This window comes from Devosia crocina (assembly GCF_900116545.1).
GTDB lineage: Bacteria > Pseudomonadota > Alphaproteobacteria > Rhizobiales > Devosiaceae > Devosia > Devosia crocina.
In genome coordinates this window covers 1-440006 of sequence record NZ_FPCK01000004.1, presented here as the reverse complement: position 1 = coordinate 440006, position 440006 = coordinate 1, and the positions used below count along the sequence as shown (strand labels likewise).

Sequence of the window (440006 nt, the reverse complement as noted above, 5' to 3'; positions counted from 1 at the left end):
AAGGGGCCGTGGCGCTGGGCCTGCTGATCCTCATGCAGTATCTGGTGACGTTCGCCTCAGTTCGTTGGCCTGGTTTCGCCCAGGCTGTTCGGTCTGAGCCGACGCTCTTGGCGCATGACGGGGCATTTTGCTACGAAGCCATGAAGCGCGAGCGCGTTACGCGTGATGAAGCCTTAAGCGCCGTGCGATCTGCAGGCGGTCAGGATATCGAGAGCGTCAAATATCTGGTTCTCGAGAGCGATGGGACGATCAGCGCGGCATTGTGCGCCGATCGAGCCGCGCCATGACGCCACACGCATCACCAACGAGATCGACATGTGCTTGGCTAGATCCGCGCAGAGCTTAGTAGTTGCGACGCCTTGAGAGTCGACACTGAAACTAAGGCACCATGCCCGAAACAACGAAACACTACATCGTTTAGGGAGTTGGGACTGCCAGGAGCCGGTCTACCACCCTGCTAACGCTGTTCGTCTCGCTCTAAGCCCTCCAGCTCTACCCCGCCTGACATGCGGTTGTGCTCTGAAGCGGATTCGCCAAGAGCGCGAGCTAACCACGCTGGGGTTGTAAAAGGAGATCATATGAAAATCGCTGGTATCGAGATCTTCAAGTTAGAGCTGCCAGTGAAGGGGGGACCATTCCGGATCGCGAGTTCTGACGTATCCACGCTCGACACGACTCTTGTGAAGATCATCGCAACCAACGGACAAGTCGGCTGGGGAGAGACATGCCCCGTCGGAGCGACCTACGCCGAAGAACATGCTGCGGGCGCACGTGCAGCCTTGCTTCAGATGGCCCCCGGTCTTATCGGCGAGGAGGTCTTGCCGCTCCCGATCCACCGCCGGATGAATGAGCTGCTCGCTGGCCATAATTACGCGAAGGCCGCAGTGGACATCGCCGTCTATGACCTGCTCGGTAAGCATCTAGAGGTCAGCGTTTCGGATCTTTTAGGCGGAGCCCTTACAGACCGCGTGCCCTCGTACTATGCAGTCGGGCTCGCAGAACCGGATGAAGCTGCTCGCATCGCACAAGAGAAGAGTAAAGAAGGCTATCCGCGGCTTCAGTTGAAGGTTGGCAACCGACCGGTCGAGATCGACATTGAGGCGATCCGTAAAACGTGGGAGGTCATCCGCAGCACCGGCACCCGGTTCGCTGTCGATGCCAACTGCAACTGGACGACGCGCGACGCTCTGCGCGCAAGTCGGGAATGTCTGGACGTGCCCTTCACCATGGAACAGCCGTGCAAGACCATTGAGGATTTGCGCAAGATCAGGCCGCAGATGCATCATGCCATCTACATGGACGAGAGCGGGCTGGACCTCGCAACCGCTATCTCTGCTGCCGGTCAAGGTCTCGTGGACGGCTTCGCCATGAAAATCACCCGGATCGGCGGACTGCAGCCAATGGCAGCATTCCGCGATGTCTGCGCAGCGATGAACCTGCCGCACACCTCTGATGATAGTTGGGGAGGCGACATCATTGCTGCGGCCTGCACGCACGTTGGTGCGACGGTTCGCCCCTCACTCAACGAGGGCGCATGGATCGCTGCGCCTTTTATCGAAGGCCACTATGATGGCGGGAACGGGCTCACCATCAAGGACGGGCATGTGGAGCGTCCAACGGGGCCGGGTCTCGGTATCAACCCCGACGAGGCGCTATTCGGTGGTCCGGTCGCTTCGTTCTAAATGAGCGGGTTAAGCCTGAACGGCAGTTGTTCGACCAACATCGGATAAAGCTGCCAGTCCGCATCCCACCCCACTGATGACATAGGGCCTCAACTCGACTGGTAATAACCCAAGCGAGCGCCCGGTTTTGTGAGCGAGCAGTGACACGCCCCAGAGCACCCCCTCCTAGCCTCCCCCTCCAGAAGGGGGAGGGACAGATGGGTGTGTGGGGCGGTTGGGGCCGCTGAGGTGCTCCTCCCCCTTTCGGAGGGGGAGGTCGGGTGGGGTGGGCCAGGAAGTGCGGATGGACTCCGGCCTCCCGTGGGGGGCAACGGACATGGTTTTCTGGTGCGGGTTCGCCACAAGAAGAAATCCCCGCTTGCGCGGGGATGAAAGGTAGTGGGGCGGCGCTTTATCTGCTTGGCTATGCCGAACAAGGCTTCTCACCCGGCGCTGCGCGCCGGTCTCTCCCAAAAGGGGCGAGGTGAGGCAGGGTCAGTCGTCGCCCATCTTAAGCGCCTTGATGAAGGCTTCTTGGGGGATTTCCACGCTGCCGAACTGGCGCATGCGCTTTTTGCCCGCCTTCTGCTTTTCGAGCAGCTTGCGTTTACGCGTCGCGTCGCCGCCATAGCATTTTGCCGTCACGTCCTTGCGCATGGCGCGCACGGTTTCGCGGGCGATGATCTTACCGCCGATAGCGGCCTGGATCGGGATGACGAAGAGATGCGGCGGGATCAGCTCCTTGAGCTTTTCGCACATGACGCGGCCGCGCGATTCGGCGACGGAGCGGTGCACCAGCATGGAAAGCGCGTCGACGGGTTCGGCATTGACCAGGATCGAAAGCTTGACGAGATCGCCCTCGCGGTGCTCGGCGAGCTGGTAGTCAAAGCTCGCATAACCCTTGGAGATCGATTTGAGGCGATCGTAGAAATCGAAGACCACTTCGTTGAGCGGTAGGTCGTATTCCACCATGGCGCGCTGGCCGACATAGGAGAGATTACGCTGGATGCCGCGGCGGTCCTGACAGAGTTTCAGGATCGCGCCAAGATATTCGTCGGGCGTCAGAATGGTCGCCTTGATCCAGGGCTCGCGGATTTCGCGGATCTTCATGACGTCCGGCAGGTCGGCCGGATTGTGCAGATGCAGCGTTTCGTCATTGGTCATCTCGATCTCGTAGACGACCGACGGCGCGGTGGCGATCAGATCGAGATCGAACTCGCGGCTGAGCCGCTCCTGGATGATTTCGAGATGGAGAAGGCCCAGAAAGCCGCAGCGGAAGCCGAAGCCGAGAGCGGCGCTGGTTTCCATTTCGAAGGAGAAACTGGCGTCGTTGAGCCGGAGCTTGCCCATAGCGGCGCGCAGCTCGTCGAAATCGGAAGCATCGACCGGGAACAGGCCGCAGAATACCACCGGCTGGGCCGGGCGGAAGTCGGGCAGGGGCGTAGCGGTGGGCTTCCGATCATCAGTGATGGTATCGCCGACATTGGTATCGGCGACTTCCTTGATCGAGGCGGTAAAGACGCCGAGTTCACCGGGGGTCAGCTGGCCGACCTCGACCAGTTTCGGCGTCTGCACGGCGACACGATCGAGCTCATAGACGGCGCCCGAGGCCATCATGCGGATCTTCTGGCCCTTTTTCATCACGCCATCGATGATGCGGACAAGGACGACGACGCCGAGATAAGTGTCGTACCAGGAATCGACGAGAAGCGCCTTGAGCGGCGCAGTGATGTCGCCCTGGGGAGCAGGGAGGCGCTGAACGATGGCTTCAAGCACGGTGTCGATGCCCATGCCGGTCTTGGCCGAGATTTCGAGCGCGTCCGAGGCATCGATGCCGATCACATCCTCGATCTGTGCCTTTACGCGCGGGATGTCGGCCGCGGGCAAATCGACCTTGTTGAGAACCGGGACGATCTCGTGGTTCGCATCGAGCGCGTGATAAACGTTGGCGAGGGTCTGCGCCTCGACGCCCTGCGAGGCGTCAACGACCAGGAGCGAGCCTTCGACGGCGGCCATGGAGCGCGACACTTCATAGGCGAAGTCGACGTGGCCGGGCGTGTCGATGAGGTTGAGGACATAGTCCTCGCCATCCTGGGCGCGATATTTGAGGCGCACGGTCTGCGCCTTGATGGTGATGCCGCGCTCGCGCTCGATTTCCATGGAATCGAGCACCTGTTCCTTCATCTCGCGCAGGTCCAGCCCGCCGGTCAGCTGGATGAGGCGGTCGGCAAGGGTGGATTTGCCATGGTCGATATGGGCGACGATGGAAAAATTGCGGATGTTTTTGAGCGGCGTGGTCATACGCGCGCTGATAGCAGAAGGCGAAGAGCGGAGAAAGATGGTTTGCGAGGGGTAAACGGCAACGCGCAACGCTTTGGCGCGTTTGTTCGGCCATGCGTCACCTCATCGTCTCCATTCTGGCGGTTGCCGCCCTCGCCCATCCGGCCCCGGCGCAGGATTTGCTGGCGCCTTTGCAGGATCTGGTCGAGGACCTGACACCGCGCCGCGCGCCGACGCAGCGCCCCGCTCAGGCAGCTCCGGCAGCGGAAAACGCCGAGGGTGGCGAAGAAGGTGAAACCCCGCCCATTCCCCGTCCGCGACCCGATGATCTCGGGGCGGACGCCGAGGTGCCCGAGACTGCCGAAACGCCGGACGAGCCTGTCGCGGAAGGGGAGGAGACCGCGGTGGCGGCGGAGCCGGTCGAGGCTGGCCGGATCTATCAGGTGGCCTGCCCGGCACTGCTCTCGGGTGCGGTCAGTGGAGAAATGCTGCCCCCGATCGATGATGGTGTGTGCAAGGCGCAGTCGCCGCTTTCGATCACCGCGCTCAATCTCGAGGGGCGCAGCATTGCCCTTTCCGAGCCGATCACCACCAATTGCCTCGTGGCCGGCGAACTAGTCGCCTGGGCCGGGGAGGTGGATAGCTATGCCCGGGCCGCGCTCGACAGTGCGCTCGTGTCGCTGTCCAACGGTCCGGGTTTTGTGTGCCGCAACCGCTATGGCGCCGAAGATGGCTTCGTGTCCGAGCACGGCTTTGCCAATGCGGTCGATATCGCCGGGATGACCCTGGCCGACGGGCGCACGGTTTCGGTGGAGGCCGATTGGCCGGAGGCAACGAGTCCAGAGGGCAAATTGCTGCGCCAGTCACATGGGGCTGCCTGCGGCAGGTTCACGACGGTGCTGGGCCCCGAAGCCAATGCGGAGCATCGGGATCACCTCCATTTCGACCTCGGCTGTCATGGGCAGACGTGCACGGCGCAGATTTGCGAGTGAGGATAGGCCCCTCACCCTGACCCTCTCCCCGGAGGAGCGAGGGGACGCAAGAGCCGATCATCCAGCGTTGACGGGTACACCGCCAGCAAGTCCATCGTCCCCTCGCCCCTCCGGGGAGAGGGTTTAGGGTGAGGGGCTCTCCCGCCTCGTTGAACGATCAGTTCCCCGAATAGATTGCGATCACCGCATTGGCCTGGGTCCGGTCGGTGCTGCCTTCGGCGCAATCGACGCCGGCTTTTTCGACATCGGCCTTGATGGCGGCATAGGCGCTCTCGCCGGTCGCTTCATCCATGCGCAACTCGCCTTGCAGCTGGCGGCGGTGGGCGGCCATGGCGGTGACGCCTGGCTCGATCACATCGATACCGCACAATTCGATCGTTGCCTGGGTGGCATAGAGCCCGGTGAGCAGTTCGCTCTGGCGGTTGCTGGAATTGACCTTGGCAAGCGGGTCAATCGTGACACTTTGCCCAGGCGCGGGTTCTTGCGGCGCCTGGTCCTGAGCCACGGCAGCGTTGAGGCTCAGGGCGAGAAAGGCGAGGGCGGAAAGGAGACGGGGCAAGAGGGCACTCCAAACTGAATTCTTGTGTCGCCCCGCATTGTCCCGTTGATTATGGCTTCAGCACGGCGCCTCCGGGCAACGCGGATGGTGCGGGGGAAGATCCGCCCAAAGGCGCGTGGCAGGCCCTGGAGGTGGGGGAGGAGCCGCGCTGGGTTCGCTCAGCCAGGCAGCAAATCGGCGCAAAAGGTCGCGCAAGCCGGACATGGTCCGTCTCCTTGTGTCGTGGTGCAGGTCTTGATGGCTTTGATCCTGCGCCGCGGTGCGGGGCGAGGCAATGGACAAGGTTTTCGGCTCGGTATAGAAAATCTATATGAGCAGTGCTTTCCCCATTCCGCTCAATGCCCTGCGCGCCATAGAGATCGTGGCGCGGGCAGGGGCGCTTGCCCCGGCCGCCGAGGAGCTTGGGGTGACGGTGGGCGCAGTCAGCCAGCATCTGCGCCGGGCCGAGGAACGGCTCGGGATGGCGCTTTTCACCCGCACGCCGCAGGGGCTGCGTCCCGTGCCTGAACTGGTCGAGATCCTGCCCCAGCTCAGCGCCGGTTTCACGGCCTTGCGCGATGGGCTGGCGAGCCTTACCGGCGCGCAGGAGGGCGTGCTCAACGTCACCGTGGGCAGCGTCTTTGCCTCGCGCTGGCTGATCTGGCGGGTCAAGAAATTCGAGCAGCAACACCCCGGGCTCGATCTGCGGCTGACCGTAACCGGCACCATGCTCGACCTGACGCGCCCCGATCTCGATTGCGCCATCCGCTTCGGCGATGGAGCCTGGCCCGGAGTTTCGGCAAGCCTAATCGGCGGACAGGCCTTTCAGCCGGTTTGCGCACCCGAATTTGCGGCGCGGCACGCCGATCTCACCGATCTTGGCAAAGTGCCGGTGATCATCGATCAGACCAGCATGCTCGATTGGCCTTTATGGCTCGCAGCGCATGGGCGGGACCCCGGCCAGAAACTGGCCGGCCCCGTGCTGTCCGACGCGTCGCTGGCGTTCGATGCGGCCATGTCGGGGCAGGGACTGCTGCTGGCGGCCGACATGATGAGCGCCGATGCGGTTTGCGATGGCCGGCTGGTGCGGCCCTTCGACAGTCCTGTCCTGGGCTCCCGCGGCTATTATCTGGCGACGGCCAGGGGGCGGCGCGAAACGCGCAAGCTGAAACTGTTTCGCGACTGGCTGGCCGGGGAAGTGCCCGACAGCGCGCAAGGTTACCTCAATCAAGAGGCGCGGCCATAGGCTCACCCCTGGCGGCACAAGGAGGCCGAAATGCAAGATGTGTTGATCCTGGGCGCCGGTATCGTCGGCATTGCGACGGGCATTCATCTGCTCAAGCGCGGCCGCAGCGTCACCCTGATCGACAAGAACCAGCCAGGGCGCGAAACCTCCTATGGCAATGCCGGGATCATCCAGCGCGAAGGGGTCCGGCCCCATGCCTTTCCGCGTGATCTGGCAACCCTGATGCAGGTAGGGCTGCATCTGTCGACTGCAGCGCGCTACGAACCGCTCGCCCTGCCGCGCATCGCCCCGCCGCTCCTGCGATACTGGTGGGCCTCCTCGCCCGACCATTATCGGCAGATCGTGCACAACTATGCGCCCCTGATCGGCCGCTCCATCACTACCCATGCCGCCCTGATTGCCGAAGCGGGGCCCGAAGCTGAAAAGCTCATCACCCGCCATGGCTGGTATCTGGTGTTCCGCACCGCCGAAAAGCTCGCCGAGGCGGCTGCCAGGGCAGCCGACGACAAGGCGCGCTATGGGGTCAATCATGAAGTGGTGGATTGGGCCGGGCTCAAGGCGGTCGAGCCGAGCCTGCGCGGTGGCCTCGTGGGGGCGGTGCACTGGACCGATCCCTGGACCGTGCGCGATCCCGGCGCGCTGGTCGCCCAATATTTTGCGCTCTTCGAGCGGCTTGGCGGAACCTTTGTGGTCGGGGCGGCCGATGGGCTCGTCCAGCACGGAAACGCGTGGTCGACCAACGTGTCCGGCACGCGGCACACGGCGCGCGAAGCGGTGATCGCCCTTGGTCCCTGGGCGCCAGAAGTGCTCGACAGGCTCGGCTATCGCCTGCCTCTCTTCGTCAAGCGTGGCTATCACATGCATTACCATGCCGAAGACGGGGCTGAGCTGAACAATACCCTGCTCGATCCCGAAGTGGGCTTTGCCATGGCGCCCATGGCGCGCGGCATCCGCATCACCACAGGCGCCGAATTCGCCTTACGCGATGCGGCGCCCACCCCCATCCAGCTCGGCAAGGCGGAAGCGGCGGCGCGCGACTTCTTTCCGCTCGGGACGAGGGCCGAGAAGGAGCCCTGGAAAGGGGCCCGCCCCTGCACCCCCGACATGATGCCCATTATCTCCAAAGCCCCCCGCCACCATGGCCTCTATGCCGGCATAGGACATGCCCATCACGGCTTTACCCTGGGGCCGGCGACCGGTGAATTGCTGGCCCAGATGATGACGGGTGAACCCACCGCAATAGATGTGAAGCCGTTCAGGATGGAGCGGTTTCTGGGCGGCTGATTGGTCTCGATGAGCAACGACTGGTGGTGCTGGAAGGCCCCCTCACCCGGATCGCTGCGCGATCCGACCTCTCCCCCACAAGGGAGAGGTGTCGCTGTGCGACTTTGGCAGTCTCCCACCTCTCCCTCTCGGCGAGAGGTCGACGGCGCAGCCGGCGGGTGAGGGGGCCTTGCCTCGATAATCGCGCTGCCGTTCCCCTCATCTCGGCTCTTGCTCAAACCTTAGAACAATTCTAAACTAGAACAGTTCTAAGCTTTGGCCCTTCATGTTCACGCTCTGGCCTGACACCCGCCGCTCCTTCCGAACGCTTTCCGAGCGGGAAATTCTGTCTCTTGCCATTGCCGCCGAAGAGGAAGATGGCCGGATTTATTCCGAACTCGCGACCCGGCTCGGCACTCATTATCCCGGCACGGCGGCGCTGCTCGAAGCCATGGCTGCCGAGGAGGACGAGCACCGGCGGCTTCTGCTCGATATGTATGTCGAGCGCTTCGGCAAGCGCCTCGTGCCCATCCGGCGCGAACATGTGCGCGGCTTTCTCGTGCGCAAGCCGGTGTGGCTGCTCAAGACCCTGACGCTCGAACAGGCGCGCCAGCAGGTCTGGGAGATGGAAGAAAGCGCCTACCATTTCTATTTAGAGGCAGCCCGGCTCGTGAATGACGTCGCCATTCGCCGGTTGCTCGGCGATCTGGCCCAGGTCGAGCGCAGCCACGCGGCAAGCGCCACGCGGTTGGACAAGGAACTTTTGGGCGAGGACGGGCACAACACCGAAAAGGATGCCGCCCATCGCCAGTTTCTCCTCACCTATGTGCAGCCGGGACTGGCCGGGCTCATGGATGGCTCGGTTTCAACGCTCGCCCCGGTTTTTGCCGCCGCCTTTGCCACGGGCGATACGCACCAGACCTTTCTGGTGGGGCTCGCGGCCGCGGTGGGCGCAGGCATTTCCATGGGCTTTACGGAAGCGGCCTCAGACGATGGCCGCCTGACCGGCCGCGGCTCGCCGATCAAGCGCGGCCTTGCTGCGGGGATCATGACGGCGGTGGGCGGGCTCGGTCACGCGCTGCCCTATCTTATCCACGACTTCTGGACAGCGACCGCGATTGCCGGCCTTATGGTCGTTATCGAGCTCTGGGCCATCGCCTTTATCCAGAAGCACTATATGCAAACGCCCTTCTGGCGCGCGGTGCTGCAGGTGGTGATCGGCGGCGCATTGGTGTTTGGCGCAGGCGTGCTGATCGGCATGGCGTAGCGTGCCTTAGTCGACTGGAGCGGATTGGCGCAAGCTTACGCTCCCGCCACCAGGCTCGCCGCCTTCGAGCCGATGGCCATGGCCGGCGCATTGGTATTGCCCGAGACGATCTGCGGCATGATCGAGCAGTCGATCACCCGCAATCCAGCGATTCCCCGCACCCGCAATTGGCTGTCGACCACGGCGGTGGGATCGTCGTCCCGGCCCATGCGCAGCGTGCCGACAGGGTGGTAGTTGGTCTTGACCGTTTGTCCGCAATATTTTTCGAGCGCCTCGGGATCATCCATCACCGCTTGGTCCGGCAGCAGTTCGGCGTCGATCTTTTCCGCAAGCGGGGAGGATTTCAGCAGTTTTCGCGCCTCGTGCAGCGCCGCGATGGTGAGCCTGAGATCGTCAGGATGCCCGAAGAAATTGCAGTCGACCACCGGCTGATCCGCCGGATTGGCTGAGCGCAGGGTGACGCTGCCGCGCGCCTTGGGGCGGAGGAGGCAGGAGGTGAAGGTGACGCCATAGGTGGGCTTGGCGGCAGAAACGTCGCGGTCGAGATAAACGATCGGTGCGCAATAAAGCTGGATCGTCGGGCGCGAGCCGCCATCGGGATCGAAGAACATGCAGGCTTCGATGCCCGTCGTCGTCACCGGGCCGGTATTGGTGAGCAGATATCGGAGCCCGTTGCGGATCATGTTCCAGCCGCGATCCTGCCCGAAATAGCCGGACTTGCCCTTGGTCGTCGCGATCACCGGGACCTCGTGATGGTCCTGCAGGTTCTGCCCGACGCCGGCGATATCGGCGACCGCCGAAATGCCATGCTGGCGCAGGTGATCGGCCGGGCCAATGCCCGAAAGCATCATCAGCTTGGCGCTGTTATAGCTGCCGGCGCCAACAAGCACTTCGCGCTCGGCGCGCACGGTGTGGGTCTCGCCATCCCTGGTATAGCTGAGGCCCGTGGCGCGGCCGTTTTCGACGAGGATCTTGTCGACCCGCGCCTCGGAGATGATCGTCAGCCGCTCGTCCCCTTTGAGCGGATCGAGAAAGGCCTTGACCGCGTCCGAACGCTCCTTGTAGCGGCCCCATTGGGCATAGGTGTGCTGCATGATGCCGACGCCGAACTGGGTGGCACCGTTGAAATCAGGGTTCGGCTGGTGGCCCAGCGCCTCGGCCGCGGCGATGAAATCATGCGTCGTTTGCGTAGTATAACCCGGATCGGAAACCCGCAGTGGCCCGCCCCGCCCATGGAAGAGATCATGGAGGCGGGCATTGTCCTCTATCCCGGTAAAGTGAGGAAGTATGCCGTCATAGGACCAGGTGGGATCATTGCCGAGGCTCTGGGCCCAGCCGTCATAGTCCTCTTTCTGGCCCCGCATATAAACCATGGCATTGACCGAGGAGCCGCCGCCGAGAACTTTTGCCACCGGCACGATCGGCGCGCGGCCGCCAAGCTGGGGCTGCGGCACGGTCTTGTGCATCTCAAGAAACGTGTCCTGCCCCAGATATTTCATGTAGCCGGCGGGCATTGCCATGATGCGATTGGTCCGCGCCCGCCCGCGTTCGAGCATCAAGACGCGAAAGCCGAATTCCCGGACCAGCCGCCAGGCGGCAACCGAGGCAGCCGAGCCACCGCCGGCAATGATGAAGTCGTATGTGGGCATAGTATCTCCTCTTGATGGGGAGACTAAGCCGCAGGCAGCAAGTCTTCTAGTCGGCTATCGAGAATTGTGCCCACCCGCGCGCATCCGACTGCGATTTCGCGGATGAAGTCGACGAGCATGGGCCGATAGAGCGTGCTATCCACGTATCCCCGAGGCGGATCAACGAGATCGTTTTGCGGCAGCGTAGCGTAACCGCCGATACCGATCTGCGGCTTGCCCGCTATTTTGGATTGTCGGAAGGCTTTTTCCTGTCCTTGCAGGCCGAATTCGATCTGATGCAGCGCCGGCGCGAAATCGGAAAGGACCTTGAGGCAATCGAGCCCCGAGCAGCTTAGCTCTCGCCATTCCGCGCCCGGGACTCCTCGGCCCGCGCGATTTTCTCCTTCTTTGCGCGTGCCGCGATCTCCTTGACCGCGTCCCCCAGATGCGCCGTGCCGCGCTTTTTGGCGAGGTCCATCTGGTGCTGACGCTCGGCAGCGGCTTTGTGCTTGGCCGTGTCATCGGCGCAATAGGGGCACGAAAGGCCCTCGGTGAAATCCTTATGGGCGCGATCCGCCTCGGTCAGTGGATGGCGGCAGGCGCGGCACAGCGTGGCATTGCCTAGTTCCAGCCCATGGCCGACCGAAACGCGCTCGTCGAAGACGAAGCACTCGCCGGCAAAGCGGCTCTCCTCCTTCGGCGTGACTTCAAGATATCTCAGGATGCCGCCCTTGAGGTGGAACACTTCCTCGAATCCCTGGCTCAGGAGATAGGACGACGCCTTTTCGCAGCGGATGCCGCCGGTGCAGAACATGGCGACCTTCTTGTCGCGCGCGGGGTCGAGATGTTTGGCCACATAGTCCTTGAACTCGACAAAGCTCGCCGTCTTGGGGTCGAGCGCGCGCTGAAAAGTGCCAAGACCCACCTCATAATCGTTGCGCGTATCGACCAGCACCACATCGTTGCGCTCGATCAAGGCGTTCCAGTTTTCCGGCTCGACATAGGTGCCGACCTGTTTTGAAGGGTCAGCTTCCGGCGCACGCAAGGTCACGATCTCGGGCTTGAGCCTGACCTTCATGCGCAGGAACGGAGCTTCCTCGGCAAAGGAATATTTGGTTTCCGCACCATCGAGCCTTGTGCCGAACGGGCCCGAGACAAACAAAAACTCGGCCAGCGCATCGATCGCCTCAGCGCTGCCCGCCACCGTGCCATTGATCCCCTCGGGAGCAAGGATAAGCGTGCCCTTGATGCCCTGATTGCAGCAGAACTGGGCAAGCGGGGTCTTGAGCGCTTCGCAATCGGGCAGGGCGGCGAATTTGTAGATCGCCATCACCTTGTATGGATAATGGGCCTGAGGCAGATTGGAGGCAGAGTCGGTGTGATGCGCGGTCATGATGCGCTCATACCATTGGCCGCACCCGGCGTCACGGGCGGCTGCAAGCACGACATCGGGAGAATTTCCAAGTGACCTATCGGGCCGACAACGCACGCTACGACCCCATGCAATATCGCCGCTCCGGCCGCTCCGGGCTGAAGCTGCCCGTGGTCAGCCTCGGGCTGTGGCAGAATTTCGGCGGTACGCGCGATTATCCGAGCGCCATGGAAATCCTTGGCTATGCTTTCGATCAGGGCATCACCCATTTCGACCTTGCCAACAATTACGGCCCGCCGGCCGGCTCCTCCGAGGAACTGTTCGGCCATGTCCTGGCGCGCGATTTCCGCCCCTATCGCGACGAGATGATCATCTCGACCAAGGCCGGCTACAATATGTGGCCCGGTCCCTATGGCGAGTGGGGAAGCCGCAAATATGTGCTGGCGAGCCTTGATCAGAGCCTCAAGCGCATGGGGCTCGACTATGTCGACATCTTCTATTCGCACCGTTTCGACCCCGACACTCCGCTCGAGGAAACCATGGGTGCGCTGGCTCATGCGGTGCGCACCGGCAAGGCGCTTTATGTCGGCATCTCCTCCTATCCCGAAAAGGAAACGCGCGAGGCGCATCGGATCCTGAAAGAGATGGGCGTTGCGACGACCATTCACCAGCCGAGCTATTCGGTGCTCAATCGCTGGATCGAGAACGACCGCACCATCGAGGCCTGTGGCGAACTCGGCATCGGAGTCATCGCCTTTTCCCCGCTCGCCCAGGGCGTGCTGTCCGGCAAATATTCCTCCGGCAACACCAATGGCACGCGCGGCGACAATCCAAGCGGCACGCTGCGCGCCAGCCATATCGAGCCGCGCGTCCTGGCTGCGGTAGACAAGCTGGGCGAAATCGCGCGTGACCGCGGCCAGTCGCTGGTGCAACTGGCGCTCGCCTGGGTCTTGCGGCGCCCGGAAATGACTTCGGCGCTGATCGGCGTGCGCACGCTCGAACAGCTCAAGGATAATCTGGGTGTGCTCGACAATCTCGAACTGAGCGCCGAGGAGGTCGCCGCAATCGATGAGGCGACCAAGGATGGTCAGATGGAGCTGCATCCCCGCCCACAAGGCTGGTTGCGGTAATTCAGTGGGGCTTACCCTATGAGCGAGTAGGGCTCCCCCTCACCCGTCTCGGGCTGCGCCCGATCCACCCTCTCCCCGAGAGGGAGAGGACAAGAGGGGCGGTTTGATCTGTTCTTCTCCCTCTCGGGGAGAAGGTGGCGCGTAGCGCCGGATGAGGGGGATGCGTCAGTGGGCTCCTCGCTCGCCGTTAAACCATCATCGAATTGAGCGCGCCCATGGCGGCGAGCGAGCCGGAATTGGCGGAAAAGGTGATGGAATGCATGCCCATGGTCAGGTCTCCCGCCGCATAAATGCCGGGGCGAGGGGTGGCGCCCATATCGCCCATGGCCAGCATGATTCCGGTCGGTGTGGGCTTGGTATCAAGGCCGAGTTGTTCATGCAGATTGGCCGAGGGCCGGTTCTGGGGATGGGCATAAAGCGCGCCGAGCGGCACCTTGGTGCCGTCCGCCAGCGTCACGCCGCTGATCGTGCCCCTGTCGTGCTCGATGGAAGCCAGCTTGCCGTCGAATATCTTGACGCCACGCTTTTCTAGCTTGTGGCGCTCCTCGTCGATGATCGCGTGGCCATCGAGAATAAGCGAAATGTCCTCTGTCCAATTGGCATAAAGCACCGGCCCGTGGAGCGACATGGGTGAGGAATAAAGCAGGCCCCAGGGTTTCTCCGAGACTTCATAGCCATGGCAGAAGGGGCAGTGGATCACCGTCTTGCCCCAGCTTTCACTAAAGCCGGGAACGTCGGGAAAAATATCAGTAATGCCATAGCTCAGGATAAGCCGCCGGCTTTCGATCGTCTCGCCATCCGCGGTCTTGACCGTAAAGGCATCGGGCTCGCCTGAAACGGTTTCGGCCCGCGCGTCCACCCAAGTGACGCTGGGATAGGCGCGAACCTGCTCGCGGGCCCGGGCCAGAAACTCGCCCGGCGGCGTACCGTCCTGGCCGATCACGTTATGGGCGTGGCTGGCATAGCGGTTGCGGTTCAAACCCGTGTCGAGCACGGTCACCCGGCGGCGGGCGCGGGCCAGTTGCATGGCGGCGGCAATGCCGGCAAAGCTGCCCCCGATAATGGTCACATCCTGCATGGTGCTTTCCCCTTGGGACTGTCTGCCTCCTATATGTAACACGGAGAGTTACATATCAAGGTGCTGGTTGCATGTGGGAGGCAACAGCTTTTTCCAGCGTTTCGATGCGCCCGTTCAGCGTCTGGATCGCGGCGATCAGCGGCGCGATGAAGCTGGAATAGCGCAGCGCCTGCTGACTTTGCTCGTCCTCGGGCTCAGCAAGAACATGGCCGCCGAAGCGCCCGACACCGTGTTTGCGGGCGGTCGCCAGCACCTCCTGGGCAAGGAGCCCATAATGGTCGGACTTGTCCGCGCCCGCTCGCCAGCGATAGCGCACCGGGTTGAGCGCCAGAATGAAATCGAGCCCGAGATCGCTTGGGGCGATATCGATCTTGTCGCGGCTGTCCGAGGTCTGGATCGTACCGGTAGCAGACCAGATGGCGCCCCAGCGCGCGCCGCTCGCGCCAAGGCTGTGGCTGTTGTCGGCCGCTGGCCGAAGCGATCCGGCAAGCCGCACCGCGCCATCCGGCCCGATGGCCATGGCCTCGATCCAGTTCACGCCATCGGGGCTGAGCTTGATACGCCAGCTATCGTCACCCATCAGGCCCATTTCTGCCCGGCCCGACCAGTTGCTTTGAAACAGGAGGCTCGCCGTGTCTGCCGCCGAGGCCTTGTTGATCTTGAGCTGGTGACCCGCGCCCTCATGGGTGAGAAGCGTGGCTGGAGCCGCAACGGCAAGGCGATTGGTCGGATCGGCGCTGGTATTGATCCCCTGACTCCTCAGCTCCGGCCCGGCGATCGCCACCCAGGCGCTGCCCGAAAAGACCAAGAGGCTTTCGCTTGCGCGGTCAAAGACCTGCCAACCGGGCGCGGGATCGAGAAACACCCAGCGATTGATCTGCCAGGCCGCGATCTCGTGTGTATGACCTGCCCAGCCCCCGCCAGCGCCTGCGGGCACGAGATAGGTCTCGCCCTCGAGCGGGTCCGACGGGGGAAGCGTGTCGCTCGCGCTGTCGACGCTGGCCTGCACAAGGATGTCGAGCCGCTGCAGCGCCTCGTTATGGGTGATGTGCTTAAGCGCCTGTCCGGCATGGATATGGGGCAGGCCGAGGCGGGGTGTGTCGTCCATTCTGGCTCTCCGGAAAAGGTGGAGCCACAGTCTGCCCGCGCCCGAAAGGCCGGGGATTAGCGGCATAGGCGTGGCCGGGGCGGCACCGCGCCTCTTTTCTTTGCCGTTCCAGTCTATAAGAGGGGACGAGCCTCCGTGCGGGGGGCGACGTGCACTCCGGATCGCCATGGCCTCTTCGCTTGATATCGTTCTCGCCTTCGACGACAATTTCTGGGCGCCGGCCTATGCCGTGATGCGCTCGATCTGCCTTTCGACCCATCGGCGCCAGGACCTCGTCTTCCATCTCCTGCACCTGCCGCTTTTGGCCGAGCACAAGCGCGATCTCGAAGCCATCACCGGTGAATTCGGCGCCAAGATCGCCTGGCATCCGCTCGATGGCATGGAGCTCTTCGATGTCTTCGTCGCCGACATGCCCGCCAGCGCGCAATGGCCCAAGGTGGTCTATGCGCGGCTGCTTCTGGCCGACATCTTGCCGGAGGCAGTGTCGCGGGTGCTCTATCTTGATTGCGACATGCTGGTGCGCGCGCCCATCGAGCGGCTGCTCGAAGCCGATCTGGGCGGCATGCCGCTCGGGGCGGTGCAGGATTCGCTCCATCCCTTCATCATGGGCCGCCGGGACATGCGCCAGAACAGCGGCATTTTCGATCTCGCCGATCCCTATTTCAATTCGGGCATGCTGGTGGTCGATCTCGCGCAATGGCGCGCCATCGACGTCAAGTCAGAGGTCGCGCTGATCGCCGGCAAGGGCTGGCTGGACCGGCTCTACTACGATCAGGACGTTCTCAACCTCGTGTTCCGCAATCGCTGGCACAAGCTCGACTGGCGCTGGAACACCATGGACGCCCACCCCGCCCATGAAGCGCTGGATCCACATATCCTCCATTTCACCGGCAAGAACCGGCCCTGGGCCCTCTGGGCGGGCATTTTACGCACCACCGCCTATGCCCGCTGGTATCGCCACGTGATGACCAATGATCTGTTCTACCGGTTCGCGCGGCACCGGTGGGGACGGTGGTGGCGGAAAAGGCTGCCGTTCTTGCGGTAGGGACCTTCGCTCAGTTCGGGACGATTCCCTCGCGCCGGCAGAGGTCCGCCATGGCACTTCCCACAGGCGGCACAGGCATGCCGGCCCGCCCGCGCGCGGTGAACTGGCTGCGCCAGAGGTGGATGCCGGTGGTGTCCGCGCGAACGAAGGGGTCGACCGATGAGCCGGGCTGCATCAAGGGCGGAATGCGCTCATAGGGGATCGGATAAAAGCTTGAACTGGGCAGGACCCGATCGGCCAGCCCGCGCGCCCGCACATAATGGGTCAGGGCCATGGGGCCGGTGGCGCCATATTGCAGGTTTTCCGGCGGGATCCTTTCGCCCAGGAGCCGGCGCGCCGCCACTTCCCAGCGCCGCATGGGCGTAAGGAATGGCTCAAGAAGCGGACGGTTCTGGTCCGAAAAGATTGAAAGCAGATCCCCCAGCAGCGGCGCATCGGCGGGAATATGGAGAACCGCGCTATTGACCGAGCCGGGCTTTTCCCAGGCCATCAGATAGTCCTGGGGCCCCACGATGGGCGCCACAAGATAAAGATCGAGATCGACATAGACGCCTTGGGCCTGCCGCATCAGCTCGAGTCGGAATCGGTCGGAAAACACCGCCGGCGTGCCCTTGCCTTTGTAAAAAACCAGGTCCGCACGCGGCAGGATTTCGGACGCGTCGCGCCAGACCGCGCCATGGGGGAAATTGTCCGGACGGTCGAAGGCAAAAATCTCGACGCGGTGGCCCTGCCGGACAAAGGACGCAATGCACAGCGCTTCGAGCCAGCTCATTGGGCCATGCCAGAAACTGACAAGAGTGGGCAGGGTCATGCAAATCATCCCGGTAAAGCCAGGCCAACTAAGCCCTTGGCCATCAAAACTCAATGCGCTTGGGCGCCTTCAGCTCAAACCTGCCAAGGCCTTCTTGATCCGCCCTTCGAACCGCGCCAATTGCCCGGCATCCACCTCTTCCGCTCCATAAAGGCTCAGCATCCCGAACCTGGCCTTGGGCGCACAGGCTCCGATCAGCGCCGTCCTGAGCACCTTGCGCACCGGCTGGCGCATCAGGAGGCGGTCGATCCACCAGGGCGAGCCGAGCGTCGTCACGACCAGCACGGATTTGAGTCCGGTCAGCAGCGGTTTGATCGGGGTGCCGTGATGGTAGGCAAAGCCAGGCGCCCAGACGCGATCGAACCAGCCCTTGAGCAGCGCCGGCATGGAAAACCACCAGGTGGGAAAAACCAGGATCAGGCAATCGGCCTGGCCCAGCCGCTCCTGCAGCGGCGCGATATCGGGTGGCGTGAACGGCGCTGCATAATAGCCGCGCCGCTCCTCCGGGGTCAGGCTGGGGCTGAAGCCATGCACGGCAAGATCGAGCCGGTCCACCTCGTGGCCGCGTTCGAGCAGCCATTGGGCGATGGTGCCGGCCAGATGCGCATTGAGGCTTTCCGCCAGGGGGTGGCACTGCACCAGATGAACGCGCATGAAATCCTCTGAATTGGCCGCCGCGCATCCCGATCGGCACGCGGCGGCAGAGTGGTCAAGTCGAGCCTGCCGGTCAATTGGCGGCAGCGCGGCGCCGATATTCGCTGGCAAGGAACAGCACACAAAGCGCAAACACAACGCCGATTCCCACCTGCAGCCAATCGAGGCGGCCGATGAGATCGAGCGCATAGGGCACACCCGAATGAACATCGACCCCAAGCGGTCCATCGGCGATCCACTGATCGACAAGCCCGGCCTCGGGCATGGTGCTGCGATAGCTCACATAGTCCCAGGTCCGGGTCTGGAACGGGTGGAGCCCGCCCAGAGTCACCCATTCGAGCGTTGCCACGAGCGAGGGAAGAAGCAGCGAGAGCGGAATGGCCCAGCGGCCCACCATCACGGCCATGGCCCCGACCAGCGCCATGAACGGCATGTACCACAAGAGCGAGACGACAAGCTGCACCAGCGCAATCAGTCCCACGTTCCAGAAGATCGCCCCGAGATCGAGGAAATTGGTCACGGCCGAGGTGCCATTGACGATCATGGCGATCTGCGCCGTTCCCAGCATCAGCGCCATGCTCAAAAGAGCGATGGCATAGACTGCGCCGGGCAGCACCGTGACGGCCGCAATCAGCTTGGCCAGCAGCATGGTGAAGTCCGAAACCGGCATCGATTTCCAGAACAGCATGGAATTGTTGCGCTTGTCGGCGGCAAAGCCATCGGCGCAATAAAAGAACAGCACGGCCAAGAGATAGAGTCCCCAGGCGACGCAGAGGACGAGGGCCGGCCAGAACAGCATGGTGGACAACCCGGTCACGATCGAGCCGGTCATGCGCACATCGACCCGCCCCACGGTAAAGGCGAGAACGGTCATCCCGACAACGATCGCGACCAGCAGCAGCGGGCCGAGCAGAAAGGCCCCGCGATGTTCGATGAATTCGCGGTGGATCAGGGCGGAAAAGGCCTTCATCGGGCGGTCTCCGGATTGGCGGTCGGGCGCTGCATCAGCGCCACGAAAAGATCGCTCAGCGTGGGGGTCGACACCTTGCCCAGCGGCTCGAGCCTATCGCGGGCCACCCCGTCGAAGACAAAGACGGTCTGGCCGAAGCGGGTTTCTTCGTAAACCGGGCCGAGCGCCCGCGCCGCTTCTTGCGTTTCGGGCTCGTTGCTGACGAGCTGGGCGAATTTCTCGTTCACCGTTTCCATCTGCATGTGGAGGATCAGGTCGCCATCCCTGATGAACATGATGTCGGACAGCATGAACTCGATCTCGTCCACCTGATGGGTGGTGATGATCAGCGTCCGCTCCTCGGTCATGTAGTCTTCCAGAAGCCGGCGATAGAACCGCTTGCGATAGGTGATGTCGAGCCCGAGCGTCGGCTCGTCGAGGACGAGCAGCTTGGCATCGATCGCCATCACGACGGCCAGATGGAGCTGAGCCATCATGCCTTTCGAGAGCGTCTTGATCTTCATTTCCGGCCTTATATCGGTGCCGGAAAGGAAATCGCGCGCCTTGTCGACGGAAAAGTTGGGGTGGATGTTGGACAAGAGTGCAAACAGCTCCCGCACCCGTAAAAACCGGGGCAGGCTGGCGACATCGGAAATGAAGGCGACGTTTTCCATCAGCTTGGCGCGGCGCGCAAAGGGGTCTTCGCCCAGAACGCGGATCGTGCCCTCATAGCTCGTCAGGCCCAGCATGGCGTTGAGCGTCGTGGTCTTGCCGGCTCCATTGTGCCCCACAAGTCCATAGATGCGCCCCGCGGGGATGTCGAAATCGAGCCCGTGCAGGATTTCCTTGCCGCCAAAACGCTTTTTCAGCCCGCGTGCGGTGACGACGGGTTCGCTGTGCAACGTGGTGTCAGTCATGGCTTGGGCTCCTCTTGGGCCTGGGCAAGCAACGTCCGGGGATCGAGTTCGAGAGCCTTGATCTGGCTCAGAATGCGCGGCCAATCCTGCGCGAGAAACTTGTCGCGTTCATGCAACAGCAATTTGTCGCGTGCGCCCTGGGTCACGAACATCCCTAGCCCCCTTCTTTTTTCCACCACACCGATTTCGACCAGGGCTTCGAAGGCCCGCGTGACCGTCAGCGGATTGACCGAGAGCTCGCCCGCGATCTGGCGCACGGAAGGCAGGGCATCGCCCTCCTTGACCGCACCGCGCAGCACCATTTCGATCAGCCGCTGCCGGATCTGCACGAAGATCGGCTGGCTCGCGTGAAAATCATCCATGTGTCGTGCCTATCTAGTGTGCTAGATATGTAGCACAGTGTATGGGCAAAGCAAGGGTGAAAATACTAAAGCGTGGCGGAAGTTGCCGCCAACAGGCCATCTGCCTGCCTCCTAAGAAAGCAAAACGGGCAGGGATCGCTCCCCGCCCGCCCAAACAGAGCGCTCCAAACCTAGTTCAGGGCGTCGGTGACGACCGTCGTATAAGCCCCTTCCGGCTCGGCCCCGATGATCTCCTGGTCGATCAGCGCCTTGACCGTGCGGTCATAGGTCGCCATGTCGAGCGCCGGATCGTCCGCGTCGACAAGTTTTGAGACTTCGCCCACCATATAGAGCTGATGATCGAGCTCGGCCGCACCCGTTTCGTCGCTCTCGACGACGATTTCAGCAGCCTCCTCGGGGTTTTCGAGGGCATAAGCCCAGCCCTTCATCGAGGCGCGCACGAAGCGGGTATAGGCATCGACCTTGGCTGGATCGTCGAGCGAATCTTCCAGGACATAGAGCCCGTCTTCGAGGAGGTCATTGCCCATTTCGGTATAGTTGAAGATGGTCAGGTTTTCGGGGCCATAGCCCGCATCGAGCGCCTGGCCATATTCGTTATAGGTCATGACCGAGATGCAGTCGGCCTGGCCCTGGATCATGGGCTGGATATCAAAGCTCTGCTGCAAGACCGTCACGCCGCCGTCCGAGCCGTCGGTCGCGATACCTTCCTTGTTCATCCAGGCGAAGAACGGATATTCGTTGCCGAAGAACCAGACGCCCAGCGTCTTGCCGGGGAAGTCGGCTACTTCGGTGACCTCGGATTCGGTCGGACAGATCATCATCAGGCCCGAACGCTTGAAGGGCTGGGCGATGTTGACGAGCGGCACGCCGGTATCGCGCGCGGCAAGGCCTGCCGCCATCCAGGTGACGATGATGTCGGCGCCACCGCCGGCGATCACCTGTTCGGGCGCGATGTTGGGCCCGCCGGGCAGGATGGTGATGTCGAGATCTTCCTCGTCATAAAATCCCTTGGCTTCGGCCACGAGATAGCCGGCGAACTGGGCCTGCGTCACCCACTTCAATTGCAGCGTCAGCGCGTCCGCCGCAAAGGCGCCGGGCAGTGTGGCCAGCGCCATGGTCCCCGCCAGAAGGCCCGTGATCATTGTTTTCATTTCTCGTTCCCTTTTCCCTGTTTTGGCTACGCCCGGCCACCACGGACGGACGGATGCCAGAAGGTGACGCCCCTCTCCAAAAGAGCGATCACCCCGTAAAAGGCGGACCCCGCGATCGCGGCAACCGCGATCTCCGCCCAGACCAGGTCGATGGCAAGACGCCCCACCCCGGTCGAAATCCGGAAGCCCATCCCCACAACAGGCGTTCCGAAGAATTCCGCTACGATTGCGCCGATCAAGGCCAAAGTCGAGTTGATCTTGAGGGCATTGAATATGAAGGGGCCCGCAGCGGGGAGCCTGAGCATCATAAGGGTCTGCCAATAGCTGGCAGCATAGGTCCGCATCAGGTCGCGTTCGATCGCTGAGGCGGCATTAAGCCCGGCCACCGTGTTGACCAGCATCGGAAAGAAGGTCATCGCGACGACGACGGCGGCCTTCGATTGCCAATCGAACCCGAACCACATGACCATGATCGGGGCGATGCCGATGATCGGCAGGGCCGACATGAAATTGCCGATCGGCATGACCCCGGCCTTGAGGAACGGCGAGCGGTCGACGGCGATGGCGACAAGGAGGCCCGCCCCGCAGCCGATCAGATAGCCGGGGATCACCGACTTGACGAAGGTCTGGACGAAATCGGCCCAGAGGATCCCGGTCGATTGGGCAAAGCGCGCGGCAATTGCCGAGGGTGGCGGCAGGAGCACGGGCGACACATTGGCGCCCCGCGTCACCACCTCCCAGATCACCAGCAGCGACAGCCCGAAGATCAGCGGAATGACCTGCCCCGTGCCGGTATGAGGCAGTCGCCCCTGCCGGATCGCCGTGGTCAGGCGCTCGACAAAGAGCCAGCTAAAGGCCCAGGCCGCAAAGAGCGCCAGCCAGTGGTGCACCGGCAGCACGCCTTCGGCCGGTAGCGCAGCGATGAGCGCCACGGCGCCGAACACGGCCAGCAGCCCGTCGAGCCACAGGCTCCAGGGCATGACGAGGCGCGCGAGCGAGACGGCGCCAAGGGCAAAAAAGACCGTGATCAGCGGTGCTGACCCCAAGGTAGGGACGCTCGCAAGAAAGCCAAGGGCCGCAAGCCCGCCGCCGACAAGACCGAGATAGAGCTGCAGGCTCGTCAATTCGCGCGCAAAACTCATGCCCGCACTCCCATGCGCCGGTTGACAGCGCGCTCTGCACTGCCGACGAGCGCCACGAGCACTGCCGCCAGCCCCGCCGCGATAAAAAGCGCCGCCCAGATCTGGATCGTCTGCCCATTGACCGAGCCCGTCAGAAGCCGCACGCCCAGGCCCCCCCCGGCGGTGTTGGAGAGTTCGGCCACGATAGCCCCGATCAGTGAAATGGCGATGCCGACCTTCATCGAGGCGAACAGAAACGGCATGGCCGCCGGCCAGCGCAGCTTCCAGAATACCTGCCAGGAATTAGCGTCATAGGTGCGCAAGAGATCCAGCTGAATGCCCTCGGGCGAGCGCAGGCCCTTGACCATGCCCACGACCACCGGGAAAAACGAGAGATACATCGAGATCAGCGCCTTGGGCACGAGCCCGGTCAGCCCCACCGCATTGAGCCCGACGACCAGCATCGGCGCCACCGCAACGATTGGCACTGTCTGGCTCGCGATGATCCAGGGCATGAGCGAGCGGTCCGACGCATCATTGTGGATGATGGCGACGGCCAGCAAGACGCCAAGGCCGGTCCCGAAGGCAAAGCCCAGCAGCGTCGCGGAAAGCGTGATCCATCCATGATAGGCGAGCGAACGCCGCGAGGTGATCTCCAGCGCCACCGTCCCATTCCAGATTTCGGACACCACCTGATGCGGCGCCGGCAGAATGGGCTTGTCCTGCGCCCAGGTCTGCTGGGCAAAGGTGTGGAAGGGCACATCAGTCAGGTTAGCGCGCCCATTGAGCGTATTCTGCCAGGGCGCATTCATCAAAATCGCAGCCGCGTACCAGACGGCGATGATAAGAACGAGAATGGTGAGAACGGGAAGGACGCGGTTCATGGAGAGAACACCTCCACCCAACCTCCCCCTAAAGAAGGGGGAGGAGCTGGCAGGTAGCTAACTGACGATCTTGCCCCAGGCGAGATGCTGCCACTCCTCCCCCGGCTTTCGGGGGAGGCCGGGTGGGGGCCGTTACGGCCAAGCACCCACCTATTCATTTAATGAACTTCCAAATGCGGCCGGTCTTTAGCAACCTACCTTCTTTCTGAAGGTTCTGGGCCGCCCAACGAGACTCGTATTGCCAAGTGTAAAAAAGATCACCAGCGGATCGAAGCTCGGTTTCATGATGATCCCAAATGTGCTTCGCAACAGAAGCGGGACTACCCTCACCGAGTGCTTTGACAGCATCGAATACCCACTCCTTGATATGCGCTCGTGTAATCATCACACCATCTCCTCATAAGAATGCCCAGCCCGCAGCCCATCCCGCACCCGCGCTGCGATTTGGAGGAACTCCGGCGTTTCGCGGATATCGAGCGGCCGCTCCCGCGGCAGATTGCTCTCGATCACATCCGTCACCCGACCCGGGCGCGGTGACATCACCACGATCTTGGTCGAAAGATAAACCGCCTCGGGAATCGAGTGGGTCACAAAGCAGATGGTCTTTTTCGTCCGCTCCCAGAGTTTTAGAAGCTCGGAATTGAGGTGGTCACGCACGATCTCGTCGAGCGCCCCGAACGGCTCGTCCATCAACAAAAGGTCCGCATCGAAGGCCAGCGCCCGCGCAATGGAAGCGCGCTGCTGCATGCCCCCCGAGAGCTGCCACGGATACTTGTTCTCGAACCCTGAGAGATTGACTAGGTCCAGCGTACGCTTGATCCGTTCGGCCTGCTGCGCTGCCGAATAGCCCATGATTTCAAGCGGCAGCGCCACATTCTTTTCAATCGTGCGCCAGGGATAAAGCGCCGGCGCCTGAAAGACATAGCCATAGGCTCGATCTTTCCGCGCATTTTCCGGCATCTGCCCATTGATCTCCAGCGTCCCGGAGGTCGGTTGCTCGAGATCGGCAATGGTGCGCAGAAAAGTCGTCTTGCCACAGCCCGACGGGCCGATAAACGAAACGAAATCCCCCTTTTCGATGGTGAGGTTGACGTCGGAAAGCGCGACGACATCGCCATCGGCGGTGGGAAAGGTGAGGCCGAGATTGTGGGCCTGGACAACGGGGGTCAAACCAAGCACTCCCTCATCCGGCGGTGCGCGCTACCTTCTCCCCGAGAGGGAGAAGAACAGGTCAGTGCCTGCTCAGGCCTTTCTATTCCTCTCCCACTTGGGGAGAGGGTGGATCGGCCATAGGCCGAGACGGGTGAGGGGGATTTGCTTGCTGAACAGTCCAAAGCCATCAAACCCCCGTCGCCGGAATGCCCGTCCGCTCCACCTTGCGCGGCGCGACGATCTCCTTCCATTGGCTGAGCGCCCGATTGACCGGGTTCCTGGCCTCCCGCGCCACGAACTTGCCGTGGCCCGGTTCGGTCTTCACTTCGTTCTCGACAATGGAAACCTTGCCCCGCGTTAGGACAAAGCGCGGCAGCCCCGTCACCTCAAATCCCTCAAAAACATTGTAGTCGATGACCGACTGCTGGCGCCCAGCCGAGATGGTTTTGGTGCGCTTCGGATCCCACACCACAAGGTCCGCATCCGCCCCCACCATCACCGCACCCTTTTTGGGATACATGTTAAGTATCTTGGCGATGTTCGTGGACGTCACCGCCACAAATTCATTGGGCGTCAGCCGCCCGGTATTGACCCCTGCCGTCCAAAGCACCGGCAAGCGGTCCTCGAGCCCGCCCGTGCCATTCGGAATCTTGGCAAAATTACCCACGCCATTGCGCTTCTGTTCGGTGGTAAAGGCGCAGTGATCGGTCGCAACGCAGGACAGCGACCCCGCCTGCAGCCCGGCCCAGAGCGAATCCTGATGCATCTTGTTGCGGAAGGGCGGCGACATGACGCGCCGCGCCGCATGGTCCCAATCGGGATTGAAATATTCGGTCTCGTCGAGCACCAGATGCTGAATCAGCGGCTCGCCATAAACGCGCATGCCCTTCTGCCGAGCCCGCCGGATAGCCTCGTGTGATTGTTCGCAGCTTGTATGCACCACATAGAGCGGCACGCCGGCCATATCGGCAATCATGATGGCGCGATTGGTGGCTTCCCCCTCGACCTCCGGGGGGCGCGAATAGGCGTGGCCCTCGGGTCCGTTATTGCCTTCGGCAAGGAGCTTTGCCGTCATCGCGGCGACCACGTCGCCGTTTTCGGCATGCACCAGCGGCAGGGCGCCAAGCGCGGCGCAGCGCTGGAACGAGGCGAACATCTCGTCGTCGTTCACCATCAGGGCGCCTTTATAGGCCATGAAGTGCTTGAACGAGGTAATGCCGCGGTCGACGACCTCGGCCATCTCCTCGAACACCTGCTCGCCCCACCAGGTAATGGCCATGTGGAACGAATAATCGGTCGATGCGAGCGATGTTTTATTGTCCCACATCTGCAGCGCTTCAAGAAGGCTCTGGTCGGGATTTGGAAGGCAGAAGTCGACCACCATGGTAGTGCCCCCGCTCAGCGCTGCCCGCGTGCCGCTCTCGAAATCATCGGCGGAATAAGTGCCCATGAACGGCATTTCGAGATGGGTATGGGGATCGATCCCCCCCGGCATGACGTAGCAGCCGGTCGCATCGAGCACTTCATTGCCCTGGAGGTTCTGCCCGATCTCGACGATCATATCGCCCTCGATGGCGACATCGGCGGCATAGGAGAGATCGGCCGTCACCACCGTCCCGCCCTTGATCACTTTACGCATATCTTCGTTCCCTTGCATTTTCTCAGCCCCACCCCGCACCCCTCAGCGCCTTGGCGGGACTGTTTGATTCTATTGTGTTCTAGCCCCCTCATCCGTCTCGCCCGCTGGGCGAGCCACCTTCTCCCCGAGAGGGAGAAGAACGGATCGTGCCTCATGAAGGTATTTTGCGCCGCCGGCTGCACGCGCACCCCTTATTCCTCTCCCTCTCGGGGAGAGGGTGGCCGGAGCGAAGCGGAGGTCGGGTGAGGGGGAGCTCTCAATCACGCTCATGATTGCGCAAAGGACACCGTCGCGATTATCCATCACCTCATTGTTCCAGAACCGGACTACGCCATAGCCTTCCGCATTCAGATACGTCGTTCGACTGATGTCGCGAAAGTTTTCAGCATGCTGTCCGCCATCCAGTTCAACGATCAAAGCAGCCTCGCGGCATGCGAAATCGGCATGTAGGGCCCGACCGCAAACTGGCGCACGAACTTCCACCCACCCAGCGCGCGGTTCCGCAGCCGATACCAAAGCTGGTTCTCGGCATCTGTGGCGTTGCGGCGCAACAGGCGGGGGCGGTTGGTCACCGAAGAACCCCCTCATCCGGCGCTACGCGCCACCTTCTCCCCGAGAGGGAGAAGAATAGCATCGCGCCTACACGAGCGCTGGCGCCTATTCCTCTCCCTCTCGGGGAGAGGGTGGATCGCGCGTAGCGCGAGACGGGTGAGGGGGAGACTTTCCTCACTCCACCACCCCCGCCGTTTCCACCACAGCATGAAAAAGCACATCCGCTCCCGCCGTCGCCCAGTCCTTGGAGATCTCCTCCGCTTCGTTATGCGACAGCCCACCCACGCACGGACACATGATCATCGTTGCGGGCGCCACTTTCGCTGCCCAGCACGCATCGTGCCCCGCGCCCGAGATGATGTTCATGTGTGAGTAACCCAGCTTTTCCGCCGCGGTCCGGACGCGTGAGACGAGCGTCGGGTCGAAGGTGACGGGGTCGAAGTGCCCCACGGCCTCGACCGAACACCCAACGCCCAGTCCCGCGCAAATCTCTGCCGCCCGCGCTTCGATTGCCGCGCGCATCCGGTCGAGCTTTGCCTGGTCGGGCGTGCGAATATCGACGGTGAACACCACTGTGCCGGGCAAGACATTTCGCGAATTGGGTGAAAATTTCATCTGCCCCACCCCGCCCACGGCGCCCGGTTGCTCGCCCATCGCGACCTCCTGCACCATTTCGAGGATGCGGGCCATGGCGAGCCCGGCATTGACGCGCATGGTCATGGGCGTCGAGCCGGTATGGGCTTCCTTGCCCGTCAGGGTAAATTCGAGCCACCAGAGGCCCTGGCAATGAGTGACGACGCCGATCTGCTTGTTTTCAGCCTCAAGGATCGGTCCCTGTTCGATATGGTATTCGAAATAGGCGTGCATCTTTCGAGCGCCCACCTCTTCATCCCCGACCCAGCCGATGCGTTCGAGCTCCTCGCCGAAGAGCTTCCCGTCCATATCCTTGCGGCTATAGGCATATTCGAGTTCATGGACGCCCGCGAACACGCCCGAAGCCAGCATGGCGGGGGCAAAGCGGGCGCCTTCTTCATTGGTCCAGTTGGTGACGACGATCGGGTGCTTGGTCTTGATCCCCAGATCGTTCATCGAGCGCACGACCTCGAGCCCGGCGAGGACCCCCAGCACGCCATCATACTTCCCGCCGGTAGGCTGGGTATCAAGATGCGAGCCGACATAAACCGGCAGGGCGTCGGGATCGGTGCCCGCCCGCGTCATGAACATGGTGCCCATCTTGTCGACGCCCATGGTGAGCCCGGCCTCATCGCACCAGCGCTGAAACAGCGCGCGGCCTTGCTTGTCGCTATCGGTCAGCGTCTGCCGATTATTGCCCCCGGCGATGCCAGGACCAATTTGCGCCATCTCCATCAGACTCTCCCAGAGCCGATCACCATTGATCCGAAGATTTTCGCCGGGAGAGGTCATGGGTCACTCGCTGATTGTTTCGGCATAGAGCCGATAGCTGCGTTTCTTGGTTGTCGCCGCAACCGCGCCCAGCGTCCCTCGCCCCTGAGGGGAGAGGGTGGCCGGAGCGAAGCGGAGGTCGGGTGAGGGGTTCAGAGCTAATGTCGAGACGATGGCGTAACGAACGCCCTCCAGATTGCCCAAGACCTCATCATTCCAGAATCGGAGAACGGAATAGCCCTCAGCATTGAGAAAGGCGGTTCGGACTCGATCCGCTTCATTGTCCGCGTGCTGGCCGCCATCGAGTTCGACGATGAGCGCTATTTCGCGACAGGCAAAGTCTGCGAAATATGGGCCAACAGGCAATTGCCGGACGAACTTGTGGCCCTCGACCTGTCGCGCCCGCAGGATCGACCAGAGCTTCTGCTCCGCGTCTGTGCTGTTGGCACGCAATGTGCGAGAGCGCGACACTGAACCCCTCACCCGACGCTTCGCGTCGACCTCTCCCCTCAGGGGAGAGGTGGGGGCCGGTGCCTGCGAAAGAAGTTCGGAGCCTTCGCCCCCTCGCCCCTGAGGGGAGAGGGTAGCGGCGCCAGGAGCGGAGCGACTTGGCAAAGCTTGGGTGAGGGGTTCAGTCCCTCCGATCAAGCCAATCTGTCCGTTCCGCCCCACCATCTCAGCCCTACTTCAAGCTCGGAAACGTAAATTCCGCCCCGCCCTTGATCCCTGCGGGCCAGCGGGTCGTGACCGTTTTCAGCCGCGTATAAAAGTGGATTCCCTCGGGCCCATAGATCGAATGATCGCCAAAGAGCGAGCGCTTCCAGCCGCCGAAACTGTGATAGGCGACCGGCACCGGGATCGGCACGTTGATACCCACCATGCCCACTTCGATCTTGTCGGCGAATTCGCGCGCCGCATCGCCATCCCTGGTGAAGATCGCCGTGCCATTGGCGTATTCATGGCCGTGGATCAGGTCGACCGCGTCCTTGAAGGTTTCGCGGCGAACCACCGAAAGGACCGGCCCAAAGATCTCCTCGCGATAGATCTTCATGTCCGGCTCGACATGATCAAAGAGCGTGCCGCCCACATAATAGCCGTTTTCATAGCCCTGAAGCGTGAAGCCGCGGCCATCGACAACCAGCGACGCGCCCTCTTCGACGCCGGAGTCGATATAACCGAGAATCTTGTCCCGGTGCATTTTCGTGACCACCGGACCCATTTCCGCGTCCTTGTCGGTCGCGGGGCCGATTTTCAGCGATTCGACGCGCGGTTTCAGCTTTTCGATCAACGCGTCGGCAGTCTTCTCCCCCACTGGCACCGCCACCGAAATCGCCATGCAGCGTTCGCCTGCGGAGCCATAGCCCGCGCCCATTAAGGCATCGGCTGCCTGGTCGAGATCGGCGTCGGGCATGATGATCATGTGGTTCTTGGCGCCGCCCAGCGCCTGCACCCGCTTTCCAGCCTTTGTGCCGCGCTGATAGACATATTCGGCGATCGGGGTGGAGCCGACAAAGGACACAGCCTTGATATCAGGATGGTCGAGGATCCCGTCGACTGTCTCCTTATCACCGTGGACAACGTTGAGAATGCCCTCGGGAAGGCCGGCTTCCATGAAGAGGTTCCAGGCCAGCATCGGCGCCGATGGATCGCGCTCCGAAGGCTTGAGGATAAAGGCGTTCCCGCAAGCGATGGCCGCCGGATACATCCACATCGGCACCATGGCCGGGAAGTTGAACGGCGTGATGCCCGCAACGACGCCGAGCGGCTGGCGATCCGAATAGGAATCGATCGAGGGGCCCACATTGCGGGAGAATTCGCCCTTGAGGAGATGCGGAATGCCGCAGGCGAAGTCGACGCAGTCGATACCGCGCGCCACTTCGCCCAAGGCATCGTCATGCACCTTGCCGTGCTCTTTCGAGATTTCGCGGGCCAGATCATCGGCATATTGATCGAGCAGCGCCTTGAACTTGAACATGACGCGCGCCCGCTTCATCGGCGGGGTCGCGCCCCAGGCAATCTGCGCCTTGACCGCATTGGCGACGGCTTGGTTCAGCTCGTCGGGGGTCGAAAGGGGAAGTTCGGCACTCTGCTCGCCCGTTGCCGGATTATAGACCGGCACCCGACGGGTCGAAGACGAGACATAGCGCCGCCCACCCACGGCATTCTCGATGGTTTCCATCAGTCGATACTCCTCAGCGCGGTGCGGACCGCATCGATCAATTCGGCGATCTGGGATTCCGAGATGATCAGCGGCGGGCTCATGGCGATGATGTCGCCAGTGGTACGGATCAAATAGCCGTCTTCAAAGCATTTGAGGAAAGCGGAGAAGGCGCGCTTGGTCGGCTGCCCGGCAATCGGCTCGAGCTCGATGGCGCCGACGAGCCCGATATTGCGGATATCGATCACATGCGGCTCACCCTTGAGCGAATGAAGCGCGTCTTCCCAGGCCTTGGCAAGCTCGGCGCCGCGCGTAAGGAGGCCCTCTTCCTTGTAGGTCTCAAGCGTTGCCAGGCCCGCCGCCGAGGCTATCGGATTGCCCGAATAGGTATAGCCATGAAAAAATTCAATGACGTGTTCGGGCCCGGTCATGAAGGCATCGTGGATCTCGGCCGACACCATCACCGCGCCCATGGGAATGACGCCATTGGTCAGGCCCTTGGCGGTCACCATGATATCGGGCACGACATCGAAATAATCCGCCGCAAACGGGGTGCCGAGCCGCCCGTAGCCGGTGATCACCTCGTCGAATATAAGAAGGATGCCGTGCTTCTTGGTGATCTCGCGCAGGCGCTTCAGATAGCCCGGCGGCGGGATAAGAACGCCGGTCGAGCCCGCCACCGGCTCGACGATCACGGCCGCAATGGTCGAAGCGTCATGCAGCGTGACGATCCGTTCGAGCTCGTCGGCAAGGTCGAGCCCATGCTCGGGCAGGCCCTTCGAGAACGCGTTTTTCGCCAGATTATGCGTATGCGGCAGGTGGTCGACGCCGGTAAGCAGCGTGCCGAACATCTTGCGGTTGGTGACGATGCCGCCCACAGAAATGCCGCCGAAATTGACGCCATGATAGCCCCGTTCGCGCCCGATCAGCCTGCTGCGCGCGCCCTGGCCGATCACCTTCTGATAGGCCAGCGCCACTTTCAGCGCCGTTTCTACTGATTCAGAACCCGAATTGGTGAACAGCACATGGTCGAGCCCCTTGGGCGCGATGTCGATGATGCGATTGGCGAGTTCAAAGGCCTTGGGGTGCCCCATCTGGAAGGCCGGCGCATAGTCGAGTTCGGCCGCTTGGCGGCTGATCGCCTCGACGATTTTGGGCCGGGCGTGACCGGCGTTGACGCACCAGAGCCCCGCCGTGCCGTCGAGCACCTGCCTCCCGTCCGATGTCGTATAGTGCATATCCCTAGCCGCGACGAACATGCGCGGGTTCTGCTTGAACTGCCGGTTCGCCGTGAACGGCATCCAGAACGCGCTTAAGTCATTTGGCACGACGGCATTGGAATTGGACACGGCGGCGGCGCTCCCCTTTTTGCATCCGGTCTCTGCGGTGTGCTTTGCCGCTTGACAGCGCAAGGCGGAACCCAGATTTTTGACCAGTTGGAAAAATGTTAGCACTCCTGTTCATTCCCGCAAGACCCAAATGGCGCCCAGAAAGCTGAAATCGGTCGAGCCTCAGCCAAGCCCTAAACGGCGCCAGCACAAGGCCGACGCCAAGGCCGCAACGGCTGCGCCAGCCAAGCCGCGACCGCTGACGCGCATTCAGCGGGAAAAGCAGGACATCATCCTCGAAGCGGCGCTCGAAGTCTTTTCGGCCGAGGGTTTTCGCGGCTCGACGATCGACCAGATCGCCGAGGTCGCGGGCATGAGCAAACCAAACCTTCTTTATTACTTTCCCCGCAAGGAAGAGATCCATCGCCGCCTGATGTCCGAGCTTCTCGTCACCTGGCTCGCCCCGCTCGAAGAAATGCGGGCCGATGGCGATCCCTTTGTCGAGATCCGGTCATACATCCGGCGAAAGCTCGAAATGGCACGCGATTTTCCGCGCCAGAGCCGGCTTTTTGCCAATGAGATGCTGCGCGGCGCCCCCCACATCGTCGACATGCTCGAGGTCGATCTCAAGAACCTCGTCGACGAGAAGGCTCAGGTCCTGCTCACCTGGATGGACCAAGGCAAGATCACGCGCACCGACCCCTATCACCTGATTTTTTCGATCTGGGCCACCACCCAGCATTATGCCGATTTCGACGTGCAGGTGCGCGCCATTCTCGGCAGGGGCCGAGGCGGGGAGGGGCGTTACGAGGATGCGGCGCGCTACCTCGAACAGTTGTTTCTCCACGGCCTGACGCCGAAGCCAAGGCCGGGGTCAAAGGCGCCGCCCGCCGGCGGCGCCCTCGATTAGCCTGCGATGAAAAGATCGAGATCGAGCCGTGGCTGGGTGCCGGTGCGCACGCGTGTTGCCTCTGCCCCGAGTGGCGCGACCCCGCTCGCCAGAAGTGGTGCCACGATCCTGCCCGCCGTCCCCGGCAGGTAGCCGAGGCGCCGGTTCGCGGCAAACACGGCCACCGCCGACCCAGGCTCGAACCGGCGCGCGGGGTCGGCGCGCAACTCGAGCTGGGTGCCGCGCGTAAGCCCATGGAGTGCTTCGGCGTCGATCGCGGTCAGATAGGTGCTGCTCAGCCGATGCCGGGCCGGATGCGGCGGGGGACTTGCCCCCGCGGCCAGTGCCGGCGCAAGGGCGAGAGCCCCTGCGGCAGCGGCAAGAAAGCTGCGACGAAACATCGAAGCCTCCTAGAGCTGTTCGGCCTGGGCGCCGGTGCCGGGGCGGGCGCGGCCCAGGTTCGGCTCTTCGCCCTGTGGCTCCATGTTGCGCGTTTCGAACGTGCCATTGCCGTCGATCGACTGGCCTTCCGACCAGCGGCCGGGCGCTGGCTCGCTGCCATCGTTCTTGAACCCTAGATAGCTATAGCTGAATTCCTGCTTTTCTTCCGATTGTGGGTGGCTGTTGGGAATGGGGAAGACCTCGGTGGCGCCGCCCAGTTCTTCGAGCGCTGCCAGCCACTGGTTCTGGTGCATGGTGTCGCGCGCGATCAGGAATTGCAGCATGTCCTTCATGCCGGGATCGTTGGTCATGTTGTAAAGCCGCACGGCCAGCACGCGGCCGGTCGATTCCGCCGTGACATTGGCGGTCATGTCGGCGGCGATATTGCCGCTGGCATAGATGTGGCTCATGTCGAACGGCACGCCGTCCGAATCCACCGGCATGGCCGAAAGCCCCGACGAGAGGACATGTTTCATGGTCATCCCGTTCAGGATCGATCCGCCGACCGGATCGGCCGCAACGCGCTCCTGTTCGCCCACCGGAGCACCTTCGAGATTGAGAGCCACCGCGGTCGCCAGCATTTCGATGTGACCCAGTTCCTCGGTCGCGGTGTTGAGCAGCAGGTCGCGGAATTTGGGATTGCCGCGCGCGCCCATGGCCTGGAAGAAATACTGCATCGCCACGCGGATTTCCCCCTCGACGCCCCCGATGGCCTGCTGCAGGGCACGGGCGAATACGGGATCGGGCGTTTCCACGCGCACCGGGTATTGCAGCTTTCCGTCGGTATAGAACATGTCGGTCTCCTTTGGATTGATGCTGGGCGAACGGCTGCCGGCCCCAGAGTTTCCAAAGGCGCCCATCCGATAACCGGAGTTATCGATTGACGGGCAAGCCGCGCATGGGCCTGATGGAGAGTGACAGCCAGGGGGAGGCCGCCATGGTCCAATCTGTTCATGCCCATATGATGCTGACGCTCGATGGATTCGGCACCGGGCTCGGCCAGTCGCGCGAGCGCCCGTTCGGCAGCATCGATCCGCGCCAGCTCGCCCGCTGGATGTTCGAAGATGCTGAGAATAACAGCGCCGAAATCAGGGCCATCAGCGACTACGGCGCCTTCGTCATGGGGCGAAACATGTATGCCGCGCCCGGCCCGGGCCCCTGGGAAGCCGATTGGACTGGCTGGTGGGGTCCCAACCCGCCCTACCATGCGCCGGTTTTCGTTTTGACGCACCATCCGCGCCCGCCGCTGGAACTTGAAGGCGGCACCACGTTTCATTTCGTTGACGCGGGGCCGGAAACAGCCCTTGCCCATGTCAGGCAGGCCGCCGGCGCCGGCGATGTCGCCATTGCCGGTGGCGTATCGACCCTGCGCCACTATCTCAATGCCGGGGCGGTGGACACGCTCCACATCAAGCTCGTGCCGCTTCTTGCCGGCGATGGCAACCGGCTCTGGGACGGACTGACGGCGAAACTCGAACCCACCGCCGCCCGGCACACCCGCTTCGCCACCCATCTCGATTTCAAGGTTCTCGGCTAGCTCATCACCGCGGCTCGCACACATCCCCGTGCTCACAACCGGGCAAACCTTGCGCCGCCGTCTGCCCGGCATATCTATAAACCAAAGCACCAAGAGGGGATGACCATGTCCACCACTGCGCGCCATTCCATCGTTGCCGTCCGCGCCCAGGTTCCGGAAACCGCCTATACGGCCTCGACCCTGGGCACCCTGCGCGAAGGCAGCGGCGCCGTCATCAACGACGAGGGCCTCGTCGTCACCATCGGCTATCTGATCACCGAGGCCGAAGAGGTCTGGCTCACAACCCATGACGAGCGCGTCCTGCCCGCCCATGTCGTGGGCTATGATCAGGAAACCGGCTTCGGCCTGGTTCAGGCTCTGGGCGATCTCGACCTGCCCGCGCTGCGGCTCGGCAGTTCCGGCGGAGCGCGCGTGCGCGATGTCACCCGCATGGTCGATGGCGAGGGCGAGGAGGTGGTCAACGAGATCGTCGCCAAGCAGGAATTTGCCGGTTACTGGGAATATATGCTCGATGAGGCCATGTTTACCGCGCCCTATCACCCTTGCTGGGGCGGCGCGGCCTTGCTCGACAGCAATGACAGCCTGATCGGCATCGGTTCGCTGCGCCTGCAGATGCTGCATGCCGGAGACACCACCGACATCAACATGATCGTGCCGATCGATCTCCTGAAACCCATTCTCGACGACATGGTCACCAAGGGGCGCCCGCAGCGCGAGGCCCGCCCCTGGCTCGGCGTTTTCTCAGCCGAGCGCAACAATGGCGTGGTGGTGATGAACGTGTCCGACGGCGGCCCCGCCGACACTGCCGGCCTCAAGCAGGGCGACATCATCTCCGAACTCGATGGCGAAGAGATCGAAAGCCTCGGCGACTTCTACCGAAAGCTCTGGGCCAAGGCTCCCGCGGGCTCGGAATTTTCCATGCGCATCCTCCGTTCGGGCCGCGAATCCTGGGTCCGCGTCAAAACTGCCGACCGCAACGATTTCCTGGTCAAACCGCAATTGCAGTAGAGCGGGGGCTCTTTTGCCAAAGCGTTTCGTCCGAGCGCGTCCGGCAATCCAAACCTTGGCAACCCAGTGCCGGCCCTCGCCCCATAGGGGCGGGGGCTGGCGCGCCCAGATTCAGGTGGCTCTCACCCCAGATCTCCGAGCCCCAGCGCAATCCGCACTTTCTGGCTCAGCCGCGCCGCGACGAGCCGATGCGCCTCGGTGACATAGGCTTTGATCTCGTCGCCCGAGAGGGGACTGGAGGCGGAGATCGCCACCCACTTGGCCCGGGCAAAATAGGGTGCGGGGCGAATGCCGGGCAACTCGGTCAGAAGCGCAAAGGACAGGTCCGATGTCTTGCACCAGACCTCGCCGGGATCGCGATCGAGCAGGGCAAAAATCTTGCCGCCAACCTTGGCCACCGAATCGTCGCGCCATTGGCGCACCAGCGTTGCCGCCGGGAGCCCCGCAACAAAGACCTCGAAACCGCCTCTGTGCATGATGTCGGGGTAAAGCGGCGTCATGTGTTCACCAGATGCTAACAAAGATGGCACCGATCCGCAGCGCCTGGGCAATAATCTGCTGCGCTTCCGCGCCTTGGGCGGAGCACTTGTCCCCGCCCTTTTTGTGCCCGTTTATGCCCGGTGCGCACAGCCCCTATTCGGCTGCAACCCCGAGCCCGATCGGGCAGCTGACGCCGGTGCCGTTGAGCCCGCAATAGCCATTGGGGTTCTTGGCCAGATATTGCTGGTGGTAGGTTTCGGCATAAAAGAATGGGCCCGCTGACCCGATCTCGGTGGTGATCGGCCCTAGGCCCTTTTCGCGCAAGGCGTTTTCATAGGCAGCCTTGCTCCGGCTCACGATCTCGGCCTGCTCGGGCGTCGTCGTATAGATGGCCGAACGGTACTGCGTGCCCACGTCATTGCCCTGGCGCATGCCCTGGGTCGGGTCGTGCTCTTCCCAGAACGTCCTGAGCAGGGTTTCAAGCGATATCACCTTGGGGTCATAGACCACCTTGACCGCCTCGGTATGCCCGGTGCGGCCCGAACAAACCTCTTCATAGCTCGGATTGGGCGTATGCCCGCCCTGATAGCCTACGGCGGTGACAACGACGCCGGGCAGGGTCCAGAACAGCCGCTCGGCGCCCCAGAAGCAGCCAAGACCGAAATAAATCGTTTCGCTTTCAGTGGGATAGGGGCCCTTGAGGCTGGCGCCATTGACGAAATGGTCCGGCGCAACGGGCATTTCCGCCGTACGGCCGGGCAGGGATGCCTCAGGTGTGGGAATGGTTGTGGGTTTGGTGCGGAAGAACATGAGCGTTTCCTTTCCGCCCCTATATGGGGACTGGCAAGCCCCCTTTTTAGGTCAGATTTCTTCGGTGCGCAAAAACCGCTGGCTGCGCGGCCTGCGGCCCAGAAGCGCCAGGACGATGCCGGGAACCCCGATCACCGCAAAGGCGGGATAGGTTAGAAGCGAGGCAAAAAGGCTCGCCAGCAGGTCGGCAAACAACCGGCTCGAAAAAAACGCGCTGACAGCCTCGATGCTCCCGGGGTGGATCGCCGTCCAGCCATCCCCCAGGCTCGTCATCACGATGGCATTGGCTGCCAGCGATTTGGTGCCGTCGATCACCAGCAGAACCAGCGCCAGGCCGATCAGCCAGGTGCCGATTATCCTCAAAACAGTCCGCATTCACCCGTCCCGCACATCGGTCTTCTTGTGCCATGCCGCAGGGGCTATCCACAAGGGATGTCCCCGTGTGACAAAAACATATAACTCCCGCTTGCGCCCAAACGGTTCATCGCTATATTGCGCCACGCTCGCACCCGGCAATCAAAGCCGTCCGCAGACTTAAAAATCTGCCACGCGATGCGGAGAGATGGCCGAGTGGTCGAAGGCGCACGCCTGGAAAGTGTGTAGGCGGGTAACCGTCTCGAGGGTTCGAATCCCTCTCTCTCCGCCACTTCTAAGCCATTGAAATTGCTAGGCTTGAATCCGAATCAAAATACGGATTCTGTCACAGCATCCCGTCACATCGACGGAGTGTTTGTTCCTTGCTTAAGTCCATTGCATCGTTCGTGCACCGGCGAGGTCCGGTCTTCTGGTTTCGCAAGACGATACCAGTCGACCTGATCGATCGCCTTGGCAGTTCGGATATCCGCAGATCATTGCGCACATGCAATATGCGGGTGGCCCGGCAAAGAGCGTGGATACTGGTCTTGCTGGTCGAAGAGGCATTCGCGATATTGCGCGACGCTGGGCTCAAGCCCGGCGCACGCGATGCGTTGAATGTCGTCCTCGGCCGCGTCATGGATGATTTTGATCGTGACGGTCGGGCTTGGGCGGAACGCGCCAAATATCGCATGCTTCTCGATAGCTTGAGCACCGGGAACGAAGACAGCGCACTCAGCTGCGATTCAGCGGCAGCTTCTGGTGATCAAGACCTGAAAACGGCTCTTGCTCAGCAGCTTGTTGTCGGCTGCCAGAAACCTGTAGGAGTGATCCCCCCCAAGCCTGCCGTCTCCAGTGATGTCACGCGTACGACGCCGGCCGCACCTGCCCTCATCGTCCCGACGCCGCAGAATTTGGCACAGGCGGTTGTGGATGCCATGCGACTAGGAACGCTGCATCCAGAGGCCAAGAAGCCGTTGACGGCACATATTGAGGGGCATGTTGCCGACCTGCGCAAAAAACGCAGGTCAGCAAAGTATCTGGCTGAAGTCGGCACCAAGCTGCGTGTCTTCGTGTCCACGATTGGCGACAAGCCGGTACATGAATACAAAAAGGAGGACATGCTGCGGTATCGGGATTTGATCGATCAAATGCCCCTTGATGCAATCAAGCATCTGAAGACCGATGATCCGGTGAAGGCGATCGCGCTCAATGCCAAACGTGCAACCCCACTGCCGCCGATCAGCGACACAACCGTCAATGCCAAATATCTCAGTACGATCCGCGGCATTTTCGACTATCTCGTCAGGAAGGGGTACCTCGAGAGCAATCCCGTCGCCAATGTCCAATCCGAGCAGGAGGTAGACGAAGAGGATCTTCTGGATGTAGAGGTGCGCCTGCCTTTTACACCGGAAATCGAGCATGCAATTTTGCTCGAGACCAGCAGGAAGCCCAAAACGTCAGCAGACTATTGGTGGCCGCGCTTCAACTGCCGCCAGGGCCTGCGACTGCACGAGTTCACCCAGCTCTGCGTATCGGATTTCCGTGAGTTATATGGTCGGCTTTGTGTGGACCTGCTGCATTTCGACTTCGATGGCGACGAGAACCACGCGCTCCGGCGCTCGCAGTTGCAGCTCAAATCCAATGCTGCGCGCCGGATATTTCCGCTGGCGCAGGAGCTCCTCGATGACGGCCTGTTAGAACTCATAGCCAGGCGCCGCCGAGAAGATGGGCCGAATGCGCGGCTCTTTCCAAACGAGACTCCCGACCAATATGGCAACTCGTCCTCGGCGCTTTCCAAGCGCGCGAACCGCCTGGTTCGCGGCATAACCTCGGATCGCCGTATCGTCGCCTACAGCGCTCGCCACACCTTCGCGAAGCGCTGCGATGATGCCGGGATCCCACTTGCCGTGAGGAATATGTTCATGGGCCACGAGCCTTCGCAGGGAAGCGAAGACAAAGCTCAGGGTAAGGCCCGCGGCAGGCACGTCTCGGCCCGCTATGGCTCTCCACTGCCGACCGTCGAAGAGCTCGCCTGGTTCGACAAGATCGAGTTCAAGTAGGCGTCGCCTCGGCACGGCCCCGCGCTGCTGGTAACACCAAATCTGCATCAGGTAACACTTTTCCCACAAGCTCTGCGGTTGTGAGAAAAGTGTTACCTCGACACCGATACCGCGTTACCGCGCACCTTTTCATCTGCTCGATTTGTACCTTGCCAGACCTTGCTCCAGCGTTCGCACGACGGAAAATTCCGTCGAGTAACGGGGAAACTGGCATGGAAAAGGTTGATGGCTTAGGAAGAGCGGTAACGCGCCAGAGTACGACCGAGGAAGAGTATCGTAAGCGCCTGGACATGCTCACGCGGCGGGCGGAGACATCCAAAGGGCGCGAGGCGACATTGCTCGAAGTCATTCTCTGCCTTGGCACCCAGGATGACGAATATAGGCCAGCCAGTATCCGAAAATATTACGCTGCATTGGCATGGGCGGTGGACAAAGCCGTCGAGCGTGGCGACCTGGACGATGTGAGCGAGCATGCCCATCGCCAGGCGCTGGCGTCCCGGCCGCGTCCGCGCCCCAAGACCGCTGAGCCACGCACCTCGGCCAGGAAGCGCAAACAAGTCGACAAGTGGGAGTTGCACCGCGTCGGCAAATTCCTGCTCACTCGCGGCACGATCGAGGATAAGCTGCTTGTGCTCCTTCTCGTGCACGGCGTCTTTCTGGGCCTCAGACCTTCTGAGTATTCTGACGCTGATCTGCAAGGATCTCTTTTGGTTGTTCGCACGCGCAAGGCCACCAATGGTCGCGGCCTCGGTGAATTTAGGGAGCTTGACCTTTCTGGTATCTCGCATCAGGAGCAAGCCTCGATCCATCGCCTGATCGAGAGTTTCGCGACCGCCAGTCAGGGCGAGCTGGCGCGTTTGCTGGACAGGCTCGGCGGAAGGCTGCGTCGCGCGTGCCGCCGTGTCGGGGTCGAGCCCTTTGCACTCTACACTACCCGCCACCAGGCCATCGCCAATATGAAGGCGGCCGGCAAGAGCGCGGCCGAAATCGCAGCCGCTGTTGGCCACGGTTCGCTCCGCACTGCCGGCAAGGCTTATGCGCGCCGCAGTTCTGGCTGGAAACTTGAGGCCACGGTCCGTGCAAGCCAGGACATGGTCGACAGGGCGGACGAGAAGGCATCGCCTCCCCTCAAGCTTTCCGAAGCCCTTAGGCCGAAACTTCCCTAAAGATGTTTGTGCCTTGCCAAGGGCGGCGCGAGACTTGGCGCATGATGCTCACGCCGCTCGATTTGATGGATGATGAAAATGAGGGCCCGGACGCCGTGATGCGCGTCTGGGCCGCTTGTGTACCTGCGCCCTCCACCCATCCCTATCTGGCTCGGCATGGCCTGCCGCCAGGCGAGCTCCGTCTCTGGAAGGGCGGTCTTATCGGACCAGTGCGCGATGGCTTGGGCCGCATTTGTGGTCTGCTGATTGTCGACGCCGCCGGGCGTGCGCGGACTTGGATGCCCGAGGGGGGCTCGGCGCATTTCTCCATCGGCGCGTCGGACACCGTAATCATTGCCGTAAGTGATCTCGCCGATGTCTTGGCACTTCATCACATATCCGGGCACCAGGTTTTTCTTGCGACTTCCGTAAGCGATGCCCTCAGTCTTAAGTCGCGATTGGCGGGTAAGCGGGTTTTAATTGCTGGTTTGAGCATGACCGATGCATCCACCCTCGTCACTCCTGAAACGTGGTCGGAAGATTTCATTGTCGCGCCCGAGGGTCAGTCATGGGCCATTTTGCGTCTGCAACTCGGTGGGCTCGCCCGCACCTGGATCGACGATCCCCTATTGGTCTTTCCTGGTGTGACACCGGCCGGGTCCACCTGGCTACGCCGCTCCGGACTGTGGGCTTACGACGAGGATGGCAACCCGTTTAGGGTGTGTGGCCCTGTCATGGCGACAACCGTCATCCGCACTGAAGATGGTACGGATTGGTCTCGGCTGGTCTGGATGATCGATCGTGATGGTGTCGAGCAAAGACTCAAAATCACCGAGCGGGACCTTATTTTTTTCTGGCGACGCGTCGTGTCCCACCTCGTCGACGGGGGGCTTGATATTCACGTCACTTCCGGGATGGCCGTGATCGTTGCGCATCTGCGGCTGGCCCGGATCACCACTCGCTTGCGGCTGGTTGAGCGCGGGGGTTGGCATGGTGATCACTATCTCGGGCCAACCGGAACGGTCGGTCTTACATGTGATGACATGCCTGTGCGGTCCGGATGTTTTGACATGGCTCCCGTCAGTGCAGCGGACGACCTAGCTTTGTGGAAGGATGAAGTAGCCGCACTTGCCATGGGGAATTCGCGTCTGGTCCTCGCCCTCTGTGCCGCTTTCGCTGGCCTTGCCATAGGACTTCTGCCGGGCCAGGGCACCTTTGGAGTACATTTGCGAGGTTTGTCGTCGACTGGTAAATCCACTGCCCTGGCTGTCGCAGCATCCATTTTCGGACCAGCCAGCCGTGAAATTCGGAATTGGCGCGCCACGGATAACGGTGTCGAGGCCATGGCTGAATCCCACCACCATCGGCTTCTGATCCTTGACGAAATCGCGCAGATTGACCCGCGTGCTGCCGCGCAGGTCGGCTACACTCTGGGAAATGGAATAGGTAAGCAGCGAGCCAGTGGCGCGGGACGCTCCCGGCAGCCGGCCTTCTGGCAGTTGGTCTTTTTGTCTAGCGGCGAAATCAGCCTTGAAGAAAAAATCGCGGAATGGGCGGGTGCCCCGGCGATGCGGGAAGGCCAAGTTGTACGCGTCATGGACCTTCCGGCAGATGCAAGTCAAGGGTTCGGGCTCTTTGATACCCTACACGGTTTTTCCGACGGTGCGGCCCTGTCAGACTGTTTCAAAGCCGTCACGAGTCGGAGCACAGGTGATGTTGCCTTGGCCTTCGTCGAACGATTGACCCACAACATTGCTGCGGCAAGGCTTTCCCTGAGCGACCTGCAAGCCCGCTTTCTAGCCGCTCACCTGGGACAGGATGCAGATGGTCTGACCCGCCGCGCCTTCGGCAACTTCGCACTCTTGGCGGCAGCGGGGGAAGTAGCGATCGAATTGGGCATCCTGCCCTGGTCTGCTGGACATGCATTCGAACAAGTCGCGCGCTGCGCTCACGACTGGGCAGCAGCCCGCGGCCCTGACAAGAAGCCGGATGCCTTAGCCCAAGTTCGAGCCTGGCTCGATCGCAATGCTGCCAACTTTGCCGATTGGGGAGCGGCCAGAGGCGATGCCGCCTCAGAATTTGGCTACATTCGGAAGGAGCCGCTAACCTTCCTTTTGCGGCCAAAAGGCTGGCAATCGCTTAGCGAGAGCGGCGAGGCTATTGAGACGGCACTTACCGAGGCCAGATTGGTGCGAAACAGTCCGGCCCGACTGCCGGGCGGAAAGCTGATGCGGTTTCGTATGATAGACGGACGGATCATGCCTTAGCCGTGCAGGTCACATGTAACGGATGTAACTGGCGTAACTCGTGAAGCACCGGGTAAGCGCGGACGTTACCGATGTTACGCCCGTTACACCGTGTTCATAAGTTCAACAAGGCTGGCGCTCGGAACTGCCGCTGCCATCTGGCATGGCGACCGCAATTTGCTTCTCCCGGTTAGTATCAGCCGCGAGTCGCACCTTCGATCCAAGAGGGCAGCGATTTCTGGCGCGGTCGTGCCGATGTCTCATTTGGGGCCGGAAGCGGACTGGCAGCTTTGAATCGCAAAGGGCCAAATGTTGCCGTTAGAAGAGGATCGGCCACGGCGGATGTTCGCTAAGTCGCACTCGTTCCAATCCAATCGCTAGCTCCTAACAGCCAGAAGAGGGGACGGTCTTCGCTGCATCCCCAAGGGGTGCGAACAAGTGTGCTCGTCGCTCAATACCCCGCAAAATGAGAAAATGGTTTGCGTCTTGGATGCTGCTCTGTGATGACAGAAGTGTTGCAGGGACGGAATATGGCTGAACTTCAGTACTTTGACATCGTGGTGGTTGTGCCTCTGGAAGAGGAACTGCTTGAAATTATCGAGCAATTTCCAAGCATCGAAGACCGGAGTTCGCCGACGACCTGGTGCCATGTCGTCGAATCCGGCAGGCCCAATATCTCCATGCTCATCGTCCAGCAACAGAAGATGGGCAAGACGGCAGCCATTAACGCTGCCAACTTCGTACTGCAAAATTATGAAGTTGGCCTCATCGTCTGTCTTGGCATTGCCGGCAGTCTGAGCGGAGACGCGCGGCTTGCCAGCGTGTGCTATTCAGGCAGCATCATCGATGTCTTGGACAACGCAAAATTTGTCGATGTCGAAGATGGCACAGCTGACACAGAGCTCTCCCCCACCAACTACGAAACGCCGCACGAGTTCACGCAGGCATTCAACTACATCCGGACACAACCGACTCTGGCCGCGTTTCATCGGGAGTGGCAGGAGCGAAGGGCCGAGGTCGCTGGTGAATGGGTGCCAGAAGAAGTCCCTGCTCCTGGCGGTGGGACCGAGCTAATCGGCAAGCCAGCGTCGAAGGGGGGCGTCATTGTTTGCGGCTCGGTCAGCAAGAGCCATGTTTACAATGCCAAGCTGCGAAAAATCGATCGGGCCCTGCTTGCGGTCGAGACGGAGTCGGGTGGCGTATTCTCGCAAGCAGACTTCAACGGCAACGTCCCTGCAATCACCGTACGCGGCATCTCCGATTATGCAGACAAGGACAAAGGCCGGCTGGAGGATGCGAGCAAGGGTGGCGTTCGGCGCTTGGCAGCAGCAAATGCTGCGTCCTTTTTGAAGCTGCAGGTCGTCAGCAACCCTTATTTTCATGCGGCTCTTGAACGGCGCCGCGCAGGCAGGCAACAAACCATGGTGCTAGACAATCTGCCTTCCGTGGTACAGCCGTTGAGCGAACTTATGCTGGGGCTTGGCCTGGCAGTCGACGCAGCCCTGCGCAAGCTGTCGCCCGAATACAAGCTCCAGCCCAAAGGCTATCACTTGCCGCTTCCTCGGATTCGGCGCCCTGACCAGACAGATGGTATCTCCACCAAAGTCAACAACACGCCCACCGACGTGGTGGAGGCCTTGCAACTCCAGGATAAGATCCTGGTCAGCCTTCCACGCACTTATCCAGACCACAGTCTTGCTTGGGTACTGGCCGATGACCTGCTGACCAAGGAGTTGGATGGTTGCCAGCCCGTGCCAGTGGTCATCAATGGCGAAGATATCCGTGGCAAGAAGCATGGCTTCAATGATGTGGTGGACGTCGATCTTGACGCCGTCGAAGCGATGGAGGGGACGCGACTGGTACTGATAGTCGACAATATCCCCTTCGCCTCCAAGCACCGCATGGAGCAAATCGTATCCGAAATCGACCGGTACAGCAGCGCGAAGTTCGTCTTCATCACCCGCGCAGGTGATGCTGGACTACTGAAAGAAGCCGACTTCCTAGCCCAGTCCGGAGCCGAACAGTACGAGATTTGCGCCGTTTCGTTTTTTGAAATCGCGCACTTCATTCAAAAGAATTTTGGAATGACGGGAGCCGAAGCTGAGGTTGTTGCCCTTAGGCTGCGAGACACTTTCGATCGTTTCGATCTTGATGCACACCCCACATACTTCGCTGGCATTCCACGCGAAACTCTGACGGCCCTGCTTCAGGCAAACCGGCGATCTGAGCTCATCCAGCTCGCAGTCGACGGTTTTCTCACCTTCATCGTCGCCGGAGATCGCGCGGATGTGGCACTGAGCCGCTCAACCCGCGCACGCTTTCTGCGCAAGCTTGTTATTGAGATCAATGTCGAAAAGCGGAGCTTTCAGCAGGCCGACTTGATTGCATTCACTCGCGAATTTGCGGATTTACATGATTTCGACATTGACCCGCTGGCATTCATCAATGGCTTCGTCGATCAGGGAATTCTGCATTTTGAAGCTGGACAAGTGCGGTTGTCCCTGCCGTTTGTCGAGTCCTATCTGCTGGCTTCGGAACTGCACGGATCTCCGGATCTGGCCTTGCGCTACTTTGATCCGTCGGACGACGGGTTCGACACCGCAACGTTTGACCTTTATGCAGAGATAGGCGCGGGCAAGGAGCTGGTGACCAGAATCGAAGCAGGCCTCAAGCAGTCAATGCTCGCTTTGCGCGATAAAAATCCTGGCAAGCATATCCTCCTGACCGACAGCATCTCACCCAAGAACCTGCGCAAGCCAGAGCGTGCTGATGCTCTGCGCAAGCGGCTTCAAAAGGCTGCGGATGCGGTCCGCGACGGGAAGGATGAGAGCCACGAAAAACAAAAGATGCTGGACCTCAGCGACAAGGTCCGGGAGGCATCGGCCCGGCATCAAAAGGCGATCACAGGCGAGATGCATGAAGAGTCTACCGTGCCCGCCCCATTCATTCCGCTTAATAACGCTGTTCGCTTTTGGGCGATCTCCACTGTGCTACTGGGCTCAGGCGCGGAACATCTCGACGCACAGACTAAGCGATCCTTAAGCTCGGCTATCGTCAGCTCAGCAGCGTTGGTGATCGACGAGTGGTCTCGTCATCAGCAGCAGATCGATTTCGAGGCAATCAAACAAGAGCTCACCACGGACGAAGCTTTGGCCGAGTTGCCTGGGGAAGAGGGCGTTGATGAAAAGCGCAGGTTCATTGATGGTGTGGTCGACATTCTAGAATACTCGGCTATGGCTGAACCACTACGCCGCGTCTTGGGATTTCTGTGCGAGCAGGCCCGTCACCGTGTGCTGGCGCCAAGCGTTGAGGCGTCGACGGTTGTAGGTGCGATCGAGAAGATCATCCACGGAACCTGGCTGGCCGATATCGACACGACCCGTGGCAAGGACAAGCTCCGACAAGCGATCATTGATCTCCCGCCGGCCAACTTCTTCCGAGTGATCCTAGCATCTCATTACCTTGCGCGAGTGTATTGGAACCACTGGCACAAGGAAGATCGCCTTCATCTGCTCAACGCAGCCGAAGAGGTCATTCGACCTCTCGACATGAAGATCAATAAATCTGAGCTCAAGAGGATGATCGAGGCGGAGTCAGAAAAAACGACGCAGGAGAAGAAGCAAGAAGCCGATTTGGCAAAACACTAGTCGAGATATGCGGAAGGTCATCATCAAGCCCCGGGGGCGTTGAGCGATGCTTTGAGGCGTGGATCTGGAGTAATATAGCAAGATGGCGCGAGCGTTAGATTGCCGCTCGGTAATTTTGGTTTTATTGGACCGAGGGGTGCAGGCCGCTAGCGCGTTGTTCGCCAACTCCTGCAACAGGATTCTGGATCGGCGATAGCACGCCTGATGCAAACGGTCCGAGAGCCACCTGATGTTTCGCTGGGCCGAAGGCCGAACACCCATGTCCCGGGTCAGCTTTAGGAGACTTTCGCAAGGGCTTTGAATGGCCGGAATGGGGCGCTAGTAAGCCGCTCGAAGAGCAGCGAAAAATGTTCTCAATCTGGAGCGTCAAGCACTGGGCCGTCAGGAGCGTAATTGAACACTTCGAGACGCATGTCCGCTTCGTTCGGCTTGTGGGCGAGGATGGTAAGGCTCCCCGGCCCGACCGGGATGATCCGTCGCGGCTTCAGCCCCAGCAGGGTCTGGAGCAGGGCGCGGATGACACCACCGTGGCAGACCACCAGCAGCCGATCGGCTTCTGCAGCGGCGGCGCGTGTGGCGGCTGCGGTGCGCGCGGCGAAATCGGACCAGATCTCGCCGCCGGGTGGCGCGAAGGTGCCGGCGCGCCAGCCGCGATAGGCTTCGGGCTCATCGGCGATGATGCGGGCGATATCGAGGCCGGTCCACTCGCCGACATCGACCTCGCGCAGCCCTGGTTCGCGGACGGCGTCTGGGAAACCCAGCAGTTCGGCAGTCTGGTATGCGCGGCGCAGGTCGGAGGTGATGACGTGGTCGGGCGCGAGCTGCTCGACCGTCCCCGCCAGCGCGCGGGCCTGCGCCTCGCCTTTTGCCGAGAGACCGATATCGGCCTGGCCTTGAAGGCGGCGAACCGCGTTCCATTCGGATTCGCCGTGACGGACAAGGAGAAGACGCTTCATGACAGGCGCTCTCCGTTCTCAGCAAAGAGCGCGGCGGGCGCGGCCGGGAGGACTAAATGGACTTTATCGCCAACGGCGAAGCGCGGCGCGGCGTCGACGACGGCGGTGATCCGGAGCGCGCCTTGCGTACCGGTCAACATGGTGCGACCCGCGACCGGGCTGGCTTCGGCGAAATCGAAGGCAAGGCTGCCTTCGACGGGCGTCGCACTGACTGAAAGATCCTCCGGGCGATACATCGCCGATGCGCCGGGTGGAAACTCGGCAGCCCGTGCCGGCGGCAGCGCCGATATCGGCACAAGATTGGCCGGTGGGGTACCGACGAAGGTGGCGACGAAGGCGGTCGCCGGGTTCTGCACCAGCTCTTCCGGCGTGCCGAACTGCTCGACTTTGCCGTGATTGAGCACGGCGACATGGCTGGCCATGGTCATGGCTTCCACCTGATCATGGGTGACATAAACCGAGGTTGCCCCCGTCGCGCGATGGACGCGCAGCAGTTCGGTGCGCATCTCGACGCGCAGCTTGGCGTCGAGATTGGAGAGCGGCTCGTCGAACAGGAGGATCGAGGGGCGCGGCGCGATCATGCGGGCAATGGCGACGCGCTGCTGCTGCCCGCCCGAGATCTCGTTGGGATAGCGGGCGCTGAGCGCTTCGATGCCAAGCATCTTCAGCACTTCGGTGACGCGGGCCTGCCGTTCGGGCTTGCCGAGCCCGGCGACCTTGAGCGGCCAATCGACATTTCCGGCGACCGTCATGTGCGGCCAGAGGGCATAGGACTGGAAAACGAGGCCGGTGTCGCGCTGGGCGGGGTCAATGGTCCAGCCCTTCTGGCCGTCGGAAACAACCTTATCGCCGAACTGTACCTGGCCGCCGCTCGGCTGTTCGAGCCCGGCCAGCATGCGCAGCATGGTGGACTTGCCACAGCCCGAAGGACCGACCAATACGAGGAAGGCACCCTCCGGAACGGAGAAGGAGATGTCGTCGACGGCGTTGGCGCTACCGAAGGTTTTGACGAGATTGTCGATGCGGATCATGGCGGGCACTTACGATTTGAGCCAGGGCTGCGACTTGGCCTGCAACTGATTGGCAAGCAGGGTCGCAGCGATCGAGATCACGAGGATCACGACGGTGATGGCATTGGCGAACTGGGTGAAGCCTTCGGAGGCATAGCGATAGGCGAGGACCGAGAGCACGGGCATGGTCGGGGTAAAGAGCAGCACCACCAGCGACAGGTCGCGCATGATCTTGACGAAGACGATGAGCCCACCGGCCGCGAGGCCCCGGCTGGCCAGCGGCACGGTGATTGCGGTAAGGCGACGGAGGAACCCGGCGCCGGTCATGCGGGCGCTTTCATCGAGGTCGCCCGATACCTGCTGGATCACGGCACGGCCGGTCTGCACCGAGAAGGGCAGGAGGTAGGCGGTGCCGGCGATCAGCAGCAGCACGAAAGTGCCGTAGAGCGCCGGAAACGGGCCGATTGGGGCGCCAAAGAGCGCGATATAGGCGGCGCCGAAGGCGATGCCCGGAACCAGCAGCGGCAGGAAGCTGATCTGGTTGATGGTCCCGGCGAGTAGTCCCTTGCCGTCGCGAGCCAGCACGAAGGCAACGATAAGACCGATGATTGTGGTGGTTACCGCCACCGCAACGCCGAGCGCCATGGTGAGGCCGGTGGCCGAGACAATGAAAGGATTGGAGAAAATGCCGACCTGGCCTTGGGCGATCGATGGATCGGAGGCGCCGGTCCAGTAATGCAGCGTCCAGCTGGAAAACAGCGCCGAGGACGAAGGCGCGAGCGAGGAGGCGATGAGGATCGCGACCGGCACGACGGTGGTCAGCAGGCAGATGATGGCGGCGGCGCCAAAGAGCGGCAGGCGGGCAGGGCCGAGGTCGAAGCGTTTGGCGCGGCCGCCCTTGCCGGTGATGGTAGCATAGGAGCGGCGACCGGAGATCACCTTGTTGCCCAGCCACAGGAACAGCGCCGAAACGACGATGAGCAGGATGGCGATGACATAACCACGGGCGGTCTGGCCGACTTCGATAAGGCCATAAAGGCGCGTAGCCATGGTCTGCATGCGCACCGGCAGGCCGAGGAGGGCCGGTGCGGCGAAGTTGGAAACAGCGCCGGCAAAGGTCAGCGAGGCGCCGGCGATGACGGCCGGCAGCGCCACGGGCAGAACGATGCCCATGAGGATGCGTCCGCGCTTGGCGCCAGCTATCTGCGCGGCCTCGACGAGGTCGGAATTGACCGTGGCCAGGGCGGCGGCAATGACGGTGAACGCAAGCGAATAGTAGTGTGCAATGAGCACGATCAGCGTCGGCACCATGCCCCAGGCCAGCCAGTCAGGCACGGCGAAGCCGAGGCCTTCAAGAAAGCCGGTCTGGCCGCCGACGCGGGAATTGCGGAATAGCGAACCCCAGGCGAGTGCGGTGGCAAAGCTCGGGATCATGAAGGGCAGCGTCGCCATCAATCCGATGGTGCGGCGGAACGGCACGTCGGTCATCACCACGAGCCATGCAAGGAAGCCGCCGATCAGCACGCAACCGCAGGCGACACCGACGCCGAGGATCAGCGTATTGCCCAGCGGCAGCCACAACAGGTTGCGCGACAGGCGACCGGACGTGACGTCGCTCCAGGCCACGATGGCATCCGGATCGAGCGTCTCGAACAGGATGCGCAGCAGCGGGGCTGCAACGAGAACGCCGAGGATGGTCAGCACGAAGAGTTTCAGCGCCAGCCGGCCGTCTAGCCGGAAGGGCCGCGCCAGGGGGCGGGCTGAAGCGAGGGGCATGAGGAAATTCCTGGAAGCTCCCGGCGCATGGCCGGGAGCCGTGGGACAAGATTACTGCAGCGAGAGCACGAGGTCGCCGACATCCTGGCGGATTTCGGCGGTGGCGGCTGGGTCGATCGCCCAGGCCACGAACTCGTCCAGCGGCACCGCATCGGGATGGCTGACGATGTCGCTGCGGGTCGCATAATCGCCGGCGACATAGAAAGGCGCAAAGCCGGCGCCGCCGGTTTCGCTGTCGTCGCCCATCAGGAAATCGATGACGAGTCGCGCGGCCGCCGGATGGGTGGCGGAGGAGGAAACGGCGAGAACGGCGGGGAAGATGATGCCATTGGACGGCGTCACGTCATTGGCCACCTGCAAAGCCCAGCCCTCGTCTTCGTTGTCGCGGCGGTCGGAGTATGAGGTGAAGCCGACTGGCGGATTGTCCTGGCCGAGCGTGCCGACGGCGGCGTTTACGTCATCGGTGGAGGACACGAGGATCAAGTCGTTTTCGAAGAGATCGACGATGAACTGCTGGCCGGCATTCTCGATGCCGTCGTCAAGGTCAATCGCTTCCCCGAACTGGGCTTCATAGGCACTGGCCATTTCGTCGGAGCGCAGCACGATTTCGGTCATGAGATCGAGATAGTCGCCCCGCTGCAGCGGATCGACCATGATGACGCGGCCGGTCCAGTCGGGTGTGGTCAGTTCCCAAAGATTGCTGACCGGGGCACCATCGGGATTGGCGTCCTCGTTATACATCAGCACCTTGGTCGAGAGGCGCTGCGCCAGCAGCGGCTCCTTCTCGTTCTCGTCCAGCAGATCGGCTACGCGCAGCGGCACATAGGAGGTGACGAGGCCGGGCCCCAGAAGTTCGTTGAAAACCACCGGCGCGTCGGAAATATAAACCACATCGGCGCTGGCGATATTCGCGCTGGCCTCTGCCTTGAGCCGAGTGATCTGCTCGGTCGACGACATGTCATGGCCGATCAGGTCGATGCCTGGATAGGCTGCTTCGAACGCCGCTTCCACGGCTGCAATGCGGCTTGTGAACGAGTAAACGGTCACTGTGCCTTCGGCCTGGGCCAGCGGCAGCAGTTCCTCGGCCGTTAGTGAATCGAGATCCTGGTCCTGCGCAATGGCTGGGAAGGCAAGGGCCACGAGGGCCGTCGAAAGCAGCAAAGTCTTCTTGTCCATCAATTCCTCCTTGGGGATGGCGCCTCCATGCGCCTTGTGGATGCACACGCATTTGCACGATGGCTGTGACATGCATGTGAACTTGCAGAAATTGGACGTGCGTGTTTCCTCCCTTGCACGCCCTTCAGTCGAAAGCGTCGATGAGCTGGCCCAGGGTCTCGAGATATTCGAAAGAGGCCCTGGGATCCTCCTTGGCCATGGCCAGCACCAGCGCATTGCAAATGGCCATGGGAACCGTAAGCGTCTGGAACGCATCCTGCGACCCCGTACGAGGCGCAAACAGCAGGTGGTCGGCGGCCGGTACCAAAGAAGGACCGACGCTGCCCGAGACCACCACGGATGTCGCCGACTTGGCGCGCGCATGATTAAGCAGCGCTCCATAATGGGTCGGCTGGCGGCGGAAGGCAAAGGCGATTATGGCGTCATCGCTGTCCATTCCCAGCACCTGCTCAGCCAGATCGCGGCCCTCGCCAGCCAACAACACGGTATCGCGGCCCATGCGACGCAAGCGCCGATCGATCAGCACCGCCAGCGCCTCCGCATTGCCGCGGGCGAAGACGTAGATGCGCCGCGCCTTGAGCAGGGCGTGGGCGGCAGCGAGAAGTGTGGCGTCGTCGACATAGCGCTGCAGGCCGGCCAGCGCCTCGATCTCGCGGCTGACGAGGTCGGTGACTAGGCCCGCTTCACTTGTCTGTTGCAGCGTGTTGCGAACGCGGGTCGCTGGATCGGTGCGGACGATGAATTCTTCCTGGATCGCTGCACGGAATCCAGCATAGTTGGGGTAGCCGAGCTTCTTGGCGAGGCGCGAGGCGGTGGCTTCATGCACTCCGATGCGTTGAGCAAGCCCGCTCGCGGTACCCAGGGCGATGTCGCGCGGGTTGGTGATCACCTGCTTGATCAGCAGCTGCTCGGCCGGCGTCAGCGTTTCCGCCGCTTCCTTAACGCGCTCTAAAACGGACATCGGCTCCTCCAATGTCCCCAACTTACATCATGCACGTGATCTTGCAAACCCCTTTTCTAATGCAAGCAGGCTTGCATTACTTTCGCGCACTGCGAGCGTCGGCTTTTAGGACTATGTTGACAATGGTCGAACGTCTGCAATGGGGCGCCATGCAGACTATAGCATCGCCATAGATCTCGCACCCCCTTGCGCTGTTTCGATAATCCTCTATGGTTTGCGCCATCCACAGGGGTGCTCCGTATTGCCGGGGCTGAGATGGGGGCTGCAAGCCTTCGGACCCTAAAGCTGATCTGGGTAATACCAGCGGAGCGAGGCGGTTCATGTTTTCTGGCGCGCAGATTTCCCTTTATCCCATGACCGGCGATTTCGTCGGCGTCATCATGAGTGCCCTTGGCGCGCTTGATCCCTATCGCGATAGGTTGCGCATAGAGACCGACGACATTTCCACGCTGCTGGTCGGGCCACCCGAAGTGCTGTTTCCGGCCTTGCGCGATCTATTCACGTCCGCGGCCCGAACCGGCGTTCATTGCGTTCTTTCCGCCGCAATCTCGCGCGGCTGTCCGGGCGAACCGGACGATGCGATCTGCCAGTCCACGCACTTCGCCGGAACGATGCCGCCTTTGGCTGAACGGCAGGCTCTTGCCTTGGCCGCAGTCGAAGACGCGCCGAAACTGGATGTGTTCTCGGTGGCGCAGCTTTCGCTTTACGTCATGGGCGAGGACCGGCACATGGACGAGATCTACGGCTGCATCGATTTTCTCAAATCCTCAGGCATCTTTGAGAAGTCCAAGCACTTCGCCACCAAGCTCCGCGGCGACACCGGCGCACTGTTTGCCACGCTGGAACAGGCATTCTGCCGTTTCGGACCGCCCGGGGGGCATGTCACCATCGACCTGACTGTATCGGCCAATAGCCCCAGCCCAGGCTGAAGGCGGAACGTGGTCATGTCGATGCGATCGATTTCCTCGGGCACGTCCCGTGTTTTCAGTGATGCCTGGCCGGCGGTGACGTCGATCTCGGCACTCATTCTCGCCTGGGAAGCCTACGTCCAGTTCTCAGGCATCTCGCCCACGGCTCTGTCGGCGCCATCTCGTGTGCTCATCCAGGGGTTCGAACAGCGCGAGGCTCTGGCCAGCCACACGCTGGCGACGCTCCAGGCAACGCTGTTCGGCTTTTCCTGTTCGCTTTGCGCGGCGTTCTTGTTTTCGCTGCTGCTAGACTTCTTTCGTCCGCTGCGCCGGGCGCTGTTTCCCGTCTTCATCATCACTCAGACGCTGCCACTTGTGGCGATCGCGCCGCTGGTCGTGCTCTGGTTCGGTTTTGGCCTTACGCCCAAGATCGTGCTGGTCGCGTTGGTAACGTTCTTCCCGATGCTGGTCGCCTTGGTGCAAGGTTTTGAGTCGACTGACCGCGACATCGAGGCGCTGCTTGCCTCCATGGGCGCGTCTCGCCGGCGCATCTTCGTGGCGGCACGGCTGCCCTCGGCTCTGCCTTATTTTTTCGCCGGGCTCAGGATTTCCATCACCTATGCCGTGGTCGGAGCGATCTTCGCAGAATATGCCGGCGCCGTGCGGGGCCTGGGCATCTACATTCTCAATGCCAAGAACAATTTTCGGCCCGACCTGGTTCTGGCTGCCGTGTTCGTCAGCGCAACGCTCACCCTCTGCCTTTTCGGCGCAACAGTCCTGCTGCAACGCCTTGCCATGCCTTGGGCGCGCATCGCGGAGTTCAAGCCGTGAGCAAGGCGCGGCTTGAACTCCGATCGGTTTCCAAGCGCTTCGACGATCTTGAGGTGCTGGCCGATGTTAGCCTTTCCGTTCAGCCGGGTGAATTTGTCTCCATCCTGGGCCCGTCCGGCGCCGGGAAGTCCACCATACTGCAACTGCTGACCGGCGCGCTCAGGTATGATGGCGGCAGTATCCTGTGCGACGGTGCGCCGCTTGAAAGTGACAGCCACCGCTTCGCTTTCATGCCGCAGCGCGATGCGCTGATGCCCTGGCGCCGCATCATCGACAACGCCACCCTCGGCCTCGAAGTACAGGGCATGAGCCGCGCGGCCGCGCGTGAAAAGGTGCAGCCTTTGTTTGCCGAGTTCGGGCTGGCGGGCTTTGAACGACACTACCCGTCCCAGCTTTCGGGCGGCATGCGGCAGCGTGTCGCCTTGTTGCGTACCGTGGTCCAGCAAAGGTCCATGCTGCTGCTCGATGAGCCTTTCGGCGCCCTCGACGCCCTGACGCGGGCAAAGATGCAGCGCTGGCTTTCCGGCATGTGGACGCGCCACGATTGGACGGTGCTGCTGATCACCCACGACGTGCGCGAGGCAGTGCTGCTGTCCGACCGCATCTATGTGCTTTCGCCGCGCCCTGCCAGCATTCTGCGGCACTACGATATTCCGCTCCCACATCCGCGGCCTCCCGCCGGGGACGCGACGCTCCCTGCTATTGAAGCGGATATCCTGCAAACCCTTCTCACTCTCGAGGAATGACCATGCCGCACCTTCGTGCCGTTCTGACCCTATGCGCCGCCCTGATCGCCACCCCGGCGGCGGCGCAATCCATGCCGGTGAGTGTGGCGCTCGACTGGACGCCGAACACCAATCATATCGGCCTCTTTGTCGCCGAGGCTAAGGGGTTCTACGAAGAGGCCGGCCTCGACGTAGAAATCCTGCCCTACAGCGACACATCGGCCGCCGTCTTGGTCGCCAACAACATTGCCGACTTCGGCGTGCTCGGCTCCATCGGCCTCTTCACTCAGCGGACTGCCGGCGCTGATCTTGTCGCGACCTATGCACTAGTTCAGACCGAAACCGGGCGGCTGGTGTTTAGAGCCGATCGTGACGACATCCAGACCCCTCGCGACCTTGACGGAAAGATTTATGCCGGGTTCGGCAGCGGCTGGGAAACGGCGATGATCGGCACCATTATCAGGCATGATGGCGGGGAGGGCGCGTTCGAAACCGTGACCTTGGGCACCTCCGCCTATGAAGCGCTGGCCAATGGCGCCGTCGATTTTACGCTCGAAGTCTACACCTGGGAAGGCGTCAAGGCCGAGCGCGACGGCCCGGCGCAACGCGCCTTCCGCTATGCCAATTATGGCGTGCCCGACCAGCATACCAACTTTCTCGGAACCACCGGCGCTTACCTTGCCGAACATCCCGACACCGCTCGAGCCTTCATCTCCACCAGCCGGCGTGGCTATGCCTATGCCGTGGAATACCCGGAGGAAGCCGCCGACATTCTGGTTGCGGCCAATGCGGACACTCTGCTCGACCGCGAGTTCGTCCGTGCCTCGCTCCAGGCGATGATTGATGGGCACTATCTTCGGGCCGAAGACGGCACAATCGGCACTATTGATCCCGGCAAGATGGAGGCGATGGGCGGCTTTTTGTTCGAGGCTGGTCTACTCAAGGATGGCAGTGGTGCCACAGTAGGCGAAAAGCCGGACTTTTCCACCTACTACACCAATGATCTCCTCGGCATGGAGCCATGACCACCCGCCGCATGGGGCTGAACGCCGTCATCTTTGGGCTGGGCAGCCATGAGGCTGGCTGGCGCATGCCCGAGAGCGATCCGCTGTCGTCAACCAACCTCGAATACTGGATCGACATTGCCCGGCGGGCAGAAGCCGGCGGATTTGATGCCCTATTCCTGGGTGACGTGCTGGCGTTACAGCAAAGCGCCGATCTGCACTTGTCCGACGCATTGGATCCAATCGTCATCCTGTCTGCATTGGCTGCCGTGACGAAGCGAATTGGTCTTATCGGCACCGCCTCCACCAGCTTCGATCACCCCTATCATCTGGCACGGCGCTTCGCCTCGCTCGACCATATCAGCAGGGGTAGGGCGGGCTGGAACATCGTCACCTCCTCCAATGCACTTGAGGCGCAGAACTTCGGGCTCGATGTGATGCCCGAACATGACCAGCGTTATGCCCGGGCGGTCGACGTGGTCGAGGCGACCCTGGCGCTCTGGAATTCCTGGGATGAAGACGCCCGGATTGTAGACAAGCAAGCCGGGCGCTATTTAGATCCAGCGAAGGTCAGGACGGTCAACCATGACGGCCCCTTTATACGCACGCGCGGGCCGCTCAACGTCCCGCGCTCTCCCCAAGGTAGACCGTTGCTGGCGCAGGCCGGATCATCGGAAGCCGGTAGGGATTTTGCGGCCCGCTATGCCGATCTGGTATTCATCGTGCAGTCGAGCCTGCCTGAAGCGCAGGAGTTCTATGCGGACATGAAGGCCCGTGCCGTGCGCCTGGGCCGGTCTCCGGAGAGCCTCCGTGTCTTCCCTGGCATCGTGCCCATCGCCGCCGCAACGCACGAGGCGGCGGAAGCGCGTCTAGCGCAGATGAACAGATTCATGATCATCGAACATGTGCTGGCCAAGCTCTCCGAGTTCCTCGGAACCGACCTTTCCAGCGCTGATTTGGACGCGCCTTTACCCGCACATGTGGGATCGGGCGCTCCCAACCAGTCCAGCCAAAGTCGCGTTGCCGTGCTTGTCGGCATTGCCCGGCGTGAGCAGTTGACCTTGCGCCAGCTCCTTTCACGCCTCGCCAGCGGCCGCGGCCATCTTCTTGCCGTTGGTACAGGACCTGCGATCGCGGCCAGGATGCAGGAATGGTGTGAGGTCGGCGCCGCCGACGGATTTAACGTCATGGCACCTGTGATGCCGCAGGACCTGCAGAGCTTCATCAATCTCGTGATGCCGCACCTGAACATCTCGGTCGGCAACAAACCGTAGAGCAAGGCTTTTGAATGACCGCTATTGAGAAGACGATCAATTGACATGAGCGTCCGAAAAGGGCGCCTTGCGGATCGGCAGCTCCCGACCCCCATTACGGGACACAGTCCCGGTGAAAGCTGCCCTCGAAACAGACGTAAAACCAGCGAAATCCTGCTTTCTAGAGAGCTTTAGCGTTGGCGTGTCTGAACCGCACCGGGACTGTCGGAGGCTTTAACTCCCAAGTAGGATAGAGCCTGATGAGCAAGACAACGAACAAGTTTTCCCCTGAGGTGCGGACCCGAGCGGTGCGGATGGTGCTGGAGCATGGCGGGGATTATCCGTCGCGCTGGGCTGCCGTGGTTTCGGTTTCCCAGAAGATCGGCTGTTCGGCCCACACCCTAAACGACTGGGTGAAGAAGGCCGAAGTCGATGGCGGGCGGCGTGCTGGCGTGCCCAGCGATGTGGCTGAGAAGCTCAAGGCTTTGGAGCGAGAGAACCGGGAGCTGCGGCAGGCCAACGAGATCCTGCGCAAAGCCTCCGCATATTTCCCCCAGGCGGAGCTCGACCGCCCACTGAAGCGATGATCGCCTTTATCGACGAACATCGTGGGCATTACGGGGTCGAGCCGATCTGCAGAGTCCTGCCAGTCGCCCCATCCACATATCATGAGCATGTTGCCCAGCAAGAGGATCCCTCGCGGCTGTCGGCCCGTGCCCAACGCGATGGAGCGCTAAAGCCTGAGGTGATGCGGGTCTTTGCCGAGAACTTCTCGGTCTATGGCGTCAGGAAAGTTTGGCGGCAGATGCAGCGGGAAGGGTTCGATGTTGCTCGATGCACGGTGCAAAGGCTGATGCGGGAGCTCGGCCTGCAGGGTGTCATTCGAGGAAAGCCGGTTCGCACAACGATCAGCGACAAGGCTGCTCCTTGCCCGCTCGACCAGGTAACCGCCAGTTCCATGCCCCGGCACCCGATCGGCTCTGGCTTTCGGATTTCACCTATGTCGCCACATGGGCCGGCTTCGTCTACGTGGCCTTCGTCATCGATGCCTATGCTCGCCGCATCGTCGGATGGCGTGCGTCGAGGACCGCCCATGCCGGGTTCGTTCTGGATGCCCTGGAGCAGGCCCTGCATCATCGGCGGCCACTGCATGGAGGCGGCTTGGTCCACCACAGCGATAGGGGCAGCCAATACGTCTCCATCAAGTACACCGAGCGACTGGCCGAGGCCGGTATCGAGCCCTCAGTGGGCAGCGTTGGCGACTCCTATGACAATGCCTTGGCTGAAACCATCAACGGCCTTTACAAGGCGGAGGTCATTCATCGACGCGGCCCCTGGCGCAGCTATGAAGCGGTAGAGTTCGCCACACTCGAGTGGGTCGAGTGGTTCAACAACCGGCGACTGCTCGAGCCAATCGGCAATATCCCTCCGGCCGAAGCCGAGGCAAATTACTACGCCGCGCTGGATCAACCGGCCATAGCCGCATAACTTAAACCAAATAACCTCCGGTAAACCCGGCGCGGTTCAGGTCGACATCCATCTAGGTCACGTCGGATCGCGCGTGACCTTTGAACCGGCTGCTCGACATCAACCGTTCATAGTCGACCCCATATCAGCCCTTCAGCCTCCCGACGTAACGATCCAATAACTGTCGCTGGCTAACAAGTTGGCGGCAGACAGTTTCGTTTAGTTTCGATTGTCTTGCGCAACGCTGTAACACCGCCGCTGATGGCCTCGAGGCCGGCACAATGGCCGGCCCTTTTTGCCTTACCGCACCACGTAGACGATCTGGCGCGATGACGGGTCCACCAGCACGGGCTGACCATTGATGTAGACGTACCGATAGTTGTAGTCCGGAATGGTCTGGAGCGTCACGGTCTCCGGCACGCCTGCACCAATGACCACTTCGCCATCAAGATAGACCTGATCCACCGGATTTGAAGTCACATAGGTCCGTGCAACCTCTGGCGGGTCAATGACCGCACCGGCCGTTGCACCAGTGCCGGCACCGATTGCCCCGCCTACCGCAGCTCCGACAGGACCCGCAATCAGCGCACCGGCGACCGCACCGGTGACAGTGCCAGCTACAGCGCCGCCAGCTGTGGCGCCGGTGTCCTGGTAAGTGACGGTAGCCAGACCAACATCGGCATAGCGCTCGGTCAGAACGACGGTCTGGCCGGAGAGGTCAGCGGTCAGATAATCAGAGTAGGACCAACCGGAAACGCCGTCATAGTTCACCTGGCACCACTTGCTGGCCTGAAGGCACCCATCGACCAGCGTGGTATCACCCGCTGCAATGAAGCCGACGGAAGGATAATGCGGCCCCGGGCCGGAGCGAATGTTAAGTTCGGCTGTCGCGGTGGCGGTGGTCGTCTGCGCCAAGGCGGTGCCGGGAACTGCTACCGACGTCAGGGCCAAGGCAATAAGGGCAAAGTGCTTCTTCATAGAAAGTCTCCAAAATTCGGATTGCTCCGGGTCTACTCACTGTTAGAAATTGATTTAGTCGGTCACTGTAACGCTGGGCAGGTCGACATTAACCGAGCCGCCGTTGCTCGAAATGCCGCCGTTGACGAGCCAGAGGACCGCGATAACCGCGAGAACGGCTACGATGACGCCGACAATGACGCCGGTCGAACCGCGATCACTGGTGACCACGGTTTCGGTGGTAGATGGACGTTCGATGATGGTTTCGCGCTCAATAGGCATGGATGCTTCCTTGGTTGTTGTTTACAGGCCGTAGACGAAGCCACGGACCGGCTGATTTGGTTCAAGAGGCGGGTGTTTCGGGCTTGACCATCTCCTCACCCAAGGGGGCGGAGAGATCCTGCGTCGACAGGATCAGGCCCGCGGACGCGATGCAGGCAAGGACAAGAATGCCCAGGAAGATAAGAACAACGGTCATCGGTCCCTCCTCTTGAAATCGCCCTTCTGACAAGGGCGGCTAGCCCGGCCAGCGCCGGGCCGTTTTCGTGTTAGGCGTTGACGATCAGAACGATCTGAAGACTACTCGGATCGACGATGACGATGCGGCCATCATCGAGCATGAAGAAGAGAAAGCCTTTGTATTGGGGGACGATCTCGACAATGCGTACAGGCACCGGTTGCAGGACGATTGTCTGCGGCACAGCCGTGCCGATGGAGATGTCGAAGTCGATATCGGCGGTTACCACCGGCTCCACTTCCACCTCGGTGATGACGGTACGGATCTCCGTCTGCTGTTCGGTCGAAACTTCGACACTGCTGGCGGCAGCAGCGCCGACGTCAGCGCCGGTGGCAGCATTGGTATCTGTCGCAGTGCTCGCACCGGTCGTTGTGCCGGTAGTGGTGCGAGGGTTCGTGTTGGTGGTCGTGCCAGTACCTGCATCAGTGCCTTTGCCACCGGTTCCACTGCCATCGGTCGTCTGCGTGGTTGTGGTCGCACCTGCGCCAGCATTAGCGTCAGTGGCCGTAGTGGTTCCTTGCGCCATTGCAGCAGAGGTGCCAAGTGCAAGTATCAGAGCCAGTGCGGTCGAAAGTCTGCGTGTCATGGTCCTACAACCTCTCTGAAGGCTGCCTCCTTGATTTGGGTGACCAATCAACGAGAGAATGGAAGCTCCGTTCCTCCTAAACCATTGTTTTTATTGCTACTTTATGCCAACGGCTTGTGTCAGGCAATTGTCAGCTTAAGGCCGGCTGCGGTAGCAACGAGCCTACAAATCTGATGCGCGCTCCACGAGCATGGCCGCTCGTACTCTCTGTGATCGCTTGGCCCCGACAGGAATGGTGACCTGCTGACTGTTGTCAGTTGCTAACGGGGGAAGACTACCCAATGAGGAAAGGTGACCAGGGTAATCAGTGCCCCGACTGCGACAACAAGAGGAACGGTGAAGCTTGCCGTATTCCATGGTGGAGGCAGAAACCGCGTTGCAAGCTTTACGACTGCTAGCCCTAGGAGCCCATAGAGGATCAGGTCGACCACGATAGCGATCCAGAGAATGTCCACGCAAGCGCTCCTGGTCTGAACAGAGCAAACGACAAAGCCTTTCAACTCTATCGCGTGTTGATGACCAGAGACAGCCTCTCCCTCAGGATGCCCTTAACAGGGGCGAAATGCGGGTTATGAACCGTGGGACCAGACGACAAGCTTTAGTTCACCACGTTCCTACGCTGTGTGGGCGCTTTAACATATGTGTATAGCCCCTTTCGGCCTTTGGTAGGACATATCTTCTGCCAAGGGGGAACCATGTTTCGCATCATTACGACAGCTCTGCTCTTCTCGATTTCGTCTGCTGCAATGGCCTCTGGATGGATGGTCGAGCGTTTACGGGGCGAAGTCACGATCCAAACTGCTCAGGGTTGGCAACGGGCAAAGGTCGGGCTCGAGATAGGCGATGGGACGCGCCTGCAGACTGGCAGCGGCAGCCGCATCGACCTTGCCCGTGGGCAGGACCGTTTCTCTCTTGGTGCGAACACTGTGGTGCAGATAAGGGATGCAGGCCCGGAACTCATGACCTCGATAGTCCAGTCGACGGGGGTCGTGTCCGTCGACGTCGAGCGTCGCAACGTTCAGCACTTCTCGGTGCAGACGCCATTCCTGGCAGCAGTGGTCAAGGGAACCAGATTCACAGTGGTATCCGATCGCTCCGGAGCACATGTCGAGGTTGAACGCGGCGTCGTACAAGTTCAGGACAGTTCCAACGACCTGGTCGCCAATATCCATCCCGGACAGGAAGCGGCAGTAACTGCAGAAGTTGGCCTGCAAGTGGCAGGCGCGGGCCCGGCACATGTCTATACCTCAGAAGGCGTTCTGATCAGTAGGGACGGTAACGTCCCAACCGGCAACACCTCGCCAACTGGCAATGAGGCAGAGGGACAGGCTGAGCGTTTGAGTGTCACGACCTCTCCTCGGGAAGTTAGCCCCGACGCGGCTGGTGGGAGCTTAGGCGACGCTGGTGGTGGAAACAACGGCAACGATAGCAGTGCCAAGGTTGTCGGGAACGGCGGCGGGAACGTTGGCGGGAACGGTGGCGGGAACGGCGGCGGGAGCGGCGGCGGGAACGGCGGCGGCAACGGTGGCGGCAACGGCGGCGGCAATGGCGGCGGGAACGGCGGCGGGAACGGCGGCGGGAACGGCGGCGGGAACGGTGGCGGGAACGGTGGCGGGAACGGTGGCGGGAACGGCGGCGGGAACGGCGGCGGGAACGGTGGCGGAAACGGTGGCGGCAACGGTGGCGGAAACGGTGGCGGGAACGGCGGCGGGAACGGTGGCGGAAACGGTGGCGGGAACGGCGGCGGGAACGGTGGCGGAAACGGTGGCGGGAACGGCGGCGGCAACGGGGGAGGAAACGGTGGCGGCAACGGTGGCGGCAACGGCGGCGGCAACGGCGGCGGAAACGGTGGCGGGAACGGTGGCGAGAACGGTGGCGGCAATGGCGGCGGCAACGGCGGCGGCAATGGCGGCGGGAACGGCGGCGGCAACGGCGGCGGCAACGGTGGCGGGAACGGTGGCGGAAACGGCGGCGGAAACGGTGGCGGAAACGGTGGCGGAAACGGCGGCGGGAACGGCGGCGGCAACGGTGGCGGCAGCGGTGGCGCTAGGGACAAGTAGGATGTGCTAAGGTTACTAACCAGTTGGAAGGAAAAGCATGTCGGCTTTCACCTCACGCTTGACTATTCTGACAGCTTTGTTCGCTCTGCTGACGACAGCGGCTTTTCTAGGAGCCTGGGTTCCTGCAGATGCGAAACTTTGGGAGCTTCGCTTTCGAGCTGCTGACAGGGCTCCAAGCGGTGATGTGATTTTCGTCGATATCGATGCGTCAAGCTTGGCAGAAGTGGGCATATGGCCATGGCCCCGATCTCTTCATGGCCGGCTGCTCGACCAACTCATGCACATGGGGGCGTACGAGGTCGCCTTTGACATTGACTTCAGCAATTTGAGCAGCCCGGCGGAGGACCATGCCTTCGCTTCAAGCTTAAACCGAGCTGGCGGCTATGCCTACCTCGCGACGTTCCGACAGCTTGATGCCTCCGGAACTGAGGTGTGGAACCACCCCATACCAATCTTAGGGGATTTCGCCCAAGCAGCACTGGTCAATGTCGATAGCTTGGAAGCTGGGATGGTTTGGTCTCTACCTGGGAGAGATGACTCTGAGCGTGTTCAGTCCATCGCTGGTCATTTCAACCCAGGCAAGACTTTACCCGACAGCGTACATATCGACTATTCTATCGATATGTCGCAGATCGTCCGCGTTCCCGCGAGTGCCGTTCTCGATGGCACTGCCGACCCTAACCTCATCGACAATCGACAGGTCGTGATTGGATCGAGCGCCCTGGAACTGCACGATCTACTTCTAGTGCCACGCTTCGGAGTTGTTCCCGGTCCCGTCGTTCAAATCGGCGCGGTTGAGACCGTTAGACAAAATCGAGCGCTGACCGACTTCGGTCTATGGCCAGCGGCAGGGTTAAGTGCTCTGTTCATGATCGGTAGCCTCGCTGTACCCAGACTTAAGCTCGGCGCAGCGCTGGTCGCGTCCATAGCTGCCGCAATTGTGCTCGAATTAGCGACCAACCTGCTGTTTGCTCTCTATGCCATACAGATCGACACAACCCTCTTTTATTCCGTAGTCGCAGGCCTTGTCGTCATCCGGCTGTTAGAAGAACGTGCGGTGCGAAGGCGTGAATTGCGCCTGCACCACGAACGTTTGGAGTACCTTGCTCATCATGACGAGCAGACGGGAGCACTTTCTCAGTTCGCTTGGTGCGCGAGAGTAGGGCTGCTGGAGAACGGCGGCGCCAAGTTCAACACACTGCTGCTGCGCCTCGATGCATTGGAGACCACCGGTGCCAGTTTGGGATTTGCAGTCGCAGATCAGGTGGTGGTTCAATTCTATCGGCGGCTCATGGAAGAGCGAAACTGGCCTGTCGGACGGATTGAAAGCCGGACCTTTGCAGTCGCGGTAGACGGACCGGTGGGAGAACTCGCACTGCACCAGCTTTGGCATCGGCTTGAAGGGCCGTACGATGTAGAAGGACACCTGATCCTCATCTCTCTGCGTTACGGCATCTCTGACTATCGACTAAAGCGTTCCGCTGCTGATGCATTGCAGGAGGCGCGGACAGCTCTGGCGATGGCTTCGCGCCAGGACAAAAAAGGATGCACCTATAACTCCGGCTTCGAAACCGAATTAGAGAACCGTCGCGCATTGGATATAGCCTTGAGAGGTGCCATCGAGAGGAACGAGCTTGATATCGAGTTCCAACTCCAGGTGGATACGAGTTCGCGGGCGGCAACGGGTGTTGAGGCTTTGCTCCGCTGGACCAGTCCGGAATTTGGGCGCGTGTCACCGGCTCGTTTCATCCCGATAGCGGAGGAAAATGGTGCTATTGTTCAACTTGGGAGCTGGGTTGCCCACGAAGCTTGCAGGAGAGCAGTTGCCAACGGTTGGCAAGGTCGCTTGTCGGTCAATGTATCTCCTGTTCAGTTTGCGTCCTCGAACGTAGTCGAGATGATCCGCTCGGCGCTTCAACAGAGCGGGTTCTCTCCTCTTCGGCTTGATGTCGAGGTAACCGAGAGTCTCATCGCGGACGGGGAAGCCTCAATCTTGGAAGCCTTGACGGATCTTCGTGCACTCGGAGTCTCTATCGCCGTGGACGATTTTGGCACCGGCCATTCTTCCTTGAGCCACATTGCGGCGCTGCCGGTGGACAAGTTGAAAATCGACATGTCGTTCGTCCGGCAGATCACCTCGCAACGCGGAGTTGCCGTGGCTGAGACCATCGTTCAGCTTGGGTCGCGCCTCGATTTGTCCATTGTCGTCGAAGGAGTAGAAACACAAACAGAGTGTGACTTTTTCGCAGGTCTTGGGTGCCACACTGTTCAAGGTTACCTTTTTGGGCGCCCCGGCCCACTTCCGGCATCAGCCGAGGTGAAAACTGCTGCCTAAGCTGCAAGCGTTTACCTTTGCCGTCGTGCAGCTTGCGGGCCTCTTTAGCAGTGGAGCCAACGGCTAAGAGATCATCGAAGCTGACTGTCGGCTGAAACGTTATGGTGGAAAAAAACCGGACAGTCCGCTCCCCACCCCGAAGCCGCTGGGCAGCAGTCGACCCCATTTCGGTCATTCGCGGTGCATGCCGACAATGGTAGCCTATTGCCCAAAGCGGTCATTTGCCTCGCCGCCGCCTCGGATGAGCTTTATTCATTGGTTTTGGGTGTGCTCGGTGGACCATCGCTGAAGCAAGGCTTCGCAGTCGGGGGCGGCTCCTTCAGCCATACAGACTATGAATGCGCGCCGAGCTAGGTTGGCACTGTCAGCGAGCGCTACTCCCGTTGCCTCCTGAGAGTTATGCACGCTGCTGCCGCGAAGCTCATAGAGGGTCGCAATCTTCTGCTGGAGTGCCTCGCGCTTCCCACCAGGCTTCTCTAAGTGAGTAGCTATTGCCTTGGATAAGCGCTTCGTCAGGTTGTTCGGACCCGGTCGGAACAGTGTTTCCAGGGCGGCCCATATCATCACCATCGCCGCGCCGGTTGAGTGGGCAAACGGAGCTTGATCCCAAGTCTGGTAAGCCCGGTTAAAATGTTCGATGTCCATAAGCGCAGCGCCAGGCGCGAAGAGTGTCGCCACGGCCGCTAGCTGCTCGCCGCCAATCGTATCATCGGACGCCCTTGGCCCCAGCCTTGGCCTGGATGCCTCGATGGGCCAAAGTCGCGGTTCATGCACAGTATGCGCAGCCTCGGCAAACCGAGTGTCGGACATCACCGGCAGGAGCAACGGAAGGCCGGTGATCAGGCGCAATAGGGACAGGGTCCACCAGATAGTATTTACCCTATCGAAGCCCACAGGCGATGCGCCTTCGGCCAGCGCCACCTCGATACAGACGTCGAAGCCAGCACCACCTGATACGGGACGCCACGGACCTGGGTGCGGCTTCGATGGAGAATCGGGCTGGGCAAAGGCCATAATGAAGGGGGCCATTACGTGCGCGAACGTCTCACGAATAACCAGCCCGCTTGCCACCTCAAACTGCTCCACCCCTAATCGCGCTCCGGATACGCCACCGTAGATGGCGCTCTGCTTTGGGTCGAACTGGAGGTTACGTCGTGGACGCGGGCGGCCCTCCGCAGCGTCCCGTAACTCCTCCAGCTTGTCGTCAGAAACGTGCTCCATCCCCCATGGGTATCTGCCGCCTTAGTGGGCCGCAACTGTCAGGTGCGTCGGCTTCTGGTTCGGAGCGGTCTAAAGAGTGACAAAACCTGCCAGTCCGCTTCCCACCCCTTTCTGGCATGCGACGCTTCTTCAAGGGATGGCAGCTTTTGGGAAAGCTCAGAAGGGTCCTGAACGGCCGGAATGGGGCGCAAAGCTGCGGTGACCGGTGGGCTGGCCGGTCACATAATATGAGTGAGCTCTGCGGTGGTTTTTTGCGCTCGGCAGCAGCTTCGCATCAGGGGTGAGAGAGTGCTCACGTTTAACTCCACCCATCGGAAGCGTTTACCCTCGCATCTTGGTCAGATCACGCCTAAGGCGCGCATCGACTCGGCGACTGTCACGAACCCCGCGATGTTCGCCCCAAGCACATAATTGCCAGGCGCCCCGTATTCCTCTGCCGTTCTCGCACAGTTGTCATGGATGGTGCGCATGATCTGAGCCAGCCGCGCTTCGGTCTGCTCAAAAGTCCAACTGTCTCGCGATGCGTTCTGCTGCATTTCCAGCGCCGAGGTGGCAACGCCGCCCGCATTGGCCGCCTTGCCGGGTGCAAACATTACGCCCGCTTCTTGGAAGAGGCGGACCGCCTCGGGGGTAGAGGGCATATTGGCGCCTTCACCCACCGCCATGACCTTGTTGGCGATCAGGGCTTTGGCGTCTTGTCCCGTAAGCTCATTCTGTGTGGCGGAGGGCATGGCCACATCACATGGCACATCCCAGATCGAGCCATCCCGCGCCTTGATGAAGTATGTGCCGTGGCTGGCGCCCTTGAGGTCGACGTATTCCGATATGCGGCCACGGCGCACCTCCTTAACCTGCTTCAATAGCCCAAGGTCTATGCCGCCTTTGTCAACGATGTATCCGGAACTGTCGGAAACAGCGATTACGGTTCCGCCGAACGACTGAACCTTTTCGACGCTGTAGATTGCCACATTGCCGGAGCCGGAAACGACGACCTTCTTGCCTTCGAAGCTGTCGTTCCGCGTCTCTAACATCGACTGCACGAAGTAGGTGTTGCCATATCCGGTTGCTTCGGTTCGGGCGCGGGAACCGCCATAGAACAGGGCCTTTCCGGTTAGTACGCCAGCCTCGTAGCGGTTGGTGAGACGCTTGTACTGACCGAACATGAAGCCGATCTCGCGGCCTCCCACACCGATGTCCCCAGCCGGCACGTCGGTGTATTCACCGATGTGCCGATGAAGTTCGGTCATGAATGACTGGCAGAACCGCATCACCTCGCCATCCGAGCGCCCGCGTGGATCGAAATCGGATCCACCTTTGCCGCCGCCGATGGGCATGCCGGTCAGGGCATTCTTGAATGTCTGTTCGAAGCCGAGGAACTTAATGATCCCGATATTGACGGAAGGATGAAAACGGATGCCGCCCTTGTAGGGTCCGAGGGCTGAGTTGAATTGCACGCGGAAGCCGCGATTGATCTGGACCTGCCCCTTGTCGTCGACCCAGGGCACCCGGAAAATTATCTGGCGTTCAGGTTCGCAAATCCGCTCGATTAAGGCTTGGTCGAGATATTCCGGCCGCTTTGCAACAACACGTCCAAGGCTCTCCAGAACTTCTCTTACGGCTTGGTGGAATTCGGGTTCACCCTGATTGCGGTGAAGAACCTGGTCGAAAATCGTTTGAAGCTTGTCGTCGATCATATCGCCACCCTCGGCCCAATTGCTGTGCAGGTGCATACGACGAGGCGGGGCCGATTTGAACAAGAAAAAGGCAGTCTGCCCAAATGGTCGGCGGATAGAAATAAAGGCTCGACCCTGCCGGAGCAGGATCGAGGCAGCTTCATTGCACCTGGGCGTCGGGCACCGTCATGCCGTGCGGGTGCTCGGCATTGGGAACATGGGTCAGCAGTTCGCCACTGGGCGCAACGGGCACGGCTCGGTCGGTCTCGTAGTCATAGAAGGCGCCGTGCAAGGTCCAGTAGCTACCGGCGATGATGACCAGTGCGGCCACCAATCCGGCTGGGACGCTGCCGAGAGCGGGCGCCGTGCCCTTCAGCTTCAGCCCCGAGGTCGTCGGATCGGCAGCGATCAGGAACAGCGTTCCCATGATCAAGGCGTGGCCGACCAGGTCGATGCGACCGAACGGATAAACCGCAGCCGTAAAGATGACGATCAACGCCACAGCCGACAGGCGACGGATCAGGGCAGTCCAGAGAAGACCGAAGCCCATCGTGAACTCGGCGACGCCTGCCATCGGGATGAAAACGTCCCGGGGCATGCCGAAGGTGAGGAAAGGACGTTCCTCGACCAGCGGATAGAACCACTCGGCATAGGCGAATTTTTCAAGGCTCGACCACATCAGGGCGATGGCGACACCCCAGCGAAGCAACGCGAAACGATGCTGGTAGAACTTGCTCTCCGGATTCGAGGCGAGGGCCAGGTAGCCAGCGACACCGACGCCCAGCGCCAGGTAGTCGAGAAGGTGGAAGAAGTCGTAGTCGCGTAGCGCGATGACCCACAGGCCAATGATACCGGCAGCGGCCAGCGGCATCGTCCGGCGCGAGAACACCAGCAAGGCGATCAGCAATTGCAGCCACGAAACCCATTCGTTGGGCGTTTGCAGGTCTGGCGTGAGGTACACGCCGCCAACGGCAAAGATTGCCACGAAGAAGGCGCCGATGATCGCCCGCATGAAGTCATCATTGCGCGCCCAGATTGCACCGGTCAGCCGATCAAGCGACGCGCCGATTGCGGGACCGGCGGTGCTGCGCTCGACCAGGACTGTTGCCGCAAAAAATGCGAGCACCAGAACGATACCGGTCCAGAACCATCCGTTCGACAGAGTGTCGGCGATGGGGGCTGGAGCCGCGCCCACGACGTAAGGCGCGAACCACTTGACGTGGGCATGGGCAGGTGTCGCCGCCAGCAGTGCCGCGACCACGGACACGACAGGAGCACCGACCGCGATGCGGCCAAGGCGCCGCCTCAATCCGTTTTCTGCCACGCCAATTCTATCGGTAATCACTTTAAGCTCCATCACTGCTGCATCCCTGCAGATGACGGCACATAAACATCCATCACCGTTGCAGGTTTGACCTGGATCAAGCGCCGCACGATTTCTTTGGCGCATGGTTGGGCCATCAAGAAAGAGGATCAAGATGAATTATGTGCAGTGGGGCGCGGCTGCCGTGCTCGGTGCCGCTTTTGTCGGAGCGCTTGTGGTCCAGGATCAGCCCGCCAGCCTCGCCGCTACCCTGCCGTTGCCCGACATCTGCGGCGACGCGCAGGCGAACCATGGAGGCATGTCGATGCAGGAGCACATCGACATGATGGCAGGCAATGCCGACGCGGGGCACGCCGCGCTGCTGCAGACAATGGAGCCCATGCATTCCGAGATGATGCGCGGTATGACGGCGGCAGACTTCCAGACCGCGTTCGTCTGCTCTATGATCCCACATCACCAGGGCGCCGTAGCGATGGCGCAAGTTGCCCAGCAGTACTCCAATGACCCTTGGATACTCATGTTTGCGCAGGAAATTATTGCGACGCAGCAGGTCGAGATCGCGGAAATGCAGGCCTGGCTAGCTCGAGCCAGCAACTAGCTGGAGCAGGAGTGTGGGATTTTGCTCTAACGCCTCGGAAGCGGCCTGGACCGCAAGCTGCTGGAGAACGCTGGCTGCTCTGCTTCCACAGCACAGTACGCTTTCGGGCCGACGTTCCAGGTTGTCGAATGTCCGCTTGCCATTGGCACTGCCGATTTAGAACTTCGCGTTTGCAGCGGTGTAAAACGCTCTTGGGTTCTATCGTGAAGGTCCGCTGTCGTCTGTTCTATGGATGAACCAGAGGTGACTGGCTCGGCGGTAACCATCTCATATCTTGGTGCGGGCGAGACACCAAGCAGCACGACCGCTTTCGGCAAACCGAAATGCCCACTCAAACGGCCGGAATGGGGCGCGATGCGGAACACGCGCGACTGTTGCCTTGTCGCTGGTCCGCGAGATGGGTTTAATTGACGGCGGGATGGGGCCGCCTACTCAAGCGCTAGAGTATTCCTTCACCACACATTGTAGGATTTCGGCTCTGCTGTCGCCGGTGTACACGCCGTTCAATCGCTCAATCAGCATTGCTACGGCGCGATGTGCGAGCGCGGAGGGGGCAACCCCAACCCGCGTCAAGGTGGGCCGGACATAGCGCATTTCCGGTTGGTCGCCGAAGGCGGCGACGGCGATGTCATCGGGCACGCGGATCTTGTGGTCGTGGAGGCGCGCCAATCCCGCCATCGCCATCAGATAATTGGCGAAGAAAATGGCGCTGGGCATGTCGCCCTTGTGATTTTTCACCAACCAATCGACTGCCTCTTCGCCTGAGGGAGCAAGATAGGTGCCCTCGTATCGCAGATCGGCAAAAGGGGGGGCGCCACTGTCGGCAAGGCCCTTTTCGAGACCATCCGCGCGGGCCATGGCTTCGGCGAAATGGGCAGGGCCGGTAACGTGGGCGACGCGGCGATGGCCCTTCGCGGCAAGCAGTTTCCCCATCGCATAGCCGCCGCCGAAATCGTCGATCTTGACGCTGTCGACCGCCTGGTTGGGCAGGTCGCCAATGAAGACCGTCGGTATGTCGAGCTTGAGCAGTTCGTCGTGCATGCGGTGAAGCGCGAAGTCGCCGACAATGAGCCCGTCGACCCGCTTGTTTCTGATCTGACGCAGATATTCGCGATTATGGTTCTGTGGGTGCCCGCCAGGCACGTCCGAGTTGAAGATCATCGTGTCGAGCCCTATGGCCTCGAGGTCCGACTGTGCCGTCTTCACCAGTTCGGGGTAGAAGGGGTTGCGAATATCGGGGATGAGCAAGGCCACGATATTGGTGCGGCCAGTGCGTAGGCTCTGCGCCTGGGGATTGGGGACATAACCCATCTCGTCGATCGCCGCGAGGACGCGGGCGCGCAGGTGCTCGGAAACGCGGTCGGCGTGATTGAGCACATGCGAAACGGTGGTGCGGGAGACGCCGGCGCGTTCAGCAACCTTGGAAATCGTTGTCATGAGGGGATCGCTATCATTGGCAAAATCGATTTGCAAATTGATTTGTGAATGCATTTGCAAAAGGGAAATTGCTTGTTATGGTGACCGTGTCGGATAGCGGCCAGACGCTGTCGACGGGATGGGAATGGGTTAGCACGGACAAGAAGCCGGCAGTCCATTCGGCCATCGGGAGGACATCGATGCTGCACTTCGACTCTGTCACTTAAGGCTTCGGGCGCCGTCTTCTATTTCATCGCAATTGTTTCTCGCAGTCGCCGTGCGGCGCTGCGTAGTCACGCCTTTGCTTCATCCAGCCATCGCAACGAGCGCCCATTGGCGCGCGACCGGATGGTTGCTGCCTCAACGCTGCGGAATACCACATGAACGCTACCTTTTCCGGCCTCGACGTCAATCTGGGCAACCTTTATCGCCTGTCACAAGCTAAGACCCGCTCCATTTCACCGGAGAATTTCACCGGTGAAAAGGGCAGGGGCGGCATGGCCACCGAGGGAACTGGCGCCGATTGCGCCCGCGGTCTCGGCCAGGGCTGGAAGGTGTCGCCGTCCATCCGTATCGAAGCCAATGAAACCCGCGTTCTGGCTGATATCGAGGGTCCGGGTGCCATCCAGCAGATCTGGCTGACCACGGCCAATCTGCGCTGGCGCGACCTGATCCTGCGCATCTATTGGGACGATCAGGAGCATCCTTCGGTGGAGGCGCCGGTGGGCGACTTCTTCTGCTCCGGCTGGAACCGCTTCGCGCAAGTGACCTCGCTTGCCGTCTGCGTCAATCCGGGCCGCGCCTTCAATTGCTATTGGCAGATGCCGTTCAGGAGGCGCGCCCGCATCACCATCGAAAACCGCGATCCCGACGATTTCGGCATCATCTACTACCAGATCAATTACGCGCTGGCACATGTGCCCGAGGATGCGGCCTATTTTCACGCCCAGTTCCGTCGCACTAATCCGCTGCCGTTCAAGGAGGACTACACCATCCTCGATGGCGTGAGCGGGCAGGGTCAATATGTGGGCACCTACATGGCTTGGGGCGTCAACAATGCCGGCTGGTGGGGCGAGGGCGAGATCAAATTTTTCATGGATGGGGACAAGCAATTCCCAACCATCTGCGGCACCGGCACAGAGGACTATTTTTGCGGCGCCTATAACTTTGACGGCGGCGTCGTCGATGCCACCATGGACAGCCGCTATCGCGAATTTACCACGCCCTATGCCGGGCTGCCGCAGGTGCTTAGGCCCGACGGTACCTATCAGAGCCAGACGCGCTTCGGCATGTATCGCTGGCATGTCCACGACCCGATCCGCTTCGATAGCGACCTGCGCGTGACCATCCAGGCCCTCGGCTGGCGTACGGAAAAGAAGGATCGGCGCTACCTGCCGTTGCAGGATGACATCGCCTCGGTCGCCTTCTGGTACCAGACCCTGCCCACGGCGCCGTTCTCGCACCTGCCCGACCGCGACTATCTCGAGGTCATCTGAGCATGCCTTTGCTCCGCTACATTGCCGGGCGATTGGTGGTCTACGGGCTCGTGATCATCTTCGCGCTTACTGTGCTGTTTTTCGTTCCACGTCTCGGTCCCACGGATCCGGTGGAAGCCATGCTGGCCAAGGTTGCCTCGCAGGGAGCCTATATGGACCCCGCTCAGGTCGACACGCTGCGTCAGTCGCTCATCGATACCTTCGGCCTCGGCGGATCGCTCTGGGAACAATACGGCGCCTTCGTCAACCGCATCATATTCAGCGCCGACTTCGGGCCATCGCTCTCCATGTACCCAACTCCGGTCATGGAGCTCATCTGGAATGCGCTGCCTTGGACCTTCGGACTGTTGCTCAGCTCGACGTTGATTGCCTGGGTCCTCGGCAATTTCGTTGGCCTGCTCTCAGGCTGGCGGCCCAATGCCAATAGCTCGAGGGTAATGGAAGGCATCGCCATCTGCCTTTATCCAATCCCCTATTACATCCTCGCGCTCGTGCTCTCGATCCTCTTTTCCTACGTCTGGAAGATTTTTCCGCTCACCACCACCATCCGCGGCGCGCCCTGGAGCTGGGAGCTTGTCACCAGCATCGTCTGGAACTCGTTTCTGCCGGCCATGTCCATCGTAATCGTGGTGTTTGGCTGGTGGGTGATCAGCGTCAAGGCCCAGACCACGGCCCTTAAAGAAGAGGAGTTCTCCCGCTATGCGCGCCTCAAGGGGCTGAGCGATGGGCGAATCCTCACCCGCTATATCCTGCCCAATGCCATCCTGCCGCAGATCACCTTTCTCGCCCTCCAGATCGGGCTGATGTTCAACGGCTCGCTGATCACCGAAATCCTCTTCGATTATCCCGGTCTTGGTCTGCTTATCTATACAGCAGTGCTCCAGGGCGACTTCAATCTCCTGATGGGAACGATCAGCCTTTCGGTCATCGCTGTCGCCACTGCGACCATGATCATCGATCTCATCTACCCCCTTCTCGATCCTCGTATCCGGCACAGGTAGACCGATGCGCAGCTTTTTCACTCATGCGCCGTTCCGGCTCTATCTCGGCCTCTTGCTGCTGGCAGTCTGCGTCGTGCTCGGCGGCATCCTGCCCTGGCTAGCTCCCGGAGATCCGCTCGTCTGGTATTCTGCCCCCCGCAATCAGAATCCCAGCGCCGCCCACTGGCTCGGTACGACAAGTCTGGGTCAGGATGTCTTCTGGCTCCTCGCCTATGCCCTGCGCAATTCCATCATCCTCGGGCTGATCGTCGCCGGTCTTTCTACTATCATCGGTGTATTTCTCGGCCTTGCTGCCGGCTATGCCGGGGGGTGGCTTGATCGGGTTCTGAGCTTCTTCATGGATGCCTTGCTGTGCATCCCGACCTTGCCGATCCTGATCCTGATGGCAGCTTTGTTTGGCGGCCAACTGGCCTTGCCGATCGTGGGCCTGCTTCTCGTTGTCTTCAACTGGCCCTATCCCGCACGGCAGGTGCGTGCGGTGGCGCTCACCATGCGTGAGCGCGAATTCATCAATGTCGCCTGGTTCTCGGGGGAGTCGAGCACGCGTATTCTCGTGCGCCACATCTTCCCCTATATCGCCGGTTGGTCGGCAGCCAATTTTATCAACACCGTCCTGGTTGGCATTTCGACCGAGAGCGCTTTGGCGGTGATCGGCCTTTCGAGCGCGCAGCAGGCAACGCTTGGCACCATGATCTATTGGGCCATCAACTATCAGGCACTTCTGGGCGGCAAGTATGTGTGGATCGGTTCACCGGTCATCGCCATAGTCGTCCTGTTCATCGGCCTTTTCCTCGTCTCCTCAGGTCTTTCCATGAAGTCCGCTGCCCGGAGGATGAGCGTATGATTAGCATCGACAACGTCACTGTCGGCTATGGCACAGTCGGCTTCATAACCGCGGTCGATCAGGTCAGCCTCACCATCGGGGACAACGAGATCGTCGGCATTGCAGGGGAATCGGGCTCAGGCAAGTCCACTTTGATGCGGGCTATCTACGGCGACTTTTCCACCGGCCTCGGCATCAAGTCCGGCACCATCGCCGGCCGCTTCACGGACGCCGCCAGCGACCAGACGATTGAAAAGCCATCAAGCCAGTTCCGCGACCTTTGGTGGGACCAGATCAGCTATATCCCGCAGGGCTCGATGAGCGTGCTGAACCCGCTGATGAAAATCGAGCAGCAGGTCGTCGATGGGCTGCCCAAGCGCGAACGCGGTGGCAGCCGGAAGGACCTGCGGGCGCGCATCGCCAAGTTCCTTGCCGGGTTCGGGCTCGAGGAAAACGTGCTCGATGCCTATCCGCACCAGCTTTCGGGCGGAATGCGGCAGCGCGTGCTGGTGGCCATCGCCGCCTTCGTCAATCCACGTCTCATCCTCGCTGACGAGCCGACCACGGCGCTCGACGTGGTGGTGCAAAAGAAGATCCTGCTCATGATGGTCGAAATCCAGCGGCGACTGCAGAATACGCTGGTGCTGGTCAGCCACGATCTCGGCGTCCACTACCAGATCACCGATAGGCTGGTGATCATGTACAAGGGTAAGATCGTCGAAGCCGGTCGGACGGCCGATATCTTCGCCAATCCCCAGCACGACTATACGCGCAATCTCATCGCCTCGCTGCCGCGCCTCCACGGCCAGCGGGCGGTCGATCGAGTGGGAGCGGGCGCATGAGCGACGCTCCCATTCTCGAAGTCCGCAATGTCAGCCGGTCCTATCGCAAGGGCGGGTTCTTCGGCGGCACGCACTTCAAGGCGGTTGACGAGGTGTCGTTCACCCTGCCGGCGAAGCCCCAGGTCTTTTCCATTGTCGGGGAATCCGGCTCAGGCAAGACGACGCTGGCGCGCATGGTGCTGCGGCTGGTGGAGCCGAGCGAAGGCGATATCCGCCTTCTCGGTCGGCCCCTGACCGGCAAGGAGGGACGGATCAATGATCTCGAATTCCGCCGGCTGGTGCAGCCGATCTTCCAGAACCCCTTCGAAGCCTTTAGCGCTTATCTGCCGATCGAGGATTATCTCCGGCGCACCGCGCTCAATCTTAGGGTAGCGAAGACGGTCGAGGAGGCCAATCAGCTCGCCGACCGGGCGCTGCGTTCGGTCAATCTCAGCCTCGAGCGCATTCGCGGCAAATATATCCGCCAGTTTTCCGGCGGTGAATTGCAGCGCATCAGCGTCGCCCGCGCGCTCATCCCGCAACCGAAACTGATCGTCGCCGACGAACCGGTTTCGATGGTGGATGCGAGCCTGAGGATGTCCATCGTCAATCTCTTCCGCACCATAGTCGAAGAGCAGGGCGTGTCGTTCATCTATATCACGCACGACCTGTCCACTGCCTATTACCTCTCGGACCAGGTGGCGATCATGAACCGTGGGCGTGTGGTCGAGAGCGGCGTGCCCACTGACATCCTCGACAATCCGACCGAGGCCTATACGCGCGAATTGATGGCCGCGATCCCGACGGTCGGGGAGCGCTGGAGCGAGCTCGAGGACATCGGCCGAACCTATCCAACCCATTCATCCCGGCAACAGACTGGCTCAAACCAGCCGCCGGCCAATGCCTGAAGCAAACGGAGGAACATTTATGTCACCAATCCAAGTTCACCGTCCACAAAGGGCCCTGATGGCGCTCGGACTCGCCGCCCTCATGGGCGGCACCATCCTGTCCGGCGCCACGACGTCCGCATGGGCACAGGAGATGACCGATGTCGGCACGCCGCGTGCCGAAACGCTTGTCGTCGACATGCTCAATGCCCGGGTCGGTAATCCGACCAATATGAACATGTATCAGCAGGGTGTGACCATCAATCACGGCTATCACCAGATGGCTGGGGCCCTGCTTTATGACATCGACACGGCCGCAGGATCGCAGATCCCTGACCTTGCGGCCGAAATGCCCATGGCCAACGAGGACTTCACCGTCTTCACCGTGCCGCTGCGGCAGGGGCTGACCTGGAGCGATGGCGAGGCTTTTACAGCCGACGATGTCATCTTCACCGACCAGATGCTGCGCAACACGCCGACGCTCGGCTATAGCGCTGCCTATACGGCCCAGATTGCCTCGATGACCAAGGTGGACGACCACACCGTCGAGATTACCACCACCAAGCCGACGCCACGCCTCGCAATCGTCCTCGGCTCCGTGATCTACGGCAATCCCTTCCACATCGTGCCCCAGCATGTCTGGGAGGGAGAGGACCCCGCAACCTTTCCCAATTTCCCGCCGGTCAGCATAAGCGCCTATAAGTATAAGGACCACGATCCGAACGGCACCTGGTTTCTTTGGGAGAAGCGCGAGGATTGGCAAAATTCCGATGTTGGTCAGATTGTAGGCGAGCCCAAGCCGCAATATGTGCTGTTCCGCAGCTATGGCACCGAGGAACGCCGCGTCTTGGCCATGGCCTCAAACGAGATCGACATCCTCACCGATATCTCGCCGGAAAGTCTCGAGATCCTGCGCAATCAGAACGACAGGATCCGTGGCTGGTTCACCGATTTCCCCTATGCAAATCTCGATGATCCGTGTCAGCGCGGCATGCATTTCAACACCTCCAGGGCGCCCTATGACGACGCGCGGACGCGCTGGGCGCTGGCGCTCGCCATCAACGCCGAGCAGGCCAGCATCGCCACTTTCTCGGGCATGATGAGGGCTTCGCCCCTCGCCATTCCACCCACCACGGTGCTCATGGATGCCTATCATCAGCCCATGGCCGAGTGGCTGAGCGAATTTGCACTCGAGGATGGCTACCAGCCATTCGATCCGGACTATGCTCTACGTCTTGGTGAACGGCTCCGCTCGGAAGGCGTGGAAAACATACCCGAAGACCCCGAAGCCCTGCGCGAACTTTTGGGTGTCGGTTGGTGGAAGCATGACCCGGAGCAGGCGACAAAGCTGCTGCTCGATGTCGGCTTCTCCAACGATGGCGGCCAGTGGAGAAAACCAGACGGCACGCCGTTCACGATCAATATCCTTGCTCCCGCCGATTTCGAGGTGCAGTCCCAGCGCCTGGCATTTGCCGTGGCCAATGAGTGGAGCCAGTTCGGCATCCCTACCCAGGTCCAACAGATGCAGGCAGGTGCCTTCTTCACCGCCGAGAACACCGGCGATTATGAAGTGGGTTCCTATTGGGGGTCTTCCTGCGCCATCACCCCGGACCTCTTCGTGCGGATGGAGGGTTGGCACAAGGACTATGTGCGGGAGAATGGAACGCCGGCCTCATCGAACCAGGGGCGCTATGTGGACGACGAGCTTAGTGCGCTGATCGAGGAACTCCGCGCTATCCCCGCCGATGATCCGCAGATCGTGCCGCTTGGCACGGAGATCCTCAAGGAACTTGCGGAGGGTCTGCCCGTAATCGAGATGTTCGGCACCTCCAAATTCGTGCCGGTAAACGAGACCTATTGGACCAACTACCCATCGGCCGACAATTACTACGAGGGCCCGTGGTGGTGGTGGAGCAATTTCAAATTCATCGCCGCCCAGCTCGAACCCGTCGCTGTGCAGTAGGACATAAAAGCGGCCGGTTCCGCCGGCCGCTTTTCGACTCCCTAGAATTTTTGGAAAGGCCGCTTAAGAAGTTCACAGAACAGCTCTGAGGGAGCGGTCTTGTGACGGCAGCTATTGGGAGTTTCCCAACAGCTTGGAATGGCAGGAATGGGGCGCTTCGCCGATAGTGCGCGTTAGTATCCGCCGGCGAAGTGGGCTGGCTCAGATCTCCGTCGCCTACGACAAGGAGAGTGCGTCGTCAACATCAACGCCAAGGTATCTGACCGTGTTCTCGATCTTGCTGTGACCAAGCGGGATTTGGATGGCCCGCAGGTTACCCGTGGCTTTGTAAATGATCGTTGCCTTGGTTCGACGGAGCGAGTGGGTTCCGTACTCCGCTGCCAGCAACCCGATCGCTGTGACCCACTCGTCGACCAGTCTGGCATATTGTCTCGTGCTTAAGTGACCACCCACTGAAACGCGGCTGGGGAAAGCGTAGTCATCAATCGTTCCGCCACGGCGCTCGAGCCAAGCGAGGAGAGAAGCCCTGGTATCGGCGGTGATCTCGAATTGGACGCCTGTCCGTCTTTTGCTGGATCACCTTCGATCGCGAGCGAATAGCAGCTCCGGACACGAGTGTGCCGATCTTGATCTTTACTAGATCACAGCCTCGAAGCTTGCTGTCGATTGCGAGATCGAAAAGCGCGCGGTCTCTCATTCGACCTTCTCGATCAAGAGCGAAGCGGATCGACCAGATTTGCTTGATCTTCAAGGCGCGCTTGGCGCCGACCTGCTTGCCGGCATTCCAGGCGGATTTTCCAATCGAACCGGGGTCATATTGCGAGATATCCATTACATTTCTCCTTCGGCCAAAACGGCCAAAGGAATAACAATCACGGCAGGGCTTAGACGAGGAGCTTCAAGCGCAAGGGCAGGGTAGGGGCGAAATACCAGACCAGCGGCATTCGATCCCAATTCCGCTGCCAGAGGCCCCCCGTCTGTAAATCATCGCTAGTCGTCCGTGACCCATTGGCCGACCAGCTTGCGATGAGAAATGCGACACCGCTTCTCTAACGGTATTGCGCTAAGCAAACTTTTGGTCGACCATAAGGATACCATTGGGATGGCGATGCGCGTGAAACATAGATCGACTCTGCGGTTTTATTTAAACGACGAGTTCATCGAACTCGATCGAGTAGAGCCCTATCGCAATGTTCTGGACTGGCTGCGGCTCGAGCAGCATCTGCGCGGAACCAAGGAAGGCTGCGCCGAAGGCGATTGTGGAGCCTGTACGGTGCTGGTCGGTCGGATTGATCGAGGCGGCGCCCTGGTCTACGAAGCGGTCAACGCCTGTATCCGCTTGCTCTCGACGCTCGATGGCACGCATCTTGTGACCATCGAAGATCTGGCGCGCGACGGTGTACTCAATCCGGTGCAGCAGAGCCTGGTCGATTGCCATGCCAGCCAATGCGGGTTCTGCACACCGGGCATGGTGATGTCGCTTTATGCAGACTGGTTGGACAACCGGCGGCCGACCGTGGCGGAAGTCGAAAAGACGCTGCAGGGCAATCTCTGCCGTTGCACTGGCTACGACACCATCGTGCGGGCGGCGCAGTACGCCAGCGACCATAACGAGCCGCGGTCGGATCGACTCAATACTGGACGCGCGAAGATGAAGGAGCGGCTGCTCGCGCTGCGCGATGGCGCGCGCCTGGTGCTGCGCTCGGGCGACGATCGCGCTATCCTGCCGGCCAGCAGCGACGACCTGGCGGCGGTGCTGATGGAGCAACCCGGCGCCACCATCGTTGCCGGGGCGACCGATGTCGGGCTCTGGATCAACAAGTTTCTCCAGCAGCTACCGGTCATGGTGCACCTGCAGCGAATCGAGGATTTGACCGGCATTAGCGCCGCAGAGGGGACGCTGACGATCGGTGCTGTCACCACCTTTGCCGAGGCCGAAGAGGCGATCGCGCAGCATCTGCCGCAACTGGCGGGATTGTGGTCGAGGATCGGTGGCCGCCAGGTGCGCAATGCGGGCACCATCGGCGGCAATATCGCCAATGGCTCGCCGATCGGCGACACGCCGCCGCCGCTGATCGTCCTGGGCAGCCAAGTCAATTTGCGGCGCGGCAACGAGCGGCGCAGCGTGCCGCTGGAGGACTTCTTCATCGCCTATGGACGGCAGGACCGCCAGCCGGGCGAATTCATCGAAACCATCACCGTGCCATTGCCCGGCCCGGAGGATCGCATCGCGGCGTACAAGGTCAGCAAGCGGTTTGACGAGGATATTTCATCCGTTCTCGGCGCCTTTCGCCTGCGGCTCGATAGCGATCTGATCTCGGAGATCACTATCGCCTATGGCGGCATGGCGGCGACGCCCAAGCGCGCCCGCGCAGTCGAAGGCGCCTTGCTGGGCCGCGAATGGACGCGCGAGACGATCGAGAGCGTTCTGCCCCTTTATGCCCATGATTTCACCCCTCTCAGCGACTGGCGCGCCAGTGCGGATTATCGGCTGCTGGTGGCGCAAAATCTTTTGCTACGGTTCTGGCGCGAGACCACCGGCATCGCGCCTGTGCAGGTGCGGGAGCTGCTGCATGGATGATCTGCTGCGCACCGGGCTTGCCGCCCTCGACCAGGTTGTGCCCCATGAATCGGCGCACAAGCATGTGGCGGGAACGGCCGAATATATCGACGACATCATCGAGCCGCAGAACACGTTGCACGCCTATCTGGGGCTGTCGAGCGAAGCCAATGCCCTGATCCGCTCGGTCAACCTTGATCGTGTGAAAACCGCGCCGGGCGTGGTGGGGGTGCTGACCGCCGCCGACATTGTCGGCATCAACGACATCAGCCCGGCCGGCACCAATGACGATACGCTGTTCTGCGACGGTCGCGCCAATTACCACGGCCAGCCCATCTTTGCAGTGGTGGCGACGAGCCGCGAGGCGGCGCGGCGGGCTGCACGGCTCGCCGTGGTCGATTACGCGCCGGAAGCGCCGCACCTCACGGTGGCCGAGGCGATCGCTGGCGGTGGCGCGACCGTGGGCGCGGGCCTGACGGTCAGGCGAGGCGATATCGATGCGGCGCTGGCGGCTGCCGGACAGGTGATCGAAGGGCGCATCAGCATCGGTGGGCAGGAGCACTTCTACCTCGAAGGCCAGGTCTCGCTGGCTTTGCCCGGGGAAGACGGCGAGGTGCTGGTCTATTCGGCAACGCAGCATCCCGGCGATGTGCAGGAAGTGGTCGCCCGTATCCTGGGCCTCGAATCCAATGGCGTGCGCGTTCATGTGCGGCGCATGGGTGGGGCCTTTGGTGGCAAGGAAACCCAGGGAACGCTGTTCGGCGCTGTGGCGGCTCTGGCGGCGCGCAAGTTCAGGCGGGCGGTCAAATGTCGGCCGGATCGCGATGACGACATGGTCATCACCGGCAAGCGGCACGAGTTCGAGATCGACTATGCGGTCGGTTTCGACGATGCCGGGGTGATCGAGGGCGTGCGCATGGGGCTCCATGCGCGCTGCGGACATTCGCTCGACCTGTCCCGCGGGGTGGCGGATCGCGCAGTGATGCATGCCGACAATGCCTATTTTTACCCTTCGGCGCATGTTCAATCGACGCTGCACCGCACCCATACGGTGAGCAATACCGCCTTCCGCGGCTATGGCGGGCCGCAGGCGATCATCGCCGCCGAGCGCGTGATCGAGGAAATCGCTTATGCTTTGGGCGAGGATCCGCTCGAAATCGCCAAGCGCAATTTCTATGACGATGAAAAGCGCAACACGACCCATTTCGGCCAGCCCGTCACCGATAACATCATGGCGCGCATCGTTGCCGAACTCGAGGCGAGCAGCGCCTATCAGGAACGGCGCGCCGAGATCATCGAGGCGAACCAGAAGTCCGAATTCATCAAGCGCGGTATTGCGCTCAGCCCGATCAAATATGGGATCGGCTATTCCAAGAAGTCGATGAACCAGGGGGCTGCGCTCCTCGTGATCTATCGCGACGGCTCCATGCACATCAATCACGGTGGCACGGAAATGGGGCAGGGGCTCAACACCAAGGTGGCCCAACTGGTCGCCGCTGAGTTTGGCCTGCCGCTGAAGCGCGTGCGGGCCACGGCTGCCGCGACCGACAAGGTGCCCAATGCCTCGCCCACCTCCGGCTCGACCGGCACCGATCTCAACGGCGCGGCGGCGGTGGATGCGGCCCGGCGCATCAAGCGCGATCTCGTGACCTTCGCCGCCGACGCCTGGAAAGTGCACGAGGACGAGGTCGGCTTCGAGAACGAAACGGTGCGCATCGGCAGCCATATCGTCAGCTGGCACAGTTTTACCGAGGCTGCCTATGCCGCTCGCGTGCCGCTTTCCGCAACCGGCTTCCACAAGGTCCCCCATATCCATTGGGACCGCAATGCCGGGCAGGGCAGCCCCTATGGCTACTTCACCTATGGCGCTTCCTGCTCGGAAGTGGCGGTGGATACGCTGACCGGCGAATACGTGGTCCTGCGCACCGATATCCTTCAGGACGTCGGGCGCTCGGTGAACCGGGACATCGACCTCGGCCAGATCGAGGGTGGCTTCATCCAGGGCATGGGATGGCTGACCACTGAGGAATTGTGGTGGGACAAGGCGGGGCGCCTGCGCACCCATGCGCCATCGACCTACAAGATCCCGCTCGCCTCGGATCGGCCGCGCATCTTCAATGTCGATATCGCCGAATGGTCGATCAACAAGGCGCCGACCGTCAACCGCTCGAAGGCGGTTGGCGAGCCGCCGATCATGCTCGCCAATTCGGTGTTCGGCGCCATCGGAATGGCGGTCGCGAGCGTTGCCGATTATCGCTTCGCGCCGCGCCTCGATACGCCGGCGACGCCGGAGCGTGTGCTGATGGCGATGCAGCGGCTCAAGGAAAAGGCCGGCGCCGGGTAGGTCCGATCACCCTTATACCAAGGTCCGTCATTGCCCGGCTTGTCCGGGCAATCCATCTTGCGGAGGCATGGACCACCCGGACGAGCCGGGTGGTGACGGTTGGGGGATGATCGCATCCAAACGAGAAGCGGCGATGCCTACTTAAGGTCAGAGAAGCCAGTCGCCACGAACAGTTCGGATTGGAGGGCGGTGAGCTTGCCCGAGCCGCCCGGGGGTGGCCAGATGCCTTCCTTGCTGGCTTGCCCGCGCGCCTTCACCCGGTCTTCGATGCTGTTATAGGGCCAGATATGGACCATGCGCTGCGGCCCTTCTTCGATGGACGCCATGACCATCAGCAGGGGCGACATGGCGTTGCGGCGCTCGACGATCTTGCTCCAGGCATCGGCGGTCTCATCGAGGCCGTTCGGCGCCAGAGTATAGGTGCGGAACTCGTAGAATGGGCCATACTCGCCGGGGGTGACCGGCTTGTCTTCCATGAAAAAGAGCGGCTTGAAGGCGGTGCTGACGACGCCGCCAAGATAGGGCGCGATGCCATAGGCATCGTCGGTGCGCATCAGCCGGGCGCGCTCTTCGGTAAGGGCCTCGACGCTGTCATAGGCGGTCAGGAAGGCAAAGCGGTTGAGCTGGCCGAATTCGCAAGCGAAGGCACCCAGCGGGCGGCCGGTCGAGGAAAAGTTTTCGTAGGTCTTGGGAAGGATCGGCATCACGGCGCCCAAGGTATTGGGCAGCAGCGACAGGATGGTAAGGTCGTAGAGCATTGTCGGTCCTGAGATGAGGCGTTGCAGCAGAGGCTTTCCAAAAGTGCGCCTATTTGGTACACCAATTGGATTCCAATTGCACGCCAAACGTTCGCAGGGGTTTGCCCGAGATGTTCGAATGCCTGATCAAGGGTCGTGTCGTGACGCCTGCGGGCATTCTGCACCGGGGCTGGATTGCCGTGGACGGCGGCCGCATTGCCGAGCTTGGCAGTGGCACATCGCCCCAGGCCACGACGGTCGTGGATTACGGTGAGGATTATATCCTGCCCGGCGTCGTGGATGGCCAAACCCATGCTGGCAGCCAGATCGGCTTCCCTGGCATCGGGCCAACCACCAAGGCGGCGTTGATCGGCGGGGTGACCAGCATCGTCGACATGCCCTATGACGAGCCCGACCCTATCACCACAGGCCAGCTGCTTGCCGACAAAGCGGCGGCGATCGGCCAATATGCGGTGTGCGATGTCGCTCTTTACGGCACCGTGCCGGCCGATCCGAACCGGGACGATGTCGAGGCGCTGATTGCGGGCGGCGTCTGCGCCTTCAAGATCTCCTCCTTCGAGGCCCACCCGCATCGGTTCCCGCGCATCGGCAGCGGGGCAACCCGCGCGCTGATCGAGATGCTGGATGGCAGCGGCTTGCCGCTCGGCCTGCACAATGAAGACCAGGAGATCGTGCGGAGGCTCGCTGCAGAGTTCAAGGCGGACGGGAGAACTGGTCCTGAGCACCACAGCCCCAGCCGGCCGGAAGTGGCGGAGCTTTCGGCAACCGCGACATTCCTCGCGCTTGGCGATGGCCTGTCGACGCCGCTGCACATCGTTCATATTTCGACGCCCAAGGGCTTCGACATCACCCGCTGGTTCCGCGATGGCGGCCAGAAGGCGACGGCGGAAATGTGCGTGCACTATCTGCACTTCGATGCCGACGTGGACATGCCAAGGCTGGGCGGCCTGCTCAAGGTCAATCCGCCGATCCGCGGCAGCGCCAAGGAAGCGCTGTGGCAGGTGCTGGAGCGTGGCGATTGCACCTTCGTCTCCTCCGATCACAGCGCCTGGCCGATCGAGCGCAAGACCAATGCGTCGATCTTCGATGTCGCAGCGGGCATGCCGGGGCTCGAAGCGCTCCTGCCGGTATTCTTTTCGGATGCGGCGAGCCGCTATGGCCAGGATCGTGCGGCAGAGTTGAGCGCCGAATGGCTCGCCGATCGCCCGGCAAAATTCTTCGGATTGGGGCGCAAAGGGCGACTGGCACCGGGAATGGATGCCGACTTCGTGGTGCTGAAGCCCGAACCCTATACGTATCAGTCGACCGATAATCCGGATGGCCCCGGCTGGAGCGCCTATGACGGGGAAACCTTCGCTGCACGGACGGTGGCCACCTGGGTGCGCGGCACGCAGGCGTCGGATGGGGCGATAATTGTGGCAGAGGCTGGATCGGGCCGATACGTCAGGCGCGGCTGAAGGTTCTACGTCCGAGCTTCAATTCCAGTAGACCTCATCCTGAGCTTGTCGAAGGGCGAGGTCGTGGCAGGATCTGCGTGCCCAACCTCGTGGTTCGACAAGCTCACCATGAGGTCTAGGAGAGACCTCTTCACATCGATCACGTTGGCCCTAGCGCTGCGGTCCCGACAGCCGCTCGATGATCGCGAGCTTCACCATCTCGATATGTTCGCGCATCGCCGCTTTCGCAGCCTCGCGATCGCTGCCGGCGACGGCTTCGAGCAGTTTGGTGTTCTCGTCGACGCTGAAGCGCGGCGTGATCGGGTTGCGATAAGCGTTGAACACATGAGTGCGCCGCCGCAGGTCGCGGATCAGCGCCGCCATCAGCGGATTGCCGGCTGCGTCAGCGATCTCGCCATGCAGCATGTCGTCGACGCCCCAGATATCGGCCAGGCTGGGTTGCGGATTCTTGGCCAGGGTTTCGAGCGCATCGCGAATCAGGGCGATGCGATCCGAGCGCATCCTGCCGGCCGCGAGAAAGGCAGCCTCTGCTTCCAGCAACTGGCGGATATTGAGGATGTCGACAAAGGCTTCGGTCGAAAACGGGCTGACGGTGACGCCACGGCTCGGCTGCTTGTAGACCAGGCCCTCTGCCTCGAGGCGCCCCAGGGCCTCTCGGATCGGGGTGCGCGACGCGTTGAGCCGATCAGCCATCCGGCGCTCGGTGATGACGTCGCCGGGTCGCAGTTCGCCAGCGATCAGGAGGTCGATCAACTGCCCATAGACCTGCTCGGTCAGGTTCGGCTTCTGTGCGGCGTCGCCGGCAAGGCCAAGCTCGTCGTCTCTGTCCACCAGTGCAGCAATTTCGTTCATCGTCGTCTCCGATGCCAACCCCTCTGCTATAGAACAAGACGGCGTGAAGCACACGCGGGATATCAGCGGTATCCCCCCGTAAACTGGTGATTTTAAGCGGCGTATTCTTGTGCACATGCCCGATTTGCACAGGACATCGGCAATCCTCTTGCAATGGGCTGGAATTGCTCTAAAATCAGTGGTATACCACTGGCGTGCAATTGACGAGATGAAGCTCATGACCATCAAACCCTGGCGGGCCACCAGCATCCAGATGAAGAGCGAGCGCGCCTCGCAAGCGCCCGATGACGCCGCAGCAAAAGCGCTGATCCAGCGCAATGTCGATCGGCTAGTCGGCATGATCGAAGCAGCGTGCGACAGCGAGCAGAAGCCCGACCTCGTGGTCTTTCCCGAATTTGCCATGCAGGGCCCGCCGCTTCATATGGGCGTCGGCGAATGGATCGAGCGCGCCTGCTCCTCCATCCCCGGTCCGCTGACGGCGCCCTTGCAGGAATTGGCCAAGCGCCGCGGCATCTTCATCTGCGGCAACATGTTCGAAGCGCCGCCGGAATGGCCGGGTCGTTACTTCAATTCCTCCTTCATCATCGACCGGTCGGGCGAGGTGATCCTCAACTACCGCCGGCTCAACACGGCCGCCTTCCCGTCCGTCCATGACTTCATGAGCGCCTATCTGGCGGTCACGCCAAAGGACAAGGTGTTCCCGGTCGTCGATACCGAACTAGGCCGGCTCTGCGTCATCCCCTGCGGCGAGATTACCATTCCCGAAGTAGCGCGTGTGATGATGATGCAGGGCGCCGAGGTGATCCTTCACCCTACCAATTCAAAATATTCGGCTCGGCAGGAAGCCGCTAAGCTTACCCGCGTCACCGAGAACATGGTCTATCTCGTTTCCGGCAACGTCGCCCAGTATATCGGTTTTTCGCCCGACAACACCATTCTGGGCGGTCGCTCGCATATCCTCGATCACCATGGCGAAACGCTCGCCTTCCAGGAAAACGCCGAGGAAAGCATCGGCGTCAGCGCCATGATCGATATCGAGCAACTGCGGCGCGACCGGCGCACCGATAGCGGCCTGGACAATGCGCTGCTGCGCGCCCGCTACGAAATGTACGTGCCCTTTTACGAGGCAGCACGCTTTTACCCGCCCAATTACTTCCTCGACGCGCCCATGGCCGATGTCGCGGAAACCCGGGACGCCATCGCCATCTCGCGCCAGAACATGGAGCGCGCTGGCATTCTCAAACCGCTTCCGACCGGCGCTTCTGAGCCGGTCGCCGTATCCGCTCACTAGGAGACAGCCCCAATGATTACCGCGCAAGAAAATATCGACCTGACCCGCGTCGGCAAAGGCACGCTGATGGGCGATTTTTTTCGCCAGTTCTGGCTGCCAGTGTGCCTGAGCTCCGAGCTCAAGGCAGATGGCGATCCGGTTCGGCTAATGATCCTGGGCGAAAAGCTCGTGGCGTTCCGCGATACCGAAGGCCGCGTCGGCGTCTTCGACCACCGCTGTCCGCACCGCTGCGCGTCGCTGTTCTTTGGCCGCAACGAACTGGGCGGCATCCGCTGCGCCTACCATGGCTGGAAGTTCGACGTCACCGGCAAGTGCCTCGATCAGCCAAACCTTGAAGACAAGTCCAAGTATCCCGCTGGCACGCCCGCCATCGCCTATCGCGTCAAGGAATCGGGCGGCATGGTCTTCGCCTATATGGGCGAGCGCCAGGACAATCCGCCCGAGCTGCCCGAGATCGAAGCGATCATGGGCGAGCCGGATGATCGCAACATCGCCCTGACCCATCGCGACTGCAACTACATGCAGGCGCTCGAAGGCGATATCGATACCTCCCACCTCGGGTTCCTGCATGTCGGCGGGGTCGACGGGGAACGGCTCGATCTTTCCAATCCGGAAGTGTTCACGGTCATCGAGAAGGCGCCCAAGATCAACGTCTCGGTCATGCCTTTCGGCACCATGTATTCGGCCCAGCGCAATGCCTATGAGGGCACCGAGCACCATCGCTTCGCCAGCTACATCTTCCCCTTCTGGGTCACCTATCCGTCCGGGGAAATGGACGACAATGTCACGGTCAACGCCTGGGTGCCGATCGACGATACCTCGACCATGATCTTCAACATCGACCTGCGCCGCGCGTCGGGCGGCGGCAAGAAGAAGCTCATGTACAATGATGGCACCGAAGTGCAGGGCCTAGCCCGTCCGCTCGAATACCTGCCCACCACCACCGACTGGAAGGGCCGCTGGCGCCCGGTCAAGGACGCGAGCAACGATTTCGGCATCGACCGCGATTGGCAGCGCAGCGGGGAAAGCTATACCGGCATTGTCGGCATCCCGCTGCAGGACCAGGCGATCCAGGAATCCATGGGTCCGGTGGTGGATCGCGAAATGGAGCACCTTGCTGCCTCCGACCGCATGGTGATCCTCACCCGCCGGGTCATGCTCGACGCCGCCATCGCCTGGCGCGAAAGTCGCACCCTGCCCGAGATCGTCGATCAGCCCCAGCTTGCCCGCGATGCCCGCGGCGGCGACATCGTCGTGCCCTATGGCACCGACTGGCTCGAGGGCTACGAAGACAAGATGGCCGAGATCAAGGGCTACCGTCCCAAGCTCTCCGCCGCGGAATGAGCGAGGAGCGGATTGTGGAGCGCGACGGAGGCATGGTGTCCGGTGCCGATTTTGACTGGGTGGGGGACGGCGTGGGTGCCACCCCCACCGAGCGGAACCAGCTGCGGCTGCGGGTGGACGTCATTGTTCCGCTTGCGGCGACGATCCGGCAGATCGAACTGGTCTCGCTCGATGGTTCGCCCCTGCCGCCGTTTACGGCGGGGGCCCATATCAATTTGAAGCTCCCCGGCGATCTCAGCCGCTCCTACTCGCTGACCAACGGGCCGGGCGTCACCGATCGCTATATCATCGGCGTCAACCGCGATGCGGCAAGCCGGGGCGGTTCGGCCTATCTCAACGAAGAGCTCAAGGTCGGCGACGTGCTGCCCGTCGATCCGCCGCACAATACGTTTCATCTAATCGATGATGCCGAGCAAAGCGCGTTCTTTGCCGGCGGCATCGGCATCACGCCGATCCTTGCCATGATCCGCAAGCTCGAGGCTCTGGGCAAGCCGTGGGTGCTGCATTACGCTGCCCGCGATCGCCAAAGCGCTGCGTTTCTGCCCGAGCTTGAAGCGCTCGAGGCCAAGGGGCCGGGGCGGGTGAACCTGCATTTCGATGCAGAGGCAGGCCGGGTCATGCCGCTCCTCAAGATCGCCTCGACCATCCCGAAGGCAGCGCATCTTTATTGCTGCGGCCCTGGCAAGATGATCGAAACCTTTCGCGCTTCTGCCGGCTGGCGGCCCGAGGATAATGTCCATATCGAGCACTTTGCCGGCAGCAAGTCCAAGCCCACCATGGCATTCGATATCGAGCTCAAGCGCCGCGGCATGACCTTTCATGTCCCGCTGGGCGAGACCATGCTAGACGTGCTCTTGCGCAACGATGTCTACGTCTCCCATTCCTGCAAGGAGGGCGTCTGCGGCTCCTGCGAAACGCGAGTGCTCGAAGGCGTGCCCGAGCACATGGACAATGTGCTCTCGCCGCGCGAGCGCGCCTCCAACGAGGTCGTCATGGTTTGTTGTTCCGGCTGCTCCAGCGGCAAGCTGGTGCTCGATCTCTGATCCGGCCGGCCCTCAGGGCCGGATCAGGCAGACGCAATCGATCGCGACGGGCGATCCATTGGGCAGGGAGCTCACGCCATAGGCCATGCGGGCATGCGCCCCACGCTCCCCCAGCACCTCGGCCAACAGCAGCGAACAGCCATCGATAATCTTGGGGTGCTGCGTGAAGTCCGGCCCGCAGGCGACCATGCCGGTGATGCGGATCACCTGAGCGACGCGATCGAGATCGCCCAGCGTATCCTGCAAGACCGAAAGAATTGTGAGCCCGATATTGCGTGCCACAGCCTGCGCGGCAGCAAGATCGAGGTCGCGGCCGACCTGCCCGACCAGCGGGCTGCCATCGTCCCTGCGGGGGCCGAAGCCCGAAAGGTAAACCTTTTCTCCCGCAATGATTGCCGGCCGGTAAAGACCGGCCGGTTTGGGAGGAGGCGGAAGATCGATGAGCGCCATCAGCTGGCAGCGGCCAGGGCCGGTTCACCCAGGAGGCGGCGCTCCTGCCGCTCGATGAGCCGATCGAGTTCGTGCAGGTCCTCGGCACTGAGTTTGGGGCCCGGATGCCGGACATGGGCCGAGGCGATAGCGCCGCGCCGGCGCAGAGTTTCCTTGCGGAGGGCAATGCCGATGCCCGGCTGTGCCTCGTGCCGGAGGAGGGGCAGGTAGGTATCGAAGATGTCTTCGGCCTGCTCCGCATCGCCCTTCTGGAACGCGGCGCAGACATCGACCAGCATTTCCGGGAAGGCAAAGCCGGTCATCGCGCCATTGGCGCCGCGCGCCAGTTCCTGGGGCAGGTAAAGACCGCCATTGCCCACGAGGATGCTGACCTGCCGACCTGGTGCCGCGCGCAGCCGCGAGAGCTTGGTATGGCCCGGCCAATCTTCGTGCTTGAGCATCTTGATGCTCGAATAGCGCTCGAAGAGGCGCACCAGCGTCTCCACCGCGATATTGACCCCGGTGACCAGCGGATAATCCTGCAGGACGACGGGCGTATCTCCCAGCCGATCGAGGACGCCCGAGAAGTAGGCAAAGATCTGCTCGTCGATCTTGAGCGTGCTCACAGGCGCGACCATGACGCCGGCGGCGCCGGCCGCCATGGCTTCGCCGGCAAAGCTGACCAGCGGGTCGGTCCCGGGATTGGAAACGCCGACCACCACTGGCACCCGGCCGTCGACGCGGCGCAGATAGCGGGTCATGACGGCGCGGCTCTCTTCCATGCTGAGCTTATGGGATTCCCCCATCATGCCCAGGATGGTCATGCCCGAGACGCCCTTTTCGAGGTAGAACTCGACCGCGCGATCGATGCTGGCCTCGTCGATTTGGCCGCTATCGGTGAAGGGCGTGACGGCGATGACGTAGACGCCGGCGGCGCTCTCGTCCAAACGGTGGATCAAGGTAGTCTCCTCGGAAAATATCTGGGGGCGGGCCGCAGTCCGACCGTTATTTACTCGCTGGCGACGATCGGGTTCGCCTTCCAGGGCACCACAAAGCGTTCGAGCGCTTCTATGGCGGCAAAGAACAGCATGCCGATCGCCGAAATCACGATGATGGCCGCGAACTGGCGCGTGATGTTGAAGCTCGAGCCTGACACGGTAATGACATAGCCCAGGCCCTGGTCGGCGCCGATGAACTCGGCCACCACCGCGCCGATCACCGACAGCACGGTTGCCAGCTTGAGACCGGCGAAGATGTAGGGCAGGGCCTGCGGCAGGCGAAACTTCCAAAAGGTCTGCCAGCCGGAAGCACCCATCGACTGCGCCAGGTAGAGCATTTCGGCAGAGGATGCCTTGAGCCCCACAACCGAATTGATGACGATCGGGAAAAAGCTCAACAGCACCACGATGACGATCTTGGGGGTGAGCCCATAGCCGAACCAGGCCATCAAAAGGGGCGCGATGGCGACCTTGGGAATGGTCTGGCTAGCGACGATGATCGGATAGATCGCGCGTTCGGCGACACGTGAATAGGTGATCAGGATGGCAAGCGGCACGCCGACCAGAATGGAGAATAGGAAACCGATCAGCACTTCCGACAGCGTGATGCCGCCATTGTACATCAGTCGCGGCCAGTAGGCGATCATCTCTTTGACGATCGCGGTGGGCGGGGGCAGGATGTAGATGGGGACCTGGGTGATGTGCACCGACAGTTCCCAGAGGATTAGGAGGATGATGAGGGTCCAGAAAGCAGGGGAAACCCGCCCAAGGAACCGCAGGGGCGATGGCCGGCGCACGCGCGGCTCGGTTTCGACATCGGTGATGGCTGCCATTTCAGACCTCTTCACGGAAGACGCCGAGGGTCTTGAAGATCTCGGTCAGTTCGCGGGTATAAGCGGTAAATTGGGGTTCCTCGCGCATGGCGAGGCGCCGCGGGCGGGGCAGGTCGATATCGATGATCCGCTCGACCCGGCCGGGTCGTGGAGACATGACGACCACGCGGTCGGAGAGGAACACCGCTTCGGCAATCGAGTGGGTGATGAACATCACCGTCATCTCGTTATCGCGGCAGAGGCGCAGCAGGTCGAGCTGCAGCTGGTCGCGGGTCATGGCGTCAAGCGCGCCGAACGGCTCATCCATCAGCAGCAAAGGCGGCCGATGCAGCAGCGCGCGGCAGATGGAAACGCGCTGCCGCATGCCGCCCGAGAGTTCCTTGGGATAGGCATTCTCGAAATCTCCAAGCGACACCATCTCCAGCAGTTCTCGCGCACGGGCCTTTGCGGCCTCGATCGGCAGCTTGCGGATTTCGGCCTGCATCATGATGTTCTGCAGCGCCGTGCGCCATTCCAGCAGGACGTCCTGCTGGAAGACGATGCCGCCTTCCGGATTGGGACCCTGGATCAGCTTTTCGCCGACTTCAATCCGGCCCTTCGAATAGGGCGTGAGGCCGGCGAGCAGCATCATCAGCGTACTCTTGCCGCAGCCTGACGGCCCCAGGATGGAGACGAATTCGCCGCGCTTGATATTGAGATCGATATCGTCGAGGGCATGCACATCGCCCTTGCGCGTCTTGAAGGTCTTGGACACGCGGGAAATGCGGATATGCGGCTTTACGGAGCTGGCCGCCTCCAGGTTCAAACTCATGTCATTCATACCTTTTCCCCTCGAAGTCCTGGGCCTGGGCTAGATGGAGCGGATCGCGCCGCCATCGACGCGGATGATGGAGCCGGTGACGTAGCTGGCCGGCGCGCCGGCCAGGAACGTCGCCACGGCGCCGAATTCTTCGGGCGTGCCATAGCGCCCGGCTGGAATGGTCGCTGCCGATTTTCGGGCGATGTCGTCTTCGGACTTGCCGGCGCGGGCCGCGGCAGCGGCATCGATGCTGCGGGTGCGGTCCGTGGCGATGCGACCGGGAGCCAATATGTTGACGGTGACGCCGTCGTGGGCGACTTCGCCCGCCAGCGTCTTCATGAAGCCGACCAGCGCGGAACGCAGGCTGTTGGAAATGGGCAGATGCGGTATCGGCTGGATCACCCCGCTCGAGGCGATGGTGAGCACGCGCCCCCATCCGCGCTCGCGCATGGCCGGAACCAGCGCCAGCGTTAGGCCCATCAGGGGCGTCACCATCTTGGTGAACTGGGCTTCGACATCAACCATGGAAATGGCGCTGGGTAGCCCGGTGGGCGGACCGCCCGAATTGTTGACGAGAATATCGACCTGGCCGAGTTCCTGGCGGGCTGTGTCGGCGAGCAACCGGGCCGCATCTTCTGCGCCCAAGTCAGCCGGAATGATAAAACAGCGATCACGCTGCTCGTCGGAAAGACTGCTGCGCACGGCTTCTAGGCTGTCACGGGAACGGGAGGAGATGGCGACGCGGGCGCCTTCATCGAGCAAGGCGCGCGCAACGCCCAGACCAAGCCCTTGGCTGGCTCCCAAAACCAAGGCATTTCTGCCGCGCAAACCCAGATTCATAAACTAATTCCGTAGTGTGAGTGCGGCGCCGCAACCGGGTCGCGGCGCCCGAAGATTTATTCGGCTTCCGGCAGGTAGGCGTCGGTGTAGACCATTTCCGGGGTAGACCAGCCGGTCGGGATTTCGGCATAGGTCTCGAGCAGCGAGATGGTCTCGACCAGGTCTTCCGGATCGACATAGCCAAGCGGCATGCGTTCGGTACGGGCGGTATGGCGATACTGTTCCATCACCTCGATTTCGAGGCCGATGGCTTCACGGTCCGCATCGGGGCGGTTTTCCATGAAGAGGTCCAGCGCTTCATCCGGATCGGCGATGACGTCGGCATGGGCGCGGGTGATGGCGCGGAGGTAACCGCGCACGGCTTCCTCGTTTTCCGACAACCAATCCTTGCGCACGATGACGCTCGAGCCCAGGACGTTGACGCCGTAATCGGCAAACAGCATCGGTGGCTCTATGGCGTTGAACACGGCGATCTTGTCGCCATCGGGGTTCGCCCAGACGTTGACGAAGTCGGCATCGCCGCGCAGCAGCGCCTGGTTGTAATTGTCGGTGACGATCAGTTCGATGGTGTCGAGATCGATGTCGTTGACGGCGGCAAAGGCGCCGATCATACCGTCGGAGAAGTTGCCGGCTTCGGTAGCGAAGCGCTTGCCTTCGATGTCCTTGGGTTCATCGATGCCCGAGCCTTCGAGCGACACGATGGAAGAGGGGTCTTTCTGCACGAGGCCGAAGACGGCAGTGATGTTGTCGAACCGGGCCTGTGCCGCAGCCTGGACCAGGGCACCCAGACCCGCATTGCCCAATTGCACCGAGCCATTGCCGACGGCCTGGATGGTGTCGGTCGAGCCCGTGCCGTCGATGATCGTGACGTCGAGGCCCTCTTCTTCGAAATAGCCCTTGCTCTTGGCAACAAAGAACGGCGCATCGATGCCGCCGGCAATGAAGGCGAGGCGGACGGTGAGCGGCTGCAGGTCCTGCGCATAGGTTGCGGACCCCATCAGCGCCGTCATCAAAGCAACACTCGCCAGCGAGAGTGCGTCCCTTGTCAGATGTTTCATTTGTTTCCCCATATCTGCCAATCCGTTTCGGCATTCAAACGGTATGCCAAGGGAATATCGGCTGTCAACGGCCGTCTGTCTCATCTCTGGGCAAAAATCTGTTCTGCTGATTATTTGTGCAGATCGCTCCGGCCTTGTCGACCGTTTTGCACGCAGGGCGTGCGTGCTTGCGTCAAAAAGCGCTATCGGCCGTTGAGGCGATACCAGGGCTCGCCGTCTGGCAGCGGCCAGTCTCGGTAAAAGTCTTTGAGGTGTGGCAGCAAGCTGCGCGAGAGTTGGCCGAGTGCCTCTTCTCCAGCCGTCAAAGGACGATCCAGGTCTTTATGCAGTGCCGAAAGCGCTGCATCGCGGTCGATGAAGCTGAACCGTCCGTCGCGATAGACCACGCGTCCGTCGATCATCGTTGCCTGCACATGCTCCGTCTTGCCCCTGTGGATCAGGGCGGCGACCGGATCGGTATCGTCCGAAAGGTAAACTCCAGCCATTGCCCGATAATCGAGCACCACGAGGTCTGCACGTTTGCCGACCGCCAGTCGGCCGATATCGTCGCCGAAGCCTGAAGCCTGTGCCCCGGCTTCCGTGGCCATACGGAAAATCTGTGCCGGTGAAAGCACCGGGGTATAGAGCCCCGGTTCGGCATGCAGGTGCTTGACCAGCCGCATCTCCTGCAGCATGTCGCGGTCATCGTTGAGGCCAGCTTCGTCGATGCCGAGCGCTACCGGAATGCCGCGCTCGACCAAGGCGTTGACCGGCGCGATGCCGCTGCGCAGCCTGAGGTTGGAACTGGCATTGTGGCAGATGCAGACCCCGTGATCGGCGATCAAGTCGAGGTCGTGCTCGTCCATCCAGGTGCCGTGTCCCAGCGTGAGGTGCGGCCCAAGAAAGCCGATGTCGGCGAGGTGGGCCACCGACGACTTGCCGAAACGGCGGCGTGAAAATTCCTTCTGGTAGACGGTTTCGGACAGATGGAGATGGATGCCCATCCCGTATTTTTCGGCCCAGTCGCGGGTCAGCGTCAGCAACCGATCGGAAGCGCGTTCGAGATTGATCGGCGCCAGCCACAGCCGCACCAGCGGGTCGTTGCGCACGCCATAATGCTCGATCATGGGTTCTAGATACTGGCTCTCGAAGTCTTCGAGGCGGAAATGCGAGCGCTTGAGGAAAGCGGTGGTCTTTTCCTGCAGCTCGGCCGGCAGGCTGGCGACGAACACGGTGTCGTCCTCGTAGACCAGCCGGTGCTGGTCGCGATTGCACATGGCAAAGCTGACGCGCATGCCGATATCGCGATAGGCCTCGATGACTGCGGTCGCCGCATCGCGCCAGCCGGAAACCGGCGCCGGCATCATCCGTCCCAGATGCTGGACCGCGGTGACGCCCGAAGCGATCAGTTCGAAAGCCGAATAAAGCGTATCGAGGTAAGCGTCGGGCTTGCGATGCCGCAATTGGTGGGTGAGCCACAGTTCTAGCGGCAGGTCGGGGCTGCCCAATTGTATGGGCGTCACCCCGACATGGTGGTGGGTATTGACGAAGCCGGGGCTGACCAGCGCGTCCGGTCCGCCCAGAACCTCGACATCGGGATGCCGCGCGCGCAATGCGTCCCACGCCCCGATCTCGGCGATCCGCCCGTCCTGCTGGAGAATGGCGCCATCCCGGACGATCTCGACTGTGCCATCGTCCTTGGTGCCCAGCAGCAGGTATCGGCCTCGGATGAGGCTGGTGCCAGCCGCGCTGCCGCTTGCGCCTTCGCCGATCCGGATCATTTGAGCACCCCGGCCTGGGTCATGTTGGCCAGGGCCTGCTCCTGAAGCGGGGTCAGTTCGGGATAGGTCTCGAACGCCTTTTCCGCCAGCCCGTTGGCCGGGTAGAAATCGGCCTTGGCGTAGTAATCGCGATACATGGCGAACCGCGACCGCATCAGCATATTGCCCATGCCCTTGTCACGCCGGGCCTGACGCAGCGCCTCGACGTCGATCATGGCGGACACCGAGATGGTTTCGGCCGCCCCCACTTCGGTTGCGGCATCCATGCCCAAGTAGTCGATGATCCGCGAATGGCCGCCCTGTTCGCTGCCATCGGCTGAAAAGCCGATGCCACCCGCCACATTTGCGCTGATCAGGTAACACATGTTCTCGGCGGCGCGGCAGGTCTTGGCCGCTTCGCTCGGGGGCGACACCGGGCCGTTGTGCGGATGCAGCAGGACTTCGGCGCCGCGCAGCATGAAGACGCGGCTGAGTTCGGGGATATTGATCTCGCCGCAGGGGAAAATGGCAAGCCGCCCCAGTTCGGTATCCGCGACCGGAAAGATGCCCTCTTCGCCATAGGCGTCGCGATATTGGTCAAGGATGTCGTGCGGGCTGGTCCAGGATGCGGTGTTGATGCGACGGTAGCGCAGGATCACCTCGCCTCTGGGGTCGAGCAGGAAGGACGAGTTGAAATACCGATCCGGCCAGCGCGGATCGACCTCGAAATGGTTGCCGGCGATATAGATGTCGAGCCGCTTCGCGACCTCGGCGAGGCGATCGGTGATCGGCCCCGGAATGGCGGCACACGCCTTTTCGATCCAGGTGCTGACGGGAGTGGCGCGTGGCGGGCCTTGGAACACGAATTCGGGCAAGACCACAAGACGCGGTGGGTTCTCCCCCGCGCAGGCCTCTTCGATCAGGCTGATCGCGTTGGCGAGATTGGCTTCGATCACGGCCCATGCCGACGCCTTGTTGGGGGCATCGCTGGCCACTTGGCTGGTCATCTGAATGCAGGTGGCGCGCCAGGGTGCGTTAGGCATAATCGATCTCCGTTGTGTTCCAATGGAATACCAATGGCACATCGGTTTGCGAGTGTGAAGCAAATCCTTCCGAAGCTCCGTTGCCTTTGGTATGGGGCTGGTGTACCGAAAAGCATGACTTACTTTGAGATGAATTCGCCGGTTGGTTCGGCGCCTGCGCGCGACGAGGTGGTGAGCTTGGCTGACCAGGCCTATAACCGGCTGCTGGAAATGATCCTGGGTGGCAAGATCGCGCCCGGCACGCCCTTGCAGGAACGCAATCTTGCTGACTGGCTCGCCATGTCGCGTACGCCCCTGCGCGAAGCCCTCAGCCGCCTCGAGGCCGAGCAATTCATCATTCGCGCCCATGGTCGGGCTCCCGTCGTGCGCGCCGTCGGCATCGAAAATTTCGTTGCAATTCTCGACATGCGCCGCATTCTGGAGGTAGAAGCGGCGTGGCGCGCTGCGGGCAACCTGCCGGCCTCTGTTGCTACGCAGCTGTTTGATGCCATCGACAAGCTGGTGGCTATCGAAACGCCGACGCCTGCCCAGCACTGGGCCGTGGACAATCTGGTGCACGAAACCATTGCCGACACTGCCGGCAATCCCCTCGTTGCCGCGTCTGTCCGCGATCTGCGCCGACGCACACGGCTGTTTAACACCGCGCGCCTGCCGCAGCGGCTGGTGACTGGCGCCTCCGAGCATCGTATTCTGATCGAGGCCATCATGGCCGGTAATGCGGACAAGGCTCGGCTGCTGATGGGGCGACACCTCGACAACGTCAAATACGCGATCATCACCTACCTGCTTAGGACTAACTGCGACTGAATTTCGCGGTTGTGGTGGAGCCGAGCATCGCTTGCCACAAAAGTCGACTGTGCGATATCTTGCGCTCGCTACGACCGTATTGCCGAAAGGACCGAGAAGCTATTGCACTGTAACGGCGGCTGCCGAGCCGAGGCCGTGTGAAAACTGGTTCCAGCACCGTCCGAAGGTTGTCCGCGTCTTTTGGGTCCTGTCTTTACAGCCCCGTTATCTCAGCGCTGATGAATTGACCAACATGCTCGGTCCGATATCACAGGCCGAGTATGACGCTATCTGTTCGCTCGCAAATCCGATGACCTTGGTATTCTCGTCATCAGCCACGACGGTGCACTCCTCTCGAGAGTTTCCGACCGCCGTATCACGTTGGCTGACGCTGGCTGTAGATCCGTTACTCGATCGTACGTGCCCAAAGAGGACAGCCTGAAAGCCATCCTATTTAGCCTTTGACGGCGGCCGAAGCGGACTGGCAGCTTTCAGAAAATCAAGAACGCAGTCTGAACGACGGGAATGGGGCGCGTATCGGCTGGGCAGGGAAGGGCGGTTGCGACGCCCAATCCGGTCGCCCAAGACATCCTTGCCGCTGCCCAAAGGCTGTCGGTTCGGTAGGCGGGTAGGAAGTTGCAGAGGCTGTGTGTGAACCGGTCGAAATAGCCCCGGAGACTGGCTCCGGGGCACCCTCCCGCGAAGGGAGAGGATAGGTAGGCCCATCAGGCTGAGGTAAGTCAACGCTTGGGTTGCCCTCCCGCATCAGGGGAGGATGGGATTCATTTAAAGAACTCAGCATGCGTAAGCGTTTCCTAGATGCTTATCATTTGCGATAACTGTTAACTACCGTCGACCCACCAATTTGTAGCCTGATGCTTGGGGGGGCGCTGCTCGTAGGTGCCACGTCAGCTGTCGACCCCTAAATCGCCGTTCTGGCGTGCTTTCTCGTTGACCCAAAGCGGTCATTTCCGCGAGCGTTGTTGACGGAATTAGGAGGAGACCTATGCTGCATGACGATGAAGTGCGCGTTGACACCGCCACCGTACGCCGCTTGATCCAGGAACACTTTCCAACCTTGGTCTGCGAAGAGATCACACCATTTCAGGCGGGGACTGACGACGCGGTCTTCCGGATCGGAAGACTTGCACCGGCGCGATTCCCACTACGGGGCGCCGACGCGAAAGTCTGCGCGGATGCACTGCGACGCGAGGCACAGGCCTTGCAGGAGTTGTCCGGCTACTATCCCGTCTCGACGTCTCGCCCCATCGGTCTTGAGCAACTTGGGCGCGGTTATCCTAGGCCACGGTCGATGCAGAGCTGGGTTGAGGGCATACCGGCAACGCCGCAAGGACTAAGCAGGTCAGGGACATTTGCTCTCGACATCGCCAATTTGATCTCCGCGTTGTGACGAGCGCATACTAGGGGACGCCCATTCACCGGAGGAAGTAGAGGCGGCACTTGCGCGATCACGATGCGTGGATGGCCACCGGTTTTAATAAGAGCTAGACTCTTCTCGACGAGCCAAAGCTGAAACGCCTCTGGCAACAGTTCAGGAAGCTACCAACACCGACCACGCAGGCCATGTGTCACAAGGACCACATCTCCGCGAACCTGCTGACTCAGGATCAGCGACTGGCGGGCGTCCTAGACAATGGGAGTTTAGGCCCAGCCGATCCCGCCCCCGACCTCGTCGCAGCATGGTATCTGTTTGAGACAAACGAACGTGGCGGCTACGAGCTCAACTTGCGTGCCATAACGCGGAGTGGCGGCGCGGTGCGGCGTGGGCCTTTCAGCAGGCCATGGGCCTGGTCTGGTACTACCCGAACACCCAGTCCGGGATGACCGAGCTTGGTCACAGCACACTGTATCGCATTATCGCAGCGTATGAACTCGGCTTGGAATAGGGCCGGAGATAAATCATCGTGTCAACTATTCCAACGATCAGTCCAAACTTACCATTTCCTTCCCACCCCGTTGCTGCCTAGGCAATTTCGACTCCGTTAATGTCGCGACCTTCGGAGAGACGCCAATCGTGGTTTCCTCGTGAGGGAAACGCCTTAGTGGTAAGAAAAGCCCCGGACGGGTCCAGGGCTTTGAAACGTTTGCACGGCTAGGAAGGGAACTGGCTCGCCGATCGCAGGTTGTTGTCTTTTCGGAGTATGCCGCGGATGGTCTGGAAAATGGCTACACCCCAGATCAGCAGCGTCACCACGCCAAAGACTGCTGCAACAGGCCGGCCGAAGAAGCCGAGCAGGTTGCCATCCGAGATCATCATCGAGGTGGTGAAGTTGGTCTCCACCAGCGGGCCAAGAACGATGCCGAGGATGATCGGAGCGATTGCGATCATCCGCGCCTCGAGTACATAGGCAACCATACCTGCGCCCAGCATTAGCCAGACGCCAAACATGGAGTTGTTGATCGAGTAGGAGCCCACAATGCAGAAGAGCAGGATTGCGGCGTTGAGCAGTGCGCGCGGAACCTCGAAGATCCAGCGGGCTGATTTTGCGGCCACCCAGCCGAGCGGAAGCATGAGGATATTGGCAATCGCGAAGACGATCATCACTGCATAAAAATTCTCCGGATGGAGGGTCATCAGTGTCGGGCCTGGATCAAGGCCCTTCATAACGAGAACACCCACGGCGATGGCCGTGACGGCGTCTCCGGGAATGCCGAACACCATCGCCGGAATCCAGGAGGAGCTGAGGGCGGCATTGTTGGTGGCGCCCGCTTCGACGAGACCTTCAGGATGGCCCTTACCGAACTTTTCCGGTTCCTTGGAGGTGCGCTTGGCCAGCGAGTAAGTGATCCAGGCCGCGAGGTCCCCGCCCACGCCGGGCAGGGCACCCAGCAGCGAGCCGATGATTGAGCCGCGCACCTGGTTCTTTCGATATTTCCACAAAGCGCCGAGCGTGCCCTCGAAGGGGTTCTTGAGGTTCATCTGCGGAACTTCGGCCATGGCGCGGCGGCCTGAGCGCATGATTTCTGAGACGGCGAACATGCCGATCATAACCGGGATGAAGCTGATGCCGCCCATCAGTTCGAGATTGCCGAAGGTGAAGCGTGGTGTGGCGGTGAGCGGGTCCATGCCGATCTGGGCGATAAACAGGCCGAGCAGCAGCGCCAGCGCGCCTTTGATCATGCCACCCGAGGAGATGAGCGCGGCGCAGGAAAGGCCCAGCGCGGCGAGCCAGAAATATTCAAAGCTCGAAAAACCCAGCGCCGCCTTGGCCAGCATCGGCGCGGTGAACAGGAGGAAAAGGAAGCCGAAGAGGCCGCCGAGTACCGAGCCGACGACGCCGATGCCGATGGCGAGGCCTGCTTTGCCCTTTTGGGCGAGGCGATAGGAGTCCTCCACATAGGCGGCCGACGCTGGCGTTCCGGGAATGCGCAGCAGCGTGCCGGGCAGGTCGCCGGCGGTGATGGCCATGGCGGTGCAGGAGATGATAGCGGCAATTGCGGGAATGGGCGCCATGTAGAAGGTGATCGGCACGAGAAGCGCCGTCGCCATGGTGGCGGTGAGGCCGGGAATGGCACCGACGAAGAGGCCAAACACCGCAGCCATGAAAATGGTTAGCAAGGTTTCGAAATTGAAGACGAGGCCAGCGGCCAGAGCAAAAGCTTCCATCGATAGTTACCCCAGAAGCCCGCGCGGCAGCGGAACCCGCAACACCAGCGTGAACAGAAAATAAACCGACGCAGTGGCGATCGGGCTGAATATCAGCGCGGGTACGAGGCCGCCACGGCTAAGCATAACGATGGCGAACGAGAAGATAGTGCCCGCGATCAGAAAGCCGAGCATGGGCATAGCGAAGATAGCGGCTGCGATCGCCATGACGATCCACACGGCAAACCAGGTTGCCAACGGTGGCGCCTCTTCCTCGGGATCGTCCGGCACCAACCAGCCCTGCACGGCCAGAGCAATGCCCAGGAGAGCCATGCCGCCACCGACAATGGAAGGGAAAAAGCCGGGGCCGACATTCATTCCGGGCAGCGACTGCATGGTGAGCGCCTGCTGCAGAATGGCTGCGCCGCCGAGGGCGAACAGCACGCCTAGGACGCTATCTATAGGGATGGACCGCCTCATGCGCTTCTCCTCGTGAAGGGAATAGCCGGAGACGGAGCTCCGGCTATCTGTGCGGTGGATCGAAGCCTTGGGGCTTACTTGGCGAGGCCGACAGCCGTCAGCGCCTGGCCAATAGACGCGTCGGCATCCTGCATGAAGGCGGTAAAGTCGGCAGCGTCGCGATAATCGACGCCAAAGTTCCGCTGCGCCATGAACTCGGTGAATTCGGCGCTGGTCAGCACCTTGTCGAGAGCTTCGACGAGGCGAGCCTTCACGTCTTCGGGCAGGCCCTTGGGAGCGGCAATGCCGCGCCAGGCATAGGCGGCCCACTTGTTGCCCAGGGCTTCCTCGGCAGTCGGGACGTCGGGTGCATTGGCGACGCGCTCATTGGCGGCGACGATCAGCGGCTTCACTTCGCCCGCATCGACCATCGGGCGGGCGTCGGGCATGGTGGTGGTAACGACAGTGATGGCACCGGAAGCGAGGAGTTGGAGGCTGGCCGAGGCGCCTTCCGAAGGAACCCACGGCGCAGCTGCCGGGTCGATGCCATTGGTGGTCAACACCCCGGCCCAGCCGAGGTGGGCCATGCCACCCAGGTTTGCGCCGGAGGCCTTTACCTGGCCGGGATTGGCGCGGATCTGGTCGAGCAGGGCGTCGATGTCGGGGCCATCGGTGCGGACATAGACCGCTTCCGGATCGGCATTGAACAGCGCCAGGGCGTCATAGTTCTCGTAGTTGAGCGGCGACACGCCGGTCCAGTGATACATGGACAGCTCGGTGGTGATGATGCCCAGCGTATATCCATCGGGCGGCGAGTAGGAAATTTCGGTGTGACCAACAATGCCGCCACCGCCGGTGCGGTTGATGACATTGATCGGCTGGCCCAGTTCCTTTTCGAGCAGCGTGGCCACGATGCGGCCGGTGGCATCCGTACCGCCGCCTGCGGCCCATGGCACGATCAGGTTGATGGCGTGATCAGGATACTGCGCCGCCGCGGGGGCGATCGCCAAGACGGACAGCGCCAGAGCGCCGGCGAGTTTCTTCGAAAGAGTCATTTCAATCCTCCCTATGAGTCGAGTGTTCCGACATACGAGCATTGCTTGCCGTATTGCAAACTTCTGTACCACATTCCGGAACTAGCCTGTCAACTCCCGCGGCGCAGATTCTGCAATATTGCGCAAAACTGCCCAAATATGTTGACACGATAACGCGATCATCCCTATCAAATGCAGGAATGATATTCCGGATTGTGGAATTTCATGAATGTTGTGCCCGGTGGCGGGCCCGCATCGCGCTAATTTTTCGGACGCGGACCGCCATGGTGGCGCCCGTCCCGGCCTTGGAGGAATTCGATGAGCAACCCAATCGCGCTCAAGCTGCGCAACACCCTGACGGGCATTCTGCCGCCACTCTCCATGCCGTTCGACGAGAATGGCAATCTGGTTGGCGGCGCACTCAAGGCCCAGGTCGATTTCATGATCGATTCCGGCGTGCGTGGTCTGGTGGTCGGTGGTTCGACCGGCGAGGGCCACACGCTCTCCTCGACCGAATTCACCAATGCCATGGTCGAAGCGCATGACGCCAATGCCGGTCGCGTGCCCTTCGTCGTCGGCCTCATCGTGCAGTCGACTCGCGAAGCCATCGATCGCGTCAAGGCGCTGGGCGACATCAAGATCGACGCGTTGCAGGTGACCCCGGTCCACTACCTGTTCAAGCCGGGTCGCGAAGCCACCATCGAGCACTTCCGCGCCATCTGGGAAGAAACCCAGGTGCCGATCCTGATCTACAATGTCATTCCCTGGAACTACCTCTCCATCGACGACATGCTCGCCATCATGGAAGCCGTGCCGGGCGTTGTCGGCATGAAGCAGTCCTCGGGCGACGTGAAGTCGGTGTCCGACCTGATGCTGCGCGCCAAGCCGGAAAACCTGGTGCTCACCGGCATCGACGCGCTGCTCTATCCCAGCTTTGCCCTCGGCGCCCATGGTGCCATCAGCGCGCTGACCTGCGCCGTGCCGGGCGTGACCGTAAAGCTGTTCGACGCCGTGCAGGCGGGCGACCACAAGACCGCCAAGGATATCCACTTCCGCCTCAATGCGCTGTGGAATGCCCTGCGCCACGACAACCTGCCGGCCTGCGTAAAGTACATTCAGCACCGCCAGGGCCTGCCGCTGTTCCACCCGCGTGCGCCGATGGAACGCGTCACCGACGCCCAGAAGGCCGCTATCGACGCCGTGCTCGGCCCGGTGCTCGAGCTGACCAATGTGCGCGCCCGCTCGGCTGCCTGATTGACCTGAGGCGGGCCGCGAAAGCTGCGGCCCGCCTCCCACCACGACGCCTGGGAGGACGACATGAAAAAGCTGATCAACGACCCCGCCAACTATGTCGACGAGATGCTCGACGGTCTCTGCCTCGCCCATCCGGGCCTCAAGCGCGTCGGCGATGATCGCCGCGCCATCGCCCGCAGCACCGGCATGCGCCAGGGCAAGGTCGGCGTCGTTTCCGGCGGCGGCTCGGGCCATCTGCCTCTCTTTACCGGTTATGTCGGCCAGGGCCTGCTCGACGCCTGCGCCATCGGCAATGTCTTCGAGGGCCCGACCATCAATTCCTGCCAGGACGCGATCGCGGCCGCCAATGGTGGCGCGGGCGTCCTTTGCCTCTTCGGCAACTATGGCGGGGACAAGATGAACTTCGAGATGGCGAGCGAATTCGCCGCCATGGACGGGGTCGAAATCCGCACCGTGCTCGGCACCGACGACATCGCCAGCGCCAAGCCCGAAGAATCCCACAAGCGCCGTGGCGTCGCCGGGCTGATTTTCGCCTACAAGGCCGCCGGCGCGCTGGCCGAGCAGGGTGCCAGCCTCGACGACGTCGCCGCCATCGCACAGAAGACCGGCGATCGCACCCGCACCATTGGCGTCGCGCTCTCGTCCTGCCAGATCCCCGGCGCGGCCGGTCCCAATTTCACCATTGCCGATGACGAGATCGAGTTTGGCATGGGCATCCATGGCGAGCCCGGCATCTGGCGCCACAAGATCCGCCCGGCCGACGAACTCGTCGACGAAATGATATCCTTGATCCTTGCCGAAAAGCCCGAGGGCGCGAGCCGCGTTGCGGTGCTCGTCAATTCGCTGGGCTCCACGCCCTTCGAGGAACTGTTCATTCTCTATCGCCGCGCCGCCCAGCAGCTGGATGCCGCCGGCCTGACGATCGTCAATCCGCTGATCGGGCCCTATGTGACCTCGATGGAAATGGGCGGCGCCTCGATCAGCCTCTGCTTCCTCGATGACGAGATCGAACCGCTCTTGGCAGCTCCCGCCGACTGCCCCTTTTGGAAGGTGGGCTGAACCATGGCCATCACGCTCGACACTCTGGCTGACGCCATTGCCCGCGCCAATGCGTCCATGGCCAGCCTGGCCGACGTGCTCAATGCCGCCGACGCCAAGCTGGGCGATGGCGATACCGGCACCATGCTGGTGCGCCTGATCGGCACCTTTGCTGCGGTGGATGTGCGCGGGGCCGACAATCTCGGTGCCGGCTTCATGGCGCTCGCCAAGGCTGGCGCCGCCTCGACCGGATCGAGCCTCGGCACCCTGATCATCACGGCGATGATGACGGCGGGCAAGGCGAATGCCGGCAAGAGTGACATGGATTGGGCCGACCTCTCTGGCCTTCTCACCACCATTCGCGACGCCGCCATGGCCCGCGGCAAGGCCGAGCTGGGTGCAAAGACTATTATCGATGGCCTCGACGCACTGGCCAGCGGCATCGCCGGCAAGACGGACGCTAGTGAAGTCGCTGCTGCGGCAGCGGAAGCCATGAACGCTGTGCTGGCTGAATTCCGCAACCGTCCGTCTGCCATGGGCCGCGCCCGCATGTTCGCCGAAAAGAGCGTCGGCCTCGACGATCCCGGCATGCTGGCCCTGGCGGAAATTGTTCGTAGTCTTGCCAAAGGTGCTCAGCATAGCGCCGCCCCCGTTGCTTGAGAGCGGGCAACAAGTGCAATAAGAGAACCAGGTTTGACGGTCGTTCGTGACTGTTCAGCCAAAGTGTTGAGACCAAGCCGATGACCGATAGCGATCAAGCCCTGGCCCCAGCCAAACCGGCCCGCAGCGACGAGAGCCTCAAATCGCTGACCAAGGTGTCGCGCGTGCTCGACTGTTTCGACACCGCGCATCGCTCGCTGACCCTGGCCGAAATCTGCGCCAAGACCGGCTATCCGCGCTCCACCACGCACCGTCTCCTCACCGCCATGCGCGAGGTCGGTTTCATCGAGCAGGAGCGGGAGCGCGACGCCTATCGCCTGGGGCTGCGGCTGTTCGAGCTGGGCAATACGGTGCTCGCCAATCTCGAGCTCAATCGCGAGGGCCGCGTCATCGTCGATGCGCTGCATCGCCTCACGAGCCGCGCCGTGCACCTGGCCGTGTTCGACGGCCATCGCGCCGTCGTCATCCAGCGCACCGAAGCCGAGCCCATGCTCAGTAATACCATGGTCGAAAACTCGCCGGTCCACTGCACCAGCGTCGGCAAGGCGATCCTGGCGCACCAGCCGGAAGAGATCATCGTCCGCGTCATCGAGGCCGGGCTTGAGCGCTTTACGGAAACCACTTTTACCGAGCCCGACGCCTTCCGCGCCGAACTCGACCTCACCCGCCAGCGCGGCTACGCCATCGATAATGGCGAACACCAGCCGGGCCTCAGGTGCATCGGCGCGCCGATCCGCAACCAGTCGGGCGCGGTCTTTGCCGGCATCAGCATCAGCTCCCCCGCCTGGCAATTGCCCATGGCCGAGGTCGACGAACTCAACAAGGTCGTCATCTACCACGCCAATCTGATTTCCCAGCGTCTGGGATACGTGCGCTAACCGCGTCATCGCCTCCCCTCCCTGGTTGGCGTGTTTTGGGCTTTTTGCGCCGGTGGCATTTGGTGCCACCGGCGCTTTTTCGTTCAGTGCGTGGGATCAGACCGGGCCGCCGGTCTTGCCGACCGGCCAGATCTTCTGCAGGTCTTCACCGGCCAGAATGCGCTGGCGGCAGGCGACTTCGTTCTTGCCCAGCTCATCGGCCGCATCGGCAATCACGCCAACCAGCTCGGACGGGATGACGACGACGCCAGTCACGTCGGCAAAGATCACGTCGCCGGGGCGGATGCGCACGCCGTCGATATTGAGCTCGGTCTGGAAATAGGTCGCTTCCATGCGGCCCGAGACGCCCACCGGGCTCATCCCCTTGGCAAAGAGCGGATAGTCGAGCTTGCGCACTTCGGCGAGGTCGCGGACGGTGCCGTTGACGACGGTCGCGGCTGCGCCCTTGGTCTTGGCGCCGCTCGACATCAATTCGCCCGTGCCCGAGCCTTCGGCGCAGGAGCTGTCGACCATCAGGATGCCGCCCTTGGTCACGGCATCGATGGCGCCGTGATAGACGTCCTGCGGCTGGCCGACGCGCGCGCTCTTTTCATAGAGCACGGTCGATACCGGCCCGCAGACCACCTGGCCGGGGGCCAGCACGCCAAACTGGGAAATGCCCTTGAGATAGCCATAGGGCCCGCGGCCATCGAGCACGTCGTGGATATCGCCCGAGTACCAGTTGGAAAGCCGCTTGATCGCTGCCCAGTCGGTATTGTTGTAATCGTAAGCCGCCATTGTCTCAGTGTCCCTTGTTTGCGGCGTCAATCGCCTGGTGGAGATAGGCCGTGGAATTGTCGATATGCTCGCGCATCAGCGCGCGGCTTTGCTCGACATCGCCACTGCGAATGGATTTGAAGATGGCCTGGTGCTCGGCCACGCCTTCCGCCTGCGTCTTGCTCGGCACGCGGCTGGTCAGGCGGATCACGTCGGTAATCAGCCCATAAAGATTGGCATAGACGCTGGAGAGGATTTCATTGCCCAGGGACTGCACCAGCGCCCGATGAAACTTGGCGTCGGCCTCGGCATAGTGGCCAAAATCCTTGGCTGCGGCGAGATCGGACAGGGCCGCCTCGACATCAGCAGAGATTTCGCCTTCGCCCGCGGCGAGCCGCCCGACCACCTCCAGCTCGAACATGCGGCGCACGTCCATCAGCTGCACGAGATAGGCCGGGTCCTCGGCGAACAGCGTCTTTACCGTGGTCGCGAGCGAACCCAGAAACTGGTCCACATCATCGCGGACCACTTCGGCGCGCTCACCGTGGCGGCGACGGACCAGGCCCTTGGTTTCAAGGATCTGCAGCCCCTCGCGCACCGAGCGCGTCGAAATGGAAAAGCGGCGCGCCAGTTCGGCTTCGGAAGGCAGGCGTGCGCCCACCTTCAACTCACCCGAGAGGATTTCCGCCTCGATGGTGGCAACCACCGAAGCGTGGAGCTTTTCCCGATCTGGCGCGCCTTGGATCACCATGCGGTGAAACCGCCGTCGACCACGACATTGGAGCCGGTCATATAGGTGGAGGCGTCGGACGCCAGGAACTGGATGACGCCGTTATATTCGCCCTTCTCGGCCTGGCGGCGCATCGGCACGCGCTCGAGGAAGTTGTCGACGAATTCCTTGTCGAAGCTGCCAGTCTTGACGCCGCCGAAGGAGATCAGGTTGCAGCGGACATTCTTCTCCGCCCAATAGGTCGCCACATAGCGCGTCAGGTTGACGAGGCCGGATTTCGATGCCGCATAGGAGACGGCCTTGATGAAGGGCACGCCATCGCGCTTTTCGCGATAGGCATAGAGCGCCTGGTTGGGCGAGACGAGGCCATAGATCGAGCCGACATTGATGATGCTGCCGCGACGCTTCTCGGCCATCTTGGCGCCGATCACCTGGCTGCACAGCATCACGCCGGTCAGGTTGGTGTCGATGATCTCGTCCCAGAATTTCTGCGGATAGACTTCGAACGGCGCATTCTGCTCGGCGCCACCATCGGGCTTGGAATCGATGCCGGCATTGTTGACCAGCACATCCGGCACGCCCCAATCGGCGATCACCTTGTCGGTCGCAGCCTCGAGCGCTGCCTTGTCGGTGACACTGGCTTCATAGATGCGAACGTTTTCGCCAAGGCCGGGAAACAGCTCGTCGAACTGCGCCTGGGTGATCGACCGGCGGCTATACACCGCCACCTTGGCACCGGCATTGGCCAGCGAAGTGGTAAATTCGCGACCAAGCTGCCCCAGACCACCGGTCAGGACCACCACTTTGCCAGCGACGCTGAAAAGGTCAGACATCTATCGCTCCAACTTATGTCATAAGTCATAAGTCATAAGTTGAGTTCGAGGTTTTGACAAGGGAGGGGTAAGGCTGGATGGGGCTCTCTGAAAAATAACGGGTGGCCAACGTGGAGCGCCAACAAGTCGACGTCAGCTTTCAGGATGCGTGACGACATCGGCTGGGCCGCAACTTTCCGCTGCCGCTTCTTGCTTTAGCATTTATGGAATGGCAGCTTTCAGAAAGTCGCAGGACCACAAACGATGACCGGAATGGGGCGCATTGCCGACAAGCGGCGATGCACCCCAAAGATCGCTACCAACACCCATCGAAGACTGCTGCGCACTCAGCGGAATAAAACCCAAGCAGTAGACTGTTAGAACACAGTCATATTTCGCGGGGGGCTGACCGTCGACAGACGGTCGGAACTCCGATCAGCCAACGCTCAAATTCAGGCCAGACTCCGAGAAGAAGCAAGGGTCAACGAACTTGAGGCCGGGGTTCTCCTTGCCAACGTCGGAAGCGTATTCTCTGCCTTCAGTCGCCACGCAGACCGCGCGACCCTCGACATGGCCGTGCAAGAGCGTAGAGCCCCCCAGACGTTCGACATAGTCCAGCTCAAAGGGCACACCATCACCGGATGGGACCAGCCGAGTATGCTCGGGCCGTGAGCCAAGCTCGGCAATCGCATCAGCCATATCCGTGGTGACAACGCCAGGCACGATCATGCGGTAACCGCTGGGAAAGACCACATGTGTCTGGTGCTCGCGACGCTCGACCCTATCCACGGGAAGAAAGTTCATGCCCGGCTGGCCAATGAAGCCCGCCACAAATCGTGTAGCGGGCCGCTCATAGAGCTCCATCGGGCTCCCGACCTGTTCTATGCGTCCCTTGTTGAGTACAACGATCTGGTCGGCCATGGTCATCGCCTCGACCTGATCGTGGGTCACGTAGATCATGGTAGTATCGAGCTTGCGCCGCAGTCGCATCAGTTCGCCCCTCATTTCGCTGCGCAGGGCAGCGTCAAGATTGGACAAGGGCTCGTCGAATAGAAAGACCGATGGATCCCGCACGATCGAGCGCCCGATGGCCACGCGCTGCCTTTGTCCGCCCGAAAGCTGGCTGGGCCGTCGCTCCAGGTGATCGGCCAGTTGCAGTGAGTTCGCGGCCTCGCGCACTTTCCGGTCGATATCGCCAGGGCTGAGGCCGGCCGTACGCAACGGATAGGCGATGTTCTCATAGACGCTCATATGGGGATAAAGCGCGTAGGACTGGAACACCATGGCGATGCCGCGGTCGACTGGTTCCTCAAGAGTGACGTCCTTCTCGCCAATCAACAACTTTCCATCCGAGGGGGCGTCCAGCCCTGCGATGATGCGCAGCAGAGTGGATTTTCCGCAGCCCGATGGCCCTACAAAGACCACGAAGGACTTGTCGTCGATCGAAAGGCTGATGTTGTCGAGCACAGCGGTCTCGCCGAACCGCTTGGAGATATTGGCGAGGGTGACGGTAGCCATCGATAATCTCCTAAACGTCCAGCCAGACTGGGTTTGACCAGGCCTTGCGACCGCGGTCGTCCACTACGGTTATGCGGAAAAAACCGCCATCAAACTTGGCGCGAGGGAAGCGGGCGCCGGTCAGGCCTATGCCCATCTCCGCCGCGCGCCGCGCAGCCGTCCCTCCTGCCGTGATGACCGCTGCGGGGGAACACTCTACGACGATCTCGTCTCCTTCGATACGGATGTCGTGCAGCAGCGGCCCCATGCTCGAATAAAAGTTGCCCGCCTTCAAGGAGGCAAGAAGGTTCTCGGGCTCGAGGCTTTCGGCCTTTACATGTACCCAGCCGCCGGCAAAATCGACTGACATCCTGTGCATGTCGTCAGCGGCAAAAGCGGTCACGCGCCGTCCCTCCGTCAGCAGCATGTCGGCTAGGGGCCATCCATCGCCCCGTGCGAGGCTCACTTCTGAACCGTGATTGTAGATTTCCACCGCATGGACCATCGGCAATTTCCGCGTATCGTCAGGGGTGAGGCAGTACCAACCGGGATGGGCAAAACCCAGAAACGCGCCGGCCGCAGCCGCCCGCGCACAGATGCTCTTTGCGTCCTCGTCCGGAGACGGCGCGGCGAAATCGTGCGGCAGGCCGACGGCCAGAATGTGCCAGAGTTCGCCGTTGCCCAGCCGTCCTTGGTGCAGTTCCGCGCCCAGCAGTGTCGTGAAATTTGCCGTCCTGAAGGGACGGGTGTCCGCTACCGGGTAGCCATACTGCTCCTGGAAATGATCGCTGATGGCGAGAAAGTCATAGCCCTCGAGGCGATATTTTCGCACCACTTCCGCCATGTCAAAACGGCCGTCCGAGACCGTGGAATGGCAGTGCAGGTTTCCCTTGTAGAACCGGCCTGGCAGGGCAAAGGGCGAGATCGTCATAGAACTGTCTTCCTAAAGCGGGATGGTTGGCCATCCGAAAAATAGTGCGCACTACCCTCTGGACATTCCGGGGAAGTTAGAGAAGTATCAATTAAATCGCATGGTAAGATTAAAATGTCCAGACGCTCTGTCCGCGATTTCAAGGGAAGGGAAACGAAGATGAAAATTTTGCGATTGGCGACTCTAGCGGCGCTCGCCGGCACTTGTGGAGTGGCAGCACAGGAGCAGGTAACGCTCCGCTACATGCAGCTTTCGGTGCCGGCACTGGAAGCGGAGCGCCCGGTCATCGCTGCATTCGAAGCCGCCAATCCGGGGGTTCGCATTGAAGCCCAGGCCATGCCGTCGTCAGAATACTGGCGAAGCCTTTCGGCCCGCGCCGCTGCTGGCGACCTACCCGATGTGATGGCCATGTCCTCTGCCTTCGTGCAGCAATGGGCGCGTGCCGGAAACCTGTCCGCACTGGATGAGTACCTTGCTGAGGTGGATACCGGCGCCTTCTATGAGAGCGCGCTGGGTTTCGGACAGGTCGACGGATCGACCTTCGCTTTTCCGCAGAACTGGGTCGCGCCTGTTCTCTATTTCAACAAGGATGCCTTCGACGCGGCCGGGGTTGAGTATCCAACCACCGCCTGGTCCTGGGAAGACTTCCGCGCCGCTGCAAAGGCTCTGACCATCGACGAAAATGGCGATGGGCGGCCCGAACAGTGGGGTTTCTGGTTTGACGGCCGCTACACCAATGTCGAGCCGTGGATTTTCCGCAATGCCGGCCTGCTGCTGACCGAGGACAGAGCGGCTATCGACCCAACTCCGGAAGCCATCAAGGCCATGGAATTCCTTGTCTCTCTGGTGATGGAGGAGAAGTCCGCTCCCATGCCCAAGGACCTGGAGGGCATTCGCCCGCAAGACGTATTCGGACTGGGCATGGCGGCCATGTGGGTCGACGGATCCTGGCAGATCGACAACAATCGTCAGGTCATCGCCGATCAGTTCGAATGGGGCATGTCCGAAGTGCCTCTGGGGCCGGACGCCACCGAGGAAACCGCCCGAGTCTATGCTTGGGCCGACATGCTCTCGGTTACCAAGGATAGCGCGCATCAGGACTTGGCCTGGCAGTTCGTTTTGCACATGTCAGGGCCAGGCCGTCAGGCGTCTGACTTTCCGGGCGGCAAAGTGCCCGCCTACATTCCCGTCGCGCAAGACCGTGCCTGGCTCGAAGAAGGCATGTTGCCCGCCGAAAAATCACTGCTGCTCGAAATGGGCGGTAAGGCCGCCTATTCGGGCTTTTCTGATGACTGGAGCGCATGGCGCGGATACGGCGCCTCGGGTTCGGGCGGCATGAATGGAGAGCTCGACGAAGTTCTCAACGGCCGCAAGGCGCTGGACGATGCCTTGGCCGCAGCAGTGGCCTACGGCAACGACATCCTTTCGCGCTGATCTCTCAAGCCGGCCGGGACCTGTTCCGGCCGGCCACCAGCAAGGTTGATCTCATGGTTTCCGCTCGTGACCTGCGCCGATACGCGCCCGCGATGCTCTTTTTGTTGCCCGCGGTGGCGGGATTACTGCTCTTTCGCATAATCCCTATTATCTGGGCATTCGCTCTCTCGTTTGCCGAATGGCGCATATTCGATCAGGTCAAGTGGGTCGGGTTGTCCAACTATGCTCATATCCTGTCTTCGCCCGTCTCCCTGCAGGTGTTGGGCAATACTGCCTATTACACGGCGATCTATGTGCCCGGCGTCATTGCACTGTCGCTGGCGCTTGCCGTTCTCCTCAACAACGGCCTCAGGAGCTCGGCGTTTTTCCGAGGGGCGTTCTTTCTGCCCTACATCACCTCCACGGTGGCCATAACGCTGACCTGGCGGTGGATCTTCTCGACGCGCTTCGGCCTGCTCAACCACCTGCTTGAGACTATCGGCTGGACCGACCCGCCTGCATGGTTGGCCGATCCGGCGTGGGCGCTGCCGGCTGTCGCCATTGTGGCGATCTGGAAGGACGCAGGCTTTTTTATGCTGCTGCTGCTCGCGGGCCTGCAAACCATAGATCCTACGGTCTACGAAGCGGCGCGGATCGACGGGGCAAGGCCCTGGCGACGCTTCCACACCATAACGCTGCCGCTCTTGTCACGAAGCCTGTTCTTCGTACTCATCTTGGCGCTGGTGCGCTCCACGCAGACATTCGAGATCACCTATGCGCTGACCAATGGTGGGCCCAACCGTGCGTCAACGACCCTGTCCTTCTATATCTACCAGAACGCCTTCGTGCAGTTCGACATGGGCTACGCCTCGGCGCTGGCTTACCTGCTGTGCTTCGTCACGGGACTTGTGACCCTGATCAACTTCTACTTCCGCCGGAGATGGGTCTATGAGTAAGCCGCACAAAGCCTCGAACCTATCGACGCTGACCATGCTGTATCTGGCGCTTGGCGCCTATGGCGTTGTCACGCTGATGCCATTCTTCTGGATGCTGATCACCAGCTTCAAGATCCCCGCCGATATCTTCCGACTGCCGCCGACATTCTATCCCTCGAAGCTGTTTTCCGACGACCCGTTCGGCAACTATTCCGAGGTCTTAGGCAATCGCAACTTCTTCGGGTATTTTCTCAATTCGCTCTTTGTATCGACCCTGGCAGCCACGGGACAGGTGATCACCTGCGCCCTGGCAGGATATGCCTTCGCGCGCATGGAACTGCCGGGCAAGAACGTGATCTTCGCGGCCATCCTCGCGACTGCCTTCGTGCCCACGGAGGTGACGATCATTCCAGAATTCCTGATCATGCGCGGCCTAGGTTGGATCGATACCTACCTGCCGCTGATCGTGCCGTCATTCCTGGTCGGATCGTTCGGCACGTTCATGCTGCGCGAATATTTCGCCAGTCTGCCAGCCGACTATGGCGAGGCGGCCCGTGTCGACGGCGCGCGACCCTTCAGAATTTTCCTGACTATCTATCTGCCGCTCGCCCGGCCGGCATTGGTGTCCATCTTCGTGATTGCATTCATCAACAATTGGGACGAGCTTTTGCGGCCGCTACTCTATCTCAACACGCCCTCCATGCACACGGTGCCCATCGGTCTCATGAGTTTCGTCAGCGAGTTCGAAGCAGATTGGACGCTGTTGATGGCCGGCTCGGTAATCTCGACCTTGCCGCTCGTGCTGATCTATGTCCTCTGCCAACGCTATGTGCTTCAGGGCTTTGCCGGCGGAGGCGTCAAAGGATGACCATCGTCGACACGCCAGTCATTCCATCGTCCAGGGCGGCGCAGAACGCTCAGGCGCAGCATCTGAATTGGGGTCAGAGGCAGATCGTGGCCGCGGTGGCCCGAAGCGGTTCGACAAACCGGCTGTCGCTCGCAGACGAATTGGGATTGTCTCCCCAAACCATGTCGCGCGCCACCCGGTCACTGGTTGCCGACGAGTTGCTGGACGAAGAGCCGGTTCATAGCGGCACAAGGGGTCAGCCTGCCCGCAATCTCTCGTACAGGAAAGCAAGTCTGGCCAGCCTGGGCCTGTCGCTGTCCGACACCCGGATTGCCCTCACCCTGGAAGACCTCGACGGAACAGTGCTTTTTGAGGAAGAGGCCACAGGCGGCTTCGGCCACCCGGACGACGCTTTGGCGCGGGCCACGACGATGATCGATTCTAATTTCGAACGTATCGCGGCGCATACCAGGCTCGTCGGCATGGGCGTTGCGGCAAAGGGTTTCTTCGTGCAGCCCGGCCGATCCGTAGTGTCCCGCGAGATGCCTGCCGCCTGGGCCGGAATTAATTTGCGCACGGTGTTTGAGCAGCGGTATGAACTCGACGTAACTGTGTGTAACAACGCCCGCGCCGTGGCCATGGGCAGTATCAGGGCCCTCGGACCAAATGCAGTCCGCAACGCTCTGTTTGTCTATATCGGAAATGGTATCGGCGGCGCCCTCGTGGTTGATGGCCGCCTGGCAGAAGGGGCCTATGGCAACGCGGGCGAAATCGGCGCACTCATTCCGGATGGGGATTATCGGCCATCGCGCGGGCGCATCACCGCGCTTCTGGGCAAGCCGGATTTTGCGGACTGGCAAGGGTTGGGGGCGCTTTCCCAAGAGGACCGAACCCAGCTCTTGGACTGGTGCAGACGGGCCGGGGCCGAGTTGCAGCCTGCCATGCAAGCCGCGACCTATCTGATTGACGTCGATACAGTTTTCGTGTGCGCCCGTTTTCCAAGAGACATCGCCAGGCAGATGGTTGCGGGGATCGATCTGCTGCCGCACGGAACTATGCTGTTGTCTGGTCGCGCAGCGGACAAACTGTTGCGGCCGCCGAGGATCGAAGTCCTCGAGTCCGTCGCCATGGAATCAGGCGCCTGTGCGTTGGCGATGAGTCGGTACCTGGCCGGTGGTGCAGGGCTCGACCAGCTCAGTTCGAAATACGTCTGACCAAGGCCATGCAAGCCAATCTTGTCCTCATCAGCCTCGGAGGAGCCGTGAGCTTGCTGCTGTTTGGGCTCTCCCTGCTCAAGGGCGGCCTCGAAGCGGCGCTGGGTGCGCGCCTTCGCCTTTTGTTGGCCAATGGTGCGGACAATCGGGGGCAGGCTTTCGTCTTAGGTCTGCTTGTCACTATGGTCTTGCAGAGCAGCACGGCAACCGCGGCGCTCATGGCCGGTTTCGTTTCCGCCGGGCTGGTCAGCTTGGTCATGGCCCAGGCCGCCATGCTGGGGGCCAATGTCGGGACCAGCCTTGTCAGTCAGATTCTGGCCTTCGAACTCGATTGGCTATCGCCTGTGGCACTGGTGCTGGGGCTCGGATTGCGGCGCTTCGGCAGAAACGCGGCCGCCGAGGGAACCGGAAATGCTGCCATAGGATTGGCGCTGATGCTGCTATCGCTTGCGCTGCTAAAGGAAGCGTCAGCACCGCTGCAACAGGCTCCCGCCTTTCAAGTCATGCTGGTGCTGGTCGAGGACGCGCCCGTGGTCGCAATCCTGATCTCTGCCGCGCTCGCCGCCCTAGCGGCCTCAAGCCTTGCCATCGTCCTCTTCGTCGCAAGCTTGGCCGCAGGAGGCCTGGTCGGTCCTGAGCTTTGCCTGCTGCTAATTGCGGGAGCCAATCTCGGGGGGGCTCTCCCGCCGTTTCTAATGACGCTTGGCGGTGCCGGTCGGCAAATGGCGTTGGCGAACCTCTTGGTGCGTGGCGTAGGAGCAATCGCGGTGGCGTCCTGTGCATGGCTCATCGGTGCCCGGTTGGCATGGCTCGACCCGGCAAGCCTGGCGGTGCAAGCCCATATTGCATTCAACCTCTCGCTCGCCGCGGCGGCCTTGCCGCTGCTGGGGCCGATCAGCAGATTGGTCTCCTGGCTCGCACCCCTGCGAGCCAGTCCGGCCGATGGCCCCCATCATCTAAATGAAAAGGCGCTGGCTGAACCCAAAGCCGCCATTGCCGCCGCCATGCGCGAGAGCCTGCGCATTACCGACATGGTGCGGCAGATGCTCACCGCCACCCTGGGCGGATTGCGCTCCGCCGACGAGGCTGCCTGTCGTTCGGCGTCCGCCATCGACCATCGGGTCGATGTACTTCAGGAGGCCGTGAAGCTCTATCTTTCCCGGCTGAGCCTCGACGACCTCGAACGTCAGGAACGTCGGCGCGTCGAGGACATCACGGCCTATACCATCAACCTCGAGCATATAGGCGATGTCATCCAGCGCAGCCTTGTGCCGCTGCTGCTTAAGAATATCCGCATGGGCACGCGTTTCTCAAAGGAGGGGTTTGCAGAGATCGAGCACCTGTTCGAGCAGATTCTCGGCAATTTGAACGTCGCCGAAACCCTGTTTCTCGACGGCGACATCGAACTGGCCCGCAAGCTCTTTTCGACCAAACTCGACGTTCGCCGCATCGAGCAGGAGTCGCGCCGCAAGCATCTTGAACGTTTGAGGTCCGGGGACGCGGGAAGCCTGGCGACCAGTTCCATTCACCTCGATCTCCTGCGGGACCTAAAACGTATCAATGGCCATATCGCCTCCACTGCGCTTCCCTCGCTGGAACGCGCGGGTCTTTTGAATGAAAGTCGACTGAAATGAACCGGACAAGCCATCACCCAATTTAGACGAGCAATTGACGCTTAGACCGCCGCGTCTTTGCGCGACGCCAAAGCGTTGCCGACCAAAACCCGCTGGTCCGCAAACCACCCCGTTTCAGCCGTGTGGCGCTTCGTCGAGGGATGGCAGCTTTTGGGAAAGTGCAGAAGGGTCCTAGACGACCGGGATGGGGCGCATTGCTGATCGGCTTCGATACGACCCAATTGCGCTCAGACGGTTGTAATTTTCTGAGCGCCTCCATCGCCCGTTAAATCCCTCACGGTTTCGTTTGGAGAGAGCGAGGCTCTGTCGTTTTGAGGAGCTACACTTTGCTCTATGCTACGATGCTCGGCCTACAGCTTCCACTCAAGCGTCCATAAACACTTCGCCAGCGACGTCTCAAAAGCTTGGCCCGGACCAGTCGTGAGCTTCAGCGACGCCGTTGGTCCAAGTCATCTACGGATTGCCGCATGGGACGGGCATCCCTCAACTTGAGATGGTTAGAGCAGATAAGGTTGGGATTTGGACTATCCCAACACGTCTGCTTTACGGTCATTTCGCCGAGATGTTGGCCGGGCCGGCGGTTAAGGGGAGGGCGCCGGCCAGGCCGGGAGTTCAGGCGCGGGCGAGAGCCGCTTCCATGCCTGACATGAGGTCCGAAGCGCCCTGCTCGACCGATTTCACCTCAAAGGCGATCTCTTCGGCAATACCCTGAAGAATTGTCCAGGCCTCGCCCGCACCCTTTGGCGGCGCCGGTGGAAGCGGCCCGACCAGTGGGCCGAGGCTGTCGAGATAGGCGATAGCGATATTGGAGGCATCGTCCAAATCGGGGGCGAGGAAGGCGCGTGTGGCTGGCGATTCCGGCACCCCGCGCTCGACCCCCAGAATGGTCTTGGCCTCCTCGTTATTGAGGAAGAAATCGAGGAAGCGGCCAGCGGTTTCTGCTTCGCTGGTTTTGGCGCCGAGGCTGAAATACATCGAGGGCTTCAGATACTGCCCGGGCTGGCCGTCGGCCAATACCGGTACACCGGTCATGCCCAGCCGATCCGTCGTGGCGTTCTGGTAGGCAACGAGCTGATTGGAAACGACGATGGTCGATGCAGCCCGTCCGGTCGTCAGCCCGCTCGTGTCGATGCCGCCGGTCCAGAGCGCCTGCACATCGGCCGGAACGCAAGCGCCAGACTGGCGCATGCCTTGCCACAGGGCGAACCAGGCACGGGCATCTTCCTCTTCAAAGGCGAGGTCGCCGCTTGGGGAATAAAGCTCCTTGCCACGCTGGCGGAGAAAGATTTCGAAGGAAAGATCGGCGCCGCTCATGTCCTGGGCACCATAGAGGCCCTGGCGAGAGGTGCCCGCCGTCAATTGCGCGCACAGTTCGGCAAATTGCTCCCATGTCGTGCCGATTGTCGGCAGCGCCACTCCGGCGTCCTCGAAGGCGGTCTCGTTGATCACCAGCGCGCTGCTGTTGGCGCCCAAGCTGATGCCATAGATCTTGCCATCGACCTTGCCGACATCGAGACGCTCCTGTGGCCAGTCCGACAGGTCGATGACCGAACCGATCAGGTCATCGAGCGGCAGCAGCACGTCGCGGGCCGCATATTCGAAGATGTAGCGATAATCCATCTGCATGATGTCAGGCGCCGCGCCACCGGCCGATTGGGTCGCGAGCCATGTCCAGTAGTCGCCACCTCCAGGCAGCGATTGCCCTTCGACCACCAGCCCCGGATTGTCTGCGATGAACAGGTCGATGACCTGATTGGTGCGCTCGGCGCGATTGGCATTGCCCCACCAGCTCATCCGCAGCGTCTGCCCCTGGGCAAAGGCCGGGGTCAGCCCCGATGCCCCCAGAAGTGCAGCGGCCGAACCGGCAGCCAGAAACTGCCGACGCGATAGTCCGATCATTGATTTCCTCCTCACATTGACCTGGCGCGGGACCGGTTCACCGTGCCGCCATCTGCGGTCGGCTGTTTCCGATCATCGCCTCTCCCGGCATCAATGTAAGCGCATACATTTCAACAAGTCAATCTTGTATGGAAGAATTCAATGTTCGGGGGCTAGGGGTGAACTGCGCCAGTCGAGCCACGTGGAATCAGGGTTGCTGTCATCGGCGGAGGCAGGGCGGGGGTGCCCCCCTGCAGCTGCGCCAGCAGGTATTGGGCGGAAAGCTGCCCCATCAGCGTGCGGTCGATATTCACCGTGCTCAGCGGCGGCGTCGTGTGGGCGGAGATCGGATCGTCATCGAAACCGATGATCGAAAGCTCCTCTGGCACCGCGATGCCTTGCATGTGCGCTTCGGTCAGCACCCCAAACGCGATCTGATCATTGCCGCAAATGATTGCGGTCGGCCGAGGGCCATCAGCAGCGAGAATGGCGCGGAGGCTCTCGCGCCCGAACTGGATACTCCAGGGGCCCTCGCAAAAATGTTGCGGGCGGATGGCGAGCCCCATTTCGGCAAGCGCCGTGCGAACCCCCGCGACACGCGCGGTGACGCGAGAATTGTTCTTCTGCGTCGGCGCGATCATGCCGATGGTGCGATGGCCGAGCCTAAGCAGATACTGGGTTATTTCCTGAAAAGTCTGAAAATTGTCGATGCCGATGGTGGGGTGGCGGCTTTCCGCACTGAAGCCATGGGTGACGACATAGGGTACTTTTCGGGCAGTCATCAGGTCAAAGATGGCGTCGCCGAAATCCTCGCCGACGACCGCGATGGCCTCGACCCCGCGCGTCAGCATGGCCTGCACGTCGCGCATGGCCTGGGCCGGGTCGTGGTTCGACACCGAGACGATGAGGCTGATGCCTTCCCTGGCAAATGTTTCCTGCAGCGCGGCCACGTGAGCCGCAAAGATGCCGTTTGCGAGCGTGGGAATGAGCGCGCCGGCGATCAGGCTGCGGCGTCGCGCCAATGCACTGCCGGCGCCGTGAGGTAGCCATCCGAGCGCCTCGGCCGCCGCTATCACGCGCTGTCGCACATGCGGCTGGACCTTGTCCGGTTCATTGAAAGCCCGTGACACCGTTGCGGCAGACACGCCGGCGGCGCGCGCCACGTCAATCGCGCGGGGCGACCTGGTCAGAAGCTCGGACGTCGTATCTCTCATAATGCTGGCGTCCCGGTGGTCCTGGCGTCATTGATGGCTCGCCCTTGTTTCACTGGCAAGGCGCTCCCCGTCGATCTCGCGCCAGATTCGCACCAATTAAACTTCCATACAAGAATTGACATGAGCGGAAATGTAAGCGCATACATTTGCCATCACGACCTGCTTGAGCAGGCAAAGGGCGAGAGATGAGGAGAACGACATGGCACGCTGGGAAATGTCCCGCCGTACTTTTCTGGGAGCTGCAGGGGCAGGCTTGGTTCTGTCAAAAGTGCCGGGGGCTTTCGCCCAGGGCGCTTATCCGGAAAAGAACATAACCTTCATCGTGGGATATAATCCCGGTGGCACCAGCGACCTGATCGCGCGCAGTTTTGGCGACGAGATGACCAAGGAAACCGGGCAGACGGTGGTGGTGGACTATCGTCCCGGCGGCGGGGGCGGCATTGCCGGCGACATGGTCGCCCGGGCCCGGGCCGATGGCTATACGCTTCTGGCGGTCAGCAACACTTTCTATGCCGTGACGCCGTTTCTGGGCAGCGTGCGCTATGACCCTCTGGCCGATCTGACGCCCGTGGGTTTTGCCGGCGACCAGTTCAACACCATGTCGGTCCATACCTCCGTGCCGGCCAATACGCTTGAGGAGCTCATCGCCTATGGAAAGGCCAATCCGGGGGCGCTCAACTACGCTTCCAATGGCCAGGGTTCGCTGACCCACCTTTGCGGGGAATATTTCAAGCAGCGCACCGGCATCGACATGACGCATATTCCCTATCGTGGGGCGGCCGATGCCATCCAGTCGACGCTGAAGGGAGAAACGCAGGTCAATTTCTCAATGGGCGATGCGGGATATCACCTGCGGGGCGAGTTGCGGGGCCTCGCGACCCTTGGTGAAATGCGCTGGCCGTCGCTTCCCGATGTGCCTTCGACAACCGAGGCGGGCCTTGCCGATTGGGCCATCAGGTCGTGGCACGGGGTTGCCGTCCCGGCCGGCACACCGCCCGAGATCTGCCGCCAACTCAACGAGATGATGAACCGCTATGTCGAAGTGCCCGAGGTGATCGAGCGCTTCGCGACGCTGGGGCTGCAGCCTGCCCAGCAGAGCCTCGAACAGCTCGAAGAGCGCCGGCGGCAGGACCATGCCGTGTTCGGCGCGCTCATCACCGAAGCGGGCATTTCGCCCGCCTGACCCAGTGGAGGCGGCCCGCCTCCCTCTCTTACACACGACAAGGCATGACATGACTTACAGGGATAACGCCACCAAGGCGCGGCTTCTGGCCGGTGAGAAGGTTCTGGGTTGCTGGACATCGTCCGGTAGCCCCGTCGTCACCGAGCTGCTCAGCCTTGCCGGCTTCGACTATCTGCTGCTCGATCAGGAGCATGGCGTGGGCGACAATGTCTCCCTCATCCATCAGTTGCAGGCCATGGCGAACAATCCGGCGACGGCAATCGTCCGCGTGCCTTGGAATGATCATGCCCTGATCAAGCGGGCGCTCGATGCCGGTGCCGAAGGCATCATGATCCCATCGGTCGACACGGCCGAAGAAGCGCGGGCTGCCGTCGCTGCCTGCCAATATGCCCCCAATGGCATTCGCGGTGCCGGTTGGGCCGGTGGTCGCGCTTCCCACTATGGCATGCTCCCGGACTACCATCTCAAGGCGCGCGAACGCCTGCTGGTCGTCATCCAGATCGAAACGGTCAAGGGCGTCGAAAATCTTGACGAGATCCTGGCGGTCGAGGGCATCGATCTGGTCTTTATCGGCGCCATGGACCTGACGGGGTCGGCCGGTCAACTGGCCCAGAGGCATCATCCCGATGTCGTGCCCTATTTCGAACTGGCCGAGCGCAAGATCCTGGCCTCGGGCATTCCCATGGGCACGGTGCCGCTGCAGCGCTCCTGGCAGGATCTCTTCGCGGCCGGCTATGCCATGGTCAATGCCGCGTCCGACACCGCCATGCTGCGGGACCGCTCGCTTGCCGATGTCGCCGCCTTCCGCCAGCTCGTCGGCCGCTCCGCCTAGGCTCTTATTTTTCATCGGCGGCACAACAAGAAGCCGGAGCGTCTCTGCCTCGCCAAGAAAGGAGGACGCTCCGGTATCGGGGAGAAGATCATGCAAATCGCCATCCGCAATCCAAAAGACCTGCTCATGGGATTGCTCTATTTCCTTGTCGGCGGCGCTGGCCTGCTTTTTGGTCGCGACTATGCCATCGGCACTGCCGCCAATATGGGGCCGGGCTTTTTCCCGTTCTACCTCTCCTGCCTGCTGCTGATCTTTGCCGTGGTGTCCTGGGCCCGTGGTTTCCTGTTGGCCGGAGAGCCGGTGGGGCCGATCGCCTGGAAGGCTATTGCCCTCATTGCCGGCACGGTCATTGCCTTCGGCTTTCTTCTCGAGCGCGCGGGCCTTGCCATTGCCATGCCGCTGCTGCTCGTTACTGCCGCCATGGCGAGCGACAGGTTCCGCCTCGACTGGCGCACCGGGCTCGGCGTGGTCGCGTTTACCGCGCTTTGCGCGGCCCTTTTTACCTATGGCCTCGGACTGCCCATTCCGGTCCTTGGTTCCTGGTTCGGTTGAGTTCGCACTATGGATATGCTCGTCAATCTCGGCCTGGGCTTTGCTACTGCGCTCACGCCGATGAACCTTCTCTATTGCTTCGTCGGCGTCTTCCTGGGCACGGCCATCGGCGTGCTGCCAGGGCTGGGTCCAGTGGCGACGATCGCCATGCTGCTGCCTCTCACCTTCGGCCTGCCGCCCGAAACCTCGCTGATCATGCTCGCCGGCATCTTTTACGGCGCTCAGTATGGTGGCTCGACAACGGCCATTCTCGTCAACCTGCCGGGGGAAACGAGTTCCGTTGTCACTACGCTCGATGGCTATCAGATGGCCCGCAAGGGTCAGGCCGGAAAGGCCCTCGCCACCGCTGCCATTGGCTCCTTCATCGCGGGGACCATCGCAACGCTCGTCATCGCGCTTTTCGCGCCGACCCTGGCTGGCATCGCCTTCCAGTTCCGGCCTCCCGACTTTTTCTCGCTCATGGTCCTTGGCCTGATCGCCTCGGTCGTTCTCGCCAATGGCTCGCTGTTCCATGCCATCGGCATGATCCTGATCGGCCTCTTGCTCGGCTTTGTCGGCACCGACATCAATTCGGGCGTGCCGCGCTTCACCTTCGACATTCCCGAGCTCTACGATGGTCTGGAATTCGTCGCCATCGCCATGGGCCTGTTCGGTATTGGCGAAATCATTGCCAATCTGGAACAGCGCGCCGAACGCACTGTCTCGCTCAAGTCCGTCTCGGGCACGCTGCCCACCAGGGAGGACTGGAAACGCATTTTTTGGCCCATCCTGCGCGGCACCGGTCTTGGATCGGTCCTCGGCGTCCTGCCCGGTGGCGGGGCAAACCTGGCGTCCTTTGCCTCCTACGCGATGGAAAAGAAGCTTTCGCGCCATCCTGAGGAATTTGGCAAGGGAGCGATCGAGGGCGTGGCGGCGCCGGAATCGGCCAATAATGCCGGCGCGCAATCCGCATTCATTCCCATGCTGACCCTGGGCATTCCGTCCAATCCGGTCATGGCCCTGATGATTGGCGCCATGCTGATCCAGGGCATCCAGCCCGGTCCGACGGTGATGACCGAGCAGCCGGCGCTGTTCTGGGGGCTGATCGCCTCGATGTGGATCGGCAATCTGTTCCTCGTGATCCTCAATCTGCCGCTGATCGGCTTCTGGGTGAAACTGGTGTCGGTGCCCTATCACCTGCTGTACCCGATCATCCTCGGCTTCTGTGCCATCGGGGTCTTCAGCGTCAGCAATTCGAGCTTTGATGTCTACCTGATGGCCGGCTTCGGCATTGCCGGATACCTGCTGCGCAAGGTCGGAGCCGAACCCGCCCCGATGATGCTGGCGCTTATCCTCGGTGCGATGATGGAGGAGTATCTGCGCCGCGCCCTTCTGTTGTCGCGCGGGGATGGCAGCGTGCTGCTCACCAGCCCGATCAGTGCGGGCATCCTGATCGTCTGTGTGCTCCTGGTGGTCACAGTCGTTCTTCCGGCCGTGCGGAAGCGCCGGGAAGAAACCTTCGCCGAAGAATGAGCAGTCCGCCATGAGCCTCCCGCCAGAACTTGCCGCCATGCTTGTCAAAGCCCATGGCGATGATGCCATGCTGGTGCCGGCCGAGCGTTTCGCCGGTCTCACCCAGGCAGAGGCCCTGGATATCCAGAAGCGCGTCGCCGCCGATATCGGCAGCCGCAGTCCGGCCGCCAAGGTCGGGCTCGCGGCGGATGGCAGCGGTTTTTCGGCACCGATCTTTGCTCCGCTCGTCGTCGAAAATGCTGGAACGCTCCATCTGCCGGCCCGCGGCATAGTGGGTATCGAGGTGGAGGCAGCGGTTCGGCTTGGCCGCGATCTGTCGGTCGACATGCTCGATCAGTCCGACGCGGCATGGCGGCATGCAATTGACGATGTTGTCGTGACCATCGAACTGATCGGCAGTCGTTTTGATGACCGGCGTGCTGCCGGGCCCTGGGGAAACCTTGCCGACAACCTCTCGACCGCGGGCCTCGTTATTGGCAGCTCCCTTGGGCAGTTTGAAGTGGATGGACTTCCAATTTCGGTCAAGATCGACGATCAACTTGTCCGTGAGGATCGCGCGCGACTGCCTTTCGGCTCCATTCTGGCGCCCATCCGCGCAGCACTGGCGTCAGGAAGCGGCGACCTATTCCGGGCTGGGACGGTTGTGACCACCGGCTCACTCTGCCAACCGCTGATCGTTCTTCAACACGACGGTTCAATTCGTGCGCGCTTGGGAAATGCCTTGGTGAGCGCCGAACTTTTGGGTGAAAGGGAGCCGAACGATCAAATGTCCGCTTTTCGGAAACCGCCAGTGCTAACCTAGTGACCGGAATGGGGCGCGTTGCAGATGAAACATGCCAAGTCGCATTGGCCGTGTCCTACTGGCTCAGGCGCTGGTAGTCCTTAGGTGTCATCCCGATAGTCCGGCGGAACTCGCGGCTCATGTGGCTCTGGTCGCTGAAGCCGGCCATCGCCGAGGCTGAAGCCAGGTCGAGGCCGTCCCGGATGCCCCGCTGGGCGCGGGCAACCATCAGTTGGATGCGCAGCCGGCGCGGCTGCATGCCGGAGGTTCGCTGGCACAGGCGGGCGAACTGAAAGCGCGTCAATCCTGCATCCTCGGCAAGCGCCGACACGGTTGCGCTGCCCATGTCGGCATCCTCGGCTTCGCTGAGGCGCAGCAGGTCGTTGATCGTGGCCTCATCGGCGTCGGTCGTGTCGATGGGCCTCGCAACGACATGGCCCCGCAACCTGCACAGGTCGATCAGCGACCTGATGTCGCCGGCAGAGACGGAATCGGCATCCGCGTGCAACTGGGCTCGTAGCCCCAGGAGATAGTGAAAGACCAGCTGATCCTGATTAACGGGGACAGCGAAACCCCAGGCCGGTCCCTCGGCGGCGACCCCTTCATCCCAGAAGCGGTGGCCGACATGGAGCACGAAATAGGTGTTGGATGGGGCGGACCAGCCACTGGCATGCGGCTGATAGGCATTGAGCATGACGACCGACCCGGGCAACTGGTCGTAGGAGGCGCCGTCGACCGAAACATGGGCGTGGCCGTCGATCATGGCGCCGATGTTGAAGGTGGCGTGACAGTGCAGGAAGCCGGCTTCCGGTCCCGAAACCAGCTCAAAGGCGTCGATCCAGTCGCCGATCCGCCAGTGCCGCACACCATGCCGCATGAGGCAAAAACTCACTCGCAAAAATTCTAAACAGCCTAGCGGCTGCAGGTCGTACGCATTGGAAACACCCGGAATGCCGGGGTGTCAAGCCCAGTGACCCACTGTCACGCCTCGTTCACAAACATTCAATCCAGCGCCTGCCGGCTCGGCTAGCGTTAGGGTCATGGTGGGTGCCGCTGGGAACCGCTCCCGCCGTTCAAGAGAGGAAGACATGACCAACAAGACCCTAATTTCTGCGGCTGCGGTGGCGCTTTGCGTCGCCATGCCGGCTGCCGTTCTTGCGCAGGACAATACCTGCGGCACCGACTTGGGCAGCGAAGCCTATTTCCGCATTTCGCACCAGAATTCGCCGACCAGCCCGATCCATCCGCGGCTCGAGGAAATCGTCGCCTCGGTGACCGAAGCAACCGACGGCAAGCTGCGGCTCGAACTCTTCCCCTCGGGACAGTTGGGCGGGCCCGTCCAGGCGCTCGAGCAGGCCTCGCTGGGCGAAAACATCATCTTCTACACCCAGACCGGCAATCTCGCGACGGCGGGCGTCCCCGACTTTTCGATCTTCAATGGTCCCTTCCTGACGCCTTCGCTGGAAGCGGCAGAAAAGCTCGCCGGCTCCGAACTGATGGACGAGCTGGCCGAAACGCTGGCCGAGAAATCGGATCTGCGGCTGCTCGCCATCAACTGGTTCGACTCGCCGCGCGTCTTCCTTGGCCAGCGCGGCTATCCCGAGCCGAGCGACCTGGTGGGCGTGAAGCTGCGCTCGCCCGAGGCACCGGCCTATATGCGAACCTTCGAGCTGCTCGGTTCGCTGCCCATCGCCCTGCCGTTCTCCGAACTCTACCTCGCCCTGCAGCAGGGTGTGGTCGAAGCCGTTGAAGGCGGACTGGACGGCATGGCCGATGCCAACCTGATGGAAGTGGCCACCACGGTGACCAACACCGAGCACTTCCGCCTGTTCTACGGCTTTGCCATGAACGAGGGACAGTTTCGCGGCCTGCCTGAATCCTGCCAGCAGCTGCTGGTGAGCGAATTCCAGCAGAAGGGCGCCGAATATTCGCTCGGCATGAACGACATCACCGCAAATCGCGAGACCGCATTGCGCGAGGCCGGGGTGACCTTCGTCGACGCCAACCAGGACGCCTATCGCGAGGCGACCGCCGAATTCTACACCATGTTCCCCGAATGGTCCGAAGGTCTCTACGACCGCGCCATCGCGGCGATGAAGGACTAGTGGCGGCCATGCTGCGCGTGTTGGATCGCCTTGGGGCGATCATCGATGACACCTTGCCCGGTCTGCTGATCGGGCTGGTGACAGCGATGATTACCATCGACATCGTGCTGCGGAATTTCTTCCGCAGCACGATCCCGGACGGGGTGGAAATAGCCACCTATGCCTTCGTCTGGATGATCTTCCTGGGCGCGGCAGGGGCCTCGCGCACCGGCTCGCATTTCCAGGTCGATTTCATCGACCGGATCGGGGCACGCGGACCCCGCATAGCAGCGCGCCTCATCGTCGAGGCTTTCTGCTGCGCCGTTGCGGCGATTATGGCGGTCTGTTCCTGGCAATACACGATGCGCAGCTGGACCCGCGTCTCGGAGGGGCTCGAGATGCCGCTGGGCTATTTCTACATGATCTTCCCCATCAGCTTCGGCCTCATGGCGCTCGCCCATGTGCGGCGGAGCGTGGGTTTCGTCACAGGAAGGCGCCAACCATGAGCCTGTTCCTCATTCTCGATCTCATCGGCATGATGCTGCTGATGGTCCTGGGCGTGCCGGTGATCTACGCCGTACTGGGCGCCGCACTCATTTACTTCCTGGGTCATGCCGAGCTCTCGACGCTGGTAATGATGCAGCAGGTGCAGACCGCGCTGCGGTCATTCCCGCTGCTGGCGATCCCGTTTTTCATCCTGGCCGGCACGGTCATGGCGCGCGGCGGCATTGCCGACAAGATCATGTCCTTTGCCTATGTGTTGGTGGGACATTGGCGGGGTGGGCTTGCCCAGGTGGGCGTACTCAACAGTCTCGTCATGGGCAGCATGTCGGGTTCGGCGGTTGCCGACGCGGCGGTGGATTCACGCATTCTCGTGCCGCAGATGCGCAAGCGCGGCTATTCGCTCGGATTTTCCGCAGCCATTGCGGCGGCATCCTCGGTCATTGCGCCCATCCTGCCGCCGTCGACTTCGCTGATCCTCTATGGCCTGCTCGGCCAGGTGTCGGTGGCGGCGCTGTTCCTGGGCGGCGTGGTGCCGGCGCTCGTCATCGCCGTATCGCTCATGGCGCTTGTTGCGGTGATCTCGCGGATACGTGCCTATGGCTCGATCCAGGAACGCAAGAGCACCTGGGGCGAAAAAGGCCGCGCCTTCATAGACTGCTTCTGGGCGTTGATGATGCCGGTCATCCTGGTCGGCGGCATTCGCACCGGCCTCTTCACCATCACTGAGCTGGCTGCGATGGCGGCGATCTACACGCTGCTGGTCAGCGTGTTCATCTATCGCACCATGTCGCTGGCGGACCTCTGGGACGTGCTCAAGGACACTGCAAAGACCAGCGCGACCGTGTTGATCATCATCGGTGCGTCTGGCGCTTTTTCCTACATCTTCGCCATCGAGCAGGTGCCGCTCAAGATCATCACCTGGCTCAGCACCGTCAGCGACAGCCCCACGGTGATCCTGATGATCGTGTGCCTGGGCCTGACCCTGCTCGGCATGGTCATCGAGGGCGCCGCGGTCATGATCATCGGTGCGCCGATCCTGGTCGGCATCGCCACCCACTTCGGTATCGACCCGGTGCATATGGGCGTGCTGGTCGTGGTGACGCTGACCTTTTCGACCCTGACGCCGCCCGTCGGCATCGTGATGTTCACGGTGTGCTCGATGACGGGGTGTCGGATCGAGACATTCCTCAAGGAAATGCTGCCGTTCTACGCGGTGCTCTTCACCATTCTCGCGCTGCTGGTGATCTTCCCGCAGCTGGTTACCACCCTTCCAACCTGGCTAGGCAGATGAACGAAAAGACCAGTCCCTATATCTATCCCTTCCGTCCCTTCCTGCATCTCAATATTGCTGAGGAAAACGCACGATTTTCCGAGCCGCAGACACTGCCTGTCGAGGGCTATTCCAGTTGGCTCGAACGCTTTGCCCCGGAAATCAACGTCACGCCGGCCGCGACGATCGAGGAAACCATCTTTTCGATCTTCGCCGACGATGCGGTGCGCTTCGGCGAACTGGCCTTCGTGACCGATCTTCGGGAACAGTGGATCGAGCGTATCGCGCGCTTCACAAGCCAGGGCCGGATGCTCGAGATGACCATACTGGGCTTCCCCTACAAGATGCCGGTACCGCTCAAGACCAACCGGAAACTGGCCGATTTCGGTGAAGTGGTGTCGCTGGCCCGGCTCAACCAGATCGGTCGCGCCATTACTCGCGTTTATGCGCCGGGTGCCAGATCGCACGTTTTCACCGAAGGCCCGTTCGGTGCCTTCAACGGCGTCAGTCGCGCCGACTCCGATGTCTATTTCGCCTCGCTCGAGAACCTCCTGGTGCGGTTTGGTCTCAACCAGCATGTGGCGCTGCATGACCTCAACGCGGTGGTGGATGCCAATCCCGATTTCGCCGGTGTCTGGGCGGATACGGCCAAGGATATCGAAAGGCGCCGCGATGCCGGCGACCAGAAGGTGCTCGACGCCATCCGGGATGCGCTGCCGGTGCGCTTCCATAACTTGGCCAATCCCGGCGTCGCCGATCTCGATCTGGCCCGGGCCTATCGCCGCGACCCGGCGGCGCAGGAGCTGATCGACAGCATCCAGCGACGCGCCGAAAGCGGTGTCGTCACCTATCGCGCCTTTCTTGAAGCCCGAGACCGGGTGCAATTGCTCGAGCGCGTCGCGCCGGAGGCACTGGCGATGACAGTGTCGCCGCGGCCCGGCCGGCTCGGCGTGCGGTCCTTGCCGCCTCCAGCACAGATCCTGCCCTATCATGGTGTCACCGTCATCGCCCGCGACGGGCAGGGCATGGATATCAGCTATCTTTGGGACCTGCGTCGTAGCGGCAAGGGCTATACGCCACTGCGTCTCGATGGCGACACCGATCCGGCGCCCTTCGCCTATATCGAGAGCTGAAATGGCTGAAACGACCATTGCCTTCGATCTGGGTGGCACCAAGATCGACATTTGTCGCATGCGCCCGGACGGCAGCTTCGTCTTCCGTGACCGGGTGGCGACAGCAAGCCTCGGGCCGGGCCGACCGGAATTCCTCGACGCTGCATTCGACCTCTTCCAGCGCTATGTCGAGGCGGCAGACAGTAAGATCGGACTGAGCTGGAATGCGCCGGTGCACGAGTCGCGCCTGACGCAAAGCTCGCTGCTCGGCGGCCGTATCGAGGTCGATCTGGGCGACATGTTGCAGCGGCGTTTCGACCGGTCCTACCAGGTCGAAAGCGATGTGCAGGCCATGGCCTTGGGCGAATATCGCTTCGGACAGGGCCATAATGCAGCGCCCCTGGTGGTCGTCAATCTGGGATCAGGATCGGGCTTTGCCTATCACGACGGCAGCGTAATGCGCGGCTATCGCGGCGGGGCAGGGCTCATCAGTCAGGAACGCTTCTTCGTCGAGGAAATCAGCGACTGGCTGATCATGGACCACCTGCTCTCGGGCCGGGGAGTTGCCCTGATCTACGAGCGGCTGTCGGGCCAGCCGCGCACGGCTGTGGACATCAGCGGCTTGGTCGGCAGCGACGCCGCTGCCGCCGAGACCTTCGCCATCATCGGGAAGTATCTGGGCCGCCTCCTCGTCATGCTGGCGCGCCACTTCAATCCCAGGACCTTCGTGCTTTGCGGGTCGGTCGCGCAGGCGGCTACCCATTTCATCGACCTGACCCGTGCTTATGTGCGCGAACATGCCGAGCCCGCCTGCCAGCCCGATGCCATCGTGGTGTCGCAGCTTGAGGCCGCGGCCTGCCGGGGCCTGGTCTAGGTCCTACAATCAATCCACATAAAGAGAGCCATCCCGATGTCTGAAAAGACCAGCGCCTATGTTTTTCCCTTCAAGCCCTTCGCATCGCTGAGCGAAACCAAGGAGACCAGTACCTTCCTGCCGGGCCGCACCGTCGAGGCAGACTATTTCGCACCCATGATCGAGGCCGTCGCGCCCAAGCTCCAGCTCCCCGCGACAGGGTCGCTTCCCGAGCGGCTGCTGCAGTTCTTCGCCGATCCGGCGGTCTGCTTCGGCGATCCGGACTGGATCCTGCAGCTGGGAACCCACTGGAAGGAGCAGTTTGCCTATTTCATCGAGCGCAACGAGCCGATCGGCTTCACCATTCTAGGCTTCCCCTTCAAGGCACCCGTGCCGCTCAAGACCAATCGCAAGCTGCCCGATTTCGGCGAGGTGTCGATGCTTGCGCGCCTGCACCAGATCGGCGCGGCCATTGCCGAAGCCTATGAGCCTGGCGCCATGATCCATGTGTTTGCCGAGGGCTCTTTCCACGAGATGAACGGCATGCCGCGCGCCGACGCCGACGCCTATTTCGTCGCTCTTGAAGAAACGGCTGCGCGGTTTGGATACGATCGCTATGTCAAGCTCCACGATACTAGCCGGATTGCCGACGAGGTGGATGGCTTCCATGCGCTCTGGGACGAGGTGACCAAGGATATCAAGGCCCGTCGCGACAGCGGCGACGCCACGACCGTCGATGCGCTCACCGCTGCCTATCCGGTGACCTTCCATCTCAACGACGTGACTGCCGAAAGCCCCGAGGCTATTCGCCTGGCTTATCTCAACGATCCCGCCGGCGCCGCCTTGCGCCAGAAGCTCGACGCGCGGTCGGCAGAAGGCGTGGTGCGCTATCGCGCATTCCTCGAAGCCCGCGACCGGATCCAGTTGCTCGAGCGCTATGCACCCAAGGCGGTGGCTCTGACCGTTTCGCCCCGCCCGGGACGGATCGGCGTGCGTCCGCTGCCATTGCCGGCCGATGTCCTGCCTTATCACGGCGTACCTGTCTGGAACCGCAAAGAGGGGACGTTGTCGATCATCTATATCTGGGACCTTCGCAGGCAGGGCCTGGAGGTGTCTCCTATTCACCTCAATGAGGATTCAGACGGCACTCCATATCTCTATGAGGTATGATCTCGGAGTTTCCGTCCTTTAGTTCTACATAGTGGATCACGGTGTCAGTCCGCGCAGCTATGCGTTGACCGACACCAATGCGCCAACCAGCCTCCCGCCAAGCGTGGAGGCGCCCATCTCACAGGAACGCACTCATCCGACCAAAATCTTGGAACTCGGTTATGTGTTGGATAAAAGCGCCAGAAGGCGGGTCTCCGAGGTTGCCAACATGGCCAGATACCATGCTGGAAGTGTGTGCTTCCCCCTAACTTACTCAGAACCAGTTGGTCTGCTAGCCGCGCCACAACCGCTATCGCCTGCCATCGAGCGGGACGGCTGCTTTTGGGACGTAGCGGAGGCCTTCCGAACGGCGGGAATGGGGCGCTTCGCCGACCGATTTGAAACAGCAGCCGGCGAAGAGGTTTGAGATCAAATTTCCGTTGCCTCAGAAAGCGATAGCGCGTCGTCGACGTCAACGCCGAGGTAGCGAACCGTGTTCTCAATCTTGCTGTGACCAAGCAGGATCTGAATGGCTCGCAAATTGCCTGTGGCCTTGTAGATGAGCGACGCCTTGGTTCGACGGAGCGAATGGGTGCCATATTCCTCGGGTGCAAGACCTATGGCAGTCACCCACTCGTCCACGAGTCTTGCGTATTGCCGCGTACTGAGGTGGTCGTCGGGATGGACGCGGCTCGGGAATGCGAAGTCATCAACGCTGCCGCCCCGCCGCTCGAGCCAAGCGAGCAAGCTGGCCCTCGTGTCGGCGGTGATCTCAAACTGAACTGGTCTTCCCGTCTTTTGCTGGACCACCATCGACCGAGATCGAATGGTCGGACCAGTCACAAGCGTGCCGATCTTGATCTTCACCAAGTCACAGCCTCGAAGCTTACTGTCGAGCGCAAGGTCGAACAGCGCTCGATCTCGCATTCGACCTTCCCGATCGAGAAAGAAGCGGATCGACCAGATCTGTCTGATTTTCAGAGCGCGTTTGGCGCCGACTTGCCTGCCGGCGTTCCAGGCAGGTCTCCCTGCTGCGGCAGGGTCATATTGTGAGATACCCATTACATTTCTCCTTTGGCCGAAGCGGCCGTGGAAGAAACGATTGTGGCAGGGCCCAAGATGGGGACGACCCCAAAATGGCTGCGGGGCAGGGGGCAGATACCGACCCCACTTCGGCCGTTAGACCGGGCAGGCCAAATCAACGAAAGCCGCCATTGCTGCCGAGGCTTTTGCCAGCTCGCATTGCTCAGATGCCTGCGTCTCAATCCGGCTTGTCGTCGATGGCACTCGGAGCAAACCGAAACTTGGCTCCCGGGTGGCATTGACCGAGGCTTCATCCTCTTCTGGCCAGGGGCTACCGTCACAAGCAGCAGATCATCAACTGAGGTTACTGAACCACGCGGTAAAACGATTGGACGATGCCAGACGGAAAACTGTTGGTCTCAACATGCTCCAGCGCGATGTCACCCGGCAGAGCCCCGAACAGCGGAAGTCCATCCCCTATCAAAACCGGTACCCGACTAATGATCATGTCGTTGATAAGCCCGGCCCGCAAGAACGACTGGATCACTGCGCCACCATCAACGTAGACCCCCCGCCACCCCCGTTCGGCAGCGATGAGCATAGCGTCCCGGGGCGTGGCATCGACAATCTCGACCTTGCCCTGAAGCGCTTGAGGAACGTCGCCGTCGGTGAGCGTGTGGCTCAGCACCAGGACTGGTTTGGGATAGAGCCATGGCTCGGTACTCTTTACGGCGTCGAACGAACCACGACCCATAATGATGCCGTCGACTCGTGCCATATGAGCATCATAACCAAGGTCTCCATCCAGTCCCGAAAAACTTGTGAGCCATTCGATATCGCCGTCGGAACGCGCTATGAACCCATCCAGGCTCGTTCCGATAAACACATGACCCGAAACCACTATCGATCTCCATTCCCTCGTCTCGTTGAACGTACGTCGGGTATCCTGTCAGATATTGGCAGCAGTCAGCACACCTCTTCTTGCAGTAGTTATCAAGCAGGCCTTCCTGATGTTGCAGGGGCACATGATTGCAACTGCATTTCTTTCGGCCGACGCGGCCGTCAGAGAACGATCACGGCAAACCAAGCAGCGTCGGAATCCTACCCCATTTCGGTCATTACTCGCTCAAAGCTTTGCTCCTGAAAGCGGTCAGTCCGCTTCGCTGGCGATGAGTGAAATCGATCTTGCGTTGGTGTGCGTTATGTAGGGACGTGGACCGACTGCATTGCCGGTGCTACCACCTTGCCGAGTAACTCGATCGAACGGGCCATGGCGTTAGTTTCGAGCGCCGCCGATGTCATCTGGAAGGCGACGCGCGACAAGCCGCCGAGAACGTCGTCGGCATGGCGCAGTTTGGCTATGACCGTGCCGGGGCTCCCCACGATAAAGGCGCCGTCCGGACCGGTCATCGCGTCGAACTGGGCGCGGTCGGGCGGTGGCCAGCCGCGTTCCTTGGCATATTTGCCGATCATCTGCGCCCAACCGGGATAGAAGCGGTCACGCGCCTCTGCGTCGGTATCGGCAACAAAGCCCATGGCATGAACCGCCACCTGCAACCGGGAGGGATCGTGCCCGGCCTGTTCCCCGGCCTTGCGATAGAGCTCGACCAGCGGGGCGAAACGTTCGAAGCTGCCGCCGATAATCGCGATCATCAGCGGCAGGCCGAGCGCTCCGGCCCGCGCGAAAGATTGCGGCGTGCCACCGACGCCAGCCCAGATCGGCATCCTTTCCTGATGGGGGCGCGGAAAAACGCCCTGTCCACTGAGCGCGGGACGAAAGCGGCCCTTCCAGGTTGGATAGGTGGTCCCGCGCAAAAGCAGCAGCAGTTCGAGTTTCTCGGCGAACAATTCGTCATAGTCGGTCATGGCGTGACCAAACAGCGGAAAGGCCTCGACCGACGAGCCGCGCCCGGCGACGATTTCGGCCCGTCCGCGGGAAAGCAGATCAAGCGTCGCGAAATTCTGGAACACCCGGACCGGATCGTCGGCGCTCAAGACGGTCACAGCGCTGGTCAGCCGGATCCGGCTGGTGCGCGCCGCCGCAGCCGCCAGGATCATTGCCGGCGCGGAATCAAGGAATTCTGCGCGATGGTGCTCGCCAATGCCAAAGAAATCGAGTCCGACTTCTTCTGCCAGCTCGATCTCGTCGAGCAGGCTGGCCATCCGGTCAGTCGCTGATGGAATGGCGCCGGTGGTGGCGTCGGGGAATAGCGCGGCGAAGCTGTGAATGCCGATCTTCATGCGGGCTCCTTGTCGTCAATTTCCTGGCGGAGCAGGTGTTCGAGCTCGGTTGCGGCGACATTGGCGCCAAAGGCGGACATGCCAGGCTGCAGCCTGATGCCATCGCGCAGCGCGCCAGCGTGAACGGCGTCAAAACCGAGTGCATCGACGAGACCGGCGACCGCCGCGACATCGGACGGGTCATTGCCAGCGATGGCGATCGCCTTTCGGTTGGGCGTTCCGTGGGGGCGGGCCTGCTCGTCGAGATCGTGATAGCCCATGTGATTGAACCCCTTCACCACGCGGGAGCTCGGCAGGAAATCCTGCACGATCTGGGTGGTGGAGCGTTGCGGATCGTTGAGGTCCGCCCTCTCGCCATCGGTCTCCCACCAGTAATTCATGGCGTCGATGACGAGCTTGTCCGCCAGCGCGGCGACGGGAAGGTCCTGATACTTGCCGAGTGGCAGGGCCAGGATGACGAGGTCGGCCCTTTGCGCAGCCTCTGCAGACCAGGCAGGGACGGCACCGGGCACGAGGACCTCGATGGTCAGCGCAATTCTGTCGGGATCGCCCGATCCCGCAATGAGCACCCGATAGCCGGCCGCGACGGCGAGCCTGGCCAGAACCACACCAACCTTGCCCGCACCCAGAATGCCGATGGTCTTCACTGTGCTGTGGGTCATCTATTGTTGTGCTGCCGTTGTCCGGTCGGCGAGGATTTCCCTCACGCGCGGTATGACCCTCGTGCCGTAAAGCTCGACGGCCTTGAGGCGGGCGCTGGCGGAAACGGCGCCGGCGGCCGAATAGATGAGATCGAAGCGGCCGACATCGAGCGCTTCGATCGCCAGGGCCATTTTTCGGGCCACGGTTTCGGGCGAGCCGACATAGAGCGAGCCGGTGGCCACATCGGCATCGAATTCTTCCTTGCGCAAAGGTGGCCAACCGCGCAGCGCGCCGATGCGATCGCGGATTTCCCGGTATCCGGGATAGAAAAGTTCGCGCGCTTCCTCGTCCGTCTCGGCGACGAATCCGGGCGAATGCATGCCAACGGGCACAGCCGTGGTGCCGAACTGTTCGCAGGCGCGGCGGTAGAGGTCGACATAGGGTGCAAAACGCGCCGGCTGGCCGCCGATAATGGCCAGCATGAGCCCGAAGCCATATTTGGCCGTGCGGATCACCGATTGCGGCGAGCCACCGACACCCACCCATGTGGTCAGCCGCCCGGACTCGGTCTTGGGGAACACATCGGCCTCATTCAGGGCCGCTCGTGTCGTGCCGGTCCAGGAGACCGGCTTTTCATCGAGCAGCTGGTTGAACAGATCGATCTTTTCCTCGAACAGGATGTCGTAGTCCTTGAGGTCGAAGCCGAACAGCGGGAAGGATTCGGTGAAGGAGCCCCGGCCGAGAATGACTTCGGCCCGACCATTGGACAGGGCATCGACAGTGGCGAAGCGTTGGAACACCCGCACGGGATCATCCGAACTCAAAACCGTCACGCCCGAAGCAAGCCGAATGCGCGATGTCCGCGTGGCAATGCCGGCCAGCACGGTCTCTGGGCTCGAGATCGCATATTCGGGCCGGTGATGCTCGCCCAGCGACACCACGTCTATCCCGATCTGGTCGGCCAGGATTGCTTCTTCGACCGTGGCGCGTATGGCCTCTGCATGGGATACGATCGCGCCATGGTCGTCCCGCGGCAGGTCGCCGAAGGAATCTATTCCAAACTCAATGCTCATCGACAAATCCTATGGTGCCGCGTCAGGCTGCTGGCGCGTGTCGAGTTCGAGGCGCAGCGCCTCGAACCAATAGTCGGTCTTGCGCCCTTGCTGCCTGCCGTCCTTCTCCCAAAGGTCATAGGCCCGCTGGCGTACGCGCTGCTGGAAATCGAGATCGACGAATTTCTCGGTGTCTTCATACATGGCTGGCCCTCACGCCCGTGATCGCTGCAGCACGTCCTGCCATTCCGGATGCCGGTTGATCTGCGCCTTGGCAAAGGGGCAGAGCGGCAGGATGGACACCCCGTCCCGGCGCGCATCCTCGACCGCCTGTCGCACCAGACGTTCACCCACCTTGCGGCCACGCAGGACTTCGGGCACGCCGGTATGGTCGATGATGATGAGTTCGGGACTGATCCGGCTATAGGTCATCTCCGCCTCGACGCCGTCGATGACGAGCCGATAGCGGCCCTTGGTGGGGGCATCCTGCCGTTCGACGACGCCCTCTTCGGGGGCCGTCGCCACGTGGTGCTGACCAGCATCGTGGCTGCGCACCTGCCGGGGGCGCCCGGGTCCGCATTCGAGCAGGTCGCGATCCCAGTGCCCGAGATCGGCCGCAGCTTCATAGGTCGAACTGAGAAAGGCCGTGAGAGCCGCGTCCGGATCGGCGGCGGACTGTACGGCGGTATAGGGGAGGATGAATTCGCCCAGCGCCTCGTGCCAGAAGGCGCCGCCGGGCTGCACCGGAGCTGCCTTGAAGCCCTGTGGCGCTGGATAGGCATAGGCGTAGAAAGCAGGGTAGTCGAGGCCCCCGCCACCGGGCCAGAAGCCGACCGAGGCCACCTCGCGGTCATAGGCTTCCTGGGCCACTTCAAGCGGCAGCGCCGGCACGCCGCCGGGATGCAGTGGCGCGCGGCGGCCGGAAAAGCGGGTGACCGCCAGATCGAAACTGCCCCAGAACAGGTGAACCGGGCTGGATTTGCCGAGAAAGGCCGTGCGGAACCGGCCGAACACCCGGTCTATGGCCACCAGGGCCGCGTGGAAGCGCTCGACAGCTGCCCGGTCATAGGGGCGGTCACGATGATCCTCCAAAAAAGGGACCGGATTGGGCACCTCGTTGGGCTCACTGTTGAAGGTTGGCGTGCCGCCCAGTTCAGTCACAAGCGCAATGAAGCGGGCATGAAAAGCGGCGACCGTCATGGCCTTGAGTGCGAACGATGCACGATGGCCATTGCCGCAGGTGCCGACGACCTGATGGTTCTTGAAGTCGAACAGGATTTCGATGCCCGGCCCGTCGGGAATGGGCGAGGAAGCGAGACCCATGGGCGTGACATAGAAAGTCGCGTGCCAGGAGTGGTTGAGCCAGGGTGTGTGAGCGAGCCGGTATTTTCCGGCGATCTGGAGATAGAGATGCAGCGCCGAGCAGGTGTCGCGCCAGCCGAGATAGTCGAGTTGAGGCCAGTTGGTCATGATCGTCCTGTGCTTGATTTCTTTTGGCTTCCTGCCGCGATCAATCGGGCAGAGGGATGAATTCGTTGCGGTCATCGACCGGCAGGTCGAAAAGGCCTTGCCCCCATTTCTGGGCGCGCCACTCGGCCTTGGCCTGCTCGATCCGTTCCTGCGATGAGGCGACGAAGTTCCACCAGATGTAGCGGGGACCATTGAACGTCGCGCCACCGAGGATCATGACCCTGGCGCCGTGCTCGCCGGCAACCACGGTGATCCTGTCACCGGGCCGAAACACCATCATCTGCGGCGCCTGAAATTCCTGGCCCGCAACGGAGATCGAACCCTCGACGATATAGATGCCGCGATCTTCGTGATTGTCGGGCATTGGCAGGCGGCTGAGGCCGGCCAGTTGCACGTCGGCATAGAATGCCTCTGAGAAGAGGGTCGCTGGCGCGGCCTGGCCATAGGCCTCGCCCAGGATCAGTCGCACAGAAACGCCCTTGTCCTGCAGTACGGGCAGCGCTGCCTTGCCATGGTGTTCGAAGGTCGGCGCCATTTCTTCGTGCGTGTCGGGGAGAGCCAGCCAGGTCTGGATGCCAAAGAGACTATTGGGTCCGCGGCGCGCCGCTGCCGTTGTTCGTTCGGAATGGGAAACGCCGCGTCCGGCGACCATCCAGTTGAGTTCGCCCGGTCGGATGACCTGGTCGGCGCCGGTGCTGTCGCGGTGGTGGAAGTCGCCCTGGAAGAGATAGGTTACGGTGCCGAGCCCGGTATGCGGGTGCGGCCGCACATCAATCCCCTGGCCGGTCAGCAATTCTGCCGGCCCTGCCTGGTCGAAAAAAATGAATGGTCCCACCATCTGGCGCTGTGGGGAGGGCAGGGCCCGGCGGACCTCGAAACCGCCAATGTCCCGGCTGCGTGGGATGATCAGCGTCTCGATCGCATCGGCGCCGACATCGTCCGGATCGCCCGGTTGCAGGGATGGATTCCAACTCACGCGCCACGCTCCCCGTCCTGTTCACTGAAGGGATAGTTAGGCATGTGGGTCCTGGCACGGCTAGGCGCATGGGCCGACTTACTGTGTCGCGGAAAGTGGAACGCTGCGGCTAGGGTCCGCCGAAATGCTCGACCAGGATTTCGATCAGCGCCTTGATCTTGCGGGTGGGGAACTGGCTGGGCGGGCGCACGACATAGACACCGGCCACGGGCGGAGGGTAGGGCGCGAGGATGGGCACGAGTTCGCCGGTGGCGATATGCTCATCCACCAGGCAGTCCGGCAGCCAGGCAATGCCGATCCCGGCAATGGCGGCCGAGACCAGCGCTGTGCCGTTATCGGCCTTGAACCGCCCCTGCGGCTGGATGGTGATGACCTTGTCGCCATCGCTCAGCTGCCAGGGTTCGACGCCCTGCATCAGGGCTTCGTGCCCAAGCAAGTCATCGGGGGTTTGCGGCGCGCCATGAGCCGCAACATAGTCCGGGCTCGCCACCAGTTTGCCGAAGAAGGGGCCAACCCGCCTGACAATCAGATTTGAATCAGGGAGATATCCAACGCGAATGGCGCAATCGAAGCCTTCCGCGATCAGGTCGACGAAGCGATCGCTGTAGGACGTATGGATGTGAAGGAGTGGATGGCGTTTCGCAAGTTCGGCCAGCACGGGCGCAAACTGTGACGGACCGACCGAGAGTGGCGCGGCGATGCGCAGCCGCCCTTTAAGCTCGCCGGAGGGGGAAATGATATCTCTGGCTGTCTCGATTTCGGCGACGACCCTGGCGGCGTGATCGCGAAAAGCGGCGCCCGCTTCCGTCAGTGCCGCGCCTCGCGTGGTTCGGGCCAGCAGCTGTTCGCCCAGCTCGGCCTCGAGCCGGGCCAGGCGCCGGCTGACGATGGACTTCGAGATCCCCAGGCGCCGCGCGGCTGGAGTGATCCCGCCGGCATCGGCGACCTCCACGAAGGTCTGCAATTCTTCGATATCCATGCAGTGTTCCCACAAACGCGACACAGCTGCGCCCCAGGCGGCACTATCGCAACATGTCATGGAACTGCAAGAGATCAGCGGTCTTTGCCTCCGGAGTACAAGGGACGCGCAATGACCAGACAGATTTCCCAGACACCCGGCTGGCCGGAAGTCGCGGCCGGCCTCGCCGGCATCGCCATTTTCGGCATAGGCCTCGCCTTGCTCGTGGTGAGGTTGCCGCTCGATCCCGTCGTCCTCGGGCTGATCATGACCGCCCTGTCGGGCATTGGTGGTCTGGCCGGATTTTTACTGGCCTTTGGCCTCCGTATCCGGGCTTGGGCTCCGTTCGGCATCAGGCGAACTACGCTGAAATGGCTGCTGATCGGTGTTTGGGCCGGCCTCTTCACCTTCATCGCCAAGAGCCTGTCGATCCTAGCCTACACCACGCTGACCGGGGATAATTCCAACATCCAAGAAGTCTATGCCCAGGGCGGCAGTGGCGGGATGTGGACACTTATTCTGGCGACGCTGCTGCTGTCGGTGCTGACGCCGCTGGGCGAAGAATTCCTGTTTCGCGGCGTGGTGACCAGTGCCCTGCTGAAATATGGGCCATGGATCGGCGTCAGCGGCGGCGCCCTTGTGTTTGCCCTGTTCCACGGCATCAATCCGGTTTTTCCGGCCGCCATCGTCACGGGTCTGGTCGCTGGCGAAATCTTCCGCCGCAGCGGCTCAATCTGGCCTGCCGTTGTGGTGCATTCCGTGGTGAACCTGCCGACCGTACCGGTCATGGTCTTCGCAGGCGTGGCGCAATGACGAAGAACCCTAGGTCAAGAGAAAGACGAGCTTTTGTCGCCGACACCCTGGCGCTGCTACTATTTTTCACGGCGACCGGCATAATCAACGAGCGCTTCATAGCAAGCATGAGTTGGGAACAGGTGTTTCAGGCACGCTTGATCGGAGCCCTGCTCATGGTGCCCGTTGCAAGGCCGTATGGCCTGTGGCGCGACTGGATGATGGGGCATGCCAGATCGACGCGGCGGTCGAAGCTGCTTTGGGACAGCCTGGCGCTTCTGACATTTCAGGTGCCGATCTATGCCGCCATAATCGCGGCAAGCGGCGCAAGCGGCAGCGATCTGGTCCGCGGCATAATCGGGGCGGCCGTGATGATGCTGGTACTGGGGCGGCCCTATGGCGCCTTTCTCAACGTCGTGCGATCGGCATTTGGGCTTGAGCCTGGCGGGAACAGGCCAATGTCTTTGAACTCGTGAGGGCACCCGGATGCGGAGCGCTGCCGCCTCAAGACATCAACGTTCCAAGCCTTTATTTTCGTCGCTCAACAAGCCATCCGAACGTGTGAATCGCAGGTCTCCTCGCGACCCCATTGCGGCCTTCCACAGACCATTCCGGCGATCTGGAAAGCTGCCATTAGTTACGCAGTGCGGCAAAGCAACATCATCTGGTCGAAGAGGAGAAGTCGATCTTTTCCATCCTCGTGGCCAACAAGCAACGCGGGCCCGCTGATTAAACTGAATAGGTCTTATCACCGTTCGCCAGACCATGAATCGAAAGCTTCGCGCACGATCACCTCAACCTCCATGCTCTTGAATGCATCACTTGGCCCGACGAAACTGCCGGAGGCGGGTACTGCCTGGAATATGCCACGGGCAACGGTGGTGGGTATAAGACCGGCACCGCCCATGGTGCCATTTGTGGGATCAAACGCAATCCAGCCTGGTCCAGGAACGAAGATCTCCGCCCATGCGTGTGTCGCACCGGTCCCCACCGTTCTGGGCTCGAGTGGTAGAAGGTATCCCGAAACGATGCGAGCGCCAAAACCCAAAACACGCGCCGACTCCACCAGCAGTATGCTCAGATCGCGGCACGATCCCCATCCGCGCAACAACGTGTGTACCGGCGACTGCGTGCCTGCATCCTCGCGACTCTGGTACGCTATCTGACGGTTCACCCCGAGATTGAGGTCTTTGAGGAGGGACAATGTATCTGTTGACGAGGATGCGATGAAACTGCGCGCCCATTGGGGTAATTTGCCCTTTTCATCTTCATATTGAGGCACTGTAAGGGCGCCAAGATCAATCCAATCTCCCTCTGCATAGTTGAAGGGATAAGCGATCGCCGAGACGTCGATGTCGAATACTGGCCATGAGCTTGCATAAAGCTCAACCGTCGCAGTACTTTCGATTGTGAGGCGATCGGTCGTCACCGCAAAGCTCGCCACTGCGATTTCATTGCCGAACACGTCCTTCGACCAGCTTATGGCGGCATGGGGAACACAAGCGATTTCATGCCGCAGCAGCTTAAGCTCCTGTCCCTCGCGTGGTCTCAACTGCAAGCGGTGCGGCAAAAGTTGAACCGGCTTTGAGTAACGGTATACGGTTCTATGGAGGAGACTAAGCGTGAGCATAATCTAGAACCTCCGCAGATCTTGGCAGCCTGCCAATGACCTCCATCAAGATGAAGGTGGGGTCGCAGCCCGCGTCAACGCGCTGATCCTGGAGGGAATACACAGTTGACCGGGGGAACATATCATCGCTTGATTGCCACTGAGAAAGCGCTTTCAGCTTCTGCAAAATCAGTCTTCGAGGCGCTGCTGGGCGACAGGTCGAATTCATCAACGACGCGATCGATAATCTCCCTCTGCGACCGCACTCTGTAAAGAAGCGGTCCTCCTTCATGGGGCAAGCAAGAGATCACTTCACAAGGACCTGAAGGTCTAATGCTTTGCCGGGGAGACGCTCGAAGTTCAAGCATCTGGCCAGTCTTGAAACGGTGCAGCATGAAACCATCCTTGTTATTGCAGGCCGCGGCGGCGCCATAAGCAAATTGCTGGCAGTGGTATCCAACCGTATGGCATGGGGATACGAACGGCACGTTGAAGGAGGTGGCGACACCGTTTATTGTCCGGTGTGCTCGCTCAGACATGTAGCCGGCAGACGAGATGGCTCTTCAGCCTAGGACTGCTAACGGGCCATTTGTAAATCGGAAGAAGCATGAGCCGAAAGCTCAATGAATTCGTCGCCTAGGGGTAGAGACGATCCTCGCAGTGTCTCCGCCAATTAAGTTCAATTGAAGGCATAGGAGGACTGTGGCGGGGCCTGGATAAAACCTGCGGTCTCAGGTCACTCTATGGTCAAAAAATCGGAGTCGTTGGCATAGCGGCCTTATATAGGCCTGCATTGGTGCCTAAATAGAATGATGCGTTTCATACGCCTTCGGCCTCAGGCTTTGCCCAGTTCCATCGGATCATGAACGTTGTGTCCCGCGGCACTCGATCGCGCGTGCTTCAGCCAGGCAATGGTCATGACAAATTACAACGCTCCTGCCGAACTTTATCCAGGTCGGAACCATAAGGCGGGCCGTGCATCTCGATACCAACGTTTTCCGTCTTTGGCGGAGGCCGTTCAATACACGATGGAAGAGCTACCGCAGAGCTTACAACCGAGTTCGCTGCTTGAAGCTGACGAAATGCGCTACGACGGAGCAGCTATACGCAGCCTTTATTTCTCCGAAGACTATCCATTGCGGCGTGCCATTGTAGGTCCCACCACGCAAGGAAAGTGCTCATGAAGCCCGAGCGCTTGCGGACTTGCCTTGAGACCATTCGATGGGCTCCAACAACCTTAGCCCAATGCTTGGAAATAAACACCCGCTTGGTGGAGGAGTGGGCCGATGGAACGACCGCGATACCGATCAGCGTGGCCTCCTGGGTGGAAGCACTCTGTTTCACACACGAAGCTTCTGATCTCATGCGACCTGCTGTGTTGGAAGGCATTCGCCACAGTTCAAGAAAAACAAATCGTCCCGAGCATATCCCAGCCTATTCGTATGGCCTCCTACGCCGAATCCATGCAGGACCTGTAGCGCTTCGCTCGTTGTTCGGAACTGATGACGAAGCTGCAGTGTTCTTTCTGGTTTCGCGAGGCTTGGCGGAGCGGGACGCTGACCAACTCGTCATAACACCAGTTGGTTCTGCTCTTGGCGAAATATCGGAACCTCCTGCCAATTCTTAGGGATGGATGCTCAACGGCAGTTGACCCGTTTGCATTGCCCCAATTCTGGAAGAATATCTGAAGCAGCGTTGCGCTAATTTGCGAGAACATGATGTTGATGGCGGTCTAGGCATCGCAGAGGCGCGAAGCCAACCCGTCAAATCTTGCTATAGAATGTCGTGGTCGTCGAAAAGCCGATCGCGTCCACGGTTATGACGTGTGCTCGTAGGCGCCGCACCTCTCCAATCGTGTGGAGTTACTCACTCAGCGCCTTCAGTGCAGCCGCCTTTGGGGTAGCGGCCGTAATCTTAAAGACTTCGGATTGCTGCGGCCGCCCCATTGGATCGGTATTATAGGATTCAACAATATATTCGCAATGTTCTGCCATAGGGTTCTCCAGATCGATAAACTAGCACTACTGTCGAAGGACAGTCAGCAATTAGTGCAGTGGAGGATATAAATGGGAACATACCCTTCACGTTGTCGCCTTGATAAGAACACTGTTCTTTGCGATAAGATCACCATACGTTTTCAGCCCAAGTCGGCTGCCTCTCCCGGTGAGAACCGGGCTTTGGCCCTCTGATCCACTTTGCGAACGTTTTCGATCCCATCTGCATGTCGCGGCTGGGAAACCGCTCGCTTTGCTTTGGCTCCGAGCTTCAAGGAACTACCCATATGTCCAGAGAAAATGGCACTGTAAAATTCTATAACGCCACTAAAGGCTTCGGCTTCATTACGCCAGAAAATGGTGGCAAGGACCACTTCGTGCATGTCTCCGCCATCCAGAATTCTGGTGTCGATGGTCTCTATGAGAATGACAAGCTGAGCTATGATGTTGAGACAGGCCGAGATGGCCGAGAATCCGCGATCAACCTGATCTTGGCAAAGTAACTGCATCCCCAAGGCCGCCTCAGGGCGGCCTTAAGCTTTTCGGGCGATTCCAAACATGAAGCCTCACACCACCGCCCTGGAGCGGGCGTTCGAACTCGCTCGAAGCGGCAAGTTCGCCAATGTGACTGACGTCAAAGCCGCCGTTTCCAGGGAAGGATACGTTGTCAGCCAATTGCAAGGACCGCTTCTTCTTCGCCAGCTGCGTGCCGCCATGCGGAAGTAAATCGAAGTGCGTTAGGTTCGGCTGAATACATTCGCTTCTGACAACAACCGGCTATCGTCATTTTGCGGAACGTAGAGCCAACCTCCACTTTCTTCGGTAGGTGTCATGGGCGAACTTAGCGCCTCCCACTCTCTCTTTTTTACCTATCGTGGAGCGCTGAATCGGGGCCCTGACCCTCTCAGGCTGTCATCTCTCGGATTGCAGATGCAATTTCCCTAGCCAAATAGGGTTTGCTAAAAAAGCGGCTCTCTGCCGGGATGTCGTCGAGCTGCACGCGTCGATGACCCGATGCCACAATGATTTTGATTGGCGGCCAGCGCTTCCTCACCGCAGCCGCTAACTTCAAACCGTCCATCGATCCGGGCATATCAACATCGGTAAAGACGACGTGAATATCGAGGTTGGCCATCAGCATGTTTATCGCCTCGTCGGCATGCGCGGCTTCCAGCACTTTGAAACCAAGATCTTGTAGTTGGTCCGATATGTCCATGCGGACTAGGGGCTCGTCCTCAACGACGAGCACAGTGATGAGAGTAAGCATAAGAACTTCCGTTGGCTGGTGGTGCCAGCGGACGCATGACTGACATCAAGCGCCAACGGACGACAATGATTATGGCTCCAATCCGTGTTGATCACGATAGGGTTCGCGACAATCCAGGGGATAAGAGCTATAAGTCGTTGACTGAAGTTAGTGGGATGCCATGGCGCACGAGTTTCAAGCCGACATCGACGCAGTGCAAAAGATCGCGTCTGTACCGACAATCCTGGACGTCGTCTGCCGGTCGACCGGAATGGGGTTTGCGGCGGTGGCGCGGGTGACGGAAGGCCGGTGGGTTGCTTGCCAGGTGCTCGACAACATTCACTTCGGTCTGCCTCCAGGCGGCGAGCTCAAGGTCGAGACTACTCTTTGCCACGAAATTCGGCAGCATCGCCAAGTCGTGGCAATCGACAACGTGGCCGAGGATGCGATCTACTCCGCCCATCACACCCCTCAGCTGTATGGACTGCAAAGCTACATCTCGGCGCCAATCGTGCTGCCGGACGGCAGTTTTTTGGCACTTTGTGCGCCATCGATCCTAAACCGCGCTCGGTCAACAACCCGCAAATCATCGGCACCTTTACGCTCTTTGCGGAGCTGATCGCTTATCATTTGGATGCCGAAGACCGCCTCGATGCGGCCGAGTTGAAAGCGACGGGTCAGCAAGCGACATCGGACCTAGGCGAGCAGTTCATCGCGGTGCTCGGACACGATCTCCGCAATCCGCTCGCCTCGATCGACGCCGGCGCCAGCAAACTTCTCCGCGATGGTGAATGGACCGAGCGCACTCTATCCATCCTTCGGCTCATGAAGAGCAGCGTTCACCGCATGAGCGGTCTGATCGACAACGTGCTCGACCTGACCCGAAGCCGGCTAGGCGGCGGCATCGTGCTTGACCTGGATCCCGACAAACCGCTCTTGCCCACGATCGAACAGGTCGTCGATGAAATCCGGACAGCTAACCCCGACCGACAGATCGAAACGGACCTTGCAATCCCGCAGTCGATCAAGGTCGACCATCATCGCATCGCACAAATGCTCTCCAATCTCTTAGGTAATGCCGTTACGCATGGTGCGGACGATGGCCCAATAAAGGTTATCGGAACGCTGGCTGCTGACGGATCCTTGGAACTGAGTGTCTCCAATCCCGGAAATCCCATCCCACCGGAAATGGTTGACCACCTGTTCAAAGCTTTCCATCGCGGCCAAGTGCGTAACAACGGCGAAGGGCTGGGTCTAGGTCTCTATATCGCGAGTCAGATTGCCGAAGCGCATGGCGGCAAAATCGATGTCGAATCCAATAGCCGCGAGACGCGATTTACGTTCCGTATGTCTCCGAGCTAAACGAGGCTCGTGATACAGGGTCATGGTTGGGCATCTGTAATGGATGCCAGGATCCTAAAGCTGCCAGCCCCAAAATTGCCCCGTGGTTGCTTGGAGTGCTGAGCGCCGCGTCGCTGACGAGAGCCTGCCATGCTGGGGTGCTTCGGCAGCATGGACATGCCGACGAAGCCCCATTCTCAGATCTCTGTAGCCTCAGAGAGTGAAAGTGCGTCGTCTATGTCGACACCGAGATATCTAACGGTGTTCTCAATCTTGCTGTGCCCGAGCAATATTTGGATGGCGCGCAGATTGCCCGTCGCCTTGTAGATGATCGACGCCTTCGTTCGGCGCAGAGAGTGCGTGCCGAATTCTTCAGGCGGAAGACCGATGGCGATGACCCATTCGTCAACGAGCCTGGCATATTGCCTTGTGCTGAGATGACCAGCTGGATTGACGCGGCTCGGAAAGGCGAAATCGTCGATGGTGCCTCCGCGACGCTCCAGCCAAGCCAGAAGGCTCGCTCTGGCGTCAGCGGTGATTTCGAACTGGACAGGTCGACCTGTCTTTTGCTGAACCACCATTGATCGTGAGCGGATCGATGATCCTGCCACCAACGTGCCGATCTTGATCTTCACCAGGTCACAGCCTCGAAGTTTGCTGTCCAGGGCGAGATCGAAAAGAGCGCGATCTCTCAGTCTTCGTTCACGGTCGAGGAAGAAGCGGATCGACCAAACTTGTTTGATTTTGAGGGCGCGTTTTGCGCCCACCTGCTTGCCGGCATTCCATGCCGGTCTTCCTGCCGCGGCAGGATCATATTGCGAGATACCCATTACATTTCTCCTGTGGCCGAAGCGGCCTCAGGAGAAATGCTGGAAGCGCCACCAAGGCGACAAAACGCAATGCGTTGCGACAGGGCAGGAGGCTAACGACCCCATTTCAGTCATTGGGGCGTTAGCGAGAATATCCTGAAACCGGACCCTTCCTCAGGCGTGCCAGGTTATGACGGTCAGCAGCAACCTCCTGCGTCCCCGGACGATGCGCAGCATGAGGTTGCGACCGCCTTATCAGCGCGATGACGTGGTTTGCAGATCGCAGCGCGAACCCCAAGCGTCAACACAGCTCGATCGGAGGTGATCGCTAGGTTCGCCACGTCGAAAACACGCATCGCTTCGCCCGGCTTCCCGATCTCGATTGTCAATCTGGCGTCGTGGTCGAGACGCACCTTCTTGTCGACCTGGGCCAGGATCGCCGCGAACTTTCCGGCGGTCATCTGTGGCCTTCCTTTAGACGGAATGTCCTCCACCTGCAGCACCGTCTCCTGCCAGGCGTCGGGATTGCCGCCGCAATCAAGGGTAACGAAAGAACCGGCCTTCACCTCGGTGACATGGTAGCCCGACTGCACCTCCCGGTCGCCGTAAATGATCGCCAGGGTCTTCTCGCTGTGGTCTGCGAGCCCCGCGAGGATGGCGCCAAGCGTGGATTCCGCTTCGATATAAGGGGCAGTTGCGTGCGCGTTCATGTTGGACTATCCATTGTTTCAACATTCATTGAGATATTGAGATGAAACTCGAAGAACCGCAAGCCCTGAACGCATTCGGCGCCCTCAGCCAGGAAACCCGGTTGAGAATGGTGCGCGTCCTGGTGCAGGCAGGACCCGAGGGCATGGCGGCAGGCGCCGTCGGCGAGGCCGTTGATGCTTCCTCGTCCAGCGCCTCGTTCCATCTTTCCCACCTGGAACGCGCTGGCCTGATCCAGTCCCGGCGCGAGAGTCGGTCAATCATCTACAGCGCCAATTTCGAGGGCCTCGCGGGTCTGGTCGAGTTCCTCATGCGCGACTGCTGCTCGGGCCATCCGGAAGTTTGCCTGCCCGCCGCAAGCGTCGCCGCTGAATGCTGCACGCCCGCCAACGCCAAGGAGACCGCCTGTGCCTGCTGATCACGTCTACAACGTCCTGTTCCTATGCACCGGGAACTCTGCCCGCTCGATCCTGGGTGAGGCCCTGATCAATCATGTCGGCAATGGTCGTTTCCGCGGCTTTTCTGCCGGATCGACGCCCAGAGGCCAAGTGCATCCGATGACCTTGCAGACCCTTCGGACTACAGGCATTTCCATAGACGGACTGCGGTCCAAGCCTTGGGACGAATTCGCTACCCCCGACGCCCCAAAGATGGACTTCGTCTTCACGGTCTGTGACAACGTGGCCGGCGAAGCCTGCCCTGTCTGGCCCGGCCAGCCCATGACTGCACACTGGGGTATCGAAGATCCCGCCGCGGTCGCAGGCCCCGAATTCAAGCAGCAGGCAGCTTTCGAAGACGCGCTGACTTATCTCCGCAATCGCGTGGCCGCCTTCATGAGCCTGCCGCTCGAAAGCATCGACCGCATGGCACTGACCTCGAAGCTCCGCGGTATCGGCGCCATGGAAGGCAGCACCTCGAAGTCCGCCGGGGCCGCATGATCGACTTATCCCGCCGCCTGGTGGCCGAAACTCTCGGCACCGGGCTGCTGGTCGCGACAGTTGTGGGTTCCGGCATCATGGCCGAGACCCTCACCACCGATGTCGCGCTGGCATTACTCGCCAACACCATCGCTACCGGCGCCATTCTCGTCGTGTTGATCAGCACGCTGGGGCCAATCTCTGGTGCGCATTTCAACCCGGCTGTCACCGCGGTGTTCGCCTTGCGGCGCGAGCTGTCCTGGCGCGACGCCGGCGCTTATGTCATCGCCCAGGTCGTTGGTGGAGCCCTCGGGTCATTCGTAGCCCACGCCATGTTCGCGCAGCCCATCCTCCAGCTCTCGAGCAAGGTTCGCACCGGCGAAGCGCAATGGCTCTCTGAAGGGGTAGCAACCTTCGGTCTCGTGGCAGTGATCCTCGCGGGCATTCGGTTCGAGCGCAAATCGGTGCCGGTGCTCGTTGGCCTCTACATCACCGCGGCCTATTGGTTCACGGCGTCCACGTCCTTCGCAAACCCTGCGGTCGCGATCGCTCGTGCCTTCAGCGACACCTTCGCCGGCATTCGTCCAATCGATCTGATCGGTTTTATCCCAGCCCAACTCGTCGGTGCGTTGTTGGCAGCGGCCTTGATGTCCTGGCTGCTCGCCGGCCCCGGCGGCAGCAATCTCCCCATAAATCCAGAGGATCGCTCGTGAGCGTCACAATCTACCACAACCCCAGCTGCGGCACGTCTCGCAACACCCTGGAAATGATCCGGCAGTCCGGCGTCGAGCCGACTGTCATCGAATATCTCGTGACGCCACCAGATCGCGCCACAGTCATCAAGCTCATTGTCGATGCGGGGCTGACGGTGCGTCAGGCGCTGCGCCAGAAGGACACTCCATTTGACGCTCTGGCGCTAGGAGATCCGGACAAGTCCGACGACGAGCTGCTCGACGCGATCGTTCAGCACCCGATCTTGCTCAATCGTCCCTTCGTCGTGACGCCCCTGGGCACCAAACTCTGCCGACCATCTGAAGTGGTCCTCGATATCCTCGAAAACCCCAATATCGGCCCCTTCACCAAGGAGGATGGCGAGGTCGTTATCGACGCCGAAGGAAAGCGTATTGTCTGATCTACCCAATATCGTGCCGGCCGCATTCGAGGTTCCGGACTTTACCCGCCTTGTTCCCTCAGCACCCACGCACAAGCCGCGCATCCTGATGTTGTACGGTTCTCTGCGGGAGCGGTCCTATTCGAGACTTCTGACCTTTGAGGCTCAGCGTCTCCTTGAGAGCTTCGGCGCTGAGGTGCGCGTTTTTCACGCCAACGGCCTACCGCTACCGAATGACGCTCCCGATGATCACCCTAAGGTCCAGGAGCTCCGGGAGGCCATGCTGTGGTCAGAGGGTCAGGTTTGGACCAGTCCCGAGCGCCATGGCGCCATGTCGGCGGTTCTGAAATCTCAGATCGACTGGATTCCGCTGCCTGGCGGCGCCATCCGGCCGACGCAGGGGCGCACACTGGCGCTGATGCAGGTCTCTGGCGGGTCGCAGAGCTTTAATGCTCTCAACCAGATGCGCATCCTCGGCCGCTGGATGCGGATGGTCACCATCCCCAATCAGTCCAGCGTCGCCAAGGCGTGGCAAGAATTTGACGAAGCAGGCAGGATGAAGCCATCGAGCTTCTATGATCGCGTCGTCGACGTGATGGAGGAGCTGGTCAAGTTCACGCTGATCAATCGCAGCGTCGCGGGCTACCTCACGTCCCGGTACAGCGAGCGCAAGGAAGACGTCGCCAAGCTCGATGAGCGGGTCAGCCTCAAGGCGATCTGATGAAGGAAACCTCAGTGATGCCAGGTCGAGCAATCAAGTCTCTGTAATCAGATCGTCATTTCACGCTGGCTAATAGCCCGAAAACCCAGGAGAGAGTCGGCCTCCGCCGCTCTTAGCATCATGACAGACTTAGCTGCTCCGGCGCCGGTCTCGGGAAAATCCTGGTTCATAACCGGGCTCGGCGTAGCTCAGATCGCCTCCTGGGGCTCGCTCTACTATTCGTTTCCCCTCATTGCGACAGCGATGGAAACCGATCTCGGTTGGGACAAGACCTTGATCTACGGCTCCGCCACTCTGGGTGCGCTTCTGTCCGCCATGCTCGCGATCCCGATCGGCCAGGCAATCGACCGGGGTCAGGGGAGGCTGGTCATGGCCGGCGCGTCGGTGCTCGCCGGCCTGCTGCTGGTGCTTTGGGCGCTCACCGACAACATCGTCCTTTTCTACATCGGATCGGCCGGCGTGGGCGCACTCCAGGCAGCGACCCTATATGAGCCAGCCTTCGCCGTCGTCGCGCGCAGGGCCGGACCTCTCCATGCTCGCAATGGCATCACCGCGCTGACATTGTGGGGTGGGTTCGCCAGCACTGTCTTTGTGCCGGTGGTTCAGATCCTGCTCGACCAATTCGGCTGGCGTGGCGCGCTCGAGGTTCTGGCCGCCGTCAACATTCTCCTCTGTGCGACGGTCTACTTCTCTGTCATCGATCCATCCCAAGACGCGCCGCGACCGGCGCCGACTGCCGAAAAGGCGTCGAGATCGCATCTCAGCGACGCGATGAAGAACCCCGTGTTCTGGTGGCTCGCCATATCGTTCACAGCCTACACGGCCAGCTTCTCGGCTTTGCTGCTGCACTTTTACCCGATGATGCTCGAGCGCGGCTTCAGCGAATACGCGGTCGTCGCGGCCATGACGATTATCGGCCCAGCGCAGGTGGCAGGGCGCATCTTCATTATGGCGTTTGGCAAGCAGGCGTCCGGACGACGGATTGGCTCCATCGTCGTGATCGGGTTTCCGGTGGCAATGGCGATGTTCGCTTGGGCGCCGGCGGAAATCCTCATCGTTGGTGCCGCAGCTATGGTGTACGGCGCTTCCAATGGCATCATGACGATCGTTCGTGGCATCGCCATTCCCGAAATGGTCAGCCGAGAGAGCTACGGCGCGATCAATGGTGCGCTGGTCGTTCCGATGACGGTGTCCAGAGCTCTCGCTCCGTTGGGCGCAGCGGCTCTCTGGAGCGCTACCGGCAACTATGCCGGCACCATGACATGTGTGGTGGCGCTGTCCGTGTTGATGGTGATCGCATTCTGGCTCGCTGCAGCCACCTCATCGAAGCTCAGGCCAAATTGACAGAACTCATGGGCGCTTGAACGTGGTCTGCCGAGGGACCTCGCTCAATGTGATGTAGCTAGCTTGGCGTGCTCGGCCGCGATTGCATCGTGAAGTCTACGTCCGACCCCATCTCGGTCATTCCATCGCTGACGCAGACGACCTACAATCAGACATTATCGCCGCCCGATTGCGATCCGGCTGAAGCTCCTTCTATCCTGCTGTCTTGCCGAACGTCCGGGCGGAGTCGACCTAGTGCCGAGGAGCAAGGATGACGTCTGGCTCCGTCAAGATAAACGCCATCTCCTGCATAATGGCGTTGAGAGCGTCCGCGATCTCGATAGCTTCCTCCGATGGAATTGCCGGATCTGAAACAAGGCGGTCCAATTCCCCGTTCAGCTCGACAAGGGCGAGTTTTAGGACCTGAAGGGCTTCGGAGTAGGCCGCGAGCTCTGGGCGCATCAGAACTCGCTCCAGTTATCTCCTACAGCCTTTCCGGCACGAGCAGCGACACGCTTAGGGCGCTCGCGAATTGCCGGTGAGCGCGGTTCTGCCTTTGAATTGGTGAGCCTGAATTTATCGACGATCTGATCGAGCTGCCGGGCCTGAGACTCGGTCTGTTCGATCGCGGCATTGGTTTGTTCGACGAGGGCCGCGTTGTGCTGGGTCATTTCGTCCATCTGCATAACGGCCGCAGAAATCTCGGCGATCGAGGCAGATTGTTCGCGGCTGGCACTGGCGATTGCGGACATCGATCCAGTCGTTTCTCGCACCACTGACAGCAGCTCAAAGAGGCGATCGGCGGCGGTGCGCACGAGGTTCTCGCCCGCCTTCACTTCCACCACGCTTCTTTCGACCAGCTCCTTGACCTCGGCAGAGGCGGAGGCGGCTGATTGGGCCAGGCGGCGAACCTCAACTGCGACCACAGCGAAGCCCTTGCCGGCGTCACCTGCTCTGGCCGCTTCGACAGAAGCGTTGAGGGCGAGAAGATTGGTTTGGAACGCGATATCGTCGATGATCCCGATGATGTTCGAGATGCGGCTCGAAGAGTTGGAAATCTTCTCCATCGCCTCGGTGACCTTGCCCATCACTTGGCCGCCCGCCTCAGCAGACTCTGCCGCTTTTTGAGCTTGGTCCGATGCGGCTTCTGCCAGCACCGCATTCTGACTGACTGTGCGCGACAAATCTTCCATGCTGGCCGCGGTCTGTTCGATTGCTGCTGCCTGTCGAGTGGTACGCTCGCTCAGGTCATTGGCACCCGCGAGAATTTCACCAGTGGCGGTGCGGAGAAGACCAGAAGTGTCCCGAAGCTGCAGCATGATCTCCCGTAGCCGGTCGACCAATTGATTGGTGTCCGATTTGATTTTTGCGAACCCGCCTTCGAAGTCGGCAGTGATGTTTTCAGTGAGGTCGCCTTCTGCCAGCTTCTGCAGGACTTCGCCGGTAAGCTCTGCGGCCCAGGCTACCCGGTCGGCATTCTCGCGGTCGCGCTTTTGCGCTTCCGCCATCACCTGATCGAAGTAGACGCTGACTGCCATATCGATGTCGATCATGACGGATTTGACCATGGCCGACATCGCGACGCCGAGATCGGACACAGCGGCCGACAGAACGTCCTCGTCATGCTTGCGATTGAAGAGTCCACCCTTCAGCGACTTGATGTGCTCCCCCATAAAGTCGCGTGCGAGCTCGGTGACAAGCGTTTCAACGATGACGCCGTAGCCACCGATATACCAACGGGGCTCAAGCCCGATCTGCGCATGGCGCAGGCCAATGCGTCTGCTGGACTCTACGTACTTAGAGTCGAACCTACCGGTGGCGATCGCGAGCCAGTGACCAAGCTGACTCGACTGAGCGCGGTTCATCTGATCCGAACCAGAGAAGAACCGAGAAACCGCGGGGACCGTCGCCAGCTTTTTGTAGAAGCGTTCAAGCGCTTCAGGCAGGTGCTTTGCGATCAGGGGTTCTACTGAACGGAGGGCGTCTCGGCCTTTGTTGTCGAGACCAATAAAGTCGAGGCGGGCTGTGATATCGCCGTCGTCTCTGGAATGCTCCACCTTCTCGCTCCTGCTCGATACGGCCGGCATGTGCCGGCGATTTAATGTGAAGCGAAGTTTAGATGACAGCTCCGACAAGGCAGACTGCGTGCGCAAACAGTTGTTAAGTTCCGTCGCGTAATTTAATGTCGCGAGAGGAGGATTCGCATGAGCGTGCACAGGAGCGGTTTCAATCCGACATCTGCGTTCAGCGCCCTCGCGCCAAACCTAAGAGAGATCTCAAAGTCAGCCTGCAGCATCCAGCTTCAACGGGCGGTCTCTGATGCGGTTCAATCCATCGGTTTCGCGTATTTCGTCTTTGCCGCCTCGGTCTCGGTGGAAGAGGACACGGAATTCTATCCAACCATGCATACTCTGCCCGCAAAGGTGGTGGATGCCATGGTGAGTAGAGGGCTTTACCGATCCAATCCGGTGCTGGCCCGCCTGCGCCAGAGTGCTGATGCCGTAGTCGTGTCGATGAATGTCGCTGACCCCAACCCGGTGATCGCCGAGGTGAGTGCGCTGGTGGCTCCCTTAGGGATTGTCGGCGCTGCTCTCGTGCCCGTTCTGTCGGCCACCGAGAGTCTGTCGATTATTGGCGGGTACTCCTGCAGTGGAGCGCCGTCGCCTGAGGCGGTTTCATCCTTGCGGGTAATTGGTACGGCTACATCGCTGCGGATGCTGGAATTGTGCGATCTTCCCGAGCCGCCAACACTCACTGCTACACAGGCGAGCATTTTGCAGTGGGCCGCAGCGGGAAAGTCCAACGGTGACATCGCCGAAATCGTAGGGCTTACGCGACGAAATTGCGAATACCATATGGGCGAGATTTTCCGGAAACTGGGTGTGGCTACCCGTGGACAAGCGATTGCTGCCCTGATGGAAGGTAGGGTTCAGAGCCCCATGTCTGCCGCGTCGCGAGAAAAATAGCGTCTATACATGGGCATCAAAGCGGCGCCCATGGCCGGAGCTCGACCACCCAACTTTCCCTGAAGTACCGGCGGGTGTTCTGACGTCAGCGTTGGCTTGTTCGCGAGGCGCTCGCGAACTTTGATGACAAGCCGCTCGCGAATGGTGTCGGGAAGAGCGCTGTCGACGATAGCGAGATCTGACTCGAGCATGGCGTGCGTGTTGATGATTGCAATTGCGATCGCTCTTGCTGCTGCATCCAGCCACTGCTCAGCTTGCGGGACAAACGCGTCCCAGTTCCAACTTTCGGGCATGCCAGGAGGAATTGTCACACCCGCTTTGGCTAGGCACTCTTCGAAAGCATGGATGGAGGCTACGAGATGTACGAACGTGGGCTTTCCATCGTCACCGGCAATAAGCATGCCCCCCATATTTGCTGCGTTTCCTCGGGCTCCTTCCCAGAGCTTTCCATCGGCGATCACCCCGGCGCCGACGAAGGTGCTGATTAGGAAGTAGGCAATATTCTTCGGCCTCGGCGCTCCCATGGCTACGAGCTCGCCCCAGCAGGCGGCATTGCCGTCATTGAAAGGGAAGACCTCGAGCCCCGTGGCCCGATTGAGGGCGGCTGCGACGTCCAGGTCTTTCCATTTTGCAACCTCGGCCTTGGGGGTTCCGAGCAGATCGAGATTTCGGAAGATGTTCGTTGGCACAGCGAGGCCAATACCTATCAGGCGGTCACGAAACTCTTCCGGCACAAGGGTGGTCAGGATTCTGACCAGTGACCCGATCTCGGTGAAGATGGCGTCTGCGGACGGGAACTCGTAATGGCGGCTATGCTCGCCCAAAACTTCCCCCGCCAGGTTTCGTAGAACGACGCGATAGTGCTGCCACCCAAGTTCGCAGCCAATCGCGAAGACGCCGTTTGGGTTGAGGTAAATGGGAACCGCCGGCTGGCCACGCAGTCCCTTCCTGGCCTCACCTCTGGCAATGAGGCCAACGCGCTCCAGATCGCCTAGCATCCGGGCGACGGATTGGGGAGCCAGATGGGTCCGTCGGGCAATCTCTGCCGCTGATGATCCGGCTTGAGTTGCAATGGCGGTCAGGACCGCACGCTCGTTGTTTTGACGCAGCTCCGCTGCCGACATGCGCCTTGCACTGGGATCAAAGACATCCTGATCGGTCATACGGTCTATCACTTAATCTCGCGCCGAGCCTTGATCGACCCAATACGCTTGCACGGGTTTAAAGCGCCGCTAATCAAGGAACCAGCGATCTCTTTTGTTCCGCAATAAGATTTAATATGAGTGAGCCAATAGGAGGCGCAGATGCGTGTCGTGATCGTCGAGGACAACCGCACCAATCTAGAGGTGCTCACCCAACTGGTTCGTCGGATGCCGTCAATCGCCGTGGAAGGTTTTACGGAGGGCGCCTCTGCGCTTGCCGATGCCCAATGTCATGCGTGCGATCTCATGATCATCGACAATGTCATGCCAGGAATGTCCGGCCTGGAACTCGTTGAGGCGGTTCGCTCACTCCCCAGTCACCGTCATGTGCCCATAGTCATGATTACCGCTGACGCTGACAGACTGACACGGCTCGCTGCCATCAACGCAGGGGCCACCGACTTTCTTGCAAAGCCGGTAGACCCGATCGAATTGCGGTCTCGGCTCACCAATCTTCTCGCGCTGCGCAGTGCTCAGAACCAGCTTGAAGATCGGGCCGTTCACCTTGAGGCCGAGGTCAACCGGGCGACAGCTCATCTTCAGCAACGGGAAGAGGACATGATCTATCGCCTTGCCCGTGCGATCGAAGTTCGTGATCACGAGACCGGGGACCATGTCGAACGGGTCGCTCGTGTGGCAGGGATATTGGCCACTGCGATGGGCTTTGATGCGGATTTCGTTCGCACACTATGGCTGGCTGCTCCACTGCATGATGTCGGCAAAATCGGCGTATCTGATGCAATCCTCAACAAGCCGGGCCGGTTAGAGGGGCCCGAACTGGAGCGCATGAGAATGCACCCCATCATCGGCGCGGAAATTCTCGCCGATGGCGACTCCGACATGCTCAGAATGGCCGAGCAGATCGCTCGCTGCCACCACGAGAAATGGGATGGCAGTGGCTATCCCCATGGGCTTGCTGGTGAGCAGATCCCAATCGCGGCCCGCATTACCTCAGTCGCCGACGTCCTCGACGCTCTTTGCAGCCCGCGCAGCTACAAGCCCGCCTGGTCGGCATCAGAGGCTTTCGAGGAGATCCTCCGCAGCTCCGGAACGCATTTCGACCCCGAATGTGTCTCTGCCCTCGAACATGCCTGGGCACAAATTGTACCCATTTACACCCCGCGTTTCGACGCCGTCGACGCTGCCTGAAAGGCCCCTAAAAATGAACCCAATGTTGTCGGCTACCGCACTTCTCCTGATGACCTTGATGCCCGCCGCCGCGGTCGAGATGGCATTGCCCACGGGGGCCGAGATCCTCGAAGTGAACGGCTCCATCACCAACTCGAACGCTGATGGAAAGGCCATCTTCGATCTCAACATGCTTGACGCCCTTCCTCAGCGGGTCACCAAGGCGACGACACCTTGGTACACCGGAGAGCACGAATTTAGCGGTGTCATCATCAGCGATCTTCTCGATTACCTTGGCGCCAGCGGCGAGAACGTGACCTTCACCGCTCTCAACGACTACGCCTCGGAAATCCCCATGGCAGAGTTGGAAGACATGCCGGTCATTCTGGCAACGCGTGTTGACGGCGAGGAGCTCTCGGTACGCGACAAGGGGCCGCTCTTCGTGATCTACCCATTCGACCTAGATTCAACCCTCTATAACGAGGTCATCTTCGGTCGATCCGTTTGGCAAGTTGCCTCGGTGACGGTCCACTGAAATGCCTCAGGCTATCATCAGGGCAAGGCGAGCCGTGTCGCGGCGGATTGGGTTGGGGATCGTACTCCTCACCATTCTCAGCGTAGCCCTGCTGACCGCCGTTATTTGGCTGTTTGTTGGCCTCAATGAACGACAGAGCGCTGTCCGGGCCAGTGTCAGGGAGGATATGGTCTGGGCAGCGTATCAGGCAGACCGCGAGGCTGCCCGTCTTATCGACGCGACGCATAATGCGATCGCGAGCGGCGACATCGCTCAGGTCAGCCAACGGTTTGACCTCCTGTTCAGCCGCACACAGCTTCTCGGTCAGGGATCCTACGCCGACATGTTCGGCGCATCATCAACTGTTCAAAGGCTTGCAGCAGCGGCGAGCGATCGCATCCGAGACCTCATTCCCATAATGGATGTCCTGGTCGTAGACCCGTCGGTCTTCATTGCTCGGCATGGTGAAATCCTCCAGCGGGCAGAAGACGCCAGAAAGGCCACGGGCGAACTTTTGGTCGCCACGAATGCTGCCATAAACCTGCTGCGCCTCAACGAACGCCAAGAGCAATTAGCAACGTATTGGCGCATCGGCGCGAGCGTGGCGGCTCTGACGTTTGCTCTGGTTTTGATCGTCACTCTACTCGGGGTTCAGCTATTCCATATCTCACGAAGCGGGAGGGAGGTGGAGCTCCTGAGCAAACGTAACGCCCGCGTGGCCAAGCAGGCCAAGAGCGCCAGTGCTGCGAAATCGGCATTCCTTGCGACCATGAGCCATGAAATTCGCACGCCTCTCAATGGCATTATCGGAATGACGGAGCTATTGCGAACGTCGCGGCTCGACTCCGACCAGATCCATCAGGTTGAGACCATTCGTCACTCAGGCGACATGCTGCTCGATGTCATAAACGACATCCTGGACTACTCGAAGTTGGAGGCTGGCGCCGTTCGTTTTGAACCCAAGCCAGTTGACTTGCGCGAGGTTTTCGAGCCCATCGAGCATATGATGTTGCCCCGGGCTGAGAGCGCAGGGCTCAAGCTTACCTTTCAGTATCCCGGTGTCAGTTTATTCGCAGACGCCAACCGCCTACGCCAGGTGCTCGTCAATCTGATCGGCAACGCAATAAAATTCACTCCTGCCGGCACGGTTGAAGTTCAGGCCAGTGTGATCGGCGAGCGGCTCAGGCTGGAGGTCAGAGACACCGGGCCAGGCATCTCTGGTGAAGACAGCCGCCGCCTGTTCCGTGAGTTCAGTCAGATCGACAGTTCCAGTACCCGGTCCTTTGGTGGCACTGGGCTTGGACTGGCGATCTGCCGCCGTTTGGTCGAGGTGATGGCGGGCGACATCGGCGTCGAGAGCGTGGTGGGGAAAGGGAGCACCTTTTGGCTCGAGATTCCGGCCGGCCCTATCGCGGACGTCGCTATTGCCACCCCGCATGATCAGGTCGCACTTCCGAATGGCTTTCGGGCGCGCGTTCTCGTCGTCGATGACAACGCGATAAATCGTGATGTCGCCTTGGGCCTACTGCGAAAGTTGGGGGTTGCAGCGGAGGGAGCAGCCAATGGGCGCGAGGCAATCGCTTCGACCGAGGTTTCCAACTTCGATCTTATCCTGATGGATATGCAAATGCCCCAGATGGATGGGCTCGAAGCGACGCGGATACTGCGAGCGTCCGGCTTACTAATCCCGATTGTGGGGCTAACGGCGAACGCGTTTGAGTCAGACCGGGTGGCCTGCGTCGAGGCGGGGATGAATGACCATGTCGCCAAGCCGGTGACCAAAGACAAACTCGTTTCACAACTGTTGAAGCATGTTTCTACACCGGACGGTGCCTCCACTTCTGAGACACCATTGTTTCAAGTAGACGAGGACTATCAGCAAGGGCTGAAAGAGGCCTTGGGCGAGGACGAATTCAGGCGGCTGGTCAAGGAATTCGTTTCTTCCTCCGAGTCTATGCTGTTACAGGCCGAAATGGCAATTTCCGAAGGACTTGCAGATGAGCTCGATCGTACTCTGCACACGCTAAAGGGTGCCGCTCTGACGCTGGGCTTTCGCTCCATCGCTGATGCGGCACAGGCCGAACGCTCCAAGGAACTTGGGCTCGTAGCGGTTTCGAATATTCGGGCGTTCTGTGTGCCGGCCTCAACACTGCCGACACCCAAAGCGCCGGTCGCAGGCGCGCCGGCGTATTGATTGCCCGCGACAGTCCGAGGTCGGAAAATTCTCTACATCGCGCGGTATCTGGCGGTGTCGCCATGTCCAGCATAATGATCGGTGTCGTCTAGCGCGTGAGCTCTAATATGCCCGACCTTGTTGGCTTTGCCCTTGCCTCGTTGCTCATCGAGCTGACGCCGGGGCCTAACATGACCTACCTGGCCGTTCTATCGGCTCGGCAGGGGCGGGCGTCGGGGTATGTTGCCGTTCTTGGTGTGGCGCTGGGGCTTGCCACCATGGGCGCGGCGGCCGCCCTGGGCCTTGCTACCATTATCGGGGCCTCACCGGCACTGTTTGCAATCCTTCGTTGGGGCGGGGTGGCGTATATCCTCTATCTCGCCTGGGAGGCCTGGCGCGAGGCGGACGAGCCGCCCGAGCCGTTCCCCCAAAGCCGTTATTTCGTCCAGGGTCTCGTGACCAATCTGCTTAATCCCAAGGCGGCTCTGTTCTATGTGACTGTCATGCCCAACTTTCTGGCCGCGGGCGAAGAGAACTCGGGCTCTTGGGGGCTGCTGGCGGGTGTTTACGTGGGTATTGCCACCCTTGTCCACCTAGCGATTGTCACGGCATCAGGAATGCTTGAACCTGTGCTAACCAAAGGCGTCGGCAGGGTTGTGTTGTCGCGCACCTTTGCGCTCATTCTGATCGGTGTCGCTGCGTGGATGTTGTGGGCCACGCGGATTACCCCAACCTAAAGTCTCTAAAATAGTAACGACGCCTTGGTCGATCGGGATTTGGATGTTCAGCATAAGGGGGAGAAGCTTGGCGGGTATTAATCGGTGGTCCACCCGGTTTTTAGACAACTGTCTGCATTTGCCTTCCGACAATGAAAAGCGGACTGTCCGTAACCCTGAAGAGTTTCGGCTGCCGATAGGCGCCCGAAAGTCCGGGAAGACCGAACCCGCGAGCCAGGGTCTGGTCACTATGGGTTTTTCTGGATTTGGCCGGTTGATGGACGAGGGTGAACCTGCGGTGACGAGGCCAGGTCTGACGCGTGTGGTGCGATAAAGAGACCTTTGGAGCTGCACTTTCCGTGGCAGATGTGGCCGAGCGAGTGGGTAATGCTGATCCCAGCATCGACCAGCGCGAGATTATCTGCGGGCCGAGATGAAGGTGGCTCGGTCTGGTATGGTATCAGCTCATGCCGGGTCATGAACGGTCTCCCGGGTTGATGGTCGCGCGGTCGGCGGGGCTCGAGGTTGGTGCCATGGCGCGAAGGTGTCGATGATCACCATAGCGCCGCCGCAGCAGGGGCAAGGCTGGCGCTGGTCAGAGGCCTTTTCGACCAACGGTTCTTCCGGTGCCGGTGCCGCCCCCAGCATATCGCGGACATGGGCGAGGCAATTCTTGCGAGCGGAGCTGGCGAGCAGCCCATAGTGCCGGATACGGTGAAAGCCGCGTGGCAGAACGTGGATCAGGAATCGACGAATGAAGTCGTCGGCGGTCAGCGTCATGATCTGCTGGCGGTCAGCGCCGGCGCGACGGTAATCCTTGTAGCGGAACGTGATCTCATTGCCGTCGAACCGGATGAGGCGGCTGTTGGAGATGGCAACCCGGTGGGTGTAGCGCGAGAGATAGGCCAGCACGGCTTCAGGCCCGGCAAATGGCGCCTTGGCATAGACCACCCAGCGCTTTCTACGAGCCGGCGCAAGGTAATGGACGAAGGCACGCCGGTCTCTGAGCCCTGCCATCTTGCCGAAGAAGGCAAGCTTTCCGGCGGAGTGCAGTTCGATCAGGCGGGTCATAAACAACCGGCGGAACAGCGCGCCCAGAACCCTGACCGGCAGCAGGAAGGCCGGGCGCGACGAGATCCACCGGCCATCCGGAGAGATGCCGCCGCCGGGCACAATCATGTGGATGTGGGGATGGTGGGTCATGGCCGAACCCCAGGTGTGGAGCACGGCGGTGATGCCGATGCGGGCGCCCAGGTGTTTTGGGTCGGCCGCAATCGTCAGCATGGTCTCGGACGCTGCCTTGAACAGCAGATTGTAGACAACGGCCTTGTTGTGGAGGGCGATGTCGGCGATCTCTGCGGGCAGGGTGAAGACGACGTGGAAGTAGCCGACCGGCAGGAGGTTGGCCTCTTGTGCTTCGAGCCAGGCGCGTGCAGCGGCGCCCTGGCACCGCGGACAGTGCCGGTTGCGACAGGAGTTATAGGCGATCCGCTGATGCCCGCAGTCGGAACAGGCTTCGAGGTGACCGCCGAGAGCCGCGGTACGACAACTTTCGATCGCCGACATGACCTTGAGTTGGGCAAGGCTTAGATGCCCGGCATGGGCGGTGCGATAGGCAGGACCGGCAGCCCGGAAGATATCGGCAACCTCGATGGCGGCGCGCACCGCTCAGGGGTCGGGTGGCGCCTCCGTCGGAACGAAGATGCCGAGCTTGTCGAGCGGACTGACGACGGCGCGCACCGTGCGCGTTGCCACCTTGGTATAGAGTGCCGTCGTCTCGAGCTTGGCGTGGCCGAGCAGTACCTGGATGATGCGGACATCGACGCCGTCTTCCAGCAGATGGGTGGCGAAGCTGTGCCGCAATGTGTGTGGACCGACGCGTCGGGCAATCTCGGCTGTGTGGGCAGCCTCGACCACGACGCGATAGAGCTGCCTGGTACTGATCGGCTTGAGGGCGTACTGGCCCGGAAACAGCCAGCCATCACGATGCAATATCCCTTGGCGATGCCCGTGCTGCCACCACTGGCGCAACAGGGTGAGCAGGTCGGGTGAAAGCATGGCATTGCGGTACCGGCCTCCCTTGCCGCGCTCGACCCGGATCAGCATGCGTTCGCTGTCGATATCACGCACCTTGAGCATGGCGACTTCGCCGACGCGCAGTCCTGCACCATAGGCTACCGACAACGCGGCCTGATGCTTGAGACTGGTCGTGGCGTTGAGCAGGCGCGCCACCTCGTCGCGGCTCAACACCACCGGCAGGTTGCGTGGATGGCTCACCCGCACCAGCTTGCGGGCCAAGTCAGGCCGATCGAGCGTATTGGCGAAGAAGAACCGCAACGCCGAGACCACGGTGTTCATGGTGGGCACTGGAACGCCGGCCTCGCTCTGGGCCAGCTGGAACTGGCGCACATCCTCGGTGGTCGCGGTATCCGGCGATCGCCGGAGGAACGATGCGAAGCGCCCGACATCGCGGATGTAATTGCGCTGGGTGGCCGCCGAGAAGTGGCGCATGGTCATGTCGTCTATCAACTTCTGGCGCAGCGGGCTGACAGGGACGTTAGGAAGGATTGTGGTCATCGTCTGGCTCCTGGGTTGAAGGAGCCGAATGGAACGCCCGAACCACGCGATCCTCAATCAGGCGATGACTTCAGGGCAGGGCCGCCATCTCACCACGCTCACCCTCCCGCGACAGCGGGTTCGTTCATCCACCCCTTCGGCGCCGTTAGTGGCTGGGGTACAGATCGACACGCGCATGTTTTAGGCCGCAACGCCTCGCAAAAATCTGTAGCGACAGAATGATCTGACGGGATCATTGCTCGGAATATCTAAAGGTTGGATAATCTGAACTTCGGATTAGGCGGTAGTTGTCCGCAACAGCTTCTGGCGTCGCATGCCATCGACAATCCGCAGCCCGAGACAGCTCCTGCTGGTCCAACGGATCATCGAGGCGCGCAAGGCAGCCGGGATGACGCAAGCCGAGCTTGCTGGCCGACTGGGGCGACACCAACCGTTCATCGCCAACATCGAATCCGGTCAACGTCGTGTGGACTTGGTCGAACTGATTGAGCTGGCGGGGCTAGTCGGCCTGGACCTTCACCATGTCATTGATAAGTTGGAAAGCCTGCCGATTGGGACGCCCGCGACAGACGCTTCGCCCGATAATTAGGGCGAGTTGTTGGCGGAGCAATCTAGTGGTGTTGTGGGTTTGGCGGTCCATCCGGCGTTAATACTGGATTCGTCCGGTGTTAACCATGCGATCGAGGCAAGGCTTGTAACCTGGACCAGGATGCTCATCTTGCACATGTCGGCGCCAAACGGTCCGATATGGTCTGAAACGCTCTGTGCTAGGAGCGGCCGACAGGGGTGTGCAAACCACCTGCCGACCTGACCATCCAACCCCTGCTACAACAGGTGTCACATGGCTAAAGCCTTTTCTACCGGCGCAATCGCGTCGGGCAAGTCCTATTCCTCTTTCATGAACTATTCCCCGCCGGTTCTGTCCGCCGGACTGGTTCAGCACGCACTGCTGTCCGGGTCGACGCAGCTGACCATCCTGCGCATTGTCGACGAGACCGGCAGCGCCAGTCTCGGCGATATCGCGGACGGCTTAGGCGATCACCCCGATGCCGCCGGTGCTGTGCTGGTCATGGTGGATCTGGGCATTCTGGTCATCGACTATGTCGGCGTGATTGACGAGCACGCTCTGGTGCGTCGCGCGCCTTCGGATTTTGATCCGACGTCGTCGGTCAGCGAGCTTGGTGCTCGCTGCAGCGGCAGCGGTGTTGGCCAAAGCGTCCAGAGCGTGCAGGCCTCTCCGGACGAATTGCCCCTGCCTTCGGGTATCGACCGAATGGTGACGTCGCCCTTTGCTCCAGCCGTGTATGTGGCCACACCTGAGGCGCGCCGGAGCCTTGGCAAGATTGGCGCTCTCGCGCGTCCGGGTATTTACGCGCTGATCGGCGAACGCCAGGTCTACATCGGCGCAAGCTCTTCGGTCGGCGCCCGTGTCGCCGGCGGTCAGCAGCCGATCGCCGATATCAAGACCATTGTCGTTATCACTGACGCAAACAACAGTCTGTCTGACGCGGATGTCCTTGCGGCAGAACGGATGTTCTTCTCGCGCGTCCAGGCCACTCGTGCCTTCTCGGTGATGAACGAGTTGCCTATGGGCGCTGCTGTCGACGCGCAGCGCTATAGCGAAATCGATGCCTTCCTCGCTCAAGCGTGCCTGACGCTGCGCCACAATGGCCTCCTGTTCGCCGGGGGCACGGCACGGGCCGTTCTTGCAGGTCCCCGCAATGAAGCTGGGCGCGTGGGACCGCTGCGCCTGTTCAATGAGCTTCCGAATGGTGATCGTCTCGAACTTTGCTTTGACGATGGTCTTGTTGCTCTGGCGGCCCGCCAGCATGACAATCGCTGGGTCTTGCTCCAAGGCTCCGATGTGCGCATCGAGACCGCCGCGAGCGCCAACAGCAGTACTCGCTTCCAGCGTTCCGCGTGGCTGCATGCCGGCTTGCTGGAACTTGCTGCCGATGGCAGCAGCTTTGTGACTACGCGCGATCTGATTTTTCGGAGTGGCAGCGGTGTTGCTCAGTTCTGCGTCGGCTCCAAGGGGCGCACGCGCGACAGTTGGCAGCCCATTGATCCTGATGGCGGCCTCGATCCGAACACGGCAGCACTGATCGCCGCCTAAGGCCTCAAGCCCACGACACCCCATTCCTATTGATCCGACGGAGTGCGCGCACCGGCGCGTTCTCTGGCGCATGGAGTCTGCCTGTTATGGCTGAACACGATATCGACGACGACGACTTTAACCCTGGGGGACTCGATGCTTTGACCAAAATATCGCCCAGCTCTGCCGACTGCCTGATTGAGATGGCCTTGGACAAGGCGCTCACGGCAAAAGCGCGCAAGCTGATGTCGCGCGGATCGAGCGCCATCATCATCTCTGTGCCCAGCCTCGAATGGTCTCAACTGGTGGCTCGGCGTGTCGCCAAGCTTTCCGACAAAATCTCGGTCAGCGCAGTTCTTGAACGGAGCGGCCGCAAAAAAGAGCAAGAGTTGGTCGGGGCTGATGCCTTGCCTATGCTTCAGCGTGGCCGGTGCATCGTTTTTGTCTCGCATGATCCCGTCGGCACCTTCGACCCTGCAGTGCTGGCCGCGGCGGATATGACCATCTCGATCGGAGCGATCACTGTGCCTGCGCTCCGCAAGGTCATCCGCCAGGTGACTGGTGGTATAGCCCGCGGCATCGCGCCCGAGATGGCCGCATTGCCTTTGACCTCGATCGTCAGCGCCATCCGCCCGGGCATTTCGGCCCGGGAATGCGTTGCCAACCTTGGCCGCGCCATTGTCCCGCCGACCCAAGTCGCTGAACCCGACGTGCCGCTCCTTTCTCAGCTGCCCCTTTTGAGTGACTTGCGTCATTGGGCAGACAGGACCCTAGATGACTTGGCTGCTGTCGCGGACGGAAGACTGCCTGCCGGCGCTTTGACCTATGGTGTGCTGGAAGGCGAGCCAGGAACCGGCAAGACGCTTCTGGCGCGCAGCCTTGCGCGCACGGCGGGTTGGAGTTTCGTCGATAGTTCGGTCGGTTCCTGGTTCACGACTGGGGATGGTGCGCTTGGTGGTGTCGCCCGTAACCTCAAGAGTTTCATCGATGCGGCGATTACCGCCCAGCCTGCGATTGCCTTTCTGGATGAACTCGACGCACTGCCGGATCGCGCCAACATGGATGCTCGAGGACTTGACTGGTGGACACCTGTCGTGACGCTGATGCTGACCGAAATTGATCGCCTTCGCGTGTCCGGGGCGCGCGTGCTGCTCCTTGGGGCCACGAACTACTACCACCGTTTGGATGCCGCGCTGGTTCGCCGCCTCCAACAGAAGATCACGGTTCGTGCACCGCAAAGCCGCGAAGAGATCTTCGATCTCCTCAAGTTTTACCTCAAAGAGGATCTGGCGGATGCCGACCTGATGGTCTTGGCGCACCTGAGCATTGGTGCAACACCGGCGCGCGTCGAGGGCTGGGTTCGCGAGGCGCGCGCCTTGGCACGCGGCGCAGAACGCGCGCTCACGCTCGAAGACGTTGTTGCTCAGGTTGCGCCTGAGGACAGCCGCCGGCCTGCCGATATCCGCGCAATTGCAATCCATGAAGTGGGACACGCTCTGGTCGCCCATAGGCTCGGCCACACGGTCGAAATGGTCTCAATTGTCCCCCACGCTTCAGTCGGTGGTCAGGTCAGCAGCGCGCTGCCGACGATCGTGCCGAATTTGAGCGACATACACGACATGGCCACGGTGATGCTGGCCGGTCGTGCGGCTGACCTTACCCTTGGAGGCGGCGCCAATAGCGGGTCCGAAAGCGACCTCGAGAACGCGACGCGATTGCTGATCGATGCATACGAGCGCCAGGGATTGGGGCAGGGGCTCCTCTATGGTCCTGCCGTGTCTAAAATGCCCTCCACCGTTACCATCAAGGCAGTGGCGTCGGACTTAACGGCCTTGCTCGATCGCGCCGTGGCAATGCTGCAGGCGGAGCGCGATCTTGCGATCAAGCTCGCAGGGCACCTCATAACGGCGAAGATTCTGTCGGGCGATCAGGTGGGAGCGTTTCTTGATGCCGGCTTGTCGGGTGGCAAGCAGCGAGCGCCCATACAAGAAGCCCGTGACGTGACCCGCGTTTCCCCTTCGATCTGAAGAAACACTATGGTGCATCTATCGCGTGAGACCGTACGCGAGGGCCTGCAAGCCGCCCTCGCCATTCGCACAGGCAAACTACCGACACAAGCCGAGCTCGAAGCTGCCCCGCAGATATCTCAATGGGCCTGGACCGACGCTGAAGCCGGGGTCCCACGCCTGTTCGGGTGGGTCGAGGGTCATCCTGAGCTTGGTACCGGTTGGTGCACGACCAGCGTGGTTCTGGCCATGGACATGGAGCGCCGCTGGGCCCGGACGGTGAGTAGGCTCTACCGTCTGGCTGAGCCGCTATCGCCGGGGAAGTGACGATCCGACCAGAGGCGAAGCTATCAAGCTATCAAGCTATAAAGCGGGCATGCTTGCTTGATAGCAAGACAGCCTGTCGCACCGCGGATGTTTTGTTCCTTGCCAGACCTTCTCCGACACTGTCGAAGAAAGGAAAACATATGACCAAACTTACAAACTCAATCTCACTTTCGCTGTGGGGGAAGGGTGGCTCTGGGAAGAGCACAACCGCTCTTGCACTCGCCAGCCTGGCGGCCGCCGAGGGGCGCCGCACTGTCGTCCTTGATGCGGATCCGCAGCGCTCCGCGAGCGCTTGGTATCATTCGAGCAAAACGCCGTCATTCGCAGTTCATAGTACGGAGGTGGCCGCCGTGCCGGGCCTGCTTGGGCGCGCGAAGGCGCGTTACGACCTGGTCATCATCGATCATCCTCCTGCGCGCTATAGCGGTTCATCCCAGATTGCGCAGAGCACCGATCTTTCGTTGATCGTCGCACGCCCATACGCCTTCGACCTCACCCTGGCTCTTGAATGGGTGGGCATTGTACAGCGCGCTGGGGCCGAACCGCTCGTCGCGCTCACTGCTGCTCCACCCTTGCGGCTAGGCGCAATGGCGCCCGCCGTTGGCGGTGCCAGAGCGCGTTTGCGACAGGCACATGCGACTACGTGGGCGCACCAGATAACCAATCGCCTTATCTACCCAGATCTGATTGGTCGCGGCATGACGATCGCGGATTTGCCTGAGACGACTGCTGCGCGTGCCGACTATGCGCGGTTGTTGACGGCCCTTTGTGACAAGGGCGCGAGCAATGGCTGATCCAGACAGCGTCGACTTTCGCGCCACTGCAGTCGCGGCAGACTTGGCGGAGCCACACGAAGGTAGAGCACAGATTTGTTATCGGCTCTCTCGCGAACGCCGTGATTTTTTGCATCGTGTGGCGCTGGATCGTCGCACAAACCTTCAAGGGCTTCTCGACGAGGCGGTCGGAGATCTGCTGGCTAAACTTCAGGCGGACATTTAGTCCAGCCAGACCGCATGCTGTCTTGCTATCAAGACAGCATGCAATAGAATCGAAGGAAAATTTGACCGGAACCGCCCCACTCCGGCAGTTCAGAACCCTTCCGCGCGTTCCGGAAACTACCATCCCTCAAAGGCGCGCGACACGGCTGAAAAGGGGTGGTAAGCGGACTGGCAGGTTTCGGGTAGCTGCCAGCCATTAGCAGCCTTTTGAGTGTGGCGAATAAGCAGGTTGGCGCGGTGCGCGATCATCAAAAGGGCCAGCCTGATCAAGGCTGGCCCAAATGCTTAAAGCGCTAGGACTGGTGGCTCGAGACCAGTAAGTCTCTCGAAATCCTGAGACGCTGGTCCACCTGCGCCTCTCGCTATACCGTCGTCTATCCAAGCGAGCATTGCGGCACTCTCTGGCGGGACCAATGCCGCTACCATGCGCTCCACAAGTGCCTCTTTCGTGACGTCGACGGGGGAGTATGAGCGGCCCCGACTAGTGCGGGCCAATTCCGCCAACTCCGGCATCGTAATGGCTTTGGGTCCAGTGATGTCCAGAGTACGCCGACCCGAAAATCCATCGGAAACGGCGAATGCTGCTGCGTCTGCACATTGTTGACGCGTCACATAGGCTACACCGCCTGCGCCCGCCGCATGGGCGAAGCGACCATCATCGTCAGCACGTTCAATAAACTGCCGTGCCAGATCGTCATAAAAGGCATTCCGCAATATCGAGTAGCCGATGCTGCTCTCTTTGATAATTGCCTCGGTCATTGCGTGATCAGCAGTCATTAGCGAAAGCGGGCTGCTATCTGCCTTCAAAAACGACGTATAGACGATGTGACTGACCCCTGCGCCAATTGCTGCATCTATTGCAGCGCGATGTTGACGGATACGTGTGCCATCGGGACTTAAAGCATTGGTGCTGATGAGGATAAGCCGATCCACCCCAGCCATGGCTTGTTGAAGGCTCTCGGCTTGGTCGAAATCTGCGAACCGTGGCTCCAGGCTGCTGGAAATTCCTGCAAGTGCGTTGGGCGTCCGACTAAGCAAGACGAGCGGCTGCTTGGTGATTAAGCGCAGTGACTGGAGCACCATGCGGCCCAGCTTTCCGCTAGCGCCGGAAATAGCAATTGATGTCATTTGAAAACTCTTCTGACGATATGGATACGACAGTGCATACCCCGCAACGCGGTGGCCTCACTGTCAGCGATCAGTCAGAAGAAAACTCTTGTCACAGTGGTCTTATCGAACAGCCTTCGCCGCAGGTCAAGATCACCTGACCAGTTGACCGGGTTGCGCCTCCTCGTGTCTGCTGTTGGGACTATCGATCTCCACCGGCCATGTCCGAAATGGGGTCGGGTGCTGACTGTCCGGTGCAGTACCCTACCCTGCCCTTCGGCTTTGGGATGGTTAGCGGACTGACTGCTATTGGCCACGAGGTGGCAAAAACTGTCGCTTCGTCGCATCGAAGATTGGCACCACCTCTTAGCAGCTTGGGATTGGGTGTTCCGACCAAGACGCAGCCAGCTGAGCGACATTCGCCATGTAGGAGCGTCCGTTCGGGTCGACCATCCCGTGGTCAAGGCCAGAAAACTCCAGGTATGTAAGATTGCAGCGTCCTTGCTCCGCAAACCGATCTATCAAGGTTCGAACCGGCTGACCCGCCGCCGTGTCGCGGCCACCATAAATCAAAAGGAAAGGCGTATCGGTCGCGCTAAGATAGTCGGAGGAGCGATGGTCGAGAATATCAGCCCAGAAATGGTGAGTATGACCCGACAACATGGTGTTGTCAGGATTGGCTCGGGCTGCCTCGAAGCCTGCACGCACGCTGGCCTGCCCCTCTCGCGGGACGGATGAAAGAACCATTTCACCGAACGTGCCACCGACCGACCCCGAAAGCAGGATGGCAGCGGCAGGATGGATACGCGCAGCGAGCGCCTCCATGGCAAGCCCGCCTTCGGAGCCACCGAAAAGAATAACCTCGTGCTGAGGCGTCGTGAGGTGAATATGAGTCAGGACAATCTCATAGTCCTCGACGCGCTGGGACAGCGTGTAGCTGCTCAGAAATTCCTGCGGGCAATCCGAGTACCCTTCGTCGATGGCACCGCCTGACGAGACACCAATCTTTTCCACGATGAGCGCAGTATGGTTGGGAAAGGCGGCGCGGACGGTGGCGAGGTTACCGCTCTTCGCCCCTGGTTCACAGCCCGACCCTTGCGCGAGAACCAGCAAGCCAGCACTTTCACCCGCTGGTGCATCCAGCGTGTAGTGGATGAGAGTGCCGTCAGGACGAGGCAATTGGTGTACAATCTGGGCAGCAGAGGCCGCACCCGCTGACAATGCCAGCAGGAACAGAGAAAGCAGCGGTTTCATGGCGGTCATTCCGGGCGAGGTTGCAGGGAAATTGGCAGGATAGAAAGCAGTAGCAAGAAAATAAGAAGGATCAGGGGTGGTGTCCCGAGCGTGAGGCCGATCTGTCCCGCAGTGTCGGGGCCGGGTGGCGTGACCCCGATTCGGAGTGCTGCGCTCACCAAGGCTCCGGCAAGGACTCCCAACATTGGCCAGCGGAGTGATGCTCGCCGGCGCTGGGCCGCCAGGAGTGTCAACCAAGCGATGACGATGGGTGAGACGAGCAGGAGTAAGGCCAAGCCTGTGCCGAGATCGACAATGGCAGGCCGTAGACCCGTACCAGCGGCAAAAAGGAGCGCGAGAACGCCGCCGACTATGAGCGCAAACTGCGCAAGCAGCGGCAGGGCCAGGTAGAAAAGGGCTGGCCAACGGGCGGCGCGGCTGCGAAAGCGTCTATCGGCCAGCATGGGGAGAAGGAGGACGTCGCTGTCGCCGAGGCGATGATTGGCACGCGAGTAAGCCTCGGTGGACGAGAGGCCGCTTTCACGCAGATGCTCGGCAATGTCGTCGCGGTGCTCAGAGAGCTCACGAATATAGCGGTCGACATGCCGGGGCGAAATGCCACCAACGAGAAGCTGTTCCCGAAGACTCAGCAAGCAGTCACGCATGACGCGGCTCAGCCAGTATGTCGGAAATGGTGTGGTGGAGGCTATGCCATTGGGCAGCCAGCGCGGCAAGGCGGTCAGCGCCCCTAGAAGTGACACTGTAGTAGACTCGACTACGCCCATTCACAGTCTGGCGACGGGTGATCAGCGCTCCATCTCGTTCGAGGCCATGAAGCAGAGGGTAAATGACGCCTTCAGCAAAACCGATGACGTCGCCACTCGCGTCACGGATAGCCTGAACAATCTCGTAGCCATACATGTCGCGGTCACGCAGCAGTCGCAGCACCAGCAGTTCTGGCACACCGTTCAGGAAGGGTGATTGAGCAATCGCCATTGATAGATACCTATGCTGTCTAGGTATGATGCCTAGACAGCATAGGTATGTCAACTATTGCGGGTGTCCAGAATAAGGATCTGCGCCACGGCAGCTTTTGGTGATCACCTGTCTAGCGTGAAATGGCTGAAACGGGGTCGATGTCTGTCCGGCCTTTGCGGGGTGGTTTCCTGCCCGACCGCTTCCGGCCCGCGCAAATGAAAAGCGGTCATTCAGCCGACCGCCAGACTTTGATCCCCCATTTCAGCCGCTCAGGTCAAGCCCAACCCATTCAAAGTCCAGGAGCGGACACCCTTAGGCGGCTACGCGGAAGATGCGGTGGTTATTCTCCAGACTGCAGCTCATCTAGGCCGCCTGCCAACTTGGAAAGGGGTCAGGCAGGCGCGTCCAGGCGTCTGGGGTGAACTGGCGAGCTGGCACGAGGCAGGCGTCGAGTTCGCGCCTGATAGCATTCTCGTCCATTGGGTCCATGCCGATAAAGACCAATTCCTGGCGGCGGTCACCCCAGACCGGATCGATATAGGGCGCCATGGCGGTCCGCCAGCCGTCATTGTCAGGCCAGTGTTGCTTTGGAACCGATGCCCACCAGCGTCCCTGGCGCATGGTGCGCACCAAGGCGCCGGCCTGGCTGAGTTCGCCCACCTGGTCGGGTCGCGTCGCGAGCCAGAAAAAGCCCTTTGAGCGGACCACGCCCGGCCAGGGCTTGTTAATGAACTGAGACAGCAGCAAGGGGTTGAACGGCCGTTTGGCGCGATAAACGAAGGAGCGGATGCCATATTCCTCGGTTTCAGGGATATGGTCCTTGAAACCGTTGAGCTCCTTGAACCAAAGCGGGTTCTCCTGCGCCCGGTCGAGATCGAAGAGACCGGTGTCGAGCACTTCGTCGAGCGGCACATTGCTCCAGTCGGTTTCGATGATCTTGGCGACCGGGTTGAGTGCCTTGATGACCTTGCGTGCTGCCTCACTTTCCCAGTCCTGCGCCATCGAAATCTTGTTGAGGACGATCACGTCGGCAAACTCGATCTGTTCGACCAGAAGGTCCACGAGTGAGCGCTCATCCTCGGGGCCGAGCGTCTCGCCGCGGTCGCGCAGGAAATCGTGCGAGGCATAATCCTTGAGCAGGTTCGCGCAGTCGACAACGGTCACCATCGTGTCGAGCCGAGTGATGTCGGAGAGCGAGACACCGTTTTCGTCGCGGAATTCGAACGTGGTAGCGACCGGCAGCGGCTCGGCAATACCGGTACCCTCGATCAGCAGGTAATCATAGCGGCCGCTCTCGGCCAGCGCGCGGACTTCGCTCAAGAGGTCGTCACGCAGCGTGCAGCAGATGCAGCCATTGGAAAGCTCGACCAGTTTCTCGTCGGTGCGGCTGAGATTGGCGCCGCCATCGCGCACGAGTTCGGCGTCGATATTGACTTCGCTCATGTCGTTGACGATCACCGCGACGCGGCGTCCATCACGATTGTTAAGAATGTGGTTGAGCAGGGTCGTCTTTCCGGCGCCGAGAAAGCCGGACAGGACGGTGACGGGAAGACGCTGGGCCATGGAATTCTCACGGGATCGAGTTCGGATTGGGCCGCCCGGCCTCACCTGGCCGGGCGGTATGGGGAGTGGGAACGCGCTCTAGTGGGCGAGCATTTCCTCAACCACTTCGGCGGCACTCAGCTCGGACGGATAATAGGTCGGCCAGTTGGTCAGCTCTTCGAGCAGGGCTGCACGGTCATCACCCCAGTAGAGGTGGAAGTGGTGCGCATCCTGGGGCGCGATGGCGTGATCGCTGAACTGCACGAACTGTGGTGCAGCCTCGTCGCCTTCGACTTTTTCGAAAATAAAGCGCACACCGCGATTGCCCTTCTCGTAGGTCAGGACTTCGTAGCCGTCCGCTTCATAGCGGGCTTCCATCGGCTCACCACTGGCGTAGAAGATGAATGTATCGCCCGCGATGGTGATGCGATCGACGTCTGTCCTGTAACCGACATCGTAATACGCCCGATATTCATCGGCAGTCATCGTGCCGGCTTCAGCCTTATGCTCCATTACCGGGTCAAGCGTTCCGTCCTGCAGCAGCGGATAGACCGACTGCCAATCCCCTTCCCAGTCGGCCAGGGTGCGGTCCGCAATCTGGCTGTCCTCGAAATAGCCCTGATAGACCTGGTCATTGTGATCATGCCCGTGGGCGTGATCATGACCATGATCGTGGGCTTCATCGCCATGGGCATGGGCATGGTCGTGGTCGTGTGCTTCATCACCATGGTCATGACCGTGGTCATGGCTATGGCCATCGTGGTCATGGTCTCCGCCTTCAGCGCCATGGTCGACGCCGCTGCCACCAGCAACCGCAATGTTGTAGGGCTGTCCGTCGACGTCGATGGTTCCGACTTCTTCAAGAGTTTCCGTGGAAATACGACGCACGAGCCCAGCATTGGGATCGCTCATGACCAGTTCGTCACCAGCCATGGCAATGCGCGGACGCGCGTCATTCCAGTGACCGTCCATGGAATAAGGTTCGGTGACCCTGACGCTTTGGGTAATCTGGGCCTGAAGCATGTCGAGCTGGTGCAGCGAGCCATCTTCGGTCAAGACATAGCCATAGCGGGCATTGGCTGGATCGAGGGCGAAGTCCACGCGGCGGAAGGGCAATTCGATATAGCGGAAGTGTGGCTCGTCGACCGGATCGACAACGACCAGCCCATTGGCGCCATAATTGCCCAGAAACACCTGCATGGCTTTGGAGCCGAGCAGAGTTCCCGTGCTTTGGCCGGCCGGCAGGTCGGATGGATATTCCAGCATTTCCATGACCGGGCCATCGGCGCCATCCGTGACGGTCAGAACGCCCTCGGCGCAGCCTGTGGCAAGGTAGGCGCCGGAAAAGGCTTCGCCATGGATTGCCGTGCAGGTGGCAACATCACCAGCCGGGGTTCCGTCGGCATTGACGGCCTGTAGCCCGATGCGGGATGGAGCGGCGTCGCCTTCTACCGGTGCGTCGGAGGCAACGCTGGTCACCCATAGGTCACCGATCGGAGCGGCATAGCCATGGTGGGCGCGTGCCTGCTGAAGCTGGGTGGACTCCAGCTCACCGTGCGAAAGCTCATGGGCATCGATGATCGCAGCATAGCCACCGCGATCGAAATTGATGACAACTTTGCCGGCGTGGTCAATCAGGTGGAACGGCCGCGGACCGGTCAGCGTATCTTCGATTGCCGCCGGATCGCTGACCGAGATGTCGGAGTGATCGCCGTGGGCGTGAAGCGAGATGCCGCTCTGGAAGAAGGTTACCGCATCATCATCGGACTGAACGGCAACGACAGCGCCACCATTGTCTACCGTATAGAGCTTGCTCTGCCCGGTCGTGTCAAAGGTCCAGCGGTTGGCGGGCTGGTCGAGGTCAAAGGCCGTAACCTTGGCATCGGCATGATCGCCGACGAAAACGCGATACAGGGTGACGTCGGTGGCGTCGTGATGGTGATCGTGCTCCTGCGCCAGGGCACCGCCTGACAAGACGAGCCCGAGGGCGGTTGAGTATGCGAGATAACGTAGCAATGGTTTCTCCAGGGATTGCAGGTGCGCTCAGGCACCAGGTGAAGGGGTGGGGTTAGTCGGCAGCAAGCCCGGCGGTAATGACTTGCGCGTTGTGTTGCATCATGGCGATGTAGCTGGGGGCAGCCCCATCGGGGCCGGACAAAGCGTCCGAATAGAGCACACCGCTGATGGGCAAGCCGGCTTCCGCCGCGATCTGGTCGATCAGGCGCGTGTCGGCGATGTTTTCGGAGAAGATGGCGCCGGCATTCTGATCGCGGATATCGCGGATGAGGCCTGCAACATCGGCGGCCGATGCTTCCGATTCGGTTGAGACGCCCTGCGGGGAAATGAAGTGGATGCCATATTCGCCTTCGAAATAGCCAAAGGCATTGTGCGCGACCACCACTGTACGGCGGTGCTCTGGTAGCGCAGCGACGCTCTCAAGAATTTGCGCGTGCAGATCATCCAGTTCGCCAAGGTAGGTGTTGCCAGCAGCGGTATAGGCTTCGCAGGACGCAGCATCCGCAGCGCAGAACGCCTCGACGATGTTTTCGACATAAATCTTGGCATTGGCCACTGATTGCCAGGCGTGCGGATCATATGCCCCAGCGTGGAACACCGCCTGACCATCAATAAAGTGATAGTGCCCGCCACCAGGCTCCTCGCGTGTTTCGATACCATCGCTCAAGGTCACGATTTCGGCCTTGGTCGCGCTGGCGGTAATCAGCCGGTCGAGGAAGCCTTCGAATTCCAGTCCATTGTTCAACACGACATCGGCGCCTGCGAGCGCAATGGCATCGGCAGGACGCGGCTCATAGACGTGGGCGTCCCCATTGGGGCCCACTAGGGTCCTGAGCTCGATAAGGTCGCCACCCACCTTTTGCGCGAAATCGCCGATGATCGAGAAACTCGCGACGACCTGAAGCTTCTCCTGAGCAAACACCGCTTGGCTAGGCAATGATATAACAGAACACAGCAGAGCAGTGGACAGTTGACGGATCATGGGGAGGACCTTTCAGGCAGTTCGGTGAGATGGGCGTGGGCGCAAGGTGATCAATAGGCCGCGTCGGCCCGCAACCACGGATACGGCATAGGCAACGCCCGCGGACAGGATCATGGCCGGGCCCGATGGCAGGCTCAGGTGGTAGGACAAGAGAAGTCCGGAAATGGACGAAGCCATGCCGATCGCCACCGCGAGCAGGGCCATGGTTTCGACGCGACGCGCCCAGAAACGGGCTGAAACGGCCGGCAGAACCATGAGACCGACCGACAGCAAAGTGCCCAGCGCCTGAAATCCGGCCACCAGATTGAGGACGACGAGGCCGAGGAAAATGAAGTGGACGGGCGAACCGAGCCGCGACACCGAGCGCAGGAACAGGGGATCAAGGCATTCAGCGACCAATGCACGCCAGAACACCGCAAGGGTGAGCATGGTCGTCGCGGCGACCAGTCCGATCAGCACCAATGCATCGGTATTGAGCGCCAGCACCGTGCCGAACAGGACATGCATGAGGTCGATGCTGGAGCCGCGCATCGACACCATCACCACGCCAACCGAGAGCGCGATCAGATAAAAGGCCGCCATTGAGGCATCCTCCTTCTGGATGGTGAAGCGAGACACCGCCCCTGCGGCCAACGCCACCACGACGCCCGCCGCCAGTCCGCCAATGGTCATCGGCACGATTTCAAGGCCGAACATGAGAAAGCCGGCGGCCGCGCCGGGCAAGATGGCGTGCGCCATGGCATCGCCGGTCAGGCTCATGCGCCTCAGCATTAGGAAAACGCCCACCGGCCCGGCGCTGAGGGACAGCATCGATGCACCCAGAAGCGCTTTCTGCATGAACGCGAATTCAAGAAACGGGGCGATGAAGACGTCGAACAGCCAGTTCATGAGGCGCGCTCCTGATGAGCATGGCCATGAGCCGGTTCGCACCACGGGGCAGTCTCGTCCCAGGCTTCGTGGAATTGACGCGCCTTGAGCAGATTGCCGGCATCGAGCACATCGCGCGCATCGCCCCAGGCCACCGGCCGGCGTGCCAGCAACAGGGCCTCGGGAAAATGTTCACGCACCAGGTCAAGGTCATGCACCACGACCAGGACAGTCCGCCCTTCTTCGGACTGCCAGCGCTTGAGCAGAGCAACAAGGTCGGCCACTGTCCGGGCATCGACGGCATTGAACGGTTCGTCCAGCAGGATGAGGTCCGCGTTCTGGACCAGCACCCGGGCGAACAGGGTCCGCTGCATCTGCCCGCCGGACAAGCTGTCGATCGGCCGGCTCTCGAAGCCGTCGAGACCCACGCCCGACAGAGCTTGCCGAACCGCGTCGCGATCATCCTGCCGGTGGCGGCCAAGCAGTCCCCGCTTCGGCCAGAGGCCCAGCGACACGAGATCGATAACCCGCGCGGGGAAGCTGCGGTCAACTTCGGACTGCTGCGGCAGATAGGCCATGCGCAAGCCGCGCTGCACGGTGCAGCGACCGGTCATCGGCGGCAATATGCCGACAATGCCCTTCATTAGCGTGGACTTCCCCGAGCCGTTCGCACCGACAACGGCCGTCAACGATCCCCGGCGCACGGCACCGGTCAGGTGGTGCACCGCCGGGTGCCCGCCATAGCTAAGCGTAAGATCGGAAAATGTGACGACGGCTGGCTGCACGAAAAGAGCTCGAAAAGCGGTTGCTGAAATTTCGTGACGTTATTACATTACAGACAATGCGAAGCAAGGCCGGAATTGAGATGAATCAACATGCAGCGCTCACTCCCAATCAGAAGCAGGTGTGGGACGCGCTCCTGGCGGCCAGAGTGCCACTGGGCGCCTATGCATTGCTCGACCGGCTCAAGGGCAGCAATTTCAAGGCACCGCTTCAAGTCTATCGTGCGCTCGACAAGCTCGTCGAATATGGAATGGTGCACCGCCTCGAGAGCCTCAATGCTTTCATCGCTTGTGCCCATCGGCACGGGGAAGGACCCACCGCTTTTGCGATTTGCAATACCTGTGGGCAGGTGGAGGAGTTCACGGATGCCGATATCGGTCGCGGGCTGACACGCTGGTCCAGCAACCAGCCATTCGCCATTTCCAAGGTGACCGTAGAGCTGCGCGGACTTTGCCGGGATTGCATTGGAGCGGCCCGATGAAACAAGCTCTCGGACATTTCGACAATCCCGTGCCCGTCTATCTGCTGACCGGTTTCCTCGGCTCGGGAAAAACCACCCTGCTGAACCGCATGTTGCGGACCGACGCCCCCCGGACAGCGGTGATGGTCAACGAGTTCGGCGATGTGCCGATCGACAATGACCTGTTCAAGGTGGACGGCACAGCCTCGGACCTGATCGAGACCTCCACCGGCTGCATTTGCTGCGAACCGGGCAATGACATAGTAAGCACCCTGGCGCGGCTGTCCGAAGCCATGGACAATGGAGAGGTTAGCGCCGTTGACCGGGTGGTCATCGAAACCACCGGCCTTGCCGACCCTGCGCCGATCATCAACCAGATGCTGATGTCGTCCCATCACTCCATCGCGGGGCGTTTCTTTGCATTGGCAGCCGTCATCACCACGCTCGATGCCCTCAAGGGTGAGGAAACGGTCGAAGAGCGTTTGCTCGCCCACAAGCAACTGGCCTTTGCCGACCGTGTCGCCCTGACCAAGGCAGACATGTTGCACGATGATCCAGCGGGACGGCGCGAGGCGCTTGCGGCGCTCGTGGCGCGCATCAATCCGTCGGCTCGGATCCTCGATATTCAGGACCCGCTGGCGCAGCCCGAGACACTACTTGACCACGGAATTTATGCGCCGGATGGACGAAGCATGGACGTACTCGCCTGGCTCAAGGACGAAAGCCCCCTAGCGAAGGCTTTTGGCGTCCAAGCGCCCTCGCAATGGCTGCCTGGGAACCGGCACTCGGATGTCTATACCAAGAGCCTTGTTATTGAAGGGTCGGTGACATCGCGCCAGGTCACGACGTTTCTCGACATATTGATGCGCGCCGCGGGTGACCGGCTTCTGCGTCTCAAGGGGCTGATCTCGCTCGCAGATGATCCTGGCCGCCCCTATCTCATCCATATCGTGCAGGGCATATTCCATCCGCCGCAGAGGTTGCAATCCTGGCCGAGCCAGGATCATCGCACCCGCCTTGTTGTCATTGCCGACGGGATCGACGAAAAGGCATTGGAAAGTTTTCTGCTCACGCTCAAGCCGAAAAAGGTACGCAGGAGCAAATCCTGAAGTTGAGAAGAGGAACCCCGTGTCTGAGGCCATGATCATTGATCCCGAGCGGCTTGTTCTGGTGCGTAAGACTCGCAAGATCGGCCGGCCGAAACTGGCCAAGCTGACAGGTTTGAGCGAGCGCGCCATTGCCCGCCTCGAAGGAGCGCTGAACGCTAAGGGTGACGTGCCGCTCGCTACGGTCCACAGAATCGCAATCGCCCTTCAGGTGCGGCCCGAGCTCCTTACCGGCCAATTGCCCTTCACCATGGCGGCCCTGTTGCCGACAGAAGTTCCAGACTGCTGCAGCTGTGGAACCTGCACCGCCCACTAGGGAATGATGATCTCGCCGGTTACGCGCACCAGTTCGAACCGGCTAAGACGGACCTAGACCTCGACCTCGACCTGCCAGGTGCTGGCGACATGGCTTGAGGACATGTGGCGGATCGACGGCATGACCATCCCTGAGCGAGATCGGCGCGCGCAAGAGCATACTATCTGGCACTATACCACGCCCTCTCGCGATGACTGGCTGAACGGCAGCTCTCGGGCTCAACAAAAAGAGCTTCGAACGGCTGATTTGGGGTCGATGCTGATCGGCAGCGGCGGGGTGGGAAGGGGACAGTCCGCTTCCGGGCGGCATTGTTGGGAAAGCCGCCGAGGCGCCGCATTTGGATTGCAACGCGCCCCTGATCGGCTCGCGTTAGTTGAGGAAGCTCGCGGCGGTCGCCTCTATGCTTCTCCGTACGGCCTCGGAGCCCGACGTTGCCTTGAACTCATCCGAGAGCGAGGCGAGCGACTTTTCCACCTTCAGCAACCAGAACTGCACGGCGGTACGCTCGCCCGCTGTGAGATCGCCGCTTCGCGCCGCCATGAATGGCCGTACAAGATCCAGTACCTTCACGGCATAAGACCTATGACTCTCGTCGGCGAGCATTGCATCGATCCGCTCGATCCCGATAATTATAGCGTCGATATTGAAGATCGCCTGGCCTCGCTTCTGCTCTGTCGCACGCAACAGCGCGATGCGAAAAGCTTGGGTGTCGATCTGGTAGGTTTGGAAGCCTGGAAGATCTTCGGCCTTCCGGTAAGCGGTGCCAATATACTCATCGGCCGTATCGAGCCGGGGTGTCTCGGTCATCGCAAGAGCATACTGAAGCCAGAATAGCGGCTCTGCGTTTACGCGTTCGTCATAACGGAGGCGTTCGTAAATGCTGCTGATGATCGCATCCGGATCCCCCTTCCCCAGCAGGGTTCTGCGCAGGCTCGAATAGGCAATCATGTTCGACATGAGGATGCGGTACGGTCGCTCGCTCCGCCGACGGGCCGCAGCCAGCGTCACCTCCACCACAACATCAGCGATCTCGTCAGGCTCAATGAACTCGGCAATTACGAACGACGAAAAGACCGCGGACCGGGCCTTGAAGTTGTCGGCTGAAGTCTCGAAAATCTCATGCGACAAATCCTCAAGTGGCTTGAGCGCAACGAACGGATCTTCGCCGACTACGGATCGTACGAAGGCGGCACCGACTTCCGTCTGATGCGTGGCGATCAGCATCGTCATGACCAGGATACGCCGTGTGGCTCGCTTCTCGAACAGCGGCCCCAGTGTCGCCCGAACGCGGTCCCGGATCGCTGTGTTCTTGAACAGACCTAACAGCAAGTCACGAAGGTCGCTCCGATGATCCTCGGCGGGTGCGCGAAGCCCGACACGCTCGCACAATCGACCAAAGGCTATGACCTCCGCGCGTGTGAGAGCATTAAGGCTGACCCTGTCGAACGGTCTGGGTAGAAGCTTGGTGAGCTCGTGAAACCGAACCTCGAACGTCCCTGTGCGAATCTCAATCACGAGCTTGGCATTTGGAAGCGCCTCGCGGAGACCGCGCAAGCTGTCTTGGGCAACGGAATATTGGTCGACAAAGACGACGACCCTGTCGATGGCGGCAAGCGCTGCGAGCTCGCGTTGAAGATCTGGATGGCCGGGCCGGAGCATAAGACAGGTCCAACCTCTGGAAGAAAGCTCGAAAGCCAGAAGGTGCAGGAAGATTGACTTGCCGTTTCCAAGTCGACCATCGACCACTAGTGATTGCTTGGACTCAACAGCCTCTGCCGCAACGCGCACGGCGTCCGCACGCGCTATCGCGTAATCTTCACCAGGTTGCGAACGGGCAAGACGACCGGCATCGAAGTCGCCATAAACTAGCAGGTCGAACACCTCGGGAGCGGTCGGACGAGCGCCAGCCTTCCGGTCGCGCGTTGGTGCCAGGGAGCGGAATGACCGCAGGTTGTCAATCCCCGGGGCGGCTGAGCGCGGAGCGCAAGCGAGCGCTTGGGCAAAACCGTCAGTACCTATGAACATCGTGCGCCCGTAAAGGGCGGTTCGGCGTAAGAAGGTCTCATCTGGGCCAGCCCCTTGGATAAAGACGGTTCGCTCGGCAAGTTTCGGATTGGCCATTAAAAGGCCGGCGATATGGTAATCGGCGAGGCTGTAGCCAACGATGTATAGGGCGCTTGCGAACGCCAGATCGCGCTGGAACTGATCGTACCATGGCGATCGAACGACATATTGGTTCACATAAGAACCCTCGCCGAGCACAAGGCTGTTCTTTACGTTCTCGGGCGTGATCAGGCGAATGCTGCCATGGAGATGCACTACGGCTCCGTGAGGGAATTTATTCGGAACCGGCTCCGAGACGTCGAAGGCGTTCGGTGGCTCTTTATTGTTTAACCGGTGCAATTCTACCGCATCGTCGTAGTTGGTTGAGTAGATGCGTCGCCATGGCTCGTCGAGCACGGCCTTTTGTCCATCAGTCAGTGCGGTCAGCCGAAAGATTCTGTAAAGCTCGTCGCGCAGTTTATGGGAGTCGTCCTCGGCGAACTCGTCGCTGAGGACTTGCAGATCGTAGTCCGTATCTAGTGGAAGGCCGAGCTGTTGAATGAAGTGGCGGCGCAGCCCCTTTCCATTCGGCGGGCTGTCATTCGCGATGTTTGTCGCGCCAAGACTGAAACCGGAGCCGAGGAATAGAATCGAGGATTCGGGGTCGCACTCTTCAATTCTATCCATATCGTGCGCCATCTTTATCCCCAATTGATTGATACTGCGGCAAATCGTATGCGACGGCAGCCTTCAAGGATATCTTCGCATTTCTAAGAGCTTTAGGCTATCAGTCGGCAAACCGCCCCACAGATTCATCTCCGGCAGTATCTGAACGACGGCAGCTTTTAGACAATCGCTGAAGCATCATGAATGGCAATAATGGGGTCGAAAGCCGCCAATGGCCGCAAATGTGGCAGCAGGTCGGCGGCATCACCTGCAGCCAGACTGAACAACGGATCTCAAGCGTGGCAAGCAACAAAACGTGCGTGATCGCGAGTACGGCGATCCGACAGTGAACCCAGCTTGCCAGCGAGTTGGCTGACCTATACTGTCACAGTTGACCGTCACGGTGCCGGTTCTTGATTGTCCTTTTTGTGTGACGGGACAATGGCTTACGCGGAAAGCGGGTTCGAATCCCTCTCTCTCCGCCATTTCTGAGCGATCGACGTCGCCAAGCCTCCCAGCGCGTTTAGGTTATACCGCCGCAAAGGTAAGCTGAGGTACTCCGCATTTGCTTTTTCCATATACCAGCCACGAGACTCCTGGACGTAGTCGGCAAGCTCGTGGCCGAGGAAAGAGCCCGGCTTTCCCAGGGGAGCGCAGTCATGTCCTGCGTAACGATATCTCCGGTGCATGGGCCCCAGGGAAATCCTGAAGTCATAATGCTTGCGTTCGCGGCCAAATTCTCGGAACTTCTACCATAGGTTTTGTTGAGGTGCCCGAATGAGATGGATTGCTGCCTTCACGGCTACGCTGCTTGTTACGAGCCTTGCAGCAGCGCAGGACTTCGATCCGTATTCAGGTCGATACGAGTCAGATGATGGTCAACTGATCGCGGATGTTGCACCCGTATCCGAAGGCGCATATGCAGTCTCGATCACCACCACGGTGAAGATGACCGAGGAGTTCAACGGATGCGGCGGCGGCGTCGACGGCCAGGTCGAGATTGTCGACGGCAGCGGCCTCATGCAGGTGCAAGACCAGTTTTCTGATTCCGATCCGATCAATTCCGAGGGCTCGGCTCCGTATTGCCAGGTCGATCTTCAGTTCGGCGAAGATGGGACTTTGCTGATCGAGGAGATAGGCGGGTGCCTTAGCTTCCATGGAGCATCGTGCTCGTTTAGCGGCACGCTTACTCACGAAGGCGCGGGAATCTAGAGCCGCAACGCTGGGCTGTCATGGTCGTATCAGCGGACCGGCACTACCAAGGCCCCTCTCGGCAGCGGTGGTAACGCTGTTTCAAGGATCTTTGCTGTCCAACAGGAGAGATAGACGAGGCGCGCCCGGGCTGGAGTGAGGACTATCGCCCTGCTTGTTGAAAGAATGTGCTATCCATCTGCATCCCGCGTCAGCTCCCCTGAGATGGTGGGGACCAGTTCAGCGATTGTGGGATGGATGTGCATGGTGGCGGCCAGATCGTCTGCCGTTGCCCCTCGCTGTATCATGTCCAAGATGGAGTGAATCGCTTCATCGCCACCGGGCCCCATTATCGCGCCGCCGAGAATCGCGCGGGTGTCAGCGTCGACGACGATCTTCATCAGCCCCCTGGTCTCACCCTTTTCGATGGCGCGACCCACTCGGGTCATCGGGCGTTTGCCGATCAGGACTTGGTGCCCTTTTGCAAGAGCTTCAGTTTCGGACATCCCGGTCCGGCCCAGCGGCGGATCGATATAGAGGCCGTAGCTCATGACGCGGTTGGAGACCCTGCGAGTGCCGCCATCGAGCAGGTTCGACGCGACAATCTCGAAGTCATTATAAGAGGTGTGGGTAAAGGCGCCCCGGCCGTTGCAGTCTCCCAATGCCCAGATGCCGGGAGCACTGGTTTCGAGGCGCTCATTGACCTGAACAAAGCCACGCTTGTCCAATTCCACACCAGCTTTGCCCAAGTCCAGATCATCGGTATTTGGCTTGCGGCCCAAAGCAAGCAGAACATGCGAGCAGACGATTTCAGGTTTGCCCGATGCGCAGTCCACCTCGACCACAGGACCTGTCTCCGAGCGCGAGAAGCGGATGCACTCGGCATTTGTGCGCACTGCAATCTCTTCGGCTTCCAGCACCTCGCGGATCGCCTCCGAGATCTCAGGGTCTTCCTTGCTGGCCAGCCGCGGTCCGCGCTCGACAATGGTGACACGAGCCCCGAAGCGCCGGAACATCTGCGCGAATTCAAGCCCGATATAGCTTCCACCGACAATCACCAGATGATCAGGAAGCCCGGTCAGTCTGAAGATATCCGAGTTGGTCAGGATGCCGACCTGCTCCAGCCCTGGCAGGTCGGGAATGGCGGCGCGGGCACCGACATTGAGAAAGATCTGGCTTGCGGCATAGATGTCGTCGCCCACCCTCACGCGGCTGGGCGACTCGAACCTTGCGTGCCCCCGCACCAGGGTCAGCCCAGGCATGCTCTTCAGCCAGGATTCGACGCTGTTGCGGGAATTGCTGCTGATAGTCAACGCCCGGCGCAGAACCGCGCCAAAATCCACCTCTGGAGCTGCGCTGATGCGGATGCCGTATTCTTGAGAATGCGCCACGGAGTGCGCGATCTTGGCGCTGGCCACCAAAGCCTTGGTTGGTGTGCACCCCGTGTTGACGCAAGTGCCGCCGACCTGTCCGCGCTCAATAAGAGCGACCCTTTGTCCAGCTGCCGTCAGCCGCGCTGCCAAAGGCGGGCCAGCTTGACCTGCACCGATGATGATCGCATCGAACGTCTTCATTGAGGCGCCTTGGGTTGAGTGCGTAGAAGCCACTTCGAAGTTTCACGACTTGAAGGCCGAGGTAAAGCACTATCGTCTCTGCTTCACACTTGAGCCGCCTGACATGAAACCTGGCATGCGGTGCTGCAGGACCTCTTCCGCATCAGGCAAGGCTCGCTCCAGGCGAGACCATGCCCATCCCGCTCATGAAGATGGCTGATCGAGTTCGGAAGGCTTTTCGTCGCTGCCATAGGCAAGATGCTCTGATATGGCTGCGAGCAGCAGAAAGCGGGCATCGTCATCGAGATCGCGCAGGATGGCATAGGCTCGATCGAAATCGCGCGTCCCGATCAGCGCATTGGCGACAAAGAGCCCGTGACTGCCCGTTTGGTTTCCGCCAAGAGCCAGCGCCTCATCTGCCGCCCCGAGACGGACATATTGCACCAGCGCTGGTTGGGCGAACAATGCCAGGTTTCCAGCGTCGGCGCGCACATCCCGCACTAGACGATCGAGGATCTGTCGCGCCTCCTCGTGTGCGCCGATGTCGATCAGCGCCGCCGCAACCGGAACCACAATACCTGCATAGGTTTGCGCGTCTGTGCTGATGGCGGTCTCGGCTGCCGCAAGAAGCCTGGTACGCGCCTCGGCGACACGGCCGGTGGCGGCCAGCGCCGGGGCCAGATCGGCTTCGATCCGCGCGGCAGCCTCGCGTTCGGGCGCTGCGTCGAGAGCCTCGATCGCCGAAATGACCACGGGCGCGGGGTCCACCCCGCGGGCATGAAGGCCCAGGGCAACCCCGGTCCAGATCGCTCCGTCATAAACGCTCGCCCCATCTTCGGCGAAGAAGGCGATGGTCTCGGCGGCATCCTTGCGTGGCTGGTCGGAAGGGTCAAACTGTGCCAGCGTTCTGAACAGCAACACTGCCTCGGCGGGACCAAGCGACAGTGCGCCGACATCGAACCAAGCATAAGCATTGCGGGAGAGATTTTTCGCCTGATCCGCGTCACCAATCTCATCGGCTGCTTCGGCAAGCTGTTCCATCAGAGCCAAAGTCATCGGGTTAGGAGGAACCTGATTGAGTTCTTTGGCAAGTTTGTCGAGCAGAGCGCTGGCTGCGGTCTGATCGCCGGCTGCGGCAAACGCCTGGGCATATTGCGGGATCAGGCCGGCATGATCCAGAAGATCGAACCCCTCTGCTTGAGCTGCTGCGCTGGCACCAAGCACCGCGAGCGCTTGGGCCTGTCGCCCGGCCTCCTGCAGAAAGCGTGCATGGGGCAGCGCGAAATCCTGGCGCCAACCTTCCTGATCTACTGCTTCATGGGCAGCAAGTGCCGCCTCTTCGTTGCCATCCGCCAATTCGGCACGGGCCAGGTTCGCGTTGATGCGAGCGGCTGCAAAAGGATCACTCGCGGTCGCATCCAGTCCGTCCCGTATTTCATCTGCAATGCAAGCTGTTGTAAGCGGGCCCCCGCAGGCCGCGTGTACAGGCAGAACCGGTACGGTCAGACAAGCTGCAATCAGCAGCAAACAGTAGGATCGCATCGACGTCCCCAGTCACATCTTACCCAAGATCTAACAAAAGGGGCGGGAATGTCTCGAAGTTCCTCGACGAGTGTGCGCGCAAGTCATAGCGCCTTGGGCATCGAAGTGAGACGGTCGCGTTCTGCTGCCTGGCCAAGTCGTGCCAGCAAATCTTTGCTCACCACTCTTGAGCTGAATTTCATAGGGAGAGAGCCGTCAACAGCTGCTTGGAATCGAGGCCAGTCGAGGAGCGCGGATTCCACGATCTCTCCGTCTCGATGATCGGGCTGGAACGTGGCTGGCACGGACAAATCGTAGATTGCGAGGACTTCGCGGTGAAGTCCCAGCTCACTCTCGTATCGGACCACGATGTCTTTCACCTTCCGGGCGGTTGCCGACAAGCGGCGAGGCAGGCCGACTTCCTCCTCGCTTTCCTTTGCCAGTGTTTCGACAAGACTAGCGCCGGCGGGCTGTCCACCGGCGATCATGGTATCGTAGGCGAGCGGCGCTGCGTTGGACGATGCCGAACGCCTTGAGAGCCACACACGCGGCCGCAGCGTGCCCTCCGCCTCCACTAGTCCATTGACGTGGATCTTCGTCGCCCAGAGACCCAGAGCACGCAAGGCGCTGCGGTCGATGGTTGCGAGTTGGGCGCCATAGGGTTCGAGCCTGACCGGCATCAGTTCATGGCGCTCAGGTCCGATCAGGCCTGCAGCAAACAAGGACGCTCTTATGGCGGCGAAGGCTTCATCAAGTCGAGTGCCGGGGTCGAGCGAAAGACGCTGATCGATCAGCCTGAACAGGCGCGCCCGGCTGAGGTGGTCGGCAATGACGGGAGTAACATGGCCCAAAGCATCGCAGTTCCCCCTTAGATACCACGGCATGAAGGAGGAGGGATCAGAAGTGGCAAACATCATTTCGCAAAGATTAGAGCGGAGTCTGGTGAAAAGCTCAGATTGACATGGGATCCGACCGACGCGCGGTGAGTGGTGACAGCGGAGATGGCATTTCCGGCCACATCGACAACGAGGCGCCAATTCCGGCCTTCGAAAAGACAATGGGTCACCCGGCCCTGGAGGCTGTTCCTGGCAGGATCGCCTCCACCCTGGGTGACGTCCACCCGGTCCGAGGCCAGCATGAGGGTAAGTTCCGTGCCCGAAGGTGCCGTTGCAAGCTTGCTGTTGCCGGTATGCGCAATGTGGAGTGGTTGAGCGCCGACCTGCATGGTGATGGCCCGCTCGTCCGAGTGCGCGATCAACGTGCCTTCGATGCTGGTATCGTAACCGGCAAGAGTTGCGATCCAGGCGGAACGGGGAGAGGCGAACAGGGCCTCCGGCGTACCCACCTGCTCAATTTCGCCCTTGTTCATCACCACCAGCACATCGGCAAAGGATGCTGCTTCAAGCGGGTCATGCGTCACGTAAAGAACAGTTTTGCCAACCGAACGGAACAGTGTGCTGAATTCCTTGCGCATCTCGAGGCGCAATTGCACGTCGAGATTGGACAGCGGCTCGTCGAGCAAAAGGAGAGCGGGATCGGTCGCCAATGCACGCGCGATCGCCACGCGCTGTTGTTGCCCGCCCGAGATTTGCGAGGGCAGGCGGTCGGCCAAGGCGGAAATGCGCAATTGATCAAGCAGAGCCAATACCCTGGTCTTGCGCGATTCCGTATCAAGCCGATCAAGCCCATAGCCAACGATTTTCTCGACGCTCATATGGGGCCACAGGGCATAGTCCTGAAACACCATGTTGAGTTGGCGCTTATGGGGCTCCAGCGCCCAGCCAGGCGAGGAAAGCGTCGTGCCGTTTACCGCTATGGTGCCAAGGTCGGGGCGATCGAGACCGGCAACGAGGCGCAGGAGGGTGGATTTGCCGCATCCCGATGGCCCCACGATACAGGCAACCTGACCTGGAGCAATGGTGAGGCTGACATCGTTCAGCACGGTCTGAGGACCGAAGCGCCGCGTAAGGCCGCTTATTTCAAGCATGGGTGTTGTCCCTGATGGGCTGGGTACGAAGAAGGCGGCGAATAGCGCGGTCCGTCGCAAAGCGGATACTAACGAGGATGGCGATCGTGATGCCGCCGGCCACCAGAGTTGCCGCGGTTGCGGCGCCGAACTGTCCCTGTTCGAAAGCGCGGTTGACATAGACCGGCAGAACATCGAGGCGGGGTGGCCGCAGAATGGAATTGATCGCGAGGTCGAATATGGCGGAGCCGAAGGCGGTAAGCGTAGCAGACACCAGCGCAGCGGCAACGAGCGGAATAACGATGGTGCCGATCCGCCGCCACAAGCCTGCTCCCTGCAGCGCTGCCGCCGAAAGCATGTTGGCCGGCACCTGCGCCATAGCGCCAAGAACCAGGCGGATGGCGATCGGTATCGCACCGGCAACGCCTGCCAGAACCAGGATGGAGGGGCTGCCATAGAGCCGAAGGCCCAGACTGTCGAGAACCGGTGAGTTCCACACAAAGATATAGCCGATACCGAGCACCACGCCGGGTACGGCCAGGCTAAGGGTGCAGGTGAGATCGATCAGCCTGTTGAGGCGGAAATCGGAAAAGGTCACCACATAGGCGGCGGCCGCTGCAAGGATGCCGCTACCAAGGGCGGACAGGGCCGCGATGCCGAGGGATGCCTGAAGCGCGCTCAGGAAGGCTCCACCCGTCTCGAGCACGGCGAAGTAGTTGGCAAGGGTCAGATTACCGGGACCGAAACCATCACTGATGCGGCCAGTAAACGACACAAGGACGCTCGACCCCACAGGGATGACAAGGGCGACCAGCAGTGTCACGAGAGCAAAGATGTCAGCGCTGCGCGAGTGGCTGCCGCGGCCGTCTGATAGTCGCGCCTTACCGCCTAGGAAATCGAAACGGCGATTCCGCAGGATCCAGAAATAGACGATGACCGCGGCCAGCATGATCGCGGTGACGTAGAAGGCGAGCACGCCTGCCAGATCGAAGCGGATCGGCGACTGATTGATGGCGACATAGATCGCATAGGTCAGCGTCGGAAAACGATAGGTCGTGGCGAGAGCTGCGGGCAGACCGAAATCGCCAAGGACATCAATGAAGATCAGCACAGCACCCGACAGTGCTGCCGGCAGCAGCATCGGAATGCGGATAGTCATGAGCACACGGATGGGAGACGCGCCACACAGGCGCGCGGCGTGCACATAATCATCCATGCGCCATTGCAAGGCTGCCGACACGGCAAGATAGGCAAATGGGAAGGCCTTGAGGCTCATGATGACGGCCAGTCCCCAGGGATTGAACACGAGGTCCGGCACAAAGCTCAGACCCAGCCATTGATTTGCCAGACCGCCGCGGGTGGCAAAAAGCATCCAGCCCTGCGCCAGAATAAAGGAGGGCAGGATGATGATGGCCCAGGCAGCGATATCAAGCGCTGCCGCTACGGCCCGATTGGCTGACTGCCGCGAGAGCGCCAAGGCACAGCCCAGAACCGTGCCGACAACGGCTGCAACGGTGGCAAGGAACAGCGAATTCGTCAGTGAACGCTGCCACAAGGGGCGGCTGAACACTTCCAGCAGTCCGGAAAACCCGGCCTGACTGTTCTGGCTGGTGAAAAGACCGGGAACAAAGGCTTGGATCAGCACGGTTGCGAGTGGACCAAGAACCAGAACGATCAGGCACGTGACAACCGCCAAGCCAAGCCAGTCCTCTGCCTTGAGAAGGTGCTTGCGCGAAGGGGCGTGTCTTGTCGCCGGAGCAGCCGATGCTGCAGGAAAATAGGCCATGATAATGAAGCGTCCAGTTTGCCCGCTCGCCCAAGACAGTGCCTTGAGCGAGCCAACGTGTGCGACTACTGGACCGCGCGGTCGGCGAACCAGGTCTTGATTGCAGCTTCGTTCTCGACGGCGAAGTCGTTAGGCGCCACACGGTAGATCATGCCTTCGGGCGGACCATCGGCACGTCGCGCCGCGCCGGTGACGGTTGGCTCGAAAAGACCGTCGGCGGCCACGGCATTGGCAAGATAGGTCTGAGTTTCAGGCACGAGCAGCCACTGCACGAAGGCCTTGGCCGCTTCAGGCCGCGCCGTTCGGGCCTGGATGCCGACGCCGCGGACCACGCCTGGCGCGCCATCTTCGGGCCAGACGATTTCGACCGGCGTTTCACCGGCGGCCTTGAGCGAGTAAGCGACCTGGGAGGTGATCATGGCAACGGAGAGATCGCCAGCTGCGATGGCCTGTCCGACCGGGCCGTTGGTCCGGAACACGCGCATGCCGTTGTCGAAGAAGCTGGTAAACAGCGCCTCGGCGCCCTCCTGCCCAAGCTCATGGAAGAACTCTGCGACGCACGGGTAAGCGGGAGCGGCGACTGCCGGGTCGGCCATGCCGAACTGGCCGTTGAAGCGGGCGTCGGCAAGATCGGCATAACGGGCTGGCGGAGTGTCGACGAGGTCGGTGCGGTAGAGCATGACGCAAGATGCGGCCTGACCGATGGGGAACCACGACCTGTTCTCGGGCAGTTGCGCAAGCCCAATCTTGTTGAGATTGCCGATATTGTCGGGTTCAACGTTCTGCATCAACTGCCCCTGCTGATCGAGGCTCTGGAAGACGTAGGAGCCATTGTAGATCAGCACGTCCCATTGTGGGTTCGACGCTTCGGCGGCGATGCGTGCCAGGATCTCGCCTCCGCTCATCTGCACGACGTCGATCTGACGGCCGGTGTCGGCCTCGAAGCGGTCGGTGATGACGCCCTCGAAATCGTTGGTATAGAGCACGAGAGGCCCGGTCTCATCCTGGGCGATGGCGGGAAGGGGCAGGGTGGCGACCGCTGTCAGGGCAGCTATGCCGAAGGCTTTGGAAAAAGGGGTCATGGCAAGTTCGCTCTCAGCCAGAGTGGTGTCGAGCGCATCGGCAAGCCCGGCTTGAGTGATGCGCGAGCCTTGGCTAGGCACGCTGTGTGACAGTGGGATGAAATGGCCCGGCGCCTTCGTCGGAACCCTGTGTTCCGAATCTGGAACCTGCCGGTCTCCCAAAAGGACAGCATGTTTCACCTGGTCTGCAAGCCGGTCCGCCTCGCGCCGCAAAGTTCGGTTCATGAGGCGGCGCGAGGGGCTGAGGAGGCTGATTGTGACGGCAGGACCAATCCAGCCGGGCACGGTCAGCACCAGCGAGCCCGCGTATAGGGACTGTCTTGCCGCATATTCGGGGACGAGCGCAATGCCCGCTCCAGCCTCTGCCATTTGCACGAGCAATCGGGCGTCGGTCGAAATCAGGCGAGGAATGGCTCCCAGGTCGTGGGATGAACCATCGAAATGCTCTAGACGCCAAAGGCGGGCATTTGGATCGTTATCAAAGATCAAGAGCCGGTCATTCGGCAAAGCCTGCGGGGATGAGGGTGCCTTAAACCCTGGTGCAGCCACGAGAACTTGCGGGTTTCGGCAAATGCGGCGCTGGATCAGGGAGGTATCGCGAAGTTGCCAATGATGGGCGAGGAGGTAGAGATCGATCCGATCCAATAACATCTCCGGTTCTCGCGCCGAAAGCTCGAGAGCGAATGACAGTGAAGCAAACTCGGCCAGTTCCGCTGCAACCAGTTCGCCGATGACATCGGAAAAGAGCGTTGCCGATTGGATCGAGACGCGGCCGCCAATATCCTCCCTGCCTCCCAGAAGAAGATCTTCCGCCCGCTGGGCTGCGCCAACGACGTCCCGTGCTGCCCGATAAACCTCTTCACCGGCAGAAGTCAGGCTAAACTCGTCGCCGCTCCGAACGATGAGGCGCGCCTTGAGATGTTCTTCAAGCCCAGCCAGGCGACGGCTGATGGTTGATTTGGGAAGCTGCAGGGCCTTGGATGCACGAACGATCCCCTTGTTCTCAACGATGCGAACGAATAACCTGAGATCGTTGAGATCAAGCATGCGACTGGTGAACTCCTGATGCAGTGGTCCGCGTAATGCGTGCCGGTGACAGTGAGAAGACTATGTGACCGCCATAGATCAAGGTTCGATGTGCTGCCGCAAGATCAGCATCAACTGAAGAGCGCCCCCGCAATCACCGCCGAATCCCAGCAATCGAGCGGCTCTTTGTGGCTGCGCATATGCGAGCGGGCCGGATCGTGCGCCAGAGGACAGAGAAAGAGTTCAACCATTGAAGGCGGTCAGAATAGAGGCCGAAGGCCAAACCGAGTTTGCGGAGGTGGAACTGCGTTCACCGGGCGCGAAAGAAGTGGTGCTGGCCATTCGCCATGTCGGTCTGTGTGGCAGCGATCTCAACACCTTCAAGGGCCTCAATCCCCTCGTAGAACTCCCGCGCATTCCCGGACATGAGATCGGCGGAGAAGTGATCGCGGTGGGAGCAGATGTCGATGCAGGTCTGCTTGGCCAGCGCGCCATCGTCGTTCCCTATACCAATTGCGGCTCCTGCTCTTCTTGCCGCAAGGGCCGGCTCAACGCCTGCCGCTACAACAAGACACTGGGCGTGCAGCAGGATGGCGGGCTTGCCGAATTCCTCGTGCTGCCAGCCGAAAAGCTCATTCCCAATGCCAGCCTTGCACCTGCCCATCTGGCTCTGGTCGAGCCGCTCTCGGTGGGCTTCCATGCCGTTGCGCGCGGCTCGGTCGCAGCGGGAGAAACCGTGGTAGTCCTGGGCTGCGGCATGATCGGCATGGGTGCGATCATCGGAGCCGCGGCACGTGGAGCCCGCGTCATCGCCGTTGATGTCAACGCCCAGAAAGCCGAGTTCGCGTGCCAGTTCGGCGCCAGCGATGTCATCGTTGCCGGAGCCGAAGACGTAGCCCAGCGGATCGAGGCGTTGACGGTTGGCGATGGAGCCGATGTGGTCATAGAAGCCGTAGGCCTGCCGCTGACTTTTACCCAGGCCATCGACTTTGCCGGTTTCGCCGGTCGCGTGGTCTATGTGGGCTATTCCAAGGCGCCCGTGAGCTATGAAACGCGCTTCTTCAACCTCAAGGAGCTCGATATCCTGGGCTCCCGCAATGCAACCCGCGCCGATTTCGAGGCGGTGGTGGCCTATCTCGAAACACTGGGGGCCCAGGCGGATGCACTGATCTCGAAGCGTTTCGCCTTTGACAAGGCCGACCAGGCGCTTCCCTTCTGGGCTGCCAACCCCGACACGCTCAAGGTAGTCATCGAGCTGGCGCCGTGACTGGGTCAAGGCCGCCTCCGGCTGGCCCGCTCCGGTTTTAAATACCCTAGCATGGTTGAATGGGGCTCGAGTTTTTAGTCGGCAGGTCACGTCGGTCCTCAGGTTATTCAAGTCACGCTTCACTCCCCCGGACCGCCGGGTGATCATGGGCGCAGGCCGATCATTGGGAATTCTACCAAGTTACTTCCCACCCGCGACCGGTGCACAATGTGCATGTGGCCCGGGAGGAATGGCATAGGGAGGGTCTGATGGCACGCCTTGCCGCTTTCTGGCACAGGCAGGAGGGTGGCGCGGCGGTCGAGTTTGCCATCCTCACACCGGTCTATCTGCTGATGCTCGCCGGCATGTTGGCCTACGGGCTCTATTTCGGCGCAGCCCATTCGCTGCAGCAATTGGCGGCGGACGCGGCGCGGGTCTCCATTGCCGGGCTCGACAAGGCAGAGCGCAGCCGGCTCGTGCGCGCCTATCTCGAAAACAATGCCGGAGCGTATATGCTGCTCGACCAGCAGCACCTGAGCTTTTCGATCGGCGAAAGTGCAAGCGATGCCAGCCAATATCGCGTCATCTTGCGCTATGACGCTGAAACTCTGCCGATCTGGAATCTCTATCCGCCGCTGCCCCTGCCCAGCCGGGTCATGACCACTGGTGCAACTATAAGGAATGGTGGGTTGTGAGCCGGTTCGCGCAGGATGAGCGCGGCAATATGGCGATACTCTTCGCGCTCGCCTTTTCCCTGATCGGGGCGGTTGCGGCCATCGGCGTCGATTCCGCAGCGCTTTATCATGAGCGGCGCATGATGCAGGGTGCGGTCGATCTTGCTGCGCTGACCGCCGCAAACCAGCCTCTCAATGCGCAGGCCATTGCAGAAACCGTCCTTGCCGATGCCGGCTTTGTTGACGCTAGCCGTCTTGTTGTGACAACAGGCCACTATGCCCCCGATCCTGCGCGCAGCCCAGCCGAACGCTTCGTGCCGAACGGCGTGCCCGTCAATGCGGTCAAGGTTGGGGTGGAGCGGCCGGGGCGGCTTTATTTCGGCACGAGCTTCATGCAGGCGCCGCTGATCGGTGCGGAAGGCCTCGCCATGGTCGAGCCGCTGGTTTCCTATTCCCTGGGTTCGGGACTGGCCAGCCTTGATAAAGGCATTGCCAATCGCCTGCTTGGCAGTCTTCTCGGAACCGGCATTTCGCTTTCGCTGGTCCAGTATGAGGGGTTGGCGCGGGTGCGGGTCGGGGCCCTCGATTTTCTCGATGCGCTGGCCTTCGAGATGCAATTCGCCGCCCTCACCTATGACGATCTGCTTCATGCGAGGCCCAATGCAGGGCAAATCGCCCGTGCGCTGGCAACGCTGGTCGGGGGTGCGGAAAAGACAGCGCTGACAACCATCGGCCTGGCAGGTTCGGGCAGCCGGGTGAGCCTCAACAAACTCTTTGATCTCGGCCCTTTGGGCGGATTGGCTGTCCAGAGCGGCAGTCCTGGGTTTGGAGCAGACCTTTCGGTACTCGATATCCTTTCTGCCGCAGCCATGCTGGCCGACGGCAACCGCCAGGCAGCGGATATTGATGCCGGTCTCCCCGGCATCGCGGGGGTCACCGCGACCCTTGCTGTGGGCGAACCGGCTCAGGGAGGAGGCTGGTTCGCTGTCGGCTCCACAGGAACTGTTCTGCGCACCGCACAGGTGCGGCTTCGCCTGAAAGTTTCCGTAGCCAGTGCGATCCGTAACTCAGGCCTCATTCAGCTGCCGATCTGGATGGATATTGCCCATTCCGAAGCACAGGTGACAGCCATCACTTGCCCGAGCCAAAGCAATCCCTTGGGCTCGGCGGAAATTGCGGTGCTGCCTGGCGTGGTGCGGGCTGCTATCGGCGAGGTGAGTGATGCGCAACTGCGCAGTTTCGGTGTTCCTCTTACCGTCGTCCGCACGACGATCCTAGATGCCCTGCTGGTTAAGGTCGTTGCCTCCGCTCAAATCCAAATGGCGCAGTCGCGCATGATATCACTCGGATTCACCTCCAATGATATCGAGGCCGCAAAAACAAAAACCGCGAAGACGACAGGTCTTGTCACCGCACTGCTTCTATCGCTCTTCAACACCCTTGATGTGCGGGTAACTACCTTGCTCGGACTTGGCCTCACCGTAAGCGAGGTGATCTCTTTGCTTGATGCCGACCTCACCCCACTTGCCGCTCCTCTCGACACCGCCCTTGATGCGCTTCTGGCGGCGCTGGGTCTGGGGGTCGGCGAGGCGGATGTGCGGGTTTATGGAGTGCGGTGCTCCAATCCGGTGCTGGTCGGCTAACACCGTGCCAGATAAACGAGGGCAACGGCTTGAAATTGCCGCTCTTGGGCCGCAAGACACCCTTATGGTTGAGGAGGTTTCGCGATTCCTAGCGATGCAATGACACTCATGGGACTGGGCATCGGCGCGGTGGTCGTCGTGTGGCTGGTCTTTTCCGTGGTCAAGAAACTTGTCGGCATCGCCATCGTCCTGGCGCTTGCGGGGGCAGCCTGGTTCTTGTGGTCCAATCCGCAGCACCTGGCGCCCATCATGGCCTGGCTCAGGCAATTTACCGGGTGATGCCTGGGCCGGGTGCGATTGGCCAGCCAGCAGGTGCGATGGGCGAGGCCTGTGAAGTGTTGCAGCTTTCCCGCAGCCGCCTGCCAATGAAGGGCGGGTCATCTCTTGATCTTGCAAGGGGCAAACGAAGTTTCTAATCGTCGGGCTGATCGGCCTTGGGGGCTCGGCCGGGATCGAAGCGGTTTGGGCTAAGGAGTGCCCCGTGACGCAGTTGAGAAGCGCAATTCTTGTTCTGTCGGCGCTTGGGCTTGGAGCGCTGCCCGCCTGGGCGCAGATCCGCACGACGCCTCCGCTTGTCGAGGCGAACGGCATGTTTGAGCTCGATGCGCTGGGCCACCGGCTTTCCATGCCTCTGCCGGACTGGCTATCTGCCGGCACCGGACCCGCGATGGAGCGGGTTGAAGCAAATTTTCTTGCAGATGAGGGGCAGGCGCTTCTCGAGATCTACCCTGAGGGTGAGAGCGAAGCCCTCTGGACGACGCTTTATGGCGCACGCATCAGCCATGACGAACGCGAGCGCACCCTGGCGGACTATCGCGCCGCACTGATGATGCTGCATGCCAATAGCTGCAAGCCCGAATTGACCGGCTTTTTCCAGCTCGGGCCGGACGACGGCGACAAGCTGGCGCCGCTCGGCTTTGTGTGCGGCGCTTATCAGGACCAGTACACGAGCTATCGCGGGCTCGGCGAGGTGATGGTTGCCAGTTTCCGCCGGTCCGATACCGGCGTGGCGATCATCTATCAGGAGTGGCGCGGCAAGGCCTTCAATCCCGCCGATCCCAACTCCTGGCCCGTCTCGACAAGCATTGTGGAAGCGCGCGCGGCCCAGCTCCAGTCCCAAGTGAGCCTGAGCAAGGCGGATTGACGGCGCGGCCTGGAGGGCCTAATCCGCTTGCCCATGAAAAAAGACAACAAGCCCCTGGGCCCTAGCCAGCGCATGCTGCGCGTGGGCGAACTGGTGCGCCATGCGCTGGCGGACATTTTCGCACGTGGGGAAATCGAGGACGAGGCGCTGGCCGGCTCCGTCGTCACCGTGCCCGAAGTGCGCATGACGCCGGACCTCAAGCTCGCCAACGCCTATGTGATGCCGCTTGGCGGAGCACATGCCGACGAGATCGTCACCGTTCTCAACCGCCATGCCAAATATATCCGCGGCCGCATCGCCCCGCGCATAAACATGAAATATGCGCCCGAAATCCGCTTCTTTGTCGACGACACGTTCGACGAAGCCAGCCGGATCGATGCGCTCCTGCGCTCGGATCGCGTCAAGCGCGATCTTGACCATGATGGCGATGACAGCGACGAAGACTGAGCGCGTGACCGAGCAAAAAAAATCAAGGAAGCGCCCCATTTCGGGATGGGTGGTGCTCAACAAGCCCTATGACTTCACCTCGACCCAAGCTGTTGGCAAGGTGCGGTGGTTGTTTTCCGCACTGAAGGCGGGCCATGCCGGAACGCTCGATCCGCTTGCGACCGGCATCTTGCCCATCGCGCTCGGGGAAGCGACCAAAGCCGTGCCGCAGGTGCAGGATGGCACCAAGGTTTATCGTTTCTCTGTTGTCTGGGGTGCGGCAACCACCACCGACGATCGAGAGGGCGAAGTGATCGCCACATCCGATATGCGTCCCGAGCGGGCGGCGCTCGAAGCGGTACTACCCCAGTTCACGGGCCTGATCATGCAGCGCCCGCCGATCTATTCGGCGCTCAAGATCGATGGCGAGCGCGCCTATGATCTGGCGCGGGCCGGCGAGGCAGTCGAGCTCGCGCCCCGTCCCATCGAGATCGACGCTCTGGAGTTGATCGAGCATTCGGCCGAGGCAAGCACGCTCGAGGTCACCTGCGGCAAGGGCACCTATGTGCGGTCGCTCGCGCGTGACATTGCCGAAGTGCTCGGCACGCGCGGCCATGTGGGCAGCCTTCATCGGGCCGCCGTTGGGCCATTTTCGGATCAAGATGCGGTGACGATCGAAGCGCTTGAGGCAGCAGAAGAGGGCGCTGCCCGCGATGCCCTGCTGGCTCCGGTGGCTGCTGGGCTCGCCGAACTGCCGGAAATCCGCCTCGACGCGGGGCAGGCGGGTGCCGTTGGCAATGGCAATCCCGTGCTGCTTACCGGCGCCGCAGCGCCTGCTCAGCTCGACGAATGCTGGGTGAGTTTCAAGGGCAAGGTACTGGCGACCGGCTCCGTCGAATTCGGCCAATTCAAGCCAAAGCGGGTTTTCAACTAGAGCCGATCATTCCGTCCCGATCGGCCAGTAGCCCTCATCCTCAAGTGCCCGCCGCAGGCAGCCTTGAATGGCAGGGCTCCGTGGACGCCTCAGATCAGCGCGTCCACATCCCTGGCCAGGGGGATTGCCGGTTGCGCGCCGGGGTTGAGGCAGGCGAGGCTTCCCGCGACAGCGGCGCGGCGCATGGATCTTTCGAGATCCAGACCGGCATCGAGGCTGGCGGCGAGATAACCGCAAAAGGTGTCCCCGGCGCCTACGGTATCGACCGGGGTCACCTTGTGTGCCGGCACCGAAACCTTCCCCTCCGGCGAAACGGCGCGGGCACCATCGGGACCGAGGGTGACTACGATCGTGCGGCCGGTCTTGCGCACCCACTCGTCCATTGCCGCATCGAGTTCGTCGATAGGGCGGCCGGACAGCAGGGCAAATTCGGTTTCATTGGCCACCACGATATCGGCAAGCGGTGCAAGATCAGGAGTGTCCGGCAAAAATGGCGCGGTGTTGAGGACGCTCCGTGCGCCTTTTTCCCGGGCAATTTCGAGAGCGCGGCGCGTTGCGGCCTGCGGCACTTCCTGCTGAACCAGAATAGTGTCGGCTCCGGTCAGAGTGCCAAGCGTGCGCTCAGCGTCTTCCGGACTCACCGTGCCATTGGCGCCAGGCAGGATGGCGATGACGTTCTCGCCGTCCGCATCGACAAAGATCATGGCAATGCCGGTCGCCGCATGCGCCTTGCGCACCTCTGTGAGATCGACTCCACCCGCAACAAGCAGTTCGAGCGCCATGTCGGCGAAGGCATCGTCGCCGACAGCTGACACGTGGCGCACATTCGCACCCGCCCGGCATGCGGCCAGAGCCTGGTTCGCGCCTTTGCCGCCCGGCGCCATCGAAAAGGTCCCGCCAGCCACTGTTTCACCCGGCTCGGGCAAGCGAGACACGGTGCCGACCTGGTCGAGATTGCTGGAGCCGAAAACAACGATCACGGGATTACCTTTTGAACAGTGTTCCAATTGCGCATAGTGCCAAGCACGTCCCTGCCCAGCCGGGCATAAAGCGGCTTCAAGACAGCGTCCACGCCTTCCGTATAGCGCCCATTGGGCTGGCGATAGCCGGCAATGTAGATTTCCCGTGGATCGACGCGCAGGATCTCGGTGTGGCCAGCGATGCCCTCGAGTGTGAGTCCAGTCGGCAACGGCGCTTGGAACAACAGCACGTGGCAGGTGAGGTCGGCGGCCGGATCGAGAGCCCCGAAAGGGTGCTCCGCCAGCATGAGGCGGATTTGGGCTTCCGAACGCATGATGACGCCGACCTTGAAGCCGAACTGGGTCTCGATCAGGCTTTCAAGTTCGATCCGGGTCGCTTCACTATCGCCTCTGTGGCGAAAGCGTATATTGCCGCTGGCGAGGATCGTCCTGACCTCGGCATATCCGGATGCTTCGAGACATGCCGCAAGTGCGGCCATCTTGATTTGCCGCTTGCCCAGATTGATCCCGCGCAAAAAAGCGATGTCCCAGCTCATTCCGTTCTCCCCGACTGACAGGTAGCACTGCCCGAGCCCGCTTCAAAGTCGAGAGGGAGCAGGGCCCAGATCTTCGGGGCTGTCGTCGCGCCGGAGGAATATAGCCTCCAGCAAAGACAAGAGCGCGATCCCCGCGAGCATGATGCCGACCGTGATGGTGACACGCTGGACGACAACCTCCATGGCGGAATTGGCGCCATAGATGGAGGAGAGCACGATCACCAGCGCCACCGAGCAGACATATTGATAATATTGCGGACGGGCAGGGCCGGTGGTCATGCGCTCGATCAGCCAGAATGTGATGATCATGAGCAATGTCAGCAGCACGATGAACTCGGGCACGAGATTATAGACCGCGAGTGCTGCGACACCCACCACAGCACCCACAATGGTACCGCCGCCGCGATCAACGACCTGCTCCATGCGCCCGCCATGGTCCGGCTCTGCGCACACAAAGACCATCATGATCGGAGCAATCAGCAGGCTGATATTGTTGGTCGCATAAGTGGCGATCAGAGTTGCCAAGTAGACAACGACACGGATCCCCAGCTCGAGTGCGGGATTACGCGAGACATGCGGCTTGGGACTATCGACATGGATGCGCCGGGTCTGCGGGGGAAAGAGGATATTGGTGACCACTGCCGCCGCCCCAACCAGCAGCCCGCCGCTGACCATGGAGTCGCGAATGGCTGCCAGCGCATATTCATTGTAAAGTGCCGAGATCGACATCATCGCCGGAAACACGGTGAGCATCATGCCGGCGCGCGATCCGCGAAACAGCATGAGCGCGATGCCGCCGGCCGCAAGAACGACATTCATGAACAAAAAGACCAGGGGCTCGTTGACCGTCACGGCCGCAAGCCATGAAAAGACGATGGCCACCACCGGCAGCATGAGCGGACCGGCAAAACTGCGCGCCGTCAATGCTCCGCGCTGACCAGAGAGAAGGCTCATGCCGATGGCGATGGGCAGCATGGGCTGGGTCATACCGAGCGGCTCGGCTAGGGCGAGGCAGAGCCCCACGCCCAACGTGGTGCGCAGCGCGAGGTAAGGGTCTTCCCGTGCATCGACCCGGGTGAGCGTTTCCATTTCAGTTGAACCCTGAAATGACGCTCGACACGCTCAGCAGGCCCCGCGCGATGGTGGGCACTATCCCGTCTGCTTCGGTCAGAATCAGGGCGCCGGCTTCAGAGCCCAGGCGCACATTGCCGGGCAGGGCCGAAGGGTCGTCGATGGAAATACGCACGGGGATCTTGCGGGCAGGGGGGAACCAGCGCGTATCGGTCGATGACTGAGCGAGCCCGCCATTGGAGGCACGGCCGCTGGCAATGCCCCAGGCAATGGATTCCACCGTCGCTTCGAACTGGCGTCCGGGTGCTGCCTCGAAAATCACCAGCGCCTTGTCGCCCGGCTGGACATTGACGAGCTGGTTTTCGCGGTAATCCACCACAACGGTGCCGCGATCGCCTGAAATGAAGGTCATCACTGGAGAGCCAGCTGCAACGAACTGGCCGGGGGTCAGGGAAAGGTTGGAGACGTGACCATCGGCGGGAGCCAGGACGGTGCTGCTTTCGAGGGCGAAGCGCGCCTTTTCAAGGCCTGCATTGGCAGCGCGGAAATTGGGATTGGTATCATCAATCGCGCCGGCCTGGGTGCGGACGCGCTCAAGCTCGGCCTGTGCGGCTGCGACATTGAGCCGGGCGGTCTCGAAATTGCCTTCCGCTTGGGTCATCTGCGCTTCGGTTACGAGCCCACGCTCGTGCATCTGTCGCGTGCGTTCAACCGCATCGCGCGCCGTGCCAAGTGCAACTTCGGCTTGGCTGACCTTGGCCTCGGTTGCGGGTATGGCTGCGCTCGCGGAGGAGATGTTGGTCGCGGTCAGGTCGAGCTGCGCTTCGGCCTGAGCGACATCCATGCGGAAAGTCGTATCGTCGATGCGGAAAAGTGGATCGCCGGCGCGCACGGTCGAATTATCGGAGACCAGCACCTCAGCGACGGGACCGGCGACGCGAGCCGCCACCTGGGTCACATCGCCCATGACCGAACCACCCGCAGCAAAGGGAGCCTGATGGTCCGAGAGTGGGTACCAGGCGATGGCGCCGCCGAGAACCGCAAGGAGCCCCAGGCCAAAAACCCGCGCCTTTCTGCGGCTGCGCGAGGGTTTTGCCGCTTCGTTTCCCGCGATCGGCTCGACAGGGGCCGGCGCCTGAACGAGGCTCGGGCGGGTTTCCGGGCGCCTTGCGGCTGCGGCTTGAATGTCGCCCTCGGTCATAGGAGAAAGCTGGGCCATCTTGGTTCTCGATTGTGTTTATGCCGCCAATCTAGTAGCCCAGATATGACTTTGCAAGAAAGTATCTTTGAAAAATAGTAAAAGCAGGTTGAAGGAAGACGCATGGATGCGATCGACGCGCTGATCCGCGAACTGACCGATGAGATGACCCGTGGGTATCGCGCCTTTTCGGCTGCTGCCGGCATCAACCTGTCCGATGTCATGGCCATCAGGTTCATCCGCGATCACGGCGGGAATGCTACGCCAACCATGTTGGGGCGTTATCTCGGCATGACCTCGGGCGCCACCGCGATCCTGATCAACCGGCTCGAAAAGGAAGGTTTCGTGTTACGCGAGCAGCATCCGAGCGACCGGCGGGCAACCCTTCTCAGAGGCGGCCCGGCCGCCGAGGGTCTGCCTATCGCGCAAAGCGCGCAGCGGCTGCACGAAGCGGTGCTTTCAAGCTACTCGAAAGAAGACGTTGCAGTGATCGAGCGGTTCCTGTCCGACATCGTCTTGGCGCTAAAGGCGCGCAACGACGGATTGGAGCGAGAGCTGCGAGACAAAGGATCGCAATAGCCTTTTTCTTCTCTGCAGAAGGTCTCCCGCAGGGCCGGATGAAGGCTATGGGCTTCTGGGATCGCCTTCAGGCTTTTCACGGAGGCGTGTCATGGCGGCCGCAGCCCTATCCCTGCGGATAGATCGTTTCGCCGCGTGCAAGCATCTCCACAAACGTCGTGATCTTTTTTCTCTTGCCCGCTTCGGTCTTGAGATTGTGGATCCGAAAGGTCAGAGCGAAGCGGTTCTGGGCGGTGAGGCGGTCATAGGTCTTTTGTGCCGCGGGATCGGCGGCAATGGCAGCCAGAAGTTCGGGCGGCGGCTCCATCGTCGTCTTGTAGGCTCTGTCCCAGCGCCCATCGGCTTTGGCGCTCTCGACATGTTTCATGCCGTACGCTGTCATTAGTCCCGTGGCCTCGAGCCGCGCGACATTGTCGCGATTGACCTGGCTCCAGACCGATTTCGGACGGCGCGGGCAATAACGCTGGACAAAGCTGTCCGCGTCCCAGCTTTTCTTGATCGCATCGATCCAGCCCCAGCAGAGCACTGCATCGATCGCCTCGATGGGTGTGATGGTCGGCCGGTCCGCAGCCTTCTTGAAGATGCGGATCCAGACCTCGTCGGCGCTCTCATGGTGCGCGGCAAGCCAATCGTAGAAGGCGCGAAAATCGGCGAACTCATGCACCTTATCAGCGGGCACGGTCACCGGCGCCATGATCTTAACCGACCGTTTCTGCTGGTGCAGGCAAGAGGCTAGAGAGCCGCGCGTCGAGCTTTTCAGAAGCGGGCAAGCTAATGCCAAGCTCGTCGGTCAGCACCGCTTTCAGCTCTTCAAGGCTGGTCAGCGCGCGCTTTTCCGCAGCACCACCCGTAGGCTGGATCGTGTAGTGAGCGTCTTGGAGCTTGAGGCGGCGGCCGGATGGGGCGAGGGCTGCGCGCAATTGCAGAGTAAAGGGCGAGGCCGGATTAGTGGAGAGATCCCGGCTGATATCCCAGAATTCTTCTTCGGGTACCTCGGCGGTGGTGAAAACATAAACGGCACGCCACTCGTTGCCGATCTTGACCTCAAGCGTCCAGTCGGGATCGCCGCCGGTGAGGCGGAAGGTTTCGTGCGGTGTTGCTTGTTCGGTATCGGCGCGCAGGCGCAGCGGCGCCGTCAGCGTCAGTCCGCCAAAGCCCACATCGGCGATATACTTTGTGCCCTTCATGTCGACCAGCAGCAGCATGTGGCTGGGCGGTGCGGCTATAGCGTCCGGATTGGTCCAGACGACCCGTGCCATCAGCGGACGGACCTCGAAGTCGAGATCGGCGAGCATGCGCATGAAAAGGAAATTGTGCTCGAAACAGTATCCGCCCCTTTTTTCCGCCAGCAACTTGCGTTCAAGGCTGACCTGGTCGAGCTGGACCGGTTCACCAATCAGCGGACTGAGATTTTCAAAGGGAATGGCTGCCGGATGCAGTGCGTGGAGCAGTTCCAGCGTCTGCAGGGTCGGGGCGATGGAGCCGGCAAATCCGATTCGCTCGAAATAGGCATTGATGTTGACCTTTTCGGGCATCGGCCACCTTGGGTGCTGATTAAGACGGGGGTGAATATGGGGGCGCGGAAGGGTTTTGTCGACGGGGCGTTTGGGGCGTCTCCTGTCAGGAGCAGCAGCCCTCATAGTGAGCTACGAAGCAAAGCGCAGCCTCGAGCCGGTGGGCGTGGCACCAAGGCATTGGGGCACTCCCTTGTCCTTCGAGGCTTCGCTGCGCTGCGGCCTCAGGATGACTGCTACTGTGGGAGGCGAATAGCGCCCGGACAGAAGATGAGGAGCAACTATTGGCGCTCCGGCCGCAAGCACCTCAGAATGAGGCTTCCTGAAGCAAAACCCTCAGACCGGTGCCTTGCGCACGCGGATGACGACGTCGACATGGGCGACTTCCATCCCCTTTGGAGGATTTGGCAGAGCCTTGAACTCGACCGAAGAAGCCGGAATGTCGATCATGCGCTGCTCGTCCTCCACAAAGAAGTGGTGGTGATCCGAGGTGTCCGTGTCGAAATAGGAACGCGAGGCATCGATCGCGACTTCGCGCAGGAGGCCGGCTTCATGGAACTGGTGCAGCGTATTGTAGATGGTGGCGAGGGAAACGTTGACGTCGGCCGCATTGGCTTCCCCGTGCAGCTGCTCGGCACTGACGTGACGGTGTGGGCCGCCGAACAACAGTTCGGCCAGCGCCACGCGCTGCCGGGTCGGCCTGAGGCCGGCCATGCGCAAAACCGCAGTCAGGCAAGGCGTGCGGGACGGAGACCGGTCGGCAAGGTCGTTATCATGCATTGGGCCAGTGGTACTCGTCTTCATTGGTCCGAAAATCTGGCTTTTCTTATAGTGTCGGCGAGCCTTCGAGACAAGCGGGCTGGCCGCCATGCGGCTTTGGGCTGGCTTGACCCCCCCTCTGCGCCCCTATACGAGACAAGGCTTGAGGTGAAGTGGGGTAGGCAATGGCGGACCGGCAACACGCGTTTGGATATGAAGAACTCTTGGCTCATGGGCGCGGCGAATTGCCCGGCCAGATGGACGCGCGCCTTCCTGCGCCGCCCATGCTCATGTTCGATCGGATCACCGATATTCGGGACGCAGGCGGCGACTTCGGCAAGGGTTTCGTTCGCGCCGAACTGGACGTCAATCCGGACCTCTGGTTCTTCAAATGCCACTTCATCGGCGATCCGGTGATGCCGGGATGTCTGGGACTCGATGCCGTCTGGCAGATGACTGGATTTTTCCTTGGCTGGATCGGCCAGCCCGGCAAGGGCCGCGCGCTTGGCGGGGAAATCAAGTTCACCGGCCAGGTCACCGACGATGTTCAGCGCGTCGAATATGGTATCGACATCAAGCGCGTGATGCGCTCGCGCCTGACCCTCGGCATTGCCGATGGCTGGGTCAAGGCTGACGGAAAATTGATCTACGAGGCCAAGGACTTGCGCGTTGGCCTCTTCACCGATGCGCAGTTGCACGAACAAAAAACGGCCTGAACCCGGCCTTAAAGCCGGGTCGATCTGAACTATATCTATCGGCGGCGCCCTACCCCACTGGCTGCCGCGACAAGGACTGAAGCGAGGACGAGATGAGACGAGTCGTGGTAACCGGCATGGGTATCATTTCTTCGATCGGCAACTCGCTGGACGAAGTGACGACAAGCCTGCGCCAGGCCAAGCCCGGCATCGTCTTTGCCGAAGACTATGCCGAGCTCGGATTCCGCAGCCAGGTCAAGGGTGACGCGCGCCTCGATCCGTTCGAATTGCTCGACCGCCGCGTGACCCGCTTCATGGGCAAGGGCGCGGCCTGGAATTATCTTGCCATGCAGCAGGCCATTGCCGATGCGGGGCTGACCGAAAGCGAGATTTCCAACCCCATGACCGGTATCGTTATGGGTTCGGGCGGCGCTTCGACCCGCACCATCGTCGAAGCCGCCGATGTGACGCGCGAAAAGAAGTCGCCGAAACGCATCGGACCGCTCGCCGTGCCCAAGGCTATGGGCTCGACCGCGTCGGCAACGCTTGCCACCGCCTTCGGGATCAAGGGCATCAACTACTCGATCACCGCCGCCTGCGCGACATCCAAGCATTGCATCGGCAATGCCATGGAGCAGATCATGCTGGGCAAGCAGAACGTGGTCTTTGCCGGCGGCCATGAGGACCTCGACTGGACGCTTTCGGACCTGTTCGACGCCATGGGCGCGATGAGTTCGAACTATAACGAGACGCCGGCGAAAGCCTCGCGATGCTACGATGCGGCGCGCGACGGCTTCGTTATTTCGGGCGGGGCAGGCGTTTTGGTGCTCGAAGAACTTGAACATGCCAAGGCGCGCGGCGCCAAGATCTGGGCCGAACTTGTCGGCTATGGCGCGACCTCGGACGGGCTCGACATGGTCGCGCCTTCGGGCGAAGGCGCCGAGCGCTGCATGCGCATGGCGCTTCAAAACATCAAGGCGCCGATCGACTACGTCAATCCGCACGCAACCTCGACCCCGGTGGGCGATCTCAAGGAAATCGAGGCCCTGCGCGCCGTCTTTGGCAATGAAGACAAGTGCCCGCCAATCTCGGCCACCAAATCGCTGACCGGACACAGCCAGGGCGCGACGGGCGTTCATGAATCGATCTATTCGATCCTGATGATGAAGCACCGCTTCATCGCCGAAAGCGCCAATATCGAGGTGCTCGATCCGGCTTTCGAGGACATGCCAATCCTGCGCCAGCGCCGGGACAATGTTGATCTCGCTTATGTCTTGTCGAACTCGTTCGGCTTCGGCGGCACTAATGCGGCGCTGGTGTTCAAGCATCCCGATGCCTGAGGACTGAGCGAGGCGGCGCTTTTCCCTTCTCACTATCGGGGAGAAGGGAAGTCCGGAGGACCGGATGAGGGGTTCAGTCTCAAGTTTGAACCAACCGGCATTCACCCCTCACCCTAACCCTCTCCCCTGAGGGGCGAGGGGACGGCATCTCGGCAAAAGTAGAGCTGAGTGGGCTCCATCGCGTGGCGCGCACCCCCTCCCCAGCCCTCCCCGCAAAGGGGGAGGGTGCCGGATCGAGTGTGTGACCGAGGTCCGTTCCTTCTCCCCTGAGGGGAGAAGGTGGTCCGAAGGACCGGATGAGGGGTTCAGGCTCGACGCTCGAACCAACCGGCATTCACCCCTCACCCTGACCCTCTCCCCTGAGGGGCGAGGGACGGCATCTCGGCAGGCGTCGAACGGAGCGGTCTCCGTCGCGCGGCGCGCGCCCTCTCCCCGGCCCTCCCCCGCACGGGGAGGGTGCCGGATCGAGTGTGTGACGAGTTTTGGGAGAATTCCCTCTCCCACATTAGCCCAGTAGCCCTCATGGTGAGGTGCTTGCTCTTGCAAGCCTCGAACCACGAGGGCGTGGTCGCTGAGGCTATTTGGCCCCACGCGCGGTGAGCTTGTCGGGAAGAATCCGATGCGGGGGCTGATGGCCATCCATGAAGGTGCGGATATTCACAATGACCGTCTCGCCCATTTCGAGGCGCGCTTCGAGCGTGGCCGAGGCCATGTGACCGGTCAGGACAACGCGGCAGTCCTCAGCCAGCGCCAGAAGCCGGGGATTGATGCCCTGGCGGTTGTCGAAGACATCGAGCGCGGCGCCGGCAAGGTGCCCCGTTTCGATTGCCGCGATCAGGGCTGGCTCGTCGATGAGTTCGGGGCGGCTGACATTGACAACCGTGCTGCCCTTTTTCATCCGGCTAAGCCGCTCGGCCGAAAGGATATTGGCCGTGTCGCGTGTCAGGGGCGTATGGAGCGAGACGATGTCGACCGCCGAGAGCATGGCGTCAAGATCGTCCCAATAAGTCGCCCCAAGCGGGGTTTCGATAGCAAGCGGGCGCTGCTGGCGGGAAAAATAGTGGATATTGAGCCCGAAAGCGCGTGCCCTTTGGGCGACGGCGGTGCCGATGCGGCCCATGCCGATGATACCGAGCGCCTTGCCGCGCAGGCGATGGCCGAGCATGGAGGTCGGCGACCAGCCGGCCCAGGCCCGGTTCTGGAGAAGCAACTGGGTGCCTTCCACCAGCCGACGCGGCAGAGCCAGCATCAGCGCCATGGCCATGTCGGCAGTGTCTTCGGTCAGAACGCTCGGCGTATTGGTGACGGTGAGCCCCGCATTCCAGGCCGCGTCGAGATCGATATTGTCGACCCCATTGCCGAACTGTGCGATCAGCCGCACCGATTTGGGCAGCCGCGCGACAAGATCGGCATCGATCCGATCTGTGATGGTTGAGACCAGAACATCCTTGCCGGCAAGACCAAGCAGGATGTCTTCGGCGGTCAGGGTCGCGTCCGCCTCGTTGACATCGGTTTCGAACAGCGTCGCCATGCGCGCTTCGATGGTTTCCGGCAGGCGACGAGTCACCAGGATCTTCGGTTTGCTCGATGTCATGCCCGCCCTTGCGACGTTGACCGGCGCTTGTCCGCGCCTCGCCTTTATCGACCATTAAGGATCATGGCTTAGTGATAAGGCAAATCCAAACCGTCTGCAAAGTCATGTTGTTTTCGCACGCCATGCCGGGCCGTGCCCGTGTGTTTTTTCCACGTCTTCTTGCCTGTCTGGTTCTGGTGCTGGGCAGCTTCATTGCACATGCGCCCGCCAGCTTCGCGCAGACGGGAACCGTAACCGGCCTACCCATTCCGCGCTTTGTCACGACACGCTCGAACCCTGTCAATGTGCGCGTCGGGCCGGGCACGCGTTACGATATTGCCTGGAATTTCCTGGTCTCGGGCGTGCCTGTGGAAATCATCGCCGAGTTCGACACCTGGCGCAAAATCCGCGATGTCGATGGCATGGAAGGCTGGGTGCACCAAAATCTCCTGGTGGGCAATCGCGCTGGCTATGCCGCCCCGCTGCTCGCCAATGGTGAGGTGAGCATGTTTGTCAGCCGCTCCGATACGGCCCGCGTCCGCGCACGCCTCGCTCCAGGCGCTCGCATGAACATCAATGAATGCGATGGAAACTGGTGCGCCGTGGCAGCCGGTCCACCGGGTGAGCGCGCGAGCTTCTCCGGTTTCGTGCGGCAAGAGGAAATCTGGGGTGTCTATCCCGACGAGGTGTTTGACTGATCCCTGGCCTCAAGCTGAAACCTCGCGCTCGGCGATCGCCTCCTCCATCTGACGGCTGATCCGTACCTTGCTGTCCTGCTTGGGGCAGGAGCTGCAATAGCGGCCAGGAAAAGCCCGATAGTCGAGGCAACACCCTTTTCGCTCAAGGATCAGCACCTCGTTTCCATCCTCAAGCGAGAGGGATGCCAGATCCCCTTGCCCAGTCAGACTCGTTGCCTCCATCCAAAGTGCGGCCATGCGCTTCTGCCCTGCCGTATCGAGCCCGGCATAGTGCTCAAGCCGCAGCATCAGTCCCAGAATGCGATCAGCGAGCAGGCGCAAGGCCGTGATGGGCTTGAGCCGGGTTATGGCGTTGATTTCCCCGAGCATGTCATTGGCTAGGGCGCGCAAATCCGCTCCGGCCTGGGCGATCATCGCTTCAGGCTCTGCGCGATATTGTTCTCCGGCAACCATGCGGAAGCCGCTGATGTCGATCCCTTTGATCGCCTGCGTCATGGTACGCAGATCAGGCACGGCGCCATGGACGTGCACTGCGATCACCGCGAGATAGGCTGGTTGCCAGACTAGGTTCGTCCAAAGGCGCACGGCATGGAACGCCGTCCCCGCATCGGGAAACGCAGTCGCAAGGCGGCCATGAAGGTTTTCGAGCACCGCGCGATTGTCGCCCCCCGGCTGATACCATCCGGGCAGTGGCGCCCCTGGGGCTCCATCCATGAAGCCGGTGACGCGGCGCGCTGTCGCCAGCAACTGCGTCAGAGCCACATCGGCGCTATCGGGCGCAAAAAGAAAGTTTCTGGGCCCTGCCAAGGCAATCTCCCAAGTTCGCTTCTCCTTATCCCGCCACAGCAGCCATGGAAAGCCTCAGGGCTTTCCTGTCATTGATGCCTCGCTGACGAGGAGTGCGGATAATGACGGAACCTAAAGGCTGGGGTACCGTTCATGAGGGCCACGTTGTGGCGGACTAGCCTAAAGCCCAGTTTTCAGCATCCAACTTGCGCGAATGCGCAAGCGCGGCGGAGCTTTGTATGTCGGTAGAAGGCCTGCGCACCGCGATAGTCGTTATTAGCGATCGGGTTGAGCACGAGCACTCGCCCAGCGGACAGCCCTATGACACCGCTCCGAAACTTCCCCCCAAGAGCGAGTCAGTTCCGCCGGTGATCGGGGGCTATCTGGAGCGTTTGCCCCTAGCGGCAGTGCAGAGCGGCTTGGCTCAGTTTTGCGAGATTTGGCACCACGATACCGGAATGGGATCGTTCCGGCAGGACAACCCTTACCTGGCTCGCCGGGTGTTTCCGTTGACCGAGCCCCTTGCCCCCTTTCATTCCGAGAGCATGATCGAGTTCGTCAAGCGCTACGGTGCCCCTCGCATTTTGTGCGTCTGGGGTCTTGGGGTGGGCGAAGCGCTTCTGGAAGTCTGCCGGGAAAGCCTCATCATCTACAATTCGATCGATGCGCCTGCCTTGAGAGTGCCGCCCGAGATTAGCCGGCATTTCGACGCGGTGCTGACCGGCGCGCAATGGCAGTCCGACGTAGTCGCCGACCGTCATTCGGATATGCCAGCGGCCATCATGCCTGTTGGGCCTGAATTCGCTTCTCCCGAAACCTTCTTTCCAACTGGCGCCCCCAAGCGCTACGACATCATCTATGTCGCCGCCGCCCAGCCCTATAAGCGGCACGATATTCTGTTCCGCGCCATGGCGCGGGCGCCGCGCCCACTCACTGCGCTCTGCGTCATGGGCTATGGCGAAAACGCCGCAGTGCTGCGCGCAGAGGCGCATGCGCTGGGGGTTGAGGTCGACTTCATCGAGCCACCCGGCGTGAGCCACGCCGATGTGAACCGGCTGATGAACGAGACCAGGGTCGGCGTTGTTTGCGGCGTGGAGGATGGCGCACCCGCCATTCTGACCGAATATATGCTGGCTGGGCTCCCCGTGGTTGCCAATGCCGAGCTCGCATGCGGCTTGCAATATATCACGCCCGAAACCGGCATAGCGGCACCGGCCGAACGGTTCGAGCACGCCCTGATCGAGGCTATCGATCACCCCGACAGGTTCAGCCCGCGCCAGACGGTGCTCGATTGCTGGACATGGCCGCACACGACTGCTCGCTTTGAGCAGCTTCTGAGCGCAGCCGCATCCAGGAAACAGATCCAGATGACCCAACCGCAAGGAGCTTCGGTTGAACCAGCAGCTTCCGCCTGACCAATTCGATGCTTTGCCCGCGGGACGCGCTGCGCCGCTGATCTGCTTTTCGCACCTGAGATGGGATTTCGTGCTGCAACGGCCGCAGCACCTGATGCAGCGCTTTTCCCGCGAGCGGCAGGTCTTCTTCTTTGAAGAATATATCCCGACCGACCACCACCTGGCCTATCTCGAATATCATCCATTCGCCGGCACTGAGGTGATCGCGATCCGCCCGCGCGTCCCGCACTGGTGGAACGAGGCGCAACGCGAGGGCGCCCTTAAAGACCTGCTCGATACCTTGCTGCGCCTCCAGGGCGGCGCAAAGCCTATATTCTGGTTCTATAGTCCGATGATGTTCGGCTTTGCCAAACATGTCGAGGCTGCCGCAGTCGTCTACGACTGCATGGACGAGCTGGCCAACTTCCGTTTTGCCCCGCCCGGGCTCAAAGGACTCGAAGCCGAGTTGATCGAGCGCGCCGATGTGGTTTTCACCGGCGGAGAGAGCCTTTACGCCGCCAAGCGGGATCGGCATGACAATATCCATGCCTTCCCCTCGAGCGTCGATGTCGCTCATTTCGCTCAGGCTCGCGAGGGTCTGGCGCCGGCCGGTGACCTCGCAGCGCTGCCGGGGCCGCGCTTGGGATTCTATGGGGTTATCGACGAGCGGATCGATCTGGCGCTCCTTGAAGAGGTAGCTAAAAGCCGGCCCGACTGGTCGCTGGTCATGGTCGGGCCGCTGGCCAAGATCAGTGCTGAAGACCTGCCACGCGTCTCGAATCTGCACTTCGTCGGTCAGCGCGATTATGCCGATCTGCCTGCCTATCTCGCCGGCTGGGACGTGGCGCTGATGCCTTTTGCCATCAACGAGGCAACGCGCTTCATCAGTCCCACCAAGACACCCGAATATCTGGCGGCAGGGATCCCAGTGGTGTCAACCGCCATCACTGATGTCGTTGCGACCTATGGCGGGCTCGACGCCGTTCGCATCGCTGCCACCCCAGCCGAGTTCATCGCTGCCTGCGAGGCTGCCCTTGCGCTTGAGCCGGACGCGTGGCGGCCGGCAGTCGATGAAAAGCTTGCAGCCATGTCCTGGAATCGCACTTTCGATCAGATGTCGCGCCTCGTGAACGAAGCCATGTGTGCCGAACGGCCCGTGATCAGGTTGCCGGCCATGCGCAGTTCGAGGCGCCGCTCGGCCTATGATGTCGTGATTGTCGGCGCTGGCTTTGCCGGATCCGTTCTTGCCGAGCGGCTCGCAGCCGATGGCGGGCAGCGCGTGCTCCTCTGCGACCGGCGCAATCATGTCGCCGGCAACGCCTATGACAAACACGATGCCGTCGGCATTCTTGTCCACCAATATGGCCCGCATATCTTTCACACCAACAGCGATGCCATCGTCAGCTATTTGTCCCGCTTCACCGCATGGCGCCCCTATGAGCATCGGGTATTGGCCGCGGTCGACGGCAAGACGGTGCCCATGCCGATCAATCGCACGACGCTCAACAGCCTTTATGGTCTTGATCTCAAGTGTGAATCGGAGGTCGAAGCCTTCCTGCGCAGCCGGGCCGAGCCGGTCGAGCACTTGCGGACATCAAAGGATGTCGTCATCGGACAGGTCGGCACCGAACTCTACCGCACCTTTTTCGAAGGCTATACGCGCAAGCAATGGGGGCTCGATCCGAGCCAGCTCGACAAGGCGGTGACCTCCCGGATACCGACCCGCTTCAACGATGACGATCGCTATTTCCTCGACACGTTTCAGGCCATGCCGCTGCATGGCTACACCGCCATGTTCGAGAACATGCTTGATCACGACAATATCGATCTGGCACTGGGCACCGATTACGCCGACTTGCGCCAGGAGCGGCTTGCGCCCCGGGTGATCTATACAGGTCCGATCGATGAATATTTCGGCCATCGTTTCGGCGCGCTGCCTTATCGCAGCCTTGCTTTCCGGCACGAAACACTTGACCAGCGCCGGTTCCAGCCGGTGGCCGTGGTCAACTATCCGGACGAAAGCGTGCCCTATACCCGGATCACCGAATACAAGCACCTGACCGGGCAGGTGCACCGCCAGACCTCGATCAGCTACGAATTCCCCCAGGCAGACGGCGACCCGTATTATCCTATTCCGAGGGCGGAGAACGCTGCGCTCTACAAGCAATACGCGGCGCTTGCCGAAGCGCATCCAGAAGTCAGTTTCGTCGGGCGGCTCGGGACCTATCGCTACTACAACATGGATCAGGTGGTGGGGCAGGCTCTTGCCCACTACCGCCGCATGAGCGTGCCTGCCGATGCGACGGTGGGCTCATGAGGCCGGTCGTGGTTCTGGCGACCGATAGCCTTCAGCCCTCCGGCCTTGGCGAACACATGCTGACTTTGGCCCAATCAATGTCCGGCCGTTTCGATGCCGTTATTGCTGCAGGAGAGAGCGAGGGCGGACAGGGACTGCTGAAATCTGCTGCCGAGGCCGGCTTGCGCGTCAAGGCGTTCGAGCCGTACGCGCTGCAGCCGTTCAAGACCTGGCTGACCCAATACGCGGACCTGCTCCATGTGCATGCCGGCATCGGTTGGGAAGGCCACGATCTCACACGGATCGGCAAGGCAGCCGGCTTGCCGGTCGTTCGCACCGAGCATCTGCCCTACCTGCTGACAAGCCCGGTCCAGCAGGCAGAATATCGCGCCTGCTTGTTGTCAGTGGATCGCGTCATCACGGTTTCGCGCGCCGCTTATGACAGCTTCACGTCTCGCCATGGGGTCGATAGTTTCGCGTTGGTCCTGAATGGCATCGAGCCGAAGGTCTCACGCGGCAAGCGCAAGGATATCCGATCCTCGCTCGGTATTGCAGAAGATGCGCAGATGGTGCTCACCGTTGCGCGCTTCACTCCGCAAAAGGGCTATCGCAGTCTGCTCGAAGCCGTCCCAAAAGTTCTCGCCCAAGTGCCGAGGTCGCGCTTCGTCTGGGTGGGTGAGGGGCCCGAGTTCCCAGAGCTCGGCACCGAAGTGCGTGAGGCTGATCTTGCCGATGCTGTTACCTTGCTCGGCCATCGCGCCGATGTTCCAGATCTCCTGAGCGCGGCAGACCTGGTAGTACTGCCCTCTCTTTTTGAAGGTCTACCGCTTGTGCTGCTCGAAGCCATGGCTGCCGGCGTGCCGGTCGTTGCAACACGGATCGGCGGCAGTGTCGAAGCGGTGGGTGAGGCGCATCCTTTCCTCGCCCAGCCCGCCAATGCCGATGATCTCGCCGCCGCCATCGTGGCGGCTCTAAGCGATCCTGTTGCCGCACGCATCGCCGCCGAAGCTGGACGTCAGCGGTTCGACCGCACGTTCAAAGCCAGCCGCATGGCCGCTGAAACCGCCGATCTCTACAGCTCCCTTCTACCTACGCCATCCTCTCAACCTCAGGTTCGCTCCGCATGAATAGAACTCGCATAGGCTTTATCGGCGCCGGCGGCATTGCTCAGCGTCACCTGGGCGTGCTGGAGCAGTTCGACGACGTCGATCTCGTGGCTTTTGCCGATGTCGACTTCGATCGTGCCCTGGCTGCCGCCGCGCGCTTTGGTGCCCGGGCATTCGGGAGCCACGACGAGCTGCTGTCCGATGAAAGCCTGGACGCCGTCTATATTTGCATCCCGCCCTTTGCCCATGGCGCTGCCGAACGCGCCGTGATCGCCAAGGGACTGCCGTTCTTTGTCGAAAAGCCCATTTCTCTCGACCTGAAGTTCGCCGAGGAACTGGCCGCGAAGATCGATGCCGCAGGCTTGATCACCGGGGTCGGCTATCATTGGCGCTATCTCGATACGGTCGAAGAAGCCCGGCGCCAACTCGAACAACGCCCTGCACAACTGGTTTCCGGTTATTGGCTCGACCAGACCCCGCCACCGCAATGGTGGTGGCATCAGGATCAGTCCGGCGGTCAGATGGTGGAGCAAACAACCCATATCATCGATCTCGCGCGATATCTGGTGGGTGATGTGACGCAGGTTTTCGCTATGGCAGGGCACAGGGATCGTGCCGATTTCCCTGGTCTGGATGTCGCCACCGTCAGCACGGCGAGCCTCCGCTTCGCCTCGGGCGCCATCGGCAATATCGGCTCAACCTGTCTGCTCAACTGGGGGCACAGGGTGGGCCTCCACCTTTTCGCCGAGGGCCTGGCGCTCGAATTGACCGACCACGATATCATGATCGATGTCGGCGCCGGCCGCCCCGTTCGGCATGCCGAAGGCGACCCCGTATGGCGTGAAGACCGCGACTTCATCGATGCGGTGCGCGGTGCGCCGAGCTGCATTCGCTGCTCCTATGCAGAAGCGCTCAAGACCCATCGCATCGCTCTTGCCATCAACCAGTCCGCCCAGACCGGGCAACCGATCGACCTGGCGGCGCGCTGATGCCTCATCGCCACATCCGTTCCCTGGGCATCGAGCACGAGGGTCGCGCCTATCACTTCGGTTATGATGAAGGCCCGCCCGGCGAGGGCCTGGTGCAATTGCAGACGCTTTATACCGGCTTCTCGGCCGGCACCGAGCTGACCTTCATGAAGCACACCAACCCCTATTTCTTTTCGCGCTGGAATTCGGAACGGGGTGTGTTCGAGCAGGGTGAGCCGAGCCTTCACTATCCGGTGCCCTTCCTCGGTTATATGGAAAGCGCCCGTGTGCTTGAAAGCCGTAGTTCCGCCTTCAAGGCAGGAGACGTGCTGGCCACAACCTTTGGGCACAAGACGGGCCACACTGCCGATCCTGCCCACGACGTTCTCGTCGCCATGCCGCCTGAACTCGATCCCATCCTGGGCATATTCGTGGGACAGATGGGGCCCATTGCGGCCAATGGCATTCTCCATGCTGATGCCGAGATAGCAGGCAATCAGGTGCAGCAGTTGGGCCAGGGCATCATGGGCCGCCACGTCATCGTTTCCGGTGCCGGCACCGTGGGCTTGATGACCGCGCTTTTTGCGCAGCGGGCGAAAGCGGCCGGATTGATCGTCGCCGATCCCTCGCCCTATCGCCGACGCAAGATCGAGGCCTTCGGTATTCTGGCGATGGATGAAGAACAAGCGCTTCAGCACGCCAAGACGCAATGGCATAGCGGAGGCGAACGGGGTGCCGATTTCGTGTTCCAAACCCGCGCTCATCCCGCAAGCTTGCACACCGCTCTGCGTTCGCTGCGGCCCCAAGGCACCGTCATCGATCTTGCCTTCTATCAGGGTGGCGCCGATGCCCTGCGATTGGGGGAGGAATTCCATCACAACGGGTTGACGCTCCGATGCGCCCAGATCAACCGCGTGCCCCGGGGCCTTGATCATCAATGGGACCGCCGGCGGCTTGCGGGCGAAACCCTCGATCTGCTCCGCTCGGTGGGAGACTTCGTGCGTCGCGAGGCGATAACGCATGTCGTGCCCTTCAACGATGGCCCGGCCTTCCTTGCTGAACTGGTCGAGAAACGCCCCGATTTCCTGCAGATCGTCTTCAAGGTGGCCGATTGAAACCCGAACCGACCCGCATTCTCTTTGTTTTTGCCTGGCTCGTTGTCGGTGGCGAGGAAACAGAAGTCCGCCTTCTCGCCCAAACGCTCGACCCCGCGCTCTATCGCATTGATGTCGTCGCCTGTTTCCACAAGCCCGGCATGCCGGCTCAGACGCATGAGCAATTGCGTGCTCTGGGTGTGGATGTCGATACCGTCCCCTATACACTTTCCTTCGGGGACACTGTTGCCTACCTGTCGCGCAAGATCGCGGTCTATGATGTCGTGATCTCCTGCCAGAATGTTGCAGATATCTACCCAGCGCTCGAACGTGCTCACCTCCGGCCGCCGCTGATCGAGCATGGCGGCCTGGTATCAGAGGCACTGGCCGGACCCAAACATTTCACGAACCGGTATGTCGGTGTCTGCCGCTCCATCCGCGATGCCGCAGCGGGCAAGATGACCGGCCGCGAAGCCGATGCGGTCGAAATCCCATCCATGGTCGATCTCGCCGAATTCGCGCCTGGCGACCGCGAGCGCATCCGGGCCGATCTCGGCATCGGCGCTGCTACCCCTTTGATTGGCTGGGTGGGCCGACTGGACGAGAAAAAACGTGTCGAGGATTTCATCGCCGCCGCCGCGATCGTTCATAAGCAAAGACCCGAAACACGCTTTCTCGTTGTCGGTGGCCCCGATGCCTTCATGCCCCAATATGCCGAAAGGCTGGAGCTGCTGGCGCTCAGCAAGAACCTCCAGAACGCGCTGCGCTTTCTCGGCGATCGGCGGGACGTGCCCGCCCTGCTTGCAGCCATGGACATCTTTGCCTGGCTCTCCGAAGGGGAAGGCATGCCCCATGTCATCGCCGAAGCGGGAGCCGCGGGACTCCCGGTGATCGCGACGCCGGATAACGGTGCGCTGCAACAGATCGAAGATGGCGTATCGGGGCTCTTCGTGCCACATCGCGCGCCGCAAGCCGTCGCCAGTGCCATGCTGCGCCTGCTCGACGCGCCGGCGCTTCGTCGCCAGTTGGGTACTGCCCTGAAGGCCAAGGTCGAGAGCACCTATAGCGCCGCCGTCGTCGTACCGCAGTGGCGGGCGCTGATCGACGGGGTGGTCTCCGAGCGCCCGGCGGCGCCCCAGCCTTCGCTATTCCAGTCCTTCTACCAGGGTGGGTTCGAATGCTCGACCCATTGCCTTGGCAATGGCAAGCGGCTCGACATCATCGCTTCGAGCCATCACGATCGGCACGCCGAGGCTGACTACCGCCAGTTGAGCACTCTGGGCCTTCGCACCGTTCGCGATGGGTTCCGCTGGCACCTGATCGAGACTTCGCCTGGCCATTATGACTGGTCGAGCATCGCGCCGATGCTCTCTGCTGCCGAGAACGCGGGCACGCAGGTCATCTGGGACCTCTTTCATTATGGCTGGCCGGACGATCTCGATATCTGGCAGCCCGAGTTCGTCACCCGTTTCGCCGCCTTTGCGCGCGCCGCTGCCCGCCACGTGCGGGAAAGCTCGGACAGGGTGCCTTTTTATTGTCCCGTCAACGAGATTTCGTTCACCGCCTGGGGCGGGGGCGATGCCGGCTATCTCAATCCCTTTGCGCGTGGCCGCGGCTTCGAATTGAAGGTGCAACTGGTTCGGGCAGCGATCGCAGCCATGCACGCCATCCTCGACATCGACCCGCGGGCCCGCTTCGTTCACTGCGACCCCGCGATTAATGTGATTACCGCGCATGAGCGCCCGCACGAGTTCTGGGCAGCCGAAGGACACCGCCAGGCGCAGTATCAGGGCTGGGACATGCTCGCAGGTTTGGCTTGGCCCCAACTCGGCGGCAGCCCGCGTCTGCTCGATATCGTGGGTGTCAATTATTACAGCAACAATCAGTGGATCCATGGTGGCCCCCCGATCGATCGCTGGCATCATCAGTATCGTCCGCTTCATCGGCTGCTGATGGAGATTCATGGCCGCTATGGCCGCCCCATCCTGCTTGCCGAGACCGGCACCGAGTTCGAAGCGCGCCCCGATTGGCTCCGCTATGCCGCCGGCGAGGTGGCCAAAGCGCAGGCCAGAGGCGTGCCCCTGGAAGGCCTGTGCCTTTATCCTATCCTCAATCACTTCGGTTGGGACGATGACAGGCCCTGCCAGAACGGGCTTTTGGAGCAAGATTTCTCGGGTGAAAAGAGGGCGATTTACCAGCCGCTTGCCGAGGAGCTGGCGCGCTGGACGCGCCTCGCTCCACCAGCGCCCGATCGACGGGATGAACTCGTCACCGCTTGATCGCCGCAGTCAGTTGGTCGAGCAAGGCTGTGAGCGCCTCAAGCGGCTGTGTGCCCTCCGCAAGTTTGTGCACGAGGCGCTCCCCCGTCGCTTCGAAGGTCTTGGATGCTGCGGCGAGGCGTTTGGCAGCTCGTTTATCCGCTGGAGTAAGGGCAATGGCCAAGGGGCCGGCGTCGATCTGAACGACGCCGAGATCTGCAGCCTTGATGCCGAAGCGGGCTAAATCGAGCAGCAAGTCCACCTCCGCCGGGCGCTCGCCGAACCGGTCCTCCAGTTCATCGGCGAAGTCGTCGATCTCCTCTGCCCGCCGCAATCGCTGCAGGCGGGCGTAAAGGTTGATCCGCAACACAGCCTCAGGCAGGTAGTCGACCGGGAAACTGCCTGACAAACCCAGGTTGAGGCGCGCTGTTCGCATTGTCTCGGCTTGTTCGCCCTTGGCGCGTCGCAGCGCCTGTTCCAGCAATTGCTGGTAAAGGCTCGCTCCGATCAGATGGAGGTGACCGGCTTGGTCTTCACCGAGAAGGTCCCCCGCCCCGCGCAATTCCAGATCCCGTGCACTGATCTCAAAGCCCGCGCCCAGTCGGTCGAAGGCTTCAAGCGTTGAAAGCCGCGCCCGCGTCGTTTCCGAGATCTCCTGGTCCGGTTCGGTATAAAGATAGGCGATGCCCTGGGCTCGGCCACGCCCAACCCGGCCGCGCAATTGATGCAACTGGGCGAGGCCGAACCGGTCGGCACGCCAGATCAGCATCGTATTGGCGCGCGGCACATCGAGCCCGCTCTCGATGATATTGGTGGCCAGCAGCACATCGCCCTCGCCATTGGCGAAGCCGAGAAGAACGGTGTCGATCTCCTTGGCCGGCAGTTCGCCATGCGCCTTGACCACCACAAGGTCTGGCACGATCCGCGCCAGTTCAGCGGCAAGGGTTTCGATATCCTCGATCCGCGGCACCACGACAAAGCTTTGCCCGTTCCGGCGCTTTTCGCGCAGCAGTGCGGTGCGTGCCGATGCAGCATCATAGGGCACGAAAAAGGTCCGGATTGGCCTCCGTCTGGCGGGCGGGGTGGCAATAATGCTGGCATCCTGCAGCCCCACCATGGCGGCCTGCAATGTTCGCGGAATGGGCGTCGCGCTCATCGAGAGCATGTGCACCCCCTGGGCCATCTCGTGCAGCTGGCGCTTGATCCTGGCTCCAAAGCGCTGCTCCTCGTCAAGGATCACAAGGCCGAGCTCTGGCATGCTCACATCATCTGCGGCGATGGCGTGTGTTGCCACGACGATGCGGAGCTCCCCACTCTCGAGCTGTGTTTTAACCTGCTTGTTCTCGGCTGCCGAATTCAGCCGCGATAGATGGCCCACGCTGATATCGGTCCCGGCAAAGCGCCGCTCAAAACTATGAAGGTGCTGTCGCGCCAGAACTGTGGTGGGCGCCACCATCGCCACCTGCTTTCCGGCAAGCGCGGCCGCTGCCGCAGCCCGTAAGGCCACCTCGGTCTTGCCAAAACCGACATCGCCGCAGATAAGCCGGTTCATCTGCCGGCCAGAGCCGATATCGTCGAGAACCGCTGCAATGGCTGCGGCCTGGTCGGGTGTTTCGGCATAGGGAAAGCGCGCGGCAAGGCGCTGATAGGCTGATTTGGGCGTACGGAGCACCGGCGCTTTGGCTGCAAGCCGATCCTCGGCAAGTTCGGCAAGGCGAGCGGCTGCCTCCTCGATCTCGGCGCTGACTTTTGCGCGTTTCTTGTGCCAGGCGTCCGTGTTGAGCCGGTCAAGCGTGACCGCTTCGGGTTCTGCCCCATAGCGCCAGACTTTGCTGAAATCCTCGACCGGCACCATCAGCGTAGCGCCGCCATGATAGCCCAGCCGGATCGTATCCTGGGCAAGGCCATCGACCTCTATCCGCGTCAGATCTTCCAAAATGCCGACGCCATGATCCTCATGCACCACAACATCGCCCACGCGCAGTTCCACGGGAGCTAGAAGATCCTCTGCCGAACGCGTCTGGTGGAGCCGTGTGCCCAAAACATCTGCAGCCGCAACAACCGCAAGGCCTGCTTCGGCATCGATGAACCCTTCATCGAGATCGAAAGACGCCGTGAACACGCCTGCCGTGCCGCAGATATCGAAGATTGCGCCGTCGAGTTCCTCGGCCTCGATACGCTGCCGCCGCAGAATCCTTTGCAACGGCCCCGCCTCTGCGGAAGAGCCGCAGATGACCACGGCTCGCTTGAGCGTCAGCTGCTCCTCGACGAATTTGCTTAGCGCCGACCCCGCGCTCCGCGCAGCGGAAAAATCCGGCACCGCTTCGAGACCATCGAGGTCAAGATCGAGCGTGCCGGCCTTATTCGAGGCTTTGCGCCAGGCCGCTGCATCGAGATAGAGTTCGTCCACGGGCCGTGGCTTTCTCGCCCCGCCGAACTCGGATGCCGTTGCGTGGGCTTCCTGGATCTGCTCGAAAATCTCCTCTATCCGCTCAAGGGTCGCTGACGAAGCAACAAGACGTGCATCAGGCAGGTAGTCGAACACTGTTTCAAGTGCATCATACCACTCACCTATCCTGTGTTCATCCGCTTCTCCCTCGCAAGGCTCGTCTGCGATAAGCTCCGAAGCCGGGCCCAGGTCGAGAACTGTGATTTCGTCGAGCGAGCGCTGACTGCGCGCGTCGTAGCGCGTCATGGATGCCATGGTGCCGTCTTCTTCGGTGATGCGGATCGGCGCATCGGCATCTGCTGGAAAAACTTCGACGACATTGCCGCGCAGCGCAACCTCGCCGGGTTCATCCACCCGGTCGTCGATCACATAGCCCGTTGCAAGAACGAAGCGCTCGAAGGCCTCGCGATCAAGCCCATCACCGGCACGCAGCGTGAGCAGTGCCTTTGCCACCACCGCTCGTGGCGGCACTTTCTGCACGATGGCCTGGGGTGAAGTCAGGACAAGGTATTTGACCGACGAAGGCTCGGCCAACCGCCGGAGACTGGCCATGCGCCGCCCCATGCTCTCGCTCGATGGCCTCGCCCGATCATAGGGGAGGCAATCCCAGGGGCGCAGGTGCACTCGATCGGCTTCGGGCGCAAAGCAGGCAAGGGCGCGCGCCGTCTCTTCGCTCCGCCTTTCGCTTGAGGCGATATAGCACAGACTGCCGCTTGAGCCCGTGAAAGCTTGGGCCAGCCGGAACCCCACAGCTGCTGCCGGCGCCTGCGTCGGTGGCTTTGCTTGTGCCGCCTCCTGGTTTGGAACGCCGGCAGGTGACAGCGGGGCAGGCATGGCTGGATTGTCGCGCTTATCCACGAGCCGCCACTCCGCCAAGGACTTCGTGTCTCACCATTCGACCAAGGTGCAAGGGTAGAGGCGAAAGGCACTGAGGCCAAATTGGGGACATGCAAGAAACTCCGTTCCTGCCCCAATACGTCCGCTCTGGCTTGGGTTCCGGCAGATGCAGAACGACTTGCGTCTCGCCTGTAGAACCCCGGATCAGGAGAGCCCGGAATCGGCCCGGAAGGATTTGAAGCTTTGGAGAGAACGGATGGAGCGCCCGTCATCGGTCGCGGCCAGATCGAGAATGACTGCATTGGCGATCGTCATCGGTACGACAAGGGACTGTGACTCGCCGACAGCACCGCGGGATATGGCGATATGGTGATCGGGGCCGGGATCGATTCTGGCGCCTCCCAGATCGGTGATGGCGAGGGTGCACGTACCCCGACTAGCAGCTATCGCCCGCACTTCCTTGAGAACCGGAACCGTGCGGCGAAAGGCGAACAGCCAGAGGACGTCGCTCTCCGACATCTCGACCAGCGCTTCAGGCAATTGGTGGAGCTGGCTGTTGAGGTCGACAGCAGAATAACCGGACCGGTTGAGCCGCAAAGCGACGAGTGCTGCCAGCGCGCCGAAATGGCCGCGCCCGAAGACGAAGACGCGTCGGGCCTTGCGGATCACTCCCGAAAACTGCCGGATTTCGCTATCCGACACAGCTGATCGCACCTGCTCGAGCGCTGCGATCTCGCTATCAAGAACGGAGGCGAGGACACCCCCGTCTCCGGCCTTGACGAGGCGCGCGGCCATCCGGGCTGCCGGGCTTTCGAAGTCGCCCGAGCCATCCATAAGGCTGGCCTGAATGAAGCTGCGAAATTCCGGATAGCCTGAAAACCCCAGTCGCCGCGCCAAGCGCACGGCAGAGGCAGGGTGAACGCCCGCCCGCGAGGAGACCACCGCGCCGTTTTCGATGGCGGCGCGAACCGGGTCCTGGGTTAGAACGCCAAGCAAGCGCTCGTCGGCTGGCGTCAGCCGGGCGGCGTGGCGGCTGATCAGCTCCCGCAAGGCGTGGGACACCGCGTCCTGACTATCGATCACGACAGATTCACCAGCCGGCCCGCTGCGTCGAAATAAAGCGCCTTCGACAAATCATATTCGACCCAGAGCGCAGCGCTAGGGGGCGGCACTTCGGATCGAGCACAGTTAAGGGTCAGCCGGCCCGCATCGCTCTCGCAATGAAGGATCACCGTTGCTCCGGTCATTTCCGAAAGAAGGATGCGCACCGGCAATCCCTTGCCCTGCGGCTCGCCCGTTCGCACCTTGAGATGTTCGGGACGAAGACCGATGGTGATCTCCTTGCCCCCAAGAGCCCCCGGCACGCGTTCGCTCGGTAAAAAGTTCATGGGCGGCGCGCCAAGGAAGCCGGCGACAAACCGGTGCGCCGGCCGGTCATAGATCGCTTCGGGCGTATCGAACTGCAGCAGGTGCCCATCCTTCATCACTGCGATGCGATCGGCAAGTGACAAGGCCTCGGTCTGGTCATGCGTCACATAAACCATGGTCGCGCCCAGCTGGCGGTGCAGTTCCTTGATCTCGGTGCGCATGGCAATGCGCAGCGCATTGTCGAGGTTGGAGAGCGGCTCGTCCATCAGGAAGATCGAGGTTTCCCGCGCCATCGCCCGGCCCATGGCGACGCGTTGGCGCTGCCCGCCGGAAAGCGCGGCCGGCTTGCGATCAAGATAGGGCGTCAGTTGCAGCGTATGTGCGACGCTATCGGCTCGGGCATTGCGTTCCGCCTTGGCCATACCCCGCAATTCCAAACCAAAGGCGATATTTTCCCGCACGCTCATATGCGGATAAAGCGCGTAGTTCTGGAAGATCATGGCGATGTCGCGATGCTGCGGGGGCAGGTCGTTGGCCCGCTGCTCGCCGATGCGAATTTCCCCGCTATCTGCCCGCTCAAGCCCCGCGATGAGTCGGAGCAGGGTAGATTTGCCACAGCCGGAAGGACCGACGATGACGATGAACTCACCCGCTTGGATCTGCATGGAAAGTCCGTGCAGGACCGGGCTGCCATTGGCATAGCTCTTGCGGATGTCGATCAGATCGACCGCGCTCATGACCGTGTCTCCCGCTGCTGGCGCATGGCAAGGGCGAGGCTAGGCCGATCGGTGGTGAAAACCTTGACCCTTAGATCGAGCGCCTTGTTGATCTGGGCAGCGCTGTGGGCAGCCCAACAGCCAAAGGAGATGCCGTTTTGGGTGAAAGCCGACATCAGCTCGGCGCTGGCATCATCGACATGGACGCCGATCTCGCCGATCCCCTTGTCGCGCATGATCTGGATCAGCGCCGCCGATCCCACCTGACGCAAAACCGGCGGGCTTACGAGCCAGAGGCTTGGCCGATCAGTGATTGCCCCGATTTCCTCCAGCGTTTCGAGCAGAAACGAGGAAAACCGCGTGCGCTCCAGCATGTTATGTGCCCGCAGTGTTTCAACGACCTTTGAAACAAAGTCTCGGTACGGAAGGCCGTCGCTCCCTGGTTTGAGCTCGCAGCGGAAATCGACGTGCGAGCCGGCATATATGGCGCAGAGTTCGGCCAGCGAGAGCGGATGTTCGCCGCCGCTGAAGTTGATGGTTGCCGCGCGCATCTCAGCTTCGCTGAGTTCTGCGATCACTCCGCTCCCGTCCGTCGTTCGATCCAGCGTTGCGTCGTGATGCACCATGATCGCGCCGTCCCGGGTGGGGTGCAGGTCGAATTCAACCTCTTCGAGTGCCATGGCAGCAGTGGCGCGGAAGCCCCGTGGCGTGCTGTCGCCAAATTCGAGCGTTCCCCCGCGGTGGGAAGCGATGCGTGTCATCGTCGGTTGTCCTTGATCGTTTTTCATTTGACGGCCCCCATGGTGATGCCGCGCACCAGGTGGCGCTCCACAAGGAAAAAGCCGAACAGCACAGGCAGGATGGTGATGGTGGAGGCAGCCATGACCAACGGCCAGTCGATCAGCCCTTCTCCCGGATTGATGCTGTAGAGTCGGGCCAGGCCGAGCTGCAGCGTGTAAAGGTCCTGCTTGCCCACTGCGACCAGCGGCCAGATATAGTTGTTCCACTCGCCCAGGAAGATATAGAGGCCCATCGAAAAAATGGCGGGGCGCGATATCGGCACGATGACACGCCAGAGCACCTGCAGCGGGGTGGCGCCATCCATATAGGCGGCCTCGTCGAGCGCCTTGGGTATCCCGCGGATATACTGGCGCAAAAAGAACGCTGCAAAACCATTGGAGATGGCTGGCAGCACCAGTCCCGCATAGGTGTCGAGCAGTCCGGCCCGGGCAAGCGTCAGATAGTTGGGAATAAGCGTGATGTGGCTCGGAATCATCAGTGTTGCCACCACCAGCCCGAACAGCAGGTCCCGCCCCTTGAAGTCGAACCGCGCGAAAGCGAAGGCGGCGGTTGTCGCCACCGCCAGGCCCGCGATGGTCACAAGGCCCGAGACAAGCAGGCTGTTGAAGAGATAGCGCGCGAAATTATACTGGCCGATGGCGGTAGCGTAGTTGCCGAGCGTGGGTTCAAACCCACCGGTATAGTAGGACTGCGCCGTCTGAAACGACATCCAGATCGAGTAAAGCACGGGCGACAGGAAGACGATGCCTGCGGCAATGGCGAGGGCGCTCAGTCCCTTGTCCTTAAGCTTCATAATGCACCTTACTTCCGACGATGCGGGACTTGAGGAGCGCGAGGACGATCAGCAGCGCAAAAAGGATGACGGCGAGCGCCGAGCCGGTGCCGATGTCGAACAGCACGAAACCGGTACGGTAGAGCAGGTGTACCAGCATGTCGGTGGCCCCGGCCGGCCCGCCGCGGGTCATGACGTTGATGATTGTAAAGACCTGAAAGGCCTCGATTACCGAAACGACCAGCAGGAAATAGGTCGTGGGCATGATCAGCGGCACGGTCACGCGCCGGAAAACCTGCCAGCGCTTGCCTCCGTCGATGGCGGCAGCGTCGTAAAGCTCCTGCGGAACCGCTTGCAGACCTGCGATGTAGATGATGACATCGTAACCCAACTGCTTCCAGGTGTTGATCAGGATCAGGACAAGCAGCGCCAGCGTAGGATCCTGCAGCCAAGGCATCTTGCCCAGGCCAAGGGCGGAGAGAAACGCATTGGCCAGCCCGTAATCGGTCGAAAACACCCAGGAAAAAACCACCGCGATGGACACGGTCGAGGTGATGGTGGGTAGAAACAGCGCTCCGCGCAGCACGCGCGAGCTTGCAGCCTCGCGCTTGAGATAACTCGCGATCGCCAGCGCCAAGGCAAGCCGCAGCGGCACCGAAACGACGGCAAAGATCGTCGTCACGCTCATCGAGTTCCAAAAGCTCTGGGAGCCGAGCAGCCGGGCGTAGTTGTCGAGCCCGACGAACGGCATGTCGGGCGACATGAAGTTCCAGGACCGAAAGCTCAGGTCGATGCTCGTGAAGATGGGAATATAGGTGAACACCGCAATAAACGCGAGAAGCGGCGCGACCAGAAGATAGGGCGTGAGCTTTGGGGACATGGCTTCAACGGGAAAGCGGCAGTGGACATCGCCCACTGCCTGATCGAACAAGGATGGCTCAGTTGCCGAGGCGGGCAGCTTCGGCGCGCGTGTCGGCGGCAAACTGGGTCATTGTCTCGGCAACGGGGCGTTGGCCGAGCGCCATGGCCTGCCACATGTCGTATTCGGTGGTGCGCATCCAGGTCACGACCGGCGTGCGGGCACGGCCATGGGCATGGGGCAGGGAGTTGATCGCCACATCGATGCCCGGCTGGCTGGCCAGCGCGTCGGCAGCGACCGGCAGCTCGGCCGAATTCTTGTTGATCGGCAGGTAGCCGGTGGCCGCAAACCAGATGGCGTTGGCTTCTGGCGACGCGGCATAGCTGACGAACTCATAGGCCGCATCCTGCACGTCCTGCTGCGAGGTCGCCATGATGCCGATCCCGGCGCCGCCGATGGGCACGGCGCAATCGGGATTGCAGGGCATGGGCAGAACGCCCAGCTTGTCGCCGAGCGCACTGCGCGAGCCGACATAGTTGCCTGTTGAGTTCATCATGATGCCGACCTTGCCGGCAAGAAAGGCATCCCGGCCATTGTCTTCTTCGGTCACGCCATCGGCCGAAGCGAGGCCTTCGGTGACAAGCGAAGCCATCCACTCATAGGCTTCAAGGGTCTTGGGATCATCGAGCAGGATTTCTCCGCTCATGGGATCTATCAGGTCGCTGCCATTGGCCATGACGAGGCCCCAGCGTGCGAACTGACCGGGGGCGGCGATGCCGGTAATCCCCTCCGCCCCAAGCGTTTCGTTCACGGAACGGGCTGCGGTCGTGATGGCATCGAACGTCTTGAGATCCGGCTCGCCCTCGATCCCGGCGCGTGCCAGAACGTCCTTGTTGTAGTAAAGAACCGGCGTCGAGGAGTTGAACGGCACGATGAAGTTCTTTTCGCCGATGACGCCGATCTGGCGGGCATAATCGTAGAGCTCGTCCTTGAGCGGATCGGCGTCGAAATAGGGCGTGAGATCGGCCAGAACGCCTGCGTCCGCAAAGAGGCCATAGCGCGTCACTTCAAGGATCACGGCATCCGGGCCCCGATTAGCCGGGATCGCCGCCTGCAGCCGCGCAACGATGTCATTGTAGTTGCCGACATATTCGGCTTCGATGTTGATTTCTGGATGCACCGCCTCGAAGTTGGCGACGATCTCGTCCAGCGCACGACCGTTGGCATTGTTGAAGCTATGCCAGAAGGTCACCGTCGTCTGAGCCTGTGCGGCAGTGGCGGAAACGGCCAGCACCAGGAGGCTGGCTGCAATCGAAGTGTGCAATTTGCGCGACATTTGGGTCTCCCTGCAATTGGAATTGCATGCGAGGGACCTAAAGCCTCTCCCCAACGCTTTGCTGACGGTTCTGCGAAACTTTGGTGACGTCGCGCCTCGTCAGCCCCGCGATGGGGAAATTCGCTCGGCGACAGGTGCGGGGCTGCCCATGTCCTGCGGCAGTGCAGCATCAGCCTCTGGCGCATAGCGCCGGGCAAGGTCTTCCGAAGCGCTGACCGCTGTGTAGTCCGCGACAGCAACGGTTGACCGGCCTGCTCTTCAAGTCGTTTGATATGCTGACTGATCGTTGATTGACGCAGGCTGAGGCGCTGGGAAGACAGGTGAAACTGCGCGTTTCGGCAACGGTGACAAGGCAGAGGTTGAGTGTAGGATTGATTGCGTCCTGCAGCGTAATCCTTGCTGTATCACCGCTTGGCGGCCTCTTGCCCAGCCGCACACACGCGGACTCATACAGCCACTGCCGGTCTCTTCTCACTGCGTTGGAAGGCCTGCAAGTGAAAGGGCCCCGGAGGGCCCTTCAGCTTAGCGAAATTTTTCGGCGCGTGGACTGGATTTGCCAGGGTTGGCCAGTTCATGGATTTCCGATCCATATCCCGGACCGTCGCCATCCCTTGCCTGCTCTTTGACATACTCGCCGCGAGAGGTTCCACCTGGATAGCAGTCCGTCTGATTGCAGGATTTGACTTCCTGCCCCCAATTGTTCTGCTGCGCCTGGACTGTTGCACCGCCCACCAGCACCAATACGGCAGCGATCACCATTGCTTTCATCATAAGTATCCTCGCTGTTTCGCCCTCAGCTCGATCCTAACCCACCCTCGCTTACGGGAGCGTGAGACAGAGATTAAGGGCAATGCCAGCCAGTCTCGATAAGCCGATCGGTCTAGACCCGGCCGAGGCGAGGCCGCCATCAGGCCTGGTGAACTGCGGCGAGCCCCTCAGGTCGTTTCCGTGACGACGAGATCGCTGAGCTGAACTGCGTCCTCGTCGCCCACCACGGCCACTGCGGCACTGGTGCCGAGATCGAAGGTCTGCTTTTCTTCAACGGGCAAGCCTTCACGCTGTCGGAGGCGCAGGAACACAAAGCCGATCAAGCTCGATTGTATTGCTGCATTGGCAAGGAAGAACCCCGTCGGACCCCAGATCTCGATGCTGAGCGAAGCCAGCATCGGGCCAATGGTCGAGCCGATGCCGTTCAACAGCAAAAGACCGGCCGAAATCTCCACATAGTCGGATCGCTCGGCAAAGTCGAACACGTGAGCCGCCGCAATGGCATAACTGGGCAGGAGGCCCGCACCGAAAGCCGCGGCAAGCCCAAGCCAATAGACCGGCGTGCCCGAGGTCAGCAACAGAACGACGCCAATGGCGGCACAGCAGGCGGCAAGCCCAATAAGCACCAGCCGCCGGTCGACGCGATCTGAAATCTTGCCGCTTGGCAGTTGTGCCAGGGCGCCACCCAGAACCGCGGCACTCATGAACAGGGCCGCGTCATTGATGCTGCCGCTGACCGTGCTGGCATAGGTCGGCGCCAGGGCCCAGAACGAACCGGTCGCCAACCCGATCAGAAAGATCGAAACCGTGCCCGTGGGCGACAGACGGAACATGCGCATGGGCCGGAAGCGGACAAAGGTGATCGGTGGCGGCTGGCTCGACCGCGTCATCACGATAGGCACGGCGGCCAGCGACATCAGAACCGAAGCGATGGAAAACAGCATGAACGAGGACGGCTGGAACAGCGTCACCATCATCTGCCCCAGGGTGATGACTGTGAAATTGACCGTCACATAGGTCGAGATCAGCACACCGCGCGTCTCGTTGGTGGCCTGGTCGTTGAGCCAGCTTTCGACCACGAGGTAAAGTCCGGCAAGGCAGAAGCCGGTGATCATGCGCAACCCGACCCACACCACCGCATCGATCGCCATGGGAAATCCGAGTGCGGCTGCCGAGGCGATAGCCACCAGTGCGGCAAAGGTACGGATATGGCCCACCCGCATGATCATCAGCGGCGTGAAGGCGCAGCCCAGCACGAAGCCGAAAAAATAGCCCGACCCCAAGAGCCCGATCTGGAAAGAGCTGAAGCCTTCCAGCCCACCCCGAATGGGCAGCAGCATCAGCTGCAAGCCATTGCCCATGATCAAAAAGGCGACGCTAAGCAGGATCGAGAGCGCAGCAAGGATCGGGGCGGGCTTTGCGAGGGGTTGCAAGAGGTCTCTCCGTGCCGGGGTAGGCGATCAGCTTGGAGCCTGACGCCTCCGGCGCCATCTCAGGGGATCAAAGCGCCTCGGCGCCGAACAGTTGCGTCTCAGCATGCAAGCACGGCATGCTGCCGGACCTTGTTCGCTACTTGAGAAGACCATCACGGGCAAATTCGGCCCAGCCGCGCAACCGGGGCCGCTCATCGTCGTCACGGTCCTTGGACGGAGGAGCGCGCCCGGCCTAGTCGCTCTTGCGCCGAACCCGCGCCCAAGCCGCTTCACGCCGCTTTTCCGCGGCGCGTTCGGCATCCGCTTCGCGCCATGCATCGACAAGCCCTTCGTCCCGGATGGTTGCGACATGTGCGGGGTCGAAGACATGGAAGGTGATGCTTCTGGCCCGTCCGCGCAGCTTCACCGTCTTTGTGCCGGCGCTCTGCAGGCGGCCATCGGCCAGCCAGCGCCGGCGTTCTCCTGCCTTGATCTCGAGAATGTCCTCGATTTCCCGCGGCAGCACCTGCCGCTGCCCGATCGTCGGCAGCCTTTCCCCGATGATCGCCGAGGCTCTGGCGAAATCCTGCTCGCTGCCGGCAGGCATGCGCATCTCGAGCCCGCCCTCAACCAATTGCAGGGATTTCTGGACAGCGCGGGGCAAATAGGTGCGCAATTCCTGCACTATGCCCTTGGCACGCACGGGCGATCCGAATGACGCCGATGGAGGTATGGCCCATTTGGCGACACAAGCAGTGATGTCTTCGAAGGGTATCTTGCTGGGCATGCCGGCCAGGTCTTTCAGGATTTCTCGTGGCGGCCGCTGATCCGATAAGGACCGGATCGAGTGGGCATGGATTTCGATTTCCAGCTCAGATGGATTCTATCCTGTTCGAGAAGATCATCGACCGCTGCATGGACCACATCCATATAGGTGCGCCACGCCTCGGGTTCTCCCTCGCTCTCGGCCAATTGTCGGGCCACTTCGCTGGGGCAGGTGGTTTTTCCTGCCCGGCGCCGGACAAAGCCCAGAATCCCGTCCCTTGCCTGCTGCCGCGCCTCGGTCCCCGACATCACGCTCACTATGGTGTCTACTTCTGCCACTGAAAGACGAACGCCCGGAAGACCCCAATGGTTCTACCCAGATGGGTCTACAGAGCCGCCTCGCGCTCAGGTGCCCGAAAGCATACGTGACATGCGCAGGGCATAACGATCCGTCATGCCCGAGGTGAAATCGGCAAGCGCATGCAGCGCCTGTGCCGGTGTGCCGATGTCGCGCAGATCGAGATCGAGCGCCCGCACCAGTTGCCGGCTGTGGTCCTTGAGCTTGTTGGCGTCCCAATCTACCCGCGCCAGGTCCTCATAGACTGGCAGGATGCCCGACATGACATTGCCCAGCGTACGCCGGCCCGAGAGTTCAAGCTCGGTCTTCCGGCGCGCCGTGAAGATCTGGTCGCGCGAAACCTTGCGGATCCTGTTGAACAGTTGCGCCAAAGGCCCCGCTTCGACAAGCGAACTGGAAAACGTGCCGCTCATGATCGCTTCATAGTGGCTGACAAAGGCCTCGACGCAACTGTCGATCGCCTTACCGATGCTCAAGGCGCGCAAAAGGGCGATGTGCTCGGCCTGGCTGTACCCTGTCACATCGCGATTGGGCTTGCCTGCGGCCTCATGCAACAGCTTCTTGACAACCTCGAACGGCAGTTCGCCGGTGGTGAAGGCGTCTTCCAGATCAACGATATTGTAGCAGATATCGTCCGCCGCCTCGACCACGAAGACGAGTGGGTGGCGCCGCCACCAGCACGTGCCGCCTTCGGCTTCTTCCACAAGCCCAAGGCTCGCAGCGACCTCGGCAAAGAGCGGCAGTTCGGCCCCGAAGATGCCGAATTTCTTCAGTCCGGCATAACCCGCCTTGTTGCCCGCTTTCAGCGTATCGAGCGTGCCAGCACTGACCGGATATTTGGTGAAGGCACCCAGCGTCGCCTTAGACAGCCGCATGCCTCCGGCATTGCGATACATTTCGAGCCGCGTGATGATGCGGAACCCCTGGGCATTGCCTTCAAACCGGATGAACTGTGAACGCAGCTCCGGCTCCAGATCACGCACAAGGCCCTGGTCGCTGTCGAACCGTTCGGCAAACCAGGCGCCCATGGCTTCTTCGCCTGAATGACCGAAAGGCGGATTGCCGATGTCATGAGCGACACAGGCTGCCTGGACCACATTGGCAAGGCTGCTCACGTCCTCAGGCTCGATATGCCCCTGCTGCTCCAGCCAGTGGCCGATCTTCATGGCGAGCGAGCGCCCCACGCTGCTCACTTCGATCGAATGGATCAGACGGTGGTGCACGTGGTCGTGCTCGTAAAGAGGCTGGACCTGGGTCTTGTTGGCGAGCCGTCGAAACGGGGCGGAAAAGACGATCCGGTCATGATCCTGCACGAAGATCGAGCGATTAAGGCCCGGCTGGTAGTTTTTGTCTCCCAGCCGTTCGCTGCACAGCAATTGGTTCCAGTTCATGCCCATCCCCGCAAAGATTTCGGCATGCCTACTATGGTCGGCGGCGCGGATCAAACTCACTATCCCCGGAGCTTGAACCAAGTGGCTCAGCACTCGTTGTTTTTGAGTGAGGAAGAGTGGCGCCGAGCAACGACCAGTCGGCGGTCTTCACCTTATTCTGGCGCGCGGGTTAACGTTGGAAGCGGGCGAATGTCGGGTCCACGTCGCAAACCACACAAACACCACGCAAAGGAGCGCACACATGCAGCTGGGAATGATCGGTCTAGGTCGCATGGGAGCCAATATGGTCCGGCGCCTGATGCAGGCAGGGCATCACTGCGTGGTGCATGATCTCGATCCGCAAAGCGTCGCCGATCTGGTTGCCGAAGGCGCGGTCGGTGCCGCCGATATAGGAGAGCTTCTGAGCAAGCTCGACAAACCCCGGGCCGTCTGGCTGATGCTGCCTGCCGCAATCACGGGCAGGATCGCGCGTCAGCTCGCCGCTCAGATGACGCCTGGGGACATTCTGATCGATGGCGGCAATTCCAACTATCGGGATGCCGTGGACCTGGCTGCCGAATTGGCGCCGGGGGGCATCGCCTATGTCGATGTCGGCACAAGCGGCGGCGTCTGGGGCCTTGAGCGCGGCTATAGCCTGATGGTGGGTGGCGCAGCCGACGCAGTGAAGCGGCTCGACCCTATTCTTGCAGCTCTCTCCCCTGGTCGCGATGGTACGGGCGGGACGCCCGGCACCGAAGATACCGCCAGCCAGGGCTATCTCCATTGCGGCCCGGCCGGGGCCGGACACCTCGTCAAGATGGTGCACAACGGCATTGAATACGGCATCATGGCCGCCTATGCCGAAGGCCTCAACATCCTCAAGGCAGCCAATGCCGGCAGCGAAGAGCGCGCGGTGGATGCCGAGACCGCGCCCCTCCACAATCCCGAATACTACCGCTTCGATATCGACCTTGCCGCAGTCACCGAGGTGTGGCGGCACGGCAGCGTGATCGGATCGTGGCTGCTGGACCTGACGGCCCAGACTCTCAAGGATGATGCCAGTTTGTCCCGTTTCGGCGGCAAGGTTTCCGATTCAGGAGAAGGCCGCTGGACGCTCCAGGCCGCCATCGAAACCGGCGTCCCGGCGCCGGTCCTTTCTTCTGCGCTCTTTAATCGCTTTGCCTCGCGCGACAACGATGCCTTTGCCAACAAGCTTCTCTCGGCCATGCGCTACTCATTCGGTGGACACGAAGAAAAATAAGCGCCGCCCGCCAGTGCAATGGCGCGATCCGGCTTTGTTTCGACTAGAGGCGCAAGGTGTGAGCCTGCGCACGATCCCCGCCGGCGCGACCTCAGGGCCACTTGCGGCGCGCCGCCGGGGCCCACATATTCATCCTATGGCCAAGGATTCCCGACCCAGTCCCACCAAGAGCGCAACCCCGCCCCTACGCGGCGAGGTCAGGAGCGATATCGCCGCCTTCGTGGAAAAGGTTGGCGCCATGGGCCGGCCCAATAGCGGAGAGGATGGGCGGTTGCTGTTTGCACTCGATGCCACCATGAGCCGCCAGCCCACCTGGGATCTCGCCTGCCAGCTCCAGGCCGAGATGTTCCGCGCCATTCCCAAGCCAAGCGCACTTCAGGTGCAGTTGCTCTATTTCCGCGGCTTCGGCGAATGCCGCGCCAGCAAATGGGTGCGCGACGGGGAAGCGCTGGCAACCCTGATGAGCCGCATCGATTGCCGCGGCGGGCACACCCAGATCGGCAAGGTCTTTGCCCATGCCCGGTCCGAGCGCGCCAAGCAGAAGATCGATGCCGTGATCTATGTGGGCGACGCCATCGAGGAAAACGTCGATGACCTCGCTGAGAAAGCAGGACAGCTGGGCCTTTTGGGCCTGCCGCTTTTCATTTTCCAGGAGGGCAGCGATAGCCGCGTGGAAGCCGCTTTCCGCGACTTCGCTCGCCTCAGTAAGGGCGCTTATGCCCGGTTCGACGCTTCGGCACCGGGTCAACTGGCCGATCTGCTCAAGGCTGTTGCGGCTTATGCCGGCGGAGGCAAGGCTGCGCTGAAACTGCAATCGAGTGCGCAGGCGCGCGCTCTTCTAGCGCAGTTGCCCTGATGGGCTACGTTTTTCTTGGCGCCTTGGCGCTTCTTGCAGGGCTCGCCGCCTATAATCACATCAGCAAACTTTCGCCGCGGGTGCGCATGCGTGCCCTGCGCTGGCTCGTTGTCGGCGGTGGCTTTCTTCTTGCCGGGTTCATGTTGGTCGCGAGGCGCTTTGATCTGGCGCTGTTTCTGGGGGTAACCGCCTTCGCGGTGCTGCGGACCGGCAAGCTGGGGCCTTTCTCCTTCGATGCTCCCGAGGGCGCTTCGGGCAATGTCTCCGAAGTTCGCAGCTATCGCTTCGCTATGGAACTCGACCACGATACCGGCGCTGTTCATGGCCGGGTGCTTAATGGTCAGTTCGCGGGCATGGACTTGATGGATCTGGACGAGTGGGAAACGCGAACCCTTCTCGCCGAGATCGAGGGCGACCAGGACAGCTTGAGCCTTCTTGAGAGCTGGCTCGATGTCAATCGCAGCGGCTGGCGCGAATATTTCGCCGGGGACTCTGCGGACGAGTCTTCAGGACAGACCAGCCATTCCGATCCCATTGCCGAGGCTTATGACGTGCTCGGCCTCGCGCCGGGAGCAGGCGCCGAAGAAATCCGCGCCGCTCATCGCGAACTGATGAAAGCGCTCCATCCTGATCATGGCGGCTCGAGCTATCTGGCAGCCAAGATCAATCAGGCTCGCGATACCCTGCTCGATTCCGTCCGCAAAGAGTAGAATGGCAGCCCACGGAAATGTGCCCACTCAACGCCTGATGTAGAAAACCCCATCAGGCCCGCGCCAAGCGGCGGGTACTGTGAGAGGCAGGTTGATCTGGCTGGCAAGCATATATTTGGCGGGAGGCGGCCCTTGTCCGCTTGCATGCGGGCCGCGCCCGGCTATGGTCTCTTCGCCCATGCCTGCCGTGTCCGCATCGCCAAACATGCGGGGGCTACCGGCTGGTATGGTGAGCCAGCTCCTTGAGGAAACGCGAGTCGACCTTTTTGCCGCATAGCACGAAAAAACCTCTGCTCCTCGCGGGCGCCGGCCTTGCAAGTGCGTTAATCGCGGCGCGCCTCTCCCATAGCCATCCCGATCAGCCCATCACCATTCTTGAAGGTGCGGCTGCCGGCTTTGGCGAACACACCTGGTCCTTTCACATTGCCGATACCCGGCCAGATGACCTGGCTTGGCTCAATCCGCTGATTGCCCATCGCTGGTCCGGGCAATCCGTGCGCTTCGTCGCTCTCGACCGGCATCTGACCTCGGGCTATGCCTCGCTCACCTCCTCTTCCGTGGCAAAGGCTGTTGCCGCCTTGCCCAATGTCACGCTGCTGACCCATGCTGCCGTTTCCGCGCTTGCGGCGGGATCGGTCACGCTTGCGGATGGACGGGTGATCGAGGCCGAAGCGGTTGTCGATTGCCGCGGCTACCGCCCGAGCAAGGCGCTGGTGCTCGGCTACCAGAAATTTGTCGGCCTCGAAGTCGAACTTGACCACCCCCATGGCCTCACCGATCCCGTGATCATGGATGCGTCGGTTAGCCAGCTCGACGGCTATCGCTTCGTATATCTCCTGCCTTTCTCCCCCACCCGCGTGCTGATCGAAGACACCCGATATGCCGATGGCGAGGCGCTCGACCGGGATCAGCTTGCCGCCGATATCCGCCACTATGCCCAAGCGCGGGGCTGGTCGATCGCCGCTGTCGTCCGTGAGGAGGATGGTATTCTTCCCATCGCACTGGCCCATGATTTCGATCGGTTCTGGGCGGAACATCCTGCCGACATCCCCCAGGCGGGCATGCGTGCCGGGTTGTTCCACCCTACCACCGGCTATAGTCTGCCCGAGGCTGTGCGCGTCGCCAATCTGATCGCGGCGCACTGGCCTGGTGCCAGTGCGCCGTTGGCGAGAGCCATTCGCGACCATGCGCGTATCCGGCACCGTCAGCAGGGCTTCTATCGTCTGCTCAATCGCATGCTGTTCCGCGCTGCCCGTCCCGAGCGCCGCCATCTCGTGCTGCAGCGGTTTTACAGATTGCCGCAGCCGGTGATCGAAAGGTTCTATGCCGGACGAAGTACACCGGGCGACATCGCTCGCATCCTCGTCGGGAAGCCTCCCGTGCCCATCCATCGCGCGCTTGCCTGTCTTAGCGAAGCGCCACTGTTGAAAGCAGAAAAAGCGTGACCAGCACACAAAGGACAGCAGCCGTCATCGGTGCCGGTTTCGGCGGGCTTGCCCTCGCCATAAGATTGCAGAGCGCTGGGATCAGCACGACTCTGTTTGAAAAGCGCGACAAGCCCGGTGGGCGTGCCTATGTCTATACCGACAATGGCTTCACCTTTGATGCCGGCCCAACCGTCATTACCGATCCTGACTGTCTCGAGCAGCTCTGGGCGCTCACGGGTCGTAAGCTCTCGGATTATGTAACGCTCCTGCCGGTAAAGCCTTTTTACCAGTTGTGCTGGGAAGACGGCTATCGCTTCGATTACGCCAATGATCAGGCAGAGATCGACCGGCAGATCGCGGCTAAGTCGCCCGCCGATGTCGAGGGATACCACCGCTTCCTGCGCTATTCAGAAGATCTTTATCGCGAAGGCTACGAAAAGCTCGGCACGGTGCCGTTTCTTAATTTCTGGTCCATGATCAAGGCCGCGCCACAGCTCGTGCGCCTTGAGAGCCATCGCAGCGTTTATTCAAAGGTCAGCCAGTTCATCAAGGACGACCAGCTGCGCCAGGCCTTCAGCTTCCATTCGCTGCTGGTGGGCGGCAATCCGTTTCAGACGTCCTCGATCTATGGGCTGATCCATGCGCTCGAGCGCAAGGGCGGCGTATGGTTTGCCAAAGGCGGCACAGGCGCCCTGATTGCTGGCATGGTGCGGCTATTCCAGGATCTGGGTGGCACGCTGCACCTTAATGCCGAGATTGACCGGATCGAGATCGAGGACGCGCGGGCGAAGGCTGTATTGCTGCGATCCGGCGAACGGCACGCCTTTGATCAGATTGCCTCCAATGCCGATGTGGTCCACACCTATAAGCACATGATGCGCGGCACGCAGCGCGGCGAGACCAATGCCAAGGCGCTCGAGGCCAAGCGCCACTCCATGTCGCTTTTTGTCATCTATTTCGGGCTCAAGACCACCCATCCCGAACTCAAGCATCACATGGTGCTGTTCGGCCCGCGCTATCGCGAGCTGATCTCGGAAATCTTCAGTGCCCATGGACTGGCCGACGATTTCTCGCTCTATCTCCATGCCCCTTCGGTTACTGATGACAGTCTCGCACCGGAAGGATCGAGTGCCTACTATGTACTCTCGCCCGTGCCGCATCTGGGAACCGCCGATATCGACTGGGCAGTGGAGGGCCCGAAATATCGCGATCGCATCCTGCAATATCTCAATGATCGCTATATCCCAGGCCTGCTCGATGATCTCGTGACCGTCCGGCATTTCACCCCGTTCGATTTCCGCGACGAACTCAATGCCCATCTGGGTTCGGCCTTCTCGGTCGAGCCGATCCTCACCCAAAGCGCCTGGTTCCGCCCGCATAATCGCGACGACGCGGTGCCCAACCTTTATATTGTCGGAGCCGGTACGCATCCGGGCGCCGGCATTCCCGGCGTCGTCGGGTCCGCCAAGGCGACGGCTGGTCTGATGATCGAGGACGCCAGGGCATGAGCGACGCCGTCATCGCCAATAGCGAGGTCAGCATCGCCCAGGGCTCGCAAAGCTTTGCCGCCGCAGCGCGCCTTTTCAGCAGAGAGACGCGGGACGACGCGGTCATGCTCTATGCCTGGTGCCGGCATTGCGATGACGTAGTGGACGGGCAAACGCTCGGGCACGAGCAGGACGAGAATTTCCGCGCCGGGCAACGGGAGCGCCTGGATCTCCTGCGCGCGCAAACCGCCTCGGCCCTTGCCGGCGAGCGCACCGGCGACCCGGTCTTTGAGGCCCTTCGCCGGGTGGTCGAGCGGCATCAGATCCCGCACCGCCATCCCCAGGAACTGCTTGCCGGCTTCGAAATGGACGTGGCCAATCGGGACTATCGCACCATCGGCGACACGCTGGAATATTGCTACCATGTTGCCGGGGTCGTCGGCGTGATGATGGCGATGATCATGGGGGTTCGGGACCCGCGCACGCTCGACCGCGCCAGCGATCTCGGCCTTGCCTTTCAGCTCACCAATATCGCGCGCGATATTGTCGATGATGCGCGGATGGGCCGGGTCTATGTACCGGAGGAGATTCTTGCCCGCCATGGCATCAGCCAGATCGATCCGGACAATCGCAGCCAATGGCCGGCGCTCCATGCTGCCGCGCTCGAGCTTCTCGATCTTGCGGAACGCTACTATGCCTCGGCCTATATCGGCATGTCGTCGCTGCCGCCGCGCTCCGCCTGGGCAATCGGAGCTGCGCGCCGCGTTTATCGCGCCATAGGCACCAAGCTGCGCAATGGTGGTCCCTCGGCCTGGCAGCAGCGCGTCTCGACCACGAAAGGCGAAAAGATCGGGCTCCTCTCGCTTGCGCTGGCCGATGTGGCCGCCACCCGCTTCGTCCGGCCCGGAGCGGCCCGCACCGGGCTTTGGCAGCGCCCTTGATCAGTGCGCCTCTGGGCGCCCATCATCGTCCTTGAGCGCAGTTTGGTCAAAGCCGCGCTTGTTCTGGTGCAGCTTTTTGACCAGGCGCTCGACCGGCTCGGCATAAACGAAGCCGAACGACACGCAGCCATCGCGCCCTTCCACGGCATGGTGAAGCCTGTGCGCCTGGTAGACCCGCTTCAGGTAGCCCTTGCGCGGGATATATTTGAACGGCCAGCGCTGGTGCACCAGCCCATCGTGGAAGAAGAAGTAAAGCACGCCATAAATCGAGATGCCGACCGCGATCCACCAGATCGGCCAGAACCAGGTGGCGCCCAGCCAAAACAGGAACACGGCGAAGAACGCGAAGGCCACGGCGTAAAGATCGTTCTTTTCGAGCGCTTCGTCGTGGGGTTCATGATGCGATTTGTGCCAGCCCCAACCCCAGCCATGCATGATGTGCTCATGCGACCAGGCGGCAAACCATTCCATGAAAACGACGGTACCCACCACAAGCAGGGCAGGGACCAGATAATGCAGCACGCTTTCGATCATCGGTATCAAGTCACTTTGGTCTTCAGGGCCGTTCGACGATAGGCCGGCAGTTTCCACCACGGTACCCAGGGCGCGTCGTGATGCTCATGATGATAGCCGAAGTGGAAGCAGGTCAGCAAAGACATCAGCGGAGAAAAGTCGTTGCTGCGCGCCCGGTGGTCGTCCCGGAACGGTTCTTCGTCTACCCGGTGGGGACGGTAGGTGCCGAAATAGAAAAGCTGCAGCGAGGACAGGATTGCCGGCAGCGCCCAGAAGACCAGCATGGTAGGAAAGCGCTCGCGCAGGATGAGTAGGTAGATCACGACGGCAATGGTCAGGATGCCGAATTCGCGCCAGCCGAAATAGTGCCGGAAGAACTTGAGATACCACGGCCAGAAGCTTGAGGAATGCGCGTCATCGAAATCGGGATCGTCTGGCGTTCCGGCATTTCGGTGATGAGCGTGGTGGTTCTCGTAGAGCTTCTCATAGGAAAAACCGGCGTAAACGAAGACGCAGAACCGTCCGATGGCGCGGTTGAGCACGGGAAATTGGGGCGCCAGCGTTCCGTGCATGGAATCATGAGCGACGATGAACATACCCACGCTGAGCCAGCACTGCAGCGCAATGACCAGCGGCGCGGCCAGCCAGAGGCCGTTGCTCGTCCAGTCGACGAAAAAGATCGCCCCAACGTGCACCGTAAGCCAGGATGCGATCACCAGCCCGGCCAGAACGAGGCCCGTGGCCGTATCGGTTCCGCTCAGGCGTTTCTCGTTCACCGCAAGTGTCATCACGCGCTCCTTCAGAGCCGCAGGCGCAATCTTGAAACCAGAAGTGCCAGAAGTACACTAGATGAGGCTACGACCACCAGCCAGCACAATTCGGGCAGCAGGCTCGGCAGCGTTTCACCACGCCAGAGCACGCCATGATAGGCTTCGATCGTCCAGGCATTGGGCGTATACCAGCCGATATCCTGCAACCATGGCGGCATCATGAAGCGCGGCACCATGGATCCGCCCATGGCCGAACAAACGAGCACGATAAAGGTCGCGATCGTATGAGCCTGCTGTTTGGTCGTGCAGGAGGCGGCAACGGCAAGCCCGAGCCCGGACGCGGCGAGCGCCGCGGCCAGCGAGGTCAGAAGCCAAAGCGGAAGATAGGGCAGCACGTCGACGCCATAAACGATCCCGGCCACAAGAAAGATCAGCGCCACCTGCACGACGCCCTGAACAGTTAGAAACAGGAACTTGCCCAAGACCACGACATCGGTTCCCGCGGGGCCAACGGCAACGCGATCGACAATACCGGAATGGCGCTCCTCGATCAGCGTTGCCGAACTCTGCATGGCGGAAAACAGCAGAAACAGGATCGCCACTGCTCCGGCATAATAGGTGATGGTCGCCGTCGAACTGCCCTCTGGGCCGATGGTGCGGGTTTCTACGAGCCCTGCCTGGCTGGTATCCCCGTCAGGCTCCACGCCCAGTTCGGCGATGGCCGCTGAAAGCCGGGCCGACTGCTCCGGCGTAAAGCCGCCCACAATGGATTCGATGGCCGGTGCCGAGCGCGCCAAGGCCAGGTCCGGCATTTCCAGTCCGATCAGGCGCTGCACCTGTCCCGAAAGAATGGCTCCGGCAAGAATTTTTGCCGGATCGACCAACACCAGCACGGGGGAGGTGGCCGTTTCGCCAAGGTCGGGAGCCAGAACCAGTCCGACATCGGCCTGCCCGCCATCCACCAGCCGGTTGGCTTCTGCGGCGCTGCCCAGCGTGTCGTCGAGGATGCGCAAGGAGGGTTCGGCCCGCAGCGCCGTTTCGAGCCGCTCCGTCAGCGCCGAAGGTTGGGTGACGGCAAGTGCTACCTGCAGGCGCATCTGGTCGCCCGCCGCTCCGGAAAAAATCGCGGCAAAGATCACGAAAATTGTCGGGGGCAACAAAAAGGCCATGGCCAGTGCGCCCCGGTCGCGAAGCAGGCTCAAGGTCATCACGCGCAGCATGGCAAAGATCATGCGGCGGTTTCCTCTGGGGCTGAAGCGGATTCACGCGACAGGTGGATGAAGAGGCTATCAAGGCCCGGCTCTCGAAAGCGGATTTCGCGCGTGCTGAGCCCCGCCCGTTCAAAGGCTTCAGCAAGAGCGGCCGCCGAGCGGTCGGCTTCCTGCCCGATCCGCGACCAGCTCAAGCTGCCATTGGAGGGCGAAAATCCGCTTTTGTCGAGCGCGCGCGCCTGCGCCGGGGTCGGGTTCTGGCGCAGTTCGATGATGATCTCGCGCTGTCCCCGGAACGTCTCGTCGATCAGTGCGCGCGGATTTCCCTGCGGCGCGATCACGCCCCCGCGCAAAAAGCCGACGCGGGCACAAAGCAATTCGGCCTGGTCGAGATCGTGCGTTGCCAGCAAAACGCCCATGCCCGCCTGGCTCAACTGCTGGATCACGTCGTGAAGGCCGTTGCGTGCATCGACATCGACCCCCACCGTCGGCTCATCGAGAATCAGGAGATCGGGGCGATGCAGGATCGCGGCGGCGATATTGACCCGGCGCTTCCATCCGCCCGAAAGAATGTCGATGCGCTCGTCGAGCCGTTCCCGGATATTGGCGGCTTCGCTCGCCCATTCCATGGCGGACAGGGCTTGCGGCCGGGTGAGGCCTGAAAGCTGTCCGAACACTTCGAGGTTTTCCCGCGCCGTCAGGTGCGGATAAAGCGCGATGTCCTGCGGCACGAGACCGATACGGCGCAGGCTCTGGCGGCTGACCGGCTGGCCGACAATGCTGACCTGGCCCGCGATCGGCTTGAGCCTGCCGCAAATGGTGCGGATCAGCGTGGTCTTGCCCGCCCCGTTCGGCCCAAGGAGCCCGAAGATTTCGCCCTTGGTGACCTCGAGATCGAGTCCGCGCAGAACCTCGCGCTTGCCATAGCGGATTTTCAGGCCGGCCACCGAGAGGGCCGCGGGCAATAAATTCATTGGGCGGCGGCCTTGCGGGTCGCAAACAGGCGCTGCATCAGCTCAAGTATGGGCGCAGGGGTTACCCCGCTTTCGGCAAGGGCGCTCTCGGCATTGCTGAGGTGCTCCTGGCAACTCATCCGCGCCTGACTCGCTCCAAAGAGCGAGACGAGCGTTGCCTTGTCGCCATCCTTGTGCACGTCCTTGCCCGCTTCGCTTGTCGAGGCATCCTGGTCGAGGAGATCATCGGCCGTCTGGAACGCAACGCCAAGATGGCGCGCGAAGCGGCGAACCGCATCGAGTCGCTTGTCTTCGAGCCCGCCCAGAACCGCGCCCATTTCTGCCGCAGCCACAAACAACACGCCGGTCTTGAGCCAGTTGAGCTCTTCGATCTGGTCTGCGTTCTTGAGCTGCTGCCGGCCGTTGACGTCGATTTCCTGCCCCGCCACAAGGCCATCCCAGCCCACCGCGTCCGAAAGCAGCGCGGCGAGGCGCACGCGTGTCGGCTCGGGCACCTCGTCGAGTTCGGCAACAATGCCGAAGGCCCGGGTCAGAAGGCCAATGGCGGCCAGAATGGCGGTCGACTGGCCGAAAGCGATATGAGTGGTCGGCCGCTGCCTGCGGATCTGGGCGTCGTCCATGCAGGGCAGGTCGTCCAGAATAAGCGAAGCGGTATGCACCATTTCCACCGCACAGCCGAGATCGAGCGCACAAAGCCGCTGCCTCGGGCTCGGTTCGGCAATCAGATAAAGCAGCACCGGCCGCACGCGCTTGCTCTTGCCGAGCAGTGCATGGCGGACCGCCTGCTGCAGGTTGAGCGGCACGCCAGGCAGCGTTCCCACCAGCATTTCGAGCCGCTGTTCGACCGCTTCGCGCACGTCAGAAAGATCTTCACAGATCCTGAAATCTGCGGTTTCGAAGTCGATTGAGGCGTCGCATAACGTCATCGATCAGGGTCCCGTAGTTGACCAAGCATAGCGAGTGAACCGGATTTCCGTCCAGCGCGTAATTGCGCACATATCCGGCTAGGGCATCGTGTTGCAGGGCGGCCTCCTGCTATAGGCTGACGGCGGGCGCACAAGCGAGGGGGGCGTGATTGCTTCAGGACAGGAAAAACGAGCATCTTGACGTCGTGCTCAATGGCCTCGGCCAGTCGCGGGCGCGCACGGGCTTCGACGACATCATGTTCGAGCATGTGGCCCTTCCCGAATTGCACATGGACGAGATTGATCTGCAAACGGTTTTTCTGGGGAAACAGACCAGCGCGCCGCTTCTGGTCAGTTCCATGACGGGTGGCCCGGCCCGTGCAGCGGAAATCAATCGCCATCTTGCCCTTGCCTGCCAGGAGATGGGTATCGCTCTTGCCGTCGGATCCCAGCGCATCGCTCTCGAAGGCGATAAAGCTGCCGGAATCGATGCGGACCTGCGCCAGTGGGCACCCGATATTCCGCTGCTCGCCAATTTCGGCGCCGCCCAGCTCAATCTTGGCTATGGCCTTGAACAGGCGCGCCGTGCGGTGGGCATGATCGGGGCAGATGCGCTGATCATTCACCTCAATCCCCTCCAGGAAGCGGTGCAGCCGGAAGGCGATCGCGACTGGCGCGGTCTGCTCAAAAGAATTGAGACGCTGGCCAGTGCTCTCGGCGTACCCTTGGTTGTCAAAGAGGTCGGGGCCGGCATCACGGGCCGGCTTGCCCGCCAGCTCGTCGATGCGGGCGTTGCCGCCATCGATGTTGCCGGAGCCGGCGGCACCAGCTGGGCAGCGGTCGAAGCGGAGCGGGCCAAGTCGCCTGAACAGGCGGCAATCGCGCGTGCCTTTGTCGATTGGGGCACCCCCACCGCCTATGCCATCAAGAGCGTACGCGAGGCCTGCCCCGATGCGGTTGTCATCGGCTCGGGCGGCGTCCGCGACGGGCTCGATGTGGCCAAGGCCATCCGCCTCGGTGCGGACATGGTCGGTCAGGCCGCCGGTATTCTGCAGGCCGCCATTGTCTCGCCCGAAGCGGTGCTTGCAAGCCTGAGGGTCACTGTTGCCCAGCTGCGCGTCGCCTGTTTTTGCACCCAGTCGGCCAATCTCGCCGAACTCAAGAACGCCAACCTGCTGCGCCAAATCCCCTAGAGCGCGGGCCCGTCGCTGTCCCCTTCGATCAGCGTCAGCGGCATCACCTTGCGCACGGTGCCCAAAGGATAGTGCTCGGCATAAGAGGGCATTGTCGCCAACAGCGCTTCTGCAAGGGCGATCCCGAGCTCGCGCAGCGACAGGGTAAAGCAGGTCAGTTTGGGCACGAGATAGTGCGCCTGCGGACTGTCCCGGCCGATCACCGCGATCGCTTTGCCCGGCGGCAGCCCGGCCTGGTATAGACCATTATAAAGCCCGAGCGACATCACTTCATTGGTCAGCAAAAAGCCGGTCGGACGTCTATCCTCCGGCATGGCGGCAATGGCTTGGGCAATGGCGTGGCCGCCCCGCTCGTTGGGATTGGCGCGGAAAACCAGATCGGGATCGAAGGCAAGGCCATGGCGTGCCAGCACCTGGCGGTAGCGATCAAGAAACACAAAGCCCAGATTGGTTTCATCGAGCGGCGCAAAGACACCGATGCGGCGATGTCCCTTTTCGATCAGCCGCGTGACGCCGACCTCGGCCATGCCCTCGAAATCAAGGTCGAGCCAGGGATGGCCGGCATCGGTTTCCGAGCGTCCGAGCGCAATGAAAGGGATGTTGCGCTCGGCCAGAAAGGCAATGCGATGATCCCTCCGCTTGGTCGCTGAAATGATCAGTGCATCGGCAAAGCCACGCGCCACCACGCGCTGCATATAGGCGCTGGGATCTTCCTCTGACGAACAAAGCAGCGCGACCAGATCAAGATGGTGGCGGGCAAAAACGGTCTGCACCCCATCGAACACACGCATGAAGAACACATCGCCTTCACCCGTGATCTCGGCGCCGGTCTGCATCATGAAGCCGACAACCCCGGTTGCGCCCTTGCGCAGGGCGCGCCCCGCCTGGTTGGGCACATACCCCATTTCGGCTGCAGCCTGGAGCACACGCTGGCGCGTCTCCTCGTTCACATCGGGCTTGCCGTTGAGCGCCCGCGACACCGTACCGATGGAGAGGTTGAGCTGGTTGGCAAGGCGCCTGATGCCGGTCATGTCACCCTGAATTCGCTGACCGCTTGGCGGGATCAGAAACGTTAACGAAACTCCTATTGACATGTCCTTGGGGTAAAGAATAGCGTCGTAAACGTTTACGGAGCGCTTTGGCCTCAAGCCGCAAAGACGGTGCCGATCCGTGCTCCAGGGAGGTTTTCGTGGTTTTTCGTGCGGTGCTCGCCGGTTGCGGCGGCATGTCCCGTGGCTGGTTGTCGGCCCTTTCCGAGCATCCCCTCCTGGTTGGGCGGGTCAAGGTCGTTGGTCTAGTGGATCTCGATCTATCCCTGGCCGAGGCGCGCGCCGCCGAGTTCGGCCTGACAGGCGCAGTTTGCGGAACCGATCTCGAGGCGGTGCTCGCCGAAACCAGGCCAGACCTCCTGTTCGATGTCGTCGTTCCGCCCGCGCGCGCCGGTGTTGTCGAAACCGGCCTGCGTCACGCCTGCCACGTCTTGAGCGAAAAACCCATGGCGACGAGCCTTGCTGAGGGCAGGGCGCTTATTGCCGCCGCCCGGTCGGCTGGCCGTATTCATGCCGTGGTGCAGAACCGGCGCTTCATCGCCGGCGTCCGCCGCATCCGCTCCCTGATCGAGAGCGGCGCCATTGGCGAACTCGCCAGTCTCAACTGCGACTTCTTTATCGGCGCCCATTTCGGTGGCTTCCGCGAGGACATGGACAACGTGCTCCTTCTCGACATGGCCATTCACACGCTCGATGCAGCCCGCTTCATGTCCGGCAAGGTGCCGCAGGCGGTCTATTGCCTCGAAACAAACCCGCCCGGCTCCTGGTACCGTCACGGCGCCGCAGCCAATGCGATCTTTGAATTCTCTGACAACGTGGTCTTCAACTATCGCGGCTCCTGGGCGGCGGAAGGCGCCAACACGTCCTGGGAAAGCCAGTGGCGCATCGTCGGCAGCAAGGGCACCGTTCTCTGGGATGGCGAAGACCGGTTCGAGGCGCGTGTCGTAGCCGGCGATACCGGATTTTTCCGCGATCTTACCGACATCGCTGTGCCCTCCCCCGCCGAGGACAGCCAGACCCACGGCCATGCCAGTGTCCTCGCCAACTTTCTTGATGCCATCGAAGCCGGCCGGCAGCCCGAAACCGCCTCCACTGACAATATCAAGAGCCTCGCCATGGTCTTTGCCGCAATCGAGAGCGCGCGCACCGGCCAACGCGTCACCATAGATCAAGGACAATCCAATTGAGCGATCCCGCCAAATCCATCCGCATCGGCACCATGATCTCCGCCTCGGCGGGTCAGGCGGCCGAGCGCATCGCCGAGATCGCCGATCAGGGTTTTGAAAGCTTCGAGCCCTTCTTCTGGCAAACCACAAATGGCCAGGACATCGCCGAACTGGGCAAGCGCTGCAAGGAGGCGATCGGGGATCGCGACATCACCATCTCGACCATCGGCATGTTCGGCAATCCCCTGGAAGATCAGGAGATGGACCGGCAAACCCTCCAGGGCTGGAAGGACTGCATCGACAATGCCCACCATTTCGGCGCCACCTGCGTCGCCGGTTTCACGGGTCGCATTCGCAACAAACCGCTGACCGAGAGCCTCCCGCAATACAGAAAAGTCTGGACTGAGCTTGCCCAGCGCGCCGCCGACAAGGGCGTTCGCATCGCCTTTGAAAACTGCGCCATGGATGGCAACTGGCAGACAGGGGACTGGAACATCGCCCACAATCCCGACGCCTGGGAGCTGATGTTCAACGAAACGCCAGAGGACAACATTGGGCTCGAATGGGAGCCCTGCCACCAGATGGTCTATCTCATCGATCCGCTGCCCCAGATCCGCAAATGGGCGCACAAGATTTTCCATGTCCATGGCAAGGATGCCACCATCCGCTGGGATGTCATTCGCGAACACGGCATTTTCGGCAAGCATTCCTTCGTCTTCATGCGCACGCCCGGGTTCGGCGACAGTAACTGGACCGACATCATTTCCGAACTGCGGCTCGCCGGCTGGTCGGGCTCCATCGACATCGAGGGCTGGCATGACCCGGTCTACCGCGATGCTCTGGAAATGACCGGGCAGCTCTACGCCCTCAAGCACCTGCAGAACGCGCGCGGCGGCAGCTATGCCGATGTATAAATATGACTATTGACTGTGTATGAGAAACCGTTTTACCTGATCTGAGAAAAGGGTTTTCCTGTGAGGTTGGGACGAGTGGCCAAGGTGGACCGCATCCGCATCTACGACGTCGCCCGTATTGCCGGCGTCAGCGTTGCGACTGCTTCCAAGGCGCTCAATGACACCGGCCGGATGACCGAGGCGACGCGCACACGGGTCAAGCAGACCGCCGCCGCCCTCGGCTTTCGTCCCAATGCCATGGCCCGGGCGCTGACGCGCCAGCGCAGCTTCACCATCGGCCTTCTCACCAACGATACTTATGGCCGCTTCACCCTGCCAGTCATGGCGGGCATCAACGAGGCGCTGGTCGATCAGGGTGTTTCGGTGTTCCTGTGCGGCATCGAGGATGATGCGACTTTAGCCAAGGTCCATGTCGATGCCATGCTCGACAAGCAGGTCGACGGCATCATCGCAACCGGCAAGCGGATCGATCGCCGCCTGCCGGTCGATCTCGCCGATCTGCCCGTGCCGGTCGTCTACGCCTTCACCGAAGGCCCGGCCGATGCGGTTACCCTGGTGTCCGACGATGCCCAGGGAGCGCGCGCGGCAACCGAATGTCTTCTTGCGCTCGGGCGGCGCCGGCTGGTTCACGTCACGGGGCCGGAAGACTTCGCCTCCGTGGCCGCTCGTGCCGCTGCATTCCGGCAAGCGGCAGGGTCTGCCGCGCCAGTTCTGTTCGGCGCCTGGTCGGAAGCCTGGGGGCACGAGGCCGTGTCCCGTCTCTGGAGCGAGGGGCCGGTGCCCGACGCCATCTTTTGCGGCAATGACCAGATTGCCCGTGGCGTCGTCGATGCCCTGCGCGAGCGCGGCGTCGCTGTGCCCGCCGATGTCTCGGTCGTGGGATTCGACAATTGGGAGATCGTCTCGGCGGCAACGCGTCCGCCTTTGACCACGGTTGACATGAACCTGAAGGAACTTGGCCGCGAAGCCGGTCGCCTGATCCTGGAACTTGCCGAAGGCAAGCCGGTCGAGCCGGGCATCCGCACGCTGCCGTGCAAGCTCGTGGTGCGCCAATCCTGCGGCAGCAAGACTCTTGCTGCCATCCAAGGGGAGGGGACGCTTCAGGAGGTTTAGCTCGATGCTGCCACAGGCACGGCAATGCCTGTGGCAGCGAGGAAATGTCCCGCTCAGGAAGAGGAACCCGAGCGGCACGCAACGCGGCCGAGGCCGCAATGGGAGGATATAATGCAGTTCACCAAGCACGGTCTATTGGCTGGTCTTGCTTTTGGCGCGCTTATGGCCGCTTCACCCGCCTATGCACAGGTTACGCTCAAGGTCTGGTCGATCGACGGCGTCGACCGCCCCGGCATTGCCGATACCTTTTCCAAGGAATTCGACGATGCCAATGACGATATCGTTGTCGAATATCGCGCCATTCCCTTTGACGAGATCGTCAACGAAACCCTGCGCGCCTTCGCGACAGGGAATGCCCCTGACATTGTCTCGTTCGACAATCCTGATTTCGCGCTCTTTTCTTCGCGCGGCGCCATGCTCGATATCACCGATCGCGTCGCCAATTCCGAGATCATCGGCAAGGCCGATTATTTCGAAGGCCCGCTCAATTCCGTCACCTGGGACGGCAAGCTCTTTGGCCTACCCAAATATACCGATACGATCGGCATCTTCTACAACAAGGACATGTTCGAGGCCGCCGGGCTGACCGAGCCGCCCACGACCTGGGATCAGGTTGCCGAATATGCCGAAAAGCTCACCGACCCGGCCAACAACGTCTATGGCGTCACCTTCTCCGCCCGTGCCGGTGAAGAAGGCACGTTCCAGTTCCTGCCCATCATCCAGATGTCCGGGGGCAATGCCGACAAGGTCAATACCGAAGGCGCCGCGCGTGTTCTCGATATCTGGAAGAGCCTCATCGACAACGGCTATGCATCGCGCGACGTGCTGAGCCTTGGTCAATGGGATTCGACCGGCGTTTTCAACTCCGGCAATGCGGCCATGGCTATTTCCGGCCCCTGGGAAATCGACCGCATGGTAGAGGACGCTCAGTTCGATTGGGGCGTGGCGCTCCTGCCCACCATCGAAGAAGGCGGCGAGCGTTCTTCGGCCCTGGGCGGCTTTAACTGGGGCATCATGGCCAATACCCAGCACCCCGATGAAGCCTTCCGCCTTCTTGAATTTTTTGTTGATCAGGAAGACCGCATCTTCCCCGAATTCGGCAACCTGCCGGCTCGCGGCGATATCGAATTGCCGATCACCGGCGAAGCCAAGAAGGATGATGCGCTCAAGGTTTTCCAGGAGATGCTGCAATATGCCCAGCCCCGCGGTCCGCATCCGGAATGGCAGCGCATTTCCAAGGCGATCTACGATGCCGAGCAGCAGGCCCTGACCGGCCAGATGCCCGCCATGGATGCGCTTAACCAGGCACAGGCCACCATCGACACGATCTTCAATCAGTAACCTCCCTGACTGGGCCGGCCGAATAGCTTCGGTCGGCCATTTTCCTGCAAAGCCTTGGAGGGCCTCGTGTCGCGAATTTCCAATTGGCTGCGAGACGGCGTGGGTTTCGATATCCTGCTGGTCGGCGCTGCCTTGCTGTTTCTGGTCGCCCTCGCCGGCGCGCCGCTCGTCTACAATGTGCTCATGAGCTTCCAGCAGGTGGATATGTTCACCCTGGGATCGCTGATCCGCCCTTTTGTCGGTTTCGACAATTACATTGCCGTGGTGCGCCAGCCCGAATTCTGGCTCGTCACTCGCAATACGCTTGTTTTCGTCTTCGGCTCGATGACCGGCCAGTTCGTGCTCGGCTTCGCGCTAGCGCTGTTTTTCGCGCAGAATTTCCCCGGCGCTTCCACCATCCGTGGCCTGTTCCTGGTGTCGTGGGTCATGCCCGGCCTTGTGGTCGGAGCGATCTGGAGCTGGATCCTTGCCGGAGATTTCGGCGTCCTCAACGTCATCCTCAAATCGCTCGGCATCATCCAGTCCAACATCTTCTGGAAATCCGATCCCAACTTTTCCATCTGGGCCGTGATCATCGCCAATATCTGGCTCGGTCTGGCCTTCAACATGCTGCTGCTCTCGGTCGGTCTGGCCGCCATCCCGCGCGATCTCTACGAAGCTGCCGAACTCGATGGCGCCAATGCTTTCCAGCGCTTCTGGACCATCACCCTGCCCATGATGCGCTCCACCATCGGCGCCGTGCTTTCCTTGGGGCTTATCGGCACCCTGCAGCAATTCGATCTGTTTCCCGCGCTCACCGAGGGCGGTCCCGCCAATACCTCCAATGTCGCCGGCTTCTGGTCCTGGCAGCTTAGCTTCCAGCTTTATGACTTTGCCAAGGGCGCAACGGTTTCGGTGATGATGTTCCTGCTCGTGCTGTTTGCTTCGGTGATCTATGTGCGCTCGACGCGCCACGAGGTGCGCGGATGACACGGTCCCATACCCCCTGGTTCCTGCTGATCGTTGCCCTGGCGCTTGCCGCGGTCTACCTCTTTCCGCTCTATTGGATGTATGTCACGAGCCTCAAGACGGGCTCGGAAATGTTCGCCAATCCGCCCACCTTCTGGCCCCGCGATCCCAATCCCGGCATCTTTGCCGAAGTCTGGGGCCGGCGCACCATGCCGACCTTTCTCACCAATTCGGTGCTGATCGCCGGCGGCGTCACCGCCATTACCGTCATCCTGGGCACGGGCTGCGCTTATGTGCTGGCGCGATACCGCAATGTGTGGATCGATATCGGTCTTTTCTGCGTGCTGATGCTGCAGGTGTTGCCCGCTTCGGTCATGGTGACACCGCTCTTTGTCGGCTTCAACCAGGTGGGCATGCTCAACTATCCGCGCACCGCCGTGGTGCTGGCCGCCGCCGCCAAAGCCATGCCCTTCTTCGTGGTCCTCGTCCGCGCCACCTTCATGAGCGTACCGCGCGAACTTGAGGAAGCAGCGCTGGTCGACGGCAATTCCCGCATCGGGGCGTTTTTCAGCATCGTCCTGCCCCTGGCGCGCAACGGCATTCTGGTTTGCGCCATCCTCACCTTCATGACCGCATTCGGCGAATACATCTACTCCAAGTCGATCATCCAGAGCCCCTCCCTGCAGCCGGCCAGCGTCGGCCTCTCCGGGTTCCTCGGGCCAAATTCCACCGACTGGAGTTCGATCATGGCCTATTCGGCCATCTATGTGACGCCGATCCTTCTCGCCTTCGTCATCCTGCAGCGCCGCATCGTTTCCGGCCTCACCTCGGGAGCTCTCAAATGACCGCCCAGATCGAACTTGCCGGCATCGACAAGCACTATGGCAGCTTTCACGCGCTCAAAGATATTTCGCTCACCATCGACAAGGGCAGTTTCGTTGCTCTTGTGGGCCCGTCAGGGTGCGGAAAGTCGACCCTCCTGCGCTCCATCGCCGGGCTTGAAAGCATTTCCGCAGGCCGCATGAGCATCGCGGGCCGGGAAATGACCGGCGTGCCACCCCGCCATCGCGATATCGCCATGGTCTTTCAGAGCTATGCGCTCTACCCGCACATGACGGTTGAAGACAATCTCACCTATTCCCTTCGCCTGCATGGCGTCGGCAAGGCCGAAGCCCGGAAAAAGGCGGCGGAGGTCGCTGCGACGACTGGCCTGACCCAGCTCCTCAAGCGTTATCCCCGCCAGCTCTCCGGCGGTCAGCGCCAGCGCGTGGCGATGGGCCGCGCCATTATCCGCAATCCCAAGGCTTTCCTGTTCGACGAGCCGCTCTCCAATCTCGACGCGGCGCTCCGCGTCCAGATGCGCAAGGAAATCCGCGCCCTTCACGATCGGCTCGGCGCCACCTCCGTCTATGTCACCCATGATCAGATCGAGGCCATGACCATGGCCGATTGGGTGGTGGTCATGCGCGATGGGGTTATCGAGCAGCAGGGCAGGCCTCTCGATCTCTACGATCACCCGGTCAACCGCTTCGTCGCCGGCTTCATCGGCTCGCCCGCCATGAATTTCATGGCTGGCCGCATCGCCGAGAGCGGCAATGCCGTGGTGCTGGATGGTGGCGCAGGCACGCTGCCGCTGGCTCGGCACGTGGAGCCGGGCAGGGCGGTTCTCGCCGGCATTCGCCCCGAACATCTCGTCATGGCCGGTGACGATGCCAGCTTCCATCTCACCATCGGCGTCGTCGAGTCCACCGGCTCGGCCACCTATCTGACCTCGCCCGACGGCGCCTTCCAGCTGGTCCAGTCCGAAAGGACCACGCTCGGCCCAGGCGACCGCGTCGGGCTTACCATCGACCCGGTCCGCGTCCACCTCTTCGATCCGCAAACCGGAATGAGGCTCTGATCGTCGAAGTCTAAGTAGCCCTCATCCTGAGGTGCGGAGCGCAAGCGAAGCCTCGAAGGACAAGGGCGCGCCCCGATCCCAGTGCCACGCCCTCGTGGTTCGAGGCTGCGCACCTCACCATGAGGACTACTGGGCGGTCCGCAACAACGAAAGTAAGCAAATGCCCCGCTACGCTCCCGTCCCATTCCCCGAGGTCAAGCTCGAAGGCCAGTTCTGGCATGAGCGCCTCGACACCGTGCTTGCTCGCACCGTACCCAGCCAGCACAGGAAGCTTGGCGAATACGGCATCCTCGACTCCCTCAAGCTCCCCAATCCCCCGCCTCCATTGCGCTTTCCCCGCCACGCCAATGGTTTCACCGTCCAGGTGTTCTGGGACAGCGATGTTGGCAAATGGATCGAGGCGGCCAGCTATGCGCTGGCCCATCGCCGCGACATCGATATCGAAAACAAGATCGAAGCCGCCATCGACGATCTCGAAAAGGCTCAGGCGCCGGATGGCTATCTCAACTGCTGGTATCTCGGCCGAGAGCCCGAAAAGCGCTGGACCAATCTGCGCGACAATCACGAGATGTATAATGCCGGGCATCTGCTCGAAGGTGCCGTCGCCTATTTCCAGGTCACCGGCCGCCGCCGCTTCCTTGATATCATGGAGCGCTATCTCGACCATATCTACGCAACCTTCGGCACTGGCCCGGGCCAGCGGCGCGGCTATGACGGTCACGAGGAGATCGAGCTGGCGCTGATGAAGCTTTACTACCTCACCGGCGAGCGCAAGCATCTCGACTTCGCCACCTATCTCATCAACGAGCGCGGCCAGCAGCCGCCGCATTATTTCGATTGGGAGCGCGAGCAGCGCGAGGGCAGCGAGAGCAAGCAGCCCTACGTTTTCGCCAACTATGAATATTCCCAGTCCCATAAGCCCGTGCGCGAGCAGAACAAGGTCGTGGGTCACGCCGTCCGCGCCATGTATCTTTATACCGCCATGGCCGATCTTGCGGCCGAACTCGGGGATGCCGCGCTCAAGCGCGCCTGCGAGGTGCTGTGGGACGATGTGATGAAGACCAAGATGTATGTCACCGCAGGGCTCGGTCCTTCGGCGCATAACGAGGGCTTCACCCATGATTACGACCTGCCCAACCAGACCGCCTATGCCGAGACCTGCGCCTCGGTCGCCCTGATCTTCTGGGCCCAGCGCATGCTGCATCTCGATCTCGACGGAAAATATGCCGATATCCTGGAGCTTGCCATGTTCAATGGCGCCTTATCGGGCCTCAGCCGGGACGGCGAGCACTATTTCTATGCCAATCCGCTCGAGAGCGACGGCACGCCCACTCGCTGGGAATGGCACACCTGCCCCTGCTGCACCATGAATGTCTCGCGTCTCGTTGCTTCGGTAGGGCAATATTTCCTCTCGTCCGCAGAGGATGGCGTGGCCTTCCATCTTTATGGCGGCATCGCCACCGATCTTGAGATTGCCGGCACCAAAGTGTCGCTGCGCGAAGTCTCGACTTATCCCTGGTCAGGCGACATCCGCATCCATGTCGATCCCGAAACGCCGGCCGCTTTCGACGTCAAGCTCCGCATTCCCGGCTGGAGCAACGGTGCGACGGCTTCAGTCAATGGCGAAACCATCCCGACCGGAAGCGCCGAGCGCGGCTATCTCACCCTTCGCCGCCAGTGGCAGAAGGGCGATGTCATCGCGCTCGATCTCCCCATGCCGCCTGTCCGGCTCTACGCGCATCCGGGCGTCATCATGGATGCCGGTCGGGTTGCCCTCAAGCGTGGCCCGCTCGTTTATTGCCTTGAGGAAGTCGACAATCCCGGCGGCCGCGTGCAACGGCTGAAGCTGCCGCGCCATGCCCTACTCAAGGCGGAGACCCGTTCCGACCTTTTCGATGGCATCGTCACTCTCACCGCCGAAGCAACCTCGCTTGAGGAAAGTGAGTTCGCCGAGCTCTACCGAACGGCGCCACCGCGAGAAGCTCCGTCGACACTGACCGCCATTCCCTACTTCCTCTGGGCCAATCGGGAACAGGGCTCGATGATGGTCTGGGTGCCGGAGGCTGTTGCAAACTGACACCAGCCATGGAGAGGGGAGGCAGCTGGGCCTACTTGCCCTTTCGGCGCCGTGAATTGGCGGCATGGAGCGCCACGGCGGCGGGCAGGGCAAAGAGCAGGGACCCGAGAGAAAACTTGCCGGCCGGCGAGCGGTCGCGCGTTTTCCGTTCCACCTTCTCCCGATCGGGCGGCCATGCCCGCCCCACGGTATCGGCCATATTGGCACCACGCTCGCCGATCGGCTTTTCTTCCCCGGTGGTGGAATCGACGGCGGTCTGGTGCTCGATTTCGGAATTAAGCTCGGCCCCCACCGTGATGATGGTCACCGAGATCCAGAGCCAGATCATCAAGCCGATCACCGCACCGAGCGAACCGTAGGCGGCATTGTCGTCGCTGAAATTGGCGACATACCAGGAATAGAGCACCGAGGTGACCCCAAGCGCCAAGACCGCAAGCACCGCACCGGGCGTGATCCAGCGCCAGCGGGCCTGTTCGCGGCTCGGACCCCAGCGATAAAGCGCGGCAACACCCAGCGAAAGCATGATCAGCATCACCGCATAGGCGGCAACGCGGATAACCCATTGCATGCCCTCGCCTGCAGAAAAATAAGCCAGCAGCGCCGGCAGGATCAGGACCACGGCGCTCACCAGCAGCGCCGCGATCGATCCACCGAGCGTGAACAGCAGGGCAACAGCGTTGAGCTTGATAAAGGAGCGCCGCTCCTGCTCGTGATAGGCGATGTTCATCGCCTCGAACATGGCCTTGACGCCATTGCTGGCGCTCCACATGGCAACGGCAAGGGAAATGAGAAGGGTCAGCCCCAGTGTGCTGTCGCTTTCCGAGGTCAACCGGGTCAGCTGCTCGCGCAAGACTTCAAGCACGCCCGGAGGCACAAGTCCGGCCAGAAGCTCGACATGACCAAGAACCGTGGAAGGGTCATTGAAAAGACCATAAACGGAAACGAAGGCGCTCAGCGTGGGCACCAGCGCAAGCAGCATATAGAACGTTGTTCCGGCAGCCGTCAGCAGGATCCGATCTTCTGTGATCGCCCGATAGAGGCGATAGATGATGTCCTTCCAGCCTGGAAAGGGGATCTCTGTGGGGGAATCGGCATCGCGCCCCCGACCTGCCTGCGTGGCATATTGCTTGCCGGTATCGTCCATCATTATCCCTTGGGAAAAGGGGAGGCCGTGGCCTCCCCGAGAGTTGTGTTACGTCGTGCCGAAGCCGCCCTGCGACGTGCCGGAGCTGCCCGTTGGGCCTGAGCTGCCGGTCGTGCTGCCGCTGCCGCCGGTCGAGGAGCTGTTCGTCTGGGCGGCGCTCGCCAGCCCGTCCTTGGCTTCCTGGTAGAGTTCGGCAGCTTTTTCGCTGGCGCTCTCATACACCTCGGCAGCCTTTTCCTTGCCCTGTTCATAGGCATCGGCTGCCAGCGCACCGGCCTTGGCTTTCACCGCATCCGAGGCTTCGCCAAGAAGGGCGTCTTCCTGCGGCGTATGCGGCAGAGCAGAGCCGAGAGCCGCGCCAAGAGCGAAGGCTAGAGCGCCACCGACCAGCGGCTGGTCGCGGAATTGATGCAGGATCGTCTCGTTGAGATTGTCGATCTGCGCCTTGGCAGCACCCGCAGCATGCGCTGCATTGCTGCGGCCCGCGCTCGCTCCGGCACTGGCGGTGTCGCGCGCATCGTGCATCTTCTCACGTGCCTTCTGCCAGGTATGGGATGCCCAGCCTGCGGCAGCATCGATCAGATTGCCGGTTTCATCCTTGAAGTGCTCGATGCGGTCACCCGTTGCCGAGGTGAAGCCCTTGAACCGCGCACCAGTCTCGTCGACGAAATGACCGGCACGACGGCCGCTTTCGTCCGAAAAGGCCTTGAAGGTGCGGCCCGCTTCATCGGCGAATTCGCTGACACTGCGGCCATGGGCATCGCTGGTGTGCGAGCGGCGCTGCAGGCTCGAGCCGGCGATGATGGTGACGGGATAATCCCCATAGTCATCGTCATCATCATAGCTGTCATAGCCGCGATTGCGGTTGATGCTATTGTCCCAGGCCCGGTCAGCGCTACGATCAGGCGTGGTGCTTTGCGGCTTGGCCATCAGCCAGGCAAGGCTGACGCCCAGCAGCGCCACGGGCAGAGGATTCGCGGTGACCTGACGCTGCAGGGTCGAGACGAACTCACCGCCACCGCCCTTGGTATAGGCCAGCAGTTCATCCACCAGCTGACCGGGCGAAAGCTTGGCCTGGATTTCGTCGATGGTGTTTTCCACCCGGTTGCGCTGCATTTCGATCTCGCGCTGCAGCTCGGCAGAACTCTTGTGTTCGTTGTCGTAGCTCATCACAGCCTCTCCTTGACGACATCGGCGTCGCGGCCGAGCGAGGCCGCCGTACGGTTCATGTTGAGATTGCTTGCCTTGAGGGCGTTGAGACCCTTGGAGAGGGTAACCCAGCCGATCAGGCCCACCACGGCCGTCACGACAAAGGCGGCAATGGCATTGGCCATGGTCGGGCCGACGCCCATATTGATCAGCCATGCTGCAAGCAGCGATACGATCGCGGCAAGAAGCACACCCAGTGCGCCCAGCAGCAGCACGCCGCCAATGGCGATCGAGCCGGCTGCTGTGGTGACTTCGGACACCTTTTCGGAGGCCTCGGTCTTGGCAAGCTGGATTTCCTTGCGGAAGAGGCTCGACAGATCGCCAACGAGCCCGCTCAGCAATTCCGTCAACGGACGACCTTCACCTGTCTGAGACATCAGCGATCTCCCGTCACGGTATTGGGCCGATAGCCCGTGTCATAGCTCGAAGAGACAGGACGCGTGCTTGTGCTCGAGACACCCGAAGCGCTCGAAACACCCGAGACGTTGGACGTACCCGATGTGCTGGAAGTGGTCGCGGCCTGGTCGCGGCGATGGGTCGAGGCAAGGGCAAAGCGGCTGGCAACGAAGCCGGCAAGCGCGGCAACCCCAAGAAACGCGACCGGCTGGTTGCGTCCAAAATCCTGAGCGGCGCCCATCAGGTCGTCGACGTCGCGGTTTTCGATCTGCTTGCCGACCTTGGAGAGGCCACCGGCGAGGTCGCGGGCATAGCGGGCAACAGTCTGTTGTTCCGAGCCTTCGAGCTCACTGGCAACCTTGCTGATCGCATCGGCAACGCCGGTGATCTGGCTGGCTGCAAGATCCTTCTGGTGCGCGGCAAAGGACTTGGCCTTGTCGGTGGCTTCACCGAGCTTTTCCTGGGCCTGGTCTTTCAGCTCGCGCGTATCGGCAGCGGCCTGCTGCTTGATCGTGTCGAGATCGTCCTTGGCGCGGGAGGTCACCTCGTTCAGGTCCTGGCTGGCCTGCTGCTGCAACTCCGACGACGGGGTATTGGCCGTCCCGCTCGTGCGGTTCGGATCCTCGATGCTCATCTAATCCTCCAGTGTGGGACTTCGCTATCCGCACAATGGAATTAACCGGCAGCAGTTCCGAAGTTTGCGCGCGATTGCAGTCGCGTCGTCTGTTCGGCAGGCTCAGGGATCAGGCGTCGCGCTGGGGAATCTCGGCGCTGCCTTCCACCCGGTCGCGGAACAGGGTCGCCCGCGCCAGCAGCATCAGCGTCACCGGCGTCGTCACGGTCACGAAGGCGAAGATGATGATCTCGTGAAAGATCGGGCGTTCACGGGTGATGCTGAAATAGATGGCGGAGGCCAGAAGGATCAGGCCGCCCCCCATGCTGGTGCCCATGGTGGGCGCATGGATGCGCAGATAGAAGGTCTTGAGCCGCACAAGCCCGAGACACCCGGCCATGGTCAGCAGCGCCCCCAGAAAGACGAAGAGGGAAACGAGGATTGCAAGCCAGAGCGGCAGGTCCGGGCTCATTCGATCACCTCGCCGCGCATCAAGAACTTAGAGAGCGCCACCGTGCCCACAAAGCCCAGGAGCCCGATCAGCATGGCCAATTCGAAATAGATCAGGGAATTGTTGGCAATGCCGAGCGTCACGAGCAGCAGCAACGCCACCACATAGAGGGCATCAAGCGCTAGGATGCGGTCCTGCGCCCGCGGTCCCACGGCCATGCGATAAAGCGAGGCGAGCATGGCTATGCCGAGCATGATCTGGCCGGCAAACAGGCTCCAGCTGAGAATGACTTGGCTCATTGGAAGATCTCCAGCAGCAGGGCCTCGTAGCGCGTGCGGATGGTTGTTTCCCAGTCCGCCGCATCGACGAGGTCGAAGACATGGATAAGCACGGTGCTGTGCTCGCGATTATATTCGAGCCAGGCGCTGCCCGGCGTGGCGGTGATGAGGCAGGCGAGCACTGCTAGCGCAAACGTATCGGTGAGCTCGAGCTTCATCTCGATGAAAGCCGCCTTCGGCTTCGGCCGCGGATTGCCGAGCACCATCAGCAGGGCGATGTTGGATCGCACGATATCGAGACCCGCGATCGCGGCGAGCTTGAGCAGTAGATGCGGATTGCGGATGCGAACCGGCTCGGGAATGATCTTGGCTGCGGCCAGAGATGCGCCAATGGCGATGATCGAGCCGAGAAGAACGTGGCCGAACCCGATCGATTGCTGCAGCACCAGCCATAGCCCTAAAAGCAGGGCTGCCAGAACAGGATGGGGAAAAAGCTTCTTCATTGCGCCTCCCCTCCTGCAAACACGGCCTCGACATAAGGCGCCGATGTGTGAAGCGCCATGGCTGTTTCGGTCATGGCCTCGAGCACCGGCCCGGCTGCCACCGCCATCAGCAGACACAAAAGCAGCAGCACGACGACGGGCGCGATCTCCATCGGCCGCAGGCGAATATCGCCCTCGGGCAGCGACACCCAGAAGATGTTGATGCCGTTGCGCACCATTGAGACCAGCACCAGAAGGCCCGACCCAACCATGGCGCCCATGAACCACCAGGTTGCCGCCGTCGGCGCATCGTCGGCCGAAAAGGCCGATGAGATCATGGCGAATTTTGCAAGGAAACCCGACAAGGGCGGCAGGCCCGCCATGATCAGGCCCACCACGACAAAGCAGAGGCTGACAATGGTTGCCGCAGCCGGGATGGTGCGGCTGACCTCCTGATCCTCGTCGAGCTCTTCTTCCTCGTCGCCATAAAGTTCGAGTGACACGGCGAGCACCTGGGCTTCGCTGGGCAGGATCTGGTCGAGAATGTCCTTGAGCAGGAACAGCGCGCCTGCCGCAAGCGTGGCGACCACCGCATAGTAGAGCCCGCCCCCGGTAACTCCCGGATCGTTATAGCCGACGCTGAGCAGCAGCGTGCCGGCTGAAACAAGGATCAGGTAGCTCGCCAGCCGGTCGAGCGACTTGCACGAGAGAACGCCCACACTGCCATAGGCAAGGGTCGCAAAGCCGAGCACCAGCAAAACCGCCTGCCCGAACGCGGCTTCCTCTGCCGTTCCCCCGGCAAACACCAGTGTCCAAAGCCGCAGGATGGCGTAGAACCCGACCTTGGTCATGATCGCGAACATCGCGGCAACCGGCGGCGGCGCCACCGAATAGGTGTTGGGCAGCCAGAAATGCAGCGGCCAGGCGCCGGCCTTGATCAGGAAGGCAATGCCGAGCACCGCCGCGCCTGCTTCGAAGAGCCCCCGGTCCTCGGCCGCAATGGCCGGCAGCGCCCGGGCGATATCGGCCATGTTGAGCGTGCCGGTCGAGCCATAGATCAGTGCCACCCCGATCAGGAAGAGAAAGGAAGCAACAAGATTGATGGCGATGTAGTGGAGGGCCGCGCGCACCTGGTTGCGCCCGCCGCCAAACAGCACCAGCCCGTAGGAAGCGGCCAGCAACAGCTCGAAGAAAACAAAGAGGTTGAAGAGGTCGCCCGTCAGAAACGCCCCGTTGAGCCCCATGGTGAGCGCGTGAAACAGCGGAAAGAAATTGGTGCCGCGCCGATACCAGCGCGCCGAGGCGAACAGCATCACCGCCATCGCCAGGATGGAGGTGGTCAGCACCATGAGCGCGGCCAGGCGGTCGGCCACCAGCACGATGCCGAAGGGCACGGGCCAGTTGCCGAGCGGATAAACAGCCGTCGCTATGCCCTCGGCGCCAAACTGCAGCGCAAAGAGCATGGCGGAGACGGCCAGCAGCAATCCGCTGAACCCGATATTGAGACCCAAAACCCGGGATTTGGCCCGCTGATCCCCGAGCAGGATATTGGCGATGATCGCCAGCAGCGGCACGAGTACGGGCAGGATGGCGATGTGATTGACCCCGTTCATCTCAGTTCCTGCCATCGACGTGATCGTTGCCGGTAAAGCCGCGCGCAGCCAGCATCACGACCAGGAACAGCGCCGTCATGGCAAAGCCAATGACAATGGCGGTCAGCACCAGCGCCTGCGGCACCGGATCGGCATAGTCGGCCGGATTGGCATCGCTGCCCGACAGGATTGGCGCCGCATCGGTGCGCAACCGTCCCATGGAGAGGATAAAGAGATTGACCGCATACGAGATCAACGAGAGGCCGATGATTACCTGAAAGGTGCGCGGACGCAGCACGAGGTAAACCCCGGAACCGGCGAGAACGCCAATAGCGAGAGCAAGGGTCAGTTCCATTTGTCGTGCTCCTTGCGGATCCGCGTCTGGGTGGCTCCAGCCGCCTTGGGGCTGCGGATCGACTGGTGCGCAAGCGCGATCAGCATCAGGACGGCCGCCCCGACGACAAGGGCGAATACACCGAGGTCGAAGATCAGCGCCGTTGCCGCCGGCACGCGTCCGATCAGCGGCAGATAAAGATAGGTGAAGCCCGAGGTCAGGAACGGCATGCCCATGATCATGGCGCCAAGCCCGGTCAGGAGGCACAGCAGCAGCCCCCAGCCTATCCAGATCAGCGGCAGGATACGCAATCGCTCTTCCACCCAGCGCGTGCCCCCCGCCATATATTGGAGAATGAAGGCCAGCGACATGATGATGCCGGCGATAAAGCCGCCGCCGGGCAGGTCGTGGCCGCGCAGGAACATATAGACGGCGATGACGATCACGAATGGGAAGAACCAGTTCATGATCAGCGCCGGAATGCGCAGGAAGTCGCTTGCGATCCGATCGCCAGTCGCATCGTCTCCCCCGCCGAGCATGCGCTGCTGCTCGGGCCGCTCGACACTGTCCTTGGCAGGACGGAACCGGCGCAGCAAACCAAAGACGGTCAGCGCCACCATCGCAAGAACGGTGATCTCTCCCAGGGTGTCAAAGCTGCGGAAATCGACAAGCATGACATTGACCACATTTGTGCCCCCGCCCAGCGAGTAGGCGTTTTCAAGGAAGAAGTCGGCGAGAACCGTTGGCGCGTCCCGCGTCATCACCGCATAGCTTGCAACGGCCGCTCCCAGCCCTGCCGCCACGGCAATGCTGACGTCGCGCAGCCGGCGGAAGCGGATCCGCAGCGTCACCGGGTCGGTAAAGGGTGTGCGCTTGGGCAGCCAGCGCAGACCAAGAAGGATCAGAACGGTGGTGGCGATTTCGGCCAGGAGCTGAGTGAGCGCCAGATCGGGCGCCGAAAACCAGGCAAAGGTGATGCAGGTGGCAAGGCCCGCGCCTCCCATCAGGATCATGGCGGCCAGGCGATGGAACTTGGCTTGCTGGGCTGCCGCAATGGCAGAAATGCCGCCCACGAGCCAGACAAGGCCGAGCACCGGATCAAAGCTCTGTGGCAGAGGCAGGTTGCCGAGCCGCCCCCAGGCGGCGGCAACCCCGGCGCCAAGGGCAAAGAGCACCACAAGCAGGATCTGTGGCTGCAGCTTCTGCGTGCCGAACCGGCGGGTGACCTTGGGCGCCCAGCGATTGGTCAGGTGAACCAGCATGCGCTCGAAGATGCGTTGCCCGCGCAGGCCCCGGATCAGCGGCACGCCGTCGACATGCCTGAGGCGCCGGTAATAGGCGACATAGATCACCGCGCCGCCCAGAAGTGCAATCAGGCTCATGATGAGGGGCAGGTTGAAGCCATGCCAGACCGAGAGGCTGTAATAGGGCGGTTGTGTTCCCAGCGTGGCGGTTACCGCCGCGGCCAGGAATGGTCCCATGGTGATGCCGGGGATGATACCGACGGCCAGGCAGATCAGCACCAGCATCTCGATCGGCCGGCGCATCAGCGCAGGTGGCTCATGCGGCACGGTTTCGAGCTGGGTCGTGGGCTTGCCGAAAAACACGCCATGCACGAACTTGGCGGAGTAGGCGACCGAGAGCATGCCAGCCAGCGTTGCTGCGATGGGCAGGGACAGGTTCACGAACACATTGGGGTTGAACACCGCCGTTTCGGTAAAGAACATTTCCTTGGAAATGAAACCGTTGAGCAGCGGCACGCCGGCCATTGCGGCGCTGGCGATGATGGCGAGCGTTGCCGTAAAGGGCAGGAACTTGCGCAAGCCGCTGAGCTTGCGGATATCGCGCGTGCCGGTTTCATGGTCGATGATGCCGACCGCCATGAATAGCGAGGCCTTGAAGGTGGCGTGATTGACCACATGGAATATGGCGGCAACGGCAGCCAGCGGCGTCGCCATGCCAAGCAGCGTTGTGATCAGTCCAAGGTGGGAAATGGTCGAATAAGCCAGCAATCCCTTGAGGTCGCGCTGGAAAAGCGCTGCATAGGCGCCGAACAGCAGCGTGACGAGACCGGTATAGGTGACGATCCAGAACCACAGGTCATGGTCCGACATCACCGGCCAGAACCGGGTCAGCAAAAAGACGCCGGCCTTCACCATGGTCGCCGAATGGAGATACGCCGAAACCGGGGTCGGCGCGGTCATGGCATTGGGCAACCAGAACTGGAACGGGAACTGGGCGCTTTTGGTGAAGGCGGCCAGCAACACAAGGATCAGCGCCACCGGATAGTAGGGGCTGTCGACGATCTTGCTGCCCGAGGCCAGCACGTCCTCGAGCTCGTAGCTTCCCACGATATGTCCGATCAGGATCACTCCGGCAAAAAGCGCGAGCCCGCCCATGCCGGTGATGATCAGGGCCATGCGAGCCCCGTCGCGCGCATCGCTGCGATGGTACCAGTAGCCGATCAACAGGAACGAGACGATGCTGGTCAGCTCCCAGAAAATGGCGAGCTGTATGATGTTGCCCGAGATAACAAGACCCAGCATCGCGCCCATGAAGGCGAGAAACAGCGCATAAAAGCGCGCGATGGGATCGTCGGGTGACATGTAGTAGCGCGCATAAAGCACCACCAGCATGCCGATAAAGGTAACGAGGATGCTGAACAGCCAGGCCAGGCCATCCATGCGCAGCGTCAGGTTGAGCCCGAGCTGGGGAATCCACTCGATCGTGTAGATCAGCGGCTCCGAGGCAACGCTGGGGAACAACAGGGCGGTGAGAACAAAGAGAAGGCTGGCGACGCCTCCCGCGATCCAGACTGCTGCGCTGCTGGTCTTTTTGGGAAGGGCTAACATGAAGACGCTGGCCACGAATGGCAACGTGCACATCAGGGTGAGAATGGTGTCGGCCGCCTGTCCAGTCAGCTTCAATTCCTCGCGTCTTCGGGTGTCCTATTGGGTATAGGCAATGCCATAGCAAAGTGAAAGGGCAGGGCGGCGAAAACTCTGCCGATCTGGTCGCGTTTTTTGTCGCACCGCCTGTTTGAGAAGCGTTGACCCGATGGCGATGCGGAGAAAATCCTGCCTCAGGTATGTGGTTGCTGCCCCTGGCGCAGCATCCACAAAACGCCAGAATTACGGGGCGTTAGCGTAAGTTTCGGCAAGGCTGTGTCTGATCATTTAGAGCGTCGTTCGGACGCCAAAAAGACAAAAAATTGCCATCAAGGGTTGATCCGCGAAAAAGCGTGTACTACCTTTTCCATCATCTGAATGAATTTGACGTTGAGTGAATGCCATTGCTGTGAACGCGATGCGCTTTTCTGTTTCCGTGAAAACTATACATTGGATAAACTGAACGAGCCGCGAAGTTTAACCTCGTGGTTTGTCTTTGTGAGTACATGGCAGCCAAGTTAAAGATAAAGAACCTCACCAAGATTTTCGGCCCTTCGCCAGCAGAGGCGCTCAAGCGCCTTCGCGCAGGAGAAAGCAAGGCCACGATCTTTGAAGCCACCGGCAACACCGTTGGTGTCAACAGCGCCAGTTTCGATGTCGAGCAGGGTCAGATCTTCGTTGTGATGGGCCTGTCGGGCTCGGGCAAGTCGACCCTGGTGCGCATGCTCAATGGTTTGATCAAGCCCACGGGCGGATCGATCCATATCGATGGGGAAGACATTGCCGCCTGCTCGCCTGCAACCCTTCGCCGGGTGCGCCGCGAGAAGGTCGCCATGGTCTTCCAGCACTTTGCGCTCTTTCCTCATATGAGCGTCATCGACAATGCCGCCTACGGTCTCAAGATCAAGGGTGTTGCCCCTGATGAACGGCGCGAACGCGCTCAGGCGGCTCTCGATCAAGTGGGGCTCAGCGCGCATGCCGAGAGCAAGCCGTCAGACCTGTCCGGCGGCATGCAGCAGCGCGTGGGTCTTGCCCGCGGCCTTGCGACCGATCCGGAAGTGCTGCTGATGGACGAGCCTTTTGGTGCGCTTGATCCCCTCATCCGCCGCGATGTGCAGGACGAACTCCTGCGCCTTCAGAAAACCCTGAAAAAGACCATCATCTTCATCACTCACGATCTCAACGAGGCCCTGCTTCTGGGGGATCGCATCGCGATCATGAAGGACGGGGAAGTGGTCCAGATCGGCACGGCTCAGGATATCGTGTCCCAGCCCGCCAATGACTATGTCGCCGCTTTCGTGGCCGATATCGATCGCGGGCGCGTCTTTACCGCCGAGACGGTGGCAGTCGAGCCGGCCGTGCTCCAGCTCGATGGCGATACCGCCGGCGATGCGGTACGCACCATGGAAGAGCAGAACCGTGGCGCGGTCTACGTGCTCGATGGCGAACAGATCGCCGGCGTCGTCACCTACCAGCAGGCCGCCGCTGCCGACCGCGAGAGCGGAACAAGCGACGTGCCGATCGCCGAAGTAATGATCACCGATTATCCCAGCGCCGATCCCGGCACCCAGCTCGTCGATCTCTATGGTCACGCCAGCACGGGCCTTCCCATCGCCGTGACCGATGCGGACAACAAGCTCGTCGGCGTCGTCGAGCCAGAGGCCGTGTTCGCCCAGCTTTCGGGTGATCCGGCTCAGGACGAGGCGCCCCCCGCGCCCTTGGCTGACGACGCTGCCCAACCTGCCGCCGCGCGCTAGAACAAGAAGCAAGGAGGCGTGCCATGCGCCCGTCAGACTTTCTCGTCATTCCCTTTGACGAGTGGATCAACATATTCGTGCGCGGCTGGCTGGTGCCTAATTTCCGGCCGTTCTTCCGCGCCGTCCAGGTGCCCATTACCCAGGTGCTGAACGGGCTCGATGCCGTTCTCGCCTTTGTGCCCATGCTGGCCATCACCGCCATCTTTGCAGCGCTTGCGTTCAAATATGTCGGCCGCGGCATGGCCATCTTCACCATCGTGGGCTTTTTCTTCATCGACATGATCGGGCTCTGGCCCGAAACCATGACGACCCTGTCGATGATCATCACCGCGGTGCTGTTCTGCTGCGTCATCGGCATTCCGCTCGGCATCGTTGCAGCGCGCAGCGATCTCGTGTGGAAATTCGCCCGCCCCATGCTCGATGTCATGCAGACCATACCGAGCTTTGTTTATCTCGTGCCCATCGTCATGCTGTTCGGCGTCGGCATGGCTCCTGGCATCATCGCGACCATCATCTTTGCGCTGCCGCCCATTGTGCGCCTCACCAATCTGGGCATCCGCAATGTGCGCGCCGATCTGGTGGAAGCCGCCGAGGCCTTCGGTTCGACCCCGCTCCAGATGCTGTTCGACCTGCAATTGCCCTTGGCCATGCGTACCATCATGGCCGGTCTCAACCAGACCCTGATGCTGGCGCTGTCCATGGTCGTGATCGCAGCGCTGATCGGCGGCGGCGGACTGGGACTCGTGGTCAATACCGGCCTCGGTCGCCTTGATGTCGGTGGCGCGACCGCTGGCGGCGTTGGCATCGTCATCCTTGCCATCGTGCTCGATCGCATCACCCAGGGTCTGGGCGAGCAGAGCAAGGTCAAGACCGTGTCCTTGCGCCAAACCCTGATTTCCATGTTCCGGCCTGGCGCCAATGCGCCGGCAGAAACAGGAAAGGTGGCTCCCTGAGCCACTGAGCCTTGGGGATTTTCCCCTTTCGCCTCCGCCCCAGGCGGATCAACGAAAAGCTAGAAAAGGAGACCCACCACAAGTGTTCCGTCTCAAGACTCTTCCGGCCCTTGCCGCCCTCATGCTCACCACCGGCCTGACCGCCGCTCCCGCCATTGCCCAGGATCGTCCGGGCGAAGGCACTCAGATCGTCATGGCGCAGCCCACCTGGGATACGGGCTGGTTCCACACCGAGATCTACCGCCAGCTTCTCCAGGAACTGGGCTACGAAGTCGGCGCCGCGCTGACGCTCGATAACCCGCCTTTTTACCAGTCCGTGGCGCTGGGCGATGTGACCATGTGGGTCGATGGCTGGTTCCCGCTGCACTCGACCTATGAGTCCACCTTCGAAGGCAGCGCCGAGATCGTCGGTGCCGTGGCGCGCGGTGGCGCTCTGGAAGGCTATCTCGTCGACAAGGCTGCCGCCGAAGAGTTCGGCATCACCTCGCTCGAGGATTTCAAGCGCGACGAAGTCAAGGCCGCCTTTGACCGTAATGGCGATGGCAAGGCCGATCTCGTTGCCTGCCCGCCCGGCTGGGGTTGCGAGATCAATATTGAGCATCACCTCGATGCCTATGAGCTGCGCGATCATCTCAACCCCATCAAGGCTGGCTACTCCGCCTCGATGGCCGATGCGGTTGCAGCCTATGAGAGCGGCGAACATATCCTGTTCTATACCTGGACCCCGAACTGGACGGTGAACGAACTGGTGCCGGGCGAAGATGTCGTCTGGATCGAGGTTCCTGAAGTCGATCTGCCCGATATGTCCCTGGCCGATGCGGCAACCATCGCGGGCCTCGAAGGCTGCGTCAACGATCCTTGCATGCTCGGCTTCCCGGCCAATGACATCGTGCCGGTCGTCAATTCCGAGTTCCTCGCCGACAACCCGGCCGTGGCCGCGCTGCTCGATGCGGTCGAAATCCCGCTCACCGACATCTATGCCCAGAATGCTGCGATGAACGAAGGCGACGACGACATCGAAGCTCAGGCTGCCGCATGGATCGAGGCCAACCGCGCCGCCGTCGATGGCTGGCTCGACGCTGCGCGCGCCGCACAGTCCTGAAACGCGAAGGGGTCGGCACAACCGACCCCTTTCACATCGTCTTCGACCGTCGTCCCGCCGCAGCGGGATTTTTTCGTGTGGCGGAAGGCGAAAATCCAATCCCCCGCCGCGCCGCTTTCGCGTCTCTCAGCCCTGGTCTTCCACGGCAGTCTTGACCGCGAGATGGGCGGTTTCGATGGTTGGGAAATGCTGGCCGTCGACCACAAAGGCCGGCAGCTTGACGGCAAGGAAGCGGTAGCCCCCTTCGCTCGGCACGACAACGCCCAGAGGCTCTCCGCCCACTTCGATCACGGTTGGCCGAAGCGCTTCGGCCCTCTTCAAACTATTTTCCTGCATGGCTTCAATCTCCACTTGCGTGGCGAATCGGAAAGCTCAGGCTGCGGGAGATCCGCGCCGGTGAGGCCAATTCGCTCGGGGTCTATCGGATTTCTGAGACGGCTATGTGACGTCGGTCACATGGGGATGTGACGGTAGTCACATTCGTTTCAGTCGACAGGGCCCTTGCCAGCGTTTGAGGCCATTGCGGCGGGTTACTACGGTCCAACACAGGGCATGGATGGTGTTCGTCGGCGATTGTGTCATCGTCACTCCTCTCCTTGCAGGTGTTGAACGCAAACATGAGCGCCACTAAGGCGCAGCAAAGGCAAGATAGGGCAGGCGCTGTGATTTCGCCAGTAGGCTATGTTGCTCAAATCGGCAAAAAAGCGAAAAAGCCTGCTCGACTTTCGTCGGGTATAGAAATATGACTAAGCAGATCAGGATTAAGCCAGGCGATGCCGGCTCAATCCTTTAGGGTCTTGCGCTCAGCGCGAAAAAGGCACGCTGGCGGTCAGCAACTCGCCCGAATTGTTGAACTCCACCTGGAATTCGACGGTGATCTGGTCGCCGATCAGGAAAAGACGCGAACCGATCTGAACGTCATTGCCGCCGCGGTCGCGCTGGCGCTCGACAAGGTCGAAGCCGATCTGGTTTCCGCGCTGCTGGCCGACAGCCGTACCGGAAAACCCGGCATTGGAGGTCATCACCGCCTCGTAATGTCCGCGCGCCTCGACAAAAGCGATCGTGCCGCTGACGGACAGGTTCATGTTGATGAGGGCGCAGCGGCCCGTATAGTTGATCTTGCCCTGGTTGCCCGAGCTGACCGAGAGGCGGCAACGGAAAGGCTCCGGGCTGTCTCCGCCCTGCAGCACGCTTTCCCCCCGCCAATTGCCGATATAGTTCGCCAACAGCGCCTGTTCGGTGGGGCCTGCAGAAGCAGGAGCCGCCCCGCCCAGCCCCAGCATGGTCACAGCCACCGCTACGGCTTTACCGATATTCTTTGCCACTTGCGTTCCTCTTCTTGCCACGCCGCAATTTTCTCACTGTTGGCAGTCACTTTAGGAGTTCATCCAACAATGCCAGTTTAATATGATGCCGCAAAGATACGGCATTAACGCAATACAAACTATCTCGTCCGGGAGGCAGCGTGCAGGCGTCCAATCAGTCACCACTCTCGCAGGACCGTGTGCGCGACACATCACCTGAGCAGAGCACCGCGTCCCCACTCATTCGGGCGAACGGGGTTGGTTATACAGTCGAAGTGGCCGGCAAGCCGCTCACAATTCTGCGGGGTGTCGATTTCAGCCTCAAACCGGCTGAGGTCGTCGCCATTGTCGGCCCCTCGGGCAGCGGCAAGACCTCGCTTCTCATGCTGCTGGCCGGGCTCGAGCGCGCCAGCGCCGGCCGCATCGAAATCGGTGAGACCGACATTACCGGCCTCAACGAAGACGCGATGGCCGTGTTCCGCCGCCAGACCCTGGGCATCGTCTTTCAGAGTTTTCACCTCATCCCCTCCCTGAGCGCTCTCGACAATGTGGGGCTCGCGCTCGAGATCGCACGCCCGGACCTCAGCCTTGCCGAGGTGCGCAAGGAAGCGGCGGAAGCCCTTGACGCGGTCGGGCTCGGCAAGCGCCTTGATCATCATCCCTCCGCACTTTCCGGCGGCGAGCAGCAGCGCGTCGGTCTGGCACGCGCTCTTGTCACCAAGCCCCGGCTCCTTCTTGCCGACGAGCCGACAGGCAATCTCGACCAGAAGACCGGCGCCATCGTGGTCGAACTCATGTTCAACCTGGCCCGCCAGAATGGCACCGCCATCGTCATGATCACCCATGATCCCCATCTGGCCGAACGCACCGACCGCACCTTTACCATGGAACAGGGACAACTGACCGAAACCACGGGCCAGAAGCACTGATGCGCGCCCTCGTTTCGGCTGCCCGTGTCGGCCTCAAGGAAATGGCGGGCGATTGGCGCCGCTTTTCCCTCCTTATCATCTGTCTTGCAGTCGGCACCGCGCTGATCGCCGGCGTCTCCTCGGTTTCGGGCGCCATCACGCGGTCTGTCGATCAGAATGCGGCACAGCTGATGGGCGGCGATCTTGAATTCACCCGCTCCGATCGCGCTGCGAACGGGGAAGAACTCGCCCTCTTCGAGGCTGCAGGGCTCGTCGCCAGTGTCGTTGAAACCAATCTCGGGGCCCAGTCCCCGGCAGGCGAAGCCTTTGTCGATCTGGTTGCGGCCGGACCCGGCTATCCCCTCCTCGGCGGCGTCTATACCGACAATCAGGAGGCCATGACCGCGCCCTTTACTGCTCTTGCTGAGCGCGATGGCGCATTCGGCGCTCTGGTTGATCCGGTCATGCTCGACCAGCTGGGCCTTGCTGTGGGCGACGTCATCTCCATTGGCGGCACCGACTTCGATGTGCGCGGCACTCTTCTCGGCTTTCCCGATGGCCCGGTCCGCGGCTTCCGCCTTGGTCTTGCCGCCCTGATCAGTTCCGATGGATTTGCCACGGTCTCAGATCGCACCTCGCCCCTGCCTGGCCTTGGCACCAATTTCCGCTACAAGCTCCTTTTGTCGAGCAGCGATACAGAGGCCGAACGCGACAGGCTTGCCGATGCCCTTGGCGATGCCGGCTGGGAAATCCGCTCCGCGCTCGATGGGCTCGGCCCCATGCTGCGCTATTATGACCTGTTCACCGGTTTCCTGATGATCGTGGGTCTTGGTTCCCTGTTGATCGGCGGCGTCAGCGTCTGGAGCGTCATGTCCGCCTATATCGCCGATCGTGCCGGCGTCATCGCAGTGCTCCGCAGCCTTGGTGCGTCGCGCTGGCGGGTTCTTGTCCACTTTCTGGTGCAGGTGCTGGCTCTTGGCCTGATCGGGGTAGGTATCGGCGCGCTGATCGGGGCAGGGGTCGGGCTCCTGGTTCTCCCCACCGTCGGCGAAGCCATCGGCATTCCGCTTGCCCGCCAGCTCGATCTGCTTTCCCTGCTCGTTGCCGCAGCAGTGGGGCTTCTCACTGCCTTCGCCTTCTCCTATCTGCCGCTCGTGCAGGCGCAGATGGTTTCGCCCGCCAGCCTTTTCCGCTCCAAGGGCCTTTCTGCGCCGCGCATCCAATGGTCGCAGTTCCTCCGTTCGCCCGAACTGCTGCCCCTGGTGCTCGCTATCGTCCTGTTTTTCGGCCTTGCGGTCATCCTCACCGGCAATCTCGCTCTGGTTCTTGCCTTCATGACTGCCTGCATCGGTGCCGCGCTGCTATTGCAACTAGGCAGCCGCCTCGCGCTCCAGGGCCTTGCGCGTCTCCCCGCCACCGGCTGGCGGCCGCTGCGCCAGGCCCTGCGCGCCGTCATCGGCTCCACCCGCAACAGCGCGGCCATCGTTACCGCGGTCGGACTTGCCATGGTCATCCTGGTCGTCGTTCAGGTTCTGGTGGTTAATCTGCGCAACGAATTCCTTGGCGCCTCCGTGTTCGATGCCCCGACACTCGTTGCGTCCGACCTTTTCCCCGACGAAGTGGAAACGCTTGAAAGCTATGTCGGCCCCGAACACGGCATTGCCCTTGTCACGGCGACTCCCATGCTGCGTGGCCAGGTTTCGGCGGTCAACGGCCGCCAGGCCGCCTCCCTTTCCGCCGATGGACCGGAAGCCGCTTTCCTGCTTTCGGGCGAAATCCCCATGACCTATCGCAGCGTCCTGCCACCGGCCTCGCGCATCGTCGAGGGCGTCTGGTGGGGCGAGGATTACACCGGCGCTCCGCTTGTTTCTCTCCACCAGAACCTGCGTCAAAGCCTTGGGCTCAAGCTCGGCGACGAAATCGCCTTCGACATCTTCGGCGATACCGTCGCCGCAAGGATCGGCAATTTCCGTGATTATGCATGGCAGGGCGGCATCGACTTTCTCGTTGCCTTTTCTCCCGGCGTGCTCGACGCCTATCCCTCCACCATTCTGGCTGCCGTAACGGCCGAAGACGGACGCGAGGAAGAGGTCGAGCGCTTCCTTGCCGGGGAATTCATCGACATCAAGTTCATCGAGATCGGCGCGACCCTCACCCGCATCACCGAAGCCCTCAGCCAGCTTTCGCTGGCGGCAACCGGCGTCGGCGGGCTTGCCGTCCTCAACGGTCTCCTTATCCTGATCGGCAGCCTTGCTGCCGGCCGCCGCCAGCGGGAAGCCGATGCCGTGCTCAACAAGGTGCTCGGCGCCCGCCGCAGCGAGATTCTTGTGACCGCACTCATCCAGTTCCTGCTGCTCTCGCTCTTTGCCGCGCTGATCGCCATCCCCGCCGGCATCGCCACGGCATGGCTGCTCACTCAGGTCCTTCTCAACGTTGCCTTCGCGGTCGAAGCCTCCACCATCGGCCTCGTGGTCCTGGGCCTTGTCGGCACGACGGCGCTTTTGGGCGCCACCACGCTGCTGCGCGTCCTCTCCATCCGCCCGGCCTTGCTTCTGCGCGAAATGTCGAGCGTATAGCGATCGCTGCCACACCCCAGCCAACCTCCCCCTCCAGAAGGGGGAGGCCAGAAGGGCGTTTTTGAAGGCGTCAAAATAGCTTTCCACACCCCGATTGGGTTTTCGCCCCAATCCCCACTATGGTCGCGCCAATTCGATTCACAGGGGCTCGACCATGGCGCTTCCCACCCAAAACCTTGCCACCCGTATTGCTGGGGAAATCGGCGCCCGCCCCGATCAGGCGAAGGCCGCGATCGAACTGCTCGATGGCGGCGCCACCGTCCCCTTTGTCGCCCGCTACCGCAAGGAAGTGACCGGCGGTCTCGACGATACCCAGTTGCGCACCCTCGAAGAACGCCTCGGCTACCTGCGTGAACTCGATAGCCGTCGCGACGCGATCCTCAAGTCCATCACCGAACAGGGCAAGCTCACCGCCGATCTCGCCGCCGCCATCGCCGCCGCTCCCACCAAGGCAGAGCTCGAAGATATTTACCTGCCCTTCAAGCCCAAGCGCCGCACCAAGGCTGAAATTGCCCGAGAGCGGGGTCTTGGCCCCCTCGCCGAAACTATCCTCGGCGATCGGAAGCTCGTCCCCGCAGACCTCGCTACCCGATATCTGACCGGCGATGTCGCTGACGTAAAAGCCGCCCTTGATGGCGCCCGCGACATCATCGTGGAACAGATGGCCGAAAATGCCGATCTCGTCGGCCGTCTGCGCACCTATATGAAAGATCGCGCCACCCTCCGTTCCAAGGTCATTCCCGGCAAGGAAGAATTGGGGTCCAAGTTCTCCGACTATTTTGATCACACCGAGCGCTGGGCCACCGCCCCTAGCCACCGCGCCCTTGCCATGCTGCGCGGCCGCAACGAGGAAGTGCTCTCGGTCGATATCGAGGTGGATGCCGGAGACACCTCACCGGTCAAGCCCACCGTCCGCACCGTCGCCTCCGCCTATGGGATCGGGGGCAGCCTTCCCGGCGACAAATGGCTCATGGATGTGGCCGGCTGGGCCTGGCGCACCAAGCTATTCGTCCACCTCTCTCTCGATCTGATGCGCGATCTGCGCGAGCGCGCCGACGAAGAGGCCATCACGGTCTTTGCGCGAAACCTGAAAGACCTGCTGCTCGCCGCCCCCGCCGGCTCCCGCGCCACCATGGGTCTTGACCCCGGCATTCGCACCGGGGTCAAGGTCGCCGTCGTCGATGGCACCGGTAAGCTTCTCGCCACCACCACGGTCTATCCCTTTCCGCCGCGCAATGACGCTTCCGGCACCCAGGCCGAACTCGCCCGCCTGATCCGCGCCCACTCTGTCGAACTCATCGCCATTGGCAATGGAACCGGCTCAAGGGAAACCGAAAAGCTCGTCGCCGACATGCTGGGTCACATGCCGGCGCCGAAGCCGCTGAAAGTCATCGTCTCGGAAGCCGGCGCCTCCGTCTACTCCGCTTCCGCCGCTGCCGCCGCCGAATTCCCCGGGCTCGACGTGTCCCTGCGCGGCGCCGTCTCTATCGCCCGGCGCCTGCAGGATCCGCTGGCGGAACTCGTCAAGATCGAACCCAAGAGCATCGGCGTCGGCCAATATCAGCACGATGTCGATCAGTATCGCCTTGCCAAATCCCTCGACAGCGTCGTTGAAGATGCGGTGAACGCGGTAGGTGTTGATCTCAACACCGCCTCCGCATCCCTCCTCGCCCGCGTCTCGGGCCTCGGCGCCTCCATTGCCGAAGCCATCGTCGCCCATCGCGATGCCAATGGACCGTTCAAAGCCCGCAAGGAATTGCTCAAGGTTGCTCGCCTTGGCCAGCGCACCTTCGAGCAGGCGGCAGGTTTTCTGCGCATTCCCGATGGCACCGAGCCGCTCGATGCCTCCGCGGTTCACCCGGAAGCCTATGGCCTTGCCCGCAAGATCGTGGCCGCCTGCGGCCGCGACGTCCGAGCCCTGATGAGCGATCCCACGGCCCTCCGATCGCTCGACCCGCGCGTCTTCGTGGACGACCGCTTCGGCCTGCCGACCGTGCGAGACATCATCGGCGAACTCGAAAAGCCCGGACGCGATCCCCGCCCCGCCTTTAAGACGGCAACCTTCGCGGAAGGGATCGACGATATCAAGGATCTCAAGCCCGGCATGCAGCTTGAAGGCACAGTCACCAATGTCGCCGCCTTCGGCGCCTTCGTCGATATCGGCGTGCACCAGGATGGCCTTGTCCATGTCTCCCAACTTGCCGACAAGTTCGTCAAAGACCCCCATGACGTGGTGAAAGCCGGCGACGTCGTGAAAGTAACCGTTGTCGACGTCGATGTCCCCCGCAAGCGCATCGGCCTCACCATGCGCCGCGACGGCGGCGCCTCCGCACGCGAAAGCAAGCCGGTTCAGCGCGACCAGAAATCCGCCGGCAGACCGCAACAGCGGCCCCAGCCAGCCAAAAGCAACGATCAGGGCGCTTTTGGCGCCGCCCTTGCCGAAGCGATGAAGCGGAAGTAGCCCCTCACCGACTCGGCTTCGCCGAGCCACCTCTCCCCGAGAGGGAGAGGAACGGGCCGAGCGCGTGGTTGAACACGTCTATTCTTCTCCCCCTCGGGGAGAAGGTGGCGCGAGAGCGCCGGATGAGGGGGATGCCGATGCCATTCACCTCTCCCCGGGAGGAAGCGGGTGTTCAAGCGCTCAATGGTCAGAGACGAATCAAGCCTCCACCATCAACGTCACAATCTCGAACGGACGCAGCTTCAGCGTCACGGCATTATCCAGCACTTCAAGCTCTCCCCCGGCCTCTACTTCCATCAGGTTGACGACCCGCACGCGCTTCACCGGGACGCCGAAATAGACCGTGGTCTCGGCGCGGATATTAGCGTGCTCGAAAAGACGCATCACCATGGCGTCCGAAGTTTCGGCCTTTTTGACGGTCTCGATGGTGACGTTGTCGACATCGACTGACGCAAAACTGAAGCGCTCGAAGGTGTCGGCTGTTGTCGCCTGTTCGGTGAGATCTCCCACCACAGACACAGGGTTGTTGAACCGCTCCGCCGCCCGATGCACCTGCGCTAGATCGGCCACACCATCATGCACGAAAAGTGCGTAGCGCAGGCGATGTTCGCCCAGATCCGCTTCAGGGCTGGGATGGCTTGAACCGCGCACCAGCGTCAGCCGCAGCGATTGCTCATGGCAATCATAGCCATATTTGCAGTCGTTGATCAGCGCCACGCCGAAATCGGCTTCGCTCAGGTCCACCCAGCGATGCATGGAGGCTTCGAAGCGCGCCTTGTCCCAGCTGGTATTGCGATGCGTCGGACGCTTGACGTGTCCGAACTGGATTTCCGAGCGGATTTCGGACGTGTTGAGATCGAAGGGGAACTGCGCCTTGATGACCTGAGCGCGCTCCTGCCAGTCGACAAAGGTATCAAACTCGACCTGCCGGGCGCCTGCGGCCAGCGAGATCACCTGTATCACCCGTGACTTCCGATACTGCCGCTCGATGCGGAGCGCGGCCCGGTGCGGTCCGGTCTCAACCACCTCTAGTTTCGCCGGGCTGTCCGCCAGCGGCCAGAACTGCTCTTCGAAGTACCAGTCGATATCCCAGGCATCATAGTCCATGGGTTTGTCTTCATAGGCAATCAGCCGGTTTGCCCTGGCGCCCCTAGGCAATAGCTCGCGTTGCCGCGTCTTGTCACGAAGCGAGACGATCTCGCCCGAGCGATCGAATTCGATCCGCAACAGCTCGTTTTCCAGATGCTGTTGGGAAACCGAGAGGGTTGTGTCCGCTTCCGTCGTTCCCGTCACCAGTTGCGCTGCGGTCCAGCCAAGCGGGGCAAGATGTCCGGCAGGTGCAACATGATCTCTGCGGCCATCGGCCCGGGTGATCGCTTGAATCGGCGCGATCCCGTCAGCGCTGGCCAGCGCTGTGCCGGGCGCGACAGAGGCGCCGAGATGCACAAGATCGTGCCGGGCCTGACTCGTGAAATTGAGAAGCCTCAATGCTCCCGGCTCAGGCCGGGCAAAGGCCGAAGCGGCCGCATGCCAGGGACCGTTGGGCGATTGAAGCGTCGAAAAGATGCGGTCATAGTCGGTGTCGCTGTCGGCATAGACCTTAGGAATAGACGTGCCCGGCAGGATGTCGTGGAATTGGTTGATCAGTACCAGCTCCCAGAATTCAGCCAGCGTTTCGCTCGGATAGGCGTGACCAGTCTTGGTCAGCGCCATTACCCCGAGAAATTCAAGTTCCCGCAACAGCCGTTCGGAACGGCGATTGTTCGCCTTGTTCTTGGCCACCGAAGTCAGGGTGCCGCGATGATATTGGAGATAGAGTTCGCCATTCCAAGTCGGGAATTTCTGGGGATGCGCCTCCATCGCTGCCCCGAGCCGACCAAGGAAGGGACCGATACCCTCTAGCTTCACTCTCGGTGCGCCTGGAATGCCGCGTTCGAGCCGCATGCCACGCTCGATCATGGCGCGCGTCGGCCCGCCTCCGCCATCACCATACCCATAGGACATAACCACTTCGCTGTAAGCCGCCTTCGGCTCATACCGTTTCCAGGCGCCCATGGTTTCGCTGACCGAGAGGTCGCCATTATAGGTCGTGTAGATCGCTTCGCTCTCATAGCGCTGCGCGGTAATCAGCTGCGCCTTCGTCACCGTTCCGTCGATGCCGCGCCAGAAAAAGGTGTCATAGGGATGCCGGTCGGTATCGTTCCAGCTCAGCTTGGAGGTGACGAAATACTCGAGCCCCGATTGCCTCATGATCTGGGGCAGGTTCGCCGAATACCCGAACGTGTCCGGCAACCACACGGTTTTGGGCGTGACCCCGAAATGCTCCTGGTGGAACCGGCGACCGCGCATGATCTGGCGCACAAGGCTTTCGCCCGAGACAATGTTGACGTCCGGCTCCACCCACATGGCACCTTCAATCTCGAATTGTCCGTTCTTCACCCGTTCGAGGAGGAGGCTCCAGAGCTCGGGATAATCCTCTTTCAAAAAGTCGAAGAGCACCGACTGATTATACATGAAGATGAACTGCGGGTATTCCTCCATCAGCTTGAGCACGGTGGCGAAACTGCGCGCGGTCTTGTCGCGCGTATGGAGCACCCGCCAGAGCCAGCCGACATCGAGATGGGTGGAGCCAACGGCGGTGATCTGGGGTTGCACCTCGGTATCGGCGAGATCGTAGATCTGTGCCGCAATGGTTTCGGCTGCCGGCAGGCTCGCCTCGAATGCCGGCGTATGTCCGTCCCGCCGGTCGAGCGCCCGCAAGGCGCGATCGACGAGGTTCAGGATCGCGTGCCGCCGCGGGTCGTTCTGGTTGAGCCGGATCGCCACATCGAGCGGGGTCATAAGGTCGAAATAAAGCTTTTCCGCCCGCTCGTTGCGCAAGGCGAAATCCACCCCGAACCCCACGAGCGGCCGGTCGAAAAAGGTGAAGGCGTTGACCAGCAGCACATGCCTGTTGCCTGGCACGGCATCGCGCTCGATCACCAGTTCGGTGTGATTGCCATCGAGCGCCTGGGCAATTCTGCCATCGAGATAGACAAGGCATTGCGGATCGGTCGTGCCGGGCCGGTCCTGCCATTGGCTCGTGAACCGGGCGACGAACACCTGGCCCCGGGCCGCCTCCGGCACCACGATCTCGGCCGCAAACCAGGTGTGTTCCTGATGCTTGCCCCAAACCGAGTGCGGCCCGAATTTCTCCCAGGCCCGCCAGTCCGCCGCAAGCGCCTGCTCGGCGCCGAACCCATCCTCAGCCATCACATGCCATTGGAACGGGATATCTGCGAGGCTCGTGCGGGTCTTGCTCTCGAGATCGGCGCAGAGCCGGAAGAGCTTGCCCTCCATCTTGATGTCGTCGTCCAGCAGTCCCAGTTTGGCTGCGAGTGGATTATGGTAGGGCATGGCGCGGCTCCAGATGTCGGGCAACGCCAGGTAAGCACGGAGCTGCAACGTTGCAAAGACACTTTCCGGCCTTTCCGTAAATCCCGTTTGGCGTGCGCGTGCGGCCGTGGCAAAATCGCGCCTCAGGATCGGGACAGATGAGCAGCAAGACTTCAGGACCAGGCGGGCGTGACCGCAAAGAGCGCGTCACCTTGCGCACCATTGCCGAGGCAACCGGGCTGAGCCTGTCGACCGTGTCGCTGTCCCTGCGCGGCGGAGAAACGCTGAAACCCGAGACCCGCGACCGGGTCGCCGAAGCCGCCCGCGCCCTCGGCTATGTGCCGGACCGGGCCGGCGTGCGCCTGCGCACCGGCAAGACCAATGTCATCGCCCTGGTGCTTGATGGAGCCGAAGATTCCATCGATTTCGCCCGCCACATGATCCAGGGCATCGGCCAGGCCATCCGCGGCTCGCGCTACCACCTCACCGTCATCCCCGAATTCGACGGCACCGCCAGCACCGAAACGGTCGACTATATCCTGAGCAACCGCGCCGCCGATGGCGTCATCATCACCCACACCGCCCCCCACGATCCACGCATCGAAAAGTTGATCGAGGCCGACTTTCCCTTCGTCAGTCATGGCCGCACGGCTTTTACCGAGCCCCATAGCTACCACGATTTCCACGCCGAGGCCTTCGCCGCCCTGGCCGTCGAGCGGCTCGCCAGCAAGGGCTGTCGCGATGTCATGCTGGTGATCGGGGACGACAGCACCACCAATTACCGCAATATCGTCGGCGCCTTCCGCGCTGCGGGCGAGCGGGCGGGCATCAAGGCGCGCCTTCTCGAAGGCACGGCGAAATGCGCGCCCGCCGAGATCCGGCGCATGGGGGTCGAGCTCGCTCATGGCCCCGATCGCCCCGATGGCATTATCTGCGACAGCGAGATGCGCACCATTGCTCTGGTTGGCGGCCTCGCCGACGGCGGCGTCGGCCTGGGGCGGGACATGCATCTGGTCTACAAGCAGACCTCTGGCATCCTGCCCACGCTCTTTCCAGCGCTCGACAGCATCCGCGAGGATGTCTTCGCCGCTGGTGGCGAGCTCACCCGCCTTCTTCTTGAGCGGATTGCCGGTACGCCGGCGGAAGAGCTGCAAACCCTGGCCGAGCCGCAGCCGCACTGGCGCAGCGACTAGGCTGCTACCTGCGCGCGCGCCGCCGCCAGTTTCATGGCCGCCGTCTTGTTGAGCGCATAGGCGAGCCCCACCTGCATCAGCAGGCCCGCCGCGATCAGCGCCCCATCGAACACCCAGTCTCCCGGCACGGCGGTCTTGACCGCCTGAAACAGCAGGCTCAGCGCCGTGCCTGTTGCAAAAACCGCCAGCCCCTGCCGTCCCATGGCCCTAAGCGGTCCGGCCGCGCGTGAGGCGGCAAAGCGCAACAGCACGGGCAGGCAGGCCAGCACATAAAAAAGGCTCAAGGCATGAAGCAGGCGCGGCAGCGCCAGAAAGGTCTTGTCGAAGGAGTGGACCCAAAACGGCAATCCGCCCCGCCACAGCAGGTGCAAGCCATAATTTCCGGCCGATCCGACGGCGGGGATTTTGACCCAGGCCAGCACCAGCAGCACAAAGCCCAGCGCCAGCAGAAACGGGACGGGGCGCGGGGCAAACAGGCGTTTGCCCGTTTTCATCCCCACCCCGATAGCGAGCCCGATCACGAACAGCAATTGCCAGGTGAAGGGATTGAAGAACCACCCACCCGAATTGGGATAGTTCGGAAAGTTGAGCCTGAACTGGCCCGCGATAGCCCAGACGAGCACCGAGCCTGCAATCAGCCAATAGGGCTTGCGCAGCGCCAGGGGGATCAGCAGCGGCGTCGCCAGCAAAAGCGTCAGGTAAAGCGGCAGGATATTAAGATAGCCGAACTGGTGCGACAGAAGCGGGATGCCCATCAGCACCGCGAGAGGTTCGCGCGCCATCGCCCGCACATTGTTGGTTTCCAGCAGCCCGTAAAGCCCGAAAAAATGGGCCGCTCCGGCAAAGGTGCCAAGGAAAATAGCGGTTAATGTCAGGTGGACGAAATAGAGCTGCCGGGCCCGCGCCCAGGGCCGCGCGACCGCCAGCCAAAGGGGCAGGCGCCGGAGAAAGGCGCTCGAATAGGCAAGGCCCGCCGCCATGCCGGACATGAACACAAAGCCTTCAGCCGCGTCGCTGAACCCGTAATTGCGATTGGTGAAATGCTCGAACACGGTGCCGGGCACGTGGTTGATGAAGATCATCACCAGCGCCAGGCCACGAAACATGTCGAGCCGCTGGTCCCGCTCGCCTGGAGCGAGCGGTGGACCACCGGCAAGGATCGATTGCATAAACGGCACGCGGTCCCAGAACGAAGACCTACGCTGGAGCATGTATGCCCACGCTGTCCATGGCTGTTACTCCCACCGGATCATGTGAGCGCCATTGTACAAGGATCGCGTCGGCTTCTGCAATGATGGGCGTGGGCGCAAGTTCGCTCGGGGCGGCATAGAGCCAGGCCTTGTCCGCCTGCTCTTCACCCAGAGAACTGGCCCAGATGATAACGGGTGCGAGGAGCGCCGGCACTGCCACGGGCAAGAGCCAGGGCAGGAAGTCCGGACCCGCCATGGCCATGAAGGCGATGGCCCCGATGGCAACGATCGTGATCCACCAGCTCGCTTCGAACGCGGTGCGCAGCGAAACCGAGCGAGCATCGCGCTCCGTTGCCGGCCACCCGCCATCGAAGCCGAAGAGGATCTGGAACACGGCCCGGCTCTGAAAGGCCAGAAGGGCAGGGGCGATGATGGTCGAGAGCAGGATCTCGGCAAACACCGAGGGAATGACGCGCCAGCCGCCGAAGAGTCGATTGGTGCCGTCGAACGCCCCGCGAAGAAGAATGGCGAATTTGGGCAACAGCAACGTCACCGCGACCCCGGCTGCAATGGCCCAGGGGGAAACGCCCCAGCGGTCGCCGCCATTGTCCGGCACAAGGCTGGCCCCGAGGCTTGCAACCAGAAGCAGCAGCCAGAGCGGGGAAACCACATAGGCCATGATGCCCTGGAGAAACGTGAAGCGGCTCCAGAATTTGAGCCCGGGCGCAGCAAGCAGGCGCCGGTGCTGCAGGTTGCCCTGGCACCAGCGCCGGTCACGCTTGGCATATTCGATAAGGTTTTCCGGCCCCTGTTCGTAGGACCCAGCGATTTCCGGATCTACCACCACTTTCCAGCCGCCGCGCGCCAGAAGCGCGGCTTCGACATAATCGTGACTCAGGATATGGCCGCCATAGGGGGGCTTTCCCGAAAGCACCGGCAGGCCGCAGCAACTGGCAAAGGCACGCACACGCACAATGGCATTGTGCCCCCAATAGGGACCCTGATTGCCCTGCAGCAGGGCCGCGCCACGGGAAAAGTACTTGGAATAATAGGCCGAGGAAAAGGCCATCATCCGGCCAAAGGTCGTTCGCGCACCGATCACCACCGGCACCGTCTGCAGCAGCCCCAGATCCTTGTCGAGATCCATGCTGCGCGCCATGGCTACCATGGCATCCGCTTCCATCAGGCTGTCGGCATCGAGAATGATGGCATAATCATAGGCGCCGCCCGAGCGGGCAACGAAATCCTCGATATTGCCGGCCTTACGGCCGACATTACGCTCCCGGCGGCGGTAAAACACCCGCCCTGGCGCATCCGGCTCGCGCATCAGCCATTCAAAGGCATTGGCCTCCTCGGCTGCCACTTCGAGCGATGTGGTGTCCGAGAGGATGGCAAAGTGGAACCGGTCCGCAAGTCCGCGCGCAACGATCTGCCGGTTCATGGCGGCAATGCGCGAAAAGGTCTCGTATGGGTCCTCGTTATAGATCGGCACGAGAACCGCAGTTTTCCCTTCGGGCCGCTTGAGGTCACCGCGCGGGCGGCGCTTAGGGGCAAAAGAGCCGATAATGCCGGTCATGCTGCCCCAGACGAGCCAAAACCCGGTGAGCACAAGCAAAATGGTGCGCACCCAGTCGAGCCATCCGGGCCGGTTGCCGCCGATCAGGTCGATAAAGGCGAGGCCCGCCGTCAGGCAGATGGCAGCTGCAAAGGTCAGGGTGAGCAGACGGAGGAGAGCTGTCTGCCCGGGAAAGGCACCGTTGCGCATGGGCCCTCTACCTAGCTTCTCTGCCAGACGAGCAGGAAGGCCCGGAAAAACCCGCCAAACGGCATCGCGCGTTCAAGCGTCTGCTTTGGCATGGCCAATGGTGCATTGGGCAGGCCATCGAAGGGCTGAAAGGACTGGTGCTTCATGCCTGTTCTCCACGCCACTGATAAAGCCATGCTTCTGTCAACGGTTCCCCACCTGCACTTATGCTGGCCTTGAGTTCGATCAGGCTTTCCCCGATTGTCTCCACATCGAGAACCAATCGCCATAGCCCGTTGGCCTCGATCTGTGAAAAGGCCAATCCAATGATTTCGCCGGCCGACACGCTGGCATTGACGTCGAAAAGCGTATCGGGCGACAGGTCCGGCAATCGTCCGCCGGCAAAGTCGATAACGAATTTGCGCAGGCTCGCGGCGTTTTCGACGCCCGAAACCCCGCCTTGCCCAATCCGTGTTTCCACCACATGGGCAAGGTCAGCCTCATCGGAGGCGACAAGATCGCCCCAGATCAGCCGATAGCCATATTCACGAGCTTCGCCCGCCTTGGGGGCGTCCTTCGGGATCCAGAACGCGGCAATGTTGTCATCGGTTTCAGAGCGAGCCGGAATTTCGATCAGCCGCACTTGGCCCTGGCCCCAATCCCCTGTCGGTTCGACCCGCATCGAGGGGCGGCGCTCATAGTGGGCGCCAGCATCCTGATAGTCCTCGAAATTGCGATTGCGCTGGTAAAGTCCGAACGCCTTCATATTGGCGTCCCAAAAGTAGGAATTGCCGAGAATCGGCGAATTGTTGAGCTGCCGCCACATCGGCAGGCCCGCTTCGGGCTCGAACACGAGACCGCTGCAATCGTGCACCTGCGGCCGGAAATCGTCGAAGTCGGACCGGTTGGTATCGGCAAAAAGGAACATCGACGTCAGCGGGGCAATACCCACCTCAGCCACATCCTCGCGGAAGAAGAGGCGTGCCGTCACGTCCATCACGGTTTCCTGCTGGTCCGCGTCGGCCGGCGAGATGACGAAGCGATAGGCCCCGGTCACGCTGTGGCTTTCAAGCGCTGCATAAAGCGTCATGGGACCGGGCCCGGTGGGGCGTTCGAGATAGAATTCGGAAAAGCGCGGGAATTCCTCGGGGCCATCGCGCCAGGAATTGATCAGCAGGCCGCGCGCGCTGGAGCCATAGATATTGCCGCGGCCAAGCGCACGGAAATAACTCGCGCCGAGATAGGCGACGAGCTCGTCAGCCACATCCGGCTTGTTCATGGGATAATTGATGCGGAAACCGGCAATCCCGGGAAACGCGGCGCTTTCGATCGCGTCACGCTCGGCCTTGTCGTCGAAGTGGTAGATGAAATCCTCGGTGTCGAAGGCGAAAGGATGGGAGTCCCCGCTCGTGATCTCGTAGACCGACACCGTCTCCTTGAAGAGCCAGCCGGGCGGAAAAGCCTGGATCTGAAAGCCGTGATCATCCCCCAGCCAGCGCGCCTTCTTGGTGTCGAACTGCACCCGGCGATGCCCGTCATAATCGAGCGCTTCATAGACCGGGGACTGGATCAGTTCCGGGTTTTGATAGGGCTGCGCTGCCATATCGCGCATGCGCGCGGTAAAGCTTTCAAAGTCGAAGGCACCCGAAACCGGCGTTGCAGCAACGCTTTGCCGTGTCATGGCGGTGGTCGACAACAAGGCGGCAAAAGCAACGGCACCGGACAGGAGGGTACGTCGCGAGATGGTGTTTGTCTGGAGTGGAGGCATGTTTTGCTTTTTGGTTCCTTCACGTTCCATCAATTTCCGGCAACGCCGCCAAGCTGGTAAAGTTGTTGCATGGCGGGCATGCGATTCGCGCATGGCAAGTCGTCACCGGTCACGAAGTGGTGAAGGTGCGGGGACGAATGGGCCAATTCATGGCACGCCATTCACCTGCGCGCTTTTGGCGCACCTGTTTCCCCGGTTTCGCAATGATCGCGAAAGACATTGGTTGCGAGCGGCGCGGCGAGCAGCTCGATCGTTTCGGGACTATTTGCGATTTCTGTCGACTGAATGCGAACCGGCGAATCGCGTCGCTGGCCGCGTGTTTCCCTGATGCTGCTGCGCGGGTCTCAGCGGGCGATCAGTACTTCCACGCCGCGTTGTTCAAAGAGGGAACGATCCGCATCCGAAATGCCCTCATCGGTTATCAAAGTGTTAACCATTTCGACCCCTCCGAGTGCAGAAAAGGATACACGCCCGATCTTGGTTGAATCGGCCAGCAGATAGACGTGGGAGGCCGATTTGATCATGGCTCTCTTGACGTAGATATCCCCGATGGCCGGATAGGTGAGGCCCACGTCGAAACTCACGCCAGCCGTGGCGAGAAAGAGCTTTTGGGCATAGATGCCCACAAAGAACTCCACCGATTTCTCCCCGCTCAGCGACAGCGTCGGCGCCTTGAACTGGCCGGCTGGCATATGCACGGTGTTGGTCGGGATCGCCCCCAGGATCAGCGCAATGTTGAGCGCATTGGTGATGATGTTAAGCTCTTGCCTAACCTTAAGATTTTCCGCGAATTGCGTGGTCGTCGTGCCGGAATCGATGATCAAAGTGTCATGATCGGAAACCAGCGCCGCCGCCGCGCCGATCGCTTTTTTCTTCTCCATATTCTGCACATGCTGCAGGCTCATCGACTGCACCTGCTGCGGGATCGAGCGCAGATATGCCCCACCATGCTCGCGCGTGATGAAGCCATCATTATCAAGGCGTTCAAGGTCTTGGCGGATCGTTGCTTCCGACACGCCAAAGGCTGCCGAAAGGTCGCGAACCCGCGCGCTGCCTTCCTCTTGCAGCCATTCGAGGATGCGCATGCGCCGCGGTTCGGCCAGCAATTGCGGCTGCGCGCCGATTTGGGAGTCGCTGCGATTTCGACGTGCTGCTTTGGCTTTTTGCACCTTATCCTCCGCCGGGGCTTATCCTGCTATAATAGCGGCTCCCCCACAAAATTGCGCAACCGGATTGCTCGGCTCACAGGAAACTGCGCCGGACGCTGTTTCCGCTTGCCTTGAAAATCGAAACATGAAACGCAAAAAATCACAAATATTCCGTATTGCACGCGAGCGTCCAGCGCGATACCAATTGGCTGAAGACGCCAGGAAAGCCTTTCCCGCGCGACGAAAAACGGCGCCCACGCCGCACACTTGCTCAGGGAGGCTCCCGTGCCATCGCCAGCAACGCCGCTCCAAAATGATCTGACCGGTGAGATCGCCGCCCAGGCGCTCTGGATCCGCCGCCGCAGTTTCCAGATGGTCTACGAAGCCCAGCAGGGACATCCGGGCGGCGACTTTTCCGCGGCCGATATCCTCGCCACACTCTATTTCGGGGTGATGCGCTATGACGCAAAAAAACCCAGGGATCCTGGGCGCGACCGCTTTGTGATGAGCAAGGGGCACTGCACGGGCGCCTTTTATGCCGTTCTTGCCCGCGCCGGTTATTTCCCCGAAGCGGACCTGTCGACCTATATGGAGCCGCTCTCCAAGCTGAACGGCCACCCCAATCGAAACTACCTGCCCGGGGTCGAAACCAATACCGGTCCGCTCGGGCACGGCCTGCCGGTGGCAACCGGCATCGCCATTGCCGGCCAGCTCGATAAGGCCGATTTCCGCACCTTCGTTTTGACCGGCGATGGCGAGCTTCAGGAAGGCAGCAACTGGGAATCGGCGCTGACTGCCGCGCATCGCAAGCTTGAAAACCTGACCCTGATTGTTGATCGCAACCGCCTTCAGCAAGGCGCGCGCACCGAAGATACCGCCTCCCTCGATCCGCTCGACGACAAATGGCGCGCCTTCGGCTGGCATGTCGAGACCGTCGATGGCCACGATCACGCGCAACTGTTCGATGTGCTCTCCGCCTCCCCTAAGGGGCGCGGCAAGCCGCTTTGCGTGATCGCCAACACCTTCAAGGGCAAGGGCGTCAGCTTCATGCACGACAACGTCTCCTGGCATCACGGCGTGCCCAGCAAGGAACAATACGAACTCGCCATGCAGGAACTGGTCTGATGAGCGCTGCTGCACCCAAAAAAGACGGACTCTACGACTGCCGCGATAGTTTTGCCGCAACCATAGAAGCCCTGGCCGAAGCCGATTCCCGCATCGTGACGGTGGTCAGCGACAGCGTCGGCTCCTCCAAGCTCGGCGGCTTCCGCAACAAATTCCCTGATCGCATGGTCAATGTAGGCATTGCCGAGCAGACCCTGGTTGCCGTTGGTGCAGGGCTTGCCAATGGTGGGAAGGTGCCCTTCGTTTCGGCTGCGTCCTGCTTCATCACCGGCCGCGCGCTCGAACAGGTCAAAGCCGACATCGCCTATTCCAACGTCAACGTGAAACTGATCGGCCAATCCTCCGGTGTCGCCTATGGCGAACTTGGGCCCACCCACCATTCGATCGAAGACTTGGCCTGGCTACGCCTTTTCAACAATCTCAAGCTGATCGTCCCTGCCGACCCCTGGCAGACCGCCGAAGCCATCAAAGCCGCAGCCGCCTATGACGGACCGGTCTTCGTTCGCGTCAGCCGCATGGCTGTGCCGGCGCTGGAGCGCCCCGAGGGCGCAAAGTTCGAGATTGGGGTGGCCGAAACCCTCCTCGAAGGCACTGACGTCACCATCATTGCAAACGGCACCATGGTCCATCGCGCCATTGCCGCGGCAAGAACCCTTGCAGCCGAAGGAGTGTCGGCTCGCGTCGTGAATATGGCGACAGTCAATCCGCTCGACGAAGCCGTCATAGCTGCTGCTGCCGAAACCGGTGCGATCGTCACGGTGGAGGAGCATTCCGTGCGCGGAGGTCTTGGTGGTGCCGTCGCCGAAGTGGTCATCTCGACCAACCCCGTGCCCATGCGCATCTTGGGCTTTCCCGGCTTTGTGCCCACCGGTTCAGCCGAATGGCTGTTCGACAATTTCGGCCTCAACGAACCCGGCATCGCCGACGCTGTACGCCAGACCATCGCGCGCAAAAAATGAACAGCGAGCTGATCCTCGCCATTGATCAGGGCACCACCAACACCAAGGCATTGTTGGTCAACGCCTCTGGCCGCGTCCTGCACCAGGCTTCTGTTCCGAACATGGTCACCTATCCCCAGCCCGGCTGGGCCCAGCAGTCCGCCATGGCGCTGGTAGACGGCGTCAAGCAGGTCATTGCCGAGGTCGTAGGGGAGGCTGGAACGGGCGATATTGCCGGTATTGGCATCTCCAACCAGCGCGAATCCATCCTCGTCTGGGATGCCGCCACGGGCGAACCTATCGGCCCTGTCGTTATCTGGCAGTGCCGCCGCTCCGCGCCCAAATGCGATGCGCTCCGCGCCGCCGGGCAAGGCGAAATCATCGAGCAAAAGACCGGCCTCGCGCTCGATCCGCTTTTTCCCGCTGCCAAGATCGCTTGGATCCTCGACAACGCACCGGGCGCCCGCGCTCGTGCTGAAAAAGGCGAACTGCGCGCGGGCACGGTCGATTCCTGGCTCCTCTGGAACCTGACCGGCGGCGCTGTCCACGCCACCGACCATTCCAATGCCTCCCGCACCCAGCTTTTCAATACCGAAACTCTAATCTGGGACGCCGAGCTCTGCGCCCTCTTCGATGTGCCGCAGAACATGCTGGCCGAGGTCAAGTCCTCCGACACGCGCTTCGGCGTTACGGCGGAAGGCGCGACCGCCTTGCCAGCCGGAACGCCAATCCTCGCCATGATCGGCGACTCTCACGCAGCCCTCTTCGGCCATGGCGTGCGCACCCCCGGCACGGTAAAAGCCACCTACGGCACCGGCACCTCGCTGATGGCGCTGACACCGCAGCGGGTCCGCTCCACCCACGGTATTTCCTCGACCATCGCCTGGAGCCAGGGCGGCGAGGTCCAGCACGCCCTCGAAGGCAATATCTCCGTCTCCGGCCAAACCGCCGCCTTCGCCGCCGAGTTTCTGGGCCTTTCCGACGCCTCAGCCCTCTCGGCTCTTGCGGAAACCGTCCCCGACAGCAACGGCGTTGCCTTCGTGCCGGCCCTTGTCGGTTTGGGCGCGCCCTATTGGCGGGCAGATGCGCGCGGCACCATTTCCGGTCTCTCCCTTGGCACCAAGCCCGCCCATCTTGCCCGCGCTGCGCTCGAAGCCATCGCCTTTCAGGTTGCTGATGTCTATTCGGCCATGGAGGCCGATATGGGATCGCCTTTAGGCGAACTCCGCGCCGATGGCGGCGCCTCGCGCAACGGCACGGTAATGCAATTTCAGTCCGACATTCTCGGCCGCCCAGTTGCGGCGGCGGCCGCGCCGGAAGTCAGTGCGCTCGGCGCTGCCGCACTTGCCTTTTCCTCGCTGGGAGTGGCCATGCCCGGCGTGCCCGCGGCTGGCCAATTCGCCCCCAAGATGGACGGCGCCACTGCTCAAAAACATCGTCAACGCTGGCAGTCCGCCGTGACCCAGACCTTGGCGACACAAGACCAACAGCTTTCTGGAGGAACCCCATGACCAATCAGCGTTTCGGCGCCGGCATCTGGCACTTTGCGACCTATCTCGACCGCTATGCCACCGACGGCTATGGCATTCCGCGCAATATCATCGAAGCCATCGATCTTGCCGGCCAGGTCAAGGACCTTTCCGTTGTCGACCTCAACTGGCCCTATTTCGGTGGCGAATTCTCCGACGCCCAGATCAAGGAAGCGCTTGATCGCAACAAGCTCGGCGTGATCGGGATCACGCCTGAAATCTATACCCGCGACTTCGTCAAGGGCGCCTTCACCAATCCCGACGCCGGGATTCGCCGCAAGGCTCACGAACTGATCACCAGTGCCTGCGACGTCGTCCGCTTCCATGGGGCAGATTATGTAAAACTCTGGCCCGGTCAGGACGGCTGGGACTATCCGTTCCAGGTCGATTATTCCACCCAGTGGCAGCGCTCGCTCGATGGCGTCGGCCAGCTCGCTTCGGAAAATCCGGACCTCAAATTCGTCATCGAATATAAGCCCCGCGAACCCCGCGTTCGCATGAGCTTTGGGTCGGTCGCCCGCACCATTCTCGGCATCGAAAAGATCGGCCTGCCCAATGTCGGCATTCTGCTCGATTTCGGCCACGCTATCATGGGTGGTGAATCCGCCGCCGACTCTGCCCAGCTCGCCATCGACCACGGCCGCCTCTTTGGCATGGACGTCAACGACAACTACCGCTCCTGGGACGACGATCTCGTCGCCGGCTCGCTCCATCCGCTCGAGCTTTTCGAGTTCTTCTATGTGCTGAAAAAGAACAAGTGGGAGGGCGTCTGGCAGCTCGACCAGTTCCCGTTCCGTGAAGACAGCGTTGCAACCGCTACCCACGCCATCGATTTCCTGAAGGCCGCGGCCAAGGGTCTTGACCGGCTCGACATCGACGCCCTTCAGGAAGCCCAGAGTCGCCACGACGCTATCGGCGCCATGAAGATCGCGCAGAAGGCGTTGTTCGGCGCCCTGGGAGAGCAGGACTGATGACCAATCTGCCCCGCGAAAAGCGCGCGCGTCTGATCCTCAATACCGACGCCAAGAACGAGGCGGACGATCAGTTCACGATCGTCCACGCCTTGCTCACGCCAACCTTCGACTTCCACGGCATCATTGCCGCTCATTTCGGCGCCCATCGCTCGAAAACCTCGATGGAGGACAGCCGCGTCGAGATCGACCATCTGCTCAAGTTGATGGACCTCGAAGGCCGCATACCGGTTGCCAATGGCGCGCCCACGGCTCTACCGGATGAGAATACGCCCGTGCCCTCGCAAGGCGCGCAGATGATCATCGATCAAGCGATGAGCGATGACGACAGGCCGCTTTACGTTGCTTTTCTTGGCCCGCTGACCGACATGGCCTCGGCGCTGCTGCTGGAGCCGCAGCTCAACGACAAGAACATTGTTTGCGTCTGGATCGGTGGCGGTGTGTGGCCTTCAGGCGGCCGCGAATTCAACCTGATGAACGATATCGCGGCAGCCAATGTCGTGATGCGCTCCAAGATCCAAGTCTGGCAGATTCCCTCGACCGTTTATCGCATGATGTCGGTGAGCTATGCCGAATTGCAGGAGCGGTGCGAAGACAAGGGGCCAATTGGCAAGTATCTCGTCGATCAGCTGATCGACTGGAACCTGCGTGTCCACCAAGGCCCCATCGAGCACCGTTCCCTGGGAGACACACCAGCGCTTTCCGTAATCCTCAACCCCCTCGGCGGCACCTTCGATTGGCGTCCTGCTCCCGAATTCAGTCCGCAGATGCACTACATCCACAATGGCGAACATCGCCCGATCAAGGTCTATGACACGATCGATGTGCGCTACATCCTCGAGGATTTCTACGCCAAGCTCGCTCGCTTCCATCGCGGCGTGCAAGGCTTAGCCAATTTCGGATAAGACAAGGCCCGGCATCGACCGGGCCTTTGTTTTAGCCGTCATTGCTCGAATTAAGCTCTTCCGGCCGCCGTCCCTCGGACATGGGCGGCACAGGATCAAGGGCATTCATCACGGCCTCCGCCAACGCCTCGACATCGATCCGCTGCGCGCCAAGATCGGCCTGGCGTTGCAGTTCTGCCGTTATAGCAGTGGCGATAGCTGTCCTCTGGGTGTCCTTATCCGTTTCCATCGATCGAAACTCCCTGTTGGTCGATACGCACTTCCAGGCTCGGCTGCGCTTGCTGCTGCTGATAGGTGTAGATGGCAAAGCCGATCACTGCGACCGCAAGAACCGCCACAATGGCGTAAAGTCCGTTTCGACTCATGGAAAACTCCTGACGCTTTATTCAGAAGTGTCAAACGCAGGAGGAGCGCTATGGGTTCACTCGTCCGCCAATGCCCTGAGCGTCATGACGAATGCGGTCACCCCGATGCCGACCGAACCTGAATTGTCGATGACTATGGGCGAGATATCGGCCGGCAGGCCACCACCTTCACGCGCGAGGCGCGAGGTGATCTGATCGCGGCTTTCCCGCCCGAGCCGGGCAAGCCGCTCCGCACGTCGCGAAATCTCCGCGGTGATCATCACCACCCGGCAGGTGGGATATTTGGCTATGGCCTGGCCTACAGCGTGGCGGGCAACATTGGCGACAACAACGCGGCCGAGGGCCAGGTCGGTATCGACGCTGATCGGCAGCCCGTAGTCGTAGCCGTGAGCCTGCCAGGAAAGGGCCAGGCGATCATTGGCGAGGGCTTCCGCAAATTCAACTGCATCGAGTGTGATGTGATCTTCAAGATCGTGGTCCGCGGGCCGCGTTCCCACGCGCCGGACGAAGCTGAAGCGCTTGTCATTGTCGAGCGCTTGCCGGGTCGAGGAGAGCAGCGTGTCCTTGCCCACTCCCGATGGACCCACGACAAGCACCAGCAATCCCGGCGGGCGTTCGCTCAACTGACCCTCAATCCCTCTTTCCAGACGCCCCGCACGGCGGGCACGCGTGTCTGACCTGAAACTCGCACCAGATCGGCCCTTTTGCCAATGGCGATTTCGCCGCGATCCTCAAGTCCTACCGCTTTTGCCGGGTTGCGGGTGATCGTGGCAACAGCCTGCGGCAGGCCCACATCATCGATACGCTGGGGCAGAATGAACGCGGCCTGAAGAAGCGAGAAAGGAACATAGTCCGAGCTCAGAATATCGAGAAGCCCCGCTGCAACAAGGTTAGTCGCCGAGATGTTGCCCGAATGCGACCTGCCGCGCACCACATTGGGCGCTCCCATCAGCACGGCGAGCCCGGCATCGTGGGCCGCCGCCGCCGCTTCAAGCGTTGTCGGAAACTCGGCAATGGCCAGGCCATCTTCGGCTGCCTCTTCGACGTGGGCGAGCGTCGCGTCGTCATGGCTGGCGAGCGCGATCCCGAGCGCATGGGCATGGCGGACGATGGCGGCACGATTAGGCGCAGAATAGCGCTCGTGCTCAGCCTGCCGCGCATCGATATAGGCCTGCATCTGCGCTTGGTCCTGCCCCATGTGGCGGGCATAGAAGCGCTTATAGTCGTCAAGCGAGCGGAACTGGCGCTGGCCCGGCGTATGGTCCATCACCGAAGCAAGCCGTGTCAGAGGGTGATCGGCAAGGGCTTCAAAATGGGAAACCACATCATGGCTAGGCAGTTCGCAGCGCAGATGGACGAAATGTTCAGCACGCAACCAACCTTGTTCTGGTCCCTGCCGGATCGCCTCGACAAGCTTGCGGGCATGCTCGAGCATATCCGTCAGATCCTGATCGGAGCCGATGCGCACTGCATCGAACACCGTCGTGATCCCGGATCCTGCCACCTGAACGTCGTGAGCGTGCAGTGCTGCAAGCGGCTCCCAAAATACGCCGGGGCGCGGCCGATAGTGATTTTCGAGGTGGTCGGTGTGCAGCTCGACTATGCCTGGGATCAGGTAGTCGCCACCAAAGTCTTCGCCGCTTCGAGTGCCCTGCGTGTCAATGTCGGCAATTTTGCCCTCGCGCACGAGGACGCTGCCTGAAACGACCTCATCGGCCAGCACGACGCGGGCATTGATCAGGACCAGTTCGGGCGCGTTCATTGGCCTAACCGGTAATCTTCGAGGCGACGGAAAAGGCTTCCCGCTTCGGGCTCGTGATAGAGCACCAGGCGATCGAGCAGCATAGGCTCTGCAAGATCGGGCGCAAACCAGGTCTGCGCTGCCACCATGATCTCGCGCTGATCCGCTTCCGGCAGCCGGTCGGTCAGCGTCATGTGAAAGCGGAACTCGTCGAAGACATAGGGATAGCCATAGGCATCGAGCAGCTCTTCCTGCCGCGGCGTGAGGCCCCGCGCGACCCGCTGTGCGCGATCCTTAAGGCTCAGCGGCGCTCGGAACGGCTCGAATTGCTCGACAACCAGAGCTGCAAAATCCTGCAGCCCCTCGTTCTCTTGTTGCGGAACAAGCGCAAGGAATCCGTCGAGCGAAGCAACTTTCAGCTGGCCGAGCGGGACTGGCTGCTGAGCGCGCGCGAACTCGCCAAGCGCTGCACGCAGCTCTTCGAGGCTCGCGCCTGACGCCAGTGCCATCGGCGGCTTGATCGTTGCGTGAAACGCGTAGCGATTGGCCGATTGGGTGAGATTGAGCAGGCGATTGCGATCGATCCCGGCAATGGCACCCTCGAACAGCTCGTTGTTCGAGGGGTCGCGCCCGAGCCAGGCCGAGGCCCGGTCCCAGAGCGGCGCATTGACGGATGGCGCGTAGTAGATGGCGAATCGTTCGGTCACATGAAACTCCCTGCGCCTGCCGCTAACGTCCCTATGTGTCCGCGATTTGACGCTTCCGCAAGGCTGGACAAGTCTGCCGCCACTCTCCACAAGCGTGTTGAGGAAAATCTAGGGAGGATGACGATGGACCGCAACCTGCTCCAAAAGCTGTTCGAGCTTGCCGTGGAGCGTGCCCAGCCGGCGCGGGCGGTTGCCCAGTTTCTTCCAGAACCACCCAAGGGCAGGACCATCGTCATCGGGGCTGGCAAGGCTTCGGCGCAGATGGCCCGGGCGCTGGAGCTGGCCTGGCCGGGGGAACTCTCAGGTCTCGTCGTCACCCGCTATGGCTATGCGGAAAAATGCGAGCGCATCGAAATAGTCGAGGCAGCCCATCCCGTGCCGGACCAGGCTGGTCACGTTGCTGCCAGACGCCTTGAGGACCTGGTCAGCGGACTTGGCGCAGACGATCTGGCGATCGCGCTGATATCGGGCGGTGGTTCGGCTCTGCTGCCCGCGCCCGCGCCGGGGCTGACGCTGGAGGACGAGCAGGCGATCAACCGCGCACTTCTGGCGTCCGGCGCGCCGATCGGGGTGATGAACCTGATCCGCAATCAGTTTTCAACGATCAAGGGCGGGCGACTGGCTGCCCGTGCCGCCCCGGCACGCGTTGCGACCCTGGTCGTCTCCGATGTACCAGGCGATGACCCCGCACTTGTCGCATCGGGGCCAACCCTGCCCATCAATGGCAGCCGGGCCGAAGCAAGGCGTCTTGCCGCGCTCTACAGGCTCGATCTGCCGGAGGCAGCACAACGCTTGCTCGAGAGCGAGGACAATCCGGCGCCGCGCGCGGATGATCCGGTCTTCGCACAGAATAGCTCGGCAACCATTGCTTCGGCTGCCTTGTCGCTGCAGGCGGCTGCCGAACATGCAAGGGCTTCCGGCATTGCCGCCGCGATTCTTTCCGATGCCATCGAAGGCGAGGCGCGCGACGTGGCGCTGGTTCATGCGGCTATGGCGCGCGAGGTTCAACTACGCGACCAGCCCTTTGCCAGGCCTGTTGTGCTGCTCTCCGGCGGGGAAACGACTGTGACCTTGCGCGGCAAGGGCAGGGGTGGCCGCAATGGAGAATTCCTCCTTTCGCTTGCCATCGCTCTCGATGGCGCAGAGGGGATCACCGCGCTTGCCGGAGACACCGACGGCATCGACGGTTCGGAAGACAATGCCGGGGCCTTCGTCGATGGCAGCTCCGCCCGTCGCATGCGCGAAGCCGGCATCGACCCACAGGCAGCGCTCGCCAACAATGACGCCTACGGTGCCTTCGAAGCGATCGGCGATCTCTTCGTCACTGGGCCGACCGGGACCAATGTCAACGACTTCCGCGCCATTCTGGTGCGATAGGTGCAAAGCCGGTCATCGCAATAGGCTCACTGATGCTGGGCTCTGGGACCCTTCATTAGCCTTCAACTGCTGTCGCCTTAAAAATCATATTTATGTGGTAAAAATGGCCTTGGCAGGGTGGGCCAAGGTTTGATCTAACCTCAGCCAAACGGCTCGGGGAGAACAGCATGGCCAAGCGCAAGATCGCGGTGATCGGTGTCGGCAAGATCGCGCAGGATCAACATCTGCCCGTCATCGATGCCTCAGGGGACTTTGAACTGGCAGCGACCGTATCGACCAGAGGCGTCGGTCACGGCGATGTGCCGGTCTTCAAGACGCCGGCCGAGCTTTATGCGGCCATGCCGGACGTGAGCCTTGTCTCCATCTGCACCCCGCCCGGTATCCGTCACACCTATGTGCGCGAGGCACTCGATGCCGGCAAGGACGTGATGATGGAAAAGCCGCCCACCACCACGATTTCCGAGCTCGATGACCTCATCGAACACGCCCGCCGCCTCGATCGCGTGCTCTACCAGACCTGGCACAGTCAGTTCAACGCAGCGGTTGATCGAGCCAAGGTTCTCCTTGCCGATGAGGGCGTGACCTCTGCCCGCATTGACTGGCGCGAAAGCGTGCGGAAATGGCATCCAGGGCAGGACTGGGTCTGGGAGCCGGGTGGGTTTGGCGTCTGCGATCCGGGCATCAATGCCTTTTCGATCTTCACCAAGGTCATGCCCTTCCCTGTCTTCGTGGAAGCGAGCACGCTTACTTTTCCGGCCAACCGGCAGACTCCGGTCGATGCCGAGATCCGCTTCAAATCGAGCCAGCCGCACCAGCCGGAACTCTCCTGTGGCTTCAACTGGTTGGAGGAGAGCGGAGAAATCTGGACCATCCGATTCGAGACGGGCAAGGGCAACGAGATCAAGCTCGAGCGCGGCGGGCGTACGCTGCGCGTCAATGGCGAGGTGGTGCTCGAGCATGGCGATCTTGAATATTCTGCCATGTATGACCGGTTTGCCGACCTGCTCGACAAGCACGAAAGCGACGTCGACGCAGCGCCCCTACGGCTGATGTCGGACGTGTTCCTGCTCGGTGCCCGGGTCAACGGCCCGGTATTCGAGTGGTAGGCATCTAATCACAATCACGGAATGTCACCCCGGCGAAAGCCGGGGCCCATCCTGCGATTCCAAGATTTTGCCTCGCTGTCGAGGCGGCTGTAGAGTGGGTGCTAGGCCCCGGCCTTTGTCTTGGTGACATTTGGTGTGTGGAAATATAGCGCGGCTATATCCCGTCCAAAATCCTTTGATGATCGAGCTCCAGGCTCGCCGTGAGATGCTCGCGCGCGCCTTCGACATGACCTGCCTCGATGGCGCGAACAAGCTGCTCAAGGGCCCCGATCCGCGCCTCGCAATATTCGCTGACCGTATCGCTGTGGCGCGTCAAGGCGAGCGCCAAAAGCAGTTCGACAACGGCAACGACACCCCGAAGCAGGGTATTCTGCGAACTCTCGGCGATCTGGCTGTGCACTTCGAGACAGGCAAGGCCGAATTGCTCCACGCTGTCGCCGGCGGTTGCGGCCTGATGGAGCCAGTACTTCATGATGCGAACATCTTCGGCCGTGCGATGGCGGGCTGCACCCTCGGCGGCTGGGCGCTCGAGCGCGGCCCGAACGGCAAAAAGATTGTTGTAAAAGGTAGGATCGGCAGGCGCGTGGTAATGCCAGGCAAGCACCTGAGAATCGAAGAAATTCCAGCGGCTCTTGGGCGAAACCCGCGTGCCGACCTTGGGTCGAGCCTCGACCAGCCCCTTGGCCTCGAGAGTCTTCAGCGCCTCACGCAACACGGTTCGGGAAACGCCATAGGTTTCCATCATCACGGCATCGCTTGCCAGCACGGAGCCGACCGGAAAACTGCCGCTGATGATGGAGCGGCCGATCTCGTTGATGACGAATGTATGGAAATTGCGCGCAGCGTGCCGGCCGGAGAGCGACCGGATAAGGCTGCCTGCTTCGATCATGGCGTGGTCTTTGCGTTAAGCCCTGGCGGCTTTCTCTCCGGGTGCGGATGCGACGAATATCAGGCGCTGTAGCACGATGAACAGGAACAAGAGAATGCCGATGACGATTTTCGTCCACCAGCTCGACAGCGTGCCGTCGAAGATGATGTAGGTCTGCACCAGGCCTAGCAGCATCACCCCGATGAATGTGCCGAGCACAAAACCATAACCACCCGTCAAAAGCGTGCCACCGATAACCACCGCGCTGATGGCGTCGAGCTCGACCCCTACGGCAGCCAGTGGATAGCCGGCTGAGGTATAGAGCGAAAAAACGATGCCCGAAATGGCCGCGAGTATCGAGGACAGAGCATAGATGGCCACCGTGGTCCGCGCCACGGGAACGCCCATCAGCGACGCGGATACCGGGTTGCCGCCCAGAGCATAGACATAGGAGCCAAACTTGGTTCGATGCGCGATCAGCGCGCCGATGATGAATATGGCTACCATGGAAAGCCCGATCATGCTCAAGCGCCCGCCGCCGGGCAGCCGGATCGTCAGGTCCGAGACAAAGGCATAGAATTCATGATTGATCGGAACGGAGTCGCGCGTGATCACCGATGCGCCTCCGCGCGCAAGGAACATACCGGCGAGCGTGACGATAAAGGCGGGCACCTGCAGATAGTGTATGGCTAGCCCCATGGTGGCGCCGAAGGCGCCTGCCACGGCTATGGCCATGGCAAATGCGACAAGCGGGTGCAGACCTGCCCAGGAGACCAGCACCGCAATGAGAACGCCGGTAAAGCCGATCACGGCACCCACAGAAAGATCTATGCCGCCTGAAAGAATGACAAAGGTCATGCCCACCGCAGCTATGCCCAAAAAGGCATTATCGGTCAGAAAATTGCCAAGCACCCTGGTCGAGAACATGGACGGGAACTGCATCACGGCAATGGCATAGGCGATGGCAAAGATCAGCGCCGTGGCAGCGAGCGGGCGAAGGGAACGGTTCATTTGGCGGCTCCCTTGACGGCGGGCCTGAGGCGTGGAGGCGCGAGCCGGCTGGCGAGGGGCGACTGGATGATGAGGACGATGAAGATCAGCCCCGCCTTGACGATAAGGTTGAACTCGGGCGGGAAGCCCGACACGAGGATGCCGGTGTTCATGGCTTGGATGATCAGCGCGCCGACGACGGCTAGGGGAACGGAGAAGCGACCGCCAAGGAGCGATGTGCCGCCGATGACCACCGCGAGAATGGCGTCGAGTTCGAGCCACAATCCGGCATTGTTGGCGTCGGCCCCGCGGATGTCGCCGGCAACGATGATGCCTGCTATGGCCGCGCAGAGGCCCGAGAGGGAATAAACCAAGAGCAGCAGCATACGGCTTCGAATGCCGGCAAGGCTCGCCGCAGCGCGATTGACCCCGACCGCCTCGATGAAGAGGCCCAGCGCTGTGCGCCGCACGATCAGCGTCACAGCGACCATCAGCACGAGGGCGATCACGGCCGCCATGGGAAAACCAAAAAACGAGCCCGTGCCGATATAGATGAGCACCGGGTCGGTGAAGGTGACGATGAAGCCTTCGGTGATGAGCTGGGCAATGCCGCGACCAGCCACCATCAGCACAAGCGTTGCGATGATCGGCTGGATTTCGAGAATGGCCACCAATATTCCGTTCCAAAGGCCGCAGAGCAGCCCCACAAGCAATGCGGCGGCGACGGCCACGGGAGCGGGATAGCCCGCCACGACCATTGTTGCGGCAACAGCGCCGGCAACGGCCATGACTGCACCAACCGACAGATCCACTCCTTTGGTCGCGATAACGCCAACCATGCCGACGGCGAGAATGGCGACCGGCGCACCTCTGTTCAGCACGTCAATCAGCGAGCCGAAGAAGCGTCCATCCTGCCAGGTAATGCGAAAGAAATTGGGGAAGAGGAGCCAGTTGATCAACAGGACGCCGACCAGCGCCAGAAGCTGCGGACTGGCAAGCTTGCCAAGGGTTCGCCGCATCATGCCTGCGCTCCGTCTCTATGATTGGCGATAGCCTGCACGATCACCCCGGGATTGATGTTTTCACCATTGAGCTCGGCCACCAGTTCGCGATCGCGCATGACCACGATGCGGGAAGAGTAGGCGACAACCTCGTCGAGTTCGGATGAGATGACGACCAGCGCCAGACCTTCGTCGCGCAGGCGATTGATGGTGCGGACGATCTCGGCATGGGCACCGACATCGATGCCGCGGGTCGGCTCATCGAGAATGAGGAAGGCGGGGTCAGTTGCAAGCCAGCGCGAGAGGATGACCTTCTGCTGATTGCCGCCAGAAAGCAGCTTGATCGGCATGTCCAGGGAGGCGGCGCGAATGTCCATGGACTCCCCAAAGCGCCCGGCAATCTCCATCTGCTCGTCGCGTGTCAGGGCGCTGAACCAGCCCAGTTTTCCTTGAAGAGCAATGACGATGTTTTCGCGCACCGAAAGATCACCGAAAATGCCTTCGGCCTTGCGATCTTCTGGACAAAAGCCGAAGCCATGGGCAATCGCATCGGTCGGGCTGGTAATGGAGGTCGGCTTGCCGGCAACGCTCACGCTGCCTTCGTCGGCCGCATCCGCGCCGAACATGATCCGCGCCATTTCCGTGCGCCCCGAGCCGAGAAGGCCGGCGACCCCAACGACCTCGCCCTTGTGAATGGTCAGGTCGAACGGATGCACGCTGCGCTTCTTGCCATATCCCTTGAAGTCGAGCAGGACCTCCCCAAGAGGACGGTTTTCTTCCAGCATTGTTGCGCCGGAAAAGGCGATATCCTTGCCCAGCATCAGCCGGACGACGTCGGTTCGGGTCAAATCATCGAGCGACTTGGTGTCGATCAGCTTGCCGTTACGCAAAATCGTGACGCGGTCGGCAATGGCAAAAACCTGCTCGAGGAAATGAGTGATGAAAACGACGGCAAGGCCGCTCGCCTTGAGGTCCCGGATGATGTCGAACAGACGCTCGACCTCGTTGCGGTCGAGAGAAGCCGTCGGTTCATCGAGGATGAGCACCTTGCCCGACAGTTCGACGGCGCGGGCGATGGCCACGATTTGTTGCACGGCGACAGAATGAGCGCCCAATTCGCTCGACGGATCGAGGTTGAGACCATAGCGGGCAAGGACCGCGCGGGCGTCACGTTCCATCTTGCGCCGATCGACGAAGCCGAACCGGGTTGGCTGATGCCCGAGGTATAGGTTTTCAGCTACGGAGCGATTGGGGAGGAGATTGACCTCCTGGTAGACGGTGCCGATGCCATGGGTCTGGGCATGTTGCGGATTGTTGAGCGTGACCACGGCGCCATTCGCGAGAACCTCGCCGCCATCGGGCTGGTAAGCGCCGGTCAATATCTTGATCAGGGTCGATTTGCCGGCGCCGTTTTCACCGAGCAGCGCGTGCACTTCGCCGGGCCTGAGGCCGAAGTCGACCTTGTCGAGCGCGACGTGGTTGCCGAAAATCTTGACGATCCCGCGCGCTTCGAGCGCGTATTGCTGATCAGGCATGCGCCCCTCCCTGCCTACGAGCATGCGTCCAATTTCTTCCACCCCATCATTGCCCGGCTTGTCCGGGAAAACCCACTGCCCCCCGGTGGACCACCCGGGCAAGCCGGGTGGTGACGGAGTTCGGAAACTACGCGTCTTGAACCTTAAGGCTCTTAGTACCCAAGACCCTTGCGGCGGTCGTATTCGCCTGCGGGATCATTTTCGGCCGTGTAGAGCTTGGATTCGGTGATGATAAACTTTTCCGGTTCCGTGCCGTTGGCCCAATAGGCAGCCAGGGCATCGAATGCAGGACCAGCCATGTTCGGTGTCAATTCCACCGTGGCATTGGCTTCACCGGCTGCGATGGCCGTAAAGATATCGGGCACGGCGTCGATCGAAACGACCTTGATGTCGGTGCCGGGCTTGAGACCGGCGTCCTTGATGGCCTGGATCGCGCCCACGGCCATGTCGTCATTATGCGCATAGACCGCACAGATATCGGCGCCGCCATTGGAGGATTTGAGGAAGGCTTCCATCACTTCCTTGCCCTTGGCACGGGTGAAGTCGCCCGTCTGGCTCTGGGAAATGGTGATGTTGTCATGGCCGGCAATGGCCTCCTCGAAGCCCTGCTTGCGATTTATGGCTGGGGTCGAGCCCACGGTACCCTGCAGTTCGACGACATTGCAGTCTGTATCGCCCACATTGTCGACCAGCCACTGGCCGGCGACACGGCCTTCTTCGACCTGATCGGAGGCAACCGAGGTCAGATAGAGATCTTCGGGCGCATCGACGCCACGGTCGAGCAGAACGACGGGGATTTCAGCTTCATTGGCTTCGGCCAAAACGTCATCCCAGCCCGTTGCCACGACGGGCGCGACGAGAATGGCGTCAACGCCCTGCGCGATAAAACCGCGAATGGCCTTGATCTGGTTTTCCTGCTTCTGCTGCGCGTCGGCAAACTTGAGGTCGACGCCGCGTTCTTCGGCCTGCTGACGGGTCACAGCCGTTTCGGCCGCGCGCCAACCAGACTCCGAGCCAATCTGCGAAAAGCCGATGACCTTGCCGGAAATGTCCTGGGCAAAGCCAGCAGTGGACAAGGCGGTAGCGAGGCCTGCCGCAAGGGCAAGCTTGGTAATGATGCTCACGATGAATCCTCCCAAATGACCGCCCGGCGTTTTCGCTTCAGGCGATAGAGCGACGCTATATAAAGTACTATTATATGTAAAGAGGCTTCGAAGCCGGAACGAAAACGGCGACCCATAAGGGTCGCCGCTGCAAAAACCTTCGCTATTGAAAAGAGTTACCAGTCGAATTGCTTGGCCAGCGTGACCTTGAACGTTCGCCCAGTCGAGCGGTCGATGGAAAGGTTCTGACGGAAATCGGTGTCGAACAGATTGTCGATCCCGAGCTGCAATTCGGTGCCGGCCAGTGGGCCGGTGTCCGGCTTCCAAGATGCAAACAGATCGACCGTGGCATAGCCCTCTGCGGGGCCATCGGCACCGAAAGGCCCGGCGGCAACCACATAGCGGCCCTCGTCAGCCAGGGTCAGGCGAGCCCCGACATCGAAATTGTATTCGATGTTGCGCACGCCCATGGTCAGAGCAAGCTTGTTCTGCGGCACGGTGGTCAGCGGTGTGTTCCTGACCAGGTCGTCGCCGATCGTCAGGCCATAAGCGAGGCTGGCAAACAGCAGTTCGCTGTCATAGGAGGCTTCCACCTCGATGCCGTAGATCTGCGCCTTGCCGATATTGCCGTAATAGGGAACGACCGGGCCGCCCGGAGGAGAAGCGGTGTTCGAGGCAATCAGATTGGTCAGGTCGCTGTAAAAGGCAGTGGTCTTGAGCGCGGCGCTGTCGCCCGAGGCGATCAGGTCATTGCCCGAAAGCGAGAAGCCGCCTTCGATCGTATTGGCGCTTTCCTTTTCGAGCCCGAGGCTCGTGCCCTTGGCAGCGCCGCGCGGACCGGCTGCTGCGACCGAATACAATTCGTCGATCGTGGGCAGGCGCTCGGTGTGAGCGAGCGAAGCAAAGACACCGAAATTCTCTGTTACTTCGTAATGCGCTGCGATTTTGGGAGAGAAGGCAGCGCCATCGATATCGGGCGCGCCGGTTGTCGAATTGACCCAATGGAAATCGCCGCGAGCACCTGCGATCACCGTCAGGCGATCCCAGTTGAGCTCGTTTTGGGCAAAGATGCCGAGCTTGTTTTCGGTGCCCTGCGGGTGCGCGGGCAGCGGTCCGGCATTGTCCGGACGCACGACGGAGCGTTCCTGGGTCGACCCTTGAGCGCCGAACGTCAGGTAGTTCTCGAAATCGTCGGTAATCCACTCGACAGTGTTGTCGGCGCTGAGCTGGAAGGTCTTGTAACCATAGCGCGTGTCGAGAAGGATATTGTCGGGCTCGATGCGGCCAACGCCCGGCACGACGGCGCCGACGACGGTTGGCGGACCACCAAGCACGGCGCGATGATTGGTCTGGTCGTTGGTCGTGTCCGAGTAGCTCAGGCGTACGTTGAGATCGACCCAAGGATTGTCGGTTGCCGGATTTTCCCAAACGAGAACGGCGGTCTGGTCGATGACTTCACGATCAATCACGCCAAAGACGGCGTTGGTGCCGGTCTGTGCATAGGCCTGATCATCGGCCGTGCTCTGCCAGCGCTGGTAGGACACGCTCAGCTTCTGCTCGTCATTGTCGCCGAAATGGGCGGTGCCCTTGATCAGGCCAGATAGGGTATTGAAGTCCGAGCCATCCAAAACATTGCCGTTGGCCTGGGTGACGTCATCCCGGCGGCGCCAGTTGCCGGCCGCCAGCACTTCGAACGTATCGGTGACCTGCTGGGCCAGTACGGCCGAGGTGAGCGTGCCGCTGCCATTGCTGTCGAACCCGCCCTTGACGCGGAGGGCGCCGGTTTGTCCGTCCCGGATGAAGTCCGAGGCGTCCTTGGTGGTAAAATTAATCACGCCGCCCAGAGCACCAGCGCCATAAAGGGTTGAGGAGGCCGGCCCACGCAGCACTTCCACCTGCTTATAAAGTTCGGGATCGGAGAAGAATGAGCCCATGCGGTACTGCTCGTTGAACTTGGGCGTGCCATCGATATTGATGATGACGCGCGATCCATCGGACGAGTTTTCGGTCGTGCCGATGCCGCGGATATTGAAGGCCTCACCGAACTGGCGCTGGCTGCCGACTACCGTAACGCCGGGCACGTTGGCAAACAGCTCGCCGGTTGTCGCCGCCTGCAGCTGATCGATATCGGCCTGGTTGATGACCGTGACCGCCTGCGGCGTGTCGATGGCGATCTTGGGCGTCCCGGCCCCGATGACCAGACGCTCCAAAATCGTAATATTGGTCGCGTTGACATTTTGCGCTTGAGCACCCTGCTGCGCGACAATCGCCAGCGCGACCCCGCCCAAAAGCGCGGCCGCGCGTGACCTGACCAGCCCCATTTTCGTCTCCAGTAAATTCTTTTTCTTGGTATCTGGCTGGCTGGCATCGTGGCTGGCTTGCCGGTCGAAAGAAACAAGACTCTTTCAATCACCTATTGCGTGGATAAATTAATATGGCTATGTGAGTCAAGTTTAATTCTTCCGCCGCGTCACCTCGTTTCTGTGTCGTAAAGCACTGACTCATATGGATAAGATATGCCTGGATCGCTGGAGTCATCGCCGTTGAGCCTTGGGGAGAAGATCGTCAGCAGCGACGACATCCTGTCAGGGCGCACGGAGATACTGATCGAGCATCAAGGCGCGATCTATCGTCTGCGGGTCACCCGGCAGAACAAGCTCATTCTCACAAAATAGGCCCCCTCGTGACCAAGACCGTCGCTAAAACAGCCCAAGACATCCGCACTTTGAGGGCATTGCATCCGCAGATGCGCGAGCGCGATTTCGCTCGCATCCATTCCATTGCCGAAGCGCAGCTCGTTGCAGCCGAGGTAGGGCGGACCGCCATCCGCATTTCAAGCGATGTCGGCGCGGTTCTCAACGGCTTGACCGGCGTCGGCGAAGTCATGGCTTTGACGCGCAACGAAAGCGCGGTCCACGAAAAAATCGGTCCTTATGAGGGCGTGTCGATCAACAAGCATGCCTCGATCGTTCTGGGCGACCAGATCGACCTGCGGATCTTTCCGAGCCGCTGGGTCCATGGCTTTGCGCTCGAAAAGACCGCAGAAGATGGGTCGGTCAAGCGCTCGCTGCAGTTCTTCGATCGCGCAGGCAATGCCGTCCATAAGGTTCATGCCCGTCCTGCAACTGACATCGAAGCCTGGACTGCGCTTGTTGCATCCCTCCGCCTCGATGAGCAGTTCGACACGCTCGAGGTTACCCCATACGAAAAATCCGCACCGACGGAGGCTCCGGCGAGCATCGAAGCCCTGCGTGATGCCTGGTCGGCGATGACCGATACGCATCAGTTTTTTGGCCTGCTTAAAAAGCTCAATTTCGAGCGGCTCCATGCCCTTGAGACCGTCGGCGCCGATTATGCCTGGCAACTCGACCACACTGCGGTCGAAGCCATGTTCGGTAAGGTTGCAGGCACCGACCTGCCGATCATGGTCTTTGCCGGCAATGAAGGCTGCATTCAGATTCACTCGGGCCCGATCACCAATGTCAGTCCCATGGGGCCCTGGCTCAACGTCATGGACGAGACATTCCACCTGCATCTGCGTCTCGACCATATCGCAGCGGCTTGGGCCGTGCGGAAGCCGACCAAGGACGGCCACGTCACCTCCGTCGAGCTCTATGACGAAAACCGCGAATTGATCATCCAGTTCTTCGGCAAGCGTCACGAGGGCCAGGACGAGCGGAGCGAATGGCGTTCCGTGGTCGAGCAATTGCCGCTGTTTTCCACCTCCAACGCTGCTTGAAGGGGCTGATATGCGCACTTTTGCTTCCGTTGCCGCCTTTTTCATTGCCACCGCGATGGCCGCTGCGCCGGCATGGTCCGAGGAACTGCACCAGTTTCCTGATCCGTCTCGCCTCGTCTCCATTGGTGGCTCGCTGACCGAGATCGTCTATGCCTTGGGTGGCGAAACAATGCTGGTGGCGCGCGACCAGACCGCGCTCTATCCCGAGGCAGCCCTAGGGCTGCCCGATGTCGGATATATGCGTGCACTGGCCCCCGAAGGGGTGCTGTCGGTCAATCCCACTGGGCTCCTCGTGATAGAGGGGAGCGGTCCGCCAGAAGCACTCGAAGTGCTTTCCCATGCTGGTGTGGATTACCAGACCGTTCCCGAATCCTATTCGGCTCAAGGTGTCTTGGATAAGGTCCGCGCCGTCGGCCAGGCACTGGGCTTGGAAGACGAGGCTGAGCAACTCACCTTGCGGCTTGAAGCCGATTTCGCCGCTCTCGATGCTCGTACCGATGCAGTTGTTGCACCCAAGCGGGTGCTTTTCATCCTCTCCAACCAAGGTGGTCAGATCCAGGCGTCGGGCACCGGCACGGCCGCCAACGGCATCATCGCGCTCGCCGGTGCCGAAAACGCCATTACCGAATTCGAAGGCTATCGCCCGCTTTCCGAAGAAGCGATCACTGTTGCCGCGCCCGATGCCATCTTGCTGATGGATCGCGGTGGCGATCACGGTGCGACCGAGGCGGATCTTCTGGAGCATCCGGCAATTGCGCTAACGCCGGCCGGACAGAGCAGGGCGATCTATCGCATGGATGGGGCTTATCTTCTCGGCTTTGGCCCGCGCACCGCGGAAGCTGCAAGCGAGCTGTCCGATCTTCTTTACGGCCCTGCGCCGCAGTGACGAGTCGAAGATGACAAGTACCATGATCCTGCACAGCATCGGCGTGCCGGCTCGACCGGAGGGCGATCGCAGCCACCTCGGCCGCCTTGCTGTCTTTGCGCTCGCCCTTGCGCTTGTTGCAGCAATGGCTCTTTCCGTCACCACCGGCGCTTCGGGTGCTTCTGCGCTCAATCTCATCGGCGCTTGGCTCGGCTTCGTGCCAGCAGACGATGCGGCGCTGCTGCGCGATTCCGCTGTCATTCTCAATATCCGCATGCCGCGCATGGTACTGGGCGTGCTGATTGGATCAGGCCTTGCCGTGTCAGGCCTTTTGATGCAGGGGCTCTTCCGCAATCCGCTTGCTGATCCCGGCCTCGTCGGGGTGTCGAGTGGCTCGGCCCTCGGTGCGATCGTCATCATCGTTCTGGGCGGCACGGCTCTCGCGCCGTTCACGTCTGCGCTGGGTATATGGGCTCTACCTGCTGCGGCGTTTTGCGGGGGGCTTGTCATCACCACGATCCTTTATCGTGTGGCCACCCGCGGCGGCCAAACTGCCATAGCCACAATGTTGCTCGCCGGAATTGCTATCGGGGCTCTAGCGGGCGCCTTTTCTGGCCTACTGACCTATGTCGCCAGTGATAATCAGCTGCGTGACCTGACCTTCTGGGGCATGGGCTCTCTGGCCGGCGCCAACTGGATCAAGGTGGCTGCCGCTGGACCGATCATCATCTGCGCGCTTGCCGCAGCAGCCTTTCTTGCCCGGGGCTTGAACGCAATGACCCTTGGGGAAGCAACGGCATCCCATCTCGGCGTGCCTGTCCAACGCTTCAAGCGCTTGACCATTCTCTCGGTTGCTGCTGCCACGGGAGCCTCTGTGGCCGTCAGCGGCGGCATCGGTTTCGTCGGTATCGTCGTGCCACACCTGTTGCGTCTCGTCATCGGGCCCGACCATCGCTATCTGCTGCCCGCCAGCGCCCTGCTTGGAGCAACGTTCCTGCTTCTTTGCGACGCCTTGAGCCGCACCATCGTCGCGCCGGCGGAGCTGCCGATCGGCATCGTCACCGCCGCTTTCGGCGGGCCGTTCTTTCTCTGGATCCTGCTGCATCGGCGCAGTGCCTTTGCCTGGTGAGCCCATGATCACGATCGATAAACTGGAAGTAGCCGTCAATGGCCGGACGATCCTTCAAGACGTTTCGCTGGAAGCGCCGGCTGGGCAATTGACAGCGATCGTGGGACCCAACGGATCTGGTAAATCGACGCTGCTCAAGGCCCTGTGCAGGGACTATGCCTACTCCGGAAAGATCAGCCTCGATGGCCGGGACATAGCTTCCATGACCCCAATGGAACTTTCGGTGCTCCGCGCAGTCCTGCCGCAATCGAGCAACCTGCCTTTTCCATTCACCGTTCGCGAAGTCGTCGCCATGGGGCTCACCGCGGGACGTCCGGGCGTCGCGCGCCAGCACCTGCAAACCTTGCCCGACGAAGCCTTGGCGCGGGTCGACCTCACAGGGTTCGGTGGGCGCTTTTATGGTGAACTCTCGGGGGGCGAGCAGCAGCGCGTGCAGTTGGCGCGCGTGCTCTGCCAGGTGTGGCAGCCAGTCGTCGAGGGCGTGCCCAGATATCTTTTCCTCGACGAACCGGTGTCCAGCCTCGATATCAAGCACCAGCTTATGATCATGGATGTGGCGCAGCGCTTTGCCCGCAGCGGTGGCGGTGTCATAGCGGTGCTCCATGACCTCAACCTCACCGCGCTTTATGCCGATGCCATCATCGCTTTGCGCAAGGGAAAGGTTGTGGCGAGAGGCCGGCCTGAAGCGGTGCTGACGGATAAGGTGCTCGAAACCGTGTTCGACGTGCCGCTGCGGGTCGGTATAGCGCCGCAAAAAGGCTCGTTTGTTTTGCCGCACTCGGTGCGTGCCGGCGCTGCATCTGAGGTTGCTTGAGGCTTTGATAACGCCCCAAGCCAAGATGCCTCGAAGCGGCCTCTAAAGACGGGTGCGTGCCACTGGCATTGACCGCGCACCCGCGCTTCAAAATCTTTGAGGGCAAAGCGCCTCACCATCAGGAGGGCTGGATCTGACGAGAGCTGCAGGGGCCCGATCTCTGGTGCCCCTAAGAGATGGAGCTACCGCCCCAGCTTTCCATCAACGATCGATGTCGCGAGCGGCGCCGGGCGCGTCACCGGCGTTGTGATCTCCACCACCTGACCGCTCCTCGAAGAGGTCTCGAACGCTTCCATCACTTCGAGCACATGCAGCGCCAGATCACCATTTGCCCGGTGCGGGCGGCCTTCGGCGATTGCGTGGGCCATGTCAGCCAACCCGATCGAGCGATAGTTTCCATCGGCATAGGGCTGATCGGTCTCCACATTGGCCCACTCGCCGCCCTTTTTCAGAAGCTCCACCTGGCCGCCGAAATTATTGGGATCGGGCACGATCAGGGTGGCTTCTGTGCCATAGATTTCGAGCGGCACATGCTTGTGACCAGCCACATCGAAACTCATCGAGATCTGAACCACAGCGCCGTTGGCAAAGACGAGAGTGCCCGACACATGTGTCGGAACATGCACCGGAATGATCTCGCCATTGCGGTCCCTGGAGGTAATCGTGCGAGTATTGCGCAGCATTGTCGCTATGCCGGAAACGCGCGCGACGGGGCCGAGCAGATTGACGAGATCGGTTATGTAATAGGGGCCCATGTCGAGCATGGGTCCGCCCCCGGCTTCGTAATAGAAGGCGGGATTGGGATGCCAGCGTTCGTGTCCCGGACACATGAAATAGGCGGTGCCGCCGATTGCCTGGCCGAGCTCGCCTTCGTCCACGATGCGGCGGGCTGTCTGGTGTGCGCCGCCGAGAAAGGTATCCGGCGCGGAACCGACCCGCAGATTGCGCCCTCGCGCGGCATCGATCAGCTTCTTGCCTTCGGCGAAAACGATCCCGAGCGGCTTTTCCGAATAGACGTGCTTGCCCGCTTCGATTGCCCGCATGCCTACATCCACATGGGCTTTGGGAATGGTGAGGTTGAGGATGATTTCGATTTCAGGATCGACAAAGAGCGCATCCATGCTGACGGCTTTGACGTCGAACTCGGCAGCGCGCGCTTGCGCAGCCGCAGGGTTGAGATCGGCCACGGCTCTTATGTCGAGCACGGGAAATCCCGCTGCGGCCTTGAGATAGGCCGCCGAGATATTGCCGAGCCCGACGATACCAATACCAACTTTGCGCATTCTCTTCTCCCTGTGCTGCCGCAGCCCAGCGGGTGCCGCGGGCTTGTCGAAGTTGCCTCCGACATCCTCTTGCCTAGGTTTGCCACGACGCCTTCGCCGTCTTCAACGTCAATTCCGAGGCTGCCGGGATAATGTTGGTTAGAGATTGACATACGTACCTCAATCGAGGTTTTTTGCTGCCCATCTTCTCTGGCATTGGACCGAGATGTTGAATGTGCGTAACTCGCGGTGGGCTGCCGTCGTGAGCTGTCGGCTTTTGCTTGATCTACGCACGCCAATCTGATCATCTTCATGCTTCTAACGACGCCGGGAAACGGGCGGATGAGAGGATATTTCTGTGTCGCAAGACGACTTGCCGTCCGCCGGGCGCAGCAAGCGCGGCGTAAAGCCTTCCGGCAAGCCGACGCTCAAGACCATTGCTCAGATGACAGGACTTGCGGTCACCACCATTTCGCGCGCGCTCAATAATGCGCCCGAACTGGCCCAGGATACCCGTGACCGCGTGCAGCGGATTGCTGCCGAAATCGGTTATCTACCTGACCGCGCAGCGCTTCGTCTGAAGACTGGACGCACCAATGTGATCGCCCTGGTTCTCGAACCGGATGAGCAGATCTATGGCTTCGGCACCGCGCTCGTGACCGGGATCACCGAGGCCCTGCGGGACACGGCCTATCACCTCGTGATCACGCCCCTGTTTCGTAACGTACAACCGATCGAACCGGTCAAGCACATCGTGCGCAACCGCATGGCGGATGGCGTCATCTTTTCCAAGGCCGAGACCTTCGACGAGCGCATCCGCTTTCTGCTCGATAATGACTTTCCCTTTGTCAGTCACGGTCGCTCGCACTGGCCTGAGCCTCACCCTTTTGTCGATTTCGACAACGAGTCCTATGCATATGAGGCAACGCTGCGCCTTGCTGCGAAAGGCTGCCGCAAGGTCTCGATCGTTCTGCCCGATAGCGCGCTGACCTATACCGATCACCTCAAGTCCGGCATGCAACGCGCAGCACGCGAGGCCGGGATCGGCTTCGAGTTTGCTTCGGACGTCAATCTCGGTAGCCCGACCGATGCCATTCGAAACTACGTGATCAAGCGCGCGCGACGCCCAGATGCGCCCGATGGATATGTTTGTGCTTCAGAAGTTTCCGCGCTCGCTATCCTCGGCGGGCTCAGCGAGGCTGGCTTGAGCAACAAGGCGCATGTCTTGACCAAGCAGTCGACCTCGATGTTCATGCAATTCCAGCCCGATGCCGAAACAGTTCCGGAAGATTTCAGCGGTGCCGGGCGCATGTTGGGGCAAATCCTCTTGCGCCGTATCGCCGGTGAGTCTGAAGGCCTGCACCACATCGCCGTGCCGCGCTTTGCCTGGATCAAAGACCAGCAGTCCAGCCATCCTGCTGCTTGAGCCGTCTGTCGCATCGGCGGATTGGTTCCCTTACTGCATCATTTGTGGGAACTACGCTGCTACCCCGCGGTTCTGCGTACTGCCGCACCTGCGTCAATCCAAAAACCCGTTAGCGCCTTTGCAGTAATCCTGCCGTGCAGATTGCAGCTTGCGCAATCGGGCCAGCAAAATCCGGCTGTCTTACCTGGCGCGGCAGAAATCACCAAAGTGAATCGAACGCGCTCTTCTTGAGCTTGATTCAGAATCGAGCGTGAGTCTAAGGCGCGCGACTCTTGTCGTTTCACCTTCGACTCTGAATCTAAAGCACTTGTTTCATCTCGAGTAGGGCAAGTTAACAGCAAGCGTATACTAACCTGAGTCAGTAAATGGCTCCGAAGGTCTTGCTGCCGTAACCAACGGTTAAGTCATATATGGCAAATCTAGGGCAAGGCCGGATGGGAATACGGCCGCAAACATCGTCAGACGACTATTCGGACGGGTTCGCGAGCCCCCTGATTACTTCGTACCGTTTATCGGTTGTTAACTACCCAGGCCCGAGCGCATTATGACATTGCAGATCCTCTCTTCGACCCGGTCGTCGTCATGACCGGGCCCAGCACCTTCACGCTCTTTTTGTCCGGCGATGCGTCCGTCAAGGCAGCTGCCGATGTTCAGCAACGCTTCAAGACCGCGTTGGCCGAGCAAGCCGGCATAGCTCTCGATACGAGCGGCATCGTACAGGCCGACGTCACCACTATCCAGACGATCCTGGCGGCGCGCAGCAAGGCTGCGGCGCAGGGCAAGTCGTTCACGCTCGCCGGAGCACCGGGAGAAAAGCTGCAAGCGGTCCTCAAGGACGCCGGCTTTCTCGACCCTGCACAGCCTGAAGCAGGCTTTTGGACCCAATCTCAGTAACGCCAAGGGACGCGGCATGACCAAGACAATCCTGACAATCGACGACTCCGCTTCCATCCGCCAAATGGTTGCCATGACCCTTTCTTCAGCCGGCCTCGACGTCATCGAAGCGGTCAATGGCGAGGACGGCTACGAAAAAGCGACCACCAACACGGTTCATGCCGTCATCACCGACCTCAATATGCCGGTGCTCAACGGCATCGAATTCATTCGCAAGTATCGCCAGCATCCTTCGAGCAAGGGCATCCCGATCATCCTTCTGACCACCGAGTCCGACGAGGAACTCAAGCGCCAGGCCAAGGAAGCGGGCGCCACCGGCTGGATCGTCAAGCCCTTCAAGCAGGATCAACTGCTGGCCGTGATCAAGAAGGTCACAGGGGCATGAATATCTCCGACCCCACCGAAACCTTTCGCCAGGAGGCGCGCGAGCTGCTCGATCAGCTTGAAGCCGGGCTGCTCGATCTCGAGCAGGACCCCTCCAATTCCGATCTCATCAACTCCACCTTCCGGGCCCTCCATACAATCAAGGGGTCGGGCGCGATGTTTGGCTTCACGGCGGTGGCTGAATTCGTCCACGACTTCGAAACCGCCTTCGACCGGGTGCGCAAAGGCCAGAGCGAAGCGAATGCAGCCTTGATCGGGGTGGCGCTCGACGCCAAGGACCACATCACCCTGCTGATCGAGAACCCCGATGCCGATATCGCAGGAGGTGCGGAAATCCTTGTTGCGCTTCGCGCTATCGTGGATGGCGTGGGTGAGACCGGCACGGCCGCACCTGCCGTGCCTTCGGCCGCCGAAACGGCAGCGTCTTCTATTGCCGCGCCGGTGGGTTCAGCAGCCGTCAAAAACTGGCGCCTGACCTTCTATCTGCCATCCGATGCCCTCATCTACGGCACCAATCCGCTTCTGCTGCTTGAAGAACTCAAGCAGATCGGACCGGCAACCGTTCTCGCGCTGACCGATCGCATTCCCGACTTCGACATCTTCGACCCTGAAGTCAGCTATCTGGGTTGGCAAGTCGATATCGAGGCGGAAGACCCCACTGCCGCGATTGACGACGTGTTTCTGTTCCTGCGCGACAACATGGAACTCACTCTCGCTCCGCTGCCTCGGGAGCCCGCCGCTGCTGCCGGCCTTGTCATCGACCTTGCTGCGGACGATGCCATGCCCGAGGCTCCATTCGTGCCCGAGAGCGCCGCTCCCGTTGAAGCGCCCATTGTCAAGGTGGCGCCCAAGCGTACCAAGCCTGCGGAGAAGGCCGAGGAAAAGCCGGCGGCGACCTCCTTGCGCGTGCCTGCCGAACGGCTCGACGAGCTTATGGACCGGGTCGGCGAACTGGTGATTGCCCAGGCGCGCCTGAGCCAGATTGCGGCCAGTTCCAGCGACATTGCGCTCAAAACCATTGCCGAGGAACTCGAGCGCCTGTCTTCGGGCCTGCGAGACACGACGATGGGCATCCGCATGGTGCCGATCGGCACAATCTTCTCGCGCTTCCGGCGCCTTGTGCACGATCTGTCCACCGAGTTGGGCAAACAGATCGAGTTCATCACTACAGGCGAAGAAACCGAGCTGGACAAGACGGTCATCGAGCGCCTCGCCGATCCATTGGTGCACCTGATCCGCAATTCGGTCGATCATGGTCTCGAAAGCGCCGAAAAGCGCCTGGCTGCCGGCAAGGACGCCAAAGGGACGGTACGTCTCTCGGCGGTTTATTCGGGCGCCGAAGTCGCCATTTCGGTTATCGATGACGGTGCTGGTCTCAACCATGAGCGCATCCGCGCCAAGGCCGAAGAAAACGGCCTGATCCTGCCCGATGCCAAGCTCACCGAGCAGGAACTCAATCACCTGATCTTTGCGCCTGGTTTTTCGACTGCCAAGGAAGTGACGGCGCTGTCTGGCCGTGGCGTGGGTATGGACGTCGTCAAGCGCACGATCGATGGCCTGCGCGGCACGATCGATGTGACGACCACGCAAGGCGAGGGCTCGACCTTCACCCTGCGCCTGCCGCTGACCCTTGCCATCATCGATGGCATGCTGGTGCGCGTCGGCGATGGCCGCTACACGATCCCGCTCGCGGCGGTCGAAGAATGTGTCGAGCTCCCCGACGGCATTGAAGCTCACGCCAAGGGCCGCAACTTCCTCGATATCCGTGGCAGCCTCGTGCCTTATCTGCGCCTGCGCCAGGTGTTCGGGCTTAAGGGCGAGGGCGAGGCGCACCAGAAGGTGGTGATCGTTTCCTCGGGCGAAGGCCGTGTCGGGCTCGTGGTCGATCAGATCATCGGCAACAACCAGACCGTCATCAAGCAGCTCTCCAAGCTCCACTCGGGCATCAAGTCCTTTTCGGGCGCCACCATTCTCGGTGACGGTTCCGTAGCGCTGATCCTCGATACCGCGCATCTGGTGGCTTCAGGACAATCCTATGTCGAACGCAATGTGGGGAGGGCCGCATGAGCGCGACTGAAGCGTCCATGACCGCGCTGACCATCCGGCTCGAAGACGAACTCTTTGCCGTTGAAGCCAGCCGCGTCCGAGAAATCCTTGATCTCGTAGCCATCACCGAAGTCCCCAGCGCACCCGACTTTGTGGGCGGGCTGATCAATGTGCGCGGCCGCGTCGTGCCCCTTGCCGACCTGCGGGTGATGTTCGGCATGCACCGGCCCGAGCCCGATGAAGACACGCGCATCGTCGTGATGGAAGTCGACATCGATGGCGAACCCACCATTGCCGGCATTCTTGCCGACAAGGTCCACGACGTAACCGAAATCGAGTCCGCCTCGATCGAGGAAGCACCCAAGGTCGGCATGCGCTGGCGCCCCGAATTCGTCAAGGGCATCGGCAAGCGCAATGGCGGCTTCATCATCATTCCAGACATGGAACGGATTTTCGAAACTTCGGGCGGCAGAAGCGCGTCCGCGGCAAATTCAGAAGAAAGGCCTGCCTCGTGAGACTGACTATCAAAACCAAACTGGCGGCCGTGTTTACCACGGTTGTTGCCCTCTCGGGCGCCAGCATGTTCATGGCACTGGGCAATTTGGGATCGCTCAATGAAGAGATGAGCCGGATCGTCAATGGTCCAGTCAGCCGATCCACACAGGTGCTCAATCTCAAGAGTGACATGGTCACGATGGCCAATGACGCACGGCGCATGATCATCGACACCGATATGGAAACACTGCGCCAGGTGCGGTCCTCCATGGACGAACGCCTTGCCAGCATTACGGCAACCGCCCAAGGGCTGGTTGGTGCCTTCGGTGTTCCGCAATCGAATGCCGACATGCAGACGATCGTCGATACTCTGGGGGAATATCGCACGGCGCTGACACGTCTCCAGGACGAGACGATGAAGAACAGCGACCTCAACGCTTTTCAACTTTCAACGACGCGCGGCAGCGCGGCCGTGACCGCTGTCGAGACCTCGCTCGGCGCCTTGCGCGACACCGTTGCCAATCGCATGAGCTCGGGCGAGCTTTCCGGCGCTTCAGCCTATCAGGCCGCGAGCAATCTGCTGCTCTCGGCCAGCGATGTGTTCCGTCAGCACCGCAATGTTCTTCTCGCCTCGAGTGATCCGGCCAAGCAGGACGAATGGTATGCCGATTTCCAGAACGAGTCCGCGGCGCTCCAAAGTGAGCTTGAACAACTTCGGTCCTTCCTGGTCGGATCCGAACTGTCCCAGTTCAACCAGGTGCGCACCGACGTGTCGGAGATGGTCGAAGCAATGAATGCAGGCAATTCAATTGCCATGCAGCGCTCGAGCTATCATGCCAACAACATCAACACCAATGAGACCGCGCCCCGTCGCACACAGATCAGCGGCCTGATCGACAGCATCGTAGAGCGCAACAACCTCGTGCTCAGCGAATCCGTTGAATCCGCGAACGCGCTTTATGAACAAAGCCGCATGCTGCTGATCGGGATTCTGATCGCGTCGGTCGCCATCGCTGCCATCGCTGCCACATGGATCGTGGTGTCCATCTCGCGGGCCATGTCCGCCGCCGTTCGCCTTGCTGACGACGTTGCCAAGGGCGATCTCAATGCGACCGCAAACGTCAAGGGCGATGATGAAGTCGGTGACTTGATCAAGGCGCTCAACGCCATGACGGCCAAGCTTCGCGAAGTCGTCTCGGAAGTCACTGCAGCCACCCGCAACGTCGCTGCCGGTAGCCAGGAAATGTCGGCCACGGCCGAACAACTGAGCCAGGGCGCGACTGAGCAGGCTTCCTCCACCGAAGAAGCCTCGGCGTCGATGGAAGAGATGGCGGCGACCATCAAGCAGTCCGCCGACAATGCGTCGCAGACCGAAAAGATCGCGCGCCAGTCCGCTGCCGACGCCATCGCTTCGGGCGATGCGGTCAACAATGCCGTCTCGGCCATGCAAACCATCGCCGAAAAGATCATGGTCGTGCAAGAAATCGCCCGCCAGACCGATCTTCTGGCGCTGAACGCGGCTGTGGAAGCAGCCCGTGCCGGAGAACATGGCCGCGGCTTTGCCGTGGTCGCCTCCGAAGTGCGCAAACTTGCCGAAAGAAGTCAGGCCGCTGCGGCCGAGATATCGACCCTATCGGGTACGACGGTCAAGGCAGCCCAGTCTGCCGGGGAAATGCTGGGCAAGCTCGTGCCCGACATCCAGCGCACGGCAGAACTGGTCGAAGAAATCACGGCCGGAAGCCGTGAGCAGAATGCCGGTGCAGCCCAGATCAACACTGCTATCCAGCAGCTCGACAAGGTGACCCAGCAGAACACGTCGGCTGCCGAGGAAATGTCCTCGACTGCCGAGGAACTGGCAAGCCAGGCCGAACAGCTTCAGGCCGCCATCAGCTACTTCCGCCTCGATGCAACGGCGACAGCTGCTCTTGCGGTCCAGCCGCTCAAGAAGCCTGCCAAGCGCGACCTGCGCTCGGCCGTGATGGCCTCGGCTCCGCACATGAGCAGCGCCTCCGTTGCCCGGGCAAAGGCCAATTCCGGCGGCTTCGATCTCGACCTCGATGGCGGTTCTGACGACCTCGATGGCGAGTTTTCCCGCCGCGGCGCCGCCTGACCCAGGCGCCTGACACACACGGCGCGCCGCCAAGGCGACGCGCCAAGGGGAGTCGCACGTGGCCCCGGATCAGCGGCGGATCTCTCGCTCGGCCCCAGGAGAGGCTGACATTCCAAGGACTGGACTATGCGTATAACTATCAAGCTCAAATTGGCCGCCGCCTTTGGCTTGCTGATCGTGATGATGGCCGGAATTGCAGGCTACGGCATGATCAATCTCGGCAATTTCAACCAGCAGATCACTCAGATCATCGATGGACCGGTCGAACGGCTCAAGATGGCTCAGAAGATGAGCATCTCCATCTGGGAGGGCGTGGCCAGCCAAAGGGCTGTCCTGCAGGCCAATAACGCTTCCGAAATCCGCGGATATGTCGCCGAGATCCAGCAGTCGCGCACCAACTTCTGGGACTCACAAACTGCCGGTGCGGCAAGTGCATCTGCAGAAGACAAGGACATCTGGGAAGAAGCAGCCGAGGTGGGTAAGCGGTTCGACCAAACGGCAGATCGTCTCGTGAGCATGGTCGAGGCCGGCAACCATGCCGGAGCAATGCAGCTATCGGCCGGCGAAGCCCGGAACGTCACTCTTGAGATCGACGACGTCGTCGACCGGATCGTCAACCACTCCGAAGATCTGCTGGTCGAAGCCGACGAGAGCACCAACGAGCAATATGCCGCCACATCCCTGATGACCACCATCGTGTCAGCCTTCGCAGTTCTCTTGGCCATTGCCGCAGCCATCTGGATCGCAGTCGGCGTCAGCCGTGGCCTTGGCAGCATCCGGCGCGCCATCGACGCTGTTGCCATCGGTGACCTCGACCAGACCATCAAGGTCACCAGCAATGACGAAATCCGCGATGTCGTTGAAACCGTCAACAACATGACCGGCAATCTGCGCGGCACCGCCCAGATCGCCGATCAGATCGCCAATGGCGACCTGACCGTCGAACCCAAGCGCCTTTCCGATCAGGACACGCTGGGTATCGCCCTGGAGCGCATGGTGGAAAAGCTGCGCGACGTGATCGCTGACGCGATCTCTTCAGCCAACAACGTTTCGGCTGGGGCGCAAGAAATGTCGGCTACGGCCGAACAGCTGAGCCAGGGCGCGACTGAACAGGCCTCCTCGACCGAAGAAGCCTCGGCATCGATGGAAGAAATGGCGGCGACCATCAAGCAGTCGGCCGACAATGCCAGCCAAACCGAAAAGATCGCGCGCCAGTCCGCTGCCGACGCCATCGCTTCGGGCAAGGCGGTTTCGGACGCCGTCAGCGCCATGGAAACCATTGCCGACAAGATCATGGTGGTCCAGGAAATCGCCCGCCAGACCGATCTGCTTGCTCTCAACGCGGCTGTGGAAGCAGCCCGAGCCGGCGAACATGGCCGCGGCTTTGCCGTGGTGGCTTCCGAAGTGCGGAAGCTCGCTGAACGCAGCCAGGCCGCTGCCGCCGAGATTTCGACTCTTTCAGGTACAACGGTCAAGGCCGCTCAGTCTGCCGGTGAGATGCTGGGCAAGCTCGTGCCCGATATCCAGCGCACGGCGGAACTGGTCGAGGAAATCTCGGCCGGCAGCCGCGAACAGAATGCCGGTGCGGCCCAGATCAACACCGCGATCCAGCAGCTCGACAAGGTGACCCAGCAGAACACCTCGGCCGCCGAGGAAATGTCGGCGACCGCCGAAGAGCTGGCGAGCCAGTCCGAACAGCTCCAATCAGCCATCAGCTACTTCCGCCTGTCCAGCAATGCGACCGCCGCGCTCGCCGGCAAGCCGAAGGCAGCCAATCGCGACATCAAGACTGCCGTCCTTGCCGTTTCGCCGCACATGAACAAGGCAGCCCAGCGGCCCAAGGCGAATTCGGGTGGTTTCGATCTGTCGCTCGATGGCGGCTCGGACGAGATGGACGACAGCTTCACCCGCATCTCGGCATAGCAAGGGGGTAATATGTCCGATCATAATCAATATGTGACCCTGGGGGTGGCAGAGGACATCTATGCCGCTCCCGTCAGCAAGGTTCAGGAAATCCTCGACATGCGCCCCATTTCGCGCCTGCCGCGGGCGCCGGACAACTTCCTGGGGATCATTGACGTGCGCGGACAGGGCGTGCCGGTGCTCGATCTGCGGCTGACCCTGGGCATGGAGCCCCTCGCCGACACGGAGACAACCCGTATCGTGGTCCTCTGCGTTCAAGGCGCTGACGCTCCGGTGACGCTTGGACTGAGGGCAGATCGAGTGTTCGAGGTCACCGTGCTCGACAGCGACACGCTCGATCCGCCGCCCGATGTCAATGCACGCTGGCGGGATCACTGCATCCTCGGCATCGGCCGGCGCAACGGCAATTTCGTGACGGTGCTCGACCTCGACAAGCTCCTGGGCGAGGGGGCTCGAACCCTCTCGGCTGCGTAACAATGATACTGGCCCGTCGCAGTCCTGCGCGGGCCTTCTCCCGGAGAGACCAGAGTGGCTCTAGCAATGCGTGCCCTCCAGATCGAAGACGATGGCGAGGATCATCTCAGCCATGCCGACTTCGCCAAGATCGCGACCTTGATCGGCAATGAGGCAGGCATCCGCCTGCCCCCTGCCAAGCGCCTGATGGTGGAAGGCAGGTTGCGCCGCCGCCTGCGTGCGCTGCAGCTGACCAGCTTTGATAGCTATTGCGACTATGTGTTTCGCAAAGACGGGCTCAAGCAGGAACTGCCCTATCTGATCAACGTGGTCACGACCAACAAGACCGATTTCTTTCGCGAGCCCGAGCATTTCGAGCTCATGCGCGCGAAGATGGTGCCCGAACTGCTCCAAGGGCGCGCCGGCGAGCGCAATCCACTGCTCAAGGTCTGGAGCGCTGCCTCCTCGACGGGCGCCGAGGCCTATACCTGCGCCATGGTGCTCGCCGACATGGTCAAGGAAGGCGGCGGGTTCCGCTTTTCCATCCTTGGCACCGACATCTCCACCGATGTTCTGGCGCAGGGCGTTCGCGCGGTTTATCCGGCTGACCAGATCGTGCCTGTGCCCCAATCCATGCAGGCCAAATATCTGATGTGGGCGCGCAAGGCGGGTGTGCGTCCCGATACGCGGATCGTCCCTGAACTGCGGCGCCTGGTGCAGTTTCACCGGCTTAACCTGATGGACGAAAAATACCCCTTCGATCGGGATGTCGACATCATCCTCCTGCGCAATGTGCTGATCTATTTCGACAAGGCGGACCAGGCCAAGGTGATCAACCGGCTCGTGGGGCATCTTCGTCCGGGCGGTTATCTACTTCTTGGTCATTCCGAGTCCATGATCGGTACATCGATACCCGTGCGGCAGGTCGCGCCTGCCGTGTTCCAGCGAGTGTGAGCGCGAAAACATGAACAAGATCCGCGTCCTGATCGTGGATGATAGCGCCTCGGTGCGAACGACCCTGAGCGAGATTATCGCCGCCGATCCAGACCTTGAGGTCATGGCGACGGCTGCCGACCCCTATGTAGCGGTCGAGAAAATCCGCCAGGAAGTCCCCGACGTCATCTTCCTCGATGTGGAAATGCCGCGCATGGACGGTCTGACCTTTCTTCGCAAGATCATGGCGCAGCGCCCCATACCGGTTGTCATCTGCTCGGGCGTTGCCCAGGCCGGCTCCGACACGTTGATGCAGTGCCTTGAAGCGGGTGCGGTGGACGTGGTCACCAAGCCACGCGTCGATACCGCCCAGTTCCTGCAAGAATCGCGAATGCGCATCTGTGATGCTGCCAAGGCTGCAGCTCATGCCAAGCTCAGGGGGCTCAAAAAGGCTGCGCCCGAGCTCAGGGTCGAAGCCAAGCTCAATGCCGATGCGATCATCCCGCCCATCTCGGACGCGCGCCGCGACAGCTTGATCGCGCGCATGCCTGTGACAGAACCCATCGTGTCGATCGGAGCATCGACCGGTGGCACCGAAGCCCTGCGCGAGGTGCTCGAGGAACTGCCGGCCAACAGTCCAGCGATCCTGATCGTCCAGCATATGCCCGAAAAATTCACCGGGGCCTTCGCCCGCCGCCTCGACGCGTCATGCGCCATCGGCGTCAAGGAAGCGCAAGACGGAGACCTGGTGCTTGCCGGCCGTGCGCTGATCGCTCCAGGCAATGTGCACATGCAACTGGTGCGCAATGGCTCGCGCTATTCGGTCAAGATTGTCGAAGGTCCGCACGTTTCGCGTCATCGGCCTTCCGTTGACGTCCTTTTCCGCTCGACCGCGCAAGCGGCGGGTCGCAATGCCCTTGGCATGCTCTTGACGGGCATGGGCGACGATGGCGCCCGCGGTCTCCTCGAAATGCGCCAGATGGGCAGCCCGACTGTGGCTCAGGACGAGGAAAGTTCAGTCGTCTTCGGCATGCCCAAGGAAGCCATCCAGCGCGGGGCTGCCGCGCGGGTTCTGCCGCTATCGCGCATGGCCAACGAAATCACCGCATTTGGCCGCAACGCACCCAAACCGACAGGAGGCCAGTCATGACCCCCATGCCGCAAGCCAGCAGTGTTTCAGCGCTCGCCGAGGCTCTTTCGCGGCCACGCGAGGAGATCGAAGCCGCTTTCGTCGAAGTCGGCACGCGCCTTTCCGAAGGTGCAGCCATGCTCAATCGGCTCACCAAGCTCTTTGAAGCCTTGCCGGCAGCCCTCCAGGGTGACGAGGTAATCGAAGCGAGCGCCCAGCTTCGCGCCGTCGCCAGCAAGGCGCGGGACCTGACGCAAGACTTCGCCAAGGAAAAAGCTGACCTCGAACGCTTGACCCAGGTCGTTGCCGCTGCCAACAGCCCGATTGGCGAGCTTCGCCGGGCAGTGAAGATGATGGGCATTGTCTCGGTCAATGCCCGCGTCACGGCGGCCGGTATCGTCGGGGACAACGAAGATTTCGAGGTCTTTACCACCGACATCGCCACGCTTTCGGACTCGGCACGCACCACGATTCACGAGTTCAGCCAGGTCTATCGCCAGCTGACCACGGAGGTCGAGCAGGCGGCGAGCCAGCGCGCGCGGTTTGATGCAGCTCACGCGCACACCCTGTCCGAACTTGCCGAACAGCTGGATCAGACGCTTTGCGCCCTTGATGCACAACGCCAATCCGCGGTGGAGGGGAGCGCTGAAACCGGCCGGGTGTCGCGGGGTATCGTCGGCCGGATCGGCAGCGCTGTCATGGCGCTTCAGGTTGGCGACTCCACCCGCCAGCGGCTCGAACATGTGGAGTCAGGGCTTGCCTGCCTTGCCGACATAATAGCGGACAATGAGGCCTTCGACGATGACAGCAGGCGCCAATCCGTCGCGGCCCTGAGCGTGCTTGAGCAAACCCAGTTGCGCGAAACCGCCCTTGAATTTGCCGAGGAAGTCGGCGAGGCGGAAACCGCTCTTGCCGCGCTCGCCAGCGATGCCGGCACGATCATGTCGCGCAGCCGCGACCTTTATGGCGCCGGCAAAGACGCGTCGGCCCTCACCGTACTCAGCGCCCAGTTGCGTACAGCCACCGAAATCCTTCGTGATTGCGAAATCGAGCGCGGCAAGCTCGAGGCGGTGGCATCGGCCGTGCAACAGACGGTTTCGGTCCTTCTCGGACACGTGGCTGCGGTTCAGGACATCGAAGCCAATATGCGGCTCGTCAGCCTCAATGCGGCGGTACGCTGCGCCCAGCTCGGCCCGCGCGGCGCTTCGCTCACCGTCATCGCATCGCAGCTGCGCGAACTGACGACCGAAACGGTGGTCGCCGCCGAGGCAGCCATGGGGCAGCTCGATGAAGCCTCGGCGCTGGCGGGAGCCTTTGGTGCAGCTGCTGGCGGCGACAATGCGGGGCAGATCGGCCGGCTCGAACAGCAGGCCAATCACGCCATGTCGCTTCTCTCAGGGTTGGACGAGCGCCTTGCGGGCGCCATGCAGAGCCTGAACAGCGATGGTCCTAAGGTCATCAAGCTGCTCGCCGCAGCCGCGGGCAGCATCGATGGGCAGGTGCGGCTGAGCGAGAGCATGGAAGATATCGCCATGCAGATCACGGCGCTTTCGAACGATTCCGTGCCGGCGACGCCGCCTGCAGCGCTGACCACGGTCCTCGAACGCTTGCGCAAAAGCTACACGATGGAAGCGGAACGGAAGATCCATGCCGCTCTCTTCGGAGGCGCCGCGCAAGCAGCAGCCGAAGCAGTCGATGACAGCGACGACTTCGATCTTGCCGACATGATGTTCTAGCCAAGGGCCCGCCATTACGGCGGGCCTTTGTGTCAGTAGGTGAAGGCGGCGCTGACCTGCCCCCAGTCCCCAATCTGTGCTGTCACCGACACGGCGTCTTCGAGCGGTACGGCGATGCGGGCGCCGGTGATGATGACCTGGCCCGCCTTCAGGCCCATGCCGCGTCGCTCCGCCACCGGTGCAAGCCATTTGACTGCCGCCAGGATATCGGCCCATGAGGCGCCGGTCTCGACCTCCTTGATCGTCCGGTCTCCATAGCGGAGCACGATCGGCAAATGCGCTGCCGTTGCGGCGACCGAGCGATCCATGGCCGCCCCCACGATCACCGCCCCGTTGCTCTGGAGATCTCCCAGCTGCAGATTGCGTGGCATAGCACTGCGATCAACAAAAGGATTGCCGACCATTTCGAGCGCGGGATGAATGCTGGCGATGGCCGCTTCGATGTGTGCCTCGTCCGCTGATGCTTCGATATCCGCTCCAAGCTTGAGCGCCAGTTCGACCTCGGTGATGATGAGGCGGTGGCACTTGGCATCAAGCGTCGCGCCATCTTCGAAATATCGGTTGGCGGGGATGGGCGAACAGGGAGGCTCGGCGCCGAGTCCCGCCCCGATTTTCCAACCGCCGGCAGGCCCGATCCCTGCCATGATCCGATCCTGCAAGGCGTGGATCGCGGGGATATCGGCGGGCACGTCGTGCTCGGCAACTGGACCGACGAGAGGGCCGCCATCGTGCGCGGCGATAAGGGCTTGGGCGATGTCGTGATCAGGTTGAGTCATGGGTCCTGCTGGTCGGCTCGAGGAGTGGTTTCGATGAGGCGGATGCCCGATTCGGCGCAAAGCTGCCGGATCGAAGCGTGGGGACAATTGTCCGTGATGAATGTATGGGCTTGCGAAAGATGCCCGATGCGCACCGGGGCTGTGCGCGTGAACTTGCTGGAATCGGACACAAGGATGACATGGCGCGCATTGGCCAGAATGGCCTGGGCCACCTTGACTTCGCGGAAATCGAAATCGAGCAATCCCCCATCTGCATCGATCGCCGACACCCCAATGACGGCGAAGTCGACCTTGAACTGACGGATGAAGTCGACGGCTGCCTCTCCAACGATCCCGCCATCCGAAGGGCGCACGACACCTCCGGCGATTACCACTTCCATGCTCGGAGCAAGGCGCAGGCGATTGGCGACATTGATGTTGTTGGTGATCACCATCAAACCGCGATGATCTGCCAACGCCTGGCTCACGGCTTCCGTTGTCGTCCCGATATTGATGAACAAGGACGCGTTGTCGGGAATAAGCGCAGCGGCCGCCCGTCCGATGGCGTGCTTCTCAAGGATGGCGATCTGGCGCCTGGCTTCATATTCGACATTCTCGACACCCGATGGATGGATTGCCCCGCCATGGGTTCGGCGCAGGGCGCCGCGATCGCAAAGAAGGTTGAGATCCTTGCGCACCGTTTGCGGTGTCACGCCGAACGCATCCACCAACTGCTCGACCGTAACCCCGCCCTTCTTCCGGGCGAGTTCGACGATCTGAGCCTGTCGCATCGAAGGGTTCATCTGGGTGCCGCTTTCGCTTGCTGAGTAAACGAAAGCGGCTCGCCCGGGAAGAGCCGAGATCTGAGATCAGCGTGTGGCGCTGATCTAGATCAGCGTCTGGCGCGCGCCGACCATCTGACCTCGGGCGAAAAAGAAAAGTCCTTGTCGAATGGAAATGAGGGACGGGGCGTATGTTCGCGCACCGTGCGCTCGACGAACTGATCCACGACACCGGGCGAAAGGGCCATGATGCCAGGATTGGCGATCGGCCCGAGCTCGGGGGAAAGATACCCTGACTTGACCACGACGACACGGGCAGCATGGGGCTCAAGCCCGAGCCGCTTGAAGTCGGCAATGGCGTGGAAAGGTCGCCGGCGTGCGGTCAGCACAAGATCAATACCACCGATCCTCACCACGGCCTCGCGCAAAGTCGGATCGTCGACAGGCAAGAGCATGCACACCCTTACCTCGGTTTGGACCGGCGTCGAAGATGGGTCAAGGCTAGCGCCGATCGCGAGGAGGACACTGGCCCCTTCGCCTGCAGCATAGGCTTTGTCTGTTGCAGCCCTGTCGGCAATGCCGGCAAAAATCACGCCCTGGGCATCGCGAGCCATGAGTTCGGCCAGAACTTCGGCCCGGTCGCCAACGCCACCACCTGTGGGATTGTCCCCGGATTCGGCGAGCACCACGGGATGCGTTTGGCTCGCAAGTGACCGCTCGACACACGCGCCGATCGATCCGGTTTCCATGCCAAAGGTGAACTGCTCGCGAATATCCCAATAGCTCTGCGCCAGCGCCGATGCAGCCTCGGCCAAGGCCACTTCGTCCGTACCCGTCACGATGGCGCAGGCAGTGGCCCGTGGCTCGTCGGCCCAGACATAGCCGACCTGGAAAGACGCATCCCAAATCCCGGTCGGCTCCTCGATGGCGTGGAGCCCTGCATAAAAGCTGCGCGCCGGCTCATCCTGCGTCGATGTGCGCTCGCCCGGCAACAGAACCGGCACCGGCGCCCAAGCAAGTTTTGGGCGCTCGCCGCTTCCAAGCGCACGCACCAGCATTGTCACCGCTCTTCGCATGGTATCGGGCACATCGATATGGGGCGCGGTGCGATAGGTCGAGAAGATGTCGAGCGCGTCGATAATCCTTTGGCTGACGTTGCCATGAAGATCGTAGCTCGCGGCAATCAGCACATCAGGCCCGACATGCTCGCGCACGGCCGCGATGAAATCGCCTTCGGCATCGAAGAGCCCATCGACGAACATGGCGCCGTGCATGGCGAGGTAAACACCATCGAGCGGCATGGCTTCGCCTATGCCGGCAAGGATTTGGCTTTTCCACTTCTCGTAGAGCGCACGCTCCACCGGTCCTCCGGCAATCGCGCGGGCATGAAGGATCGTGACGAACTCGGCGGGAAAGTGGGTCAGGAAATCGAAATACTGATCCCGCAGCATGGCCTGACCGCGCAACACGCGAAAGTCGGCCTCGCGCGCAAGAACGGGATTATAGGTGCTGCATTCGGTATGCAGCCCAGCAACGGCAATGCGCATCTGGACACTCCTTGAACTCGGGGCGGAGTCGTTCCTCCGGAAAAGCAATGGTTGGTCAGGCGGGCTCGCCCATCGGATAGGGCAGGTATCCGAGAAAGCCGGTCAGCTTCCAACGTCCCTCGACCTTTCGGCAGAAGTAGAGCGTCTGCCAATTGAGCCGGTCGACGCCGCCATCGCGCAGCATGATCGTGCCGTCGAATTTCTTGTGCGCAATCGCCCGGTCGCCGGTGATCTCGATCTGTGTCAGGCTGGTCGCCCGGTGAATGCCGGCTTCAACATCTTCGGCATAGTCGAGCTTCTGACCCTCTCGAGCCTGTCGCAGCCATTCGTCACGGTAATGGGTAAGGGTGGGATAGCTGATGGTCCAGCCGTCGGGATTGTCGCCACGATTGCCGTTGATCCCCATGAAGTCAGCGGCGACGAAATCGTCTTCAACCATGGACCAATCTGCTGCCACATAGGCGGCGATATCGCGCGGCACCAGCATGGTCCAGATTGCGGAGCGGTCCGGGTCGTCGGGGAAGGGATCAGCCGATAAGGTCATGCAGCGCTCATGCTGTTTCAGATTTTCATAGAGGTCAGTTCACGCAACCTGTTCAGCAAAGGCCACATGGATACCAATCGGTCTATGGTGCTTTCGCCAGATGGATCTGTCCAGCGGAAAAGTGTCATCAAATCTGTTGGGAAAGCCCAGAAACGAGGCGGTGCGGCGCAAAAAACGGCAGCCTTGAGGCGTGGTCTAGATTGGTATTGTAATGGCCGTGAATCTGTGTTGACATGATGTCAGAAACACGCCTAGTCTTGAAAACCGTTTACAAAATAAACGACCGGTCCGGAAGAGATTGGCGTGCAAAGGTGCAGGGAATATGAGGGTTGGCATTGTAGGTCTCGGCTATCGGCTGGCTTATCTGGCACGCGTCTTCTCTGCGGCGCGGAGCGATTTCTCGATTGTCGGCTACGTCGATCCCGAACCTGCTGGCCTGCCCTATGTCGCTGAGCATGGCATTGCGGTTGGTTCCTCTTATGAGAGCCTTGAGGCAATGATCGATGGGGGTGAACTCGACCTGTTGATGGTCGGTTCGCCCAATCACCTGCACCTTGACCATATCCGCATTGGGCTGGAGCGCGGCTTGAAGATCTTTGCCGAAAAACCTGTCGTCACCTCGATCGAGGATACGATGGCCCTTGCCGAGTTGATCGGGCGATACGGGTCGGACGAGGTCATGGTCGGTCTCGTCCTGCGCTATGCTCCGCTCTATGTCGACTTGCGCAAGGCGCAGGCCGAGGGCCGGATCGGCGACATCGCATCGATCGAAGCGTCAGAAACCATCCCGCCTTATCACGGCGCCTTCTTCATGCGCGATTGGCGGCGGTATGAAAAATATGCCGGCAGCTTCATGCTCGAAAAATGCTGCCACGACCTCGATCTTTATAACGGCGTCATGGGGTGTCGCCCCCGCTATGTCGCAAGCTTTGGCGGGCGCCGCAGCTTCGTGCCGGATAATGCGCCGCAAGGAGCGGGTGCCAACGACCTCGAGGTCTACCATCGCAAACCTTCCGGCTGGGAGGGCTCGGACAAGGTCTTTGACAGCGACGGCGACATCATCGATTTCCAGACCGCGCTGGTGCAATACGAGAACGGCGCGGCGCTGACCTTTCACACCAATCTCAACGTGCCCGACGATTTCCGCCGGTTTGCGGTGATAGGCGCGAAGGGCATGGCCGAGGGTGATTTCGTCCGCAACTATTTCAAGCTCACCGACAGCCGGACGTCCGAGCGAGTCGAGGACAAGACTTATAAGGGCACCGACCTGTCGGTGCATTACGGCGCCGACGAGCAGATGGCGGCCGACATCCTCAAGCATATGCTCGAGGGGACACCCCTGCCGGTATCGGTGGTCGATGCGCTCGAGGCGGGGCTTTTGGCGCTTTCCATGGACGAAGCGATGGCGAGCCGAACCGTTGTCGACATGACCCCCATTTGGCAGCGCTTCGATGCTGCCCTGGGTCGCAGCTAGAAGGGGCGGGCGATGACCAGCACAAGAGGCGCCACACTTTTTGCTCTGGCTCTGCTGGCCCCGGCCCTGATCTACATTCTCTCGATCGTCGCCTATCCCCTGGTCGACACGGTCATTCTCTCCTTCACCAATGCCGCCCTGCGCCCAGACTATGATTTTGTCGGCTGGGCGAACTATCAGCGCATTTTCGGGGCCGGCAACTTCACCGAAGTCATCATCCGCACCTTCATCTGGACCTTCTTTTCGGTGTCCATCAAGATGATCATCGGCATGGCCGGGGCGGTGCTGCTCAATGCCGCCATTCCCGGACAAGCCGTTTTCCGCATCCTGACCATGCCGCCTTGGATCGTGCCGATGGCCATCGGCATCTTCATGTGGGGCTGGATGTATAACGGCCAGTTCGGCATGATTTCCGGGCTCTTGCAGAATTTTGGCATTCTGAGCCGGCCCTTCCCATTCCTTGCCTATGGCAACAGCGCCTTCTGGGCGACGATTGTCACCGATGTGTGGATCGGCGTGCCCATGGTGACCATCTATTTCCTGGCCTCCATGCAATCGATCCCGCGCGATCTCTATGAGGCGGCCTGGACCGATGGGGCAGGGCGGTTCTATCGCTTCCGCCGCATCACCCTGCCACTCATGGTGCCGGCCATCCTGACCATGAGCCTGCTCTCGCTCATTTCGACCTTCAATTCCTTCGATATCATCTGGATCCTGACCCAAGGCGGGCCGTCCAACCAGACCACGACGATGATCATCGATACCTACAAGACCGCCATCGGCTCCTATCGCTATGGCGAGGGCGCCGCGCGGGCAGTGGTCATCTGCATTTTCGTCTCGTTGTTCTGCATCGTCTATTTCCGGGCCGTGCGCCGGCTTCAGCAGGGAGAAGCCAAATGAGCGACGTCGCCCGCACCACAGAGATCGCTGCCGTAGATAGTCCTTCATCCGTCAAGCCGAGGCGAAAAGCGCGATCCTCGAAGCCGATGATCGAGCGGTATCGCTGGTACGAAATCCTGGGCCTTTATGCCGGTATTGCGCTGTTTCTGTTCTTTGTGCTTGCGCCCTTTATCGAAGGGTTCCTGGTGTCGCTCAAGCCGCTGAGCCAGCTCTTTTCGACACCTTACAGCTTCATTCCCCGCAACGGCTCGTTCGACGCCTATTTTACCATGTGGAGTACGGTTGAAGGGCTTGGCCGCTATATCTTCAATTCACTCTTTATCTCCGCCGTCGTCACTTTGGCGGTGATCGTCATCGTCGTCCCCGCTGCCTATGCCTTTGCCCGTTTCAGCTTTGCCGGGGCCGGGGCCATGCTGGGCGGGTTTCTGGCGGTCAACATGTTCTCGGGCGCGGTGCTGCTGATCCCGCTTTATCGGCTGCTGCGTTCGTTCGGCCTGCTCAATTCCTATTGGGCCATGATCGTGCCCGGCATCGCCTTTCTCATTCCTTCCTCCATCTGGCTCTTGCGCACCTATATGCTGCGTATCCCGCGCGAACTCGATGAGGCGGCCTGGGTCGATGGCGCATCGCGCCTTTACACCCTGCGCCGGATCATTCTGCCGCTCGCCATGCCGGGCATTGTCGTCGTCGCCATCATGACCTTTATCGGGGCTTACGCGCAGCAGTTCATTTTTGCCCTGACCTTCAATTCGCGACAGGAATTCATGCCGTTGCCGGTGGGGCTGTTCGCTTTTTTCGGCCGCCAGGAAGTGCTTTGGAACGAGCTGATGGCCGCTTCTTTCGCCGGCATCCTGCCGGTGATGGTCGTTATCGTGTTCCTGCAGCGCTACCTGGTCGCAGGTCTTACTGCTGGGGCCATCAAGCAATAGGGAGCGCGGCCCCTCAAGCCTCGCGAAACAAGGGAGACTAAGACGTGACAACCAAATCCAAGTTCCTGCTCGCCTCCTTGGCGGCGCTGGCCGGCACGACCGGTCTTGCCACCGCCGCCTATGCCGAGCCAATCAGCTTCATCCTTTGCGGCGACGAGATCTTCCCGTCTCAGCAGCGCGCGATTGACGACTGGGGTACGGCCAATCCCGATAACCCAATCGAAGTCCAGCTGGTCGGCTGGGCCCAGTGCCAGGATCGCGCTACCCAGCTGGCGATTGCCGGTGATCCGGTGGGTCTTGCCTATGTCGGCTCGCGTACGGTCAAGCAATATGCCCTCAATGACCTCATCGTTGAAGTGCCGATGAGCGAGGAGGAGCGCGCGGCCTACTATAACTACGTTCCCGAGACGGTGACCTTCCAGGGCACGCAGTGGGGCGTGCCGGTCGCCTTCTCGACCAAGGCGCTCTATTGGAACAAGGACCTTTTCGAGGCAGCCGGGCTGGACCCCGATGTGGCGCCCACCACCTGGGAAGAAAAGATCGCTTTCGCCAAGCAGATCACTGAAAACACCGATGCTGCCGGCTATGGCGTGGTCGCCAAGACCATGGACAACACCATGCACCAGTTCCTGCACTGGGTGTATTCCAACAACGGCATGATCATCGACGAGAACGACAATATCGTCATGGATAGCCCCGAAGTGCTCGAAGCGCTGACCGCACTGCGCGATATCGTGCCCTATGGCGAAGAAGGCCCGACGGCTTACGAACAGAACGAAGTGCGCGCCATCTGGCTCGACGGTGGCGTTGCCATGATCGAGGCCATGGCCAGCGCCGGCGTGCGCGCCGATGAAGCCGGCATGAACTGGGGCGTCGCTCCGCTTCCGCAGGGCCCGAGCGCCCAGGGCCAGGGCACGCTCCTGATCACCGACTCCCTCGTCGTGTTCAAGGGCACGGGTTATGAGGACAAGGCCATCGAATTTGCCAAGTTCCTCACTCAGCCCGAATATCAGTGGCCCTATGAGCAGGAAAACGGGCTGACCCCGCTTCGTCCATCCCCCGAAGTCGAAACCTTTGTTTCGGAAAATCCGGAATGGGCGCCGCTGATCGATTCCATCGAATTCGGTGGTCCTGAGCCGCTCTTTACCGACTATCTGGGCTTCCAGAACGTCATGATCGAAATGGTCCAGTCCGTTGTCACAGGGGCTGCCGAGCCTGCAGACGCCCTGACCCGGGCGGCTGGCGAACTCGAGCAGTACAAGTAAGTCTCTCAAGACCATTTGCCGTCGCCCGAGCCCTTGGGCGGCGGCTTTCCCCGAATGCATCGCCCGGAGACGCGCACCATGTCGCAACTGAGCCTCAAGCGCCTCGAAAAGAGCTTCAACGAAGCGCGTATCATCAAGGGCATCGACCTCGATGTTTCCGAGGGCGAGTTCGTGGTTTTCGTCGGCCCTTCGGGCTGTGGCAAGTCGACCCTTTTGCGCATGATTGCCGGGCTCGAAGAGGTGAGCGAGGGCGAAATCGAGATCGGCGGCAAGGTCGTCAACGATCTGCCCCCGGTTCAGCGCGGCATTGCCATGGTATTCCAGTCCTATGCGCTCTACCCGCATATGACGGTTTACGAGAATATCGCCTTTCCCCTACGCGTCGAGAAGCTGGGGCAGGCCGAAGTCGACAAGCGCGTGGGCGCTGCCGCCAAGGTGCTGCAGCTTGAAAGCCGTTTGCAGCATCGCCCCGGCCAGCTTTCCGGCGGCCAGCGCCAGCGCGTTGCCATCGGCCGCGCCATCGTGCGCCAACCCAAAATCTTCCTGTTCGACGAGCCGCTGTCCAATCTCGACGCTGCGCTCCGCTCGGAAATGCGTATCGAACTGATGGAACTCCACAAGCGGCTGGGCTCCACCATGATCTATGTGACCCACGACCAGATCGAAGCCATGACCATGGCCGACAAGATCGTGGTGCTCAACGCCGGCGAGATCGCTCAGGTGGGCTCGCCGCTCGAGCTCTATCACAAGCCGGACAATCTCTTTGTCGCCGGTTTTATCGGCAGCCCGAAGATGAACTTCATCAATGGCAAGGTGCGCAGCGCCGACGGGGCGACGGTGACTGTCGATCTCGGCGCCTTGGGCACGCTCGCCCTGCCGCGGGCCAGCACCGCTGTCGCGGGTCAGGATGTCACGATCGGCATTCGCCCCGAACATATGCGGCTCGATGGCGGCGAGTTCAGTCTCGAGATCACCCCGACCATAGTCGAGCATCTGGGCATTCACACCATTGCCTACGCCATCCTGCCGGGTGGGGAGAACTTCATCGGTCTCTTTGAAGGCAATCCGACCATCGAGGATGCCAAGCCGCTCCGCATCGGCTTCAGCATCGCCGATGCGCACCTCTTCGATGCCAAGGGCCTGGCCGTTTAGTGATCCGCCGCGGGGAGGCCGCCCAATGCTCGATATCGTCGGCCTCTTGCAGACCGAAAAGAGCGGCTTTACCCGGTCCGAAAGGGCGCTGACGGACATTGTTCTGGCTGACGTCGATTCCGTTCTCAAGATGAGCATCGTCGATCTGGCGGGCGAAGCCAGCGTTTCCCCGCCCACGGTAACGCGGTTTTGCCGGCGACTGGGTTGCGATTCCTATGCCGATTTCAAGGTGCGGCTCGCCCAGTCGCGCTTTGTCGGGCAGCGCTATGTTTCGCCAGCCGTAGGCCCCTCTTCGGTACACGAGATCGCCCAGAGCGTCGTCAACGGCATTCAGTCGGTCATCTACGAAACTTTCGAGCAGCTTGATTTCGACGCCGTCGAGCGGGCGGCTGCGAGCATTGCCAGCTCAAGCTTCGTGCTGTCCTTCGGCTCGGGCGGAGCCTCCTCGATGATGGCCGGCGAGATCGAAACCCGTCTCTTCCGCCTCGGCCTCAAGGTCGCTTCGAGCGAGGATCATCAGTTGCAACTGATGCGTGTCGCGGCCGCTCCTGCCGGCACCGTGATCGTGGCGTTCTCGCTCTCGGGCAATAATGCACAATTGGCCAAGACCCTGGCGGTGGCGGGGGAATATGGGCTGACGCGGATCGTTGCGACGCGTTCGGCCTCGATGGTCTCGGCAGAGGCGGACATTCTCCTGCCCGTCAACTGGCACGAGAATGCCGATATCTTGCGGCCGACCCCGGGTCGCTATGCCTTTCTGGCAACGATCGACGTCTTGGCCCAGACCGTGGCGACAAGGCTCGGGCCACAGGCGGTTGCGAGCATGCGCCGGATCAAGCACCAGCTTGTCGTCGATCGCGATGGCGACGATGGGCAGCCGCTGGGGGACTAGTGATGGCATACCCAATCTTTTCGAGCCCATCATCACCCGGCTTACTCGGGTGATGCAAGCACCCTCTCCGTAAGCGCTGATCGATGGATTGCCCGGACAAGCCGGGCAATGACGGAGATCGAGATATCTATCAGGCCCAATTTATAGGTTTTCCCATGACCGCCAGTTTTTCCCTCGTCACGACCTGGACGCCCGCGACTGACCACGAGCCGCTTGGCTATGGACTGGAACTGACCAATATCGGGGACGAGCCGGTCAGCGGTTTCCAGCTCGGTTTTTCAGGTCCCGCCAGGGTCGATCCGCATGCGACGCTGGAGAATGGCAAACTCGTCAAGCGGCTCTCCAATCATACGCTGGTGGCTCCACCCGATGGCTTCGTGCTGCAGCCGGGGGATACCTGGACGGCCACGGCCCGCGGTCTCTCCTATGGCTTGAGACATTGGAGCGATGGGGCAAATTCGGCCTATGTCGTTCTTGCGGATGGGCAGGTCGTCACCATTCCGACCAAGCCGACACAAGGCAAGGGCCATAACTCACCGCTCCTCAAAGGCGCGGCAAAATTTCCTGTGCCCACCAAAGCGCCCGTCGCCCACTCGATCATCCCCTGGCCTAAATCGGTAGCGACAACGGGTGGACGGATCGCTCCGGCGGGGCTCGACCTCCAGCCGCAAGGAGAAGCGGCCAATCGCGCTGCGGCGGCCTTTGCGGGCCTCGTCCACGATCTCTTTCCCGTGGAGGCGCTGGTGCGGCCTGCTTCGGAAGCGGGCATGCCGGTCCATGTGACGGAAAAGGTCGGGCTGGGCGCCGAAGCCTATGAACTGAGCTTTGGAGAAAACAGCGCAACCGTTGCTGCCAGCACCCGGCAAGGAATGCTCTATGGTCTTGTAACCATAGGTCAAATTCTACGCGGGGCCCGGCAGTATCCGCATGTGTTCACCTTTCCCACGGGCGGCACGATCACCGACAAGCCCGGCTTCGGCTTCCGTGGGTGCCACCTCGACGTGGCGCGGCAATTCTACACCGGCGCCGAGGTGGGACAGTTCATCAAGATCATGGCGTGGAACAAGATGAACAAGTTCCACTGGCACCTGACCGAAGACGAGGCCTGGCGCATCGAGATCGCAGCCTATCCCGAGCTGACCGAAATCGGCGCCTGGCGCGGACACGGCAAGGCGCTGCCCCCGCTCCTGGGGTCCGGCCCGCAGCCGACGGGCGGGTATTATTCAAAGCCTGTGATCCGTCAGATCGTTGCCCTCGCCGACAGCCTCGGCATTGCAGTTATTCCCGAAGTCGACATGCCCGGTCACTTCTATGCCGCGCTCCAAGCGCTGCCCCAGTTGCGCGATCCCGACGAGAAGGGCGAATATCAGTCGGTGCAAGGCTTTCCGAACAACAGTTTAAATCCGGCGCATGAGCCCGTGTACACGTTCGTCGAGACTGTCATCGACGAAGTGCTCGAAATGTTCCCCGCGGGCGTTTTCCATCTCGGCGCCGACGAGGTGCCGCTGGCGGCCTGGTCGGGATCGCCCCTGGCGCTCGACATGCTCGAACGGCTTGCCGGCCCAGCGATGCGCGACAAACATACCAAGCAATTCAACGTCTTGGGCAATCATCACGGCGCCGATGAAATCGAGGGATCGCCCACTGCGATCCTTCAGGCCGAGTTCATCAAGCGTGTGCATGGATATATCGCTTCCAAGGGCGCGATCACCGGCGGCTGGGAAGAAGCAGCCCATGGCGATGCGGTGGACAAGGACAAGTCCTATGTCATCGGCTGGCGCAATGTCGAGATCAATGCAGCGCTTGCCGAGCGCGGTTTCGACATCGTCGTCTCGCCCGGACAGCGCTACTACCTTGATATGGCTAATGGAATTTCCTGGGCCGAGCCCGGTGCCGGATGGGCTGGATGGTCGGGTCCGCAGGAAACCTATGAATTCGAGGCGCGCGAGGGGTTTTCGGAGCAGGGGCTGAAGCATCTGCTGGGGGTGCAAAGCTGCATCTGGAGCGAGTCGATGACCGATCGCGCGATCTTCGATCGCCTTGTTTTCCCAAGACTTTCCGCAGTTGCGGAGGCCGGCTGGACCCTGCCGGAACGCAAGAGCTGGGAGCGGTTCAAGGCTCTGGTCGGGCTGATGCCGATCATGTACGGGCACTGGGCGGCGGAGTGATTTACCGCAAAAAGCGGCACTGAACGTGCCGCTTTGGTTGTGGTTCTGCTAGCATCCGGGGCACGCGAAGGGCTGGCGAAACCAGTTCCGGTTAGCGCGGCGCAGTATGCGCCACACAGCGCCTAGTTCTAGGGGTTTTCCACCATGGGCCAGATGTCTTTGCGCGCCTTCCGATAGTCGGTTTCGGCGGGGCGATTGGGATAGGGCTTGCCGGCCGAGCAGTAGATGATCTGGGCGGCGATGCGGGAGAATGAATCGTAGAAGTGGTTGGTGGATTTGATCAGCAGGATCTTGCGCTCTTTCGGATCGATGCCGAGAGCCGAGTAGAGGCTGGGATCAAAACTCTGGGCTCGGGTTGAGTTGAGAATGACGTCGATGCCGTCGAACGCGATCCAGGCCGCGTCTCCGAACGGGGCATAGCTTTCCCCGAACCGCATCTGGGCATCGCGCACGAGGCGCCTGACCGTGACGCGCTTGTCGATCGGCTGGCCGGTATGGGGAGCCGACTTGGCGCCGAAGCGCAGCTGGATCTCAGCGCCTTCGCCGGCGGCAAAGCAGATCTGGACCGCGATGGGGTCCCAGATCGTGCCCACCGCAACATCGGTGGCGTTGCGGGCCATGAGTTCGGCAAGCAGAACAGTGGCATCGCCGGCCGTGCCGCCGCCCGGATTGTCCCAGACATCGGCGATGACGACGGGAAATGCGGTGGCAGCGAGCGCGGTCGCAACAGCGGTCTGTTCATCGACCTGCTCGGCCATGAAGGTGCCGCGCATGGCAAAGAGCTCGCGCCCGAGCCTTTCGGCCAGGGCCGATCCCAAATCGGGATCGTTGTCGGTGACGGCAAGCACCTTGGTTCCCATTTCGGGCACGTCGCCGGCCATGAAACCGTGAACGACGGAAAGCGACAAAAGGCGCGGTTCGGTTTGTTCGAGGCTCTTCAGCTTGTCGACAAAGCCGCGCATGGGCTGGCGCGAGGTGGGAAAGACATCGATCATGCGGCAATCAAAGATCGACATGACCGGCCTGATCTCACCCTTGAGCGTGCGCACCGCAAGTTCCCAGAGATCGCGCGCCCGGTCGACGAAGTCGGTATGGGGAAATTCCTTGAAATAAACGAAGAAATCAGCCGCCCCAGCGCGCTGGGCGGTAAGGTGGCTATGTGGATCGAGTTCGGCGCAAACCAGAATATCGGGTCCGACGATGGCGCGTATGCGGGTGAGGATATCGCCTTCGCAATCGTCGTAGCCCTGGGCAACCATGGCGCCGTGAAGACCAAGCACCACCGCATCGACCGGCATGGCAGCGCGCAACTGATCGAGAATGGCGTCGCGCAGCTCTTCATAGGTGGCGCGGGCGACAAGCCCGGCCGGATCGGCCCATGAGGCGCTGCCTTCGATCAAGGTCCAGCCTTCGCGCTCGCAAATCTCGCGGCCCACGGTGATGGGCGCGGTACACAGGGTCGGCGTCGCCGGATGCTGGCCAGGACCGGCATGGAGCGATGCCTCGAAAGCCCGCTTGTCGACGGCAATGGGCGAAAAGGTGTTGGTTTCGGTGGCAAGGGCAGCGGTGAAAATGCGCACGTGAAGCCTCCGGCGAATGGATGGCAGCTGGCTCTGGATGGGCCGGTCCGGTCTCAAGCCTAGCACAGCGACTTCGCCGTCTCACGTAAGAAATTTACATTTATTGGGTCCTCTGGAGCATTTTAAGGATCTCTGGGCGGGCCTGTTTGGACTAAAAAAGAAAGAGAATTACATTTTGTGACCGGGAGAGCCTTATGCCCATCAAACGTTTCGGCGCTGAAAAGTCGGGTGCCGGCGGCCAGAACCTGCCGTTTGCGCGCGCCGTGGAAGCCGGCGGCTGGCTCTATGTGTCTGGCCAGGTGCCGATGAAGGATGGCGAGATCGTCAAGGGATCGATCGTCGAAGAAACGCACCTGACCATCCAGAACGTCCTCGCCATTCTCGAAGAGGCTGGATACGGGCTCGAACATGTGGTGCGTGTGGGCGTGTGGCTCGACGATCCGCGTGACTTCTGGAGTTTCAACGGGGTCTATAAGAGCTATTTTGGCGAGCATCCCCCGGCGCGGGCCTGCGTGCAGAGCCGCATGATGGTCGATTGCAAGGTCGAGATCGATTGCGTGGCGTATAAGGGGCCGTGAGGGCTTGGTACTTGCTGCACCCCCACCTAGCCTCCCCCTCCAGAAGGGGGAGGGATCTGCCGGTGGCTCTCAGATTTTGAGGCAAGGCCGATCTTTTCCTCTCCTGGAGGGTGTACGCAACTTCTCTCAACGCCGTCATTGCCGGGCTTGTCCCGGCAATCCAGCTCCCCGACGCATCCAGCCTGTGGATGCATGGACCACCGGGACGAGCCCGGTGGTGACGGTGAAGGATTTATTGCGCAAACATGGGGCGTGCGTTTGAGGGCTTTGCTTTTCCTCTGCGCCCCATTGGTGAGCGCTGCCTGGACAAGGAGCTGATATGACAACCTCTCCCTTTCGCCTCGATGGCAAGACGGTGCTTGTTACCGGCGCCGGTGGTGGGATCGGGCGCGCCTTGGTCGAGGTGTTTTGCGCGGCGGGGGCTAGTATCGTGGGCGCGGATCGGGATGCGGGGTTGCTCGAGGGGCTCGCTTTGGCACGGACCCTGGTGTTCGATCAGGCCGATATGGGCGGGACGCGGGCGGCGGTTGCTGCAGATATCGCGGCGAACGGCGTCTATGATGCGGTTGTCGCCAATGTCGGTTTTACCCGGGCCGAGCATCTGGGCATGGTGGACGATGACGTCTGGGCGAGCGAAATTGCCGTCAATCTCAATGGTGCCTATGCGCTGACCGATCCAATCGTTGCAGCGATGGCCGAGCATAGGGGCGGTGCCCTCGTGTTCGTATCCTCGGTCAATGCGATCAGCCACTATGGCAATCCGGCCTATGCGGCGGCCAAGGCGGGCCTTGTCGCCTATTCCAAGGCTATTGCCGTCGAACGTGGCGGGGCAGGGATACGGTCCAATGTCGTGGCGCCGGGTTCGGTCAGGACCCCAGCCTGGGACCATCGCCTTGCTGCCGATCCGCATCTGCTTGATGCCGTCCTGCCCCATTATCCGCTGGGACGCCTGGTCAGTCCGACGGAGGTGGCCCATGCCGCGCTGTTTTTGTGTTCAGACGCCGCTTCGGGCATAACCGGGACGCTGTTGCCGGTCGATGCCGGACTGACGGCGGGTAATCTGCGATTTGTCGATGAGGTCTTGAGGGGCAAATGACGGCGTTTAAGCAACTCGACACACCCCTTGTTTTGATCGATCTCGATAAGGTCGAGAGCAACCTCAAGGCTGCCCAGGATGCGGCGGATCGAGCCGGCATTGCCTTGCGCCCCCATATCAAGACCCACAAATTGCCTCGCTTCGCCCATCGCCAGGTGGCGCTGGGGGCCGTCGGTATCACGGTGCAAAAGCTGGGCGAGGCCGAGGTGATGGCCGATGCCGGGCTCGATGATCTCCTGCTGACATTCAATATCGTGGGTGAAAAGAAGCGCGCGCGCCTCAAGGCGCTGCATGACCGGGTGACGATAAGGGTCGTTGCCGACAGCGCCGAGACGGTGGCGGGATTGGCCGAGACTTTTGCTGACCCGCACCGCCCGCTGGGTGTCTTTGTCGAATGCGATACGGGCATGGGGCGCTGTGGCGTGCAATCGGGGAACGAGGCGCTGGCCCTGGCGCGATTGATCGGGACTGCGCCCGGCCTCGCCTTTGCCGGGCTCATGACCTATCCGGCAGCCAAAAAATATCGGGAGGCGGCCAAATGGCTTTCCGATGCCAAGGCTCTTTTCGATCAAGCCAGCATACCGGTTCCCGTGATCACGACCGGCGGCACGCCCGATATCTGGCACATGAGCGAAGCGGGCATTGCGACCGAATACCGGCCGGGGACCTATATTTATATGGACCGCTCGCAGGTGGCAGCGGGCGCTGCGACGTTCGAGCAATGCGCGCTGACCGTGCTGGCGACAGTGGTGTCGCGGCCGACCGAGGGGCGGGCGATCATCGATGCGGGATCCAAGACGCTGACCAGCGATCTTCTTGGGCTTGAGGGGTATGGTCATGTGCTCGATTATCCCGAAGCAAAGATCGTGGGCCTCAGCGAGGAGCATGGCACGCTCGATGTTTCGGGGTGTCGCGACAAGCCGAAAGTGGGTGACGTGGTGCGCATCGTGCCCAATCACTGCTGCCCGGTGAGCAATCTTTTCGACACGGTGACGCTGGTGCGCGGGGATGAGGTGGTCGAGGTGGTCGAGGTGGCAGCCAGAGGGCGGGTGGATTGAGCAAAAGTTAGGTGTTTGTTCAGATGCCCCTCACCCTAACCCTCTCCCCGAAGGGGCGAGGGGATCGGGCTGGCGGTTGTAGATGAAGCGAGCCCAAACGCGATGCAATGCCCTCGCCCCTTCGGGGAGAGGGTTAGGGTGAGGGGTCTTGCATGAACGAAGTTGATAGCCTCCCCCGCACCTTCTTCGATCGGCCTGTGCTCGAGGTGGCGCCCGAACTGATCGGGGCGACGCTCCTGGTTGACGGGGTTGGCGGTGAGATTGTAGAGGTCGAGGCCTATGACGAGACCGATCCGGCGTCGCACAGTTTTCGGGGGCCGACGCTGCGCAATGCGGCCATGTTTGGGCCGGCGGGGCACGCCTATGTCTATAAGATTTACGGCATTCACTTTTGTCTCAATTTCGTCTGTCAGCCAGGGAGTGCCGTGCTGATCCGGGCCTTGCGACCGCTTGCGGGGGTCGAGGTCATGCATGGGCGCCGCGGCGGTGTCGTCGACAAACAGCTCTGCTCGGGGCCGGGGAAGCTGGCGGCAGCGCTCGGGGTGGATCTGGGGCTTGATAGATTGGCGCTTGATGAGGCTCCGTTTGCCATCCTGCCGCGGCAAGGGACGCCGGAGGTGGCGACGGGGCTGCGGATCGGATTGACCAAGGGTGTCGAGACGCCCTGGCGGTTTGTGGCGAAAGGGTCGGGCTATCTGAGCAAGCCGCTCAAGAGCCCCTCACCCTGACTCTCTCTCCAGAGGGGCGAGGGGACGATGGGCGATGTTTCTGGAAATCAACTAAAATTCTGTGATCGCCTGGATGCAACTCCTTCCGGGGCACGCCGTTGGCATGGCGCGAAGGGTTTTGGCGCGCGTCAACCGGACGCGGTGGTACGAGGAACGGGCATGGTTTTTCCGGTTTCCCGGCCCGGCCAACGAAACGGCAGCCGAGCCTCTGTCCCACCCGCGCCGACCCTTCGCTCCTTTGACCGTTTGGAGGTTTTCATGCCCCAAGGCGATAAATCCGCATATACCGACAAGCAGAAGCGCAAGGCTGCAGCGATCGAAGAGAGCTACGAAAACAAGGGCGTCAACAAGGACGAGGCCGAGCGCCGGGCCTGGGCTACGGTCAACAAGGATGATGGTGGCGGCAAGAAATCGGGTTCCGGTCGCGGCAAGGACACCGGACACCCCGCTTCTCACAAGGGCGGGGAAAAGGGTGGCAAAGCTTCGGCAAGCCGATCAGCAGCGGATCGTTCGGCTTCTGCCAAAAAGGCGGCCGCTACGCGCAAGCGCAATGCCGAGCATAGCGCACATCATTAGGTGATTGTGACGTGAGGCATGTTGCACGTCCGGGCGGCGCGTGATTCAAGACCTCTGTGCAAGCGCTCGATTCCTACGACCTGTTTTCGCCCCATCGCGCCGAACGGCTGACGCCGCGCGATGTGTTGCGCGAGATTTTCGGCCATCGTGAATTTCGCGGTCAACAGGGCGAGGTGATCGACCAACTGGTCGAGGGTGGGGATGCCGTAGTCCTGTTCCCCACGGGCGCGGGCAAATCCATGTGCTATCAGATCCCGGCTATCTGCCGCTCCGGGGTCGGGATTGTCGTCTCGCCGCTGATCGCGCTGATGCGGGATCAGGTCGAGGCGCTGAAGCAAGCCGGCGTGGCCGCAGCGGCGCTCAATTCGTCGCTATCGCCCGAGGAAGCCAGTCAGGTTCGCCGGCAATTGCGGGCCGGAGAGCTCGATCTGCTTTATGTGGCGCCCGAACGCGTGGCGACGCCGGGTTTCGCCAACATGCTCTCGGGCGTCGAAATCGCGCTGTTTGCGATCGACGAGGCCCATTGCGTGAGCCAGTGGGGCCACGATTTCCGGCCCGAATATCGCGAGCTCATCAATCTCGTCGAACTTTTCCCAGGCGTGCCGCGCATCGCCCTGACGGCAACCGCGGACCCGACGACGCGCGAGGACATCATCGAGCGATTGGGGCTCGAACAGGCCAGGGTTTTTACGACCAGCTTCGACCGGCCCAATATTTCCTACTCCATCGTCGAGCGGGACAAGGCGCGCGAGCAATTGCTCGATTTTCTGGGCAGTCATAAAGGCGAAAGCGGCATCGTTTACTGCCTCTCCCGCGCCAAGGTCGAGGACATTGCCGATTATCTTGTCGGAAAAGGCATTCGCGCGCTGCCCTACCATGCCGGCATGCCGGCAGAAATGCGCAGCGCCAATCAGGATGCGTTTCTCAAGGACGAGGGGCTGTGCCTCGTTGCAACCGTCGCCTTTGGCATGGGGATCGACAAGCCGGACGTGCGCTATGTGGCGCATATGGATCTGCCCGCCTCCATCGAAGCCTATTATCAGGAAACCGGCCGCGCCGGACGCGACGGACAGCCGGCCGATGCCTGGATGAGCTATGGCATGGCCGATGTGGTGCAGCGCCGACGCATGATCGACGAGGGCGGGGCGCCCGACGAGGTCAAGCGGCTCGAGCATGGCAAGCTCAATGCGCTGCTCGGCGTCTGCGAAACCGCGGAATGCCGGCGCAAGGCGATCCTCAACCATTTTGGCGAGGCGCATGCCGGCCAGTGCGGCAATTGCGATACCTGCCGCTCGCCGGTTGAAAGCTGGGACGGCACCGAGGCGGCGATCAAGGCGCTGGCGGCGATCTATCGCACCGGGCAGCGGTTTGGCGCAGCGCATGTGATCGATGTCCTCGTGGGCAAGGAAACCGAAAAGGTTCAGCGCTTCGGGCATCAGAACCAGCCGGTGTTCGGGCAGGGCCAGGAGCTCGACGCCAAAGCCTGGCAATCGGTGCTGCGGCAATTGACGGCCATGGGGCTGATCGTGGTTGACCACGCCCATCATGGCGCGCTGACGCTGAGCCAGGGCGCGGGGGCTGTGTTCAAGAAAGAGCGCAGCGTCATCCTGCGCAAGGATCGGCCGAAAAAGGCAGTCGAGGTGCGCCGGCAGTTGGGCAAGGCGGTCGATATTCCCGAGCACGCGCGCGGGATTTTCGATGCGCTGCGCGCCGAGCGGCTCCGAATCGCCAAGAGCCAGGGCGTGCCTCCCTATGTGATCTTTCACGATGCGACGCTGCGCGCCATGGCGCTGGCCCGGCCGACCCATCCCCATGATATGCTGAACCTGCCGGGGGTAGGGCAGGGGAAGCTGGATCGCTATGGAGAGGCGTTTTTGGCGGTGGTGGTGGGGTATCGGGATTGAGCTGGCCTTCTCCCTCACCCGTCTCGGGCTTCGCCCGATCCACCCTCTCCCCGAGAGGGAGAGGAATAGGTTCAGCGATCTTGGTAGGCGCCTCTATTCTTCTCCCTCTCGGGGAGAAGGTGGCGCGCAGCGCCGGATGAGGGGGTAATTTGAGCCAAATCAAATCACCCCGCATCCCCGTCATCGACATTGCCCGTGGTGTCGCGATCCTCGCTATGGCGGGGTATCATCTCTGCTGGGACCTTTGGTATTATGGTCTCATAAGAGCGGACGTGGGGTTTGATCCCCGCTGGATTTTCTTTGCCCGCACGATCCTGGCGAGTTTTCTGTTTCTGGTGGGTGTGGGGGTCGTTCTGGGGCATGGCCGAGGCGTGCGCTGGGCCGGATTCTGGCGGCGCTGGGGCTTTGCCTTTGGCGGCGCACTGCTGATTACGCTTGGAACCTGGATCGCCTTTCCCGAGAGCTTCGTTTATTTCGGCGTGCTTCATGCCATTGCGCTCTTCATGCTGCTGGCGCTGCCGTTTCTGTTCGTCCCGATCGCGGCTGTGGGGCTCGTGGCCCTCGCATTCATCCTGCCGCCTTTCTTCTTTTCCGACCCGCTTTTCAACGAAAAGCTCTTTTCCCCTATCGGCTTCTGGGTCACCCCGCCGATCACCAATGATCTGGTGCCGATCTTTCCCTGGTTCGGGGTTGTGCTGATCGGTGTGCTGGCGACAAGGCTGGCAGAGACAGCGCTCCTGCCGCGCCTCGCGATCATTCAACCAAAGGGGCGGGTGGCAAAGATTTTTGGGTGGCTCGGGCGGTGGAGCCTGCCGTTTTATCTTGTCCATCAGCCGGTTCTCTTGGCGCTCGTCGTGCCGCTTTCCATGCTGCTCGGTTCACAGAATGCGCTGCGCGAGGAGGATTTCATGGCCTCCTGCCAGGCGACCTGCGAGAGCGGGGGAACCGAGGCAGCGCTCTGCACCACCTATTGCCAGTGCGGCATGGCGGGGCTCGATCGGGAAGATCTCTGGGACGCGGTTTATTCCGGCGTTCTGAATGAGGACGAGCAGGACCGGCTCGACAAGAACAACCGGCAATGTTCGGCGGTCATCTATCCGGAATTGCTGGAGCAGCCGTAAGGCCCGCTCACCCCTCACAGGCAAAGGTATATGCACAGCGCTGCGGCGTTGCGGTCGTGGGTGACTTTGCTGGCATGCCCCCTTGCCCAAAGCCGGCTGGTTCGCGCGGCAAGGCTCGGTCATTTTCCGCTCATGTCGCCCCTGATCCTTGTTCTTCTTGCCGCCGTTACCTTTTGCACCTCGGTTCTCTCGGGGATTTTCGGCATGGCTGGCGGCATGATCCTTCTGGCCGCACTGATGGCGCTGCTGCCGGTCGCGACAGCCATCGCGGTTCAGGGTGTCATCCAGCTGATCGCCAATGGGTCGCGGGCGCTGTTTTCGCGCGCGTTTATCGACTGGCGCATCCTGGGCACCATTTTTCTCGGGCTTCTTGCCGCCGCGGCGCTGCTGTTCACTGTCCGCTACACGCCCGACTTTGTTACGGTCTGCATTGCCGTGGGGCTGATGCCCATTCTGGTCTGGATTCCCAAACACTGGCTGGCGCTCGATGCCAGCAAGCCGCTCCACGGGTTTTTCTGCGGCTTTTTTGGCTCGGGGCTCAACCTGGCGGTGGGGGTTGCAGGGCCGACCATCGATATCTTCTTTATCCGCACCCCCATGGATCGGCGCACCGTGATCGCCACCAAAGCGGCGGCGCAGGTGCTCTCGCATGGCGCCAAGATCGTGTTTTATGGCGCCATGGCTTCGGCCATGGCGCCGGGGGATTGGGTGATCGCGCTGATCGCAGCGCCTTTCGCCATTTTGGGCACCAATGTCGGCTATCGCATCCTGCAGCGCCTCACGGACGAGAATTTCCGCAAGTGGACGCGCTGGATCGTCACCGCGATCGGGCTGTTCTACCTCTTGCGGGGGCTCTTGGCGCTGGCCGCGTAATCTCGGGCATGGCTTCGCTGGTTGAGGACTGTCGAGCCGCTTACGCACAAGCAATTGGCGTGAGAGGAGATGATGGGTTTTGACCTCGCGCGATCCACCGATATGGTGGCGGCGGGGAAACGACATGGCACCATTCGACAGCGTCACCGCGCGCCTTATCCTGCTTCTGGCCGAAACCGGCTCCATCGGCCGTGCGGCCGAGCGTGAGGGCATCGCGTCTTCCGCCGTCAGCCGGCGGGTTTCCGATCTCGAGGCGCGGCTCGGCGTCGTGCTGTTCGATCGCTCGGCCCAGGGGGTCAGGCTGACCCCGGCCGGCGAGGCCTATGCCGAAGGCTGCCGCACGGTATTGCGCTCGATCGCCGATCTCGACGCGCTGATGGCCGAGTTCGGATCGGGGCAGCGCGGAAGCCTCCGCCTGGCCTGCACGAGCTCGGCCCTGACCGGGCGGCTGCCCGAGCTTCTGGCGCGTTATGCGCAGAAATTTCCCGGCATAGAAATCGCCATTGCCGAAATGGGCGCGGCCAAGGCGCTGCTGGCGCTCGACGAGGGACGCGGCGATGTGGCGATCGTGTCCGACAATTACGATTTCAACCGCTTCGAGATCCGCCCTTTCGAGGACGAGCGGGTCTGGGTTCTCGTTCCGCCCGATCATCCGCTGGCTCAGGCGATCGAGCCGCGCAAGGCGCTGTCCTTCGATGCCGTCGTGCCCCATGCCATGGTGGGAGTGCACCATGCCGGATCGCTCGATCGCCTCTTGTCGGAAGCGGCGGTCAAGCTCGGCCATCCCATGGTCGAGACCCTGCGGGTCGAAAGCTTTCCTGCCCTGGTGCGCATGGTCGAGGCCGGATTCGGGATTGGTTTCCTGCGCTCGACGAGCCTGCATCTTCTGGCGGGAACGGATCTGGTCTGTGCGCCTCTGTCCGAACCCTGGGCCATGCGGCAGCTTCTCGTCGCGCGGCGGAAATCGAGCCCGCAATCAGCCGCAACCCGCAGTTTTATCGCCTTGTGCGCCGAGACTTACGCGCCCTCGGCCTGAGGGGAAAATAGCCTGAGAAAATGCGTCACGTTTTTCTTTGACTCCGCCGGAAGCGGACTTTAGGAAATCCGATAAGCGCCGTCAGGTTTTCGGCGCGACCCTTGACGCAACCAATTGGATCGCTCCCGTGAAGACGATTTTCCGTTCCGTAACCCTTGCTGCCGCTGTTTTTGCCGGCGCTGCCGCCTTTTCGCCGGCTCTTCTGGCCCAGGAAAAGGCAGTCGCGCATGTTCAGGGCGAGACCACCCTGCCGGGCGTGCCTGCCAAGGTGCTGGTGCAGGATTGGGCCGTGTTCGACGATCTGAGCGCGCTCGGCGTCAGCGTTGCCGGCGTGCCCTCTTCCAATGCGCCAGCATATCTTGCGGATCAGATCCCGGCCGACGCGATCCAGATCGGTTCGCTCTTCGAGCCCGATTTCGAAAGCATTGCCGCTGCGGAAGCCGATGTCTATTTCATCGCCTCCCGCTCGCGCGAAGCCTTCGGCACCGCCAAGGATATCCTGCCCACGATCGACCTGACCGTGGACAATGGCAGCATCCTCGAAGGCGTCGAAAAGAACATGACGACGCTTGGCGAAATCTTCGGTCTCGAAGACAAGGCCAGCGAACTCAATGCCGCGCTCGATGCCAAGGTGGCTGAAGTCGCCGCCGCCGCCGAGGGCAAGGGCAATGCGCTCGTGATCGTGACCAATGCCGGCAAGCTCGGCGTTTATGGTCCGGATTCGCGCGTGTCCTGGGTTTATAACGAGATCGGCATGCCCTCCGCGCTCGAGGGCGTGCGCGATGGCGACCATGGCGGCGATGCCGTGTCGTTCGAATTCCTCCTTGAAGTGAACCCCGACTGGGTCTTCGTGGTGGATCGCGATGCCGGGACCGGTGAAAATGCCGGCGCTGCCGCAGCCCTGCTCGACAACGAACTCTTCAACCAGACCACGGCCGCTCAGGAAGGGCAGATCGTCTATCTCGACCCGCAGGCCTCCTATATCACCATGCATGGCTATCAGGGCGTGATGCTGCTGCTCGACCAGGTGCTCGAAGGCCTCAACGGCTAAACCGGCCCGCTCCCAATTCGAACCCGGCCGCTCACGGTGGCCGGGTTCTCGTTTTTCCCCAATCCAGGTCGCAGCCCCGTGCGAACACTGATTCTAGCCGCCATCGCCACGCTGGTCCTTGCCACCATCAGCCTCTTTATCGGGGTGAGCGATGTTTCCCTCCCAGCCCTTCTGAGCGGCACGGCCGATCCGCGCGCCGTCGAAGTCTTCTTTATCAGCCGCGTGCCGCGCACGCTTGCGGTGATCCTGGCCGGTTCGGCGCTCGCCATTTCCGGCCTCGTCATGCAGATCATCGTGCGCAACCGCTTTGTCGAACCCTCCACCTCGGGGACAATGGAGTCGGCTGCACTGGGATTTTTGGTTGTCACCATTTTCGCGCCCGGCTGGCCGCTGATGGCCAAGATGGTGGTTTCAGCGCTGTTTGCGCTCGGCGGCACGGCGCTGTTTTTGCGCATTCTGCGCTATGTGCCGCTGCGCGACGTGCTGCTTGTGCCGCTGGTCGGCATCATGCTCGGCGGTGTGATTGGCGCGGTGACGACCTTTTTCGCCTACCGGTTCGAATTGATGGCCTCGCTGCTGGCCTGGGAAGTGGGAGACTTTTCCGGCGTATTGCGGGGGCGCTTCGAACTGCTCTGGTTCGGGCTGGCCGGAACGATCCTGGCCTATATCTCGGCCGACCGGCTGACGGTGGCCGGAATGGGCGAGGATTTCACCACCAATCTCGGGCTCAACTACAAGGCGGTGATGACGCTTGGGCTCGTGATCGTTTCGATCGTCAGCGCCGTAGTGCTGGTTTCGGTGGGCGCCATTCCGTTTCTCGGGCTCATCGTGCCCAATGTGGTCAGCCTTCTGATCGGAGACAATATGCGGCGCACTGTCCCTTGGGTCGCGATCGGCGGAGCCGCCTTCGTGCTCGCCTGCGATATCATCGGGCGGCTCGTGCGCTTTCCCTACGAGATCCCGATCAGCGTGGTCGTCGGAGTGATCGGCAGTTTCGTGTTCCTTTACATGCTCTTGCGCAGCAAGCGGGGAACGGCCAATGGCTGAGGCGATGGTTGCTCTGGAGCGCCGGGCCGGGCTGTCCCGGCAGGTGCTGGTTCTGCTGGTTCTGGGCGCGCTCGCGCTCGCCTCGATCGTCTTGTTCATGACGCTGGGGGCGCGGGGCAGCTGGAGCTTCATCCTGCCGTTTCGCGGCAAGAAACTTCTGGCGCTGATCCTTGTCGCCTATTCGATCGCGGTCTCAACCGTCCTGTTTCAGACGGTCGCCAACAACCGCATCCTGACGCCTTCGATCATGGGCTTTGACCAGCTCTACATCCTGATCCAGACCGCGGTCGCCTATTTCCTCGGCGCGCACATGCTGGCGCTGATGGACCCCAATATCGCCTTCGCCATCCAGCTCGTCCTGATGGTGGGGTTTTCGGGGCTGTTGTTTTACTGGCTCTTCGTGCGCAGCGAACGTAGCCTTTACCTGCTGATCCTAGTCGGGATCGTCTTAGGAATTTTTTTCCGCAGCCTCTCCAATTTCATGCAGCGCATGCTCGATCCCAATGCGTTCCAGGTATTGCAGGATACCCTTTTTGCCAGCTTCAACGATGTGGACACGACCCTTCTTGGGGTCTCCTATGCCATCGTGGCGCTGGCGTCGCTCGTGCTCTGGCGCATGTGGCACGTGCTCGACGTGCTCTCGCTCGGCCGGCCCACCGCGGTCAATCTGGGTGTCGACCACAAGCGGGCCGTGGTGATCCTGCTGGTCATCGTTTCGGTGCTGGTGTCGGTTTCGACTGCTCTTGTGGGTCCGCGCACCTTCTTCGGCCTTCTGGTTGCGACCCTCGGCTATCTCCTGATGGGCACCAGCAAGCATAGATGGGTGATCCCGGCGGCGGTGCTGATGGGGATCATCTGCCTTGTGGGCGGGCAGACGCTGCTCGAGCGGGTGTTCTCGTTCAACACGGCCCTTTCGATCATCATCGAATTTTTGGGCGGGCTCGTCTTCATCATCTTCGTCCTGCGTGGAGCTGCGCGATGATCATCACTTCCGAGGTCACCAAATCCTACGGCACAAGCTGCGTGGTCGACGGCGTGTCGCTGACCCTGCCCAAGGGCGGGGTCACCTCGATCATCGGGCCCAATGGGGCGGGCAAGTCGACACTTTTGTCCATGGTCAGCCGCCTGATGAGCATGGATCGCGGCACGGTGACGATCGATGGGCTCGATGTATCCAAAACATCGGGCGATGTCCTGGCGCGGCGGCTCTCGATCCTGCGCCAGGACAACCACATGACGGCGCGGCTGACGGTGGAGGATCTCGTCTCCTTCGGGCGCTATCCCTATACCAAGGGGCGGCTCAATGCCGATGACCGGGTCCATATCGCCAATGCCATCGGCTATCTCGACCTGACAGCGCTTTCAGGCCGGTTTCTCGACGAGCTTTCGGGTGGGCAGCGCCAGCGGGCCTTCGTTGCCATGGTTCTTTGCCAGGACACCGATTATGTGCTGCTCGACGAGCCGCTCAACAATCTCGACATGAAACATGCCATGGGCATGATGCGGCTCCTGCGCAAGGCGGCGGACGAGTTGGGCAAGACGGTCGTGCTGGTGCTGCACGACATCAATTTCGCCTCCTGGTATTCGGACCATATCGTGGCCATGAAGCATGGCAAGGTCGCCGCGCAAGGCCCGGCCAAGCAGATGATCCGGCCCGATGTGCTGTCCGGGATCTACGAAATGGACATCAAGGTCCACGAGATCGGCGGACAGCTGATCAGCGTCTACTACGGCTAGAGGCTCAAGCAAGGCGCGAGAGAATGAAGTCGCGCTCCTCGGCAAGCCCCGACCACTCGCCGGGATGGTCGGCATCGAAGATCAGGGTATAGGGGCCGGTATAACCGGCGTCTTCGGCAATGCCGATGCAGGCGCCGTAATCGGCCTCGTCAAGCCGGCCATCGGCAAAGCCGGCCTTGGCGTGGCAGAGTTCGGCCCGCCCTAAGATCGAGGCGAGATCCTCGTATTTTCCTTCCCCGTTCCAATTGCCGAAATCGGCAAGCAGGCCCACCCGGCCTTCAAGCTGGTCAAGCACGCTATGGACCGCTTCGGGTGTTGAAATCAGATCGAACCAGTTTTCGGTGACGATGCGCGTCGAGGAGCCGGCATTGCCATCGGCCAGTTGCCGCAGGGCGGAAACGGAGCGGGCAATGGTTTCTGGGCTCGGCTTCTGCTTGCCGGCGATGACGCGGGCGTTTTCAGCGCCAAGCGCATTTGCCACATCGATCCAGCCGGCGATCCAGGCCTGGTCGCGCACGCCATGCTCGGGATGGGTGATGTCACCGGCATCGATCAGCAGGGTCTGGAGGCGCACCTCGGCGCGCTCGAGCTGGTCGCGCAATTCGCCGAGATAGACCGGATCGCGGCTGCGCATGTGAAAAGAAACGATCTCGAGCCGGTGATAACCGTGATTGGCGAGAACCGAGGGAAGGCCCAGAAGGGATTCTTCGCCCTCGCCAAAGGTTTCTTCGCCAGGTCCGATGGCTGTCGTCGTCAGATCGTGCGGATAGGTGCTGCCCAGGAGCCGGTGCAGCGACCAGGTGGACACTGCGATGCGATGGTCGTTTTCAGCCAAAGGTCTTCTCCCCAATTCAGATCCGGCAGCAGGGCTTTATCCCTGCTGTCATGTGTCAAGACGAACGCCTAAGCGAGCCGATAGATGCGCTCGGCATTGGCATGGAAGAGCTTGGCCTGGTTCTCCGGGCTTTCGGCTCCGACGATCTGCCGGATGGCCTCGACCCAACTGGTCAGGGAGCCGGTGAGGGTCACCACGGGATGGTCGGACCCCCAGACGATGCGGTCCCAGCCAAAGCACGCAATCACATGCTCGACATAGGGGCGCAGCGTTTCCGCGTTCCAACCGGCATCGCAGTGATTGACGATGCCGGAAATCTTCGCCCGCAGATTGGGGAGAGCGGCAAGGCTCTTGAGCTCGGCGCGCCAGGGGTCGAGCCCGGCTCCGCTGATCGGGGGATTGCCGCAATGGTCGAGCACGAAGGTTACCTCGGGAACACGGCGGGCGAGGTCGAGGCCCAGGTGCAGCTGATCGGCGCGCAGGCACAGGTCGAAGGTGAGCCCGTGTTCGGCAAGGCGCTTGAGATTGTCCGAAAAGAGCGCGGGCTGGCTGATCTCGTCGGGCACTTCGTGCAGAATACGGCGCAATCCCTTGATCCGACCCTCGCCGAGCGCAAGGAGGCGTTCGAGCTGCTGGGGAAAGTCGGGGTGCTCCGGGCGGCACGCAGCGATGGCACCGACGATGCCGGGCAGGCCCAGAACGAAGCCGGTTTCCCCCTCGATGTCAGCCTCGGCGACATCGACCTCCATGTGAAGCGCGCCTTCGATCCCGAGCGGCTTTGCCTCGGCCCAGTAAGCCTCGACGCTCCAGGGCTTGTTGATGGCCGGAGCGTTGGCAAGCCAGGGATAGGAGAGGCGGTCGGGATAGATCAGGTGCAGGTGGGTATCGATAAGGCGCATGAAGAACTCCGCTTGTGCGCCGGAGTATGCATCTGCGTTCCGTTCGGGGAAGCGGAAATCGGGCTTATCGGCAGCCGAAATGGAACGCTAGTCGCCTTCGAGGGCGCCGATCCGGCCCTTTGCCGTTTCCCAGCTCAGCTCCGTCACACGGGCGATGATGGCTTCGGCCAGTGCCAGAAGCGCGGTATTGGCGTCCCAGGTGCGGCCGGTTTCGGTGCGGCAGGGCAGGCAGTAGCGGGCATGGCGCGAAATGGGGCTCAGCCATGCGTCGGTGATCAGGACGATATGGGCCTTGCGCCGTGCAAGGGTGCGCGCGGTTTCGAGCAGAGCGGGATCGTAGCGGCGCACATCGAACAGCACCGCGATATCGCCGGGCCGCACGTCGATCAGTTGATCGGCGCTGGTGGCGGGGCGGCCATCGAGCCGGCGAATGCCGGGGCGGACGAGGCGGAGATGGGCCTCGAGATAGCCGGCCAGAAAATCGGTGAAGCGGCCACCGGCGAGATAGCACTGGCGCTTGGGCTCGCTGAGGCGGCGGCACACGGTTTCGAATTCGCCGGCGGGAATATGGGCAGCGGTTTCGTTCAGGGTTCGCGCCGAACGCATGAGAAACGCGGCCAGAAAGGCTGCGTCCCCTTCGGTCTCTGGCGCCGAGGCACCGCGTTGCAGGGGAGATTTGGAACGCTCTTCGAGCTCTTCGCGCAGCGCGCGCTGGAAATCGGGATAGGAGCGGAAACCGAGCTGGGCGACAAAGCGCACGATGGTTGCAGCGCTTACTCCGGCGGCCGCGGCAAATTCGGCCACCGGAGCGAGACCGAGGAGAGGGTAGTTTCCGAGCAGCCCACGCGCCGCGCGCCGGCCCGCCGCGGTCAGGGCCTGATCAAGATCGTGGATGCGGGCTGCAACCGTCCTCCGCTCCAATTGGGTTCCTGAACCTGCTGTTTCAATGTTGACAGAGTTTGGTTTTATGCAACACCTATTACAGAAGTTGAGCGGTTCTGTTTAGGGGGATTATGGACGGGGAAGCGCAAAAACCGGTGCTGGTCACCAATGCGCGGGGCAATTCGCCCTTTGTGCTCCTGTGCGACCATGCCTCCAATCGCATTCCCGAGCGCTATGGCGATCTTGGGCTTTCCGCCGTCGAGCGGCTGAGCCATATCGCCTGGGATCCCGGCGCGCTGGCGGTCAGCCGCCGCCTTTCGATGCTGCTGGATGCGCCGCTGGTCGAATCCACGGTGTCGCGGCTGATCATCGACTGCAACCGGGCGCTCGACGCGCCAGACCTGATCTGGACCCTGTCCGAACGCACGCGCATCCCGGCCAACGAAAACCTCTCGGAAGCCGAGCGCCAGGAGCGCATCGCGCTTTATCACCGGCCCTATCATGGGGCGATCGACATGCTGCTCGAATCGCGCCGGCATGCCGGGCGGGAAACGGTGGTGGTGTGCATGCATTCCTATACGCCGGTCTTTCTCGGGATCGCGCGCCCCTGGCCGATCGGGCTCATCCATGGCCGGGATCAGAAGTTCACGCTGGCGCTGCGCGAGGCGCTGGCATCAGACGACCCCTCGCTCAATATCGGTTGGAACGAGCCCTACGCCGCGCTCAACGGGGTCACGCTGACGCTTGAAAAGCACGGCGACGGGCGCGGGCTCGACGCCACTATGATCGAAATCCGCAACGATGAAATCCTTGCCCCCGACGGGGTCAACCTCTGGGGTGAGCGCCTGGCCAGAAGCCTCGAGCAAGCCCGGCGCAACTTGCGACCATAGCGGAGGGCCCCATGACAAAGCATCAGGACGACGCAATATGCCGAAACCGATAGTGCTCTTTGTCAGGGGTGTGGACAGCGTCAACCGCCTTGTCGGGCGCTTTGCCATGGCGATCTTTTTCGTGATGGCGGCCATCATGCTTTATTCGACTGTGTCGCGCGCGGTGTTCGGCGTGCCGGTCAACTGGGCGCTTGAAATGACCCAGTTTCTGTTGTCCGCCTATTATCTGCTCGGCGGGGCCTATTCGCTGCAGCACAATTCGCATGTGCGCATGGATCTCTTTTATGCCCGGCTGCCCCAGCAGGGACGGGCCGTGCTCGATGCCTTCACCATCCTGTTCGTCATCTTCTTTCTCGGCGTCCTACTCTGGGGCGCGATCTCGAGCACGCAATATTCGATCCAGTACAATCAGCGCAATTATTCGGCCTGGTCGCCCGTGCTCTGGCCGGTCAAGCTCGCCATGACCGTGGGCATCTTCCTGATGCTCTTGCAACTGATCGCCCAGTTTTTCCGTGATCTGGCCGCGGCCAGAGGCAGGCCCCTCCCATGACGCCCGAGCTGATCACCCTTTTCATGTTCGCCACCATGATGGTGCTGCTCTTTACCGGGCAGCGCGTCTTCGGAGTGATCGGCTTCGTCGGCTCGGCGGCAGCGCTGTGGCTCTGGGGGCAGGGATCGGCCGAAATGCCGTTCAACCAGGCCTTTCAGGTGCTCAACTGGTACCCGCTGATCACCGTGCCCTTTTTCGTCTTCATGGGCTACATGATGAGCGAGAGCGGCATCGCCTCCAATCTATACCGCATGTTTCATGTCTGGTTCGGCCCCGTGCGCGGCGGTCTGGCGCTGGGCACGATGGGGCTGATGGTGCTGATCTCCTGCATCAACGGCCTGTCGGTCGCCGGCATGGCGATCGGGGCGAGCATCGCGCTGCCCGAACTTTTGCGCCGGGGCTATGACAAGATCATGGTCACCGGCGTCATCCAGGGCGGCTCGACGCTCGGTATCCTCATTCCCCCGAGCGTCGTGCTGGTGCTGTTCGCCATGATCGCCCGCGCCCCGATCACCGAACTCTGGCTCGCCGGCATCGTGCCGGGCCTGCTGATGGCCACCATCTTCGGGCTCTATGTCTATATCCGCTGCCGCGTGCAGCCCGAATTGGGGCCGCCGATCTCGCCCGAGGAACTGGCCGAAATCACTCCGCGCGAGAAACTCGTGCTGCTGCGCGAAGGCATCATGCCGGTGGCGGTTTTCGCCATCATGATGACGCTGTTTCTCACCGGCACGACGAGCCTGACCGAAAGCTCCGCCGTGGGGGCGCTGCTGGCCACGATTGCCGCAGCCCTTTCGGGCAAGCTCAACCGCGCCGTGCTGGAAACCACATCGCGCCAGACGCTGCTGATCAGCTGCATGTTCCTCTGGATCATCCTGGGCGCCCTGTGCTTCTCCTCGGTCTATGACGGACTTGGGGCCGTGCGGGCGATCGAGAACCTGCTGTTGAACACATTCGACCTCGATCCCTGGGGCATCCTGATCCTGATGCTGCTCAGCTTCATCGTCATGGGCATTTTTCTCGATGACACGGCCATGCTGGTGATCGTGGCGCCGCTCTATATCCCGCTCGTGCGCCTTCTCGGGTTCGACCTCGTCTGGTTCGGCATTCTCTACACGATCACCTGCCAGATCGCCTATATCACCCCGCCCTTCGGGTATAACCTGTTTCTGATGCGCGCCATGGCGCCGCCAGAAGTCACCCTGGGCGATATCTATCGCTCGATCACGCCCTTTATCCTGCTGATGGTGCTGACGCTGGTGCTGCTGATGATCTTTCCGCAGATCGCGCTCTGGCTGCCTGGCCTTTATCGGGGGACGTGACGATGAATTTGCGCGGGAAACTCAACAAGCAAGGGAGGCGCCAGCCAAGCTAGCCCGACGTCGACTATTTGCCGCGCCCGCTCCGGCGGAGCGCCTGATTTCACAGGGGAACAAGCTTTGACCGATATCTTGAATAAACGTAGTTTCTTGAAGCGCGCAGGCCTTGCCACGGCTGGAGCCCTCGGCGCCACCACCCTTGCCATGCCGCATGTGCGGGCCCAGACGCCGATCCGCTGGCGCCTACAGACCTATGCCGGGCCGGCGCTCGCCGAACATGTGGTGGGCAATGCCATCGAGTGGTTCAACACCGCCGCCAATGGCGAAATGGAGATCGAGCTTTATACCGCCGACCAGCTGGTGCCGCATGGCGAACTGTTTCGCGCCGTCCAGACCGGCACGATCGATGCGGCCCAGAGCGACGACGATTCCGCTGCAGCGCCCGTCGACGTCAAGGTGTTCGGCGCCTATTTTCCGCTCGCCTCGCGCTATTCGCTCGATGTGCCGGCGCTCTGGCACTGGCGCGGGCTCAAGGAAATCTGGGAAGAGGCCTATAGCGAAATTCCGGATGTGACGTGGCTCTCGACCGGCGCCTGGGATCCCTGCAATTTCGGCACCACCAAGCCGATCAACACGCTGGCCGATCTCAATGGCTTGCGGGTCTACACTTTCCCCACCGCCGGGCAGTTCCTGTCCAAATATGGCGTGATCCCGGTGACCCTGCCTTATGAAGACGTCGAGCCGGCGCTCCAGACCGGCGAACTCGACGGTATCTGCTGGTGCGGCACGACCGAACTGCACACCGTGGGTTGGGCCAATGTGCTCAAATATTACCTGACCAATCCGCTCTCGGGGGCGTGGGCGGGGTCATATTTCGTCAACACGGCCAAGTGGAATGCGGTGCCGCCGCACCTTCAGCAGCTCTATCGCATGATGATCGACAGTTCGCACTATTATCGCCAGCACTGGTACTGGGCCGGCGAGGCGCGCTACCGCATCGAAGGAAACCTGGAACTGACCACGATTCCCGCAGCCGAATGGGCGAGTGTGGAAGAAGATGCCCGCGCTTTCTGGGATCAGATCGCCTCGCAATCGGATCGCAGTGCGCGCGTGGTAGAGATTATCAAAAAATACAACGCCGATATGGAGCTGGCAGGCGCCCCCTATCGCTATTCCTGATCGCTGCTGCCGGTCGCAATGGCGCGGCCGGCTTTCGTTGTTTCGAGGGGGTTTTGATGAGTGCCTATAGCATCGAACAACTGCGCGAGGACGTCCGCTCGGGGCGGGTAGACACCGTGCTCGTGGCCTTTCCCGACATGCAGGGGCGGCTGATCGGCAAGCGGTTTCAGGCGCAGTTCTTTCTCGATGGCGCCATGGAAGAGACCCATGGCTGCAACTACCTGCTGGCCAACGATATCGACATGGAGCCGGTGCCCGGCTACCAGGCGGCCAACTGGGGCAAGGGCTATGGCGACTTCGTCATGAAGCCGGACCTCGCAACGCTGATGCTCTGCACCTGGCTCGAAGGCACGGCGCTGGTTCTGGCCGATCTTGTCGACCATCACCATCACGAACCCATTCCGCACGCGCCCCGCTCGATCCTGAAGCGTCAGCTAGCCCGGCTCGAGGCCTTGGGGCTTTCGGCAAATTTTGCGAGCGAACTCGAATTCTACCTGTTCGACGAGACCTTCCGCTCCGCCCACGACAAGGGCTACCAGAACCTGACCGCAGCCGGCTACTACATCGAGGATTACCACATCTTCCAGACCACCAAGGAGGAGGGGGTGATGCGCTCGCTGCGCAATCACCTTCATGCCTCGGGCATTCCGGTCGAAAACTCCAAGGGCGAGTGGGGGCCGGGACAGGAAGAGATCAATGTGCGCTATGCCGAGGCGCTGACCATGGCGGACCGGCATGTGGTGATCAAGAACGCCACAAAGGAAATCGCCTATGCCAAGGGCAAAGCCGTCACCTTCATGGCCAAATGGGCCTATGATCTCGCCGGATCTTCCGCTCATATCCATATGTCGCTGGCAAAGGACGGAAAAAACCAGTTCGTCGATGAAAGCGACACCTTGGGCATGTCCGGGCTGATGAAGCATTTCATGGCGGGTCTTCTGACCTATGCCGGGGACATCACCTATTTTCTTGCGCCCTATATCAATTCCTACAAGCGCTTCCAGGTCGGCACCTTTGCCCCGACCAAGGCGATCTGGTCGAGCGACAACCGCACCGCGGGGTTCCGGCTTTGTGGAGAAAATACCGGGGGCATTCGCGTCGAATGCCGGATCGGTGGGGCCGATCTCAACCCATACCTCGCTTTTGCGGCCCTGCTCGCGGCGGGGCTGAAGGGGGTGGAGGACAAGCTTGAGCTCGAGCCGGCATTTTCCGGCGACGCCTATGCGGGCGAAAGCTTGCGCGAAGTGCACAAAACCCTGCGCGACGCCATTTCCGCGCTCAAAAGTTCGGACATGCTGGCCGAGGCGTTTGGGGCCCATGTCGTCGCCCATTATGTGCATACCGGCAATTGGGAACAGCTCGAATACGACCGCCGCGTTACCGATTGGGAGCGCAAGCGCGGGTTCGAGCAGAGCTGACTTACCTTTCCGTCCCGGTGAGAGGTCGGCGCGAAACGCCGGGTGGTGACGGGTGACGATAAATGGGTGCCTGCTCAAAAGCAGTGTGGCAGCACCCCGACTGTGAGTGGAACGCAACAATGACCGAAACGGTCCAGATCATCTCCCCCATCGACGGTAAGGTCTATGCCGAGCGGCAAACGCTCGATAGCGCCGCTATCGCCAGTTCGGTTTCCCGCGCCAAAGCGGCTCAACGCGCATGGCGCATGGTCTCCGTCGCGGAGCGGGTCGCGGCAGTGGGGCGCATGGTCGATGCGCTTCTCGCCATGAATGACGAAATCATCCCCGAACTGGCCTGGCAGATGGGCCGCCCCGTCCGGTACGGTGCGGAAAAGCGCGGCGTCGAAGAGCGCAGCAAGCATATGCTGGCCATTGCCGAAACCGTGCTCGCCCCTTCGATGCGGCCCGACAAGGAAGGCTTCACCCGCTATATCTCGCTCGAACCGCTTGGGCTCGTGCTGGTCATCGCACCCTGGAACTATCCTTTCCTGACGGCCGTCAACTCGATCGTGCCAGCCTTGGTCGCGGGCAATGCGGTGCTTCTGAAACATGCGAGCCAGACCCTGCTCGCCGGCGAGCGCTTCGCCGCTGCCGCAAAGACCGCCGGCCTGCCCGATGGCATCTTTCAAAATCTTGTCCTCAGCCATGCCGACACCGAAAAGCTCGTTGGCTCCGGCGCTATCGATCACATCAACTTCACCGGCTCGGTCGAGGGCGGGCGGCGCATCGAAATGGCTGCGGCGGGGACATTTGCAACGCTCGGGCTAGAACTCGGGGGCAAGGACCCGGCCTATGTGCGCGCCGACGCCGATCTCGATTCCGCGGCAGAAAACCTCGCTGATGGCAGTTTCTTCAACTCCGGGCAGTCCTGCTGCGGGGTCGAGCGCATCTATGTGCATGCCGATGTCTATGACGGCTTCGTCGACCGCTTCATTGGCCAGGCGCGCGGCTGGACGCTTGGCGATCCGCTCGATGCCGCAACCATTGTCGGCCCCATGGCGCGCGGCAGCTTCGCCGATCATGTGCGGCGCCAGACCGAGGAAGCGGTTCGCGGCGGCGCCACGCGGCATCTCAACTGGGCCGATCCGCGCGATAAAGACGGCTCACCTTATCTTGCCCCCGAAGTGCTGACCGGCGTCAACCACCAGATGAGTGTCATGCGCGAGGAGAGTTTTGGGCCGGTTGTGGGCATCATGAAGGTGGCGGACGACAATGAGGCGATCACGCTGATGAACGACAGTCCCTATGGCCTGACCGCCTCGATCTGGACCAGCGACCTCCACGCCGCGGGACAAATCGGCGCGCAGGTTGAAACCGGCACGGTTTTCGCCAATCGCTGCGACTATCTTGATCCTGCGCTCGTTTGGACCGGGGTCAAGGACACCGGCAAAGGCGGCGGACTGAGCGAAATCGGCTACCATAATTTGACCCAGCCCAAGAGTTTTCATCTCAAGCGGGTTTGAGACGCAATCCTCTCCCGTCGTCGCTACCGGGCTTGTCCCGGTGGTCCATGCGGAGACGAGATGGATTGCCCGGACAAGCCGGCAATGACGGTGGGACGAGAGCCATGAACACGAGGCCAGAATGACCAAAGCCAATTGGAATTATCCCACCGCCGTCCGTTTCGGCGCCGGCCGCATTGCCGATTTGCCCGACGCCCTAAAGGTCGCGGGGGTCGAAAAACCGCTCCTCGTGACCGATGCAGGCCTCGCTGGCCTGCCCGTCACCCAAAAGGTGCTCGCTGACCTCAAGGCCCAAGGCATCGATGTCAGCCTCTTCTCCGATGTGAAACCCAATCCCATTTCGGCCAATGTCGAGGCCGGCATCAAGGTGCTGCGCGAAGGGGGCTACGATGGCGTTATCGCCTTTGGCGGCGGCTCCGGGCTCGATACGGCCAAGGTGATCGCCTTTATGGCCGGACAGACCCGCCCTATGTGGGATTTCGAAGATATCGGCGACTGGTGGACCCGCGCCGATCCCCAGGGCATATTTCCCATCGTCGCTGTGCCGACCACGGCCGGAACGGGCTCGGAAGTGGGACGCGCCGGGGTGATCACCGACGAGACAACGCATACCAAGAAGGTGATCTTTCATCCCCTGATGATGCCCAAGGTCGTTATCGCCGATCCTGAACTGACCGTCGGCATGCCCAAATTCATCACCGTGGGCACCGGCATGGATGCGTTGGCCCATTGCCTCGAAGCCTATTGCGCGCCGGGCTACCATCCGATGGCGGATGGCATTGCGGTGGAAGGCATCCGGCTCGTTTTCGAGAACCTGCCCAAGGTTGTCCTGGACCCCGGCAATATCGAAGCGCGCGGGCATCTCATGAGCGCGGCGGCCATGGGCGCAACGGCGTTTCAGAAGGGTCTCGGGGCGATCCATGCGCTGAGCCACCCGGTGGGCGCGCTCTACGACACCCATCACGGCATGACCAATGCCGTTTTCATGCCCTATGTGCTCAAGGTCAATAAGCCGGCGATCGAGGCCAAGATTGCCCGATTGGCGGCCTATCTGGGGCTGGCACCGAGCTTTGACGCGTTCCTCCATGCAGTGGTGGCCCTGAGGCTGCGGCTCGAGGTGCCGCACACGCTGAGCGACTTCGGCGTCGACGGGGAGCAACGCGACAAGATCGGCGACATGGCAATCGTTGACCCCACGGCGGGCGGCAATCCGGTGGAGCTGACCCGGGAGCGGGCGCTCGAGATTTTCGATCGGGCAATGGAGGGGCGGATCTGAGCGGGCTCCTCGCCGAAGGCAAGGGCTCGTTGGCGGTAGAACGGTGGCAGGGCTACCTCGTTGCGCCACGCTCCTCTAAACTGCGCGCAGAACCTTGGAGGACACAATGCCGCTTTATGCGCTCGACGGCGTCGCGCCCGAAATCTCGTCCGATATCGGCTGGATTGCCCCCAGTGCCGTGCTGGTGGGACGGTGCAGTGTCGGGGCGGATGCAGGGATCTGGTTCGGCGTCGTCATGCGCGGCGACATCGAACCCATCCGCATCGGGGCGCGCACCAATGTCCAGGAAAACTGCGTGCTCCATACCGACAAGGGTTTTCCCCTGACGGTGGGCGAGAACTGCACCATCGGCCACAGCGCCATCGTCCATGGCTGCACCATCGGCGACAACACGCTGATCGGCATGGGCGCAACCGTGCTCAATGGCGCACGGATCGGAAAGAATTGCCTGATCGGAGCTAATGCCTTGATCACCGAGGGCAAGGAAATCCCGGACAATTCGCTTGTTGTCGGCGCGCCGGGAAAGGTGGTGCGGACGCTCAACGAAGCAGCCATGGCCGGGCTCCTGGCATCGGCAGATCGCTATGTCGCCAATGCCAAGCGCTTTGCTTCAGGACTGGTCGAGGTGACACGGGCAGGGGATTTCGAGCCGGGGTAGCGTCTGGCGCCATGCCCAGGAAAACCAGTAGCCTCTTCTTCAGGTGCCGCGAAGCGGCCTCGAAGGACTGAGGCGTGCCAGGGTGTCCCAGCATGCCCGACCTCGTGGTTCGAGGCTACGCTACGCTTCGCACCTCACCATGAGGTCTTCTTTTATGGCAGCATAACGTCGACGCGGAGGCCTTGGCGGGGCTTGCTTTTGATGGTCATCTGGCCGCGATGGCGCTGGACGATGTGCTTGACGATGGCAAGGCCCAGGCCGGTGCCTTTTTTCTTGCGGCTGGTATCGGCGTCGATGCGATAGAAGCGCTCGGTCATGCGCGGCACGTGTTCGGGTTCAACCCCAGGGCCGTGATCGACGATGCTGATCTGGTGCTTGAAGCCGCCGCGATCGACCGGCGAGAGGGTGACGTCCACCGTCTTGCCATCGGCGCCATATTTGATGGCGTTATCGATGAGGTTTTCAAAGACTTCGTAGAGCTGGCTGCGATCGCCCGTCGCCATCACCTGGCCGGCGGGCAGGTCCAGGGTTACCTCGAGCTCTGCAGCCTTGGCCTGGGTCTGGAGGCCCTCGCGCACTTCGCGCAGGAGCGCGGCAAGATCGACCGAGCCGGTGGGCCGGACATGCTGATACATTTCGATGCGCGACAGGCTAAGGAGATCGTCGATCAGCCGGCTCATGCGTTCGGCCTGACCGCGCATGATGCCGAGGAATTTCTCGCGCGCCACCGTGTCGCGGGCGGCAGGGCCGAGAAGCGTGTCGATGAAGCCAAGCAGCGAAGCGAGCGGGGTGCGCAATTCGTGGCTGGCATTGGCGATGAAATCGGTGCGCATGGCATCGACGCGCTTGAGCTCAGTCAGGCTTTGGAAGGTGATCAGCAAATGACGGTCATCGGCGGCGAGCCAATCGCTGCCAGGCGCGCGGATCGGGGCAACGGTCACCTTGTCCCAGGTTTCGCTGGGCAGGATTTCGTGCAGTTCAAAACTTTGCGCTTCTCCGGTGCGCATCGCCGCATCGACCGCTGCCACGAGGTCAGGATTGCGCATCACAAGGGTCAGCAGCTTGCCCGGCTGCACATTGGGATAGTGATCGGCGGCCGCACGATTGCGGTAGGTGACGGCGCCACGCTGATCGAGCACGAGGCTCACCTCGCCCAGGGCCTCGACCAAGGCGGGCAGGATGTCGAGCGGATCCTGCCCTGGGGCGGGCAGGGGTGCAGGCGCTTCGACGAGGCGGGTGACGATCTGCACCGGCAGCGGCAGGAAAGCGACAAAGCCCACAATAAGGCCATACGCGAGCAGGGCAAGATCCGGACGCAGGCCGCCGAAAACGACCATGGCGATGAAAAGCCCGGCGAGGCAGAGGAGCAGGCCGGCGAAACCGGCAAGGCGCGTCAGGATGTCCTGGCTACGCCCCAGGGGCGCGGCCGACTGAATGTCGTCCATTTTTGGCCGCCGAATCAAATGCTTGCTCCGGGCTCTTGCGCCGGATCGGATCTTCTAGCACGCTGACTGTAACAGTGGAGCGACAGTATGAACGACCCTTTCGACAGCTTCGATATCGACAATCCCGAGCTTCCCGAAAGCATCGAGAATAACGCCCTGACCTCGGGCGGCTTCCCCTATGGGCAAAAGCTCGCCAAGCAAGAGTATGAAAGAGAACTCTACGCTTTGCAAAAGCAACTGGTTTTGCTGCAGGCGCACATGGCCAAGGCCGGCGAGCGGATCGTTCTGGTTTTCGAGGGACGCGACGCAGCCGGCAAGGGCGGCACCATCAAAACCATCCTCGAAAACCTAAATCCGCGCTACAACATCATCGCCGCTTTGCCCAAACCCAACGATCGGGAACGCACGCAGTGGTATTTCCAGCGCTATGTGGACTGGCTGCCGGCAGCAGGCGAAATGGTGCTGTTCGACCGTTCCTGGTACAATCGGGCCGGGGTCGAGCCGGTCATGGGCTTTGCAACAGCCGAGCAGACCGAGCTTTTCCTCCAAGAGGCGCCGGAATTCGAGAAGCGCCTGACCCGGGACGGAATCCGATTGTTCAAGTTCTGGCTCTCGATCGGCCGCGAGATGCAGCTCAAGCGCTTTCATGCGCGCCGGCACGATCCGCTCAAGACCTGGAAATTGTCGCCGATCGACCTTGAAGCGCTCAAACGCTGGGACGCCTATTCGGACGCGCGGGACCGGATGCTGGAGCGCACCGATTCAGACCATGCGCCCTGGACGGTGATCCGCGCCAACGACAAGCGCCGGCTGCGGCTCAACGTTATTCGCACCGTGCTCAACGGCTTTAACTATGAAGGCAAGACCGAAAAGGCGATCGGCGCCATCGACCGCAATATCGTGCTCAGCGCCAAGGCCTTTGCCGAGACGGCGGGGGAATAGGCCGCTCGGCGTGCCCTAGACCGTGTTTCGCGGCTGCGCTGCCTGCTTTGCGCCTCGCCATGAGGCTGAGCTTGTCAGCCCACAAACTCCGGCTCGACCAGCGCGCCTTTGTGACCGATGACGATGCCGGCGATGCGATGGGCGTTTTCGGCAGCTTCGCGAATGGACTTGCCCTCGAGGCGGGCTGAAAGATAGCCACCGTTGAAACTGTCGCCTGCCCCGGTAGCATCGACGACATTGGCCGCCGGGGGCGGCGCGAGAGTGATGCGCTCACTGGCGGTGGCGATCAGGGCGTCGCGGGCGCCGTCCTTGACCACCACTTCCTCCACACCAAGCTCGAGATAGCGCTCGGCCGTGTCTTCGATGCTTTTGTCGCCGAAAAGCGGGGCTTCGTCGGTATGGGTGGGCAGGACGATGTCGCAAAGGCTGGCGGCTGCGGTCAGGACCGAGGTCATGACGCGCGGGCTGGACCAGAGGGCCGGACGCAGATTGGTGTCGAAGGCGATTTTGGCGCCACTGTCGCGTGCCTTGACGATGGCACCAAGGAGGCGCCCGCGCGCGCGGGGCGCGAGGATCGCAAGCGTGATCCCGGAGAAATAAACAAGACTCGCGCCTTCCACCGCCTTGTGCAGCGCCGCCTTGTCGTCAGCCAGCAGCTTGGCCGCCGATTGATCGCGCCAATAGGTGAAGTGACGGTCGCCCTTGTCCTGGTGGATCATGTAAAGGCCCGGCCGGCGCTCCGGCACGGTGCCGATATGATCGGTGCCGATATTGTTGGTCTTGAGAAAGGCGCGGATGTCGTCTGAATAGCGATCCTTGCCGAGCGCCGTGACATAATCGACGTCCCAGGGCTTGCCGAGGAGCGCGCGCAGATACCAGGCGGTGTTGAGCGTATCGCCGGCATAGCCGAGCCGATAGGTGCGGTCCTCGCCCCCGCTCATTTCGATCATGCATTCCCCGATGCTGACGATCCGCTTGCTGGCCATGCCTTTTCCTCCGCTGATCCCACGCTACGCTTATGCCGGGACGATAATACCGGAGCAAGCGCGCCATCGGCTCTCTCCTAGCGAGGCATGGGCTTCCATACAAGATTGGAAATCTCTATGCTGGCTTCCGATTTGCCAGACTTCGGAAAGACCACATGACCAGCACCCGCCTCAGCCCCGCAACTCTAGGCTCGCTCAAGCCGGGCATCGGTGTGCCGAACTACGACAGGGGCAAGGTCACGCCAGGCATCGTGCATCTGGGGATCGGCGCCTTTCATCGGGCCCATATGGCGGTTTATGTCGATGATCTCCTTTCCGCCGATCCGAGCTGGGGCATTGTCGGCGCGAGCCTGCGCCGGCCCGACACCAAGGACGCGCTAGAGCCGCAGGCAGGATTGTATTCCATTGCCGTGCGCGATGCGGCGGGCACGCATCCGCGTGTCATCGGTTCGATCCTGTCCGTCATGGATGCCAACAGCGAACGCGAGGCGCTGCTGGCGCTGATGGCGGACGAAAAGATCCGCATCATCTCCCTGACCGTAACGGAAAAGGGCTATTGCCATGATCCGGCAACCGGTGAACTCGACGAAAACCATCCCGATATCGTCCACGACCTCGCTCATCCCACTGACCCGAGATCGGCGCCCGGCATGCTGGTCGAGGCGCTGGCGCGGCGCAAGGCGGCCGGCATTGCGCCCTTTACGGTGATGAGCTGCGACAATCTCCCGGCCAATGGCGAGACGGCCAAGCGCATCGTGACGCGCTTTGCCGCCTTGCGCGACCCTGCGCTCGGCCAGTGGGTTGAGGCGGTGGCCTTCCCCTCGACCATGGTCGACCGTATCGTGCCCTCGACCACCGATGCCGACCGGGCCGAAGTGGCGGGGCTGATCGGTGCTGAAGATGCCTGGCCGATCATGACAGAGCCCTTTACCCAATGGGTGGTCGAGGATCATTTCCCCTCCGGCCGCCCGGCGTTCGAAAAGGCCGGCGCACAGCTGGTGGAGGACGTCGAGCCCTTCGAGCTGATGAAGCTGCGCATGCTCAACGGCTCGCATTCCACCATGGCTTATCTCGGCTATCTCGGGGGTTACCAATATATTGCCGAGGTCATGGAAGACCCTGCTTATGTCACGCTGATCCACGGCCTGATGAGCGAGGAAGCCATGCCCACGCTCGACATGCCGGGCACCGATCTCTGGGCTTATCGTGACGAGCTGCTGGAGCGGTTTCGCAATCCTGCGCTCAAGCACCGGACCTGGCAGATCGCCATGGACGGTTCGCAAAAGTTGCCGCAGCGGCTGCTTGGCACCATTCGCGATCGCCTCAAGGCCGGCCAGCCGATCACCCGGCTCGCGCTCGGGGTGGCGGCCTGGATGCGCTATGTGACCGGGGTCGACGAGGGGGGCAGCGAGATCGACGTGCGCGATCCCCATGCGCTCAAGATGCATGCGATTGCGGCCGATGCCGGGGACAACCCGGTGGCGCTTTACGAGGGGCTTGCCAGCCTCAGCGAAGTGTTCGGCACGGACCTGGCTGGGCACACGGTATTTCGCGAGACCGTGGTTGGGCACCTGGAAAGTCTTTTTGACGAAGGCGCGAAGGCGACCGTAGCGAAGGTGGCTGGCTAATCCCCACCTGACCTCCCCCCCCGGAAGGGGGAGGAACACATCGGTCCTTGCCTAGAAATCCGTGAGCCACCGGCAGATCTCTCCCCCTTCTGGAGGGGGAGGCTAGGAGGGGGTTATATCTCCACCCCATAAGCCTCCCGCATTTCCCCAATCTCCCCAAGTACCGCATAAAACCCCGACCAGTCATCGCTTTCCGCGATCGGCGCCCAGATCGCTTCCACCTCCTCGATCAGCATGGTTCGAGGCTTTTCTCGGGCGAAGTAGGGATGATCGAGATTGACGTCGTCGCGCGGCGCAAGGGCTTCAAGGACATTGGCGAGGGGGCGGAAGGCCTCGGTGGCGTAAAACCCGGCCGCAGGACTGCGAGCGGCGCGTTCGGCGCTCATCACGCCTCCGCGCCAGTCAAAGAAGAACTGTTCATAGGGCGCCTTGCTGGTCGAAAGAAAGCTGAACAGCGCTGTAACGAAGGCATTGTTTGTCTCTTCGTCCCGGAGCACGAGCCCAAGCCGGGAAAGGATCGCCTCCGGCAGCTGCCTGCGGAAGAGGGGCCAGACGGTGTTGAGCACCGGCTCGAGTGCTTCGAGCGAAGAGAGGGGCACGAGGCATTCGGCAAGGCGCGTCAGGTTCCAGGCAAGGGTGTCGGGCTGGCGGCCGAAGCTGTAGAGGCCAGTCTGGTCGAAATAGGCGGCGGTGAAATCCGGATCATAGGTCGGGATGAAGCGCCAGGGGCCGTAGTCGAAGCTTTCCCCGGTGATATTGATGTTGTCGGTGTTGAGGACGCCATGGACGAAGCCGGCCGCGATCCATTGCGCGCCGAGGATCGCGACCTTTTCGACCACCGTTTGGAGGAAGGCGGCAGCGGGGTCAGGCGCATCTTCAAGCTCGGGATAGTAATTGGCGATGGCATAATCAACGAGGCGACCGAGATTGGCCGTGTCCTCGAGATAGGCGAGACGCTGGAAGGTGCCGATGCGGATATGGCTGTGGCTGAGCCGGGTCAGGACCGCCGATCGGGTCGGCGAGGGTTCGTCGCCGCGATAAAGCTGTTCGCCGGTTTCAACGAGCGAAAAACTCTTCGAGGTATAAACGCCGAGCGCTTCGAGCATTTCGGTCGCCAGCACTTCGCGCACCCCGCCTTTGAGCGTCAGCCGGCCATCGCCGCCGCGCGACCACGGCGTCTTGCCCGAGCCCTTGGTGCCGAAATCAAGAAGCCGGCCATCTTTGGGATCGATGCATTGGCCAAAGAGAAACCCCCGGCCATCGCCCAGATCGGGATTGTAGGAGCGGAACTGATGGCCGTGGTAGCGCAGGGCCAGCGGCTGGGGCAACGAGCCAGGCACTGGCTCGAAACGGCCGAAATGCCTGAGCCACTCCTCTTCGGTCAGCGAGCCGAGCCCGATCCGCCCGGCCCAGCGCTGATCGCGGTGGCGGAGAATGGTCTTGGGGAAGTCGGCGGGCGCGACGGGATCGAAAAAATCGGGGCCAAGTTCGGCGTGGCTCTGGGCGGGGATGAAGTCGGTCATGGAACCACTGCTTTATTGATGCGCCTCATGCGCAGGCCCGGCTTGCGGCCGGTGCGGCTGGCGGGAGCGGGCAAATCGGCCTATATCATGCGGGATGATACAGCTTGCACCCTTCAAGGCCGCCATTTTCGACATGGACGGGACCTTGCTCGACACCGAGTCCTTGTTCAAGACCATCGTCTTCGAAGTCTGCACCGACCTTGGCTTCGAAATGACCGAGGACGTGCATCGTTCCATGGTTGGCTCAAGCCATGAGCGGACCAATCAGCTTCTGCTGGAAGCTTATGGCGTGAGCTTTCCCTACGCGCTGTTCGACGAGAAATGCCGCGTCAGCATGCGCGAGCGTTCCCATGCGGGCGTGCCCGTCAAGGCGGGCGTGCACGACTTCATCGCGGCGCTGCATGACAACAATATCCCGACAGCGGTCGCGACTTCTTCGCGCAATCCCCATGCCCAGCACCATCTGAGCGCAGCGGGGCTGCTTGATCTGTTTGAAACGATCGTCACGCGCGACGACGTTACCTACCCTAAACCCCATCCCGAGCCTTATCTGACGGCAGCCGAGCGGCTTGGCGTCGATCCTGCCGATTGCCTCGCGCTCGAGGACAGCCATGCCGGGGTTCAGGCCGCCCACGCGGCAGGGATGCAGACCATCATGGTGCCCGATCTTGTCCATCCCAGCGAGGACATTCTCGCGCTCGGCATTGCGGTGATGGAGAGCCTCGGCCACGTCCATCGTGCGGCCTTTCCCATTAAGATGTGATCGCGCCGAAACGCGCATAAAATTCTAACAAATCCGGCAAGACTCGCTTGAGCACGAATTAAGCCCATGAGTTTCGTGGGTTTTCTTTTGCGCGCTCTGCGATTAACCGTGTTTTAAGAAGCTAAGGCGTATGGTTAACCAGCCGTAAAAATTGGCTTCCATCTCGCAGCGGGCTTGGCTAGTGTGGCCCCCGCAACGACGGACCGCCAGACGGTCTGACCAGAAGGCTCGCCGGAAGGACTGGACGGGCTCAGGGGCAAGGACGGGGCATTGACTGCACGCTGGGGGCATAGGATCGCGCGCGCCGCATCCAAGGTGACACTGTTGGCAACGGCTGCGTGCCTCGCCGCTCTGATCGCTGCACCGATCGCCAGCCAGGCCAATGATGCCGACATCGTCCTGCCGCTCGAAATTCCCGCCGACATCGCCGAAACGCGGACGCAGCCGGCGCTCGGCGCATCCTTTGTGCCGGTCAAGGCCGGGCAGCAGGCGCTGACCGATGCCCTGCTCGCCAACTACGTGGCGCGCCAGCAAAAACTCCGCTCGGTGGACGTGACCCTGGCCGGGCCGCAGGCCCCGCTCAGCGAAGAAGTGCTGATGGGCTATATCGCCCGTGGCTCGCTGGGGGGCAGCAACAACACCGCTCTTTCGGCCATCGACAGCTTCATGCAGCCGATCAGCGCGGCCAAACCGACTGTCACGCCTGACCTGCTCGAGGCCTATGTGGCCGATGGCTACCGGCCGACCGCCAAGCGGCTCGAAGTGGCCAACAAGGAGCGCGAGTGCCTGGCCATGGCCATCTATCACGAAGCGCGCGGCGAGAGCGCCGATGGGCAATTGGCGGTGGCCAATGTGATCGTGAACCGGGCGCGCTCCAGCAAATATCCCGGCTCGCTCTGTGGCGTGATCTACCAGGGCGCCGACAAGGGCCGCTATCGCTGCCAGTTTACCTTTGCCTGTGACGGCCGCGACGAACGCCCCGGCGAACGTCAGGCCTGGGCACGTTCCGTGGCTCTCGCCAAGGACGTTTATGCCGACTATGCAACCGGTGCCGATATCGGCGCGCTGCCAAAGTCAGTGCTTTTCTACCACACCACCGCCGTGCGCCCCTCCTGGTCCTATACCTTCGACCGCGTCGCCGAAGTGGGCTCCCACATTTTCTATTCGCCCAACTGAGATTTCCGGTTTGGCGGCAGGCAAGATTCCCGCGTCAGCGGGAATTTCTGTTTGTGCGGAAAGCCGGGGCTGCCTGTGCCCCTTCTCTTCTAACCCCAGACGGAAGTATTCACCTGGGCGCTTGTGGGCGACACCGCCGTTTTGCCCTCGGACTTGATCCGAGGGCGCGGGGGCAAACTTATTCCGCCGCTTCGGCCATTTGCGGGCCGGCTTCGTTGCTGGCGCTGGGACCGAACTTGAGAAAGTTCTGCCGGAACAGGTGCACGAGCTTATGGGCCTGCGCATCGTAGGCATCCTGGTCGGTCCAGCACTGCCGCGGGTCGAGCAGATGCGGCTCGACACCCTCGACCGCTTCGGGCACGGCAAAGCCGAAAAAGGGATCGATGCGGGCGGGGGCTTTGTCGAGCGCGCCACTCAGAGCTGCTGTCAGAAGGCGCCGGGTCGAGGCGATGTCGATGCGCTTGCCGACCCCATAGGCGCCACCGATCCAGCCGGTATTAAGGAGCCAGGCTTGGGCGCCGCTGCTGCGCAGACGCTGGGCGAGCATTTCGCCATAAACGGTGGGGTGCAGCGACATGAAGGGCGCGCCGAAACAGGCCGAAAAAGTCGCCTGCGGCTCGGTGACGCCCCGCTCGGTGCCTGCAACTTTGGCGGTGTAGCCGGAAAGAAAGTGGTAGACCGCCTGTTCGGGCGTAAGCCGGGCCAGGGGAGGCAGAACGCCGAAAGCATCGGCAGTGAGAAATACGACAGTTTTGGGCGTGCCGCCGGCGCCACCAGGGGCGACCGATGGCAGGACATCGAGCGGATAGGCCGCGCGTGTGTTTTCGGTTAAGGAGATATCGTCAAAGAGGGGCCGGCGCGTCGCCTCGTCGAGAATGACATTTTCAAGCACGGTGCCGAAGCGGCTTGTGGCTGCAAAGATTTCTGGCTCGGCTTCGGCGCTGAGCTTGACGGTCTTGGCGTAGCAGCCCCCTTCGAGGTTGAACACGCCATCGGCGCTCCAGCCATGTTCGTCATCCCCGATGAGCGGACGCTCCGGATCGTTGGAGAGCGTGGTCTTGCCGGTGCCCGAAAGGCCGAAAAATAGCGCGGCTTCGCCATCGGGACCCAGATTTGCCGAACAATGCATGGGCAGGACGCCCTGGGCCGGCGCATGAAAGTTGAAGAGCGAGAAAACCGACTTCTTGATTTCGCCGGCATAGCGCGTGCCCCCGATCAGCACGATATTGCGTCTGAGATCGAGCGCGATCACAGTCTCAGTGCGGGTGCCGTGGCGCTTCGGATCGGCGGTGAACAGCGGCGCGTGGATGATGGTGACCGGCATGGCGTCAGCCGATGTGTCGATGCCTTCGCCCGGGCGGATCAGGAGGTTGCGGATAAAGAGCGCATGCCAGGCGCTCGGGGTCAGCACGGTGACATCGTATTGGTGGCGCGGATCGGCCCCGGCGAGCAGATCCTGGCGGAAGAGCTTTTGCCCGGCAAGGTGGGCCTGCATGTCGGCAAGAAGGAGATCGAACTGGGCCGGCGACAGTGATCCCGAATTGTCCCACCAGACCCGATCTTCGGTCAGCGCGTCGCGAACGATGAATTTGTCCTTGGGCGAGCGGCCGGTAAAGGCGCCGGTCTCTACGCTGAGTGCCCCATGCGCGGTCAGCCGGGCACCACCCTGAGCAAGGGCCTGGGCAACCAGTTCGGGGGCAATGGCGTTTTCATCGAGCGATGTTGCAGCTTCGACAATGGCTTGGCGCAGGGCGCTGTGGTCTTCGGCTTGCATGTTTCCGTCTCCGTTTTCCGCCGCAAAGGAGAGCAGCGGACGAGCGGAAGGTGACAGGCAGGGCCTTTGCCAGCCATCCCGAAATCGGTCGTAAGACGGAAGTCTGAGGCGGCCCGGACGGGAGCCGCGCGTCGTGGCAGGCTTGGCCTCGCCATATTTAACGCGTAATTGTCGCTTGCAAAGTCGCGCAGGACAAAAAGAAACAGGCTCAGTCAAAGAGCCCGAAAGCGTCGCAAAGAGAAAGGCACAAGATGCCCAAGATCGCCCTGGTGGACGACGACCGGAACATTCTCACCTCGGTTTCCCTCACGCTCGAAGCCGAGGGTTATCAGGTGGCAACCTATACCGATGGGGCTTCGGGTCTCGATGGTCTCACCGCCGATCGGCCCGATCTGGCCATCCTCGACATCAAGATGCCGCGCATGGACGGCATGGAACTGTTGCGCCGCCTGCGCCAGAAGTCCGATGTGCCGGTGATCTTCCTCACCTCCAAGGACGAGGAGATCGATGAGCTGTTCGGGCTCAAGATGGGTGCCGACGATTTCATCACCAAGCCCTTCAGCCAGCGCCTGCTCGTTGAGCGCGTCAAGGCTATCCTCCGCCGCTCCGCCCCGCGCGATCCTTCCGCACCCGGCACGACCGGGGTCGAGCCTGCACCCGGCAAGGCGCTCATCGAGCGCGGTTCGCTGGTGATGGACGAAGAGCGCCACACCTGCACCTGGAAAGGGCAGCGCGTGACCCTCACCGTCACCGAATTCCTGATTCTCCAGGCGCTGGCCCTGCGCCCCGGCGTCGTCAAGTCGCGCAATGCGCTGATGGATGCGGCCTATGACGACCAGGTCTATGTGGACGATCGCACCATCGACAGCCACATCAAGCGTCTGCGCAAGAAGTTCAAGGCGACAGACGACGACTTCGAAATGATCGAAACGCTTTACGGCGTCGGCTATCGATTTAAGGAGCAGTAAGGGGCCGTGGCCAGCATCGATCCCGAGCTCGGCGAAACGCTTTCGACCACGAAGGCGAAGCCGGCGCGTGCCGAAAGGCATGGCCGGCGCGGCTGGCGGCTGGCCCTCAAGCCTCTTGGCAAGCTGATCGGGGCGCTGCGGCGCTTCGTCGACTTCACTATTTTTTCGAGCCTGACACGGCGCATCATCGTGCTCAATCTGGCAGGCCTTCTGGTGCTGGTCGTCGGCATTCTCTATCTCAACCAGTGGCGCGCGGGCCTGATCGATGCACGCGTGCAATCCCTGCGCGTCCAGGGCGAAATCATTGCAGCCGCCATTGCCGCGTCGGCTACGGTCGACAGCGACGTCATCTCGGTTAATCCCGACCGGCTCTTGGAACTGCAGGCGGGCAATGTGTCCCCGCTCTCCTATTTCGATCCGACGCTGGAATTTCCGATCAGCCCCGAACGGGTCGCCCCGCTCCTGCGCAACCTGATCACCCCCACGCGGACGCGAGCCCGGATCTATGATCAAGGGGGCCTGCTTATCCTCGACAGCGAGACCATCTATGCGCGCGGCGAGGTGATCCGGCAGACCATCGACACCTCGAACCAGAACCGCTTCTTCCTGCTCGACTGGTGGAATGCGATCATCGCCTGGGCGCCGGGGGATACCTATTCGCGCTATCAGGAATATGGTCCGGCTGAAGGCGCGCGCTATCCCGAGGTTGCCTCCGCGCTTTTAGGAGCGCCTGCCGATTTCGTGCGTGTGGACGAGCACAATCAGCTCGTCGTCTCCGTCGCCGTGCCGGTGCAGCGCCTGCGGGCGATCGTTGGGGTGATCCTCCTGTCAACGGCGCCGGGTGATATCGATTCGGTGGTGGCGCAGGAGCGCTGGAGCATTTTGCGCATCGCCCTGATCGCCGCCGTGGTGCAGATTGCGCTATCGCTTCTTCTTGCCGGCACCATTGCAGGGCCGATGCGCCGGCTTGCGGCAGCGGCCGAGCGAGTGCAGACAGCTGGTAATGCGCGGGCCGAGATTCCTGATCTTTCGGATCGCCCCGACGAGATCGGCCATCTGTCCCATGCCCTGAGGCGCATGACCGATGGGCTCTATAATCGCATCGAAGCCATCGAGCGCTTTGCGGCGGACGTTGCCCACGAGTTGAAAAACCCGCTGACCTCGTTGCGCTCTGCCGTCGAAACCCTGCCGCTGGCGAGAAAGCCCGAGGATCGGGAACGGCTGACCGAGATCATCCAGCATGATGTGAAGCGGCTCGACCGGCTGATCACCGATATTTCGAGCGCCAGCCGTCTCGATGCCGAACTGGCGCGCGAAAGTGCCGAAGCGGTCGATATCGAGACCTTGGCTGAAGCCATGGTCGGCATTCAGAAGGACGTGGCGGCGGGCCGGGGCGTCGATGTGGTCATGGGCAAGCGGCTGGGTCGCGGCTCCACCGTGATCACCGGGCATGAGTCCCGGCTGGCGCAGGTTCTGGCCAATCTGATCGACAATGCCGTTTCCTTCTCGCCGCAAGGGGGCGTGGTGACGGTGACGGTTTCGACCGAATCCGACACGATCGTCGTAACGGTCATGGATGAGGGCCCCGGGATCACCGGGGATGTCAGCCGGATCTTTCAGCGTTTCTATACCGACCGGCCCGAAACCGAGAGCTTCGGCAATCACTCCGGGCTTGGCCTCTCGATCTCCAAGCAGATCGTCGATGCGCATAAAGGGACCATCAAGGCGCAGAATCGCACCGACCGTTCGGGGGCGCTTTTCACCGTTTCGCTGCCTCGCGCGCGCCGCGCCTGATGAGCCGGCACAATATCCACGCCACGGCTCTACTCGTCGACGGCGCGGGGGTTCTGCTGCGCGGGCCCTCGGGCTCGGGCAAGTCGCTTCTGGCGCTTCTGCTGCTCGACTGGTGGGCGCTGAGAGGCCGGAGCGCCATGCTGGTCGCCGATGATCGTGTCGATCTTACGCTCCGCGATGACGCAATCGTGCTGAGCACGCCCGAACTGCTGGCCGGGCTGATCGAGTTGCGCGGGCGCGGCATTGTCCGTAAATCCCATGCTCCCGAGGCAAGGCTGATGCTCGTGGTCGATCTCGTCCCCGATCTTGAACGTATGCCCGAAGATCCCGATTTCAGGACGGAAATCTTGGGCCGGCCGTTTGCGCGATGTCCGGTGCCAAGGCTCGGCGTCATCGGCGCGGATCACCAGAGGCTGCTGGTGGACGAAGCACTTGGCGCAATTGCCTTCCGCTGAGGAGGCGACAATTTATCGCTTGCAACCTTGAGCCCCGGAGACAAGACTGTCGCCCGCCCGGCCAGGCACGTCAGTGCCACGGGCAGGGGGCTTATCTGACTGCGATTGCGATGCGCTCGATTGGGGCGAACCGCGATCTGGGGAGAGTTTATGATTGGATTGGTTCTGGTGACGCATGGCGCGCTGGCGGATGAGTTCAAGCTGGCGCTGGAACATGTCGTAGGACCTCAGGAATATTGTGAGACCATCGCCATCGGTCCGGAAGACAATGCCGAAACGCGCCGGGAGGATATCCTAGCAGCGCTTGACCGGGCCGATACTGGCAATGGCGTGATCATTCTCACCGATATGTTCGGCGGCACGCCATCGAACCTGGCTATTTCGGTGATGCAGAGCCGGAACGTCGAAGTGATTGCCGGTGTCAATCTGCCCATGCTGGTCAAGCTTGGCCGTGTGCGCGCCGATATGAGCCTCGCTGATGCGGTGGCCTTGGCCCAGGAGGCGGGGCGCAAATATATCACCGTCGCCAATTCGATCCTGGGTGGAGCCTCCTGATGGATGCCGACCGGGCTCTCGCCCAACAGCTGACCATCGTCAATCGCAAGGGCCTCCATGCGCGAGCCTCCGCCCGCTTCGTGCGCACGGCGGAATGCTTTGATGCGACCCTGCACGTCGTCAAGGACGGGCAATCGGTCAACGGCAACTCCATCATGGGCCTGATGATGCTGGGCGCCGGGCCTGGCTCGACCATTCTGGTACAGGCAACAGGCAAACAGGCGCGTGAGGCGCTCGAGGCAATTGTTGAACTCGTCAATAATGGTTTCGATGAGGACAATGAGGGCGTTTGATCGCTTGGTATCGACGCTGAGGATGGCAGACTTCTTGAGCATTGGGTCTCTCCAGCGAACAAAGCCTTCGGCTCTGGTCGTATAGAAGTTCCAATTACTGCGGCCTAGACTAGGGGCAATAGTAGTGCACCCCTGAGGAGGTCGTCTTGATCGACACGTCTCAACAGACCCTGGTCAAATCCCAGCCCGTCCTGCCGCTTGCCACCACGCTGGGCCCTGTCCACATAGCCGTCACGGATCGCGCCAGGGCGCTCGCCATCTGGCAGGATGTGGTTGGCCTCGATCTCATGGAAGAAACCGGCAATGCGCTTTCCATGGGCGCAGGCGGCCAGGTGCTTATCGTGCTAGAAACCGGCGCAACCCGTCCATCGGTTCCGCGCAGCATCGGTCTCTATCACGTGGCTATTCATGTGCCGACGCGGGCTGATCTTGCGCAAATGGCGGTACGGACGCTGCAACGGAACGTCCGCATTTCGCCCACCGACCATCTCGTCAGCGAAGCGATCTATCTATGGGATCTTGATGGCAACGGGATCGAAATCACCTTCGAGACGCCGTGGCGCGGCACCCTCGGCGATCCGGAAAAGGGCGAGGCCTATGCGGTAACCGCCGAAGGCAAACCACATTCGGGTCGCGATCCCATCGATCTCGACGCGCTCTTGGGCGAATTGGGAGAGCAACCGGTTTTCGCGCCGCGCATGCCGGCGGGAACGCGCATCGGCCACATCCACGTTCATGTGAACGATCTCATGACCGCCATGGAGTTTTATCGCGACATCGTCGGCTTTGCCGGTTTCCTCCTGATCAACTCCTTCGGCATGGGTGATGTGGGGCTCGACTACATGCCGCACACTGTTGCCTTCAATATCTGGTCAGGCCCCAATGCGACTTTGCCGCCCGCCGGTTCGGCTGGATTGCGCTGGTTCACCATCGTACTGCCCGATGCGGCCAGCTTCGATGGTTTGATCGGCCGGCTCGAACGGGCAGGATCGCCGATTGACCGGTTGGAGAATGGCGTTGAAACCCGCGATCCCTTTGGGAACCGGATTCGCCTGGTTCTCGATAAGGCCTGAGGCAATCAAAACCAAAACTGGACTTTGGCGTTGCTCTTCCGCGATGATGACGCGAAAGAGGCAAGGGGGACACGATGCGCACTGCCCAGGACGTACTCGACTTCTGGTTCGAGGATCACGGGCCCGGTGACTGGTTTGCCGGCAAGGCCGACTTCGACGCGCTGATCGCCCAGCGCTTCACACAGACCCATTCTCATGTTGCCAAAGGCGAGGCGTGGGAATGGCGCACGACGCCATCAGGACGCCTTGCTGAAATCATCGTGCTCGACCAGTTTTCGCGACAGCTCTTCCGCAAGAAACCCGAAGCGTTCGCGCAGGACAAGATGGCGCTGGTCCTCGCTCAGGAAATGGTCAGCCAAGGTCTTGATCGGCAATTCGAACAGCCCAGGCGCGGCTTCATCTACCTGCCTTTCATGCATTCGGAGTCCGTCGCGATCCAATCCGCCTCGGTTCGTCTCTATGAGGCCCTGGGCGATGACGACCAGCTCGAATATGCAATCGAGCACAAGAAGTGCATCGATCGTTTCGGACGCTTCCCGTTCCGCAATCTGGCTCTCGGCCGCGACAACAGTATCGAGGAGCTGGACTACATGCACGATCATGTAGAGCGGGGATTCTAGGAACACTTCGGGTAAGCCACACCTCGCCTCCCCCTAGAGGAGACGAGGTGGCGCTTCATCGATCCCTTAAAAGGCCCATTCACCCTTGCGCATGACGGGCTCGCTCGATCCGTCGGCATGGACACCGTCGATATCCACCTGGTCCGAGCCGATCATCCAGTCGATGTGAATGAGGCTCTTATTGCCGCCCTGGGCAAAGATCTGGTCGGAAGTCAGGTCCTTGCCGCCTTCGAAACAATCGGCATAGCACTGGCCCATGGCGATGTGGCACGAGGCGTTTTCGTCGTAGAGCGTGTTGTAAAAAAGGATGCCCGAAGCCGAAATTGGCGAGGAATGGGGCACGAGCGCCACTTCGCCGAGGCGCCGCGCGCCTTCGTCGGTATCGAGCACCTTGTTGAACACGTCCTGGCCCTTGGTCGCCTTGAGCTCGACCATGCGGCCGTCTTCGAAGCGCGCCTGGATGTTCTCGATCAGCGTGCCATTGTGGCTGAGGGGCTTCGTCGCCGAGACCGTACCTTCGACCCGGAGGCGATGAGGCGTGGTGAACACTTCCTCGGTCGGGATATTGGGGTTGCAGGTGACCCCGTTCTTGGCTTCGGACGCGCCGCCCTTCCAGCGATGCCCGTCGGCCAGGCCCACGGTAAGGTCGGTGCCGGGGCCCTTATACTTGAGTGCGGCAAATTTCTTGCCGTTGAGCCAGGTCCAGCGCGCCTTGAGATTGGCATTGTGCGCTTTCCAGGCCGCGATCGGATCGTCCTGGTCGACGCGGCTTGCCTTGAAGATCGCATCGGCAAGCTTGCCCACCGCGACATCGTCGCTGTCATTGGGGAAGACGAGTTTTGCCCAGGCCAGCGTCGGATAGGACACGATGTTCCAGTTGATGTCGAAGCCAGTGATCAATTCGAGCGCCGGGCGATAGGCAGCCGAATTGGCGCGATTGGCGCGCGACACCTTTTCCGGATCCTGCCCGGCCAGCATCATCGGATTGTCGCCCGATATGGCAAGGCGCGCAGCATTTGCCTTATAGGCCTCGGCCATGCCCGCATAAAGCCAGCCCGCAGCGCGATCAAAGCTCTGATCCCTGGCATATTTGTAGCGCGCAAGGGTGGCTTCTTCGTCCGAATAGACCGTGGTGACGAGGCCTGCGCCAGCCTTATAGGCATGTTCGGTGATGCGGCGGACGAGGGGGGCCGCCGTCATCGGCGCGGTGATGATCAGATCCTGCCCCTCGGCCAGTTGCAGGCCGACCTTGATGGCGACTTCGCCGAGCTTGTCGAGTTTATGGGGATCGATGGGGGTGCTGCTCATCGGGCAAAGCCTCTGTCGTTGAATCGATTGGGTCGAGCCTATCCGGCCCCGAGTGGCGGCGCCACCCGGCCAAAACGGAAAAACCGTTGATCTCGATCAAGGTGGAGGCCTGCCGGGAGGATGACAAGGGAGCCATATCCATTGGAGGTTCCCATGACCCTGATCGTTGCTTTTGTCCTTGCCGTCTTTGCCACCTTTGCCGTCGCCCTGGGCTATGCGCAGATCCAGACCCGGGGATTGGTTGCGCCGGGTGCGCGTCCCTTGGACTGATGCTTCCTTCTCCCCCGAGGGGAGAAGGTGGCCCGCAGGGCCGGATGAGGGGTTAAGTCTGGAGGCTTTTTCAAACGGCGGCCCCCTCACCCTGATCCTCTCCCCTCAGGAGAGAGGGAAATCGCACTGTGCCCAATCGGCATCAGCGGCGACATTCTGTCACATTCCCCTCTTGGCAAAGGCGAACGGTTTGGCTATCAACCGTTCGCCGCTTCATTTTTTCAAAACAACAGGGAGGCGTTGCATGCCAGCATTGATGTTCGCTTCCCCAATTGGCATCGGCCGACGTTAGGTCCTTGCCATCCGCGGCCCGCCGTTTAGGCCAGCCGCCTGCGGTTTTTCCCTTTTTCGCAGAATAGACCAGCCCGGCAGGGTCATTGTCTTTCCCGGTCCGTTTTGCGCCCTTTCATATCCTTGTTTGAGGAGCCGGTTGCCGGAGAACGGGACCGGACTGCCAGAATGAGTCGCAAGAAACTCGATTTTCGTGCCGATGCCTTCAGAAAAGTGCTCGGCTTCACCTTCCGTCACTGGGCCCATCAGCCAAAGCGCATCGCCCTGATTGCCGGTCTCGTCATGATCGCGACGATCGCCGAAGTCATGGTACCGATGTTTTCGGGCCGCATCGTCGACGCTATTTCCATCGGCGACGACGAGGCGCTTAATGGGGCGCTGACCGCCTTTGCCACGGTTGCCGCTCTCGGGCTGACCAGCGTCGTGCTGCGCTTTTTCGTTTTCCACGCCATCATCAAGCTGACGCTGAAAATGATGGCCGAGATCGTCAATGACGGCTTTTATCGCGTGCAGCGCTTTTCGACCGACTGGCACGCCAACAGCTTTGCCGGCTCGACCGTGCGCAAGGTGACGCGCGGCATGTGGGCGCTCGATGCGCTTAACGATATCTTGCTGGTCGCGCTGTTGCCGAGCTTTGTCATGCTGGTCGGCGCCTCGATCCTGCTCGGCTCTTATTGGCCGGTGATGGGGCTCGTCGTCGCCGTGGGGTCGGTCATCTATATCGGGTTCACCGTCCTTATGTCGGTGGGCTATGTCGCCCCGGCGGCAAGCCTTGCCAATGCCTGGGACACGCGCCTCGGCGGGGCGCTGGCGGATGCCGTGAGCTGCAATTCGGTGGTCAAGGCTTTTGGCGCCGAAACGCGCGAAGAGGGGCGGCTGCGCCATGTCCTCTCCAAGTGGGACACGCGCACCCGCCGGACCTGGAAGCGCGGCACGCTCAACGGCACCATCCAGGGTCTGCTGATGACCCTGATGCAGGCCGGCATTCTGGGCACGGGCCTTTATATGTGGACGCAAGGCCTGGCTTCGGCCGGCGACATCACCTTCGTCCTTGCCATGTTCTTCGTGCTGCAGGGATATCTGCGCGACGTCGGCATGCACATCAGAAATCTCCAGCGTTCGGTCAACGACATGGAAGAACTGGTGGCTTTGAACAGCATGCCGCTGGGTGTCGAGGACCGGCCGGGGGCCGGAGCCATTACGATTGAGCAAGGTGCGATCAACTTCGACCGTGTTACCTTCCGCTATGGCAGCCATCCGACCCCGCTTTATCGCGATTTTTCCGTCGCCATAAAGCCGGGCGAGCGGGTCGGGCTTGTAGGGCATTCGGGATCTGGCAAGACGACCTTCGTCAAGCTGATCCAGCGGCTCTATGACATCAACGAGGGCGCTATCACTATCGATGGGCAGAACATCGCCGAGTTCGGGCAGGCGAGCCTTCGCGGCCAGATCGCCATCGTGCAGCAGGAGCCGATCCTGTTTCACCGGACGCTGGCCGAGAACATCGCCTATGGCCGGCCCGAGGCGAGCCGTGCCGAAATCATCGCGGCGGCCACCCAGGCCAATGCGCATGAGTTCATCATGAACCTGCCCAAGCAATATGAAACGCTGGTGGGTGAGCGGGGCGTAAAGCTCTCGGGCGGGGAGCGCCAGCGCGTTGCCATTGCCCGGGCGTTTCTGGCCGATGCCCCGATCCTCATTCTCGACGAGGCTACTTCGAGCCTTGATAGCGAGAGCGAGGTGATGATCCAGGAGGCGATGGAGCGGCTGATGGTGGGACGCACGACGCTTGTCATCGCCCACCGCCTGTCCACCGTCCGGGCCCTCGATCGGCTGCTTGTCTTCGACAAGGGCCGCATCGTCGAGGAGGGCAATCACGAAGCCCTGATCCGGCTCCAGGGCGGCATCTATCGCCGGTTGTTCGAGCGCCAGGCGCTGGAATTGACCAAGGGTCTTGTGGCCTAACAACGAGAAGCCCGCGGAGCGATCCGCGGGCTTCTGCTTTAGTGGCCGCGCTTCTTGTCGTGCTCGCCGCGGTCATTAACGCCGCGCTGGATCGAGCGGTCACCATTGGAAATCTCGTATTCCCCGGCCGGCTGCTCGATATCCTCGCGCGCCTGGGCAAGGGGCTTTTGATCGGTGTCGACCTCTACCCCCTCCTGCTTTTCACGCCCTTCGAAAAGGTCTTTCTGCTGTTCGCGGGTGCGGGCGCCTTGCGTCGTCTTTTCGGTGCCGCGAGTCTCGTGATTGGATTGCTGCATGGCTTCCTCCTATCGGCCCTCAAGGGCGCAACGGCTCGCAGGCGCCAGGGTTGCCAGGTGTGATCGCGATCAACTTTGGGGTTTCCGCATCCGCACCAACACTCCACTCTTAACGCTCCATTCACCATAACCCCAGGCTTTTGGAGCCCGGGCGGTGGCAAGGCATTGTATTTAAATCAAATACGAGGCAGCCCCATGGCTTATTCCGAACCCATGACCGACGCCCATGTCGCCGAATTCCTCGACCTGGCGCGCTCGGCCAATGTCACCTTCGACATCACCAATGATCGTCTGCATATGCGGATGATCAACCCCATCTGGACCATGTGGTCCCCCATCCGGCACCTGCTCGACGAAATCGGGCATGAGCGGATTGAAGCGTTCGTGCGGCGGGAAGCGGCAGCGCGAGATGCGGTAGAGAACTGGAACGCGGTAAGCGTCGACCGGCTCAATGCGGCGGCGGAGGTGATGCGGGGGTAGAAGACCCCCACCTAGCCTCCCCCTCCAGAAGGGGGAGGGACAGATCGAGTTTGCCGAACCTTCTCCGGATCTTCTGAAATCGGACCAATTCGCTCCTGCCGAGACATTTGTGAGCCGTCGGCAGATCCCTCCCCCTTCTGGAGGGGGAGGCTAAGGAGGGGGTACACTTCTTCCTCCCCAATGCTATCCTTCCAGGAAGGAGCCCCCATGGACGACCCGGTCACCTTCGCCCGAAAACTCCGGCGCGAGCAAACCGCGCCCGAGCGGCGCTTCTGGGTCATCCTCCAGCCTTGGCGCGACGCCGGCCTCCACTGGCGACGCCAGGCGCCCCTCGGTCCCTACATCGTGGATTTCGTCTGCAAGCCAGCCAAGCTGATCGTCGAGATCGACGGCGACACCCACTATTCTGAAGACGGCATGATCCGCGACACCGAGCGCACCGCCTTCCTCGAAAGCCGCCGTTTTCGCGTGTTGCGGTTTACCAACGCCGAAGTGATGGACAATGCCGAGGGGGTGTTTGGGGTACTGAGTGGGATTTTGGGTGAGCCGGGCTCAAAAAGCACCCCCTCCTAGCCTCCCCCTCCAGAAGAGGGAGGGACCGATCGAGAGAGCTGAGGCTCCTGCGATCCCCTCTTCTCCTCCCCCTTCTGGAGGGGGAGGCCGGGTGGGGGGCTTCTTCTAGAAATGCGGTCAATATCACCTCAGATCTCTGCAGTGATATCTCGTAGCTGGCATTGGTCCACTGGATTTGGTGGTCTGACCAGAACATTATCTTGCATGAGACAGATTCTTGAGCATCTATTCTCTAGATCTCCATCTGTGCGAGTCGTGACGTGGACGTTACTGAGAACGAAATTGCCGAAGCAGTTCTTATTATTCTTTCGGGCACTGTGAGTGGTGAGGCAAAACTGTCGTTTCTTCGGACTAGGATCCCCGAACATGTGCAGTTGTCAGCACATGATCAAGAGCAATCCTTCAAGCGCCCCAATGAGCAGATGTGGGAACAAAGGCTTCGCAACATCAAGTCGCACTCGATAAATGAGGGTAACTATATTGCGGAAGGTTACTTAACTGCACCTAGCCGAGGTAGCTTGCGCATCACCGACAGGGGAAGAAAAAAGGTCAGCGGAATTTAGCCTTGTACCCAGGCTTTAACCAGCAAAGCTCTGTACCTTGAGCGTCTTTGTCCCAGACAAACCACGCGTAAGCAGTGGTGCCTGAGCTCTTAGCTTCCATCCCGGCCGGGTAAAAAGTGATGCGCTCGCTGAATACCCACACCCTTGCAGGTGGGTTGGTAGAAAATATGCTACGATTTCGGTTCGCCCCTTCAAGAAAGGCAAGCCGCAACAAAAGTGCAAATTTCTTGGTGCTCTTCTTGAGCCCCTGCTGAACGAAGCCCTCTGCACTGTTGTATGGGGGATTAGTTATGATGTTTTCTGATGTGATGTCATTGTTTAGGAAGTCTATTCCCGCCTCGCCGAAACCACGCTGATAGAGGTCAGAACTAAAAACGTTCAGACCAAATTCCGACAGCACACTGGACATGGCGCCATCGCCACAAGCGCTTTCCCAGACGTCTCCCGAAAATTTTTCATTGTCGAGTAATGCAAAAGTGGCCCACTTCGGAGTCGGAAAGTAGTCCGGTCCGTCCAAATCGGCAAAGCGCTTCAGTGTTGGCTTGTATCCACCACTCAAATGATAAGTTGCGTCCATGGCCAGCGCCTCCGTCATATCATCTATCAACACTGATGTGTTTACATTGAGTTAACCATAAGCGGCATCAATTGGTGCGCGGGATCAATGCGCCTCATCCCAGTTCTTCGCCGCGTGCGCATCCACCTGGATCGGCACTGACAATCTCACCGCCGGCTCTGCCGCGTTCTCCATCACCGTCTTGATCACCGGGATCGCGACCTCTTCCGTCCCTTCGGGCACTTCAAAAATCAGTTCGTCATGGACCTGCAGCAGCATGTCGGCTTCGATTTTTGCCCTTCGCAATTCCGGCTCCATGCGGATCATCGCCCGCCGGATGATATCGGCGGCAGAGCCCTGGATGGGGGCGTTGATGCTGGCGCGTTCGACAAAACTGCGTTCGCTGGGATTGCCGGAATTGGCGTTGGGGAACTGGATTTTGCGGCCAAAGATGGTGGTGACGTAACCGTCGGCTTTGACCTTGGTTTTTTGGGCGTCCATGTAGTCGCGAATGCCGGGGAAACGCTCGAAATAGGTCTTTATGTATTCCCCGGCGACCGAGCGCTCGATGCCGAGCTGGTTGGCAAGGCCGAAGGCGGAGATGCCGTAGATGATGCCGAAATTGATGGCCTTGGCGCGGCGGCGGACATCGCTCGGCATGCCTTCGACGGGCACGTTGAACATTTCCGACGCCGTCATGGCGTGAATGTCGAGACCTTCCTCGAAGGCGTCCTTGAGGGCCTGGATATCGGCGATATGGGCAAGGACGCGCAATTCGATCTGGGAATAATCGGCCGAGATCAGCGTCTTGCCGGGCGCGGCGACGAAGGCAGTGCGGATTTTCCGCCCATCGGCAGTGCGCACGGGAATGTTTTGCAGGTTCGGGTCGTTGGAAGACAGACGTCCGGTAAGGACGGACGCTTGACTGTAGGATGTGTGCACGCGGCCGGTGCGCGGGTTCATATAGGTGGGGAGGGCATCGGTATAGGTGCCCTTCAATTTGGTGAGCTGGCGCCAATCGACGATGGTACGCGCGAGCGGCACGCCCTTGAGGGCGAGGTCTTCGAGCACATCGGCGCCGGTCGACCAGGCGCCGGTCTTGGTCTTGGTGCCGCCCTCGATCCCCATCTTGTCAAAGAGAATTTCGCCCAATTGCTTGGGAGAGCCGAGATTGAAACTCTGGCCGGCCAGTTCATGGGCCTCCGCTTCGAAGGCAGCGGCGCGCTGCGAGAAATCACCGGAAAGGCGGGCGAGAATCTGCCGGTCGACGGTGATGCCCCGCGCTTCCATGCGGGCAAGGACCGGGGCGAGCGGGCGCTCGAGCGTTTCATAGAGCGTCGTGGCGTTTTCTGCCGACAAGCGCGGCTTCAAGACGTGCCAGAGCCTGAGGGTAACGTCGGCATCCTCGGCGGCATAGCGGGCAGCGGCGGGAATTTCGAGCTGGTCGAAGGTTTTTTGTGCCTTGCCGGTGCCGGCGAGCGAAGTAAAGGAAATGCACTTGTGGTCGAGCCAATGATCGGCGAGCACGTCCATGCCATTATAGCGCGGGCCATCGAGTGCATAGGACATGAGCATTGTGTCTTCGATGGGCGATAGGTCGATGCCGTAGCGCCAGAAGATTTCCATGTCGTATTTGATGTTCTGCCCGATCTTGAGGATCGAGGGCGCCTCGATGACGGGTTTGAGCGCCTCGAGCACGTCGCGGATCGGCAACTGGCCCTCGACGAGACCGCCGCCGGCGAGAAGATCGCCGGGCAGGGTATGGCCGATCGGAATGTAGCAGCCTTCGCCGATTTTGGTGGAAAGGCAGATGCCGACAAGATCGGCTGATTGCGGATCGAGGCCGGTGGTTTCGGTGTCGATCGACACATAGCCCGTGTCCCAGATCTTTTGCACCCATTGGGCGAGGTGCTCGGGGGTCGAGACGATTTCATAATCGTCATAATTGACCGGGACGGCTTTGACGCGCGCATGCTCTTCGGCGGCAAAGCGGGCAGGGCCGGTGCCGGGCACGGTTTGCGCGGCAAGCTTTGCCTTGGCGACCGAGAGCGAAGTGGATTTAAGCGATGGCGGAGCCGAGGCGCCGCCGGCGCGCAGGTCCGGATCGGCCTCGAAATCATCGGGATTGGCCTCGAGGAGACCGGCGAGGCGCTTGGTGATGGTGGCAAATTCCATCGCTTTCAGAAACGGAAAGAGCGTTCCCGGCGAAATCGGCTGGCGGACGAGGCCGTCGAGGTCGATCTCGACCGGCACAGCCTGTTCGAGCGTCACGAGCTTTTTGGAAATGCGGGCCAGTTCGGCATTGTCGATCAGCTTCTGGCGGCGGGCCGGCTGCTTGATCTCGCCGGCGCGTTCCAGCAGGGTTTCGAGATTGCCATAGGTATTGATGAGCTCGGCCGCGGTCTTCACCCCGATGCCGGGCACGCCGGGAACGTTGTCGACGCTGTCGCCGCACAGCGCCTGCACATCGATGACCTTGTCGGGCGTGACGCCGAATTTGGTGAACACTTCCTCAGGGCCGATCCACCTGAGCGGCGGCTGGCCGGGGCGGGGGATGGTGTCGAGAAGGCGGATCGAGCCATCGGACTCGACAAGCTGCATCAGATCCTTGTCGGAGGAGGCGATGGTGACCTTGAAACTCTGCGCGCGCGCCATGCAGGCATAGGTTGCCATGATGTCGTCGGCCTCCCAGCCCTCCATTTCGATCGAGGGGATGGAAAAGGCGCGGGTGGCCGAGCGGGTCAGGGGGAATTGCGGCACCAGCTCTTCAGGCGCGGGCGGGCGTTGGGCCTTGTAATCGGGATACATGTCATCGCGAAAAGTCTTGCCCTTGGCGTCGAAAATGACGGCCATATGGGTGGGCGCATCCTCGCCATCCATGTCCTGGGTGAGCTTGAACAGCATGTTGCAGAACCCCTGGACGCAGCCGACCGGCAAGCCATCTGACTTGCGATTGAGCGGCGGCAGGGCGTGGAAGGCGCGGAAGATATAGCCCGAGCCATCGACGAGCAGCAGATGCATGAGACGATTCCCTTGGTTTGCGGCGGCGACTTTAATGGCTCGGGAACAAAGACGGTACCCGGAATCGTCGAAGGGTAAAATGCACAGCGCAACTTGTGCCGCGTTCGCGACGTTGCTGAACCACATGAGGTGCCAGTGCGGAGGCCAGAATGCAGTTTTCAACCAAGCGGGACCGGATCGCCTGGAACCAGCTCAACATGCCCGAACAACTCGTCATGCTGGCCATGCTCGCCGGGCCGCAGCGGGATGTGGAATGGCTGATCCAGCGGGCGCTGTGTTTTCACAAAGTGGCGGTGATCACGCCGCAGGGCCTGCGCATGACACGGCTTGGGCGGCTGGTGATGGCCGAGCGTCATGGGCTGCCAGTGGTGATCGGGCGCGATCCGGCCGACAAGCCGATGGCCGTTCTGGGATGAAAAGGGCGCTGGGGGCGCCCTTTTCGTTTGCTAGTGGCCGAGCACCTTTTCCATGGCATCTGGCCGGTTATGCATGGCGAACTTGTCCATGATGGTGCTGCTGGCTTCATTCAGTCCCACGACCTCGACTTCGACCCCGGCGCGGCGGAACTTCAGCACGGCCTTGTCGAGCGCATTGACCCCGGTGAGGTCCCAGATATGGGCGCGGGTGAGATCAAGGCGAACGCGGGCAAGTGGTTCGGCGAAGTCGAACGTGTCGAGGAACTCGTCAGCCGAGGCAAAGAAGAGTTGCCCCTCGATGGCATAGGTGCGCTCCCGCCCGTCTTCGCTCAGCGCCGTGCTGACGCGGAAGATCTGGCTGACCTTCCAGGCAAAGAACAATCCCGACAGCAAGACGCCCACACCAACGCCGAGCGCCAGGTTATGCGTTCCCACAACCGTGACGACGGTTGCGAGCATGACAAGGCTTGAACGGCGCGGATGGTGGGCGAGATCGGTGAGCGAGCTCCAGGAAAAGGTCCCGATCGACACCATGATCATGATGGCGACCAGTGCCGGCATGGGGATGAGCCCCACCCATTCGCCAAGAACGAGCAGCAGGAACAGCAAAAAGGCGCCGGCGACAAAGGTGGAGAGGCGCGTGCGGCCACCCGATTTTACGTTGATCACCGATTGCCCGATCATCGCGCAGCCCGCCATCCCGCCGAAAAAGCCCGAAGCGATATTGGCGATGCCCTGGCCGACGCTTTCGCGGTTCTTGTCGCTCTTGGTATCGGTCATGCCATCCACGACCGAGGCGGTCAGAAGGCTTTCGAGAAGACCGACGGCGGCGATGGCGAAGGAGGTCGGGAAGATGATGGAGAGCGTTTCGAAATTGAGCGGCACGTTCGGCATGAGCAGCAGCGGCAGTGCGTCGGGCAATTCCCCGAGATCGGCGACCGAACGTGTGTCGATCCCGAAGATCAGCGCAGCGGCGGTCAGAACCAGAATGCAGACGAGCGGCGAAGGAATGGCGCGTGTGATATGGGGAAAGAGATAGATGATGGCAAGGCCTGCCGCGATCATCGCATAGGTCTGCCAGGTGACCCCGATCAGTTCGGGCAGCTGCGCCATGAAGATCAGGATGGCAAGCGCATTGACGAAGCCGGTCATCACCGATCGCGACACAAAGCGCATGACATAGCCGATCCGCAGCCAGCCGAGTACGATCTGAATGACGCCAGCGAGAATAGTGGCGGCGAGCAGGTATTCGAGCCCATGTTCGCGCACCAGAGCGCCGAACAGCACGGCCGTGGCTGCGGTGGCTGCCGAAATCATGGCAGGCCGGCCGCCGGCAAAGGAGATCACGATGGCGATGACAACCGAGGCATAGAGCCCCACTTTGGGGTCGACGCCGGCAATAATGGAAAAGCCGATGGCTTCAGGAATGAGTGCAAGCGCGACGACGATGCCGGAGAGCACATCGCCACGGATATTGGAAAGCCAGTCACGGCGCAGAGTTTGGACAAAGGTCATTGAACACACAAGGAGCTAGCGGTCGCCTCGCTGGGGAGCGAGCGGACGGGGCTGGATTTAGCTTTGCTTGAGTATCCGGCGGATCGGCGGCCGGAAGAGCCACCCGGAATTGCACCGGGTCCAGGATGAATGGAGGGGTTCTGGCAGATCGATGGCAGGGTGGCAAGAGCTGTGTGGGCGCACGGTTACCCGCCTGAGCTTTGCTGATAGAGGGTTGGTCTGGGACAGGCTGGCGAAAATGAAAAGGGCGCCCGTGGCGCCCTTGGAAACTGCAATAGCGAAAAATACTCAGCGCTTCTTCTTGTCGAGCTGGTGATAGGCCCGGCGGGAGTGGAAGTCGCAATAGGGGCCGGTTTCGAGGCTATGCTGGCCGCAGAAATAAAAATCCTTGGTCAGCGGATCGCCAATCGGCCACTTGCAGGTGTGTTCGTTGAGCTGGAGCAGCGAGAGGCGCTTGTCTTCCGGGATAAAGAGCTCGTTGGTTGCTGGAGCGACATAGAACTCGGTTTCAAGATCGGGTGTCATGGCAAGGGCCGTGGCGCCCATCACCTGCGGGCGGGGCATGGCGGGACGGGGCTTGGCGGCAGAAGCCATAGGACTCACCGCTGCCGGTGCAGCGCTGGGTCCAGCCGGGCGGCGGGGTGCCTGGCGCGGTGCGGGCCGGGCGCGGGGCGTGGTATTGGTGGGTTTGGCGCGGGCAGAAAGCTTGAGGCGGTGCACCTTGCCGATCACGGCATTGCGGGTCACTCCTTCGCCCAGTTCGGCGGCAATCTGGCTGGCACTCAGCCCTTCCATCCAGAGTTTTTTCAAGAGTTCGACGCGCTCGTCGGTCCAGCCCATCGATTGCGCTCCAGTAACTGTCGTCAACCTAGAATCCTCTCTCACGCCGCCAAAGTGGCCTGGCAGCCTTTCGACTCTACAGCTCGTATGCTGAGTGGGTCCGCCACACGAGATATCGTGTTCCCAACGAGCGCTAGACTACGACAGGCGTGGAATCGGGATCAAGAGTCGGGCCCGTTTTTCCCCCCGAAATCAGTGGTTAATTTTCCACTAACAATCATTGAGTCAAATCAGGCACTTGGTAGCGACAGCGTTGACTTGCCGCGTGAAATCGCCGTATTTCTTCACACCAAACGCGCTGTCAGAGGGGCGCGTTTTTGGTTTGTGTGGCAGCTTTGCCACGGTCCTTCGTCCCATCTCCCAATGCTTGAAAGGGGAGCCTCCATGTCTGCGCTCTATGGCACCTACGCCCGTTCCGAACTCGCTTTCGAACGAGGCGAAGGCATGCGCCTGTTCGACCAGCATGGGCGGGAATATCTCGATTTCCACTCCGGGGTTGCCGTCAATGCGCTCGGCCACGGCGATGCGCATCTGGTGAGCGCGCTCAAGGCGGCGGCGGACAAGGTCTGGCACACGGCCAATACGTTCACCATTCCCGAGCAGGAGCGGCTGGGCCAGCGGCTCGTCGACGCAACGTTCGCCGATGCGGTCTTCTTCACCAATTCTGGCGCCGAGGCGCTCGAATGCGCCATCAAGACGGCGCGGCACTATTTCTGGGCCAAGGGAGAGCAAGAGCGCTATGAGGTGATCGCCTTTACCGGCTCCTTCCACGGCCGCACGCTCGGTACCATCGCGGCAGGCGGCAATCCCGATTACCTGCAAGGCTTCGGTCCCGCAGCTCCTGGCTTCAAGCATGCGAATCCAGGCGATCTCGACAGCGTCAAGGCGCTGGTCGGACCGCACACCTGCGCCATCCTGATCGAGCCCGTTCAGGGCGAGGGCGGGGTCACGGCCATGACGAGCGAATTCATGCAGGGGCTGCGCCAGCTCTGCGACGAGAACGGCCTGCTGCTCATTCTTGATGAGGTGCAGTGCGGCTTTGCCCGGACCGGCCGCTTCTTCGCCTTCGAGTGGAGCGGCATCACGCCCGATATCGTTGCTGTGGCCAAGGCAATCGGCGGCGGCTTCCCCCTCGGCGCCTGCCTTGCCAAGGGCGATGTTGCCGCTTCCATGGTGCCGGGCACGCATGGCTCGACCTATGGCGGGAATCCGCTAGCGACAGCCGTCGGCAATGCGGTGCTCGACCGGATCCTGGCCCCCGGCTTCATCAACCGGGTCAACGAGATGGGGCAGCGCCTCTCTTGGCACCTCCAGCAATTGGCGCAGAAATATCCCGATCACGTGCTCGAAATTCGCGGCAAGGGCCTGCTGGCCGGCATCAAGATCGCCACGCCGGTGCGCGACATGGTTTCGCGCCTGCGCGACGACCATCAGCTGCTCGCCATGAGCGCGGGCGACAATGTGCTGCGCTTCCTGCCGCCGCTGATCGTTTCCGAAGCCGATATCGAGGAGGCCCTGGGCAAGGTTGCCGCCGCGTTCGATGCCATCGATGCGGAAGCGGCTACTCCTCCGGCAGCGAGCTGACCGTCATGTTGACGTTTTATCACTTTGGGCGTCGGCGACGCGGCCTGTTTCCTCCGCCCCTCTAGGGTGGAACGGACCAGACGCGGCTTCGGCCACCCAATTCATATACGTCAAAAGGAGCCCGGCCCATGACGACCGGCACCCCCAATCATTTCCTGTCGATCGACGATTTTTCCTATGGCGAACTGCGCGCCATGCTGGATCAGGCCCTGGCGCTCAAGACGCGCCTCAAGGACGGCGATCGGCCACAGCTGCTCAAGGACAAGGTCCTGGCGATGATCTTCGAGCGCCAGTCGACCCGCACCCGCGTTTCCTTCGATGTCGGCATGCGCCAGCTGGGCGGGGAAACGCTTATGCTCTCCGGCCAGGAGATGCAGTTGTCGCGCGAGGAAACCCTGGCGGACACCGCCCAGGTGATGAGCCGCTATGTGGATGCCATCATGATCCGCATCCTTTCCCACGCCGATCTGCTCGAACTGGCAGAAGCCGCCACCGTGCCGGTGATCAACGGCCTGACGCGGCGCGCCCATCCGTGTCAGATCATGGCGGATCTGCTGACCTTCGAGGAGCATCGCGGCGATGTTCGCGGCGCCAAGATCGCCTGGGTCGGCGACAGCAATAATGTGCTTCATTCCTGGGTCAACGCGGCCGAGCTTTTCGAGTGCGAACTGACCATCGCCGTGCCAGACGAATATAGCCCCGAGAAAGACCTCATGCAGGACATTCAGCGCGCCGGCAAATTTGCGAGGCTGATCGAAGATCCGCGTGAAGCTGTCGAAGGCGCCGATCTCGTTATCACCGATACCTGGGTGTCGATGGGTGACGTCGACGCTGCCGAGCGCCGCCGGGTCTTGAAACCCTATCAGGTCAACACCAATCTAATGGCTCTGGCTGATAAGGACGCCCTGTTTATGCACTGCCTGCCCGCCCATCGCGGCGACGAGGTGACCGACGAGGTGATCGATGGTCCCCAGTCGGTGGTGTTCGACGAGGCCGAAAATCGCCTCCACGCTCAAAAAGCTGTTTTGTGCTGGGCCTTCGGGGTCGCGACCAACTAGACGCGCCACGCGCGCTGCATTTCGGGCAAACCACTTCTGTCACCCCCGCGAAAGCGGGAGACTCCGTTTCCGCTTGTGGAACAGAGGCTTCTCGCTCCTGCGGGCGCGACAGGGTGGTTTCGTGAAATGAGCAGGTTGTGTCGGCCCCGGCCCTGCGCCACGATGAAAGAAACCGAATGACCACGGACCCGACGACCATGACCGAAAGCTTTCTCTCCGCCATGGGCCTTGATCGCCCCGAGACTGGCGACGATGCCGTGGTGCCCTTTACGCTCGAAAAGCTCGATACGCGGGGGCGCATCGTGCATCTTGGCCCCGCGCTTGATGCGATCCTGAGCCGGCACAACTATCCAGCCCCGGTGGCGCGGCTGCTGGGGGAGGCGGTGGTGTTGACCTCGCTGATCGGCTCCTCGCTCAAGTTCGAGGGGCGGTTCATCATGCAGACCCAGACCGATGGGCCGGTGAACCTGATCGTGGTCGATTTCGACGCGCCGGACGGCATTCGCGGCTATGCGCGCTTTGACCATGACATGGTGGTCAAGTGGGCCGAAGAGGGCAAGACCCGCCCGGCCGAGATGCTGGGCAAGGGGCACCTTGCCATGACCATCGACCAGGGGCCCCATACCGAGCGGTATCAGGGCATCGTAGCGCTGGATGGCAATGGGCTCGAGGATGTGGCGCATAACTACTTTCTCCAGTCCGAGCAGATCCCAACCCAGGTGCGCCTGGCCGTTGCGCAGATGACGACGCGCGGCGATCACCGTCCGCGCTGGCGCGCCGGCGGCATGCTGATTCAGCATCTGCCGCCAAGCGGGATCGCGCGCATGCCGGACCTGCCGGGCGATGGCGACTTTTCCAATCCGGAAACGGCTGATCCTGATTTCGTCGAGGCCGATGGCTGGACCGAGGCCCGGTCCATGCTCAACACGGTGGAAGATATCGAGCTCGCCGATCCCGAGGTGTCGCCCGAGCGGCTCCTGTTCCGGCTGTACCACGAGACGGGCGTGCGCGTGTTTCCGGCTCTGGCGCTGGAGGAACGGTGCACCTGCTCGGCCGATCGCATCGAGGAAATGCTGGCCAACAGCTTTACCGATGAAGAACGCGGCGACATGGCGGTGGATGGAGAGATCGAGGTAGTGTGTGAGTTCTGTTCGACCGCATACCGGTTCAACCCGCATCAGTTCCACGCCAAGCACTAGTGGCTGGTCGACGAGATCAAGAACTGGTTGATGATTTCGGCGCCTGAGGGCGCCGAAACTGCTTTGGGGTACAAGCATTGGGGAGAGCGGGTGTTCTCCTTGCGCCAAAAACACCGTCTTGTATTTTTTTCAAGTATTGGCAGAATTAGCGTCAATCAGCCAATGGGGTATTGGCCACGTGAACGCCGACTTGATGTCGACCATCGAAACTCTGCAGCGCCAGGAAAGTGGGCAGGGTGTGCATGCCGTGATGCTTGAGGCCATTGGTGATTACGGCTTCAGCAAATTCATTATTTCAGGACTACCTGATCGAGGCCTTGATGTGCGGCCCTTCGTCTTGCTTTCGGGCTGGGACAGTGAGTGGTATGCCCGCTATACTTCGCTGGGCTATGTGCATCTCGATCCAGTGGCGCGTCATTGCTTTGCAACCACCCTGCCATTCGACTGGTCGGCGGCTCCCTATGACCGGGAGCGCGATCGTGGTGCCCGGCAGGTGATGGAAGAAGCCCGCGATTTCGACATGCATCAGGGGCTCTGCGTGCCAGTGCATCTCGAGGGCGGCATGCAGGGCGTGGTTTCCCTGGTCGGCAAGACCGCCGCTCTCGATGACAAGAACAGGCTCGAGCTGCATATGCTGGCGCTTTACGCCCATGGCCGCATGCGCTTTCTGCATACACTCGGTCAAGATGGCGTGCGGCGGGCCATTACACCCCGCGAAGCAGAAGTGCTTAAGTGGGTTGCCGCAGGTAAAACCGCTTCAGACATCGCAGGGATCACCGGCCTCAGCGTCCGCACGGTCAATCAGCATTGCGAAAACGCGCAAAGGCGCCTCGGCACCAGTAACCGGCTACACACTGTGGTCGAGGCGATCCGGCACAAGCTCATCACGCTCTAGCCTCGCCCGAGACAGCTATCCCCCTCGATCTAGGGTGATGCTGACGTCAAATGGCTGTCGGAAAACTATTTTCCTTTGTTAAAATTTTGGCTATTGGGATTTTTGACGATTTTGCGGCACCACGCGCCGTGCCACCTTTCTGCGTCGATTGCAGGCCGCTTCGGAGGCAGGGTGATGCAGGTTCATGTCGTGCGTGGCAGAAACAGTGATCACCCGCTGATGGAGGCGAACTACCGCCTGCGTCACAGGATATTTGTAGATTTGCAGGGATGGGAGGCCCTGCGCCGGGAGGACCAGCGCGATATCGACCGGTTCGACAATGAAGATGCGACCCATCTTCTGCTCACCGACCGCGGTGAGCTTGTCGGCGGATCGCGCATCACGCCTCTCGATAGACCGAACTTGCTGCAGACAGTCTTTCACGGGCTAGTGCACGGAGATTTCCCCACTGACCTCTCGCTTGGGGCCGATTGGACACGGTTTTACGTTCGTCCTGATCGACGCGAGGGCCGGCGGCGCGCACCCGAGTCTGCAGCCCTTTTCTGCGCGATGATGGAATATGCCCTGTCCGAGGGCTATTCCTTCATCACCTTCGTCTCCTCCCTCGCCATGCTCGAGCACGGCACGAGCGTGGGCTGGACCATAACACCGCTCGGACCACCTGCCCTGGTGGATGGCAAGGCCACTGTCGCCGCCTGGATCGCGGTTTCCGAGCAGGCCCTCTACACAGTGCGGCGGGCCACCGGGATGAGCCAGGTGCTCATCCCGGCTTCTTCCTTCGTCTTCACGCCTCCATCCGCCCCCCTCGGCATGTAGGAGGTCCGGATGCACCGCGCCTTGCCTCTCATGCGTGCGATCATGGAAGAGGCGGGGTGCGATGGTGGCGCCGAGCAATTGCTTGAAGAGGCGCTGCTCGGCGAAATCGACCCCCTGGTGCATGCGGCCAATCGGCTTGGCGTAGGCATGGATACGGTGCTGGCACGCGCGGCGGCTCACCTCGACCTTGTGTTTTTCGAATCCATTCCGCCCAGCAACGACCTCGAAGTGCCACGTAGGCTCGAACATCTTGGAACCATCCAGATGCTGCGGGTCCGGACCATCGACCGGGATGTCGCCTATATGGCTCCCGATTTTTTTGGGCTGTTGCGGCTGGGGGCAATGCGGGGGCATGACAGCGACATCAGGCGACGGATCTGCATCGTTTCCATGGCGACCATGCGGGCCCATCTTGCGCAAGTGGCCAGCCCCGCCTTGATCGAGGGGGCGCGCCACGCGATCTCCCGCAACTGGGCCTTCGCGGCTGCCCACCTCGACCTGACACTGCTCGTGCGCATCGGCTTCATCGTCGGTTTGGCCATGGCTGTCGCCCTGCTGCTTGTCATGCCCTATGTGGCGCCCGTCTGGCTCGTTCCGATCTGGGCCGGGCTCATGCTCCTGCCGACCGGCCTGCGGCTTGCTTCGGTGCTGTCTCCACCGCCCAGACCTTGCCGTGCGGTCGCGCGGGACGATGAGACAGGCTTGCCGCTTTATTCCATCCTTGTGCCGCTGCGCGATGAAGCGGGCATGGTCGACCAGCTCTGCTACGGCCTGCGGCGGCTCGACTATCCTTGGCACAGGCTCGAGATCATCTTCGTGGTGGAACAGCGATCCGCCGAAACGGTCGCGGCGCTGCGGCGTCACCGGGAGTTCCCTGCCTTTTCGGTGATCGAAGTGCCCCATGCCATGCCGCTGACCAAGCCCAAGGCGCTCGACTTCGCGCTGCCATTCTGCCGGGGCGAGTTCGTGGTGGTCTACGACGCCGAGGACCGGCCCGAGCCCGATCAGCTGCGACGGGTGCTCGGCCAGTTCCGGCGGGCGCCGCACCTGCATTGCATCCAGTCGCGCCTCGTAATCTCCAATGGCGACCGCGGCGTCTTCCCCTCTCTGTTCGCCGGCGAATATGCCGGCCTCTTCAGCGTCTTCCTGCCCGCCCTGGCGCGCTGGGGCGTGGTTATGCCGCTTGGGGGGACATCGAACCATTTCCGTCTCGCCAGCCTGCGCACCATCGGGGGTTGGGACGCCTATAATGTCACCGAAGACGCAGATCTCGGTGTGCGGCTGGCGCGGCGCGGCATTGCCTGCGGCACGAGCAGCACCGTGACTTACGAAGACGCACCGGAGCTTTTCAGGGTGTGGCTGGGCCAGCGCCGCCGCTGGATGAAGGGCTGGATGCAGACCTTTCTGGTGCACAACCGCCATCCCGGGACGCTGCTGCGCGACCTCGGTTGGTGGCGGTTCGCGGCCTTTCAGGTCATCGTTTTGAGCATGGTACTTTCTCCGCTCCTTCACACCTGCTTTCTCTTGGCAGCGCTTGTTTTTCTGGCGATGGGCGGCGTCCCGTTGCCCGTTTTAGATCTCTGGTCGGCCACCTGCGTGTTCGTGCTTCTGGCGGGGCACGGCGTGGCAATCCTCTCCAACACGGTGGGGCTGATGCGCAGCGGGCAGGCCGGATTGGCGCTCTGGCAGGTGCTGCTGCCTTTTTACTGGCTCGCCATTGCTTGGGCGACGCTGCTGGCGCTCTACGATCTCGCGACCCGGCCGCATCACTGGATCAAAACCAGCCACGTTCCGTCCTTCAAAAAAACAAAAGCCTATCCCATCGTCCGCCGGCTGTTGCCCCGCTGGCGGCAGTCGTGACAGGTTTGCCCAGGCGGCGGGACAAGGAGTGGCTCCATGCGGCGCATTTTGGCCAGTGTGGGTGGGGTGGGAATGGCGCTGATCCTGAGCCAGTTTCCCGAATATGCCCAGCAATATACCCAGCGGCTGGGCGGGGCCGTGGACGAGTTGCGGATCGCGACCGAAGAGTTCGACCGGGCGGCGGCCGAAGGTGGCCTGTCGCGTCAGGAAGCGCTCGACCGCTTCAATGCGTCCAACGACGACTTCCTCGCCGGACGCGGCACCTCGATGACCGCCACCTTTCAGCGCTATGACCGGCTGAGCCAGACCCTGGCACGCATCAGGGGCGCGGGGCCGGTGGAGCGCCTCCAGTCTCTGCCCGCCTATCTCGACAGCGATATCGGCCAGCGCACGCTCGAAAACTACCAGCCGGCCGTGCCGTTCACGCTTGAGGGCATTCTTTATGCCGCTGCCGGGTTCCTCGTCGGCTTCGCCATCCTGTCTGCGCTGGTCAAGGTCTGCGCCATGCCGTTTCGGCGCCGCCGGCCGGTTTACCGACGTTCATAGGATATAAACATTTCTTTATATGTGCGGTTGAAGGCGTGGCCCAGCTAGCGTATGGGAGGGCAACACTTCCCTTCCGGAGACCGAGCATGACTCGCCAGACCACCGATTACGCGGTCAAGGACATCGCATTGGCCGATTTCGGCCGCAAGGAAATAGAAATCGCCGAGATCGAAATGCCGGGCCTGATGGCGATCCGCGAGGAATATGCCGCCGCTCAGCCGCTCAAGGGCGCGCGTATTGCTGGTTCGCTGCACATGACTGTGCAGACCGCCGTGCTGATCGAAACGCTGGTGGCGCTCGGCGCCGAGGTGCGCTGGGTTTCGTGCAACATCTTCTCGACCCAGGATCATGCAGCCGCCGCGATCGCGGCCGCCGGAATTCCAGTTTTTGCCCACAAGGGCGAAACGCTGGAAGAATACTGGGCCTTCACCGACCGCATGATGGATTGGGGCAATGGCGAGACACCCAACATGATCCTCGACGATGGCGGCGATGCGACCATGTATGTGCTGATAGGCGCCAAGGCCGAAAAGGACATCTCGGTGCTGGCCAAGCCCGGCAACGAGGAAGAGGAAATCTTCTTTGCCACCATCAAGCGGCGGCTTGAAAAGACCCCCGGCTTCTTCACCGCAATCAAGGATGCCATCCGCGGCGTTTCCGAGGAAACGACCACGGGCGTGATGCGCCTTTATCAGCTGCAAGCCAAGGGCGAACTGCCGTTCCCGGCCATCAACGTCAATGACTCGGTCACCAAGTCCAAGTTCGACAACAAATATGGCACGCGTGAATCGCTGGTCGATGCGATCCGTCGCGGCACTGACGTGATGCTGGCCGGCAAGGTTGCGATCGTGTGCGGCTATGGCGATGTGGGCAAGGGCTCGGCGGAATCGCTGCGCGGCGCCGGCGCTCGCGTGCTCGTGACCGAAGTCGACCCCATCTGCGCCCTGCAGGCAGCCATGGAAGGCTTCGAGGTCGTGACGCTCGAAGAGGCGGCCCACCGCGCCGATATCGTCGTGACCGCAACAGGCAATCGCGACGTCCTGATGGTCGACGACATGCGCAATCTCAAGGACATGGCCATCGTCTGCAATATCGGCCACTTCGACAACGAGATCGACGTGCAGGGCCTGCGCAACTTCAAGTGGACCAATGTCAAGCCGCAGGTCGATCTGATCGAGCAGCCCAATGGCAAGCGCCTGATCCTGCTTTCGGAAGGTCGTCTGGTGAACCTGGGCAATGCCACGGGACACCCGAGCTTTGTGATGTCGGCATCCTTTGCCAACCAGACCCTGGCCCAGATCGAACTCTGGACCAATGGCGAGAAGCTCGACAAGAGCGTGCACGTGCTGCCCAAGCATCTTGATGAAAAGGTCGCCGAACTGCACTTGGCCAAGCTCGGCGCCAAGCTGACCAAGCTCACCAAGACCCAGGCCGACTATATCGGGGTCAGCGAAAACGGACCTTTCAAGTCCAACGAATACCGCTACTGATCCTCAGAAGGATTATGAGAAGGGGCCGGAAACGGCCCCTTTTGTTCTAGGCGTGTGAGTGCTGAATTTCAGCCTATGATTTACGCACGCTTAACGACGTATGAGCGATTTAGTCACCAGAACACCAAAACTGCCGTCGCGTCACCGTCAGCTTGGGTGAATTTCCTGGGGTCTACAATGTTGAACTGGTTAACCGGTAGTTTGTCTCGCAGGCTGTACGGCCTGCTTTTTATTTTTGCGGTCGGGCTGATGAGCGTGGTGACCTACCAGCTCTACAATCAGCGGGTAAGCCTTGAGCAATTCAAGCGAACAGAGCTGCAAAGCGTGGTGCAAACCGCCGTCTCCTCCGTCCAGAGCTTTTATGATCGGGCGCAAAGCGGCGAGTTTACCGAAGACCAAGCAAAGGCATTGGCGCTCGAGACCTTGCGTGGCATGCGGTACCAGGGCGACGAATACTTCTTCGTCGACACCTATGATCTCACGCTCCTCATGCATCCCACCAAGCCTGAAAAGCAGGGATCGAACCGCGCCCTTGAGGAAGATGGTCGTGGCACCCTCTTTATCAAGGAATTGGTGGAGAAGGTGAAAGCAGATGGCTCCGGCTTCCAGACCTATCTTTTTCTAAAGCCTGAAGGTGGCCTTGCTGAAAAGGTCTCCTATGCACAAGGCTTTGCCCCCTGGGGGTGGAGCATAGCTTCGGGCATCATGTTCAATCAGGTCGATGCGATCTTTTGGCAGTCGGTTCTCGAAGGCGGGACAGCAACGTTGGCGATCGTCGTTGCGATCTTACTCGTAGGTATGGTGGTTGCCCGTTCGATTGCCCGGCCCATGGCAGCGCTCAACGGCGCCATGCTCAGGGTTGCCGATGGCGCTTACGAGACAGAGATCACGGGCACGGCACGCCGCGATGAAATCGGCGCCATGGCGCGGGCGGTCGAAGTCTTTCGCGAAAATGGCCTCAAAGTTGCGCAGATGACCGAGGCGGAAGCCGCCCGGATCATTCGCGACCAGGAAGAGCGCCAGAAGATGATGGTGGAATTGCAACGTGCTTTTGGCGATGTGGTCGACGCCGCTATCGAAGGCGATTTTACCCGCCGTGTGCCGGCGCAGTTCCCGGATGCCGAGCTCAATGCCCTTGCAAGCTCGGTCAATTCGTTGGTGGACAGCGTCGAGCAGGGGCTGGGGGAAACCGGCGCCGTTCTGAGTGCGCTCGCCAACACCGATCTGACCCAGCGCATGCGCGGCGAGCATCGTGGCGCCTTTGCCAAGCTCAAGTCCGACATCAACGAAGTCGCCGACAAGCTCACCGATATCGTGGGACAGTTGCGCGGCACGTCGGGGACGCTCAAATCGGCGACGAGCGAGATCCTGGCCGGCGCCAACGATCTCTCCGAGCGCACGACGCGACAGGCTGCAACGATCGAGGAAACGTCTGCCGCCATGGAGCAGCTGGCTCAGACCGTGGGCGAGAATGCCCGCAAGGCCGCCGATGCGAGCCAGAAGGCGGGCGCGGTTTCCGTGGCTGCCGAAGAGGGCGGTGCGGTGATGACCGAGGCCAACAGCGCCATGGAGCGGATTACCCAATCCTCGGCCAAGATCTCCAACATCATCGGCATGATCGACGATATTGCCTTCCAGACAAATCTTCTGGCCCTCAATGCCTCGGTGGAAGCGGCGCGGGCCGGGGAAGCGGGCAAGGGCTTTGCCGTGGTTGCGGTGGAAGTGCGGCGGCTTGCTCAGTCCGCCGCCCAGGCTTCGGCCGAGGTCAAGGTGCTGATCGAACAGAGCGCTCAGGAAGTCGGCACCGGCTCCAAGCTCGTTGCCACTGCCGCCGACAAGCTTGCCGCCATGCTCGAAGCGGTGCGGGCCAACAGCGCGCTTCTGGGGGACATTGCCCGGGCCAGCAACGAGCAGGCTTCATCAATCGACGAGGTCAATACCGCCGTGCGGCAGATGGACGAGATGACCCAGCACAATGCTGCGCTCGTCGAAGAGGTGAATGCCGCCATCGAACAGACCGAGGCGCAGGCAACTGAACTCGACCTGATCGTCGATGTGTTCACGACCGACGCGCAACCGACCCGCACCGCCGCACCGCGACAGGCGCAGCCCGCCGAGAGCGTACGCGCAGTCCAGGCAAAGACAAGAGCTGCCGCCTCTGCCTATCTCAGCCATGGCAATGCAGCGCTCAAGGACGACTGGTCCGAGTTCTGATCGAATCGGGCGGGGCGGCAAAGCCGCCCTGTCCAGCCAAACGCTGCGAAATGGTTACCAAATCGTTTCTAGTTCGTTCCCGGTCAAGCGCTTCCTTTGCGCTTTGCCCGCAAAGCACAGCCATAAGGACTCTTTTTCCCGATTCCACCCATGGGTATGTTGTGGTGATTCGAACGGCGCGGGGACACGCTGTTCGGTTCGGGGGCACCTTGGAATCCCTTTGGGGATAGCCGCGTTTAGGCGCCTGTTTGTGCACGCGTACCGGCCGAACGGCCGGACTTGCCAAGAAACAACAGTAGCGAGGGCTATCTATGGCGCCGGATCGGTTCCGGAAGCGTTGGGGATTCGCAGTGTTTGCGTCCGCCCCACTTACCCTGATAACGGCCGTCCCCGCCTTGGCCCAGGGTACCGCGACAGCACATATGGGTGGCATCGTGCCCATCGCGGTGACGGTAGGTGCAGGCGGCTTCGCGCTTGTGGCCGTAACCCTGCTGCGCCAGTTGCTGCGCGACGGCAAGCTCGCCCAGCGCAAGGCTCATGAACAGATTGCCGGCCTGCGGGCGCTGGTCGATGACTATGAAAATCTGATCGGCGGCAGCCGCGAACTGACCATTGTCTGGCCCGAATTGGCCGGCACGCCGCCGCGCCTCCTGGGGCAGGCCGCAGCCGTCCTGCCGCCCGGCCGCCAGCCGATGAGCGTTCTCAATTTCGATACCTGGCTCAGCGGCAGCGAAGCGGATCGGCTCGCTTCCCTCGTTGAGAAGCTGCGCGTCGAAGGCCGGGCGTTCAGCGCCAGCCTCGATGCGCTCGACGGACGACTGATCCGCGCGACCGGCTGGTTGGCCGGGGGTGGTGCAGCCGTGCGCCTGCGACCTGCCTTTTTCCAACCCGATGCCGCGTCGCGCGCCAATCTTGTGCCAGAGGGCGGCGACCATGCCAGCGTTACGGCTGTGCTGCGGCTTCTGAACAAGCCCGCCTTCTTGCGCGATGCCCAGGACCGGCTGATCTTTGTGAACGATAGCTATCTAGCCCTTTGTCGCCAATTGGGTAAATCCGACCGGACCGATGCCCCCGCCGAACTGCTCGATCCTGACCAGACCAAGGCGCATCTGGCGCAATGCCGCGCCCAATCCGAGCCGGTGCGCCGCCGCGTCAACCTGAGCCAAAGCGGGCTTTATGAGCTTGTGGAGGTGCCGGTGGCCGAAGGTCGGGCCGGCTACCTGACGCGACTTGCCGATGCCCAAACCACGGTGCCCGAGAGCGCTGCCCCGCCAGCGCTGGGCCATGTCGCAGGGATTATCGATGCGCTGGCGACCCCGATCGCCATCTTCAACGCGCGTCGCGAACTTGTGCAGTTCAATCAGGCCTATGCCAGCCTCTGGGGGCTCGAACGCCGCTTCCTCACCCCTGGGCTCGATGAGCGCGCCATTCTCGATAAGCTGCGAACCGAGGGCATGCTGCCCAATCAGGTGGATTATCACACCTGGCGGGCAAAGCACCTTGAGAGCTACACGCGCAAGGCGCCTTTCGAGGCCGATCCCTGGCATCTGCCCGATGGGCGGACTATCAAGGTAATCAGCGCACCGGCGGGTGCGCAGGGCGGCGTGATCTATGTTTTCGAGGATCTGACCGAGCGGCTTGAACTTGAATCGGCCAACAAGGCCATGAGCAATGTGCAGCGCGAAACCATCAACGCGTTGACCGAGGCGGTAGCGGTGTTCGGCACCAATGGGCGGCTGGCGCTGAGCAATCCCCGGCTGTCTTCGCTTTGGAAGCTGCCGATGAACACGCTGGGCGAGCATCCCCATATCGACCAGATTGCCGAGGCTTCGGGAGAAGCGGTCGACGGGGCTGCCAAGATATGGCGCGACCTCAAGCGCAATATCATCGATCTCAACCCCACCCGCACCGACAAGTCCGGGCGGATCGAGCGGGCGGATGGCCGGCTCATCGACTACGCCACGACGCGCCTGCCCGACGGGCAGACGATGATGACCTTTCTCGATGTGACCGAGAGCGCCAGCTATTCCAAGGTCCTCAAGGAGCGCAACGACGCGCTGGTAACGGCGGACCGGCTCAAGGACGCCTTTGTCGAGAACGTTTCCTACGAGCTGCGCAGCCCTCTGACCAATATTATCGGCTTTGCCGATCTTCTGGCCGGCACCGAAGGCGGCACGCTCAACGAGCGCCAGCGCGCCTATATCGAATATATCCGCGCCTCCTCGGTGACGCTGGGCGTGCTGATCGACAATATCCTCGATCTGGCTTCGGTCGACGCCGGTATTGCCGAGCTTAATCCCGAGCCGCTCAACATCCATCAACTGATCGACAAGGCCAAGGCGGGTCTCAGCGCATCTTTCCCAGAACTCTCCGGGGAAGCCTCGATCAACCTCACCGTGACGATCGATCCGGACCTGCCTCAGTTCATCGCCGATGGCACGCGCATGGTGCAGGTGCTCTACAACCTGCTTTCGAACGCTGCCCGTTTCTCTCCCCCCGGCGGGCAGATCGCCCTGACAGTGTCGCACCGGCTCGACCGCGTGCTCTTCGTAATCGAGGACGAGGGGCCGGGCCTGACCGATGAAATGCGCTCCGCCATCCTGACGCGGCTCGACGCCACCCATGCCGGCGGCCGCCAGCGCGGGGCGGGGCTCGGCCTTTCGATCGTGCGCACCTTCGTCAACCTTCACGGCGGCACGATCTCGGCCGAGCAACGCGAGCCGCGCGGCAGCCGCATCGTCGTCAATCTGCCGCGCGATTCAGCCCTTGCCGGTGTCGCCGAATAATGGAGCGCTTTCTCGCCGACGATGCGGCCACGATCGCCTTTGGCGCCGAATTGGCATCGACGCTGGTACCGGGCGATATCGTCAGCCTCGAAGGTGAGCTGGGTGCCGGCAAATCCGCTCTTGCGCGTGCCACCATCCGCTCCCTGGCAGAGGATCCGGATCTAGAAATTCCCTCGCCCACCTTCTCTCTGGTGCAGCCCTATGACACCGCGCGTGGCCCGGTTCTGCACGCCGATCTTTATCGGCTGGGCGATCCCAACGAAGCCGATGAACTCGGGCTTCTGGATACGCACGGCGCCATCGTCCTGGTGGAATGGGCCGATCGCGCCCCCTATGTCGCCGATGCTGCAACCATCGTGATCGCGCTCGCCATCCCGCCGGGCGGGAAAGGCAGGGTGATGCGGATGGAGCGGCGGTAGCCACTCATCCACATCCACTTCCCTCAATGCACAGCACGGCGCGACCAGTAGCTCCTCATCCTGAGGTGCGCAGCGGAGCGGAGCCTCGAAGGACGAGGGAAGTGCCCCGATGCTGCCGCACCACGCCCCCGTGGTTCGAGGCTGCGCTTTCGCTCCGCACCTCACCCTGAGGGCTGCTGCAACAGCCAATCCCCCATGGCCTCCCACCCTTATCCACTGTCACGGAACTGACAAGCAACTGTCACGCAGCCGTTAAACCGCGCCAATAAATCGTGCTGCGCATGACGCCATCCCGGTGCAAGGGAGCGCGTCTTGCGCGCCATGGCTTTCGGTTTTTATCGGGTTTGTTTCGGATCTGGTTTCGACTCGCCTCCGAATGCCCGGCGCTTCACATTGAGCTGGCAGGTGTTGGACGGCTTGCAGCCGATCCGGCCCGACGGGAGACAAGACATGAAGAACCTGAATGGCATTGCCGGGCTTGCCGCCCTTTCGCTGATGCTTTCGACCACGGTTGCCTTTGCGCAGACCGAAGTGACCTGGTGGCATGCCATGGGTGGCGAGCTGGGCGAAAAGCTCGAGGCGATCGCCAACGATTTCAATGCATCCCAGTCCGACTATGTCGTGACCCCGGTTTTCAAGGGCACCTATGCCGAAACGCTGACCGCTGCCATCGCGGCCTTCCGCGCCAACGAACAGCCCGCCATCGTGCAGGTCTTCGAAGTGGGTACCGGCACCATGATGGCCGCCAAAGGCGCTGTCTACCCAGTGTACCAGCTGATGGCCGACAACAACCAGCCGTGGGATCCCGCCGGCTTCCTCGCTCCGGTCACCGGCTACTATTCGGATGCGGAAGGCAATATCCTCTCGCTGCCGTTTAATTCCTCGACCCCGATCATGTACTACAACAAGAACGTGTTCGAAGCGGCCGGCCTTGACCCCGAAGTGGCTCCCCGTACCTGGGCCGAAGTGGAAGAGTTCTCCACCCAGATCCTTGAATCGGGCGCTGCCACCTGCGGCTTCACCACCGGCTGGGTGAGCTGGGTGCAGACCGAAAACCTGTCGGCAATTCACGACCTGCCCTATGGCACGCTGCAGAACGGTTTCGGCGGCCTCGGTACTGAATTTGAATTCAACGGCGAGCTGCAGGCCCGCCACTGGGATAACCTCAAGAAGTGGTCCGATGCCGGCGCCTTCAAGTATGGTGGCCCGGCCGGCGGCGTCGATGCGCCTCCGCTGTTCTATTCGGGCGAATGCGCCATCTACATGAACTCCTCGGCCTCGCGTGCCGGCGTTGTGGCCAATGCGACCGGCTTTGAGGTCGGTTTCGCACCGCTCCCCTATTATGACGACGCTATCGCCGAGCCGAAGAACTCGATCATCGGCGGCGCGACACTGTGGGTGCTCAACGGCAAGTCCGAAGCTGAATATGCCGGCGCCGCTGAATTCTTCACCTATCTCAGCCAGCCCGAAGTCCAGGCCTCCTGGCATCAGGACACCGGCTATCTGCCGATCACCAACGCCGCTTTCGAATTGGGCCAGGAGCAGGGCTATTATGCCGAGCATCCGGGTTCGGACGTTGCGATCGAGCAGATCACCCGTGGTACGCCTTCGGACAATTCCAAGGGCATCCGTTTCGGTAACCTGACCCAGGTGCGTGACGTGATCGACCAGGAATTCGAAGCTGTTCTCGGTGGACAGAAGACCGCCCAGGAAGCTCTCGACAGCGCTGTTGCCCGTGGCAACGAAATCCTGCGCGAATTCGAATCCGCCAACCAGTAAGTCCTGATCGGCGTCCCGGGCATTGGTCCGGGACGTTTTCCCGCTCTCGATGTCATCCCCGCAAAAGCGGGGACCTCCGTTTCCTGTCCGCAGCGATGCGGCATCGGCAGGCGCGCTGGAAGAAAAGAAGATGCAAACCAAACGCACGATTTTTCCCAACAAATGGCTGCCCTATGCGCTGCTCGCGCCGCAGCTGGCCATTACCCTGATCTTCTTTATCTGGCCCGCGCTTCAGGCCGCCAAATCATCGTTCGAGCGCGAGGATCCCTTCGGTTTTCGCACCACCTTCATCTGGTTCGACAACTACGCGCGTCTGTTCGCCGACCCCATGTATCTCAACTCGCTCTGGCGCACGCTGATCTTTGCGGTGCTGGTGACGGTGATCGCCATGGGCGTGTCGCTGGTCCTTGCCGTTGCGGTCAATCGGCTTTTACGCGCGAGCCGCATCTATACGACCCTGCTGGTCTGGCCCTATGCGGTGGCCCCGGTGGTCGCCGGTATTCTCTGGTGGTTCATGTTCAATCCCTCGATCGGCATTCTGAGCTATGTGCTCGGTCAGCTCGGGGTCAGCTGGAACCATCGCGTCAATGCCGATCAGGCCATGATCCTGATCGTGCTGGCGGCCAGCTGGAAGCAGATTTCCTACAATTTCCTGTTCTTTGTCGCAGGTCTGCAATCGGTGCCGGCCTCGCTTTCCGAGGCTGCGGCGATCGACGGGGCCGGGCCGCTCAAGCGCTTTTTCACCATCGTCTTTCCGCTGCTCTCGCCCACGACCTTCTTTCTTCTGATCGTCAACATCAACTACGCCATGTTCGACACCTTTGGCGTCATCGACGCGACAACCTCGGGTGGGCCAGCGCAGTCCACCAACATCCTGGTTTACAAGGTCTATGCCGACGGCTTCCTCGGCCTCAATATCGGTTCGTCCTCGGCTCAGTCGGTTCTGCTGATGCTCATCGTCATTGTCCTGACGGTGATCCAGTTCCGCTATGTCGAACGCCGCGTGCAGTACTAGGGAGCCGCAGTAATGGTCGAAAATCGTCCCTGGCTGAACATCCTCACCCATGCCGTCCTGACCCTGGGCGTCGCCATCATCGCCTTTCCCGTTTATCTCGCCATCATCGCCTCGACCCATGACGGCGGCGCTTTCCTGCGCGGCGTGGTGCCGCTCTTGCCGGGTCCGCATCTGCTCGACAATTACGGGCGCATGCTGGGGCAGGGCATGTCGACTTCGGGCGCTCCGCCGCTGACGCTGATGCTGGCCAATTCGCTGCTGATGGCGATCCTGATCGCGGTCGCCAAGATCGCCATTTCCATCACTTCGGCCTATGCCATCGTCTACTTCCGCTTTCCCTTCCGTATCCTTGCCTTCTGGATCATCTTCATTACCCTCATGCTGCCGGTCGAGGTCCGCATCATCCCTACCTTCAAGGTGGTCTCGGACCTTGGGCTGCTCAACTCCTATGCTGGCCTCACCATTCCGCTCATCGCCTCGGCCACCGCGACCTTCCTGTTCCGCCAGTTCTTTCTGACCGTGCCTGACGAGTTGATGGAGGCCGCCCGGGTCGATGGAGCCGGTCCCATGAAGTTCTTCCGCGATATCCTCTTGCCGCTTTCGCGCACCAATATCGCAGCGCTTTTCGTGATCCTCTTCATCTATGGCTGGATGCAATATCTCTGGCCCATGCTCGTCACCACGGACACCAAATTCTACACCATCGTCATGGGCATCAAGCGCATGGCCGCGGTGGCCGATGCCGATCCTCAGTGGAATCTGGTTATGGCCGCCGTCGTGCTCGCCATGCTGCCACCCGTCCTTGTCGTCATCTTCATGCAGCGCCTGTTCGTCAAAGGCCTCGTGGAAACGGAGAAATAAACCATGGCCCCCATTTCGCTTCAAGGCGTCAAGAAGATCTACCAGGGCAATGTCACGGCCATTCATGGGCTCGATCTGGAAATCGGGGACGGCGAACTCGTGGTTCTGGTCGGCCCCTCCGGCTGCGGCAAGTCCACCCTGTTGCGCATGATCGCCGGGCTCGAGACCATTTCGGATGGCACCATCTCGATCGGCGGTTCAGTGGTGAACCATAAAGAGCCTGCCGAGCGCGACATCGCCATGGTGTTCCAGAACTATGCGCTTTATCCGCATATGACGGTGCGCCAGAACCTCGAATATGGTCTCAAGAATCGCGGCACGCCGCGCGACGAGATCGATCGCCGGGTCAATGAAGCGGCCCGAATCCTCGAGATTTCTCCCTTTCTCGAGCGCAAGCCGCGCCAGCTTTCGGGCGGGCAGCGTCAGCGCGTCGCCATGGGCCGCGCTATCGTGCGCCAGCCCAAGGCCTTCCTTTTCGACGAGCCTTTGTCCAATCTTGACGCCAAGCTGCGTGGCCAGATGCGCATCGAGATCCGGCGCCTGCAGCGCTCGCTCAAGACGACGAGCGTCTATGTGACCCACGATCAGCTCGAAGCGATGACGCTCGCCGATCGTCTCGTGGTGATGAATGCGGGGCGCATCGAACAGGTGGGCAAGCCGATCGAACTTTACGATCGTCCCGCTTCGCTGTTCGTTGCAGGCTTCATCGGCTCCCCGCCGATGAATCTTTTTTCCCTCGAGGCTCTGGCCTCTGCCTCCGGGCACGATCTGGCCTCACTTCTTCCGGTGGGCACCGACATTGTCGGCATTCGTCCCGACAGCATTGCTGTCGATGGCGAAGGCATGACGCTTTCCGGCAAGGTGGAACTGATCGAGCCGGTCGGCGGAGAAAGCCATGTCTATGTGCGCCTTGAAGCCATGGAGCAGACCGTGACCATCGTGCTGCAGGGACGGCCAAACCTTGCCGAAGGCGACTGGCTCTCCTTCGTTCTGCCTGTTGGCGCACTCCATCCGTTCAACAAGGGAACGGGCCTCCGGACCGACTGAGCAGTCCGTTTCGGAACTGTTTACCACGCCTTGAAATCTCGCCTTCCGGTAAGGCTCTGATCAATTCCGGCTACCCTAGTATCTCCACCGATGGCCGCGTTTCGGCCTGCGGGTAGAGGCATGGTTCAGAACAAGGGCAGCAGAACCAGAGAGTGGCGGCGCGCGAGTTTCGTGCCCGCCTTGCTGGTAATGACGGTGGTGGCGATCGCCGGCTTCGTTCTTGACCGCCAGGCCGAGAGTCTAAGCGGGGAGCGGATGCGTGCCGCGGTGACGAGCCAGGTCTCGGTCATCCGCGCCCGGCTCGAAGGCAATGTGGCCAGCAATGTGCAATTGGTGCGTGGCCTCGTCTCGGTGCTCGCGACCGAACCGGACATGGATGTGGAGCGCTTCAATGCGCTCGCCTCCAACATTTTCAGAGAGCGCAGCCAGTTGCGCTCCGTGGCCGCGGCCCCCGACCTCGTCGTTTCCATGAGCTACCCGCTCCGCGGCAACGAGGCGGCGATCGGCCTTGATTATCGTGACTTCCCCAATCAGTGGAATGCGGTGCGCCGCGCCATGGAGACCGGACGCCTTGTGCTGGCCGGGCCTCTTGACCTGGTGCAGGGTGGCCAGGGGCTGATCGGCCGCTTTCCGGTTTACCTCAACGCGGAGACGGGAAGCGAGAGGCTATTCTGGGGCGTTGTTTCTGCGGTCATCGATGTCGATAAGCTTTATGCCGATAGCGGCATAACCCGCGCCGCTAGTCAGCTCGATCTTGCCATTATCGGGCATGATGGGAGGGGCAATGCGGGCCAGCGGTTTTTCGGCCCCGATCTTGTGGCGCGCAACCCGGTCTCGGCTTATGTCGCCCTGCCCAATGGCACATGGCAGATCATGGCTGCGCCCAAGGAGGGCTGGCACACCGCGCCGGTCGAGCTATGGCTGACGCGCGGCGCCATCATCTTTGGCGGCTCGCTGATCATTCTGCCGTTCTGGATCGGCGGTGGCATGTTCCGGCAGCGGTTCCACTATATCGAGCGCCTGCGCCAGCGCGAAGTGGAACTGATGCAGCAGACTCAGCGCCTCAATCTGGCGCTGGAAACTTCGAAAGTGGGGCTGTGGGAGCTGGATCTGGAAACCGGCGAGGAAACCTGGGACGCGCGCACCAACGAGATCTACGGCCTGCCGGCGGACGGCACGACGCGGACGCATGACCACTGGCAGAAGGTCGTGCATCCCGAAGACCAGGCGCGGGCGGACCGCGAATTCCGTGAGTCCATCATCAAGGGCCGCTACACCTCCGACTATCGCGTGCTCTTGGCTGACGGGACGGTGCGCCATATCCGCTCCATAGCCGTGCTGCAGGATCCAGATGGCGCAGCGCGCTCTGTCATGGGCGTCAACTGGGACGTGACCGCGGACGTGGCGCTGAACGATGACCTGCGGCGGGCCAAGGCGCTAACCGAAGCGCGCAATTCAGAGCTGGAAGCGGCCAAGGAGCGCATCGAGCACAATGCCCTCCATGATAGCCTGACGGGCCTGCCGAACCGGCGCTATCTCGACGAGGCGCTGCGTCAATGCGCCGAGAAGGGTTTCGCGGGCTTGGGAACGGTGGCGCTACTGCATATCGATCTCGACCGGTTCAAGCAGATCAACGACACGCTCGGCCATGCCGCTGGCGATGCCATGCTGATCCATGCCAGCAAGGTGCTGCGCTCCACGTGCCGGGACACCGATTTCGTCGCGCGGATCGGAGGCGATGAATTCGTTGTCCTCTCAAGCAACAGCTTTGGCGAAGAGGGGCTGGCGCGGCTGGCGAGCCGGCTCGTCGAGGCCATGCGCAAGCCTGTGATCCACGAAGGCCATGAATGCCGCTTCGGCATCAGCGTGGGTATCGCGACGGCGACAGTTCCCGAGATCGACGTCAAGCAATTGCTGATCAATGCCGATATCGCGCTCTATCGCGCCAAGGACCGCGGCCGGAACCGCTATGAGTTCTTCTCATCCGCGCTGCAGGCGGAAGTGGTGACCACCAAGCGGATCGCCGACGAAATCCTCGCCGGGCTCGAACTCAATGCCTTTGTGCCGTTTTATCAACCCCAGTTCTGCGCCAAGACCCATGAGGTGGTGGGGGTCGAGGCGCTGGCGCGCTGGAAACTTCCGTCTGGCATCATGCGTGGTCCCGACGCCTTCATGGCTGTTGCCGAAGAACTGAGCGTCGTTGCCGCGATCGACCGCATGATCCTTGAACAGGTGCTGGTCGACCTCGAATACTGGAAAGGGGCTGAGCTCGGCGTCCCGCGCGCCTCGGTCAACGTGTCCCAGCGCAGGCTGCACGACGAAGGCTTGGTAGAGAGCCTGCGCGAACTCGACATCGAACCGGGACGTATCGCCTTCGAACTGGTGGAGTCCATTTATCTCGATGAAAGCGACGGGATCGTGGGGTGGAATATCGACCAGATCAAGGAACTGGGCATCGACGTTGAGATCGATGATTTTGGCACCGGTTACGCTTCGATCGTGTCGCTGCAGAACCTGCGGCCCAAGCGGCTCAAGATAGACCGGCAACTGGTTGATCCGATCCTTCACGAACCAGGGCAGAGGCGGCTTGTCTCCTCCATCGTCGACATCGGCAAGGCTATGGACATCGAGATTATAGCCGAGGGCGTCGAGACCATGGAACACGCCGACATTCTGCGTGATCTCGGCTGCGATATTCTTCAGGGCTACGCCTTTGCCCGGCCCATGGCGCGCGAGGATCTGGGTGTCTTCATGCGCACACGCAATCTGCCCTGCGCATCCTGATCGATCCTTGAAGCATGCCTGAGCCAAATCATGCTAAGCCGCCGAATATTTGCGGAGGATGGCAATGGCAAAGCATAAGAAGCTGGGATTGGGTGTAGTGGGCGCAGGCATGGCGGCGAAGCCGCATGCGCAGGCGCTGGATGCCCTGCGGGACCATATCGAGGTTCGCGGAGTGTGGCGGCGCGACAGGGCTGCGCTCGAAGACTTTTGCCGTAGCTACGACTTTCCCCCTGCCAAAAGCCTTGAAGCCTTGCTGGCGGACAGCGAGGTCGATGCCCTTCTGGTTCTGACCCCGCCCAATGCGCGCCAGCCGATCGTCGAGGCGGCGGCGCGGGCCGGCAAGCATATCCTGATGGAAAAGCCGGTCGAGCGCACGACCGAAGCGGCCGAAGCGATCGTTGCGGCCTGTGAGGATGCGGGCGTAACGCTGGGGATCATTTTCCAGCACCGGTTTCGTGCAGCATCAAGGGCGCTGACGGAAAAGGTGGCGAGCGGCGAACTCGGCACGCTCGCGGCCGCCCACCTTGTGGTGCCATGGTGGCGGCCGCAACAGGGCTATTACGATAAGGCGGGGCGGGGCACTTTCGCCCAGGACGGCGGCGGGGTGCTGATCACCCAAGCCATCCATTCGCTCGATCTGATGCTGAGTCTGACCGGTCCCGTGCGGGCCGTGACTGCGCTTGCGGCCACGACCGGGCTCCACCAGATGGAAACAGAGGATTTCGTAGCTGGGGGGCTGGAGTTTGCCAATGGCGCGGTTGGGGCGCTGATGGCGACAACAGCAAACTATCCGGGCGGGGCGGAGAGCCTGACGCTCAACTTTTCCCGGGCGAGTGCGACCCTGACTGGAGGCAATCTGACGCTGTCCTGGTTCGACGGCGGGGTTGAAACGGTAGGGGAAGCAAGCAATTCGGGCGGTGGCGCTGATCCCATGGCCTTCCCCTTCGACTGGCACATGGCCCAGATCGCTGATTTCGCCGATGCGGTGCAAGACGGACGGCAACCGGTCTCGACCGGCCGCACCGCGCTGGCAGTGCACCGCCTGATCGACGCGCTGATTCGTTCGGGCAGGGAAGGCAGGCGCGTCACGGTTTAATCGGCCGGTGCGTTTGTAGTCGTCACCGCCAAGCCTATCTCGGCAATCCTCACCGCCCGAACAAGCGGGGCGGTGAGGGCGTGCCGATGAATGAAGGCTACATCACGCCATGGCCTTTTTGCGCGCGATGCGGGCACGGATATGCTCGACATCGGCGCGAGGCGTCGCGGCGAAAAGAGTCTTGGTATATTCGTGCCGGGGGTCGGAAAAGACCTGGTCGCGGGTGCCGTGTTCGACGACATCGCCGAAATACATCACCATGACTTCATCGGCGATGTAGCGAACGACCGACAGATCGTGACTGATGAACACATAGGTCAGTCCGAACTCGTCCTGCAGATCCTTCAAGAGGTTGAGGATCTGCGCCTGGACGGAGAGGTCAAGCGCCGAAACCGGTTCGTCGAGCACAAGAAAACTCGGATTGAGCATCAGCGCCCGGGCGATGGCGATGCGCTGGCGCTGGCCGCCCGAAAACATGTGCGGATAGCGATTGAAGTGCTCGGGCTGGAGGCCGACTTTGATCAGCATTGCCATAGCCTTGTCGCGTCGTTCGGCGGCGGAAAGGTTCGTGTTGAGCAAAAGCGGCTCGGCCAGCACGTCGCCGACCTTCTGGCGCGGATTGAGCGAGCCATAAGGGTTCTGGAAAACGATTTGCACCTTCTGGCGCAGTTCGCGGGTCACATGGGTGGCGTTGGCGGGGATGCCATCGATCAGAATTTCGCCCGATGTGGCCGGATCGATCAGCGTGATCATGCGCGCGAGGGTGGATTTGCCGCAGCCACTCTCCCCGACCACGGCGAGTGTCTTGCCCTTTTCGAGCGTGAAACTCACGCCCTTGACGGCATGGAGCACCTTGGCGGGGCGGAACAGTCCGCCACCGGTGACATAGTCGCGCTTGAGGTCGCGCACTTGCAGAACAGGTGTGGTCATCAGCGGACTCCGGGCGCTGCTTCAAACAGCATGTCGGAAACGGTGGGGAGGCGATCGCCCACCGCGTTTTCGGGCAAGGCGGAAAGCAGCGCCCGCGTGTAGTTCGACTGGGGATTCTCGAAAAGGGAAAGAACGTCGGCCTCTTCCATCTTGTGGCCCTTGTACTGGACGACCACGCGATCTGCCGTTTCGGCTACGACACCCATGTCATGAGTAATCATGATCAGACCCATGCCGGTTTTTTCCTGAAGCGTGACAAGAAGATCAAGGATCTGCTTCTGGATGGTGACATCGAGCGCGGTGGTCGGCTCGTCGGCAATCAGCAGCGTCGGATTGCAGGCGATGGCCATGGCGATCATGACGCGCTGGCACTGGCCGCCCGACATCTGGTGCGGGAAGGCCTTGAGCTTGTCCTCGGCATCGCGGATGCCAACCTGGTTGAGCAGTTCCACAGAGCGAGCATGCGCCGCGCGGCCGGACAACCCCAGGTGCTTTTCAAGCACTTCGGCGATCTGGAAGCCGACCGTGAAGCACGGATTGAGGCTCGCGATGGGCTCCTGGAAAATCATCGCGATATCCTTGCCGATGATTTTTCTACGCTCTGCATCGCTCATGGTCAGCAGGTCACGGCCATCGAAACGCATGACGTCGGCGGTCACGGTGGCTGTCTTGGGCAGAAGACCCATGCAGGCGAGCATGGCGACCGACTTGCCCGAGCCGCTCTCGCCCACGATGGCGAGCACTTCCCGGCGTTCGACCGAAATGTCGATTCCGTCGACAGCCTTGAAAAGGCCCGCCGAGGTATCGAAGGCGACGGTGAGGTTTTTGATTTCGAGCAGGGACATGGTCTCAGCTCCGCTTCAGCTTGGGATCGAGCGCATCGCGAAGGCCATCGCCGATGAGATTGATCGCGAGCACGGTGACGAGGATCGCAAGGCCGGGGAAGGTCACGACCCAGGGCGCCTTGATGATGAATTCGCGCGCCGAGGCGAGCATGGTGCCCCATTCCGGCGTCGGTGGCTGAGCGCCCATGCCCAGAAAGCCGAGCGCTGCGGCATCGAGGATGGCGTTGGAAAAGCTCAGGGTTGCCTGGACGATCAGCGGCCCAAGACAGTTGGGCAGGATCGTCACCAGCATCAGGCGAAAGTGCCCTGCGCCCGAAAGCTTTGCTGCCGTCACATATTCGCGGTTCTTCTCGGCCATCACCGCAGCGCGCACGAGGCGTGCAAAATGCGGTTGCAGCACGATGGCAATAGCAATCATGGCGTTAAAGAGCCCCGGCCCCAGAATAGCCACGAGCACAAGAGCCAGGAGCAGCGAGGGGAAGGCGAGAATGATGTCCATGATGCGCATGATCACCACATCGACCCAGCCGCGGAAGTAGCCGGCCAGCACGCCCAGGATCACACCGACGAAAAGCGCACCGACGACGACGAAGAAGCCGATGAACAGGGAATAGCGCGCGCCATGAATGAGGCGGGAGAGAATGTCGCGCCCCACTGGGTCGGTGCCGAGGATGAAGCGCGGGTCGCCATTGGCATCCCACATCGGGGGGCGCAGCAACGCATCGCGGTACTGGATATCGGGCGAATGCGGCGCCACGAGCGGCGCAAAGATGGCCAGCAGCACGAGGATCGTAAAGACCGTGAGGCCGATGACGGCGCCGCGGTTCACCGAGAAATAGAACCAGAATTCACGCAGGCCCGAGACGGGCTTGGTGCTGGTCGGAACGGGTTCGTTGGATACGGTCATGCTATTGCACCCGGATGCGCGGATTGATCAGGGCATAGAGCAGGTCGACGATCAGGTTCACCGCCATGACAATCATGGCGATGATCAGGAGCCCCGACTGCACAACCACATAGTCGCGCTTGAAAATGGAATCGATCATCCACTTGCCGATGCCCGGCCAGGTGAAGATGGTTTCGGTCAGGATCGCGCCGCCCATGAGCAGGCCGACTTGCAGGCCGATCGTGGTGACGACGGGGATAAGGGCATTGCGCAGGGCGTGCACATTGACCACGCGGCGCGGCGAAAGGCCCTTGGCGCGCGCCGTGCGCACATAGTCTTCCCCAAGGACTTCGAGCATGGCCGAGCGCGTTTGCCGCGCAATCACCGCAAGCGGGATGGTGCCCAGCACGATAGCGGGCAGGATCAGATGGCGGAGTGCTGAAACAAAGGCCGGCCAGTTGCCATAAAGCAGCGTGTCGATCAGCATGAAGCCGGTAATGGGCTTGAGGAAGAAGGTGAGCGCGATGCGTCCGGAAACCGGCGTCCAGCCCAGATAGCCGGAAAAGAAGATGATCAGCAGCAGGCCCCACCAGAAGATAGGCATGGAATAGCCGGTGAGGGCCACGCCCATGGTGAGCTGGTCGAACCAGGTGCCGCGCTTGATGGCAGCAAAGATGCCGGCCGGTATGCCGACGGCCACGGCAAAGAACAGCGCAACGAAGGCCAGCTCCATGGTTGCCGGGAAAAGCGCCATAAATTCATTGATCACCGGCCGCTTGGTGGCGAGCGAAACACCAAAATCGCCCTGCAGCACGGCACCGAGATAATTGAAATATTGCTGCCAGATCGGCAGGTTATAGCCGAACTGCTCGCGCAGGATTTCGTAGCGTTCAGGGGTGACGCCGTGTTGCCCGGCCATGGCCAGAATCGGATCGCCCGGCAAGACGCGCACAAAGGCAAAGGCGCAGATGGAGATGCCGATAATGGTCGGTATCAGAAGCGCAAGCTTGCGCAGGATGAAGTTCAGCATGATATGGGTCGCCCCTGGATCGCCCGGCGCCGTTCTCGCGGCCTGCGTGGCTCTCCTGTTTTCCTGTTGCGGCGAGGCGCGATGGCCCCCGCTCTGTCTTAAAAGGCGGAGCCCCGCTCCGGCTGACCGGATCGAGGCTCCTTTTTGCATGCCGTCCGTAATGCTTATTCCTGGACGTCGACATCCTTGAAGGAGTGGCTGCCGAGCGGGCTCATCACATAGTTGAGCACCTTCTTGTTCATCGGCATGAAGACGCGGCTGTGAGCAAGAGTGATGGCAGGTTCTTCGGCTTTAAAGATTTCCTGGGCTTGGGTGTAGAGCGCGGTACGCTCTTCCTGGTCCGAGGTGGTCTTGGCAGCCGAGATGGCAGCCTCGAAATCTTCATTGCACCAGGACGAGTAGTTGGACACGCCGATGGCCGAGCAGGAGAACAGGGTGGCAAAGAAGTTGTCCGGATCACCATTGTCGCCGGTCCAGCCGATCATGAACGGGCCTTTGCGATCGGCCTGCTTGCCGCGCTCGCGATATTCGGTCCATTCATAGGTGACGATATTGGCGGTGACGCCGACCTTGGCCCAGTCGGCCTGGATCAGTTCGGCAACGCGCTGGCCATTCGGATTATAGGGCCGCGAAACCGGAATGGCCCACAGGTCGGTCGTCAGATCGGTCACGCCGGCCGCTTCGAGCGCTGCCTTGGCCGCTTCGGGATCGTAGACGTCCGCTTCGATCGAGTCGTCATAGGACCACATGGTGGGCGGGATCAGGTTCTTGGCGTCCTGACCGGCACCCTGGTAAACGGCTTCGATAATAGCGGCCTTGTCGATCGCCATTGTCAGGGCCTTGCGCACTTCCGGATTGTCGAAGGGCGCTTCGGTCGTGTTGTAGGAGATATAGCCGATATTGAGGCCTTCCTGCTCCTGGACGACCAGGTTCTCGTTGGCGCGCAGGGCGTCGAGATCGGCCGGAGCCGGATAGGGCATGATATCGCATTCACCGGCAAGCAGGCGCTGTGCGCGCACCGAGGCGTCGGTGGTGATGGCAAAGATCAGATCATCGATCGGCTGCTTGCCGTCCCAGTAGTCGGGGAAAGCCTGGTAGCGGATGACGGTGTCGAGCTGATAATCAACCAGCTGGAAGGGACCGGTGCCCACAGGCTGGGTCGAGAAGGATGCAAGATCGCCCGAGGCTTCGAGCTGATCAGCATATTCCTTGGAAACGATCGAGGCGAACTGCATGGCAAGGTTTGCCAGCATCGGCGAATTGGGCTCGGTGAGCGTGATCTTGACCGTCAGGTCATCGACCTTTTCGATCGAAGACAAGTATTTGGGCATGTCCATGCCCTGGAAATAGTCCCAGGTCATGCCTTCGAGATAGTTGTACCAGGGGCTGTCTTCCTTCCACTGGCGCTCGAACGAGAAGACCACGTCATCGGCATTGAGATCACGCGTGGGCGTGAAATAGGGCAGGGTCTGCCACTTGACGCCGGGACGCAGGTGGAACGTGTATTCCGTGCCATCTTCCGAGATTTCCCAGCTTTCGGCGAGCGCGGGGATGACTTCGGTCGAGCCGGGAGCGAACTCGACAAGACGTTCGTAAATAGTATGGGCCGAAGCGTCGAAGTCGTTGCCGCCGGTCACCGGGCCGGGATCGAAATGGGCCGGCGAGGCTTCCGAGCAATAAACCAGCTGCTTGGCCTGCGCGGCGCCAGCGGCAAGAGCCAGCATGGCGGTCGCAGCCATCAGGGTTTTCATCGATTTCATGATTGGGGTCTCCCGAGGTAATTCATGCTCTCCGGCGTTCCCCACCGGAGGCTTGGGCGACACCAAAGCCTAGTTTTTTGGGAAGCGCAACGGTGAAATTGACCACTTGGTCAATCGTGTGACAGTTGCCGCGATTTCCACAAGATTGGACGGATGATTCCGAATCCGTTCGGCCGCGCAGGTGCCGCTTGACCGGCTGCTCTTGCTGGTGATCGATAGCGCAATGACTCAAAGCCGCTCCTTTCGTTTTGCCGTGACCTGTGCCGCGCTTGCATTGTCGGCGCCCGCCCTGGCGCAGGTGCCGGGATGGCAGTTCTCGCCCCTTCCCGGCGAAGGCGATCGCGCCGCCATGGGCTGCAGTCTCGCGGCGAGCCCGCAGGCTCATGATTGCCTTGTCGTGCGCTGCGAGGATGATTTCACCACCGGGCTCCATATTCATACCAGCCGTCCGGGTGGCGGCGCCGGGGGCTGGGAGATGACACTTGATCGGGAGGCGCGTGCGCTTATGGCGGAGGCCGGCGATGGCCCATATGATGCGCGCTTTATGGAAGATGCCGATTATCTCCTGGATCGGCTTCGGCACGGAACCTTCGTTTATCTGCGCCATAGCGCCGACCTGGATGCGCCCTTTGCCTTCATCGATCTGACCGGGTCGATGACGGCGATTGCCGAAGCCCTTTACTGGTGCGCGCCGCGCGTGCCGCCGGGCGAACAAAACGGAGCGCCGGGCGTTGTTCCCGAAACGAGCCAACAAGGAGAATTCCCATGAACCGTCGTCCCCTTGGTCGCAGCGAACTGGTGATCGAGCCACTCGTGCTCGGTGGCAATGTCTTCGGCTGGACCGTCGACGAGGCGCGCGGGTTCGACATTCTCGATGCCTTCGTCGATGAAGGATTTACCGCCATCGACACGGCCGAAGGCTATCCCAACTGGGTTCCGGGCAATCCCCCAGGCATGAGCGAAACCATCATCGGCAAGTGGCTCAAAGCCCGCGGCAATCGCGAAAAGGTCCATATCATCACCAAGGTCAATTCTGCCAACGAGGCGGGCGGGCTCAAGGCCGATGCCATCAAGCAGAGTGTGGAAGCCTCGCTCAAGCGGCTCCAGACCGACTATATCGATCTTTATTTCAGCCACTGGCCTGACCTAGAAGCCGAACACGAGGAAACCCTTGGCGCCTATGATGTGCTGATCCGGTCGGGCAAAGTGCGGGTGATCGGCGCATCCAACTATGATAGCGCCATGATGAAGGCGGCTCAGGAGACATCGATCCTCAAGACCTTGCCGCGCTACGAAGTCACCCAGCCGCTCTATAATCTCTACGAGCGCGAGAGATTCGATGATCTGCGTCCATACCTGATCGAGAACGAAGTGGGCGCCATCACCTATTTCAGCCTCGCATCCGGCTTTTTGACCGGCAAGTACCGCTCGAAAGACGATGCCAACAAGTCGCAGCGTGGCGGCGGAATGGACAAATACCTCAACGACAAGGGGTTCCGCATCCTCGATGCGCTCGACCAGGTTGCCCAGAAGCACGAGGCGAACGCTGCCGAAGTCGCTCTCGCCTGGCTTGTGGCTCAGCTGGGCGTCAGCGCACCCATCGCTTCGGCAACCTCGCTCGATCAGGTAAAAAGCCTTGCCCGCGGCGTGCGGCTGAACCTGGACGAGGAAGACAACGAGGCGCTGACCTCCGCCGGGCGCTAATCTGCCGCGCCCCTCTTTTGCGCTCTTGGCGCGAACGGTAACCTCCGGTTAAGGATAAATGTGGCGCCTGCTCCGTTAGTGGGGCAGGCCCATTCGCCTGCGAGCAGATCTCGATTGCTGGAAAGACGCGTGACTGAGCCGGACGTGCCGACCATTGACCTGTTCGACCTCGGCTCCCGCGGGCTGCAGCATCATGGACTGCGTCTGGCCAATGAACGGGCTGTGCTGACGGTCGTCGCGATCAATCCTGGCCTCTCGAATGCGGAAATCGCAAGGATTTCCGGTCTCGCCCCGCAAACTGTGTCCGCCATATTGACGGAGATCGAGGGAGCGGGGCTGATCGAGCGCGGCGAAGTCCTGCGCGGGCGGCGAGGCCAGCCGGCAACGCCGATCTTTCTCAAAGCGTCCGGCGCCTATTCGATCGGCATAGAACTTGGCTGGCGCCATGCCGATATCATGATCATCAATCTGGGCGTGGAGGTGGTTGCCCATCGCCACGTCCTTTACGAGGAAGCCGATCTCAGCGCACTGGCGCCGCGCCTTGCTTCCATCATTGCGGAACTGACTTGCGACTGGAGTCCTGAGCAGCGCGAGCGCCTCGACGATATCGGAGTTTGCTGTCCCGGCACCATCCATTCAGCCCTTGCACCGCTCTCGTCCGAAGCGGGCAGCAAGAGTGGTCCAACGCAGACTCTCTTTGCCGACGAGTTGAGCCGGTTGACGGAGCTCGACGTGACGCTCTTCAACGATGGCAATGCGGCTTGCTGGGCGGAACTGATCGCCCAGCCTTCCCCCCGGCCTGGTACTTTCGTCTATCTCCTGGTCTCGACCTATCTTGCTGCGGGGGTGCTGGGGGAAGGACGCCTGTGGCAGGGCGGATCTGGCCACTCGGTCGATCTTGGCTCCATGCTCGTGGTTGCGGGCGAACAGGGATTGAAGCCGGCCCACAGCGTGGCCTCGGTTGCGGTTCTGACCGCGAGGCTGCGCGCGGCCGGGTTTGCACTGGACTGGAACGATCCGGAGAGTTGGGACTGGCCAGCGATCGAGGCGGTCGTTGGATTATGGATCGAAGACTGCGCCGAAGCCATGGCGCTCGTTGTGCATAACACGAGCGCGGTGATCGAAGCGGGGCTGATCGTGGTCGACACCATCCTGCCCGAGCTGATCACGGAGCGGCTGGTCGAGCGCGTGGCAGCCCATTTCGCGGCGCTTCCGGTGCGGCACGAAACTAAGGTCGTGAGAGGTCACGTCGGCCGCTTGGCGCCCGCCCTCGGTGCGGCGGAACTACCGCTTTACAGGCGCTATTTCTCCCGCAGCCTGCTCCATCAGCGCGACTAAACCGCGTCCGCTCCATTTGCAGTCAATCCACCCAGCGCCTCGCGAAGCCTGGCGCTTGGGGTAAAGATCACCGTGTGGCGCGGCGTGATCCGGTGCTCGGTTCCGGTGCGTGGGTTGCGCCCCACGCGCTCGGCGCGCGAACGCACCTGCAAGGTGCCGAAGCCGGTCAGCTTCACGGTCTCACCCGCCTTCAGCGCCTCGCCGATCAACTCGAACATCCGCTGACCGATTGCTGTGACATCGCTTTTGGCCAGACCGGTCGCTTCGCTTGCCGCTGTGCCGATGTCTGCTCTTGTGACTGTGTTGGACACTGCAAGCCTCCTCCAAATAATTTCTTAATCCGAAGTTAAATAGCTGTCCAGTCGGGTTTTCGTGAAGCAAACCTGATCAAATCGTTCAACATTGAGTTTGACATTTTTTAGAATGGTTATAATGTGTGCGCATGCCAAGGATGGGTCCGAGCACCGGCCCGCTATCGACTTCACATAGGGAATCGTTCGCTCGTGAGACTGACTCGCCAATCCAATTATGCCATCCGCACTCTGGTCTATTGCGCTGTGAACGAGCCGGGCCTCAGCCGCGTCGCCGAGATCGCGCGGGCCTATGGCATTTCCGAGTTGTTTCTGTTCAAGCTGATAAAGCCGCTGGTGGAAAATGGTCTGCTGCAGACCGTGCGCGGGCGCCATGGCGGTATCAAGCTCGGCAAGCCCGCGGCTGATATCACCCTGCTCGATACGATCCGTCTCACTGAAGAAAATTTCGCGTTGGCCGAGTGCTTCGAAGAAGGTGCCGATTGCCCGCTGATTGGCGAATGCGATCTCAACGGCGCGTTGCGTGAAGCGCTTGGCGCCTTTTTCGAGGTATTGGCCAGCTACTCGATCGCCGATCTTGCGGCCAAGAAGCGCTCGATTCGTGAGCGCCTGGGTCTGACGACCGCCGAGGCTGTGAACGCCAATGCCGATGGCGACATTGTAGATAAAATTGTAGCCGCCTAAATATCGGATTGCCGTTCAAATATGAGTTTGATAATCAACTTTGAGCATGGTTGATAGGGGGCATGGCGCAGCCGCCCCGTGGGGCCTGTGGGCAGCAGCGCCAATCTGACGACGGGGCTTGCTGCTGCCGTCTCCCCGGGCCGATCAGGATCCTCAACGTCCTGATCGGCCTCTTTGCTTTTCCGCTACACCGATTGATCTGCGTCCGGGCCTATGCTCTATCCCGCGCGAACCCTACCGGACTTTGCCAATGGCCGCCCCACCGCTCCTTTCTCTTCAAAATGTCCAGCTCACCTTCGGCGGCACGCAATTGCTGGAATCGGCCGAGCTGATCGTTTCGCCTGGTCAACGCATCGCGCTTGTGGGACGTAACGGATCGGGAAAGTCGACCCTGCTCAAGATTGCCGCCGGGCTTGTGCAGCAGGATGGCGGTAAGCGCTTCGCCGAACCGAGCGCCACCATCCGCTACCTGCCGCAGGAGCCGGATCTATCAGCCTATGAGACAACGCTTGCCTATGTGGAAGCTGGACTAGCACCGGGAGACGATGAATACCGGGCTCAATACCTGTTGGAAGCCCTGGGGCTGACCGGCAGGGAAAATCCCAGGACGCTCTCGGGTGGGGAGGGGCGCCGGGCAGCGCTCGCACGCGTGCTTGCCCCACAGCCGGACGTCTTGCTGCTCGATGAGCCGACCAACCACCTCGATCTGCCGGTCATCGAATGGCTGCAGGGCGAACTCGACGCCATGCGCTCGGCCATGGTGCTGATCAGCCACGACCGCCGGTTTCTGACCGATCTCAGCCGCTCGACCGTCTGGCTTGATCGTGGGGTCACCCGCCGGATCGAAAAGGGCTTCGGCTCCTTCGAGGCCTGGCGTGACGAGGTGTTGGAGCAGGAAGAAAAGGACCGGCACAAGCTCGATCGGCAGATCGTGCGCGAAGAGCACTGGCTGCGCTATGGCGTTACCGCGCGCCGCAAGCGCAATGTGGGCCGTCTCGAACGGCTCGCCGGCCTGCGTCAGGAGCGCCGCGACCAGCGCCGCGCAACCGGCACGGTCAATATGCAGGTCACCGAAGGTCGCACCTCTGGCGCGCTGGTGGTGGAAGCAGAAAACATCTCCAAGAGCTTCGGCGCCAAAGCCGTCGTGCGTGACTTTTCCACCCGCGTGCTGCGCGGCGATCGCGTCGGTCTTGTGGGACCAAACGGCGCGGGCAAGACCACTCTGATCAAGATGCTTAACGGCCTTCTCGAGCCCGATAGTGGTACGATCAAGCTCGGTTCAGCAATCGAACTGGCCATGCTCGACCAGGGCCGCGCCCGGCTCGATCCCGAAACGCGGTTGCGCGATGCCCTGACGGGCGGGGGCAGCGACACGCTCAAGATCAATGGCGAAAACAAGCATGTCGTGGGCTACATGAAGGACTTCCTTTTCAGTCCCGAACAAGCCAACACACCTATCGGCAAGCTCTCGGGCGGCGAGCGCGCGCGCGTTGCTCTGGCGCGCGCGCTTGCGCTGCCGTCCAACGTTCTGGTGCTCGACGAGCCGACCAACGACCTCGATCTTGAAACCCTCGATCTTCTTGAGGAAATGGTTTCGGATTACTCCGGCACCGTCATCGTCGTCAGCCACGACCGTGACTTTCTAGACCGTGTCGCGACCTCGATCATCATGGCCGAAGGCAATGGCAACTGGCTCGAATATGCCGGCGGGTACTCGGACATGGTGGCCCAGCGCGGAGCTGGAGTTTCGGCAAGGGTAGTGGAAAAAGCCGCGCCCGCTCCAAAGGCCAAGGCAGGCACCTCAACCGTCGCCTCATCATCCAAGCGCAAGCTCAGCTTCAAGGAAAAGCATGCGCTTGAAACCCTGCCCAAGGATATCGAAAAGCTCGACAAGGAGATGGCTGCCATCAACAGTCGCCTTGCCGAGGCCAATTATTACACACGCGATCCCAATGGATTCGCCAGGGATTCGAAATCGCTTGGCGATTTGGCGATGAAAAAGGCAAGCGCCGAGGAGCAGTGGCTGGAACTGGAGATGCTGAGGGAAGAAATAGAGGGCTAGGGCGCCAGCGCGTTTATCCGCCGTCACCCACCGCCCCCCTTCCGGTGATTCCCTGCGTCCGACACCTGTTTGCCGGGATGAACCCGGCAACCATTTCAGCGCGGATGTCCTCCGTTCTTGCGAAGACGCGCTTCAGCCCTTCGCCGGCCCCTGACCGGCGCCAGTCTCCTCGATCGCCCGCGCGATTTCATTGAGATCTTCTGTGTTGAGGTCAAGGCTCGCTGCATCGAGCCAGCCATCGACCTGTGCCGGCGAGCGGGCGCCGACGATTGTTGCGGTCAAGCCCGGCCACGCGTGACACCAGGCCAGAGCCACACTGGAAACGCTGGTGCCGTGCCGCTCCGCTATAGGCTTCAGCCGTTCAGCCAGAGCCAGATTGGCCCTCAACTTGTCGCCCTGGAACTCTGGGCTGTTTTTGCGCCAGTCATTGTCCGGCATGGCTGAAACCCGCTCGGCCGTCATTGTTCCGGTCAGAAGTCCTGCCTGCATGGGGCTGTAGCAAATAACGCCGGTACCATGTTCGGCGCACCAGGGCAGGATCTTTTCGCCCGTCTCGCGCCGGATCATGGAAAAAGGCGGCTGCAGGGTTTCGACATGCCCGAGCGCCTCTGCTCGCGCCAGCTGCGTCTCGTCGTGATTGGAGAGCCCGACATGGCGAACTTTGCCCTCTTTCTTGAGCTCAAGCATATTGGACCAATACTCTTCGAGCGGCACATCGTCGGATGGCCAGTGCAGCTGATAAAGATCGATCACGTCCAGTCCGAGACGCTTCAGCGAGTTTTCAAGCTCGGTACGCAGGTGATTGCGCTCGCCGATGCGCCGCGGGTTCTGTCCATTCTCGTCGCGCACGATGCCGCCCTTGGTGAACACAAAGGGTCGTTCGCTGGCGGGAATATCGGCGAGCGTTTTGCCGATCACGGTCTCGGAATGGCCATTGCCGTAAACTGCTGCGGTATCGATCCAGTTGATGCCGCGCTCGATGGCGTGGCGGATCGCTGCGGCAGAGTCAGCATCATCCTGAGGTCCCCACATGTTGCCGCCCATCGCCCAGGCGCCGATGCCAACGCGGGTAATCGCCATTCCGGTCAGGCCAAATTTTCGTGTCGGCAGATGCGTCTTCATCGCTTTTCCTTCGGGATAGATAGGCTTGCCCAGAGCTTTAACGCGCTCGGAGGCTTTTTGTCACCATCATGTATGGAAGATGGAGCGCGGCGCGACCCGCTTCAATCCCAGGCTTGCAGCATGGCGGCGGTAACAAAATCGAGATGGTCCGCCATCGCTGAACGGGCGGTTTCCCGATTGCCCGAGACAATGGCGCCCACAATCCGGCTGTGATCCCCAAAAATCCGCTCGCGCACCTCCGCCATGTCGGCCAGGTGTTCGTGAAAGCGTGTGTCGACATCTTCGGACCGCGAGTTCCACAACAGGTCCAGAACTTCGCGCAGCATGGAATTGCCCGAAGCCTCGGCAATGGTCATGTGGAGCATGCGATCACTGTCCGGGGACCACTTCTGGCCCGCCGATTCGGCCTGCATGCGACGAATGGTTTCGCCAAGTCGCGCTGTGCTTTCCGGCGAAATGGTTTGCGCGGCGAGAGCCGCAGCCTCGGGCTCAAGCAGCCGCCGGACCTGCATGATCTCGAGCGGGGAGTGACCCTCATCAGGCAACGCGCCAACTTTGCCCTGATCGCGAACAAAGGCGCCGACGCCGACTCGGACCTCGACAAAGCCAGCAACTTCAAGCGCGATCAACGCCTCGCGCACGGTCGGCCGTGATACGCCGAGATTAAGCGCAAGGTCCCGCTCCGAAGGCAATTGCCGTCCCGGTTCTACGGCGCCCGCCAGAATCTGATCGCGGATTTGATCGGCGATCTGGATGTAGAGCTTGCGATTGGAAACGGCCTGAAGCTTCATATTCTCCCTCGGCCTGCGCTCCAGGCTCACGCTCAACCCATAGCCTTCGGCAGCTTAGCTGTCCACTGGTCTGACCACTTGACAGCCAAGCCGATTTGCCATTCTCTTTCGCCATCGTCCTGCACCGCGTCCGGCAAGAGAAGCGGCAGGAAGAGGGAGGATGGCGATGAGCGCTGAAGTCGGTTCGGGGGCACCTGGTCCGCTGGTCGAGATGACCGATATCGACAAATCATTTCCCGGCGTGCGCGCGCTGGCCAAGGCGCGTTTCGAACTGCTGCCTGGTGAAGTGCATGCGCTGATGGGCGAGAATGGCGCGGGGAAATCCACCCTGATGAAGATTCTGTCCGGCGTTTATAGCCGGGACGGCGGCACGGTGCTGCTCAATGGGCAGCCGGTCGAGATCACCTCGCCCAGACAGGCGCAGGATCTGGGCATCGGCATCATTCATCAGGAACTGGCGCTGATGCGCGACCTGACGGCGGCGCAGAACATTTTTATCGGCCGCGAGCCCCGCCGCTTCGGCATTCTCGACGAGGGCCGGCTCAATCGCGATGCGGCGGCGATCTTCGCATCGATGAACCTGCGGCTCGATCCCACATTCAAGGTCGAGACGCTGACCATCGCCAAGCAGCAAATGGTCGAGATCGCCAAGGCGCTCTCCTATCGTTCGCGGGTCCTGATCATGGACGAACCGACAGCGGCGCTGAACGATGCTGAGATCGCCGAGCTCTTTGCCATCATCAACCGCCTCAAGGCGGAGGGTGTGGGCATTGTTTACATTTCGCACAAGATGGACGAGATCAAGCGCATTGCCGATCGCGTCACCATCATGCGCGATGGCGAATATGTCGGCACGGTTCGGGCTGCCGACACGCCGATCGAAACCATCATTTCCATGATGGTGGGGCGGACGCTTTCGGCGGAAACGCTGGCTATTCCCAACACGGCTGCTGCCCCGGTTGCCCTAGAGGTCAAGAACCTCAATCGTGGACGCGAGATCCGGGATGTGAGCTTTTCGGTTCGGCGAGGCGAAATTCTGGGTTTCGCGGGGCTGATGGGGGCAGGGCGGACGGAAGTCGCACGTGCCATCTTCGGTGCCGACCGGCGCGAAAGCGGCGAGGTATGGGTGCATGGCAAGCGCGTTGGGATTGCTTCGCCCAAAGACGCGGTGGCTGCTGGGATCGGCTATCTCTCGGAAGACCGCAAACATTTTGGTCTCGCCATCGGGCTCGACGTCCGCAACAACATCGCCCTTGCCAGTCTCCCGCGTTTTACCGGGCCCGGCGGCGTGCTCGATGAAGCCGGCATGCAGAAGGAAGCGGTAGCTTATATCCGCACGCTTGCGATCAAGACGCCCAGTGACACGCAGGAGGCCCGACTCCTGTCTGGCGGCAATCAGCAAAAAGTGGTGATTGCCAAATGGCTCCTGCGCGATTGCGACATCCTGATCTTTGACGAGCCCACCCGCGGCATCGATGTTGGCGCCAAGTCCGAGATCTACAAGCTCCTCAATGGGCTTGCGGCAGAGGGTAAGGCGATCATTGTCATTTCATCGGAACTCCCCGAAGTGCTCCGCCTCAGCCATCGCATCGCCGTCATGTGCGAAGGGCGCCTGACCGGCATCCTGCCCGGCGGCGCGAGCCAGGAAGAGATCATGCGCCTTGCGACATTGCGCGAACCGGCAATGCAGGTGCGTCATGCGGGGTGATGCATTCTTCTCGCAGCGGGCCCTTCTTCGCCTCTCCCTCTGGGGGAGAGGTCGGCGCGTAGCGCCGGGCGAGGGGGCCTTGCTTCAATGCCTGCCAAAAGGCCCCCTCACCCTGACCCTCTCCCCCAAAGGGAGAGGGGACGCAGGAACCACGGCAATGAGCTCAAAGGGCAACTAGCATGACCGACACCGCAGCCCCCGCCGTCAAGACCGGCCCGCGCATTTCCGGCGCTTTCCATCGGCTCCTCGCCTTTTCCGGCCTGATCGCTCTGGTCGTGGCCTTTTCATTGGCTTCGCCCAATTTCATGCAGACCCAGAACATCCTGGCAATCCTGCAGGCGACCTCGGTCAATGGCGTTCTCGCTATCGCTGCGACGCTGGTGATCATCACTGGCGGCATCGATCTTTCGGTCGGGACGCTGATGACCTTTTGTGCCGTGATCGCCGGCGTGATCCTCACCTATTGGGGACTGCCCATGCCGCTCGGCATTCTCGGCGCCATTCTCGCCGGTACCGCAAGCGGACTGGTTTCGGGCACGGTGATCGCCAAGCTCAAGGTGCCGCCTTTTATCGCCACCTTGGGAATGATGCTGATCCTCAAGGGACTTTCCTTGGTGATTTCGGGCACGCGACCGATCTATTTCAACGACACACCCGGCTTCAATCAGATCGCATTAGGCTCGGTGGTCGGCCAGGTCTTTCCGGCCGTGCCGGTGCCCAATGGAGTGATGATCCTCTTTGCTGTGGCGCTGCTCGCCGCCTTCGTGCTCGGCAAGACGGCATTGGGCCGCTACACGTTTGCTCTTGGCTCGAACGAAGAGGCGGTGCGGCTTTCCGGTGTGAATGTCGACCGCTGGAAGATCGGGGTCTATGCCATGGCAGGCGGCATTGTCGGCGTTGCCGGGGTGTTGATTGCAAGCCGGCTCAACTCGGCCCAGCCCGCGCTTGGCCAGGGCTACGAACTCGACGCGATCGCGGCGGTCGTCATCGGCGGCACCTCCCTTTCGGGCGGCCGCGGCACGATCCTCGGCACCCTGATCGGCGCGCTTATTATCTCCGTTCTGGCCAATGGCCTCAGGATCCTGTCGGTGGCGCAGGAATGGCAGACGGTTGTGACCGGCTGCATCATCATTCTCGCCGTCTATGCCGATATCCTGCGGCGCCGGACGCTCTGAAAGAATTCACCGTAGCATTTGGGAGGAAACCATGCTCAACCGCCGTCACCTGCTTGGGGCCATCAGCGCCCTGGCCATGCTCGCCAGCGCAGGCACCCCGTCCTTTGCACAGGACACATACGATATCGCCATGATCTCGAAAGGCTTCCAGCATCAGTTCTGGCAGGCCGTGAAAGCTGGTGCCGACAAGGCCGCGGCAGAGTTCGGCGCCAATGTCACATTCGAAGGCCCGGAAAGCGAAAGCCAGGTCGACCGGCAGATGGACATGCTGGCCGCAGCCCTCTCGCGCCAGCCCGACGCGATCGGATTTGCCGCGCTCGACAGCCAGGCCGCCGTGCCGCTTCTGCAGCAGGCTGCCGATGCCGGCATTCCGATCATCGCATTCGATAGCGGCGTGGACAGCGACATTCCGCTTTCGACCGCCACAACCGACAATGTCGCCGCAGCCGCTCTTGCGGCCGACAAGATGGCCGAACTGATCGGCGACGAGGGCAAGGTTGCCGTCGTTGCGCACGATCAGACGAGCCGCACCGGCATCGATCGCGTCGACGGCTTCGTCAATCGCATGGCCGAAGCCCATCCCAACATCGAAGTCGTCACTGTCCAGTATGGTGCCGGCGACCAACTGCAATCGACCGAGATCACCAAGTCGATCCTGCTCGCAAATCCCGATCTCAAGGGCATTTTCGGTGCCAATGAAGGCTCGGCCATCGGCGTTGCCAATGGCAAGACCGAACTCGGCAGCGACATCGTGGTCATCGGTTTTGACTCCGGTGCGGCCCAGAAAGGCATGATCACCTCCGGCGTCATGGCTGGCGCCATCACCCAGAACCCGGTCGGCATCGGCTATGAAACCGTCAAGGCCGCCATCGGCGCGCTCAATGGCGAAACCCTGCCCGAAGTGATCGACACGGGCTTTTTCTACTACGACGCCTCCAACATGGCCGACCCCGAAATCGCGGCCGTGCTTTACGACTGAGCCGCCCTTCGCTCACCTCTCCCCTGAGGGGAGAGGTCGATGCAAAGCATCGGGTGAGGGGTTCAGTGCTTCGGTCTTGCCGGGACGCTGAACCCCTCACCCCAACCCTCTCCCCTCGGGGGAGAGGAGTAACAGAACCTGAACGCGGACCATTCATGCCTGACCTTACCGGAAAGATCGTCTTCATCACCGCCGCGGCGCAAGGGATCGGCGAGGCTTCGGCCCGCGCCTTTGCCCGTGCCGGGGCAGAGGTGATCGCGACCGATATCAACCAAGACAAGCTCAGCGAACTCGATGGCACGAGAGGGATTACCACCCGCGTCCTCGATGTTCTTTCCGATGCGGCCGTTGCCGAGGCCGTGGCGGAGACCGGCCGGATCGATGTGCTGTTCAACTGTGCGGGCGTCGTTCATTCCGGTACGGTGCTGGAGATGAGTGATCGCGATCTCGATTATGCGCTCGATCTCAACGTCCGGGCACAGGTGCGGACGATCAAGGCCGTTTTGCCGCAGATGCTCGAGCGCAAGGACGGCGCCATCATCAACATGGCAACGGTGGCCTCATCGATCAAAGGCGTGCCAAATCGCGCCGCTTATACGATCTCCAAGGCCGCCGTTGTTGGCCTCACCAAGTCGATCGCCGCCGATTACACCACCAGCAATATCCGCGTGAACGCCATCTGCCCCGGCACGGTCGAGTCGCCGAGCCTGCATGATCGCTGGCACGCCACCGGCGATTTCGAGGGCGCCAAGAAGGCCTTTATCGCCCGCCAGCCGATCGGCCGCATTGCGCGGCCGGAGGAAGTGGCGGACCTGGCGGTCTATCTTGCCGGCGCGACCTACACAACGGGGCAGGTCCACATCATCGACGGCGGCTGGACGGCCTAAGGCCCCCCATCCGGCGCGTTGCGCCACCTTCTCCCCGAGAGGGAGAAGAACAGTGCCGGCGCACAACTCGACGCGGTGCCCTCTTTTCCTCTCCCTCTCGGGGAGAGGGTGGATCGGCCGAAGGCCGAGACGGGTGAGGGGGCTTGGAGATCAGAAGAATGAAAATCATTACCCTCACTACCCACGACCTGCGCTTCCCGACCTCGGCTTCGCTCGATGGTTCCGACGCCATGAATCCGGACCCGGACTATTCAGCCGCCTATGTCATCCTCGGCACGGATGGCGATCTTGAAGGCCATGGCCTTACCTTCACCATCGGCCGCGGCAATGAAGTCGTCTGCGCCGCCATCCAGGCGCTCGCCTATCGCGTCCAAGACCTCGATCTCGATTGGATCGAAGAAAATCCCAGCCGCTTCTGGCGCCATGTGACCGGCGACAGCCAGCTGCGCTGGATCGGCCCGGACAAGGGCGCAATGCATCTGGCGACCGGTGCCGTGGTGAATGCGGTGTGGGATCTGCTTGCCAAGCGCGCGGGCAAGCCGGTCTGGCTCTATGTTGCCGAGATGAGCCCTGAGCAGCTCGTTTCGATCATCGATTTCCGCTATCTAACCGATGCCATCACGCCCGAAGAAGCGCTTGCCATCTTCAAGGCCGCCGAGCCCGGCAAGGCAAAGCGCATATCGACACTGCGGGCGGAAGGTTATCGCTGCTATACGACATCGGCCGGCTGGCTCGGCTACTCAAACGAGAAGCTGACGCGACTTGCCACAGACGCTGTCGCCGGAGGCTTCACCCACATCAAAATGAAGGTCGGCCGTGATCTTGCCGACGACATCCGCCGTCTCGAGATCGTCCGCTCCATCATGGGGCCGGACCGCTATCTGATGATCGACGCCAACCAAGTCTGGGAGGTCGACCAGGCGATCGACTGGGTCAATGCGCTCAAACGCTTTGATCCCTATTTCATCGAGGAGCCGACGAGCCCCGACGATGTCGAAGGCCATCGCAAGATCCGCGAAGCTGTTGCACCAGTAAAGGTCGCAACCGGCGAAATGTGCCAGAACCGGATCCTCTTCAAGCAGTTCATTACGCGCGATGCTATCGACATCGTGCAGATCGATGCCTGCCGCATCGGTGGCCTCAACGAAGTGCTCGCGGTCCTGCTCATGGCCGCAAAATACAAGAAGGCAGTCTGGCCCCATGCCGGCGGCGTTGGCCTCTGCGAATATGTGCAGCATCTGTCGATGATCGACTATCTCGTCGTCTCCGGAACAAAAGAGGGCCGCGTGATCGAGTATGTCGACCACCTGCACGAGCATTTTCTTGATCCCTGCCGCATCAGCAATGCCGCCTATATGCCCCCGGAACAGCCGGGTTTTTCGATCGAAATGAAGCCTGCTTCCATTGCTGCCAATCGTTTCGAGCCATTTGCGTAAATGACTGTAAACCATCGAAAAACTGCGCCGCCGAGACTGAACTGAATTAAGTTTCGGATAAGAGCTTATCCATACTATCGCCCTGCAATAGTGCCGGGGGGCGATCTGTGCATATCTTGATTGTTGATGATAGCCGATCGAGCCTTGCTCTATTGGGGTCCATCGTGTGCGAGATCGCCAGGGACGAAGTTGAACTCTGTCTCCATCCTCTCGAAGCGCTCGATCTCTGCGCCGCCCGGCAATACGATCTGGTACTTGTCGACCATGTGATGCCGGAAATGGACGGCATCGAGTTCACCCAGGCGCTGCGGCTGCGGCCAGCCTATCGCAGCGTGCCCATGATCATGGTGACCTCCGATATCGATAAGGCAGTGCGCATCGAGGCCATCCGCGCCGGTGCCAATGACTTTCTGACCAAGCCCTTTGACCCGATCGAGCTGCAGGCGCGTGTCACCAATCTCCTGGCGCTGCGCCGCGCCCAGGTGGAACTCGCCAATCACGCCAATCAGTTGGCGCGTGAGGTCCAGCGCGCCACGGCTCACCTCCTCGCTCGCGAGGAAGAGATCATCTGGCGGCTTGCCCGGGCAATCGAATATCGTGATGGAGACACGGGCGAGCATGTGTCGCGCGTCGCGCAGATCTGTCAGGTCATCGCTGAGGGGCTTGGGCTTTCCGCCGAGCACGCCCGCATGATCTACCTTGCGGCACCGCTCCACGATATCGGCAAGATCGGCATTTCCGATGCAATTCTTAACAAGCCCGGCAAGTTTACGCCCGAGGAAAGGGCGGCTATGCGCGAGCACGTCAATATCGGTGCGCGTATTCTTGCCGATGCCGACAGCGATCTGATCCGCACCGCCGAGTTGATCGCCCAGAGCCATCATGAACGCTGGGATGGGTCAGGCTATCCCTATCGTCTTGCAGGCGAAGCGATCCCGATCGAGGCGCGCATCGTCGCGCTGGCCGACGTTTTCGATGCTCTTTGCTCCGAGCGCCCTTACAAGCGCGCCTGGCCGGTCAATGAAGCCTATGCCGAGATCATGCGCTGCTCCGGCACGCATTTCGATCCCGGTTGCGTCGCGTCCTTCAAGGCGCAGTGGTCACAAATCTGCGCAATCATGACGCAGGATAAACTGGCGGCGTGAAAGGGTCGGACTCAAAATCCGGACGCTGCGATCAGGGCAGGCCAATCAACCAACAGTTTCTGTTGTGCACGCAGTCCGCCCGTTACTTCGTGCCGCTGCTCGTCCTGGGCCAGCCTGACGAAAACCAGCCGTTGTCCTGACTTTTCGGCCCATCCGACATACCAGCCCCAGCCCTGCGTTCGGTCGAAGTCGCCATTGGCGAGGCGTGGATAAGCAGAGCCGGTTTTCCCCTGCAATGACCAGCCGGCGCTCTCGCCGCCCTGCTGAACGAGCGCCATAGCGCCGGACATTGCGCCCGGCGAAACCGGCAGCTTGCCCTGAACAAGAGCTGCAAGAAAGCTTGCCTGCTCAAGGGGAGAGATTTTGAGCGAAGAGGAAATCCAGGATCGCTCAAGCCCGTTGTTCTTGCCCGCGTCTCCCGAGAAATCGGCATTGCCATACCCAAAGCTTTGCGCGTAAGCGGCAAGCTTCTGTGCGCCCAATTGTTCGGCGAGGCGCTGGGAGAACCAGACGGTGGAGTGTTTCATCCACATGGCGGGATCCGTATCCTGCTGCCATGCGGCTCCGCCCCAGTCGGTATAGCCTGGCTTGAACGGTAATTTGGGGGCGGTGGGCGCGGTGATGATCCCGGTGTCCCACGCCATGATGGCCAGCGGCAGTTTGAAGGTCGAGGCCGGGGTGACGCGGGTCTCGCAATCCCCTTGCTGAAGCAAAATCGTGCGCGTTGCCGCATCGGCAACAAGGGTGCAGATATCGCGCGCCTGCGCCGGAGCCGACAATGTGGCCAGAAGCGCGAAGAGGGCAACAGTCAGCCGCAAGGTAGAACTCTTTCGCAAATACAACTCTGCCTTACGCGGGGCGTAGAATAGAGCCGTCGTCGATAGTCGCCTAGCGCAGCCCCGACTTCTCAAGAACGCCCTGGCGCTTGGCATCATAGTAGTAGCCGCGGGCATAGAACTGCACGGCGCGGTCAGGATTGCCACCGGCGGTCACATAGGCGCCAGCGAGATAACGCACGGCGAACCGCAGATTGGTTTCCGCATCGAGCAGACCGGCGGCCTCGCCGCCATAGCCCATGCCCCGCGCGGTTGCGTGGCTGATCTGCATCAACCCATAATAGGGTCCATTGCGCGCCGCAGGATTATAGCCACTTTCCCGCACGATGACGCGACGGACCAAACTCTCCGGCACACCGTAAGCATTGGAATAGTGCGAGATCAGTCCATCAAGCGATCCGCGTTCGCTCTGGGCAAAACCCAGCAACACCTCGGACGCAGCGCGCGGCACATTCGCGGCTTTGGGAACATGGCCCGCCGGAGTTGCTGTCGGCCCCTCGGGCGCAAGCGAGGCAATAGCCGCGCTAGCCGACTTGTTGCCCGGCAAGGGCTTGATGCCCGCCATGGAACAGCCGGACAAGATCACCGCCAGCGCCATCGTTCCCGCCAGTGGGAGTGTCCGTACCGTCATGAATGGAATTCCTCTGAAAGTGCAGATCAAGGCATATATGGGATCATCGCGGCGCCTTGATGGCAGAACTGCGGCTCACCGCCATGTTATGACAATCGTGATCGCTTAGCAGCCAATTCTTCCGCAAACCTTTACATGGGGGAATTCGTCCCTACATTGGGTCAATCGCCGTCGTGTGCATCATCCACATCTGCAGCATTGGCTGCCTCGGCCAAAAGCCCTCCGGGCCGAGCGCGCATACGACAGACTGAGACAGGTTCTAAGAACCGCAAGAAAAAACCCCGAAAGGTTTGAGCCATGACCACAGCCAAGTCCGGCGACCTCGTGCGCATCAACTATTCCGGTCGTCTTGTTGACGGCACCCAGTTCGATTCCAACGACGGGCGCGCCCCTCTTGAATTCACCCTTGGCGCCGGCCAGGTCATCCGTGGGCTCGAAGCCCATGTCGAAGGCATGGCCGAAGGCGACAAGAGCACGGTGACCATTCCTTGTGACCAGGCCTATGGCAAGCGCCGCGAAGATGCCGTCCAAACCCTTGATCGCAGCAAGATCCCGACCGGGCTCGATCTGGCCGTCGGCAGCAAGCTCCAGGCTCGCACCGCAGATGGCGGGCTTGTGCCGATCTCGGTGGTCGCACTCGATGATGCAAGTGTGACGGTGGACGCCAACCATCCACTGGCGGGCCAGGATCTGGTGTTCGACGTCGAAGTCGTTGAGGTCAAGGCGGCCTGATCTGCGTTCCCGTTCTGCCGCGTCCATTAAGAGCCCGGCCTGATGGCCGGGCTCCCTTTTCATAAGCGAAGTGTTATCGGGATGCTGATTGCCGCACAGAACTGGCGTTTCGGTCATTCTTTTGATCACCACGCGGTGATCTCAAGGGGGATAACGTGAGAAATGCCAGCAACGCGGGGGCTTTCGCGACGGATATCCACAGTGCGACCCCCTGGCTCCGACAGAAATCTGACATTGATTGTGCAAGGGCTGTTGACAGGAACCGGGGACCCCACTAGAAACCCGCTCACCGCTGCAGAGCGAGACGCCAAACGGCGCAGCGAACTGCGGCAAGCTACTGAAAAGATAGAGTAATCTGACTTGACGGTGGTTTCGAAATTCAGCTCGGGACGCTCAAAATGAACCGAAAAGAAAATCGAAAAAAGCGGTTGACAGTGATTTAAACCTTCACTAAATACCGCGGCACTGACGACGTGAACGGCTTTGAGTTGTTCCCACTGATTGGTGCAATCTGACAGGGCGGGCGTGCTGCCGGGCAACCGGAATGCAGGTTTGTTTTGTTGGTGGAAATCCGGGGCGATTGCCTCACCGACGTTCGGCCCTTTGGGGTGAAGGTCAGT

At 61.3% G+C, this 440006-nt stretch carries 399 protein-coding genes, 1 tRNA gene, 6 pseudogenes, 1 riboswitch and 2 other annotated features; of the genes and pseudogenes, 223 read left to right on the top strand and 183 right to left on the bottom strand.

The window, feature by feature from the left end:
• Together BM364_RS18110 and BM364_RS18105 are read left to right on the top strand one after the other, a co-directional pair.
• The coding region (locus tag BM364_RS18110) for a DUF421 domain-containing protein (protein ID WP_139232632.1) at window positions 1-287 on the top strand (287 nt) is incomplete at its 5' end.
• A gap of 291 nt (window positions 288-578) precedes the next feature.
• The gene (locus BM364_RS18105) at window positions 579-1682 is read left to right on the top strand and encodes a mandelate racemase/muconate lactonizing enzyme family protein (RefSeq protein ID WP_092427174.1); all 1104 of its coding nucleotides are present in this window, start codon (window positions 579-581) and stop codon (window positions 1680-1682) included.
• Between the two features lie 474 nt (window positions 1683-2156).
• On the opposite strand, the gene lepA is transcribed toward BM364_RS18105, so the two are convergent.
• Entirely contained in the window at window positions 2157-3962 is a 1806-nt protein-coding gene (lepA, locus tag BM364_RS18100; RefSeq protein ID WP_092427171.1) for a translation elongation factor 4, read from the bottom strand.
• 92 nt (window positions 3963-4054) lie between these two features.
• Between lepA and BM364_RS18095 the strand changes: the two genes are divergently transcribed.
• Window positions 4055-4933, top strand: a complete 879-nt coding sequence (locus BM364_RS18095; protein ID WP_092427169.1) for an extensin-like domain-containing protein — start codon at window positions 4055-4057, stop codon at window positions 4931-4933.
• 157 nt (window positions 4934-5090) lie between these two features.
• On the opposite strand, the gene BM364_RS18090 is transcribed toward BM364_RS18095, so the two are convergent.
• A complete protein-coding gene (locus tag BM364_RS18090) occupies window positions 5091-5492 on the bottom strand; it encodes a hypothetical protein (RefSeq protein ID WP_092427166.1) in 402 nt (133 codons plus the stop codon).
• A gap of 310 nt (window positions 5493-5802) precedes the next feature.
• On the opposite strand from BM364_RS18090, the gene BM364_RS18085 reads away from it, so the two are divergent.
• The 3 genes from BM364_RS18085 (at window position 5803) to mbfA (ending at window position 9247) form a co-directional block, all read left to right on the top strand.
• Window positions 5803-6717 carry a LysR substrate-binding domain-containing protein gene (locus BM364_RS18085; RefSeq protein ID WP_092427163.1) on the top strand — a complete coding sequence of 305 codons (915 nt, stop codon included), beginning with the start codon at window positions 5803-5805 and terminating at the stop codon, window positions 6715-6717.
• A 30-nt stretch (window positions 6718-6747) separates the two neighbouring features.
• Window positions 6748-8001 (top strand): NAD(P)/FAD-dependent oxidoreductase, encoded by a 1254-nt coding sequence (locus tag BM364_RS18080; RefSeq protein ID WP_092427160.1) that lies wholly within the window; start codon window positions 6748-6750, stop codon window positions 7999-8001.
• A 265-nt stretch (window positions 8002-8266) separates the two neighbouring features.
• On the top strand, window positions 8267-9247 hold the full coding sequence (gene mbfA / locus BM364_RS18075; RefSeq protein ID WP_092427157.1) for an iron exporter MbfA: 981 nt from the start codon (window positions 8267-8269) through the stop codon (window positions 9245-9247).
• A gap of 35 nt (window positions 9248-9282) precedes the next feature.
• On the opposite strand, the gene BM364_RS18070 is transcribed toward mbfA, so the two are convergent.
• Window positions 9283-10896, bottom strand: coding sequence for a GMC family oxidoreductase (locus BM364_RS18070; RefSeq protein WP_092427154.1), 1614 nt, complete (start codon window positions 10894-10896; stop codon window positions 9283-9285).
• A 125-nt stretch (window positions 10897-11021) separates the two neighbouring features.
• Here BM364_RS18070 and BM364_RS18065 point away from each other — a divergent pair.
• A pseudogene (locus tag BM364_RS18065) lies at window positions 11022-11231 on the top strand (HigA family addiction module antitoxin); the annotation flags it as partial.
• Here BM364_RS18065 and trhO read toward each other — a convergent pair.
• Window positions 11228-12268, bottom strand: a complete 1041-nt coding sequence (gene trhO, locus BM364_RS18060; protein ID WP_175528667.1) for an oxygen-dependent tRNA uridine(34) hydroxylase TrhO — start codon at window positions 12266-12268, stop codon at window positions 11228-11230. The pseudogene BM364_RS18065 and the gene trhO sit on opposite strands and share 4 nt — an antisense overlap.
• A 71-nt stretch (window positions 12269-12339) precedes the next feature.
• Here trhO and BM364_RS18055 point away from each other — a divergent pair, with 71 nt between their 5' ends.
• Window positions 12340-13377: an aldo/keto reductase gene (locus tag BM364_RS18055; RefSeq protein WP_092427147.1), complete on the top strand. Its 1038-nt coding sequence runs from the start codon at window positions 12340-12342 to the stop codon at window positions 13375-13377.
• A gap of 187 nt (window positions 13378-13564) precedes the next feature.
• On the opposite strand, the gene BM364_RS18050 is transcribed toward BM364_RS18055, so the two are convergent.
• Together BM364_RS18050 and BM364_RS18275 are read right to left on the bottom strand one after the other, a co-directional pair.
• The gene (locus BM364_RS18050) at window positions 13565-14455 is read right to left on the bottom strand and encodes an NAD(P)/FAD-dependent oxidoreductase (protein WP_092427144.1); all 891 of its coding nucleotides are present in this window, start codon (window positions 14453-14455) and stop codon (window positions 13565-13567) included.
• Window positions 14456-14510: 55 nt separating this feature from the next.
• On the bottom strand, window positions 14511-15563 hold the full coding sequence (locus BM364_RS18275) for a DUF2793 domain-containing protein (RefSeq protein WP_175528666.1): 1053 nt from the start codon (window positions 15561-15563) through the stop codon (window positions 14511-14513).
• 166 nt (window positions 15564-15729) lie between these two features.
• Here BM364_RS18275 and BM364_RS18035 point away from each other — a divergent pair, with 166 nt between their 5' ends.
• Window positions 15730-16608: a glycosyltransferase family 8 protein gene (locus BM364_RS18035; RefSeq protein WP_175528665.1), complete on the top strand. Its 879-nt coding sequence runs from the start codon at window positions 15730-15732 to the stop codon at window positions 16606-16608.
• A gap of 10 nt (window positions 16609-16618) precedes the next feature.
• Here BM364_RS18035 and BM364_RS18030 read toward each other — a convergent pair whose 3' ends face one another.
• From BM364_RS18030 to aptA, 15 genes and pseudogenes are all read right to left on the bottom strand, one after another.
• Window positions 16619-17419, bottom strand: coding sequence for a hypothetical protein (locus tag BM364_RS18030; protein WP_139232630.1), 801 nt, complete (start codon window positions 17417-17419; stop codon window positions 16619-16621).
• Between the two features lie 69 nt (window positions 17420-17488).
• On the bottom strand, window positions 17489-18073 hold the full coding sequence (locus BM364_RS18025; protein ID WP_092427135.1) for an NAD(P)H-dependent oxidoreductase: 585 nt from the start codon (window positions 18071-18073) through the stop codon (window positions 17489-17491).
• Between the two features lie 73 nt (window positions 18074-18146).
• Window positions 18147-19043 (bottom strand): hypothetical protein, encoded by an 897-nt coding sequence (locus BM364_RS18020; RefSeq protein WP_092427132.1) that lies wholly within the window; start codon window positions 19041-19043, stop codon window positions 18147-18149.
• The gene (locus BM364_RS18015; protein WP_092427129.1) at window positions 19040-19939 is read right to left on the bottom strand and encodes an ABC transporter ATP-binding protein; all 900 of its coding nucleotides are present in this window, start codon (window positions 19937-19939) and stop codon (window positions 19040-19042) included. Before BM364_RS18015 ends, BM364_RS18020 begins: the two co-directional genes overlap by 4 nt.
• The gene (locus BM364_RS18010; RefSeq protein ID WP_092427126.1) at window positions 19936-20301 is read right to left on the bottom strand and encodes a GntR family transcriptional regulator; all 366 of its coding nucleotides are present in this window, start codon (window positions 20299-20301) and stop codon (window positions 19936-19938) included. The genes BM364_RS18015 and BM364_RS18010 overlap by 4 nt, the downstream gene beginning before the upstream one ends.
• A 170-nt stretch (window positions 20302-20471) precedes the next feature.
• Window positions 20472-21452, bottom strand: a complete 981-nt coding sequence (locus BM364_RS18005; protein ID WP_092427123.1) for an ABC transporter substrate-binding protein — start codon at window positions 21450-21452, stop codon at window positions 20472-20474.
• Between the two features lie 26 nt (window positions 21453-21478).
• Entirely contained in the window at window positions 21479-22594 is a 1116-nt protein-coding gene (locus BM364_RS18000) for an ABC transporter permease (protein ID WP_092427120.1), read from the bottom strand.
• The gene (locus BM364_RS17995) at window positions 22591-23457 is read right to left on the bottom strand and encodes an ABC transporter permease (protein WP_092427117.1); all 867 of its coding nucleotides are present in this window, start codon (window positions 23455-23457) and stop codon (window positions 22591-22593) included. The genes BM364_RS18000 and BM364_RS17995 overlap by 4 nt, the downstream gene beginning before the upstream one ends.
• Before the next feature lie 384 nt (window positions 23458-23841).
• Window positions 23842-24627 (bottom strand): ABC transporter ATP-binding protein, encoded by a 786-nt coding sequence (locus tag BM364_RS17985; RefSeq protein ID WP_425284920.1) that lies wholly within the window; start codon window positions 24625-24627, stop codon window positions 23842-23844.
• Window positions 24628-24796: 169 nt separating this feature from the next.
• Window positions 24797-26248 (bottom strand): dihydropyrimidinase, encoded by a 1452-nt coding sequence (gene hydA / locus BM364_RS17980; RefSeq protein ID WP_092427108.1) that lies wholly within the window; start codon window positions 26246-26248, stop codon window positions 24797-24799.
• A 69-nt stretch (window positions 26249-26317) separates the two neighbouring features.
• Window positions 26318-26820 (bottom strand): annotated as a pseudogene (locus BM364_RS18850) (endonuclease domain-containing protein).
• A 154-nt stretch (window positions 26821-26974) separates the two neighbouring features.
• Entirely contained in the window at window positions 26975-28225 is a 1251-nt protein-coding gene (locus BM364_RS17970) for a Zn-dependent hydrolase (RefSeq protein WP_092427106.1), read from the bottom strand.
• Window positions 28226-28228: 3 nt separating this feature from the next.
• The gene (locus BM364_RS18710) at window positions 28229-28675 is read right to left on the bottom strand and encodes an endonuclease domain-containing protein (RefSeq protein ID WP_342028874.1); all 447 of its coding nucleotides are present in this window, start codon (window positions 28673-28675) and stop codon (window positions 28229-28231) included.
• Window positions 28676-28886: 211 nt separating this feature from the next.
• Complete coding sequence (locus tag BM364_RS17960; RefSeq protein WP_092427101.1) at window positions 28887-30383, bottom strand: CoA-acylating methylmalonate-semialdehyde dehydrogenase; 1497 nt, start codon at window positions 30381-30383, stop codon at window positions 28887-28889.
• Complete coding sequence (gene aptA, locus BM364_RS17955; protein WP_092427321.1) at window positions 30383-31711, bottom strand: omega-aminotransferase AptA; 1329 nt, start codon at window positions 31709-31711, stop codon at window positions 30383-30385. Before aptA ends, BM364_RS17960 begins: the two co-directional genes overlap by 1 nt.
• Window positions 31712-31841: 130 nt before the next feature.
• On the opposite strand from aptA, the gene BM364_RS17950 reads away from it, so the two are divergent.
• A complete protein-coding gene (locus BM364_RS17950; RefSeq protein ID WP_092427098.1) occupies window positions 31842-32600 on the top strand; it encodes a TetR family transcriptional regulator C-terminal domain-containing protein in 759 nt (252 codons plus the stop codon).
• On the opposite strand, the gene BM364_RS17945 is transcribed toward BM364_RS17950, so the two are convergent.
• Both BM364_RS17945 and BM364_RS17940 read right to left on the bottom strand, forming a co-directional pair.
• Complete coding sequence (locus BM364_RS17945; protein WP_092427095.1) at window positions 32597-32980, bottom strand: hypothetical protein; 384 nt, start codon at window positions 32978-32980, stop codon at window positions 32597-32599. The genes BM364_RS17950 and BM364_RS17945 overlap by 4 nt on opposite strands.
• A 9-nt stretch (window positions 32981-32989) precedes the next feature.
• Window positions 32990-33814, bottom strand: coding sequence for a manganese catalase family protein (locus BM364_RS17940; RefSeq protein ID WP_092427318.1), 825 nt, complete (start codon window positions 33812-33814; stop codon window positions 32990-32992).
• Between the two features lie 86 nt (window positions 33815-33900).
• On the opposite strand from BM364_RS17940, the gene BM364_RS17935 reads away from it, so the two are divergent.
• Together BM364_RS17935 and BM364_RS17930 are read left to right on the top strand one after the other, a co-directional pair.
• On the top strand, window positions 33901-34557 hold the full coding sequence (locus BM364_RS17935; protein WP_210186462.1) for a dihydrofolate reductase family protein: 657 nt from the start codon (window positions 33901-33903) through the stop codon (window positions 34555-34557).
• A gap of 99 nt (window positions 34558-34656) precedes the next feature.
• Window positions 34657-35565: a S1C family serine protease gene (locus BM364_RS17930; RefSeq protein WP_092427092.1), complete on the top strand. Its 909-nt coding sequence runs from the start codon at window positions 34657-34659 to the stop codon at window positions 35563-35565.
• A gap of 122 nt (window positions 35566-35687) precedes the next feature.
• Here BM364_RS17930 and BM364_RS17925 read toward each other — a convergent pair whose 3' ends face one another.
• The 3 genes from BM364_RS17925 to BM364_RS17915 all read right to left on the bottom strand — a co-directional run bounded on the left by BM364_RS17925 (window position 35688) and on the right by BM364_RS17915 (window position 37230).
• Complete coding sequence (locus tag BM364_RS17925) at window positions 35688-36065, bottom strand: MmcQ/YjbR family DNA-binding protein (RefSeq protein WP_244542943.1); 378 nt, start codon at window positions 36063-36065, stop codon at window positions 35688-35690.
• Window positions 36066-36198: 133 nt separating this feature from the next.
• Window positions 36199-36855 carry a peptide-methionine (S)-S-oxide reductase MsrA gene (gene msrA / locus BM364_RS17920; protein WP_092427089.1) on the bottom strand — a complete coding sequence of 219 codons (657 nt, stop codon included), beginning with the start codon at window positions 36853-36855 and terminating at the stop codon, window positions 36199-36201.
• 51 nt (window positions 36856-36906) lie between these two features.
• Window positions 36907-37230 (bottom strand): hypothetical protein, encoded by a 324-nt coding sequence (locus BM364_RS17915; protein WP_092427086.1) that lies wholly within the window; start codon window positions 37228-37230, stop codon window positions 36907-36909.
• Window positions 37231-37411: 181 nt separating this feature from the next.
• Between BM364_RS17915 and BM364_RS17910 the strand changes: the two genes are divergently transcribed.
• The 5 genes from BM364_RS17910 to BM364_RS17890 all read left to right on the top strand — a co-directional run bounded on the left by BM364_RS17910 (window position 37412) and on the right by BM364_RS17890 (window position 46310).
• Window positions 37412-37501, top strand: a tRNA-Ser gene (locus BM364_RS17910).
• A 91-nt stretch (window positions 37502-37592) separates the two neighbouring features.
• Window positions 37593-39272, top strand: a complete 1680-nt coding sequence (locus tag BM364_RS17905; RefSeq protein WP_139232629.1) for a DUF6538 domain-containing protein — start codon at window positions 37593-37595, stop codon at window positions 39270-39272.
• A 212-nt stretch (window positions 39273-39484) separates the two neighbouring features.
• Window positions 39485-40438 carry a site-specific integrase gene (locus BM364_RS17900; RefSeq protein WP_092427080.1) on the top strand — a complete coding sequence of 318 codons (954 nt, stop codon included), beginning with the start codon at window positions 39485-39487 and terminating at the stop codon, window positions 40436-40438.
• A 41-nt stretch (window positions 40439-40479) separates the two neighbouring features.
• Window positions 40480-42684: a TOPRIM and DUF927 domain-containing protein gene (locus BM364_RS17895; protein WP_175528664.1), complete on the top strand. Its 2205-nt coding sequence runs from the start codon at window positions 40480-40482 to the stop codon at window positions 42682-42684.
• A 509-nt stretch (window positions 42685-43193) separates the two neighbouring features.
• Window positions 43194-46310 (top strand): phosphorylase family protein, encoded by a 3117-nt coding sequence (locus tag BM364_RS17890; RefSeq protein WP_175528663.1) that lies wholly within the window; start codon window positions 43194-43196, stop codon window positions 46308-46310.
• 353 nt (window positions 46311-46663) lie between these two features.
• Here BM364_RS17890 and BM364_RS17885 read toward each other — a convergent pair whose 3' ends face one another.
• The 5 genes from BM364_RS17885 to BM364_RS17865 form a co-directional block, all read right to left on the bottom strand.
• Window positions 46664-47266: a histidine phosphatase family protein gene (locus BM364_RS17885; protein WP_092427071.1), complete on the bottom strand. Its 603-nt coding sequence runs from the start codon at window positions 47264-47266 to the stop codon at window positions 46664-46666.
• Window positions 47263-48297 (bottom strand): ABC transporter ATP-binding protein, encoded by a 1035-nt coding sequence (locus tag BM364_RS17880; protein WP_092427309.1) that lies wholly within the window; start codon window positions 48295-48297, stop codon window positions 47263-47265. The genes BM364_RS17885 and BM364_RS17880 overlap by 4 nt, the downstream gene beginning before the upstream one ends.
• Before the next feature lie 9 nt (window positions 48298-48306).
• Window positions 48307-50052 (bottom strand): ABC transporter permease, encoded by a 1746-nt coding sequence (locus BM364_RS17875; protein WP_092427068.1) that lies wholly within the window; start codon window positions 50050-50052, stop codon window positions 48307-48309.
• A 51-nt stretch (window positions 50053-50103) separates the two neighbouring features.
• Complete coding sequence (locus BM364_RS17870; protein ID WP_092427306.1) at window positions 50104-51228, bottom strand: ABC transporter substrate-binding protein; 1125 nt, start codon at window positions 51226-51228, stop codon at window positions 50104-50106.
• Window positions 51229-51352: 124 nt separating this feature from the next.
• Window positions 51353-52189, bottom strand: coding sequence for a MurR/RpiR family transcriptional regulator (locus tag BM364_RS17865; protein ID WP_092427065.1), 837 nt, complete (start codon window positions 52187-52189; stop codon window positions 51353-51355).
• 217 nt (window positions 52190-52406) lie between these two features.
• Window positions 52407-52519: riboswitch (TPP riboswitch) on the top strand.
• Here BM364_RS17865 and BM364_RS17860 point away from each other — a divergent pair.
• The 6 genes and pseudogenes from BM364_RS17860 (at window position 52510) to BM364_RS17835 (ending at window position 58398) form a co-directional block, all read left to right on the top strand.
• The gene (locus BM364_RS17860) at window positions 52510-53118 is read left to right on the top strand and encodes a YkoF family thiamine/hydroxymethylpyrimidine-binding protein (protein ID WP_092427303.1); all 609 of its coding nucleotides are present in this window, start codon (window positions 52510-52512) and stop codon (window positions 53116-53118) included. Its footprint overlaps the riboswitch before it by 10 nt.
• 21 nt (window positions 53119-53139) lie before the next feature.
• Window positions 53140-53928 (top strand): ABC transporter permease, encoded by a 789-nt coding sequence (locus tag BM364_RS17855; RefSeq protein ID WP_092427300.1) that lies wholly within the window; start codon window positions 53140-53142, stop codon window positions 53926-53928.
• A complete protein-coding gene (locus BM364_RS17850) occupies window positions 53925-54674 on the top strand; it encodes an ABC transporter ATP-binding protein (RefSeq protein WP_092427062.1) in 750 nt (249 codons plus the stop codon). Before BM364_RS17855 ends, BM364_RS17850 begins: the two co-directional genes overlap by 4 nt.
• Before the next feature lie 2 nt (window positions 54675-54676).
• A complete protein-coding gene (locus BM364_RS17845) occupies window positions 54677-55678 on the top strand; it encodes an ABC transporter substrate-binding protein (RefSeq protein WP_425284919.1) in 1002 nt (333 codons plus the stop codon).
• Window positions 55675-56931, top strand: coding sequence for an LLM class flavin-dependent oxidoreductase (locus BM364_RS17840; RefSeq protein WP_092427055.1), 1257 nt, complete (start codon window positions 55675-55677; stop codon window positions 56929-56931). Before BM364_RS17845 ends, BM364_RS17840 begins: the two co-directional genes overlap by 4 nt.
• Window positions 56932-57170: 239 nt before the next feature.
• Window positions 57171-58398: pseudogene (locus tag BM364_RS17835) on the top strand (IS3 family transposase).
• Window positions 57452-57568, top strand: a sequence feature (AL1L pseudoknot). (Overlaps the previous pseudogene by 117 nt.)
• Window positions 58399-58677: 279 nt before the next feature.
• Here the strand turns inward: BM364_RS17835 and BM364_RS17830 are convergent.
• The 5 genes from BM364_RS17830 to BM364_RS18270 all read right to left on the bottom strand — a co-directional run bounded on the left by BM364_RS17830 (window position 58678) and on the right by BM364_RS18270 (window position 60892).
• Window positions 58678-59355 carry a DUF1236 domain-containing protein gene (locus BM364_RS17830; RefSeq protein ID WP_092427052.1) on the bottom strand — a complete coding sequence of 226 codons (678 nt, stop codon included), beginning with the start codon at window positions 59353-59355 and terminating at the stop codon, window positions 58678-58680.
• Between the two features lie 54 nt (window positions 59356-59409).
• A complete protein-coding gene (locus BM364_RS17825; RefSeq protein WP_092427049.1) occupies window positions 59410-59616 on the bottom strand; it encodes a hypothetical protein in 207 nt (68 codons plus the stop codon).
• Between the two features lie 61 nt (window positions 59617-59677).
• Window positions 59678-59812 carry a hypothetical protein gene (locus BM364_RS18800; RefSeq protein WP_280140662.1) on the bottom strand — a complete coding sequence of 45 codons (135 nt, stop codon included), beginning with the start codon at window positions 59810-59812 and terminating at the stop codon, window positions 59678-59680.
• 70 nt (window positions 59813-59882) lie between these two features.
• A complete protein-coding gene (locus BM364_RS17820; protein ID WP_092427047.1) occupies window positions 59883-60437 on the bottom strand; it encodes a DUF1236 domain-containing protein in 555 nt (184 codons plus the stop codon).
• 260 nt (window positions 60438-60697) lie between these two features.
• Window positions 60698-60892, bottom strand: coding sequence for a hypothetical protein (locus tag BM364_RS18270; RefSeq protein ID WP_139232628.1), 195 nt, complete (start codon window positions 60890-60892; stop codon window positions 60698-60700).
• Between the two features lie 240 nt (window positions 60893-61132).
• Here BM364_RS18270 and BM364_RS18910 point away from each other — a divergent pair.
• From BM364_RS18910 to BM364_RS17810, 3 genes and pseudogenes are all read left to right on the top strand, one after another.
• Window positions 61133-61510 (top strand): annotated as a pseudogene (locus BM364_RS18910) (FecR domain-containing protein); the annotation flags it as partial.
• Between the two features lie 331 nt (window positions 61511-61841).
• A complete protein-coding gene (locus BM364_RS18700) occupies window positions 61842-62507 on the top strand; it encodes a hypothetical protein (protein ID WP_244542941.1) in 666 nt (221 codons plus the stop codon).
• 27 nt (window positions 62508-62534) lie between these two features.
• A complete protein-coding gene (locus tag BM364_RS17810; RefSeq protein WP_092427042.1) occupies window positions 62535-64832 on the top strand; it encodes a putative bifunctional diguanylate cyclase/phosphodiesterase in 2298 nt (765 codons plus the stop codon).
• Window positions 64833-65084: 252 nt separating this feature from the next.
• Here BM364_RS17810 and BM364_RS17805 read toward each other — a convergent pair whose 3' ends face one another.
• The 3 genes from BM364_RS17805 to BM364_RS17795 form a co-directional block, all read right to left on the bottom strand.
• On the bottom strand, window positions 65085-66053 hold the full coding sequence (locus tag BM364_RS17805) for a hypothetical protein (protein WP_092427039.1): 969 nt from the start codon (window positions 66051-66053) through the stop codon (window positions 65085-65087).
• Between the two features lie 338 nt (window positions 66054-66391).
• Window positions 66392-67747, bottom strand: coding sequence for an NADP-specific glutamate dehydrogenase (gdhA, locus tag BM364_RS17800; RefSeq protein ID WP_092427297.1), 1356 nt, complete (start codon window positions 67745-67747; stop codon window positions 66392-66394).
• 139 nt (window positions 67748-67886) lie between these two features.
• Window positions 67887-69071, bottom strand: coding sequence for a hypothetical protein (locus BM364_RS17795; protein WP_244542940.1), 1185 nt, complete (start codon window positions 69069-69071; stop codon window positions 67887-67889).
• 133 nt (window positions 69072-69204) lie between these two features.
• Here BM364_RS17795 and BM364_RS17790 point away from each other — a divergent pair, with 133 nt between their 5' ends.
• Complete coding sequence (locus BM364_RS17790; RefSeq protein ID WP_175528662.1) at window positions 69205-69648, top strand: DUF305 domain-containing protein; 444 nt, start codon at window positions 69205-69207, stop codon at window positions 69646-69648.
• Between the two features lie 432 nt (window positions 69649-70080).
• On the opposite strand, the gene BM364_RS17785 is transcribed toward BM364_RS17790, so the two are convergent.
• On the bottom strand, window positions 70081-71085 hold the full coding sequence (locus BM364_RS17785; RefSeq protein WP_092427291.1) for a LacI family DNA-binding transcriptional regulator: 1005 nt from the start codon (window positions 71083-71085) through the stop codon (window positions 70081-70083).
• 359 nt (window positions 71086-71444) lie between these two features.
• On the opposite strand from BM364_RS17785, the gene BM364_RS17780 reads away from it, so the two are divergent.
• The 6 genes from BM364_RS17780 to BM364_RS17755 are packed head-to-tail and all read left to right on the top strand — an operon-like array spanning window position 71445 to window position 78055.
• Window positions 71445-72560: a glycoside hydrolase family 172 protein gene (locus BM364_RS17780; RefSeq protein WP_092427033.1), complete on the top strand. Its 1116-nt coding sequence runs from the start codon at window positions 71445-71447 to the stop codon at window positions 72558-72560.
• 2 nt (window positions 72561-72562) lie between these two features.
• Complete coding sequence (locus BM364_RS17775; RefSeq protein ID WP_092427030.1) at window positions 72563-73561, top strand: ABC transporter permease; 999 nt, start codon at window positions 72563-72565, stop codon at window positions 73559-73561.
• A 4-nt stretch (window positions 73562-73565) separates the two neighbouring features.
• On the top strand, window positions 73566-74405 hold the full coding sequence (locus BM364_RS17770) for an ABC transporter permease (protein WP_092427027.1): 840 nt from the start codon (window positions 73566-73568) through the stop codon (window positions 74403-74405).
• Complete coding sequence (locus tag BM364_RS17765) at window positions 74402-75226, top strand: ABC transporter ATP-binding protein (protein WP_092427024.1); 825 nt, start codon at window positions 74402-74404, stop codon at window positions 75224-75226. Before BM364_RS17770 ends, BM364_RS17765 begins: the two co-directional genes overlap by 4 nt.
• On the top strand, window positions 75223-76113 hold the full coding sequence (locus BM364_RS17760; RefSeq protein WP_092427021.1) for an ABC transporter ATP-binding protein: 891 nt from the start codon (window positions 75223-75225) through the stop codon (window positions 76111-76113). The genes BM364_RS17765 and BM364_RS17760 overlap by 4 nt, the downstream gene beginning before the upstream one ends.
• Before the next feature lie 58 nt (window positions 76114-76171).
• Window positions 76172-78055 carry an ABC transporter substrate-binding protein gene (locus BM364_RS17755; RefSeq protein ID WP_244542939.1) on the top strand — a complete coding sequence of 628 codons (1884 nt, stop codon included), beginning with the start codon at window positions 76172-76174 and terminating at the stop codon, window positions 78053-78055.
• A 216-nt stretch (window positions 78056-78271) separates the two neighbouring features.
• Here BM364_RS17755 and BM364_RS17750 read toward each other — a convergent pair.
• Window positions 78272-78887, bottom strand: a pseudogene (locus BM364_RS17750) (tyrosine-type recombinase/integrase).
• Between the two features lie 276 nt (window positions 78888-79163).
• Between BM364_RS17750 and xdhA the strand changes: the two are divergent.
• The gene (gene xdhA, locus BM364_RS17745; RefSeq protein ID WP_092427288.1) at window positions 79164-80636 is read left to right on the top strand and encodes a xanthine dehydrogenase small subunit; all 1473 of its coding nucleotides are present in this window, start codon (window positions 79164-79166) and stop codon (window positions 80634-80636) included.
• Window positions 80629-82959, top strand: coding sequence for a xanthine dehydrogenase molybdopterin binding subunit (xdhB, locus tag BM364_RS17740; RefSeq protein WP_092427015.1), 2331 nt, complete (start codon window positions 80629-80631; stop codon window positions 82957-82959). Before xdhA ends, xdhB begins: the two co-directional genes overlap by 8 nt.
• Window positions 82960-83096: 137 nt before the next feature.
• On the opposite strand, the gene BM364_RS17735 is transcribed toward xdhB, so the two are convergent.
• The gene (locus BM364_RS17735) at window positions 83097-83717 is read right to left on the bottom strand and encodes an NIPSNAP family protein (RefSeq protein WP_092427013.1); all 621 of its coding nucleotides are present in this window, start codon (window positions 83715-83717) and stop codon (window positions 83097-83099) included.
• A 110-nt stretch (window positions 83718-83827) separates the two neighbouring features.
• Here BM364_RS17735 and BM364_RS17730 point away from each other — a divergent pair, with 110 nt between their 5' ends.
• On the top strand, window positions 83828-85174 hold the full coding sequence (locus BM364_RS17730) for a dihydroorotase (protein ID WP_092427010.1): 1347 nt from the start codon (window positions 83828-83830) through the stop codon (window positions 85172-85174).
• 150 nt (window positions 85175-85324) lie between these two features.
• Here the strand turns inward: BM364_RS17730 and BM364_RS17725 are convergent, their stop codons facing one another.
• Window positions 85325-86026, bottom strand: a complete 702-nt coding sequence (locus tag BM364_RS17725; RefSeq protein WP_092427007.1) for a GntR family transcriptional regulator — start codon at window positions 86024-86026, stop codon at window positions 85325-85327.
• A gap of 217 nt (window positions 86027-86243) precedes the next feature.
• On the opposite strand from BM364_RS17725, the gene BM364_RS17720 reads away from it, so the two are divergent.
• Genes BM364_RS17720 through BM364_RS17710 form a run of 3 tightly spaced genes read left to right on the top strand, consistent with a single transcriptional unit; the run spans window position 86244 to window position 89704 of the window.
• Window positions 86244-87317, top strand: a complete 1074-nt coding sequence (locus BM364_RS17720; RefSeq protein ID WP_092427285.1) for a nitrilase-related carbon-nitrogen hydrolase — start codon at window positions 86244-86246, stop codon at window positions 87315-87317.
• Between the two features lie 12 nt (window positions 87318-87329).
• Entirely contained in the window at window positions 87330-88661 is a 1332-nt protein-coding gene (locus BM364_RS17715; RefSeq protein ID WP_092427004.1) for a Rieske 2Fe-2S domain-containing protein, read from the top strand.
• A 14-nt stretch (window positions 88662-88675) separates the two neighbouring features.
• Complete coding sequence (locus tag BM364_RS17710; RefSeq protein WP_244542938.1) at window positions 88676-89704, top strand: PDR/VanB family oxidoreductase; 1029 nt, start codon at window positions 88676-88678, stop codon at window positions 89702-89704.
• A gap of 12 nt (window positions 89705-89716) precedes the next feature.
• Here the strand turns inward: BM364_RS17710 and BM364_RS17705 are convergent, their stop codons facing one another.
• From BM364_RS17705 to BM364_RS17670, 8 genes are all read right to left on the bottom strand, one after another.
• Window positions 89717-90154, bottom strand: coding sequence for a RidA family protein (locus BM364_RS17705; protein WP_092427001.1), 438 nt, complete (start codon window positions 90152-90154; stop codon window positions 89717-89719).
• A complete protein-coding gene (locus BM364_RS17700) occupies window positions 90154-91089 on the bottom strand; it encodes a dihydrodipicolinate synthase family protein (protein ID WP_210186464.1) in 936 nt (311 codons plus the stop codon). The genes BM364_RS17705 and BM364_RS17700 overlap by 1 nt, the downstream gene beginning before the upstream one ends.
• Window positions 91090-91142: 53 nt before the next feature.
• Window positions 91143-91964, bottom strand: a complete 822-nt coding sequence (locus BM364_RS17695) for an ABC transporter permease (RefSeq protein ID WP_092426995.1) — start codon at window positions 91962-91964, stop codon at window positions 91143-91145.
• A gap of 1 nt (window position 91965) precedes the next feature.
• Window positions 91966-92775 carry an ABC transporter ATP-binding protein gene (locus BM364_RS17690; protein WP_092427279.1) on the bottom strand — a complete coding sequence of 270 codons (810 nt, stop codon included), beginning with the start codon at window positions 92773-92775 and terminating at the stop codon, window positions 91966-91968.
• 39 nt (window positions 92776-92814) lie between these two features.
• Window positions 92815-93603 (bottom strand): SDR family oxidoreductase, encoded by a 789-nt coding sequence (locus BM364_RS17685; RefSeq protein WP_092426992.1) that lies wholly within the window; start codon window positions 93601-93603, stop codon window positions 92815-92817.
• A 56-nt stretch (window positions 93604-93659) separates the two neighbouring features.
• Window positions 93660-94661, bottom strand: coding sequence for an ABC transporter substrate-binding protein (locus BM364_RS17680; protein ID WP_175528661.1), 1002 nt, complete (start codon window positions 94659-94661; stop codon window positions 93660-93662).
• 182 nt (window positions 94662-94843) lie between these two features.
• Complete coding sequence (locus BM364_RS17675) at window positions 94844-96421, bottom strand: amidohydrolase family protein (RefSeq protein WP_092426987.1); 1578 nt, start codon at window positions 96419-96421, stop codon at window positions 94844-94846.
• Window positions 96418-97443, bottom strand: a complete 1026-nt coding sequence (locus tag BM364_RS17670; RefSeq protein WP_092426984.1) for a nitrilase-related carbon-nitrogen hydrolase — start codon at window positions 97441-97443, stop codon at window positions 96418-96420. Before BM364_RS17670 ends, BM364_RS17675 begins: the two co-directional genes overlap by 4 nt.
• Before the next feature lie 114 nt (window positions 97444-97557).
• Between BM364_RS17670 and BM364_RS17665 the strand changes: the two genes are divergently transcribed.
• The 3 genes from BM364_RS17665 (at window position 97558) to BM364_RS18905 (ending at window position 100074) form a co-directional block, all read left to right on the top strand.
• The gene (locus BM364_RS17665; RefSeq protein WP_175528660.1) at window positions 97558-98250 is read left to right on the top strand and encodes a GntR family transcriptional regulator; all 693 of its coding nucleotides are present in this window, start codon (window positions 97558-97560) and stop codon (window positions 98248-98250) included.
• Between the two features lie 985 nt (window positions 98251-99235).
• Window positions 99236-99640, top strand: a complete 405-nt coding sequence (locus BM364_RS17660) for a phosphotransferase (RefSeq protein ID WP_092426978.1) — start codon at window positions 99236-99238, stop codon at window positions 99638-99640.
• Window positions 99641-99813: 173 nt separating this feature from the next.
• Complete coding sequence (locus BM364_RS18905) at window positions 99814-100074, top strand: phosphotransferase (RefSeq protein WP_425284918.1); 261 nt, start codon at window positions 99814-99816, stop codon at window positions 100072-100074.
• A 268-nt stretch (window positions 100075-100342) separates the two neighbouring features.
• Here BM364_RS18905 and BM364_RS17655 read toward each other — a convergent pair whose 3' ends face one another.
• The 3 genes from BM364_RS17655 to BM364_RS17645 all read right to left on the bottom strand — a co-directional run bounded on the left by BM364_RS17655 (window position 100343) and on the right by BM364_RS17645 (window position 103350).
• Window positions 100343-101857, bottom strand: a complete 1515-nt coding sequence (locus BM364_RS17655) for a tripartite tricarboxylate transporter permease (RefSeq protein WP_092426976.1) — start codon at window positions 101855-101857, stop codon at window positions 100343-100345.
• A 6-nt stretch (window positions 101858-101863) separates the two neighbouring features.
• The gene (locus tag BM364_RS17650) at window positions 101864-102316 is read right to left on the bottom strand and encodes a tripartite tricarboxylate transporter TctB family protein (RefSeq protein ID WP_092426973.1); all 453 of its coding nucleotides are present in this window, start codon (window positions 102314-102316) and stop codon (window positions 101864-101866) included.
• A gap of 74 nt (window positions 102317-102390) precedes the next feature.
• On the bottom strand, window positions 102391-103350 hold the full coding sequence (locus BM364_RS17645; RefSeq protein ID WP_210186461.1) for a Bug family tripartite tricarboxylate transporter substrate binding protein: 960 nt from the start codon (window positions 103348-103350) through the stop codon (window positions 102391-102393).
• Between the two features lie 297 nt (window positions 103351-103647).
• Here BM364_RS17645 and BM364_RS17640 point away from each other — a divergent pair, with 297 nt between their 5' ends.
• The 4 genes from BM364_RS17640 to BM364_RS17625 all read left to right on the top strand — a co-directional run bounded on the left by BM364_RS17640 (window position 103648) and on the right by BM364_RS17625 (window position 107159).
• Window positions 103648-104583 carry a dihydrodipicolinate synthase family protein gene (locus BM364_RS17640; RefSeq protein WP_244542937.1) on the top strand — a complete coding sequence of 312 codons (936 nt, stop codon included), beginning with the start codon at window positions 103648-103650 and terminating at the stop codon, window positions 104581-104583.
• Between the two features lie 63 nt (window positions 104584-104646).
• Window positions 104647-105642 carry a dihydroxyacetone kinase subunit DhaK gene (locus tag BM364_RS17635; protein ID WP_092426968.1) on the top strand — a complete coding sequence of 332 codons (996 nt, stop codon included), beginning with the start codon at window positions 104647-104649 and terminating at the stop codon, window positions 105640-105642.
• Between the two features lie 3 nt (window positions 105643-105645).
• Entirely contained in the window at window positions 105646-106281 is a 636-nt protein-coding gene (locus tag BM364_RS17630; RefSeq protein WP_092426965.1) for a DAK2 domain-containing protein, read from the top strand.
• An 80-nt stretch (window positions 106282-106361) separates the two neighbouring features.
• Window positions 106362-107159: an IclR family transcriptional regulator gene (locus tag BM364_RS17625; protein ID WP_092426962.1), complete on the top strand. Its 798-nt coding sequence runs from the start codon at window positions 106362-106364 to the stop codon at window positions 107157-107159.
• Between the two features lie 96 nt (window positions 107160-107255).
• On the opposite strand, the gene BM364_RS17620 is transcribed toward BM364_RS17625, so the two are convergent.
• From BM364_RS17620 to BM364_RS17600, 5 genes are all read right to left on the bottom strand, one after another.
• Window positions 107256-107936 carry an RraA family protein gene (locus BM364_RS17620; protein WP_092426959.1) on the bottom strand — a complete coding sequence of 227 codons (681 nt, stop codon included), beginning with the start codon at window positions 107934-107936 and terminating at the stop codon, window positions 107256-107258.
• A 4-nt stretch (window positions 107937-107940) separates the two neighbouring features.
• The gene (locus BM364_RS17615; protein ID WP_092426956.1) at window positions 107941-108666 is read right to left on the bottom strand and encodes a FadR/GntR family transcriptional regulator; all 726 of its coding nucleotides are present in this window, start codon (window positions 108664-108666) and stop codon (window positions 107941-107943) included.
• Window positions 108660-109478: an SDR family oxidoreductase gene (locus BM364_RS17610; protein ID WP_092426953.1), complete on the bottom strand. Its 819-nt coding sequence runs from the start codon at window positions 109476-109478 to the stop codon at window positions 108660-108662. The genes BM364_RS17615 and BM364_RS17610 overlap by 7 nt, the downstream gene beginning before the upstream one ends.
• Before the next feature lie 414 nt (window positions 109479-109892).
• Window positions 109893-110975 (bottom strand): ABC transporter ATP-binding protein, encoded by a 1083-nt coding sequence (locus tag BM364_RS17605; RefSeq protein WP_092426950.1) that lies wholly within the window; start codon window positions 110973-110975, stop codon window positions 109893-109895.
• A gap of 10 nt (window positions 110976-110985) precedes the next feature.
• A complete protein-coding gene (locus BM364_RS17600) occupies window positions 110986-111885 on the bottom strand; it encodes a CehA/McbA family metallohydrolase (protein WP_092426947.1) in 900 nt (299 codons plus the stop codon).
• A gap of 159 nt (window positions 111886-112044) precedes the next feature.
• Between BM364_RS17600 and BM364_RS17595 the strand changes: the two genes are divergently transcribed.
• Genes BM364_RS17595 through BM364_RS17575 form a run of 5 tightly spaced genes read left to right on the top strand, consistent with a single transcriptional unit; the run spans window position 112045 to window position 117928 of the window.
• Window positions 112045-113319 (top strand): ABC transporter substrate-binding protein, encoded by a 1275-nt coding sequence (locus BM364_RS17595; RefSeq protein ID WP_175528659.1) that lies wholly within the window; start codon window positions 112045-112047, stop codon window positions 113317-113319.
• 53 nt (window positions 113320-113372) lie between these two features.
• A complete protein-coding gene (locus BM364_RS17590) occupies window positions 113373-114254 on the top strand; it encodes a carbohydrate ABC transporter permease (RefSeq protein ID WP_092426941.1) in 882 nt (293 codons plus the stop codon).
• Window positions 114247-115101 (top strand): carbohydrate ABC transporter permease, encoded by an 855-nt coding sequence (locus BM364_RS17585; RefSeq protein ID WP_092426938.1) that lies wholly within the window; start codon window positions 114247-114249, stop codon window positions 115099-115101. Before BM364_RS17590 ends, BM364_RS17585 begins: the two co-directional genes overlap by 8 nt.
• Complete coding sequence (locus BM364_RS17580) at window positions 115098-116294, top strand: ROK family transcriptional regulator (RefSeq protein WP_092426935.1); 1197 nt, start codon at window positions 115098-115100, stop codon at window positions 116292-116294. The genes BM364_RS17585 and BM364_RS17580 overlap by 4 nt, the downstream gene beginning before the upstream one ends.
• Before the next feature lie 47 nt (window positions 116295-116341).
• Entirely contained in the window at window positions 116342-117928 is a 1587-nt protein-coding gene (locus BM364_RS17575) for a Na/Pi cotransporter family protein (RefSeq protein ID WP_175528658.1), read from the top strand.
• A 612-nt stretch (window positions 117929-118540) separates the two neighbouring features.
• On the opposite strand, the gene BM364_RS17570 is transcribed toward BM364_RS17575, so the two are convergent.
• Window positions 118541-119827, bottom strand: coding sequence for an ABC transporter substrate-binding protein (locus BM364_RS17570; RefSeq protein ID WP_092426930.1), 1287 nt, complete (start codon window positions 119825-119827; stop codon window positions 118541-118543).
• Between the two features lie 152 nt (window positions 119828-119979).
• The gene (locus BM364_RS17565; RefSeq protein WP_092426927.1) at window positions 119980-121020 is read right to left on the bottom strand and encodes a LacI family DNA-binding transcriptional regulator; all 1041 of its coding nucleotides are present in this window, start codon (window positions 121018-121020) and stop codon (window positions 119980-119982) included.
• 199 nt (window positions 121021-121219) lie between these two features.
• On the opposite strand from BM364_RS17565, the gene BM364_RS17560 reads away from it, so the two are divergent.
• The 5 genes from BM364_RS17560 (at window position 121220) to BM364_RS17540 (ending at window position 125901) form a co-directional block, all read left to right on the top strand.
• Entirely contained in the window at window positions 121220-122203 is a 984-nt protein-coding gene (locus BM364_RS17560) for a Bug family tripartite tricarboxylate transporter substrate binding protein (protein WP_092426924.1), read from the top strand.
• A 49-nt stretch (window positions 122204-122252) separates the two neighbouring features.
• Complete coding sequence (locus BM364_RS17555; RefSeq protein ID WP_092426921.1) at window positions 122253-123035, top strand: HpcH/HpaI aldolase family protein; 783 nt, start codon at window positions 122253-122255, stop codon at window positions 123033-123035.
• A gap of 90 nt (window positions 123036-123125) precedes the next feature.
• Entirely contained in the window at window positions 123126-123587 is a 462-nt protein-coding gene (locus BM364_RS17550; protein ID WP_092426918.1) for a tripartite tricarboxylate transporter TctB family protein, read from the top strand.
• Window positions 123588-123596: 9 nt separating this feature from the next.
• Entirely contained in the window at window positions 123597-125099 is a 1503-nt protein-coding gene (locus BM364_RS17545) for a tripartite tricarboxylate transporter permease (protein ID WP_092426915.1), read from the top strand.
• A 10-nt stretch (window positions 125100-125109) separates the two neighbouring features.
• The gene (locus BM364_RS17540; protein WP_092426912.1) at window positions 125110-125901 is read left to right on the top strand and encodes a hypothetical protein; all 792 of its coding nucleotides are present in this window, start codon (window positions 125110-125112) and stop codon (window positions 125899-125901) included.
• A gap of 55 nt (window positions 125902-125956) precedes the next feature.
• Here the strand turns inward: BM364_RS17540 and BM364_RS17535 are convergent, their stop codons facing one another.
• On the bottom strand, window positions 125957-126757 hold the full coding sequence (locus tag BM364_RS17535) for an AraC family transcriptional regulator (RefSeq protein WP_092426909.1): 801 nt from the start codon (window positions 126755-126757) through the stop codon (window positions 125957-125959).
• A 211-nt stretch (window positions 126758-126968) separates the two neighbouring features.
• On the opposite strand from BM364_RS17535, the gene dctP reads away from it, so the two are divergent.
• The 6 genes from dctP to BM364_RS17505 are packed head-to-tail and all read left to right on the top strand — an operon-like array spanning window position 126969 to window position 132873.
• Window positions 126969-127985, top strand: coding sequence for a TRAP transporter substrate-binding protein DctP (gene dctP, locus BM364_RS17530; protein WP_175528657.1), 1017 nt, complete (start codon window positions 126969-126971; stop codon window positions 127983-127985).
• A gap of 8 nt (window positions 127986-127993) precedes the next feature.
• A complete protein-coding gene (locus tag BM364_RS17525) occupies window positions 127994-128470 on the top strand; it encodes a TRAP transporter small permease (protein WP_175528656.1) in 477 nt (158 codons plus the stop codon).
• On the top strand, window positions 128467-129759 hold the full coding sequence (locus BM364_RS17520; protein WP_092426900.1) for a TRAP transporter large permease: 1293 nt from the start codon (window positions 128467-128469) through the stop codon (window positions 129757-129759). The genes BM364_RS17525 and BM364_RS17520 overlap by 4 nt, the downstream gene beginning before the upstream one ends.
• A complete protein-coding gene (locus BM364_RS17515; protein ID WP_092426898.1) occupies window positions 129756-130871 on the top strand; it encodes an L-tyrosine/L-tryptophan isonitrile synthase family protein in 1116 nt (371 codons plus the stop codon). The genes BM364_RS17520 and BM364_RS17515 overlap by 4 nt, the downstream gene beginning before the upstream one ends.
• Before the next feature lies 1 nt (window position 130872).
• Complete coding sequence (locus BM364_RS17510) at window positions 130873-131724, top strand: ROK family protein (RefSeq protein WP_175528655.1); 852 nt, start codon at window positions 130873-130875, stop codon at window positions 131722-131724.
• A gap of 36 nt (window positions 131725-131760) precedes the next feature.
• Complete coding sequence (locus tag BM364_RS17505) at window positions 131761-132873, top strand: L-tyrosine/L-tryptophan isonitrile synthase family protein (RefSeq protein ID WP_092426894.1); 1113 nt, start codon at window positions 131761-131763, stop codon at window positions 132871-132873.
• A gap of 408 nt (window positions 132874-133281) precedes the next feature.
• On the opposite strand, the gene BM364_RS17500 is transcribed toward BM364_RS17505, so the two are convergent.
• The 9 genes from BM364_RS17500 to BM364_RS17460 all read right to left on the bottom strand — a co-directional run bounded on the left by BM364_RS17500 (window position 133282) and on the right by BM364_RS17460 (window position 141235).
• Complete coding sequence (locus BM364_RS17500) at window positions 133282-133914, bottom strand: tyrosine-type recombinase/integrase (RefSeq protein WP_092426892.1); 633 nt, start codon at window positions 133912-133914, stop codon at window positions 133282-133284.
• Window positions 133915-134239: 325 nt separating this feature from the next.
• Entirely contained in the window at window positions 134240-134776 is a 537-nt protein-coding gene (locus tag BM364_RS17495; RefSeq protein WP_092426890.1) for a dihydrofolate reductase family protein, read from the bottom strand.
• 299 nt (window positions 134777-135075) lie between these two features.
• The gene (locus tag BM364_RS17490) at window positions 135076-136116 is read right to left on the bottom strand and encodes an Atu2307/SP_0267 family LLM class monooxygenase (RefSeq protein ID WP_092426888.1); all 1041 of its coding nucleotides are present in this window, start codon (window positions 136114-136116) and stop codon (window positions 135076-135078) included.
• Window positions 136113-136778, bottom strand: coding sequence for an NADPH-dependent F420 reductase (locus BM364_RS17485; protein WP_092426885.1), 666 nt, complete (start codon window positions 136776-136778; stop codon window positions 136113-136115). Before BM364_RS17485 ends, BM364_RS17490 begins: the two co-directional genes overlap by 4 nt.
• Window positions 136779-137837, bottom strand: a complete 1059-nt coding sequence (locus BM364_RS17480; protein ID WP_210186460.1) for an LLM class flavin-dependent oxidoreductase — start codon at window positions 137835-137837, stop codon at window positions 136779-136781.
• A 3-nt stretch (window positions 137838-137840) separates the two neighbouring features.
• Window positions 137841-138014 (bottom strand): DUF2934 domain-containing protein, encoded by a 174-nt coding sequence (locus tag BM364_RS17475; protein WP_092426881.1) that lies wholly within the window; start codon window positions 138012-138014, stop codon window positions 137841-137843.
• A 9-nt stretch (window positions 138015-138023) separates the two neighbouring features.
• Window positions 138024-139280: a DUF5996 family protein gene (locus BM364_RS17470; protein WP_092426879.1), complete on the bottom strand. Its 1257-nt coding sequence runs from the start codon at window positions 139278-139280 to the stop codon at window positions 138024-138026.
• Between the two features lie 40 nt (window positions 139281-139320).
• Complete coding sequence (locus BM364_RS17465) at window positions 139321-140256, bottom strand: pirin family protein (protein WP_092426877.1); 936 nt, start codon at window positions 140254-140256, stop codon at window positions 139321-139323.
• Window positions 140257-140365: 109 nt separating this feature from the next.
• Window positions 140366-141235 carry a LysR family transcriptional regulator gene (locus BM364_RS17460; protein ID WP_092426875.1) on the bottom strand — a complete coding sequence of 290 codons (870 nt, stop codon included), beginning with the start codon at window positions 141233-141235 and terminating at the stop codon, window positions 140366-140368.
• A gap of 111 nt (window positions 141236-141346) precedes the next feature.
• Here BM364_RS17460 and BM364_RS17455 point away from each other — a divergent pair, with 111 nt between their 5' ends.
• Both BM364_RS17455 and alaE read left to right on the top strand, forming a co-directional pair.
• Window positions 141347-142027: a CPBP family intramembrane glutamic endopeptidase gene (locus BM364_RS17455; RefSeq protein WP_092426873.1), complete on the top strand. Its 681-nt coding sequence runs from the start codon at window positions 141347-141349 to the stop codon at window positions 142025-142027.
• Window positions 142024-142482, top strand: coding sequence for an L-alanine exporter AlaE (gene alaE / locus BM364_RS17450; RefSeq protein ID WP_092426871.1), 459 nt, complete (start codon window positions 142024-142026; stop codon window positions 142480-142482). Before BM364_RS17455 ends, alaE begins: the two co-directional genes overlap by 4 nt.
• Before the next feature lie 272 nt (window positions 142483-142754).
• Here the strand turns inward: alaE and BM364_RS17445 are convergent, their stop codons facing one another.
• Window positions 142755-143636: a transglutaminase family protein gene (locus BM364_RS17445; RefSeq protein ID WP_092426869.1), complete on the bottom strand. Its 882-nt coding sequence runs from the start codon at window positions 143634-143636 to the stop codon at window positions 142755-142757.
• A 2260-nt stretch (window positions 143637-145896) separates the two neighbouring features.
• Between BM364_RS17445 and BM364_RS17440 the strand changes: the two genes are divergently transcribed.
• Window positions 145897-146112 (top strand): cold-shock protein, encoded by a 216-nt coding sequence (locus BM364_RS17440; protein WP_092427273.1) that lies wholly within the window; start codon window positions 145897-145899, stop codon window positions 146110-146112.
• Window positions 146113-146167: 55 nt separating this feature from the next.
• Window positions 146168-146335 carry a hypothetical protein gene (locus tag BM364_RS18575; RefSeq protein ID WP_175528654.1) on the top strand — a complete coding sequence of 56 codons (168 nt, stop codon included), beginning with the start codon at window positions 146168-146170 and terminating at the stop codon, window positions 146333-146335.
• 178 nt (window positions 146336-146513) lie between these two features.
• Here BM364_RS18575 and BM364_RS17435 read toward each other — a convergent pair whose 3' ends face one another.
• A complete protein-coding gene (locus BM364_RS17435) occupies window positions 146514-146876 on the bottom strand; it encodes a response regulator (RefSeq protein ID WP_092426867.1) in 363 nt (120 codons plus the stop codon).
• A gap of 160 nt (window positions 146877-147036) precedes the next feature.
• Between BM364_RS17435 and BM364_RS18845 the strand changes: the two genes are divergently transcribed.
• Together BM364_RS18845 and BM364_RS18840 are read left to right on the top strand one after the other, a co-directional pair.
• A complete protein-coding gene (locus tag BM364_RS18845; protein ID WP_342028873.1) occupies window positions 147037-147474 on the top strand; it encodes a GAF domain-containing protein in 438 nt (145 codons plus the stop codon).
• Between the two features lie 98 nt (window positions 147475-147572).
• Window positions 147573-148217 carry a sensor histidine kinase gene (locus tag BM364_RS18840; RefSeq protein WP_342028876.1) on the top strand — a complete coding sequence of 215 codons (645 nt, stop codon included), beginning with the start codon at window positions 147573-147575 and terminating at the stop codon, window positions 148215-148217.
• A gap of 176 nt (window positions 148218-148393) precedes the next feature.
• On the opposite strand, the gene BM364_RS17425 is transcribed toward BM364_RS18840, so the two are convergent.
• Together BM364_RS17425 and BM364_RS17420 are read right to left on the bottom strand one after the other, a co-directional pair.
• Window positions 148394-149026 carry a tyrosine-type recombinase/integrase gene (locus tag BM364_RS17425; protein ID WP_092426865.1) on the bottom strand — a complete coding sequence of 211 codons (633 nt, stop codon included), beginning with the start codon at window positions 149024-149026 and terminating at the stop codon, window positions 148394-148396.
• Between the two features lie 176 nt (window positions 149027-149202).
• Window positions 149203-149715: a DUF6428 family protein gene (locus BM364_RS17420; RefSeq protein ID WP_092426863.1), complete on the bottom strand. Its 513-nt coding sequence runs from the start codon at window positions 149713-149715 to the stop codon at window positions 149203-149205.
• A 41-nt stretch (window positions 149716-149756) separates the two neighbouring features.
• On the opposite strand from BM364_RS17420, the gene BM364_RS17415 reads away from it, so the two are divergent.
• From BM364_RS17415 to BM364_RS17390, 6 genes are all read left to right on the top strand, one after another.
• A complete protein-coding gene (locus BM364_RS17415; protein WP_092426861.1) occupies window positions 149757-150131 on the top strand; it encodes an ArsR/SmtB family transcription factor in 375 nt (124 codons plus the stop codon).
• Window positions 150121-150651 carry an arsenate reductase ArsC gene (locus BM364_RS17410; RefSeq protein ID WP_092426859.1) on the top strand — a complete coding sequence of 177 codons (531 nt, stop codon included), beginning with the start codon at window positions 150121-150123 and terminating at the stop codon, window positions 150649-150651. The genes BM364_RS17415 and BM364_RS17410 overlap by 11 nt, the downstream gene beginning before the upstream one ends.
• Window positions 150648-151343: an aquaporin gene (locus BM364_RS17405; RefSeq protein WP_092426857.1), complete on the top strand. Its 696-nt coding sequence runs from the start codon at window positions 150648-150650 to the stop codon at window positions 151341-151343. Before BM364_RS17410 ends, BM364_RS17405 begins: the two co-directional genes overlap by 4 nt.
• On the top strand, window positions 151340-151762 hold the full coding sequence (arsC, locus tag BM364_RS17400; protein WP_092426855.1) for an arsenate reductase (glutaredoxin): 423 nt from the start codon (window positions 151340-151342) through the stop codon (window positions 151760-151762). The genes BM364_RS17405 and arsC overlap by 4 nt, the downstream gene beginning before the upstream one ends.
• Window positions 151719-152462, top strand: coding sequence for an arsenical resistance protein ArsH (arsH, locus tag BM364_RS17395; RefSeq protein ID WP_092426853.1), 744 nt, complete (start codon window positions 151719-151721; stop codon window positions 152460-152462). Before arsC ends, arsH begins: the two co-directional genes overlap by 44 nt.
• Before the next feature lie 120 nt (window positions 152463-152582).
• Complete coding sequence (locus BM364_RS17390) at window positions 152583-153806, top strand: MFS transporter (protein ID WP_092426851.1); 1224 nt, start codon at window positions 152583-152585, stop codon at window positions 153804-153806.
• A gap of 231 nt (window positions 153807-154037) precedes the next feature.
• Here the strand turns inward: BM364_RS17390 and BM364_RS17385 are convergent, their stop codons facing one another.
• Both BM364_RS17385 and BM364_RS18695 read right to left on the bottom strand, forming a co-directional pair.
• Window positions 154038-154247 carry a hypothetical protein gene (locus tag BM364_RS17385; protein WP_092426849.1) on the bottom strand — a complete coding sequence of 70 codons (210 nt, stop codon included), beginning with the start codon at window positions 154245-154247 and terminating at the stop codon, window positions 154038-154040.
• On the bottom strand, window positions 154247-156001 hold the full coding sequence (locus tag BM364_RS18695; RefSeq protein WP_139232627.1) for a globin-coupled sensor protein: 1755 nt from the start codon (window positions 155999-156001) through the stop codon (window positions 154247-154249). The genes BM364_RS17385 and BM364_RS18695 overlap by 1 nt, the downstream gene beginning before the upstream one ends.
• Here BM364_RS18695 and BM364_RS17375 point away from each other — a divergent pair.
• Complete coding sequence (locus BM364_RS17375) at window positions 155990-156751, top strand: helix-turn-helix transcriptional regulator (RefSeq protein ID WP_092426846.1); 762 nt, start codon at window positions 155990-155992, stop codon at window positions 156749-156751. The two genes, BM364_RS18695 and BM364_RS17375, sit on opposite strands and share 12 nt — an antisense overlap.
• Here BM364_RS17375 and BM364_RS17370 read toward each other — a convergent pair.
• A complete protein-coding gene (locus BM364_RS17370) occupies window positions 156715-157914 on the bottom strand; it encodes an ROK family transcriptional regulator (protein ID WP_139232626.1) in 1200 nt (399 codons plus the stop codon). The two genes, BM364_RS17375 and BM364_RS17370, sit on opposite strands and share 37 nt — an antisense overlap.
• A 141-nt stretch (window positions 157915-158055) precedes the next feature.
• Between BM364_RS17370 and BM364_RS17365 the strand changes: the two genes are divergently transcribed.
• The 4 genes from BM364_RS17365 (at window position 158056) to BM364_RS17350 (ending at window position 162505) form a co-directional block, all read left to right on the top strand.
• Window positions 158056-159102 (top strand): HD domain-containing phosphohydrolase, encoded by a 1047-nt coding sequence (locus tag BM364_RS17365; protein WP_092426842.1) that lies wholly within the window; start codon window positions 158056-158058, stop codon window positions 159100-159102.
• Between the two features lie 13 nt (window positions 159103-159115).
• A complete protein-coding gene (locus BM364_RS17360) occupies window positions 159116-159616 on the top strand; it encodes a putative pterin-binding protein (RefSeq protein WP_092426840.1) in 501 nt (166 codons plus the stop codon).
• A 34-nt stretch (window positions 159617-159650) separates the two neighbouring features.
• A complete protein-coding gene (locus tag BM364_RS17355) occupies window positions 159651-161789 on the top strand; it encodes a hybrid sensor histidine kinase/response regulator (RefSeq protein WP_175528652.1) in 2139 nt (712 codons plus the stop codon).
• Between the two features lie 107 nt (window positions 161790-161896).
• Window positions 161897-162505, top strand: a complete 609-nt coding sequence (locus BM364_RS17350) for a LysE family translocator (RefSeq protein ID WP_092426836.1) — start codon at window positions 161897-161899, stop codon at window positions 162503-162505.
• Window positions 162506-162949: 444 nt separating this feature from the next.
• Here the strand turns inward: BM364_RS17350 and BM364_RS17345 are convergent, their stop codons facing one another.
• Complete coding sequence (locus tag BM364_RS17345) at window positions 162950-164149, bottom strand: IS91 family transposase (protein ID WP_092426834.1); 1200 nt, start codon at window positions 164147-164149, stop codon at window positions 162950-162952.
• 3 nt (window positions 164150-164152) lie between these two features.
• Window positions 164153-165061, bottom strand: a complete 909-nt coding sequence (locus BM364_RS17340) for a tyrosine-type recombinase/integrase (RefSeq protein ID WP_092426832.1) — start codon at window positions 165059-165061, stop codon at window positions 164153-164155.
• A gap of 313 nt (window positions 165062-165374) precedes the next feature.
• Between BM364_RS17340 and BM364_RS17335 the strand changes: the two genes are divergently transcribed.
• From BM364_RS17335 to BM364_RS17315, 5 genes are all read left to right on the top strand, one after another.
• On the top strand, window positions 165375-165650 hold the full coding sequence (locus BM364_RS17335) for a helix-turn-helix domain-containing protein (protein WP_092426830.1): 276 nt from the start codon (window positions 165375-165377) through the stop codon (window positions 165648-165650).
• Window positions 165651-165902: 252 nt separating this feature from the next.
• Complete coding sequence (locus tag BM364_RS17330) at window positions 165903-167177, top strand: hypothetical protein (protein WP_139232625.1); 1275 nt, start codon at window positions 165903-165905, stop codon at window positions 167175-167177.
• A gap of 86 nt (window positions 167178-167263) precedes the next feature.
• Window positions 167264-169183: an AAA family ATPase gene (locus BM364_RS17325; protein ID WP_092426825.1), complete on the top strand. Its 1920-nt coding sequence runs from the start codon at window positions 167264-167266 to the stop codon at window positions 169181-169183.
• A 9-nt stretch (window positions 169184-169192) separates the two neighbouring features.
• Complete coding sequence (locus BM364_RS17320) at window positions 169193-169489, top strand: DUF6634 family protein (protein WP_092426823.1); 297 nt, start codon at window positions 169193-169195, stop codon at window positions 169487-169489.
• A gap of 140 nt (window positions 169490-169629) precedes the next feature.
• Window positions 169630-170283, top strand: coding sequence for an AAA family ATPase (locus BM364_RS17315; protein ID WP_092426821.1), 654 nt, complete (start codon window positions 169630-169632; stop codon window positions 170281-170283).
• Between the two features lie 489 nt (window positions 170284-170772).
• Here BM364_RS17315 and BM364_RS17305 read toward each other — a convergent pair whose 3' ends face one another.
• From BM364_RS17305 to aztA, 9 genes are all read right to left on the bottom strand, one after another.
• Window positions 170773-171615 (bottom strand): NAD(P)H-binding protein, encoded by an 843-nt coding sequence (locus BM364_RS17305; RefSeq protein ID WP_092426816.1) that lies wholly within the window; start codon window positions 171613-171615, stop codon window positions 170773-170775.
• A gap of 345 nt (window positions 171616-171960) precedes the next feature.
• On the bottom strand, window positions 171961-172848 hold the full coding sequence (locus BM364_RS17300; protein ID WP_139232624.1) for an alpha/beta hydrolase: 888 nt from the start codon (window positions 172846-172848) through the stop codon (window positions 171961-171963).
• Between the two features lie 5 nt (window positions 172849-172853).
• Window positions 172854-173492: a hypothetical protein gene (locus BM364_RS17295; protein WP_092426811.1), complete on the bottom strand. Its 639-nt coding sequence runs from the start codon at window positions 173490-173492 to the stop codon at window positions 172854-172856.
• Window positions 173485-173775 carry a PadR family transcriptional regulator gene (locus BM364_RS17290; protein WP_244542936.1) on the bottom strand — a complete coding sequence of 97 codons (291 nt, stop codon included), beginning with the start codon at window positions 173773-173775 and terminating at the stop codon, window positions 173485-173487. The genes BM364_RS17295 and BM364_RS17290 overlap by 8 nt, the downstream gene beginning before the upstream one ends.
• A 393-nt stretch (window positions 173776-174168) precedes the next feature.
• Window positions 174169-175368, bottom strand: coding sequence for a zinc metallochaperone GTPase ZigA (zigA, locus tag BM364_RS17285; protein ID WP_092426806.1), 1200 nt, complete (start codon window positions 175366-175368; stop codon window positions 174169-174171).
• Window positions 175369-175446: 78 nt separating this feature from the next.
• Window positions 175447-177363, bottom strand: a complete 1917-nt coding sequence (locus BM364_RS18900; protein ID WP_139232623.1) for a metal-binding protein ZinT — start codon at window positions 177361-177363, stop codon at window positions 175447-175449.
• A 52-nt stretch (window positions 177364-177415) separates the two neighbouring features.
• A complete protein-coding gene (locus BM364_RS17270) occupies window positions 177416-178345 on the bottom strand; it encodes a metal ABC transporter solute-binding protein, Zn/Mn family (RefSeq protein WP_092426804.1) in 930 nt (309 codons plus the stop codon).
• Window positions 178346-178357: 12 nt separating this feature from the next.
• Window positions 178358-179233, bottom strand: a complete 876-nt coding sequence (gene aztB / locus BM364_RS17265; protein WP_092426802.1) for a zinc ABC transporter permease AztB — start codon at window positions 179231-179233, stop codon at window positions 178358-178360.
• Entirely contained in the window at window positions 179230-179997 is a 768-nt protein-coding gene (aztA, locus tag BM364_RS17260; protein WP_092426800.1) for a zinc ABC transporter ATP-binding protein AztA, read from the bottom strand. Before aztA ends, aztB begins: the two co-directional genes overlap by 4 nt.
• Window positions 179998-180077: 80 nt before the next feature.
• Between aztA and BM364_RS17255 the strand changes: the two genes are divergently transcribed.
• The 3 genes from BM364_RS17255 to BM364_RS17245 are packed head-to-tail and all read left to right on the top strand — an operon-like array spanning window position 180078 to window position 181877.
• Window positions 180078-180476, top strand: coding sequence for a Fur family transcriptional regulator (locus tag BM364_RS17255; RefSeq protein ID WP_092427270.1), 399 nt, complete (start codon window positions 180078-180080; stop codon window positions 180474-180476).
• Window positions 180473-181564 carry a CobW family GTP-binding protein gene (locus BM364_RS17250; RefSeq protein WP_092426798.1) on the top strand — a complete coding sequence of 364 codons (1092 nt, stop codon included), beginning with the start codon at window positions 180473-180475 and terminating at the stop codon, window positions 181562-181564. Before BM364_RS17255 ends, BM364_RS17250 begins: the two co-directional genes overlap by 4 nt.
• Window positions 181565-181583: 19 nt before the next feature.
• Window positions 181584-181877, top strand: coding sequence for a helix-turn-helix domain-containing protein (locus tag BM364_RS17245; protein ID WP_139232622.1), 294 nt, complete (start codon window positions 181584-181586; stop codon window positions 181875-181877).
• A 369-nt stretch (window positions 181878-182246) separates the two neighbouring features.
• Here BM364_RS17245 and BM364_RS17240 read toward each other — a convergent pair whose 3' ends face one another.
• Complete coding sequence (locus BM364_RS17240) at window positions 182247-184619, bottom strand: SIR2 family protein (protein WP_092426794.1); 2373 nt, start codon at window positions 184617-184619, stop codon at window positions 182247-182249.
• Between the two features lie 744 nt (window positions 184620-185363).
• On the opposite strand from BM364_RS17240, the gene BM364_RS17230 reads away from it, so the two are divergent.
• Complete coding sequence (locus BM364_RS17230) at window positions 185364-185798, top strand: hypothetical protein (protein ID WP_092426789.1); 435 nt, start codon at window positions 185364-185366, stop codon at window positions 185796-185798.
• A gap of 170 nt (window positions 185799-185968) precedes the next feature.
• On the opposite strand, the gene BM364_RS17225 is transcribed toward BM364_RS17230, so the two are convergent.
• From BM364_RS17225 to BM364_RS17200, 6 genes are all read right to left on the bottom strand, one after another.
• A complete protein-coding gene (locus tag BM364_RS17225) occupies window positions 185969-187351 on the bottom strand; it encodes an FAD-containing oxidoreductase (RefSeq protein ID WP_092426787.1) in 1383 nt (460 codons plus the stop codon).
• A gap of 183 nt (window positions 187352-187534) precedes the next feature.
• Complete coding sequence (locus tag BM364_RS17220) at window positions 187535-188872, bottom strand: hypothetical protein (RefSeq protein WP_092426784.1); 1338 nt, start codon at window positions 188870-188872, stop codon at window positions 187535-187537.
• An 83-nt stretch (window positions 188873-188955) separates the two neighbouring features.
• Window positions 188956-189702 (bottom strand): NUDIX hydrolase, encoded by a 747-nt coding sequence (locus BM364_RS17215; protein ID WP_139232621.1) that lies wholly within the window; start codon window positions 189700-189702, stop codon window positions 188956-188958.
• A gap of 62 nt (window positions 189703-189764) precedes the next feature.
• Window positions 189765-190838 carry an ABC transporter ATP-binding protein gene (locus BM364_RS17210; RefSeq protein WP_092426780.1) on the bottom strand — a complete coding sequence of 358 codons (1074 nt, stop codon included), beginning with the start codon at window positions 190836-190838 and terminating at the stop codon, window positions 189765-189767.
• Complete coding sequence (locus BM364_RS17205; protein ID WP_092426778.1) at window positions 190831-192603, bottom strand: ABC transporter permease; 1773 nt, start codon at window positions 192601-192603, stop codon at window positions 190831-190833. Before BM364_RS17205 ends, BM364_RS17210 begins: the two co-directional genes overlap by 8 nt.
• 65 nt (window positions 192604-192668) lie before the next feature.
• Complete coding sequence (locus BM364_RS17200; protein ID WP_092426776.1) at window positions 192669-194732, bottom strand: LysR family transcriptional regulator; 2064 nt, start codon at window positions 194730-194732, stop codon at window positions 192669-192671.
• Between the two features lie 229 nt (window positions 194733-194961).
• Between BM364_RS17200 and BM364_RS17195 the strand changes: the two genes are divergently transcribed.
• The 7 genes from BM364_RS17195 to truB all read left to right on the top strand — a co-directional run bounded on the left by BM364_RS17195 (window position 194962) and on the right by truB (window position 200778).
• The gene (locus BM364_RS17195) at window positions 194962-195978 is read left to right on the top strand and encodes a zinc-binding alcohol dehydrogenase family protein (RefSeq protein WP_092426774.1); all 1017 of its coding nucleotides are present in this window, start codon (window positions 194962-194964) and stop codon (window positions 195976-195978) included.
• Between the two features lie 248 nt (window positions 195979-196226).
• Window positions 196227-196652: a TadE/TadG family type IV pilus assembly protein gene (locus BM364_RS17190; RefSeq protein WP_092426771.1), complete on the top strand. Its 426-nt coding sequence runs from the start codon at window positions 196227-196229 to the stop codon at window positions 196650-196652.
• The gene (locus BM364_RS17185; protein WP_092426769.1) at window positions 196649-198274 is read left to right on the top strand and encodes a TadG family pilus assembly protein; all 1626 of its coding nucleotides are present in this window, start codon (window positions 196649-196651) and stop codon (window positions 198272-198274) included. The genes BM364_RS17190 and BM364_RS17185 overlap by 4 nt, the downstream gene beginning before the upstream one ends.
• 99 nt (window positions 198275-198373) lie before the next feature.
• A complete protein-coding gene (locus BM364_RS17180) occupies window positions 198374-198553 on the top strand; it encodes a hypothetical protein (protein ID WP_092426766.1) in 180 nt (59 codons plus the stop codon).
• A 202-nt stretch (window positions 198554-198755) separates the two neighbouring features.
• On the top strand, window positions 198756-199418 hold the full coding sequence (locus BM364_RS17175; protein ID WP_092426764.1) for a hypothetical protein: 663 nt from the start codon (window positions 198756-198758) through the stop codon (window positions 199416-199418).
• A 33-nt stretch (window positions 199419-199451) separates the two neighbouring features.
• A complete protein-coding gene (rbfA, locus tag BM364_RS17170) occupies window positions 199452-199865 on the top strand; it encodes a 30S ribosome-binding factor RbfA (protein WP_092426762.1) in 414 nt (137 codons plus the stop codon).
• 4 nt (window positions 199866-199869) lie between these two features.
• Entirely contained in the window at window positions 199870-200778 is a 909-nt protein-coding gene (gene truB / locus BM364_RS17165) for a tRNA pseudouridine(55) synthase TruB (protein WP_092427267.1), read from the top strand.
• Window positions 200779-200867: 89 nt separating this feature from the next.
• Here truB and BM364_RS17160 read toward each other — a convergent pair whose 3' ends face one another.
• From BM364_RS17160 to BM364_RS17145, 4 genes are read right to left on the bottom strand one after another with little or no spacing between them, the layout of a single operon-like run.
• On the bottom strand, window positions 200868-201758 hold the full coding sequence (locus tag BM364_RS17160; protein ID WP_092426760.1) for a ribokinase: 891 nt from the start codon (window positions 201756-201758) through the stop codon (window positions 200868-200870).
• Window positions 201755-202294 (bottom strand): DUF1697 domain-containing protein, encoded by a 540-nt coding sequence (locus BM364_RS17155; RefSeq protein ID WP_092426758.1) that lies wholly within the window; start codon window positions 202292-202294, stop codon window positions 201755-201757. The genes BM364_RS17160 and BM364_RS17155 overlap by 4 nt, the downstream gene beginning before the upstream one ends.
• 42 nt (window positions 202295-202336) lie before the next feature.
• Window positions 202337-203383 carry an FUSC family protein gene (locus BM364_RS17150; protein ID WP_092426756.1) on the bottom strand — a complete coding sequence of 349 codons (1047 nt, stop codon included), beginning with the start codon at window positions 203381-203383 and terminating at the stop codon, window positions 202337-202339.
• 1 nt (window position 203384) lies between these two features.
• Complete coding sequence (locus tag BM364_RS17145; protein WP_092426754.1) at window positions 203385-204584, bottom strand: HlyD family secretion protein; 1200 nt, start codon at window positions 204582-204584, stop codon at window positions 203385-203387.
• Window positions 204585-204686: 102 nt separating this feature from the next.
• On the opposite strand from BM364_RS17145, the gene BM364_RS17140 reads away from it, so the two are divergent.
• Window positions 204687-205142, top strand: a complete 456-nt coding sequence (locus BM364_RS17140; protein ID WP_092426752.1) for a MarR family winged helix-turn-helix transcriptional regulator — start codon at window positions 204687-204689, stop codon at window positions 205140-205142.
• Window positions 205143-205248: 106 nt separating this feature from the next.
• Here the strand turns inward: BM364_RS17140 and BM364_RS17135 are convergent, their stop codons facing one another.
• The 3 genes from BM364_RS17135 to irrA form a co-directional block, all read right to left on the bottom strand.
• On the bottom strand, window positions 205249-205836 hold the full coding sequence (locus BM364_RS17135; RefSeq protein ID WP_092426750.1) for a YdeI/OmpD-associated family protein: 588 nt from the start codon (window positions 205834-205836) through the stop codon (window positions 205249-205251).
• Between the two features lie 4 nt (window positions 205837-205840).
• Complete coding sequence (locus tag BM364_RS17130; protein WP_175528651.1) at window positions 205841-206677, bottom strand: arylamine N-acetyltransferase family protein; 837 nt, start codon at window positions 206675-206677, stop codon at window positions 205841-205843.
• Between the two features lie 315 nt (window positions 206678-206992).
• On the bottom strand, window positions 206993-207436 hold the full coding sequence (irrA, locus tag BM364_RS17125) for an iron response transcriptional regulator IrrA (RefSeq protein ID WP_092426746.1): 444 nt from the start codon (window positions 207434-207436) through the stop codon (window positions 206993-206995).
• Window positions 207437-207600: 164 nt separating this feature from the next.
• Here irrA and fabA point away from each other — a divergent pair, with 164 nt between their 5' ends.
• Both fabA and fabB read left to right on the top strand, forming a co-directional pair.
• Entirely contained in the window at window positions 207601-208131 is a 531-nt protein-coding gene (gene fabA / locus BM364_RS17120; RefSeq protein WP_092426744.1) for a 3-hydroxyacyl-[acyl-carrier-protein] dehydratase FabA, read from the top strand.
• Window positions 208132-208223: 92 nt separating this feature from the next.
• Window positions 208224-209450, top strand: coding sequence for a beta-ketoacyl-ACP synthase I (gene fabB, locus BM364_RS17115; protein WP_092426742.1), 1227 nt, complete (start codon window positions 208224-208226; stop codon window positions 209448-209450).
• A 577-nt stretch (window positions 209451-210027) separates the two neighbouring features.
• Here fabB and BM364_RS17110 read toward each other — a convergent pair.
• Entirely contained in the window at window positions 210028-211017 is a 990-nt protein-coding gene (locus BM364_RS17110; protein ID WP_342028872.1) for a 2-hydroxyacid dehydrogenase, read from the bottom strand.
• A gap of 131 nt (window positions 211018-211148) precedes the next feature.
• Between BM364_RS17110 and BM364_RS17105 the strand changes: the two genes are divergently transcribed.
• Window positions 211149-211721 carry an SH3 domain-containing protein gene (locus tag BM364_RS17105; protein WP_092426738.1) on the top strand — a complete coding sequence of 191 codons (573 nt, stop codon included), beginning with the start codon at window positions 211149-211151 and terminating at the stop codon, window positions 211719-211721.
• Between the two features lie 9 nt (window positions 211722-211730).
• Here BM364_RS17105 and BM364_RS17100 read toward each other — a convergent pair whose 3' ends face one another.
• Window positions 211731-212528 (bottom strand): siderophore ferric iron reductase, encoded by a 798-nt coding sequence (locus BM364_RS17100; protein ID WP_092426736.1) that lies wholly within the window; start codon window positions 212526-212528, stop codon window positions 211731-211733.
• Between the two features lie 218 nt (window positions 212529-212746).
• On the opposite strand from BM364_RS17100, the gene BM364_RS17095 reads away from it, so the two are divergent.
• From BM364_RS17095 to BM364_RS17080, 6 genes are all read left to right on the top strand, one after another.
• The gene (locus BM364_RS17095) at window positions 212747-213922 is read left to right on the top strand and encodes a glycosyltransferase (RefSeq protein ID WP_092426734.1); all 1176 of its coding nucleotides are present in this window, start codon (window positions 212747-212749) and stop codon (window positions 213920-213922) included.
• 94 nt (window positions 213923-214016) lie between these two features.
• Window positions 214017-216218, top strand: coding sequence for a UDP-galactopyranose mutase (glf, locus tag BM364_RS17090; RefSeq protein WP_092427264.1), 2202 nt, complete (start codon window positions 214017-214019; stop codon window positions 216216-216218).
• The gene (locus tag BM364_RS18830; RefSeq protein ID WP_342028871.1) at window positions 216215-217324 is read left to right on the top strand and encodes a glycosyltransferase family 4 protein; all 1110 of its coding nucleotides are present in this window, start codon (window positions 216215-216217) and stop codon (window positions 217322-217324) included. The genes glf and BM364_RS18830 overlap by 4 nt, the downstream gene beginning before the upstream one ends.
• Window positions 217321-218292 carry a Gfo/Idh/MocA family protein gene (locus BM364_RS18825; RefSeq protein ID WP_342028870.1) on the top strand — a complete coding sequence of 324 codons (972 nt, stop codon included), beginning with the start codon at window positions 217321-217323 and terminating at the stop codon, window positions 218290-218292. Before BM364_RS18830 ends, BM364_RS18825 begins: the two co-directional genes overlap by 4 nt.
• Window positions 218292-219386 carry a zinc-dependent alcohol dehydrogenase gene (locus BM364_RS18820; RefSeq protein ID WP_342028869.1) on the top strand — a complete coding sequence of 365 codons (1095 nt, stop codon included), beginning with the start codon at window positions 218292-218294 and terminating at the stop codon, window positions 219384-219386. The genes BM364_RS18825 and BM364_RS18820 overlap by 1 nt, the downstream gene beginning before the upstream one ends.
• Window positions 219383-221644 (top strand): glycosyltransferase, encoded by a 2262-nt coding sequence (locus tag BM364_RS17080; RefSeq protein WP_092426732.1) that lies wholly within the window; start codon window positions 219383-219385, stop codon window positions 221642-221644. Before BM364_RS18820 ends, BM364_RS17080 begins: the two co-directional genes overlap by 4 nt.
• Here the strand turns inward: BM364_RS17080 and BM364_RS17075 are convergent.
• The 13 genes and pseudogenes from BM364_RS17075 to dgt all read right to left on the bottom strand — a co-directional run bounded on the left by BM364_RS17075 (window position 221634) and on the right by dgt (window position 235509).
• Entirely contained in the window at window positions 221634-224930 is a 3297-nt protein-coding gene (locus BM364_RS17075; RefSeq protein WP_139232620.1) for a DEAD/DEAH box helicase, read from the bottom strand. The two genes, BM364_RS17080 and BM364_RS17075, sit on opposite strands and share 11 nt — an antisense overlap.
• 183 nt (window positions 224931-225113) lie before the next feature.
• Window positions 225114-225992 carry a MurR/RpiR family transcriptional regulator gene (locus tag BM364_RS17070; protein WP_342028868.1) on the bottom strand — a complete coding sequence of 293 codons (879 nt, stop codon included), beginning with the start codon at window positions 225990-225992 and terminating at the stop codon, window positions 225114-225116.
• Window positions 225989-227014 (bottom strand): ABC transporter ATP-binding protein, encoded by a 1026-nt coding sequence (locus BM364_RS17065; protein WP_092426728.1) that lies wholly within the window; start codon window positions 227012-227014, stop codon window positions 225989-225991. The genes BM364_RS17070 and BM364_RS17065 overlap by 4 nt, the downstream gene beginning before the upstream one ends.
• Complete coding sequence (locus BM364_RS17060; protein WP_092427258.1) at window positions 227011-227754, bottom strand: glycerophosphodiester phosphodiesterase family protein; 744 nt, start codon at window positions 227752-227754, stop codon at window positions 227011-227013. The genes BM364_RS17065 and BM364_RS17060 overlap by 4 nt, the downstream gene beginning before the upstream one ends.
• A gap of 23 nt (window positions 227755-227777) precedes the next feature.
• Window positions 227778-228587, bottom strand: coding sequence for a carbohydrate ABC transporter permease (locus BM364_RS17055; RefSeq protein ID WP_092426726.1), 810 nt, complete (start codon window positions 228585-228587; stop codon window positions 227778-227780).
• Window positions 228577-229446 carry a carbohydrate ABC transporter permease gene (locus BM364_RS17050; RefSeq protein WP_092427255.1) on the bottom strand — a complete coding sequence of 290 codons (870 nt, stop codon included), beginning with the start codon at window positions 229444-229446 and terminating at the stop codon, window positions 228577-228579. The genes BM364_RS17055 and BM364_RS17050 overlap by 11 nt, the downstream gene beginning before the upstream one ends.
• Before the next feature lie 58 nt (window positions 229447-229504).
• The gene (locus BM364_RS17045; RefSeq protein WP_092426724.1) at window positions 229505-230761 is read right to left on the bottom strand and encodes an ABC transporter substrate-binding protein; all 1257 of its coding nucleotides are present in this window, start codon (window positions 230759-230761) and stop codon (window positions 229505-229507) included.
• Window positions 230674-231117 (bottom strand): helix-turn-helix domain-containing protein, encoded by a 444-nt coding sequence (locus BM364_RS17040; RefSeq protein ID WP_092426721.1) that lies wholly within the window; start codon window positions 231115-231117, stop codon window positions 230674-230676. Before BM364_RS17040 ends, BM364_RS17045 begins: the two co-directional genes overlap by 88 nt.
• A 166-nt stretch (window positions 231118-231283) precedes the next feature.
• Window positions 231284-231532: a hypothetical protein gene (locus BM364_RS17035; RefSeq protein WP_139232619.1), complete on the bottom strand. Its 249-nt coding sequence runs from the start codon at window positions 231530-231532 to the stop codon at window positions 231284-231286.
• Between the two features lie 164 nt (window positions 231533-231696).
• A complete protein-coding gene (locus tag BM364_RS17030; RefSeq protein WP_092426717.1) occupies window positions 231697-232962 on the bottom strand; it encodes an MFS transporter in 1266 nt (421 codons plus the stop codon).
• A 136-nt stretch (window positions 232963-233098) separates the two neighbouring features.
• Window positions 233099-233728, bottom strand: a pseudogene (locus BM364_RS17025) (hypothetical protein).
• A 14-nt stretch (window positions 233729-233742) separates the two neighbouring features.
• Window positions 233743-234015 (bottom strand): DUF3253 domain-containing protein, encoded by a 273-nt coding sequence (locus tag BM364_RS17020; protein ID WP_092426714.1) that lies wholly within the window; start codon window positions 234013-234015, stop codon window positions 233743-233745.
• 96 nt (window positions 234016-234111) lie between these two features.
• The gene (gene dgt / locus BM364_RS17015; protein WP_244542935.1) at window positions 234112-235509 is read right to left on the bottom strand and encodes a dGTP triphosphohydrolase; all 1398 of its coding nucleotides are present in this window, start codon (window positions 235507-235509) and stop codon (window positions 234112-234114) included.
• A gap of 52 nt (window positions 235510-235561) precedes the next feature.
• On the opposite strand from dgt, the gene gnd reads away from it, so the two are divergent.
• The 6 genes from gnd to BM364_RS16980 all read left to right on the top strand — a co-directional run bounded on the left by gnd (window position 235562) and on the right by BM364_RS16980 (window position 242116).
• On the top strand, window positions 235562-236695 hold the full coding sequence (gene gnd, locus BM364_RS17010) for a phosphogluconate dehydrogenase (NAD(+)-dependent, decarboxylating) (protein ID WP_244542934.1): 1134 nt from the start codon (window positions 235562-235564) through the stop codon (window positions 236693-236695).
• A 136-nt stretch (window positions 236696-236831) separates the two neighbouring features.
• Window positions 236832-237551, top strand: a complete 720-nt coding sequence (locus tag BM364_RS17005; RefSeq protein WP_092426712.1) for a hypothetical protein — start codon at window positions 236832-236834, stop codon at window positions 237549-237551.
• Window positions 237551-238261, top strand: a complete 711-nt coding sequence (locus tag BM364_RS17000) for a J domain-containing protein (RefSeq protein ID WP_092426710.1) — start codon at window positions 237551-237553, stop codon at window positions 238259-238261. The genes BM364_RS17005 and BM364_RS17000 overlap by 1 nt, the downstream gene beginning before the upstream one ends.
• 242 nt (window positions 238262-238503) lie before the next feature.
• On the top strand, window positions 238504-239706 hold the full coding sequence (gene crtY, locus BM364_RS16990; protein ID WP_244542932.1) for a lycopene beta-cyclase CrtY: 1203 nt from the start codon (window positions 238504-238506) through the stop codon (window positions 239704-239706).
• Window positions 239703-241196 (top strand): phytoene desaturase, encoded by a 1494-nt coding sequence (locus tag BM364_RS16985; RefSeq protein WP_092426704.1) that lies wholly within the window; start codon window positions 239703-239705, stop codon window positions 241194-241196. The genes crtY and BM364_RS16985 overlap by 4 nt, the downstream gene beginning before the upstream one ends.
• A complete protein-coding gene (locus BM364_RS16980) occupies window positions 241193-242116 on the top strand; it encodes a phytoene/squalene synthase family protein (RefSeq protein WP_092426702.1) in 924 nt (307 codons plus the stop codon). The genes BM364_RS16985 and BM364_RS16980 overlap by 4 nt, the downstream gene beginning before the upstream one ends.
• Here the strand turns inward: BM364_RS16980 and BM364_RS16975 are convergent, their stop codons facing one another.
• Genes BM364_RS16975 through BM364_RS16955 form a run of 5 tightly spaced genes read right to left on the bottom strand, consistent with a single transcriptional unit; the run spans window position 242117 to window position 246510 of the window.
• Complete coding sequence (locus tag BM364_RS16975; RefSeq protein ID WP_244542931.1) at window positions 242117-242650, bottom strand: sterol desaturase family protein; 534 nt, start codon at window positions 242648-242650, stop codon at window positions 242117-242119. It lies immediately after the preceding gene.
• 5 nt (window positions 242651-242655) lie between these two features.
• Window positions 242656-243417, bottom strand: a complete 762-nt coding sequence (locus BM364_RS16970; RefSeq protein WP_092426700.1) for a fatty acid desaturase — start codon at window positions 243415-243417, stop codon at window positions 242656-242658.
• An 11-nt stretch (window positions 243418-243428) separates the two neighbouring features.
• Window positions 243429-244631 (bottom strand): ABC transporter permease, encoded by a 1203-nt coding sequence (locus tag BM364_RS16965; RefSeq protein WP_092426699.1) that lies wholly within the window; start codon window positions 244629-244631, stop codon window positions 243429-243431.
• Window positions 244628-245584: an ABC transporter ATP-binding protein gene (locus tag BM364_RS16960; RefSeq protein WP_092426697.1), complete on the bottom strand. Its 957-nt coding sequence runs from the start codon at window positions 245582-245584 to the stop codon at window positions 244628-244630. Before BM364_RS16960 ends, BM364_RS16965 begins: the two co-directional genes overlap by 4 nt.
• The gene (locus BM364_RS16955; RefSeq protein ID WP_092426695.1) at window positions 245581-246510 is read right to left on the bottom strand and encodes a polyprenyl synthetase family protein; all 930 of its coding nucleotides are present in this window, start codon (window positions 246508-246510) and stop codon (window positions 245581-245583) included. The genes BM364_RS16960 and BM364_RS16955 overlap by 4 nt, the downstream gene beginning before the upstream one ends.
• A gap of 149 nt (window positions 246511-246659) precedes the next feature.
• Between BM364_RS16955 and fni the strand changes: the two genes are divergently transcribed.
• Window positions 246660-247682, top strand: a complete 1023-nt coding sequence (fni, locus tag BM364_RS16950) for a type 2 isopentenyl-diphosphate Delta-isomerase (RefSeq protein WP_092426692.1) — start codon at window positions 246660-246662, stop codon at window positions 247680-247682.
• Here fni and BM364_RS16945 read toward each other — a convergent pair.
• The gene (locus BM364_RS16945) at window positions 247679-248713 is read right to left on the bottom strand and encodes a LacI family DNA-binding transcriptional regulator (RefSeq protein WP_092426690.1); all 1035 of its coding nucleotides are present in this window, start codon (window positions 248711-248713) and stop codon (window positions 247679-247681) included. The two genes, fni and BM364_RS16945, sit on opposite strands and share 4 nt — an antisense overlap.
• 158 nt (window positions 248714-248871) lie before the next feature.
• Between BM364_RS16945 and BM364_RS16940 the strand changes: the two genes are divergently transcribed.
• The 8 genes from BM364_RS16940 (at window position 248872) to BM364_RS16905 (ending at window position 258190) form a co-directional block, all read left to right on the top strand.
• On the top strand, window positions 248872-249918 hold the full coding sequence (locus tag BM364_RS16940; protein WP_092426687.1) for a Gfo/Idh/MocA family protein: 1047 nt from the start codon (window positions 248872-248874) through the stop codon (window positions 249916-249918).
• On the top strand, window positions 249915-250811 hold the full coding sequence (locus BM364_RS16935; protein ID WP_092426684.1) for a sugar phosphate isomerase/epimerase family protein: 897 nt from the start codon (window positions 249915-249917) through the stop codon (window positions 250809-250811). Before BM364_RS16940 ends, BM364_RS16935 begins: the two co-directional genes overlap by 4 nt.
• Before the next feature lie 75 nt (window positions 250812-250886).
• Window positions 250887-251924, top strand: coding sequence for a LacI family DNA-binding transcriptional regulator (locus tag BM364_RS16930; protein WP_425284913.1), 1038 nt, complete (start codon window positions 250887-250889; stop codon window positions 251922-251924).
• 111 nt (window positions 251925-252035) lie between these two features.
• The gene (locus BM364_RS16925) at window positions 252036-253265 is read left to right on the top strand and encodes an ABC transporter substrate-binding protein (RefSeq protein WP_092426680.1); all 1230 of its coding nucleotides are present in this window, start codon (window positions 252036-252038) and stop codon (window positions 253263-253265) included.
• A gap of 66 nt (window positions 253266-253331) precedes the next feature.
• Window positions 253332-254234, top strand: coding sequence for a carbohydrate ABC transporter permease (locus BM364_RS16920; protein WP_092427244.1), 903 nt, complete (start codon window positions 253332-253334; stop codon window positions 254232-254234).
• Entirely contained in the window at window positions 254231-255058 is an 828-nt protein-coding gene (locus BM364_RS16915) for a carbohydrate ABC transporter permease (protein WP_092426678.1), read from the top strand. Before BM364_RS16920 ends, BM364_RS16915 begins: the two co-directional genes overlap by 4 nt.
• Window positions 255055-256113, top strand: coding sequence for an ABC transporter ATP-binding protein (locus tag BM364_RS16910; protein WP_092426675.1), 1059 nt, complete (start codon window positions 255055-255057; stop codon window positions 256111-256113). Before BM364_RS16915 ends, BM364_RS16910 begins: the two co-directional genes overlap by 4 nt.
• A gap of 160 nt (window positions 256114-256273) precedes the next feature.
• On the top strand, window positions 256274-258190 hold the full coding sequence (locus tag BM364_RS16905) for a glycoside hydrolase family 127 protein (protein ID WP_092426673.1): 1917 nt from the start codon (window positions 256274-256276) through the stop codon (window positions 258188-258190).
• A 31-nt stretch (window positions 258191-258221) separates the two neighbouring features.
• On the opposite strand, the gene BM364_RS16900 is transcribed toward BM364_RS16905, so the two are convergent.
• The 10 genes from BM364_RS16900 to BM364_RS16855 form a co-directional block, all read right to left on the bottom strand.
• Complete coding sequence (locus BM364_RS16900; protein WP_092426671.1) at window positions 258222-259334, bottom strand: YihY/virulence factor BrkB family protein; 1113 nt, start codon at window positions 259332-259334, stop codon at window positions 258222-258224.
• Window positions 259335-259382: 48 nt separating this feature from the next.
• A complete protein-coding gene (locus BM364_RS16895; RefSeq protein ID WP_092426668.1) occupies window positions 259383-260504 on the bottom strand; it encodes a DUF3618 domain-containing protein in 1122 nt (373 codons plus the stop codon).
• Complete coding sequence (locus tag BM364_RS16890) at window positions 260504-260920, bottom strand: phage holin family protein (RefSeq protein ID WP_092426666.1); 417 nt, start codon at window positions 260918-260920, stop codon at window positions 260504-260506. The genes BM364_RS16895 and BM364_RS16890 overlap by 1 nt, the downstream gene beginning before the upstream one ends.
• Window positions 260920-261573, bottom strand: coding sequence for a hypothetical protein (locus tag BM364_RS16885; protein WP_092426664.1), 654 nt, complete (start codon window positions 261571-261573; stop codon window positions 260920-260922). Before BM364_RS16885 ends, BM364_RS16890 begins: the two co-directional genes overlap by 1 nt.
• 109 nt (window positions 261574-261682) lie before the next feature.
• The gene (gene mnhG / locus BM364_RS16880; RefSeq protein WP_092426662.1) at window positions 261683-262024 is read right to left on the bottom strand and encodes a monovalent cation/H(+) antiporter subunit G; all 342 of its coding nucleotides are present in this window, start codon (window positions 262022-262024) and stop codon (window positions 261683-261685) included.
• Window positions 262021-262302, bottom strand: a complete 282-nt coding sequence (locus BM364_RS16875) for a K+/H+ antiporter subunit F (protein ID WP_092426659.1) — start codon at window positions 262300-262302, stop codon at window positions 262021-262023. Before BM364_RS16875 ends, mnhG begins: the two co-directional genes overlap by 4 nt.
• Window positions 262299-262784: a Na+/H+ antiporter subunit E gene (locus BM364_RS16870; RefSeq protein WP_092426657.1), complete on the bottom strand. Its 486-nt coding sequence runs from the start codon at window positions 262782-262784 to the stop codon at window positions 262299-262301. Before BM364_RS16870 ends, BM364_RS16875 begins: the two co-directional genes overlap by 4 nt.
• Complete coding sequence (locus BM364_RS16865) at window positions 262781-264391, bottom strand: monovalent cation/H+ antiporter subunit D (protein WP_092426655.1); 1611 nt, start codon at window positions 264389-264391, stop codon at window positions 262781-262783. The genes BM364_RS16870 and BM364_RS16865 overlap by 4 nt, the downstream gene beginning before the upstream one ends.
• Window positions 264378-264710, bottom strand: coding sequence for a Na+/H+ antiporter subunit C (locus BM364_RS16860; protein WP_092426653.1), 333 nt, complete (start codon window positions 264708-264710; stop codon window positions 264378-264380). The genes BM364_RS16865 and BM364_RS16860 overlap by 14 nt, the downstream gene beginning before the upstream one ends.
• Complete coding sequence (locus BM364_RS16855; RefSeq protein WP_092427241.1) at window positions 264701-267574, bottom strand: monovalent cation/H+ antiporter subunit A; 2874 nt, start codon at window positions 267572-267574, stop codon at window positions 264701-264703. Before BM364_RS16855 ends, BM364_RS16860 begins: the two co-directional genes overlap by 10 nt.
• A 509-nt stretch (window positions 267575-268083) precedes the next feature.
• On the opposite strand from BM364_RS16855, the gene BM364_RS16850 reads away from it, so the two are divergent.
• From BM364_RS16850 to proX, 3 genes are all read left to right on the top strand, one after another.
• On the top strand, window positions 268084-269334 hold the full coding sequence (locus tag BM364_RS16850; RefSeq protein ID WP_092426651.1) for a quaternary amine ABC transporter ATP-binding protein: 1251 nt from the start codon (window positions 268084-268086) through the stop codon (window positions 269332-269334).
• Window positions 269335-269357: 23 nt separating this feature from the next.
• On the top strand, window positions 269358-270287 hold the full coding sequence (locus BM364_RS16845; RefSeq protein ID WP_092426650.1) for an ABC transporter permease: 930 nt from the start codon (window positions 269358-269360) through the stop codon (window positions 270285-270287).
• An 82-nt stretch (window positions 270288-270369) separates the two neighbouring features.
• Window positions 270370-271389, top strand: a complete 1020-nt coding sequence (proX, locus tag BM364_RS16840; RefSeq protein ID WP_244542929.1) for a glycine betaine/L-proline ABC transporter substrate-binding protein ProX — start codon at window positions 270370-270372, stop codon at window positions 271387-271389.
• A 126-nt stretch (window positions 271390-271515) separates the two neighbouring features.
• On the opposite strand, the gene BM364_RS16835 is transcribed toward proX, so the two are convergent.
• Window positions 271516-271725, bottom strand: a complete 210-nt coding sequence (locus BM364_RS16835) for a hypothetical protein (protein ID WP_139232618.1) — start codon at window positions 271723-271725, stop codon at window positions 271516-271518.
• A 467-nt stretch (window positions 271726-272192) separates the two neighbouring features.
• Window positions 272193-272714 carry a lipocalin/fatty acid-binding family protein gene (locus tag BM364_RS16830; RefSeq protein ID WP_092426647.1) on the bottom strand — a complete coding sequence of 174 codons (522 nt, stop codon included), beginning with the start codon at window positions 272712-272714 and terminating at the stop codon, window positions 272193-272195.
• Between the two features lie 140 nt (window positions 272715-272854).
• On the opposite strand from BM364_RS16830, the gene BM364_RS16825 reads away from it, so the two are divergent.
• The 3 genes from BM364_RS16825 to BM364_RS16815 all read left to right on the top strand — a co-directional run bounded on the left by BM364_RS16825 (window position 272855) and on the right by BM364_RS16815 (window position 278638).
• Entirely contained in the window at window positions 272855-273622 is a 768-nt protein-coding gene (locus BM364_RS16825) for an ABC transporter ATP-binding protein (protein WP_244542928.1), read from the top strand.
• A complete protein-coding gene (locus BM364_RS16820) occupies window positions 273622-276177 on the top strand; it encodes an ABC transporter permease (RefSeq protein ID WP_092426645.1) in 2556 nt (851 codons plus the stop codon). Before BM364_RS16825 ends, BM364_RS16820 begins: the two co-directional genes overlap by 1 nt.
• A 154-nt stretch (window positions 276178-276331) precedes the next feature.
• The gene (locus tag BM364_RS16815; protein ID WP_092426643.1) at window positions 276332-278638 is read left to right on the top strand and encodes a Tex family protein; all 2307 of its coding nucleotides are present in this window, start codon (window positions 276332-276334) and stop codon (window positions 278636-278638) included.
• A gap of 198 nt (window positions 278639-278836) precedes the next feature.
• Here BM364_RS16815 and BM364_RS16810 read toward each other — a convergent pair whose 3' ends face one another.
• Window positions 278837-282034, bottom strand: coding sequence for an alpha-mannosidase (locus tag BM364_RS16810; RefSeq protein ID WP_139232617.1), 3198 nt, complete (start codon window positions 282032-282034; stop codon window positions 278837-278839).
• A gap of 137 nt (window positions 282035-282171) precedes the next feature.
• Between BM364_RS16810 and BM364_RS16805 the strand changes: the two genes are divergently transcribed.
• Complete coding sequence (locus tag BM364_RS16805; protein WP_092426639.1) at window positions 282172-283206, top strand: LacI family transcriptional regulator; 1035 nt, start codon at window positions 282172-282174, stop codon at window positions 283204-283206.
• Here the strand turns inward: BM364_RS16805 and BM364_RS16800 are convergent.
• From BM364_RS16800 to BM364_RS16785, 5 genes are all read right to left on the bottom strand, one after another.
• Entirely contained in the window at window positions 283203-284417 is a 1215-nt protein-coding gene (locus BM364_RS16800) for an OpgC family protein (RefSeq protein WP_092426638.1), read from the bottom strand. The genes BM364_RS16805 and BM364_RS16800 overlap by 4 nt on opposite strands.
• Window positions 284404-286161 carry a glucans biosynthesis glucosyltransferase MdoH gene (gene mdoH / locus BM364_RS16795; protein WP_092426637.1) on the bottom strand — a complete coding sequence of 586 codons (1758 nt, stop codon included), beginning with the start codon at window positions 286159-286161 and terminating at the stop codon, window positions 284404-284406. The genes BM364_RS16800 and mdoH overlap by 14 nt, the downstream gene beginning before the upstream one ends.
• Before the next feature lie 11 nt (window positions 286162-286172).
• A complete protein-coding gene (locus tag BM364_RS18795) occupies window positions 286173-286307 on the bottom strand; it encodes a hypothetical protein (RefSeq protein ID WP_280140661.1) in 135 nt (44 codons plus the stop codon).
• The gene (locus BM364_RS16790) at window positions 286304-287908 is read right to left on the bottom strand and encodes an OpgD/OpgG family glucan biosynthesis protein (RefSeq protein ID WP_092427234.1); all 1605 of its coding nucleotides are present in this window, start codon (window positions 287906-287908) and stop codon (window positions 286304-286306) included. Before BM364_RS16790 ends, BM364_RS18795 begins: the two co-directional genes overlap by 4 nt.
• A gap of 344 nt (window positions 287909-288252) precedes the next feature.
• Entirely contained in the window at window positions 288253-289077 is an 825-nt protein-coding gene (locus BM364_RS16785; protein ID WP_244542927.1) for a DeoR/GlpR family DNA-binding transcription regulator, read from the bottom strand.
• Window positions 289078-289428: 351 nt separating this feature from the next.
• Here BM364_RS16785 and BM364_RS16780 point away from each other — a divergent pair, with 351 nt between their 5' ends.
• The 5 genes from BM364_RS16780 to BM364_RS16760 are packed head-to-tail and all read left to right on the top strand — an operon-like array spanning window position 289429 to window position 294524.
• Complete coding sequence (locus BM364_RS16780; RefSeq protein ID WP_092427231.1) at window positions 289429-290181, top strand: transketolase; 753 nt, start codon at window positions 289429-289431, stop codon at window positions 290179-290181.
• Window positions 290181-291140 carry a transketolase family protein gene (locus BM364_RS16775; protein ID WP_092426633.1) on the top strand — a complete coding sequence of 320 codons (960 nt, stop codon included), beginning with the start codon at window positions 290181-290183 and terminating at the stop codon, window positions 291138-291140. The genes BM364_RS16780 and BM364_RS16775 overlap by 1 nt, the downstream gene beginning before the upstream one ends.
• A complete protein-coding gene (locus BM364_RS16770; protein ID WP_175528649.1) occupies window positions 291137-292630 on the top strand; it encodes an FGGY family carbohydrate kinase in 1494 nt (497 codons plus the stop codon). Before BM364_RS16775 ends, BM364_RS16770 begins: the two co-directional genes overlap by 4 nt.
• Entirely contained in the window at window positions 292627-293619 is a 993-nt protein-coding gene (locus BM364_RS16765; RefSeq protein WP_092426629.1) for a sugar phosphate isomerase/epimerase family protein, read from the top strand. Before BM364_RS16770 ends, BM364_RS16765 begins: the two co-directional genes overlap by 4 nt.
• A complete protein-coding gene (locus BM364_RS16760) occupies window positions 293619-294524 on the top strand; it encodes a nucleoside hydrolase (RefSeq protein ID WP_092426628.1) in 906 nt (301 codons plus the stop codon). The genes BM364_RS16765 and BM364_RS16760 overlap by 1 nt, the downstream gene beginning before the upstream one ends.
• A gap of 31 nt (window positions 294525-294555) precedes the next feature.
• On the opposite strand, the gene BM364_RS16755 is transcribed toward BM364_RS16760, so the two are convergent.
• The 5 genes from BM364_RS16755 to BM364_RS16735 are packed head-to-tail and all read right to left on the bottom strand — an operon-like array spanning window position 294556 to window position 297337.
• Window positions 294556-294753, bottom strand: a complete 198-nt coding sequence (locus BM364_RS16755; protein ID WP_092426625.1) for a hypothetical protein — start codon at window positions 294751-294753, stop codon at window positions 294556-294558.
• Complete coding sequence (locus tag BM364_RS18565; protein ID WP_092426623.1) at window positions 294740-294889, bottom strand: hypothetical protein; 150 nt, start codon at window positions 294887-294889, stop codon at window positions 294740-294742. The genes BM364_RS16755 and BM364_RS18565 overlap by 14 nt, the downstream gene beginning before the upstream one ends.
• A 56-nt stretch (window positions 294890-294945) precedes the next feature.
• Entirely contained in the window at window positions 294946-295512 is a 567-nt protein-coding gene (gene phnN / locus BM364_RS16745; protein WP_175528648.1) for a phosphonate metabolism protein/1,5-bisphosphokinase (PRPP-forming) PhnN, read from the bottom strand.
• Window positions 295509-296651, bottom strand: a complete 1143-nt coding sequence (locus tag BM364_RS16740) for an alpha-D-ribose 1-methylphosphonate 5-triphosphate diphosphatase (RefSeq protein WP_092426619.1) — start codon at window positions 296649-296651, stop codon at window positions 295509-295511. Before BM364_RS16740 ends, phnN begins: the two co-directional genes overlap by 4 nt.
• Entirely contained in the window at window positions 296648-297337 is a 690-nt protein-coding gene (locus tag BM364_RS16735) for a DUF1045 domain-containing protein (protein ID WP_092426618.1), read from the bottom strand. The genes BM364_RS16740 and BM364_RS16735 overlap by 4 nt, the downstream gene beginning before the upstream one ends.
• A gap of 117 nt (window positions 297338-297454) precedes the next feature.
• Between BM364_RS16735 and BM364_RS16730 the strand changes: the two genes are divergently transcribed.
• Window positions 297455-298714: a glycerate kinase type-2 family protein gene (locus tag BM364_RS16730; RefSeq protein ID WP_092426616.1), complete on the top strand. Its 1260-nt coding sequence runs from the start codon at window positions 297455-297457 to the stop codon at window positions 298712-298714.
• Between the two features lie 167 nt (window positions 298715-298881).
• Window positions 298882-299820, top strand: a complete 939-nt coding sequence (locus BM364_RS16725; RefSeq protein ID WP_092426614.1) for a Gfo/Idh/MocA family protein — start codon at window positions 298882-298884, stop codon at window positions 299818-299820.
• Window positions 299821-299974: 154 nt separating this feature from the next.
• Here BM364_RS16725 and BM364_RS16720 read toward each other — a convergent pair whose 3' ends face one another.
• The 6 genes from BM364_RS16720 to BM364_RS16695 form a co-directional block, all read right to left on the bottom strand.
• Window positions 299975-300709, bottom strand: a complete 735-nt coding sequence (locus BM364_RS16720; protein WP_092426613.1) for a FadR/GntR family transcriptional regulator — start codon at window positions 300707-300709, stop codon at window positions 299975-299977.
• A gap of 15 nt (window positions 300710-300724) precedes the next feature.
• The gene (gene yjfF, locus BM364_RS16715; RefSeq protein ID WP_092426611.1) at window positions 300725-301699 is read right to left on the bottom strand and encodes a galactofuranose ABC transporter, permease protein YjfF; all 975 of its coding nucleotides are present in this window, start codon (window positions 301697-301699) and stop codon (window positions 300725-300727) included.
• Window positions 301696-302700, bottom strand: coding sequence for an ABC transporter permease (locus BM364_RS16710; protein ID WP_425284911.1), 1005 nt, complete (start codon window positions 302698-302700; stop codon window positions 301696-301698). Before BM364_RS16710 ends, yjfF begins: the two co-directional genes overlap by 4 nt.
• Window positions 302697-304214 (bottom strand): sugar ABC transporter ATP-binding protein, encoded by a 1518-nt coding sequence (locus BM364_RS16705; RefSeq protein WP_092426608.1) that lies wholly within the window; start codon window positions 304212-304214, stop codon window positions 302697-302699. Before BM364_RS16705 ends, BM364_RS16710 begins: the two co-directional genes overlap by 4 nt.
• Window positions 304215-304366: 152 nt before the next feature.
• Window positions 304367-305290 carry a galactofuranose ABC transporter, galactofuranose-binding protein YtfQ gene (gene ytfQ, locus BM364_RS16700; RefSeq protein ID WP_092427226.1) on the bottom strand — a complete coding sequence of 308 codons (924 nt, stop codon included), beginning with the start codon at window positions 305288-305290 and terminating at the stop codon, window positions 304367-304369.
• 203 nt (window positions 305291-305493) lie between these two features.
• Window positions 305494-307638, bottom strand: coding sequence for a TonB-dependent receptor domain-containing protein (locus BM364_RS16695; RefSeq protein WP_092426606.1), 2145 nt, complete (start codon window positions 307636-307638; stop codon window positions 305494-305496).
• 195 nt (window positions 307639-307833) lie between these two features.
• On the opposite strand from BM364_RS16695, the gene hemP reads away from it, so the two are divergent.
• The 5 genes from hemP to BM364_RS16670 are packed head-to-tail and all read left to right on the top strand — an operon-like array spanning window position 307834 to window position 311864.
• Window positions 307834-307992, top strand: coding sequence for a hemin uptake protein HemP (gene hemP / locus BM364_RS16690; protein WP_092426604.1), 159 nt, complete (start codon window positions 307834-307836; stop codon window positions 307990-307992).
• 8 nt (window positions 307993-308000) lie between these two features.
• The gene (locus BM364_RS16685; protein ID WP_244542926.1) at window positions 308001-309056 is read left to right on the top strand and encodes a hemin-degrading factor; all 1056 of its coding nucleotides are present in this window, start codon (window positions 308001-308003) and stop codon (window positions 309054-309056) included.
• Window positions 309057-309066: 10 nt separating this feature from the next.
• A complete protein-coding gene (locus BM364_RS16680) occupies window positions 309067-309942 on the top strand; it encodes a heme/hemin ABC transporter substrate-binding protein (RefSeq protein ID WP_092426600.1) in 876 nt (291 codons plus the stop codon).
• A 10-nt stretch (window positions 309943-309952) separates the two neighbouring features.
• The gene (locus tag BM364_RS16675; RefSeq protein ID WP_244542925.1) at window positions 309953-311050 is read left to right on the top strand and encodes a FecCD family ABC transporter permease; all 1098 of its coding nucleotides are present in this window, start codon (window positions 309953-309955) and stop codon (window positions 311048-311050) included.
• Window positions 311051-311054: 4 nt separating this feature from the next.
• Window positions 311055-311864, top strand: coding sequence for a heme ABC transporter ATP-binding protein (locus BM364_RS16670; protein ID WP_092426598.1), 810 nt, complete (start codon window positions 311055-311057; stop codon window positions 311862-311864).
• Between the two features lie 182 nt (window positions 311865-312046).
• Here BM364_RS16670 and BM364_RS16665 read toward each other — a convergent pair whose 3' ends face one another.
• Entirely contained in the window at window positions 312047-313147 is a 1101-nt protein-coding gene (locus BM364_RS16665) for a Gfo/Idh/MocA family protein (protein WP_092426595.1), read from the bottom strand.
• A 337-nt stretch (window positions 313148-313484) separates the two neighbouring features.
• Here BM364_RS16665 and BM364_RS16660 point away from each other — a divergent pair, with 337 nt between their 5' ends.
• From BM364_RS16660 to BM364_RS16610, 11 genes are all read left to right on the top strand, one after another.
• Window positions 313485-314552 (top strand): LacI family transcriptional regulator, encoded by a 1068-nt coding sequence (locus tag BM364_RS16660; protein ID WP_244542924.1) that lies wholly within the window; start codon window positions 313485-313487, stop codon window positions 314550-314552.
• Between the two features lie 582 nt (window positions 314553-315134).
• A complete protein-coding gene (locus tag BM364_RS16655) occupies window positions 315135-315446 on the top strand; it encodes an STAS domain-containing protein (RefSeq protein WP_092426593.1) in 312 nt (103 codons plus the stop codon).
• Between the two features lie 16 nt (window positions 315447-315462).
• Window positions 315463-315831 (top strand): response regulator, encoded by a 369-nt coding sequence (locus BM364_RS16650; RefSeq protein ID WP_092426591.1) that lies wholly within the window; start codon window positions 315463-315465, stop codon window positions 315829-315831.
• Window positions 315828-317897, top strand: coding sequence for a chemotaxis protein CheA (locus tag BM364_RS16645; protein ID WP_092426589.1), 2070 nt, complete (start codon window positions 315828-315830; stop codon window positions 317895-317897). The genes BM364_RS16650 and BM364_RS16645 overlap by 4 nt, the downstream gene beginning before the upstream one ends.
• On the top strand, window positions 317894-318391 hold the full coding sequence (locus BM364_RS16640) for a chemotaxis protein CheW (RefSeq protein WP_244542923.1): 498 nt from the start codon (window positions 317894-317896) through the stop codon (window positions 318389-318391). Before BM364_RS16645 ends, BM364_RS16640 begins: the two co-directional genes overlap by 4 nt.
• Window positions 318388-320481, top strand: coding sequence for a HAMP domain-containing methyl-accepting chemotaxis protein (locus BM364_RS16635; protein ID WP_092426587.1), 2094 nt, complete (start codon window positions 318388-318390; stop codon window positions 320479-320481). The genes BM364_RS16640 and BM364_RS16635 overlap by 4 nt, the downstream gene beginning before the upstream one ends.
• A 126-nt stretch (window positions 320482-320607) precedes the next feature.
• Window positions 320608-322404: a methyl-accepting chemotaxis protein gene (locus tag BM364_RS16630; protein ID WP_092426584.1), complete on the top strand. Its 1797-nt coding sequence runs from the start codon at window positions 320608-320610 to the stop codon at window positions 322402-322404.
• 12 nt (window positions 322405-322416) lie between these two features.
• Entirely contained in the window at window positions 322417-322878 is a 462-nt protein-coding gene (locus BM364_RS16625; protein ID WP_092426582.1) for a chemotaxis protein CheW, read from the top strand.
• Window positions 322879-322944: 66 nt separating this feature from the next.
• The gene (locus BM364_RS16620; protein WP_092426580.1) at window positions 322945-323811 is read left to right on the top strand and encodes a CheR family methyltransferase; all 867 of its coding nucleotides are present in this window, start codon (window positions 322945-322947) and stop codon (window positions 323809-323811) included.
• A 10-nt stretch (window positions 323812-323821) separates the two neighbouring features.
• Complete coding sequence (locus tag BM364_RS16615; protein WP_092426578.1) at window positions 323822-324940, top strand: protein-glutamate methylesterase/protein-glutamine glutaminase; 1119 nt, start codon at window positions 323822-323824, stop codon at window positions 324938-324940.
• Complete coding sequence (locus BM364_RS16610; RefSeq protein WP_092426576.1) at window positions 324937-326655, top strand: hypothetical protein; 1719 nt, start codon at window positions 324937-324939, stop codon at window positions 326653-326655. Before BM364_RS16615 ends, BM364_RS16610 begins: the two co-directional genes overlap by 4 nt.
• Before the next feature lie 32 nt (window positions 326656-326687).
• On the opposite strand, the gene BM364_RS16605 is transcribed toward BM364_RS16610, so the two are convergent.
• The 4 genes from BM364_RS16605 to BM364_RS16590 form a co-directional block, all read right to left on the bottom strand.
• Entirely contained in the window at window positions 326688-327431 is a 744-nt protein-coding gene (locus tag BM364_RS16605) for a fumarylacetoacetate hydrolase family protein (protein WP_092426573.1), read from the bottom strand.
• On the bottom strand, window positions 327428-328201 hold the full coding sequence (locus tag BM364_RS16600) for a DeoR/GlpR family DNA-binding transcription regulator (protein WP_425284910.1): 774 nt from the start codon (window positions 328199-328201) through the stop codon (window positions 327428-327430). The genes BM364_RS16605 and BM364_RS16600 overlap by 4 nt, the downstream gene beginning before the upstream one ends.
• Window positions 328202-328302: 101 nt before the next feature.
• Window positions 328303-329739, bottom strand: a complete 1437-nt coding sequence (locus BM364_RS16595; RefSeq protein WP_092426569.1) for a M81 family metallopeptidase — start codon at window positions 329737-329739, stop codon at window positions 328303-328305.
• Window positions 329740-329794: 55 nt separating this feature from the next.
• Window positions 329795-330283, bottom strand: coding sequence for a hypothetical protein (locus BM364_RS16590; RefSeq protein ID WP_092426567.1), 489 nt, complete (start codon window positions 330281-330283; stop codon window positions 329795-329797).
• 322 nt (window positions 330284-330605) lie between these two features.
• Between BM364_RS16590 and BM364_RS16585 the strand changes: the two genes are divergently transcribed.
• The 7 genes from BM364_RS16585 to BM364_RS16555 all read left to right on the top strand — a co-directional run bounded on the left by BM364_RS16585 (window position 330606) and on the right by BM364_RS16555 (window position 339063).
• Complete coding sequence (locus tag BM364_RS16585) at window positions 330606-331757, top strand: Gfo/Idh/MocA family protein (RefSeq protein ID WP_092426565.1); 1152 nt, start codon at window positions 330606-330608, stop codon at window positions 331755-331757.
• Between the two features lie 12 nt (window positions 331758-331769).
• Window positions 331770-332657 (top strand): carbohydrate ABC transporter permease, encoded by an 888-nt coding sequence (locus BM364_RS16580; protein ID WP_092426562.1) that lies wholly within the window; start codon window positions 331770-331772, stop codon window positions 332655-332657.
• A gap of 86 nt (window positions 332658-332743) precedes the next feature.
• Window positions 332744-333586 carry a carbohydrate ABC transporter permease gene (locus BM364_RS16575; RefSeq protein ID WP_092426560.1) on the top strand — a complete coding sequence of 281 codons (843 nt, stop codon included), beginning with the start codon at window positions 332744-332746 and terminating at the stop codon, window positions 333584-333586.
• A 44-nt stretch (window positions 333587-333630) separates the two neighbouring features.
• Window positions 333631-334851 carry an extracellular solute-binding protein gene (locus tag BM364_RS16570; RefSeq protein ID WP_092426558.1) on the top strand — a complete coding sequence of 407 codons (1221 nt, stop codon included), beginning with the start codon at window positions 333631-333633 and terminating at the stop codon, window positions 334849-334851.
• A 78-nt stretch (window positions 334852-334929) separates the two neighbouring features.
• Complete coding sequence (locus BM364_RS16565; protein WP_092427214.1) at window positions 334930-336003, top strand: ABC transporter ATP-binding protein; 1074 nt, start codon at window positions 334930-334932, stop codon at window positions 336001-336003.
• 25 nt (window positions 336004-336028) lie between these two features.
• Complete coding sequence (locus BM364_RS16560; RefSeq protein WP_175528647.1) at window positions 336029-336895, top strand: MurR/RpiR family transcriptional regulator; 867 nt, start codon at window positions 336029-336031, stop codon at window positions 336893-336895.
• 155 nt (window positions 336896-337050) lie between these two features.
• A complete protein-coding gene (locus BM364_RS16555; protein WP_092426554.1) occupies window positions 337051-339063 on the top strand; it encodes a beta-N-acetylhexosaminidase in 2013 nt (670 codons plus the stop codon).
• A gap of 128 nt (window positions 339064-339191) precedes the next feature.
• Here the strand turns inward: BM364_RS16555 and BM364_RS16550 are convergent, their stop codons facing one another.
• Window positions 339192-340643: a M81 family metallopeptidase gene (locus BM364_RS16550; RefSeq protein ID WP_092426552.1), complete on the bottom strand. Its 1452-nt coding sequence runs from the start codon at window positions 340641-340643 to the stop codon at window positions 339192-339194.
• A 194-nt stretch (window positions 340644-340837) separates the two neighbouring features.
• Between BM364_RS16550 and BM364_RS16545 the strand changes: the two genes are divergently transcribed.
• The 13 genes from BM364_RS16545 to BM364_RS16485 all read left to right on the top strand — a co-directional run bounded on the left by BM364_RS16545 (window position 340838) and on the right by BM364_RS16485 (window position 353448).
• A complete protein-coding gene (locus tag BM364_RS16545) occupies window positions 340838-341221 on the top strand; it encodes a RidA family protein (RefSeq protein ID WP_092426549.1) in 384 nt (127 codons plus the stop codon).
• A gap of 319 nt (window positions 341222-341540) precedes the next feature.
• Window positions 341541-342317, top strand: a complete 777-nt coding sequence (locus BM364_RS16540) for an SDR family oxidoreductase (RefSeq protein WP_092426547.1) — start codon at window positions 341541-341543, stop codon at window positions 342315-342317.
• A complete protein-coding gene (locus BM364_RS16535) occupies window positions 342314-343375 on the top strand; it encodes a D-TA family PLP-dependent enzyme (protein ID WP_092426545.1) in 1062 nt (353 codons plus the stop codon). Before BM364_RS16540 ends, BM364_RS16535 begins: the two co-directional genes overlap by 4 nt.
• Window positions 343376-343527: 152 nt before the next feature.
• Window positions 343528-344103: a DNA-3-methyladenine glycosylase gene (locus BM364_RS16530; RefSeq protein ID WP_092426543.1), complete on the top strand. Its 576-nt coding sequence runs from the start codon at window positions 343528-343530 to the stop codon at window positions 344101-344103.
• A gap of 258 nt (window positions 344104-344361) precedes the next feature.
• The gene (locus tag BM364_RS16525; protein WP_092427211.1) at window positions 344362-344679 is read left to right on the top strand and encodes a plasmid stabilization protein; all 318 of its coding nucleotides are present in this window, start codon (window positions 344362-344364) and stop codon (window positions 344677-344679) included.
• Between the two features lie 56 nt (window positions 344680-344735).
• Window positions 344736-346583 carry a DNA helicase RecQ gene (gene recQ / locus BM364_RS16520; protein WP_092426541.1) on the top strand — a complete coding sequence of 616 codons (1848 nt, stop codon included), beginning with the start codon at window positions 344736-344738 and terminating at the stop codon, window positions 346581-346583.
• 149 nt (window positions 346584-346732) lie between these two features.
• Window positions 346733-347704, top strand: coding sequence for an acetyltransferase domain-containing protein (locus BM364_RS16515; RefSeq protein WP_139232616.1), 972 nt, complete (start codon window positions 346733-346735; stop codon window positions 347702-347704).
• Window positions 347705-347836: 132 nt separating this feature from the next.
• Window positions 347837-348577, top strand: coding sequence for a sulfite exporter TauE/SafE family protein (locus BM364_RS16510; RefSeq protein WP_092426537.1), 741 nt, complete (start codon window positions 347837-347839; stop codon window positions 348575-348577).
• A gap of 124 nt (window positions 348578-348701) precedes the next feature.
• Window positions 348702-349613: a LysR family transcriptional regulator gene (locus tag BM364_RS16505; RefSeq protein WP_092426535.1), complete on the top strand. Its 912-nt coding sequence runs from the start codon at window positions 348702-348704 to the stop codon at window positions 349611-349613.
• A gap of 127 nt (window positions 349614-349740) precedes the next feature.
• Window positions 349741-350664 carry a siderophore ABC transporter substrate-binding protein gene (locus BM364_RS16500; RefSeq protein ID WP_210186458.1) on the top strand — a complete coding sequence of 308 codons (924 nt, stop codon included), beginning with the start codon at window positions 349741-349743 and terminating at the stop codon, window positions 350662-350664.
• A 78-nt stretch (window positions 350665-350742) separates the two neighbouring features.
• Window positions 350743-351711 (top strand): ABC transporter permease, encoded by a 969-nt coding sequence (locus BM364_RS16495; protein ID WP_092427205.1) that lies wholly within the window; start codon window positions 350743-350745, stop codon window positions 351709-351711.
• The gene (locus BM364_RS16490) at window positions 351704-352693 is read left to right on the top strand and encodes an iron chelate uptake ABC transporter family permease subunit (protein ID WP_092426533.1); all 990 of its coding nucleotides are present in this window, start codon (window positions 351704-351706) and stop codon (window positions 352691-352693) included. Before BM364_RS16495 ends, BM364_RS16490 begins: the two co-directional genes overlap by 8 nt.
• Window positions 352690-353448, top strand: a complete 759-nt coding sequence (locus BM364_RS16485; protein WP_092426531.1) for an iron ABC transporter ATP-binding protein — start codon at window positions 352690-352692, stop codon at window positions 353446-353448. Before BM364_RS16490 ends, BM364_RS16485 begins: the two co-directional genes overlap by 4 nt.
• Before the next feature lie 4 nt (window positions 353449-353452).
• Here the strand turns inward: BM364_RS16485 and BM364_RS16480 are convergent, their stop codons facing one another.
• The 3 genes from BM364_RS16480 to BM364_RS16470 form a co-directional block, all read right to left on the bottom strand.
• Window positions 353453-354283 (bottom strand): sugar phosphate isomerase/epimerase family protein, encoded by an 831-nt coding sequence (locus BM364_RS16480; RefSeq protein ID WP_092426528.1) that lies wholly within the window; start codon window positions 354281-354283, stop codon window positions 353453-353455.
• Window positions 354284-354351: 68 nt separating this feature from the next.
• On the bottom strand, window positions 354352-355182 hold the full coding sequence (locus BM364_RS16475; RefSeq protein WP_092426525.1) for an amidohydrolase family protein: 831 nt from the start codon (window positions 355180-355182) through the stop codon (window positions 354352-354354).
• A gap of 87 nt (window positions 355183-355269) precedes the next feature.
• On the bottom strand, window positions 355270-356103 hold the full coding sequence (locus BM364_RS16470; protein WP_092426523.1) for a MurR/RpiR family transcriptional regulator: 834 nt from the start codon (window positions 356101-356103) through the stop codon (window positions 355270-355272).
• A gap of 92 nt (window positions 356104-356195) precedes the next feature.
• Here BM364_RS16470 and BM364_RS16465 point away from each other — a divergent pair, with 92 nt between their 5' ends.
• The 8 genes from BM364_RS16465 to BM364_RS16430 all read left to right on the top strand — a co-directional run bounded on the left by BM364_RS16465 (window position 356196) and on the right by BM364_RS16430 (window position 364856).
• Entirely contained in the window at window positions 356196-356954 is a 759-nt protein-coding gene (locus BM364_RS16465; RefSeq protein WP_092426521.1) for an N-formylglutamate amidohydrolase, read from the top strand.
• Window positions 356955-356991: 37 nt separating this feature from the next.
• On the top strand, window positions 356992-357504 hold the full coding sequence (locus tag BM364_RS16460; RefSeq protein ID WP_092426520.1) for a TRAP transporter small permease subunit: 513 nt from the start codon (window positions 356992-356994) through the stop codon (window positions 357502-357504).
• The gene (locus tag BM364_RS16455; protein WP_092426518.1) at window positions 357501-358826 is read left to right on the top strand and encodes a TRAP transporter large permease; all 1326 of its coding nucleotides are present in this window, start codon (window positions 357501-357503) and stop codon (window positions 358824-358826) included. Before BM364_RS16460 ends, BM364_RS16455 begins: the two co-directional genes overlap by 4 nt.
• A 126-nt stretch (window positions 358827-358952) precedes the next feature.
• A complete protein-coding gene (locus tag BM364_RS16450) occupies window positions 358953-360002 on the top strand; it encodes a type 2 periplasmic-binding domain-containing protein (protein ID WP_244542945.1) in 1050 nt (349 codons plus the stop codon).
• Between the two features lie 56 nt (window positions 360003-360058).
• Window positions 360059-361420, top strand: a complete 1362-nt coding sequence (locus BM364_RS16445; RefSeq protein ID WP_092426516.1) for a glutamine synthetase family protein — start codon at window positions 360059-360061, stop codon at window positions 361418-361420.
• Between the two features lie 119 nt (window positions 361421-361539).
• Window positions 361540-362922 (top strand): aldehyde dehydrogenase family protein, encoded by a 1383-nt coding sequence (locus BM364_RS16440; protein WP_092426514.1) that lies wholly within the window; start codon window positions 361540-361542, stop codon window positions 362920-362922.
• Between the two features lie 121 nt (window positions 362923-363043).
• Window positions 363044-364198 carry an iron-containing alcohol dehydrogenase gene (locus BM364_RS16435; protein WP_092426512.1) on the top strand — a complete coding sequence of 385 codons (1155 nt, stop codon included), beginning with the start codon at window positions 363044-363046 and terminating at the stop codon, window positions 364196-364198.
• A 106-nt stretch (window positions 364199-364304) separates the two neighbouring features.
• Window positions 364305-364856, top strand: coding sequence for a gamma carbonic anhydrase family protein (locus tag BM364_RS16430; RefSeq protein ID WP_092426510.1), 552 nt, complete (start codon window positions 364305-364307; stop codon window positions 364854-364856).
• 152 nt (window positions 364857-365008) lie between these two features.
• On the opposite strand, the gene BM364_RS16425 is transcribed toward BM364_RS16430, so the two are convergent.
• Window positions 365009-366301, bottom strand: coding sequence for a sensor histidine kinase (locus BM364_RS16425; protein ID WP_092426508.1), 1293 nt, complete (start codon window positions 366299-366301; stop codon window positions 365009-365011).
• Window positions 366302-366388: 87 nt separating this feature from the next.
• On the opposite strand from BM364_RS16425, the gene ppk2 reads away from it, so the two are divergent.
• The gene (gene ppk2 / locus BM364_RS16420) at window positions 366389-367243 is read left to right on the top strand and encodes a polyphosphate kinase 2 (protein WP_092426506.1); all 855 of its coding nucleotides are present in this window, start codon (window positions 366389-366391) and stop codon (window positions 367241-367243) included.
• Window positions 367244-367317: 74 nt separating this feature from the next.
• Here the strand turns inward: ppk2 and BM364_RS16415 are convergent, their stop codons facing one another.
• Window positions 367318-368229: a sugar kinase gene (locus tag BM364_RS16415; protein WP_092426504.1), complete on the bottom strand. Its 912-nt coding sequence runs from the start codon at window positions 368227-368229 to the stop codon at window positions 367318-367320.
• 155 nt (window positions 368230-368384) lie between these two features.
• Between BM364_RS16415 and BM364_RS16410 the strand changes: the two genes are divergently transcribed.
• Window positions 368385-369857 carry a mannitol dehydrogenase family protein gene (locus tag BM364_RS16410; protein WP_092426502.1) on the top strand — a complete coding sequence of 491 codons (1473 nt, stop codon included), beginning with the start codon at window positions 368385-368387 and terminating at the stop codon, window positions 369855-369857.
• A 113-nt stretch (window positions 369858-369970) separates the two neighbouring features.
• Here BM364_RS16410 and BM364_RS16405 read toward each other — a convergent pair whose 3' ends face one another.
• Complete coding sequence (locus BM364_RS16405; protein ID WP_092426501.1) at window positions 369971-371380, bottom strand: protein adenylyltransferase SelO; 1410 nt, start codon at window positions 371378-371380, stop codon at window positions 369971-369973.
• 94 nt (window positions 371381-371474) lie between these two features.
• On the opposite strand from BM364_RS16405, the gene BM364_RS16400 reads away from it, so the two are divergent.
• Both BM364_RS16400 and BM364_RS16395 read left to right on the top strand, forming a co-directional pair.
• A complete protein-coding gene (locus BM364_RS16400; RefSeq protein WP_092426499.1) occupies window positions 371475-372143 on the top strand; it encodes an HAD family hydrolase in 669 nt (222 codons plus the stop codon).
• A 270-nt stretch (window positions 372144-372413) separates the two neighbouring features.
• Window positions 372414-373319 carry a cell wall hydrolase gene (locus BM364_RS16395; RefSeq protein ID WP_139232615.1) on the top strand — a complete coding sequence of 302 codons (906 nt, stop codon included), beginning with the start codon at window positions 372414-372416 and terminating at the stop codon, window positions 373317-373319.
• Between the two features lie 178 nt (window positions 373320-373497).
• On the opposite strand, the gene pckA is transcribed toward BM364_RS16395, so the two are convergent.
• Window positions 373498-375093: a phosphoenolpyruvate carboxykinase (ATP) gene (pckA, locus tag BM364_RS16390; RefSeq protein WP_092426495.1), complete on the bottom strand. Its 1596-nt coding sequence runs from the start codon at window positions 375091-375093 to the stop codon at window positions 373498-373500.
• A gap of 251 nt (window positions 375094-375344) precedes the next feature.
• Here pckA and BM364_RS16385 point away from each other — a divergent pair, with 251 nt between their 5' ends.
• From BM364_RS16385 to BM364_RS16355, 7 genes are all read left to right on the top strand, one after another.
• Complete coding sequence (locus tag BM364_RS16385) at window positions 375345-376061, top strand: response regulator transcription factor (RefSeq protein ID WP_092426493.1); 717 nt, start codon at window positions 375345-375347, stop codon at window positions 376059-376061.
• Window positions 376062-376067: 6 nt separating this feature from the next.
• A complete protein-coding gene (locus BM364_RS16380; protein ID WP_244542921.1) occupies window positions 376068-377855 on the top strand; it encodes a sensor histidine kinase in 1788 nt (595 codons plus the stop codon).
• Window positions 377855-378310, top strand: a complete 456-nt coding sequence (locus BM364_RS16375) for an HPr kinase/phosphorylase (protein WP_092426492.1) — start codon at window positions 377855-377857, stop codon at window positions 378308-378310. Before BM364_RS16380 ends, BM364_RS16375 begins: the two co-directional genes overlap by 1 nt.
• 150 nt (window positions 378311-378460) lie before the next feature.
• Entirely contained in the window at window positions 378461-378865 is a 405-nt protein-coding gene (locus BM364_RS16370; protein ID WP_092426490.1) for a PTS sugar transporter subunit IIA, read from the top strand.
• Window positions 378865-379158 (top strand): HPr family phosphocarrier protein, encoded by a 294-nt coding sequence (locus BM364_RS16365; RefSeq protein ID WP_092426488.1) that lies wholly within the window; start codon window positions 378865-378867, stop codon window positions 379156-379158. The genes BM364_RS16370 and BM364_RS16365 overlap by 1 nt, the downstream gene beginning before the upstream one ends.
• A gap of 146 nt (window positions 379159-379304) precedes the next feature.
• Entirely contained in the window at window positions 379305-380231 is a 927-nt protein-coding gene (locus BM364_RS16360) for a VOC family protein (protein WP_092426487.1), read from the top strand.
• Between the two features lie 74 nt (window positions 380232-380305).
• A complete protein-coding gene (locus BM364_RS16355) occupies window positions 380306-380851 on the top strand; it encodes a DUF924 family protein (protein ID WP_092426485.1) in 546 nt (181 codons plus the stop codon).
• 66 nt (window positions 380852-380917) lie between these two features.
• Here the strand turns inward: BM364_RS16355 and BM364_RS16350 are convergent, their stop codons facing one another.
• A complete protein-coding gene (locus BM364_RS16350) occupies window positions 380918-382159 on the bottom strand; it encodes an aminopeptidase (protein WP_092426484.1) in 1242 nt (413 codons plus the stop codon).
• 729 nt (window positions 382160-382888) lie between these two features.
• Here BM364_RS16350 and BM364_RS16345 point away from each other — a divergent pair.
• Entirely contained in the window at window positions 382889-384685 is a 1797-nt protein-coding gene (locus tag BM364_RS16345; protein WP_092426482.1) for an ABC transporter ATP-binding protein, read from the top strand.
• Between the two features lie 38 nt (window positions 384686-384723).
• Here the strand turns inward: BM364_RS16345 and BM364_RS16340 are convergent, their stop codons facing one another.
• Window positions 384724-384981 (bottom strand): hypothetical protein, encoded by a 258-nt coding sequence (locus BM364_RS16340; RefSeq protein ID WP_092426481.1) that lies wholly within the window; start codon window positions 384979-384981, stop codon window positions 384724-384726.
• Between the two features lie 195 nt (window positions 384982-385176).
• On the opposite strand from BM364_RS16340, the gene BM364_RS16335 reads away from it, so the two are divergent.
• From BM364_RS16335 to BM364_RS18625, 3 genes are all read left to right on the top strand, one after another.
• Window positions 385177-385461, top strand: coding sequence for a hypothetical protein (locus BM364_RS16335; protein ID WP_092426479.1), 285 nt, complete (start codon window positions 385177-385179; stop codon window positions 385459-385461).
• Between the two features lie 207 nt (window positions 385462-385668).
• The gene (locus BM364_RS16330) at window positions 385669-386034 is read left to right on the top strand and encodes an endonuclease domain-containing protein (RefSeq protein ID WP_092426478.1); all 366 of its coding nucleotides are present in this window, start codon (window positions 385669-385671) and stop codon (window positions 386032-386034) included.
• 260 nt (window positions 386035-386294) lie between these two features.
• On the top strand, window positions 386295-386597 hold the full coding sequence (locus BM364_RS18625) for a winged helix-turn-helix domain-containing protein (protein WP_210186457.1): 303 nt from the start codon (window positions 386295-386297) through the stop codon (window positions 386595-386597).
• On the opposite strand, the gene BM364_RS16325 is transcribed toward BM364_RS18625, so the two are convergent.
• On the bottom strand, window positions 386584-387192 hold the full coding sequence (locus tag BM364_RS16325) for a hypothetical protein (RefSeq protein WP_244542920.1): 609 nt from the start codon (window positions 387190-387192) through the stop codon (window positions 386584-386586). The two genes, BM364_RS18625 and BM364_RS16325, sit on opposite strands and share 14 nt — an antisense overlap.
• A 66-nt stretch (window positions 387193-387258) precedes the next feature.
• Window positions 387259-390174, bottom strand: coding sequence for a DNA polymerase I (polA, locus tag BM364_RS16320; protein ID WP_092426476.1), 2916 nt, complete (start codon window positions 390172-390174; stop codon window positions 387259-387261).
• Between the two features lie 149 nt (window positions 390175-390323).
• On the opposite strand from polA, the gene BM364_RS16315 reads away from it, so the two are divergent.
• The gene (locus BM364_RS16315) at window positions 390324-390590 is read left to right on the top strand and encodes a hypothetical protein (RefSeq protein WP_092426475.1); all 267 of its coding nucleotides are present in this window, start codon (window positions 390324-390326) and stop codon (window positions 390588-390590) included.
• A 30-nt stretch (window positions 390591-390620) separates the two neighbouring features.
• On the opposite strand, the gene BM364_RS16310 is transcribed toward BM364_RS16315, so the two are convergent.
• Both BM364_RS16310 and BM364_RS16305 read right to left on the bottom strand, forming a co-directional pair.
• Window positions 390621-392105, bottom strand: a complete 1485-nt coding sequence (locus BM364_RS16310; protein ID WP_092426473.1) for a SulP family inorganic anion transporter — start codon at window positions 392103-392105, stop codon at window positions 390621-390623.
• 69 nt (window positions 392106-392174) lie between these two features.
• Window positions 392175-392230, bottom strand: a sequence feature (sul1 is cis-regulatory element that is thought to sense ions involved in sulfur or methionine metabolism; They are found in Alphaproteobacteria).
• A 163-nt stretch (window positions 392231-392393) separates the two neighbouring features.
• Window positions 392394-392945, bottom strand: coding sequence for a GcrA family cell cycle regulator (locus tag BM364_RS16305; RefSeq protein ID WP_092426472.1), 552 nt, complete (start codon window positions 392943-392945; stop codon window positions 392394-392396).
• Window positions 392946-393329: 384 nt separating this feature from the next.
• Here BM364_RS16305 and BM364_RS16300 point away from each other — a divergent pair, with 384 nt between their 5' ends.
• From BM364_RS16300 to BM364_RS16220, 17 genes are all read left to right on the top strand, one after another.
• Window positions 393330-394529: an aspartate aminotransferase family protein gene (locus BM364_RS16300; protein WP_092427193.1), complete on the top strand. Its 1200-nt coding sequence runs from the start codon at window positions 393330-393332 to the stop codon at window positions 394527-394529.
• 128 nt (window positions 394530-394657) lie between these two features.
• Window positions 394658-395587: an ornithine carbamoyltransferase gene (gene argF, locus BM364_RS16295; protein ID WP_092426470.1), complete on the top strand. Its 930-nt coding sequence runs from the start codon at window positions 394658-394660 to the stop codon at window positions 395585-395587.
• A 197-nt stretch (window positions 395588-395784) separates the two neighbouring features.
• Complete coding sequence (locus tag BM364_RS16290; RefSeq protein WP_092427190.1) at window positions 395785-396786, top strand: Hsp33 family molecular chaperone; 1002 nt, start codon at window positions 395785-395787, stop codon at window positions 396784-396786.
• Between the two features lie 178 nt (window positions 396787-396964).
• Window positions 396965-397681, top strand: a complete 717-nt coding sequence (locus BM364_RS16285) for a helix-turn-helix transcriptional regulator (protein WP_139232613.1) — start codon at window positions 396965-396967, stop codon at window positions 397679-397681.
• Window positions 397682-397855: 174 nt separating this feature from the next.
• Window positions 397856-398497 carry an acyl-homoserine-lactone synthase gene (locus BM364_RS16280; protein ID WP_092426467.1) on the top strand — a complete coding sequence of 214 codons (642 nt, stop codon included), beginning with the start codon at window positions 397856-397858 and terminating at the stop codon, window positions 398495-398497.
• Between the two features lie 9 nt (window positions 398498-398506).
• Complete coding sequence (locus tag BM364_RS16275; RefSeq protein WP_092426465.1) at window positions 398507-400357, top strand: glycosyltransferase family 2 protein; 1851 nt, start codon at window positions 398507-398509, stop codon at window positions 400355-400357.
• A 36-nt stretch (window positions 400358-400393) separates the two neighbouring features.
• On the top strand, window positions 400394-400903 hold the full coding sequence (locus BM364_RS16270; RefSeq protein WP_092426463.1) for a DUF2937 family protein: 510 nt from the start codon (window positions 400394-400396) through the stop codon (window positions 400901-400903).
• A gap of 86 nt (window positions 400904-400989) precedes the next feature.
• Window positions 400990-402393, top strand: a complete 1404-nt coding sequence (gene ahcY / locus BM364_RS16265) for an adenosylhomocysteinase (protein WP_092426461.1) — start codon at window positions 400990-400992, stop codon at window positions 402391-402393.
• A 249-nt stretch (window positions 402394-402642) separates the two neighbouring features.
• A complete protein-coding gene (locus tag BM364_RS16260) occupies window positions 402643-404607 on the top strand; it encodes a methyl-accepting chemotaxis protein (RefSeq protein ID WP_244542918.1) in 1965 nt (654 codons plus the stop codon).
• A 350-nt stretch (window positions 404608-404957) separates the two neighbouring features.
• Entirely contained in the window at window positions 404958-407393 is a 2436-nt protein-coding gene (locus tag BM364_RS16255; RefSeq protein ID WP_210186456.1) for a sensor histidine kinase, read from the top strand.
• Window positions 407393-407812, top strand: coding sequence for a tRNA (adenosine(37)-N6)-threonylcarbamoyltransferase complex ATPase subunit type 1 TsaE (gene tsaE / locus BM364_RS16250; RefSeq protein ID WP_092426457.1), 420 nt, complete (start codon window positions 407393-407395; stop codon window positions 407810-407812). Before BM364_RS16255 ends, tsaE begins: the two co-directional genes overlap by 1 nt.
• Window positions 407813-408262: 450 nt before the next feature.
• Complete coding sequence (gene ugpB / locus BM364_RS16245) at window positions 408263-409591, top strand: sn-glycerol-3-phosphate ABC transporter substrate-binding protein UgpB (protein ID WP_092426455.1); 1329 nt, start codon at window positions 408263-408265, stop codon at window positions 409589-409591.
• 130 nt (window positions 409592-409721) lie between these two features.
• Entirely contained in the window at window positions 409722-410606 is an 885-nt protein-coding gene (gene ugpA, locus BM364_RS16240; protein ID WP_092427184.1) for a sn-glycerol-3-phosphate ABC transporter permease UgpA, read from the top strand.
• Window positions 410607-410618: 12 nt separating this feature from the next.
• Window positions 410619-411467 (top strand): sn-glycerol-3-phosphate ABC transporter permease UgpE, encoded by an 849-nt coding sequence (ugpE, locus tag BM364_RS16235; protein WP_092426453.1) that lies wholly within the window; start codon window positions 410619-410621, stop codon window positions 411465-411467.
• A 3-nt stretch (window positions 411468-411470) separates the two neighbouring features.
• Window positions 411471-412514, top strand: a complete 1044-nt coding sequence (locus BM364_RS16230) for a sn-glycerol-3-phosphate import ATP-binding protein UgpC (RefSeq protein WP_092426451.1) — start codon at window positions 411471-411473, stop codon at window positions 412512-412514.
• A gap of 120 nt (window positions 412515-412634) precedes the next feature.
• Complete coding sequence (locus tag BM364_RS16225) at window positions 412635-415298, top strand: bifunctional diguanylate cyclase/phosphodiesterase (protein ID WP_092426450.1); 2664 nt, start codon at window positions 412635-412637, stop codon at window positions 415296-415298.
• A 64-nt stretch (window positions 415299-415362) separates the two neighbouring features.
• Window positions 415363-416394 (top strand): Gfo/Idh/MocA family protein, encoded by a 1032-nt coding sequence (locus BM364_RS16220; protein ID WP_092426448.1) that lies wholly within the window; start codon window positions 415363-415365, stop codon window positions 416392-416394.
• 102 nt (window positions 416395-416496) lie between these two features.
• On the opposite strand, the gene BM364_RS16215 is transcribed toward BM364_RS16220, so the two are convergent.
• The 5 genes from BM364_RS16215 to BM364_RS16195 all read right to left on the bottom strand — a co-directional run bounded on the left by BM364_RS16215 (window position 416497) and on the right by BM364_RS16195 (window position 421845).
• Window positions 416497-417324: a dipeptide ABC transporter ATP-binding protein gene (locus BM364_RS16215; protein ID WP_092426446.1), complete on the bottom strand. Its 828-nt coding sequence runs from the start codon at window positions 417322-417324 to the stop codon at window positions 416497-416499.
• Window positions 417324-418169, bottom strand: coding sequence for an ABC transporter ATP-binding protein (locus BM364_RS16210; protein ID WP_092426444.1), 846 nt, complete (start codon window positions 418167-418169; stop codon window positions 417324-417326). The genes BM364_RS16215 and BM364_RS16210 overlap by 1 nt, the downstream gene beginning before the upstream one ends.
• Before the next feature lie 4 nt (window positions 418170-418173).
• Complete coding sequence (locus BM364_RS16205) at window positions 418174-419076, bottom strand: ABC transporter permease subunit (RefSeq protein WP_092426443.1); 903 nt, start codon at window positions 419074-419076, stop codon at window positions 418174-418176.
• Window position 419077: 1 nt separating this feature from the next.
• Window positions 419078-420085: an ABC transporter permease subunit gene (locus BM364_RS16200; RefSeq protein ID WP_092426441.1), complete on the bottom strand. Its 1008-nt coding sequence runs from the start codon at window positions 420083-420085 to the stop codon at window positions 419078-419080.
• Window positions 420086-420249: 164 nt separating this feature from the next.
• Complete coding sequence (locus BM364_RS16195) at window positions 420250-421845, bottom strand: ABC transporter substrate-binding protein (RefSeq protein WP_092426440.1); 1596 nt, start codon at window positions 421843-421845, stop codon at window positions 420250-420252.
• A gap of 223 nt (window positions 421846-422068) precedes the next feature.
• Here BM364_RS16195 and BM364_RS16190 point away from each other — a divergent pair, with 223 nt between their 5' ends.
• The 3 genes from BM364_RS16190 to BM364_RS16180 all read left to right on the top strand — a co-directional run bounded on the left by BM364_RS16190 (window position 422069) and on the right by BM364_RS16180 (window position 424887).
• Complete coding sequence (locus BM364_RS16190; protein WP_139232612.1) at window positions 422069-422614, top strand: hypothetical protein; 546 nt, start codon at window positions 422069-422071, stop codon at window positions 422612-422614.
• Entirely contained in the window at window positions 422611-423549 is a 939-nt protein-coding gene (locus BM364_RS16185; RefSeq protein WP_092426436.1) for an aldo/keto reductase, read from the top strand. Before BM364_RS16190 ends, BM364_RS16185 begins: the two co-directional genes overlap by 4 nt.
• A 129-nt stretch (window positions 423550-423678) precedes the next feature.
• On the top strand, window positions 423679-424887 hold the full coding sequence (locus BM364_RS16180) for an ROK family transcriptional regulator (RefSeq protein ID WP_139232611.1): 1209 nt from the start codon (window positions 423679-423681) through the stop codon (window positions 424885-424887).
• Here the strand turns inward: BM364_RS16180 and BM364_RS16175 are convergent.
• The gene (locus BM364_RS16175) at window positions 424884-425198 is read right to left on the bottom strand and encodes an HU family DNA-binding protein (RefSeq protein ID WP_175528645.1); all 315 of its coding nucleotides are present in this window, start codon (window positions 425196-425198) and stop codon (window positions 424884-424886) included. The two genes, BM364_RS16180 and BM364_RS16175, sit on opposite strands and share 4 nt — an antisense overlap.
• 192 nt (window positions 425199-425390) lie before the next feature.
• Here BM364_RS16175 and rirA point away from each other — a divergent pair, with 192 nt between their 5' ends.
• Window positions 425391-425882 (top strand): iron-responsive transcriptional regulator RirA, encoded by a 492-nt coding sequence (rirA, locus tag BM364_RS16170; RefSeq protein ID WP_092426431.1) that lies wholly within the window; start codon window positions 425391-425393, stop codon window positions 425880-425882.
• 250 nt (window positions 425883-426132) lie between these two features.
• On the top strand, window positions 426133-427944 hold the full coding sequence (locus BM364_RS16165) for an ABC-F family ATP-binding cassette domain-containing protein (RefSeq protein ID WP_092426429.1): 1812 nt from the start codon (window positions 426133-426135) through the stop codon (window positions 427942-427944).
• Window positions 427945-428076: 132 nt separating this feature from the next.
• Here the strand turns inward: BM364_RS16165 and BM364_RS16160 are convergent, their stop codons facing one another.
• Both BM364_RS16160 and BM364_RS16155 read right to left on the bottom strand, forming a co-directional pair.
• Window positions 428077-429066, bottom strand: a complete 990-nt coding sequence (locus BM364_RS16160; RefSeq protein WP_092426427.1) for an aldo/keto reductase — start codon at window positions 429064-429066, stop codon at window positions 428077-428079.
• 101 nt (window positions 429067-429167) lie between these two features.
• Window positions 429168-429857, bottom strand: coding sequence for a FadR/GntR family transcriptional regulator (locus BM364_RS16155; protein ID WP_092426426.1), 690 nt, complete (start codon window positions 429855-429857; stop codon window positions 429168-429170).
• Window positions 429858-430023: 166 nt separating this feature from the next.
• Between BM364_RS16155 and BM364_RS16150 the strand changes: the two genes are divergently transcribed.
• The 6 genes from BM364_RS16150 (at window position 430024) to BM364_RS16125 (ending at window position 437187) form a co-directional block, all read left to right on the top strand.
• On the top strand, window positions 430024-431565 hold the full coding sequence (locus BM364_RS16150) for a sugar ABC transporter ATP-binding protein (RefSeq protein ID WP_210186455.1): 1542 nt from the start codon (window positions 430024-430026) through the stop codon (window positions 431563-431565).
• Window positions 431566-431744: 179 nt separating this feature from the next.
• Window positions 431745-432740 carry an ABC transporter permease gene (locus tag BM364_RS16145; RefSeq protein WP_092426424.1) on the top strand — a complete coding sequence of 332 codons (996 nt, stop codon included), beginning with the start codon at window positions 431745-431747 and terminating at the stop codon, window positions 432738-432740.
• 31 nt (window positions 432741-432771) lie between these two features.
• Window positions 432772-433719 (top strand): ABC transporter substrate-binding protein, encoded by a 948-nt coding sequence (locus BM364_RS16140; RefSeq protein WP_092426422.1) that lies wholly within the window; start codon window positions 432772-432774, stop codon window positions 433717-433719.
• A gap of 155 nt (window positions 433720-433874) precedes the next feature.
• Complete coding sequence (locus BM364_RS16135) at window positions 433875-434606, top strand: SDR family oxidoreductase (RefSeq protein ID WP_092426420.1); 732 nt, start codon at window positions 433875-433877, stop codon at window positions 434604-434606.
• A 158-nt stretch (window positions 434607-434764) separates the two neighbouring features.
• The gene (locus BM364_RS16130; protein WP_092426418.1) at window positions 434765-436042 is read left to right on the top strand and encodes an L-fuconate dehydratase; all 1278 of its coding nucleotides are present in this window, start codon (window positions 434765-434767) and stop codon (window positions 436040-436042) included.
• Between the two features lie 107 nt (window positions 436043-436149).
• Complete coding sequence (locus tag BM364_RS16125; RefSeq protein ID WP_092426416.1) at window positions 436150-437187, top strand: HD domain-containing phosphohydrolase; 1038 nt, start codon at window positions 436150-436152, stop codon at window positions 437185-437187.
• A gap of 11 nt (window positions 437188-437198) precedes the next feature.
• On the opposite strand, the gene blaOXA is transcribed toward BM364_RS16125, so the two are convergent.
• Window positions 437199-438005, bottom strand: coding sequence for a class D beta-lactamase (blaOXA, locus tag BM364_RS16120; protein ID WP_244542917.1), 807 nt, complete (start codon window positions 438003-438005; stop codon window positions 437199-437201).
• 70 nt (window positions 438006-438075) lie between these two features.
• Window positions 438076-438654 carry a lytic transglycosylase domain-containing protein gene (locus tag BM364_RS18895; RefSeq protein ID WP_092426415.1) on the bottom strand — a complete coding sequence of 193 codons (579 nt, stop codon included), beginning with the start codon at window positions 438652-438654 and terminating at the stop codon, window positions 438076-438078.
• A gap of 297 nt (window positions 438655-438951) precedes the next feature.
• Between BM364_RS18895 and BM364_RS16110 the strand changes: the two genes are divergently transcribed.
• Entirely contained in the window at window positions 438952-439386 is a 435-nt protein-coding gene (locus BM364_RS16110) for an FKBP-type peptidyl-prolyl cis-trans isomerase (RefSeq protein ID WP_092426413.1), read from the top strand.
• Between the two features lie 125 nt (window positions 439387-439511).
• On the opposite strand, the gene BM364_RS18620 is transcribed toward BM364_RS16110, so the two are convergent.
• A partial coding sequence (locus BM364_RS18620) for a hypothetical protein (protein WP_210186454.1) occupies window positions 439512-440006 on the bottom strand: 495 nt, incomplete at its 5' end.

Coding starts and splice junctions, on each gene's coding strand:
- BM364_RS18105 (WP_092427174.1), top strand. CDS start 579: ATGAAAATCGCTGGTATCGAGATCTTCAAGTTAGAGCTGCCAGTGAAG.
- lepA (WP_092427171.1), bottom strand. CDS start 3,962: ATGACCACGCCGCTCAAAAACATCCGCAATTTTTCCATCGTCGCCCAT.
- BM364_RS18095 (WP_092427169.1), top strand. CDS start 4,055: ATGCGTCACCTCATCGTCTCCATTCTGGCGGTTGCCGCCCTCGCCCAT.
- BM364_RS18085 (WP_092427163.1), top strand. CDS start 5,803: ATGAGCAGTGCTTTCCCCATTCCGCTCAATGCCCTGCGCGCCATAGAG.
- BM364_RS18080 (WP_092427160.1), top strand. CDS start 6,748: ATGCAAGATGTGTTGATCCTGGGCGCCGGTATCGTCGGCATTGCGACG.
- mbfA (WP_092427157.1), top strand. CDS start 8,267: ATGTTCACGCTCTGGCCTGACACCCGCCGCTCCTTCCGAACGCTTTCC.
- BM364_RS18070 (WP_092427154.1), bottom strand. CDS start 10,896: ATGCCCACATACGACTTCATCATTGCCGGCGGTGGCTCGGCTGCCTCG.
- trhO (WP_175528667.1), bottom strand. CDS start 12,268: ATGACCGCGCATCACACCGACTCTGCCTCCAATCTGCCTCAGGCCCAT.
- BM364_RS18050 (WP_092427144.1), bottom strand. CDS start 14,455: ATGCAGGATGTGACCATTATCGGGGGCAGCTTTGCCGGCATTGCCGCC.
- BM364_RS18275 (WP_175528666.1), bottom strand. CDS start 15,563: ATGGACGACACACCCCGCCTCGGCCTGCCCCATATCCATGCCGGACAG.
- BM364_RS18035 (WP_175528665.1), top strand. CDS start 15,730: ATGGCCTCTTCGCTTGATATCGTTCTCGCCTTCGACGACAATTTCTGG.
- BM364_RS18030 (WP_139232630.1), bottom strand. CDS start 17,419: ATGACCCTGCCCACTCTTGTCAGTTTCTGGCATGGCCCAATGAGCTGG.
- BM364_RS18025 (WP_092427135.1), bottom strand. CDS start 18,073: ATGCGCGTTCATCTGGTGCAGTGCCACCCCCTGGCGGAAAGCCTCAAT.
- BM364_RS18020 (WP_092427132.1), bottom strand. CDS start 19,043: ATGAAGGCCTTTTCCGCCCTGATCCACCGCGAATTCATCGAACATCGC.
- BM364_RS18015 (WP_092427129.1), bottom strand. CDS start 19,939: ATGACTGACACCACGTTGCACAGCGAACCCGTCGTCACCGCACGCGGG.
- BM364_RS18010 (WP_092427126.1), bottom strand. CDS start 20,301: ATGGATGATTTTCACGCGAGCCAGCCGATCTTCGTGCAGATCCGGCAG.
- BM364_RS18005 (WP_092427123.1), bottom strand. CDS start 21,452: ATGAAAACAATGATCACGGGCCTTCTGGCGGGGACCATGGCGCTGGCC.
- BM364_RS18000 (WP_092427120.1), bottom strand. CDS start 22,594: ATGAGTTTTGCGCGCGAATTGACGAGCCTGCAGCTCTATCTCGGTCTT.
- BM364_RS17995 (WP_092427117.1), bottom strand. CDS start 23,457: ATGAACCGCGTCCTTCCCGTTCTCACCATTCTCGTTCTTATCATCGCC.
- hydA (WP_092427108.1), bottom strand. CDS start 26,248: ATGCGTAAAGTGATCAAGGGCGGGACGGTGGTGACGGCCGATCTCTCC.
- BM364_RS17970 (WP_092427106.1), bottom strand. CDS start 28,225: ATGACCTCTCCCGGCGAAAATCTTCGGATCAATGGTGATCGGCTCTGG.
- BM364_RS17960 (WP_092427101.1), bottom strand. CDS start 30,383: ATGGAAACCATCGAGAATGCCGTGGGTGGGCGGCGCTATGTCTCGTCT.
- BM364_RS17950 (WP_092427098.1), top strand. CDS start 31,842: ATGGCGCCCAGAAAGCTGAAATCGGTCGAGCCTCAGCCAAGCCCTAAA.
- BM364_RS17945 (WP_092427095.1), bottom strand. CDS start 32,980: ATGTTTCGTCGCAGCTTTCTTGCCGCTGCCGCAGGGGCTCTCGCCCTT.
- BM364_RS17940 (WP_092427318.1), bottom strand. CDS start 33,814: ATGTTCTATACCGACGGAAAGCTGCAATACCCGGTGCGCGTGGAAACG.
- BM364_RS17930 (WP_092427092.1), top strand. CDS start 34,657: ATGACCATGTCCACCACTGCGCGCCATTCCATCGTTGCCGTCCGCGCC.
- BM364_RS17925 (WP_244542943.1), bottom strand. CDS start 36,065: ATGACGCCGCTTTACCCCGACATCATGCACAGAGGCGGTTTCGAGGTC.
- msrA (WP_092427089.1), bottom strand. CDS start 36,855: ATGTTCTTCCGCACCAAACCCACAACCATTCCCACACCTGAGGCATCC.
- BM364_RS17915 (WP_092427086.1), bottom strand. CDS start 37,230: ATGCGGACTGTTTTGAGGATAATCGGCACCTGGCTGATCGGCCTGGCG.
- BM364_RS17900 (WP_092427080.1), top strand. CDS start 39,485: ATGGAAAAGGTTGATGGCTTAGGAAGAGCGGTAACGCGCCAGAGTACG.
- BM364_RS17895 (WP_175528664.1), top strand. CDS start 40,480: ATGATGCTCACGCCGCTCGATTTGATGGATGATGAAAATGAGGGCCCG.
- BM364_RS17890 (WP_175528663.1), top strand. CDS start 43,194: ATGGCTGAACTTCAGTACTTTGACATCGTGGTGGTTGTGCCTCTGGAA.
- BM364_RS17885 (WP_092427071.1), bottom strand. CDS start 47,266: ATGAAGCGTCTTCTCCTTGTCCGTCACGGCGAATCCGAATGGAACGCG.
- BM364_RS17880 (WP_092427309.1), bottom strand. CDS start 48,297: ATGATCCGCATCGACAATCTCGTCAAAACCTTCGGTAGCGCCAACGCC.
- BM364_RS17875 (WP_092427068.1), bottom strand. CDS start 50,052: ATGCCCCTCGCTTCAGCCCGCCCCCTGGCGCGGCCCTTCCGGCTAGAC.
- BM364_RS17870 (WP_092427306.1), bottom strand. CDS start 51,228: ATGGACAAGAAGACTTTGCTGCTTTCGACGGCCCTCGTGGCCCTTGCC.
- BM364_RS17865 (WP_092427065.1), bottom strand. CDS start 52,189: ATGTCCGTTTTAGAGCGCGTTAAGGAAGCGGCGGAAACGCTGACGCCG.
- BM364_RS17860 (WP_092427303.1), top strand. CDS start 52,510: ATGTTTTCTGGCGCGCAGATTTCCCTTTATCCCATGACCGGCGATTTC.
- BM364_RS17855 (WP_092427300.1), top strand. CDS start 53,140: ATGCGATCGATTTCCTCGGGCACGTCCCGTGTTTTCAGTGATGCCTGG.
- BM364_RS17845 (WP_425284919.1), top strand. CDS start 54,677: ATGCCGCACCTTCGTGCCGTTCTGACCCTATGCGCCGCCCTGATCGCC.
- BM364_RS17840 (WP_092427055.1), top strand. CDS start 55,675: ATGACCACCCGCCGCATGGGGCTGAACGCCGTCATCTTTGGGCTGGGC.
- BM364_RS17830 (WP_092427052.1), bottom strand. CDS start 59,355: ATGAAGAAGCACTTTGCCCTTATTGCCTTGGCCCTGACGTCGGTAGCA.
- BM364_RS17825 (WP_092427049.1), bottom strand. CDS start 59,616: ATGCCTATTGAGCGCGAAACCATCATCGAACGTCCATCTACCACCGAA.
- BM364_RS18800 (WP_280140662.1), bottom strand. CDS start 59,812: ATGACCGTTGTTCTTATCTTCCTGGGCATTCTTGTCCTTGCCTGCATC.
- BM364_RS17820 (WP_092427047.1), bottom strand. CDS start 60,437: ATGACACGCAGACTTTCGACCGCACTGGCTCTGATACTTGCACTTGGC.
- BM364_RS17810 (WP_092427042.1), top strand. CDS start 62,535: ATGTCGGCTTTCACCTCACGCTTGACTATTCTGACAGCTTTGTTCGCT.
- BM364_RS17805 (WP_092427039.1), bottom strand. CDS start 66,053: ATGGAGCACGTTTCTGACGACAAGCTGGAGGAGTTACGGGACGCTGCG.
- gdhA (WP_092427297.1), bottom strand. CDS start 67,747: ATGATCGACGACAAGCTTCAAACGATTTTCGACCAGGTTCTTCACCGC.
- BM364_RS17790 (WP_175528662.1), top strand. CDS start 69,205: ATGAATTATGTGCAGTGGGGCGCGGCTGCCGTGCTCGGTGCCGCTTTT.
- BM364_RS17785 (WP_092427291.1), bottom strand. CDS start 71,085: ATGACAACGATTTCCAAGGTTGCTGAACGCGCCGGCGTCTCCCGCACC.
- BM364_RS17780 (WP_092427033.1), top strand. CDS start 71,445: ATGAACGCTACCTTTTCCGGCCTCGACGTCAATCTGGGCAACCTTTAT.
- BM364_RS17775 (WP_092427030.1), top strand. CDS start 72,563: ATGCCTTTGCTCCGCTACATTGCCGGGCGATTGGTGGTCTACGGGCTC.
- BM364_RS17770 (WP_092427027.1), top strand. CDS start 73,566: ATGCGCAGCTTTTTCACTCATGCGCCGTTCCGGCTCTATCTCGGCCTC.
- BM364_RS17765 (WP_092427024.1), top strand. CDS start 74,402: ATGATTAGCATCGACAACGTCACTGTCGGCTATGGCACAGTCGGCTTC.
- BM364_RS17760 (WP_092427021.1), top strand. CDS start 75,223: ATGAGCGACGCTCCCATTCTCGAAGTCCGCAATGTCAGCCGGTCCTAT.
- BM364_RS17755 (WP_244542939.1), top strand. CDS start 76,172: ATGGCGCTCGGACTCGCCGCCCTCATGGGCGGCACCATCCTGTCCGGC.
- xdhA (WP_092427288.1), top strand. CDS start 79,164: ATGCGCGTGAAACATAGATCGACTCTGCGGTTTTATTTAAACGACGAG.
- xdhB (WP_092427015.1), top strand. CDS start 80,629: ATGGATGATCTGCTGCGCACCGGGCTTGCCGCCCTCGACCAGGTTGTG.
- BM364_RS17735 (WP_092427013.1), bottom strand. CDS start 83,717: ATGCTCTACGACCTTACCATCCTGTCGCTGCTGCCCAATACCTTGGGC.
- BM364_RS17730 (WP_092427010.1), top strand. CDS start 83,828: ATGTTCGAATGCCTGATCAAGGGTCGTGTCGTGACGCCTGCGGGCATT.
- BM364_RS17725 (WP_092427007.1), bottom strand. CDS start 86,026: ATGAACGAAATTGCTGCACTGGTGGACAGAGACGACGAGCTTGGCCTT.
- BM364_RS17720 (WP_092427285.1), top strand. CDS start 86,244: ATGACCATCAAACCCTGGCGGGCCACCAGCATCCAGATGAAGAGCGAG.
- BM364_RS17715 (WP_092427004.1), top strand. CDS start 87,330: ATGATTACCGCGCAAGAAAATATCGACCTGACCCGCGTCGGCAAAGGC.
- BM364_RS17705 (WP_092427001.1), bottom strand. CDS start 90,154: ATGGCGCTCATCGATCTTCCGCCTCCTCCCAAACCGGCCGGTCTTTAC.
- BM364_RS17695 (WP_092426995.1), bottom strand. CDS start 91,964: ATGGCAGCCATCACCGATGTCGAAACCGAGCCGCGCGTGCGCCGGCCA.
- BM364_RS17690 (WP_092427279.1), bottom strand. CDS start 92,775: ATGAGTTTGAACCTGGAGGCGGCCAGCTCCGTAAAGCCGCATATCCGC.
- BM364_RS17685 (WP_092426992.1), bottom strand. CDS start 93,603: ATGAATCTGGGTTTGCGCGGCAGAAATGCCTTGGTTTTGGGAGCCAGC.
- BM364_RS17680 (WP_175528661.1), bottom strand. CDS start 94,661: ATGAAACATCTGACAAGGGACGCACTCTCGCTGGCGAGTGTTGCTTTG.
- BM364_RS17675 (WP_092426987.1), bottom strand. CDS start 96,421: ATGATCCGGATCGGCGAAGGCGCAAGCGGCAGCGCGGCTGGCACCAGC.
- BM364_RS17670 (WP_092426984.1), bottom strand. CDS start 97,443: ATGCCTAACGCACCCTGGCGCGCCACCTGCATTCAGATGACCAGCCAA.
- BM364_RS17665 (WP_175528660.1), top strand. CDS start 97,558: ATGACTTACTTTGAGATGAATTCGCCGGTTGGTTCGGCGCCTGCGCGC.
- BM364_RS17660 (WP_092426978.1), top strand. CDS start 99,236: ATGCTGCATGACGATGAAGTGCGCGTTGACACCGCCACCGTACGCCGC.
- BM364_RS18905 (WP_425284918.1), top strand. CDS start 99,814: ATGTGTCACAAGGACCACATCTCCGCGAACCTGCTGACTCAGGATCAG.
- BM364_RS17655 (WP_092426976.1), bottom strand. CDS start 101,857: ATGGAAGCTTTTGCTCTGGCCGCTGGCCTCGTCTTCAATTTCGAAACC.
- BM364_RS17650 (WP_092426973.1), bottom strand. CDS start 102,316: ATGAGGCGGTCCATCCCTATAGATAGCGTCCTAGGCGTGCTGTTCGCC.
- BM364_RS17645 (WP_210186461.1), bottom strand. CDS start 103,350: ATGACTCTTTCGAAGAAACTCGCCGGCGCTCTGGCGCTGTCCGTCTTG.
- BM364_RS17640 (WP_244542937.1), top strand. CDS start 103,648: ATGAGCAACCCAATCGCGCTCAAGCTGCGCAACACCCTGACGGGCATT.
- BM364_RS17635 (WP_092426968.1), top strand. CDS start 104,647: ATGAAAAAGCTGATCAACGACCCCGCCAACTATGTCGACGAGATGCTC.
- BM364_RS17630 (WP_092426965.1), top strand. CDS start 105,646: ATGGCCATCACGCTCGACACTCTGGCTGACGCCATTGCCCGCGCCAAT.
- BM364_RS17625 (WP_092426962.1), top strand. CDS start 106,362: ATGACCGATAGCGATCAAGCCCTGGCCCCAGCCAAACCGGCCCGCAGC.
- BM364_RS17620 (WP_092426959.1), bottom strand. CDS start 107,936: ATGGCGGCTTACGATTACAACAATACCGACTGGGCAGCGATCAAGCGG.
- BM364_RS17615 (WP_092426956.1), bottom strand. CDS start 108,666: ATGGTGATCCAAGGCGCGCCAGATCGGGAAAAGCTCCACGCTTCGGTG.
- BM364_RS17610 (WP_092426953.1), bottom strand. CDS start 109,478: ATGTCTGACCTTTTCAGCGTCGCTGGCAAAGTGGTGGTCCTGACCGGT.
- BM364_RS17605 (WP_092426950.1), bottom strand. CDS start 110,975: ATGGCTACCGTCACCCTCGCCAATATCTCCAAGCGGTTCGGCGAGACC.
- BM364_RS17600 (WP_092426947.1), bottom strand. CDS start 111,885: ATGACGATCTCGCCCTTTGCCCTGCCAGGCCGGTTCTACAAGGGAAAC.
- BM364_RS17595 (WP_175528659.1), top strand. CDS start 112,045: ATGAAAATTTTGCGATTGGCGACTCTAGCGGCGCTCGCCGGCACTTGT.
- BM364_RS17590 (WP_092426941.1), top strand. CDS start 113,373: ATGGTTTCCGCTCGTGACCTGCGCCGATACGCGCCCGCGATGCTCTTT.
- BM364_RS17585 (WP_092426938.1), top strand. CDS start 114,247: ATGAGTAAGCCGCACAAAGCCTCGAACCTATCGACGCTGACCATGCTG.
- BM364_RS17580 (WP_092426935.1), top strand. CDS start 115,098: ATGACCATCGTCGACACGCCAGTCATTCCATCGTCCAGGGCGGCGCAG.
- BM364_RS17570 (WP_092426930.1), bottom strand. CDS start 119,827: ATGATCGGACTATCGCGTCGGCAGTTTCTGGCTGCCGGTTCGGCCGCT.
- BM364_RS17565 (WP_092426927.1), bottom strand. CDS start 121,020: ATGAGAGATACGACGTCCGAGCTTCTGACCAGGTCGCCCCGCGCGATT.
- BM364_RS17560 (WP_092426924.1), top strand. CDS start 121,220: ATGGCACGCTGGGAAATGTCCCGCCGTACTTTTCTGGGAGCTGCAGGG.
- BM364_RS17555 (WP_092426921.1), top strand. CDS start 122,253: ATGACTTACAGGGATAACGCCACCAAGGCGCGGCTTCTGGCCGGTGAG.
- BM364_RS17550 (WP_092426918.1), top strand. CDS start 123,126: ATGCAAATCGCCATCCGCAATCCAAAAGACCTGCTCATGGGATTGCTC.
- BM364_RS17545 (WP_092426915.1), top strand. CDS start 123,597: ATGGATATGCTCGTCAATCTCGGCCTGGGCTTTGCTACTGCGCTCACG.
- BM364_RS17540 (WP_092426912.1), top strand. CDS start 125,110: ATGAGCCTCCCGCCAGAACTTGCCGCCATGCTTGTCAAAGCCCATGGC.
- BM364_RS17535 (WP_092426909.1), bottom strand. CDS start 126,757: ATGCGGCATGGTGTGCGGCACTGGCGGATCGGCGACTGGATCGACGCC.
- dctP (WP_175528657.1), top strand. CDS start 126,969: ATGACCAACAAGACCCTAATTTCTGCGGCTGCGGTGGCGCTTTGCGTC.
- BM364_RS17525 (WP_175528656.1), top strand. CDS start 127,994: ATGCTGCGCGTGTTGGATCGCCTTGGGGCGATCATCGATGACACCTTG.
- BM364_RS17520 (WP_092426900.1), top strand. CDS start 128,467: ATGAGCCTGTTCCTCATTCTCGATCTCATCGGCATGATGCTGCTGATG.
- BM364_RS17515 (WP_092426898.1), top strand. CDS start 129,756: ATGAACGAAAAGACCAGTCCCTATATCTATCCCTTCCGTCCCTTCCTG.
- BM364_RS17510 (WP_175528655.1), top strand. CDS start 130,873: ATGGCTGAAACGACCATTGCCTTCGATCTGGGTGGCACCAAGATCGAC.
- BM364_RS17505 (WP_092426894.1), top strand. CDS start 131,761: ATGTCTGAAAAGACCAGCGCCTATGTTTTTCCCTTCAAGCCCTTCGCA.
- BM364_RS17500 (WP_092426892.1), bottom strand. CDS start 133,914: ATGGGTATCTCACAATATGACCCTGCCGCAGCAGGGAGACCTGCCTGG.
- BM364_RS17490 (WP_092426888.1), bottom strand. CDS start 136,116: ATGAAGATCGGCATTCACAGCTTCGCCGCGCTATTCCCCGACGCCACC.
- BM364_RS17485 (WP_092426885.1), bottom strand. CDS start 136,778: ATGACCCACAGCACAGTGAAGACCATCGGCATTCTGGGTGCGGGCAAG.
- BM364_RS17475 (WP_092426881.1), bottom strand. CDS start 138,014: ATGTATGAAGACACCGAGAAATTCGTCGATCTCGATTTCCAGCAGCGC.
- BM364_RS17470 (WP_092426879.1), bottom strand. CDS start 139,280: ATGACCAACTGGCCTCAACTCGACTATCTCGGCTGGCGCGACACCTGC.
- BM364_RS17460 (WP_092426875.1), bottom strand. CDS start 141,235: ATGGATATCGAAGAATTGCAGACCTTCGTGGAGGTCGCCGATGCCGGC.
- BM364_RS17455 (WP_092426873.1), top strand. CDS start 141,347: ATGACCAGACAGATTTCCCAGACACCCGGCTGGCCGGAAGTCGCGGCC.
- alaE (WP_092426871.1), top strand. CDS start 142,024: ATGACGAAGAACCCTAGGTCAAGAGAAAGACGAGCTTTTGTCGCCGAC.
- BM364_RS17445 (WP_092426869.1), bottom strand. CDS start 143,636: ATGCTCACGCTTAGTCTCCTCCATAGAACCGTATACCGTTACTCAAAG.
- BM364_RS17440 (WP_092427273.1), top strand. CDS start 145,897: ATGTCCAGAGAAAATGGCACTGTAAAATTCTATAACGCCACTAAAGGC.
- BM364_RS18575 (WP_175528654.1), top strand. CDS start 146,168: ATGAAGCCTCACACCACCGCCCTGGAGCGGGCGTTCGAACTCGCTCGA.
- BM364_RS17435 (WP_092426867.1), bottom strand. CDS start 146,876: ATGCTTACTCTCATCACTGTGCTCGTCGTTGAGGACGAGCCCCTAGTC.
- BM364_RS18845 (WP_342028873.1), top strand. CDS start 147,037: ATGGCGCACGAGTTTCAAGCCGACATCGACGCAGTGCAAAAGATCGCG.
- BM364_RS17425 (WP_092426865.1), bottom strand. CDS start 149,026: ATGGGTATCTCGCAATATGATCCTGCCGCGGCAGGAAGACCGGCATGG.
- BM364_RS17420 (WP_092426863.1), bottom strand. CDS start 149,715: ATGAACGCGCACGCAACTGCCCCTTATATCGAAGCGGAATCCACGCTT.
- BM364_RS17415 (WP_092426861.1), top strand. CDS start 149,757: ATGAAACTCGAAGAACCGCAAGCCCTGAACGCATTCGGCGCCCTCAGC.
- BM364_RS17405 (WP_092426857.1), top strand. CDS start 150,648: ATGATCGACTTATCCCGCCGCCTGGTGGCCGAAACTCTCGGCACCGGG.
- arsH (WP_092426853.1), top strand. CDS start 151,719: ATGGCGAGGTCGTTATCGACGCCGAAGGAAAGCGTATTGTCTGATCTA.
- BM364_RS17390 (WP_092426851.1), top strand. CDS start 152,583: ATGACAGACTTAGCTGCTCCGGCGCCGGTCTCGGGAAAATCCTGGTTC.
- BM364_RS17385 (WP_092426849.1), bottom strand. CDS start 154,247: ATGCGCCCAGAGCTCGCGGCCTACTCCGAAGCCCTTCAGGTCCTAAAA.
- BM364_RS17375 (WP_092426846.1), top strand. CDS start 155,990: ATGAGCGTGCACAGGAGCGGTTTCAATCCGACATCTGCGTTCAGCGCC.
- BM364_RS17370 (WP_139232626.1), bottom strand. CDS start 157,914: ATGACCGATCAGGATGTCTTTGATCCCAGTGCAAGGCGCATGTCGGCA.
- BM364_RS17365 (WP_092426842.1), top strand. CDS start 158,056: ATGCGTGTCGTGATCGTCGAGGACAACCGCACCAATCTAGAGGTGCTC.
- BM364_RS17360 (WP_092426840.1), top strand. CDS start 159,116: ATGAACCCAATGTTGTCGGCTACCGCACTTCTCCTGATGACCTTGATG.
- BM364_RS17350 (WP_092426836.1), top strand. CDS start 161,897: ATGCCCGACCTTGTTGGCTTTGCCCTTGCCTCGTTGCTCATCGAGCTG.
- BM364_RS17340 (WP_092426832.1), bottom strand. CDS start 165,061: ATGACCACAATCCTTCCTAACGTCCCTGTCAGCCCGCTGCGCCAGAAG.
- BM364_RS17335 (WP_092426830.1), top strand. CDS start 165,375: ATGCCATCGACAATCCGCAGCCCGAGACAGCTCCTGCTGGTCCAACGG.
- BM364_RS17330 (WP_139232625.1), top strand. CDS start 165,903: ATGGCTAAAGCCTTTTCTACCGGCGCAATCGCGTCGGGCAAGTCCTAT.
- BM364_RS17325 (WP_092426825.1), top strand. CDS start 167,264: ATGGCTGAACACGATATCGACGACGACGACTTTAACCCTGGGGGACTC.
- BM364_RS17320 (WP_092426823.1), top strand. CDS start 169,193: ATGGTGCATCTATCGCGTGAGACCGTACGCGAGGGCCTGCAAGCCGCC.
- BM364_RS17315 (WP_092426821.1), top strand. CDS start 169,630: ATGACCAAACTTACAAACTCAATCTCACTTTCGCTGTGGGGGAAGGGT.
- BM364_RS17305 (WP_092426816.1), bottom strand. CDS start 171,615: ATGACATCAATTGCTATTTCCGGCGCTAGCGGAAAGCTGGGCCGCATG.
- BM364_RS17300 (WP_139232624.1), bottom strand. CDS start 172,848: ATGAAACCGCTGCTTTCTCTGTTCCTGCTGGCATTGTCAGCGGGTGCG.
- BM364_RS17295 (WP_092426811.1), bottom strand. CDS start 173,492: ATGCGTGACTGCTTGCTGAGTCTTCGGGAACAGCTTCTCGTTGGTGGC.
- zigA (WP_092426806.1), bottom strand. CDS start 175,368: ATGGCCCAGCGTCTTCCCGTCACCGTCCTGTCCGGCTTTCTCGGCGCC.
- BM364_RS17270 (WP_092426804.1), bottom strand. CDS start 178,345: ATGATCCGTCAACTGTCCACTGCTCTGCTGTGTTCTGTTATATCATTG.
- aztB (WP_092426802.1), bottom strand. CDS start 179,233: ATGAACTGGCTGTTCGACGTCTTCATCGCCCCGTTTCTTGAATTCGCG.
- BM364_RS17255 (WP_092427270.1), top strand. CDS start 180,078: ATGAATCAACATGCAGCGCTCACTCCCAATCAGAAGCAGGTGTGGGAC.
- BM364_RS17250 (WP_092426798.1), top strand. CDS start 180,473: ATGAAACAAGCTCTCGGACATTTCGACAATCCCGTGCCCGTCTATCTG.
- BM364_RS17240 (WP_092426794.1), bottom strand. CDS start 184,619: ATGGCGCACGATATGGATAGAATTGAAGAGTGCGACCCCGAATCCTCG.
- BM364_RS17230 (WP_092426789.1), top strand. CDS start 185,364: ATGAGATGGATTGCTGCCTTCACGGCTACGCTGCTTGTTACGAGCCTT.
- BM364_RS17225 (WP_092426787.1), bottom strand. CDS start 187,351: ATGAAGACGTTCGATGCGATCATCATCGGTGCAGGTCAAGCTGGCCCG.
- BM364_RS17220 (WP_092426784.1), bottom strand. CDS start 188,872: ATGCGATCCTACTGTTTGCTGCTGATTGCAGCTTGTCTGACCGTACCG.
- BM364_RS17210 (WP_092426780.1), bottom strand. CDS start 190,838: ATGCTTGAAATAAGCGGCCTTACGCGGCGCTTCGGTCCTCAGACCGTG.
- BM364_RS17205 (WP_092426778.1), bottom strand. CDS start 192,603: ATGGCCTATTTTCCTGCAGCATCGGCTGCTCCGGCGACAAGACACGCC.
- BM364_RS17200 (WP_092426776.1), bottom strand. CDS start 194,732: ATGCTTGATCTCAACGATCTCAGGTTATTCGTTCGCATCGTTGAGAAC.
- BM364_RS17190 (WP_092426771.1), top strand. CDS start 196,227: ATGGCACGCCTTGCCGCTTTCTGGCACAGGCAGGAGGGTGGCGCGGCG.
- BM364_RS17180 (WP_092426766.1), top strand. CDS start 198,374: ATGACACTCATGGGACTGGGCATCGGCGCGGTGGTCGTCGTGTGGCTG.
- rbfA (WP_092426762.1), top strand. CDS start 199,452: ATGAAAAAAGACAACAAGCCCCTGGGCCCTAGCCAGCGCATGCTGCGC.
- BM364_RS17155 (WP_092426758.1), bottom strand. CDS start 202,294: ATGAGCTGGGACATCGCTTTTTTGCGCGGGATCAATCTGGGCAAGCGG.
- BM364_RS17150 (WP_092426756.1), bottom strand. CDS start 203,383: ATGGAAACGCTCACCCGGGTCGATGCACGGGAAGACCCTTACCTCGCG.
- BM364_RS17145 (WP_092426754.1), bottom strand. CDS start 204,584: ATGGCCCAGCTTTCTCCTATGACCGAGGGCGACATTCAAGCCGCAGCC.
- BM364_RS17140 (WP_092426752.1), top strand. CDS start 204,687: ATGGATGCGATCGACGCGCTGATCCGCGAACTGACCGATGAGATGACC.
- BM364_RS17135 (WP_092426750.1), bottom strand. CDS start 205,836: ATGGCGCCGGTGACCGTGCCCGCTGATAAGGTGCATGAGTTCGCCGAT.
- BM364_RS17130 (WP_175528651.1), bottom strand. CDS start 206,677: ATGCCCGAAAAGGTCAACATCAATGCCTATTTCGAGCGAATCGGATTT.
- irrA (WP_092426746.1), bottom strand. CDS start 207,436: ATGCATGATAACGACCTTGCCGACCGGTCTCCGTCCCGCACGCCTTGC.
- fabA (WP_092426744.1), top strand. CDS start 207,601: ATGGCGGACCGGCAACACGCGTTTGGATATGAAGAACTCTTGGCTCAT.
- fabB (WP_092426742.1), top strand. CDS start 208,224: ATGAGACGAGTCGTGGTAACCGGCATGGGTATCATTTCTTCGATCGGC.
- BM364_RS17105 (WP_092426738.1), top strand. CDS start 211,149: ATGTTGTTTTCGCACGCCATGCCGGGCCGTGCCCGTGTGTTTTTTCCA.
- BM364_RS17095 (WP_092426734.1), top strand. CDS start 212,747: ATGTCGGTAGAAGGCCTGCGCACCGCGATAGTCGTTATTAGCGATCGG.
- glf (WP_092427264.1), top strand. CDS start 214,017: ATGCAGCGCTTTTCCCGCGAGCGGCAGGTCTTCTTCTTTGAAGAATAT.
- BM364_RS18830 (WP_342028871.1), top strand. CDS start 216,215: ATGAGGCCGGTCGTGGTTCTGGCGACCGATAGCCTTCAGCCCTCCGGC.
- BM364_RS18825 (WP_342028870.1), top strand. CDS start 217,321: ATGAATAGAACTCGCATAGGCTTTATCGGCGCCGGCGGCATTGCTCAG.
- BM364_RS18820 (WP_342028869.1), top strand. CDS start 218,292: ATGCCTCATCGCCACATCCGTTCCCTGGGCATCGAGCACGAGGGTCGC.
- BM364_RS17065 (WP_092426728.1), bottom strand. CDS start 227,014: ATGAGCGCGGTCGATCTGATCGACATCCGCAAGAGCTATGCCAATGGC.
- BM364_RS17060 (WP_092427258.1), bottom strand. CDS start 227,754: ATGACACGCATCGCTTCCCACCGCGGGGGAACGCTCGAATTTGGCGAC.
- BM364_RS17055 (WP_092426726.1), bottom strand. CDS start 228,587: ATGAAGCTTAAGGACAAGGGACTGAGCGCCCTCGCCATTGCCGCAGGC.
- BM364_RS17050 (WP_092427255.1), bottom strand. CDS start 229,446: ATGTCCCCAAAGCTCACGCCCTATCTTCTGGTCGCGCCGCTTCTCGCG.
- BM364_RS17045 (WP_092426724.1), bottom strand. CDS start 230,761: ATGTCGCGCAAATTGCACACTTCGATTGCAGCCAGCCTCCTGGTGCTG.
- BM364_RS17035 (WP_139232619.1), bottom strand. CDS start 231,532: ATGATGAAAGCAATGGTGATCGCTGCCGTATTGGTGCTGGTGGGCGGT.
- BM364_RS17020 (WP_092426714.1), bottom strand. CDS start 234,015: ATGTCGGGGACCGAGGCGCGGCAGCAGGCAAGGGACGGGATTCTGGGC.
- BM364_RS17005 (WP_092426712.1), top strand. CDS start 236,832: ATGGCCAAGGATTCCCGACCCAGTCCCACCAAGAGCGCAACCCCGCCC.
- BM364_RS17000 (WP_092426710.1), top strand. CDS start 237,551: ATGGGCTACGTTTTTCTTGGCGCCTTGGCGCTTCTTGCAGGGCTCGCC.
- BM364_RS16980 (WP_092426702.1), top strand. CDS start 241,193: ATGAGCGACGCCGTCATCGCCAATAGCGAGGTCAGCATCGCCCAGGGC.
- BM364_RS16975 (WP_244542931.1), bottom strand. CDS start 242,650: ATGATCGAAAGCGTGCTGCATTATCTGGTCCCTGCCCTGCTTGTGGTG.
- BM364_RS16970 (WP_092426700.1), bottom strand. CDS start 243,417: ATGACACTTGCGGTGAACGAGAAACGCCTGAGCGGAACCGATACGGCC.
- BM364_RS16965 (WP_092426699.1), bottom strand. CDS start 244,631: ATGATCTTTGCCATGCTGCGCGTGATGACCTTGAGCCTGCTTCGCGAC.
- BM364_RS16960 (WP_092426697.1), bottom strand. CDS start 245,584: ATGAATTTATTGCCCGCGGCCCTCTCGGTGGCCGGCCTGAAAATCCGC.
- BM364_RS16955 (WP_092426695.1), bottom strand. CDS start 246,510: ATGACGTTATGCGACGCCTCAATCGACTTCGAAACCGCAGATTTCAGG.
- BM364_RS16945 (WP_092426690.1), bottom strand. CDS start 248,713: ATGACCGGCATCAGGCGCCTTGCCAACCAGCTCAACCTCTCCATCGGT.
- BM364_RS16925 (WP_092426680.1), top strand. CDS start 252,036: ATGCAGTTCACCAAGCACGGTCTATTGGCTGGTCTTGCTTTTGGCGCG.
- BM364_RS16915 (WP_092426678.1), top strand. CDS start 254,231: ATGACACGGTCCCATACCCCCTGGTTCCTGCTGATCGTTGCCCTGGCG.
- BM364_RS16910 (WP_092426675.1), top strand. CDS start 255,055: ATGACCGCCCAGATCGAACTTGCCGGCATCGACAAGCACTATGGCAGC.
- BM364_RS16905 (WP_092426673.1), top strand. CDS start 256,274: ATGCCCCGCTACGCTCCCGTCCCATTCCCCGAGGTCAAGCTCGAAGGC.
- BM364_RS16900 (WP_092426671.1), bottom strand. CDS start 259,334: ATGGACGATACCGGCAAGCAATATGCCACGCAGGCAGGTCGGGGGCGC.
- BM364_RS16895 (WP_092426668.1), bottom strand. CDS start 260,504: ATGAGCTACGACAACGAACACAAGAGTTCTGCCGAGCTGCAGCGCGAG.
- BM364_RS16890 (WP_092426666.1), bottom strand. CDS start 260,920: ATGTCTCAGACAGGTGAAGGTCGTCCGTTGACGGAATTGCTGAGCGGG.
- BM364_RS16885 (WP_092426664.1), bottom strand. CDS start 261,573: ATGAGCATCGAGGATCCGAACCGCACGAGCGGGACGGCCAATACCCCG.
- mnhG (WP_092426662.1), bottom strand. CDS start 262,024: ATGAGCCCGGACCTGCCGCTCTGGCTTGCAATCCTCGTTTCCCTCTTC.
- BM364_RS16875 (WP_092426659.1), bottom strand. CDS start 262,302: ATGAGCCAAGTCATTCTCAGCTGGAGCCTGTTTGCCGGCCAGATCATG.
- BM364_RS16870 (WP_092426657.1), bottom strand. CDS start 262,784: ATGAAGAAGCTTTTTCCCCATCCTGTTCTGGCAGCCCTGCTTTTAGGG.
- BM364_RS16865 (WP_092426655.1), bottom strand. CDS start 264,391: ATGGCAGGAACTGAGATGAACGGGGTCAATCACATCGCCATCCTGCCC.
- BM364_RS16860 (WP_092426653.1), bottom strand. CDS start 264,710: ATGGAACTGACCCTTGCTCTCGCTATTGGCGTTCTCGCCGGTTCCGGG.
- BM364_RS16855 (WP_092427241.1), bottom strand. CDS start 267,574: ATGTGCACGTTGCCATTCGTGGCCAGCGTCTTCATGTTAGCCCTTCCC.
- BM364_RS16850 (WP_092426651.1), top strand. CDS start 268,084: ATGGCAGCCAAGTTAAAGATAAAGAACCTCACCAAGATTTTCGGCCCT.
- BM364_RS16845 (WP_092426650.1), top strand. CDS start 269,358: ATGCGCCCGTCAGACTTTCTCGTCATTCCCTTTGACGAGTGGATCAAC.
- BM364_RS16835 (WP_139232618.1), bottom strand. CDS start 271,725: ATGCAGGAAAATAGTTTGAAGAGGGCCGAAGCGCTTCGGCCAACCGTG.
- BM364_RS16820 (WP_092426645.1), top strand. CDS start 273,622: ATGCGCGCCCTCGTTTCGGCTGCCCGTGTCGGCCTCAAGGAAATGGCG.
- BM364_RS16815 (WP_092426643.1), top strand. CDS start 276,332: ATGGCGCTTCCCACCCAAAACCTTGCCACCCGTATTGCTGGGGAAATC.
- BM364_RS16810 (WP_139232617.1), bottom strand. CDS start 282,034: ATGCCCTACCATAATCCACTCGCAGCCAAACTGGGACTGCTGGACGAC.
- BM364_RS16805 (WP_092426639.1), top strand. CDS start 282,172: ATGAGCAGCAAGACTTCAGGACCAGGCGGGCGTGACCGCAAAGAGCGC.
- BM364_RS16800 (WP_092426638.1), bottom strand. CDS start 284,417: ATGCTCCAGCGTAGGTCTTCGTTCTGGGACCGCGTGCCGTTTATGCAA.
- mdoH (WP_092426637.1), bottom strand. CDS start 286,161: ATGCGCAACGGTGCCTTTCCCGGGCAGACAGCTCTCCTCCGTCTGCTC.
- BM364_RS18795 (WP_280140661.1), bottom strand. CDS start 286,307: ATGAAGCACCAGTCCTTTCAGCCCTTCGATGGCCTGCCCAATGCACCA.
- BM364_RS16790 (WP_092427234.1), bottom strand. CDS start 287,908: ATGCCTCCACTCCAGACAAACACCATCTCGCGACGTACCCTCCTGTCC.
- BM364_RS16780 (WP_092427231.1), top strand. CDS start 289,429: ATGGTCTACGAAGCCCAGCAGGGACATCCGGGCGGCGACTTTTCCGCG.
- BM364_RS16775 (WP_092426633.1), top strand. CDS start 290,181: ATGAGCGCTGCTGCACCCAAAAAAGACGGACTCTACGACTGCCGCGAT.
- BM364_RS16770 (WP_175528649.1), top strand. CDS start 291,137: ATGAACAGCGAGCTGATCCTCGCCATTGATCAGGGCACCACCAACACC.
- BM364_RS16765 (WP_092426629.1), top strand. CDS start 292,627: ATGACCAATCAGCGTTTCGGCGCCGGCATCTGGCACTTTGCGACCTAT.
- BM364_RS16760 (WP_092426628.1), top strand. CDS start 293,619: ATGACCAATCTGCCCCGCGAAAAGCGCGCGCGTCTGATCCTCAATACC.
- BM364_RS16755 (WP_092426625.1), bottom strand. CDS start 294,753: ATGGAAACGGATAAGGACACCCAGAGGACAGCTATCGCCACTGCTATA.
- BM364_RS18565 (WP_092426623.1), bottom strand. CDS start 294,889: ATGAGTCGAAACGGACTTTACGCCATTGTGGCGGTTCTTGCGGTCGCA.
- BM364_RS16740 (WP_092426619.1), bottom strand. CDS start 296,651: ATGAACGCGCCCGAACTGGTCCTGATCAATGCCCGCGTCGTGCTGGCC.
- BM364_RS16730 (WP_092426616.1), top strand. CDS start 297,455: ATGACGATGGACCGCAACCTGCTCCAAAAGCTGTTCGAGCTTGCCGTG.
- BM364_RS16725 (WP_092426614.1), top strand. CDS start 298,882: ATGGCCAAGCGCAAGATCGCGGTGATCGGTGTCGGCAAGATCGCGCAG.
- BM364_RS16720 (WP_092426613.1), bottom strand. CDS start 300,709: ATGATCGAAGCAGGCAGCCTTATCCGGTCGCTCTCCGGCCGGCACGCT.
- yjfF (WP_092426611.1), bottom strand. CDS start 301,699: ATGAACCGTTCCCTTCGCCCGCTCGCTGCCACGGCGCTGATCTTTGCC.
- BM364_RS16710 (WP_425284911.1), bottom strand. CDS start 302,700: ATGATGCGGCGAACCCTTGGCAAGCTTGCCAGTCCGCAGCTTCTGGCG.
- BM364_RS16705 (WP_092426608.1), bottom strand. CDS start 304,214: ATGCCTGATCAGCAATACGCGCTCGAAGCGCGCGGGATCGTCAAGATT.
- BM364_RS16695 (WP_092426606.1), bottom strand. CDS start 307,638: ATGGGGCTGGTCAGGTCACGCGCGGCCGCGCTTTTGGGCGGGGTCGCG.
- hemP (WP_092426604.1), top strand. CDS start 307,834: ATGCCTGGATCGCTGGAGTCATCGCCGTTGAGCCTTGGGGAGAAGATC.
- BM364_RS16680 (WP_092426600.1), top strand. CDS start 309,067: ATGCGCACTTTTGCTTCCGTTGCCGCCTTTTTCATTGCCACCGCGATG.
- BM364_RS16675 (WP_244542925.1), top strand. CDS start 309,953: ATGACAAGTACCATGATCCTGCACAGCATCGGCGTGCCGGCTCGACCG.
- BM364_RS16670 (WP_092426598.1), top strand. CDS start 311,055: ATGATCACGATCGATAAACTGGAAGTAGCCGTCAATGGCCGGACGATC.
- BM364_RS16665 (WP_092426595.1), bottom strand. CDS start 313,147: ATGCGCAAAGTTGGTATTGGTATCGTCGGGCTCGGCAATATCTCGGCG.
- BM364_RS16655 (WP_092426593.1), top strand. CDS start 315,135: ATGACCGGGCCCAGCACCTTCACGCTCTTTTTGTCCGGCGATGCGTCC.
- BM364_RS16650 (WP_092426591.1), top strand. CDS start 315,463: ATGACCAAGACAATCCTGACAATCGACGACTCCGCTTCCATCCGCCAA.
- BM364_RS16645 (WP_092426589.1), top strand. CDS start 315,828: ATGAATATCTCCGACCCCACCGAAACCTTTCGCCAGGAGGCGCGCGAG.
- BM364_RS16640 (WP_244542923.1), top strand. CDS start 317,894: ATGAGCGCGACTGAAGCGTCCATGACCGCGCTGACCATCCGGCTCGAA.
- BM364_RS16630 (WP_092426584.1), top strand. CDS start 320,608: ATGCGTATAACTATCAAGCTCAAATTGGCCGCCGCCTTTGGCTTGCTG.
- BM364_RS16625 (WP_092426582.1), top strand. CDS start 322,417: ATGTCCGATCATAATCAATATGTGACCCTGGGGGTGGCAGAGGACATC.
- BM364_RS16620 (WP_092426580.1), top strand. CDS start 322,945: ATGCGTGCCCTCCAGATCGAAGACGATGGCGAGGATCATCTCAGCCAT.
- BM364_RS16615 (WP_092426578.1), top strand. CDS start 323,822: ATGAACAAGATCCGCGTCCTGATCGTGGATGATAGCGCCTCGGTGCGA.
- BM364_RS16610 (WP_092426576.1), top strand. CDS start 324,937: ATGACCCCCATGCCGCAAGCCAGCAGTGTTTCAGCGCTCGCCGAGGCT.
- BM364_RS16605 (WP_092426573.1), bottom strand. CDS start 327,431: ATGACTCAACCTGATCACGACATCGCCCAAGCCCTTATCGCCGCGCAC.
- BM364_RS16600 (WP_425284910.1), bottom strand. CDS start 328,201: ATGCGACAGGCTCAGATCGTCGAACTCGCCCGGAAGAAGGGCGGGGTT.
- BM364_RS16595 (WP_092426569.1), bottom strand. CDS start 329,739: ATGCGCATTGCCGTTGCTGGGCTGCATACCGAATGCAGCACCTATAAT.
- BM364_RS16590 (WP_092426567.1), bottom strand. CDS start 330,283: ATGACCTTATCGGCTGATCCCTTCCCCGACGACCCGGACCGCTCCGCA.
- BM364_RS16585 (WP_092426565.1), top strand. CDS start 330,606: ATGAGGGTTGGCATTGTAGGTCTCGGCTATCGGCTGGCTTATCTGGCA.
- BM364_RS16580 (WP_092426562.1), top strand. CDS start 331,770: ATGACCAGCACAAGAGGCGCCACACTTTTTGCTCTGGCTCTGCTGGCC.
- BM364_RS16575 (WP_092426560.1), top strand. CDS start 332,744: ATGATCGAGCGGTATCGCTGGTACGAAATCCTGGGCCTTTATGCCGGT.
- BM364_RS16565 (WP_092427214.1), top strand. CDS start 334,930: ATGTCGCAACTGAGCCTCAAGCGCCTCGAAAAGAGCTTCAACGAAGCG.
- BM364_RS16560 (WP_175528647.1), top strand. CDS start 336,029: ATGCTCGATATCGTCGGCCTCTTGCAGACCGAAAAGAGCGGCTTTACC.
- BM364_RS16555 (WP_092426554.1), top strand. CDS start 337,051: ATGACCGCCAGTTTTTCCCTCGTCACGACCTGGACGCCCGCGACTGAC.
- BM364_RS16545 (WP_092426549.1), top strand. CDS start 340,838: ATGCCCATCAAACGTTTCGGCGCTGAAAAGTCGGGTGCCGGCGGCCAG.
- BM364_RS16540 (WP_092426547.1), top strand. CDS start 341,541: ATGACAACCTCTCCCTTTCGCCTCGATGGCAAGACGGTGCTTGTTACC.
- BM364_RS16535 (WP_092426545.1), top strand. CDS start 342,314: ATGACGGCGTTTAAGCAACTCGACACACCCCTTGTTTTGATCGATCTC.
- BM364_RS16530 (WP_092426543.1), top strand. CDS start 343,528: ATGAACGAAGTTGATAGCCTCCCCCGCACCTTCTTCGATCGGCCTGTG.
- BM364_RS16525 (WP_092427211.1), top strand. CDS start 344,362: ATGCCCCAAGGCGATAAATCCGCATATACCGACAAGCAGAAGCGCAAG.
- BM364_RS16510 (WP_092426537.1), top strand. CDS start 347,837: ATGTCGCCCCTGATCCTTGTTCTTCTTGCCGCCGTTACCTTTTGCACC.
- BM364_RS16505 (WP_092426535.1), top strand. CDS start 348,702: ATGGCACCATTCGACAGCGTCACCGCGCGCCTTATCCTGCTTCTGGCC.
- BM364_RS16490 (WP_092426533.1), top strand. CDS start 351,704: ATGGCTGAGGCGATGGTTGCTCTGGAGCGCCGGGCCGGGCTGTCCCGG.
- BM364_RS16485 (WP_092426531.1), top strand. CDS start 352,690: ATGATCATCACTTCCGAGGTCACCAAATCCTACGGCACAAGCTGCGTG.
- BM364_RS16475 (WP_092426525.1), bottom strand. CDS start 355,182: ATGCGCCTTATCGATACCCACCTGCACCTGATCTATCCCGACCGCCTC.
- BM364_RS16465 (WP_092426521.1), top strand. CDS start 356,196: ATGGACGGGGAAGCGCAAAAACCGGTGCTGGTCACCAATGCGCGGGGC.
- BM364_RS16460 (WP_092426520.1), top strand. CDS start 356,992: ATGCCGAAACCGATAGTGCTCTTTGTCAGGGGTGTGGACAGCGTCAAC.
- BM364_RS16455 (WP_092426518.1), top strand. CDS start 357,501: ATGACGCCCGAGCTGATCACCCTTTTCATGTTCGCCACCATGATGGTG.
- BM364_RS16445 (WP_092426516.1), top strand. CDS start 360,059: ATGAGTGCCTATAGCATCGAACAACTGCGCGAGGACGTCCGCTCGGGG.
- BM364_RS16440 (WP_092426514.1), top strand. CDS start 361,540: ATGACCGAAACGGTCCAGATCATCTCCCCCATCGACGGTAAGGTCTAT.
- BM364_RS16435 (WP_092426512.1), top strand. CDS start 363,044: ATGACCAAAGCCAATTGGAATTATCCCACCGCCGTCCGTTTCGGCGCC.
- BM364_RS16430 (WP_092426510.1), top strand. CDS start 364,305: ATGCCGCTTTATGCGCTCGACGGCGTCGCGCCCGAAATCTCGTCCGAT.
- BM364_RS16425 (WP_092426508.1), bottom strand. CDS start 366,301: ATGGACGACATTCAGTCGGCCGCGCCCCTGGGGCGTAGCCAGGACATC.
- ppk2 (WP_092426506.1), top strand. CDS start 366,389: ATGAACGACCCTTTCGACAGCTTCGATATCGACAATCCCGAGCTTCCC.
- BM364_RS16415 (WP_092426504.1), bottom strand. CDS start 368,229: ATGGCCAGCAAGCGGATCGTCAGCATCGGGGAATGCATGATCGAAATG.
- BM364_RS16410 (WP_092426502.1), top strand. CDS start 368,385: ATGACCAGCACCCGCCTCAGCCCCGCAACTCTAGGCTCGCTCAAGCCG.
- BM364_RS16405 (WP_092426501.1), bottom strand. CDS start 371,380: ATGACCGACTTCATCCCCGCCCAGAGCCACGCCGAACTTGGCCCCGAT.
- BM364_RS16400 (WP_092426499.1), top strand. CDS start 371,475: ATGATACAGCTTGCACCCTTCAAGGCCGCCATTTTCGACATGGACGGG.
- pckA (WP_092426495.1), bottom strand. CDS start 375,093: ATGCAAGCCGAAGACCACAGCGCCCTGCGCCAAGCCATTGTCGAAGCT.
- BM364_RS16385 (WP_092426493.1), top strand. CDS start 375,345: ATGCCCAAGATCGCCCTGGTGGACGACGACCGGAACATTCTCACCTCG.
- BM364_RS16375 (WP_092426492.1), top strand. CDS start 377,855: ATGAGCCGGCACAATATCCACGCCACGGCTCTACTCGTCGACGGCGCG.
- BM364_RS16370 (WP_092426490.1), top strand. CDS start 378,461: ATGATTGGATTGGTTCTGGTGACGCATGGCGCGCTGGCGGATGAGTTC.
- BM364_RS16365 (WP_092426488.1), top strand. CDS start 378,865: ATGGATGCCGACCGGGCTCTCGCCCAACAGCTGACCATCGTCAATCGC.
- BM364_RS16355 (WP_092426485.1), top strand. CDS start 380,306: ATGCGCACTGCCCAGGACGTACTCGACTTCTGGTTCGAGGATCACGGG.
- BM364_RS16350 (WP_092426484.1), bottom strand. CDS start 382,159: ATGAGCAGCACCCCCATCGATCCCCATAAACTCGACAAGCTCGGCGAA.
- BM364_RS16345 (WP_092426482.1), top strand. CDS start 382,889: ATGAGTCGCAAGAAACTCGATTTTCGTGCCGATGCCTTCAGAAAAGTG.
- BM364_RS16340 (WP_092426481.1), bottom strand. CDS start 384,981: ATGCAGCAATCCAATCACGAGACTCGCGGCACCGAAAAGACGACGCAA.
- BM364_RS16335 (WP_092426479.1), top strand. CDS start 385,177: ATGGCTTATTCCGAACCCATGACCGACGCCCATGTCGCCGAATTCCTC.
- BM364_RS16330 (WP_092426478.1), top strand. CDS start 385,669: ATGGACGACCCGGTCACCTTCGCCCGAAAACTCCGGCGCGAGCAAACC.
- BM364_RS16325 (WP_244542920.1), bottom strand. CDS start 387,192: ATGACGGAGGCGCTGGCCATGGACGCAACTTATCATTTGAGTGGTGGA.
- polA (WP_092426476.1), bottom strand. CDS start 390,174: ATGCATCTGCTGCTCGTCGATGGCTCGGGCTATATCTTCCGCGCCTTC.
- BM364_RS16315 (WP_092426475.1), top strand. CDS start 390,324: ATGCAGTTTTCAACCAAGCGGGACCGGATCGCCTGGAACCAGCTCAAC.
- BM364_RS16310 (WP_092426473.1), bottom strand. CDS start 392,105: ATGACCTTTGTCCAAACTCTGCGCCGTGACTGGCTTTCCAATATCCGT.
- BM364_RS16305 (WP_092426472.1), bottom strand. CDS start 392,945: ATGGGCTGGACCGACGAGCGCGTCGAACTCTTGAAAAAACTCTGGATG.
- BM364_RS16300 (WP_092427193.1), top strand. CDS start 393,330: ATGTCTGCGCTCTATGGCACCTACGCCCGTTCCGAACTCGCTTTCGAA.
- argF (WP_092426470.1), top strand. CDS start 394,658: ATGACGACCGGCACCCCCAATCATTTCCTGTCGATCGACGATTTTTCC.
- BM364_RS16290 (WP_092427190.1), top strand. CDS start 395,785: ATGACCGAAAGCTTTCTCTCCGCCATGGGCCTTGATCGCCCCGAGACT.
- BM364_RS16280 (WP_092426467.1), top strand. CDS start 397,856: ATGCAGGTTCATGTCGTGCGTGGCAGAAACAGTGATCACCCGCTGATG.
- BM364_RS16275 (WP_092426465.1), top strand. CDS start 398,507: ATGCACCGCGCCTTGCCTCTCATGCGTGCGATCATGGAAGAGGCGGGG.
- BM364_RS16270 (WP_092426463.1), top strand. CDS start 400,394: ATGCGGCGCATTTTGGCCAGTGTGGGTGGGGTGGGAATGGCGCTGATC.
- ahcY (WP_092426461.1), top strand. CDS start 400,990: ATGACTCGCCAGACCACCGATTACGCGGTCAAGGACATCGCATTGGCC.
- BM364_RS16260 (WP_244542918.1), top strand. CDS start 402,643: ATGAGCGTGGTGACCTACCAGCTCTACAATCAGCGGGTAAGCCTTGAG.
- tsaE (WP_092426457.1), top strand. CDS start 407,393: ATGGAGCGCTTTCTCGCCGACGATGCGGCCACGATCGCCTTTGGCGCC.
- ugpB (WP_092426455.1), top strand. CDS start 408,263: ATGAAGAACCTGAATGGCATTGCCGGGCTTGCCGCCCTTTCGCTGATG.
- ugpA (WP_092427184.1), top strand. CDS start 409,722: ATGCAAACCAAACGCACGATTTTTCCCAACAAATGGCTGCCCTATGCG.
- ugpE (WP_092426453.1), top strand. CDS start 410,619: ATGGTCGAAAATCGTCCCTGGCTGAACATCCTCACCCATGCCGTCCTG.
- BM364_RS16230 (WP_092426451.1), top strand. CDS start 411,471: ATGGCCCCCATTTCGCTTCAAGGCGTCAAGAAGATCTACCAGGGCAAT.
- BM364_RS16225 (WP_092426450.1), top strand. CDS start 412,635: ATGGTTCAGAACAAGGGCAGCAGAACCAGAGAGTGGCGGCGCGCGAGT.
- BM364_RS16220 (WP_092426448.1), top strand. CDS start 415,363: ATGGCAAAGCATAAGAAGCTGGGATTGGGTGTAGTGGGCGCAGGCATG.
- BM364_RS16215 (WP_092426446.1), bottom strand. CDS start 417,324: ATGACCACACCTGTTCTGCAAGTGCGCGACCTCAAGCGCGACTATGTC.
- BM364_RS16210 (WP_092426444.1), bottom strand. CDS start 418,169: ATGTCCCTGCTCGAAATCAAAAACCTCACCGTCGCCTTCGATACCTCG.
- BM364_RS16205 (WP_092426443.1), bottom strand. CDS start 419,076: ATGACCGTATCCAACGAACCCGTTCCGACCAGCACCAAGCCCGTCTCG.
- BM364_RS16200 (WP_092426441.1), bottom strand. CDS start 420,085: ATGCTGAACTTCATCCTGCGCAAGCTTGCGCTTCTGATACCGACCATT.
- BM364_RS16195 (WP_092426440.1), bottom strand. CDS start 421,845: ATGAAATCGATGAAAACCCTGATGGCTGCGACCGCCATGCTGGCTCTT.
- BM364_RS16190 (WP_139232612.1), top strand. CDS start 422,069: ATGACTCAAAGCCGCTCCTTTCGTTTTGCCGTGACCTGTGCCGCGCTT.
- BM364_RS16185 (WP_092426436.1), top strand. CDS start 422,611: ATGAACCGTCGTCCCCTTGGTCGCAGCGAACTGGTGATCGAGCCACTC.
- BM364_RS16165 (WP_092426429.1), top strand. CDS start 426,133: ATGGCCGCCCCACCGCTCCTTTCTCTTCAAAATGTCCAGCTCACCTTC.
- BM364_RS16160 (WP_092426427.1), bottom strand. CDS start 429,066: ATGAAGACGCATCTGCCGACACGAAAATTTGGCCTGACCGGAATGGCG.
- BM364_RS16155 (WP_092426426.1), bottom strand. CDS start 429,857: ATGAAGCTTCAGGCCGTTTCCAATCGCAAGCTCTACATCCAGATCGCC.
- BM364_RS16150 (WP_210186455.1), top strand. CDS start 430,024: ATGAGCGCTGAAGTCGGTTCGGGGGCACCTGGTCCGCTGGTCGAGATG.
- BM364_RS16145 (WP_092426424.1), top strand. CDS start 431,745: ATGACCGACACCGCAGCCCCCGCCGTCAAGACCGGCCCGCGCATTTCC.
- BM364_RS16140 (WP_092426422.1), top strand. CDS start 432,772: ATGCTCAACCGCCGTCACCTGCTTGGGGCCATCAGCGCCCTGGCCATG.
- BM364_RS16135 (WP_092426420.1), top strand. CDS start 433,875: ATGCCTGACCTTACCGGAAAGATCGTCTTCATCACCGCCGCGGCGCAA.
- BM364_RS16130 (WP_092426418.1), top strand. CDS start 434,765: ATGAAAATCATTACCCTCACTACCCACGACCTGCGCTTCCCGACCTCG.
- BM364_RS18895 (WP_092426415.1), bottom strand. CDS start 438,654: ATGACGGTACGGACACTCCCACTGGCGGGAACGATGGCGCTGGCGGTG.
- BM364_RS16110 (WP_092426413.1), top strand. CDS start 438,952: ATGACCACAGCCAAGTCCGGCGACCTCGTGCGCATCAACTATTCCGGT.